This is a genomic window from Adhaeribacter radiodurans (assembly GCF_014075995.1).
Taxonomy (GTDB): Bacteria; Bacteroidota; Bacteroidia; order Cytophagales; family Hymenobacteraceae; genus Adhaeribacter; species Adhaeribacter radiodurans.
In genome coordinates this window covers 3575634-4037006 of sequence record NZ_CP055153.1, presented here as the reverse complement: position 1 = coordinate 4037006, position 461373 = coordinate 3575634, and the positions used below count along the sequence as shown (strand labels likewise).

At 40.6% G+C, this 461373-nt stretch carries 353 protein-coding genes, 1 tRNA gene, 1 other RNA gene, 3 pseudogenes and 1 riboswitch (2 of these 359 running past the window's edge); of the genes and pseudogenes, 204 read left to right on the top strand and 154 right to left on the bottom strand.

Translation table 11 applies throughout. The annotated features are described in order from the left end of the window. The 3 genes from HUW48_RS16260 to HUW48_RS16250 all read right to left on the bottom strand — a co-directional run. Nucleotides 1-810 carry the 5' portion of a DUF2382 domain-containing protein gene (locus HUW48_RS16260; protein WP_246343512.1) on the bottom strand. The gene continues 93 nt to the left of window position 1, outside the view, so the window shows 810 of its 903 coding nt (coding positions 1-810); its start codon is at nt 808-810; its stop codon lies off the left edge, out of view. A 92-nt stretch (nt 811-902) separates the two neighbouring features. Continuing rightward, the gene (locus tag HUW48_RS16255; RefSeq protein ID WP_182411954.1) at nt 903-1538 is read right to left on the bottom strand and encodes an OmpA family protein; all 636 of its coding nucleotides are present in this window, start codon (nt 1536-1538) and stop codon (nt 903-905) included. An 818-nt stretch (nt 1539-2356) separates the two neighbouring features. Beyond that, the gene (locus HUW48_RS16250; RefSeq protein WP_182411953.1) at nt 2357-3229 is read right to left on the bottom strand and encodes an AraC family transcriptional regulator; all 873 of its coding nucleotides are present in this window, start codon (nt 3227-3229) and stop codon (nt 2357-2359) included. Between the two features lie 681 nt (nt 3230-3910). Between HUW48_RS16250 and HUW48_RS16245 the strand changes: the two genes are divergently transcribed. From HUW48_RS16245 to HUW48_RS16185, 13 genes are all read left to right on the top strand, one after another. Further along, entirely contained in the window at nt 3911-7108 is a 3198-nt protein-coding gene (locus tag HUW48_RS16245; protein WP_182411952.1) for a SusC/RagA family TonB-linked outer membrane protein, read from the top strand. A gap of 11 nt (nt 7109-7119) precedes the next feature. After that, nucleotides 7120-8964 carry a RagB/SusD family nutrient uptake outer membrane protein gene (locus tag HUW48_RS16240; protein WP_182411951.1) on the top strand — a complete coding sequence of 615 codons (1845 nt, stop codon included), beginning with the start codon at nt 7120-7122 and terminating at the stop codon, nt 8962-8964. 9 nt (nt 8965-8973) lie between these two features. Next, nucleotides 8974-9654, top strand: coding sequence for a DUF3823 domain-containing protein (locus tag HUW48_RS16235; RefSeq protein ID WP_182411950.1), 681 nt, complete (start codon nt 8974-8976; stop codon nt 9652-9654). A gap of 130 nt (nt 9655-9784) precedes the next feature. Continuing rightward, nucleotides 9785-11641: a glycoside hydrolase family 2 protein gene (locus HUW48_RS16230; protein ID WP_220463939.1), complete on the top strand. Its 1857-nt coding sequence runs from the start codon at nt 9785-9787 to the stop codon at nt 11639-11641. A gap of 634 nt (nt 11642-12275) precedes the next feature. Further along, nucleotides 12276-14753: a glutaminase family protein gene (locus tag HUW48_RS16225; protein WP_182411948.1), complete on the top strand. Its 2478-nt coding sequence runs from the start codon at nt 12276-12278 to the stop codon at nt 14751-14753. A gap of 657 nt (nt 14754-15410) precedes the next feature. Further along, nucleotides 15411-16067: a bifunctional 4-hydroxy-2-oxoglutarate aldolase/2-dehydro-3-deoxy-phosphogluconate aldolase gene (locus HUW48_RS16220; RefSeq protein WP_182411947.1), complete on the top strand. Its 657-nt coding sequence runs from the start codon at nt 15411-15413 to the stop codon at nt 16065-16067. Nucleotides 16068-16079: 12 nt separating this feature from the next. Continuing rightward, complete coding sequence (locus tag HUW48_RS16215; RefSeq protein WP_182411946.1) at nt 16080-17795, top strand: IlvD/Edd family dehydratase; 1716 nt, start codon at nt 16080-16082, stop codon at nt 17793-17795. Nucleotides 17796-17975: 180 nt separating this feature from the next. Beyond that, nucleotides 17976-19295, top strand: coding sequence for a gluconate:H+ symporter (locus HUW48_RS16210; protein ID WP_182411945.1), 1320 nt, complete (start codon nt 17976-17978; stop codon nt 19293-19295). A gap of 199 nt (nt 19296-19494) precedes the next feature. Beyond that, complete coding sequence (locus HUW48_RS16205) at nt 19495-19863, top strand: VOC family protein (protein WP_182411944.1); 369 nt, start codon at nt 19495-19497, stop codon at nt 19861-19863. A 102-nt stretch (nt 19864-19965) separates the two neighbouring features. Next, a complete protein-coding gene (locus tag HUW48_RS16200) occupies nt 19966-20976 on the top strand; it encodes a glycoside hydrolase family 43 protein (protein WP_182411943.1) in 1011 nt (336 codons plus the stop codon). A gap of 196 nt (nt 20977-21172) precedes the next feature. Then, nucleotides 21173-22786, top strand: coding sequence for a family 43 glycosylhydrolase (locus tag HUW48_RS16195; protein WP_182411942.1), 1614 nt, complete (start codon nt 21173-21175; stop codon nt 22784-22786). 304 nt (nt 22787-23090) lie between these two features. Further along, the gene (locus HUW48_RS16190; protein WP_246343510.1) at nt 23091-24317 is read left to right on the top strand and encodes an aldose epimerase family protein; all 1227 of its coding nucleotides are present in this window, start codon (nt 23091-23093) and stop codon (nt 24315-24317) included. Between the two features lie 228 nt (nt 24318-24545). Beyond that, complete coding sequence (locus HUW48_RS16185; RefSeq protein WP_182411941.1) at nt 24546-25769, top strand: alpha/beta hydrolase family protein; 1224 nt, start codon at nt 24546-24548, stop codon at nt 25767-25769. A gap of 145 nt (nt 25770-25914) precedes the next feature. Here HUW48_RS16185 and HUW48_RS16180 read toward each other — a convergent pair whose 3' ends face one another. Beyond that, complete coding sequence (locus tag HUW48_RS16180; protein ID WP_182411940.1) at nt 25915-27171, bottom strand: MFS transporter; 1257 nt, start codon at nt 27169-27171, stop codon at nt 25915-25917. A gap of 145 nt (nt 27172-27316) precedes the next feature. Here HUW48_RS16180 and HUW48_RS16175 point away from each other — a divergent pair, with 145 nt between their 5' ends. From HUW48_RS16175 to HUW48_RS16165, 3 genes are all read left to right on the top strand, one after another. Beyond that, nucleotides 27317-27610 (top strand): HNH endonuclease, encoded by a 294-nt coding sequence (locus HUW48_RS16175; RefSeq protein ID WP_182411939.1) that lies wholly within the window; start codon nt 27317-27319, stop codon nt 27608-27610. Nucleotides 27611-27902: 292 nt separating this feature from the next. After that, nucleotides 27903-28955, top strand: a complete 1053-nt coding sequence (locus HUW48_RS16170; RefSeq protein WP_182411938.1) for a DUF6687 family protein — start codon at nt 27903-27905, stop codon at nt 28953-28955. Between the two features lie 453 nt (nt 28956-29408). After that, complete coding sequence (locus tag HUW48_RS16165) at nt 29409-30245, top strand: universal stress protein (protein WP_182411937.1); 837 nt, start codon at nt 29409-29411, stop codon at nt 30243-30245. A gap of 92 nt (nt 30246-30337) precedes the next feature. On the opposite strand, the gene msrA is transcribed toward HUW48_RS16165, so the two are convergent. From msrA to HUW48_RS16125, 8 genes are all read right to left on the bottom strand, one after another. After that, complete coding sequence (msrA, locus tag HUW48_RS16160) at nt 30338-30892, bottom strand: peptide-methionine (S)-S-oxide reductase MsrA (protein WP_182411936.1); 555 nt, start codon at nt 30890-30892, stop codon at nt 30338-30340. Nucleotides 30893-31268: 376 nt separating this feature from the next. Next, the gene (locus tag HUW48_RS16155) at nt 31269-32402 is read right to left on the bottom strand and encodes a glycoside hydrolase family 43 protein (RefSeq protein ID WP_182411935.1); all 1134 of its coding nucleotides are present in this window, start codon (nt 32400-32402) and stop codon (nt 31269-31271) included. A gap of 121 nt (nt 32403-32523) precedes the next feature. Beyond that, nucleotides 32524-32928, bottom strand: a complete 405-nt coding sequence (locus HUW48_RS16150; RefSeq protein WP_182411934.1) for an acyl-CoA thioesterase — start codon at nt 32926-32928, stop codon at nt 32524-32526. A gap of 235 nt (nt 32929-33163) precedes the next feature. Further along, entirely contained in the window at nt 33164-33808 is a 645-nt protein-coding gene (locus tag HUW48_RS16145) for a response regulator transcription factor (protein ID WP_182411933.1), read from the bottom strand. 529 nt (nt 33809-34337) lie between these two features. Next, nucleotides 34338-35639 (bottom strand): flavin monoamine oxidase family protein, encoded by a 1302-nt coding sequence (locus tag HUW48_RS16140; RefSeq protein WP_182411932.1) that lies wholly within the window; start codon nt 35637-35639, stop codon nt 34338-34340. Between the two features lie 125 nt (nt 35640-35764). Further along, complete coding sequence (locus HUW48_RS16135; protein WP_220463938.1) at nt 35765-36097, bottom strand: antibiotic biosynthesis monooxygenase family protein; 333 nt, start codon at nt 36095-36097, stop codon at nt 35765-35767. A gap of 23 nt (nt 36098-36120) precedes the next feature. Beyond that, nucleotides 36121-37263 (bottom strand): glycoside hydrolase family 26 protein, encoded by a 1143-nt coding sequence (locus HUW48_RS16130; RefSeq protein WP_246343509.1) that lies wholly within the window; start codon nt 37261-37263, stop codon nt 36121-36123. A 490-nt stretch (nt 37264-37753) separates the two neighbouring features. Continuing rightward, nucleotides 37754-38968, bottom strand: coding sequence for an alpha/beta hydrolase family protein (locus HUW48_RS16125; protein WP_182411931.1), 1215 nt, complete (start codon nt 38966-38968; stop codon nt 37754-37756). A 561-nt stretch (nt 38969-39529) separates the two neighbouring features. Here HUW48_RS16125 and HUW48_RS16120 point away from each other — a divergent pair. The 11 genes and pseudogenes from HUW48_RS16120 (at nt 39530) to HUW48_RS16070 (ending at nt 58963) form a co-directional block, all read left to right on the top strand. After that, a complete protein-coding gene (locus HUW48_RS16120; RefSeq protein WP_182411930.1) occupies nt 39530-42289 on the top strand; it encodes a substrate-binding domain-containing protein in 2760 nt (919 codons plus the stop codon). A 519-nt stretch (nt 42290-42808) separates the two neighbouring features. Then, on the top strand, nt 42809-44143 hold the full coding sequence (locus HUW48_RS16115) for a sugar porter family MFS transporter (RefSeq protein ID WP_182411929.1): 1335 nt from the start codon (nt 42809-42811) through the stop codon (nt 44141-44143). Between the two features lie 226 nt (nt 44144-44369). Continuing rightward, complete coding sequence (locus tag HUW48_RS16110; protein WP_182411928.1) at nt 44370-45269, top strand: carbohydrate kinase family protein; 900 nt, start codon at nt 44370-44372, stop codon at nt 45267-45269. A 38-nt stretch (nt 45270-45307) separates the two neighbouring features. Continuing rightward, nucleotides 45308-48460, top strand: coding sequence for a SusC/RagA family TonB-linked outer membrane protein (locus HUW48_RS16105; RefSeq protein WP_182411927.1), 3153 nt, complete (start codon nt 45308-45310; stop codon nt 48458-48460). 25 nt (nt 48461-48485) lie between these two features. Then, nucleotides 48486-50216 (top strand): RagB/SusD family nutrient uptake outer membrane protein, encoded by a 1731-nt coding sequence (locus tag HUW48_RS16100; protein WP_182411926.1) that lies wholly within the window; start codon nt 48486-48488, stop codon nt 50214-50216. Between the two features lie 100 nt (nt 50217-50316). Next, nucleotides 50317-52083, top strand: a complete 1767-nt coding sequence (locus HUW48_RS16095) for a glycoside hydrolase family 32 protein (protein WP_182411925.1) — start codon at nt 50317-50319, stop codon at nt 52081-52083. A gap of 237 nt (nt 52084-52320) precedes the next feature. Further along, nucleotides 52321-54024, top strand: coding sequence for a glycoside hydrolase family 32 protein (locus HUW48_RS16090; protein WP_182411924.1), 1704 nt, complete (start codon nt 52321-52323; stop codon nt 54022-54024). A 222-nt stretch (nt 54025-54246) separates the two neighbouring features. Further along, nucleotides 54247-55836: a glycoside hydrolase family 32 protein gene (locus HUW48_RS16085; RefSeq protein ID WP_220463937.1), complete on the top strand. Its 1590-nt coding sequence runs from the start codon at nt 54247-54249 to the stop codon at nt 55834-55836. Nucleotides 55837-56300: 464 nt separating this feature from the next. Beyond that, nucleotides 56301-56456: pseudogene (locus HUW48_RS16080) on the top strand (Imm7 family immunity protein); the annotation flags it as partial. 376 nt (nt 56457-56832) lie between these two features. Continuing rightward, a complete protein-coding gene (locus HUW48_RS16075; RefSeq protein ID WP_182411922.1) occupies nt 56833-57699 on the top strand; it encodes an SMP-30/gluconolactonase/LRE family protein in 867 nt (288 codons plus the stop codon). Between the two features lie 619 nt (nt 57700-58318). Continuing rightward, on the top strand, nt 58319-58963 hold the full coding sequence (locus HUW48_RS16070; RefSeq protein WP_182411921.1) for a trimeric intracellular cation channel family protein: 645 nt from the start codon (nt 58319-58321) through the stop codon (nt 58961-58963). A gap of 453 nt (nt 58964-59416) precedes the next feature. On the opposite strand, the gene HUW48_RS16065 is transcribed toward HUW48_RS16070, so the two are convergent. Continuing rightward, a complete protein-coding gene (locus HUW48_RS16065; RefSeq protein WP_246343507.1) occupies nt 59417-60760 on the bottom strand; it encodes an ammonium transporter in 1344 nt (447 codons plus the stop codon). 715 nt (nt 60761-61475) lie between these two features. Here HUW48_RS16065 and gyrB point away from each other — a divergent pair. Continuing rightward, nucleotides 61476-63431, top strand: a complete 1956-nt coding sequence (gyrB, locus tag HUW48_RS16060) for a DNA topoisomerase (ATP-hydrolyzing) subunit B (protein ID WP_182411920.1) — start codon at nt 61476-61478, stop codon at nt 63429-63431. A 259-nt stretch (nt 63432-63690) separates the two neighbouring features. Continuing rightward, entirely contained in the window at nt 63691-65985 is a 2295-nt protein-coding gene (gene ppk1, locus HUW48_RS16055; protein WP_182411919.1) for a polyphosphate kinase 1, read from the top strand. A gap of 222 nt (nt 65986-66207) precedes the next feature. Here ppk1 and HUW48_RS16050 read toward each other — a convergent pair whose 3' ends face one another. After that, nucleotides 66208-67095, bottom strand: a complete 888-nt coding sequence (locus HUW48_RS16050; RefSeq protein ID WP_182411918.1) for a Ppx/GppA phosphatase family protein — start codon at nt 67093-67095, stop codon at nt 66208-66210. Nucleotides 67096-67496: 401 nt separating this feature from the next. On the opposite strand from HUW48_RS16050, the gene HUW48_RS16045 reads away from it, so the two are divergent. Together HUW48_RS16045 and HUW48_RS16040 are read left to right on the top strand one after the other, a co-directional pair. Beyond that, nucleotides 67497-68345 (top strand): hydroxymethylglutaryl-CoA lyase, encoded by an 849-nt coding sequence (locus HUW48_RS16045; RefSeq protein ID WP_182411917.1) that lies wholly within the window; start codon nt 67497-67499, stop codon nt 68343-68345. Nucleotides 68346-68348: 3 nt separating this feature from the next. After that, nucleotides 68349-69086, top strand: a complete 738-nt coding sequence (locus HUW48_RS16040; protein WP_182411916.1) for a (Fe-S)-binding protein — start codon at nt 68349-68351, stop codon at nt 69084-69086. Between the two features lie 131 nt (nt 69087-69217). On the opposite strand, the gene dapA is transcribed toward HUW48_RS16040, so the two are convergent. Both dapA and ligA read right to left on the bottom strand, forming a co-directional pair. After that, nucleotides 69218-70081 carry a 4-hydroxy-tetrahydrodipicolinate synthase gene (dapA, locus tag HUW48_RS16035; RefSeq protein WP_182411915.1) on the bottom strand — a complete coding sequence of 288 codons (864 nt, stop codon included), beginning with the start codon at nt 70079-70081 and terminating at the stop codon, nt 69218-69220. Nucleotides 70082-70271: 190 nt separating this feature from the next. Continuing rightward, complete coding sequence (ligA, locus tag HUW48_RS16030) at nt 70272-72281, bottom strand: NAD-dependent DNA ligase LigA (RefSeq protein ID WP_182411914.1); 2010 nt, start codon at nt 72279-72281, stop codon at nt 70272-70274. Nucleotides 72282-72504: 223 nt separating this feature from the next. On the opposite strand from ligA, the gene HUW48_RS16025 reads away from it, so the two are divergent. After that, entirely contained in the window at nt 72505-72774 is a 270-nt protein-coding gene (locus HUW48_RS16025; protein ID WP_182411913.1) for a hypothetical protein, read from the top strand. A gap of 221 nt (nt 72775-72995) precedes the next feature. Continuing rightward, the gene (locus HUW48_RS16020) at nt 72996-73343 is read left to right on the top strand and encodes a translation initiation factor (RefSeq protein WP_182411912.1); all 348 of its coding nucleotides are present in this window, start codon (nt 72996-72998) and stop codon (nt 73341-73343) included. Nucleotides 73344-73417: 74 nt separating this feature from the next. Here HUW48_RS16020 and kdsB read toward each other — a convergent pair whose 3' ends face one another. Beyond that, entirely contained in the window at nt 73418-74155 is a 738-nt protein-coding gene (kdsB, locus tag HUW48_RS16015) for a 3-deoxy-manno-octulosonate cytidylyltransferase (protein ID WP_182411911.1), read from the bottom strand. A gap of 234 nt (nt 74156-74389) precedes the next feature. On the opposite strand from kdsB, the gene HUW48_RS16010 reads away from it, so the two are divergent. The 4 genes from HUW48_RS16010 (at nt 74390) to HUW48_RS15995 (ending at nt 78398) form a co-directional block, all read left to right on the top strand. After that, nucleotides 74390-75214 (top strand): DUF4905 domain-containing protein, encoded by an 825-nt coding sequence (locus HUW48_RS16010; RefSeq protein WP_182411910.1) that lies wholly within the window; start codon nt 74390-74392, stop codon nt 75212-75214. A gap of 11 nt (nt 75215-75225) precedes the next feature. Next, nucleotides 75226-76221 (top strand): septal ring lytic transglycosylase RlpA family protein, encoded by a 996-nt coding sequence (locus HUW48_RS16005; protein WP_182411909.1) that lies wholly within the window; start codon nt 75226-75228, stop codon nt 76219-76221. A 303-nt stretch (nt 76222-76524) separates the two neighbouring features. Continuing rightward, entirely contained in the window at nt 76525-77523 is a 999-nt protein-coding gene (locus HUW48_RS16000; RefSeq protein WP_182411908.1) for a septal ring lytic transglycosylase RlpA family protein, read from the top strand. Nucleotides 77524-77618: 95 nt separating this feature from the next. Then, nucleotides 77619-78398 carry a TIGR02757 family protein gene (locus tag HUW48_RS15995; protein ID WP_182411907.1) on the top strand — a complete coding sequence of 260 codons (780 nt, stop codon included), beginning with the start codon at nt 77619-77621 and terminating at the stop codon, nt 78396-78398. Nucleotides 78399-78535: 137 nt separating this feature from the next. Here HUW48_RS15995 and HUW48_RS15990 read toward each other — a convergent pair whose 3' ends face one another. Beyond that, on the bottom strand, nt 78536-79474 hold the full coding sequence (locus HUW48_RS15990; RefSeq protein WP_182411906.1) for a DUF4097 family beta strand repeat-containing protein: 939 nt from the start codon (nt 79472-79474) through the stop codon (nt 78536-78538). A gap of 511 nt (nt 79475-79985) precedes the next feature. Here HUW48_RS15990 and HUW48_RS15985 point away from each other — a divergent pair. Both HUW48_RS15985 and HUW48_RS15980 read left to right on the top strand, forming a co-directional pair. After that, a complete protein-coding gene (locus HUW48_RS15985) occupies nt 79986-80510 on the top strand; it encodes an AAA family ATPase (RefSeq protein WP_246343505.1) in 525 nt (174 codons plus the stop codon). 120 nt (nt 80511-80630) lie between these two features. Continuing rightward, the gene (locus HUW48_RS15980; RefSeq protein ID WP_182411905.1) at nt 80631-81506 is read left to right on the top strand and encodes an aldose 1-epimerase family protein; all 876 of its coding nucleotides are present in this window, start codon (nt 80631-80633) and stop codon (nt 81504-81506) included. A gap of 261 nt (nt 81507-81767) precedes the next feature. Here HUW48_RS15980 and HUW48_RS15975 read toward each other — a convergent pair whose 3' ends face one another. After that, nucleotides 81768-82022: a hypothetical protein gene (locus tag HUW48_RS15975; protein ID WP_182411904.1), complete on the bottom strand. Its 255-nt coding sequence runs from the start codon at nt 82020-82022 to the stop codon at nt 81768-81770. Between the two features lie 195 nt (nt 82023-82217). Next, nucleotides 82218-82315: riboswitch (TPP riboswitch) on the top strand. Between the two features lie 57 nt (nt 82316-82372). Between HUW48_RS15975 and HUW48_RS15970 the strand changes: the two genes are divergently transcribed. The 5 genes from HUW48_RS15970 to queG all read left to right on the top strand — a co-directional run bounded on the left by HUW48_RS15970 (nt 82373) and on the right by queG (nt 89395). Beyond that, the gene (locus tag HUW48_RS15970) at nt 82373-84784 is read left to right on the top strand and encodes a TonB-dependent receptor (protein ID WP_182411903.1); all 2412 of its coding nucleotides are present in this window, start codon (nt 82373-82375) and stop codon (nt 84782-84784) included. Nucleotides 84785-85238: 454 nt separating this feature from the next. After that, complete coding sequence (locus HUW48_RS15965) at nt 85239-86396, top strand: acyl-CoA dehydrogenase family protein (RefSeq protein ID WP_182411902.1); 1158 nt, start codon at nt 85239-85241, stop codon at nt 86394-86396. 161 nt (nt 86397-86557) lie between these two features. Beyond that, nucleotides 86558-86953: a RidA family protein gene (locus tag HUW48_RS15960; protein WP_182411901.1), complete on the top strand. Its 396-nt coding sequence runs from the start codon at nt 86558-86560 to the stop codon at nt 86951-86953. Nucleotides 86954-87172: 219 nt separating this feature from the next. After that, on the top strand, nt 87173-88213 hold the full coding sequence (gene ruvB, locus HUW48_RS15955; protein WP_182411900.1) for a Holliday junction branch migration DNA helicase RuvB: 1041 nt from the start codon (nt 87173-87175) through the stop codon (nt 88211-88213). A gap of 246 nt (nt 88214-88459) precedes the next feature. Further along, complete coding sequence (gene queG / locus HUW48_RS15950) at nt 88460-89395, top strand: tRNA epoxyqueuosine(34) reductase QueG (RefSeq protein WP_182411899.1); 936 nt, start codon at nt 88460-88462, stop codon at nt 89393-89395. Nucleotides 89396-89399: 4 nt separating this feature from the next. Here queG and HUW48_RS15945 read toward each other — a convergent pair whose 3' ends face one another. From HUW48_RS15945 to HUW48_RS15935, 3 genes are all read right to left on the bottom strand, one after another. Beyond that, on the bottom strand, nt 89400-89588 hold the full coding sequence (locus tag HUW48_RS15945; protein WP_182411898.1) for a hypothetical protein: 189 nt from the start codon (nt 89586-89588) through the stop codon (nt 89400-89402). 271 nt (nt 89589-89859) lie between these two features. After that, the gene (locus tag HUW48_RS15940; protein ID WP_182411897.1) at nt 89860-90690 is read right to left on the bottom strand and encodes a ferritin-like domain-containing protein; all 831 of its coding nucleotides are present in this window, start codon (nt 90688-90690) and stop codon (nt 89860-89862) included. Nucleotides 90691-90711: 21 nt separating this feature from the next. Then, complete coding sequence (locus tag HUW48_RS15935) at nt 90712-91461, bottom strand: ferritin-like domain-containing protein (RefSeq protein WP_182411896.1); 750 nt, start codon at nt 91459-91461, stop codon at nt 90712-90714. A 365-nt stretch (nt 91462-91826) separates the two neighbouring features. On the opposite strand from HUW48_RS15935, the gene HUW48_RS15930 reads away from it, so the two are divergent. From HUW48_RS15930 to HUW48_RS15920, 3 genes are all read left to right on the top strand, one after another. Then, a complete protein-coding gene (locus tag HUW48_RS15930; protein ID WP_182411895.1) occupies nt 91827-93197 on the top strand; it encodes a BatD family protein in 1371 nt (456 codons plus the stop codon). After that, complete coding sequence (aroC, locus tag HUW48_RS15925; RefSeq protein WP_182411894.1) at nt 93198-94277, top strand: chorismate synthase; 1080 nt, start codon at nt 93198-93200, stop codon at nt 94275-94277. A 203-nt stretch (nt 94278-94480) separates the two neighbouring features. Further along, nucleotides 94481-95623: a hypothetical protein gene (locus tag HUW48_RS15920; protein ID WP_182411893.1), complete on the top strand. Its 1143-nt coding sequence runs from the start codon at nt 94481-94483 to the stop codon at nt 95621-95623. Between the two features lie 495 nt (nt 95624-96118). Here HUW48_RS15920 and HUW48_RS15915 read toward each other — a convergent pair whose 3' ends face one another. Continuing rightward, a complete protein-coding gene (locus tag HUW48_RS15915) occupies nt 96119-97495 on the bottom strand; it encodes a sodium:proton antiporter (RefSeq protein WP_182411892.1) in 1377 nt (458 codons plus the stop codon). A 231-nt stretch (nt 97496-97726) separates the two neighbouring features. Here HUW48_RS15915 and HUW48_RS15910 point away from each other — a divergent pair, with 231 nt between their 5' ends. Next, a complete protein-coding gene (locus tag HUW48_RS15910; RefSeq protein ID WP_182411891.1) occupies nt 97727-98344 on the top strand; it encodes a NifU family protein in 618 nt (205 codons plus the stop codon). A 103-nt stretch (nt 98345-98447) separates the two neighbouring features. Here HUW48_RS15910 and secDF read toward each other — a convergent pair whose 3' ends face one another. The 4 genes from secDF to HUW48_RS15890 all read right to left on the bottom strand — a co-directional run bounded on the left by secDF (nt 98448) and on the right by HUW48_RS15890 (nt 103680). Next, entirely contained in the window at nt 98448-101495 is a 3048-nt protein-coding gene (gene secDF / locus HUW48_RS15905) for a protein translocase subunit SecDF (protein ID WP_182411890.1), read from the bottom strand. Nucleotides 101496-101692: 197 nt separating this feature from the next. Continuing rightward, nucleotides 101693-102064 carry a hypothetical protein gene (locus HUW48_RS15900; protein ID WP_182411889.1) on the bottom strand — a complete coding sequence of 124 codons (372 nt, stop codon included), beginning with the start codon at nt 102062-102064 and terminating at the stop codon, nt 101693-101695. Nucleotides 102065-102105: 41 nt separating this feature from the next. Further along, entirely contained in the window at nt 102106-102738 is a 633-nt protein-coding gene (locus HUW48_RS15895) for a uridine kinase family protein (protein ID WP_182411888.1), read from the bottom strand. Between the two features lie 171 nt (nt 102739-102909). Further along, nucleotides 102910-103680, bottom strand: a complete 771-nt coding sequence (locus HUW48_RS15890; RefSeq protein WP_182411887.1) for an SAM hydrolase/SAM-dependent halogenase family protein — start codon at nt 103678-103680, stop codon at nt 102910-102912. Nucleotides 103681-103774: 94 nt separating this feature from the next. On the opposite strand from HUW48_RS15890, the gene HUW48_RS15885 reads away from it, so the two are divergent. The 13 genes from HUW48_RS15885 (at nt 103775) to HUW48_RS15825 (ending at nt 116422) form a co-directional block, all read left to right on the top strand. Next, nucleotides 103775-104803 (top strand): PhoH family protein, encoded by a 1029-nt coding sequence (locus HUW48_RS15885; RefSeq protein ID WP_182411886.1) that lies wholly within the window; start codon nt 103775-103777, stop codon nt 104801-104803. Between the two features lie 235 nt (nt 104804-105038). Then, nucleotides 105039-105467, top strand: a complete 429-nt coding sequence (locus HUW48_RS15880; RefSeq protein ID WP_182411885.1) for a GNAT family N-acetyltransferase — start codon at nt 105039-105041, stop codon at nt 105465-105467. Beyond that, on the top strand, nt 105464-107587 hold the full coding sequence (locus HUW48_RS15875) for a ComEC/Rec2 family competence protein (protein WP_182411884.1): 2124 nt from the start codon (nt 105464-105466) through the stop codon (nt 107585-107587). The genes HUW48_RS15880 and HUW48_RS15875 overlap by 4 nt, the downstream gene beginning before the upstream one ends. Nucleotides 107588-107805: 218 nt before the next feature. Next, nucleotides 107806-108579, top strand: a complete 774-nt coding sequence (locus HUW48_RS15870; RefSeq protein ID WP_182411883.1) for an enoyl-CoA hydratase/isomerase family protein — start codon at nt 107806-107808, stop codon at nt 108577-108579. A gap of 39 nt (nt 108580-108618) precedes the next feature. Then, entirely contained in the window at nt 108619-109080 is a 462-nt protein-coding gene (locus HUW48_RS15865; protein ID WP_182411882.1) for a sterol desaturase family protein, read from the top strand. 12 nt (nt 109081-109092) lie between these two features. Beyond that, entirely contained in the window at nt 109093-110013 is a 921-nt protein-coding gene (locus HUW48_RS15860) for a MerR family transcriptional regulator (protein WP_182411881.1), read from the top strand. A gap of 670 nt (nt 110014-110683) precedes the next feature. Further along, a complete protein-coding gene (locus HUW48_RS15855) occupies nt 110684-111199 on the top strand; it encodes an RNA polymerase sigma factor (RefSeq protein ID WP_182411880.1) in 516 nt (171 codons plus the stop codon). Between the two features lie 29 nt (nt 111200-111228). Beyond that, nucleotides 111229-112713 (top strand): phytoene desaturase family protein, encoded by a 1485-nt coding sequence (locus HUW48_RS15850; RefSeq protein WP_182411879.1) that lies wholly within the window; start codon nt 111229-111231, stop codon nt 112711-112713. Nucleotides 112714-112808: 95 nt separating this feature from the next. Then, a complete protein-coding gene (locus tag HUW48_RS15845) occupies nt 112809-113642 on the top strand; it encodes a phytoene/squalene synthase family protein (RefSeq protein WP_182411878.1) in 834 nt (277 codons plus the stop codon). 5 nt (nt 113643-113647) lie between these two features. Next, entirely contained in the window at nt 113648-114169 is a 522-nt protein-coding gene (locus HUW48_RS15840; RefSeq protein WP_182411877.1) for a hypothetical protein, read from the top strand. Beyond that, nucleotides 114169-114867 carry a lycopene cyclase domain-containing protein gene (locus HUW48_RS15835; RefSeq protein ID WP_182411876.1) on the top strand — a complete coding sequence of 233 codons (699 nt, stop codon included), beginning with the start codon at nt 114169-114171 and terminating at the stop codon, nt 114865-114867. Before HUW48_RS15840 ends, HUW48_RS15835 begins: the two co-directional genes overlap by 1 nt. A gap of 5 nt (nt 114868-114872) precedes the next feature. Beyond that, nucleotides 114873-115718 (top strand): 4-hydroxy-3-methylbut-2-enyl diphosphate reductase, encoded by an 846-nt coding sequence (locus HUW48_RS15830; RefSeq protein WP_182411875.1) that lies wholly within the window; start codon nt 114873-114875, stop codon nt 115716-115718. A 23-nt stretch (nt 115719-115741) separates the two neighbouring features. Next, nucleotides 115742-116422 (top strand): fatty acid desaturase, encoded by a 681-nt coding sequence (locus tag HUW48_RS15825; RefSeq protein WP_182411874.1) that lies wholly within the window; start codon nt 115742-115744, stop codon nt 116420-116422. 229 nt (nt 116423-116651) lie between these two features. Here the strand turns inward: HUW48_RS15825 and HUW48_RS15820 are convergent, their stop codons facing one another. Further along, nucleotides 116652-117032: a hypothetical protein gene (locus tag HUW48_RS15820; RefSeq protein WP_182411873.1), complete on the bottom strand. Its 381-nt coding sequence runs from the start codon at nt 117030-117032 to the stop codon at nt 116652-116654. Nucleotides 117033-117364: 332 nt separating this feature from the next. On the opposite strand from HUW48_RS15820, the gene mraZ reads away from it, so the two are divergent. From mraZ to ftsZ, 13 genes are all read left to right on the top strand, one after another. Then, nucleotides 117365-117832 carry a division/cell wall cluster transcriptional repressor MraZ gene (gene mraZ, locus HUW48_RS15815; protein WP_182411872.1) on the top strand — a complete coding sequence of 156 codons (468 nt, stop codon included), beginning with the start codon at nt 117365-117367 and terminating at the stop codon, nt 117830-117832. Continuing rightward, nucleotides 117832-118737 carry a 16S rRNA (cytosine(1402)-N(4))-methyltransferase RsmH gene (gene rsmH / locus HUW48_RS15810; RefSeq protein WP_182411871.1) on the top strand — a complete coding sequence of 302 codons (906 nt, stop codon included), beginning with the start codon at nt 117832-117834 and terminating at the stop codon, nt 118735-118737. The genes mraZ and rsmH overlap by 1 nt, the downstream gene beginning before the upstream one ends. A 105-nt stretch (nt 118738-118842) precedes the next feature. Beyond that, nucleotides 118843-119277 carry an FtsL-like putative cell division protein gene (locus HUW48_RS15805; RefSeq protein ID WP_182411870.1) on the top strand — a complete coding sequence of 145 codons (435 nt, stop codon included), beginning with the start codon at nt 118843-118845 and terminating at the stop codon, nt 119275-119277. Continuing rightward, entirely contained in the window at nt 119261-121357 is a 2097-nt protein-coding gene (locus tag HUW48_RS15800) for a penicillin-binding protein (RefSeq protein ID WP_182411869.1), read from the top strand. Before HUW48_RS15805 ends, HUW48_RS15800 begins: the two co-directional genes overlap by 17 nt. Then, nucleotides 121357-122820: a UDP-N-acetylmuramoyl-L-alanyl-D-glutamate--2,6-diaminopimelate ligase gene (locus tag HUW48_RS15795; RefSeq protein ID WP_182411868.1), complete on the top strand. Its 1464-nt coding sequence runs from the start codon at nt 121357-121359 to the stop codon at nt 122818-122820. The genes HUW48_RS15800 and HUW48_RS15795 overlap by 1 nt, the downstream gene beginning before the upstream one ends. 101 nt (nt 122821-122921) lie before the next feature. Then, nucleotides 122922-124139 carry a phospho-N-acetylmuramoyl-pentapeptide-transferase gene (mraY, locus tag HUW48_RS15790; protein ID WP_182411867.1) on the top strand — a complete coding sequence of 406 codons (1218 nt, stop codon included), beginning with the start codon at nt 122922-122924 and terminating at the stop codon, nt 124137-124139. A 91-nt stretch (nt 124140-124230) separates the two neighbouring features. Further along, nucleotides 124231-125580 carry a UDP-N-acetylmuramoyl-L-alanine--D-glutamate ligase gene (gene murD / locus HUW48_RS15785; protein ID WP_182411866.1) on the top strand — a complete coding sequence of 450 codons (1350 nt, stop codon included), beginning with the start codon at nt 124231-124233 and terminating at the stop codon, nt 125578-125580. Between the two features lie 82 nt (nt 125581-125662). Then, nucleotides 125663-126838: an FtsW/RodA/SpoVE family cell cycle protein gene (locus tag HUW48_RS15780; protein WP_182411865.1), complete on the top strand. Its 1176-nt coding sequence runs from the start codon at nt 125663-125665 to the stop codon at nt 126836-126838. Further along, nucleotides 126828-127937 (top strand): undecaprenyldiphospho-muramoylpentapeptide beta-N-acetylglucosaminyltransferase, encoded by a 1110-nt coding sequence (gene murG / locus HUW48_RS15775; protein ID WP_182411864.1) that lies wholly within the window; start codon nt 126828-126830, stop codon nt 127935-127937. Before HUW48_RS15780 ends, murG begins: the two co-directional genes overlap by 11 nt. Beyond that, a complete protein-coding gene (gene murC, locus HUW48_RS15770; protein WP_182411863.1) occupies nt 127934-129346 on the top strand; it encodes a UDP-N-acetylmuramate--L-alanine ligase in 1413 nt (470 codons plus the stop codon). The genes murG and murC overlap by 4 nt, the downstream gene beginning before the upstream one ends. 61 nt (nt 129347-129407) lie before the next feature. Continuing rightward, entirely contained in the window at nt 129408-130097 is a 690-nt protein-coding gene (locus HUW48_RS15765) for a cell division protein FtsQ/DivIB (RefSeq protein WP_246343500.1), read from the top strand. Nucleotides 130098-130106: 9 nt separating this feature from the next. After that, a complete protein-coding gene (ftsA, locus tag HUW48_RS15760; protein ID WP_182411861.1) occupies nt 130107-131432 on the top strand; it encodes a cell division protein FtsA in 1326 nt (441 codons plus the stop codon). Between the two features lie 24 nt (nt 131433-131456). Further along, nucleotides 131457-132989 (top strand): cell division protein FtsZ, encoded by a 1533-nt coding sequence (gene ftsZ, locus HUW48_RS15755; RefSeq protein ID WP_182411860.1) that lies wholly within the window; start codon nt 131457-131459, stop codon nt 132987-132989. 296 nt (nt 132990-133285) lie between these two features. Here ftsZ and HUW48_RS15750 read toward each other — a convergent pair whose 3' ends face one another. Further along, complete coding sequence (locus tag HUW48_RS15750) at nt 133286-133585, bottom strand: sll1863 family stress response protein (protein ID WP_182411859.1); 300 nt, start codon at nt 133583-133585, stop codon at nt 133286-133288. 409 nt (nt 133586-133994) lie between these two features. Here HUW48_RS15750 and HUW48_RS15745 point away from each other — a divergent pair, with 409 nt between their 5' ends. Continuing rightward, a complete protein-coding gene (locus HUW48_RS15745) occupies nt 133995-135569 on the top strand; it encodes an amino acid permease (protein ID WP_182411858.1) in 1575 nt (524 codons plus the stop codon). A gap of 138 nt (nt 135570-135707) precedes the next feature. Here the strand turns inward: HUW48_RS15745 and HUW48_RS15740 are convergent, their stop codons facing one another. Beyond that, nucleotides 135708-136067, bottom strand: coding sequence for a hypothetical protein (locus HUW48_RS15740; protein ID WP_182411857.1), 360 nt, complete (start codon nt 136065-136067; stop codon nt 135708-135710). 278 nt (nt 136068-136345) lie between these two features. Between HUW48_RS15740 and HUW48_RS15735 the strand changes: the two genes are divergently transcribed. Further along, entirely contained in the window at nt 136346-136762 is a 417-nt protein-coding gene (locus tag HUW48_RS15735; RefSeq protein WP_182411856.1) for an organic hydroperoxide resistance protein, read from the top strand. 81 nt (nt 136763-136843) lie between these two features. Here HUW48_RS15735 and sucC read toward each other — a convergent pair whose 3' ends face one another. Both sucC and HUW48_RS15725 read right to left on the bottom strand, forming a co-directional pair. Beyond that, nucleotides 136844-138034: an ADP-forming succinate--CoA ligase subunit beta gene (sucC, locus tag HUW48_RS15730; protein ID WP_182411855.1), complete on the bottom strand. Its 1191-nt coding sequence runs from the start codon at nt 138032-138034 to the stop codon at nt 136844-136846. 92 nt (nt 138035-138126) lie between these two features. Further along, on the bottom strand, nt 138127-139167 hold the full coding sequence (locus HUW48_RS15725) for a glycoside hydrolase family 113 (RefSeq protein WP_246343498.1): 1041 nt from the start codon (nt 139165-139167) through the stop codon (nt 138127-138129). A 275-nt stretch (nt 139168-139442) separates the two neighbouring features. Here HUW48_RS15725 and HUW48_RS15720 point away from each other — a divergent pair, with 275 nt between their 5' ends. The 4 genes from HUW48_RS15720 to HUW48_RS15705 all read left to right on the top strand — a co-directional run bounded on the left by HUW48_RS15720 (nt 139443) and on the right by HUW48_RS15705 (nt 144529). Further along, nucleotides 139443-140096, top strand: a complete 654-nt coding sequence (locus HUW48_RS15720) for an ABC transporter ATP-binding protein (protein ID WP_182411853.1) — start codon at nt 139443-139445, stop codon at nt 140094-140096. Between the two features lie 729 nt (nt 140097-140825). Further along, the gene (locus tag HUW48_RS15715; RefSeq protein WP_182411852.1) at nt 140826-141617 is read left to right on the top strand and encodes a hypothetical protein; all 792 of its coding nucleotides are present in this window, start codon (nt 140826-140828) and stop codon (nt 141615-141617) included. 322 nt (nt 141618-141939) lie between these two features. Then, nucleotides 141940-142521: a hypothetical protein gene (locus HUW48_RS15710; protein WP_182411851.1), complete on the top strand. Its 582-nt coding sequence runs from the start codon at nt 141940-141942 to the stop codon at nt 142519-142521. A gap of 91 nt (nt 142522-142612) precedes the next feature. Further along, on the top strand, nt 142613-144529 hold the full coding sequence (locus HUW48_RS15705) for a RecQ family ATP-dependent DNA helicase (RefSeq protein WP_182411850.1): 1917 nt from the start codon (nt 142613-142615) through the stop codon (nt 144527-144529). A 33-nt stretch (nt 144530-144562) separates the two neighbouring features. Here HUW48_RS15705 and HUW48_RS15700 read toward each other — a convergent pair whose 3' ends face one another. Further along, nucleotides 144563-145063, bottom strand: coding sequence for a hypothetical protein (locus HUW48_RS15700; RefSeq protein ID WP_182411849.1), 501 nt, complete (start codon nt 145061-145063; stop codon nt 144563-144565). A gap of 367 nt (nt 145064-145430) precedes the next feature. On the opposite strand from HUW48_RS15700, the gene HUW48_RS15695 reads away from it, so the two are divergent. Continuing rightward, nucleotides 145431-146321 (top strand): COG4315 family predicted lipoprotein, encoded by an 891-nt coding sequence (locus HUW48_RS15695; protein WP_182411848.1) that lies wholly within the window; start codon nt 145431-145433, stop codon nt 146319-146321. A 122-nt stretch (nt 146322-146443) separates the two neighbouring features. Here the strand turns inward: HUW48_RS15695 and pncA are convergent, their stop codons facing one another. The 5 genes from pncA to HUW48_RS15670 all read right to left on the bottom strand — a co-directional run bounded on the left by pncA (nt 146444) and on the right by HUW48_RS15670 (nt 153796). Continuing rightward, nucleotides 146444-147052 (bottom strand): bifunctional nicotinamidase/pyrazinamidase, encoded by a 609-nt coding sequence (pncA, locus tag HUW48_RS15690; protein WP_182411847.1) that lies wholly within the window; start codon nt 147050-147052, stop codon nt 146444-146446. Nucleotides 147053-147163: 111 nt separating this feature from the next. Next, nucleotides 147164-148435 carry a fumarylacetoacetase gene (fahA, locus tag HUW48_RS15685; protein ID WP_182411846.1) on the bottom strand — a complete coding sequence of 424 codons (1272 nt, stop codon included), beginning with the start codon at nt 148433-148435 and terminating at the stop codon, nt 147164-147166. 392 nt (nt 148436-148827) lie between these two features. Beyond that, nucleotides 148828-149097, bottom strand: coding sequence for a NifU family protein (locus HUW48_RS15680; protein ID WP_182411845.1), 270 nt, complete (start codon nt 149095-149097; stop codon nt 148828-148830). Nucleotides 149098-149100: 3 nt separating this feature from the next. Next, nucleotides 149101-150207 carry an Mrp/NBP35 family ATP-binding protein gene (locus HUW48_RS15675; protein WP_182411844.1) on the bottom strand — a complete coding sequence of 369 codons (1107 nt, stop codon included), beginning with the start codon at nt 150205-150207 and terminating at the stop codon, nt 149101-149103. Nucleotides 150208-150604: 397 nt separating this feature from the next. After that, nucleotides 150605-153796: an InlB B-repeat-containing protein gene (locus HUW48_RS15670; protein ID WP_182411843.1), complete on the bottom strand. Its 3192-nt coding sequence runs from the start codon at nt 153794-153796 to the stop codon at nt 150605-150607. 824 nt (nt 153797-154620) lie between these two features. On the opposite strand from HUW48_RS15670, the gene dnaG reads away from it, so the two are divergent. The 5 genes from dnaG to HUW48_RS15645 all read left to right on the top strand — a co-directional run bounded on the left by dnaG (nt 154621) and on the right by HUW48_RS15645 (nt 160985). Further along, complete coding sequence (gene dnaG, locus HUW48_RS15665; protein ID WP_182411842.1) at nt 154621-156564, top strand: DNA primase; 1944 nt, start codon at nt 154621-154623, stop codon at nt 156562-156564. 189 nt (nt 156565-156753) lie between these two features. Continuing rightward, on the top strand, nt 156754-157953 hold the full coding sequence (locus HUW48_RS15660) for a glycosyltransferase family 4 protein (protein ID WP_182411841.1): 1200 nt from the start codon (nt 156754-156756) through the stop codon (nt 157951-157953). 205 nt (nt 157954-158158) lie between these two features. After that, on the top strand, nt 158159-159349 hold the full coding sequence (locus HUW48_RS15655; RefSeq protein WP_182411840.1) for a glycosyltransferase: 1191 nt from the start codon (nt 158159-158161) through the stop codon (nt 159347-159349). Between the two features lie 55 nt (nt 159350-159404). Continuing rightward, complete coding sequence (locus HUW48_RS15650) at nt 159405-160607, top strand: bifunctional 3,4-dihydroxy-2-butanone-4-phosphate synthase/GTP cyclohydrolase II (RefSeq protein ID WP_182411839.1); 1203 nt, start codon at nt 159405-159407, stop codon at nt 160605-160607. Nucleotides 160608-160820: 213 nt separating this feature from the next. After that, a complete protein-coding gene (locus tag HUW48_RS15645) occupies nt 160821-160985 on the top strand; it encodes a hypothetical protein (protein ID WP_182411838.1) in 165 nt (54 codons plus the stop codon). A gap of 376 nt (nt 160986-161361) precedes the next feature. Here HUW48_RS15645 and HUW48_RS15640 read toward each other — a convergent pair whose 3' ends face one another. The 6 genes from HUW48_RS15640 to HUW48_RS15615 all read right to left on the bottom strand — a co-directional run bounded on the left by HUW48_RS15640 (nt 161362) and on the right by HUW48_RS15615 (nt 167425). Continuing rightward, on the bottom strand, nt 161362-161979 hold the full coding sequence (locus HUW48_RS15640) for an FMN-binding negative transcriptional regulator (protein ID WP_182411837.1): 618 nt from the start codon (nt 161977-161979) through the stop codon (nt 161362-161364). Nucleotides 161980-162075: 96 nt separating this feature from the next. Then, nucleotides 162076-162714 (bottom strand): GrpB family protein, encoded by a 639-nt coding sequence (locus HUW48_RS15635; RefSeq protein WP_182411836.1) that lies wholly within the window; start codon nt 162712-162714, stop codon nt 162076-162078. Nucleotides 162715-162859: 145 nt separating this feature from the next. Then, the gene (locus tag HUW48_RS15630) at nt 162860-163870 is read right to left on the bottom strand and encodes a quinone oxidoreductase family protein (protein WP_182411835.1); all 1011 of its coding nucleotides are present in this window, start codon (nt 163868-163870) and stop codon (nt 162860-162862) included. A gap of 58 nt (nt 163871-163928) precedes the next feature. Then, nucleotides 163929-164651 (bottom strand): sialate O-acetylesterase, encoded by a 723-nt coding sequence (locus tag HUW48_RS15625; RefSeq protein ID WP_246343496.1) that lies wholly within the window; start codon nt 164649-164651, stop codon nt 163929-163931. 338 nt (nt 164652-164989) lie between these two features. Next, nucleotides 164990-165451: a hypothetical protein gene (locus HUW48_RS15620; RefSeq protein ID WP_182411833.1), complete on the bottom strand. Its 462-nt coding sequence runs from the start codon at nt 165449-165451 to the stop codon at nt 164990-164992. A gap of 780 nt (nt 165452-166231) precedes the next feature. Then, nucleotides 166232-167425 (bottom strand): phosphoglycerate kinase, encoded by a 1194-nt coding sequence (locus HUW48_RS15615; protein WP_182411832.1) that lies wholly within the window; start codon nt 167423-167425, stop codon nt 166232-166234. A gap of 623 nt (nt 167426-168048) precedes the next feature. On the opposite strand from HUW48_RS15615, the gene HUW48_RS15610 reads away from it, so the two are divergent. The 5 genes from HUW48_RS15610 to HUW48_RS15590 all read left to right on the top strand — a co-directional run bounded on the left by HUW48_RS15610 (nt 168049) and on the right by HUW48_RS15590 (nt 174703). Beyond that, nucleotides 168049-170754 (top strand): D-alanine--D-alanine ligase family protein, encoded by a 2706-nt coding sequence (locus tag HUW48_RS15610; RefSeq protein ID WP_182411831.1) that lies wholly within the window; start codon nt 168049-168051, stop codon nt 170752-170754. A gap of 111 nt (nt 170755-170865) precedes the next feature. Then, entirely contained in the window at nt 170866-171654 is a 789-nt protein-coding gene (locus HUW48_RS15605) for a PASTA domain-containing protein (protein WP_182411830.1), read from the top strand. 146 nt (nt 171655-171800) lie between these two features. Next, nucleotides 171801-173639 (top strand): T9SS type A sorting domain-containing protein, encoded by a 1839-nt coding sequence (locus HUW48_RS15600; protein WP_182411829.1) that lies wholly within the window; start codon nt 171801-171803, stop codon nt 173637-173639. 5 nt (nt 173640-173644) lie between these two features. After that, nucleotides 173645-173941, top strand: a complete 297-nt coding sequence (locus HUW48_RS15595) for a rhodanese-like domain-containing protein (protein ID WP_182411828.1) — start codon at nt 173645-173647, stop codon at nt 173939-173941. 336 nt (nt 173942-174277) lie between these two features. Continuing rightward, nucleotides 174278-174703, top strand: a complete 426-nt coding sequence (locus tag HUW48_RS15590; protein WP_182411827.1) for a hypothetical protein — start codon at nt 174278-174280, stop codon at nt 174701-174703. A gap of 160 nt (nt 174704-174863) precedes the next feature. Here HUW48_RS15590 and HUW48_RS27315 read toward each other — a convergent pair whose 3' ends face one another. Together HUW48_RS27315 and HUW48_RS15585 are read right to left on the bottom strand one after the other, a co-directional pair. Beyond that, complete coding sequence (locus tag HUW48_RS27315) at nt 174864-174989, bottom strand: hypothetical protein (protein ID WP_262891445.1); 126 nt, start codon at nt 174987-174989, stop codon at nt 174864-174866. A 145-nt stretch (nt 174990-175134) separates the two neighbouring features. Then, nucleotides 175135-178542, bottom strand: a complete 3408-nt coding sequence (locus tag HUW48_RS15585; protein ID WP_182411826.1) for a methylmalonyl-CoA mutase family protein — start codon at nt 178540-178542, stop codon at nt 175135-175137. Nucleotides 178543-178744: 202 nt separating this feature from the next. On the opposite strand from HUW48_RS15585, the gene treF reads away from it, so the two are divergent. From treF to HUW48_RS15560, 5 genes are all read left to right on the top strand, one after another. Next, entirely contained in the window at nt 178745-180352 is a 1608-nt protein-coding gene (treF, locus tag HUW48_RS15580; protein ID WP_182411825.1) for an alpha,alpha-trehalase TreF, read from the top strand. Between the two features lie 220 nt (nt 180353-180572). Then, nucleotides 180573-182360, top strand: coding sequence for a translation elongation factor 4 (gene lepA, locus HUW48_RS15575; protein ID WP_182411824.1), 1788 nt, complete (start codon nt 180573-180575; stop codon nt 182358-182360). Between the two features lie 197 nt (nt 182361-182557). Continuing rightward, nucleotides 182558-183445, top strand: coding sequence for a bifunctional 5,10-methylenetetrahydrofolate dehydrogenase/5,10-methenyltetrahydrofolate cyclohydrolase (locus HUW48_RS15570; protein ID WP_182411823.1), 888 nt, complete (start codon nt 182558-182560; stop codon nt 183443-183445). Nucleotides 183446-183725: 280 nt separating this feature from the next. Beyond that, nucleotides 183726-184307, top strand: coding sequence for a 7-carboxy-7-deazaguanine synthase QueE (locus tag HUW48_RS15565; protein WP_182416404.1), 582 nt, complete (start codon nt 183726-183728; stop codon nt 184305-184307). An 8-nt stretch (nt 184308-184315) separates the two neighbouring features. Continuing rightward, the gene (locus tag HUW48_RS15560; protein ID WP_182411822.1) at nt 184316-186241 is read left to right on the top strand and encodes an OmpA family protein; all 1926 of its coding nucleotides are present in this window, start codon (nt 184316-184318) and stop codon (nt 186239-186241) included. 227 nt (nt 186242-186468) lie between these two features. Here HUW48_RS15560 and HUW48_RS15555 read toward each other — a convergent pair whose 3' ends face one another. Next, nucleotides 186469-187755 (bottom strand): citrate synthase, encoded by a 1287-nt coding sequence (locus HUW48_RS15555; protein ID WP_182411821.1) that lies wholly within the window; start codon nt 187753-187755, stop codon nt 186469-186471. 535 nt (nt 187756-188290) lie between these two features. On the opposite strand from HUW48_RS15555, the gene HUW48_RS15550 reads away from it, so the two are divergent. The 3 genes from HUW48_RS15550 to HUW48_RS15540 all read left to right on the top strand — a co-directional run bounded on the left by HUW48_RS15550 (nt 188291) and on the right by HUW48_RS15540 (nt 192061). Further along, the gene (locus HUW48_RS15550) at nt 188291-189481 is read left to right on the top strand and encodes a porin (RefSeq protein WP_182411820.1); all 1191 of its coding nucleotides are present in this window, start codon (nt 188291-188293) and stop codon (nt 189479-189481) included. A 620-nt stretch (nt 189482-190101) separates the two neighbouring features. Next, the gene (locus tag HUW48_RS15545; RefSeq protein ID WP_182411819.1) at nt 190102-191436 is read left to right on the top strand and encodes a glycoside hydrolase family 140 protein; all 1335 of its coding nucleotides are present in this window, start codon (nt 190102-190104) and stop codon (nt 191434-191436) included. A 142-nt stretch (nt 191437-191578) separates the two neighbouring features. Next, entirely contained in the window at nt 191579-192061 is a 483-nt protein-coding gene (locus tag HUW48_RS15540) for a gamma-glutamylcyclotransferase family protein (RefSeq protein WP_246343495.1), read from the top strand. 43 nt (nt 192062-192104) lie between these two features. Here the strand turns inward: HUW48_RS15540 and HUW48_RS15535 are convergent, their stop codons facing one another. Continuing rightward, nucleotides 192105-192617 carry a hypothetical protein gene (locus HUW48_RS15535; protein ID WP_182411818.1) on the bottom strand — a complete coding sequence of 171 codons (513 nt, stop codon included), beginning with the start codon at nt 192615-192617 and terminating at the stop codon, nt 192105-192107. Nucleotides 192618-192832: 215 nt separating this feature from the next. On the opposite strand from HUW48_RS15535, the gene HUW48_RS15530 reads away from it, so the two are divergent. Continuing rightward, nucleotides 192833-193285, top strand: coding sequence for a GNAT family N-acetyltransferase (locus tag HUW48_RS15530; protein ID WP_182411817.1), 453 nt, complete (start codon nt 192833-192835; stop codon nt 193283-193285). 139 nt (nt 193286-193424) lie between these two features. On the opposite strand, the gene HUW48_RS15525 is transcribed toward HUW48_RS15530, so the two are convergent. After that, nucleotides 193425-194408, bottom strand: coding sequence for a helix-turn-helix transcriptional regulator (locus HUW48_RS15525; RefSeq protein WP_182411816.1), 984 nt, complete (start codon nt 194406-194408; stop codon nt 193425-193427). A 69-nt stretch (nt 194409-194477) separates the two neighbouring features. Between HUW48_RS15525 and HUW48_RS15520 the strand changes: the two genes are divergently transcribed. The 3 genes from HUW48_RS15520 to HUW48_RS15510 all read left to right on the top strand — a co-directional run bounded on the left by HUW48_RS15520 (nt 194478) and on the right by HUW48_RS15510 (nt 196134). After that, complete coding sequence (locus HUW48_RS15520; RefSeq protein WP_182411815.1) at nt 194478-194873, top strand: hypothetical protein; 396 nt, start codon at nt 194478-194480, stop codon at nt 194871-194873. Nucleotides 194874-195149: 276 nt separating this feature from the next. Then, nucleotides 195150-195359 (top strand): hypothetical protein, encoded by a 210-nt coding sequence (locus tag HUW48_RS15515; protein WP_182411814.1) that lies wholly within the window; start codon nt 195150-195152, stop codon nt 195357-195359. An 85-nt stretch (nt 195360-195444) separates the two neighbouring features. Next, a complete protein-coding gene (locus tag HUW48_RS15510) occupies nt 195445-196134 on the top strand; it encodes a helix-turn-helix transcriptional regulator (protein ID WP_182411813.1) in 690 nt (229 codons plus the stop codon). Between the two features lie 259 nt (nt 196135-196393). Here the strand turns inward: HUW48_RS15510 and HUW48_RS15505 are convergent, their stop codons facing one another. Beyond that, complete coding sequence (locus HUW48_RS15505) at nt 196394-197914, bottom strand: malate:quinone oxidoreductase (RefSeq protein ID WP_182411812.1); 1521 nt, start codon at nt 197912-197914, stop codon at nt 196394-196396. 389 nt (nt 197915-198303) lie between these two features. On the opposite strand from HUW48_RS15505, the gene HUW48_RS15500 reads away from it, so the two are divergent. The 6 genes from HUW48_RS15500 (at nt 198304) to HUW48_RS15475 (ending at nt 203646) form a co-directional block, all read left to right on the top strand. Beyond that, a complete protein-coding gene (locus HUW48_RS15500) occupies nt 198304-198555 on the top strand; it encodes a hypothetical protein (RefSeq protein ID WP_182411811.1) in 252 nt (83 codons plus the stop codon). Nucleotides 198556-198830: 275 nt separating this feature from the next. Next, on the top strand, nt 198831-199778 hold the full coding sequence (locus tag HUW48_RS15495; RefSeq protein ID WP_182411810.1) for a D-2-hydroxyacid dehydrogenase: 948 nt from the start codon (nt 198831-198833) through the stop codon (nt 199776-199778). Nucleotides 199779-199926: 148 nt separating this feature from the next. Continuing rightward, entirely contained in the window at nt 199927-201087 is a 1161-nt protein-coding gene (locus HUW48_RS15490; protein WP_182411809.1) for a glycerate kinase family protein, read from the top strand. Nucleotides 201088-201102: 15 nt separating this feature from the next. Beyond that, nucleotides 201103-202032: a nucleotidyltransferase family protein gene (locus HUW48_RS15485; protein WP_182411808.1), complete on the top strand. Its 930-nt coding sequence runs from the start codon at nt 201103-201105 to the stop codon at nt 202030-202032. Next, a complete protein-coding gene (locus tag HUW48_RS15480; RefSeq protein WP_182411807.1) occupies nt 202032-202721 on the top strand; it encodes a carbohydrate-binding family 9-like protein in 690 nt (229 codons plus the stop codon). Before HUW48_RS15485 ends, HUW48_RS15480 begins: the two co-directional genes overlap by 1 nt. 145 nt (nt 202722-202866) lie before the next feature. Beyond that, the gene (locus tag HUW48_RS15475; protein ID WP_182411806.1) at nt 202867-203646 is read left to right on the top strand and encodes an L-fucose dehydrogenase; all 780 of its coding nucleotides are present in this window, start codon (nt 202867-202869) and stop codon (nt 203644-203646) included. Nucleotides 203647-204151: 505 nt separating this feature from the next. Here HUW48_RS15475 and HUW48_RS15470 read toward each other — a convergent pair. After that, the gene (locus HUW48_RS15470; RefSeq protein WP_182411805.1) at nt 204152-207493 is read right to left on the bottom strand and encodes a PKD domain-containing protein; all 3342 of its coding nucleotides are present in this window, start codon (nt 207491-207493) and stop codon (nt 204152-204154) included. A 748-nt stretch (nt 207494-208241) separates the two neighbouring features. Here HUW48_RS15470 and HUW48_RS15465 point away from each other — a divergent pair. Next, nucleotides 208242-208844 (top strand): DapH/DapD/GlmU-related protein, encoded by a 603-nt coding sequence (locus HUW48_RS15465; protein WP_182411804.1) that lies wholly within the window; start codon nt 208242-208244, stop codon nt 208842-208844. Between the two features lie 9 nt (nt 208845-208853). Here HUW48_RS15465 and HUW48_RS15460 read toward each other — a convergent pair whose 3' ends face one another. Next, nucleotides 208854-209621 carry an SdiA-regulated domain-containing protein gene (locus HUW48_RS15460; protein ID WP_182411803.1) on the bottom strand — a complete coding sequence of 256 codons (768 nt, stop codon included), beginning with the start codon at nt 209619-209621 and terminating at the stop codon, nt 208854-208856. 632 nt (nt 209622-210253) lie between these two features. Here HUW48_RS15460 and HUW48_RS15455 point away from each other — a divergent pair. Beyond that, complete coding sequence (locus HUW48_RS15455; RefSeq protein WP_182411802.1) at nt 210254-211744, top strand: M48 family metalloprotease; 1491 nt, start codon at nt 210254-210256, stop codon at nt 211742-211744. A 150-nt stretch (nt 211745-211894) separates the two neighbouring features. Here HUW48_RS15455 and HUW48_RS15450 read toward each other — a convergent pair whose 3' ends face one another. Beyond that, complete coding sequence (locus HUW48_RS15450) at nt 211895-212191, bottom strand: hypothetical protein (protein ID WP_182411801.1); 297 nt, start codon at nt 212189-212191, stop codon at nt 211895-211897. A gap of 603 nt (nt 212192-212794) precedes the next feature. Between HUW48_RS15450 and HUW48_RS15445 the strand changes: the two genes are divergently transcribed. The 10 genes from HUW48_RS15445 (at nt 212795) to HUW48_RS15400 (ending at nt 221624) form a co-directional block, all read left to right on the top strand. Beyond that, complete coding sequence (locus tag HUW48_RS15445; RefSeq protein ID WP_182411800.1) at nt 212795-213319, top strand: hypothetical protein; 525 nt, start codon at nt 212795-212797, stop codon at nt 213317-213319. Beyond that, nucleotides 213298-214407, top strand: a complete 1110-nt coding sequence (locus tag HUW48_RS15440; RefSeq protein WP_182411799.1) for a hypothetical protein — start codon at nt 213298-213300, stop codon at nt 214405-214407. The genes HUW48_RS15445 and HUW48_RS15440 overlap by 22 nt, the downstream gene beginning before the upstream one ends. 7 nt (nt 214408-214414) lie before the next feature. Continuing rightward, nucleotides 214415-214906, top strand: coding sequence for a contractile injection system tape measure protein (locus HUW48_RS15435; protein ID WP_182411798.1), 492 nt, complete (start codon nt 214415-214417; stop codon nt 214904-214906). A gap of 60 nt (nt 214907-214966) precedes the next feature. Beyond that, entirely contained in the window at nt 214967-215851 is an 885-nt protein-coding gene (locus HUW48_RS15430; protein ID WP_182411797.1) for a hypothetical protein, read from the top strand. A 3-nt stretch (nt 215852-215854) separates the two neighbouring features. Then, the gene (locus HUW48_RS15425) at nt 215855-217261 is read left to right on the top strand and encodes a contractile injection system tape measure protein (protein ID WP_220464059.1); all 1407 of its coding nucleotides are present in this window, start codon (nt 215855-215857) and stop codon (nt 217259-217261) included. Nucleotides 217262-217744: 483 nt separating this feature from the next. After that, the gene (locus HUW48_RS15420; RefSeq protein ID WP_182411795.1) at nt 217745-218701 is read left to right on the top strand and encodes a vWA domain-containing protein; all 957 of its coding nucleotides are present in this window, start codon (nt 217745-217747) and stop codon (nt 218699-218701) included. Further along, nucleotides 218701-219819, top strand: a complete 1119-nt coding sequence (locus tag HUW48_RS15415) for a hypothetical protein (protein WP_182411794.1) — start codon at nt 218701-218703, stop codon at nt 219817-219819. Before HUW48_RS15420 ends, HUW48_RS15415 begins: the two co-directional genes overlap by 1 nt. 8 nt (nt 219820-219827) lie before the next feature. Continuing rightward, complete coding sequence (locus tag HUW48_RS15410) at nt 219828-220421, top strand: protein phosphatase 2C domain-containing protein (protein ID WP_182416402.1); 594 nt, start codon at nt 219828-219830, stop codon at nt 220419-220421. A 127-nt stretch (nt 220422-220548) separates the two neighbouring features. Further along, nucleotides 220549-221100 carry a hypothetical protein gene (locus tag HUW48_RS15405; protein ID WP_182411793.1) on the top strand — a complete coding sequence of 184 codons (552 nt, stop codon included), beginning with the start codon at nt 220549-220551 and terminating at the stop codon, nt 221098-221100. Further along, nucleotides 221043-221624 carry a hypothetical protein gene (locus HUW48_RS15400; RefSeq protein ID WP_182411792.1) on the top strand — a complete coding sequence of 194 codons (582 nt, stop codon included), beginning with the start codon at nt 221043-221045 and terminating at the stop codon, nt 221622-221624. Before HUW48_RS15405 ends, HUW48_RS15400 begins: the two co-directional genes overlap by 58 nt. Here the strand turns inward: HUW48_RS15400 and HUW48_RS15395 are convergent. Beyond that, nucleotides 221607-221786 (bottom strand): hypothetical protein, encoded by a 180-nt coding sequence (locus HUW48_RS15395; protein ID WP_182411791.1) that lies wholly within the window; start codon nt 221784-221786, stop codon nt 221607-221609. The two genes, HUW48_RS15400 and HUW48_RS15395, sit on opposite strands and share 18 nt — an antisense overlap. 109 nt (nt 221787-221895) lie before the next feature. On the opposite strand from HUW48_RS15395, the gene HUW48_RS15390 reads away from it, so the two are divergent. From HUW48_RS15390 to HUW48_RS15365, 6 genes are all read left to right on the top strand, one after another. Continuing rightward, nucleotides 221896-222810 (top strand): hypothetical protein, encoded by a 915-nt coding sequence (locus HUW48_RS15390; RefSeq protein WP_182411790.1) that lies wholly within the window; start codon nt 221896-221898, stop codon nt 222808-222810. 1295 nt (nt 222811-224105) lie between these two features. Then, nucleotides 224106-225353 carry a polysaccharide lyase gene (locus tag HUW48_RS15385; RefSeq protein WP_182411789.1) on the top strand — a complete coding sequence of 416 codons (1248 nt, stop codon included), beginning with the start codon at nt 224106-224108 and terminating at the stop codon, nt 225351-225353. Nucleotides 225354-226627: 1274 nt separating this feature from the next. Then, a complete protein-coding gene (locus tag HUW48_RS15380; protein WP_182411788.1) occupies nt 226628-228355 on the top strand; it encodes a polysaccharide lyase in 1728 nt (575 codons plus the stop codon). Between the two features lie 789 nt (nt 228356-229144). Continuing rightward, nucleotides 229145-229696 (top strand): Crp/Fnr family transcriptional regulator, encoded by a 552-nt coding sequence (locus HUW48_RS15375; RefSeq protein ID WP_246343494.1) that lies wholly within the window; start codon nt 229145-229147, stop codon nt 229694-229696. A 72-nt stretch (nt 229697-229768) separates the two neighbouring features. Continuing rightward, nucleotides 229769-230188 (top strand): DUF4345 domain-containing protein, encoded by a 420-nt coding sequence (locus HUW48_RS15370; protein ID WP_182411786.1) that lies wholly within the window; start codon nt 229769-229771, stop codon nt 230186-230188. Between the two features lies 1 nt (nt 230189). Further along, on the top strand, nt 230190-230765 hold the full coding sequence (locus HUW48_RS15365) for a DinB family protein (RefSeq protein ID WP_182411785.1): 576 nt from the start codon (nt 230190-230192) through the stop codon (nt 230763-230765). Nucleotides 230766-231033: 268 nt separating this feature from the next. Here HUW48_RS15365 and HUW48_RS15360 read toward each other — a convergent pair whose 3' ends face one another. Further along, entirely contained in the window at nt 231034-231564 is a 531-nt protein-coding gene (locus HUW48_RS15360; RefSeq protein WP_182411784.1) for a DUF5872 domain-containing protein, read from the bottom strand. Nucleotides 231565-231799: 235 nt separating this feature from the next. Here HUW48_RS15360 and HUW48_RS15355 point away from each other — a divergent pair, with 235 nt between their 5' ends. Together HUW48_RS15355 and HUW48_RS15350 are read left to right on the top strand one after the other, a co-directional pair. Beyond that, complete coding sequence (locus tag HUW48_RS15355; protein ID WP_182411783.1) at nt 231800-232969, top strand: Gfo/Idh/MocA family protein; 1170 nt, start codon at nt 231800-231802, stop codon at nt 232967-232969. Between the two features lie 169 nt (nt 232970-233138). Continuing rightward, nucleotides 233139-234527, top strand: a complete 1389-nt coding sequence (locus HUW48_RS15350; protein WP_182411782.1) for a mercuric reductase — start codon at nt 233139-233141, stop codon at nt 234525-234527. A 294-nt stretch (nt 234528-234821) separates the two neighbouring features. Here the strand turns inward: HUW48_RS15350 and HUW48_RS15345 are convergent, their stop codons facing one another. Further along, nucleotides 234822-235688 (bottom strand): sterol desaturase family protein, encoded by an 867-nt coding sequence (locus tag HUW48_RS15345; RefSeq protein WP_182411781.1) that lies wholly within the window; start codon nt 235686-235688, stop codon nt 234822-234824. A 208-nt stretch (nt 235689-235896) separates the two neighbouring features. Continuing rightward, complete coding sequence (locus tag HUW48_RS15340; protein WP_182411780.1) at nt 235897-237198, bottom strand: erythromycin esterase family protein; 1302 nt, start codon at nt 237196-237198, stop codon at nt 235897-235899. A 333-nt stretch (nt 237199-237531) separates the two neighbouring features. On the opposite strand from HUW48_RS15340, the gene HUW48_RS15335 reads away from it, so the two are divergent. Further along, a complete protein-coding gene (locus HUW48_RS15335; RefSeq protein WP_246343493.1) occupies nt 237532-238305 on the top strand; it encodes a DUF2490 domain-containing protein in 774 nt (257 codons plus the stop codon). Between the two features lie 35 nt (nt 238306-238340). Here the strand turns inward: HUW48_RS15335 and HUW48_RS15330 are convergent, their stop codons facing one another. Together HUW48_RS15330 and HUW48_RS15325 are read right to left on the bottom strand one after the other, a co-directional pair. Further along, nucleotides 238341-239411 (bottom strand): NAD(P)H-dependent oxidoreductase, encoded by a 1071-nt coding sequence (locus HUW48_RS15330; RefSeq protein WP_182411779.1) that lies wholly within the window; start codon nt 239409-239411, stop codon nt 238341-238343. Between the two features lie 20 nt (nt 239412-239431). Continuing rightward, nucleotides 239432-240133, bottom strand: coding sequence for a TIGR04283 family arsenosugar biosynthesis glycosyltransferase (locus HUW48_RS15325; RefSeq protein WP_246343492.1), 702 nt, complete (start codon nt 240131-240133; stop codon nt 239432-239434). 689 nt (nt 240134-240822) lie between these two features. Here HUW48_RS15325 and HUW48_RS15320 point away from each other — a divergent pair. Then, nucleotides 240823-241908: an AI-2E family transporter gene (locus HUW48_RS15320; protein WP_182411778.1), complete on the top strand. Its 1086-nt coding sequence runs from the start codon at nt 240823-240825 to the stop codon at nt 241906-241908. Nucleotides 241909-242613: 705 nt separating this feature from the next. On the opposite strand, the gene HUW48_RS15315 is transcribed toward HUW48_RS15320, so the two are convergent. After that, nucleotides 242614-243471 (bottom strand): polysaccharide deacetylase family protein, encoded by an 858-nt coding sequence (locus HUW48_RS15315; RefSeq protein WP_182411777.1) that lies wholly within the window; start codon nt 243469-243471, stop codon nt 242614-242616. A gap of 220 nt (nt 243472-243691) precedes the next feature. Here HUW48_RS15315 and HUW48_RS15310 point away from each other — a divergent pair, with 220 nt between their 5' ends. From HUW48_RS15310 to HUW48_RS15290, 5 genes are all read left to right on the top strand, one after another. After that, nucleotides 243692-244153 carry a GbsR/MarR family transcriptional regulator gene (locus HUW48_RS15310; protein WP_182411776.1) on the top strand — a complete coding sequence of 154 codons (462 nt, stop codon included), beginning with the start codon at nt 243692-243694 and terminating at the stop codon, nt 244151-244153. Between the two features lie 65 nt (nt 244154-244218). After that, entirely contained in the window at nt 244219-245574 is a 1356-nt protein-coding gene (locus HUW48_RS15305; protein ID WP_182411775.1) for a TolC family protein, read from the top strand. A gap of 16 nt (nt 245575-245590) precedes the next feature. Next, nucleotides 245591-246643 carry an efflux RND transporter periplasmic adaptor subunit gene (locus tag HUW48_RS15300; protein WP_182411774.1) on the top strand — a complete coding sequence of 351 codons (1053 nt, stop codon included), beginning with the start codon at nt 245591-245593 and terminating at the stop codon, nt 246641-246643. 37 nt (nt 246644-246680) lie between these two features. Beyond that, nucleotides 246681-249848, top strand: a complete 3168-nt coding sequence (locus HUW48_RS15295; RefSeq protein ID WP_182411773.1) for an efflux RND transporter permease subunit — start codon at nt 246681-246683, stop codon at nt 249846-249848. A 112-nt stretch (nt 249849-249960) separates the two neighbouring features. Beyond that, on the top strand, nt 249961-250572 hold the full coding sequence (locus HUW48_RS15290) for a TetR/AcrR family transcriptional regulator (protein WP_317173695.1): 612 nt from the start codon (nt 249961-249963) through the stop codon (nt 250570-250572). Between the two features lie 26 nt (nt 250573-250598). Here the strand turns inward: HUW48_RS15290 and HUW48_RS15285 are convergent, their stop codons facing one another. Continuing rightward, nucleotides 250599-251423 carry a DUF481 domain-containing protein gene (locus tag HUW48_RS15285; protein WP_182411771.1) on the bottom strand — a complete coding sequence of 275 codons (825 nt, stop codon included), beginning with the start codon at nt 251421-251423 and terminating at the stop codon, nt 250599-250601. Between the two features lie 604 nt (nt 251424-252027). Here HUW48_RS15285 and HUW48_RS15280 point away from each other — a divergent pair. Next, nucleotides 252028-252408, top strand: a complete 381-nt coding sequence (locus HUW48_RS15280; protein ID WP_182411770.1) for an ester cyclase — start codon at nt 252028-252030, stop codon at nt 252406-252408. 224 nt (nt 252409-252632) lie between these two features. Here HUW48_RS15280 and HUW48_RS15275 read toward each other — a convergent pair whose 3' ends face one another. Both HUW48_RS15275 and HUW48_RS15270 read right to left on the bottom strand, forming a co-directional pair. Next, nucleotides 252633-255635 carry a glycoside hydrolase family 3 N-terminal domain-containing protein gene (locus HUW48_RS15275; RefSeq protein WP_182411769.1) on the bottom strand — a complete coding sequence of 1001 codons (3003 nt, stop codon included), beginning with the start codon at nt 255633-255635 and terminating at the stop codon, nt 252633-252635. Between the two features lie 195 nt (nt 255636-255830). Continuing rightward, nucleotides 255831-256082: a hypothetical protein gene (locus HUW48_RS15270; protein ID WP_182411768.1), complete on the bottom strand. Its 252-nt coding sequence runs from the start codon at nt 256080-256082 to the stop codon at nt 255831-255833. A gap of 477 nt (nt 256083-256559) precedes the next feature. On the opposite strand from HUW48_RS15270, the gene HUW48_RS15265 reads away from it, so the two are divergent. Then, the gene (locus tag HUW48_RS15265) at nt 256560-258134 is read left to right on the top strand and encodes a hypothetical protein (protein ID WP_182411767.1); all 1575 of its coding nucleotides are present in this window, start codon (nt 256560-256562) and stop codon (nt 258132-258134) included. A gap of 291 nt (nt 258135-258425) precedes the next feature. On the opposite strand, the gene HUW48_RS15260 is transcribed toward HUW48_RS15265, so the two are convergent. Beyond that, nucleotides 258426-259970, bottom strand: coding sequence for a phosphatase PAP2 family protein (locus HUW48_RS15260; RefSeq protein WP_182411766.1), 1545 nt, complete (start codon nt 259968-259970; stop codon nt 258426-258428). Nucleotides 259971-259980: 10 nt separating this feature from the next. Then, entirely contained in the window at nt 259981-260919 is a 939-nt protein-coding gene (locus tag HUW48_RS15255; protein WP_182411765.1) for a hypothetical protein, read from the bottom strand. A 705-nt stretch (nt 260920-261624) separates the two neighbouring features. Here HUW48_RS15255 and HUW48_RS15250 point away from each other — a divergent pair. From HUW48_RS15250 to HUW48_RS15165, 18 genes are all read left to right on the top strand, one after another. Next, nucleotides 261625-263010: a Gfo/Idh/MocA family oxidoreductase gene (locus tag HUW48_RS15250; protein WP_182411764.1), complete on the top strand. Its 1386-nt coding sequence runs from the start codon at nt 261625-261627 to the stop codon at nt 263008-263010. Between the two features lie 305 nt (nt 263011-263315). Further along, nucleotides 263316-265883 carry a DUF7133 domain-containing protein gene (locus tag HUW48_RS15245; protein WP_182411763.1) on the top strand — a complete coding sequence of 856 codons (2568 nt, stop codon included), beginning with the start codon at nt 263316-263318 and terminating at the stop codon, nt 265881-265883. A gap of 135 nt (nt 265884-266018) precedes the next feature. Then, entirely contained in the window at nt 266019-267077 is a 1059-nt protein-coding gene (locus HUW48_RS15240) for a sugar phosphate isomerase/epimerase family protein (RefSeq protein ID WP_182411762.1), read from the top strand. 223 nt (nt 267078-267300) lie between these two features. After that, entirely contained in the window at nt 267301-267759 is a 459-nt protein-coding gene (locus HUW48_RS15235; protein WP_182411761.1) for a CoxG family protein, read from the top strand. Nucleotides 267760-268061: 302 nt separating this feature from the next. Then, entirely contained in the window at nt 268062-268544 is a 483-nt protein-coding gene (locus HUW48_RS15230) for a (2Fe-2S)-binding protein (protein WP_182411760.1), read from the top strand. Then, on the top strand, nt 268541-270928 hold the full coding sequence (locus HUW48_RS15225) for a xanthine dehydrogenase family protein molybdopterin-binding subunit (protein WP_182411759.1): 2388 nt from the start codon (nt 268541-268543) through the stop codon (nt 270926-270928). Before HUW48_RS15230 ends, HUW48_RS15225 begins: the two co-directional genes overlap by 4 nt. A gap of 54 nt (nt 270929-270982) precedes the next feature. Continuing rightward, nucleotides 270983-271816 carry an FAD binding domain-containing protein gene (locus HUW48_RS15220; protein WP_182411758.1) on the top strand — a complete coding sequence of 278 codons (834 nt, stop codon included), beginning with the start codon at nt 270983-270985 and terminating at the stop codon, nt 271814-271816. 169 nt (nt 271817-271985) lie between these two features. After that, on the top strand, nt 271986-272903 hold the full coding sequence (locus HUW48_RS15215; protein ID WP_246343489.1) for an AAA family ATPase: 918 nt from the start codon (nt 271986-271988) through the stop codon (nt 272901-272903). Next, nucleotides 272900-274021, top strand: coding sequence for a vWA domain-containing protein (locus tag HUW48_RS15210; RefSeq protein WP_182411757.1), 1122 nt, complete (start codon nt 272900-272902; stop codon nt 274019-274021). The genes HUW48_RS15215 and HUW48_RS15210 overlap by 4 nt, the downstream gene beginning before the upstream one ends. 284 nt (nt 274022-274305) lie before the next feature. Next, entirely contained in the window at nt 274306-275091 is a 786-nt protein-coding gene (locus HUW48_RS15205) for an SDR family NAD(P)-dependent oxidoreductase (RefSeq protein WP_182411756.1), read from the top strand. A gap of 148 nt (nt 275092-275239) precedes the next feature. Beyond that, complete coding sequence (locus HUW48_RS15200; protein ID WP_246343488.1) at nt 275240-276577, top strand: MFS transporter; 1338 nt, start codon at nt 275240-275242, stop codon at nt 276575-276577. A 533-nt stretch (nt 276578-277110) separates the two neighbouring features. Continuing rightward, nucleotides 277111-277548, top strand: coding sequence for a hypothetical protein (locus tag HUW48_RS15195; protein WP_182411755.1), 438 nt, complete (start codon nt 277111-277113; stop codon nt 277546-277548). A gap of 10 nt (nt 277549-277558) precedes the next feature. After that, nucleotides 277559-278644, top strand: coding sequence for a toxic anion resistance protein (locus HUW48_RS15190; RefSeq protein WP_182411754.1), 1086 nt, complete (start codon nt 277559-277561; stop codon nt 278642-278644). Next, the gene (locus HUW48_RS15185; RefSeq protein WP_182411753.1) at nt 278644-278823 is read left to right on the top strand and encodes a hypothetical protein; all 180 of its coding nucleotides are present in this window, start codon (nt 278644-278646) and stop codon (nt 278821-278823) included. The genes HUW48_RS15190 and HUW48_RS15185 overlap by 1 nt, the downstream gene beginning before the upstream one ends. 12 nt (nt 278824-278835) lie before the next feature. Further along, nucleotides 278836-279642: a hypothetical protein gene (locus HUW48_RS15180; RefSeq protein ID WP_182411752.1), complete on the top strand. Its 807-nt coding sequence runs from the start codon at nt 278836-278838 to the stop codon at nt 279640-279642. A 1429-nt stretch (nt 279643-281071) separates the two neighbouring features. Continuing rightward, nucleotides 281072-281515: a hypothetical protein gene (locus tag HUW48_RS15175; protein WP_182411751.1), complete on the top strand. Its 444-nt coding sequence runs from the start codon at nt 281072-281074 to the stop codon at nt 281513-281515. A 3-nt stretch (nt 281516-281518) separates the two neighbouring features. Next, nucleotides 281519-286489, top strand: a complete 4971-nt coding sequence (locus HUW48_RS15170; RefSeq protein ID WP_182411750.1) for an Ig-like domain-containing protein — start codon at nt 281519-281521, stop codon at nt 286487-286489. Nucleotides 286490-286500: 11 nt separating this feature from the next. After that, complete coding sequence (locus tag HUW48_RS15165; RefSeq protein WP_182411749.1) at nt 286501-287487, top strand: PorP/SprF family type IX secretion system membrane protein; 987 nt, start codon at nt 286501-286503, stop codon at nt 287485-287487. Nucleotides 287488-287882: 395 nt separating this feature from the next. Here HUW48_RS15165 and HUW48_RS15160 read toward each other — a convergent pair whose 3' ends face one another. The 6 genes from HUW48_RS15160 to HUW48_RS15135 all read right to left on the bottom strand — a co-directional run bounded on the left by HUW48_RS15160 (nt 287883) and on the right by HUW48_RS15135 (nt 295150). Next, on the bottom strand, nt 287883-289673 hold the full coding sequence (locus HUW48_RS15160; RefSeq protein ID WP_182411748.1) for a T9SS type A sorting domain-containing protein: 1791 nt from the start codon (nt 289671-289673) through the stop codon (nt 287883-287885). Between the two features lie 452 nt (nt 289674-290125). Further along, entirely contained in the window at nt 290126-290356 is a 231-nt protein-coding gene (locus tag HUW48_RS15155) for a hypothetical protein (RefSeq protein ID WP_182411747.1), read from the bottom strand. A gap of 325 nt (nt 290357-290681) precedes the next feature. Continuing rightward, the gene (locus HUW48_RS15150) at nt 290682-290966 is read right to left on the bottom strand and encodes a hypothetical protein (RefSeq protein WP_182411746.1); all 285 of its coding nucleotides are present in this window, start codon (nt 290964-290966) and stop codon (nt 290682-290684) included. A gap of 375 nt (nt 290967-291341) precedes the next feature. Then, complete coding sequence (locus tag HUW48_RS15145; protein ID WP_182411745.1) at nt 291342-292091, bottom strand: LytR/AlgR family response regulator transcription factor; 750 nt, start codon at nt 292089-292091, stop codon at nt 291342-291344. Nucleotides 292092-292094: 3 nt separating this feature from the next. Further along, nucleotides 292095-294152, bottom strand: coding sequence for a tetratricopeptide repeat protein (locus HUW48_RS15140; protein ID WP_182411744.1), 2058 nt, complete (start codon nt 294150-294152; stop codon nt 292095-292097). A 329-nt stretch (nt 294153-294481) separates the two neighbouring features. Beyond that, on the bottom strand, nt 294482-295150 hold the full coding sequence (locus tag HUW48_RS15135) for a hypothetical protein (RefSeq protein WP_182411743.1): 669 nt from the start codon (nt 295148-295150) through the stop codon (nt 294482-294484). Nucleotides 295151-296014: 864 nt separating this feature from the next. On the opposite strand from HUW48_RS15135, the gene HUW48_RS15130 reads away from it, so the two are divergent. Next, on the top strand, nt 296015-296260 hold the full coding sequence (locus HUW48_RS15130) for a hypothetical protein (protein WP_182411742.1): 246 nt from the start codon (nt 296015-296017) through the stop codon (nt 296258-296260). Nucleotides 296261-296775: 515 nt separating this feature from the next. Here HUW48_RS15130 and HUW48_RS15125 read toward each other — a convergent pair. The 8 genes from HUW48_RS15125 to HUW48_RS15090 form a co-directional block, all read right to left on the bottom strand. Next, on the bottom strand, nt 296776-297549 hold the full coding sequence (locus HUW48_RS15125; RefSeq protein WP_182411741.1) for an ABC transporter permease: 774 nt from the start codon (nt 297547-297549) through the stop codon (nt 296776-296778). After that, on the bottom strand, nt 297546-298445 hold the full coding sequence (locus HUW48_RS15120) for an ABC transporter ATP-binding protein (protein ID WP_182411740.1): 900 nt from the start codon (nt 298443-298445) through the stop codon (nt 297546-297548). Before HUW48_RS15120 ends, HUW48_RS15125 begins: the two co-directional genes overlap by 4 nt. 37 nt (nt 298446-298482) lie before the next feature. Next, nucleotides 298483-298794, bottom strand: coding sequence for a DUF1330 domain-containing protein (locus HUW48_RS15115; RefSeq protein ID WP_182411739.1), 312 nt, complete (start codon nt 298792-298794; stop codon nt 298483-298485). Nucleotides 298795-298873: 79 nt separating this feature from the next. Beyond that, the gene (locus HUW48_RS15110) at nt 298874-300607 is read right to left on the bottom strand and encodes a M14 family zinc carboxypeptidase (protein ID WP_182411738.1); all 1734 of its coding nucleotides are present in this window, start codon (nt 300605-300607) and stop codon (nt 298874-298876) included. A gap of 484 nt (nt 300608-301091) precedes the next feature. After that, a complete protein-coding gene (locus tag HUW48_RS15105) occupies nt 301092-302126 on the bottom strand; it encodes a hypothetical protein (protein WP_182411737.1) in 1035 nt (344 codons plus the stop codon). Nucleotides 302127-302467: 341 nt separating this feature from the next. After that, a complete protein-coding gene (locus HUW48_RS15100) occupies nt 302468-304585 on the bottom strand; it encodes a carboxy terminal-processing peptidase (RefSeq protein ID WP_182411736.1) in 2118 nt (705 codons plus the stop codon). A 296-nt stretch (nt 304586-304881) separates the two neighbouring features. After that, nucleotides 304882-305553, bottom strand: a complete 672-nt coding sequence (locus HUW48_RS15095; RefSeq protein WP_182411735.1) for an energy transducer TonB — start codon at nt 305551-305553, stop codon at nt 304882-304884. Continuing rightward, nucleotides 305546-306127 carry an RNA polymerase sigma factor gene (locus HUW48_RS15090; protein ID WP_182411734.1) on the bottom strand — a complete coding sequence of 194 codons (582 nt, stop codon included), beginning with the start codon at nt 306125-306127 and terminating at the stop codon, nt 305546-305548. The genes HUW48_RS15095 and HUW48_RS15090 overlap by 8 nt, the downstream gene beginning before the upstream one ends. A 213-nt stretch (nt 306128-306340) precedes the next feature. Here HUW48_RS15090 and HUW48_RS15085 point away from each other — a divergent pair, with 213 nt between their 5' ends. Both HUW48_RS15085 and HUW48_RS15080 read left to right on the top strand, forming a co-directional pair. Then, nucleotides 306341-307168 (top strand): energy transducer TonB, encoded by an 828-nt coding sequence (locus HUW48_RS15085; protein WP_182411733.1) that lies wholly within the window; start codon nt 306341-306343, stop codon nt 307166-307168. Nucleotides 307169-308047: 879 nt separating this feature from the next. Then, complete coding sequence (locus tag HUW48_RS15080) at nt 308048-308317, top strand: hypothetical protein (protein ID WP_182411732.1); 270 nt, start codon at nt 308048-308050, stop codon at nt 308315-308317. Nucleotides 308318-308812: 495 nt separating this feature from the next. Here the strand turns inward: HUW48_RS15080 and HUW48_RS15075 are convergent, their stop codons facing one another. Then, on the bottom strand, nt 308813-309067 hold the full coding sequence (locus tag HUW48_RS15075; protein WP_182411731.1) for a hypothetical protein: 255 nt from the start codon (nt 309065-309067) through the stop codon (nt 308813-308815). A 307-nt stretch (nt 309068-309374) separates the two neighbouring features. Then, nucleotides 309375-310085 (bottom strand): hypothetical protein, encoded by a 711-nt coding sequence (locus HUW48_RS15070; protein ID WP_317173694.1) that lies wholly within the window; start codon nt 310083-310085, stop codon nt 309375-309377. A gap of 466 nt (nt 310086-310551) precedes the next feature. Here HUW48_RS15070 and HUW48_RS15065 point away from each other — a divergent pair. Continuing rightward, a pseudogene (locus HUW48_RS15065) lies at nt 310552-310857 on the top strand (efflux RND transporter permease subunit); the annotation flags it as partial. Nucleotides 310858-311861: 1004 nt separating this feature from the next. On the opposite strand, the gene HUW48_RS15060 reads toward HUW48_RS15065, so the two are convergent. Continuing rightward, a complete protein-coding gene (locus HUW48_RS15060; RefSeq protein WP_182411729.1) occupies nt 311862-313046 on the bottom strand; it encodes a proline dehydrogenase family protein in 1185 nt (394 codons plus the stop codon). Between the two features lie 261 nt (nt 313047-313307). Between HUW48_RS15060 and aroB the strand changes: the two genes are divergently transcribed. Together aroB and aroA are read left to right on the top strand one after the other, a co-directional pair. After that, nucleotides 313308-314345 (top strand): 3-dehydroquinate synthase, encoded by a 1038-nt coding sequence (gene aroB, locus HUW48_RS15055; RefSeq protein ID WP_182411728.1) that lies wholly within the window; start codon nt 313308-313310, stop codon nt 314343-314345. Then, nucleotides 314342-315595, top strand: a complete 1254-nt coding sequence (aroA, locus tag HUW48_RS15050; RefSeq protein WP_182411727.1) for a 3-phosphoshikimate 1-carboxyvinyltransferase — start codon at nt 314342-314344, stop codon at nt 315593-315595. Before aroB ends, aroA begins: the two co-directional genes overlap by 4 nt. 100 nt (nt 315596-315695) lie before the next feature. Here aroA and HUW48_RS15045 read toward each other — a convergent pair whose 3' ends face one another. The 6 genes from HUW48_RS15045 to HUW48_RS15020 all read right to left on the bottom strand — a co-directional run bounded on the left by HUW48_RS15045 (nt 315696) and on the right by HUW48_RS15020 (nt 323939). Further along, a complete protein-coding gene (locus HUW48_RS15045; protein ID WP_182411726.1) occupies nt 315696-316460 on the bottom strand; it encodes a MerR family transcriptional regulator in 765 nt (254 codons plus the stop codon). A 408-nt stretch (nt 316461-316868) separates the two neighbouring features. Continuing rightward, entirely contained in the window at nt 316869-317669 is an 801-nt protein-coding gene (locus HUW48_RS15040; RefSeq protein ID WP_246343487.1) for a helical backbone metal receptor, read from the bottom strand. Nucleotides 317670-317753: 84 nt separating this feature from the next. Further along, entirely contained in the window at nt 317754-318824 is a 1071-nt protein-coding gene (locus HUW48_RS15035) for a M42 family metallopeptidase (protein WP_182411725.1), read from the bottom strand. A 104-nt stretch (nt 318825-318928) separates the two neighbouring features. Beyond that, a complete protein-coding gene (locus HUW48_RS15030; protein ID WP_182411724.1) occupies nt 318929-320488 on the bottom strand; it encodes an acyl-CoA carboxylase subunit beta in 1560 nt (519 codons plus the stop codon). 154 nt (nt 320489-320642) lie between these two features. Further along, nucleotides 320643-323225 (bottom strand): ATP-dependent Clp protease ATP-binding subunit, encoded by a 2583-nt coding sequence (locus tag HUW48_RS15025; RefSeq protein ID WP_182411723.1) that lies wholly within the window; start codon nt 323223-323225, stop codon nt 320643-320645. 117 nt (nt 323226-323342) lie between these two features. Next, nucleotides 323343-323939 (bottom strand): WbqC family protein, encoded by a 597-nt coding sequence (locus tag HUW48_RS15020; RefSeq protein ID WP_182411722.1) that lies wholly within the window; start codon nt 323937-323939, stop codon nt 323343-323345. Nucleotides 323940-324031: 92 nt separating this feature from the next. Between HUW48_RS15020 and HUW48_RS15015 the strand changes: the two genes are divergently transcribed. Next, nucleotides 324032-324925 (top strand): lysophospholipid acyltransferase family protein, encoded by an 894-nt coding sequence (locus tag HUW48_RS15015; RefSeq protein ID WP_182411721.1) that lies wholly within the window; start codon nt 324032-324034, stop codon nt 324923-324925. A gap of 133 nt (nt 324926-325058) precedes the next feature. Here the strand turns inward: HUW48_RS15015 and HUW48_RS15010 are convergent, their stop codons facing one another. Then, nucleotides 325059-325691, bottom strand: coding sequence for an L-threonylcarbamoyladenylate synthase (locus HUW48_RS15010; RefSeq protein WP_182411720.1), 633 nt, complete (start codon nt 325689-325691; stop codon nt 325059-325061). 284 nt (nt 325692-325975) lie between these two features. Between HUW48_RS15010 and HUW48_RS15005 the strand changes: the two genes are divergently transcribed. The 8 genes from HUW48_RS15005 (at nt 325976) to HUW48_RS14970 (ending at nt 338262) form a co-directional block, all read left to right on the top strand. Further along, nucleotides 325976-329593 carry a PAS domain S-box protein gene (locus tag HUW48_RS15005; protein WP_182411719.1) on the top strand — a complete coding sequence of 1206 codons (3618 nt, stop codon included), beginning with the start codon at nt 325976-325978 and terminating at the stop codon, nt 329591-329593. A gap of 259 nt (nt 329594-329852) precedes the next feature. After that, the gene (gene mltG, locus HUW48_RS15000) at nt 329853-330911 is read left to right on the top strand and encodes an endolytic transglycosylase MltG (RefSeq protein WP_182411718.1); all 1059 of its coding nucleotides are present in this window, start codon (nt 329853-329855) and stop codon (nt 330909-330911) included. 164 nt (nt 330912-331075) lie between these two features. Further along, nucleotides 331076-331483 carry an acyl-CoA thioesterase gene (locus HUW48_RS14995; RefSeq protein WP_182411717.1) on the top strand — a complete coding sequence of 136 codons (408 nt, stop codon included), beginning with the start codon at nt 331076-331078 and terminating at the stop codon, nt 331481-331483. Nucleotides 331484-331486: 3 nt separating this feature from the next. Then, nucleotides 331487-332419, top strand: coding sequence for a YihY/virulence factor BrkB family protein (locus tag HUW48_RS14990; RefSeq protein WP_182411716.1), 933 nt, complete (start codon nt 331487-331489; stop codon nt 332417-332419). A 264-nt stretch (nt 332420-332683) separates the two neighbouring features. Further along, a complete protein-coding gene (locus HUW48_RS14985; protein ID WP_182411715.1) occupies nt 332684-333736 on the top strand; it encodes an FUSC family protein in 1053 nt (350 codons plus the stop codon). Nucleotides 333737-333916: 180 nt separating this feature from the next. Then, the gene (locus HUW48_RS14980) at nt 333917-334825 is read left to right on the top strand and encodes an alpha/beta fold hydrolase (protein WP_182411714.1); all 909 of its coding nucleotides are present in this window, start codon (nt 333917-333919) and stop codon (nt 334823-334825) included. Between the two features lie 583 nt (nt 334826-335408). Beyond that, nucleotides 335409-336263, top strand: a complete 855-nt coding sequence (locus HUW48_RS14975) for a sugar phosphate isomerase/epimerase family protein (RefSeq protein WP_182411713.1) — start codon at nt 335409-335411, stop codon at nt 336261-336263. Nucleotides 336264-336291: 28 nt separating this feature from the next. Continuing rightward, nucleotides 336292-338262 carry a glycoside hydrolase family 127 protein gene (locus HUW48_RS14970; protein ID WP_182411712.1) on the top strand — a complete coding sequence of 657 codons (1971 nt, stop codon included), beginning with the start codon at nt 336292-336294 and terminating at the stop codon, nt 338260-338262. Nucleotides 338263-338483: 221 nt separating this feature from the next. Here the strand turns inward: HUW48_RS14970 and rnpB are convergent. The 5 genes from rnpB to HUW48_RS14945 form a co-directional block, all read right to left on the bottom strand. Beyond that, nucleotides 338484-338980: RNase P RNA component class A (gene rnpB / locus HUW48_RS14965), an RNA gene on the bottom strand. Nucleotides 338981-339030: 50 nt separating this feature from the next. Further along, the gene (locus HUW48_RS14960; protein ID WP_182411711.1) at nt 339031-340002 is read right to left on the bottom strand and encodes a Smr/MutS family protein; all 972 of its coding nucleotides are present in this window, start codon (nt 340000-340002) and stop codon (nt 339031-339033) included. 240 nt (nt 340003-340242) lie between these two features. After that, entirely contained in the window at nt 340243-341190 is a 948-nt protein-coding gene (locus tag HUW48_RS14955; protein WP_246343486.1) for a DUF2279 domain-containing protein, read from the bottom strand. A gap of 259 nt (nt 341191-341449) precedes the next feature. After that, nucleotides 341450-342310 carry an N-acetylglucosamine kinase gene (locus HUW48_RS14950; protein ID WP_182411710.1) on the bottom strand — a complete coding sequence of 287 codons (861 nt, stop codon included), beginning with the start codon at nt 342308-342310 and terminating at the stop codon, nt 341450-341452. A 457-nt stretch (nt 342311-342767) separates the two neighbouring features. Next, entirely contained in the window at nt 342768-344627 is a 1860-nt protein-coding gene (locus HUW48_RS14945) for a glycoside hydrolase family 13 protein (RefSeq protein ID WP_182411709.1), read from the bottom strand. A gap of 466 nt (nt 344628-345093) precedes the next feature. Between HUW48_RS14945 and HUW48_RS14940 the strand changes: the two genes are divergently transcribed. From HUW48_RS14940 to aroF, 10 genes are all read left to right on the top strand, one after another. Further along, complete coding sequence (locus tag HUW48_RS14940; RefSeq protein ID WP_182411708.1) at nt 345094-346167, top strand: alpha/beta hydrolase-fold protein; 1074 nt, start codon at nt 345094-345096, stop codon at nt 346165-346167. Between the two features lie 340 nt (nt 346168-346507). Continuing rightward, entirely contained in the window at nt 346508-347920 is a 1413-nt protein-coding gene (locus tag HUW48_RS14935; protein WP_182411707.1) for an anthranilate synthase component I family protein, read from the top strand. 60 nt (nt 347921-347980) lie between these two features. After that, complete coding sequence (locus tag HUW48_RS14930; RefSeq protein ID WP_182411706.1) at nt 347981-348283, top strand: four helix bundle protein; 303 nt, start codon at nt 347981-347983, stop codon at nt 348281-348283. A 103-nt stretch (nt 348284-348386) separates the two neighbouring features. Further along, nucleotides 348387-348986: an anthranilate synthase component II gene (locus HUW48_RS14925; RefSeq protein ID WP_182411705.1), complete on the top strand. Its 600-nt coding sequence runs from the start codon at nt 348387-348389 to the stop codon at nt 348984-348986. After that, nucleotides 348983-349969, top strand: coding sequence for an anthranilate phosphoribosyltransferase (trpD, locus tag HUW48_RS14920; protein WP_182411704.1), 987 nt, complete (start codon nt 348983-348985; stop codon nt 349967-349969). The genes HUW48_RS14925 and trpD overlap by 4 nt, the downstream gene beginning before the upstream one ends. Nucleotides 349970-350221: 252 nt before the next feature. Further along, nucleotides 350222-351028: an indole-3-glycerol phosphate synthase TrpC gene (gene trpC / locus HUW48_RS14915; RefSeq protein WP_182416394.1), complete on the top strand. Its 807-nt coding sequence runs from the start codon at nt 350222-350224 to the stop codon at nt 351026-351028. A 10-nt stretch (nt 351029-351038) separates the two neighbouring features. After that, on the top strand, nt 351039-351713 hold the full coding sequence (locus HUW48_RS14910) for a phosphoribosylanthranilate isomerase (protein WP_182411703.1): 675 nt from the start codon (nt 351039-351041) through the stop codon (nt 351711-351713). A 256-nt stretch (nt 351714-351969) separates the two neighbouring features. After that, nucleotides 351970-353163 carry a tryptophan synthase subunit beta gene (trpB, locus tag HUW48_RS14905; protein ID WP_182411702.1) on the top strand — a complete coding sequence of 398 codons (1194 nt, stop codon included), beginning with the start codon at nt 351970-351972 and terminating at the stop codon, nt 353161-353163. After that, nucleotides 353153-353947, top strand: coding sequence for a tryptophan synthase subunit alpha (gene trpA / locus HUW48_RS14900; protein ID WP_182411701.1), 795 nt, complete (start codon nt 353153-353155; stop codon nt 353945-353947). Before trpB ends, trpA begins: the two co-directional genes overlap by 11 nt. Before the next feature lie 312 nt (nt 353948-354259). Continuing rightward, the gene (aroF, locus tag HUW48_RS14895) at nt 354260-355273 is read left to right on the top strand and encodes a 3-deoxy-7-phosphoheptulonate synthase (RefSeq protein WP_182416393.1); all 1014 of its coding nucleotides are present in this window, start codon (nt 354260-354262) and stop codon (nt 355271-355273) included. Between the two features lie 74 nt (nt 355274-355347). Here the strand turns inward: aroF and HUW48_RS14890 are convergent, their stop codons facing one another. After that, a complete protein-coding gene (locus HUW48_RS14890) occupies nt 355348-355875 on the bottom strand; it encodes a DUF4136 domain-containing protein (RefSeq protein ID WP_182411700.1) in 528 nt (175 codons plus the stop codon). Between the two features lie 314 nt (nt 355876-356189). Then, nucleotides 356190-359114 carry an aminomethyl-transferring glycine dehydrogenase gene (gene gcvP, locus HUW48_RS14885; protein ID WP_182411699.1) on the bottom strand — a complete coding sequence of 975 codons (2925 nt, stop codon included), beginning with the start codon at nt 359112-359114 and terminating at the stop codon, nt 356190-356192. 210 nt (nt 359115-359324) lie between these two features. On the opposite strand from gcvP, the gene HUW48_RS14880 reads away from it, so the two are divergent. Continuing rightward, the gene (locus HUW48_RS14880; RefSeq protein WP_182411698.1) at nt 359325-360548 is read left to right on the top strand and encodes an NAD(P)-dependent oxidoreductase; all 1224 of its coding nucleotides are present in this window, start codon (nt 359325-359327) and stop codon (nt 360546-360548) included. A gap of 240 nt (nt 360549-360788) precedes the next feature. Here HUW48_RS14880 and HUW48_RS14875 read toward each other — a convergent pair whose 3' ends face one another. The 4 genes from HUW48_RS14875 to HUW48_RS14860 form a co-directional block, all read right to left on the bottom strand. Further along, nucleotides 360789-361136 carry a chaperone modulator CbpM gene (locus HUW48_RS14875; protein WP_182411697.1) on the bottom strand — a complete coding sequence of 116 codons (348 nt, stop codon included), beginning with the start codon at nt 361134-361136 and terminating at the stop codon, nt 360789-360791. An 83-nt stretch (nt 361137-361219) separates the two neighbouring features. Further along, on the bottom strand, nt 361220-362140 hold the full coding sequence (locus HUW48_RS14870; protein ID WP_182411696.1) for a DnaJ C-terminal domain-containing protein: 921 nt from the start codon (nt 362138-362140) through the stop codon (nt 361220-361222). 369 nt (nt 362141-362509) lie between these two features. Then, a complete protein-coding gene (locus HUW48_RS14865; RefSeq protein ID WP_182411695.1) occupies nt 362510-363622 on the bottom strand; it encodes an AI-2E family transporter in 1113 nt (370 codons plus the stop codon). Between the two features lie 310 nt (nt 363623-363932). Continuing rightward, nucleotides 363933-364997, bottom strand: a complete 1065-nt coding sequence (locus tag HUW48_RS14860; RefSeq protein ID WP_182411694.1) for a DUF3500 domain-containing protein — start codon at nt 364995-364997, stop codon at nt 363933-363935. A gap of 360 nt (nt 364998-365357) precedes the next feature. Between HUW48_RS14860 and HUW48_RS14855 the strand changes: the two genes are divergently transcribed. Then, nucleotides 365358-370784, top strand: coding sequence for an alpha-2-macroglobulin family protein (locus HUW48_RS14855; protein WP_182411693.1), 5427 nt, complete (start codon nt 365358-365360; stop codon nt 370782-370784). A 1167-nt stretch (nt 370785-371951) separates the two neighbouring features. On the opposite strand, the pseudogene HUW48_RS14850 reads toward HUW48_RS14855, so the two are convergent. From HUW48_RS14850 to HUW48_RS14825, 6 genes and pseudogenes are all read right to left on the bottom strand, one after another. Further along, nucleotides 371952-372504, bottom strand: a pseudogene (locus HUW48_RS14850) (REP-associated tyrosine transposase). A 160-nt stretch (nt 372505-372664) separates the two neighbouring features. After that, a complete protein-coding gene (locus HUW48_RS14845) occupies nt 372665-372904 on the bottom strand; it encodes a DUF3820 family protein (RefSeq protein ID WP_182411692.1) in 240 nt (79 codons plus the stop codon). A gap of 110 nt (nt 372905-373014) precedes the next feature. Continuing rightward, nucleotides 373015-373461: a GNAT family N-acetyltransferase gene (locus HUW48_RS14840; RefSeq protein WP_182411691.1), complete on the bottom strand. Its 447-nt coding sequence runs from the start codon at nt 373459-373461 to the stop codon at nt 373015-373017. Between the two features lie 513 nt (nt 373462-373974). Continuing rightward, nucleotides 373975-374973, bottom strand: coding sequence for a PorP/SprF family type IX secretion system membrane protein (locus tag HUW48_RS14835; protein ID WP_182411690.1), 999 nt, complete (start codon nt 374971-374973; stop codon nt 373975-373977). 7 nt (nt 374974-374980) lie between these two features. Then, nucleotides 374981-381403: a gliding motility-associated C-terminal domain-containing protein gene (locus HUW48_RS14830; RefSeq protein WP_182411689.1), complete on the bottom strand. Its 6423-nt coding sequence runs from the start codon at nt 381401-381403 to the stop codon at nt 374981-374983. Nucleotides 381404-382022: 619 nt separating this feature from the next. Continuing rightward, nucleotides 382023-383312, bottom strand: a complete 1290-nt coding sequence (locus HUW48_RS14825) for an aspartyl protease family protein (protein WP_182411688.1) — start codon at nt 383310-383312, stop codon at nt 382023-382025. Between the two features lie 324 nt (nt 383313-383636). Here HUW48_RS14825 and HUW48_RS14820 point away from each other — a divergent pair, with 324 nt between their 5' ends. Then, nucleotides 383637-384848, top strand: a complete 1212-nt coding sequence (locus tag HUW48_RS14820) for an RtcB family protein (protein WP_182411687.1) — start codon at nt 383637-383639, stop codon at nt 384846-384848. A gap of 210 nt (nt 384849-385058) precedes the next feature. On the opposite strand, the gene HUW48_RS14815 is transcribed toward HUW48_RS14820, so the two are convergent. The 4 genes from HUW48_RS14815 to HUW48_RS14800 form a co-directional block, all read right to left on the bottom strand. After that, nucleotides 385059-385604: a DUF4136 domain-containing protein gene (locus HUW48_RS14815; RefSeq protein WP_182411686.1), complete on the bottom strand. Its 546-nt coding sequence runs from the start codon at nt 385602-385604 to the stop codon at nt 385059-385061. 944 nt (nt 385605-386548) lie between these two features. Further along, nucleotides 386549-387253: a M15 family metallopeptidase gene (locus HUW48_RS14810; RefSeq protein WP_182411685.1), complete on the bottom strand. Its 705-nt coding sequence runs from the start codon at nt 387251-387253 to the stop codon at nt 386549-386551. 111 nt (nt 387254-387364) lie between these two features. Then, nucleotides 387365-387538 (bottom strand): hypothetical protein, encoded by a 174-nt coding sequence (locus HUW48_RS14805; protein WP_182411684.1) that lies wholly within the window; start codon nt 387536-387538, stop codon nt 387365-387367. Nucleotides 387539-387556: 18 nt separating this feature from the next. Then, on the bottom strand, nt 387557-388816 hold the full coding sequence (locus tag HUW48_RS14800) for a serine hydrolase (RefSeq protein ID WP_182411683.1): 1260 nt from the start codon (nt 388814-388816) through the stop codon (nt 387557-387559). 774 nt (nt 388817-389590) lie between these two features. Here HUW48_RS14800 and HUW48_RS14795 point away from each other — a divergent pair. Next, nucleotides 389591-390901 carry an MFS transporter gene (locus HUW48_RS14795; protein WP_182411682.1) on the top strand — a complete coding sequence of 437 codons (1311 nt, stop codon included), beginning with the start codon at nt 389591-389593 and terminating at the stop codon, nt 390899-390901. Nucleotides 390902-390934: 33 nt separating this feature from the next. On the opposite strand, the gene HUW48_RS14790 is transcribed toward HUW48_RS14795, so the two are convergent. The 3 genes from HUW48_RS14790 to HUW48_RS14780 form a co-directional block, all read right to left on the bottom strand. Then, the gene (locus HUW48_RS14790; RefSeq protein ID WP_182411681.1) at nt 390935-391762 is read right to left on the bottom strand and encodes an ion transporter; all 828 of its coding nucleotides are present in this window, start codon (nt 391760-391762) and stop codon (nt 390935-390937) included. A 191-nt stretch (nt 391763-391953) separates the two neighbouring features. Further along, nucleotides 391954-393612: an amidohydrolase gene (locus tag HUW48_RS14785; protein WP_182411680.1), complete on the bottom strand. Its 1659-nt coding sequence runs from the start codon at nt 393610-393612 to the stop codon at nt 391954-391956. Beyond that, complete coding sequence (locus tag HUW48_RS14780) at nt 393605-394378, bottom strand: AMP nucleosidase (protein WP_182411679.1); 774 nt, start codon at nt 394376-394378, stop codon at nt 393605-393607. Before HUW48_RS14780 ends, HUW48_RS14785 begins: the two co-directional genes overlap by 8 nt. 193 nt (nt 394379-394571) lie before the next feature. Between HUW48_RS14780 and HUW48_RS14775 the strand changes: the two genes are divergently transcribed. Continuing rightward, a complete protein-coding gene (locus HUW48_RS14775; RefSeq protein WP_182411678.1) occupies nt 394572-395021 on the top strand; it encodes a type I restriction enzyme HsdR N-terminal domain-containing protein in 450 nt (149 codons plus the stop codon). Between the two features lie 68 nt (nt 395022-395089). Here HUW48_RS14775 and HUW48_RS14770 read toward each other — a convergent pair whose 3' ends face one another. The 3 genes from HUW48_RS14770 to HUW48_RS14760 form a co-directional block, all read right to left on the bottom strand. Continuing rightward, the gene (locus HUW48_RS14770) at nt 395090-397000 is read right to left on the bottom strand and encodes an LTA synthase family protein (protein WP_182411677.1); all 1911 of its coding nucleotides are present in this window, start codon (nt 396998-397000) and stop codon (nt 395090-395092) included. Nucleotides 397001-397078: 78 nt separating this feature from the next. Beyond that, the gene (ald, locus tag HUW48_RS14765; protein WP_182411676.1) at nt 397079-398206 is read right to left on the bottom strand and encodes an alanine dehydrogenase; all 1128 of its coding nucleotides are present in this window, start codon (nt 398204-398206) and stop codon (nt 397079-397081) included. Nucleotides 398207-398452: 246 nt separating this feature from the next. Then, nucleotides 398453-399238: a DUF1573 domain-containing protein gene (locus tag HUW48_RS14760; RefSeq protein ID WP_182411675.1), complete on the bottom strand. Its 786-nt coding sequence runs from the start codon at nt 399236-399238 to the stop codon at nt 398453-398455. A gap of 199 nt (nt 399239-399437) precedes the next feature. Here HUW48_RS14760 and HUW48_RS14755 point away from each other — a divergent pair, with 199 nt between their 5' ends. Beyond that, complete coding sequence (locus HUW48_RS14755) at nt 399438-401852, top strand: alpha-ketoacid dehydrogenase subunit alpha/beta (RefSeq protein ID WP_182416392.1); 2415 nt, start codon at nt 399438-399440, stop codon at nt 401850-401852. Nucleotides 401853-401896: 44 nt separating this feature from the next. Here HUW48_RS14755 and HUW48_RS14750 read toward each other — a convergent pair whose 3' ends face one another. From HUW48_RS14750 to HUW48_RS14700, 11 genes are all read right to left on the bottom strand, one after another. After that, on the bottom strand, nt 401897-403369 hold the full coding sequence (locus HUW48_RS14750; protein ID WP_246343485.1) for a glycoside hydrolase 5 family protein: 1473 nt from the start codon (nt 403367-403369) through the stop codon (nt 401897-401899). 138 nt (nt 403370-403507) lie between these two features. Continuing rightward, nucleotides 403508-404326 carry a TIGR04290 family methyltransferase gene (locus HUW48_RS14745; protein WP_182411674.1) on the bottom strand — a complete coding sequence of 273 codons (819 nt, stop codon included), beginning with the start codon at nt 404324-404326 and terminating at the stop codon, nt 403508-403510. A gap of 189 nt (nt 404327-404515) precedes the next feature. Further along, a complete protein-coding gene (locus tag HUW48_RS14740; RefSeq protein ID WP_246343484.1) occupies nt 404516-405631 on the bottom strand; it encodes a CgeB family protein in 1116 nt (371 codons plus the stop codon). Continuing rightward, on the bottom strand, nt 405628-406737 hold the full coding sequence (locus tag HUW48_RS14735; RefSeq protein WP_182411673.1) for a CgeB family protein: 1110 nt from the start codon (nt 406735-406737) through the stop codon (nt 405628-405630). Before HUW48_RS14735 ends, HUW48_RS14740 begins: the two co-directional genes overlap by 4 nt. Continuing rightward, nucleotides 406727-407866, bottom strand: coding sequence for a CgeB family protein (locus HUW48_RS14730; RefSeq protein WP_182411672.1), 1140 nt, complete (start codon nt 407864-407866; stop codon nt 406727-406729). Before HUW48_RS14730 ends, HUW48_RS14735 begins: the two co-directional genes overlap by 11 nt. 28 nt (nt 407867-407894) lie before the next feature. After that, complete coding sequence (locus tag HUW48_RS14725; RefSeq protein WP_182411671.1) at nt 407895-408965, bottom strand: glycosyltransferase family 4 protein; 1071 nt, start codon at nt 408963-408965, stop codon at nt 407895-407897. A 36-nt stretch (nt 408966-409001) separates the two neighbouring features. Beyond that, entirely contained in the window at nt 409002-410042 is a 1041-nt protein-coding gene (locus HUW48_RS14720) for a Gfo/Idh/MocA family protein (protein WP_182411670.1), read from the bottom strand. Between the two features lie 323 nt (nt 410043-410365). Beyond that, the gene (locus HUW48_RS14715; RefSeq protein WP_220463936.1) at nt 410366-411370 is read right to left on the bottom strand and encodes an MDR/zinc-dependent alcohol dehydrogenase-like family protein; all 1005 of its coding nucleotides are present in this window, start codon (nt 411368-411370) and stop codon (nt 410366-410368) included. After that, nucleotides 411370-413424 carry a GDP-mannose 4,6-dehydratase gene (locus tag HUW48_RS14710; RefSeq protein ID WP_182411669.1) on the bottom strand — a complete coding sequence of 685 codons (2055 nt, stop codon included), beginning with the start codon at nt 413422-413424 and terminating at the stop codon, nt 411370-411372. The genes HUW48_RS14715 and HUW48_RS14710 overlap by 1 nt, the downstream gene beginning before the upstream one ends. A 48-nt stretch (nt 413425-413472) precedes the next feature. After that, a complete protein-coding gene (locus tag HUW48_RS14705; protein WP_182411668.1) occupies nt 413473-414591 on the bottom strand; it encodes an NAD-dependent epimerase/dehydratase family protein in 1119 nt (372 codons plus the stop codon). 673 nt (nt 414592-415264) lie between these two features. After that, nucleotides 415265-416590, bottom strand: coding sequence for an inositol-3-phosphate synthase (locus tag HUW48_RS14700; RefSeq protein ID WP_182411667.1), 1326 nt, complete (start codon nt 416588-416590; stop codon nt 415265-415267). A gap of 621 nt (nt 416591-417211) precedes the next feature. Here HUW48_RS14700 and HUW48_RS27620 point away from each other — a divergent pair. After that, nucleotides 417212-417343, top strand: coding sequence for a hypothetical protein (locus HUW48_RS27620; RefSeq protein ID WP_182416388.1), 132 nt, complete (start codon nt 417212-417214; stop codon nt 417341-417343). 107 nt (nt 417344-417450) lie between these two features. On the opposite strand, the gene HUW48_RS14690 is transcribed toward HUW48_RS27620, so the two are convergent. Beyond that, complete coding sequence (locus HUW48_RS14690) at nt 417451-418053, bottom strand: histidine phosphatase family protein (RefSeq protein WP_182411666.1); 603 nt, start codon at nt 418051-418053, stop codon at nt 417451-417453. 445 nt (nt 418054-418498) lie between these two features. Here HUW48_RS14690 and HUW48_RS14685 point away from each other — a divergent pair, with 445 nt between their 5' ends. Together HUW48_RS14685 and HUW48_RS14680 are read left to right on the top strand one after the other, a co-directional pair. Then, nucleotides 418499-419608, top strand: a complete 1110-nt coding sequence (locus tag HUW48_RS14685; protein WP_182411665.1) for a polysaccharide pyruvyl transferase family protein — start codon at nt 418499-418501, stop codon at nt 419606-419608. After that, complete coding sequence (locus HUW48_RS14680; RefSeq protein ID WP_182411664.1) at nt 419605-420990, top strand: Coenzyme F420 hydrogenase/dehydrogenase, beta subunit C-terminal domain; 1386 nt, start codon at nt 419605-419607, stop codon at nt 420988-420990. Before HUW48_RS14685 ends, HUW48_RS14680 begins: the two co-directional genes overlap by 4 nt. A 174-nt stretch (nt 420991-421164) precedes the next feature. Here the strand turns inward: HUW48_RS14680 and HUW48_RS14675 are convergent, their stop codons facing one another. The 3 genes from HUW48_RS14675 to HUW48_RS14665 form a co-directional block, all read right to left on the bottom strand. Continuing rightward, entirely contained in the window at nt 421165-422082 is a 918-nt protein-coding gene (locus tag HUW48_RS14675; RefSeq protein ID WP_182411663.1) for a glycosyltransferase family 9 protein, read from the bottom strand. 58 nt (nt 422083-422140) lie between these two features. Then, the gene (locus HUW48_RS14670) at nt 422141-423025 is read right to left on the bottom strand and encodes a glycoside hydrolase 5 family protein (protein WP_182411662.1); all 885 of its coding nucleotides are present in this window, start codon (nt 423023-423025) and stop codon (nt 422141-422143) included. Between the two features lie 240 nt (nt 423026-423265). Further along, the gene (locus HUW48_RS14665; RefSeq protein WP_182411661.1) at nt 423266-423826 is read right to left on the bottom strand and encodes a hypothetical protein; all 561 of its coding nucleotides are present in this window, start codon (nt 423824-423826) and stop codon (nt 423266-423268) included. A 174-nt stretch (nt 423827-424000) separates the two neighbouring features. Here HUW48_RS14665 and HUW48_RS14660 point away from each other — a divergent pair, with 174 nt between their 5' ends. Further along, nucleotides 424001-425014 (top strand): acyl transferase, encoded by a 1014-nt coding sequence (locus HUW48_RS14660; RefSeq protein ID WP_182411660.1) that lies wholly within the window; start codon nt 424001-424003, stop codon nt 425012-425014. A gap of 160 nt (nt 425015-425174) precedes the next feature. Here the strand turns inward: HUW48_RS14660 and HUW48_RS14655 are convergent, their stop codons facing one another. Together HUW48_RS14655 and HUW48_RS14650 are read right to left on the bottom strand one after the other, a co-directional pair. Further along, nucleotides 425175-426341, bottom strand: coding sequence for a sigma-54-dependent transcriptional regulator (locus tag HUW48_RS14655; RefSeq protein WP_182411659.1), 1167 nt, complete (start codon nt 426339-426341; stop codon nt 425175-425177). 368 nt (nt 426342-426709) lie between these two features. Continuing rightward, a complete protein-coding gene (locus HUW48_RS14650) occupies nt 426710-427162 on the bottom strand; it encodes a YhcH/YjgK/YiaL family protein (protein WP_182411658.1) in 453 nt (150 codons plus the stop codon). 156 nt (nt 427163-427318) lie between these two features. Between HUW48_RS14650 and HUW48_RS14645 the strand changes: the two genes are divergently transcribed. The 3 genes from HUW48_RS14645 (at nt 427319) to HUW48_RS14635 (ending at nt 431842) form a co-directional block, all read left to right on the top strand. Beyond that, nucleotides 427319-429715, top strand: a complete 2397-nt coding sequence (locus HUW48_RS14645; protein WP_182411657.1) for an endonuclease MutS2 — start codon at nt 427319-427321, stop codon at nt 429713-429715. 228 nt (nt 429716-429943) lie between these two features. Further along, nucleotides 429944-430309, top strand: coding sequence for a hypothetical protein (locus HUW48_RS14640; RefSeq protein ID WP_182411656.1), 366 nt, complete (start codon nt 429944-429946; stop codon nt 430307-430309). Between the two features lie 147 nt (nt 430310-430456). After that, nucleotides 430457-431842, top strand: coding sequence for a hypothetical protein (locus HUW48_RS14635; protein ID WP_182411655.1), 1386 nt, complete (start codon nt 430457-430459; stop codon nt 431840-431842). Nucleotides 431843-431914: 72 nt separating this feature from the next. Here the strand turns inward: HUW48_RS14635 and murB are convergent, their stop codons facing one another. Further along, entirely contained in the window at nt 431915-432931 is a 1017-nt protein-coding gene (gene murB / locus HUW48_RS14630; protein ID WP_182411654.1) for a UDP-N-acetylmuramate dehydrogenase, read from the bottom strand. A gap of 437 nt (nt 432932-433368) precedes the next feature. Here murB and HUW48_RS14625 point away from each other — a divergent pair, with 437 nt between their 5' ends. Then, nucleotides 433369-434559, top strand: a complete 1191-nt coding sequence (locus tag HUW48_RS14625; RefSeq protein WP_182411653.1) for a THUMP domain-containing class I SAM-dependent RNA methyltransferase — start codon at nt 433369-433371, stop codon at nt 434557-434559. Between the two features lie 88 nt (nt 434560-434647). Here HUW48_RS14625 and HUW48_RS14620 read toward each other — a convergent pair whose 3' ends face one another. Both HUW48_RS14620 and fmt read right to left on the bottom strand, forming a co-directional pair. Continuing rightward, nucleotides 434648-435136, bottom strand: coding sequence for a dihydrofolate reductase (locus HUW48_RS14620; protein WP_182411652.1), 489 nt, complete (start codon nt 435134-435136; stop codon nt 434648-434650). A 167-nt stretch (nt 435137-435303) separates the two neighbouring features. After that, on the bottom strand, nt 435304-436236 hold the full coding sequence (fmt, locus tag HUW48_RS14615; RefSeq protein ID WP_182411651.1) for a methionyl-tRNA formyltransferase: 933 nt from the start codon (nt 436234-436236) through the stop codon (nt 435304-435306). Between the two features lie 494 nt (nt 436237-436730). Here fmt and HUW48_RS14610 point away from each other — a divergent pair, with 494 nt between their 5' ends. Further along, nucleotides 436731-437945: an ABC transporter permease gene (locus HUW48_RS14610; RefSeq protein WP_182411650.1), complete on the top strand. Its 1215-nt coding sequence runs from the start codon at nt 436731-436733 to the stop codon at nt 437943-437945. 559 nt (nt 437946-438504) lie between these two features. Here HUW48_RS14610 and HUW48_RS14605 read toward each other — a convergent pair. Next, the gene (locus tag HUW48_RS14605) at nt 438505-439320 is read right to left on the bottom strand and encodes a mechanosensitive ion channel family protein (RefSeq protein WP_182411649.1); all 816 of its coding nucleotides are present in this window, start codon (nt 439318-439320) and stop codon (nt 438505-438507) included. Between the two features lie 57 nt (nt 439321-439377). Then, nucleotides 439378-440085 (bottom strand): peptidoglycan DD-metalloendopeptidase family protein, encoded by a 708-nt coding sequence (locus HUW48_RS14600; RefSeq protein WP_182411648.1) that lies wholly within the window; start codon nt 440083-440085, stop codon nt 439378-439380. 118 nt (nt 440086-440203) lie between these two features. Between HUW48_RS14600 and HUW48_RS14595 the strand changes: the two genes are divergently transcribed. Together HUW48_RS14595 and HUW48_RS14590 are read left to right on the top strand one after the other, a co-directional pair. Next, nucleotides 440204-441376, top strand: coding sequence for a ferredoxin--NADP reductase (locus tag HUW48_RS14595; RefSeq protein ID WP_182411647.1), 1173 nt, complete (start codon nt 440204-440206; stop codon nt 441374-441376). Nucleotides 441377-441426: 50 nt separating this feature from the next. Further along, nucleotides 441427-443157, top strand: coding sequence for a M3 family oligoendopeptidase (locus HUW48_RS14590; RefSeq protein WP_182411646.1), 1731 nt, complete (start codon nt 441427-441429; stop codon nt 443155-443157). 139 nt (nt 443158-443296) lie between these two features. Here HUW48_RS14590 and paaD read toward each other — a convergent pair whose 3' ends face one another. From paaD to HUW48_RS14565, 5 genes are all read right to left on the bottom strand, one after another. Beyond that, nucleotides 443297-443779 carry a 1,2-phenylacetyl-CoA epoxidase subunit PaaD gene (gene paaD / locus HUW48_RS14585; protein ID WP_182411645.1) on the bottom strand — a complete coding sequence of 161 codons (483 nt, stop codon included), beginning with the start codon at nt 443777-443779 and terminating at the stop codon, nt 443297-443299. A 148-nt stretch (nt 443780-443927) separates the two neighbouring features. Further along, the gene (gene paaC, locus HUW48_RS14580; protein ID WP_182411644.1) at nt 443928-444686 is read right to left on the bottom strand and encodes a 1,2-phenylacetyl-CoA epoxidase subunit PaaC; all 759 of its coding nucleotides are present in this window, start codon (nt 444684-444686) and stop codon (nt 443928-443930) included. A 5-nt stretch (nt 444687-444691) separates the two neighbouring features. Beyond that, a complete protein-coding gene (locus tag HUW48_RS14575) occupies nt 444692-445315 on the bottom strand; it encodes a phenylacetic acid degradation b (RefSeq protein ID WP_182411643.1) in 624 nt (207 codons plus the stop codon). A gap of 105 nt (nt 445316-445420) precedes the next feature. Further along, the gene (gene paaA, locus HUW48_RS14570) at nt 445421-446404 is read right to left on the bottom strand and encodes a 1,2-phenylacetyl-CoA epoxidase subunit PaaA (RefSeq protein ID WP_182411642.1); all 984 of its coding nucleotides are present in this window, start codon (nt 446402-446404) and stop codon (nt 445421-445423) included. 7 nt (nt 446405-446411) lie between these two features. Then, nucleotides 446412-446999, bottom strand: coding sequence for a TetR/AcrR family transcriptional regulator (locus tag HUW48_RS14565; RefSeq protein WP_182411641.1), 588 nt, complete (start codon nt 446997-446999; stop codon nt 446412-446414). A gap of 258 nt (nt 447000-447257) precedes the next feature. On the opposite strand from HUW48_RS14565, the gene thiL reads away from it, so the two are divergent. Together thiL and HUW48_RS14555 are read left to right on the top strand one after the other, a co-directional pair. Beyond that, entirely contained in the window at nt 447258-448283 is a 1026-nt protein-coding gene (thiL, locus tag HUW48_RS14560) for a thiamine-phosphate kinase (protein ID WP_182411640.1), read from the top strand. Nucleotides 448284-448523: 240 nt separating this feature from the next. Beyond that, entirely contained in the window at nt 448524-449066 is a 543-nt protein-coding gene (locus HUW48_RS14555) for a hypothetical protein (protein ID WP_182411639.1), read from the top strand. Nucleotides 449067-449234: 168 nt separating this feature from the next. Here the strand turns inward: HUW48_RS14555 and HUW48_RS14550 are convergent, their stop codons facing one another. From HUW48_RS14550 to rlmD, 5 genes are all read right to left on the bottom strand, one after another. Then, on the bottom strand, nt 449235-449648 hold the full coding sequence (locus HUW48_RS14550; RefSeq protein WP_182411638.1) for a VOC family protein: 414 nt from the start codon (nt 449646-449648) through the stop codon (nt 449235-449237). Nucleotides 449649-449704: 56 nt separating this feature from the next. Continuing rightward, a complete protein-coding gene (locus HUW48_RS14545) occupies nt 449705-450436 on the bottom strand; it encodes a helix-turn-helix transcriptional regulator (RefSeq protein WP_182411637.1) in 732 nt (243 codons plus the stop codon). A 172-nt stretch (nt 450437-450608) separates the two neighbouring features. Then, nucleotides 450609-451457 carry a DUF1206 domain-containing protein gene (locus tag HUW48_RS14540; protein WP_182411636.1) on the bottom strand — a complete coding sequence of 283 codons (849 nt, stop codon included), beginning with the start codon at nt 451455-451457 and terminating at the stop codon, nt 450609-450611. A 234-nt stretch (nt 451458-451691) separates the two neighbouring features. Beyond that, a complete protein-coding gene (locus tag HUW48_RS14535) occupies nt 451692-452060 on the bottom strand; it encodes a hypothetical protein (RefSeq protein ID WP_182411635.1) in 369 nt (122 codons plus the stop codon). A 310-nt stretch (nt 452061-452370) separates the two neighbouring features. Beyond that, nucleotides 452371-453723 (bottom strand): 23S rRNA (uracil(1939)-C(5))-methyltransferase RlmD, encoded by a 1353-nt coding sequence (gene rlmD / locus HUW48_RS14530; RefSeq protein WP_182416387.1) that lies wholly within the window; start codon nt 453721-453723, stop codon nt 452371-452373. Nucleotides 453724-453899: 176 nt separating this feature from the next. Between rlmD and HUW48_RS14525 the strand changes: the two genes are divergently transcribed. Beyond that, nucleotides 453900-454706, top strand: a complete 807-nt coding sequence (locus HUW48_RS14525; RefSeq protein WP_182411634.1) for an SDR family oxidoreductase — start codon at nt 453900-453902, stop codon at nt 454704-454706. Between the two features lie 21 nt (nt 454707-454727). Here the strand turns inward: HUW48_RS14525 and HUW48_RS14520 are convergent, their stop codons facing one another. Beyond that, the gene (locus HUW48_RS14520; protein WP_182411633.1) at nt 454728-455462 is read right to left on the bottom strand and encodes a tetratricopeptide repeat protein; all 735 of its coding nucleotides are present in this window, start codon (nt 455460-455462) and stop codon (nt 454728-454730) included. A 70-nt stretch (nt 455463-455532) separates the two neighbouring features. Between HUW48_RS14520 and HUW48_RS14515 the strand changes: the two genes are divergently transcribed. The 3 genes from HUW48_RS14515 to HUW48_RS14505 all read left to right on the top strand — a co-directional run bounded on the left by HUW48_RS14515 (nt 455533) and on the right by HUW48_RS14505 (nt 457109). Beyond that, nucleotides 455533-455608: transfer RNA gene (locus tag HUW48_RS14515), tRNA-Lys, on the top strand. A 208-nt stretch (nt 455609-455816) separates the two neighbouring features. After that, nucleotides 455817-455993, top strand: coding sequence for an ATP-binding domain-containing protein (locus tag HUW48_RS27050; protein ID WP_246343481.1), 177 nt, complete (start codon nt 455817-455819; stop codon nt 455991-455993). Nucleotides 455994-456365: 372 nt separating this feature from the next. Beyond that, complete coding sequence (locus tag HUW48_RS14505) at nt 456366-457109, top strand: hypothetical protein (RefSeq protein ID WP_182411632.1); 744 nt, start codon at nt 456366-456368, stop codon at nt 457107-457109. A 217-nt stretch (nt 457110-457326) separates the two neighbouring features. On the opposite strand, the gene HUW48_RS14500 is transcribed toward HUW48_RS14505, so the two are convergent. The 5 genes from HUW48_RS14500 to HUW48_RS14485 all read right to left on the bottom strand — a co-directional run. Continuing rightward, nucleotides 457327-458457, bottom strand: a complete 1131-nt coding sequence (locus HUW48_RS14500; protein WP_182411631.1) for an adenylate/guanylate cyclase domain-containing protein — start codon at nt 458455-458457, stop codon at nt 457327-457329. 96 nt (nt 458458-458553) lie between these two features. Continuing rightward, nucleotides 458554-459387: a helix-turn-helix domain-containing protein gene (locus tag HUW48_RS14495; RefSeq protein ID WP_182411630.1), complete on the bottom strand. Its 834-nt coding sequence runs from the start codon at nt 459385-459387 to the stop codon at nt 458554-458556. 47 nt (nt 459388-459434) lie between these two features. After that, the gene (locus HUW48_RS27495) at nt 459435-459929 is read right to left on the bottom strand and encodes a metallophosphoesterase (RefSeq protein ID WP_317173690.1); all 495 of its coding nucleotides are present in this window, start codon (nt 459927-459929) and stop codon (nt 459435-459437) included. A 6-nt stretch (nt 459930-459935) separates the two neighbouring features. Continuing rightward, entirely contained in the window at nt 459936-460682 is a 747-nt protein-coding gene (locus HUW48_RS27490) for a metallophosphoesterase (RefSeq protein ID WP_317173689.1), read from the bottom strand. Nucleotides 460683-460733: 51 nt separating this feature from the next. Beyond that, nucleotides 460734-461373 carry the 3' portion of an SDR family NAD(P)-dependent oxidoreductase gene (locus HUW48_RS14485; RefSeq protein ID WP_182411629.1) on the bottom strand. 89 nt of this gene lie beyond the right edge of the window, so only the last 640 of its 729 coding nucleotides appear in the window; its start codon lies off the right edge, out of view; the stop codon is at nt 460734-460736.

The following is a 461373-nucleotide window of genomic DNA, read 5'->3' as shown; positions in this document are numbered from 1 at the left end:
TTCTTCCCGTTCTTCCACTTCTTTCTCCAGCGAAATTTCTTCTACTACCCGTGCTTCTTTCGTTATTATTGGAACTTCGGCATGTTCGGTAATTTCGATTTCACCTTCCTGGAAATTAGTTAAATCTGCTTCGGTGGCCGGCCGATTTACGGGAGTACGTTCAATATGCACGTGCTCTTCCCGCAAATGAATATTTTCTTCAACTGGTTTTTCAATTATCCGGCTGCGTAAACGGGCTCCACCGGTTTCAACCACCTGTTTACCTACTTGCAGCTCTTCTTCAATTATCGGAATAGCGGTGGTGCCTTCGGGAGCTGTAGTTGGGGGAGTGGCCTGACGGTTCCGGTACAGGTTATCTTCGTTGTAGAAATCATGATTATAATAATCATCGCCGTATGAACCGGCAACAGCGGCTCCTGTTCCCAAACCGGCAAATGCATTGCGCACCGTGTTTTCGTAATCGCGGTTGAGTAAGCTTTTGTCGTATCTAGGTAACGATCTTAACTGCGAAGCATCCAGATTAGGCAAAATTACATCATCATCTGAATTATGTAATTCCGCCACGCCAATCGGGATAAGTACGTCATCTTCTTCCGTATCCAGCAAACTATCTTCTATATCGAGTACAATGTAGCGCACTTTAAGCGATTGTGGATCAAAAATTAATTCTTCTACTTCGCCAATGGTATTTCCTTGCCGGTCTTTTACGGTCCACCCGCGGATATCCGGTTGTCCTTCGGCAATTTCATAATCGCTGCCGCCTAGCTCCTGCAAGCGGTAATCTTTATCTGAATTTTCGTTTAATGCCATGATTGTAAAATGTTTAAGTAAATCAGTAACTTAATTAATACTGGAAAAACATAAATCGGGTTTACCCTAATTTAAATTTTGTCTTTGTGCCCTTAAGCACCACGGCGGACTACAATTTCTACCCGGCGGTTTTGCTGGCGACCCTCGGCTGTAGCGTTAGAAGCTACCGGTTGCGCCTCACCCACCGGATGCAAGGATATGCGGTCTCCGGTAAGATTACCATTTTGCGTCAGCCAATTTTTAACTGCTTCTGCTCTTTGTTCCGCTAATTGCATATTGTAACCGGCCCCACCTTTGGCGTCGGTATGTCCATAAATCCGTACTTCACCATTAGCAAAGCGTTTGCCCATTGAGGCAGAAACTTGTTTTAGTTTCTCAGCAGCCGATGGCTTAATAGTGTTTTTATCAGTGTCAAACAAAATGGTTTCGTCAAGGGAGTAAATTGCATAATCATCATTGCCCCGTACGGTAATATCGGCATCCGTAATTTCGTCGTAAGTAGCGGCCGGAGCGCCAAAATCAACGGTATTCCAATCAAATACACTGGTGGTGTCCCCGGTCATAGCTGTAGAATCAGCGGCAGCGGCATCGGTGTCGGCAGGTGTTGTGTTCTGGTCGCGGTTGCAGCTCCGAAATAAGAAAAATAATAAAGCCAGGGCCAGCAGGATTAATAATAGCCAAAGCCACCCAGGACGTTTACTTTTTGGTTGTACATTCAACTCAGCCATAATTGAAGTTTTTTAATAGTTTTTTGGTGTTTAAGGTGCTTAATTATAATTTATTATAGATCAATGTACGGTTAACCTTTTAATAAGTTAAATTTTTATTCTAGGTCGGGTAGTAGAACATTCGAAAAGTACTACTAGCTAGCGTACAGCGGTTTTCTGCTTTCCTTTAATAAGTAGGAAATTATTAGGATAGGAATTATGAAAAATTTGGATTAAAGTAAAATAACGACTTTAACCTCGTAAGAATTAGAGTGTGCTTGAATATTGGAGAGCAGATGTATTATAAAGCACAATTCTCCTGAATCCAGAATAACTAAATGCTAAACTGGCAACTATCTTCGCCTTCTGGGACGGGAACTTCCGTTATTACGTATGTTTTTCATAACATAATAGTAAATGCCCGCAGCAATAGCGATATAGGCAAGCCATTCGTACCATTCCATAGTTTTACTTATTTTATAAACTTAAACGAATAAATAAATCTAAAAAACTGTGAATTTTAAATTATCTTATTTGAAACCTGAATTTAGTAAATTTTTCTATCCTCCTACATTACGCCTAATTCAATAAAACCGTTTGATATTTGTTCATAGAAAATTTACTTTTTACTTGAGCATGTATAAGTAAAATTTTTATCCTTAAATTCTTTTGGAATTTTATGATAACGCACCCATAATACTCATTCAGTCAAGTAGCATAGTAACTTAATAAATTAATTTACTGTGTAGGCTGCTAAGGTTATAATAGGCTATTAGTATTCCATTTCTTAAACAGACAAAAGTCTAACATCTAATAGCTTTATACTTTTGTCTGTTTTCTCATATAGCTTTCAGATATTCTTTCTTGTACTCGTAAGGCGTTTTGTGAGTAATTTCTTTAAATTGTTTATTGAAGTTAGATAGGGTGTTATAGCCGCTTTCGTAACAAATTTGAGCAATGGTGTTATTGTCTTCCAGCAATAATTTACAGGCGTACCCAATTCTTAATTCTATTATAAAAGAAGAAAAGGATTTATTTGCTTTAACCTTAAAAAAACGACTGAAAGAAGTGGGAGACATATTGGCAATTTCAGCTACTTCCTCCAGCGAAATATTCTTTCGGTAGTTTTGCATTATAAAGGTGTATACTTCGTTCATGCGATCTTTATCGCCTTCTTTAGCCGTATTGGTATAACCCAAACTGGAAATATATCGAAACTCCGTAGAGTCAGATAAAACTTTTAAAATAGTTAACAACTGAATAATGCCTTCTACTCCAGGTAAGTACAGTAAATCTTTCATCATGGCAACTATTTTTTTCTCCGTTTGCCCGTAAAATTCTACTCCTCGCTTTGACCTATCAAATAATTGCTTAATTCCCAACATTTCTTCTTTATTGAGTAGGCAGTCGCCAAACAAGTTGTTAGGAAAATAAATAACAATTCCTTGCACCCTTAATTGGCTGTTTTTATTAAAGAAAACATCATCATTTCGCCAGAGGTGGGGCATATCAGGACCAATAAATACCACATCGCCTTCCTGAAAATGAGAAATGTTATCTCCGATAAAACGGGTGCCTCTTCCTTCCAAAACAACAAACAATTGATACTCTGAATGAAAATGCCAATTGGTATCGAAAAAAGGATCGTTTAAGTAATTTATTACGAAAGCTTTAGACTCCAGAATTTCAGATTTACGAACAGCGGTTTTCATGATAATACTTATATATCTAATTTGAGTTTTAATGAATTGCTTTCTGCTAAAATACAGTCATTAAATGGTAAAAAACAGAAAGATTATTAAAAAATAATTAAGGAACATTGTAAAACCGTCTAAAACTTACTTAAACGGATTATTAAGGCCTTATAATTTTATAAAACGGGATTGTAAGATTATATTAAAGTTTACCTGGAACGAGGATACTGGAGAATCTTGGTGGTTTATTTGATTCGTTTATGGAGGGAAGAGGGCAAATAACGCAGAATTTTTAATCTTCATTAAAAAAAATAAGTTTTAGTATTGCTAAAAAAATATTGATGATGGGCAATCTCCATCGCTTTTACAAAGCGGTGGAGTTGCATTTACAAAGGCTAAGATTGGGTATACTTTAGGTTGTTCGTGAATTCTGCTTTTCAAGTGAGCAGAATTCCTTGTATTCCATTCTACTGCATTGCTTAATTAAGTTAGACTTAATTAAAAGCACCTGACCAATTAATAAAATAAGAAATAAAAACCTCCGGTAAAAGGGGTACACAAAGTATGTTTACTGTTGTAAATGTATTAAATACACTTATTTAGATTCAATAAATGTTTGCCTAACACTTAATAGACTGAAACTCGCAATTAAACACTAAAACACTTTTTATAAATCTTTCACCTTTAACTTTTTTAATTATGAAACACCTAATACAGAGAGTTCTACCTCCTCCCGGAATCTGGCTCCGCTTGAGGTTTCTTCAGAAAAACTTACTTTATGTAAGTTTATTATTGGCAATACTAGGGTTAACCAGTAAACCAGGTTTGGCGCAGCAATTAACAGTTACAGGTAAAGTTACCGGTGAAAACAATGAAAGCTTACCCGGTGTTACCGTGTTAGTAAAAGGTACTTCCAATGGTACTGCTACCGATCCAGAAGGTAATTTTTCGTTGAATGTGCCGAATGGTAGTGGAACCTTAGTGGTCTCCTTTGTGGGTTATCTTACCCAGGAAGTACCCATTAATAACCGGAATTCAATTAATGTGGCTCTGGCTCCAGATACTAAAGCGCTGGAAGAAGTTGTAGTAGTAGGTTATGGTACGCAGTCGCGGGGAACAGTAACGGGGGCAGTCAGTCAAATACAAGCGAATGATATTACCCGTACACCAGCCGTTACTACTTCCGGTGCTTTGGTTGGTAAAGTACAAGGTATTACTTCGCGACAAACCGATGCCCGTCCAGGTGGTACCACCAATATTCAAATCCGGAATTTAGGCGATCCCTTGTACGTAATCGATGGAGTGCCGGCAGATGCGGGTCAGTTTAATAACCTGGGTATTAACGATATCGAGAATATTTCTATTCTAAAAGATGCGTCGGCGGCTATTTACGGTTTGCGCGCTGCTAATGGCGTAATTTTAGTAACTACTAAAAAAGGCAAGGCCGGCGAAAAAACTAAAATCAACTTATCCGGCTATTACGGCTTACAGAATTTTACCCGTTTTCCTAAACCAGCTAATGCCTACCAGCACCAACGGGCATTAATCGAATCGGCGCAGAACCGGGGCGAAACGTCTAACATTACTCCGGACGAACTGGAAAAATGGCGCATAGGAACGGAAAAAGGCTATCAAAGCACTGATTACTACGATTTTATTATGCGCCCCAACGTGCCGCAGTATTTTTTGAATGGCAGTGCTTCCGGTGGCTCCGAATCCATGAATTATTATTTATCGGTTACGCACCTGAACCAGGAAGCTTTGATCAAAGATTTCCGGTTCGAACGGACAAACATCCAGGCTAACTTAGATGCGGGTATTGCCAAAGGCTTACGGGTAGGTACCCAGTTAAGCGGACGTATTGAGAAACGCCACCAGGCCGGAGTGCCAGGCCTAGACGATTATTTTAATCCTTTCCTGAGTATTTTTACTATGTGGCCCACCGAAAGGCCTTATGCCAACGACAACCCCAAGTACATTAATCAAACGCACAACGTAAACGTAAATCCGGCTACTTACGACGAAGACATTACCGGCCCAATTGATGAAATTTGGCGCGGTATCAAGGGGAACGTGTATGCCCAGTACGATTTCAATTTTGGCTTAACTGCCAAAGCAACGTATTCTTACAATTTTACCAATTTTGATTTTGATGGGTTTGAATACACCTACGATGCCTACACCTACGATGAAGCTACCGATACTTATAATAAGGTGCCAGGCGGGGGTAATCAAAATCCGTGGCGCGAACGGCGTAAACGCAATGTAATCGATCGGTTTGCCCAGCTTCAGTTAAACTGGAACAAGCAATTTGGGAACCATGGCGTGTCGGCGGTTGCTGCTTATGAGCGCTCGGATGTAGATAATAAATACATGATCGTACATACGGTGCCACCCAATAATTACATCCCCATTCAGTATTTTGCCAACCAGGATTTCTTATTGGATGAGTGGAATGTAGAAGCCCGGGCCGGATATATTGCCCGTTTAAACTATAATTTTAAAGAAAAATATCTACTGGAAGTACTGGGCCGCTACGATGGGTCTTTTGTTTTTAGAAAAGATAGCCGTTGGGGCTTATTTCCCGGGGTATCCGTTGGCTGGAAGCTTTCAGAAGAAAATTTCTTAAAAGACAAAGTTTCTTTCCTAAACGATTTGAAATTACGGGCTTCTTACGGTAAAACCGGTAGCGACCGCTATCAAAATCCGAGTAATCCATCTGAAAATTTGTGGGTAGTACAGCCATTTAGTTATTTGCCGGGTTATAATTGGGCCAGCGGCAACGCAGTTTTTAACGGCAATCTGGTTACAGGCCTGCAACCAAGAGGTTTACCTATAACTACGCTATCATGGGTAGAAAATACCTCGGCCAACGTGGGGTTGGACTTTTCAGTTTTAGATAATAAAGTTTCGGGTCAGTTTGACATATTTGAGCGGAAGCGCAGTGGTTTACCAGCCTCGCAGTACGATGTATTGCTACCCAGCGAAGTAGGATACACCCTACCTTTAGCCAACCTAAACTCCGATGCCCATCGTGGACTGGAAGGAGCCGTTACGTACAGAGGTAAAGCCGGGGAGCTGAGTTATACCTTAGGCGTAAATGGTACCGTTTCCAGAAGAAGAGACCTGGAACAGTATAAACCACGTTTTGGTAATTCCTGGAACGAATACCGGAATACTTTTACCGATCGCTGGGCGAATATTAACTGGGGTTATCAGGTAGCCGGACAATTCCAATCGCAGGAAGAAATTGATAATTACACCGTTGATAATGATGGCCAGGGTAACCGCACGCAACTTCCCGGCGATTTAATTTTTAAAGATGTAAACGGCGATAAAGTAATAAACGACTTAGACCAAAGACCCATTGGTTTTGCCGAAGGCGCGAATCCTTATTTTAGCTACGGTATTAACACCAGTTTTGCCTACAAAGGATTTAGTTTGTTCGTGGATTTTTCGGGAGCCAGCATGCAATCTTTCCTGCGCGACTGGGAGTTGCGGTATCCTTTCCAGAACAACGGTACTTCGCCGGCTTATATGTTCGAGGATCGCTGGCACCGGGCCGATCCATTTAATAACGATAGCCCGTGGATACCTGGTACTTATCCGGCCATTCGCAAAGATAACGCTGGCCATGCCAACTTCCGCCGCAGCGATTATTGGGTAACCAACGTTCGTTATATCCGCTTGCGTAATTTGGAGTTAGGGTACACCGTTCCGCAGAAACTTATTAATAAAGTGGGTATCACTAACCTGCGGGTATATGCCAATGCTTCCAACCTTTTCTCGATTGATAATACCAAAGATTTTGGCATTGATCCGGAAATTTCTTCGGCCAACGGGCTGGTTTATCCGCAGCAACGCTTATTTAATTTTGGTTTTGTTTTAGGTCTTTAATTAAGCTATACATGAAAAGTATTTATAAATTTTTAATTTTTGGCGCTTCGTTATTGCCGTTATCAGCTTGCCAGGACGATTGGCTGGAACGGGAAGCTCCTAATGTAATCCTGGAAGAGCAGGTCTGGAACGATCCTAAAATGATAACCAGCTTGCTGGCCAACTTTTATAACCGTTTACCGGCCCACTCTCAAATAAACTCCGGTTGGGAAAATTTCGCGGCTTACGACGAAGCCATTTGGTCGGGTAACGGCGAGGGTTCAAATAACATATTTTCTTACGGCTTCGACCGCTGGCGTTTGTGGGATTATGCTTTAATCCGGGATATCAACTTATCGCTGGAGAGCATGGAAAAATTTGGTACGACACTTACTCCCACTGAAAAAACGCAATTTGCCGCCGAGCTTCGGTTTCTAAGGGCCTACCAATATTTTGAATTAGTAAAAAGAATGGGTGGCGTACCGCTGGTAACCAACCAATTAATCTACGATTTTAGCGGCGATGCTACTGCCTTGCAACAACCACGGGCCAAAGAAGCCGAAGTGTATGATTTTATAGCCAGCGAACTCGATGCTATTAAAGAACAACTGGGAAATGCGGGTAGCAACACGCGGGCAAATAAATATACGGCGCTCGCTTTAAAAAGCCGGGCCATGCTGTACGCGGGTTCTATTGCCAAGTACAACGGGCGATTGGCAGCTCCTATAACTACCCAAGGTGGCGAAGTGGGCATTCCGACTGACCGGGCAAATGAGTATTACACCAAAGCATTAGAAGCCTCCCGCGAAATTATTGCCAGCAACGCGTACCAACTGCACACCGGCAATCCTAACCTAGGCGAAAATTTCTACGAAGCAGTATCCCGGAAGGCTAATAACAGCGAAGTAATTATGGCGCAGGATTTTTTGGTGTCAAAAGATAAACGCCACGGCTTTACCTACGATAACATTGCCCGGAATATCCGCGAAGATAACCTTTCATCCTCCATTATTACACCGGTTTTAAATTTGGTAGAAGCGTACGAATACCTGGATGGCACGTCGGGAGAGTTAAAAATCCGCACTGCCGATAACAGCGATTATATCTATTACGATAATCTGTCGGATGTTTTCGCGAATAAAGATGCCCGTTTATACGGAACCATTATTTACCCCGGCACTACTTTTAGAGGCTTAGAAGTGCAGATACAGGCCGGCGTAAAAGTTTGGAATAATGGCGACTACCAGACCGTAGAATCCGATGTGCTCGGTTCCAGATATACAGATGGGGGGTTATTAACGGGTGCTTCGGGTCCGCAACGCTCGCAAACAGAAGTATCGAACACCGGATTTTACCTGCGGAAGTACATTGATCCGGCACCCGGCGCCAGTACCCGCGGTATTCGGAGCGATATGTGGTGGGTGCGTTTCCGGTACGCCGAAGTGCTGCTTAATGCCGGCGAAGCGGCTTTTGAACTTAACCTTTTACCTGAAGCCTTGGGCTACGTGAACCAGGTAAGAGAAAGAGCCGGCTTTGAACCGAATAGCCTGACCGAATTAACCATTGGAAGAATTCAGAACGAGCGCCGGGTAGAGTTTGCCTTTGAAGACCACCGGGTATGGGATTTAAAACGCTGGCGTATTGCCCACGAAATATGGAATGGCAGCGAAGGTAACCCCAATGCCGTGATGTATGCTTTATACCCTTACCGGGTAGTTCGGCCGGGCCACTCCACTCACAACAAATACGTGTTCGATAAAATCCGCGCTCCCCGGTTCCGGGCGCCACGTAACTTCCAGATGGGTAACTATTATTCTTCCATCGACCAGGCGGTGCTAAACAACAATCCGAAAATCGTCAGAAATCCATTTCATTAATTGATAGACATGAAAAGTAATTTTATAGCATATATCGCATTAGTTCTGGTTACTATTTTAACCGGATGTGAAAAAGATAATTACGATCCGCCTACTTCTATTTTATCGGGGCGGGTAGTTTACGACGGACAACCCGTTGGCGTACGATCCAATGGCGTACAACTGGAGTTATGGCAACCTGGCTACGATTTATTTACTAAAATACCCGTGCATGTGGCCTGGGATGGTACTTTCTCAGCTGCTTTATTCGATGGCAATTATAAGCTGGTTCGTTTAAGAGGCAATGGTCCCTGGCTCGATAACGGCGATACCATTAGTGTGCAGGTAAAAGGTTCTACAATGATTGATGTGCCGGTAGTGCCACATTTTGTGGTAAAGAATGATACCTATCAGAAAAACGCTTCGGCCGTAACAGCTACTTTTAACTTGCAGCAAATTAACGCGGGTAGCAAATTGGAGCGAGTAAACCTCTATGTAGGCACTACCAATATTGTGGACCAAAACAATAATGCGGGCAGCGCCGAAATCGTAGCATCGGCTATAACCGATTTTTCGCAGCCCATTACTTTAACGGTAAATGCGCCGGCCAGCTTAGTTAGTAAAGGATATACTTTCGCCAGAATTGGTGTAAAAACAGAAGGTGTAGCCGAAAGATTATACTCGGTGCCGCAACAAGTTTCTTTAAAGTAGTTCGATTAAAAAAAAGTAATCCGGGGTAGGCTTTTTAAAGCTTATTCCGGATTACTTTTTTTAATTTTTATAATTTGAACAAGTTTGTTTTTCTTTACCGCTGATATGTAATCCGCCAAAATTTATGAAAATGAAAAATTGCTATCTTTTCTTATTGCTTGTTTTTGTTTTTCAGGTAAATAATTCAAACGCCCAGCAAAGTAACTGGCAGCCAGCAGGTACTAAAATCCGGACGCCCTGGGCCGAAAAAGTAAATCCAACTAATCCGTTGCCCGAATACCCGCGCCCCCAAATGGTGCGCGAGAACTGGCAAAGCTTAAATGGTTTATGGGATTACGCCCTCCAGCCAAAAGCGCAGGAAGCTAGCCGGCCAACAGCTTTTAATGGTAAAATTCTGGTGCCTTTTGCCGTAGAATCTTCTTTGTCGGGGGTTGGTAAAACCGTGGGGAAAGATAGCGTTTTATGGTACCGCAAAACTATTACTGTTCCAGCTAAAATCAGAAAACAGAATGTGTTGCTGCATTTTGGCGCGGTAGATTGGTTAACCGAAGTTTTTGTAAATGGCAAATCCGTGGGAACGCATCAGGGGGGTTACGATCCGTTTTCTTTTGATATTACGGCTGCAATAAAATCCGGCAATCAGCAGGAAATTGTGGTTCGCGTTTGGGACCCGACCAATGATGGCCCCCAACCCAGAGGCAAACAAGTTAAAAAACCAGAAAGCATTTGGTATACGCCGGTAACGGGTATCTGGCAAACCGTATGGCTTGAAGTTGTTCCTAAAACGTACATCCACACTACCCGCCAAACCCCCGATATCGATAAGCAATCACTTACGGTAAGTGCGCAGGTACAAAACGGGCAAGGCAATGATAAAATCCGGGTAAGTGCCTGGGACGGTAAAAAGAAAATTGCCGAACAAGAAGTAGCGGGCGGGAGCGAGGCTATTTTGCCAATTGCCAATCCTAAACTTTGGTCGCCGGAAAATCCGTTTTTATATGATTTACGGATTGCTGTAGTTCGTAACGGAAAAGCAGTAGACGAGGTGAAAAGTTACTTTGCCATGCGTAAAATTAGCATGGCCCCCGATGCCCAAGGTACCCAACGCATGTTGCTTAACAATAAATTTGTTTTTCAATACGGACCACTTGACCAGGGTTGGTGGCCCGATGGATTATATACCGCTCCCACGGAAGAAGCTTTGCTGTTTGATATTGAAAAAACCAAGGAAATGGGCTTTAACATGATCCGGAAACACGTGAAAGTTGAGCCAGCCCGTTGGTATTATCATTGCGATAAATTAGGCATGTTGGTTTGGCAGGATATGCCGAGTGGCGACTTGGGGGCTCGTTGGGTAACGCAACCGGGCATTGAAATGCGCGATGCCGATATGACCCGCACTCCGGAATCCGAAAAAATTTACCGCCAGGAGTGGACCGAAATTATGCAAGACTTACACAACTTCCCGAGCATTGTGGTGTGGGTACCTTTTAACGAAGCCTGGGGCCAGTTTAAAACCGTAGAAATTACTAACTGGACCATGCAAAAAGATCCATCGCGGTTGGTGAACAGTGCCAGCGGCGGTAACTTTCACGATGTAGGGCACATTCTGGATTTGCACAATTATCCGGCACCCGCTATGCCCCGGGCCGATTTATTTGGAGCCAAACAAGTTATTGTACTAGGTGAATTTGGGGGATTAGGTTTACCGTTAACCGGCCATACCTGGCAGCAAAAAGATAACTGGGGCTATCAAAGTTTTAAAAATGCCGACGATTTATTTAACCGCTACGCACCTTTTATGGACGTTATGACGGATTTGATTAAACGTGGTTTATCAGCGGCAGTATATACCCAAACCACCGACGTAGAAATAGAAACCAACGGCCTGATGACCTACGACCGTAAAGTAATTAAAATACCCGAAAATCGGTTAAAGGAAGTACACGGCAAACTGTATAATCAAGGTTTAGTAAATTTTAAATAGAATTTCGTTTTCAGCCTCTTCTTCTACGTGAGAAGAGGCTGAATTTTTTAAATAGAATGTATGGCGTGCGCGAGCCAACCTCGCTCGTGTTTACTAAATTTTGCCAGTCAGCAATACAACAGATAGCTTTAGCCAGGTGCAGAAAACGACGCTAAATTGTTCGAGCGTTCAGCGAGTTTTTAGCGTCTTGCGTTTTTTTGGTTCTTTTTGTGTCAAGACAAAAAGAACAAAGACTTGAACAATGAAACAGCTTCACTCAGAAATTAAGCTACTCAGCTAGCTATGCGAACAAACAGCTTTTTATAATTTGCAAGGCGCGGAAGTTACTTCCACGCCATAGTAGTACATTTTTAATTGCAATACCCGGAAGTAAATCCGCGCACAATGATGAGAAGTAAATTTGCGCCTTAGGGTGGCTATGCAAACCAGAACGGAGTTTAGCAAAACCTGCTATATAAACCATTAACTTATTTTGTTCCCAGTTTACTTAATAGTGCCTTTCGCTTTGTGTAAACTTTCTTCTTTAAAATCAATAATGTCAGCTCCCCACGGTTTAAGTGAAAGTAATTTTAACCAGCGAAACCAAGTACAATTTTCTCAAATAAAAACTTATTACCAGCATAATCTATTTACAATGAAAAAACTAGTTGCCTTTGTTTTTATTTCTTTCCGCCTGATGGGGCTGCAAGCGCAGGAACTGCGGCCCCCGGCCGTACCTTTAGTTACCATCGATCCTTATACCAGCGTTTGGTCGTTTGCGAATAAATTAAACGAAGAACCCACTAAACATTGGACCGGTCGCAATCAAGGTTTAAATGGTTTAATTCGGGTAGATGGCAAAACCTTCCAGTTCTTAGGCGCCGAAGCTCCGGTTTATCAAACCATAGTACCTACTGCCGTAAGCGAAGCGTATCCGGTACAATACACTTTTGAAAAACCATCCGGTGATTGGACGAAACCTGCTTTTAGTGCCTCTGCCTGGAAAGCTGGGAAAGGTTCTTTGGGTTCCGATAATATGAACCCGAAACCAACAACCTCCTGGAATACCGAGGAAGTTTGGCTCCGCCGCGAAATAAATCTGCCCGAAGTAAATCCGGAACAGTTAATCTTAACGATGTTTCACGATGATAACGTGGAACTTTACATCAACGGCTTGCCCGCCTACGAATGTGCTTGTTTTACCAATAAATACCAGCAATACTCTTTATCCAAAGAAGTAAAAGCTTCTTTAAAAAAAGGAAAAAATTTAATTGCTGCCCACGTGAAAAATACGGCCGGCCCTTCGCTGATTGATTTTGGTTTGGTAAAAGAATTACCAGCGGCCGTATCCGTAAATAAAGCGCAGCAAAAAACAGTACAGGTTAACGCCACGCAAAGCATTTACAATTTTACCGCTGGCCCCGTAGATTTAAAAGTAACGTTTACCTCGCCTTTGCTCTTAAACAAACTTGATGTTTTATCGCGGCCCGCTTCTTACATTACCTGGCAAGCCAAAGCCAATGATGGTAAAACCCACGAGGTTAAAGTTTATTTCGACGCTGCCGCTGATTTAGCTGTAGACCAACCCGACCAAAATGTAACCTGGCAAAAAACAAACGCCAACGGCTTAAATTTACTGCGCGTAGGTACTGTAGATCAGAAAATATTAGGCAAAAAAGGCGACGATGTGCGTATTGATTGGGGTTATTTATACGTAGCCGCACCTCAATCAGCCCAAACCGGTACTACCATTACCATTGGCTCAGCGGCTCGGGCGGCTTTTACTAAATCAGGTTCTTTAACTACTTCTCTGGATACCAACATGCCCCGGGCGGTTAATGATAAACCAGTTGCCTTAGCGGTAGTTCAAAACTTGGGAAATGTAAGTGCCACTCCGGTTAGCAACCACGTAATTATTGGTTACGATGATATCTATTCAGTAGAGTTTTTCGGTACTAAACTACCAGCCTGGTGGCGGCGCGATGGCAAAGCTACGGCCGAAACCATGCTGGCCGCTGCCGAAAAAGACTATAGTGCCTTGCTAGCGCAATGCGCTGCATTTGATAAACGCCTGTACGCCGATGCTTTAAGAGCCGGGGGAGAAGCTTATGCTAAGCTCTGTGCTTTGAGTTACCGCCAGGCTATTGCCGCGCATAAATTAGTGGCAAACACCGATGGTATGCCTTTCTTTTTCTCCAAAGAAAATTTTAGTAACGGATCTATCGGTACCGTAGACATTACTTATCCTTCGGCTCCATTGTTTTTGTTGTACAACCCGGTATTGCTGCAAGGCATGATGGAACCCATATTTTATTATTCTGAAAGCGGTAAATGGACCAAGCCTTTTGCGGCGCACGATGTAGGAACGTACCCCTTGGCCAACGGCCAAACCTACGGCGAAGACATGCCCGTGGAAGAAACCGGTAATATGCTGATTTTGACCGCTGCCATTGCTAAAGCCGAAAAGAACGCCAACTACGCTAAAAAACATTGGAAGGTATTAACCACCTGGGCTGAATATTTAAAAAAAGAAGGCTTTGACCCCGCTAACCAACTGTGCACCGACGATTTTGCCGGTCACATTGCCCGGAACGCCAATTTATCTATTAAAGCCATTATGGGTTTAGCCAGCTACGGACAATTAGCCGGGCAATTAGGTGATGCCAAAACCGCCGAAGCTTACCAAGCTACTGCCAAAGAAATGGCGCAAAAATGGATGCAACTCGCCAATGCCGGCGACCACTACAGCCTGGTATTTGAAAAACCCGATACCTGGAGCCAGAAGTATAATTTAGTTTGGGATGAACTATTAGGCTTCAATATTTTTCCGGACGAAGTAGAAGAAAGAGAAATTAAATATTACCTCACCAAACAACAAACCTACGGCTTACCCCTGGACAGCCGCAAAACCTACACCAAAAGCGACTGGATTATCTGGACCGCCACCATGGCCAATGATCCGGCAGATTTCCAGAAATTAGTGCAACCTGTATTTAAATACGTAAACGAAACCACCACTCGTATGCCCGTCAGCGATTGGCACGAAACTACAGATGGCAAGTCAGTTGGCTTCCGGGCCCGTTCCGTGGTAGGCGGTTATTTCATTAAAATGCTCGAGCAAAGATTTAAATAATGCCTCTACTATCCGGATGGTTGGTAAAATCATCCGGAGAATATTTTTCTATTTTACTTTTCTTTCACCCAAGCTGCTGGCTCTTGCAAAAACTGTAAAGATTAAGTTTAACTTACCTCAACTCTGCTTTAAAGTACTACAGTTTTTGCTATTTATTATTTCCAAGCAAAATTGCTCTCCAAATTTACTTTTTTATATTCTTTACTGAAAAGCGGGCTAGTTGCTTATATCGGTAGCTAAGAAAAATAGACTTCAGTTTGGCTGGTGAGAGCCTTTTAGCGTTGCGGTGCTGCGCAACTGCATGGCGCAGTGCAACGAGCCAAGGTTCGCTAAACTACCCGAAAGAGCTAAGCGATGCCCGCCGGCCAGGAGGCAAACTTAGACCGTTGAATTGCATCAGCACCGCTGAATGGAGACCTGGAAAGGCTCCACACAAAAGTCTTTAATTTAGTAAAACAATAGGTTCCTACTATTAGGTAAAATGGTTAATACCAAATTTTAAAACCTGTTTAGAGCCGTTAATCTAAAAACTATGCGCGAAACTGATAGCAAGATTTTGGGCTTCTCCAAAAGAGTTCATACATTTCCGGGCCAATGGCTAGCTAATGTCATAATCCGGAGGCACCTTAAGATTTTAACGCCATTTATCCATCAAACATGAGTCAAGCCTTTTCCTGGGAGCTTTTCCACCAAGCGCCGTTAATTGGTATAATGCGCAATTTGCCGCCGGCTGCTTCTTACCAAATTGCCCGCTTATACGCCGAAGCCGGCTTAACCACCCTTGAAATAACCCTTAATTCAGAAAATGCGCCCGAAACCATTTCCAGGTTGGCCAATGAGTTTAGTGGAAAATTAAATATTGGTGCCGGAACGGTTTGCTCCTTAAATGATTTAAAACAAGCTTTAGCTGCCGGAGCCCAGTTTATTGTTACGCCCATCCTAAATCCCAAAGTAATAAAGGCCAGTGTAGCCGCTAATATCCCCATTTTTCCGGGTGCATTTTCGCCTACCGAAATTTACCAGGCCGCGCAATTAGGGGCGAGTATGATAAAGGTTTTTCCGGCTACCAAGCTTGGGCCGGAGTTTATTAAAGATGTACTTGCTCCGCTTAGTGGATTAAAACTAATACCTACCGGTGGAATTTCTTTAAATAATATTAACCAGTTTTTTCAGGCCGGAGCGCAAGGAGTGGGTATTGGCAGCGATATTTTTCCGAAGCAACTTATTCAGAATGAGCAATGGCCGGAATTGAAAAATCTTTTTCTGGATTTTCTAAAAAAATATCATCAATTTAAAGGTTTACCTGCTAAATAATATAATAAATATATGTCTAAATTCAGAAGTAGCGATTGGTTTGGCAAAACCGATAAAATGGGTTTTATATACCGGAGCTGGATGAAAAACCAGGGCTATCCGGAAGATATGTTTGATGGTAGACCGGTAATCGGGATTTGCAATACCTGGTCGGAATTAACACCTTGTAACGCTCACCTGCGCGATATTGCGGAGGTAGTTAAACGGGGCGTTTACGAAGCAGGCGGCTTTCCGCTGGAATTTCCGATTATGTCGTTGGGCGAAACATTGCTCAAGCCGACTGCTATGCTATTCCGCAACCTGGCCAGTATGGATGCCGAAGAATCGATCCGGGGGAACCCTATTGATGGGGTAGTGCTCTTGACCGGTTGCGATAAAACTACTCCTTCAACCGTAATGGGAGCAGCCAGCGTAGATTTACCCACTATTGTAGTACCCGGCGGACCAATGCTGAACGGTAAATTCCAGGGCCAGGATATTGGTTCGGGCACTTCCGTTTGGAGGTTTGCCGCCGACGTGAAAACCGGTAAAATGCTGCAGGAAGATTATATGTTCGCCGAAAGCTGTATGTCAAGGAGTGCCGGCCACTGCATGACTATGGGAACCGCCTCCACTATGGCCTGTATGGTAGAATCTTTAGGTTTAACTTTACCGGGTGCGGCCGCTATTCCGGCCGTTGATTCGCGTAAAAAAGTACTCGCACATTTGTCTGGCCGCCGGATTGTAGAAATGGTAAAAGAAGACTTACGTATTTCTAAAGTTTTAACCCGCGAAGCTTTTGAAAATGCCATTAAAGTAAATGCGGCGGTAGGTGGTTCTACCAATTTAATTATTCACTTAACGGCCATTGCCGGCCGTATTGGGGTAGACCTGAACCTGGAAGATTACGATGATTTAGGTAGTAAAATTCCATTGCTGTTAAATTTGATGCCTTCCGGAAAATACCTGATGGAAGACTTTTTCTATGCGGGTGGTTTACCGGTTATAATAAATGAACTGCGGGAACACCTGCACATGAACACCACCACGGTAACGGGTAAAGGCCACGCCGAAAATATTAAAGGCAAGATAAACTGCTATAATACCGAAGTAATTGCGCCCATTACCAACCCGCTGATTAAAGAAGGTGGTATTGCCGTATTAAAAGGTAATCTGGCCGAAAATGGGGCCGTTATTAAACCTTCGGCTGCTACCCCGGAGTTGATGGTACACCGGGGCCGGGCAGTAGTTTTTGAAACCATTGAAGAATACCATGCCCTTGTAGATGACCCAGATTTAGACATTGACGAAACCTGCATTATGGTTTTGAAAAATGTAGGACCAGTGGGCTATCCTGGAATGCCCGAAGTAGGAAATATGACCTTGCCTAAAAAAATCTTGGAAAAAGGAGTGGTAGATATGGTTCGTATTTCTGATGGCCGTATGAGCGGCACAGCTTACGGTACGGTAGTTCTGCACGTTTCGCCGGAAGCTGCTATTGGAGGTACCTTAGCGGTAGTGCAAAACGGAGATTATATTGAGTTAGATGTACCGAACCGTCGTTTGCACCTGGATATTTCGGAAGAAGAACTGGTGCGCCGGAAACTAAAATGGAAAAGACCAGAGCCGGTGGCAGACCGTGGTTACGTGAACATGTACATCAAACACGTGCAGCAAGCCGATAAAGGCGCTGATCTGGATTTTCTGGTAGGTGGCTCCGGCGATAAAGTAAGCCGCGATTCACACTAGAAAATAGTTGCAAGGTTAGAAGGTTGGAAAGTTGGAAAGTTGCAACAGTAAACAATTTTAAATAAGAAAGAAAAAATAAAATGGCACCCGTGCGCTAATCGGTGCATGGGTGCCTAAAACTTTATTATTGGTTTTAATCAGCAACTTTCAAACTTTCTAACCTAAACCTATCCCCTATACATGACCCTACTCGTTGTTATTCTCTGCATTGTATCACTTATATTATTAATAACCTGGGGTAAAGTAAATGCATTTCTGGCTTTTCTGTTGGTTTCTATTTTTACCGGGCTTGGTTTAGGCATTCCTTTATCCGCCATCAATACGTCGGTACAAAAAGGAATTGGCGATACCTTAGGGTCGTTGGTAATTGTGGTAGTGCTGGGAGCCATGCTAGGGAAACTGGTGGCCGAAAGCGGAGCAGCTCAACGCATTGCCAACTCCATGATGTCAGCTTTCGGGGAAAAATACATTCACTGGGCACTCATGATTACGGGTCTAGTGGTAGGTATTCCGCTTTTCTACAATGTGGGTTTCGTATTGATGATTCCATTAATCTTTTCGGTAGCTTATACCTACAAACTTCCTTCGGTATATATTGGCGTTCCCATGTTATCGGCCTTATCCGTGACGCACGGGTTTTTACCACCTCACCCGTCCCCGGCGGCCTTGGTTACTCAATTTAATGCCGATATGGGCTGGACCCTTGTGTATGGTTTGATGGTTTCCATTCCCGCCATTATTGTAGCCGGGCCACTTTTCGCAAAAACCTTAAAAAATATGGTATCTAAGCCATTAGAAGGTTTTGTGGTGCAGAATATTCCCTCCGAAAAGCTGCCTGGCTTAACTAATAGCTTATTATCCTCACTTTTTCCGGTATTCATGCTGATGTTTACCACCTTATTGCTGGTTTTTGTACCCAAGGAAGGTACCTTAAGTGCCCTGCTCAAATTTGTGGCCGAACCGAATATGGTGATGTTGCTGGCTGTAATGCTGGCAACTGTAACTTTAGGTTTAAACCAGAAGAGGAGTATGGCTTCTATTATGGGCGTGTACGGCGATGCTGTAAAAGATGTCGCTATGATTTTGTTGATTGTGAGCGGAGCGGGTATTTTAAAACAAGTGCTGCTGGATAGCGGAGTAAGCGCCGAAATTGCTTCGGTTTTACAAGGTTGGACGTTACACCCTTTACTGTTAGGTTGGCTGATTGCGGCTATTATCAGGGTATGTTTAGGTTCGGCAACAGTAGCCGGTTTAACTACCGCCGGTATTATCTCGCCGTTAATGAAACAAATTCCCGTTGATCCTAATTTAATGGTATTAGCTATTGGAGCCGGCAGCCTCATGTTTTCGCACGTTAACGATGCTGGTTTCTGGCTTTTTAAAGAATATTTTAATTTATCTATCAAGCAAACCATTCGCTCCTGGTCAATGATGGAAACCCTGGTTTCTATAGTAGGAATTATTGGGGTAATGATAATTGATATGATTATTCGAGTGTAATGCTCTAAAACAAAGGCGTTTGATTTTAGATTCACTCAAAAGTTTACGCTAGGATGCTTTTGGCTGGAATTCTTAGATAAGATAAATATCTATTTTTCTGATTGTGCCTGTATGAACATAAAGCTGCTAGCTCATTATTTAAGTCATTCGCTTCTCTAAAATTAACTTTACCCATATTTAATAAAAATCAGCAATTGAAATGAATTACATATCTAAATCAATTCGCACATTTATTGGAACAAAAAATTATAAGGAATCCAGAGAGTTTTACAAAGATTTAGGTTTTAAGGAAGTGGAAATAGGCGACAAGATGTGTCTATTTAAAGTAAATGAAAACGTAGGTTTTTATTTGCAAGACTATTACGTGGAAGACTGGGTAAATAATTCTATGATATTTTTGGAGGTAAATGATATTGATAAATGCGCAGAAGATTTGCTGGGTAAAAAGTTAAATAACAAATACAAAGAAGTAAAATTTACCGGAATTAAGGATTTTGATTGGGGAAGAGAGTTGTACATGAATGATCCATCGGGTGTATTGTGGCATTTTGGTGAATTTAATAAATAAAGTAGAAAGCCTACCAATTTCAAAGCACCTAAGTCAAGCTTCGTCTATTCCTTACCCCTGTATGTGATAACAAGAGTCTGATAACAATAAAAAATAGAGTACATGTTTAAAAAAACTTTTCTATTCTGCTGCCTTATTCTTTTTATTTACCTTCCGGTATTTTCGCAACAAACGGTAAAAGCGCCTTTAGTTAAGAAAACTACTTCGGGTAATCCAATTTTTCCGGGTTGGTACGCCGACCCCGAAGGCATTATTTTAAAAAATAAATATTGGGTTTATCCTACTTACTCGGCACCGTACGAACGGCAGGTGCATTTAGATGCTTTCTCGTCGCCGGATTTAATTACCTGGACCAAGCACAGCCGCATTATCGATTCTTCGGCCGTAAAATGGGTGAAAAAAGCCATGTGGGCTCCGGCCATCGTAGAAAAAGGAAATAAATATTACTTATTTTTTGGCGGCAACGATATTCACGACGATAACAAAGAAGTAGGCGGCATTGGCGTAGCGGTAGCCGATAGCCCGGCCGGTCCTTTTAAAGATTTACTAGGGAAACCCTTAATCGGCAAAATTCATAATAAAGCGCAACCCATCGACCAGTTTGTATTTAAAGATAAAGACGGTCAATATTATATGATTTACGGTGGTTGGGGCCGCTGCAATATGGCCAAGTTAAAAGACGATTTTACTGGTTTTACGCCATTTCCCGATGGCGTTACTTTTAAAGAAATTACTCCGAAAGGGTATGTAGAAGGCCCTTTTATGTTTATCCGTAATGGTAAATATTACTTTATGTGGTCGGAAGGTGGCTGGACGGGACCCGATTACCGGGTAGCGTATGCCATAAGCGATTCGCCTTTTGGCCCTTTTAAACGCATTGGTACGGTTTTGCAGCAAGATCCTAAAGTAGCTACCGGAGCTGGTCACCATTCAGTAATTCAGGTGCCAGGTAAAGACGAATGGTACATTGTTTATCACCGCCGCCCTCTCGACGAAACCGATGGCAACCACCGGGTAACCTGCATCGACCGCATGTATTTTGATGCCCAGGGAATGATAAAACCGGTAAAAATTACCTTCGAAGGAGTACCTAGCCGGCCTTTAAAAAAGTAAATAGGATAGCTATAGTTTTAACCTAGACCTTCAAAGCCAAACAAAGCTTGCCGGCCACAAGGCAAATTGGGGCTATCCAAAATGCATCAGCTCCGCTTTAAGGAGACTGAAACAGGTTTACACGAATTGGGATTTGTTTAGCCCATTCAGGATGGTTTTTCGTAATTCAATTCAGAAAAAGAACTAATTAAGAATAATGAAAAATTTCTGGCTTTTACTTTTCAGTTTTGTTGCGTTATCCTGTAGTACCAATAAGTCAGCTGATACAGCATCTAGCCAAAATTCTACTCCCGACTCATTGGCTAACTCAGGAGCAATTACATATAGCAACCCGGTTTTGCCCGGCGATTACGCCGATCCGTCGGTAGTACGCGTGGGCAATGATTATTGGGCTACGGCTACCTCGTCGGAGTGGGCGCCTTTGTACCCGATTTTGCATTCAACTAATCTGGTGGACTGGGAAACCGTAGGCCATGTTTTTCCCGAAAAAGGCCCGGATTGGGCCGATACGCATTTCTGGGCACCCGAAATTACCTACGATAAAGGCAAATACTACATTTATTATACCGCTAAAAAGAAAGGTGGTAATTTATGCGTGGGAGTAGCCAGTGCTTCCCAACCTACCGGACCGTACACCGATCATGGTCCTTTGGTTTGCCAGGAAGTAGGTTCCATTGATGCTTTCCCGATCCGCGACGAAAAAGGCGATTTGTACATGGTCTGGAAAGAAGACGGCAACAGCCAACGCCAACCTACACCCATCTGGGGCCAGCGCCTGAACGAAGAACGCACTGCTTTGGTGGGAGAAAGATTTGAGTTGTTCCGGAACGATCCTAAAACCTGGGAAGGTGGCCTGGTAGAAGGACCTTTTATTTTAAAGCGGGGCGATTATTATTATACTTTTTACTCCGGCGATGCTTGCTGTGGTCGGGGATGTACCTACGGAGTAGGCGTAGCCCGTTCTAAAACCTTGCGTGGCCCCTGGGAAAAATATGCCAGCAATCCCATCTTAAAACAAAATGCCACCTGGAAATGCGCCGGCCATGGTTCGGTGGTTACCGATGCGCAAGGGCGTGATTTTTACTTGTACCATGCCTATAAAACGGATGATTTTGTGTATCCCGGCCGGCAAGGTTTACTCGACGAAATTACCTGGAGCAAAGATGGCTGGCCGCGTTTTGCGCAAAATGCCCCCAGTGCTACCGCTGCCGCACCACTAAACCAAAATGCTCCCGACGTGTGGGATATTGCCGATGAGTTTAACCAAAATGCTTTAAGCTCTGGTTGGCAGTGGCCGGTAAACCAAAAACCAAACTATCAACTTAAAACAGAACAAAACGGGAAATTAACCATAAAAGCTTCGCCGGAAACCATTGGAACGGTACTGGCCCAAAGAACCCTTACCGGCGATTATACCACTACTGCTTTACTTGATAAAACCAGTTTATCCGGTGGCACAACCGCCGGTTTAGCTGCTATCGGCGATAACAACAATGCCGTAGGATTAAGCCTGAATAACCGCGAACTTATTTTGTGGTCCGTTAAAGAAAATAAATTTATCACCCTGGATAAAGCTCCGGTTCCTCAAGAAAATAACGTGCAATTAAGATTAATGGCTAGACAAGGCGATAAATTGCAGTTTGCCTGGAGTACCAACGGCACTACCTGGAACGAAATGAACAAAGGCAAGGCCATTGATGCCTCCTACCTGCCGCCCTGGGATCGGGGAGTACGAACCGGCTTAACCGCAAAAGGCCCCACCACAACTTCGGCCACTTTTGATTGGTTTAAAGTAGAAAACGCGGATTAGATATTTGATATTAAGTTGTAATGTTTTGATAAATTCGTATTTAATTTAAGGAGCAATATCACGTAAAAAGTTTAAGCGAATTGCTATCAATATTCGTTTAGCTATTGAGACTTAGATGGATTTCTAATGTATTAGCATTCCAAAGACAAGTGGATAAATAGCGATTGCGAAAATGTTAAATATAGACCGCCAACCACGAGTCTTGAAAAGATTCTAAGAAATACCGCATAAAAGAATAGCAGCCTCGAACAATCTACTTAGAAGTATAGTAAATTAAATAAGGCTATCTGAACAACAAATAAGCATGAGACTTATAAAACCTCGGATTACAACTTTACTGGCAATTGCTTTATGCATGAGCGGAATTTTTAATCTAATAAGTTGTAATTCTAACCAAAATAAAACCGAAAACACTTCCAACTCTTCTACCTCAACCGATTCAGCCTCTACTACTAACACTGCAGCAAGCTCTGATTCATTTACTTCGGCAAAATCGTTCGGAAAATTAAAGGATGGTACCGAAATGCAGCAGTATACTTTAACCAACAAAAAAGGTACAAAAGCCATATTTACTAATTACGGGGCTCGTTGGGTAAGTTTTTTAATTCGGGATAAAGATGATAAAATAATTGATGTGGTAGCAGGTTTCAAAGATGCAGCCGCTTACGAAGCTTCCACGGAACCTTATTTCGGCGCCACTATCGGGCGGGTAGGGAATCGTATTGCCAAAGGCCGGTTTACTCTGGATGGTAAAGAATATAAACTATTTACGAATAACGGATCCAATACTTTACACGGGGGCAAAAAAGGATTTCAGGCAGTGGTGTGGCAGGCCAACCAAAAAGACGACCATACTTTAGAATTTACTTATTTGTCAAAAGATGGAGAAGAAAACTTTCCGGGTAATCTAAACGTGAAAGTTACGTACGCTTTAACCGACGACAACGAACTTACCATTGATTATGAAGCTACTACCAATAAAAAAACACCGGTAAATTTAACCAACCACGCTTTTTTTAATTTAAACGGCGAAGGCAGTGGCACTATTTTAAACCACGTTTTGCAAATAAACGCCGATCGATACACTCCCGTTGATGCTAATCTTATTCCGACTGGTAAGATTGAGCCTGTAGCCGGAACCCCTTTTGATTTCAGGGAGCGGAAACCCATAGGAACCAATATAAACGAGAAAAATGAACAGTTAAAAAATGGGGGCGGATTTGACCATAATTATGTGCTGAACGAAAATAAAGCTCCCGGATTAAACATGGCCGCCCGGGTGAAAGGCGATAAAAGTGGTATTATCATGGATGTATTAACCTTGGAGCCTGGTTTGCAGTTTTACAGCGGTAACTTTATGCAGGGTAAAAATACCTTTAAGAGTGGAGCCAAAGACGATTACCGGACGGCTTTTTGCCTGGAAACCCAGCATTTCCCGGATGCTCCTAACCAGCCAAATTTTCCTTCTATTTTATTAGAACCTGGTGAAAAGTACCAAACCCGTACGGTTTATAAGTTTTTTTGCCGGTAATTTTTACTTATTTAACTATAGAACAAGCTTCATTGTAAAATGTCTTATATTAAAATTATTATATAGCTAGACATTACATGTTGATCGATAAAAGTTAAAAGTTTCAGTCATAAAAATGCTTTTGGGCTAAATTAAATAGGCCTAGAGATTGGCTAAAAAAAGGAACTTAAAAGGTATAAAATACCTTTAAAATACAAACAGTAATCCTTTTATCTAAGCCAATAGCAAGTGAAAAAGAAGATTGGAATAGTGGGCTGGCTTTTGCTCGTTTACTTATTTGTAAGTGCCGGATGCCAGAAGGAAACCACTGAAGTACCTGCTCCTAAAATTGCTGAACCAGATCATCTTGTTTCGGCCACTCAAGTAGCAATTATTCCTCAAAACGTACTGCAAACTCTGGCTACCAGGCAAGGGTTTGCTAAATTTATTCCCCAGATTAAACACGATGTAGCCGTATATAACTTGGTGTATACTACTACTTACAAAGGAAAGGAACAACAAGCCTCGGGTTTACTAGCTGTGCCGCAAAACATGACTACCCCAGCCCCGTTGTTAAGCACTCAACATGGCACTATGTTCCTGGATGCGGATGCTCCTACCAATTTCCCGAATACCTTTTCCGGCTTTGAATTATTTGCTGCTACGGGATACATCACGCTCATTCCGGATTACTTAGGTTATGGCATTTCAAAAGATGTTTTCCATCCGTATTACGATCAGAAACATTCGGGGCTGGTAGTGGTGGATATGATAAAAGCCGTTAAATCGTACGCAAATAACCAAAAAATTAAACTCAACAATAACTTGTTTTTGGTTGGTTATTCTGAAGGCGGTTATGTAACCATGGCGGCTCAAAAAGAAATTGAAACCCATCCGGAGCATGGATTAAAAGTTACGGCTGCCGCCGAAGGAGCGGGTGGGTACGATTTAACGGGTATGTTGGCGGCCGTTACCTCCGGGCAAAATTATGGCAATCCTTCGTATTTGGCATTTGTCCTGCAGTCGTATAATACTACTTATAATTGGAACCGGCCTTTAACTGATTTTTTTCAGGAACCGTATGCCACCCGTATACCGGAGTTATTTAATGGTGCTTCCGGAGCTAGTAAAATTAATAATAGCCTGTCTAAAAATCCGGCAGAGTTATTTAATCCAACTTTTTACGCGGAGTTACAAAAGCCTGATGGAGAAAAAGCATTAAAGCAGGCCTTAGTAGCTAATAGTTTTTTAAATTGGGTACCCCAAAGTCCAACGCGGTTGTACCATGGTACCGCTGATCAGTCGGTATTTTTTCAAACGTCGCAAACTGTTTACGACCGGTTTAAAGCCGCCGGTGCCCCAAGTGTTGAATTTATATCTATTCCGGGTGGTACGCACAGCAGTAGTTTAGAGCCTATGATTTTATTGGTAATTCCCTGGATTCAAAGTTTGAATGGGGGCGTAAGTCAGTAATTAATCATTGGCCGGCAAGTCATAGGAATAACATATAGAACCATCAGTAAAAGCCCCGATGTTTTGAGTACATCGGGGCTTTTGTTTACTGGACTGTTTTTAAATTATACTCCTAGGCTAATGATTCGTAAACTTTCCAACTCACTCAACTCACCACTTTTAAGCGGGTAATAATAAACATGCAGATTATGGTGGCTACGCAGGCAATAATCCCTACAATATTAAAGTTTAAGATTTCACCAGCTGCTGTTTTTTGAATAATCAGGCCGGAGATAAACGCCGATAATCCGGAGGCTAATTGCTGCACCGACGATTGAAAACTCATGAAACTGCCGCGTAATCTTTTTTCTACGCTGGAAGTTAACAAAGAAACGGCGGGTACAAACCGGGCACCAAATCCAATAAAAAAAGAGGTAGTAATAATTAAAGCCAGATAATGCGGTACCCGGGGCATATTCGTAACCAGAATAATGGGAATAATCGAGAAAATAGCCGTGTAAATAAAGACGCGTTGTTTCCCGAATTTATCTGCTAGTTTACCAGCTAGCTGCGAGGTTATAACGGAGGCCAGGCCACCGCAAAGGTAAATAAAGGCGAGCTCTGTTTCTTCAAAGCCAACATTGCCTACCATATACGGACTTATAAAAGGCACCACGGTAAAACCCGCAATAGTAAGCATAATCATTAAAAATAAAGCCCACATCAAATTGGAGTTGGTAAGAATGTCCAGCACTAATTTCACCGGATTTCTTTGAACGGCATTGGTTAAATGGCCGCGCATAGTTGGTAAAAATTTTAAAGCGAAAAATAGCACCAGCACACTTAAACCAGCCAACGCGTAAAAAGGAGCGTGCCAACTACTCAGGCTAGCCAGATAAAGACCTATCGGAATGCCAATAATAGAAGCTGCTGAAAAAGCGGCCATTACTTTACCCGTGGCACTTCCCCGGCGATGCTCCGGTACCACGTCGCCGATAATAGAGAAAACCAGCGCACCAATTACTCCGCCAAAAGCCCCCGCTAATACCCGGGCCATCATCAAAATTTGATAATTAGGAGCAATGGCGCAGCAAAAGGTTCCGATTATGAAGCCTATATATAAGGTTAATAGAGCGTTTTTACGGTCAAACTTATCAATGAAAAACGTACTGATAAAACCGGAAATAGCGGCGGCAAATGTATAAGCCGAAACCAGTAAACCAAATTGCTTCGGACTGATAGAAAATACCCGCATGAGTTGCGGCCCCAACGGCATCATAATTACAAAATCAATAATATGGGTAAACTGAATGGCCGCCAAAATAAACAATAGCCAACCTTCCCGGATAATTGTTTTAGGAACCAGGCTGTCCGGGGTATCGGGAGTTAAAGTATAAGCTTCGGAAGTATTAGTGTCGGACATAGAACAAAATAGTAAAAAAGTAAAAATGAAAGTGCTTGAAAACTACGTAAAGAATAAAAAGAAGTATCTGGAATTTAGAAAAAAGCTGCCCAAACAGCAACGTTAAAGAAAACACGAAGGTATAGGTTTTGTTTAGGATATGAATATGGCTACCCCAAAAGAAAACTTAATTTGTGAGCTTTGTAACCGGGAAGTAGATGCGGTAACCCGTCATCATTTATTACCTAAGCAGGAGGGAGGCCGCTATTCTGACACCGTAGACTTATGCCAGCCCTGCCATAGCACCATTCACCGGACTTTTTCAAATCGGGAGTTAGCGCGTGGATTTACAAGCGTACAAGCCTTACAGCAAGCCGAACCTTTACAAAAATACCTGGACTGGATTAAAAATAAGAATAACATTACCCGTATCTCTAATCGGCGTGGCAAGCGCCGGTAAATAGTTATCCGTTGTTAGGGTTATGGGATTGAAATGGCGGTTAATTCCTATTTATTAATTTCTAAACTCATTTTACCTGTCTTTCGGTAGAGTGGAAGATGGCAAGAGATGACTAAATTAAAAAACTTATTAGCCTCAATAGAGTTGCCCATCTTTACTAAATTTTTAAAATCACCTTTAAAGTAAATTTTTAAGTATATCCACGAGAGGATGCTTAATTAGAATATCTTTAATTTTAAAAACATTATCCGAACAACGAACAACTAAAAACGAAAGACTTTTCGTCTAATTCATGGCAAAGCAATTTATTCCTTTTACCGAAGCCAAACACCGCTCCGCCGTTATTGTGGATAGTTTACACCCCAACGGCTTGGTGCTCGCGCATTGGCGAGGTGCCGAAAACCCCCATAACACCGCCGACGATACCAGTGCTGGTATTGTTTTAAATGCGCTGCGGCAAAATATAAAAGGTTTAGACGTTCCGTACGTAACTGCCAATCATTTTGATGTAGATGGTTTTGTGGGAGTCTGGAGTATTCTGAACCCCGCAAAGGCTCTGCAAAACGAAGCCGTACTTCGGCAGATGGCTCTTATTGGTGATTTCCGGGAATTAGATTTAACCAACGCAGCGGCTGATCAGGCGCTAAAATTAGTTTGCTGGCTTAATAAAGTAGAAAAGGAAAAGTTTTACCCGCCATTTGGGGCCGACGAATGGGAAGAAAACGAAGTAGAAGCTTCGGTACCCAAATTTACATACTTTTTAGAGGTTTTTGGAGAAGTATTGGTGCACCCGGAAGATTTTGAACCAGATTGGAAAACGGAATACGAACAAGTATTAGTTGATTACCAAATAATAAACACTCCGGTTACCCAGGTTACTACTTTCCCGGAAATTGGGTTGGTACAAATTCAAACGCCGCAGCCCGTGCATTATTACGCCTTGTTTAGCCGAACCATTGGCTACGATATGGTATTAGCCAAGTATTCCGAAAACCGCTATGAACTGGAGTATAAGTATACAACGTGGGTAGATATTAGTTCCCGGCCAACTTTGCCCCGCGTTCCTCTAAAACCATTAGCCCAAATACTGCAAAACCTGGAAGCTTCTGGTCACCAATGGACAGCCGAAAGCGTTACGGATACCGGACCAATTTTACGTTTAAATGGAAAGCAATTAGTTAAAAAAGAACGTTACGCCAACCCAACCGAACGCCCTATTTATTCTTCCAGCATTGCGCCGGAAATAATTATAAAGCAAGTAGTACCGTATTTTCAGGAACGATTTAAGGGCATTTCACCAAAACAGCGCTGGACCTGGCCGGAAATAAAAGAATTTAGTAAATAAATTAAAAAACAGTAACTAATTAAAGAGACCAATTAAATAATAGATGATAAGTTGGGGGAAAAGCTCCCCTCCTAAGTTTAGAAGGGGCAGGGTGGTTGTTTACCTATTAAAACTGCTAATGAAAATGAATATTTATTTTTATCCAGGTACTTAAGGATTCAGAAAAAATAAATGCTTCTGTCTTAGAGCAGGAAACTATTTGGCTACGTTACTAAATAGATTCTTCCGGAAGGACAACTTTAGAAAATGTGTATTTACTTTAAACCAGTTTTATTAATTTACTTAAAAATGGGTTGCGGTAGTCGTTTGGGGAACAGAAAATTTTATTAAAAATTTTTAATTAAAGTAAAAGAATAGCCGGTTTAATGGTAACATAAAATTAATGTAGCTTGAGCTGTTTAAGCTGCGAAAAGTGTATATATTGAAAGAGATATTCTTAAGCTGTTTTTCCGTATGAAGAAAATTCTTTGCCCCACAGATTTTTCTAAAACTGCCACCAATGCCGTGGAAGTAGCCGCTATGGTAGCCCATTATCTGCAAGCATCTTTAACGCTGCTGCACGTTATTCATTTGCCTCTGATTGATACTACTGAAATGGCCCTGGAAGCAAATGAGGTTTTAGAAAACCAAAAGCAACACTCCCTCGAAAAGTTAACCAATATGTGCCAGCACCTCACTCAAAAGCATGGTCAGGGATTTTGCGAATACGATCTTATTGTGAAAGAAGCTTTACTGGCTGATGCCGTTAAAAATTTGTGCCGCACCGAAACTTTTGAAATGGTGGTAGTGGGTACAACGGGTGGGGGCAATTCTTTAGAAGAAATTTTAATTGGCAGTAATACGCAGGCTGTAATAGAAGGAGTAAAATGTCCGGTGCTGGCAGTACCGGCCAAAACACCGGTGCAGCCCTTTCGCCACCTGGTTTTTGCCTCCAACTACCAACCCGAAGACGCAGAAGCCATTCAGCGATTGTTAAAATTAGCGGCAATTTTTAACGCGGAGGTAAATATGGTGCATGTTAGTCAAAAAGAAGGCACCGACAGTCAGTCGAATGCGAATAAGTACCGGGAAAACCTGCAAGCGCAATTACCCGGCATTCCTCTCCAGTTTCAGGAAATTATTCACCCCGACGAAGTAGAAGGCTTAAAAGGATTTTTAACCACTACGCAGGCCGATTTATTAGTGGTTCTTAAAAAGCATAAAGGCTTTTTGAGTAATTTGTTCAGCCAAAGTTTATCGGAACAAATGACTTACCAAACCAAACTTCCTTTACTGGTTTACCACGCATGATAAAAAGAAAAGTGCTACCCAACCTTAAAGTAAGTTTGGGTAGCACTATAAATAGTAAATTTTTAAGTGAATAAAGTAGGATGAGTTTCCCTTTAGGCTTTCTTCCAGTGTCTTTCTAAAAATCCTGCCCGGCCGGAACCTACGCTGTACCGCTGGTAATGCATCGGATTCTTTTTGTAATAATCCTGGTGGTAATTTTCGGCGGGGTAAAAAGGTTTAGCGGGCAAAATAGGCGTAACAATAGGTAAGCCCTGAAAAGGGCCATTCGCCTGCAATTCGGATTTCGACTTTTCGGCGGCAGCTTTTTGTTCTTCCGTGTGATAAAAAATAGCGGTTTTATATGAGCTGCCCCGGTCTCCAAACTGACCACCTGAATCCGTAGGATCAATAGATTGCCAGAAAGTAGTTAAAATTTCATCGTAGGAAATCAGGCTAGGATCAAAAGTAATTTGCACCGCTTCGTAATGCCCGGTGCGGTCGGAACAAACCTGCTCGTACGTTGGATTAGGAGTAGTACCGCCCGTATAGCCCGACACTACTTTTATTACTCCCGGCCATTGATCAAAAGGCTTTACCATGCACCAGAAGCACCCTCCCGCAAAAGTAGCTAATTCGTAATTTTTATTTTCTTGCGCTTCGTTTTCCATGCTTTTAATAAATTATTCCTTTTTAACCAGTAGCTGTTGTTTTTGTTTCGGTATTAAGCTGTGTAAAAAGTAGAGGTTTCTTCTAAAAATAACTAGTAAGGGTATTTCTCATTCTAGTCCCCCTTCTATGGCGCGGATTTACTTCCGTGCCTTTCCTTTTAATCGTAAACAGCAACACCGCTAAATTATTCAAGTTGAAAAAGGTTGATTAGCAATAGGCACGGAAGTAAATCCGCGCCATAATGAGGTTCCTGATTTACTGTATAATTTATTACTCTTTTACTATTTCCTCTTTTTACTATTACCTCTTTCTAAGTCGCAAGACTTTTTCAAACCCTGATTCTTATATCGTGGAATAAATCAAAATTTTAAATTCTTATTCTTTATAGGCCGTAATGGTCTCGATGGTGCCATCTGGGTTATGTTTAAGTTCGGTAACTTTAACATTCCGTAGGTGCGTTTGGCCGTTGGATAACTCAGTATCGTGGTAAAATAAATACCATTTTTTGTTTACCTCCACAATAGATTGATGGTTCGTCCAGCCGAGTACCGGATTTAAAATCACGCCCTGGTAAGTAAACGGTCCGTAAGGATTGTCGCCGGTGGCGTAGGCAATATAATGCGTGTCGCCGGTGGAGTAAGAAAAATAATACTTGCCGTTGTATTTATGCATCCAGGCCGCTTCAAAAAAGCGACGATCGTGGTCTTTGGTTAACAAGGGCTTGCCTTCTTTATCCAAAATAACCACATCTTTAACCGGTTCCGCAAAATGCAGCATATCTTTACTTAAGCGTACTACTTTAGCGGTAAGAGCAGACTCATTTTCTTTTCCTAAATCGGTTTTAGAGCCGTTCGGATCGTATTTGCCGTTTTGCCACCGTTGTAACTGACCACCCCAGATTCCGCCAAAATACATATAATAATTGCCGTTATCATCTTTAAAAACGGCCGGGTCAATGCTAAAGCTGCCTTCAATGGGTTTTGGTTCGGCTTTAAACGGACCAGTAGGCGAAGTAGAGGTAGCTACCCCAATCCGGAATACATCGCTTTTATCTTTAGCCGGAAAGTATAAATAATATTTTCCGTTGGCAAAAGCCGCATCGGGTGCCCAAAGCTGCCGTCCCGCCCACGGAACATCTTTCATATCTAAAGCTACGCCATGATTGGTAACTTTGCCGCCAATGCTATCCATGGATAAAATATGATAATCGCGCATGGCAAAATGATCACCGTTATCGTTTTGGGCAATATTCGACTCAATATCGTGTGATGGATAAATGTAAATCCGGTTATTAAATACGTGGGCCGAGGGGTCGGCGGTATAAATCTCGGAAATCAGGGGTTTGTTTAAATAAGTACGATTTGTTTTCGGTGCCTGTTCTTCGGTTGCGGCCGTATTGCTAGAATCTTGATTTTGATCTTCGGTCTTTTTGTTTTGGCAATTTGTAAAAAAAACAAAGGCAGCGAACACAATTGGCCGCGAGTACCATTTTAGTAAATTTTTAAGCATGTTGGTTAGAGAAAGAATGGTTAAGTAAAAATTTTAGAACTTTAAATGTAGAGGAAAGCCAGTAAATCACAAAATTTATTATTTTACTAAATAGATATCCCCAGAACTTTAGAAGATACTACTATAAAATGGATAATACGTCCTGCTCAATGCGTTTGGGGCGCATAGTAACGGCATCCAGCAAACACCAGGTAGTTTTAGCGGAGGCAAGCAGTTGATCGGAGCCGGCCCGGTACAAACTAACGAAACGTTCGAATTTAGCTCCCTGGTGCGTTCCTACCCAGGTAAGGCCTTGAATGTCGTCGTTTAAAAAGGCCGGACGATGATAATCTATTTCGTGGCGGAGCACTACCCACAGGTAAAGCGATTTTATATTTTCGGGAGCAGCGTATTCCCAATGAGCAGTGGCAACTTCCTGTACCCAACGCAGGTAAACCACATTGTTTACGTGCCCCATTACATCAATATCTTCTTGACGTACTTTTATTAAATGGCTAAACTTATTTTGTGGGTGCTTGTCTTCCATAATTCCCGATTACGCGTAGGGTAGCGGTCGGGTTTATAAAAAGCATTTTCTTTAAAGGATAAGAATAAAGTAGCGGAAATGGGAGGGTTAAGATTCGCCCTTAAATTTGAAAGATAGATTACAAAAAAAAGCAGCGATCCTGGCCGGGTAAAGGTGCCGGTGAGGACCGCTGCCTTCTATGGTATTATTAAACCCTAAAGTAAATTTAGCTCAAAATACCTGGCGTAAGCAGTATTTAATCTATTAAATGATGCACCAAAGCGTATTTTATTAGAGCGGCGGTGTTTTTACATTGCGTTTTTAATAGTAAATTTTGCCGGTGCGATTCAATGGTACGTTTGCTGTTAAACAATTTATCGGCAATTTCCGCATTGGTATAACCTTCGGCAATCAGGCGTAAAACATTTAACTCGCATTTACTTAAAGCTTCTTTTTCGGTAGCGGCTTGTTCGTTTGCGGCCGTTGTTTGCTCGGTTTCCAAAAATTTGTAGGCTAATTCCGAACAAATAAATTTGTTACCTGCGGCTACACTTTTAATGGCAAAAATTAATTCTTCGCGGCTGCAATTTTTTACCACACACCCCAAGGCTCCGGCCGTTAATATTTGCCGTACGTAGCTTTCCTGATCCAACATTGACAAGGCCAATACTCTGGTTTGCGGATACTTTTCTCTCACGTAGGCAGTAGCTTTTAACCCATCCATTACGGGCATATTCATATCAATTACCACTACATCAGCTGGTTGAGTTTCTAATAAATCTACCAAATCCTGACCATTAGCTGCTTCCGCTACTACTTCAAAATCACTGTCTTTTTGTAATAACGATTTAATGCCATCCCGCACTATCTTGTGATCGTCTGTTATTATAATTTTTATCATGATAAGTTTATTAGTTTCTGCTCGAAAGATAGAAGGGTACTTCTAACCAACTGAGAAATGTATAGAAATTTAAGCGCAATATTTAATAAAGAAATCATCGTTATTAAATAACCTCAGACCGTGTTTACACGCCTCTAACCAGGCATTAAAATCACCAATAATTTTTTCGTCTTTAATGAGTAAATAACGTCCCGCATAATGATGTTTTATTTTTTCTTTATTACAATGATAAAAGGAGATGTTAAGAGCCATTGGCCTTTCTAACAACATAAAAAAACTGTTTTAGATTATATATGGCCATACACGAGGAATACTTTTATAGTTCATAAAACTAAGTACTTACCGTATTTTCTATGGTCTTTTTCCGTACTTCACGCAGAATTAGTAGTATTATTTACCTAAATAATTTTATTTTTAACAATTCTCGGAAAAAGAGAATAGCTCCCTCATTTGCTCCTTATAAATTTTAGTAAGCTAATGAAAATATTCGGATTGTAACATGTTTACATGATTTAAATTCCTGCGGGAATTAGGAATTTAAAATTTGCTGCGCAGTTTTCTTTCCGCTTGCTAAAGCGGCTTCAACGGTTCCCATAGCGGGGCCTTCGTATAAGGCTTCGCCGGCAAAAAATAAGGTGTCTGCTTCGGGGGAGGTGAGTATTTGTCGGGCAGCTTTACCATTTACAGTGGCATACGCGTAAGCGCCCCGGGCAAAAGGGTCGGAGAGCCAATTGTAAACCTGTCCGGCTTTTAACTGGCTTTTTAGAAAATCAACGTTCGTTTGAAATAAATAAGCCAGCGTTTGTAAAGCTTCGGTGAGTAATTCCTGGTTGCTCCAAGTGCTACGTTTTTCAGCTTCCGTACCTGCTATCCAACCGGTGAGCAATGGTGTTTTATCCGGTAATTGGGTCCACCAGGCCGAAATAGCCGAAGCATCGGTAAACAGAAAGGCTAATTCCGGCATTTTATGTTCTATAGCTGGTTCATCGGCTGCTTCCCAGAAATTTGTTTTAAACTCTAATACTATTTTAATTACGGCACCAAATCCTAGTTGGTTTATGGCGGCTCTTCGGGCAGGTAACTCCGGCGAAAAAGCAATATACCCATCAGAACCTGCTTCGGCTTGCAGTACGCCCAAAGGTACAGTAAGCAAAATTTTACGGGCGGTGTAGGTAGTGCCAGAAGTGCAAATTACCTGAACTTGATTATGTTGCCATTTGATTTCTGTTACCGGCGAAGCAATTAAGATGGTGCCCCCATTATTTTTTATTTCAGTTGCCAACAATTCTATGATTTGGTTGTAACCGCCTACGGGGTGGTAAGAATTAGCCGCAGCATCGGTTTGCCATTCTTCGCGCAAAGCAAACGTACTGGCCTGGCGAATATCAGCGGCATCGTAGCCTTCGGCAAAACGAGTTACTGCTTTCCGTAAGTTTTCAAATTGGTCTTCCGGTAAGTAGCGTTCCAAAAAATCGGCAAAAGGTATATCTTGTTCTAGTTGGTTTAAGCGGTCGAGAAGTATTTCAAAATCTTCGATAAAATTTTCTGATTCTTGTAAAACCCCGTTTAATACCTGGTAATTTCTACCTTCTAGTAAGTGTAAGGGCACACCGGCTTGCTGCAACAAGGCTTGCGTAAGCGGTAAATCGCCGTGAATAAACTCTGCGCCCGCCTCTATGGGTAATGAAAATTCCGGATCGTTTTGCGTGAAAATCCGGCCGCCCAGCCGGTCGCGCGCTTCCAGCACAGTTACTTTTTTACTTGCTTTGCTTAATTCATGGGCGGCCATTAAACCGGCTGCACCCGCACCAATTACTAAAATATCAATCATGAAGGCTGTTTCTACTTTTAAAATCTGTGTACTCCTAACTGCTAGAGAAGTTTTCAGAATAAAAGATTTACCGTTCCGCCTTTGTGCTGAATATACTTAGTAAAGCAGTTTCCCGCTAAAACTAGCTAAAGTTCTTTCTGCCAGGTTAGGTTTGTTTGTTCGTAGTGCTTCATTTCCTGAATGTTGGTGTAAAATGGACGAATTAAATTAAAAAATGCCCCAAAATCGCTGCTCTTCCGGAAACCATTTAAATGTTCCTCTACGGATGTCCAGTAAATGGTAAGAATATAATGATCGGGTTCATCTGTGCCTTTTATTAAATTATATCCTAAACAGTAAGGCGAATTTTGCAACAGTTTACCGGCCTCCGTATAGGCATTTTCAAAAGCAGTGTGTTGGGTTTCCGGAATGGCGTACCGGATAATTTCGACGGAGCAATTTTTATTAATTACCATCATGTTAGGAGAGGTTTTAAACTATTTTAGAAAATTCCTAAAAACTTTCGTCGGTAGATTTTCTTCAGATCTTTTTCGAATAAGGTATAGGGGTCGCGGTAAAACTTCAGGAAGTTAGGTGCGCTTACCTGGCCAGGAAACGGTGCGTAGAAGTGAGTAGGGCTGCGCATATCGTTGCGCCAAACCAGCACGTAAGTAAGTTGCACCGGGTAAGTTTTCATGGTTTTCAGAAGCATGTTGGTCCACCAGGTAGTATCTGGAATGGACTCTAGACCGGTTTCGGTAAAAGCGGCTAATTTGCCAGCTTTCTGCGCGTAATCTGATACAATTTTAAGTTTTAAAGCTGCTGTATCGGGAGCAAAACGGTTCCGGCCCATATCGCCGTAATTATCAACCCCTACCATATCTACCCACTCGTCGCCGGGGTACCGCTCTAAATATTGCGCTTCGGTTCTGAATTTATTATCCGGCGAAAAAGCGTAAATAAAATTGTGCACCTGTAAGCTGTCGCGTAAATACGAAACGGTAAACTGCCATAATGTAATAAAATCTTCGCGCGAAGCGTGGGGTTTGCCCCACCAAAACCAACCGCCGTCGAACTCGTGGTACGGCCTGAAAATAATAGGTACTAACTTACCATCATTGCCTTTTACCGTATGGGCCCACTCGCCAACTCCCCGCAGAATTTCTTTATACTGCGCGTGCGCCTCGCCACCCGGAATAATAGAACCTACTGCCGGTTTAGATACCGAATCGACCCAATTGAAACCACCCGGAGATATGGGATTAGAAAAATGCCAGGCTGCCGTAATTACGCCTCCCCGGTTGTAGGTATCTATTACCGTCTTTCTTACCCGTTCTTTAGCCGTCTGGATTGCCTCTGCTGGCCTACCCGAAAAGCCGCTAAAATCTATTCCAATTATGGCGGGGTGCGAGCCGGTTACCGATTTTACGTCGGAGCGATCAAAGTCGCCCATCCAGCCATGGCCGTATTCGGTGGCGTGCTGATGACCGAAAAGCGTCTGTTTTTTGGCTAGCTTCCGTAGATTATGGTATAAGGCTTTGGTTTGCCGGGTAGCTTTCCGATCGATGGGTTTATTCTTTTGCGCCTGAACTACCTGAAATGCCAACAACACAAAAATTACAGACAACATTAACTTTTTCGGCATTCTACTTTTCTTACAAATAATTTTAGATTTAGTAAATTATTTAAAATAATTGGCTATTCTAAATTTTAGATCTTATTAATACCCATAGTAAGATTCTTCCTGAAAAAATTAATAAACCTAAAAAGCTCCATAATATTACTTTAACGCTACCCGCTTCGTAGTCGAAGAGAGAGAACTCTCTTAAAATTTTAAAAAGAAAATCAGAACCCATAGCAGCAGACTTATTGGAATAGATCTCACCTATTTTTTAAGAGTTACATTCTTTAGATTAGGATTATACTGAACCAGGAATAACATGAGAGCTAATCCGGATATAAGTAAAAAATCCTATCCCTGTAGTGGGATATTATAGCCACTACCCCCTTGTAAAAGCATTAAAAATAAAAGAAGAAACAGTAAACCTATTCTGAAAAAAACCGAACTGAATCTGATTTGTTTTAGCAAATAGTAAATAATTAATTACTGTTATAATTAATAAGCGCTGTAGAATTTACTTATTAAGGGACTCTAACCAAGGCAAAGCGTTGATCATCATGGTTTCTATGCTGGTACGGTGCATTCCGCCTTCAATCGGGAAAAATTCCACGTTGGTGGCTCCGGCCGCTTTAAAACGATTAAAAGTAGTTTCGGAGGTAGAGTAAAAAACGGCTTCATCGGCGGTACCGTGGTACAACCGCGTTGGGCTTTTCGGTACCCAGGTCAGAAAACTATTATCCGTTAAAGCCTTTTTTAAAGTTTGTTCGCCGGTTGGGTTTTGTAAACCAGCGTAAAAAGCTGGGTTAAATAACGCGGCCGGGCTGTTAGTTAAACCTTGGTTAATGGCATCAATGTCTTTGGTGCCATCAAATAAAGCAGGAATGGTAGTCGCGTAAGGTTCCTGGAAAAAATCGGTTAAAGGTCGTTTCCAGTCGTAAGTAGTATTATAAGCTTGAATAATAAAGGCCAGAAAAGAGGGATTAGGATACGTAGTTGTAGTAGCAATGCCGGTGAGCATGCCGGTTAAATCGTAACCGCCCGCTCCGGCCGCTGCTGCCGTAAGCGTTAATTTATGATCCGGATTGGTTTCAATTTCTTTTTGAGCGGCCATGGTTACGTAGCCGCCTTCGGAATAACCTACTAAAAACAAATTATTATTGGCTGTAATGTTGGCACTTTTTAAGTACCACTTCGCTGCTTTTATCATATCTACCACGGTGGATGCAGAAGATTTCTGGTCGTAGTAAGGGTGAAAAGTATTTTGAGAAACACCAAACCCAATGAAGTCCGGAATTAATGTAATATAGCCCGCGGCCGCAAATAATTCGAACCCTGTAAAACTAGCCGGAAAATTAGAAGGAGCATCGGCGTTAGCGAACATAGTGCCGTGTTGAGCGCTTAGTATAGCAGGGGGGGTAGGCGTATTTTGCGGTATAGCCAGCAAACCCGATACTTCTATTGGGTTATCGCGGTAAGTAGTTTTATAAGTAAATTTATAAAAAGCAACATTGTACTTTATAGCAGATAAGAAACGGCCGTACCCGGCAGTAAGAGCATAACCTTGTAAAATAGTTTTTGAGATAGTAGTTTTTGCATCTGCCGACACAAAGAGTTCACTACCATCGGGTTCTGGGGTAACGTTATCGCCTGAATCATCGGGCTGGCAACCGGCCAAAAGCAACACCCAAACGAACAGCCAATAACTTACTAAATTTGTATATTTTTTCATGTTTTAAAGTAGAGTAATCCGTTAAAATATAAGTTATTTATTTGCCAGAACATCAGCTAACATACTATTTTTAATAACAAAACCGATAGGGTTTGCCTTATCTATAATTATTTACTTTTTACTTCCTGAATAAAGAAAGTTCTTGTATTCTGTCAATATCAAGTAAAAGAGACACAAGTATCAAGATATTAGATGTTAGACTTTAAACTTTAAACTATTAAAAAATTTAATAGCCATACCTTATTAATGCTATTCCAATGTCTAGTAAATTTATCTATTTACTTAAAATATAATTCCTGACCGTTTTTTGCCCTTTTAGTAGTGCTGCGTTATTTGTTAACTATTCATTGAAATAAGGCATACGTAGTTTAAGTAAATTAATTACGAAATGTAAAATTTTAATTTTATCCGTTAATCTGTAAAATACATCCAAAGGTTTATGCCGAATTTATTAACAGATATTTACTAAATAGCATCTTTTCTTGAGGGTATAGAATTATTCGAAAATCAGCCTGTCGTTCTATTTTCGTATATTTCTTTTGTACTTACTGTATCACTGGCATGCTCCTTCGCATTAGCATTTTTATTTTGCTATTTCCGTTCTTCCTTATTCCGGCGTGTAAAGAAAAAGAAGCGCCTAAATATGTTATTGGTTTCTCGCAATGTACCGGCGATGATGCCTGGCGGCGTGATATGCTGAGAGGTATGCAACGGGAACTGGCTTTTCATCCGGAAGTAGACTTCTTGTACCGCGATGCGAAAGGGAACAGTGGAAAGCAGGTAGAACAAATAAAAGAATTACTTACAAGCAATATTAACCTCCTGATTGTTTCGCCGAACGAGGCCGAACCCATTACGCCGGTAGTAGAACAAGCTTACCAAAACGGCATTCCAGTAGTAGTGGTAGATCGAAAAACAGCATCTTCTTTTTATACGGCTTATGTGGGCGGCAATAATTATGAGGTTGGTAAAACGGCTGGGCAATACATTGGCGCTTACTTACACGGCAAAGGAAAAGTAGTAGAAATAACCGGTTTGCCTACTTCTTCCCCGTCCATTGAGCGCCACAAAGGTTTTTTAGATGCCATCCGGAATTATCCGAATATTCAGGTAATCCGGGTTATTGCCGGCGATTGGGAAAAGAAAATCGCGAAACAAAAGTTAACAGCCTTATTTGATTCTATAAAACAGGCCGATTTGGTATTTGCGCAAAACGAGGTAATGGCCTTAGGAACCTACGAAGTGTGGCGGGAACGCGGAATTAGTCCCCGGACCAAAATTGTGGGAATTGATGGTTTAGCGGGTCCTTTGGGCGATATTCAAATGGTGCACGATGGTTTAATTGACGCGACAGTGTTGTACCCGACCGGGGGAGAAGAAGCTATCCGGACTGCTGTGCAAATTTTAGAGAAAAAGCCTTTTACCAAAGAAAATATTTTAAACACCGCCGTTATTGACCCCACCAATGTGCGAATGATTAAAATGCAAACCGATAAAATTCTGAATCAGCAGGAAGACATTGAACGGCAGCAAAAACACAATGAAGAACAATTACGCGTTTACAATAACCAGCGCATTTTATTATATACTATTTCCGGGTTGCTGGTTGTGGCCATTGTATTAGGTTGTCTGGCGCTTTACTCGTTAGTAGAAAACAAAAAAATAAATAAAATACTAAAACTAAAAAACCGGAAAATTATTCAGCAGCGAAATAAAATTCAGGAAATGGCCGACGAAGCGCAAGCTGCCACTGAATCTAAATTTAAATTTTTTACTAATATTTCGCATGAATTCCGGACCCCGTTAACCCTTATTTTAGGCCCCATTGATAGTTTGCTGCACGGCAAAAGCGACCATTTAATGGTGAAGCAAAGCTTGCGGCTCATTCAAAAAAATGCCAGCCGCTTGCTGTGGTTGGTAAATCAGTTAATGGACTTCCGGAAACTGGAAAGCGGCATGATTCAGGTAAAAGCCACCGAAAACGACCTGATCGCTTTCATGCGCGAAGTAATGCAGCCATTTGAACCAATGGCAAAAAAAAGCAACATCGAATTTAAACTGATTACGAACCTTAGCGTTTTGCCCGTTTGGTTTGATGTGAATATGATGGATAAAGTTTTTTTTAACCTTTTATCTAACGCCTTTAAATTTACTAAAACCCACGGCCGGATTCATATTTTAATAGAACAGGATGCTGCCCTAAACCAGGTACACGTAAAAGTGCGGGATACGGGAATAGGCATGACGGAAATGGAAGTAAACCGGGCCTTCGAACTGTTTTACCAGGCCAACCAAGATTCTAATAAAGGTACTGGCTTGGGTTTGCCTTTATCCAAAGAATTTATTCAGCTTCACCACGGCGAAATTACCGTAAAAAGCGAGCCTCACCAGGGCACTACCTTTACTATTCAATTACTGCTAGGTAGCCAACACTTTAAAGAAGAAGAAAAAATTAGTGCGGTAGTCGGCGAAGAAGGACAATTAAGTAAATTAATTGTAGCAGAAACAGGTCCTATTTGGCAGGATTCCAGCAATAACGAGAGTAAAAGTGAAAGTATTTTGGTGATTGAAGATCATCCGGATTTACGGAGTTTTCTGCAATACACGTTGCAAGCCAACTACCAGGTATTTACGGCCGGCGAAGGAGAACTAGGCTTAACCAAAGCAATTGAAAAGGTGCCTGATTTAATAATCTGTGATTTAATGTTACCGGATATGAAAGGAATAAAGGTGGTTGCCAGTTTAAAAGCCGACCTGCGTACCTCGCATATTCCAATTATTATCTTAACGGCTCTAAATGGTTTAGAACAACAAATTGAAGGAATGCAGGTAGGGGCCGAACTTTATTTAACCAAACCTTTTAGTCCGCAAGTGTTGAAAGAAAGCGTGAAGAGTTTATTGGCCAACCGGCGATTAGTAAAAGATTATTTTGCTAACGGCGAGGTTTTGTCTCCTGCTAATTCGCCTTCTATTTCTAAGCTTGATCAAAAATTTTTAAATGATTTTAAAAGAATTATTGATGAAAAATTAGCCGACCCTAATTTAAGCGTTGATTTTCTGAGTAGGGAAATAGGTTTGTCCCGGGTGCAATTATATCGTAAAGTTAAAGCCTTACTAAATGGCAACGTAAATGATTATATTCAAACGGCCCGCCTAACGAAATCCTGCCATTTACTCCAACAAACTTCTGCTTCTATTGCAGATGTAGCGTACCAGGTAGGTTTTTCTTCGTCTACTTACTTTGCTACGGCCTTTAAAGCCAAATACGGCATTTCACCCACCGATTATAAAATGCAGAAAAGCTACCTCAAGACGGTTTAATTTAAATGTAGTTTTAGATAGGGGAAGAAAAGAGTTAATTCTAATTCTATTTCTGTTTCTATCGCGAGCATCCACGCTCGTGATGCGTATCGTCCGGCCTTTAGCCGGTAGAAAAGTAAATTAAAGCTTTAAAAAATCTTTTCCACTAGCTCGGCTTTAGACCTACCCAATCAGAACCACGAAGCCAGAGCCTCGCTCCACGTTCTTTTCTTATCAGAAAGTACCAGTTGTGCTCTTCTATAACGAGTTTATCAATATTGCTAATAGTGCAAGAACTCCCTTCTTTTTACCACTAAATTTTAAAATTTACTAATAATTCTGATTTAATAGAAAGTAACATTATTTAACATCTTGTTACATTATTTAATATTTAGAAATAAATTTATTGTTTCAAGTTGCTGATATTAAATAATTTACGAATTAAAAATGAGGTGTATCAAAGTTTAATTGATTTTGATACGCTATCAAACGCCCTCCTCTGAAAGCCTGCCTACTTTTGATGGAAACAAAATCAAAAAAATGGCTAATACAAAGGTTTTTTTCTGGTCGATAGTGGTAGCACTAGGCGGCTTTCTGTTCGGGTTCGACACTGCTGTTATATCGGGAGCCGAAAAATCTATTCAGCAATTATGGCATTTAACTACTTTCGAACACGGGTTTACGGTGGCCATTGCTTTAATAGGTACCGTTTTAGGAGCTATGTTTGGCGGTATTCCTTCGGATAAGTTTGGACGCAAGGCTACTTTATTCGGGATTGCCATTTTATACTTGCTTTCTTCACTGGGAACTGCCTTAGCCCCGGATTGGAGTATATTTTTAGTTTTTCGTTTTTTAGGCGGTATTGGAGTAGGCGTTTCTTCGGTAACGGCACCCTTGTATATTTCCGAAATTGCGCCCGCTAAATCGCGCGGGAAGTTAGTGGCCATGTTTCAATTTAATGTGGTATTCGGAATTCTGATTTCTTATTTATCGAACTACTTATTTGCGGGTACCGGCGACCAGGATTGGCGCTGGATGTTGGGCATTCAAGCGGTACCTTCGTTTATATTTCTGGTGACAGTTTTGTTAGTGCCCGAAAGCCCCCGTTGGTTAATTATTAAAAAAGGAAGGCTGGAAGAAGCGGAAAGAACTTTAAAAATTGCCAACCCGGAAGCCAATACCCGGCAAATGGTGGCCGATATTCTTTCCTCGTCGCAGGATGAACAAGGCAGACAAGTAAAAACATCACTCTTCTCCCGCAAATATTCCATGCCTATAACGCTGGCGGTGCTGTTTGCTTTTTTCAACCAGGTATCGGGTATTAACGCCATTATTTATTACGCTCCCCGCATTTTCGAAATGGTGGGTTTAGGTAAAAGTTCAGCTTTGCTTTCTTCGGCAGGTATTGGCCTCATCAATTTCTTGTTTACGCTGTTGGCCCTCAACTTCATCGACCGGTTTGGCCGTCGTACCCTCATGCTTATCGGCTCGTTTGGTTTAATTGCTACCCTGGGGCTTGTATCTAAAGCCTTTTATTTCCAGGAGTTTAATGGTATAGCTGTACCTATTTACCTGTTTGTGTACATAGCATTTTTTGCTTTTTCGCAAGGGGCAGTTATTTGGGTATTTATTTCTGAAATATTTCCCAACCAGGTGCGGGCTTCGGGGCAAGCATTAGGCAGCTTTACGCACTGGATAATGGCGGCCATTATTGCCTTTTCTTTCCCTTACATCGCTGAAACCCTGGGCGGGGGAACCACTTTCCTGATTTTTACGGGCATGATGGTGCTGCAACTGCTATTTGTATGGCGGCTAATGCCCGAAACGAAAGGTACTTCGCTGGAGCAAATCGAGCATAATATGGTCTTGCACTAGACCCTGGATAGTAACCACATGACACTAGATTTTATATAGTAAATAGTAGATATAGTCTAAGTTAAATAGCTTCCTATAAGAATTTAGCATCCTTGTAACCCTATAAATACAATGGTAAGATTCTCTAAAACAATTGCAGAGTTCTGTTTTATAGCGAGTTGTGGCTGAATAATGATAGGGCAAGGACCAGCACTTTATTCTTAATAATAATTAAGCTTTCACAATCATGACGCAAAAAATAATTTGTTTCGGCGAAACTTTATGGGATATGCTGCCCAGCGGTCACATGCCCGGCGGAGCTCCCATGAATGTAGCCATCCATTTAAAATACAATAATTATAACCCCCTAGTTATAAGCCGGGTTGGCTCCGACGATTTAGGCGAAGCGTTATTAGATTTTTTGGAAAAGAAAAAAATTTCAACCCAATGCATTCAGATTAGCAAATCGCATTTAACCGGCGTGGTAAAAGTAAATTTGGATGATAAAAATGAAATAACCTATAAGATAGTAGAACCAGTTGCCTGGGATTACATCCAATACGAGGAAGAAGTAGCGCAGATAGTAGCCCAAAGTACTGTTTTTGTGTACGGCAGCCTGGCAGCCCGAAGCGCTACTACCCGCGACACCCTTTTGCATTATTTATCTAAAGCCAGGTTGAAAGTTTTTGATGTAAATCTGCGGCCCCCGCACTATAACCCGGAACGCATTCAAGATTTATTGCATTTCGCGGATATTGTAAAAATGAACCACCAGGAATTAGAATTAATTATGAGCTGGCTTGGATTCACTGGCACCGAACAACAGCAAATGGCTCATATCCGGCAAAAGTTCAACCTGCAAATAGTAATTCTTACCCGGGGCGAAAACGGCGCGGCTGTTTTAACCGACGAAGGGTATGAGCAACATCCGGGATATAAAGTAGAAGTAGAAGATACTATTGGCAGCGGCGATTCCTTTCTGGCCACTTACCTGAGTAACTACCTGCAGCAGCAACCCGTGGCCGAATGTTTAAAAAAAGCCTGCCTGGTAGGAGCTTATGTAGCTTCCTGTAAGGGCGCTACCCCCACTTATGATCCCCAGCTCCTGGACGCGGAATTCGCCGGAAACCAGGTCTTTCCTTCCTGAATACCTACTTTTTAATTCTAACAATAAACCTAAAACGAATGAAAAGAATCTTGTACTTAATTCTTTTGCTGTTGTGGGCAGCGCCTAACCTATACGCCCAAAACAACATAAACGTGTCCGGTAAAGTCTCTTCCGAAACGGGAGAGCCTATGCCGGGTGTAAGCATTGCGGTAAAAGGAACAAATAATGGTACTACAACCAATACCGATGGTTCCTTTTCGGTATCGGTACCTAATTCGGATGCCGTGCTGGTGGTATCTTTTGTGGGTTACCTGGCTCAGGAAATAGCAGTTCGCAACCAGACCAACCTAAATGTTACCTTACAACCAGACGTAAAAGCACTGGAGGAAGTGGTAGTTACCGGTTACCAAACTCAGAAAAAAGCCGATTTAACCGGGGCGGTAGCCGTAGTAAACCTGAAAGAAGTAAAGGATATTCCGGTTGGTAACCCCATGCGGGCTTTACAAGGGCGGGTACCCGGGCTTTACGTAGAGGCAACCGGACAACCGAATGGCGGCAACAACCGGGTTTTAATCCGGGGGCTAAATACCCTGGGTGATCCCAATCCGCTTTATATTATTGATGGTGTACCCACCAAAGATGCGCAGGTATTTGCCAGTATTAACCCAAGTTCAATTGCCTCGGTGCAGGTTTTAAAAGATGCGTCGGCGGCTTCTATTTACGGGGCGCGGGCTTCCAACGGGGTAATTATTGTAACCACCAAAGAAGGAAGAGTAAAATCGGGTCAGGAAAAAGTAAGTGTACAATTCAATTCCAATGTATCTGTTCAAACTGAAAAGCCCTGGCGGGAAGATGTTTTAACCGCCGAAGAACGGGGTCGGGCTTTGTGGCAGGGTGCTGTAAACGATCGCACCGACCCTGCCGTGCATAAAGCCCTTTATACTTACGACTGGAATGGCGATTACAACAATCCAATACTAAATAAAGTAAACGTGGCTCCCTTTGTGGGCGGCGACCCGCTGCAACCGGTAGGCAATACTAATTGGCAGGCTGAAACCTACGAAAAAGCCATTGTTACCCAACAAGATTTAACCATTACCGCCGGAACAAACAGAAGCAGTTTACTAATTAACCTGGGTTATTTTAAAAATACCGGCATGTTAAAGTACACCAACTTCGACCGGTATAGCACCCGGATTAATGCCTACACTACTTTCCTGAACGATAAGGTTAAAATCGGGGAAAACCTGCAATTGGCCCGTTCTTCCCAAACTTTACAAGCCAACGATCTGGGCGGCGCTCCCACTACCGACTTATCTATAACGCTGGCCCCCACCTTACCTGTTTTCCGGACCGATGGCACCTACGCAGGCCCGATTGGCGCCGGTTACTCAGATAGGAACAATCCGGTGCACATGCAATACCTGAACCGCTGGGATAAAAATAACCGCTTAAATGCCTTAGGTAATATTTACGCCGAAGTAACCCCGCTGAAAGGACTCGTGTTGCGCACCAGCCTGGGAGCAGATTACTCCAACGTGCTTTCTAAAAATATTGAGCCCGCTTTTCAGGAAGGCTTTTTGGGCAGAAGCATTAACAGTCTGGCCTTGCAGCAAGGTAATGAGCTTACCTTAACCTGGACCAATACCGCTAATTACCAGTTTGAAATAGGCCAGCATCGCATCAGTGCATTGGCTGGTTCCGAAGCAATCCGCAACGATTTTCAAGGTTTTGGGGCTTTCCGCGAAGGCTTTTCCACGGAAGAAGAAAATTATTATGTATTAAATGCCGGTACGGGCCGCAGCACCAATAATGGTTTAGTTACCGGTTATCGCTTATTCTCTTTATTCGGCAAAATTAACTACGCCTTCGGGGATAAATATTTAGCTTCTGCCACGCTCCGGCGGGATGGTTCTTCCCGGTTTGGTTCGCAAAATCAATATGGCTTATTCCCGGCTTTTACCCTGGGATGGAGAATTAACGAGGAGAATTTTCTGAAGAATGTTAGTGCAATTTCTGAATTAAAATTAAGAGCTGGCGTGGGTCGGGTAGGTAACCAGGAAATTGGTAATATTGCCCGTTTTGGCTTGTTCCAGCCTAATTACGGAACTTTGTTTAATAACGGCGTAGGATTTCCCGGCGAATGGCTGAATGTAGGAACCGCTTACGATTTAAGTGGCGTTAACCAGGGTACTTTGCCATCGGGTTACGTGCAGATTCAAGGCGAAAACCAAAATTTAAAGTGGGAATCTACGGATGAATTAAACGTAGGATTGGACTTTGGTTTTCTGAACGATAAAATTGTGGGTTCATTCGATTACTTTACCCGGAAAACCAAGGATATCCTGATACAGCCTCCCATAGCCAGTGCCATTGGCGAAGGTAGAGTAAAGTGGCTGAACGGAGCTACCAAAAGTAATAAAGGCTGGGAAGTATTATTAACCTATCAGAACTCAACTCCTAGCGGTTTTAACTACAGTATTAGTGGCAATGCCGCTCATTTTAGAGATAAAATAACCGAGTTACCCGCTGAAGTACGCACCGCTTACCCCGGCAACGTCGAAAAAACTATTATTGGTCAGTCGCAGTTAGCGGTGTTTGGTTATAAAACCGATGGCATTTTCCAGAACCAGGCCGAAGTAGATGCCCATGCTGCTCAAACCGGTAAAGGCGTAGGCCGCATTCGCTACGTAGATTTAAACGACGACGGAACCATTAATGCTTTAGATCAGGATTGGTTAGGTACTTTCTTACCTAGTCTGGAATATGGTTTACGGATTGATGCAAGTTATAAAAACTTTGATATATCTATTTTCGGCTCGGGAGTAGCTGGCAAAACCGGTCTGGACCCTGCTCGGCAGTTTAATTCCTTCCTTTTTGTTAACCAAAACAACGGACCAGGAGTGTTAAATGCCTGGACACCTCAAAATCCTGGTTCTAACACGCCAATGCTCTCCTTAGTAAATCGGAATGATGAATTCCGGAATTCCGATTTCTTTTTAGTGAATGGTTCTTACGCCCGCATGCGGAATGTACAGTTAGGTTATTCGTTGCCTACTGAATTGGTATCAAAAGCTAAAATGGCAAGCCTGCGTTTTTACCTGATTGGGCAAAATTTATTTGCCATAAAAAGTAAGGAATACTTAAGTAAAGACCCCGAAAGAATTGGCGGTTTTGGTAACTGGCCGCAGCCTACCACTTACACTCTTGGCGTAAACGTAAACTTTTAACCAGAAGCAAAAAAAGTAAATAATCATGAAACGACCTATATTTAAAGTGTTTATCGCAGCTGCCTTAATTTTAGCGAGTGGTTGCAAAGATTACTTAGATTATGAGCCTCGGGGTACCCTTACCGCCGACCAGCTTACTAACCCGGATAAAGTAGATCAATTAGTAACTGCCGCTTACGCTTCAATTGGTAACGACTTTTGGGATGGTTCCATTACCAGTATGTGGGCCTACGGCAGTGTACGCTCCGATGATGCTTATAAAGGAGGCGGCAGCGTGGGAGATGTGGGCGAATACAATAACTACGAACAATACAATCTGGTAACGCCTACTACCATCGGAAATGCTAATAATACCTGGGCTCGGGCGTACGGAGCTATTTCGAGGGCTAATTTCGCCTTAAAAGCGCTTAATAACTTAACGGACGCGCAATTTGCGCAGAAAAAAGTGCGGCAGGGTGAATTACTCTTTTTAAGAGGGCACATGCATTTTCTGCTGAAAATTTTATTTAAGTACGTGCCTTACATTGATGAAACCCTTTCGGAAGCCGATATTTTAACGGTATCTAACCGGCAGTATACCAACGATGAGTTGTGGAACAAAATAGCCCAAGATTTTCAGGTAGCCAGCGAGAACCTACCGGAATCTCAGCCGGAAGTAGGCCGGGCCAATAAAATGGCTGCTAAAGCTTATTTAGCCAAGGTTCGGCTTTACCAGGCTTATGAGCAAAATGATAACCATGCTGTTACTAACATCAACGCCCAAAGGTTAAACGAAGTAGTAGCTTTAACCACCGAGGTGATTAATTCCGGCAAATATTCTTTGCAGCCTGATTTCGCCGAAAACTTCCTATATGGTTATGATAACGTGCCGGAATCGGTGTTTGCGGTTCAGTTTTCCATTAACGACGGTACTTCTTTTGGCCGTTTGAGTATGGCTACCAGTTTAAATTACAGTTTGGCGCCGCAATACGGTTGCTGCTGGTTTCATCTTCCGTCGCAAAATATGGTAAATGCCTTTACCACTACTGCCACTGGTCTTCCTCAGTTTGACACTTTTAATAATAAAGTTATAACCGATGCCGATCTTACTCCTTCGGGTGTTCCCGTGGACCCTCGCATTGATCATACAATAGGTATTCTGGGTCACCCTTTTAAATACAATCCGAGCATTTTGTATGACCACAGTTGGGAACGGGTGTCGGCTTTGTATGGAAGTTTTGGGAACATGAAAGAGCAGCAAGAAGCTACTAGTCCGAGCTTTAAAAAAGTAGGCCCTTTTTACGGCAGCGCTAAAAATATTGATATTATCCGATACGCGGATGTATTGCTCTGGCAAGCCGAAGCCCTTATTGAATTAGGCCGCCAAAACGAAGCATTACCGCTCATTAATCAAATCCGGGCCCGGGCAAAAAACAGTACGGGCCGTACCAAGTTAGACAATGGCAATGCCCCTTCTAATTACAACATCAACGAATACGAAAACGGGAAAAATATCACCTGGAGCCAGGAAAATGCTCGTAAGGCTTTGCAGTGGGAGCGAAGACTGGAGTTTGCCATGGAGAGCCCGAGGTTTTTTGACCTGGTGCGCTGGGGTACTGCCGCCGAAACCTTAAATGCCTATTTGGATGTAGAAAAAACCCGAAGAACGTTTTTATCAGCGGCCAAATTTACTAAAGGTCGCGACGAATATTTTCCGATTCCGCAGAGAGAAATTGATTTTACCAAAGGTCTGTACGTCCAAAATCCCGGTTATTAAACTTCAAAGAGTAGCCTGACTTTAATTTTTCCCGGTAATCTGGTTAACTTAAATAGGAATCCAGATTACCGGATTACTTCTCCCTTAAAACCAGATAGAAATGAAAAGCTATAAAATTTTTACGTTAAGTATTTGCTTATTGTATAGTGTTTTTAGTAATATTTCTTACGGCCAAACCAGTAAGGCAAAAAAACAAACTACTCCTGACCTAGGAATTCAATTAAGTAAAAGGCAGATAAAAATTCAAAAAAATCAGCTCTATTTAAACTTCCCGGTTTCGGAAGCAAGTGCTCTGAAAAAAACGCGAATACTGGCAAACGGAAAAGTACTGGATGAATTTACTTTAGGACTGTCGGCGGGTGAACCGGATCATTGGGTTTTCTTTGATGTGAAAAACTACCAGGGCAAAACCCTATCTATTGAAGCGGAAAATGTAGAACAGCCCCAGGTATTAGAAAAAATATTTGCGGATAAGCAGTTTCCGGGTCAGGAAGAGGTTTATAAAGAAAAGTTACGACCTCAGGTTCATTTTTCTGCCCGCCGTGGATGGTTAAATGATCCCAACGGGCTAATACATTATAACGGCGAATACCATTTGTTTTTTCAGCACAATCCTTATGGTTGGCAATGGGGAAATATGCATTGGGGACATGCCGTAAGCAAAGATCTGCTGCATTGGCAGGAATTATCCGACGCCTTGTACACCCCTAAACACGAGGACATGGCTTTTTCCGGATCGGCCATTACAGACCCTACCAATACTTCGGGATTTAGAAAAAACGGAATTGATCCTTTGATAGCCGTTTATACGAGTACTGGCCGCGGCGAATGCCTGGCTCTGAGTTACGATAATGGCCGGACTTTTAAAGATTATGAGGGCAATCCGGTGGTAAAGCATAAAGGCAGAGATCCAAAAGTTTTCTGGTACCAGCCGGGCAATCATTGGGTAATGGTTGTGTACGATGAATCCCATTCAAAAAATATAAGCGCAGGTTTAAAATCAATGAATAGGGAATTTTCCTTTTATAACTCCCCTGATCTAAAAAATTGGACCTACCAATCCAGTATTCCTGGTTTCTTTGAATGTCCGGAATTATTTCAACTGGAAGTACAAGGAGCACCCAACCAAAAGAAATGGGTAATGTACGCGGCCGATGGTAAGTATAAAGTGGGTGATTTTGATGGCAAGAAATTTACTCCCGAACAAGATTTCAGGACCTATGACCACGGTGGCGCATTTTACGCCTCTCAAACCTACAACAATATCCCGGAGAAAGATGGCCGGCGCATACAAATTGGGTGGAGCCGCATTCCATTAGAAAACATGGCGTTTAATCAATTCATGGCTTTCCCGACCGAACTCAAACTTAGCAAATCCTTCGACGGCTACCGGCTTTGTCCGCAACCTGTTCAGGAAATAAAATCCTTGTACAAAAGTAATAACGTGTACCAAAATATGGTACTCAACAAAGAAAATCCCGATTTTACCGCCCCCATTAAGGCAGATGTAGTACACCTGGTAGCCGAGTTTGAAAGAGGAGATTGCAATGATTTTGGCCTGAACATTAATGGCTATGAACTCAATTATAGTAATTTGTTCACCGACTTGAATAAAATTAATTATTCGGTTACGGAGGAATCTATTTTTAAAATAGAGGCCATAGTGGATAAAGCCGTTATTGAAATTTATGTGAATGACGGGGAGATGTATTTTGTAAAACCCTGGAACTCGGTAACCGCCGAGAAACAGATTAAAGCTTTTGCCAAAGGATTAGAAGAAGGTCATAAGGCTGTTCTTAAAAAGTTAGAAGTGCATGAGCTCCATTCCGTTTGGCCCGAAAAAACCGTGACAACCGTATTAAAATAAACAATACACCCAAAGAGAACAGAGGAACTTTCACTGGGAAAAAGTAAAGGGTAATTAGTATTTAATTTTTTACTTTTTCTATCCTGCTGTTTTCTTTTTTGTACTTCTTAAGTTTATTCTTAAGCTAAAAGCTCTTTTTTACCGGAAGCTAATACCGGTGCCAAGTCTTTTTGTTCGTCAGCTAATTTCTAAAGTTGTTTTGTTTATAAGCCATAAAGAGAATTCTATCTATATAATATGAAAAAGATCTTAACCTTTCTCTTGTCTTTAGTAATTCTGTTCGGTTATCATCCACTATTTGCCCAACCCGATAAGCCGCCTTATGTGTCGGCGGTTCCTAAATTTACTTTTGGTAAAACGCTGAAAGAACAGGAGGCGCAACTCAAAACAAATCCGCTGATGCTACGGTTAGAGGAGTCGCGAAAGAAATTGGCCGGTGACCAATTCCGTCCTATTTACCATTACGTTAATCCGGAAGGTAAACTTAACGACCCAAATGGCTTATGTTTTTGGCAAGGCAATTGGCATCTTTTTTACCAGGGCTATCCGCCCGAGGACCCGCGGCAGCATTGGGGCCATGCCATTAGCAAAGATTTAGTGCATTGGCGCGATCTACCTTACGCCATTTATCCCAGTCCGGAGCGCGCCGTATTTTCCGGCTCTACGCTCGTGGAAGATAACCGGGTTATTGCCATGTACCACGGCACAGCGGTTGGTAATATGGTGGCCGTATCCAGCGATCCGTTATTATTAAACTGGGAAAAAGTTACCGGGAATGCAGTAATTCCGGCAAAAAGTACCACCGGCTCCAGCTTGCCTTACAGTGTATTCGATCCTTCTATCTGGAAAAAAGGCAATATGTACTATGCCCTTTCCGCCGGAAGAACACCTACCGGACCGGGCGGAAGGCCGGTGCGGGCCGATTATCTTTTCCGGTCTAAAGACCTTAAAAAGTGGGAGTATATGCACGAATTTGTGCAGGACGACCGGTTTACCTTAATTGGTGATGATGGCGCTTGCCCTTATTTCTGGCCAATTGGCGATCGGTATATCATGAATTTCTTTAGTCACATGAGCGGAGGTCAATACCTGTTAGGCGACTACGATAAAAAGAACGATAAATTTATTGCTACTTCGGGCGGTAAATATAATCATGGGGCCGTTGGGCCCTCCGGAGTGCATGCTCCCTCGGCCGCTCCCGACGGTAAGGGTGGGGTGGTCGTTATCTTTAACATGAACCCGGGCAAGCCCAGCGAAAGTTGGAACCAGATTATGAGCTTGCCCCGCCGCTTAACCTTGCTGTCGAAAGATGAATTAGGCCAGGAGCCGGCCGCTGATCTGGGTTCTTTGCGCTATGGTGCCAAACACATCGAAAAAATGAAACTTCCGGCTAATCAGGAAATAGTTTTGAACGACGTAAAAGGCAACGCCATGGAGATTTCAGCGGAGATTGATCCTCAGAAAGCGCAGTTTATTGAGCTAAATCTGTTGCGGTCGCCTAACAAAGAAGAATATACCCGAATCGTTTTCTTTAGAGAAAAAGGATTTGGTAAAGGTTTAGAATACCGATCAGGCCCCCAGACCGCTTCTATGCCGGCCGATTTAGTAAATTTATTTACCGGCGAAAAACCCGCACCCCGCACTCCTAATGTACCTGCCAGTTTAATAAGTATTGAATCGTCTTATTCTTCTACGTTGCCGGATGTAGGAATACGCGCGCCGGAAACGGCTACTGTTAATTTAGGTCCCGGCGAAACGGTTAAGCTGCGCGTTTTTATTGACAAAAGTGTGATAGAAGTATTTGTAAACGGTAAACAATGCGTGGCCATGCGCGTGTATCCGGGTCGTGATGACAGTACCGGCGTTTCCATACGCGCCCAAGGGCAGGAGGCAGAACTTTTATCGCTTGATGCCTGGCAAATGAAAAGTATTTATGAGTAAGTAGTTGCTTGTTGTTAGTTGCTGGTTATTGAAGTGGTTGAAAATTAATCTAAGTAAAACCAATTGCCCTCCTTTGGAGGAGTGGAGGATAAGAAGCTTTATTTAACTTTCCTTCACAATTAATAATTTACCTGCTGAATTTAGCTTATAACCAGAAGACGAGCTATTTAGATATTTAATAGAATTACCCGTTTCTTAAATTTACTTTACCAAACTCTTTATATGAAAAAACTACTTTTAAGTATGGCCGTGGGTATTCTCCTGTATGGCTGCAATTCTAAGTCAACTAATACCGAAAACAACAATCAATCTACTGAGGCTGAATCAGGAACTCCGGAAAGTGGAAAGGCAAGCAACGGCACCTACACCGAACAACACCGGCCACAGTTTCATTTTTCGCCTCCCCAAATGTGGATGAACGACCCGAACGGGATGGTTTATTACGCTGGCGAGTACCATTTATTTTACCAGCACTATCCCGATAGTACCGTTTGGGGACCTATGCACTGGGGGCACGCCGTTAGTAAAGACTTAGTGCATTGGCAAAACTTACCTATTGCTTTGTTTCCGGATAGCTTAGGTTATATTTTTTCGGGCAGCGCCGTGGTAGATGAAAACAATACTGCCGGTTTCCAGAAAGGAAATGAGAAAGCGCTGGTAGCTATTTTTACGCACCATCATCCTAAAACGGGTAAACAAGTACAAAGCCTGGCCTACAGCACCGATAAAGGCCGCACCTGGATCAAATACGCGAATAATCCTGTTTTACCTAATCCGGGAATCAGCGATTTTCGCGATCCAAAAGTTTCGTGGTACGCTTCGGCCAAAAAATGGATTATGACCTTAGCCGTAAAAGACCGCGTGCATTTCTACGGTTCAACGGATTTAAAAAGCTGGCAACTTTTAAGTGAATTTGGCAAAGGAAATATAGGCGCCCATGGAGGTGTATGGGAATGCCCCGATTTGTTTCCGCTTACTGTAGATGGGCAGCAAAAGTGGGTTTTATTTGTAAGCATTAACCCTGGCGGACCTAATGGCGGATCGGCTACCCAATACTTTATCGGCGATTTTAACGGCAAAGAATTTAAAAACAGCAATCCTCCTTCCACTACGCTTTGGATAGACCAGGGCGCAGATAATTATGCCGGAGTTACCTGGGCCAACATCCCTGCTTCGGATGGCCGTAGGTTGTTTATGGGCTGGATGAGTAACTGGGATTATGCGAATAAAGTGCCTACCGGAAACTGGCGCAGTGCCACTACCGTAGCCCGGGAATTAACACTGCAAAATACACCCGCTGGTATTCGGTTAATTAGTGTTCCGGTAAAAGAATTGCAGCAGCTCCGGCAAGATGCAAAAACTATAAAAGCCCAGGAAATAACGTCTGCTTTTAACTTAAGTAAGCAATACAACTTAAATACTCCTTTAACCGAATTAGATTTAAACTTTGACCTAACTAAAAGCACCGAGCTGATTGTAAAATTATCGAATGCCAAAGGCGAGTACGTAAACCTGGGTTATTCAGTACCGGCTAAACAATTATTCATTGACCGGACGCACACTGGTAATACTAGCTTTGAGCCGCGGTTTGCCAAAAAGCACGTAGCCCCGCTTTCTCTTTTAAATGGTAAATTAAATTTGCGCGTGTTAGTAGATGTAGCATCCATGGAAGTTTTCGCTAATCAAGGCCAGCTCGTTATGACGGATATTTTCTTTCCGACGGAAGATTTTACCAACATAGAAATAAGCTCGAAAGGCCCCGCGCAACTACTGGAGAGTAACGCATATACACTAAAATCAATTTGGAAGTAATAGCCCGGAAGAAGTCAATATTCTTAAAGGTTAACCGGAAATTTGTGTTGCTTTAAGCAAATCTGAAAAACAAAGATATACAATTAGTAATTTAGCTATTTTAGTAAAAAAGATAAAAGCTGAATCTTAGCGAGGGCTTCAGATTGGAACTACTCCGTTTATTCGTCTATTTATAGCTGGATAAACGGAGTAGTTCCAGTTATATACGAGTTGTGTGTAATTTATAATTATGGTAGAAATCAATGGGTGGGTAATCATCAGGGAAGCTTTCAACGAGCAAGAAGAAGACTAAAAATTATTAGAAGAATTAATAAAGAAAATCAAGACCACATTAATGTTGATGGACAACGTTAATGAGTTATATATTTTTAAAGCTCTAAATGGAAGTTACCATTTAGCTATGATGGCTAATCGTAATTACAGACCAGCTCATGCTATTAATTTTTTAATGGTTAGGAACCGTTGGTAAAGGTTTATATTGTCTTCTATGTGTATTGGATGATGAAGATATTGAAAGAGGTAATGATAATAAATTTAAGGTTTGGAGATTTAAAAAAGGAATCCTTAATGAATTAGACGATCCATTTTTGCCGCCTTTCAAACCTGAAGTAGAAGAATAAAAACAGCACCCAACAAGGTATATTCAAAATCCTTGCTCCGCTACGGCCTTTGCATATACTAACCATTAGGCCCAATGACAATCATTGATTTTAGATTATTATCGCCTAATTCTCAGCTAATAGTAATATTACTTTAAAACTAAATACCTAAACATATAATTGCTGATGATTTTATATCAGTTTTATAGTGTAGATTTAAAATTGATTTTTGCTGATTTAGTCTATAATAGCATGCTTTTAAATTCAGGAAGATATAGTTTTCTTGATTTAATTGTTTTACAAAATTCTAAACAAGTTCATTGTAAGCAATGCGTAACCAAGCTTTGTTGAATTTTTAATTAAAAATATTACTCTTTAAAATTTACAAATACACCCCATGAAACATGTGATGAAAGGTTTAGTAGCCGGAATATTATTTAGTTTTTCCCAGATCAGTAATCCGGTTACGGGTCAAACCTTACGCCTTGAGAAAAAGTGGGAAACCGACGCAGGCTTAAAAATTACAGAATCGGTGGTGTATGATAAAGAAAATAAAATTCTCTATGCTTCTTGCGTAAATGGCCAACCCGACGATAAAGATGGTAATGGCTATATCAGTCGGATTGGCCTGGATGGCAAAGTAGAAAAAGCCGAATGGATAACCGGTTTAGATGCTCCTAAAGGTATGAGTTTGTACAAAGGCCTTTTGTATGTAGTAGATATAACCAAAATAGTAGCTTTGGATGTGAAAACCGGCAAACGCGTGCACGATATTGAAATACCCGGTGCGGCTTTTCTAAACGATTTAACCATAGATGAGCAAGGGAGTATTTATGCCTCCGATTCTAATTTAGGTCTTGTATTTAAAGTTGTAAAGAATCAACCCGAGCTTTGGCTGAAAAGTGAGCAACTGAAACGGGTGAATGGGATATTAGCTCACAACGATAGATTTTATTTGTTAGAATTGAGCGGGGGTGGTATCTTTTACGAAGTAGATAAAAACACCAAGCATTTACGAAAAATTGCGCAGAACTTAGGCGGCAGCGATGGCATTGCACCGGTAGGAAACGGCGATTTCTTTGTCACAAACTTTAGCGGCGAAATAAATTACATTACCGCGACTGGCCAGGTTACGAAGCTAATAGATAGTAAAGCAGCTAAAATTAATTGCGCGGATTTAGCCTATATTCCTCAAAAAAAGTTATTACTGGTGCCTACATTTTATACCAATAAAGTAATAGCGTACGAATTTAAAAATAAGTAAGCGAAGCATCTGCTTAAATATAAAGGCCGGAGAAAGTTAATCTTCCAGCCTTTTTAGAACTTGTTTTGCGTTTTAATACAGAACCCACTTCTTATTTAAATGTTAGTTTTCAATATATTAGCCTAAGAAAAACCTGGTGCTTCTTTTGGTATATTAATTCGGAAGCTTTTAGTAAAAAATTAGTAAATCCCCAGCAGCATTATTCTAAAATCTACTTTGGTTTTCCATTCATCTATACTTTTAATTCTATATGATATATGCTTTATTGCTGCTAGTGTTTTAGCAATTAATTAGATCTTTAAAACATACAAAATTGATAGAGTATTGACTTAACTGGTTTAAGAATAATCCTTAATATTGTAGCCAATTTTATCAATTATTTAGATTCCGACTCTTTACTTGGATTTAGCAATTAACTGGAAATGGATGGCTGGTGGTGTTAAATCTGATTCAATGATACTTTTAGGCTTACTTTCCAGCTTTTTACTTTTTTATTAGGTCATTTGTTATATAAATCAATGGATATGTAATTTTATTGATAATGAAAAAATAACGGTAGGGTACAGCAACTCACATTATTGGGGTTGAGTAGCTTAGTTAATAAACAAAATCATTTTAATTGGAAGAGACTTTTTTAACGATACTTGATTTAATAGGAACCTTTGCTTTTGCTATTAGCGGTATACGATTAGCTTCTGGTAAACAAATCGACTGGTTTGGGGCTTATGTGATTGGTTTAGTAACGGCAATTGGTGGTGGGACCACAAGAGATCTACTATTAGATGTAACGCCATTTTGGATGCTGGATGGTAAATATTTCCTAACAACAGGTGTCGCGCTCCTGGTATCTTTACTGTTTACAAATAAAATCTTTAAATGGGGGAGTACCTTGTTTCTGATGGATGCTATTGGACTGGGATTATTTACCGTAGTGGGTTTAAGCAAGAGTTTCGAAGCGCACTTGCCTTTTTGGGTTTGTATTGTTATGGGCACTATTACCGGATCAGCGGGTGGTCTTATCCGGGATGTGTTGATAAATGAAGTACCATTATTATTGCGAAGAGATATTTATGCTCTTGCTTGTGTAATGGGCGGAGTGGTATATTTTACGTGCGTTGAGTTTAACCTTTCGAGGAGTGTAACAGAGCTTATTGCGGCACTAACAGTTATAGTAATTAGAGTAATTGCTGTAAAGTTTCATATCCATTTGCCCGTATTAAATTCCGTTAAAGTTGATGACAACGACAAAGTTGATAAAACATGACATCAGCAAATTTTGCTAAAAGCAAGTAAGCGGTAATTATTAAATGGAGAGTGGCTAGTTTTAACAAACTTTAATTTTACCTGAGCCCAAACAATGAATAGAGTGTTGTTTGCCTCAAACGTTAAAACTGGTAAAAAGTCAATTGAATAAAGTGTTTTATACGAGGTAGTATTTACTAATTATTATATGCGACTGGGTAAAAGTAAGAGGCCCGGATATTTAAACTTATTACTTTTTACCTATTGCGAGCAGGCGCCCGCATTTCTATAGATTACCTATTGAACCGGGCTAAAATTATTGGGCATTGGCTTTTAATATTAGATAGAAATACTGTTTGCATTTGCCTGAAATTACAACGGCCAGTAAGTTTAGTTACCAGCCGTTTATAGATTTTAAATATAAGGTAATAGCAGACGGTAACAAGCAATTGCTTGACTGGTACCCTCTACAAGCTTAAACCGGGGCCAGTACTTCCAGTACTTGTTCGCCGTGTTGCGTTAAATCCAATCCTACTAATTCTTCTTCGCGGGTTACACCCAGCGGCGAGATAAGATCTGTTATTTTTAAGAGAATTAAAGACCCAAAGAAAGAAAAGCCAATTACAATGCCCAAAGCAGCCAGATGCATTAAAAACAACTTTGTTTCGCCGTAAAGTAAACCATTGCCGGTGGTGTTAGCCGGATTAATGGCTTGATGCGCGAAAACTCCGGTTAAAAGTGTACCCACAATAGCGCCCACTCCGTGGCAAGGAAACACATCTAAAGTATCGTCGATGGAAGATTTGGCCCGCCAGGCGACTACCATATTACTGATTAAACTAGCCGCAGTACCAATAAAAATACTGTTTGGAATCGTAACATAGCCGGCGGCTGGCGTAATGGCTACCAAACCCACTACCGAACCAATACAAAACCCTAAAGCCGAAGGTTTTTTGCCTTTTACCGCATCAAACAAAATCCAGGCAAATCCTGCCGAAGCAGCCGCCGTGTTAGTAGTAGCCAAAGCAATAGCAGCTAATATATTCGCCCCAACCGCTGAACCCGCGTTGAAACCAAACCAGCCAAACCAAAGCAGCCCGGTACCAATTAACACAAAAGGAATATTGGCCGGAGTAGTATGCAGTTCGCCGGTTTTCCGTTGACCCAGGTATAAGGCCGCTGCCAAAGCCGCACAACCCGCCGAAATATGAACCACAGTGCCACCCGCAAAATCGAGTACGCCCATTTTAAACAATATACCATCGGGGTGCCAGGTCCAGTGCGCAATAGGAGCGTAAATAAACATACTGAACAAACACACAAACAAAATATAAGAAGTAAAACGAATGCGTTCGGAGAAAGAACCGGTTATCAGGGCCGGAGCAATAACCGCAAATTTTAGTTGAAAAAAAGCAAATAACACCAGCGGAATGGTACTCGCCAAAGTCCAGGGTTTACTTTCTAAAATGCCGCGGAACATAAAATAAGTTCTGGGATCACCAATTAAGCCTCCAATAGAATCGCCGAAAGCTAAACTAAAACCTACAACTACCCACAGTACGCTTATAATGCCCATACAAATAAAGCTCTGGAGCATGGTAGAGATCATGTTTTTAGCACTAACCATACCGCCGTAAAACAAAGCTAGACCTGGAGTCATGAGTAAAACCAAACCAGCTGCCCCCAACATCCACGCTACATCTCCGGCAATAATTCCGTCAGTAGACATTGGTTTAGAAGGGATATTGGAGAAAATAAGGCCTAAAATGCTTAGAGCAACTAAAATAAGGAAGGGAATGGCAGATAAACGTTCTTTCACGGAAATTACATTTAAATAGGTTCAGTATTTTATTTATTGATTAAAGTAATTACGCAAATATTTTAGAAATATCCGTAAAAAGAAAGCTATTTCTATTAAAATTATAAAAAAAAATTAATGAGTGCCTTAAATAAAGGGGTAATAATCCTTGAAAAGTAAAAATTTTACTATTAACAGATGTTTTTCAGGTGCAAAAGCAGTAAAGTAAAGGGAAAGATTAATTCACGTAAGCTCATAATTCATAACATTAGCATCTAAATTATATAATGGATTAAGATGCTTTGCATTTTTAGGTGGCTAGCTCAAAAAAAGATAAAACATGAATTCTGACTTTAGATAATAGTAAAATTATCTTTAAAGTAGATTTTAACCACAGAAGAAGGTTCGGTTGCTAAAAGGTTTAATGGTTCTTATTATTTTCTTGAATGATGAAAATAATAAGAACCTATAAATTCATTTTAAATCAATCCTGAATAATTTAATTGGAACAAAAAACAGGTTTGAATAAACCAGTATTTCTATCACAAAACGGCCGCTACAGAAATTCTAAAAAAATGAAGGGTTTATAAAGTAATACCTCTATTTATATAAATTTTTTTAAAGAATTATTTGTTATATTATCAAAGTTATAGAAATCCGTTACGCTTTAATTCTGGTAAAACCAAATAAAAAAGGTAACTTTACAGATTAAAGTCAGACGGCATAAAACATCCATATGAGTGAAGTTCAAGAAAGAAAAGTTTCCGATTATTCGGCAGATAGTATACAAGTTCTAGAAGGATTAGAAGCTGTCCGGAAGCGGCCAGCCATGTATATTGGTGATATTGGTATTAAAGGTCTTCATCATTTAGTTTGGGAGGTAGTGGATAACAGTATCGATGAGGCATTAGCTGGATACTGCGATACCATTGATGTAGCCATCAATCCTGATAATTCAATTACAGTGTCCGATAATGGCCGGGGTATTCCAACGGGTATTAATACGAAAGAAGGCCGCTCCGCCCTGGAAATAGTTATGACGGTGTTGCACGCCGGTGGTAAGTTCGATAAAGATACTTATAAAGTTTCGGGTGGCTTGCACGGGGTAGGGGTATCCTGCGTGAATGCCCTTTCTACCGACCTGGAAGTAACTGTTTACCGGGATGGCAAAGTTTTTCAGCAAGAATATAAAATTGGTATTCCGCAGTACGACGTAAAAGAAATTGGCGAAACCGATAAGCACGGTACTACCGTTCATTTCAAACCCGATGATAGTATTTTTACGACCACCGAATATAAATACGATACCATTGCCAGTCGCTTACGCGAATTAGCATTTCTAAACAAAGGCATTCGCATTAACTTAAAAGACCTACGCGAAATAGATGCTGAAGGTAAACCTTTAACCGAATCTTTTTATTCGGAAGGCGGGTTACGGGAATTTGTAAGTTATTTAGAAGAAACCCGGGAAAATTTAATTCCAGAGCCCGTTTACATAGAAAGCGAGAAGAATAATATTCCGATCGAGATTGCTTTACAGTATAACTCTTCTTATACCGAAAACATATTCTCCTACGTAAATAACATTAATACCATTGAAGGCGGTACTCACGTGGCTGGTTTCCGGCGGGCGCTTACCCGTACTTTAAAAGCCTACGCCGACCGGTCAGGGATGTTGGAAAAAGCCAAAGTAGATATTCAAGGTGACGATTTCCGGGAAGGCTTAACGGCGGTAATTTCGGTAAAGGTACAAGAGCCGCAATTCGAGGGCCAGACCAAAACCAAATTAGGTAACTCCGAAGTAATGGGAGCTGTAGATACGGCCGTAGGCGAAATGCTGAACCAATTTCTGGAAGAAAATCCGCGCGAAGCTAAAATTATTATTCAGAAAGTAGTATTAGCGGCCCAGGCCCGCCAAGCGGCGCGTAAAGCCCGCGAAATGGTGCAGCGTAAAAGTGTTTTATCTGGCACGGGTTTACCGGGTAAACTAGCCGACTGCGCCGATTCGGAACCAGCTAACTGCGAACTATACCTTGTGGAGGGTGACTCGGCGGGTGGTTCGGCTAAACAAGGCCGCGATCGTAAATTTCAAGCTATTTTGCCTTTACGCGGTAAAATTCTGAACGTAGAAAAAGCGCAGGAACATCGCATTTACGAGAACGAAGAAATTAAAAATATGATTACGGCTTTAGGGGTAACCTTTGGTACACCCGAGGATCATAAGGCCTTGAACATGGAAAAACTTCGTTATCACCGGGTTATTATCATGACGGATGCGGATATTGACGGTTCGCACATCCGGACCTTGATATTAACCTTCTTTTTCCGGTACATGCGCGAGCTGATTGATAATGGCTACATTTATATTGCCTTACCGCCACTTTATTTAGTAAAAAAAGGAAAAGAAGAACGTTATTGCTGGACCGAACAAGACCGCATAGAAGCTGTTCAGGAATTAGGCAAAGGCAAAGAAGACAGCGTGGGGGTACAACGGTACAAAGGTTTAGGAGAAATGAACCCGGAACAACTCTGGACTACCACCATGCGCCCGGAGACCCGCAGTTTAAAGCGAGTTACGATTGAGTCGGCGGCTGAGGCAGATCATTTATTTTCGATGTTGATGGGCGACGAAGTAGCACCCCGCCGCGATTTTATTGAACGCAATGCGAAGTACGCCAATATTGATGCTTAATGCATTTTGTTTTTAAATGTTAACTGTTTATTAACACAATAAAAGTAATTTAAACTGGTTTTTAACGTTAATTTGTTATTAATACTTGTTCTGCAAAAAAGCTTGCTCCGGCAAGCTTTTTTGTTTTTTATTTGCTTGTATTTTTAAATAAATTCGTAATTAGCACGATTGCCATAGCATTAAACCGCCGGCTTTTAAAAGCGTACTACAATAGGAAGAGAACGCGGCAAAAGCAGACATATACTTGTTGAAACGTACGATGAATCCAAATAAAATTTCTGACCAAATCCGTAAGAGTAAATACATCAGCCGCGACTTAAGTTGGCTGCGGTTTAATTACCGGGTGCTCGACCAGGTAAAAGATTCTTCTAAAAGCATCTTCGACCGCCTTAAGTTTTTGGCTATAACTTCTTCTAACCTCGATGAGTTTTTTATGATTCGGGTGGGAAGTTTATATAATTACATTGATTACGGCAAAGAACGGGTAGATTACTCGGGTTTGCGGGAGTTACCTTTCCGGAAAAAATTACTGGAATTAGCGCACCGGTTTGTAAACGATGCCTATTTAACTTTTAACGAAGAGCTTAAACCGCATTTCGAGAAAAACGGATTTGATATTTGTAAAATTGAAAGCTTAACCGAGGTAGAGCAAAAGAAAGTGGATAAGTATTTTAAAAATACAATTTATCCGCTTTTAACCCCCATGATGTATGATAATTACCATGGGTTTCCGTTGCTCATGAACCAAATATTGATCTTTGGGGTAATTACCAAAACCAACGACGAAATTAAAGCCCAGCATCGGCTTACCTTTGTGCAGATTCCCCCGAACTTATCGCGGTTCTACGAATTTCAGCGCAAAGAAAAAATTATCTTCGTACCCATCGAGGATATTATCCGTTGGCGCATCAAGAAGCTTTTCCGTAACGTCGAAATAGTATCCGTAGATTTATTCCGGATTACCCGTAATGGCGATTTTACCCTCGAAGAAAGCGATGATATTGATGCCGATTTTCTTCAGGAAATAAAAATAAAGTTAAAAACCCGGAAGAAAGGCCGAGTGGTACGGTTAGAAGTAGAAAGAAATACTTCGCCTTATTTAATGAAAGCTTTAAAGGAGCGATGGGCCATTGATAATGCTAATATCTTTACGGCTACTAACCTCATTGACCTGAAAGGGCTTTGGCAAATTATTAAGCACAACCAGTTTCGCGATAAATTATTTCGTCAACCTTCGCCGGTGCAGCCTTTTTCGTTGCCTTCGGATGAGAACGAAGATTTATTTGCGTATTTAAAAGAACGGGATGTTCTGTTGCACCATCCTTACAACAGCATTGAGCCAATGGTGCAGTTACTCGAAAAAGCGGCGGAAGATCCATACGTGCTGGGTATTAAGCAAACTATTTATCGTTTAGCCGATCAATCGCGGGTTACGGCGGCTTTGTTAAAAGCGGCCGAGAACGGGAAAAGCGTGTCGGTGTTATTTGAGGTAAAAGCCCGCTTTGACGAAGAACGCAACATTAAAGAAGGCGAACGACTGGAAAAGGCCGGTTGCTTTGTTATTTATGGGGTGAGTAAGTATAAAACCCACACCAAAATGATGATGATTATCCGGAAGGAGGATGAAAAAGTAACCCGGTACGTACACATTGGCAGCGGTAATTATAACGAACAAACGAGTAAATTATACACCGATATCAGCTTACTTACTACTAATGAGGTATACGCGCACGATGTTTCGGAATTTTTTAATGTAATTACCGGCCACTCCCTGCCCAACGATTACCAATATTTAATTACGGCGCCGAAAGACATGCGGCACCAGATTGCCGAGCTTATTCGCACCGAAGCCCGTAATGCCCGCCGGGGATTACCCAGCGGCATTGTAATGAAAATGAATTCGCTGGAAGATAAAGAAATAATTGACGAATTATACAAGGCGTCTAAAGCGGGTGTTCCTATCCGGTTAATTGTACGGGGCATTTGTTGTTTGCGGCCCGGCCGTAAATCGTTGAGCGAAAATATTTCGGTTTCGTCTATTGTGGGAGAATACCTGGAACATACCCGTTTATTCTATTTCCATAACAACAACGATCCAAAAGTATTGGGAGGAAGTGCCGATATTATGGTGCGGAGTTTTGATCGCCGCATTGAGGCTTTATTCCTGATTGTGGACGAACAACTCAAAAAAGAAGCGATAACTATCCTGAAGTATAATTTAAAAGATAACCAAAATACCTATGTAATGCGCGAGGACGGAGCGTACATTAAAAAACAGGAAACCGACGAAGTATTTAACCTGCACCAAGAGTTTTATAAATTAACGCCTGAGAAATTAGTAGATAGTTTTTCTTTACAGCAGTATTTACAGCAAGCGGTAACGGTTCCTGCACCAAAAGTTACAGATGCTAAAAATGTTCGCCAAGCCCAGTTAGTATCGGATGATGAATTAGGTTCCGACGAAGATTCTTTATTATCAATGGATGAAACTTCGCTTTCGATTGAAGAAATAGAAGCTGCTGCCAATCCTGAACCTCAGGCAGATTTGGATTAGTAAACGTATAAATTCTAAAAGAAGAATTACACAAAAAAGGCACGAGTGAAAAATCGTGCCTTTTTTGTGTTTCAACAAAGTTTGAATAAAGTTATACCCAATGTAAGCAGTAGTTGTATAACAGACTTTGATGTTGTTCTTTGGAGTCTTTCCAAGTCTCCAAAGAAAACGCTTACTAGCAAGCAAAATCTAGGATAGTTCTTTAATACGATTTATTAAATATTAAACGGTTGTTAATTCCGCTTTATGCTTCTCGTAAAGAGCTTGCAACATACCATCTTTTAAGCCAACTGTAGGAACCAACATACTTTCTACCCGGGCCCAATTCATCGCCGAAAGGTAAATACGCGCGGCAGGTACAATTACATCGGCCCGGTCGGGGTTGAGTAGTAAAACACTTTGCCGTTCTTCCATTGTCATATTCTCCAACTGATCCACAATTTCTTCTATTTGCTTTTTGAAAATAGGTTTACCGCTGGTTTTGCCAGCTAGCTCATAAATTTTATTAATATTACCACCCGTACCAATGGCGCGGGTAACCTGGTTTTTATGCGTATTATTTTTTACCCATTCTTTCATTACTTCCCACATTTCGCTCCGGCCATTATGCTGTAGTTGCCGGATGGAGCCCAGTTCAAAAGACTGAGAAGATATTTTTTGGTGATCGACGTACACGTTAAACTCAGTACTGCCGCCGCCAACATCAATATGCAGGTAATTTTTGTCATCAAGTAAATTATGAATTACTTTATTTATGTATTCGGCTTCACTAAAACCATCAATCACCTCAATTTGCACGTCTAGCAAATCGTACACCCGCTTAATTATTTCCGGGGCATTTTGGGCCATGCGCATGGCTGAGGTAGCACAAACTAAGTAATGTTCTACTTCGTGCACCTCCATGAGTAATTTAAGGGCGTGCAGAAATTTAATAAATTTAATTTCGCGGGCTTCGGAAATAATACCGGTAGCAAATACATCCTGTCCCAGCTTCATGGGGTAACGTATGTATTCCAGTCGCTTAAAAATGGGCTTTCCTTCGTAAATAAATACGTTGGAAATCTGACACCGAATGGCATTCGAACCAATATCTATCGCAGCAATTTTCAATTTGATTGAGTAATTTGATGATAAAAGATGTTTCAAAGATAGTAAATGCCGTCTTATTTGATTAAACTAAGTCTGTTTACCTATTTTGTTTTACTCCTGAAATTGAAGAAATCGAGCTTACTACCTTAACTTTTGTAGAATTGTACGAACTGTAGTCATATAAATTCGGAAGATTTATTATTTACTTAAAGCAAATTTATTCGTGGCAGAAAGGAATTTTGTAAACATGGAATTGAATAAGTAAGTGGACATAAATAGCTTTATATATTAAATGCCAGATTATTGTAGAAAGGTTTAGAACTTCAATTATTTAATCACACAATAGTCTAGCATCTATTATCTTGATATTAATGTCTCTTTGCATATATTTTAGTAAATTGATACTGGAATGCAGCCCACTTATGAAAATAGTTGAATGCCCCCGCGATGCCACGCAGGGAATAAAAAGTAAAATTGCTACGGAGCTAAAAATTACTTATTTGCAGCATTTGCTGGCGGTAGGTTTTCATACTTTAGATTTTGGAAGTTATGTGTCGGCGAAAGCAATTCCGCAGATGGCAGATACACCGCAAGTGCTGGATGCTCTGGATTTAAGCTATACTTCTACTAAATTGCTGGCGATTGTGGCAAATTTACGGGGTGCAGAACAAGCCGCTGTGCAGGAAAAAATTTCTTATTTGGGTTTTCCTTTATCCTTGTCCGAAACGTTTCAGCAGCGTAATACCCGCAAATCCATTACCGAAGCTTTCACCGAATTAGCCCGCATTCAGGATCTATGTCTGCAACGAAATAAAACTTTAGTTACGTATTTATCCATGGGTTTCGGCAATCCTTATCAAGACCCCTGGAGTGCCGAAACAGTACTTAATTTTGCACAAAAACTATCTAATTTAGGCATACAAATTATATCTCTTTCCGATACCGTAGGCCTAGCCCAACCAGCTACTATTCAATACCTATTTCAAAATCTAATTCCGGCCTTTCCGCAGATTGAATTTGGGGCTCATTTGCACGTACAACCATTAAACTGGCTGGATAAAGTAAAAGCTGCTTATAATGCCGGATGTACCCGATTCGATGGAGCTTTAAAAGGATTTGGTGGTTGCCCTATGGCCTCCGATAAGCTTACTGGCAACATGGCCACAGAAAATTTGGTCACCTATTTTGAAAATATTGGCGTACCTTTGAATTTTAATAAAAAAGCATTTGAAACGGCGCTGACCCTAGCCGGAACTGTCTTTACTTCCTGAGAAATGGCGAAACCTGTAGTTGATATATTTATTCCTTGTTTTGTTGACCAATTGTACCCCGAAACCGGTATAAATATGGTAAAAGTGCTCGAAAGAGTAGGGTGTGAGGTACGGTATAATCCGAATCAAACGTGTTGCGGGCAACCCGCCTATAATGCCGGTTTTTTAGACGAAAGCTGTCAGGTGGCACATAAATTTCTAGATGACTTTTCCGCCGAAAATACCGATTATATTGTAAGTCCCTCGGCATCTTGCGTGGGTATGATACGCAATGCTTACACCGACATGTTCGTGACTACGTCTAAGTTTATTAACTACCGGAACATGGAACGCAAGGTATTTGAATTGACTGAGTTTTTGGTAGATGTTTTACTAATTGATACCATTCCGGGCGCTCGCCTGGATGGATCGATTACGTATCATGATTCGTGCAGTGCTTTGCGGGAATGCGGCATTAAAGAAGCGCCCCGGCGTTTGTTACAGAATGTTACCGGGTTAAACTTAATAGAAATGCCCGAAACGGATACTTGTTGTGGGTTCGGTGGTACTTTCGCAGTTAAATTTGAATCTATTTCAACGGCTATGGCCGAGCAAAAAGTAGAAAACGCTTTAAGTACGGGAGCCAAATACATTGTTTCTACGGATACGAGTTGCCTCATGCACCTGGACGGATATATAAAACGCAATAACAAACCCATTAAAACCATGCACATCGCCGATGTGTTGGCGAGTGGCTGGTAAAGAAATTACTTTTTCTGTTATTTAAACTAAAAAGGCCTGGTTATTTAAATAACCAGGCCTTTTTAGTGTGATACTGAAAGGTAAATAGTTTAAGCTTCAGCTAAAATGTGATTACTTCTTCATAAACCCGGTTAAAGCAACTTCTGTAGTTTGGATTTTAAAGCCATAGTAGCATCTACCAGCGGTAAACGCACATGAGGCTGAGCGATTCCGAGCATTTCTAATATTGCTTTTACTCCTACCGGATTGCTTTCTTCGTACATTAACGGATTAATATCAACAAAATCGAAAAGAAGTTTAGTAGCTTCCGGAAAGTTATTGTCTAAGGCTAACTTTACCATTTTGCTAAACTTTTCCGGGAATGCATTTGCCAAAACCGATATTACTCCTTCGGCACCAAACGAAATCATAGGCACGGTTAGCAAATCGTCGCCGCTAATTAACATAAAATCAGCGGATTTGTGTTTTGCCAGTTGCAAACATTGTTCTAAGTTACCGGAAGCTTCTTTTATGCCAATAATGTTAGGGTGCTTGGCTAATTTAAGGGTAGTTTCGGCAGTTACGTTACTGGCCGTTCGGCCGGGAACGTTATACAATATTACGGGTACCGGGCAAGCATCGGCAAGCTGAATATAATGCTGGTAAAGACCTTGCTGCGAAGGTTTATTGTAATAAGGGCTAACAGATAGAATTGCCTGAATTCCGGAAAAATCAGTCTTTTTAATAGTTTCTACAAGACTTCTGGTGTCATTACTGCCGACGCCGTAAACCAAGGGGAGTTTACCTTGTGTAAAATCTTTAACAAAAGCCAGAATTTGTTCTTTTTCCGCATCCGTAGTTGTCGGCGATTCTGCGGTAGTGCCGTTTACCACCAGGTAATCAACTCCACCTTGTACGGTAAAATGAAGCAGCTTTTTTAAGCTATCGAAATCAATAGCTAAGTCCTGGGTGAAAGGGGTAATAAGGGCTACTCCGGTGCCGCGTAAACTTTTCATGCGTTAAAATTTGAAAAAAAAGCTACTCTATTCAAGCTTCTTCTTTCAAAAGTACGGAGTGCCTGAAATATTTCAAAGTATAAAATCCTTGCTGGTAACATTTATGCGAATAAAGAATAAGCTTTGTAATAAAAAAATACCGCTATAAGCTGTTTATAACAGGTTCATAAGCAATACAGAACAGTTAAACTTAGGCAATCATTTCCAGGAATTCAGCTTCAGAAATTATTTTAATACCTAACTCATTGGCTTTTTCCAGTTTAGCGGGTCCCATTTTGTCGCCGGCTACCAGGTACGATAATTTCTTTGATATCGAACTAACCACTTTACCGCCGTTTTGGGTGATTAAATCTTGTATTTCGTCGCGGCTGTGGGTTTCAAATACTCCCGAAATAACAAAGGTAAGGCCGGTTAACTTGGTAGAGGCTTCTGTTTTATTTACTTTTTCTTCCCGGCTAAATTGTAAACCAGCTGCTTTTAAGCGTTCGAGCAGCTGTAAGTTATCTTCCGTTTTAAAATAACTCAAAATAGAAAGTGCAATGCGGTCGCCAATTTCGGGCACGCTAATCAAATCTTCGTAACTAGCCGCCTGCAGAGTCTCAATGCTGGCAAACCGATCGGCAATTTTACGGGCTATCGTACTGCCCACAAACCGGATACCTATGGCAAACAATACCCGATCGTAAGGAACCTCTTTTGATTTTTCGATACCGGTTAAAAGGTTGTTAACAGATTTTTCGCCTAAGCGCTCCAGATGCACCAATTGCTCAAACCGAAGATCGTACAGGTCGGCTACGTTGCGCACTAAACCTTCTTCGTAGAGTTGCTCAATAGTTTCAGGACCCAGGTTCTCGATGTTCATGGCCCGGCGGGTAATAAAATGTTCAATTTTAGCCTTAATCTGCGGAGGGCAGCCAGTATCGTTAGGGCAATAAAAATGGGCTTCGCCTTCGGTACGCACCAATGGGGTACCGCAGGCGGGGCAAGTATCGCGGTATTTTACCGGTTGGCTATCGGGTAAGCGCTGGCTTTTATCTACGCCCGTTATTTTAGGAATAATTTCTCCGCCTTTTTCTACGAACAACACATCCCCTTCGTGAATATCTAAGCGCAAAATTTCGTTGGCATTGTGCAGGGAGGCCCGTTTAACGGTAGTACCGGCCAGTTGCACGGGTTCTAACAAAGCTACGGGCGTAACGGCTCCGGTGCGGCCTACCTGGTACCGGATACTTTGCAGGCGCGAAGAAGCGCTCATGGCCTTGTATTTATACGCAATGGCCCAACGAGGGCTCTTTGCTGTATAGCCTAATTCTTCTTGCTGATGAAAATTATTTACTTTTATTACAATGCCATCGGTGGCAATGGGCAAAGTAAAGCGTTTGGTTTCCCATTCGTTTATATAAGCCAGAACTTCCTCCAGGGTGGCACACTTGCGATACGTATCTGATACCGGAAAACCCCAGCGTTGCAAAGCTTCCAGCGACTCGGAATGCGTATCAAAAGGCAAAGGTTGCGCCAGCAAACTATACATAAAACAACTGAGTTTACGCTTGGCTACCACCGAGGAATCTTGCAGTTTTAAAGTACCCGAAGTAGCATTACGAGGGTTGGCCAGTAATATTTCTCCTGATTCTTCCCGCTCCACGTTTAGTTTCTGGAAAACCGAGAAAGGCATAAAAGCTTCGCCGCGTACTTCAAATTCAGTTGGATAATCACCTGCTTGCAAATGCAGGGGTAGCGCCCGAATGGTGCGGATATTTTGAGTAATATCATCGCCGCGGGTACCATCGCCCCGGGTAACCCCCATAGCTAATTCACCATTCTGATAGGTTAAACTAATGGCAACCCCATCAAATTTTTGTTCGCAAATGTATTCAAAGTCGCCTTCCAATACTTTTCGTACCCGTTTGTCAAATTCCCGCAAGTCTTCTTCGGAGTACGTATTGCTCAACGAGAGCATGGGATATTTGTGAAAAACAGCATTAAAGGTTTTCGTAACGGTGCCACCCACCCGTTGGGTAGGGGAGTTCGGTAAACGATATTGCGGGTATTCTTTCTCTAAGCGAATAAGCTCGTCGAGCAGCATGTCGAAATCGTAATCGCTTATTTCGGAAATGCTGTTTTGGTAATATTGATAATTTAAATAGTGAATGCGTTGCGTAAGTTCCTGAATACGGGCCTGTGCCTGAAGTTCGTCCATAATGCCAGTGCGGTTTAGCTGGTAAAACTACGAATCCTGCGCTTATTTTGGTAGCCGCTCACCCCTAAAATTAAAAAAGCTGCTTGTAGGCAGCTTTAATCATAAGTTTACACAGAAGCTGATTCATCTTACGAATAATAGTAAAAATATGGCCCATGTTGGTGTCTTCACCCTATCCGACCGGCTAAGGAATTAAAAGGCGGATCCTGGTTGTTTTTGGGGCATGGAACAAGCAGCGCACAGGAGCAGCAGTGTGTCCGAAGAGGAAGTTTTAGCTCGATTAAGCCTTCTCTTTGACCAACCAGCCTTGAAGCAACTAGCCCGGCAGAGTCGTTTTATTGAGCCGAGCAGCTCGCGGCTGAGTGACTGGATGTTTTTGCCGTTGCTCCTGTTAATGGAATCCACCGGCAAGGAGTTTAGCTTAAGCCAGATGTGGGAACAACTGTTTGACAGGCATGGCGTAGTGAAGAGTAAACAATCGCTGAACCAATGACTCGATTTTAAGGCCTTCCTTAACTTCGATTCTTTATCTTTTTATCTGCACCAAGTACTCGATAATATCAATACTAAATATTTGATTATTTTTGACTGACTACTTAGGTAAATTTTGAAGATGCTAAACAGCTTCGAAGCTAAAATAAAAAGGCCCTTACCTGATAGTAAAAAAATAATAATAAAAACGTACAACCCAGCACATAAAACTTAAAACCTAAAATGGCGGATAAAAACAAAAAAGGACGGCAAGGAGTAGTTTTCTCCACCGATCCCGAATTCAAATACGAATATGAGCAAGAGGAGCAGGTAACTACCTTGCCGCCACAGCAACAAAATTTAAAAGTACAACTCGATAAAAAAGCCCGGGCTGGTAAACAGGTAACCTTAGTAACAGGTTTTGTTGGCTCCGAAGAAGATTTAAAAGAATTAGGTAAATTATTAAAAAATAAGTGCGGCGTAGGCGGTACCATTAAAGACCAGGAAATTGTTATTCAAGGCGATTTCCGCGATAAAGTTTTGCAAATTCTTACCCAGGCAAATTACAAAGCGAAAAAGGTTGGCAATTAACCAGCTGGCAAAATTTATATCCTTGGCTTTAAGAACGACTTATACTTTATTTTAGAAAATTAAAATTTACCCATTTATCCTTTTTGTTGCAAAACTTTTTCTAAATCGTCGGGAGTATCAATACCAAAGGTTTCCTGGTAGGTTACAGCAACTGAAATTTTAAAACCATTCTCCAGCCAGCGCAATTGCTCCAGTGATTCTGCTTTTTCCAAAGGTGAGGGAGGAAGCTGCGTAATTTGCTCTAGAATGTCGGAGCGGTAGCCGTAAATGCCAAGGTGTTTATAATATAAATGTTTTACGGCCCAGGTGCTTTCTTCCGCGCCGCGCAAATACGGAATGGGGTGGCGACTAAAGTAAATCGCTTCCTGATGTTGGTTAATAACCACCTTGGGCGAGTTCGGGTTAAATAATTCAATAGTGGTTTCAATTGGTTTAACCAGCGTAGCCAATTGGGTACCTGGGTTTTCGAAACAGGAAATAAGTAAATTAATTTGTTCCGGCTGAATAAAAGGTTCGTCGCCCTGGATATTAACTACAAAATCGTGGGGTACATTGTAGCGGGTATAGGCCTCAAAACAACGGTCGGTGCCACTTTGGTGATGGCTTGCTGTTAAAATAGCTTCCCCGCCAAATCGCTGTACTTCCGCCAAAATCCGTTCATCGTCGGTAGCTACCAAAACTTTAGATAACCTTGCCTGGCTGGCTTGTTCGTACACCCTTTGAATCATGGTTTTGCCCTGGATAGACACTAAAGGTTTTCCCGGAAACCGGGTAGAAGCATAACGGGCCGGAATAATACCGATTATTTCCATTTATGAATTATCGTAAAATTTTAACGAAGTAAATCTAAAAAATACCTCCGCAATTTAAGTTAAGTTTGGGCAAAAGAAGCGGTTCTTCTGTCCAAAAAGTAAATTTAGTAATTCTTTCTTCAGTTATCCGTTAGGTGTCTTAACCAGATTATCTCAAAATTTAAAGCCTCGCTTTCCAATAGATTTTTTACCTTTGCAACACCAGGTAGTTGGTTGTTCTGGTCCGTTATTCTTTTGAAAGTTACTATTCCGCAAAAACAGTTTTCGCTTACGTTTGAAGCGCCAATCTGGCAAATAAAGCCAGATTATGAACAAAATTTGCTGGTATTAGAGCTACGAAACAGTGATCGGTTGCAAGTGGAATTTGCAGTTCTGGATTTAAGTACGGGTCAGATAGTAGGCCCTTTCCGGTTGCCCGAAAACTGGTGGATTGGTTTGGAAGAAGCTTCGGGAGGAGTATTGTACCTGCATGGTTTTGGAAATCGGGCAATTGGTACTCACCAGGGAATCACGGCCATAACGGCTGATTCGTTTCAGGTTAAGTGGCAACACGAGCAAGTGGTTTTTTACGGATTTGCTAATAATTCCCGGATTTTGGCCCGGCCGGTTAAAACAGAACAGGATCGTTTACTGGCTGTAGATGCTCAAACCGGTGCCATTCTGGAAAAAGATATTACACCAAAAGAAGCACAGGCCGCAATAGCTAGGTTTAATCGCTTACGGACCGTTGGTAGTAACTTTCCGGTTCATCATCCGGCTACTAGCGAGCATTTTGCTTTGCTGAGTCAGTTTATTCTTTCCCGTTCTGGGCGGCAGGCTCATGGCGCTATTGATTATTTGGAAACCGAAAAATTTCTAATTTTAGGTTATTACGAGTTAATAGCTGAGAGTAAGTGGCAAAATATTTTAGGCGTTTACTCCGCCGTCGATGGCTTGATGCTGTTGGAAGAAGTATTAGTATCTATTGGTTCCGGTTTGAGTCAGGATGCATTTTTTATAGTTAATAATACGCTGCTGTTTATTAAAGAAAAAAATACACTGGTAGGGTATTCCGTTTAATGATTATGGTTATGATGAAGGTTTTAGTAGCGGCTTTATTTTCGCTGGGAGCAGTTTCTGTTTGTAATGCCGGTCAGGCAACCCCGTTGGATACAGTAAAAGTGGAGGCTCCTAACGGCAATCAGGTAATCCGGCATCAGGTACAAGCGAAAGAAACAATTTTTTCTGTTTCACGGAAATACGGCGTTGCTGTTTCCAAAATTAAGCAAGCTAATCCGGGTTTAACCACGCTGCTGGTGGGACAGGTAATATTTGTTCCAATGCCTGTGGTAAAAGGTAATCCGGCTAAAACAGTAAATCAAATTAAAACACCGGTTAAAACAGAGCCAAAAGGTAAATCGGTTAGTACTAAGCCTGCCGGACCAGCTCTGTTTGACGGACAAGGAAATCAGGTACATAAGGTAGATAGCAAACAAACCTTATTCTCTATTGCCCGCCAATATGGGATAAGCGTTGCCGACTTAAAAAAATGGAATAATCTGCCGGACGATAACGTACACGATAATCAAACTTTAATTGTAAAACCCCAGGCAGTTGCCACAAAAGCAGTAGCTAATTCTGCGGTAATGCCAGTAAGTCCGGTTAAACCCGAAGAAGCTACTTTAACGCAAGCGCCGGTAGTTGTTTCTCGTCCGGAAACAGTACCAACCGATAACCCCGCTGTTCGCCACGACGACAACATTGACGCAGATGCTCCCAAGGTAACTATATCGCGGATAACGGAAAGTGGCCTGGCCGAATTAATCAGCGAAGGTAGACCGGGTAATAAGTACCTGGCTTTGCATAAAACTGCGCCTGTAGGCTCTTTTATTACAGTTCGTAACCTGATGAATAACCAGGCGGTTTCGGTGCGGGTAATAGGTAAACTACCCGATATTGGTTCGAATGATAAAGTAATCGTTAAAGTTTCGAAACGAGCTTACCAACGCCTCGGAGCTTTAGACAACCGCTTTATGGTAGAAGTGCAGTACGAAGTAGCCGATAAAATCCTGTCTTCTAATCAGTAAGCTTTTTGTTATTTCCGGATTTTAGGAATAAGATTTATTTTTCTTGTTCATAGAATATTTTTTTTATATAATTTAAATTTTCTGTTAATATTTTCTAATCATCAGCAGAAATCTTTTTCTTCTATCTGAAATCTTCTCTATTACCTAGCTGACTTAAATAGTAATAATTAGCAGAATCCTTAACCCAAATGTGGATAAATCTTTCTGGAAAATATAGGCTGGCAATAAAAGTAAATTTTTTTATCCGGGGCGAAAGGTTAAATTTGAAATAAGAAAGAAACTTCAGCCCGTTAGAATATTAGTATGATTAAAGGTTTTTTGGCCGCAGTTTTTACTTGCGGTTTCATTCAGGTTGCCCAAGCCGCTACTCCGGCATTAGTAGATTCGGTAGGTACAGTTGTTAAAAATGGTAAAAGCTTCACCGTTCATAAAGTAGCCCCTAAAGAAACAATTTATGCTTTAGCGCGTCGCTACGGTGTTTCGGTTACCCAAGTACAACAAGCTAATCCGGGAGTAACCTCTTTAGTAGTAGGGCAAACGGTTTTTGTTCCCAGTCGCGGTATAGCTTCTTCTGCCCAAAGTACTTCGCCGGTAATTAGTCAACAAAAAGAAGCTTCTGCTTCGGTGCCTACTAGTCCTGGAATAACCAGCCCAACAACAGGAAACGAAAGTAGTAATGGAAATAAAGTGCACCAGGTAGGAGCCCGCCAGACTTTGTATTCCATTGCCCGGCAATATAATGTAAGCACCTCTGATATTAAAAAATGGAATAATTTAGCTTCCGACGATCTGCAGGAAGGCCAAAGTTTAGTGGTGGCGCCTCCGGTTACTAGCTCCGGAACAAGTACTTCCAGTCCGGTGACCATTGCAGATGAGGAAAAAGCAGAAGAAAAGGTTGTAAGTACTACGCCAACAGCCAGCACAAAGCCTGTTACCCGCCGGGAAGAAATTAAATCGGCTACTGCTTCGGTGGCAACCCGGGATAATTCGGATGTAAAAGAAGAACGTACCGAAACCCGCTACACCGAAAACTTAAGCCGGATTTCGGAAAGCGGGATGGCAGAAATAATGGACAAAGCAGAAGGCAATAAATATTTAGCCTTGCATAAAACCGCTCCGGTGGGTACTATTTTGCAAGTGAAAAATACCTTAAATAACCAAAGTGTGTACGTACGGGTAAGTGGTAAATTACCTGAAAACAGTACCAACGATAGAGTTATTATTCGAGTATCAAAGCGAGCCTACCAGAAACTTGCCGCCTCCGACAGCCGCTTTCAGGTAGAAGTTAATTACATGCCTTAATAGTATTTACTTTTTAATTTTAGTTAACTCTGCCTAAGCTTCCATTCCGGAGATTTAGGCAGAGTTATTTTTTAGTTTTTTATTAAAAATAAACCATGTTGCCTTTCCAGGAGCTCTATTCGTTGCTCGAACATAATTATGAGAAATTTAACCGGTCAAATTTTATTGCCGATGACCCAATTTCTATTCCACGTAAGTTTACCTGCAAGCAGGATATTGAAATAAGTGGTTTGTTTGCGGCCATGCTGGCCTGGGGGCAGCGGAAAACTATTATAGCGAAATGTAACGAGCTCATGCAACGCTTCGACCAAGTGCCTTATGATTTTATTTTAAATCACCAGGACTCGGACCTGAAAGCTTTACTGGGCTTTAAACACCGGACTTTTAACGATACCGATTTACTTTATTTGGTTTACTTTTTAAACCAGTTTTATCAGCAGCACGATTCTTTAGAGTTAGCTTTTGTAGGTTCAGATTCCATTAAAATTTATAATCAGAAGGATAGGCTGGAATACTTTCATAATCTGATGTTTTCTATACCCGAAGCACCTAACCGCACCAAAAAGCATATTTCTACTCCTGCCCGTAAATCAGCTTGTAAACGAATTAATATGTATTTGCGCTGGATGGTACGCCAGGATAACAATGGAGTAGATTTTGGGATTTGGAAACACATGCGACCCGCCGATTTAATTTGCCCCTGCGATGTACACGTGGATCGGGTAGCCCGCCGTTTAGGTTTAATTACCCGTCCTCAAACCGATTGGCAAACTGCCGTTGAACTTACCGCCAAACTTCAGGAATTGGACCCGCTTGATCCGGTAAAGTATGATTTTGCTTTGTTTGGCTTGGGTGTAGAAGAACGATATAGTTAAATATTCTTAATTTGATACTTTAGGTAAAGGTTCTTCAAGCCTTAATATGATTTATTGTTTTAAATCTAGAAATAAAAAGAAAATGCCGTCTATGCGTATACCAGCATTTTCTTTTAAGAAATGATTTCAGATTATTACTACATGCGGTAAGACAGTTCAGTAGTACCGCCTGAGGTGCTCATTTTTACCGGAATACCACCGCCATTTACGGTTCCTTTTACCCTTCGCGTATCAGAAGTGCCATTAAAATTAGTTAAAGCAGTTTTTACCCGGTTGCCTTCTAAATCTAAATCTAAACCTTTACCGCCGGGTACAGTAGCGTGAACGGAACCACCACTGGTTTCCAAAGTTAAATATTTGCCTAAGCGTTGTACTTCCGCGTGAATGCTACCGCCGCTGGTGTGGGCATCAATATCGCCGGCTACTTTATCCAGGTGAATGCTACCACCGCTGGTATGTACTTTCAGTCTACCACTGGCATCGTCTACGTTAATAGAGCCACCGCTGGTTTTAGCATCCAGGTCGCCTTGGTAATTAGCCAGGTTAATACTACCGCCAGATGTATTAGCATCCATGTTGCCTTTTATGTTCTTAAAGGCCAGACTTCCGCCGCTGGTTTCTACTTGTTGTTCTCCGGTTACCGATTCTAAACTAATGCTGCCGCCGCTGGTGCGCAGGTTACAAGCCATTTGCTGGGGTATCTCTATTTCAAAACCAATGTTCAGACCATTTTCATTATTCCAGCCTCTTTCTTTGCGCTCGGCAATGGCGTAAATAGTATTACCTTCCTGCCGAACGTCGATGGTGTATTTGGCTAAAGCTTCGGGCGAGGGCGCTTCCATACGTCGCTTCCAATTAGATGGGGTTACAAATACCATTACTTTTACCTGGTTGCCCGAACCGCCCGTAACTTTAATGCTTCCACCTGAAGTTTTAGCCTGTAATTTACCGGCTCCGTTTAAAGTAAATTCTTTTACCTGGAACGGTTTTTTATCGTCGGCCATGCTTTTAAAGGCCGTAAATAAACCAACAATCGCGAAAGTCAGAATCAAGAAAATTCCTGTAATTTTTTTCATAGCAGTTAAGTTTAATAGATTGATTAAATAGTAGATGTTGCTTAGATGCAGAAGGTTGCCTGATTACACAAGCTTCCTGGTTTATTAGTTGGGTATTAATAAAAGTTAATCAAATCAGTATGGTATCCAATACTAATCAGGAATAAAGAATAGGTAAAATAAATCATATAAACTTAAAACCAGCCGAAGCTACATTGTTCAGTAACAGAAATTTACTAAAAAAATGGATGTAATTATGGATAGTAGGGATCTTAAATTCAAAAACTTTATTCGGATTTATCAAGAGAAGAGCGGCCAACTTAGTAATGATTTTAATTAACAGAATTTAAGATTCCAGTTTGTAAAACTAAGTCCATAACGTAATAATAGATTTTTGTGAATAATGAAGATTAATTTTTCGGTTATCTCTGGGCTTTTAACATTTCAGCTTTGTAAGGCGTAATACTTTCATCTTTTGCTTTGTAAATAAAAATTAGCATGTTTAAGCTAGTAACTTATAAATCTCGAATCATTGCCTCAAAAAACAATTACGATTGGCATTACCGGACCAGAATCAACGGGGAAATCTACCTTAGCCGAGCAACTTGCAAATTATTACGGAGCCATTTGGGTGCCAGAATACGCCCGCGAATACTTAGCTAATTTGCACCGACCTTACACGCAGGCGGATGTAGAAAATATTGCAAAGGAGCAGCTAGCCCGGATGAATAAAGCTCTGGAACAAGCACCCAAGCTTATTTTTTTTGATACTGAACTGATAGTGCTAAAAATTTGGCTGGAAAATGTGTATAGTACCAGTCCGGTTTGGCTACAAGAAGCTATTAAGCAACAAAATATAGATTTGTACTTGCTGATGGACATAGATTTGCCTTGGGAACCAGATCCACAACGCGAACACCCGCATTTGCGGCAGTTTTTTTTTGATTGGTACCAACGCGAATTACTAAATCATAAATTTAACTTTGTAACAATTTCCGGTTCTTACCACGATCGGTTTGAAGTTGCTCGCCAGCAGATAGATAAACTTGTATTGTAAAGCTAAGTTGCTTGTTGTTTTTAAAGCAACTTAATTTAGTAATTAAATAAGCTACCCAGGCGGGAATTTAAATTTATGGCTTAGAACGTAAAGCTTATAATCTGAAACTTACCTACTCTCATGCATACTCTTCAAAACAATACTTACCAAATTAGCGTGCAGGAGCACGGCGCAGAACTGTGTAGTTTTAAAAATACCCAAACAAACCTAGAGTACATCTGGCAGGCAGATCCGGCGATTTGGGCGCGGCATGCTCCGGTTTTGTTTCCTATGGTGGGTAAGCTCAAAAATAACCAGTACACTTACCAGGGTAAGTCTTATACTTTACCACAACATGGTTTTGCCCGCGACCAATCTTTTACATTAGAAAGTAAAACCGAAAATTCATTAACATTTCGACTGAACCAGTCCGAAGTTACCTTGGCGAACTATCCCTTCGATTTTGGGCTTTTTATAAGCTATCGTTTAGCAGAAAATGCCTTAACCATAAGTTACCGGGTGGAAAACCCCAGAAAAGATAGTTTGTATTTTTCTCTGGGAGCGCATCCAGGTTTTAATTGTCCCTTATTACCTGATGAAAAATTTTCGGATTACTATCTGAAATTCGAGCAACCGGAAACTTTAGAAAGGTATTTATTGAATAATGGTTTGCAGAACGGCCAAACGGAACCAGTGCCTCTCGAAAATGACAATCAATTGCCGCTTACTTATAAATTATTTACGGAGAAAGATGCGATAGTTTTAAAGAACCTGCGTTCCGAAAAAATTAGTCTGCGAAGCAAAAATCATGATCACGGTTTGGATTTTACTTTTAAAGGTTACCCGTATTTAGGCATTTGGACGAAAGGCCAGGATGCCCCGTTTATTTGCCTCGAACCCTGGCACGGCATTGCCGATAGCATAAACAGTTCCGGCGAGCTTACCGAGAAAGAAGGTATAATAACCTTACCGCCAAATGAAGTGTTTACCTGTGAGTATATTATAGCTGTGAAGTAATAAGCTTCAGGAAAATGAACCTGGAATAATTTCGAATATAAGCGCAATGCTTAAACAATGGTATTGAGAGCCGGATGAGAAGTTTAAAAATGCTTTCGAATAAGTATTTTTACAATTTTAATTTTGTTAAACTTCTATAAAATGGAAATCTAAATAATCAAGAATTTCAAAATTGATTAATTTAAAAAATAAAAAAGGCTTTTGCTCTGATTAGTAAGTATCAGGGCAAAAGCCTTTTTTGCAGACCGGTTAAACTACTTCTTAGGAATATATTAGTACACCATCTTCGCGCACAAAAATGCGGGGAGCAGGTTTATTATAATCCGGTTCAAAATCATTTACAGGAAGAGAAATTCCCGGGGGTAAGTCTAGATCCGGTAAATCTAGTCCAATTGGCTCGCCACCATCATCATCGCTGCCTTCAGAAGAAGGTCTATTGTATTTCCGGCGGGGCATTACAATAAAATACGCCAGTATAGTAAGCACCGCAAAGGTATAAAGTAGTGAAATTAACATAGCATTTAGTCACTATTAAAGGTTAAGCTGCATTTAATAAGGCCATTATGATTGTAACGTAATACCTAATAAGAGGTTTTTTTATTCAGGCCTGATTCTGCAACATTTTTTGTGCTCAAAATCAGGATAACAATATAATAAATAAAAAGTAAATAAGATATAATATTTGTAATAAAAAAAATTGCGGTTAATTTTGACGCAGTTTAGGGGTGCCTTAATAAATCGGGCTGAGATCATACCCATTGAACCTGATCCGGGTAATGCCGGCGAAGGGAAACACGGTTATTCTTTTGTTGCTTATTTTTTATCGGGCATTCCTGCTTGGTTTTTAATTAATCTATTTCAGCAGGATGAAACACGTACTTTTACTTTGGGTCTTTTTGGTAGGGCCTTTTTATTCTTTTGCTCAATATACAGTGAGTGGTCGGGTAGTGGATGCGCTTTCTCAGAAGCCTTTAATAGGGGCCACCGTTCAAATAAACCGAACCGGCACTACTACCAATGAACAAGGTTTTTACCAGTTATCTGCTATTCCAGCGGGTAAACAAACTTTAGCCGTATCCTATTTGGGTTATGAAACGGGTACTATTACGTTAAAAGTACAGCAAGATATTACGCAAAATGTAACGTTAAACCCCACCAGTTTACGAGCGAACGAAGTGGTAATTACCGCTACTCGGGCTAACGACAAAACAGGTACAACTTTTACCAACGTAGATAAAAAACAAATCTCTGAACGTAACTTCGGTCAGGATTTAACTTATTTGTTAGAACAAACCCCATCAGTAGTAGTTAATTCCGACGCGGGAGCAGGGGTAGGTTATACAGGTATTCGTATTCGTGGTTCGGATATTACCCGCATTAACGTAACCGTAAATGGTATTCCGGTCAACGACGCCGAATCGCACGGAGCCTTTTTCGTGAACATGCCCGATTTAGCTTCTTCGGTGCAGGACATACAAGTACAGCGGGGAGTAGGAACTTCTACTAACGGGGCGGGGGCTTTTGGGGCAAGTTTAAACATGCGCACCATTGGCTTAACCCCCGAACCCTACGCCGAAGTTACTAATACATTTGGTTCGTTTAACACCTGGCGACATTCGGTTTCCTTTGGGACCGGGTTAATGCATAATAAATTTACTATTGATGGACGTCTATCTAAAATTTCTTCGGATGGCTACATCGATCGGGCTTTCTCTAAACTGAAATCGTATTATTTTGCGGCGGGTTACACGGGTAAAACCGGTATGCTGAAGTTTGTTACTTTTTCGGGGCAGGAGCAAACCTACCAGGCCTGGAACGGGGTGCCCGAAGATTCACTTAAAACAAATCGTACTTATAATTCTTTAACCTACAACAACGAGACGGATAATTATCAGCAAGATCATTACCAATTGCATTATTCTAAAACTTTTGGGTCTTTATTTGATTTTGGAGGCGCCTTCCATTTAACCCGGGGCAAAGGCTATTACGAACAATATAAAAATGATCAAAGTTTGGCCAATTATAACTTGCCACCCGTTATACTCGGCGATACTACCATTTCCCGGACTGATTTAATCCGCCGCAAATGGCTCGATAATTATTTTTACGGAGCTACTTACGCGCTTAACTACCATGCTGCCCAAGGATTATTTAAGGCAACTTTAGGTGGCTCCTGGAACCGCTACGATGGCGATCATTACGGCGAAGTAATTTGGGCACGTTTTGCTTCTAACAGTGAAATCCGGCAGCGTTATTACCAGGGCGAAGCTCTAAAAACCGATTTTACGGTTTACGGCAAAGTAAATTACCAGGCAACCGATCAATTAAGTTTGTTCGGGGATGTCCAATCCCGAATTATTCATTACGAATTAGCCGGTACCGACGACAACCAGCGGGATGTAACTCAGCAAGCAAATTTCACTTTTTTAAATCCTAAAGCCGGTATAACTTACGCTTTTACGCCCAATCAAACAGTGTATGCTTCTTACGCCGTAGGTAATCGCGAGCCAGTCCGGAGCGATTTTGTGGACCGCAAAGGGAGTGAGCAACCTAAAGCCGAAACCATGTATAACCTGGAAGCAGGTTACCGCTTACGGGAAAACCAAACCTACGCCAATGGCAGGCAAGTGCGCTACAGTTTAGATGCGAATTATTATTACATGGATTATTATAACCAATTAGTATTAACCGGTCAGTTAAACGACGTGGGATCGCCGTTGCGTACCAATATTAAACGGAGTTACCGTACAGGTGTAGAGTTAGCCGGTTTAGTTAACTGGAACGATAAGGTTGAGTTTAGCAGTACGGTTACGCTTAGCCGGAATAAAATTAAAAATTACCTCGAAACAGTTTATGTATACGATGCCGATTATAACGTAGAAAATACTGTAGAAAATACTTATGCTGAGACCGATATTTCTTTCTCGCCTAATTTTATTTCGGCGCATAAATTAGAAATTCAGCCTGTTAAAGGTTTACGAGCAGCCCTACTGTACAAAACTGTAAGCAAACAGTATTTAGATAATACATCCAATGATTTACGCCAAATAAAAGGTTACCAGGTAGCCGATGTGCGCTTGCGTTATACCATTCAACCTAAGTTTATGAAAGAACTGGTATTAGGTTTACTCATTAACAATATTTTAAATAAAAAGTATGAGGCAAATGGGTATACGTTCAGTGAGCAATACTCCGGCGACCCTACCCGCTACGATTACAACTATTATTATCCGCAGGCTACCCGTAATTTTTTATTGTCGGTAGGGGTTAAATTTTAGATCGCGGATTTACGCGGATTCTTTTTATGAATTAAAGTTATTAAGATTCTCTGCCAGGAACAGAATGGACTACATTGTATATAAGTAGGCAATTTTTGAGAAATTCAATAAAAAAGCTTCTTCGGAGGCTTTTTTATTTTTAGCAAGGTTAAGATAGCAACTTAGTGGGAAGACCGGTAATTATTTATAATAGAATGGATGGAGATTCTGCCAAGAAGTGGTAACTTATCAGGCACACAACAATTCTGAGAAAGCTAGGTTATAATACCATAGGTTAAAGAAGTATCTTCCTAAAAAGTATATAATTGCTTACTAATTGAGTATAACTTTATTAAAATAGAACATTAGCTATCTTTCAAGAATATCCACATAGGTCGAATTTTTAATCTATTTAATTTTACATTTTAAAATCTGCGTAATCCTATTAATCCGCTTAAATCCGCGATCCTTAATTATGACCGATTATTTTCAAATTTCTGACCTGCTAACCGAAGAGCATAAGCTGATTCAGCAAACCATGCGTGATTTTGTGCGGCGGGAGATTTCACCATACATAGAAAAGTGGGCACAGGATGCGTATTTCCCAATAAAAATTGTCCGAAAATTTGGCGAAGTAGGTGCTTTTGGTCCTACCATTCCAACGGAATACGGTGGCGGTGGGCTAGATTATATTTCATATGGCCTTATAATGCAAGAAATTGAACGTGGCGATTCAGGAATGCGGTCTACTGCCTCGGTGCAAGGGTCATTGGTTATGTTTCCTATTTATCAATATGGTTCGGAAGAGCAGCGGCGTAAGTATTTACCAAAATTGGCGAGTGGCGAATGGTTGGGTTGTTTCGGTTTAACGGAACCCGATTATGGTTCCAATCCGGGGGGTATGCTCACTTCTCTCAAAGAAAAGGACGACTATTTTGTTTTGAACGGCTCTAAACTGTGGATTTCTAACTCTCCCGCTTGCCAGGTAGCCGTAGTCTGGGCCAAAAACGAAGAAGGCCGGATTAAAGGGGTTATTGTAGAACGGGGAATGCAAGGCTTTTCTACGCCCGAAATTCATAATAAATGGAGCTTACGCGCGAGTACAACCGGCGAACTGGTTTTTGAAAACGTAAAAATTCCAAAGGAAAATATTCTGCCTAACATTGAAGGTTTAAAAGGACCTTTAAGCTGTCTTGATTCCGCCCGATACGGCATTTCCTGGGGAGCTATTGGAGCCGCTATTGACTGTTATGAATCGGCCTTAAATTATGCCAAGCAGCGGATTCAGTTCGATAAACCCATTGCTTCGTTCCAGCTAGTGCAGAAGAAACTGGCCGAAATGCTCACCGAAATTACTAAAGCCCAACTAATGGCCTGGCGACTAGGCACTTTAAAAAACGAAGGTAAAGCAACTACCCAGCAAATATCCATGGCCAAGCGCAACAGCGTAGAGATGGCTTTACAGGTGGCCCGTGAAGCCCGACAAATTCACGGTGGAATGGGGATTACCGGCGAATACCCGATTATGCGCCACATGATGAACCTGGAATCGGTAATTACTTACGAAGGCACCCACGACATTCATTTGCTTATTACGGGTGCCGATATTACGGGTATTCCGGCGTTTAAGTAAACAAGACCCAAGTAGCAGGATCTAAGTAGCAAGACTAAAAATAAATAAAACAAGCCTAGCATTAGCGAAAGTCTTAGCCAAGGAAGACTTGTGCTTCATAGACATTTGGAAGTTTAGTCTCCTGACTTCAGGAATAAAAGCAACTATTATCTAAGTTAATCATGCAAACTAAAAATCGTCAAAATATTTCTTCGGGTGCTATTTGGGAAGATGTAATAGGGTATTCGCGAGCCGTGCGCATTGGCAATGTAGTAGAGGTAGCTGGTACCACAGCCGTTGACGGTGATGTGGTAATTGGCCCAGGTGATGCCTACGAGCAAACCAAATTCATTTTGTCTAAAATTGAAAAAGCCTTGCAGGAAGCTGGAGCAAGTATGGCCGATGTCGTCCGGACCCGGATGTTTGTAACAAATATTGCTAATTGGGAAGACATTGGCCGCGCCCACGGAGAGTATTTTAGTACTGTTAAACCAGTTACCTCTATGCTGGAAGTAAAAGCGCTCATTCAGCCGGAATTATTAATAGAAATTGAAGCAACCGCAATTCTGTCAACCTAAAATAAGAATCAATATAACTAGCTTGCAAATTTAGTAATTTAGAAGTTTTAAAGAAAAATGCAAGTAAAACAATTGGAATTTGCTAAATATTTTGGGAATCTTAAGGATTAATATAAAAAAGTTAGTTTTTTGGTTTAATTTTCCAGCCATAAAGGAGCGATTTACGGGTTTAAAGTGTTAACTTTAAGATATAAAACCGGAACTTTCGACTACTCATATATGCGTGAAGAATATTTAACCGGCGGTGACGATCATATGTCGCAGGCCGAAAAAGAAATAGACAAAGCCCTCCGGCCGTTAAGTTTTCGGGACTTTACTGGTCAGGATAAGATTGTCGAAAATTTAAAAATATTTGTGCTGGCTGCCCGTCGGCGGGGCGAAGCATTAGATCACGTGCTCCTGCACGGACCTCCAGGTTTAGGTAAAACTACGTTGTCGCATATTATTGCTTCCGAGCTGGATGCCAATATAAAAATGACCTCCGGCCCGGTACTGGATAAACCCAGCGATTTAGCCGGATTGTTAACGAACCTCGAGCGCAACGATGTTTTATTTATTGACGAAATTCATCGCCTCAATCCCATCGTGGAAGAGTATTTATACTCGGCCATGGAAGATTATAAAATTGATATTATGTTGGATTCGGGTCCAAATGCCCGAACCGTGCAAATCAGTTTAAATCCATTTACTTTAATTGGCGCTACTACTCGTTCGGGTTTACTTACTTCCCCATTACGGGCGCGGTTTGGCATTAATTCCCGCTTAGAGTACTACGACTCTGCTTTACTAACCAGCATTGTAAAACGGTCGGCAGATATTTTGGGATCGCCTATTCACGAAGATGCGGCTTTCGAGATTGCCCGCCGGAGCCGGGGTACCCCCCGGATTGCCAATAATTTATTACGCCGTACCCGCGATTTTGCCCAGATTAAAGGTGATGGTACCATTACCGTAGAAATTGCCCGATTTGCGCTAAATGCTTTGGATGTAGATCATAACGGTTTGGACGAAATGGACAACCGGATTTTAAACACCATTATTGATAAGTTTAAGGGTGGTCCGGTAGGTTTATCCACTATTGCTACAGCCTGCGGCGAAGAATCCGAAACCATTGAAGAAGTATACGAACCGTTTTTAATTCAGGAAGGATATATTAAGCGTACTGCTCGTGGTCGCGAAGCTACGGAGTTGGCTTATATTCACTTAGGTAAAATTCCACCGCGGCAAGTGGGTACTTTATTTGATTCGCCTTTATCTTGAGTTTAGAATTTGTTTAGTTTTTTGGGAAAAAGCAGGCTTAATGCCTGCTTTTTAATTCATGAAGATTTACTAAATTTCTATACTCAGCAATATGGGTACTTTAAGCATTTCCAAGTGCTTTAAGTAAAAAAATCTTCTTTAGTGTTAGATTAAGCCATTTACCTATTAGGTTCAGCGATTAAAATTAGTTGTTGATTAGGACTTAATTCTATATATTTTTGTTACAGTGCCAAATCAAACTCTATTTTGTTATTAACTCAACATTATACGCAATTAGTAAAGCAAAAAGCCTTAGAGCTAGGCTTTATGTATTGCGGCATATCAAAGGCCGAATTCCTCGAAGAAGAAGCACCTCGTTTGGAAAATTGGCTAAACCGTCAGATGCACGGCCAAATGCATTATATGGAGAACCATTTCGATAAACGCCTGGACCCACGTTTATTAGTAGACGGCGCTAAATCAGTAGTTTCTTTGCTGCTGAACTATTACCCGGAAGAACAGCAACCTGCAGATACCTTCCAAATTTCGAAATATGCCTACGGGCAAGATTACCATTTTGTCATTAAAGATAAACTTAAAACGTTGCTGACCTACCTGCAGGAAAATATTGGAGAGGTAGGCGGTCGGGCCTTCGTAGACTCGGCTCCGGTTTTGGATAAAGCCTGGGCCAAAAAAAGCGGTTTAGGTTGGGTAGGGAAAAACAGCAACTTAATTACTCCCCAAGTAGGTAGCTTTTACTTTATTGCCGAATTAATTTTAGATGTAGAATTAGACTACGATGGTCCAATAAAAGATTATTGCGGCACCTGCACCAAATGCCTGGATGCTTGCCCTACCAATGCTATTATAGAGCCTTACGTGGTGGATGGGAGTAAATGCATTTCGTATTTTACCATTGAATTAAAAGACCAGATACCCGATACTGTAAATGGAAAGTTTGGTAACTGGATATTTGGCTGTGACATTTGCCAGGATGTTTGCCCCTGGAACCGTTTTGCGCGGCCAAACCAAGAGTCTGCCTTTCAACCGCATCCGGACTTAAAAAACTTATCAAAAAAAGAGTGGCAGGAAATTACCGAAGAAGTATTTAGAGAAGTGTTTCGTAAGTCGGCCGTTAAACGAACGGGTTATAACGGCCTCATACGTAATATTAAATTTGTTACACAAAATAAAGAAGACTAAGTTACTAAGAAGCTTTCGTGAAAACCCGGTTAATTATGCTGTGGTAAATTCCGGAGAATCGCGCATAGCACCATTGCCGTAGTTGTTCTAATTCTTCCTGAGCGAGCATTTTCAGAGCTTTACGAAGCTCTTTTTCAAATAATCGGACATCAAAACTTACTTTAACAAGAATAGTTTTAACATACTCTAACATTTTTTTGGTGTTTAAAATCTGAATTTTTTATTTAACAATCCTTCAAAATAAAGGCTTACTTTGATGTATTTAATATACGCAATTGACTTAGGTATGTTGAAGATATTTTAAAGAATTATTATATTTATACTAAACATCATTATACTTAAGTAGTTAGGGACTGTTTTATTAAATAATATTCAAAAACCAGATTTTAAATTTATTAAGTACCTTAAATAAAAAAGGATGGGTAACCCATCCTTTTTTATTTACTTATATAGAGAAATTTGAATTATTTTAAAAATGGAGTAACAATGGTAGTTACCTGTTCGGTGGTTAAAGGCTCGTCAAAGGCTTCGGAAGCGGCAGCATCGCTAATGGTTATGCCACCAAAAGTTCCGGTTATTTTCACTGTTGCTTGGGTAGTTACATCTTCCCCGTCGTAAACAGGCTGGATTAAGGCGGGTAAACCACCGCGATCTTTTCCGGTAATCCAAGGTTTCTGATCGGCCGGCATGGTGGCCATGTCACGGCGCATTCGCCGAATGTGGGCCGCATGGCGGGCTTCAACCGAATGGATTTGAAGCGCAGCTTGCAATACGTCGTTGTTACTCATTAAGAAAGCCGCCTGTCCTTTATAGGCCCGTACTCCGGTATCTTCAAAAGCTTGAGCTACGGCTAGCATAGTACCATAATCAGTAAAGGTTTTGCCACCCAAAGCGCCACCGGCATCAAAATCAAAGGTATCAGCAGAATAATTAGGAGCATCGGCTCCTAGGGCAGTTTTTAAGAAGGCTACGTGGGCTATTTCGTGGTCCCGGATTGTTTCAAATGCTTTTTTACCGGCTGGAGTGGCAAAAATATCTTTAGCCGCGGCTTGTTTGTAAAACTCAGCTTCTAAATTTTCTAATAAAAACGCAAATTTAAGTACATCGGTAACCGACCGATTGGTTTGCCCATAAGCTTTATTCAGCATGGAACTAAAAGCCAATGGTACCGCGGCAACAGCTAACTTTTTGCCAAATCCGGCAAAGTGTTTAAAAATTGCCCGACGAGAATCCAAGCGGTCGTAAACTTCCGGATCTACTTTTTCAATTTGGGTAAGCAGGTTAGGTATATTCATGGTTTGTGGTCTCCTTTAAAATTAAGATGTAGGTAACTTACTAAAGTCAATCGTTTCTTTTACAAAGCTTTTGGCTGCGCCCAATACTGTTGCCGGATCGGCCACTAGGTCAAATCCTTTATCATTATTAGCGGTATCGGAGAAAGTGCCATTTTCGATTAAATCCCGAATTTCAGCGGCATGACGAGCTTCTACCGACACTATTTTACCGGCTAATACCAGAAAATCGGGAGTTGTAAGAAGTTTACCCGCTCCATTGTAAGCAGATACACCTAAATCTTCGAATGTTTTTGCCGCATTCAAAACCGAAGTACGGTCGTTGAAATTAATAGAAGAAAAATTTGGGGTTAAGCCTGGAATTATAGCAGCCGGAGCCGCGGCCGTTAAAGCTGCTTTAAAAAATTCGCGGTGCGCAATCTCGTGGTCACGAATATCGGTTAAAATTTGCGTTTCCAGAGCCGTCATACCAGCGTACTTAGTAGTAATTACTTGAGTATAGAAAGCGGCTTCTAGTTGTTCCAAGGCATACGCATAATTTAAAATGCCTACATCTCCGGAGCCAAGACTAACAGCATCCGTTCCGGTTGTGGGAGGCGTATACACCACTCCATTAAACTTACCATCATCGTCGTCGTTACAACCAGATAGTAACAGGGTGGTAAACGCAGCCCCAGCACCGGCGAATTTAAAAAAGCTTTTCCGGTTTATGGGTTTGTTAACCGATTCCAGTAACCCATAACCGCTTTCATTCGGTTTCAATAGTTTCGTCATAATAGGTAATTAAATTAATTGTGAAACATAAAATCTGTGATGGGTAAAGATGAGTTAGAAAGGATTATCGGCACCTTACCAAATTGCACAGTTAACCGACCTACGAAATGTCTGCTGATTTTGGATTTCAACTTTTCTAAAATAGAGTATATATTTTATTACAAACCGGGGGAATTCTTATTTACCTCAAAAGAAAAGTTACTTTATGCGCTATAAACCTTATTTATTTTGGCGTGGGAGACATACTTTTATTTTGGCAGAATAAAATCTAACTTTCCTTCGTTTTCCGGCGAGTTAGGGTTTGTTAGAATTAAATCTTGTTTGTGCTTAAAAAAATTGCCTTATTTCTTGGCTTTATAATGTGTATGCTGCCTGGCTATAGCCAGCAGATCAGCATTGAGTTTGGCTCGACCAGAATACCAATTGAAACGTATTTTACTATTTCCATTCGCCTGAAAGGAGCTACCCTAAAAGAAGCTTCCATTTTCCCGGAAATTGAAGGTTTTCAGAAAAGCAGCCGGTTTTCCAAAAAAACAACTTTAAAATCGGGTAATAACCTGCTGGAGGAAATACATACACAAAATTACGCGGCCTTAAACGAAGGTACTTTTGTTATAAAACCGTTTACAATGGTGGTTAATGGTATTCCGGTAAAAAGTCCTGGTACCAGGGTTCAAGTAGGACCTATTACAGAAGACGAAAATGCTTTAGAAACTACAGCGGAAGTGCCACCCGAAGTAAAAAATTCAACGATTAAAACGCCACAATCTTTTCTGAACTTAGAAACAAGTAAAAAACAAGTTTATATGGGCGAAGGCTTACATGTAGCCTTATACTTTTATTTACTTCCCTCAGAAAATGGGCAATTAGAATTTTATAATTTTTTGCAGCAATTACCTCCTTTATTTAAGCAAATGAAGCAACCAAATGTTTGGGAAGAAGCTTTTGAGCAAACAGAAATTTTACCTGATTCGGTGCAAGTAAGCAAAGTGCCTTACCTAAGGTATAAATTATATGAAGCGGTTTACTATCCTTTAAATACCCAAAATTTAATTTTTCCGGCTTTATCTTTAAAAATGGTAAAGTACACCACAGCGGAAGATGCTACTTTTGCAAACGAAAAGCGTCAATCGGAAATAAAAGAATTTACCACCGAACCGGAAAGTATTCAGGTGAAACCATTGCCGGCTCATCCATTACGCGAGTCCGTTCCCGTAGGCCTTTACCGCCTCGACGAAACCATAGATCGCTCGCTTATTTCTTTAAACCAGGCGGTAAATTATTCTTTTGCCGTAATCGGAGAAGGTAATATTGCCGGTTTACCCAATCCTACGTTGCAGAATCAAGCTGCCTTGGAAATATATCCGCCTCAGATAAAAGAGAACCTGCTCCGGCAAAGAGAGCGTATTTCCGGCTCTAAACGGTTTTTGTACTCCATTGTTCCCAAAGCTCCCGGTACTTTTCCGCTTAGCCGTTTATTGCAATTTGTGTATTTCGACCCGGTACGAGAACAGTACGATACGCTTACCTCTAAATTAACCCTTAAAGTGAGTGGTAAGATTAATAAAGATGCCGCCATAGAAACCGGCATTACCGGCGACTTCTACAAACTCATCGAAACGGAAGACAATGCGCTCGTGAGCATGCATAAATTCGAAAAACTTAAATTGTATACCAACCTGATTGTATTACTTTTGCTGATAATATCAGTTTACATTTTTTTGAGAAATAGATAAATGAGTAACTCGTACGGCAAAATTTTCCGGATAACTACTTTTGGCGAATCACACGGGCAATCTGTAGGAGTAGTGGTAGATGGCTGTCCGGCCGGTCTGGAAATTACACGGGAAGAAATTCAATTAGAGCTAGACCGGCGGCGTCCGGGGCAATCTAATATTACTACCCAACGTAAAGAAGAAGATGAAATTATTATCCTTTCTGGATTATACGAAAATACAACAACCGGCACCCCTATTGCCTTAATGGTGAATAATAAAAATCAGGCTGGTAAAGATTATTCTCACTTAGAACACGCTTTTCGGCCTTCGCACGCCGACTATACCTATACCGCAAAGTACGGTTTGCGCGATCACCGGGGAGGCGGGCGATCTTCGGCCCGTGAAACTTTGGCCCGGGTAGCGGCGGGTGCCATTGCGAATAAATATCTAAAACAGCAAGGTATTCAAATTGCCTCTTATGTTTCTTCGGTGGGGCCTATTGCTTTAACGGAGTCGTACGAACAGTTAGATTTAACCCAAATCGACAGTAATAAAATTCGGTGTCCGCAACCCCTGGTAGCCGAAGAAATGATTCGCCTGGTAGAAGAAACCCGTAAAAACCGCGATACGATAGGAGGGGTGATTACTTGTGTGATTAAGGGAGTACCGGTAGGTTTAGGAGAGCCCGCTTTTGATAAATTGCACGCTGAGCTAGGTAAAGCCATGCTGAGTATAAATGCAGTAAAAGGATTTGAATACGGCAGTGGGTTTGCCGGAACTGTTCTTTACGGTTCGGAGCATAACGACGAGTTTTACACCGATTCGAATGGTCGGGTACAAACGCGTACCAATCACTCCGGTGGTATACAGGGCGGTATTTCTAACGGACAAGATATTTACTTCCGGGTAGCTTTTAAACCAGTGGCTACTATTCTGCAACCCCAAACCAGTATTAACGATCAGGGCGAAAGCATTACCTTGGAGGGCAAAGGGCGCCACGATCCTTGCGTATTACCACGGGCTGTACCAATTGTAGATGCCATGACTGCTTTGGTGCTGATAGATTTCCTGTTACGCCAGCGAACCGTTCGGGTGTAAATAGATTTTTAAATTTCCTATTTAGAGAATATTTGTTTAAAACACGAAAGCCGCTTTTAAGATAGAGCGGCTTTCGTGTTTTCTGGTGTGTTGCATTTAAGTTGGCATGCTTTTTTATTCTGTTATCTTACATTCTACTTCGTCGGAGCGCCACAGAGCAGGTATTTGTATACGAGGTTAATCATAATAATGCAATTCTAAAGATGGACAAATTTGTACTTACTAAATTCAAAAAATTATTATTGTATGGCATACTGCTGATTAGCTGTGCTTGCTCCAGCGGAAAGCAATCTTTCGAAAAAGGCGATTATGACCGGGCCGTTTATCAGGCAGTAAACCGGTTGCAAAAAGATCCTAAAAACAAAAAGGCTTTAACCACTTTGCAGCAAGCGTATCGCTACGCCCGCGAAGATCATCAGAATCGAATTAAAGACGCCATTCATTCAAGCGAGGTATTTCACTGGGAAAAAGTTATCCAGGAATACGAAAGTATGAACAGTTTGATTGAATCCATTCGGGGATGCCCCTCTTGCCGGCAGGTTATTGGAGCTGAAGACAAATACCAGGAGCAATTAGAAACAGCTAAGCAAAAAGCCACCGAAGTACGTTATGCCCTTGGAATTAAATTGTTAAACGAAAATAATCGGGTAAGTGCCAAAGAAGCCTATCAACATTTTGAGCGCGCCGACCTGTTTATTCCGGATTATAAAGATGTCCGGCAAAAATTAAACAGCACTTACTTAGCCGCCCTGTTAAAAGTAGTAGTAGAGCCAGTTGAAATAGAAAAGGGAATCTACAAGCTGAGTAACGAATATTTTCAAAATAAAATTTTTGAATACCTGCAACATTACGAGGAGAAAAGCTTCATAAAGTTCTACACGCCGCAGGAAGCCCGGGCAAAGTCTTTTGTTCCGGATCAGGTGCTAACTCTCTCTTTCGATGATTTTGTAGTTGGGCAAACTTATTTAAAAGAAAAAGAACAAGAGGTAACCCGGGATAGCGTTAAAACCGGAACTGTTGAAGGTAAAGATGTGTACGGCACCGTAAAAGCCAAATACATTACTTTCGAGAAAACAATTTCTTCAAGCGGTTTGCTTGATTTTAGAGTAATGGATTGGAAAACAAAAAATGTTATTACACAAGAAAAGATGCCCGGTACTTTTGTTTGGCGCGACGAATGGGCTTCTTATAAAGGTGATGAAAGAGCCTTAAGCAAAGATCAAAAAAAGAAAGCTAATCGCCGGGAAAGTCCAAAGCCAGCTCCGCATTTTCTTTTTGTGGAATTTACTAAACCCATTTACAACCAACTTACCAGTAAAATTGAAAGCTTTTATCGTAAATATTAATTGCTAGTACAGTAGTAGAAAGCTAACAGTAAATTAACTAAAGGTTGTATTGATAAAAGTTACTGTTACAACTTTGAATGTAAATATTTGCCTTTATTAACGTGAGTTCGAGATAAGAAACACACGCATAAAAAGTAAGTTAATCTTCTTTGATTCTTCCAGAATGACAGGAATAGACGGGAAACTCTACAGTTTTATCCTTTTGGCTATTACAGATATGTTTTTTTGTTATGAAATGCTTATATCGAGCCCACGTTTTATTAGATTTTATTAGTAGAAATAATTACAAGTAAGAAAAGGGATGGAGTGGATATAGCTGTTCTTCTAAAGGTAACCATTGTACATCGTAGCTAAACCGATTCCTCCGTTAGAGTAGTATAATTTAACTTATTTTGTCTATATGTTTATGTTTAAATAAATATAATAATCGGATGTAATCCAATTGTATATACAGCAAGCTTTTAACCTGAAGCCGAACTACTTACTCCTTTAGGTTTAATAAATTACTATTAGCCAAATTAAAAATAAAACAGGTAAGAGGAAGGGGATGGAGAAAGAAGTAATATATTTAAAAAAAGAAGGCATTTTTACGCCGGCTTCTTCGGCAATGGCTTTTACCATAAAATTAGGTCCATTACCAATATAAGAAAAGGCCCCGAACAATACTGAAGCCACCGCAATAGCTTCCAACAAATGATACGTTTCCGGAGCATGAGCCAAGCCATAAGCAAAATCGTGCACCTGGGTTACGCTGCTATAGCTCAAGCTGTATTTGGCCATAGATAAAGATAAAAAATTAGCGTAGGTTGGAGCATTATCCAGAAAACCAGAAAGTATACCGGCGCTCCAGTAAACCGTATTCGGATTTAGTAATTTTGCAAACTGCGGCAATGCTGCTACGTAGGCTGCTAATTGCAAAGCAGGCATCATGGTAAAGAAAATGCCAAAAAAAAGGAAAACTACTTCTAATATTGGAGCAAAGGTAAAATGATTACCATTTAAAGCAGTTTTACTGGCATAACGGTAGCAAAAAAATGCGGCCGTTAACTGAATAATTTCCCGGATAAATGAAAACTTAAACTCATGAAAGGGAATATGCGGCAAACCGGAAATAACGTTCGGATCGAGAAAAATAGCGCCAATAATAATAGCTAACCATATTAAGTTTCGTTTGCCGGTAAAGAAAAACTCTGTTTTCTCATCAATCTTTTTTAATACTTCTTCTTTAGGTTTATAATTCAGCCGTTGGTCGCGGCTGTCCAAATAAAAGAAAATAGCGGATAGTCCTAAAATGCCAAGAAGCCAGGGTAAGAACAAATGCTGAAGCGTCCAGAAAAATGGTACACCTTTCAAAAAACCAATAAATAGCGGTGGATCACCCAACGGAGTTAATAAACCTCCCGCGTTACTAACAATAAAAATAAAAAATATAATGTGAAAGGTTCGGATTTGGTTAATGTTTAACCGGATGTAAGGACGAATTAGCAATAAAGAAGCGCCGGTGGTACCAATAACGTTGGCTAGTATAGCCCCAATAATTAAGATAAGTACATTTATAAATGGCGTTGCCCGGGCATTTACGTTAATGTAAATACCACCAGCTGCAATGTATAAGGAGCTGAGTAAGATAGCAAAAGAAGCATAATCCGCTAAAGTTTCGGCTGGTAAGTGGGTATCGTGCAAAAAAAGTAAATAATACAACAGAACTAACAAACCCAGACTTACGGCAATAAAGCGGTAGTATTTATGCCAAAAATGTTCAAAGAAGACTGGCCCGCAGGCAATTAGAATTAACAAAGTTAAAAACGGGATTGCCGAGAAAGGTGGTACGGGTGGGAAGACGTTGGTTAATAAAAGCAGGTAATCGGGCATAAATTCTATTTAAATGTCAGTAGGTAACCGGTACATAATTCATAATTATTCCGGCTAAGGTAAAAGCTTTTAAACATTAGGCCAATAATCCTGGTTTTTATTTACCAGCCGTACTAATTACTTTGTTTCGGAATATACCTTTGCCAATTTGCGGATCATACATAAAACTCATTACTTTTGAAACTTTAATATTTATTACTAAGTTTTTACCTTATTAAGGAAGCAACAACCATGATAGAAAATAAAGAAAAATCCGTTTCGGTATACGCAGAAGCCAACCCGAATCCGGAATCAATGAAATTCGTGCTGAGCACTATCTTACTACCCGAAGGAGTAAGTGTAGATTACCCCAACGTAGAAGCAGCATCTAATTCGCCTTTTGCCCAGGAGCTATTTAATTTTGAGTACGTATCGCGGGTGTTTATTGCCAGTAACTTTGTTACTGTTACCAAAAATTCCAACGACCAATGGGTACAATTAATCCCCGAATTACGCATGTTTATTAAATCGTACGTAGAAGCGGGTGGACCTATATTCTTGGAAGATCCGGTGGCCGAGCAATCCCAGGCTGTTACCGATATTACCGGTGAACTAAGCGGCGATGATGCTGTTATCTCGCACAAAGTTATTGACTTATTGGAGAACTATGTACGCCCAGCCGTTGAGCAGGATGGTGGTAATATTACTTTTAAATCGTACAAAGACGGAGTAGTAACCGTAAATTTACAAGGTTCTTGCAGTGGCTGTCCTTCTGCTACCATTACCTTAAAGGCGGGCATCGAGAATTTACTAAAGCGCATGGTGCCTGAGGTAACCGAAGTTGTAGCCGAAGGCGTTACGGATTATTGATAGTACTTTCTCTGAAATAAATTTTTTAAATTTTACTTTTCAGCAAAACAAAAAGCCCGGTCAATTTGACCGGGCTTTTTGTTTTGCTGAAAAACTATATCGTTTACGAACGAACTTTGCCAGTAGTAGCTAATTTAGGTGTAACAGTGGCAGAAGCAGTTGATTTATCATCATCAATGGTGTCCATCAGAATTGGGGTTGCAATGTACAAGGTAGAATATGTACCAGAAATTACCCCAACTAACATAGCGTAAGAGAAGCCACGAAGGGTTTCGCCACCGAATATGAACAAAATTAATACAACGAATAATACCGTTAAAGACGTAATAATGGTACGACTAAGGGTATCGTTTAGAGCCGGGTTGATTACATCTCTAATTTTACTCTTCGGATGATTGGTTAAATGTTCCCGGATACGGTCGTAAATTACCACGGTATCGTTAATGGAGAAACCGATAATGGTTAAAATGGAAGCAATAAATACCTGATCCATTTCGTAGTTCAGTCCAAAAATACGACCGATCGCAAAGAAAGCGGTTACCATTAAAGCATCGTGAATCAAGGCTACTACCCCGCCTAAGCTATATTGCCATTTCCGGAAACGTATCATTACGTAAAGGAAGATACCGGCAAAAGAGAGTAATACCGAAACAACAGCCGTTTTCTGTATGTCATCGGCCATAGTTGCGCCCACTTTAGAAGAACTTAAAATTTTAGGGCTTTCGGCACTATATTGCTTTAAACCAGCCTGTAAAGCTGCTTGAACCGTTTCGTCGGCCTGGGTAGATTCATCTTCGGCCAAATAACTGGTCGTTATTTTTAAACGGTTAGATGCGCCATACGTTTTTACATCAGTACCAGAACTTTTAAATTCATCTAAAACTGCAGTTCTAACTTCCGAAGCAGGCACCGCTTTATTAAAATTAACGATGTAAGAACGACCACCTTTAAAATCAACCCCTAAATTTGGTCCGCCTTGTACGTACATCATAATAAAACCGAACAAGATTAAAGCAGTTGAGCCAATGTAAGCTGCTTTGCGGTACTTAATGAAATTGAAGTTAAAGTTCTTGAACAGATTCTTTGAGAACACTGTGGAGAAGCTCATATTGTTTACGTTCTTGCCACGAGTCATATATTCTAAGATTAAACGCGACACGTAAACAGCGGTAAAGAACGAAGTAGCAATACCTAACATTAAGGTAATAGCAAAACCTTTTACCGGACCTGAACCGAAGAAGTACAAAATAATACCGGCTAATAAAGTAGTAACGTTAGAGTCAAAGATAGAACTGAAAGCCCGATCGTATCCTTTATGGATGGCATCTTTAATATTTACGCCCAGTGCGAGTTCTTCCCGGATACGTTCAAAAATAAGTACGTTCGCATCCACAGACATACCCATGGTTAAAACCATACCGGCAATACCGGGCAAGGTAAGCGCCGCATTAAACTGCGCTAAGATTCCAATAATAAAGAAAATGTTAAAGAATAAAGCTAAGTCCGCAATAACACCACCTTTGCTGTAATAGAAAATCATAAAGATTACCACAACGCCCATGGCAGCCAGAGAAGAAAGTAAACCTTGGTTGATTGCTTCCTGACCCAATGACGGACCTACAATGGCTTCTTCCACGATTCGGGTAGGGGCCGGCATTTTACCAGCCTTTAAAATATTTGCTAAATCCTGGGCTTCTTCTACGGTAAAGTTACCGGAAATAGAAGAGTTACCATTTGGAATTTCACCTTGTACTACCGGAGCAGAATACACGTAATTATCGAGCACAATGGCTACCTGGCGACCAATGGTAGAAGCAGTTAAACGCTGCCATTTTTTAGCGCCGGCCACATTCATCGCCATATTTACCTCTGGGCGACCTTGCTGATCAAAATCCTGACGGGCATCGCTGATAGCATCTCCGCTTACCGGAGCTTTACCATCCCGGCCTTTTTTAATGGCATAGAACTCCAGGAATTCTTGTTTATCCTGTCCGACAATAGGTTTAACTGCCCATAAGAACTTCATGTTAGATGGGAAAATGGCTTGTACTTCCGGCCGGCGGAATAGGGCATTTACTTTAGCAGTATCCCGTACGTTAGTACCTAAACCACCTGGCAAGGCAGTAAATAATTTTGCCAACTGGCTACTTTGGTTCGCAGATAAAGAATCTGTTGCAGTTGAATCAGTTTTGGCCGAAGCTACTGTGCTGGCTTTTGTAGAGTCGGTGGCAGAATCAGTTACGGGTTTGCCGGTTAAAGGATCAATAGTTGGTTGAGCTGCGGCTTTAGATAAAACATCGTCGTTGCTGGTTTTAGCAGGAGTAGTTTTCGGAGATTTGCCGGCTGCTAATTTAGCACTAGCTTCTTGCTTGGCTAATACCGCATTAAGCTGCGCAAAGTAAGGGCTAAACTCTTCTGCTTTCCATACTTCCCAGAATTCCAGATTGGCCGTACCTTGTAATAATTTACGTACCCGGGTAGCATCCGTAACACCAGGTAATTCAATCTGAATTTGATCTGTACTTTTTAAGCGTTGAATGTTCGGTTGGTTTACCCCAAATTTATCAATCCGGGTTTGTAAAATGTTAAAAGACCGATCAATGGCACCGTTTACTTCCGTATCAATAGCAGCAATTACTTGCTCGTTGGTAGAGTTGTAATTAATACGGCCTTTATTAGCTGTATTAGAGAAGATAGAAGCTAAACGCCCGGTAGGGTTTATTTCGCGATAAGCCTGGGCAAATAAAGTAGTAAATTTTGACTGGCTGTTAGCTTGGCGCTGATGAGCTACCTGTAAAGCTTTCAAAAAGTTTGGGTCTTTGCTGTTGCCCGCCATAGACTTAATAATTTCTACCGGCGAAACTTCCATAGTAACGTGCATTCCGCCTTTTAAATCAAGCCCTAAGCTTAATTCGCTGTTTTGAATCTCTTCGTAGGTGTAATTAATACCTAAAAAGCTAAATACTGGTTCTTTCCGAACCGAATCCAGATAAGCAAATTTCTTGTTAGTGTTTACGTTGCCTCTGGCATCTGTGGCATACGCTTCTGCTTGGCGCTGCACCCGTTTAGATACAAAGGTAAACGATAGGTAATACGCGCAAAGGGCGGTAACCACTATCGTTAATAACAATATTCCGGTTTTGTTACGCATTGGTAATTAGTAAAATTTATGATTAATATTTTAAATGGATGAATAAAAAATAACTACTTCGTTCTGACTTAATTATTTTATATTTTAAACCTGTAAGTAGATTTTGGGAATTGGCTTTACTTTCAGCGGTTCAACAAACCGTATATGCCCGGACAACAAAACTGTTACCGGAAAAATTTCTGAAAGTAAAAGAAAAACTAAGGAGCGTTTGGAATAATTATATAAGAAAATAAAACGCTAAAGAAGTACCTAACCCGGTAAATTTTAGATATCGGTTCCGGGATAGTAAGAAAAGGCTTTTGAAAAACTGGTGTTACCCAATTAGTAAAATGAGCCAGTTGCAGAATAAAATAAGAGGTAGTAGCTTCAAAAGTTACCTTTTGTTTTACAACCGTTTGCTCTTTGTGCGAAGTGTTTTTTTGTAATTGGCTATTACTTGCCGCATTTGCCTCTTTTACAACCGGGCGATAAGTAATAATTACCTGGTTATTGAGCAGTAAAACACAACACCAGGTTACTGCAGTAAGCAGAAACCGGATTTGTTGCGTTATGGTACGAGAAGCTGCCATTTAAACCGCGAATATACAGTATTTTACCTTATTTAGATAGATTAAATGGAATAACTTTCAATTTTTGTCCTTAAAAAAGAAACTAATACCTCTAACCCGTTTTCAAAATGGCGATTGTTCGGAATAATCAAATCAGCATCGTATTTATAAGGGCGGATATACTTTTCGTAAGTTGGTACCACGTGGTTGGCGTAGCGGTATAATACATCATCTAAACCACCATAACCCCGTTCTTTTACATCGCGCAAAATACGGCGGTGTAATTTAACGTGTTCTTCGGCGTCAATGTAAACTCTTAAATTAAGATGTCGGGCAACTTCTTCAAAGTAAAACACGAAAATTCCTTCTACTACAATAATGGGCGCCGGATTAAAAATTAAATCGCGCGGAATTATGTCCGGATTATTGAAGGTATATTCTTTACGGGTAACTACTTCGCCATTTCGCAACTTTAACAAATCCCGAGCATAAGCAGCCGAATCAAAAGACGAGGGCAAATCGAAATTAATAACCCCATTTGCATCTAATTCCTGATCATCGTGAGGCAGGTAGTAATTATCCTGCGCCATAAGACAAATATCTTTTGGATCGAACGAGTCAATTAATTTCTTTAAAAAAGTAGTTTTGCCCGAAGCGCTACCACCGGTAATCCCGATAAAAAAGGGTTGTTGCATGTTAAAGGTAAAAAGGGCGTAACAATAGCTTTCTACTGCTATTTGCACGATGTCTCTGAAACAGAGGAAAATTTTAAAAAGTTTATAATAAAATTAAGATTATAAAGGAAGCACTGATTAATCAGAAGTTTTAAATGTTATTGCCAGGCTAAAGCTTTAAATAGGTGCTACTTACATTTTTTTAAATTGTACATTTACCTGCGAATCGTAGTGAAGACCCAATAATTCGGAAGCATGCCCTTTATTTACCCCAATGGATAGCCAGCCTTGTTGGTTGTAAAAGCAAATAACATCGCCTTCATCAACGTGGGTAAAGTCGCCGGAAATCTTCTGGACTGTTTCGCGGGCAAAATGCACGGTGAAAGGGCGATCGTGCCCAATGGCATCCATACTATCGCGGGATATATTCGTAATTAGATTGCCATAATGATCTACATGTACCACATGGCCGGTTATAGCATGGTCGCTAAGCCGCAACTGACGATTAATAAGTTCCCGGTACTGCGTTATTGATTTGCCCAAACTTTTCAGATCAGCGCCATTGGCTAAAGCTAAAGCTGCGGGAGCTAAAATGTCTTTTGCGGCAAACGTGGTAGGTATTGCTACCGGTAGTTCTACCATTGTAACTGGTTGCGTTTCAATAATAAGAGATAATAATCCGTTGTCAGCGGCCAGGAAAAAATGATCCTGAAATTGGACTGCCAGATACCGGCCTTGTCGGCTGCCCTGCGAATCTACGGCTACTAAATGTACTGTGTTTAGCGGAAAATCCCGGAATAATGAGTTTAGAACAAAAGCGCCGTGAGCTATGTTATAAGCTTCAATGGCGTGCGAAATGTCTATTATTTGGGTCTGTGGCGAACTGCTTAAAATTTTGGCTTTCACGGCCGCTACGTAATGATCTGTGTAACCAAAATCAGACAAAAAAGTAATCAAACCCATACAAGCGAACTATAAATTTTGTATTATTGTAATATACAAAAGTAACAACAATTTTATTTTTAAATTAACAGAATACGCAAAATAAGCTAAGCATTTGGTAGAAAAAGTAATTACCCTAGAAAATGTATCGTTAATAGATTTTTTAGGAACTGAAAATCAAAATATTAAACAATTAGCGGCAGCTTTCCCGAGTAGTAAAATAATTTCAAGGGGTAACGAAATTAAAATTCAGGGTAAAACCCCCGAAATAACCAAGATAAACGAAATTTTAAGCTCTCTGATTGAGCATTACCATAAATTCGGGAAAATAACTCATACCAGCGTGAATCATTATATAGCCGCCGATGGTGACTCGGAAGAAGAAGTAATTGCTACTTCGCCGGATGTAATTGTGTACGGAAGCAAAGGAGGGATAATTAAAGCGAAAACGCCTAACCAGCAAAAGTTGGTAGATGCTGTAGAAAAGCACGATCTGGTTTTTGCTTTAGGTCCGGCTGGTACGGGTAAAACGTATATTTCGGTAGCGTTAGCGGTGCGAGCACTTAAAAACAAGACGGTCAAGAAAATTATTATTTCCCGGCCCGTTGTGGAAGCTGGCGAAAACCTGGGTTTTTTACCCGGCGATATGAAGGAAAAAGTAGATCCGTATATTCGCCCGATCTACGATGCTTTAGAAGATATGATTCCGATAGAAAAATTAAAATACTATCAGGAAAACAAAATTATTGAAATTGCACCTTTGGCTTATATGCGCGGCCGTACATTAAATAATGCTTTTGTATTACTAGACGAAGCTCAGAATACCACCCCGATGCAGATGAAAATGTTTTTAACGCGTATGGGGCCTAGTTCTAAGGTAATGATTAATGGTGACCGCTCACAGATTGACTTGCCGACTAAAGTTAAATCGGGCCTGGTGGATGCTTTGCAAACGCTAAAAAACATTAAAGACATTGCATTTGTAGAAATGAAAGCAGAGGATGTGGTGCGGCATAAGTTAGTTAAATCGATTGTGGAAGCATATACCAAAGCGGAAGAAGCAAAACTGGCGGCAGAACCCGAAAACAAATCGGTTGACCAGAATAACCGGCCCATTAAAATGGCAGAACCGCGGGAAGTATAAGTAGATTCTTATAGTTTTTAATAGAAAATGGATGCAGACGGAACTTTATAGTTAGCCGGCTACATCCATTTTTGTTTGTACACAGTTTTGCCAATACCTCTATCTAATACTATTTAGTAAAAGTTTTAGAGGCTAGATAGATTTTTTAACTTTTGATTAAAAATTAAATCAAGACGAAGTATACTTTCTAAACACTACTTTAAATAAACGTACAATTAAAGCGCATTCAATACTTATGATTGTTGTGAGAAGGGTAACAGACATTCGCGACTTAGACGCCGCTTTTACTATCCGGGAAAAAGTTTTTGTAGAAGAGCAAAAGGTGCCTCAAGATGCAGAATACGATCAACATGATAAAACGGCCAACCATTACCTGGCCACTTATAACGAAATACCAGTGGGCGCAGCCCGCTGGCGCCCAACTACCAATGGTATTAAACTCGAACGTTTTGCTGTTTTGCCAGCTTACCGTAATAAACAAGTGGGTAGCGCTCTATTGCATGAGGTATTGAAAGATGTATTGGCCAACTTTCCGGATGAGAAAATTTACCTGCACGCCCAGGTTCCAGCTCTTTCCTTTTATGCCCGGCATGGTTTTACGAAACTAGGTGAATTATTTACCGAGTGTGATATTGACCATTTCAAAATGGTTTATTCGGCATGATTAAATGGTCGCCTTACGTTTTTGTGCGCCTGACCATTTGTTTTGTGGCGGGTATTCTATTGCAGATTTATAGTAATAAGCTAATTGATTGGGCATCTGTTTTACTACTCTTTTTTAGCTTATTATTTTTTAGTTTACACTTTTTAGGTGCACGCCGAGGATCTGATTTACTTACCTCCTTAGCGGGCATTGTTGGTTTAGCCAGTATTTTTCTATTTGGTATTCTGATTACCCAACAACGTACCGAAATAAATCAGCCTCGTCATTTAACTCACCAACAGTTACCTGCTCTTTATTATACGGGGGTAGTAAATGATTTCGTGGTAGAAAAGCCCCATCACTACAATGTAATTCTACGGGTAAATCAGGTAAGAAATTTTAAAGGTTGGCAGCCGGTTACCGGCAAGATTATGCTAATGGTACGCAAAGAAAAGGGCCTGCTTCAACCCCGTTACGGAGATGTGTTGCTCATTAAAGGTAAGCCCGAAGTTCCTTTGCCGCCATTAAATCTTAATGCATTTAATTATAAGCAATACCTGGCTTACCAACAAATTTACCACCAGCAGTATGTCAGACCCCAGCAATTTAAAGTTCTCGGGTATCAGCCTCCTTCTCCAATACTAGCTTTCAGTATTCATCTGCGGCATAACCTGGATGCGATACTAAAGAAATATGTGCCGGAGCAACGGAACTATGCCATTGCCACCGCCCTCGTGTTAGGGATGAAGGAATACCTGGATACCGATATAAAAGCTGCCTATACCCGTACCGGAACAACGCACGTGCTGGCTGTTTCTGGTTTGCATGTGGCTTTGTTATTTTTAGCTTTAAATTATATTTTAGGAAAATTAGCCAGAACTCCCCGGCAAAAATTAGCTGTATTTCTGTTCTTACTAGCTGCAATGTGGTTATATGCTTTTGTAACGGCTTTATCAGCATCTGTACTGCGGGCGGTTGTTATGTTTACTTTATTGTCGATAGGTAAGTTCTTCCGGCGGCGTAGTAATATGTATAATATTTTAGCCGCTACGGCTTTTGGGCTGTTGGTGTACAATCCGTTCTTTTTACTCGATGTTGGTTTTCAGTTGTCGTTTGCGGCGGTTTTAGGGATTGTATTATGGCAACCACGGTTAAACAAATTAATAAAGGTTGATAATTGGTTAGGTGGTAAAATTTGGGAAGGTGTTTCGGCGTCGGTAGCGGCTCAGTTAGCTACTATGCCGCTGGCATTTTATTATTTTCACCAGTTTCCAATATATTTCTTAATGGCGAACCTATTTGCCATTACTATTTCAGAGTTCATACTGTACGTAGGATTTCTCTTATTAACTTTTGGTATAATACCCGGAGTTGGCTATATCTTAGGTTGGATCATGAATTTTTTATTAAATATTATGAACGGGGTAGTACTGGTTATAGAAAAGCTGCCAATGGCCATTATAGAAGGAATTTCACTTACCACTGTGCAAGTATGGTTACTAGCCGGATTTTTAATTTTATCTAGTTGGTTTCTGATTTATCATAAAAAAATATTTTTACTGGGGATTTCCTTAACTATAATTGCTTTCTCCGGTTTGCAATGGGCTAAAATAGTAAATCAACAAAAACAGCACCTTTGGGTGGTATATACTTTAAAAAATAATGCAGCGCTTGGTTTTATTCAAGGTAAACAGGCCACTTTACTCGCCGATTCAGCTGTGCTGGCAGATAAAATTGATTTTACTTATAACATTCAACCACATTGGTGGCATTTAGGCATCAACGAAATTCAATTTGTTTCCTTACAAACAGAAACTAACCCAACAGTACCCACATTTAAAACCCCGGCGGGCAATAAGGTAATGGTTTGGCAAGGATTACGGATTCTAATTTTAATTTATCCGGAACAATTTCATTCCACTTCGGGAAATCCCCTTTTATTTGATTACGTGCTGTTGCGTAATAATGTAAAGTTAAGTTTAGAGATATTGCAGGCTGCCGTACGCTTTAAATCTCTACTTGTTGATTCTTCCAGTAAAAATTGGTATCGACAACAACTCCAACAACAATGCGCCAAGCAACAGATTCCACTTTATGACGTTTCTAAACAAGGAGCCTTTATCTGTAGTAATGTAAATTAAATTTATAAGCGTACTACTGATAAATTTTACAACTAATTAAACGTACTATTTAGTATAATTTTTGATACTAATAGAGTAGTATTTAGAATAAGTACTCTAATATCAGTGAGCTTTATAAATAAAATTTTTTAGTTTTCTGAAACTGGTTATTTTAATTACTACTGCTAATTTTTTGTAATTTAAGCTGTATCCTTATTTAGACTTTAACGCGTAAAAGCATGCAATTTATAGATTATTACACTGAAAACCGGATTGGATATATTACTTTAAATCGTCCGGAGAAGCGTAATTCCCTTAATTTTGAGGTAATTAACGAATTAAAAGAAGCATTTGATCTGGCTGAAAGCGATGATGAATGTAAAGTCATTATATTAAAAGCGAACGGAGACGTATTTTGTGCGGGTGCCGACTTGGGTTACATGCAATCCATGCAGGATAATTCTTTTGAAGATAACTTAAATGATTCGACGAATCTGGCTCATTTGTTTTACCAAATATATACGCTTCGTAAAATGGTAATTGCGCAGGTACAAGGGCCAGCCATTGCCGGTGGGTGCGGTTTAGCTACTGTTTGCGACATAATTTTTGCCTCACCAGCCGCTACCTTTGGCTATACCGAAGTAAAAATTGGTTTTATTCCGGCTATTGTAAGTGTGTTTTTATTGCGTAAAATAGGCGAAACGCATACCAAACAATTATTACTTTCCGGTGATTTATTAACGGCCGAGGAGGCCAAAGATATAGGGTTGTTAACTTACGTAGTGCCCGCGGAAGAACTAGATGAACAGGTATTTGCGTATGCGCGTAAAATCTGCCAGCAGAATTCTATGCAATCTATCGAATTAACCAAGGACTTAATCGCACATATTCAGGATATGGACTTGCAGCGAGGTTTAGGCTACGCGGCCGAACGCAATGCTTACGCTCGCGAAACGCTTGATTGCCGTCGGGGAATTGCTTCTTTCTTAAATAAGCAAAAGATTACTTGGTAGGCAAATTAAACAATTTAGGCCCGAACAAGTTGTTGTAATATGTGGGGGAACATAGCAATTGTAATAATAACTTTTTGCGGCATGGAAGTGGTAGCTTGGTTTACGCATAAGTACATTATGCATGGTTTTTTGTGGTTTTTGCACCGTTCTCATCATACCCGGCACCCATATCCATTCGAGCGTAACGATTTATTCTTTGTTTATTACGGTATACTTTCTACAATTTTTGTTATTTACGGTAGTCCTAATTACGATTATCGTTTTTGGATAGGCATCGGAATTGGCCTCTACGGGTTAGTTTATTTCCTGATTCACGATGTATTTATTCACCGGCGGCTACGCTTATTTGGTAAAGCGCAAAATACTTATTTAAAGGCCCTCGACATTGCGCACAAAGTACACCACAAAACAACCGATAAAGAGGGGGGCGAATCATTTGGCATGTTGTGGGTAAATTCCAGATTTTACAAGCTGGCTAAAAAAAGGGTAAAGCAAAATTAGAGCAGAAAGACAGTGGGGCAATATTCAATTAAGGAACTAGAGCAATTAACGGGAATAAAGGCCCATACCATTCGAATTTGGGAAATGCGTTATGGTATTTTAAAGCCAAAACGTTCCGAAACCAACATTCGCACGTACGATGACGATGATTTAAAACACATTTTAAATGTATCGTTGTTAAACCAAAACGGCTTTAAGATTTCTAAAATAGCTTGCATGACAAGTTGCCAAATTGGCGATGCTATCTTAGGCTTAAGCGAAAATAAAGAAGAATGTCCGCACCAGATTAGTGGTTTGGTATCGGCTATGGTGGAAATGAATGAAGAGCGTTTCGATAAAATATTATCTACTGTTATTTTACAGAAGGGCTTTGAGGCTACAGTAAATTTACTAGTACTGCCATTTTTAAAGAAAATAGGTGTTCTGTGGCAAACGGGTAACATTAATCCAGCCCACGAACATTTTGTTTCTAATATTATCCGGCAAAAATTTATTGTAGCCATCGACGGCCAAATAATTCCGAGTGGCTCTAATGTTCCCCGGTTTATTTTATTTCTTCCGGAGGGAGAGTTGCATGAATTAGGTATTTTATTTATGCAGTATTTACTGCGATCGCGGCAAATACGGGTTTTATATCTGGGGCAAAACTTACCATTAGCTGATTTAATAAAGGCGTACGAAGGTTTTCAGCCAAATTATTTAGGTACGATTATTACTTCCGTTCCGGCCCGTGACCAATTGCAAGTGTATTTAAATGACTTAGCGGAACATTTTCCCGGATGCGGATTTTTTGTTTCGGGTTACCAGTTTGTTTGCAATGAAATAATGTTGCCAACTAATTTTAAATACATTGGGGATATGCAAGCTTTTTCAAAAGAAATTGATAAGCTAAAAGTAGAGCCAATTTTTTCTAAAGAAATAATCTTATCCTGATTGTAGATTAAATTAATTTATCCTACCATTTAAGTAAACAGGCAGGAGTATAAAGAATTTGGGTATTAAGGTATTGTTTAATTAAGTTATTTAATAACAATCCTATATTTCAACCATATAAATATCAATTTTAGTAAATTAATATTCTTTAGTTACTTATAATTTCTTTCTCTTTCGTTTTCAGGCGAAAGTATAGAGTTGTTTATTGATATTTAATTGAATATTAGTAAATTAGGTGAAGCAAACTATTAACCTGATGTTTAGTAATATCTTCTCAGAAGCAATAGTATCGAAAGCGTAACTCCAGGTACACAAGATTCTTTGGATTTTAAAATTTAGCTTTTAATAATCTAATTTATTTTTATTCCCTTCAATTACTTTTAAAGTAAATGGCTCCTGACTTAGTTAGGCGATAAAATTTTCCCATCCGAGCCGATTATTTACCAAATTCAAAAATTAAATTTTTTCAGGCAATCCGGAAAGAGCTGCACTTCGTTTATCCGTAAATAATATAAAAATGCCTGTTTATATAAGCCAACCTACTCCTGCCCGTTAAAAACAATTTAGAAAATTTTGTTTAATTTAATTTCAATATTATTAAACAAAATATTTTATTTTAAGTAATACCTTTTATATTTGTATAAGTTTAATCTTAAAAAAGTTGAGCAGAATGACAGCAACAGAATTTAGCTCCATGGTGCAAAAAATATCAAAATCTTTAAAGCCGGTGGCTCTTAATCTTACCCGGGATGCCGACGATGCGAAAGATTTAGTACAGGAAACTCTATTGAAAGCCTTATTAAACAAAGATAAATTTAAGGCGGGCAGTAACTTAAAAGCCTGGTTATACACCATTATGCGTAATACTTTTATTAATAACTATAATAAAATTACCAAGCGCAGCAGTAACATTGATTCTACGGAATACTTTCAGTATTTTAATACCGATGAAAACTACATTGCTAAAAATGGAGCGGTGTATACTTTCGTAGTATCGGATATTAACGAAGCCATTGCCCATTTGAATGAAGAGTACCGTACTCCTTTTATGATGTATTACGTTGGCTTTAAGTATTTAGAAATTGCCGAAAAACTAAATATTCCGATCGGTACGGTTAAAAACCGGATTCATATTGCCCGTAAGGAATTAAAGAAAGTGCTTAAGATTTATGAGCAGAATGGATAAATAATTACAGTTATTAGATCAGCAGCACTTTGAGCGAGAAAAAAGTTGTAGTTATTGGTTCTGGTTTTGCTGGCCTTTCGGCGGCTACTAACCTGGCAGCCAAAGGTTTTACAGTAGAGGTGCTGGAGAAAAACGCTACTCCTGGCGGGCGAGCACGTAGCTTCTCCGAAAACGGTTTTACTTTCGATATGGGGCCAAGCTGGTATTGGATGCCCGATGTTTTTGAGCAATACTTTCGCCGTTTTAGTAAAGCTCCCGCTGACTACTACGATTTAGTGCGCCTGGATCCTTCTTATACAGTTATTTTTGGTCCGGAAGATTTTATGCAAGTGCCCGCTCAAATGCATCGGATCAATGCCTTGTTTGAATCTTTAGAAAAGGGTAGTAGTGAGGCCCTTCACCGGTTTTTGGCTCAGGCTGCTTATAAATACCAAGTGGGCATTAAGCAACTCGTTCATAAACCTAGCCGCTCTGTTACGGAATTTCTTAGTTTAAAATTGCTGGTAGATGTTCTGCGTTTAGATGTGTTTCAGTCTATTCATGGGCATCTACGCAAATATTTCCGCCACGAGAAACTATTAAAACTGCTGGAATTTCCCATTCTTTTTTTAGGAGCTCTCCCACAAAATACTCCGGCCTTGTATTCTTTAATGAATTATGCCGATATAAGTTTAGGTACCTGGTACCCTATGGGCGGCATGTATAAAATTGTAGAAGGCATGGTGGCTCTTGCAAAAGAGCAAGGAGTACAATTCAGGTTTAATCAAAACGTAAAACAAATAAATGTCATAAACGGGCGTGCTTCGCAGGTTATTACGGATAAAGATGTGTGGGAAGCCGATATAGTAGTAGCCGGTGCCGATTATCATCACGTTGAACAGCAACTGCTCGCTCCCGAATACCGTAGCTATACCGAAAGTTACTGGGATAAACGGGTTTTAGCGCCTTCATCTCTAATATTTTACCTGGGGGTAAGTAAACGCTTACAGCGCTTAACCCACCACAATTTATTTTTTGATGAAGATTTTGAGCCACATGCTCAGGAAATTTACGAAAATCCGAAGTGGCCGGAAAAGCCTTTATTCTATGTGTCGGCTCCCAGTCAAACGGATGCTTCCGTTGCTCCGGAAGGATGCGAAAACTTATTTATTTTAATACCGGTAGCTCCGGATTTAACGGATACCGAAGACCTCCGGGAATATTATTATCAATTGGTAATGGACCGGTTGGAAAAACTTACCGGGCAATCTATCCGGGATTTTGTAGTAGTGAAGCGCAGTTACGCTCATTCGGACTTTATTAAAGATTACAATGCATTTAAAGGAAATGCTTACGGTTTAGCTAATACTTTAATGCAAACGGCTATTTTAAAACCTAGCCTGAAAAGTAGAAAAGTAAAAAATTTATATTATACCGGGCAGTTAACTGTACCAGGTCCGGGAGTTCCACCTTCGCTTATTTCGGGGCAGGTGGTAGCCGAAGAAATCCGGAAAGAATTCAGTTCATTTAATTAGAAATTAGAAGTTAAAAATTAGAAATAACATCTGCTTATACCAGAATTGATTTCTCAATTTCTAATTTCTAATTCATAATTTTTAATTAAAGATTTATGGAATTATTCGATCTGACGAGTTACAAATGCAGTAAACTGATTACTCAGCATTACAGTACCTCGTTTACTTTGGGTATTAAAACCTTGGATAAGAAATTTCATTTTCCGATTTACGCGGTTTATGGATTTGTGCGCATTGCCGATGAAATAGTAGATACTTTTCATGACCACGATAAGGCAGCCCTGCTGCAAGAATTTAAAGCAAACACGTACAAAGCTATTCACGAAAAAATTAGCTTAAATCCTATTTTACATTCATTTCAGTTAGTGGTGCATCAATACCAGATTAAGCACGAGTTTATCCAGGCTTTTCTGCGTAGTATGGAAATGGATTTAGAAGGTAAACGCTACGATAAAGATCTGTATGATGAATATATCTACGGTTCTGCAGAAGTGGTAGGACTAATGTGTTTACAGATTTTTTGCGAAGGAGACCAGGAAATGTTCGATCGCTTAAAAGAACCTGCCCGCAGTTTGGGAGCCGCCTTTCAGAAGGTAAACTTTCTGCGCGACATGAAAAGCGATTATAAAGAACGCGGCCGCGTTTATTTCCCGAAAGTTGATTTTCAATGCTTTGATAATGGCTGTAAAAAAGAAATTGAAGAAGATATTGTAAAAGATTTTGACCTGGCTTACCAGGGAATTTTAAACTTACCGCGTTCTGCCCGAATGGGAGTTTACCTAGCTTATATTTACTACCGCAAATTATTTAAGAAAATACAACACCTGCCGGCCGCCCGAATATTGTCTGAGCGCGTAAGAGTACCAGATAACACCAAATTAGCGTTATTATTAGGTTCTTACGTTAAATACAGACTAAACACCATTTGATCACCGTGAATGTACTGCTGACTGGATTACTTTTTTTTCAATTTTTTTTTCAAACTGATTTTACTTACAAAGCTGCCGACCTGCGTAAACTATACTACCAAGCAGCCAAAGATAAAAAAACGTACGAGCAACTAGCCCAGCATTTAACCCAATACAAAGGCAACGATGTTTTAATCCAGGGTTTTCAGGCGGGTATAGAAGGAGTGGGGGCAAAATACGCCTCCGGTTTATACTCCAAATTAAAACACGTTCGAAACTCTGCCCGGGAATTTGAAGAAGTCGTAAAAAAAGATCCACATAATCCGGAAATTCGTTTTTTGCGATATACTATTGAGTACCACATACCCCGTTATTTATTAATGAGCGGGCATTTGCAGGAAGATAAAAAAGTAATATTTAACAGTTTGCTGTCCCACCCACGCTCTGGTGTGGATGCGGATGCTTTTAAAATTATGCGCGAGTATTTTTTAAAAGGTGATCATAGTACCGCCGAAGAGAAAAGGCAACTACTTAAGCTTGGAGTCTGATGTATATTTACTTGTATTTAAATATTTTTACCATTCTGTTCCCGTTTTTGCTTTCGTTTGATAAGCGGGTACAGTTTTATAAAAACTGGAAATATCTGTTTCCGGCCATTGCTATTAACGCTCTTATTTTTATTGTTTGGGATTCAATTTTCACGCAGCACGGCGTTTGGGGCTTTAATAATGATTATTTACTCGGAATTTACTTTTTTAACCTGCCTTTAGAAGAAGTGCTGTTTTTTATTACGGTGCCTTACGCGTGTGTTTTTATTTATGAATGTTTGAATGTTTACGTAAAGCGCGACCTTTTGCAGCAAAGGGCTTTAGTAGTAACTATTTTATTAGCAATTTTTATATCTTTAGTGGGCTTGCTGCATTTAGGTAAATTATATACTTCGGTAACTTTTCTGCTATTACCGGTTATCTTTTTCATTCATTATTTATTCTTTAAAGATAGGTTACTTGGTCGTTTTTACCTGGCGTATTTAGTGCATTTAGTGCCTTTTTTACTGGTAAACGGAGTACTTACCTCGTTACCGGTGGTTTGGTATAATAATGGGCATAACCTGGGCATTCGGCTTACTACTATTCCCATAGAAGACACTATGTACTCTATGGTAATGTTGCTGATAACGATTACTGCTTTCGAATTTTTCCGGCGAAGACAAAAACAAAACCTTCCGTTGCCGAAATTTGTTTAGTATACATGTTACAACTGCGCGTTCATATCGATCCTAATTCCGGTTTTTGTTTCGGGGTAATATACGCCATTCAAATGGCCGAAGATATTCTCGACGAGCAAGGTTATTTATACTGTTTAGGTGATATTGTGCATAATGATGAAGAAATCCAGCGTTTGGAGAAGCGTGGTTTACGCATTATTGATCACGCGCAATTAAAGCAACTCCAAAACGAACACGTACTCATCCGGGCGCACGGTGAACCGCCCTCTACTTACCAAATCGCTTTAGAAAATAACCTGAATTTAATAGATGCTTCGTGTCCAGTAGTTCTTAAGTTGCAAAACCGCATTAAGACTTCTTATGATAAAAAAGAAAAGATTTTTATCTATGGTAAACACGGCCATGCCGAAGTATTAGGATTACTCGGTCAAACAAACAACGATGCTGTAGTTTTCGAAAATGTAGAGGAACTGTTGCAACACGAACTGCCCGCTAACATAACATTGTACAGCCAAACTACTAAAAGCACCGATAATTTCTATAAAATTAAGAACCTACTTCAAACCAAAGGCTATCAGGTAAACGCTAATGATACCATTTGCCGGCAGGTAAGTAACCGTGACCAGGACTTGCGTAAATTTGCCGCAAAGTTTGATAAAATTGTTTTTGTTTCGGGTACCAAATCTTCTAACGGGAAAGTGCTGTACCAAGTCTGCAAAGACACGAACCCTAATACCTATTTTATATCTAAGGTAGAGGACTTACAACCGGAGTGGTTTCAGTCGCAGGAGTCGGTGGGAATTTGTGGGGCTACCTCTACCCCAATGTGGCTAATGGAAGAAGTGCAACAAGCATTGCTTGCATATTAATTATTTGAAGTAAGTCAGTAACTATGCCTTTAATTCAAAAGCACCGCGGCGTTTTCATTGCATTCGCTATTATTACCCTTTGGTTTACTTGCTTATCCTTTTTACTACAGCAAACGGTAAACTGGGCTTCTCCTTTAACTTATTTTTTTATTCTGGTGCAAATGCATTTATACACGGGCTTGTTTATTACCGCTCATGATGCGATGCACGGGGTAGTTTCCCGGAATAAAAAAGTAAACCAATTAGTGGGAGTGAGTACGGCTGGATTATTTGCGTATAATAACTATTTCCGGCTTTTGCCCCGTCATCATGCCCACCATCGCCACGTAGCCACCGATCAGGACCCGGATTATCATGGCGGTAATTTTTTTGCCTGGTATTATTCTTTCCTGAAACAATATATTACTTGGCCGCAACTTTTGCTCATGGCTGTAACCTTTAACTTTTTAAAGTTGATTTTTCCGGTCGAAAATGTAGTTTTGTATTGGATGCTTCCCGCTATTTTGGCAACATTTCAATTGTTTTACTTTGGCACCTATTTACCGCACCGGGGCGAGCACGAACCTGATAATAAACATAAATCCGGCACTCAGGCAAAAAATCACGTATGGGCTTTTTTAAGTTGTTATTTTTTTGGTTACCACTACGAGCACCACGACAAGCCGTATTTACCCTGGTGGCAATTATATAAAGTTAAATCCTGAATTGCGGATTTGCGCGGATTAACAGGATTGTGCGGATTTTTATTGGCGCATTTAGTAAAATTTTAATACCTGAAGATACCACAATTTTAAAATTTTAAGTTTAATCAAAACAGAAGAGCCATTACGCATATAACGTAATGGCTCTTCTGTTTTGATTTTAGTAAATAACTTCAATTAACTCTTGCAGAAATAAAGAAATCCGCGCAATCCTGTTAATCCGCGATTCGAACTAGTAACTCAGTGGCGAAAATTGGGAAGAACTGGAATGAACCACAGCATATAAAGAGCCTTCCGGTAAAGCTATATTTCCTTCAAAAGCTACTTCTCTGGAAATCGGAAACAAGACCGGTAATTTAATAAAGGATGGCTTTTCAGTTACCGGAGATTGCTTATAACATTGCTTCGGTGCTGTAATACATTGTTCTTTCTTTATTTTTGCTTTTGTTTTTACTGCTTTTTTGTCCTGTAATTTAGGGCCACAGGTAGCATCGTGTGCTTTTACTGACGGAGAATCGGATTGAACTTGTGCTGAATTAGCAAAGCTCAGCGAGTTAAACAAAATTTCAAAAACAAGGCTTAGCCAAAAGCCATGTAACACCAGCTTTTTCATAGACTAAATTTAGGAAATTTCTTCTACTTTCTCCCACCTCTACTTAGCCTACGCAATACCTTCTTGTGGCTGCTTGAACTCTTGTTTTGCAAATGGTTTCTAATGAAGCAATTAAGATTTTTAAAGGCATGATTTAGTAAAAATATGCTTGTTTAAGCTAAAAAACGCGATTTTAAAAGTGGAAGGAGAACTATGTGGATAATGTGTATAAGTGGTGGGGAAAACCATAATTTATCCACAAAGTGGTAAAAAGTGGTAGAACGTGGTTGACAAATTTTTTGGATTGCGTACATTTGTTTACCTGAGAATTACATAAAACTTAGGTATACTCTATGAACTTTCTCTCCGGTGAATACGAGTGCAAGCTAGATCCTAAGGGGAGGTTGGTTTTACCCGCCAAGATAAAAGCCAACCTACCAGAGGAATCAGGCAATCACGTGGTATTAACCCGGGGGTTTGAGCCTTGCCTGGTTTTGTATCCAAAGCAGGAATGGAAAAAGATTTACGACCGGGTAGCAGGGTTGAATGAGTTTAACGAGGAATACCGGCATTTTCAAAGGAATTTTTTTCGGGGAAATACCGAGATAGAACTCGATAATACCGGAAGGTTTATTCTGCCGCGCACTATGGTACGGTACGCAGAGATTGATAAAGATTCAATAATAGTAGGTCTGGGTAACCGGGTAGAAATCTGGAATCCAGATAAATACGAGGATTTCCTGATTAAAGATCAGGAGAATTTCTCGCAGTTGGCACAAAAATTTTTAGGCGATCAGCCCTTAAATCCAGTAGTTGAATAATGGCATACCATGTTCCTGTTTTATTGCCGGAATCAGTAGAAGCCCTGGATTTAAAGCCTGGTGGTACTTATATGGATGTTACCTTCGGAGGCGGTGGCCATTCCGAATACATTATAAATAAATTAACCGGAGGCGCCCGGTTATATAGCTTTGATCAGGATACGGACGCGGAGAAGCAAGCGCAGCGGATAACAGATCCGGCTTTTACATTCGTGAAAGCTAATTTTCGTTATCTGAAAAAATACTTACGGTTGTATGGAGTAAAAGAGGTAGATGGCATTCTGGCCGATCTGGGGGTTTCATCGCACCAGTTTAACGTGCCAGAGCGCGGTTTTTCTACTCGGTTTGATGGTCCCTTGGATATGCGCATGGACCCTGAGGCTGCTTTGTCGGCGCAGGAAGTTTTAACAACTTATTCCGAAGAAGACCTGCACCGGATTTTTGGGATGTATGGGGAGGTAAAAAACGCCCGAACCTTAGCCCGGCAAATTGTGCAGGCTCGGGGTGTTCAGGCCATTGAAACAATTGCTGATTTTAAAAAGGTAATTGGTAGTTTAATTCCGCGAGGAAAAGAAAATAAATACCTGGCACAGGTATTTCAGGCTTTACGCATTGAAGTAAACGATGAATTAAAAGCGCTGGAAGAAATGCTGGAACAAACCGTAGAGGTGTTAAAACCCGGTGGTCGATTAGTAGTAATTTCTTATCACTCGCTGGAAGACAGATTAGTAAAAAATTTTATCGCGAAAGGTAAGTTCTTTGGCGAAGTAGAAAAAGATTTATTTGGCAACGAATTAAAGCCACTCGAATCAGTAATCCGCAAACCCATTATACCCAGCGAAAAAGAGTTGCAGGAAAACAATCGTTCGCGGAGTGCCCGATTGCGGGTAGCCAGGAAATTATGAGTTAAAAGTTAAAAGTTATGAGTTAAAAGTTGGGAGGTGTGCTGGCAAGGACACGAAAAATAGAAGACGTAAAACCTAAAACATATAACTTAAAACGTAGAAAGCATGGCCTATAACACAGTTAAGGAAAGACCACCGGTAAAACCTAAAGCCAATACCCTAAAGGCGGTGCCGATGCCTGCCCCAGTAGAAGTACCCCGGCAAAAGGGTACCAGCTTATTTCATCTTCTGGATCGCTATACCAAAGTGGATAGTATTTTTCGGGATGGATTACCGGTAAAATACTTGCCTTACGTGTTGTATATTATGGCTATTACGCTGTTTTACATAGGCAATACCCATTACGCCGAGAAAACCATCCGGAAAATTGATCGCACCAAAAGCGAAACCGAAGATTTCCGGGCCGATTATACCACACTTAAGTCCGACTACATGGAAGCCAGCAAGCAGAGCGAAGTGGCTCGTAAAGTAGCTCCGGCCGGCATTGTAGAAAGTTCATCACCACCTTATCAGATTGAAGTAGATGGGGAAGAATATTAAAAAATCAATTGTTACCCGCGTGCGGGTAGCTTTCTTGTTTGTATGTTTTTTTGCGGGCGCTATTATCTACAAAGTAGTTCGCATCCAGTATTTTGAAGGAACCAAGTGGCGCCAGATTGCCAAAGAGAGCCGCATTATTTATCAGCCGGTTTATGCTACCCGGGGCAATATTTATTCAGATAACGAAAGTATTTTAGCTACTTCCTTACCTTTTTACCGCGTCGCTTTTGATGCAACTATTTGCGACGACAAGGTTTTTAATAAAGGCATTGATTCGCTGGCCTTACTATTATCCCGGTTTTACCAGGATAAATCACCCGAAGGATACCGCCGGAAAATAAAAAACGCCCGTGCCGAGCAACGGCGCTATCTGCGTTTGCATCCGCGCCAGATTAACTATCAGGAAAAGAAAATGATGGCTTCCTGGCCTATATTCCGGGCCGGTAAGAACAAAGGCGGGGTAATTTTTGAAAAAGTAGATAAGCGTTTCCGGCCCTTTGGCTCCTTGGCCCAGCGGACCATTGGCCGTATGACCGAAGACGGCAACGGCTCGGGCTTAGAGTTTACCTATAACCGCCAACTAGCTGGGAAAGACGGAGAAGCTTTGTTCGAACGGATGGCGGGCGGAAATAAGCCGATTTACGATGGTACCGAAATTAAGCCTTTACCCGGTTACGATATTAAAACTACCATTGATATTAACCTGCAGGACGTAGCCGAAAACGCGCTTTATAAGGCATTAGTCTTAAATAATGCCCAATATGGCTGTGTAATTTTAATGGAAGTGAAAACCGGCGCTATTAAAGCCATTGCTAATTTAGGAAAAGCCAGCGAAGGGGTTTACGTTGAAAATTACAACTATGCCGTGGGTGACCATGGTCGAACCGAGCCGGGTTCAACCTTTAAACTCGCTTCCATGATGGCCCTCTTCGAAGATACTAATCTTACTCCTGAGGATACAGTGGATACCGGTCATGGCCGTCAGGTATTTGGTGGGGTAAGTATGGGAGAGGCCCACGGTGGTGGTTACGGTAAAATCTCTATTTCCCAAGTCTTTGAAAAATCTTCTAACGTAGGCACGGCCAAACTCGTTGAAACACACTTTGGCAAAAAGCCCGAGAAATACATTGAGTACTTGCAGCAATTCGGCATCGATAAACCACTTGGTTTCCAGATGCACGGAGAAGCTAAACCGTTTATTCGTACAACTACCGACCGGGGCTGGAGCCGTTCAACCTTATCCCGGATGGCTATTGGTTACGGATTAAAAATTTCACCTTTACAAACTTTGGCTTTTTACAATGCTGTGGCGAACAACGGCATTAAAGTAAAACCCATGATTGTAAAAGAAATCCGGAAAGCTGATGCAGTAGTAGATTCTTTTCAAGCGGAAACTTTAGGTCGCATTTGCTCTGAAGAAACAGCTAAAAAATTGCAATCTATTATGGAAGCCGTAGTGGAAAAAGGTACCGGTAAACAAGTAAAAAATTTAAATTACAAAGTGGCGGGTAAAACAGGTACCTCCTGGAAAACAAAAAACGGGCAGTATATTAAAGATTATTCCACTTCTTTTGCGGGTTATTTCCCGGCGGATAATCCGAAATATTCCTGCATTATTATTATTGATACCCCTAAAAAAGGCCGCATTTACGGAGGCGATGTTGCCGCTCCGGTATTCCGGGAATTAGCCGATAAAGCTTACGTTCGCGATTTAGCCATTCACAAACCTTTTGCGGCGCTCATTATGCCGGATAAACGCACCTTGCCGCCGGTAAAAGCCGGTCAGCAAGAAGAATTAACCTTAATTTGTAACCGAATTGGTATCAGCAGCCATCCTTTAGCTGACCAGGAGTGGATTAAAGCCGATTCGCAGGCGCATTCTTACGTTTGGAAACCGGTGCCGTTACAAGTAGGCCGGGTGCCCGATGTGAGTGGCATGACCTTACGCGATGCTTTGTTTTTACTCGGCAATCAAGGGTTAAAAGTAAAAAAAGTAGGAATGGGGAGAGTACAGAAACAATCATTAGATCCAGGTTCTCCTATTCAGAAAGGAAGTATCATCACACTAACGTTGAGTTAATGCCATTTTTAGAAAATATACTAGCACCTGTTTCCGTCGTTCGGCTTATTGGCCCGAGCGACGTTGCTATTCAGGGGCTTACCTTTGATTCGCGGCAGGCAACTTCCGGCAAAGCATTCTTTGCTATCCGGGGAGTGCAGGCCGACGGACACGCTTTTATTTTTAAAGCCATTGAAGCGGGTTGTTCCGTAATTATTTGTGAAATCCTACCAGAGGGATTAAGCTCGCAGGTTACGTACGTGCAGGTAAATGATTCTGCGGAAGCGTTGGCTTTAATGGCGGCTGGTTTTTACGATCATCCATCTAAAAAGTTAAAGTTAGTAGGAGTAACTGGCACCAACGGTAAAACTACTTGTGTTACTTTATTGCATAAGTTGTTCCGGGAATTAGGCTATAATGCCGGAATGCTATCCACGGTACAAAATCAGATTAACGAAACTGTTTTACCTGCTTCTCATACTACACCCGATGCCATTACTTTAAACGCTTTGTTGCAGCAAATGGTAGAAGCTGGCTGTACCCATTGCTTTATGGAAGTAAGTTCACACGCTCTGGTGCAGCATCGGGTAACCGGATTAACCTTTGCGGGTGGCATTTTTACTAATATTACCCACGATCACCTCGATTATCATAAAACCTTCGACGAATACATTCGGGCAAAAAAGCTATTTTTTGACATGCTGCCCGCTAAAGCGTTTGCGCTAGTAAATGCCGATGATAAACGGGGGGCCGTTATGTTGCAAAATACCAAAGCCAGTACGCACGAGTATGCGTTACGCAAAGCTACGGAGTTTAAAGCCCGAATTGTAGATAACTCTATCCAAGGGTTGCATTTAGAAATTGACGGTAATGAAATTTGGTTTAAGTTAATCGGTACTTTTAACGCTTATAACATTCTGGCCGTTTATGGCGCGGCAGTTTTACTCGGCGAAGATACACACGAAGTTTTAACTGTTTTATCTAGTCTTACTTCGGCTGCCGGACGGTTTGATTACGTGGTTTCTGATTCTAATATTACCGGTATTGTGGATTACGCCCATACACCCGATGCATTGGAAAACGTTCTGCAAACCATTCAGCAAATCCGTACTCCGTCGCAGCAAATTATTACCGTAGTAGGTTGCGGCGGTAATCGCGATGCCACCAAGCGACCTATTATGGCCGACATTGCCTGCAAATTGAGCGACCGGGTTGTTTTAACCTCCGATAATCCACGCTTTGAAGATCCGCAAGAAATTTTAAACCAGATGCAGCAAGGCGTGAAACCAGTTGATTTTAAAAAAACCTTATCCATCGTGGACCGCAAGGAAGCTATTAAAACGGCTTGCGCCTTGGCTGAGCGGGGGGATATTATTTTAGTAGCCGGTAAAGGACACGAGACTTACCAGGAAGTTAAAGGAGTGAAGTACGATTTTGACGACAAAAAAATAGTAAAAACCATGTTTGCCCTAATGGGAAAGTAAAAAATAGATTGTTAAATGGCTGGACAGTTGAATGGTTAGGATAGAAGTTTGATTTTATTCACCGCAATTAAACAATTTAACAATCCAATAAAGAAGAATTAATGCTCTACTATCTTTTTAATTTTTTAGACAAAAAGTTCGATTTTATCGGCGCCGGGGTGTTTCAATACATATCCTTTCGGGCGGGTATGGCGGCGCTGGTATCTTTATTAATCGCCATGATTTTTGGCGGTAAATTGATTAAAGTTTTGCAGCGGCGTCAGGTAGGCGAAAGTATTCGTGATTTAGGTTTATCCGGCCAAATGGAAAAGAAAGGAACGCCTACGATGGGCGGCCTTATTATTTTGCTGGCCATTTTGGTTCCAACTTTACTTTTTGCCCGTTTGGCCAACGTGTATGTTATTTTAATGATTATTACTACGGTTTGGCTAGGTATCATTGGCTTTCTGGATGATTACATTAAAGTATTTCGGAAGAATAAAGAAGGTTTAGCCGGTAGATTTAAAGTGATCGGTCAAATTGGTATTGGGTTAATTGTAGGTTGTGTACTCTTTTTTAACGACGATGTAGTGGTTCGGCAATACATCACCGATACTGGTAGCACGGCAGTCGATGCTTCGTCGCGTTTTAAAGATGTACGGCAAATGATTACTACCATCCCGTTTGCTAAAAATAATGAACTCGACTATTATCAGCTTTTTTCGTTTGCTAGTCCGGTTTTTGGCTCCTATGCCCGTTTTTTATACATATTGTTGGTAATAGTAATTATTACGGCTGTTTCTAACGGGGCCAATATTACCGACGGGATTGATGGTTTAGCGGCTGGTACATCGGCTATCATTGGTATTACGTTGGCTGTTTTTGCCTGGGTTTCCGGTAACTCTTTCTTTGCCGATTACCTGGATATTATGTTCTTACCTAACTCCGGAGAATTAGTAATTTTTTGTACTGCCTTTGTGGGTGCATGCGTGGGGTTTTTGTGGTATAATTCGTACCCGGCACAAGTATTTATGGGCGATACGGGTAGTTTATCTATCGGTGGAATTATTGCCGTTTTAGCGTTAATCCTGCGCAAAGAACTTTTAATTCCCATTCTATGCGGAATTTTCTTGGTCGAAAATTTATCGGTGATGGTGCAGGTAAGTTATTTTAAATACACCAAGCGAAAATACGGAGAAGGTCGGCGAATTTTTAAAATGTCGCCTTTACATCACCATTACCAGAAATTAGGTTACCAAGAAGCAAAAATTGTTTCCCGATTTTGGATTGTCGGGATTATGCTGGCCATACTAACGTTGGTAACGCTGAAGCTGCGCTAGAGTAAGAAATCTAAGTGCTTATGAAATGTAGGTGATTGGCTGATGAGTGATCAACAAAAAGGTAGATACACTAAAATTTAATTTTAACAAAATGATAGCAATACTTGGAGCGGGGGAAAGTGGAGTAGGAGCGGCCTTATTGGCGAAAGCCAAAGGTTTAGATGTATTTGTGTCGGATTCCGGGGAGATAAAACCAGTTTACCAGCAAAAATTGCAAGCGGCTGATATTCCATTTGAGTCAGGCACGCACGATTCTCTACGTATTTTAGCAGCGAGCGAAATTATTAAAAGCCCGGGTATTCCGGATAAAGCGGCTTTAATTCAGCAAGCCAAAGCGAATAACATTCCTGTTATTTCAGAAATTGAATTTGCCAGTAGGTATTCGAATGCCAAATTTATTTGCATTACGGGCACAAACGGTAAAACTACCACTACGCTACTAACCTATCATTTGCTCAAAAGTGCGGGTTTAAATGTTGGTTTAGCCGGCAATATAGGGGAGAGTTTAGCCGAAAAAGTAATTATTGATGAGTACGACTACTACGTGGTGGAGCTAAGCAGTTTTCAATTAGACGGCATGTTCCAGTTTAAAGCGCACATTGGCATTTTATTAAACATTACCCCCGACCATCTGGACAGGTACGAATACAGCATGGCCAAGTACGCGCAATCGAAGCTTCGCATTAACCAGAACATGACGCCGGCCGATTATTTTATTTACAATACCGATGATAAATTAATTAACGAGTATTTTGATTCAGCAGCATTTAAAGGGCAGTTAATTCCTTTTTCGATTGAAAACCAATGGCAAGCAAAAGCTTATTATTCGAATTCTAAGCTGATAACTAACTATAACAGTACGGAAGAACATATAGATACCAGTTCCTCTGTTCTGATTGGTAAACATAATCAATACAACACCGCCGCGGCCGTACTTGCTGCCAAGTTAACCGGTGTTTCTTCTGAGAATATCTCTCAGGCTTTAGTTACTTTTAAAAATGCCGACCACCGGTTACAAACCGTGGGCGAAGCAAACGGAGTATGTTACATCAACGATTCGAAAGCCACCAATGTAGAAGCGGTCTGGTATGCTTTGGATGGTATTACCCAACCTATTGTTTGGATTGCGGGAGGAGTAGATAAAGGCAATGATTATACCACCCTACACGCCTTAGCTAAAGAAAAAATCAAAGCTCTTATTTGTCTGGGAGTAGATAATAAGAAATTATTTGAATCTTTTACCGGAGTTATTCCGGTTATTGACGAAACCCAATCCATGGAAGAAGCGATTCAAAAGTCTAATACTTTAGCCCAATCCGGGGAGGTTGTTTTGCTTTCCCCGGCCTGCGCCAGTTTTGATTTATTTAATAATTACGAACACCGCGGCCGCCGTTTTGCCGAAGCTGTAGAGCAAATAGTTTTGGCACCATTGAAGCAGTAAAGTTAAAAAGCAGGAGTAATTTCAGAAGTAAATTTTAAAAATAATACCATAGGCAGTGGTCTATGGATAATTAACGAATAGTATGATGCAGGTAAAACTCTGGTTACGCGAAAATTTAAAGGGTGATCCAATTTTGTGGGGTATCGTAATAGCTTTTTCCCTGATTAGTATTGCGGTGGTTTACTCCGCTACGGGTACTTTGGCATATAAAAAAATGTCGGGTAACACGGAGTATTTTTTGTTTAAGCATACCAGCTTAATACTGGTTGGTTTGGCTTTTATGTGGTTTGCGCATAAAATTAACTACCGCTACTACTCCAGGCTATCGTTGCTGGCCCTGTGTTTATCGGCTCCTTTGCTCATGTTTACTTTCCTCTACGGTTCCAATATTAACGAAGCGTCGCGTTGGTTGACTATCCCCATAATAAACCAAACTTTTCAGCCTTCGGATTTAGCTAAATTGGCTTTAATCTCACACTTGGCCAGTATGCTGTCTAAGCGGCAACACGTAACCACCGATGTGAAAAGTACCCTTATTCCAATAATGTTCTGGTGCGGCAGCATCTGCGGATTAATTGCTTTAACCAATGCTTCTACGGCTACCCTTTTATTTATTACTTGTTTGCTGCTCATGTTTATTGGTCGGGTTCCAATGAAACACATTGCCATGGTACTGGTAATTGGTGGAGTTTTGGGAGTAACTGCTTTAGCTTTAGGCCAAAGAATGAAAACGGTAATTAGCCGGGTAGAAAATTTTACCAATACCGAATCTCCGGTTTTTCAATTAGAGCAATCTTATATTGCCATTGCAACTGGTGGGCCATTCGGTAAAGGACCCGGTAACTCCGATCAGCGTAACTTTTTGCCGCACCCGTATTCCGATTTTATTTACGCGATTATAATTGAAGAGTACGGTTTGCTGGGTGGCGTAATAATTTTGTTTTTATATCTGGCTTTTCTGTACCGAGGGCTAGTTACGGTAAACAAAAGTTTTGGTGCTTTCGGGGGCTTGCTCTCGGCGGGGTTGTGTTTTAGCTTGGTACTGCAAGCAATGGTAAACATGGGAGTAGCCGTGGGATTAGGTCCGGTTACAGGTTTGCCTTTGCCTTTACTAAGTATGGGTGGTACCTCTTTAATTTTCACGGGTATATCCATCGGTATTATTTTAAGCGTTAGCCGCACCGAAGCCGAGCAGGCGCCCAGTGGCAATATATTATCGGGTAATATTTCGAAAAGAGCAGTTGTACATGCAGAATAAACAACCTTACCGGATAATTATTAGCGGCGGTGGCACGGGCGGACATATTTATCCAGCAGTAGCCATTGCTAATCAGTTAAAGGTACGGCAACCCGAAGCAGAAATCTTGTTTGTGGGGGCTAAGGGCCGAATGGAAATGACCCGGGTGCCCGAAGCTGGCTATAAGATTATTGGTTTAACTATAGCCGGTTTGCAGCGTCGCCTGACTCTTAAAAACCTGACTTTTCCCTTTAAAGTAATTTCCAGCGTCCGGACGGCCAGGAAAATAGTAAAAGACTTTAAGCCCGATGCCGTAGTAGGAGTGGGCGGTTACGCCAGCGCTCCGGTATTGTTTGCCGCTACTTCCTTAGGTGTTCCTAGTTTAATCCAGGAACAAAATTCCTACGCCGGTATCACGAATAAACTACTCGGCAAGCGCGTAGATAAAATTTGCGTGGCCTACGAGGGAATGTCAGCCTTTTTTCCGGCAGAAAAATTAGTGCTTACGGGTAACCCAGTGCGCCAGGATATTGTAGGTAGCCAGAATAAACGAGAAGAAGCATTAACTTTTTTCAATTTAAAACCCGGAAAGCCTACTATATTAGTAATTGGCGGCAGCTTAGGAGCGCGTACTATTAACGAAAGTACGGCTGCCCACCTGGCGCAAATAAAAGAAAAAGGTTACCAGTTACTTTGGCAAACAGGCAAACCTTATTACCCTACAGCCAGCGAACAAACCGCCTTGTTGATAGATACTGGAATAAAAAGTTTTGATTTTATTCAACGGATGGACTTAGCGTATGCTGCTGCCGATATTGTTATTTCCAGAGCGGGAGCTTTATCTATTTCAGAACTGTGTTTGGTTAGTAAACCGGCTATTTTAGTGCCTTCGCCTAACGTAGCAGAAGATCATCAAACGCAAAATGCCCTTTCTTTAGTAAATCGGCAAGCGGCTTTATTGGTAAAGGATGTGGATGCGGCTACTAATTTGTACCCAGCTGCCTTTAGCTTGTTAGCGGATAAAGCAAAGCAAGCTCAATTAAGCGCAAATATTCAGAAATTAGGAAAACCAGATGCTGCAGAAAATATTGTAGATCAATTAATTAGTTTGCTAAAGTGAGGACGGATAAGTATAAATATATTTACTTTTTAGGTATTGGTGGCATTGGTATGAGCGCCATTGCCCGTTATTTTAACGCCAAAGGTTTACCTGTTTGGGGCTACGATAAAACCCCCACTCCATTAACGCAAGCCTTAACAGAAGAAGGTATTCAGATCCATTTTGAAGATAATATAAATTTGATACCGGAAGAAGTAAAACAAAACCAGGAACAAACCTTAGTAGTTCTTACACCTGCCATTCCTGCCGACCATCGCGAGTGGCAATACCTACGGGAGAATGGATTTGAAATTAAAAAGCGATCTGAAGTTTTAGGCATTATTACCGCCAATGCTTTTACCATTGCAGTGGCCGGAACCCACGGCAAAACCACTACATCTTCCATGATTGCGCATTTGCTACACCACGCAGGCGTTAATTGTTCGGCTTTTTTAGGAGGGATTTCGGTTAATCTAAATTCTAACTTGCTTTTAGGAAAAGACGAAGATGGTCGCGAAATAATAGTGGTGGAAGCTGATGAATATGATCGTTCGTTCCTGCGCTTATTTCCGGATATTGCCATTGTTACGTCCACGGATGCCGATCATTTAGATATTTACGGCGACAAAGAAGAGCTTATTCACTCCTTTCAGGAATTTATTGGTCAGATAAAACCAAAAGGTTCCCTGCTGTTAAACACGAAGTCCGACAGTAGAGTTACAGCTAAAATAGAGTCTTCCGTTAAGGTCTTGAATTACGGATTGGAGCGGGCAGAAATTAATGCCGGAACCATTTCTATCGAGGAACACCGTTTTAAATTTAATGTTGTTACACCTACCGGAGTTTTGCCGGGATTGGAGCTAGCGGTTCCTGGTTTCCATAATGTTGAAAATGCTTTAGCGGCTTGCGTTACGGCTCAATTAATGCGTGTGCCATCGCACCAGATTCGAGCTGGGGTAGCGGCTTACCGGGGAGTAAAGCGGCGTTTTGAATTTGTGGCCGAAACGCAGGATCATATTTACATTGATGATTACGCGCACCACCCAAGCGAAATCAATGCCTTTGTTTCTTCTTTGAAGGCATTGTTCCCGGATAAAAAAATCAAGCTTATTTTTCAGCCGCATTTATTTACCCGAACCCGCGATTTTGCCGATGAATTTGCCCAAAGTTTAAGCCAGGTAAATGAAGTGGAATTACTTGAAATTTACCCGGCCCGGGAGAAACCAATACCCGGAGTAACAGCCGAAATGCTGTTGAACCGTATTTCCGGGCCTAAAAAAAGTCTCTTGTCCAAGCAGGAAGTATTGGACAAAATAGAGAACCATCCTGACTTTGACGTAGTGGCTACCGTGGGAGCCGGCGATATAGATACTCTGGTTCAGCCAATTAAGAACATCTTAGAAAAGAAAAAAAATGTTTCAGAAGCGTAAGATTATATCTATAATTTTTGCATCTTGTTGCATCCTACTACTCGCTTTTTTGGGGGTATTTGTGGCGCAGAGACAAGCTCAAAAAGCTGTTCGAAAAGTTTCAGTGTCCATTGATAATGAGTATAATAACTATTTTATTAGTGAGCGGGAAGTAAAAAATATTCTTACGAATGATGGTGAGAAGGTTTTAGAAGGTTCAAAAATCACAGATATCGGTTTAAAAAACCTTGAATTGCGGATTAAATCGCATAAATTTGTGCGGGAAGCACAGGTATATCGTGATTTAGCCGGTAACTTAAACATTAAAATTAAACAAAACAGGCCTATAGCCAGATTAGTACACGACAATTCAGAAGAGGACGTCTATATTGATGATGAAGGTAATGTTTTACCTTTATCAGAAAGATTTACCGCACGGGTGATCCCTATTACCAGATCCTTGTTTCGGCCGGCGCAAACTCGGTCCTTTTACCAGGATTCATTAGGCCGGGCATATTTGGACTTGCTGAAGTTTATCGAAAAAGATGCTTTCTGGAAAGCGCAGTTAGCGGAAATGCAGATTGATGCCAAAGGTAAAGTAATTTTCATGCCTCAGGTAGGTACTCAGGTTATTGAATTTGGCAAGCCAGATGAAGTGGAACAGAAATTTAAAAAGTTGTTGGTTGTTTACAAAAAAGTACTTCCCGCTATGGGTTGGGACAGGTACAAACGGGTAAACCTGGAGTTTCATGATCAGATCATTTGTGAATAAAATATAGATATGCAAAACGACAAAATTGTAGTAGGCTTGGATATCGGGACAACCAAAATTTGTGCCTTGGTTGGCCGGAAAAACGAGTTCGGTAAGTTAGAAATTTTAGGAATGGGAAAAGCGGTTTCGGAAGGAGTTGTTCGCGGCATTGTGAGCAATATCGATAAAACCGTGGATGCTATCCGCAAAGCTATCCGGCAGGCAGAAGAACAATCCGGAATAAACATTGGCGTAGTAAATGTAGGTATTGCCGGGCAGCACATTAAGAGCTTGCAGCACAACGGCAGCATTACCCGGGCTACTTCGGATAATGAAATTACCGTAGAAGATGTAAACCGCCTGACCAACGACATGTACCGGTTGGTAACACCGCCAGGAAGCGAAATTATTCACGTAATGCCGCAAGATTACAAAGTGGATTACGAAGAAGGCATTGTGGATCCGGTAGGAATGTCGGGAGTTCGCTTAGAGGGAAATTTCCACATCATAACCGCGCAGTCTAACGCCATTAACAACATTAACAAATGCGTTACCCGGGCTGGCTTGGAAATCGACAATTTGATTTTGGAACCGCTGGCATCGTGTATGTCCGTGTTAAGCGAAGAAGAAAAAGATGCGGGCGTAGCTTTGGTTGATATTGGAGGTGGAACCACTGACCTGGCCATTTTCAAAGACAATATTATCCGGCATGCCGCAGTTTTACCTTTCGGTGGCAATATAGTAACCACCGATATTAAGCAAGGCTGCATGGTTATGCAAAACCAAGCCGAGCAATTAAAAGTACGGTTTGGTAAAGCCATTGCCGACGAAGCATCCGATAACGAGATTGTTTCTATACCGGGCTTACGCGACCGTACCCCGAAAGAGATCTCCATTAAAAACCTTGCTTATATAATTGAGGCAAGAATGGAAGAGATTATTGAACTTGTTTATTCAGAAATTGTTAGAAGCGGATATGCGAATAGTCTGGCTGCTGGCATTGTAATAACCGGTGGAGGTTCGCAGTTACAGAACTTAGTACAGTTAGTAGAATACTTAACCGGCCTGGATGCCCGTATTGGCTACCCAAATGAGCATCTAGGTAAAAGTAAAATCGATGCTGTAAAAAGTCCGATGTACGCTACCACTGTTGGGTTAGTATTAGCTGGTTATCAAGCTTTGGATGAACGCTTAAATCGTTATACTGAAATTGCCGCCCGTACTTCCGAAAACCGGGTAAACGAACGAGTAGCAAAACCTGCTACTGCTTCGGGTGGTAGTGACTTTTTTAGAAAAATAATAGACCGTACAAAAGGTTTATTAATCGACGATTTTGACGATAAGCAAAATTATTAAGAATTTAGTAAAGGAGAGTTATATATGAGTTTTTCATCCTATAAGTTTGATATACCTACGCAAAGCAAATCTATCATTAAAGTTATTGGTGTTGGTGGAGGAGGTAGTAATGCAGTAAACCACATGTGTGGTCAGGGCATTAAAGATGTAGAATTTGTGGTATGTAATACCGACGCACAGGCTCTGAAAAGCAGCAATGTACCCAATAAATTGCAAATTGGCGTTGATTTAACCGAAGGTTTAGGCGCTGGAGCTAATCCGGAGCGCGGTAAGCAAGCGGCTATCGAAAGCCGTGAACAAATCCGGGAACTATTGGGTAATGATACTAAAATGGTATTTATTACGGCTGGTATGGGCGGTGGTACCGGTACGGGCGCAGCCCCTGTAATTGCGAAAATTGCAAAAGAACTCGATATACTAACGGTTGGTATTGTTACTGCTCCTTTTATATTTGAAGGTAAGAAGAAACGGGACGCTGCCGAAAGAGGAATTAAAGACCTGAGCGAAAATTGTGATACGGTTTTAGTAATTCTGAATGACAAACTACGGGAAATTTTTGGCAATTTGCCTATCCGGCAGGCTTTTGCAAAGGCGGATAATGTTTTAACTACTGCTGCCAAAAGTATTGCCGAAATTATTACTGTTACCTCCGAAGTAAACGTAGACTTTGAAGATGTAAAAACAGTAATGAAAGATTCAGGCGCGGCCGTAATGGGATCTGCTACTACCGAAGGAGAAAACCGGGCTTTGCGGGCTGCCGAAGAAGCTTTATCGTCGCCATTATTGAATAACACCGACATTCACGGAGCGCAAAAGATATTGCTTTCTATCATGTCAGGCGATCAGGCTGAACTGGAAATGGACGAATTGACCGAAATAACGGAATATATCCAGGAAAAAGCCGGAGAAGAAGCGGAAGTAATTTTCGGACACGGGATTGATCCGGAATTAGGTCAAAGCATTCGGGTAACGGTAATTGCTACTGGTTTTGCCCGTGAAGCAGTAACTATTAATACCGGTCAGGTAAAAAAAAACACTTACCCGGAAACTGACCCCCAAATCAACATTTTCGATACCGATCGGAGTGTAGTTGTTAAAGAAGAGGCGGAACCTGCTCGTCCGGCTGCTCCTGTAAGAGTACCTGTACAGGACGCTTCGCCAACTCCAATTCCGGTTCCTGTTTCTACGCCCGCTCCAGCACCGGTGCCAACGCGGGTACCAGCAGAGCCGGCTAAAATTGTTTTTGATTTAGAATCGCAACACGAAGTTTTTACTCCCGAAGAAACAGGTGATGTGGTTACAAATACACCAGCCGAAGAGGAGTTAAATAATTTGCAGCAAAAATCACTGGAACGCCGCGAACGTTTGCGTCGGTTAAGCAGTGAAATTACGAATGAAGCTATTAAAGAAAAGTTAGAAGTTCCTGCTTACTTGCGTCGGAATGTTGCCCTGGAGAATGTACCCCATTCTTCTAACCGTAATATTTCCCGCTTTAATTTAAGTGATGATAACGATATTCTGGGTGATAACAAGTTTCTGCATGATAATGTAGATTAAACTTTCGCCTAAAAAACAGAAAAGCCGAATATATACTACATATTCGGCTTTTCTGTTTTGTGGGCTTTATCCTAATTCAAAAATTAAATGGACATAGGTCTACTGAGCTTAAACCCAGTAGTTTTGAAACCTACCGGGTTTGCTTCTTTAAAACTTATGTGGTATTTACTAAATCCTAGTTGGTATTATCGATGAGGTTTATTTACTCTATACTTTAGCTTATGAGTGCATATAAAGTTACCATAAGCCAATCTTTCAAACTGGTTTAGTTAATTGTTTAAAAAAATAAATTTTAGCTAATCAAGCATATTCCGGATTTCATCTTTCAGGTTTTGTAAACCGTTTTTAATGTCCGTCCAAGTGTTAGAAGTTTCGTCTTGGGTAGCCTCTAATTTTTGCGCCAGTAAAGCGCGTTTTTTCTCTAACCCAGCTATATGCTCATGATAAGTATGATTTGAATCAGCGGTGGTAGCGTGGGCCCGGCCTTGTAAAATTTTAATTTTATTATCTAATTCCTCTAAACTTTGTTGAATTTCTGCCCGGCTCAAGTTCGCTGGCGCTCGCATGTTTTCTGGTTTTAACGGGTAATGATCCATAGTAAGTATTTGTTGATGTAAGGTGAATTTACAATGTTGTGTATATACTAGTGTTACCGGTTTTTACTTAAATAAAATAAAAAAGATATACCTTAGTAAAAATTGTTAAATCTTATTTTTAACAGTTCACCTGAATTAAGAGCCACTTGGGGCAATTTTAGAAGTTCAGCCAGTTAATACAATTTATCTTATTTAGTTTGTATAGTTTACGTGATTAAAGGTGGTAAGATTAAAATGTTTTAGGCTGCCTGTTCAACAAATTGCAAAATTTACTTAATTTAAGGGCGTATTATTGTTAAATTTTAATGCTTAAGATATTATTCAGTTAACGGACTAGTTTTTAATTATATCTGGCAAGGGCACTACATTTTTACTAAAACTTTAAGGTTTCAAAATTTAAGACAAACGAATGGCATCTAATTTATTTGCAAAAAAATCAATCACTAAATTAATTCAGGAGTCGGAAGGTGGTGGCGGCGATGGTCATTCGCATACCCTTAAACGTACTTTATCGGCTACTAATTTAATTTTATTGGGCATTGGAGCCATTATTGGAACAGGTATTTTTGTTCTTACCGGGAGTGCGGCCGCACAATTTGCCGGGCCGGGCTTAGTTGTTTCCTTTATTGTGGCGGGTATTGCCTGCGCCTTTGCAGGTTTGTGTTACGCCGAATTTGCGTCTATGATTCCGATTGCCGGGTCTGCATATACGTATGGTTATGCCACTTTAGGAGAATTAATTGCCTGGATTATAGGGTGGGATTTAATTCTGGAATATATGTTTGGCGCAGCTACTGTGGCCGTTGGTTGGAGTGGTTACGTAGTGAGTTTTCTCCGGGATTTAAATATTAATATTGCGCCCGAATGGTGGAATGCTCCCGGAATTTCTTTAATTCAAGACCCTAAAACCAGTGCCTGGTTACAGGTTACAGATCAGCTCACACATCAATATGCATCTCAAGGCATTGACATTGCTTCATTACCCCATGCTACGGGTGTATTTAACTTTGTAGCCGCCAGTGCTATTATTTTAATAACCATTATTCTGATTATTGGGATTCAGGAATCAGCTCGCTTTAATAATTTAATAGTATTTATGAAGTTGTTTGTGGTACTGGCTTTTATTTTGGCTGGTGGATATTATTTGCTTCGTAATCCGGAAGTAGCTGCTCAAAACTGGACACCTTTTATACCTGACAACACCGGCGAGTTTGGCCATTATGGCTGGAGTGGTATTATGCGGGCAGCGGGGGTTATTTTCTTTGCCTATATTGGTTTTGATGCCGTTAGCACGGCTGCTCAGGAAGCTAAAAACCCGCAACGCGACATGCCTATTGGTATTTTAGGGTCATTAGTAATTTGTACCATTCTGTATATTTTAGTGTCGGGTATTTTAACAGGATTAGTAGATTACCGTCAATTAAACGTAGCAGAACCTATCGCTATTGGTATCGAAGTTACCGGTTATACTGTGTTGCGGGATTTAATTAAAATTGGAGCAATAGCTGGCTTAAGTTCGGTAATGCTGGTAATGTTGTTGGGGCAGCCGCGTATTTTCTATTCTATGTCGCGCGATGGTCTTATTCCACCTTTGTTCGGGAAGGTGCATCCAAAATATCAAACACCTTACGTTAGCTCTATTTTGATTGGGATAGTTTGTGCAATTACTGCCGGTGCTTTACCAATTGCTCAGTTAGGAGAGATGACTTCAATTGGTACTTTACTGGCCTTTGTTATTGTTTGCGGTGGAGTTTGGTACATGCGGGTACATGAACCAGAGCGTGCCCGACCATTCCGGACGCCATGGGTGCCTTTAGTGCCAATATTAGGTATGTTGGTTTGCTTTGCCATGATGGCCAGTTTAAATATTCATACCTGGTACCGGCTAATAGGTTGGCTAGTTATTGGGTTAGTTGTTTATTTCTTTTACAGCCGTAAGCACAGTAAATTAAATAAAACACCAGTAGTGCACAGCGGTAAATAAATTAACTTAAATGTTTAGTAAAAAGAGAAGGCTTAACTAAGGCTTCTCTTTTTTATTTGTATTCATAAAGAAAATTTAGCTTAATTTTAATCAATATAGGGTTTAATGCTTGTTAAAATGGCTTTTATACTCTTGTTATTAATAAGCTAATTCGCCTTCAACTCCTTTGTAAGAACCGGCAATTGCTTTTACTAATTCAACTCCTTTGTCGGTTAAGGTGCCGTTCTCGTCGCTTAAATTCGCTTCAGCTAATTGACTTAATCCGGTAGTTCCAATCATATTACGGTTTTTAAATACAATATCGCGGAATAGAGTTGTTATTTCATGATTGCCCGCCCCATTTACGCGCACCGGATTAATTAATTTTAATATTGTTTTTATTGTTTCTAATATAGCCGGACGATCCTGAAGTTGGTGGCGATTGGTAATTTCCTGCTCGAAGGAAGTTTCATTAAACGATTCTTCTTGCGGAATTAATTTTAAGGCTTCTATACTCATCGTTTTAAGTTTAGATAAATAAGATAAGGTTGTTTGTTCGTTTTGCTTTATACCAGATAAAAGTAAAATAGTTCTTATAGCTACTGGTTTTTCCTGTATTTGCTTACGTTACCTCCGCTAAAAAATTGCTTTAAAAAGCTAAATACTCTTGGTTTACAAAATAAAATTTAAAAATAAGAACACCGTTTCTTAACAAAACTTTTAAAAATCTGTTAAATAAACTCTTTAAACTTATTAAGTAAACCATTAAGAATTATTTTTCAATTAAAACTAGAACTATGAAAACCTTGTATACTGCCGAAGTAACGGCTACCGGAGGTCGCAGCGGCCACGTAAAATCATCGGATGGAATTATTGATCTGGAAGTAAATGTGCCGGAAGGATTAGGAGGCAAAAAGGGAAGTAGTAATCCAGAGCAATTGTTTGCAGCGGGCTATGCTTCTTGTTTTCAGAGCGCCGTTTTGTTGGTGGCAGGCAAGCAAAATATTCGCTTAGACCGAGAATCTACCGTTACTGCTCACGTAAGCTTATTACAAGTAGACAACGAGAAGTATGGGTTAGGCGTTAAATTAGTAGTAGATTTAAAAGGCATAGATCACGAGCAGGCAGTTGAGATAGTAAATAAAGCCCATGAGGTGTGTCCGTATTCGGTAGGTACCCGGGGTAACATTGACGTACAACTGGAAGTAGTGTAGAATAGCTTAATACCTATAAAACAAAAGGCCACCTCGAAAGAAGTGGCCTTATTATACAAAGGTTTTAGAAGTGAATGAAAATTAAGCCAATACTTCTTTTACGCGCTGAGCGGCATCTTTTAACAAAACGGCAGAGTAAACTTTTAAACCAGATTCATCTATAATGCGGGCGCCTTCTTCGGCATTAGTGCCTTGTAAGCGCACAATAATCGGAACCTGAATATCGCCAATGTTTTTGTAGGCTTCTACTACTCCGTTCGCTACGCGGTCGCAACGAACAATACCTCCAAAAATATTAATTAAAATAGCTTTTACGTTGGGATCTTTTAAAATAATCCGGAAACCAGCTTCTACGGTTTGGGCGTTTGCTCCACCTCCAACGTCCAGGAAGTTAGCCGGCTCACCACCCGATAGCTTAATAATATCCATAGTTGCCATAGCCAAACCCGCTCCGTTTACCATACAACCTACGTTACCATCTAACTTAACGTAATTTAAGTTACTGGCACTAGCTTCTACTTCTAGAGGATCTTCTTCGTTAAAGTCGCGCAGGTCTTCAAAAGCCCGATGGCGGTAAAGGGCATTATCGTCTAGGTTTACTTTGGCATCTACCGCCAATATTTTATTATCCGACGTTTTTAAAACCGGGTTAATTTCAAACTGCGAAGCATCGGTATCTAAATATGCCTTATAAAGCGCGGTAATAAACTTTACCATTTCTTTAAAGGCTTCTCCTTCCAGACCAAAAGCAAAAGCAACTTTACGTGCCTGGAAAGCTTGTAAACCTACGGCCGGATCAATCCATTCTTTAATAATTTTTTCCGGATGGGTTTCAGCTACTTCTTCAATATCCATCCCGCCTTCGGTGCTGGCCATAATTACATTCTGACCTTTTGCCCGATCGAGTAAGATACTCATGTAAAATTCCTTTGGCTCAGTAGGCCCCGGATAGTAAACATCCTGAGCAATTAATATTTTATGTACTACTTTACCTTCCGGGCCCGTTTGGGGGGTTACCAGAGTCATACCTAATATTTGCGAAGCAAGCTCGCGTACCTGATCCAGGTTTTTGGCCACTTTAACTCCGCCGCCTTTACCGCGTCCACCCGCATGAATTTGGGCTTTAACAACATGCCAACCGGTACCGGTTTCGGCCGTCAGGCGTTTAGCGGCTTCTACGGCTTGGTCGGGGTTGCGGGCAATAATGCCTTCCTGTACCCGTACACCATAACTTTTTAAAATTTCTTTTCCCTGATATTCGTGTATGTTCATGTTAGGAGCATTTCGTATGGCACGAAAGTAAACGATAATCTTATTATTTCAAATTTTTATTAGTTGATAGTCCATTGTCTATAGTCCATAGTCTATCGTCTATGGACTGATCCGTACCAGTCTGCTAAAATCTTTTCGGCGGGTTTGTGCTGGGGCGTAAAGTCGCGGTGGTCGCGGCCATTATCGCGGACTTGTGGGTACCATTTCCAGATAAAAGTACCGCCAAACCAAGGCTTTTGCCAAAGAGTCTGAAATAGAGCATCATAACATATGGCTTGGGTTTTAAGTGACTCATCTTGTTCGGATGTAATTCCTCTTTCCGGCCATTTCCAGGGTTCCACGGCAGCATCGGGGGTGCTTTTGTAGCCTACTTCCGTAAAAACTACCGGCTTTTGAAATTTACTAGCTATTTTTTCTAAATCACTTAAATATGGCTTCCAACCGGCCTGAAGCTCAGATAAAGTGGGATTATTTTTTTTGGTGAGCGGAAAGTAACCTTGTACCCCGATAAAGTCGAGCGCGTCCCAGAATTTTATTTTTTCGTATTCCAGGTACCAATTTGCCGCATAAGTAAGCTGACCATGGTAAACTTGCCGAATATCGTAAATCAACTGGCGCCATTCTTTTTCGCGGGTAATGGCTGGTTTCATTAACTCGGTACCAATACAAAGAGCTTCTATCTGGTTTTGTTCGGCTAAGCGGGCATAATGTAAAATAAATGCCGAATAATTTGTAAACCAGGCTTTCCAGTCAGCTTCGCTGGTCATTTCTATGTCTCCGATCCACTTATTTTGATCCCGATCTCTTAACCAAATATGGGGTTTTAGCAAAGTTTTTATGCCTGCTTCTTTCGCTAACCGCGTGGTGTGCATTAAACCCTGATCGCTTTCTCCCCAAAAGCTTTTACTTACGTGCGTATTAATGTTTAATTCCGGGGTGTTATACTTCTGCTGCCAGCCAAACGGCGTTTGCGCCATCCATTCTATATTTTGCTGTTTTAGGGCTACTATCTGATTTAAAGTTACCGAATCGCCGGCTACCCAATTTACTCCCCGGAAAGTAATTTTACTTTTAAATGCGGGAGTAGAGGTAACGTTTGGCTGTATCCGGAAACAGACAATAAGGACCATCATGCATAAAAAAATAAGCAGCAGCACGGGGAAAGATCTTCCAATAGCCATTTAATTTCAGGTATAATTAGTTGGGTAAGGTAAATTATTAAAAGTTAAGTTCATCCGCTAATTTTTCAAGGAAGAAACAGAAAGCGTATTTAATTAATTAAGTGAGTAAAATTTTTGAATAATTAAATCTTAATTTAAAACCTAGGCTTACTAATTTGTAAATAATGGTAACTTTTATCTAGATTTACCGATAACTACTCTTCGGAGACATTAAAATTTTAACCTTCTTGCTGCACGCTACAAATATTCATAAATCATACGGAGCTCTGCCCGTTCTGAAAGGTATTACGCTCCAGATTGCCAAAGGGGAGATTGTTTCGATTGTTGGTTCATCGGGAGCGGGTAAAAGCACTCTACTTCATATTTTAGGAACTTTAGATAATGCTGATCAAGGAGAAGTGTTTTTTAACGGAAATGCGGTAAATAAATACAAAAGTGTAGAATTGGCCCGGTTTCGTAATCAGCACATTGGGTTTATTTTCCAGTTTCATAATTTATTGCCGGAGTTTACTGCGGTGGAGAATGTGTGTTTACCTGGTTTTTTAGCTGGTCGCCCCGAGGAAGAAGTAACTACCCGCGCTAAAGAATTATTAAAAATGTTGAACTTGGGTCACCGGTTCGAGCATAAACCTTCGGAAATGTCGGGAGGGGAGCAGCAGCGCACTGCCGTTGCCCGCGCTTTAATAAATGCTCCGGAAATTATTTTTGCCGATGAACCCAGCGGTAATTTAGATTCGGAAAATGCCAGAGAACTCCACGAAATTTTCTTCCGCTTGCGCCGCGATTTGCACCAAACATTTGTTATCGTAACCCACAACGAGCATCTAGCCGAAATGGCCGACCGGAAATTAGTAATGAAAGATGGTTATCTTTTAAATTAAGAAATTGTTTCGTATTTCGATAAAAGCAAAGAATAAAATCTAGGGCATCTTCACTACCTATTATAATTCTTCACGGATTACTTTCCGGTGCAAACACCCAACTGGTACTTTTAATTGGCTCAATTTAAAACAGACTCTTATTTTAAATTGAGCCAATTAATCAATAATAATTAATTGGATAATAGTTCTTACCAGATTTTTAATGCTAAATAATTTAGTAAAATATTAATCTGGCATTTCTTATTTATCTTCAATAAAGCTCAACTAATATACTGCTACTTTCCCAGTTTCAATTACTTTGAGTTTCATTCAGGCACAAAGCACTTCTTTTGTTACTCAACTACTAAAATCTTCTGTTTGCCCTAAAACTGCATACCAAATAAACTTGGAGCTTTAATTTAAAACAATTGGCTAAACCTAGGTATGCTATAAGAAAGGAAAACTATATTTTAAGTAATTAAAACGCATATTATCAAGCAAATATAAAATTGAAACCTTATTACTTTAAAATAGTAGAAAAGCTTCCCTGCTTGGGAGAAACAATATTTTTAGAGTATAAATGTAATGCTTTTTCACCTTCATTTTTTTAGGTAAAAATGAGTTGAAAAATTGCTAAAAACTTTATTGTAAGATGTTGATAATCAGGTAGAATAATTTGCTTTTTTTATTAGCATAATGGCACCAAATACTAAAGAGATATGTTTTTAATTTGAACATAAAAACAAAGAAATGAATCAGGAAATTAAAGAAGACAAGTTAGTTAAGAAGGCGCGAATCGAGAGTTACGATATCGCGAAATCTGACGAAACCATGCACCTGGCCATCGACCTTGCGAAGTTTATCAAAGAGAATAAATTGTATCAAAATATTCAAGGCAAGGAATACGTGAACGTAGAAGGATGGCAATACGCTGGTTCCCGATTGGGTATTCTGCCCGTAGTGGAACATGTAATTAACGTAAGTACCGATACCGAACTAAAGTATCAGGCAAAGGTTAATTTGCTTAATTTACGTACAGAACAAATTGTGGGAGCTGGTTTTGCTATTTGTTCTAATAAAGAGCAAGGTAAAAAGTATTACCAGGAATTTGCGATTGCTTCCATGGCACAGACCCGGGCAATTGGTAAAGCTTACCGAAATATTTTGGCCTGGATTATTCGGGCGGCCGGTTACGAGCCTACACCAGCCGAAGAAATGGATTACAGTGGTAATACTCCGGAAACTCCCCGGGTGGAGCAGCCGCAAGCAGTAGCGGAAACAAAAGCTATGAAAGCGGTTCCAGTAGAACCAGAAAAGCAAGAAACTGCTCCGGCCGCCGCTGCGTCATCGGTTAAATATGCTTCGGCTAAGCAAAAAGAAGAAATTATTCGTTTGCTGAACAATCCGGTGATTACGCGCCAGGAGAAAACTAAGATGTTATTAAACATTAATAAATTGGATGAAGAACGTGCGACGCAAGCTATCGCGAAACTGAAAAAAGTAATTGAAGATCGCGAAGAAGAACAAAACGCAGCTGCTTAATTATTCTTCCAAAACTTACTTTTAATCGTTAAAGCCCGGTTCTGAAAGAGCCGGGCTCTTTTTTTATATAGGCTTCATTTTTAAGTTATTAAATTTATTCGTATTTTAGATAGAACCACTCTAATCTTAGGCTTTATTTAAAAACACAGGAAAAACTTCAAGCCGTAGATGGATAACATACGATGCATTCTGGTAAAATTTAATTTTTAAGTTTATTTTATCATTATATAAGATGCTTAAGTTCTATTTTTCCTTTTTGTTTTTTCTTTTGATTATAGTTTCAAATATAGCAAAAGGACAAAGCCAATTGTACACAATTCGTGTGTACGATAAATTAACCAAAGAGCCAGTTAGAAGCGCCTCCATCGTTCACTATGATTCGGTAGTAACTAAAACCAATTATGCTGGCTTTTTTCAGGTAAAATCAAATCCTGGCGATACAATTTTAATTACGCACAATAATTATGGGGCGCAATCCTTAGTAACGCCATCTAAAACCGATTTTCAAATAGGGCTTGAAATTCTTAAGGAGAAATTAGAGTTTGAAGAAGGGTTGGGAAATTTTTATAAACATTTTGGCAAAAGTATCCGTTATCCTGCGCAACCACTGCGCGCTAATATTACCACTAAAATTTTCGTTGAATTCAAAATAGATTCATTAGGCAGAAGTAATTTAGTAAGGGTTTATAATGATCCTGATAAAAGTTTTTCTCAGGATTTACCTAAAATTTTTAAGAGCTTAAAAGGTTCTTGGAGTAAGAAGTATGTTGATAAAACCTTTATATTACCTATTATCTATAGAATTCAGGGGAGAAGCCAGAATGAAAATGCACTTCCCGAAACTGTTCAGGCAGATATAATTTTAGAGGATATTGTGGTAACCGCGCTAGGTTCAAACAAATAATCGAATTATTCCGAAAGAAGGGTTGCAAATTGCGTAGGAGCACCATCCATATCATTTAATTTAGTAATTTTGAGCTCCAAAACTACTTTCCTTGGAGCTTACTATTCACCAAATCTTACAACAGTTCTGGCATTATAATGCCTTCCGGCCATTACAGGAAGATATTATTCAATCCGTTTTGGCAGGTCAAGACACCTTAGCATTGTTACCTACAGGCGGCGGCAAATCGATCTGTTTTCAGGTGCCAGCACTAGCTAAACCTGGTATTTGCCTGGTTATTTCGCCTCTAATTGCCCTCATGAAAGACCAGGTAGAGCAGCTGCAAAAAAGAAACATTGCGGCGGTAGCTATTCATTCTGGACTGAGTAAGCACGAAATAGATATTATTTTAGATAATTGTGTTTTTGGCCAGGTAAAGTTCCTGTATGTATCGCCGGAACGCTTGCAAACCGACATTTTCCGGGAGCGGGTAAAACGAATGTCGGTTTCTTTACTGGCCGTAGACGAAGCGCATTGTATTTCGCAGTGGGGTTATGATTTTCGGCCGGCCTACCTCCAAATTGCTGAACTGCGTACATTATTACCCGATATTCCGGTGTTAGCGCTCACCGCCACTGCCACAGAAGTAGTAAAGCAAGATATTCAGGATAAATTATTATTTCAGAAAGCGAAAGTATTTCAACAGAGTTTTGCGCGGGCCAATTTGTCTTATTCTTGTTTGGTTACCGAAGACAAGCATGCCCGGTTATTAGGTATTCTGCAGAAAGTACCGGGTAGTGCTGTGGTGTACGTTCGCAGCCGACGGCAAACCGTAGAAACAGCCAAATGGCTGCAAGCTCGGGGAATATCCGCCGGAATTTACCATGCCGGCTTATCTTTTGCCGACCGCGCTAAATTTCAGCAGCAATGGATAGAAAACAGAACCCGGGTAATAATTGCTACTAATGCTTTTGGAATGGGCATTGATAAGCCGGATGTGCGGCTGGTAATACACCTGGATTTGCCCGAAACGTTAGAAGCCTACTACCAGGAAGCCGGAAGGGCTGGCAGGGGTGGCAAATACTCGTACGCCACCGTGTTGCTTGGCCCCGCTGATACCGAAGATTTACGAGCTAAAGTGACCGAAGCACATCCACCCATTGACACGCTGAAACGGGTATACCAGGCTTTGGCTAATTATTACCAGATTGCCGTAGGCAGCGGCGAGTTTACTTCTTTTGATTTTCAAATAGATGATTTTACCCGCACCTATAAATTGAAAGCTTTGGAAGTGCACCACGCTATCCGAAAACTAGAATCTGAAGGATTGCTGCAACTAAACGAAGCCTTTTACGCTCCTTCTAAACTCTATTTTTCTGTAGACCACGAAGAATTATATAAATTTCAAATAGCACACCACGAATTTGATGCTCTTTTAAAAACCTTACTGCGAATTTACGGGGGTAATTTATATTCCAGCTTTGTTAAAATTAACGAACGCCAAATTGCCAGCTACCTGCAAAGTACCGAAGCAGCCGTTCGGAAAACCCTAGAATATCTGAGCCAAAGAAATATTGTAGAATACGAACCCCAACGGGAAGCGCCTCAGTTGTTGTTTACCACTCCCCGCTACGATGCCGCTAACTTACCGTTGGATAAAGCGAAACTAACCCAGTTCCGGAAAACGGCTGTGCAAAAAGCGGAAGCAGTAATAAATTACCTGGAAACTACTAACCGGTGCCGCACTCAATTGTTGCTCCAGTATTTTGGCGAAATAACGGATGAATATTGCCGGATTTGCGATTATTGTCTGGCCCGCAAAAAAGAACAACGAAAAGAAGATAATTATAAAATTCTTCACGATCAAATAATTGCCCACCTTAGCCAGCAGCCTTTGCACCCTAAAGCATTAGTAGCGCGCTTCGAACCTAAATTCGCTCTTGATTTGACTAATATAATTCGCAACATGCTGGAAAAAGGACAATTAAAATACGATAACCAAAGCAAACTAGAATTAATTAAAAGTTAATGTATAAGTCATAAATGACTATCTTTTTAGTAATTACGGGACAATAGAAACAGAGTCCGCATCCGTAAAATCTACTATTTCAATTTTTAAATCCCTGGCTAAAAAGTGTAATTTATTTAAAACCGATTCTTTTTCTAACGCTTGAATTAAATGGATTTTATTTTCTTCGGAGAATTTTAAGTAACCGTTATATACTCTGGAAGTGAACGTAGTAGAAGTAGCGGTGGAGTATAAAGTACGGCTTACCTTACTGGATTGGATAAAAGCATATTCTATTAAATCATACGATTGAATGCGACTATGTTTATAGCCTAAAATCCACAGGTATTGCTTAAATGTTTTATCCCGCACATTTATTTCTAAGCCATAGTGGGTTGTAAAAACTATTAAAAGCAGGAAAAGTGTACTAACCCCGAAGAGAAAATAGTAAGTAGGTATAAGGCAAATCCCAAAAATAAGCAGTACTACTGTCATAAAGCCTGTAGTACCAGAAAAATAATTAACCGTTTTGTAATTGTAAATGGTAGGCTTCATTATTCTGGTTAAGAAACAGGTGAAAGTTCTTGTTTAATTCTTATAACAAGCTGATTTTTAGCAATATTGTTATCTTCCTAAAATATAGCTATTAGCAGGTTCTCCAGCAAATAAGGTTCTAATTTTTTTAAAAAAATTCTGGTGCCAATCAGGTATTAAGACGGGATAACTCTAAATGCATCCGAAAATAGAAACGTAAAGGATACCAGATTCTGAAACCTGATAAAATAAATAAAAATAAATAAAAAAATTAAAAAGACGAGGCAACCATTAGGCGTTTTGTTACGACCTGTAAGTAATCCGGGCTGGTTCGAACAACTGAGATTTAAATCAATACTTACAACTAATTCACAAAATGGTTACTGCTATGAAACACCTATTCCGAAACAGCTTACGTTTTCTGCTCCCCGCCTTGCTTCTGTTTACTTTTAGTTGCGATGATGACAAAGAGGACAACAATACTCCCACTCCGCCCACCGTTACCGAGCAGGTAAAACTCCAGAATAGTTCTTCGCTGGGTAGTTACCTGGTTGATAAAGATGGTCGTGCCTTATATTATTTTTCGAATGATGCTGATGGCCAAAACAATTGTCCTGGCGGTTGCGAAGCCTTATGGCCTTACTTTTTTGTGGAGAACCTAACGGCCGATATGTTGGGTGATGGCTTAGATTTAGCAGATTTTGCTACAATTACAGCGGCAAACGGCAAAAAGCAATTGACTTATAAAACCTGGCCTTTGTATTATTACGCTCCGGCCGCAAATGGTACCAATACCTTAGAGGCTCCTAACCAAACTACCGGCGAAGGAGTAGGAGGGGTTTGGTTTGTAGCCAAACCTGATTATACCATTATGCTGGTAAATACTCAATTGGTAGGTGATGATGGAAAAAATTATAAATCGGATTATACCGAAGGCGAAGGCAAAACCATTTACTTTACGGATGGTAAAGGCTTAACCCTGTACGGATTTAAGCCAGATAAAGCCAATAAAAATACCTGGACTAAATCCGATTTTTCTAATAATTCCATCTGGCCCATTTATGAAACCGATAAAGTAGTCGTTCCTTCTACCCTGGATAAAGCCTTGTTTAGCACTACAGATGTATTTGGTAAAAAACAACTAACCTATAAAGGCTGGCCTTTGTATTATTTTGGGCCGGATGATGAGGTGCGAGGATCTAACAAAGGCGTAAGCGTACCGTCACCTGGTGTATGGCCGGTTATTCAAAAAGATATTGCTGCTGCTCCCCCACAATAATTTTTAATAAATAGAAAATTACTAAGTTTTTACCTCCTACCAACTAATTAGTGTTATCGGGTACAAGCCTTACTTGTACCCGATTTATTTTAGTAAATAATTTTAAAGAATTACATAAAAATTTACAACAAAGCCCCGCTTTGGATAATTTTGCCGCCTCTGTTATGAATATCTGCTTTCGCCTTCTCAAATCCTTCCGGACTTATCGGGCGAGTGGCATCTTCAATTAAATACGTTTTAAAACCTTCCTGTAAAGCATCCTTAATCGAAAAATAAACGCAATAATCGGCAGCTAAACCAGCTACAAATACCTGTCGCACTTGCTTCCCGCGTAAATAATCGGCCAAACCGGTACTTTTCCGGTGACCATTATCGTAGAAACCACTGTACGAATCAATTTCCGGATTGGTACCCTTCCGGAAAATGGCCTCTATGCGGTTGGTTTCCAGTACTTGGGAAAACTCAGCTCCTGGCGTTCCTCGCACGCAGTGATCGGGCCAGAGTACTTGTTCCAGTCCATTTAAATTTATAGTCTCAAATACTTGCTTATCAGAATGTTGGGAAGCGAAACTTTTATGCAAGATAGGATGCCAATCTTGCGTAGCTATTACCAAATCAAAGTGTGGTTGCAATTGGTTAACTACCTGAATTATCTGGTCACCTTCGGGTACGGCCAAAGCCCCTCCGGGTAAAAAATCATTCTGAATATCAATTAAGAGTAACGCTTTCATAGCCATTTGTTTGATTTAAGAAGTTTAAATAAAGTAAAATACTTCCGAAATTGAATTCTATTCAGTTGTTTTAAAAACTAAATAGTTTTGAAATGAACTTGTAGGTAAATCTTAGATAGATGGTAAAATTTTGGTTCGCACTTCACCAAAGCCAATCCGGATACCATTGTGTTCGGCGCAGCCTTTAAATATTATCGTGTCGCCATCTTCAAGGAAAGTTCGGGAGAAAGTATCCGCTATTAAAATAGGTTTACTGCCGTTCCAGGTTAGTTCTAACAACGAACCGTAAGAGTTAGGCTCAGTGCCGCTTATGGTGCCGGAAGCGTATAAATCGCCTACCTGAATGTTGCAACCATTGCTGGTTTGGTGGGCGAGTTGTTGATTGATGTTCCAATACAAATGGCGCGTGTTCGTTTCACTAATAAGGGTTGAATTATGATGGAGCGTTTGAAGATAAACCTTTAATTGAATATCAAAATGTTTATTTCCGGTGTATTCTAAGTAAGGCAAAACGGCCGGGTTTTGATGAGGACCCGGTACCCGAAAAGGCTCTAATGCATCTAAGGTTAATACCCAGGGCGATACCGAAGAAGCAAAATTTTTTCCTAAAAATGGCCCCAAAGGCACATATTCCCAACGCTGAATATCCCTGGCCGACCAGTCGTTAAATAAAACTACTCCGAAAATATGATCTTCGGCTTTGGCGGTAGAAATGGATGTTCCCAGAGCCGTATTGGTACCTGTAATAAAGGCAAATTCTAATTCAAAATCGAGTTGCTGCGTAGGCATAAAAGCGGGGAGCGGCGAATCGTTGAATTTAATCTGGCCTTTCGGACGATGAATATTGGTGCCTGAAACAACAATAGAAGAAGCCCGGCCATGGTAACCTACGGGTAAATGTTTCCAGTTGGAAGAAAGCGGATTTTCGGGATCCCTGAAGAGAAGTCCGACGTTGGTAGCATGTTCCAGACTGGTATAAAAATCGGTGTAATTACTAATTTTTACCGGCAAATGTAAAGTCGCATTTATTTGCTTTATCAAGCACCGATGCATGATTTGGTCGTTGTCGCGTATTTCGTCGTTGTCGGTTCGTAATAACTCCGAAACGCGTTCCCGTACTGCCCGCCAGGTGGGTTTACCTAAAGCGATAAAGTCGTTTAAATAAGGTCGGTTAAAAACCGTAGGGTCAATATCCAACAGGTCAAACAATCCTTCCTGAGCTACTGAGCATAAATCCAGAATATAATCGCCAATGGCTACTCCTACCCGTGGGTCGTGGTGACCGGTACTAAAAATACCAAACGGAAGGTTTTGGATAGGAAATTCGCTGGTCGTAGAAATTTGAATCCAGGAATGGAGTTGTGGATCGTTGGCTTTTATCATCTAATTGGGTAATGATTAAATGGATGAACACCGGATGAATATTCTAAAATACAAAAAATATAAAGTCAAAGCTATTTACCCTTCCATTGAAAAGATGGCTTTTACTAGAATAGCTACTTTTTTGTACTACTCAGGTTAAATAAATAAGTTTTGATGAACCAACTGTATCAAAGTGATAAGTGCTTTTATATATTTTAGAAAATAAAGCAATCAGGCTTTACCTAAACTTCAATTGCTTGAGCAACCTTCTGCAAGATTGTTTTAAATTAATCTTTCAGCCTTAAATACAAAAACAAACTGCTGCCTCCTCGGGTAAAATACCGAAGAAACAGCAGTTTGCTTGCTTCAATTATAAATAGGTGAGTCTAAAATTGAGAGAGTTAATTTCTTTCTTAAGCTACCGGCAAAGTAAGGTTTACTGCTTCTACCGCTCTAATTTCCGGAACTTCGCGCTTTATAGCCTGTTCTACCCCGGCTTTTAACGTCATAGTAGACATAGTACAAGCACTGCAAGCACCCATAAATTCGAGTTTTAATACCATCTCGTCGGTAAGTTCCAACACTTTCACGTTGCCACCGTCCGCCTCCAGGTACGGCCGAATTTGATCCAGTGCGTACTCTATCCGGTCGAGGAAAATATTACCTGTTTGATTTGCTACCATAATTTATTGCGTAATAATGGGTACTATTTTGGTTTTTTCTAAGCCGGCATTGCGTACTGACACTTGCTGCGCTACTGCCTGCGCTACTTCTGCGAACACGGCGGCAGCCGACGATTCCGTTTTCATGATTTCGGGTTGTCCGGCATCGCCACTTTCCCGAATACTTTGCACCAACGGAATGTGCCCTAAAACGGGTACTTGCCAACGCTCAGCCAACTTTTGAGCCCCACCTTCTCCAAAAATATAATACTTATTTTGTGGGAGTTCGGCAGGAGTAAAGTAAGCCATATTTTCGATAATGCCCAAAACCGGCACGTTAATTTGCGGCTGACGAAACATTTGTAAACCTTTTTGAGCATCGGCTAAGGCTACTTTTTGCGGCGTAGTTACAATTACAGCACCCGTAACCGGTACTGTTTGTACCAACGTTAAATGAATATCACTGGTTCCCGGAGGTAAATCAATCAACAAATAATCCAATTCGCCCCAGTCCGTTTCGGTAATAAATTGTTTTAAAGCAGAACTGGCCATTGGTCCGCGCCATACTACAGCACTTTCGGCTGGAGCCAGAAAACCAATAGACATGAGCTTAATACCAAATTTCTCTATGGGTTGAATTAAATTTTTGCCGTCCGGAGTTCTAAATACGTGGGGACGTTCCTCTTCTACTCCAAACATAACCGGAATAGATGGACCCGAAATATCGGCATCAATTAAACCAACTTTAGCTCCGGAATTAGCCAGCGCAATGGCTAAGTTTGAAGTTACCGTAGATTTACCTACTCCACCTTTACCCGAAGCAACCGCAATAATATTTTTTATGCCACCGAGTATGCCTTCGTTGTTGGCGCGGGCCGAAGTAACGCGCGAGGTCATGTTTACGGTAACCTCCGCCTCTTTATCTACCATTAACTTAATGGCGTTAATACAGGCATTCCGGATTAGATCTTTTAAAGGGCAAGCCGGAGTGGTAAGAATAACGGTAAAGGAAACGTGTTTACCATTAATCTGAATATTTTCAATCATGTTTAAAGTAACCAAGTCTTTTCCTAAGTCTGGTTCCTCCACATAACTTAATGCTTTTAATACATCTTGTTGGGTAATTGCCATAATTTTTTACCTGTTTAAAAGGCGGCGCAAAGGTACAAACAAATGAACAAAATACTACCATTGGCCTATTTATAATCTAACAAGCAGCAGGCAGAAAAGATTTAAATACCGCTGGTTTTTAATTATTTAAGTAAACTTTTCTGTGAATTTCTTTTATGATTAATTTACTATTTTGATTCTTTAAAATCAATTTTAAAGTGATTTGTTTCTGTTTAAATGGCTAAATAGATATGCTACAATGGTTTATATCGTAATTTAATTAGGATGATTAATTAAAAGTAAATTTTGTTGCGTATTAACAACAGGATGCTTTAACAATATTCGAATTACAGGTTATAAAAAATAAAAAGGAGCTGTTATTTACGTGAATAGCTCCTTTTATAGATTATTTGTTAAATTACTTTACCAGCAACTTGGCTTGTTTTTTACCAGAGACAGCCGTAGCCCCGATAATATAAAGTCCGCTTTTTAGGGGTTGTTTATGGTATATTTCGGTGAGGATGGCTCCTTTTTGATCGGTAAAACTAGTTTTTGTTTGAATTAACCGGCCTGTTACATCATACAGAGTGAGCGTTACCAGTTCCTGAGGAGCGAAGTTTTGCACATCAGCGTAAATTTTATCTCCCGCATTGGGGTTAGGATAAACTTTCAACATAGCTTTAGCAGCCGCACTTTCAGGAGCTATATTTTCTCCAAGATTCTTTCGGGCAGCAGTAGCAGGAGCAGGCTGATCGGCTCGTAATAAAGTAATGCGGGGTTTGCCATCGCCGTTGCCATCGTAATATTCTGAAAGGTACAAGTTGCCGTTTTGCAAATCTTCCACTATGTTTAAAGGATTAGAGAACGGGCGGCGTAAACCCGGAATTTTAATGCCTTCGGTTGCTTTTATAATATCTTTGTTAAATGTGCCCGGCTCCAGTACTATTACATCGTCGCCGCCACTAAAGCGGCAAACCAGTAATTTACCTTTTAGCTTGCCCTCAAAGGCATTGCTCTTGTACTCAATAACTCCGTCCGGCGATTTATTGGTGCCAAAATCGTATGACCAGCCCCGGTAATTGGGTTCAGTTGGGGTACCTACCGGATAACCGTATTGTACCCCGTTCATTGTCCAGACTACTTCACCAGGGTCTTGTGCTTCGGTAGGGTTACCCCCGTTTAGAATATATTCGTTCCGTAAATAATTAGGATGGCCGTAGTAACCCCCTTGCGCTATCCGGAATAAGTAGTCGCTTTGGGTATCGCGCACATCCATAATGGCAGGAATATCGGGTCCGGGGTAAGGCTGGCCATTCGACCAAATAGTACCGGCTTTAAGTTCCGGCAAGTTGCCTCCCGCCGCTGAGCCGTTGGTGGGTACGTACAATTCGCCATTAGAATGCCATATCAAATCGTAAGCGTTCCGTAAGCCAGTGGCGTAAATAGTTAAAGGCGCATTGGGAATATAAGGATTGTAAGTGCCTCCTTCTTCGGTTTTTGCGTCGAGCGGTAAGGATTGCTGCTGAAGTAAATTTACATCTAATCGTAATACAGTGGCAGTAAGCAAATGTTCTGCCCGCAAACCCCATGCGTCGTCCGGCGCACCCATTGCTGAATTACTGCCTTGAGTAAAATACAAAGCACCATCCGGGCCAAAATCAATAGAATTAGTAGAATGATCTTTATACGAACGAGGTAAATTAATTACATAATCCGTGACAATTGGCTGGGCAGGATCGTTTAAGTTTATCTGCGATATTTTACCGGCCCAATCCGGAACATTGGTAAAAGCCCCCGAAGAATGACTTATCCAGGCAATTAAATTAGTAGCCGAGGCATTCGGATCAAAACGAAATCCAATTAAAAGCCTGCGGGTCGTATCAAAAGGGGCAATAGTTATATTATTCGCCAGCGAACCATCCGGATTAATATCCCACCGTTCTATTTTACCACCCGAAGTAGTCGCGTAAAACCGACGGTCCGGGCCAATGGTCAGGCTCGTAAATCCATCGAAGCCAAAGGTATTATCTACTAAAGTTTGTTCGGTAAAAGATACCCCCGATAAATCGGTGGGCACATCCCCAACGGTATTGGTAGTGCTAAACCGGGAAGTAAAAGGAAGAATAGAATAGCCCAAACCATCTTGTACCTGTTCGGTAATAACAAATTCGTAAGTAGTATTGGGAGCTAAAGTAGCTGAAAGCGTGATTGCATCTCCGGCCGCCGAAGCATTTACCGCCGTTCCTTCCACCGGAGTTTTAAGATCGTTGGATACAACGGTAAATAACTTAACCGTATTGGGGTTAACGGTATTACCATTAATGGATTGCCCACTGGGATATTTTAAATCCACGGAGATAGACTGATCCAGAGGAACATCTGCTGCTCCATCTGCGGGCCGCACCGCCGTTACATAGGGCCGTAAGTTATCAGATGCTTTTACTGCCACAATATACGTGTTTTTAGAACCTAAAGCCGGACGCGCCAGATTGCCTCCAATCGTTACGGTACCAGCCGGAAAGGTTTTACTGTATAAATCCAGGTGGTCGATGCGTGGATCATTAATACCAATGCTTTCCGTTGTTTTTTGCCAGTAGCTGAGCCATGCCGGTAAAACCAGAGCGAGCGGATCGTAGGCCACGTAAACGGTTGCTTCCTGGCTCAGTTCAAACGAAAGTACCTCCGGTAGTCTATTCGCTTTATCATCGTTGGGTGTTTTAATAAAAGGCGCCCCGTTTAGAAAAGCGGGTACCGAAGTGGCCTGGTACGTGCGGTCGGTGTAGAGAAGGGTGCCAAGAGTTAATTCGGATACCGTATAAAGCCGCGGACTCTGGGAAATAAGGTACGATATTAAAGCGCCGGGTGGCTGTAAAGGTCCAAAATTCGCCTTTAGGTTTTTATTGCCATCCATTACTAGCGTGAGCGGATTAGCGCGGCCTTTTGCTGCGCCGCTCCAGCCATTAAACTGGTATCCTTCGGCGGCAGTAGCGGTTAACGTAACACTTTCCCCTTTATTAAATCGGGTTTGATCCGGGCTTTTTGTTACACTACCACCTTCGTTACTGGCAACAGTTAAGGTATACTGGGCCTGGTTAATAACACTAAAACGAATAACGGACGAAGTACCGGCTGTTCCGCGGCCATTGATTTGGGAGTAAGGAGTAGCAATTAAAGTGTAATCCCCTAAAGGTGGTGTCCAGGCACTAAAATCACCATTAACATCTCGGTATAAACCATACGGAGCTGTATTTTCGGTATGATTACGCACTACAGGTCCAGCTAAGTAAAATAACACACTGCCCACCTTAGCAGGATCTGTAACTGCCTGAATATTTAATTTTCTAGTGGGAAGAGCCGCTAAGTTCAGGACGGCACCATCGGTAATTAGTTGGATAGCCTTATCGTTATTGGCATTAATCAGGTTAAAGCCTGCTATCTTTAAGTCGCTATTGGCAGTTTGAATCTGTTTTGTATTGCTTGTTTTTTTACTTAAAGCTGACTGCGCTAAATAGCCCTGAAAGCTAATCAGAAAACCGAAAATTGCTACTACAACCCATTTTCTAGAAATAATGCCGAGAAATTGTTGATAATAAGTATAGTTTTTTTTCATACCTAATGGATTAGTAAATTTAAAAATCAGAATGCATGAGTTTGGTGTACAGTAAGTAGAAGGTTGAAAAACAGGCTTGAAAAACTGACTGGGTAATCGCTTACCTACTTTACTGGAAATACTTTATTCTGGTTATAGGCACCGCTAAAGATTGAATCAAGTTTCTTAACTATTTAACTTACCAGGTTTTAGAAGAGAAAAAGTTCTACTATTCTTTAGCAGCACTTTTAGTGGGTTTAAAAGAAGTGGAAATAAGTCGAAGAAAATTGCTTTTAAATTTTTCGTCAAGGCTAATAAAGGTAGAAACAAGAACAAGCAGAGCCTTTTTAGTAAATGAAAGCATGCCTGAACAACGAAGAGTTAATAAGAGTAGGCTTCGCAAAAGTTTAGTAAATATATAAGCTGCGAAGAGGTTTTACTTTAAAGGTTCCCTAACAGTTAACGGATAGGCAAGCACCACAGATTTAGTTTTATGAAGGGGTGTAAGAGTTAGATTTATTATTGCGAAGGATTATACCTACTCCCATGAGTAAACGAGGCTAATCCCTGAATGCAGTATAATATTAACCACTGAATAAGGCTTTCCGCTTTTACAATAATCAGGTAATTATACTCTATTACGGCCTATTTTCAAAGCTTTTATCTCATATTCTTTCTAAGATTATTTCCAAATTATTGATTATTCTTTATTTCAATCAACTGCTGAAAATAGTAGGTGTATGCTTATTTAGAAATCAAAATCATTTTCTTGCGGGTAGATATTTTACTTATTTAGAACCCGAAAATTTTATCTTTGTAAGGAAAGTAAAAAGAGGCAAGAGTAAATGGCCCTGATAAAAAAAGAAACGGTAGACCAGATTTTAGCGCAAGCCGATATTGTGGAGGTAGTGGGTGATTTTGTTTCCCTGAAAAAGAAGGGGCAGAATATGTGGGCACCATGCCCTTTTCACAACGAGAAGTCTCCTTCGTTTTCGGTATCGCCGGCAAAGGGAATTTACAAGTGCTTTGGCTGCGGTAAAGCGGGAAATTCGGTGCAGTTTATTATGGATGTAGAAGGCACCAGCTACGTGGAAGCTTTAAAATACCTGGCTAGAAAATACGGAATTGAAATAGCCGAAGAAGCAACCCCCGAAGCCACCAAAGCCCAAAACGACCGCGATAGCCAGTACATTCTTTCTAATTTTGCCAAAGATTATTACCAGAATATTCTTTTTAATCACGAACAAGGCAAAACCATTGGTTTGCCTTACTTACACGAGCGAGGTTTAGGTTTACCTACCATTAAAAAGTTTGAACTGGGTTATAGCCTGGAAGCCTGGGATGGTTTTACTAACCAAGCCCTGGCGCAAGGGTATCAGCAGCGTTTCTTAGAAAGCACCGGGCTAACCATTTTTAAAGACGATAAAAAATACGACCGCTTTCGGGCGCGCGTTATGTTTCCGATTCATAATGTATCAGGGCGGGTAATAGGGTTTGGGGCGCGAACGCTTAAATCAAACGATAAAACACCGAAATACCTGAATTCTCCGGAGTCGGAAATTTACCACAAGAGCGATGTGCTGTATGGCTTGTTTCAGGCCAAAAATGCCATTCGGGCACAGGATGTTTGTTATTTAGTAGAAGGATATTTAGACGTTTTATCGCTGAGCCAGGGTGGGATCGAAAACGTAGTAGCCTCTTCGGGTACTTCGCTTACCGAAGGACAAATTAAGCTGATTGGACGGTATACCAAAAACATAACTGTACTTTATGACGGCGATGCCGCGGGTATAAAAGCTTCTTTGCGCGGTATTGATTTAATTCTGGAAGGTGGCCTAAACGTGAATGTGGTAACTTTTCCGCAAGGCGACGACCCGGACTCATACATCCGGAAAGTAGGAGATTTAGTTTTTAAAGAGTACATCGATGCTCAGGCCCAGGATTTTATTACTTTTAAGACTAACCTTTACCTGCACGAGGCCAAAGACAACCCGGTAAAAAAAGCAGATGCCATCCGGGAAATAGTAACCAGTATTGCTAAAATTCCGGATTCTATAAAAAGGCAGATATTTTTAAAACAATGCAGCGCCTTGTTCGGGATCGACGAAGATGTACTGATTGCCGAATTTAATAAAATCTATCATCAGAATCGCCAGCAACAACAAAAACAAACCAGTACGGCTGCGCCGTCGCGGCCATTAACCGACGAAGAACTGGCCGAAGCGGAAGCATACGCTCAAGAAACTGAACAGGAACCCGATCCGGAACTGGATTTAATTTACCACCACGAGAAAGAAGTTATTCGGTTGGCACTTATGTATCCGGCCAATTCACTTTCCGACCAGGGTGTTTACCTGTTACCTTACCTGCTCGAACAACTAGATGATACTACTTTTCACACGCCGGTTTTTCAGGAGATAATGGATTTTGCCCGCCAAAAACTAGAACAAGGCCACTTTCCGCGTTCCGAAGATTTCACGAACCATCCGCAGTCCGAAGTACGTACGGTAGCCATTAATTTAATGAGCCAAAAATACGAGCTGAGCGAAAACTGGCAAACGCACCAGATATTTGTGCCCCGGGAAGTAGACCAATTGCAGTACGCCACCGATACCGCCTTATTACGCCTGAAACGTTGCAACGTACAGCAAATGATAAAGGAAAATATGGAACAACTTAAAAGTTTGACGGACTTCAACGCCATTAAAGATCAAATGGAAATTCTTAAAACGTTGAAAACGTACGAAGATCAATTTTCGGAACAATTGGGTACGGTAGTGGCCCGGTAATGAACAGGTTTGCCAATAAAAAAGTAAATTTTTACCTTGGTTCTGTTCTGCTAATTACTTCAAACATTTTTGAAGAAGTATCAACAAAATTTTTCTTTAATCACGAAAAATTAGAAAGAGAAAACTGCTAATAATTTAACTTTTGCAAGGTTATAATTTAAGTATTTATTAAATTTCAAGTTACGCTTTTTGAAAACCCTTCATCTTTGTAACCGGGTGCCGTTTCCGCCGCACGACGGTGGTGCCATTGGAATCTACGACATTATCAGCAACTTAACGGCGGTTGGTTGTAATGTAACCGTGCTAGCGATAAACACTCCCAAACATTTTCAACCCGACGAAGTGTTGCAGGATAGGGCCCGTTTAATTACGGTTTTTGTAAATACCAACATTTCCGTAACTAAAGCCTTTTTTAATTTATTTACTTCTATCCCGTATATTTTCGACCGGTTTATTTCCCCGGCTTATACCGCTAAGCTCATAGAACTACTCCGTTCCGAAACATTTGATATTATTCAGGTAGAAGGCAGCCAAATGGCCTGGTATGTACCTACTATTCGACAATATTCCCAGGCACCCATAGTTTTGCGGGCACATAATGTAGAGTATACCATCTGGCAACGATTAGCCCAGCACGAAAAAAATTTACTAAAAAAGATATACCTGCGTTATACCGCCAAACAGGTCCGAAAGTTTGAGCAGGCTTATTTTCAGCAGTTCGATGCTATTGCCGCTATTACTCCCCACGACGAAGAACGCATCCGGGATTTAGGTTGTCAAACCCGGGTAGCCATTATACCAGCCGGAGTAGAAATGAGCCGTTTTGTCCGCAACGAAGCTATTCGCCCAAAGCCTAAAAGCTTGTTTATGCTGGGGTCTCTTAACTGGATGCCCAATCAGGAAGGAATTAATTGGTTTCTGGAAAAAATTTGGCCGATTATTAGCCAGGAAGTTCCCGATTTAGAACTGCACATTGCCGGTTCGTCGCCGCCCGAAGAATTAATCAATTTACGCGTACCCAACGTTACCGTTCATGGCTTTGTGCCAGATGCCGCTGCTTTTATGCAGCAGTACGAATTAATGGTAGTGCCTTTATTGTCGGGTGGTGGCATGCGCATTAAAATTGTAGAAGGTATGGGGGTAGGTAAATGTATTTTAACTACTCCCATAGGTGCCGAAGGTATTTCCATTACGCCTAACGAAAACATTTTAATTGGTGATACGTCAGATGCCTGGATAGAAATACTGCGGGCTTACTGCCAAGGCAAATTGCCAATTAACCAAATAGCCCAAAATGCGGCTACTTTTATTCAGCAGGAGTACGATAATCGGCTGGTAATAAAAAAATATTTAGCACTATATAGTACTATTATATCTTTTAAATATTAAAAAAAATTATCTATATTAGCGAAGATTGTATAAGTAGCGCCCTACGTTTAGGAATTATCTCTTTTGTTATTTAGTTACGAGAATCATATTATTAATTAGGCCATTTATTTGTTATATAAACGTAACACATTAATAAAGTGATAGTTACGTTTAAATTGGTTGTAATTAAAATTAGTGCTATCATAAAAAAGAAGAAACCTATTTGATGAAAATACTGATATTGTTATCGCGCGTACCTTATCTCCTCGACAAAGGAGATAAATTGCGGGCCTTTTATCAATTGCAGAAACTATCGGAGAAACACGAAATTATATTATTTGCCTTAGCAGATAAAACCGATCCTTTAGCAGAAGCTACCCAGGAATTACTAAATTACTGCCGGTACGTACATTTATTTCCCTTGCCTAAAGCCAGCATTATGCGCAATGTGGCTAGCGCTTTCTGGAATAAAAAACCTATTCAGGTAAATTACTTTTACGATGTAAAAGCGCAGGCTCAAATAGATGAGCTGATTGCACAACACCAACCCGACCATATTTACTGCCAGTTAATCCGGATGGCGGAGTACGTGCGGCACGTAAAACAAATTCCGAAAACCCTCGATTACATGGATGCTTTTTCGAAAGGCATGCTGCGCCGGGCCGAGATTGCGCCATTTCATTTAAAACCCATATTTCGCCTGGAAGCGGCTCGCTTGAAAAAGTACGAGGCTGCCGTATTTGCCGATTTTCGGTATAAAACCATTATTTCGCGTCAGGATAGGGACTTTATTGCTCACCCGCGCCATAAGGATATTGCCATTGTACCGAATGGCATCCAGACAAGTTACTTTCACCCGCTTGATGTACCCAAACAATACGACCTGGTGTTTACCGGCAATATGAATTATGCCCCCAACATTGAAGCGGCCATTTTTCTGGTAAAAAAAGTATTGCCTTTAATAAAAAAACAATTTCCGGAAATAAGAATATTACTGGCCGGCGCTAACCCGAGTTACCAGGTGCTATCGTTGGAATCGCCTAATGTTACGGTAAGTGGTTGGTTGCCCGATATTCGGGAGGCGTACGCGAGTGCCCGCGTGTTTGTGGCTCCTCTTTTTATTGGTACCGGCGTGCAGAATAAGGTTTTAGAAGCAATGGCCATGAAAGTTCCCTGCGTTACTACCCAATTAGTAAATAACGGCGTGGGAGCGGCTAACAATTGCCACCTTCTTGTGGCTAATACTCCCGGAGAATTTGCCCAACATATCTATACTCTGCTTACCAACCGCGACTTAAATGAGAAATTAACCCAGCGTGCCCTGGATTTTGTGCACGAAAACTACAGTTGGAGCAAGGCCGTGGGGCAATTAGAACAAGTATTTGACCCTGAATACGAAAACGTAGAACATTCTTGAGTAACTTTGTTTTAGTATTGGGAGCTTTTCCGAATTATAAACAAGGACTTACATTATGTTCAATACCATTGAAGAAGCCATTGAAGATATAAAAGCGGGTAAAATCGTGATTGTGGTGGACGATGAAGACCGCGAAAACGAAGGTGATTTTATCTGTGCGGCTCGTACGGTTACGCCGGAAATAGTAAATTTCATGGCAACCCACGGTCGTGGGCTTATTTGCGTTCCGCTTACCGAAGAACGCTGCGAACAATTAGGCCTGGAACTCATGGTGGGCCGTAATACCGCCCTGCATGCTACTCCTTTTACCGTTTCCGTAGATTTAATCGGGCACGGGTGCACTACTGGTATTTCGGCCAGCGACCGGGCAAAAACCATTCTGGCCCTCGTCGATCCTAAAACTGATCCGGAATCTTTAGGCAAACCCGGCCATATATTTCCGTTGCGCGCCAAAAAAGAAGGCGTTATCCGGCGGGCGGGGCACACCGAAGCGGCCGTAGATTTGGCTCGTTTAGCTGGCTTCGAACCGGCGGGCGTGTTGGTCGAGATTATGAACGAAGACGGATCGATGGCGCGCTTGCCCGATTTAGAAAAAGTAGCAGATCGGTTTAATTTGAAATTAATTTCGATAAAAGATTTAATTAAATACCGCTTAAAACAAGAAAGCCTGATTACCCGGGAAATTGCCGTGGAATTGCCTACGGATTACGGTAAATTCGATTTGTATGCTTTTACCCAGCGCAGTAATGGGGCCAAGCACTTAGCTTTGGTAAAAGGAACCTGGACCGAAGATGAACCTATTTTAGTGCGGGTACATTCGTCGTGCGTAACCGGCGATATTTTTGGATCGTGCCGTTGCGATTGTGGTCCGCAGTTGCATAAAGCCATGCAAATGATTGAGGAAGCTGGCCAGGGAGTAATTGTGTACATGAACCAGGAAGGCCGGGGCATAGGGTTGTTAAATAAACTGCGAGCCTACAAACTGCAGGAACAAGGGCGCGACACCGTAGAGGCGAACTTAGAACTAGGTTTTGAAATGGACGAGCGGGATTACGGTGTAGGGGCGCAAATCTTACGTGATTTAGGAGTTACTAAAATGCGCCTGATTTCGAATAACCCGAAAAAACGTACTGGCTTAATTGGCTACGGATTAGAGGTAGTAGAAAACGTTCCGATTGAAATTGCCCCCAACCAATACAATCAACGTTACTTAACTACCAAACGCGATAAACTGGGCCATACTATTCTGAAAAAATAAATTAAGTAAAAACAACAAAGCCAGCAATCTTGCTGGCTTTGTTGTTTTGTTAAAAGTAACTATATGAAACATGCAATTGCTTATTTTGCGTTCTAATATCAAATTGTATCAAAAGCTACCATAGATTTTGCATGCTAGTAAGCATGTTCGTTGGAGCCTTTTCAAGTCTCCAGATGGCGGTGCTATCTAGTTTGACAGGGCTGAGTTTGCCTCGTGGCCGGAGGGCCTCGTTTGGCTCTTTCGGGCGGTTTAGCGAACCTTGGATCACTGCGTTGCGCCATGCTGCTCTGCAGCACCGGAACGCTAAAAGGCCCTCCACAGCCAAACTGGTGTCTATTGTGTTTAGTTACTGCTTTTCTTCCACATTTTGTATTGTGAAGGAGAAGGGAAATGATTATAATAGGCGGCTAGTAATGCCAAGAATTAATGGAATCAGACTTCCTAGTTCTGCTTTCCGTCTCAACATATTCTAATAAATTCGGCTTAATACAATCTAATAATACAAAAAAAAGTAAAAGCTGGGGCTAAGAACAAAGACACCAGTTTGGCTGTGGAGCACCTGCTAGGGTTCCGGTGCCGGAGGCATTCCGCAGCGGAGCGAGGAAAGGAAGGCTAGCGAGTGCGGAAGAGTCAAACGAGGCCCGCCGGCCAGGAGGCAAACTGGTTACCGTTCTAATAAGTTAGCACCGGAGCATGGAGGCTTGAACAGGCTCCAAAGAACAACCTCAAAGTCTGTTATAGCAACTACTGCTTACTATTGGGTATAACTTTCTAATTTCATAAAACTGCTAAGCTCCTTTTCGGTCGAATATTTACTTTTTTCCAGGGCGGCTATAATTCGTCGTTTCTCTAATTCGGTTTTATTCTGACTTAACTTTTTCTTTGCCTGTATCTCCGTTATTTCAACTTCAAAAGCCACAATTCCCTGGAGCATTTTATATTTAAATTCGTCCGGAAAGTTTTGCCATTGTTGTAAATAATCTGCCTCGAAAGTGTTAATCATGCTTTCCAGCACTTCCATTGCTTTTTCGTTTTCTGAAATAATTCTGCCGGAACCGTAGGCATGAACGGCCAGATAATTCCAGGTTGGCACGTTTAACTCTTTCTCGTAATGCTTCGGAGAAATATACGCGTGCGGCTCGTTAAAAATTACTAAAACCTTATTGTTGGTTATTTCCTGCCATTGCGGATTCGCTTTCGCAAAGTGGGAAGTCAGAATTAGCTTATCGGCTCTTTTATGAATATTAAAGGGAAGATGCGTAGCCGTTTGAAAGTTGTTTTTTACGGTTACAATAGTAGCAAAGCTATACGTCTTCATGAAGTTAAGCATCTCCTCTTCATTGGTCATCGCATTTAACTTTGGTACGTACATCGAATTTTATTTTACAGGTAAAACAGAATAATTAATGAAAGTAAAAATAGCAGTTTAGTTTTAGAAGATTGATAATTTAATGGGGTAATAATACATTTACGAATGAGTGGATAGCCCCTTAGCTGCGAGGAAAGAAAAATGATTGTTTTTCGTTTTATTTTGCCAATACCATTCCAGAGCAATTTGTTCAGTTTGCTTCACAAAACTGTTTTTGGCTTCGTTGTATTCGGTCATATCGGTAAATTCCAGCGCCGACAATTGTTTTTTCAACTTTCCATAATTTTCGCTAACGGAAGAATGCGCGCGTAAAAAATCTCTAAAAACCAGGTGCCGATGCCAGTCTTCGGTGTTTTTTACGATAATGTGCACATGAACTGAGGAAATAAAATCTTTCCCAATTATATATGAATCCTGGCTATCTATAATGGACGGAATAGTTAATGTAGATGGATTCAACCTTATGAAGAATCTGCGAGTAGGCCATTGGGGTTCGTATTTCTTTACGTAGGTGTAGCCTTCGTTTTGTAAGGGTAGAATAGTTTTATTTAGATCTTCAGAATAATTTAACCCTACTAAAATATCGATAATGGGCTTAGCTTCTAAACCTGGAACAGCAGTACTGCCAATGTGTTCTATGGTGGGGTTAAGAGATTGAAGAGTTTTCGCAATTGTACCTTTTTCATTCAAAAATATATTCGGCCAATCGGATTGGTACTCTTCGATTACCACTTTCATAGTAGTTTTTTCTGGTTTAGGATAGTTAGGTGCCGGACAAACTTAAGGAGTTATCTTTTATTTTGCCTCACTGAAAGTATTAAATGAATAATCAACCGATTTATAAGAAGCTTTTTTAGCCAAATAGGACGATTATTTAGTAAATTTATTCTATCAGCATAACCAATTTTTTGCCTTTAGTTTGGTTAGTTTCTAGTTTTTGGTGAGCTAACTGCACTGTTTCCACGTTTAAATTTCCGATGATTTCTACTTCAGCGGGTAAAATAATACGGGATTCAACTTTCTGAAAAAGTGTGGTTAGGTTTTTACCGTAAAGGCTTGTGTCGGCGATATTACCGCTTAGGGTGTAAGCATAATTGGCTACATTTAATATAGTAGTAGCTTTATTAAATAAAACTTCCCGGGCTTTAATAGTGGTTAAAAAAGTAACATCTACATAAACTCCGTGTATTTTTATCAACTCCGCGCAAACTTCTGCCATGTAACCTCCTACTAAATCAATGCAGCCATCATAAGTACCTCTAGGAACCTGGTCTTTGATTTTAGCTAAATAATCATTTTCATGGTAATCAATAATGTGCTTCGAGGGCAAACCTAGCGAAAGAAGATGGTTTTGACTTTCGGTATTGCCGGCAGTTGTTATTAATTTCTGGTATCCTCGGGTTAAAAGTAATTGAATAAGAATAGTGCCTACGCCGCCTGCTCCGCCACTCATAAATATTGTTGCCTCCAGAGGTAAAGTTAAGCGTTCAAAGCATTGCAAGGCAGTAAGACCAACCAAGGGTAAAGCCGCCGCTTGGGCGTGGGAAAGAACAGAAGGTTTTTTAGCTATTAATTGCTGAGGAATACTAATTAACTCCGCGTAAGTACCATTAGATGCTAAACTGCCTACGTAAGCCGTTATTTCATCGCCAGTGGCAAAGCCGGTAACGTTATGCCCCACTTCTAAAATAACCCCCGAAAGCTCCCGGCCTAGTATAAAAGATTTTAACAGCTTGCTTTCCGAGGAGCCTTGCCGCATTTGATAATCTATGGGGTTAAATGCCGTAGCCTTAATTTTTACCAGAACTTCATTTGCTGCTACATTGGGATTCTCTACTTCCGTTAAAGCAAAATTGTCGATGGAACCAAAGCTTTTTAAAACTACTGCTTTCATGGACACACTAAGATTTCGGGCTTTGTACGTTTGTTTTCTAAAGTTTAAGTAAACCGGATTAATGCGCTACTTGTTTTTGAAGCAGCATATAGCCCTGCGCGTACCTTTGCCCCATTAATCGAAGCCCTTCCGAATCAAAATGGATGTTATCTCCTTTATGGTTTAGATCGGAAGTGCTTACTACGGTGGTATTGGGGTCGGTAGAAGAATACTGCTTAATTTGCTCGTTTATCTGCATCCATTCATCTTTATCTTTCGAGAAAGTACCCAACTCACCGAGGATAATAGGTAAATTTTTATCCTCCATAATCTCCCTAAAATGAGTAAACAGATTCGTTAAACGGACTTTGTAGAGTGGAATGTCGGTAGGATTGGCATCGCTTTCGCCTTGGTGCCACAAAATAGCTTTTACCTGGCCTAAACTTTTCCCGATAGCGGCTTTTTCTTTAAAATTGGTAAGGAGTTTTACGTTGCGGTGCGTAGAATCGCCCAGCCATTGGCTAATAAAACTGCCCCCAACCGCCGTAGGAATAAGTAAAATAGAAACGCCATTGGGTACTTGTTTAATCAAGGTTTTCGCGAAGGAAAGCCCACTGCCTAATCCGGTATTATTAGGTTCGTAAAAGTGTAAAGGCTCTTTAGCTGTAATTACTTCGCCTTTTTGATTGATGGTAAATATTCTATCATTCGGAATAGTGTCAGCAGGTTCCACTTGTCCCCGGCCAGCCATGTTAGATTGCCCCGCCAGAAAGAACACCCAGGTATTTTCTTTCTTCGGCAAGTCCTTAACTTTTAATTCTGCTTTCGGGAAAAACTCGGTTCTTTTATTAACTAGCTGATGTTTACAAGCGGTAAATCCACAAAAAACTAAAATCAATAAAATTCTCTCTATTCTCATTCTAAGTATTCAAATACTTTATTGACCAATTGTATATGAGTATACTGTAGGGTTTGGCTCATACCGTAAAACAGCTTTACGGAGGTAAGAAATTCTCCGTTCAACTGTATGCCATTTTGTGGCTGATTAAAGATAATCAGCCATTTAAATTTTCTAAAATTCTGCTTTCGAAAATTTAATTTTATTTACGTGACTATCTGGTTTACCTAAGAGAAAACCGCTTATGCATTTTCGGCATTCGTTTGAGTATTTATTATTAGTTGCGTTATTGCAGCTGCCGCTAGTCCGCCCGTTAAGTATAATCCAATGGTCATTAGTTGAGTAGCTACCGTTTTATTGCTTGGTTCTTCCGGAAGGCCGAGTGGCTTGGGTAAAACAACCGCCGATACTCCAGCTATTAATCCTAATAATACTCCCCGGAGCCATATACCTTTTGTATTTCCCATTCCTGCCAGACCGTAATAGGCGGTATCACAGAAAAGCTCCCCGCCTACTGCCCATCGCTGTAGCTGGTCCTCAGAGGGTACTTCTTTATTAATGCTTTTTAATCCTCTTCGTATCAACTCCATATCGAGTATGTCCATGCTGGGTGCATCGGGGGTGACTCTTCTTAAGGCTTGATGGAGGGAAGCCACCGTCAGGGTTCCAGCTAACCCTCCGGCTAATGCAGCAGATACTTTCATAACAAATAATTTTGGCGTTTTTAAATAATTTTTGGCGGAAGGGTTACTTCCATAATTAACAAAATACAATGCCAGACCAATGGAAAGTTGCTAAGTACTTTATTTCCAGTGTTCTTCTATTTGTTACCTAAAAGGTAATCCAGATGTTTCATTTTTTTTTGGATGCTGCCAGTGGTAAACAACCTGTGGCGACTATGGCATGTGTAATTTTACTTTATGTTTAATTACGGATATATTTTATCTTTTCAATTAAAGCAAGAGCAAATAAATTAGTTAACCAATAAGCTATAAACATTGCTAGCATTAAAAAAGAAGCCTTAAAAGATTCCTTCTGTGGTCTATCATCGACACTGCTTATTAACAGAGGAACAAATACCAAAAATAGGAGAATAACCAAAATATATTTTCAAAGCCCAGGCCTAAAAAATAGGTTTTGGCTAGTAATTTTATTCCAGAAAGAAATCACAGCGGTAGCTTGAAATAAATAGTTGTGATATAAATCTTCTAATTTTATTAGCCAACCTAAAACAAAAAAGCTTAAAAGCGTTGGGAAAATAATTTTTGAAAATTTAAATATCATTTAATAAAAGAGGTAACTATTGTGTATACGCCACCATTACGTACATATCCCTTAATATAACTTTATAAACGTAATTAAATAGTAGTTAATAGTAAGATTGATTAACTGCCTTTTAGGTAGGTAATTTCTTACTTGCGTATAAACAAAAACACCCCGGCTGTTATCAACCAGGGTGTTTTAAAGTAAATAATTTTAAAATTTTAAGCTTCTAATGCAGCTACGCCGGGTAGGGTTTTACCTTCCATGTACTCGAGCAGGGCGCCACCACCGGTAGAAACGTAAGATACATCGTTGCCGTAACCGGCCTGGTTGATAGCGGCCGCCGAATCACCACCGCCAATAAGCGAGAAGGCACCGTTGCGGGTAGCGGCTACTACGGCTTCGGCAATAGTAGTGGTACCCACGGCAAAGTTCGGCATCTCAAAAACGCCCATTGGACCATTCCAGAGAATGGTGCGGGAATTACGAACTACTTCACCAAATTTAGCCCGGGTTTCTGGTCCAATGTCTAAACCCATCCAGTTGTCTGGAATGGTGCCGCTGCTTACCACTTCTGAGGTAGCGTCGTTAGCAAATTTATCGGCAATAACCGTGTCTGCGGGTAAGTACAGTTTTACTCCTTTTTCTTTGGCTTTGTCCATCAGGCTCAGCACTAAGTCCAGCTTGTCGGCTTCTAATAAAGAATCGCCTACGGTACCACCCTGGGCTTTGGCAAAAGTATAACTCATACCGCCGCCAATAATCAGGTTATCTACTTTATCCAGCAACTGCTCAATTATCAAAATTTTGTCGGAGATTTTGGCTCCTCCCATAATAGCGGTAAACGGACGTTCCGGATTTTCCAGTACCTTTTTCGCATTTTCAAGCTCGGCCTGCATAACGTAGCCGGTCATTTTTGCATCAGCCGGGAAGTATTGGGCAATAACCGCAGTAGAAGCATGGGCACGGTGGGCGGTACCAAAGGCATCGTTTACGTACACATCGCCGAGTTTACTTAATTTTTCGGAAAAGGCTTTATCTCCTTTTTCTTCTTCGGGGTAAAAACGCAGGTTTTCGAGTAATAAAATTTCACCGGGCTGTAGGTTTTGCGCCAGATCAGTGGCTTCTTGACCAATGCAATCCGAAGCAAATTTTACATCGGTACCAAAGGCCTGAGACAAAGCCCCAACAATGTGACGCAAGGAATATTTATCGGAAAGACCGCCTTTAGGCCGCCCCAAATGCGACATTAAAATAGCCGACCCGCCATCTTTTAGAATTTTCTGAATAGTAGGAACAGCTGCGCGAATACGTGTGTCGTCGGTTATCTGAAATTCCTCGTTAAGGGGTACGTTAAAATCTACCCGGACCAAGGCCCGTTTGCCACCGAAATTATAATCGTCTACTGTTTTCATAGTTGTTTTAGTTTAGTCCATAGTCCAGAGACCATGTTTATATTACTGAATTGTTTTATAGTTGAACAATTGGATTGTTATACTGCCAGATGGTTGAATGGTTGAAAAGATAGAGAGTTATTATTCAGAAATGCGCAATCTTTCAACTTCACAACCTTTTTCTTTATCAACTTGCAACCAGCAACCGGAAACTTGTAACAAATTAGCCGGGCAAAGTTATATTATTTTAGGGATTACAAAAGAATCTGGAACGAAACTGTCTGAATCGCGGATTAAACAATTTACACGGATTTCCCATATTATATCTTTATAGCGACAATAGAATGGATTATTATTGAAAAATTAACCATTTCTACTCCTCCTCTTCGGCATTGGGGGAAAATTTGCTTTAAAGCCGATAAATAATATGTTTGTTCAATCTTTTATTCTTTACTATACCTACTATTCATAAAAAAGGAGTAATCATAGTTATCGGTTGGCATCCGGCATTTTTACAAACCATAATCTGCTAAAACTGTATAATCCTTTTAACCTACGATTCAAACAATCTAATTCGCGGAATCCGTGAAATCTGCGAAAATCCGCAATACCATTTTCCACAATTTTAGAATATCTTTGCACGGATGAAAATAGGGATAATTTTTGGCGGACCTTCGCGCGAACGGGAAATTTCCTTTGCGGGTGGTCGTACCGTTTACGATAATTTAGATAAGTCCTTTTTTGAGGCAGTACCTGTTTTTGTAGATAGCCTGGGGAATTTTATTTTGCTCGATTGGCATTATATTTACAAAGGTACCATTCGCGATTTTTACCCGCCCATAGAAGTTTTACCGCAATCTTTGCATCAACTCCAGATTTACATTGAATCGCTAGGCGAATTAAGTACCGAAGAGCAGGATAGCATAATCAGCAAAGTAGGTAAGCGCATTTTGCCCCACCAGTTTAAAGATTATTTTGGTTTTGCTTTTCTGGCTTTACACGGGCCTTACGGCGAAGACGGCAGCATACAAGGCTTGTTGGAATGGTACCGCATACCTTATTCTGGTTCCGGCATTTTACCCTCGGCTATTGGAATTGATAAAATTCTGCAAAAAGATTACATGCATAGCCACGGCTTTCCGGTGCCCCGTTACCGCATTGTGCAAGCCGAAGAATGGGCAAATACCAGTCAAAGACCCCTTATTTTTGAACAACTTACCCGCGATTTAGATTTGCCACTGGTAATTAAAGCGCCGCACCAGGGTTCTTCGATTGGGGTTTCCATTATTAAAACTACCGATTTCAAGGCGTTTGAGGAGGCCCTAGCTCGCAGCTTTTTTGCGAAAACCATTTATAAAACTACCTGGCAAGGATATTCGGCGGAAGCCAAACTAAACTTTGTAAAGCAACTAACCGACATCCGGGAAGGAATTGGCTTACCGGTACGCACCGAAAACGGTGTGATTATTCATCATCCGGAGCAACTATTGGAAGTTTTGGAAGGAATTTTTGCCGATAATACCCGGGAAGAAATTACCTTGACTAACGTAGAAAGTGAACCATATGTGCTGCTAGAATCCTTTATTCAGGGAAAAGAGTTTTCTTGTATAGTTATTCAGGACCCGCACGGGAACCCGCTGGCTTTGCCGCCCACCGAAATTATTAAGGGAGGCGAAGTGTTTGATTACCGCAGTAAATACTTGCCAGGTTTAAGCCGTAAAATTACCCCGATAAACTTGCCCGATGAGCAAATCCAACACATCCGGCAGGAGTGTAGCCGTTTATTTAAGTCCATTGGATTTAACGTGTATGCGCGTTTAGATGGTTTTATTACTGATGATGGTCAGGTGTTCTTAAACGACCCTAATACTACTTCGGGCATGTTGCCTTCGTCGTTCTTCTTCCACCAGGCCGCCGAAATTGGCTTAAATCCATCACAGTTTTTAACCTATATTATCCGGACTTCACTGGTAGAGCGTTTAAAATCCGGGAAAGATACTGCACATTTACTAAAACAATTGCACGAGTTAGATGCGGCTATTCAAAACGAGAAAACAGCTAACCAGGAAAAAATAAAAGTTGGTGTTATTATGGGCGGTTATTCCTCGGAGCGGCATATCTCCGTGGAAAGTGGCCGGAACATTTTCGAAAAACTTGCCTCTTCGGTAAAATACCAGCCTGTACCCATTTTCCTGACCGGCTCGGCCGAGAAACATCGTTTGTATGTAATACCTATAAATATTATGTTGAAGGACAACGCCGACGACATAAAAGAAAAAATTACCCACGCGGAAGAAGGTCATTTGCACCACCCGGTTCTGGAACAAATCCGGCAAGACGCCAGCCCGATTACCGAAAAATACGCCGGAAAAATGGTACATGAACCGCAGCAGATTGACTATGAACAACTGAAAAGTCTGGTTGATGCGGTATTTATTGCCTTGCACGGCCGTCCCGGCGAAGATGGCGCTTTACAAACTGAACTGGAGAAATACGGTATTCCGTACAATGGCTCCGGAATTGATTCGTCGCGGATAACTATTAATAAATACGAAACCAATGAAATTCTGCGACAGCACGGTATTAAAGTAGCCGACCATTTAATGGCGTATAAACAAGACTGGCAGGCAAATAAAGAAAGGTTTTTTCAGAAAGTTGAAGATGCTTTTAGTTATCCGTTTATTGCCAAACCGGCGGATGATGGCTGTTCTTCGGCGGTGAAGAAAATTAAAAACCGGAACGAACTGGAAGCTTTTTCAGAGCTTATTTTCCGGGAAACCGAGGATTTAACAGAAAAACCAGCCACCGTTCTAGCACTAGGTTTTAAAGAAGAATTTCCGCAGAAAGAAGCTTTTCTGGTAGAAAATCTGATTTCGAAAGAAGATAGCTCACACTTTTTAGAAGTTACGGGTGGTTTGCTTACCCGTTATTCTCTGGATGGCAAAGTAGAATACGAAGTGTTCGAAGCATCAGAGGCGCTGGCCGAAGGGGAAGTTTTATCTTTAGAAGAAAAGTTTTTAGCCGGCGAAGGCCAAAATATAACCCCGGCCCGTTATGCTCCGGAACCAAAACTGCGGCAAAAAATTTCGGATAAAGTAAAAGCCGATTTAAAGAAAGTAGCTGAAGTTTTAAGTATTGAAGGCTACGCCCGGATTGATGCATTTGTGCGCATAAAAGAAAAAGAAGAGGTAGAAACCATAATAATTGAGGTGAACTCCTTACCTGGAATGACACCAGCCACCTGTATTTTCCATCAAACGGCAATCAATGGTTACAAGCCTTACGATTTTATCGACCGGATTTTAACTTTCGGGATGGAGCGCAACCAGAAAAAAGTAACGGCCGATTAAGGTAAATCTTCTGGTAATCATTTTTACTAAAAAATTTAAATAACACTATCCCATAGATTTATTTCGTTTAAATGTTTAACCAAAGCCAATAAACGAAAAACAGATTTTTGCATGAGTAATTTTTTTAAAGCGAATTCGCCTATTGGTCTTATCAAGCACTTAATCATTATTGCAATGATTGTTGCTTTAATGTTATTTGTCTTCTTTTTCGTGTATCTGCCTTCTACTACCAATCACGGGCAAACCATTACGGTACCTAAAATTACCGGTATGCGCCTGGATGAAGTAGAAAGTTTTCTGGATGATAATAACCTGCGTTTTTTCGTGAGCGATTCCAGCTACAGTACCAGTAAAAAGCCGTTTGAGGTTTTAACCCAAGATCCAACGCCTGGTTCTAAAGTGAAAGAAGACCGTAAGATTTACATTTCCTATAACATGAAAACACCGCCCAAAATTAAAATGCCCAAATTATTGGACGGCTCGGTAAAAAATGCCCAGTTAATTTTAAAGAGCTACGATTTGCAAGTAGGAGAAGTACGTTTTGTGCCGGATTTACAAGAAAACGCTGTTTTAAAACAATTGTACCAAGGTAAAGAAATTGCTCCAGGGGCACCCATTGCAAAAGGATCGGTAATTGACCTGGTGGTTGGAAATGGAATTGGTAACGATGAATTTGAAGTTCCTAAAGTAATAGGTATGCCTATTGATGAAGCCACCGTTTTATTGGTTGGTCAGAATCTGCAGGTAGGCAGCATTACGTACCAGGCAGCACCTAACGGCGAAGCCGATGGCACTGTTTTGCGCCAAAGGCCTAATGCTAGCTCTGGTGCCATGATTCGGGTAGGAGAGTTGGTAGACTTATGGGTAGCTGGTCCGGAACCGGTTAAAGCAGTGGAGTAGCACTGAGTATTCCTGAAGTAAGTAGCAGCATTCTCTTAAACGTTAGTGGCTTTAAGTCGTAAATTATTTAAAACTATTGCCGATGTCTTAGCTGTTTTTGTACGGCGGTTAAACGGCTAAAATTTATAGTAGCACCAGTTAACGATATGATGAAACGTTTTCTTGCCGGGTTATTTTTTTATTTTAGCTTACTTACCGGGCACGCGCAATTTGTTACGCCTCTTGAATCGTATCCAATGCCGGCCGCTACTAACCGGTATCAGGCGGCTCGTTTAAATGCGGTAGGCGATACATTACAGTTACCTTTTTTTGATGATTTTGCGAACCAGGTTTCTGGTCCAGGCAATCCGCTTTATTGGCAGTCAGGCGGCGGCGCTTTCGTTAATAATCAGTTTGGTGTTAGACCTCCTTCTGCAGGAGTAGTAACATTAGAAGGAATCCGGGCCAATGGCTTGCCTTATAACGCGCTTACCTCGTACGGCTATTCCGATACGCTTACTTCCAAACCGCTGAATTTGCAAAATTATAACCCAGTGGCAGATTCGGTTTACCTAAGTTTTTACTGGCAAGCGGGTGGCTTGGCTGGTTCGCCGGATACCTATTCTGCTACCCGCCCGGTATTTTTGGCAGTGGAATTTAAAGATGTGAACGGTATTTGGCGGGAAGTTTGGCGGCAAGAAGGACAAAACCAGGCTACCGAATTCAAGCGCGAAGATATCCAAATTCTAAATGCTGCCGATGCGCTTTATTTTTACAATGGGTTTCAATTTCGTTTTCGCAATTCGGGCGTTTTAAAAGGTACCGGCGATGCCTGGAACCTGGATTATGTTTATCTAAATAAAAAAGTCAATCCCGAAAAACGCCTCCTGGAAGATGTAGCCGTAAGTCAGCGTTTAAATTCTTTATTGAACCGGTATATGGCCATGCCAGCCTGGCAATTTTTAGCAAATCCACTAACTGAGTTAAACGATTCAACTTTTACTACTATTAATAACTTAAATAATCGGTTTGCTCCCATTACCTGGCGGGGATATACCCAAGTAATAAGTACCGCTCAACCGGCAGATACTTTTTTACGAGGAAATGCTGCCATTGAACCGCTGGCTCAGCAATACCTGGTTAATGGACAGCCTGTATTGGGATCTACTTCTGCTCTGGGCAACGATTTTACGGTGAAGAGTGCCTTGTTTTTAAATTCCCGCGAAACTTTTGACCGCACCCGGCAGAACGATACCATTTCCCGGATCACTGAATTCAAAGATTATTACGCCTACGACGATGGTACCGCCGAAAGCAATTTTAGCTTAGATAAAACCGGTCAAAGACAAGGGGCTTACGCTTTTGAAACCAACGTGCCCGATCAGGTGAAAGGCATACGGGTGTATTTGACTAAAACCAACGTAGCCAAGCATTTAATTAATTTCCGGGTGTGGGATGCCGAGGATGGTAACCCGGCTACCACCGCCAAAGTTCAGCAAGGCTTTACCATACCGGCCGTAGAAACACTAAATCAGTTTTATGATATTATTTTTCCCGCCTCGGTACCGGTAAATGGTACTTTTTTCATTGGCTGGAGCTTAAGTCCATCGGTAGCAGATTTTGTTAATTTCGGGTTTGATTTAAACGAAAGTGCTGCTGGTAAAATTAAATACAACAATGGTACTCAGTGGGAAGATTTTAACGGTGAACGCGGTGCGCTTCTGATTCGCCCAATAATGGATCGGGTAACGGGGAGTAAAGATATTTTGCCGGATCAAAATCTGGTACAAGCTTTTCCGAACCCCAGCACGGGGCAGGTTACTTTAAAAGGCCCCATTTCGAATTGGCGAGTTACAGATGCAACCGGAAAACTAATTTTAAAAGGGGAGGCAAAGAATCGTGATGTAACCCGAGTAAATTTGTTGGCTTTAGCGAATGGCTTATATTTTATACATTGCCAAACCAAAAAAGGAATCGTAATTAAAAAAATCAGCTTAAACCATTAAAAATTATGGAAGATATTACCACCAATGAACTAAAACAGCGCTTAGCTGCCGGCGAAAAGCCTTTTATCGTGGATGTAAGAGAACCGCACGAATACGATGAATTTAATATTGGTGCTTTAAATATTCCGTTGGGCAGCCTGCCCCAGCGTTTAGATGAACTGGAAGCCCACAAAAACGAAGAAATAATTTTACATTGCCGCTCTGGTGCCCGTTCCGGCAACGCAAAGGCTTATTTATTACAACAAGGTTACCCAAACGTAAGAAACTTACTGGGTGGAATGCTGGCCTGGCAAGCGCAATAATAAAGTAAATATTTACTTAAAACCGGCAGTCAGATTTATCTGACTGCCGGTTTTGCTTTTAGTAAAATTGCTCACCTAAATTGGACTACTTTTTAGGTATTCTACACTTCATCCAGGCGCATAAATTTACTAAATCTTATTTATTACATCTTGGCAGAATAAAGGTGATTGATACAGAAACTTTTAATAAAAAAAGGTTGGTAGCTTTATTTAAAATGTACTAAGCCTTTCAGTATGGATTTTGTACCAAGTTCTGAGGCCGGTTCATTTAAAATATTATTCCTGAAGATAGCCTAATCTTTTTAAAATTCGTTAGAAGAAAAAAAACCAAAATCCATGAAATCTAGAATTATTATAACATTAGTTGTAAGCGCCTGTTTATTCTTAAATCAAGTATCTCACGCACAAACAACTACCAACACAAATGTAGATTCCTTGCGGAATGCGCAACAGCAAAATATGGACCGTTTACGGGATACCAAAGAATATAGCAATGCAACCAAAAGCAAAGCAAAAGATGCTGACAGATACGAAGACGATGCTTCGGCGGTAGCCAAAGAAGCCAAGATGAACGCGAAGGCTGCCCGTAAACAAGAAAAGGCTGCCCGTAAAGAGCAAAAATTAGCCCGCCAGCAAGAAAAAGCAACAAAACGGGAAGCAAGAGCTGCTAGAAAAGCAGAAAATGCGGAGAAAAAAGCTGCTAAGGCCCGTAAGAAAGCTGATAAACAAGCTCGCAAAGCGGAAAAAGCATTAAGTAAATAAAGGCAGAAATACCTACCCTATTAATAGAAAAGCCTCTTTTAAGAGGCTTTTTTTATGATCAAGTAAGAAGTTTACGTAATTTTTAGGGGATACAATAACAGCTTGGTTACTCTGCAAAAAAATAACCAGGGTAAACATAAGTAAAAAGTATTAATCTCTCTTAAAGATAAAGATGATAGTCCTCATCCGTTAGATTAATATGAATATCCTCGGCATCAATTAAAGATTTAATAACCAAACCCAAGGTGCCTATAATCAATAAGGATGTAATGGTAATTGTTTTCATATTACAGCAAAAATTAAATTTCTATAATATTAACGAAAAATCAAGGAATTTAGTTTTGGCTCAACATTATTAAATTATTAACAACCTTTGGCGGATTTCGGGGTGCAAATTTTTAAAAATTTTAAAATATAAAAGTAGCTTAATATTACATGTTTCGGCGGTATTGCCCTCCCACGCTGAACAAAGCATGGGTAATTTGGCCTAAGGAACAATACTTAACGGTTTCCATTAGTTCTGCAAAAATATTTTGCTGTTGCACGGCTATTTCTTGTACGCGTTTTAACTTTTCTTCGGCTATTCCAGCGTTGCGTTGGTGTAGCAATTCCAGCATTTTTATCTGGTATTGCTTTTCTTCTTCCGTGGCCCGGATTACTTGCGAAGGAATTATGGTGGGGGAGCCTTTGCTGCTTAAAAAAGTATTTACTCCCACAATGGGATATTCGCCGGTGTGTTTCAGGGTTTCGTAGTACAAACTTTCTTCCTGAATTTTACCGCGCTGGTACATGGTTTCCATAGCGCCTAACACACCGCCGCGCTCGGTAATGCGGTCAAATTCGAGCAGTACGGCTTCTTCTACTAAATCAGTCAGCTCTTCTATGATAAAGGAGCCTTGCAACGGGTTTTCGTTTTTAGCCAAACCTAACTCCCGGTTTATGATTAATTGTATGGCCATGGCTCGACGTACACTTTCTTCGGTAGGAGTAGTTATGGCCTCGTCGTAGGCATTAGTGTGCAACGAGTTACAGTTATCGTAAATGGCGTATAGTGCTTGTAAGGTGGTGCGGATGTCGTTAAAATCTATTTCCTGCGCGTGTAAGGAGCGGCCGGAGGTTTGAATGTGGTACTTGAGCATTTGGGAACGGGCATTAGCGCCGTATTTCAACTTCATGGCTTTGGCCCAAATACGACGAGCCACCCGGCCAATTACGGCATATTCCGGGTCGATGCCGTTGGAGAAGAAAAAGCTGAGGTTAGGAGCAAAAGCGTTGATGTCCATGCCGCGGCTCACGTAATATTCTACGTAAGTAAAGCCGTTGGCTAAGGTAAAAGCCAACTGCGAAATAGGATTAGCGCCTGCTTCGGCAATATGGTAACCCGAAATAGATACCGAGTAAAAGTTGCGGACGTTGTTTTGAATAAAGTATTCCTGCACATCTCCCATTAAACGTAGAGAAAACTCCGTACTAAAAATACAAGTATTTTGCGCCTGGTCTTCTTTTAAAATATCGGCTTGCACGGTACCGCGCACCGCCGCCAAAGTTCGCTCTTTAATTTTTTGGTAAATTTCCGGAGGTAATACCTGGTCGCCGGTTACTCCCAGCAGCATTAAGCCTAAACCATCGTTGCCGGTTGGTAAATCGCCTTGGTAGTGTGGTCGGGTTTGGTCTTTATTTTTAAAAATTTGGTCAATTTTCTGGTTAACCTCTTCTTCCAGATTATTTTGTTTGATATAAAGTTCGCATTGCTGGTCGATGGCGGCATTCAGGAAAAAAGCCGTAAGTATTGCCGCCGGACCGTTAATGGTCATGGAAACTGACGTTTTCGGATCGGCCAGGTTAAAACCGGAGTACAGTTTTTTAGCATCGTCAAGGCAGCAAGTGCTCACGCCGGAGTTTCCTATTTTGCCGTAAATATCAGGCCGAATAGCTGGGTCTTCGCCGTAGAGGGTAACCGAGTCAAACGCCGTTGATAAACGCTTGGCCGGTAAACCCAAACTTACGTAGTGGAAGCGTCGGTTGGTTCGCTCGGGGCCGCCTTCGCCGGCAAACATGCGAGTCGGGTCTTCGCCTTCGCGTTTAAACGGAAATACGCCAGCCGTGTACGGAAACTCACCCGGTACATTTTCCTGCAAATTCCAACGCAGTAAATCACCCCAGGCTTCGTAGCGGGGCAAGGAAATTTTAGGAATTTCGAGTTGTGATAAACTGGTGTTATGGGTTTTTATTTTAACTTCCTTATCTCGGACTTTAAAAATAAAGTATTCCTCCTGATATGCTTGCCTCCGGTTTTCCCAATTTTCCAGCAGCTTCCGGTTATTGACATCAAGTTGGTGTTCCAGTTCGGTATAGGCCTGATTTAATTGATTTTTTAAATTTTCTTTATCGTTTAACGATAAATCCTGAACCGCCGCTACTGATTTTTTTAAACCGAATAACTTTTGCGCGATTTCGGCTTGGGTATTTACCCATTTATCGTATTGCCGGTTCGTTTCCGAAATTTCAGATAAGTAGCGCGTGCGGCTCGGCGGAATAATGTAAATTTTTTCGGACTGTTCGGCAGTTATAAGTGCATTCGTCTGAAAGTTTAATCCGGATTTTTGCGCAATTTTTCTCATAACGGCCCAGTAGAGTTGGTTCATACCCGGATCGTTAAACTGAGAGGCGATGGTGCCAAATACCGGTAATCCTTCATCATGTGTTTCCCAGAGTTGATGGTTGCGTTTGTATTGTTTTTTTACATCGCGCAAAGCATCCTGGGCGCCGCGTTTATCAAATTTGTTAAGGGCAATTACATCGGCAAAATCGAGCATGTCAATTTTTTCGAGCTGGGTAGCGGCCCCGTATTCCGGCGTCATTACGTACAAACTCACATCCGAGTGCTCCACAATTTCGGTATCAGATTGCCCAATGCCGGATGTTTCCAGAATAATTAAATTAAACTGAGCAGTTTTTACGATGTCTACCGCATCTTGCACGTGTTTGCTTAAAGCTAAATTGCTTTGGCGGGTAGCTAGCGAGCGCATGTACACCCGGTCGTTGCTAATGGCATTCATTCGGATGCGGTCGCCGAGTAAAGCCCCGCCAGTTTTGCGTTTACTAGGGTCAACCGAGATAATGGCTACACTGGCTGCCGGAGAATCCTGTAAAAACCGCCGGACTAACTCGTCTACTAAACTCGATTTGCCCGCTCCGCCGGTGCCGGTAATTCCTAAAACCGGAGTTATTTGTTGTTCGTTGTTCGTTGTTTGGTTCTCAGAATGGGAGAATAAATCAGCTCTGAATTTTTCAAACTCAGCGGGGTAATTTTCTGCGGCTGAAATTAGACGGGCAATAGACTTGGCGTCTTTCTTTTTTAAATAATTTACTTCGCCGTTCAGGTTTTTACCCGTCGGGAAATCGCATTGTTGCAGTAAATCGTTGATCATGCCTTGTAAACCCATGGCACGGCCATCGTCGGGAGAGTAAATGCGGGTAATGCCGTATTGGTGCAGTTCTTCTATTTCCTGAGGCAGAATTACGCCACCCCCGCCGCCGAATATTTTAATATGTCCGCAGCCGAGCTCTTGTAATAAATCATACATATACTTAAAGTACTCCAAATGGCCGCCCTGGTACGACGTAATGGCAATGGCCTGAGCATCTTCCTGTATCGCGCAATCCACTATTTCCTGCACTGACCGGTTATGGCCTAAATGAATAACCTCGGCACCGGAAGCCTGCAAAATGCGGCGCATAATGTTAATGGCGGCATCGTGCCCGTCGAAAAGCGAAGCGGCGGTTACAATCCGGAGGGGATTAACGGGTTTATATACTTCAACAGGGGCAGTCGGCATACAGGTAAAATGTTAGGGTTACAGCGTGCGAAGATAGAGAAAAAACGCCTTTTCTTATTTTAACGAAAGGCATACAGATTGGATTGCAACTAAAACGGGTAAATAAATAATGAAAAATGTAAAACGTAATAAGCTTTTTCCGGTAAGACTTGTTAATGATTTATTCTTAGTTACAATGTCGAAATTTAAACTCCGGTAATCCATGCTGACATCCGTTTATTTATCCTTTGTAAATTTTTCAGGAAAGCGCCTCTTTGCCCAAAAGGTTCCAGTTTTTGTTCTAATCTGGTTCGTTCTGGGGAGCCAGTTGCCCATCCAAGCACAGGTAAGGCCCGAAGTAGCTTTAGGTGAGCTTTTTAAAGACGTGCAGATGCAGGCCGTGTTTCCCGATTCTAAAACCTTTCCGGATTGTATTCCGCTTTCTTCGCCGGAAACTATTTTACAAGCTTACCAAACGGAAAAGAACAAAGCTGATTTTAATTTAAAAGCTTTCGTGCTGCAGCATTTTAAACTGCCACCTGAGCCAGCCACGAATTTTAAATCCGACACGGCTCAACCGGTAAGCCAGCATATAAATACGCTTTGGCCGGTTTTAACCCGGCAACCCATTCCGGAAACTTCGTCCTTAATTCCGTTGCCACATTCGTACGTGGTGCCGGGCGGCCGTTTTCGCGAAATTTATTACTGGGATAGTTATTTTACCATGTTGGGTTTGCAAGCAGCCGGTCAAACGCAGCTAATTCAGAACATGGTCGATAATTTTACTTTTTTAATCGATACCGTAGGCTTTATACCAAATGGTAACCGCAGCTATTATACCGGCCGCTCGCAACCTCCTTTTTACGCGTTAATGGTGAAAATTTTACGCGACATAAAAGGCCAGCAAGTTTTAAAGAAATACGGGCCCGCTTTGCAAAAAGAATATGAATTCTGGATGAAAGGAACTGCCGAGCTTACCGAAACAAACCCGGTAAACCTGCGAGTGGTGCGCTTACCGGATGGTAGCATTTTAAACCGGTACTACGATAATTTTCCGGAGCCGCGGCCCGAAGCCTACAAAGAAGACGTAAAGCTAGCTCAGGAAACCGGCCGGAATAAAGAAGAGGTGTACCGGCATTTGCGGGCTGCCGCCGAATCGGGTTGGGATTTTACGAGTCGTTGGTTTGCCGATGGAAAAACTTTAAAAACCATTCATACCACCGATATTATTCCCGTTGATTTAAACGCGCTGCTGTATCATTTAGAACTTACGCTGGCCGAAGTTGCCATTCTGAACCATGATACTTCAAAAGAAAACTATTACAATCAGCAAGCCAATAAGAGGAAGAAGGCACTAATAAACTATTGCTGGAGTAAAAAAGACAAGTACTTTTTAGATTATGATTTTAAAACCAGCCAAGTAACAACGGTTCCTTCTTTAGCGGCTACCTACCTTTTATTTTTTAAAATGGCTACCAACAAGCAAGCCAAAGCCGTGGCCAAACGTCTGAAAACTGATTTCCTGAAACCGGGTGGTTTAATCTCAACTCCTAACCATACCGGCGAACAATGGGATGCTCCTAACGCCTGGGCACCTTTGCAGTGGATAAGCATTCAGGGTTTACGTAATTACCGCCAGCATAAACTAGCCAAGCAGGTGAAACACAATTGGGTAGAAATAAATACCAGAGTTTATAAAAGTACCGGCAAATTAGTGGAGAAATATAACGTAGAAGCTACGCACCTGGAAGCAGGCGGTGGCGAGTACCCCTTACAAGATGGTTTTGGCTGGACCAATGGCGTATTACTAAAATTGTTATCAGAAAAGTAGGATGTCCGAAATGATGCCTGTCTACTTTTATATCAATTTTAAATTTTTGTCAGTTTTTAAATAAAAAACTAAACTAAGGTTATTTATAGAAACGCTTATTTGGTTGGAAGATAATTCAAAGTCTGTTACTTACTTTTTGAGTAATCTTTTAACCCAGAAAATCCTATTTCTGGTAAATTCTGCCGCAATTTTGTACCTTTGTTTTTCGTGTAATTGATTTATGAAGAACATCCGGAATTTTTGTATTATAGCCCATATCGACCACGGTAAAAGCACCCTCGCCGACCGACTGCTGGAATTTACTTCTACGGTAGCGGAGCGCGAAATGCAGGACCAACTGCTCGATAACATGGATTTAGAGCGGGAGCGGGGCATTACCATTAAAAGCCACGCCATTCAGATGGTGTATCAGTATAAAGGCGAAGAATATGTTTTAAACCTGATTGATACTCCCGGTCACGTGGATTTTTCGTACGAAGTTTCCCGTTCCATTGCAGCTTGCGAAGGCGCTTTGCTTATTGTGGATGCGTCGCAGGGCATAGAAGCGCAAACTATTTCTAATTTATATTTAGCTATCGGCAACGACCTGGAAATTATTCCGGTGCTGAACAAAATAGATTTGCCACATGCTATGCCTGAAGAAGTATCTGACCAGATAATTGATCTGATTGGCTGCGACCGCGAAGATATTATTCATGCTTCGGGGAAAGAAGGTATAGGGGTTGAAAATATTTTAAATGCCATCTGCGACCGGATTCCGGCTCCAAAAGGCGACCCGCAAGCTCCGTTGCAAGCCCTTATTTTTGACTCGGTTTTTAACTCGTACCGGGGTATAGAGGTTTATTTCCGGATTATGAACGGCACCTTGCGCAAAGGCGAGCGGGTAAAATTTATTAACACTGGTAAAACTTATTTTGCCGATGAAATTGGCGTATTAAAGCTAAATCAGGAATCACGCGATGTAATGGGCGCGGGCAATGTAGGTTACTTAATTTCCGGTATTAAAAACGCGAAAGAAGTAAAAGTAGGCGATACCATCACTACCGTCGAAAATCCTACTACAGTAGGGATAGAAGGTTTTGAAGAAGTAAAACCAATGGTTTTTGCCGGTATTTATCCCGTAGAAACCAGCGAGTTTGAGGAATTAAGGTCTTCCATGGAAAAATTGCAGCTCAACGATGCCTCTCTGGTCTGGGAACCCGAAACATCGGCGGCTTTGGGCTTTGGTTTTCGGTGCGGTTTCTTAGGAATGCTGCACATGGAAATTGTGCAGGAACGCCTTGAACGTGAGTTCGACATGACGGTAATTACCACTGTACCTAGCGTGCAGTTCAGAGCTTTCACCACCAAAGACGGTGAGATTACGGTAAACGCCCCTTCCGAAATGCCGGAACCCAATTACATCGACCACATTGAAGAGCCTTTTATTAAAGCCCAGATAATTTCGAAATCGGAGTACATTGGGCCGATAATATCGTTGTGCATGGATAAGCGGGGAGTTTTAAAAAGTCAGACCTACTTAACCAGCGACCGGGTTGAATTGAATTTTGAAATGCCCCTGGCCGAAATTGTATTCGACTTTTTTGATAAACTTAAAACCATTTCGCGCGGTTACGCTTCTCTGGATTATGAGCTGATTGGTTACCGGGAATCAAACATGGTGAAGCTGGACATTATGTTGAACGGCGAGAAAGTGGATGCCTTGAGTGCTATTGTGCACCGTGATAAAGCTTACGATTGGGGCAAACGTCTTTGCGAAAAGCTTCGCGAATTGCTTCCCCGTCAGATGTTCGAAATTGCCATTCAGGCCGCCATTGGCCAGAAAATTATTTCCCGCGAAACAGTAAAAGCCTTACGTAAAAACGTATTAGCTAAGTGTTATGGCGGTGATATTTCCCGGAAACGTAAACTTTTAGAAAAACAGAAAAAAGGGAAGAAACGCATGCGACAGGTTGGTAACGTAGAGATTCCGCAGGAAGCGTTTTTAGCCGTGTTAAAGCTGGATTAGTCTTTAGTCCATAGTCGATGGACCATAGTCCATGGATTACGGAATTTAAATAATTGAGCTTTCAATCAGATAAAAACTTTAGAACTGCCTTGCTATTTAGGTTCTTTCTGAATAGCGGTAATACTACTGTTAAATGGAAGGAGCTATATGCTTAACTTTTTAACTTTTCAACCTTTAAACTTTAAAACTAGATCCGCTTGGAAGTAACATTAATAGACGGTAAAAAAACGTCAGAAGCGATAAAACAAGAAATTGCTGAGGAAGTAGCTCAAATAAAAGAACAAGGTGGTAAAATTCCGCATTTAGCGGCTATTCTGGTCGGGAACGATGGCGGTAGTTTAACCTACGTGAACAACAAGGTGCTGGCCTGCGAAAAAGTGGGTTTTAAATCTACCTTAATTCATTTAGAAGATTCGGTAACGGAAGAAGAGCTGTTAGCTAAGGTAAACGAATTAAACAACGATGCCGATGTAGATGGTTTTATTGTGCAACTGCCCTTGCCTAAGCATATTTCCGCGGAAAAAGTAAATGAAATACTCTTGCCGGAAAAAGACGTGGATGGTTTTCATCCGGTAAACGTAGGACGCATGGTATTGAATTTACCGGCGTATTTACCGGCTACGCCCAACGGAATTTTAGAATTATTAAAACGCTACGACATTGAAACCAGCGGGAAACACTGCGTGGTAATTGGCCGGAGTAATATTGTGGGTTCTCCGATGAGTATTATGATGGCGAAAAATGCTAAACCCGGTAATTGCACCGTTACTTTATGCCATAGCCGCACCGTAAACCTGCCCGAAATTACTCGTACCGCTGATATAATTATTGCTGCTATTGGTATTCCGGAGTTTGTTACCGCCGATATGGTGAAGCCGGGTGCGGTAGTAATTGATGTGGGTACCACCCGGGTAGTAAGCTTAACCAAAAAATCGGGCTTCGAGTTAAAAGGTGACGTTAAGTTTGATGAAGTGGCATCTAAATGCAGCTACATTACCCCGGTTCCGGGGGGCGTTGGCCCCATGACTATTGCTTCGTTGTTGCTCAATACTTTAAGAGCGGCTAAAAAAGAAGTTTATAAATAAAAAAGCAGGTTCTCTGGTTTCATAATAATTTTCTGATGGAGAACCTTCGCTAATAAATATTCCTCTTTTTACCCCACCGCAACCAGGTTAAAAAGGAATCAAAAAAATTGTTAGGCCGTTTCAGTATACAGTATTGCAGAAAAGGGTAAGTGCAATAATTAATTGAAGTCAGGCTTTCCCGAAAAGTAAAATTTTTAAAATATTTCCATTGTCCGTAGTTAAAGAAATAATACAACCTTCCGTTTGGTCGGTGCCGGTAAATGGTAGTGAGCTGCCTTTAATGGAGGCTTTTTATACCATACAAGGCGAAGGTTATAATACCGGTAGAGCCGCTTATTTTATAAGATTAGGAGGCTGTGATGTTGGTTGCCATTGGTGCGATGTAAAAGAATCGTGGGATGCGGCCAGCCACCCGCTTACCTCCGTAGAAGCTATTGTAACCCAGGCAAAAGAATACCCCGGCAAAGCTGTGGTAATTACCGGGGGTGAACCCTTAATCTATAATTTAGATTTACTAACCCAAACGTTTCAAAACGCCGGCATCTTAACTTTTCTGGAAACTTCCGGTGCGTACCCGCTTTCTGGTTCCTGGGATTGGATTTGCGTTTCGCCTAAAAAATTTAAAAAGCCACAGCCTGGCGTTCTGAATCAGGCCAGTGAATTGAAGGTTGTTGTTTTTAATAAAAGTGATTTTGAATGGGCCGAAGAACACGCAGCCCAGGTAGCGCTTACAACCAAACTTTACCTTCAACCGGAGTGGAGCAAAGCCGAGCAGATGATGCCGCTTATCGTGGAATATGTAAAAAATAATCCTAAATGGCAGGTTTCGCTGCAAACGCATAAGTACTTGAACATTCCGTAAGCTTTACTATGGTTAAGAATTTTCTGTTAAAGCTGGTTTGTATTTTTTTGTTTATTCCCTTTGCCGAGGCGCAGCAAAGTAATTTATCCACCCAATCCGGTAAAGCAGCCGAACTCTATCAGAAAGCGCAAAAATACATTGTAGCCCGCGACTTTGATAAAGCCTTGGATGCTTTGCAGGAAGCCACCAAAAAAGACCCTAACTTTGGCGAGGCCTACATTAAAATGGCTGGTTTACACAAGATGACTGGTAACCAATCAGCCGCTTTTGCCGCTTATAAAAAAGGGCTTGCCCTGATACCTTTTAATCCGGCTCTGGCTACCGAATATTATAATTTCGCCGATATGGCGTTATCTACCAGCGATTATGCTTTAGGTAAAAAGTATTACGAACTTTTTATTCAAACCAATTCGAAAAATACGAAAGCTTTAAAGTACGCGCAGCAACAATTAAAGAACATTGATTTTGCCTTGGAAGCCTTAAAACGCCCGGTAGCTTTCAAACCTGTGCGCATGCAAGCTCCCTTAAATCAATTCCAGTTACAATACTTTCCGGCTTTAACTGCCGCCAAAACGCACTTGGTTTTTACTGCCCGCACCAGCGACTCTCCTCATGCCGACGAAAATTTATACGTATCCGTATTTCAGAATAATTCCTGGCTGGAACCGGTTTCTATTGCTAGCAGTATTAATTCAGAATTTAACGAAGGAACGGCGAGTATTTCCGGCGATGGTAAAACCATAGTTTTTTCGTCGTGTAACCGGCCTAATTCTTTGGGAGACTGCGATTTGTATATTTCTACCCGTAACGGTAATACCTGGAGCAAACCGGTAAACTTAGGCCGGCAGGTTAATTCGGCGGCCTGGGATTCGCAGCCTTGTTTATCTGCTGATGGCAGAACCTTGTACTTTTCTTCGGACCGGGGACAAGGCAGTAAAGGGAGAGAAGATATATGGGTAAGTAAGCAGCAAGAAGACGGAACCTGGTCGGTGCCGGAGAATTTAGGTGAACCCATAAATACTGCCGGTTCTGAAACGGCTCCTTTCCTGCACGCTAGTGGAAGTACGCTTTATTTTTCGAGCAATGGCCACACAGGAATGGGTGGCGCCGATATTTTCAAAACGACTTTAGCAGATTCGGCCTGGACTCAACCGGAAAATTTGGGGTACCCGTTAAACACAGCTTCTAATGAAGCTTCTTTTTTTATCACTCCGGATAACTCCAAAGGCTATTACTCTCGGTTAGAATTAGAGCAAAGTAAAAAAACGGCCAGTTTGTTTGAGTTTGAAGTTCCCGCTGCCTGGAAAAGTAAAGAAACCAGTACTTATACCCAGGGCCGGGTGTTTGATGCGAAAACGAAAAAGCCGTTAGGTGCCCAGGTACAACTCTACGATTTAAACTCGAATGCGAAAGTACAACAGGTTTTATCGGATAAGGAAAATGGTACTTACACCGTGGTTTTAAACGAAGGCCGGCAATATGGTTTGTTCATTAGCACCAGTAATTATTTGCCGAAAAGTATCAGCTTTGACTACACCACTAAAAAGGACTTTAATCCGGTAACTTTAGATATTTACCTCGACCCCATTGCGAAAGGCGCTTCGGCGGTATTAAATAATTTATTTTTTTCTACGGGTAAATATCAGTTAGAACCTAAATCTAAAACGGAGTTAAACAAAATTATTGATTTTTTAACGGCTAACAACCAGGTAAAAATTGAGATTGCCGGCCATACCGACGATGTAGGAAATGATACCGATAACCAAGTTCTGTCAGATAAAAGAGCCCGATCCGTATATGATTACTTAGTAAAACAAGGAGTGAAAAAAGAACGGATTTCGGCGGTAGGTTACGGAGAAACAAAACCACTTCACCCAAATACTTCAGAAGAAAATCGCCAGCAAAACCGCCGGATTGAGTTACGGGTTCTATAAGCAACTGCTCTCTTACGATTTAATGTCTGGCAATTAAAAAATTTAAGTTTTAATAAAAAATATTTGCTTGAAGATTAGTGAGTTAATATAGAATTAAGAAAAAAAGTAAATTTTTTTTAGAAATACATAACTAAACGTGCAACCTCTCCGTATATATACTCGGATTGATTAATTGTTTAAATGTATAAAGAAAAAGCCCGCATCTTGCGGGCTTTTTCTTTTATGGTCTATCTGTTCTTAATATCCACATAATCCCGGGCAGTTGAGCCAGTATAAATTTGGCGCGGACGGCCAATTGGTTCTTTATTTTCCCGCATTTCTTTCCATTGTGCAATCCAACCAGGTAAGCGGCCAATAGCAAACATTACCGTAAACATTTCTTTTGGCAAGCCAATGGCTTTGTAAATAATACCAGAATAAAAGTCTACGTTCGGGTATAACTTACGCTCCACAAAGTAAGGGTCAGTTAAAGCAGCTTCTTCAAGTTGTTTCGCGATATCCAGGATCGGATCTTTAATTCCTAAGTTATATAAAATATTATCGCAAGCCGCTTTAATTATCTTAGCTCTTGGGTCAAAGTTTTTATAAACCCGGTGGCCGAATCCCATCAAACGGAATGGGTCATTTTTATCTTTTGCTTTTTCAATATATTTCTTCGAATCGCCGCCATCGGCCTTAATAGCTTCCAGCATTTCAATTACTTCCTGGTTCGCGCCACCGTGCAGAGGTCCCCACAAAGCGTTTACTCCCGCCGAAATAGAACCAAATAAATTAGCGTTAGATGATCCTACTAACCTAACCGTAGAAGTAGAGCAGTTTTGCTCGTGGTCGGCGTGCAGAATTAATAATTTATTTAAGGCATCTACCACTACCGGATTAACATGATAATTTTCGGTTGGATTCGAAAACATCATTTGTAAAAAATTAGAACAATAATCGAGGCTTTTCTTAGGGTATACCAAAGGCCGACCTACTGCATGTTTATATGACCACGCTGCAATGGTGGTGATTTTACCCATTAAACGCGCAATATTTAAATCCACTTGCTCTTCGGCTAAATTAGGGTCCAGACTATCCGGGTGGAAAGCCGTTAAAGAACAAATCATGGAAGCTAAAATACCCATAGGATGCGCATTTGCCGGGTAGGCACTTAATAAAGTGCGGAAGTTTTCGTGTACCAGCGTGCGCTGGGCGATCATATCGTTAAAATGAGTTAGCTCTGGTTGAGTAGGTAACTCGCCATATATTAATAAGTAAGCAACTTCGATAAAATTTGATTTAGCGGCTAACTGATCGATGGAATAACCACGGTAGTGCAGGATGCCCTGCTCGCCGTCTAAGTAAGTAATAGCACTTTGGGTAGCGCCGGTGTTTTTATAGCCGGAATCGATGGTGATATGCCCCGTTTGCGCACGCAAGGCATTTATATCAATTGCTTTTTCGTTTTCGGTACCAACAACTATAGGCAGAGAATAAGATTTGCCTTCTAAAATTAATTCTGCTGAATCAGACATGTTGTTTTATTAAGTATAACGATGGAATGTGAGGAACTCTTCTGAAGCGAAATTATATAAAAATGTATAAAAATGAAATCTACTAGTAATAATATACCAGTAGGTCCCATGTATTAACACCTCTCCCTTATAGTAAGGCATTCCTTCTCCAGACAAATTAATTACTTAATCTATTTTTAAAAGTTATTGACCGATTTGTAGGATTTAGTAAATTTTTAAAGGTGCAATGAGCTCTATTTATCATTAAATATCACATTTAGCTATAAAAAAGCAAGGTGTGTTAATTAAAGTAGTTAATTTATTGAAATTATTTATAAAAATTAATGTCGTTTTAAATTAACCTATATTTTAAAAACATTAAATAAAGTTGAAGCAAGTATAATATATGTGAGTGTGTTAAAATTAAAGGGTGTATTTAAAAATTTTATGCAATTTTAGGACAAATGATTTAAAATTTAAAGCTGTTTGTTATATTTACACCGAATTAATAAATAAGCACCTAAATTATTAACCAACTTTAAACTTTTAAGCAATTATGAAAAGACGAGCTTTACTCTTTTTGGCTACCTTACTTATGGGAGCTTTTGCGGCGAATGCCCAGTCAGATTCTACAGCTGCAGCTGCTGCAACTCCTGCAACTCCTTCCGAAGAAGGTTCACTGACTATCAGTGGATATGTGGATGCCTACTATCTTTATAATACCAATAAACCGGAAAGTGGATTGAACCAAGGCCGTATTTTCGATCTATTGCACAATAACTTTTCTCTTGGCTTAGTACAAACAGCTTTAACGTATACCAAAGGCAAACTAAAAGTAGTCGCCGATTTAACCTACGGGCCCAATGCTGATCTAGGCAATTTTTCGAACTACCGGACTTTAAACGCGAACAAAGATGATATTACTTCTACTTCTTTTGCCATTAAACAAGCATATGGAACGTACAACTTTACCGATAAACTAGCTTTAACGGTGGGCCAATACGGTACCCACATTGGTTATGAGTTAATTGATGCTCCGCTTAATTTTAATTACAGCTTATCTTATTTGTTCGGTAACGGACCATTTTACCATACCGGCGCTAAGTTAGATTATGCCGCCTCCGATAAATTAGGTTTAATGTTTGGGGTTGTAAATGGCTGGGATGCTTTACAAGATTTTAATAACCGCAAAACACTTACTGCCCAGGTACACCTTATGCCGGTAGAAGATTTTCATTTGTACGCCAACTGGATAGGAGGCGATGAGTACAATGGTAACTCTGCTTTTGGTACCGAAAAAGGATCTTACACCAGTTTGTTTGATTTAACTACTGCCTTTCAGGCTTCCGATGCTTTTAAAATTGGATTAAACGCGGCGTATGGTTCTTTTAGCACCGGGTCGGCTACTGAAGTACCAGGTACACGCTGGATGGAAGATGCTAACTGGTGGGGAGCCGCCTTGTATATAAACTATGCCATAACCGACAAGTTTGGCTTAGGATTACGCGCGGAGCGTTTTGATGATAAACACGGCGTTCGGTATTTCGATAAAATACAGGCTACGGAATTTACTTTAACCGGCGATATTAAATTAGCCGACGGCAAATTTAATCTTAAGCCGGAAGTGCGCTTCGATTCAACTAAAGATCCCTTCTTTGCTTCCGGAGCAAGTTCCTTAAAAAAGCATCAGGCTACTATTGGCGCAGCCGTTGTTTATTCTTTTGATGGTCGATTTGGCGGAAGATAAATACACTTAGTCCCAGACAGCTTTATTAAAATAAATAATATAAACTAAATCATTCCGGTATATACAGGTTAACTGTAACTGGTTATAATACGAAACAGCTTTGCGGTGGTGTCATAGGGCCTTCTTTGGGATGTGCCTGAGGGGCATTACCGGAGCTGTTTCTTTTTTTAATAAGTAAATGCTTTAAAGAACATAGACGAAATAACTTTAAAAGGATAACTCGCCTATAAGCAGCAAAAAATTAAACAAATTGTATTCTTCTTGTATTAATTGGGCAAAAAATCGCTTAGTTTTTTTCTATGAGTGTATTCATGTTGCAATTGTCCTTCAGAAAGGTTTTTTGCAGCTATTTACTTTCCTTATTTGTCTGGCCTTGAGTTAAATTATCGTACTCATTTTTCAACTTCTTGAAAAGAAAATTCTTATCATTAAGGTGTCAACTTGCTTTTTTTATTTCGATGCTAAGAGATAGGAACAGCAGGAAGCTTTACTTAAAATAAAATTCTGGTTATAAATCTGCCTGTATGCCTCTCCAATTTACTTTTTTCTTTTTTCGCTGGTCATTTAAATACGCCGTGGCGCTCACTCTTTTTTTGAGCTTAAATCAAATACCTGCAGCAATGGCACAATACCAATTAAAGGTAAGTGCTAACAAACGGTATCTTGTAAAAGAAAATGGGCAGCCTTTTTTTTACCTCGGCGATACGGCCTGGGAATTATTCCATCGGCTCAACCGGGAAGAGGCCGATACTTACCTACAAAACCGCGCCGATAAAGGCTTTACCGTAATTCAAGCAGTAGTATTGGCAGAGCTCAACGGTTTGCACGATCCTAATCCGTACGGGCAAGTGCCCCTGGTAAACGATGACCCTGCCAAACCCAATGAAGAGTACTTTAAACACGTAGACTACATTGTAAACAAAGCGGCTGCTTTAGGTTTATACATTGGAATGTTGCCTACCTGGGGCGATAAAATTTTTAAAGATAAATGGGGCGAAGGTCCGGAAATTTTTAATCCGCAAAATGCCGAAGCTTTTGGTCGTTATTTAGGCAATCGTTATAAAGATAAGCCTATTATATGGGTATTAGGAGGCGATCGTAATCCCCGCCACGAACAGGATGTTGTTATTTGGCGGGCCATGGCCGCCGGAATTGTGGCGGGTGCCGGCAATGGCAACCAGGATAAAGTAATGATGACGTTTCACCCGCAACCCAAAGAAAAAGGAGGTTCCTCCACCTGGTTCCACAACGATGCCTGGCTCGATTTTAACATGTTTCAGACGGGTCATTGCCGCTTCTCCGATGTATATGCCCATATTAGCCACGATTATAATCTGGCCAACACCAAACCTACCATGGATGGCGAACCGATTTACGAAGACCACCCGGTTTGCTTTAACGCTAAAGAAAACGGCTACTCTAAAGCCTACGATGTGCGGCGAGCCGCTTACTTAGATTTATTTGCCGGGGCGCACGGCCATACCTATGGTTGTCACGCCATTTGGCAGATGAACAAGCCGCAAGGTAAAAACGTGAACGGTCCGCTGGGTCCTTGGTCCGAAGCTATTCATTTACCCGGCAGTGGCCACATGAGCCACGTACGTGCTTTAATAGAATCAAGACCTTTTCTGGACCGGATACCCGATCAAAGCCTGATTACCGAAGCTTTGGAAGGTGGCGACCGGATCCAGGCTACCCGTGGCAAAGATTATGCTTTTGTTTATTCTACCTCGGGCAAACCATTTACAGTGAACATGGGCAAAATTACCGGTAAGGAACTTAAAGCCCGGTGGTTCGATCCGCGGACGGGTGTTTCTACCAACCTGGGAAAATTTAAAAATACGGGTTCCCAGAAATTTACGCCACCCAGCCAAGGCCTTGATAACGATTGGGTACTAATATTAGACGATGCTGCTAAAAACTTTACCGCTCCCAAGCTCTGGAAGAAATCCTGAAAAGTATATTGAGTGTGCGTGTAAGATAGGGGAGTAATATGTACTCCAGAATGGGGTTCTCAATAAAACTTAGACATTAAGTTCGAATTAATTTCCTAACCTTTTAAAAGAGTGCTATTGCATTATTATTTACTTTTACCAGATGGAAAATGCTGATATAGAACTAGATAATGTTATGGAAGATTTAAATAAGAAGAAGGACATTGTTGGTAATATAGTAAATAACCTGGATAATTCGGGTTTGAGTGAAGTGGAAAAAGCTTTTATTCAGATATATAAACCCGAAAATTACTTAATCGTTTACGGAACACTTGCGCCGGGTGCGTCTAACCATTCAGTAGTTAAGCATATTCAAGGAAAATGGGAGGAAGGAGTAGTTAGAGGTAAACTGGAGAAACTAGGTTGGGGAGCTGAGATGGGTTTTTATGGGTTTAAACATACAACTAGGGAAGAGCAAGAAATAATAAAGGCTTACGTGCTTTGCTCAGACGAATTGGTTAATAATTGGTATAATTTAGATGCGTTTGAAGGCAATGAATACCGGCGTATTTTAGCTAGGTATGAATTAGATAACGGAGAAACCGGGGTTGGATATATTTACGCGGTTAATGAGGAAAAACTATAATCAACAGCAGCTAACCGTAACAAACTAATAATTAAACTTAATCCTACTCCAATTTTTGATCTTCCTGCTTAGTTTTTTCCATTGCTTCAGGCTCCAGTTCTTCGGCACTCCGGTTTAATTTAATAAATACGCCCCAGGCTGCCAGCAGTACAGCGGCGGCAATCCCAATGGAAGCTGCCTGCGGCAATTGAGTGGCATCTTTGTGCGCTAATTCAAAAACTGAAACCAAACATTCAATTGCCAGGGCTACAATAATAACTACCATAAACCGCGACAAAAACCTTCTTACCCGGGTAGGGGCACTCACGTGCGCTTTCCGTTGTACTTCTTCTTCCAAAATAGTTTGTCCAAGTTCCAGCGCCACCACTGCAATGGTTAATAAGCCTACACTTTCCAGAATAAAGTTAAACCGCTCCCGGATAGGCAAATTTTCTGTGGGATTGATTCCGTGCCATAACTCTATAAAACCGAAAAATATTAAAGCAAAGGCACTGCAGAGTAGCAAAAAAATAATTCCGGAATAACCAAAAGCAAAAACTTTCTCCATTATCTTCATGAGGCATCTTTAAAATTTAACAGGAAATATCGTATTACCTGTAATCCAATAAATTTAAATTAAATTGCTTAGGTACTTTCTGTCCGGTTGGTACATGAATATAGTAGATTCTCGTCACATCAGTGTAAATTAAATTTTCAACTTATTAACCAGTTACCTATTTTACATATTCCTAATGATTTTTATTGAATAAATAAGCAGATGCTATTATTTGTATGACCTTAATATTAGAATATAAAATTGAGAAAGCTTCCCCGGCAGATTTCGAAGAAATTACTGTGGTTTGGGAGGCGTCCGTTCGGGCCACCCATCATTTTTTAACCGAAGCGGATATCCTTTTCTTTAGGCCTTTAATTTTAAATGAGTATTTAAAAGCAATTAATTTATTTTGTATTAAAAATGCTGAGGGAAAAATTGAAGGTTTTATTGGGGTGCTGGACGATAAAATAGAAATGCTTTTTCTAGAGCCCTCCGCCAGAGGAAAAGGAATAGGTAAAAAACTGGTGGATTTCGTCATTCAGAACTTTAAAATAATAAAAGTAGATGTGAACGAGCAAAACCAACAAGCAGTAGGATTTTACAAGCACATTGGTTTTAAAGTGGTAAGTCGCTGGGAAGTAGATAATTTAGGTAAACCATATCCTATTTTGAGTATGGAGTTAGAATAATTTACTTTTTAGTAGTTGTTTGTTTAAAGTTGTTCGCTGTTCGACGACTAGGTAGCCAGTAGCTTGTTAGTAAACTTAACCGTTTATAAATGGCATAATTAATAGTATCGCCTAAATTTTTACTTTTCCCAAACCTTTATTAAGTAGATGAATTCCGAAGATTTTGACGTACTCTCTCGGGCGAATCGCCGAACCATTTTTTAAAAGAATGAATAAACGCGGCCGGTTCGGCGTAGCCTAAAACATACGACATACTGGTTATGGAATACTCCTTGTGCCGAAGCAGAAAAGAACATATTTGTTTTTTTAAGTCCAGCAAAATTTCGCGGAAACTGCTGTTTTCCCGTTCTAGTTTGCGTTGTAAAGAACGAGGAGTGAGGTACAACGCATCCGATACGGCCGTAATATCGGGTAAATGAGGGTCCGACATAGCCAGCATGGTTACTTTTACCTTGTTCGAAAAACTTTGATCCAATGCTTTTAAGGTTTCAATTAATTTCAGGTATTCCGGTAATAGCAAATCTAATTGCTCGACGGGCCTTTTTCGCAAAGCAGCTTTTAAAAGAACGGGCGCAAACGAAATAGTAAAATAATCTTCTTTTTTCCAATGGCTGGGGTACGAAGTAGTGTAATAAGGCGACGTTAATGAAAAGGAAAACTCGCCGGTTACCATTAAAGTAATTTCTCTGGAAATAATAGTAAGAACATTCTCCAGAATAATCCGGTTTATCTTTTTGTCCTCATTTTCTATTTGCATCAAAACTGTAATTTGTTCCGCAGTAGTAGTTGTTTTCATTTTTACCAACGGTAAGGTGGTTTCCAGGTAGGATTGTAAATAATGAAAAGCTTCTTCTATGGTGGTAACTTGCAGCGAAATCTGGTAAATTAAACCCAGCAGTTTAAGAGTTAAAAAATTACCAGCTTTTATTCCCCATAAATCATCTTTTAATTCGTCTTGTACCCAATTCAGGGCTTTATAAATTTCAGCTTCCTCAATTAATTGGTTAATATCTTGTTTGTCTAAATTATTTAGTTGCAAAGGAGTAAGCACCCGTTGCGGTGTTACGCCGCGCATTTGCGCGTAGTCTAAGAAGTTAAACAAATGGAGGGCGGCTACTTTCATTTTGTCGTAATATATCAATTTTTCCGTCCGGTAGGTAAGTAGTTTTGATTAAACTAAAAAATACTACTTATGAAACCTGTAACCACTCTCAAAACCGTAATGCTCATTAATGCGCTCAGTTCCGGGGCAACTGCCTTGTTATTGCTCTCTATGCCCGGTATTATTTCAGATTTATTTGGTCGGGGAGAAAAGCTTCCTTTTATGGTTGTTGGTCTTTTTCTGCTGGTTTTTGCTTTTATAGTTTTTACGCAAAGCCGAAGATCCTTCATTCACAAAGGCTGGTTAAAATTTATTATTGCCCTCGATATTTTATGGGTATTAGAAAGTGTGCTAATTCTTATTCCGCACCTCTTCCGTTTCACCACTATTGGTTATATCCTGATTGCGGCTGTTGCTCTATGGGTAGCCGTAATGGCTCTGTTACAAGCCAGAGGATTAAAGCAATTAACTGCTCTGCCTTCTTAAAAACCGAATAGAATAGTACACGCGCAAAGGCCAATAAATTCTTCAGTATCAGGTTTATTGGTCTTTGTTTATTTTTCCACATTTGCCGATTACATGCAAAATTAGCCTAAATTTAGCCCACTATTAAGTCAATTATAAAGAACTCTTTTCTATGGCGCTTTACTTACACACAGGCTATGGAAGCTATTACAGAACACGATATTAGTTGTAAAAGCACTTAGCTTTTTTACTAGAATTAAGCCTTGAGATTGTTGGACTACATTTTACTTTGGTACAATGATATTCGTTTTTAAAACTTCGGTTAGTACAAAGAAAAAAGCCAGACGAGTAAAGCCTCATTTGGATAAACTGCTTTCCGGCGAAAAATGGAATTTTGATTTAGAAGATTGTGATAATATTCTTCGGATTGACAGTAAAGGCGATGTTTCGCAACGGGTTGTTCTGGAACTGAATAACTTAGGGTACGAATGCGTTGAGTTGGAATAAGTAATTATAAACTTTGTGTGTAAACAAGCTTTAAGTAATTACTTAGCCCATATATTCTAATTCATTAATTTAATAAGGTAATTCGATGAACCGTATAGATCGCTTATTTGGCATATTAACTTTATTGCAATCTAAAAAATACGTTACCGCCGAAACGATTGCCGATAAATTTGAGATTAGCGTACGCACAGTTTACCGCGACATCCGGGCCTTAGGAGAACAGGGAATTCCGGTAAGTTTTGAGCAAAATAAAGGTTATTTTATTGTGCAAGGCTACTTTATACCGCCCGTTTCGTTTTCTTGCGAAGAAGCGAATGCCTTGTTACTCATGGAGAGTTTGGTGTATGGCTTTGCCGATAAATCTATTAAAACGCATTATTCTAACGCTCTAAATAAAATAAAAGCCGTACTGCGGGGTTCTCAAAAAGAAAAGCTCGAAATTTTAAATAATAATATCCGCTTACAATTGCCCGCTTGTATTCAAAACGACTACGAATACCTGTCGGTTTTACAGAATGCCATTTCCTCTAAAGTAATTGTACAGATAGATTATAAAAATAACCGCAGCGAAGTAAGCAAACGCTTTATTGAACCAATTGGCTTAATTTTTTACGCTTTTAGCTGGCACGTAATTGGGTGGTGCCACATGCGACAAGAATACCGTGATTTTAAGGTATCCCGCATTTTAAAAATTACTCCTACCGAAAAACCTTTCGAAAAACCCGAGCATATTAGCCTGGCAGATTATCAAAAGCTTATCCCCGTTGATTATTGATCGCGGATTAAACGGATTACACAGATTACGCTGATTATATTTGAAAATATAAAAAATTACAGATATGTATTCTTGCGTATATTTTTAATAAGACATAAAAAGAGGGGCTAACCAATTGGTTAGCCCCTCTTTTTAAAGAAGCACATTTCTCAAAATTGTAACTTCAATATTGATAAATTAAGGCATTTAAAATTTCGAAAATTGAACGATGCAGACCAGCATAATCCGCGTAATCAGTGAAATCCGTTTAATCCGAGATTCAGATCTGTATGGGTTCCGATTCTTTAATGCCCAACACTTCGCTGGTCATACTCCGGATTTCGTGTAATAAATCTTCGTTTTTACTGAGCGATTCGCCAAAAGATGGTATCATTTGCTTGATTTTGGTTTGCGCTTTTTCCGTATTAAAACGTTCGGGGAAGCAACGCTGCAGTAAACTCAGCATAATGGAAACTGCCGTAGAAGCCCCCGGCGAAGCTCCCAGCAAGGCAGCAATAGAACCATCAGCGGCACTTACTACTTCGGTACCAAATTCAAGTACGCCACCTTTTTTCTCATCTTTTTTAATTACCTGCACCCTTTGGCCAGCAGTTTCGAGTTTCCAATCTTCCATACGAGCTTGGGGCACAAATTCCCGCAAAGAAGCCAGCCTATCTTCCGGCGATTGCCGCACCTGATTAATTAAATAACGGGTAAGCGGAATATTTTTAAGGCCTGCAATAAGCATAGGCCGCAAATTATTGGCTTTAATGGATAAAGGTAAATCGAAGTAAGAACCTTGTTTTAAAAACTTGGTGCTAAAACCCGCGTAAGGACCGAATAATAAAGCTTTTTCACCGTTAATTATGCGGGTATCGAGGTGTGGTACCGACATGGGTGGCGAGCCTACCGCAGCTTTGCCGTATACTTTAGCCTGGTGCTGGTTAATAATCTCTGGATTGGTACAAACGAGCCACTGCCCACTTACCGGGAAACCGCCAAATCCTTTTCCTTCCGGAATTTCCGATTTTTCGAGTAAAGGCAAGGAACCACCACCAGCGCCAATAAAGACAAACCGGGCTCTTAATTTTCTTTTTTCGTCGGTAGCTAAATCTTTTACTTTTATTTGCCAGCGGCCATCTTCCGTTTTGCGCAGTTTGAGTACCTCATGGTGAAAATGAATTTTTACGCCATCCTGTTCTTTCAAATAATCGAACATAGACCGGGTTAGTGCCCCGAAATTTACGTCCGTTCCAATTCCCATGCGAGTGGCGGCTACACTTTGCGCTGGATCACGTCCTTCCATTATCAAAGGCATCCATTCGGCTAATTGATTTGTATCTTCGGAGTAAAGCATGCCTTTAAATAAAGGACAGCGGGTAAGGGCCGCGTGGCGTTTTCTCAAATATTCCACGTTGTTTTCGCCCCAAACAAAACTCATGTGCGGAATCCGGCGAATAAAAGATTCTGGTAAGTCAATCAGATTGTTTTGAATAAGGAAGGCCCAGAATTGTTTTGAGATTTCGAAGGACTCGGCAATTGATACAGCTTTAGAGGTGTCAATAGAACCATCGGGCATTTCGGGGGTATAATTTAATTCGCAAAAAGCCGAGTGCCCCGTACCCGCATTATTCCAGGCATCAGAACTTTCGGCGGCCGCCACGTCTAACCTTTCAAAAATTTCTACGGTTACTTCAGGCTCCAGCACTTTAATCATCATGGCTAGAGTGGCACTCATTATTCCGGCCCCAATCAAAATTACATCCGGATTGGCATCGGTTAAATTATCGTTGTTAGTCATAAGGTTTAATTTATAAAAGCATCATATAGTATAACAAGATGCTCTAAAAATCGATTACGAATTTTACATACAAATGACACATAAAAAAGCTGGTAATTTCGAAAAAGTTTGAAAATTGTTGCGCAGAAAGGTTATTGAGCCTATTTGAATTACGGGCAGTTACGTAACAGAACTAAATTAATTTACTATACTAGATTTCAGCACCGTAGTAAAAAGATATTAATAATCCATCATTAATGCACCTAAAGGTATGGCATCTACTATCTGGATACTCATGTCTGTTTGCTTAAGTAGTCACTAAACAATAAAAATTGAATTAAACAAAAATGCCTCGTCGGTTTTGTGCGTATCGCGTAAACATACCAGATAAACACAAAATTATTTACTAAATGCAACAACGCGAAATTACAGATCAAGAAAATACTGCCTGGACCTGCGTGCAGGCTTACGCTGCCTTAAATAGTGCCGCTGCCGAGAAAGCCACCAATATTGTGGAAAGTAACGAAGGAAAAGTACCCGTAGTTTGTACGCCCAGCGGCGGTGCTCAAACGGTGCGTTTGGAATTAGATAAAAACTGGCTCGAAGAACTTTCCGATGAACAATTAGAACAAGAAATAACGGCCAAGCAGCAGAGTTCCTAATCCACACTTTTTAATAAAAAACCTTAGTAAAGCTAAATCTATTTGCAATACTACATTAAGCAAATCCTCTCATTTGTTAAAATTTGGTAAATTCTGATTTTGTTCTTAAAATCAGAATTTGCCATTTTATAAAGCAGTAAAGCGGGCAGCAGAAACCAACAAGGAGTAAGTTACAGAAATATTCTAGCCTACATTTTGGAATGTAAGCATATAAACCAGTAAGTTGCTGGCAAAAGGCGGCAACAAGAAGAGGGAAAACTTAAAATTCTGCATTCATGAAAATTGCTTTTCTAGATACCAAAACCATGGGCGATATCCCGAACTTGAAAAACTTGGAAAAGTTTGGGGAGGTAAATTACTATGCTACCACTACACCTTCTCAAACACTTAGCCGTTGTTTAGGCCAAAATATTGTTGTAGTTAACAAAGTTCAGGTAGATCGGCTTATAATGGAGCAATGCCCAGACCTTAAGCTTATATGTGTGGCAGCCACCGGTACTAATAACATTGATTTAACGGCTGCCCAGGAAAAAGGAATTGTAGTAAAAAACGTAGTGGATTACTCTACTAACAGCGTAGCCCAATTAACCTTCGCTCTTTTACTCCAATTAACGAATAATATTCCTTATTTTGATAATTATGTTAAATTGGGTGATTATGCCAGGAACGATATTTTTACGCATCTGGGGCCATCCTATTCAGAAATCTATGGCAAACGGTTCGGGATTATTGGCTTAGGCAACATTGGGCGACAAGTAGCTAAAATTGCCAGCGCCTTTGGCGCAGAGGTAGTATATTATTCTACTTCCGGAAAAAATAACAACCCGGAATACCAACGTTTAGATTTACCTGAATTTCTGGCCACCTGCGATATTATTTCTATTCATGCGCCTTTAAACGAGCATACCCGTAACTTAATTACGTATCCGCAACTCCAACAGATGAAATTATCTGCATTGTTAATTAATGTGGGAAGGGGCGGTATTGTGCGGGAAAGGGATTTGACGCAAGCCCTCAACGAAAATTTAATTGCCGGTGCTGCTTTGGATGTTTTTGAAACAGAACCCATGGATGAAAATAACCCACTTTTAAAAGTTAACAATCCGCATAAACTGGTTTTAACGCCGCACATAGCCTGGGCCAGCCGCGAAGCCCGTACTTTGTTAATGGATAAAGTAATCCAGAATATAGAACAGTTCTTAGAAGAAAAAACGGAGAACTAAACCGCAAATTCTATCAGAAAACTAAGGTAAAATAGCTGCTCTGGTTTCTAAATTAGTTCTTTTCTTTACGAACTAGCTTGCGCAACAGGAAGGGTAAAAAAAGTAAAATTGGCACTGCTTAAAACTGATTTTTAATTTTAATAAGTCTATGCACGTTGTTATTTCTCCTAATGCTTTTAAACACAGCTTGTCTGGAATAGAAGTAGCCAAAGCTATCCGGAAGGGTTTAGAAGAAAGTGGCTTAGCGGCAGATTTTACTATTTGCCCGGTAGCCGATGGAGGAGAAGGAATGATGGAGATTTTAGTAAATTTCTGGCAAGGCACTTACCATACAGCAACTGTTCAAGATCCTTTAGGCCGCTCCATAGAGGCTGTTTTTGGTTTAATAAACAACGGGCAAACGGCCATCATAGAACTAGCTCAGGCATCAGGTCTTAAATATCTTACTTCCCAGGAGCGAAACCCACTCCGGGCATCTACTTACGGTACCGGCCAACTCCTGAAAGCCGCTTCAGAAGCAGGTGCCCGCGATTTTATAATTGGAGTAGGTAACAGTGCTACCGTAGATGGAGGTACCGGTTTATTACAAGCCTTGGGAGTAGATTTCTGGGATACCGATAACCAGCCTTTAGCTCCGGGAGCGGCATCGTTAGCGAATTTATCTCAAATAAAGTTAACCAATTTAGATCCGCGCCTGGCCCAAAGTAAAATAACCGTAGTATGCGACGTAAATAATTATTTACTCGGCGAAAAAGGAGCTGCCCGGGTGTTTGGTCCGCAAAAAGGGGCCGATAACGCCATGGTAGAAATTTTGGAGCAGAACTTAACTCAACTGGCAACAATTATTCAAAAAGATTTAGATAAAGATATTACAAAGTTGCCGCACGGGGGAGCCGCAGGTGGTACTGCTGCCGGCTTAGCCGGGGTACTAAATGCCGAATTAGTGCCGGGTACCGCCTATATTTTAAGGCAAATTCAGTTCGAGGAGATTATTAAAAACGCCGACCTATTAATTACCGCGGAGGGTGGCTTAGATGAACAAACCTTGGCCGGAAAAGGACCTTACGCTGTAGCAGAAATAACCAAACAGTACCATGTTCCGGTAATTGCTTTAGCCGGTCAGCTACCGGCTACTTTAGATTTAAGTAAATTTAAATTTTTTGATGTTGTTTTGCCTATTAGTGCCGGTCCGGTTTCTTTACCCGAAGCTTTAACTCAAACGGCTATTAATTTGCAACGTACAGCTTGCCAGGTAGGTAAATTTTGGCAGATGCTGGTAAAACAAAATAAAAAGAATTTCTCTATTTAATAAATTTTGTGAAGTATGCGTAATGCTCCTAGTTTAGTAATTCTGGCCGCCGGTATGGGTAGCCGTTATGGTGGTCTGAAACAATTGGATACTTTTGGTCCGAACGGGGAAACAATCATTGATTATTCCGTGTACGATGCCATTCGGGCTGGATTTAGTAAAATTGTATTTGTTATCCGTAAGAGTTTAGAGCAAGAATTTATTGAAACCATATTAGCTAAACTGCCTACTAGCATTTCAGTAGAACTGGCTTTTCAGGATATAAGTAAAGTGCCCGGCAATGTCTCCATTCCTGAAACCCGTAGGAAACCCTGGGGAACTGGTCATGCCGTTTGGACGGTTGGGGGCCAAGTAAACGAGCCCTTTGCCGTTATTAATGCCGATGATTTTTATGGTTTTGCGGCTTTTCAGCAAATGGCTGATTTTTTAAAAAATACGGATACCTCCGCCAATTTACCGGCTTGGTGCTTGTCGGGTTATGCTTTGGTAAACACTCTTTCTAAAAACGGTACAGTTTCGCGGGGACTTTGTAAAGTAAACGAGGAAAATAAGCTGCTTTCGGTGCGGGAATTAAAAGAAATAGAGCGGAACGAGAACGAGATTGTCGCCAATTTACCCGAAGGTAAAAAACTAACTTTAACCGGTCAGGAAATTGTATCTATGAATTTTTGGGGATTTACCCCGGCTATTTTTCCTATTTTAAATAAATACCTCGCGCAATTTTTAGAGAAATACGCTACTTCCGAAAAAGATGAATTTTATTTATCGGAAGCGGTAAACCAAATGTTAATGGAAAAAAGAGCGAGCGTACAAGTACTAATTTCTAGTGATCAGTGGATGGGTGTTACTTACCCCGAAGACAAAATGGAAGTAAAGCAACAACTTGCTGAGCTAATTGCGAGAGGCGCTTATCCGTCAAAACTTTGGGAAAACGCAGTTAACTAATGGAAATTGATTTATTTAGTAATTATCCGTCTAATTCCAGCCAAGTTACGCTCTCTGTGTCCTATTTACCTTTAGATTTGAATGGGGCGGACATTAAGGCTATTTCACAAGCATTAGATAATTTACCCCGGCAAAAAATTGCCGCTCAACCTTGGCCGGAATTTACGTATCAACCCGAAGTAAATTTTAGTATAGCGCATAACCTTACCTGGATTTTTTTAAAATATTACGTAACCGAAGAATTTGTCCGGATAGATAACTTTAAACTAAACGACCCGGTTTACCAGGATTCCTGCGTGGAATTTTTTATTTCTTTTAACGCGGAGGCTGCCTACTATAACCTGGAATTTAATGCTTTGGGTATTTGCCGGGCAGGTTACGGACCAAATCGCGAAAACCGCCAATTATTAAAGCCGGAGCAGTTACGTTCAATTCAAACCGCTACCACTCTAACCCGCTTAGATGATAGCAGTGAGCAAAATTTTTACTGGCAATTAACTTTAGCAATTCCAATAAAGATTTTCGACCAGCACCAGATTTCTTCCCTACAAGGAATGCAAGCCAGAGCCAACTTTTATAAATGCGGCGATAATGTACCTCAGCCCCACTTTTTAAGCTGGAGCAAAATAGTAGCGCCCCAGCCCAACTTTCATTTACCCGCCTTTTTTGGAAATCTTGTTTTTGAATAGCTTAAAAACTTTAACCAGATTTTTTTTGAAGAAGATAAAATAAAAGTAAAACGATACCTTACCTTTTTTAGCATTTTTTTACGCTTTAAACAAGACAGAAGAACAATTTACTTTATAAAAATTGATTTGTAAAAATATAGAAACGATGAACCTGGAATTAGAAGGAAAAATTATATTAGTTACCGGTGGGGCGAAAGGCATTGGTGCGGGCATTTCCCGGACCTTAGCGGCGGAAGGTGCTTTACCCGTTATAATAGGGCGTAACGAAAAAGATAACCTGGCAATGGTTCAGGAAATTACTAAATCAGGAGGTTATGCCGACCAGATAGTAGCCGAGTTATCTAGTCCGGAAGCTAGTAAAATAGCCGTAGAAACAGCTCTGGCCCGCCACCGCAGGTTAGATGGTTTAGTAAATAATGCCGGTGTAAACGATGGAGTTGGTCTGGAAAAAGGCGATTACGAACGGTTTATGTTATCGCTGCACCGCAACGTGGTTCATTACTATTTAATGGCGCATTATGCTTTGCCCGCTTTAAAAGAAAGTAAAGGCGCAATCGTAAATATTGGTTCTAAAACCGCTGAAACGGGGCAAGGAGGAACGTCGGCTTACGCGGCGGCTAATGGGGCACGTAATGCTTTAACCCGGGAATGGGCCGTGGAATTACTACCCTATGGCATCCGGGTAAACGCTTTAATTGTAGCAGAGGCCTGGACACCTTTGTACCAGGATTGGATTAAAACCTTTCCTAATCCGGAAGAAAAACTGAAAAAAATTACCGCTAACATTCCTTTAGAAAACCGCATGACTACTCCGGAAGAAATAGCAAACATGGTCGTATTTTTATTATCGGCTAAGTCTAGTCATACTACGGGCCAACTTATTCACGTAGACGGCGGTTATGTGCACCTGGACCGGGCTTTGTAGTGAATTTTTACTTAACTGTTAATGGCTACATTATCAAATCGTGCTTTAGGCCAGGATAGTTATACCAAGTAGTAGGAAGTAATTACTTTTTTATTCTGTGCTAAAGGTGAAAGAGCATGTTAGTATAAAATAAAAGTTTTTACGTGGAGCCTTTTCAAGTCTCAAGGAGCAGTGCTGATGCAGTTCAACGGTCTAAGTTTGCCTCCTGGCCGTCAGGCTCGGGCTGGTCTAAGCTTCCTTTGTTCGTGCCTCACAATGCTAAAGCACCGGAACCTTTGAAGGCCCGAAAGAGCCAAACTGGTGTCAGTCTCTATAGTTAAGGGAAAATCAGTTTGGTAATTATTATTCTAAAACCAAAAACAAGCCCTAGCCGGAATGTAATTTTTTTATCCAGTTTAAGGAAGAAGGGTTATGTAATCTGGTTTTATAACACAACAATAAACTAAAAAGCAAAAAGCCTTTGTAGTTAAACAAAGACTTTTTGCTTTTTAGTTTTACGGTAAACTTATTTTGAATGCATTACTCTTAAATGCTGTACGGCACGTTTGGTAGTTAATTTTATTATATAGATGCCGTTTTTGGTTTGGCTTGCATTCCAAACTGTTTGTACAGTTTCACCAGCAACTGCCTTGGCATTTTTTAACTGGCTAACTAACTCGCCATTTAAGTTATACACTTCCAATTTGTAGTCTTCTTCCTGAGCAAAAGTAAATTGGATGGTGGTTTGATCCTGGAAAGGATTAGGGAAACTAGTTAGAACAGCAGGTTTTGTAGCGGTTGCTTCCGTTAATTTGCGATTGTTTGCAGTGGAAGTAGAATCATATAAGGCCACGCTGGAATTACTAATAATAGCACTAGCAGCTTGGTTGATTATTTTAAATTTAACGGTTAAAGCTGTACCAGCTGTACCAGTTCCGGAAGCACCAGAATAAGGAGTAGATTTTAAGGTATAATCACCGGTAGGTAGCGCAATGCCGCCGTAATTAATAGTGCCATCAGTTCTTTTCTCATCTCCAAATAAAGTATATGGAGCAGATTCAGTTTTAGATATAGTCCATCTGCCGGTTAAGGCCAATTTTACACTACCTACGCCAGTGGCGCTGGTATTAATGCGGATGTTTAAATTTTTAGTAGGTAAAGTGGCCAAGTTAAGAATAGTACCTTCGGTGATGGTTAAAATATCTTTATCGGTATCTCCATTTATTAAGGTTAAACTAACTATCTGCGACATAGTGCTGGTGCTATTATTTACAATAACCGTAATTAAGTCTGCCGCACTAACTGCGTCTTGATTGTCGGTTACTACTAAGCTAAACACATACTTACCAGCTACTAATCCGGAAACTACCGGGTTTGCTACTAGGCTATTGCTTATTTTAGATGCAGATGGGCCACTAACCTGATTCCAAATATATTGTTTGATGGAGCCTTCTTTATCAGTACCAGTTCCACTTAACGTTAAGGTATTGGTAGGTAAAGTAATTGTAATATCAGCGCCCGCATTAGCAACAGGTACTGCGTTAATACCCGGGTTAGCTACTGTTATGGTTACTAAATCTGCGGCACTAACAGCACTCTGTTCGTCGGTAACAATTAAGCTAAATACATAGGTACCAGCTACTAGTTCCGAAATTACTGGTTGGGCAATAAGAGTGTTGCTTAATTTAGCGGTATTTGGTCCGCTTACCTGGTTCCAGATATATTGCTTAATAGAACCTTCTTTGTCGGTTCCAGAACCATTTAAAGTTACGGTGTTTGTTGGTAAGGTAATCGTAGCATCAGCACCAGCGTTGGCTACTGGCAACGTGTTAATGGTGGTAGTATTGTTTACGGTTACGTTCATGAAATCGGCCGCGCTTATATTTCCCTGGAGATCGGTAACTACTAAACTAAATACATAAGTGCCTGCTACCAGACCCGAAACTACTGGGTTGACAATAAGGGAGTTGCTTATTTTAGTGGCATTAGGTCCGCTTACCTGGTTCCAGATATATTGTTTTATAGAGCCTTCGTTATCGGTACCGTTGCCATTTAAAGTTACGGTATTAGCAGGCAGAACTACTGTTAGATCTGATCCGGCATTAGCGATAGGCAATCCATCGGAGATATTTGATTCATCAGTTACGGTAAAGGCTATTACTAATGGGGTACCTACGGTATCACTGTCAGAAGTGGCAGAATAAGTAGTTCCTGTTAAGGTGTAGTTACCTTGTACCGGGGTCCAGGCATTGTAGTTTGTACCTACCGCTCCAAATAAAATATAGGGAGCATTGCGTTCGGCAATGTGCAAAGTATCCGCGCCGCTTAAATGAAATACTACGCTATCTAAAGAATTGGTACTGGTATTTGCCCGAATGTTTAAATTGCGGGTAGGAAGAGTAGCTAAATTAAGAGTAGCGCCATTTGTTATAGTTTGAATATCTTGTTCAGTATCTGCATTTACTAAAGTAAAGCTATCTACTTGCTGGTTTAAAACCGGAGGTTGGTCTTTACCACCTGCCGCGATATTTACTAACCAAAAATCAGTTTCGCCTTTAGAAGCATTAGACTTATCGGCACTGGCAGCAGAGGCAGAAGTTCCGGCTAAAATATAAGAGCCCGAGGTTGTTTGTTGTACCGAACGTAAATTTTCGTAATCAGAGCCGCCAATAGTTTTATCCCAGGTTTTAACGCCGTTTACATCGGTTTTTACAATCCAGAAATCAGAGTTGCCATTGGAGTTAGCAGTTTTATCGCCACTCAGAGGAGAATTAGAAGTACCACCTAACAAAATGCCACCATCGTTGGTAGCCGTAATAACCTGAAGGAAATCGTTATTTAAACCGCCAATAGTTTTATCCCACTTTTTAGTACCGGTAGCATCTAATTTTACTAACCAGTAATCGCCAAAACCTTTAGATGCTACTGTTTTATCGCCGGAGATTCCCGATTTAGAAATTCCTCCCAGTACATAACCGTTATCTTTGGTAAGTAAAATGCCTACTAAAGCATCATCCAGGTTGCCGCCAAAAGTTTTGTCCCATTGTTTGTTACCATTCCCATCGGTTTTAATAATCCAGTAATCGCCAAAGCCCTTAGAACCGGAAGATTTGCTGCCGTTTGCGGCCGAATAAGAATGGCCGCCCATAATATAACTCCCATCGGTAGTTACCTGCACATCCTGAAAAAAGTCGTAGCTGGTTCCGCCAAAAGTTTTATCCCACTTTTTAGTACCAGACGCATCTATTTTCACTACCCAATAATCGTTTTCACCAATTTGAGCAGCAGTTTTGTTAAATCCGGTTTTACCGCTTACTGGTGAATCAGAAGAGCCGCCTAAAATATAACCGCCATCAGTAGTTAACCGGATTGCTTTTAAATACTCATTAGAGCTACCTCCGTATATTTTATCCCATTGCCTGTTACCTTGGGCATCTACTTTTACTACCCAATAATCAAATTTACCAGAGCCAGCCGCTGTTTTATCGCCGCTCACCGGTGAATCGGAAGTACCTGCCAGAATATAGCCGCCATCGGTAGTTACCTGCAAGTCCTGCAAAAAGTCGAAGCCGCTGCCGCCAATTGTTTTATCCCATTGTTTATTACCCGCTGCATCAATTTTTACAATCCAGAAATCCTGGTTTCCTTTGCAAGCCACCGATTTAGAACCGCTAGCCGGCGAGTTAGAAGTGCCACCTAAAATATAGCCGCCATCTTTGGTAGGCTGGTGTATTTGTAATATATCAGCTTTTGTTCCACCAAAAGCAAAATCCCAAACTTTGGATAAGCTTTCTTGCGCAAAACTATTTTCGTTAGAATAGAAATAAACTAATAGAATAAGAAAAACTTGGGTAAATATTTTTTTCATGTGAGGAGCTTATTTTTTGCGGGTATTCTTTAGGGTAAGAGTAGAATTTTACAGAAGAAATTACTATTTTATTAAGTTAACCTAACTGGGCTTTTACTTTTTAATAAACCTTCAGGATTAGAATTTATTGAAGAGTGTTATTTTGCTAAAAATGCAAATTTGAACTTGTTTGCAGAATAGACGGGAGAAGAAAAGTTATAATTAAGAAAGTAAAAGGTTTTTGTCATATTATTGTATCTTATTGATAAAGCTTAACTATAATCTAATGAATTAAGCTTTGTTTTATCAGTAATAACCTGTTTTTAATTAATTATTTTGATGATGCAAATATCGGAAGTATTATAATATCTATAATTATGATTGCATGCGTATTTATGTTTTTGAATTTATGAACACGGAAAAGTTATATTTATAAATTAGATAAAGTATGTATGTTGATTTAATGTATTGGTAAGGGTTTTTGTATGAAAACGCGGAAGGGACACAGGAGAAAAGTAATATTAAGCAGACTAATGGGTGAACATTAGAATTTATTAAGTATATAATTTATGGAGGAAAGCGCTCTACTTAATTACAGGCAGTACAGTGTATGTTGTTTAGTTTTGAAATAGGATTAAATTTTAATGCCTCTCTGGTAGGGTAATAGCGGCCGATGAATAGTACATATTTTTAATGCGGGTATATTCAATTATTTCTAATATCTTATTGTCTCAGTAATAATTAATTTAACCTATTTTAATGGACCTAAATGCTATTGATCGATAACTTCATCCAGCAATTCTTCACATTTTTTCCGACCCAAAAATATATTTTGCCATGGGAGTTAACGAAAAATCTGTCGGATTTTTTGTTAGAACTTATTCCCGGGTTAAGTAGCGATTATTCGGTAATCAATAATGTAGCTATTCATGAAACGGCCGTGATTGAGAATACGGCTATTCTAAAAGCCCCCGTTATTATTGGTAAAAATTGCTTTGTCGGCGCGAATGCCTATTTAAGAGGTGGAGTGTACTTAATAGAATCTGTTGTTATTGGTACCAGTTGCGAAATAAAATCCAGCATTATTTTTCCGCACAGTGCGGTAGCGCATTTTAATTTTATTGGCGATAGTATTTTAGGTAGTAACGTGAATTTTGAAGCGGGTTCTATAACGGCCAATCACCATAACGACCGCCTAGATAAACAAATTACGGTTGTTTATAACGCTACCCACCTCCAAACAGACACTGAAAAATTCGGCGCTTTAGTGGGAGATAACTCTAAAATTGGAGCTAATGCTGTTTTATCACCCGGAACTTTATTGCCGCCAAACTCTATCGTGCGAAGATTAGAGTTAGTAGAACAGAAGTAGAATACTCCTTTACAGTTCCGAAATTTCTACTTTTAAGATATTACCCGCTTCTTTTTTGCCTTCATTAGAAATAAACAAGTCGCCGGTTGGGCTAAAAGTTAAACCCTCGGGTTGCGAAAACTCCGAAGAATTTAAAATTAGTAAATTTTTAATTTCACCTGAGTTGTCCAGAATTAACAGTTTAGGTTTAGTAGCTTCGGTTACGTAAATATCACCGGTAACTGGGTGTACGTTTATCTCGGATGGCTGCATAATAGCATTTGTCTTTTTAGACGATAACCGCGCAAATACCGGATCGCGCAAATTTATTTTATAAACTGGTTCGGAGTTTAGTTTTTTGCTTTGTAAATCAAACGCGTATATTCCTTTATTATCCGGGTCGTTCACTTCGGCTCCTTTAATAGCCAGGAGTAAGCGATTTTGCTTTTTATCGTAGCATAATCCTTCTACATTTTGCTCGGCGGTTAAAGAAGTAGCGTACGTTTTAACATTTGGCTCATCTTGTTCCAAGTCTTCGATTTCGTATAATTTGCCGTCGCTGCTCACCACGTAAGCCGATTTACCTGTTATTGTAATTCCTTCGTAGTCGCCGGAACCCCCGAAAGTGATTTGTTTTTCAATGGAAGAAGTAGCCGTATTATAAATAAAAATAATGCCTGCTTCGTCTTGTACGCAGGCAAACCGATCAGGGCCCAGGTAAGCAATTCCGGAAACTTCTTTTAAAATTGCGGGCATATCCCACTTATCAGTAACCTGAACATTAGAAGATGCGGCCATCTTCTTACTTTTTTTCTTTTCACCTTTTCCCTGTTTCGAATCGTCTGTCTTAGAAGAATTATCGCAAAATATAAGCCCGATGCAAGTAAAAAAGGTTAATAACAGAACAACTAATTTTTTCATAATACTTGGAGAACAATTTAACATGGCGGCGGTAAATTTTGCAACCTTCCGGTTATCTTAGCAAGTTACCGGTTCATTTAAACCTGTAATTAATGAAATTGTTGCTTTTATCATTTACTAAAAGCATTTAATCCTAAACCAAAATAAAAAAGAATAGCCGAGAAGTTTAATATTTAGGCTTTGAGTACTAAAATATGCTATGAAGAAAGCTGACAATAAAAGAGAAGTAGCCTGGTTAAAAATATTTCTTCGGAGCCAGGTTGGAGGAAGCTATCATTCCAAATCGAAAATAGTAAATTTTGAAATGATAGGTCGTATACTTCTCCCTCTCATATTTATTTTTGGTAACTAACTTTCTGTTACTAAGGCTGGTTGCCTAATTCATCTTTCTAACTAAGCCGAATGGGTGAGTGGACGAATCAGTAAGGGCAACTTATTACAATTAACCACGTTCAATTAAATATAAACTTTCTAAGAAGAACCACTTACTATATTTAGAAACAAACTAAATGAAAAAGTTGCTAACCAAAGTTAACGTAGGCAGTTTTATGGTGGCTACGCTACTTATTTGTCATTCTTGCGCTACCAATCCGGTAACAGGTAAAAAAGATATTTCCTTTATCTCGAAACAACAGGAAATTGCCATGGGACAACAAGCCGACCCGGAGGTAATTAACCAGTTTGGATTATATCCTAACAAACAGTTACAAAATTTTATTAATGAAAAAGGCCAGAAAATGGTAGCGGTATCGCACCGGAAAGATTTAAAATATGAATTTAAAATAATTGATTCGCCGGTAATAAATGCGTTTGCGGTTCCGGGTGGATACGTTTATTTTACGCGGGGCATTATGGCCCACTTTAACAACGAGGCGCAGTTTGCCGGGGTGTTAGGTCACGAAATCGGGCACATTGCGGCGCGTCATTCGGCACAGCAGCAAAGTAAATCTATGCTGGCACAAATAGGCTTGGTAGTAGGAATGGTAATTTCGCCGGAATTTGCCCAGTTTGGCGAGCAAGCCCAACAAAGCCTGGCTTTACTATTTCTAAAATTTGGCCGAGACGATGAACGCCAATCAGATCAATTGGGAGTAGAATATTCCACTAAAATTGGGTACGATGCTGCGCAAATGGCCGATTTCTTTTTAACCTTAAAGCGCGAACAAGAGCAAAGCGAAACCGAACCTATTCCAGATTTTCTTTCTACTCACCCAAATCCCGCCGATCGCTACGAAACGGTAAAAGAGTTAGCAACCGAATGGAAGCAAAAAGTGAAAACTACTAATTTGCAGGTTAACCGTAATAATTACCTGAAAATGATTGATGGTATAGTGTATGGCGAAGACCCGCGGCAGGGGTTTGTGGAAACGTATGTATTTTATCATCCCGAATTAAAGTTTCAATTTCCGGTTCCTACTGGTTGGGCTTACCAAAACTCTCCGCAACAATTTCAGATGGCAGATAAAGACGGTAAAGCTATGATGGCTTTAACTTTAGTCCCCGGAAAATCGTTGGAAGAAGCCGCTCAGCAATTGTTACAAAAGTACCAATTGCAAGCCTTAGAATCGAAAAAGGTAACGGTTAATGGTTTACCTGCTTTTGCCATGGTGGCCGACCAGAAACCTCAACAAGACCAGCAACAACAGCAGCAACAGCAACAACAACAGACGCCTACCATTCGCACATTAACTTATTTAATTCAGTACGATAATAATATTTATAGTTTAATGGGCATTTCGGCTGCCACCGATTTTGAAAATTATTTTTCGGCCTTTAAATCTACTATGGACCAATTCCGGAAGCTGACCGATCCGGCTATTATTAATCGCCAAGCCGAGCGGGTGCGCATTAAAACGGTGGCTAAATCCGGAACGCTGTCGCAAGTATTACGGCAGTATAATGTACCCGAAAAACGGTTAACCGAAATGGCTATTTTAAACGGAATGGAATTAAATGAATCCGTTTCAGCCGGTTCTTTAATTAAAGTAGTTCAACGGTAATTTTAGCAGCGCTTTGGATTAGGAAGATTTAAGTTAAATCCTGATTAATAAAAAAATAAGTCTGTGCTGGTGAATTACTTTAATTAGCGATTCTGGCACAGGCATATTTTTTTAACGAATTCAATTACGGAGGAATAAGTAAATACTATACTAAGAAATAGCTCGGAGATAATTTAAACCTTTCTGGCTAATAACGAACTTTTGTTTGGGCGATTGCGGATGACGAATATCCGTGTAATTTAAATAACGCTCATTAATTAACTTAAGAATAAATTTCTTGTAGTTTTCGTACGTTTCTGCAATTCCCAAAAATTGTAAAATCGCACTTCGCGATTGTGCTTCCTGGCAAAATTGCAAAATATCTTTGCGGTATTTGTCAAATAATTTCTGCTCGGCAGAAAGCAAATGGTTGGAGTACTTCTGGTAATTATTTAAATTTAAGTTCATCCGTAAAGCTTCCCTACATTAATTTAAATGTTAATAAAAACGCATCTTTTAGAATTAGGTTTTGCATTTAACCATTAAAAATGAGGTCTTTATACTTGTATTCATAAAATTATTCTCAGAAGGCAATACTTCTTTAAGCAGGTCCATTTACTTTTTTATGGTTGAAACTGGTTCCGAGAAAAATCAAATAGATAAAGATTATTAAATGCTAAGTAAAAGGACTAAACATAGTTTAAAGTAAATCAACGTCTTTTTTAGTTGTCCTTCCCAAGGAAATTATTCTGCTAGGTAGCTAAATAGATTCCATCGGAAGAACAGAACTTTTAACTTATTTTTAATCAAGTCCTTATCAGGATTTATTTAGTAAAATCCGGTTTACTCCAAGGTCAAGAAATTCCTTATGTTTTTACTTTTTTGCTAAAAAATACTGAAAAATCAGTATTGATCTGCCCTTTCGTAAATTCTACCTTTAACAACCTAAAACAGTGAGTAAGTTATTACTGATGGTTAGGAGTAGTGGTGCTAAGGCTTCAAAGCCAGTGCTAAAAGGTAATAATTAGAACAGCAGTTACAAGCAGTTATTTAAACATAGAAAGTAAGTAAATGTCGACATTACAGATGCTGGATGTATTTATAGGTATAATTTTTTTATACTTGTTGCTGAGCTTTATATGTAGTGCCATTAACGAAATTGTAGAAGGCGTTTTAAAGAAAAGAGCGTCCGATCTGCACCGGGGCATCCACGAGTTGTTGCATAATACCCCGGAAAACCGATTAGTCGAAAAACTGTATTCGCATCCTTTAGTTGCTAGTCTTTATCGGGGCAAGTATAGCAGCCGAACGAAGAAGAATTTACCTTCCTACATTCCGGCCAGCAATTTTGCCCTAGCTTTGTTAGACATTATTTTACCGGCCAGTTCTACTAATGTATCCGGGGCGGCTGGTGGCGGAACGGCCAATGCCGAAAATTCCGTTGATAAAAGCCCACTCAAATCTTTGCGCGAAGCAGTATTAAATTATTCTGGTTTTCCGGCCCACCAGGCTATTCTGGCTTTAATAGATGCAGCCGAAGGTGATATAAATAAAGTGCGGCAAAATTTAGAAGTATGGTACAACGCTTCGTGGTAGTAGTAACCGATCCGGCAGATAGAAATTCAGTATTACTCCGGAGCCTTGAATACGAGTTTGAAAACGAAGCCCACGAAATTCTAAATTATATTTTAACCCATTGTGCCGAAATATCATTGTACGAGAAAGAAGGCCGCCGGGAAAAATGGAATTACCACCTGAAAAGAATTACGCAGGAAAACGATTACGAAGTTATAGCCAGCCAATCTTTCCCGACCCAAAAAGCCGCCGAAACGGCCTTTGATCTGACTATTAAAACCTTGAGGGATTTCTTTGAAGCGGAAAATTTTCACTTGGTGGAGCATATTTTACTGCGGCCCAAAGTTTCGCCGCGGGAGCGATCCGGTAAAAGAAGCAGTGCCCTAAACTCAGATGCCGTGGATATTTTAACAGTAATCGCGGTTGCCAAAGGCGAAATTACTGTTCCGTTACAGCCCAAAAGCACTACTTATACCTTCCGGATCCTAAACACGAAAAATGAATGCAAAACGAACTGGCGCTTAACCTTAAACAAAAATGATTCAGAAGAAATAGTAATTGTAAACGAAAATTTTATTTTTTACCGTCACTTAACCCACCGCATGGAGCAAATTCAGCAATTTGGCTCCAACCGGTCCAATTACCTTGTGGAGCAGAATGCCGATGGTTATTATATTTTTCGCCTGTTGGATGTAGATCGAACCTTGGCCGAAAGTAAAAAACGCTACCGCCAACAAGAAGAAATGGAAGCTGAGTTAAATAGCTTGATAACATTTTTTTCGCACGAACAATTACCTGTTTCCTATGATCCAGAAGCAGAAAATCCCTTGGTAGCCCAGGCCGATCCTTATTCTTTTCAAATTTCGATCTTAATTCCGGATTGGCCAGCTAAGTTCAGAAACAAAACTTTTAAGCATTTGCTCGAGAAAACCATTTACATGGAAACACCGGCGCACATTTATCCGCAGGTCTACTGGTTAGATCATAAACAAATGCGTGAATTTGAAGAAGCCTACAAGTTGTGGCTGGAAGAATTACCCCAAGCTGAAATTTCGAATACCGAGGTTGTAAATAATTTGATATACCAGTTAAACGAATTGCGGAAGTAAGAGCGCGATGCAAACAATAGCTATTAATAAGGAAATTTTTGAATTTACCTGCTCCCAGGAGGAGATAGCTAAAATGGTGCGGCAGGAATTTGTAGATCACATAGACACGCAAATTCACGAACTGGTATTTAAAATTATTACAGAACAGCTACCGTCGCAAAAAAGCCTGCGGATAGATAAAATTGAAATTGATTTAGGAGATGTGTACTGGCCTGAGCTTTGCGAAACGGAAATGCTGCAGAAGTTTGAGCAAGATTTTACCCAACAAATTGCTCGTTTTCAAAATCAGCCGGTGGAAGATCTTACTTTTATTAATGCAATAGCAGCTAAAAACACAGAGCAGAGTGAATCGGGAACCAGGCAAAAACAACTGCTTCTTGATTCTGATACGCTTCATTCTTCAGATGCAACTAATCTAACCAGCAATCCTCCTGTACAAGCTAACCTAACTACACCTGGTTCTTGGGCCGAGGATTGGGACTTAGTGCAAACTTTTTAGATTAAGGGTATTTTACCCTGGTGGGCTTACCAAATAAAGCCCACTGATATAGACAAAGCGGTGCAACGATTAATTACTCACCGGCCTCAACTTATCCAAAATTTCCTGCGCCAACAACAACCAGATTCTATCGTGTGGCAGCGGTTGGCCACGCAAGTAAAACCCGCTACTCAAACTTTACTGCAAGATTTATTTGAAGCACAGGAGCAGTACATACCCGTTCAAATTTTTAAGAAAACCCTGTTCCAAAAAGCTGGTTTTTCTATTCCTGTTTTAAGTTTTACCAAAGAGCAACTCACCAAACTAAAAGCCTTTATTCAGCACATTCGGTTTAATTCTTTAGATACCCGTAAAACCCGGCTCTTGCGGAAAATCATGCAGTTGCCTGGTTTAAACTGGATTCAGCATGCTGCCCTTTTTGATTGGTTGCCCGAAGCCGAGTTTAAAACGGTTCAACTGTATTTCTCGCCGGAAAATCGAACAGATAATTTAGTAAATAATTCCAAGTTAGAAGCTGCCCTGCAATTGCTTAATCCGGTGCAAATGGAATTTTTGTTGTATCCTTCTATTTCCACGGAGCTTGCTGATACTGATGAGCCTAAAGAATCTTTTAACAAAACACCTCCTCCTATAAACACCGCCGACCCGGAAAATTATACCAACTCGACAATACTTCAAAACAAAGCTAGCTCTAATTTCTCTTCCTTTTCTGATAAGTTTAATTTGCCGCCGGAAGAAGGCAATCAGACTCTTCATTCCTCAATTCCGGTTAAATCAAATCCGGATTCCCTGCTTAACGATAATCATCCTGGTTCGCGAACAATTAATTTGAATGTATTTTCTTTAACTGATCACCCAAATAGCAGTTTAAATTCTAATAAGCCCGGATTTAGTAACCAACTGTACAATCGTACCATTAACAAAACGAATACTGCGCCTGATTAGGAAATAAGCGAAAAAAAAGCAACGGCAAGCCAAGCAAACATTCAAAATTTACTTTTATATAAACCTTTCAGCAGGCAAAACAGCGGGAATTATTCCCGAGAACGCACCAAGCAAAAAGCTACTTTCCTAAACGAGGTTTTAGGCGACGAATTAACAACCCTAGCAAAAGAAGAGAAAGCAGGATTTAATCAAATCATCCGTAAATTTAATCCAGTTAACAGCCATATTCTTTTAACAAAAAAACAATCCGCGGAGCCAGGGTCGTCAGCTATTTCTATCCTGCAAAACTTATCGCTTTCCAATCAGGTAATTTTACGATGGTTGCAACAATTACCCCTACCGGAACTACAACAATTACAAGCAAAAATTACTAAAACCATTGAGAACCGTCGGGAGCGGGGTAAGTTATTACATAACCTGATTAACCATCCTTATCTACTGCAATATAATTTAGTAAGTGTTTCAGCAAGTATTTCAGATACTACTCTGGTTGATTTAACCGAGCAGCCAACGGAAAACCTGGTAAGTTCTGAAAAAGAAGAAACCAGTAAAGCGAATGCAGCAGAGATTGTTCGGCCATTTAAAATTTCGATGGAAATAGTAAATCCGGAGAGTTATGTAAAAGCAATTCACGCGCCACTAGAACAAGTAGTTAATTCTTTATCCCGGAAAGAAGCGGCCATCATTCAGAATATTCTTTGGAAAGGAGCATGTCAGACGCAAAGTGAAAAAAGCAGTTTGCGGCGATTTATGGCCAAATTACCTACCGAAAATTTACTTTTTTTACGCGAGCTAACCCATTTGCCCGTAGCTGAACTTCAACAATTAACGGCCCAAACTTCTAAACTGCCTATACTTTCATCGGAGAGTAACGGACAGGAATACCAAACAGAATATCCGGAAGAAACAACAGAAAAAAAATTTGTGGAAAATGCGGGTTTGTATTTGCTGGCACCCTACCTGCCAAGTGTATTTGCCCGATTAAACTACCTTGAAAAACAGCATTTTAAAAATAGTTATGTAGCTGCCCGCGCACTGCAGCTGACCCAGTATTTAGTTACGGGTAAACGCCAGAATCCGGAGTATTTATTGGTCTTTAATAAACTTTTGTGCGGTATTCAATTAGATGTAGCACTAGCCGGTGGCATTCGGTTAACTAAAAAAGAAATAATGGAAGCTGATAATTTGCTAGACTCGCTTATTGAGCATTGGCAGGCACTGAAAAATACTTCGCCGCAGGGATTCCGTGAATCTTTTTTGCAACGGAAAGGAATTCTGACAGAAAACGGTGCTCGCTACACCTTGCAAGTAGAAAGAAAAGGCCACGATTTATTATTAAATACCATTCCCTGGGGCTTTACTCTACTAAAATTACCCTGGATGAAAAAAATGCTGCAAGTGGAGTGGTAAAGCTTTGGCTAATTATGAATTAGAAATCAGGCCTAAATGCTTGTTTATTTTAATTTCAAAGCAGCAGCTAGTATATGATTTTAAATGAACAAAGAATAAACTAAGCGTCAATTTAAAAATTGGCTCTGTTAAAAAATCCCTTAAGGCGGAGTAAGGTCGTTAAGTTCTGTTTTAAAAGCTGCTCTAACGCGAGCGTCTACGCTCGTGTTGTTCATCGTCCGGCCATTGGCCGCTAGAAACAGGCTATTGAATGCACTCTGAATAATAATAAGGCTCTTTGGTACGCCCGGCCGGAGGCCTAGTTAATAATCTTCACGAGCGCCTACGCTCGCGAAAGCAGGAATTTATTTGCGCTTAACGGCCCTACTCCCGAAACGACAAAAACTTTAAAATTATTCAAATTAGCTTCTTATAAAACAAATAAATAAAAACGCAAAAGTTTCAATTAGCTAGCAGGAGCTACTCATATATAAAAATTAGATCATGGCCAAAATTAAAAAATGGTTCTGCCTCACCGACGAAGCGCACGTTTTTGATGAGCCTACCGAAGATGGGTACTGCCATATAGGTATGGCGTACCACGGTATTTTAGAAGAAAGAATAATAGGAGAGGAGGTAAGGCCCACCCAGCCTCCTCCACCAGAACTCACTTCGCCACCGCCCAGCAACGAAGTTGGCTTGTGCGTTTTTTTGATGGATGCTTCTTCGTCGATGGCGGACCAGGCTTTTCCGGGAACCAAACCCACCAAAATGGATTTAATTGCCACCAGTGCAGCCAGCGGCATTTTTGACTTAGAACGCATGCAAAACAATCCGAATGCCTACGTAGCGGCTTTTAAATTTGATGATAGCGTAGAGCTGATGTTTGTAGATACGGTAGCCAATTTATTGCTGCGGTTTAATAAGGACGTTAAAAAATTTGCGAATTACCTCTACGATGAATTGTACGCAATGCAGGGCGGCACCGATATTAACCGGGCTTTGCAGCAGGCGTATTCTTTTGTAGATAAGTTTTTAAAAAAGCAAATACCCGATTTTAAAGTTCCCGATTATACGCCCATGCGCCAGATTATTCTGGATAGTAATGGTAATTCGTTATCGATTGCCAACGTTCGGGTTTTAATTTATACCGATGGCATGCAGTACGATGCTGCTAAAAATAAAGTATTACAGGATAATCTTTTTAAAGTAAAGCCGCTTGCCGGCCCGAACCACGATATTGTAATTGGGGCATTTTTCGGAAAAGAAAACGATGAAGGTTGTCAGGAACTGCAAAGTTTATTGAGTCCTTGTCCCATTCACGACGAACTTCAATTCTTTTTATTAGATAACCCAGCCAGGATTAATATTTTGAAAAATTTGTTTAGGATGGCCTCCGGTGCTTCCGGTTTTTGCCCGCGCTGCCTCGAAAAACAATTAACTCGTAAACCTAATTCATAATGCTCGCTTTTGCTTTTTCGGTTTCTCTCGCTAGCATTCTGGTAGTTGCTCCACCTGCGGCTGCCTCATTATTGGATGTTCCGGGTAAAGCGCAAGCTGAAAAAAACGTAGTTTCTACCGACCTGTCTTACTCATCAAACATTAATAAGAAAAATTCCCTGCCATTTATTTCTGATAAAGCAGCATTAAGTAGACAAAAACCAGAACAACCTACTTCGGATAAGATAGGGAAGCTGTTGTTTCGGGTGGAGCCTATTACTAAACCTTCGACGGTGAAGGCGGAAGATTCTGCTTATTTGATTGTGCCGGTTCTTTCCGTACAGCAGAACAAACCTGTAGTTTGGAAACTGCGCCTGATTTTTCCCGACAGCTCCGGTAGAAAAGCCCGCGACTACCGTTTACTTCTGGATTCGCCCGAAAATTTACTAACTGAATTACTTAACGCAGGTGATAATTCAAATACGTATGGCGCCTACTTGCAAGCAATTAATGAGCAAGAAGAAGAACCGGTTACTTTAACAAATGCGGTTAAGGTAAGTACTCCTGTTACTAATGCGCCGAGTTTGCCGTCAGTTACTGCCAATAACCATTCTGTTTGGCAAACATTATTGTTTTGGGGCAGTGGTTTGGCCGGAGTATTTTGTTTGTTGTGGGCTACGAGCCGCTTTCTGGTTTTTAACGTGAGTGTAAAGTCTGATAATGCTGTTTCTTTTTCGCCCGAAAAAAAAAGTTATTCAGATAGTACAGTTGTTTCTGGCCAAGTCGAAAACCAGCGCCTTTATGAGGAGAGCCACCAGAATGCTGCCAATAACCAATTATGCCAGGCAGAAATGCCTGACTCAGAAGAAAATTTACTTTTTTCTGTAACAGAAACCCAAGAGGCAGATGCTTACAAGGCAGAACCCAATTCCTATTTTTCTACGGAAATTTTACTAACGGCTGGTCCTCGTAAGAAATACATGAGCGACCCCGATGCAGATAAAGATTTAGGCGAAGATGCTTGTGTTATGGTGGCCAATCATCAACAATTATTGCTCTGGGTGTTGGATGGCACTTCCGACCAATATTGTTTGCACAATCCGGTAGATAGGCGGGAGTATTTTCGAGTAGATTATTAGCGCAGGGAATTTCGAATAAGCTGCGCCTGTCTTTTACTCAAATAGCCACTACTTCGCTGGATGCTTTACTTCTGCAAGCCGTTCAGGAAGTTAAAAAAGATTGGCTACGGCAAATTCAAGCCTTACCCACCGATGAGCAAGTTGTTCTCCGGGCCAACATTGAGCAAAAAAACGTTCCGGAATGCGCTACCACGCTTTTAATTAGTAAAATATCTGTTAACGGCGAACTTACCGCCTATCGCTCCGGCGATTGTAAAATGGTACTTTATACGCACACCAACCGCAAGCTTAAAGTTATGAACACCACCTTATTGAGTAAAAACGACAGCAGTAACGACCGGTTATTTTTCCGGTTAGTTCTTAACGCGCAGAAAGAATTGGATATTCAGCATAATACCCCTAAGTACGAAATTGTAAAACAGGCAAATGTGCAATCTATTATTGCCTTTACCGATGGCATTGGCCTAGAATCTGAATCCCTCCTGAATAAACCCAGAGCTGAATCTTTTACGGACTTAAGAGAAGAAATAGTATATCATTTACAAGGTACCGCTGATGATAAGGCAATTTGCTTTATACAAATTAAATCAGGGAAAGAATAAATTTGCTTATTCGATTCAAAAGCCGAAAAACAATTTTCTAATCTTCATTAAGCTTTCAGTTTTCGGTAGCAATGGGAATACAATTTTAAAATACAAAGGATAGATACTGTAATAGAGCCAGGTAATAATGAAAGTAGTTATTAAAGAAAAAGAGCATGAATATATCTCCGACTATCCCCAAGGTTGGCTCTTTGCCTCCGGAGATCCTTTTAAGTTTCCTGTTTCCATCGGAAAATATACGTGTTTTGTAAAACGATTCGAGAAGAAAGGTCCGGCAGATATTTCGGGCTGGGATTTAATGCTGCAAGTAAAAGATAAGTTTGAACCCGATTTGCCCCGAATATACGATGTAGTTGAAACAGAAGAAAATGGCCGCCCGATCTACTATGTATTTTATGAGTATTTAACCGGCGAAACCCTGGAAGCTGCTGTTAACCGCAATGCCAATTTAAACTTACCCCGCCTGACGGATGATCTTTTTAAAGGCTTAAATGCCTTACATAACAAGCATTTTTGGTTCATGGATTTTTGTGAAAAGAATATTTTTGCGAATCCGGCGGCCGTTTTTTATTTATTGATTTGGATAGTGTACAGCCCACTTCCCAAAGACCCCATAACCACATGGACGGGGATAAACAATACTGGGCTTTGGTTATTACTTTTTTTAAAGAACAGCTAGGTTATAAAGATCTGAAAACCGGTGATTTAAACGGGCCAATGTTTAATTTTTTGCAAATAATATTTTTAGTGCTACGCATTAAAATTGCCTTAACCGATAAAAGATACGACTACAAATCGACGGTTTTATACGATAACCTACCGGCACTTTTAGCTGAAACATATTCTGGCTTTAAAGATTTATTTATTCGGGCCTATAAAGAAAGTCAACAAGATCAGCAATTATTGTCGGGCTCCGAAGTAAAAGAGTTTATCCTACAGCATATTATTCAAAACGACCGGGTTCCGTACCAACCTACCCTAACCGAGCCAGTAATTTATTCTTTCGAGGCGAGTGCTACCAACATAGGACCGGGCCAAGCTCTTTCCCTTTCCTGGGAAGTAGCGCACGTTACTCGTTTAGAGCTGCACCGCAACGGCCGGCTACACCAAGAAATCCAAAAAATTACAAATAATCTGGATCTGCGGGAAGCCTACGATGGTAAACCCAAAAAAGTAGTATATCAGTCAGTTAGTAGCCATTAACAATTCGGGCGAGAAAAAAAGTGAACCCGTAACGGTAAGTATTGCGGAAGCAATCATTCCGGAAGCATCGAAAGTAGTAACAACCGAACCAGAAATAATAACAGAGCCAAACGAAGTACTAGAAGAGCCAACCAGTATCTTAAACAATAAAATTCCAAACACTCAACCAGATAGCCCTACTACTAACTTTAACCAAGATCCCAAACTTGTAATAATTACAGATGTTCCGGGAATTAAACCAGATCCCAAAAAGCTGAGTTATATACGCTTGGTGTTGATTATCTTATTCCTGGCCATTGCCGCCGTTGTAGCAGTGGCAGGTTTTGGTTTGCTCTCGGGTAATAAAAAAATAGAAACCGCTACTTTTAAATCTTCGGTAATAGAAGGCGAAACTTTTGTTATTCCGGGTAAAAACTTTCCGGTTAAACCCGAAAAATTGCAGGTACTTTTTAATGGTTTTAAAAGTACCCTTGTGGGCACTACTTCTGATACGCTGCGAGTTTTGGTTCCTAAAATAAATATTACAACCGATAGTATTCCGGCCAGATTGGCTTTACTAGTGGAGAAAGATACTGTTTTCGCCGTTAATAATATTATTGTCCGTAAAAAGAAACCCATACCACTTGTTAGTACTGGTACAACCTTTTCCTCCAAACCCGATAGTCCTGCTGTAAAATCTAAGGAGGATAGTATACCTGCCGAAGCAGGTCCTTCTACTTCTCCCTCTACTTTACCTCCGAAAACTGTTACTTCTATTGAAACTCCTGGTCCAATTGGAAAAAAAAGAAACGGTAATCCAACTAAGTCAGGTAAACTTACTGTAAGGCAACCAAATCCAGGAAATTCTAAGCCTGAAAACTCACCTGTAAATTATAATCCGCCGCCGGATCTAGACCTTACTAAATTTGTGACGGTGAAAAGCAACGTAATAGCCAACCAAAAGCGAAAAGGAACCAAAGACTTGCAAATCACCATCCAAAACAGTTCTGCTTACGACCTGGATAATGTTAACGTAGAAGTAAGCTATAAAAAGAAGAATGGAAAACTGCTGCACAAAGAAGTATTAACCTTTACCAAAGTACGGGCTCATACCAGCCAAACTTTGGCTGCTCCCGACGATGAAGAAAGCAAAAAAGTAGATTTTAAGATTGTAGATATAAATTCGAAGCAAATAAATACTTATTAAAAGCCTTGTTTCTTGCTTACAATACTAGATTAAAATTTTTGCAGTAGATTTCATGAATGGTTAAGCTATAACGACAAAGCAAACCTGTTTTCCTTTTTAGGCAAACCCTTTTTACTGATTTTTTTTTTTGAGTTTGCCAAAAGAGCTTTACGATAGAAGCAATTGAATAGTAGGACCCTACAGGCAAGTCTGCAAATTTGCTGTATTTTTAGCGGCAGAAAGGTACTGGTAAACATAAAAAGTGAGCCAGTTAGCTGATAAACAGGAGTAAAGATGCTTTTGGCGTAGTGCACTAATATTTTGGATGAACAATCTTATAAATCCTATCAGAAGTAAATTTAGCCAAAATGCTGGATTATAATAAATCTCTAACAGATGATGGATCCTGGTTTAGAATTTCAGTTATTTAAGCCTAAATAATAGCGGTCATCTATCTTCTGTCTTATTCTTTTAAACGCAATTGTATCAAAAATAATTTTTCTGACCTTCCTCTTTACTTAAAAAGTGCTACTCCTCTCAAAATTCCCTTATAATTAAATACTTACACATAAGCTTATTTAATGTAATTGTGTGGAATTGCAGTGTAGATTCCTTCTACAGAGTGTAGAAAAATTCCACAGATTCACCTTCAAGCTACTCTAGATTAATTTGTAAAAGTGTTGTGTTAACACTTGTAATAAGCTTTATAAAAATCTGGCATAATAATAGCTAAGCGCGTGCGCTTTAGGCTAATTTCAATAAGTATTGTGGTGCTCTATGTAAGATTTGGTATTGATAAAATACAATTATTTTATAATTAGACTAATTTAATAGATTTTATCATTGTTTCGGAATAATACAATTAATTTAAAATTAAAAAGTTGTAAATTTCTATATAAAATTATAAAAACATATTTATCTATCTACTTTTAAAGATTAGCTGTAATTAGATTTAATTTTAAATTAAAAGCAAAATGGCTTAAAAAACTATAATATTATTAATAAAAAATATAAAAGTTACAATTTATTATAAAAAAATTTGGTTGATAGATAAATATAATATAGTTTTGAATCAGAAATCAAATAATAAAAAAGGTTGCACGCTATTAGATTTGTTATATTGATTTACGAATAGCTTTAAAGATAAATTAATTGTTTTTAAACTATTAAAATTTAGATGATTTTTAACAAGTAATCAATAATTGTCTATTTACAAAACCATTTATACAATTTAGTGAGTTTTAAATTTTGCTAGCAAGTGTACTGCCGAATTGTAAATTTTTGATCTAAACTATTGTAAACTTTAATCGTTGTTTATGAAAACTAAACTACTCTTATCAATTTCCTTACTGGCTTTATTTACGACAGCCTGCGAAACGGAAGAATTGGTTCAGCCAGAAGTTAAATCGGACGTTGAATTAACCAGTACCAGTAATGTTACCTCTGTTGATTCTTACCGGGATAATCTTTTAGTAGAGCAGCGGTTTGAGGGCTCTATTATAAGTCCGTTTAACAAACAAGTGTATACCTCTCATGGATATGCTCTTTCTAGTGCCGTTGCTCGCACGGGTTCAAAATCGGTTCGTTTAGAATTAAGAAAAGCAGATAATAAAGTACGTTCGGAAATATTACTACCTGCTGAAACTTCTAGCAACCGTTGGTATGGGTTTAGTACCTATTTGCCTAGTGGTTACTGGCAGAACAGCATGACTTCCGATACTTGGGATATAATTGCGCAGTGGCATGCTATGGAAGACTCCGGAGAGGCTGCACGTTTTCCCCCCATTGCGTTAGTGGTTAGTAAAGGCCGCTTAACTGCAGTTCTTTATTGGGCTACCCGGTCTATCAACACCAATTCTACCATTAGCGGTAAAAAAGTATTCGACTTAGGTCCGGTAATTAAAGATAAGTGGATTGATTTTGTATTTCACATTAACTTCTCGCACCAATCAGATGGTGTTTTCGATATTTGGGTAAATGGTACGAAGGCAGTTAGCTTCCGTGGTCCAAACAGTTACAACGATAAAGCTTATCCTTACTTTAAAACCGGTATTTACAAAAGAGATTGGGGAAGCATTACCAAGAGAGCTCTTTTTGTAGATGATATTCGCACAGCAGGTGGTGGTGCCACGTATGCCGATGTTGCTCCATCTGGTTCCGGTGGTACTACTACCCCGCCTAAAGAAGAAGATGAAGTGGTTACCTCTGGCCAAAAGTTAACAAGCTTTACTTTAATTAATGCCGATACTGACCGGGATATAATGACGATTTCAAACGGAGCTACTATTGATTTGTCTAATATAGGTACCCGCAACCTGAATGTTCGGGCCAATACGTATCCAGCTACGGTAAGCAGTGTAGGATTTGCTTTGTCTGGTGCCCATAGCCTTACAACTACTCAAACAGGAAAACCTTACGCTCTATTCGGCGATTCTGGTGGAAACTATAACGTGTGGCGTGCCGTTACCGGTAGCTTTACTTTAAAAGGCACTCCTTATACCGGATCAAATAAATCTGGTACGGCTGGTACTCCATTAGCGGTTACTTTTAAAATTGTAGAATAAATCTTTTTCCTACATACTGGTGCCATAATGTTTATGCACTGGATTATTAATGAACAGGCCGTTTAGCATTATTGCTGGGCGGCCTGCTCTTTGTTTTAAGTTTCCAAAAAATATAACCTTCTCTTTAAATAAATTCTGCTCCTCATTAGTAGTACTAGCTGGTATAAGATCACAACTTTGGATAAGTTCTTTATAGGGAGTATGCAAACAACAAGCTTGTACCTATTTAATTCATACAATTTCAATTGGCAAAAATAAGTCTCTTTAACGCGCTCATCTTAAATCAATCTTAGCTTAGTTAATTTAATTTTAAAAAAGAAAGCATTATCAAATTTACAAATAAATACATTTAACGAATTAGAATTGAGGTGAATTAGTAATAATCAATAACGTTCATCTAACTTCTGTCTTATTATTTTAAAGCATATTGTTTGTCTATATAGATTGTGCTTTGCTTTTTATATCAAAAAAATACTACTCCCAAAATATATCTCCTTTTGATCTTCAATTTGTTTTAAGGTTTTTCAGAAAAATTATAATGTATATACCTGTAGAAATATTCTACGAAGTGTAGAAAAATTCCACAGCTAATTATTAGTGTGTATCAAACACACTTTGACAATTGTTGATTATACAATTATTAGAGGCTTTATGTAAAGTTGGCATAAAAATGGCTAAGCGCATGGAATTTATTAAAATTTAAAGGTTGATACAATATGCACTATAGGTTTAAGCAATCTTGCTTAGTTATAATAATTCAATTTTTATTTGGCTGATACTTTAGTTTAAAAAAGAAGCTCTTTTCTAAAAAATACAAAATAATATAATATTTTAAAATTTAAGATTCTTGTAAAAATCATAAGTTACTACGATGATTGGGTATTATTCTGTATTCTAGTTGTTTGAATTGAAATTAGCTATAAACAAACTGAATCCTGGCTAAAATTAAATAATTAGTCTTTTTATACAATTATTATGATTTAAATAGAAAAATATTTGGTGAGTAGATAAATATAGTTTATGTTTGATACCACATATAATAATTTAAAAAAGGTTGCATGTTATTAGATTTATTATATAAAATTAATTTTATTATCTTATGATAATAGATCCATTATTGGATACTTAAATTAGCAAAATTCGTGATTGCTTATAAATGAATACCAGCTCTTAAAATTAAATATACAATTTGGTTACATTGAAATTTTGCTTGCAGGCGAGTTATTAAATTGTAGAATTTTAATTTAAACTATTTCTAACTTTAATCAGACCATATGAAAATTAAACTACTCTTATCCATTTCCTTACTATCCTTATTTACAGTAGCTTGCGAGACAGAAGAAATAGTTGAGTTAGAAGCCGCAGTTAAATCGGAGGTTGAATTAACCAGTAGCAGTAATGTTACGTCGGTTGATTCTTACCGGAATAATCTGATGGTAGAGCAGCGATTCGAAACCACTTACATTAGTCCATTTAACAAGCAAGTGTATACTTCGCATGGTTTTGCTCTTTCTGGTTCTGCTGCCCGCACGGGTTCAAAATCTGCTCGTATTGAGTTAAGAAAAGCTGATAATAAGGTACGATCCGAAATATTATTACCTGCCGAAACATCCAGTAACCGTTGGTATGGTTTAAGTATGTATTTACCAAGTAGTTACTGGCAAACTAGCACCGAGGTAGATACGTGGGATATAATTGCGCAATGGCATGCTATGGAAGATGATGGAGAGGCCGCTCGTTTTCCCCCCATTGCTTTGGTAGTTAGTAAAGGTAGATTAAACGTGGTAATGTATTGGGCTACGCGCTCTAATAACACTAACTCAACTATTAGCGGTAAAAAAGTATTTGACCTGGGACCGGTAATTAAAGATAAATGGGTTGATTTTGTATTTCACATTAACTTTTCTCATGAGTCGGATGGTATTTTTGATGTTTGGTTAAACGGCACGAAAACGCTTGATTATAGTGGTCCAAATAGCTATAACGATAATGAATATCCTTATTTTAAAACCGGTATTTACAAAAGAAAATGGGGAAGCATCACAAAAAGAGCTCTTTTTATAGATGATATTCGCACAGCAGGTGGTGGTGCCACCTATGCCGATGTTGCTCCATCTGGTTCCGGTTCCAATAATCCTCCAGTAGAAGACCCAGACACCACTCCTGATACCGATCCAGAAACTGATCCGGGATCATCAACCGATCAGAAGGTTGAAAGTTTTACTTTAATTAATGCAGATACCGATCGGGAAATTAAAACAATTGCAAACGGCGAAACCTTAGATTTAGCAAATTTACCTACCAAAAACATTAATATCCGGGCCAATACCAGTTTCCCGGTTGGTAGTGTGTATTTTAATCTGAGCGGTGCTAAAACCTACACTAAAACGGAGGGAGGCGCTCCATACTCTTTATTCGGCGATACCAATTCAGATTATGCTGCCTGGCAACCAGCCACCGGCCAATATACCTTAAAAGCAACTCCTTATACCGAAGCTGGCGGTAAAGGGGAAGCGGGTACCGCTTTAACCGTTAATTTTACGGTAGTTTCTGGTTCCGGGTCCAGTAATCCGCCAGTAGAAGATGGTGGTTCTACCCCGGCTATCGATCCAGTTACCGATCCAGTATCATCAAGTGGGCAAAAAGTAATAAGCTTTACTCTGATTAATGGCGATACCGATCGGGAAATAAAGACCATTGCTAACGGCGAGACGTTAAATTTAGCAAATTTACCTACTAAAAATATCAACATCCGGGCGAATACCAATACAACCGTTGGTAGTGTAAAACTAAATTTATCCGGCAAATGGACCATGTCTAAAACTGAATCTGCTCCATATACTTTATTCGGCGACGAGAAAAAAAGCGATGGTTCGATTAATTACGGCGGCATTGTCTTACCTAGCGGGGATTATACCTTAAAAGCGACTCCTTATACCGAGTCTAGTGGGCAAGGTACTGCCGGTACTCCTTTAACCATCAATTTTACCATAACACAATAGCACCTATTTTACCTGGCTGTTAAAAGTAGGAACAGCCCTTTTATTATGTAAAAAGAACAGGCCGCTTTGCTTATAAGCAGAGCGGCCTGTTCTTTTATTTAAGTTTATCGCATAGCACGTGTTCATTTTTTTTCATGATTGGAATGAGTTGAAACTAAGTTTTGAAGGAAGTAGACAAAATAAATTTTAGAGGATAAGTGGGAAAAAGCTCCCCGGCTAAGTTTAGGAAGGGTAAGGATGGTTGATTTACCACTAAAGCAGTGCCGTGCGAATAAATATTTATTTTTGTTCCGGTACTTATTTCTATAGTAAATGCTTAGTCAGAAAAATATTTAATGTGAGTTCGACACCAGCCCTTGATTTTCTATAATTACTAAAAGCACTAGAAAGAAAAATAAAATTGTATTTCTTCCTATCCATTCCGGTCATTTTGGAAGAATTTAATTAGTAGTTAAACGATAAGAGTAGTAAAACTAATAGAAAAGAAAGCTGAATTAGATATTGTATCCTTACAACCAAATTTGTACTTACTAAAAATTGTAACTTCCGGAAAAGAAGATGTTTTCCGGTTCATAAAAATAAATTCAAACTATAATCCATCAAAACCAAACAAAAAGGGAGATACTTACCGGTATCTACCTTTTTGTTTTCTTGCTAAGTATTTTCTTTTTGTTGGTAGATAATTCTCTTAAAAGCCATAAACTTTTAAGAGAATTATTGAAATAATTGTAAATAGCAAGTACAACTGTATATTTTATGCCGGAGGCAATTTTAGAGTTAAAAAAACTAATGAATGCCATTTATCCCATACCTGAAACGGAGTGGGAAGCTTTTGCTGGTTTATGGAAGCCTTTTTCTGCCCGGCGCAAAGAAGTACTTACCCTGTCTGGTAAGCCCGAAAAATATTTGTATTTTGTATTAGAAGGCGTGCAGCGGGTATATTACTTCGATGAACAGAACCGGGAAGCCACGTTGGTATTTACGTACGCCCCTTCCTTTGGCGGCGTGCTGGATGCTTTGCTGCTGCAACAACCTTCACGTTATTTTTACGAAACGCTTACCCCCTCCACTTTTCTCCGGGCGCCGGTCAGTGATTTGTTACCGCTAATTGCTATTAAGCCTACCATTGCCTTTATAATCCGGCAAGGTTTGGCTCAGGCGCTTTCGGGGGTATTAGAGAGGTTAGTGGAGTTACAATGCTTTACTTCCGAAGAAAAATTCCGGCAATTATTAAAGCGTAGTCCGCACATTTTGCAGTTGGTGCCGCATAAATATTTAGCCAATTACCTGGGAATTGAGGCCACCAATTTTAGTAAATTGATCAATAGAATCCGGATCTGAAAATGTTGGTATTTACCAATAATTAAGTTCGAGCAGCCCGCCATATTTGCATTGTACTTAAAACTTAAAACGATGCAAACAATAAAAACCTCCAAATTGGCCGCGCAAGCTTTTATTGGTCTTTCAGCGGTAAGTCTGTTAATGGTAAGTGTTATGGCTTTTTACAATCCGCAGGATGTAATGGATTTAGTAGCGGTGAAACTAACTAATAATGACGCCTTTAGTTCAATCCGGGGTGTTTACGGCGGCGTAGGATTAACTTTATTTATTAGTTTAATTTACTTGTTGCTAACAGATGTTAAGAAAGGATTAGCTTTTTTAACTTTATTGTGGGGTTTTTACGCCTTATCGCGCTTGGTTACCATTTTTGCTGAAGGTTCTTTGGGCGCTTTCGGAAAACAATGGCTCGTAACGGAAACGGTATTTTTTATTATCGCCGTGGTTCTATTATGGAAAAATAAAGATTCAGTTTTAGCTAAACCAGTAAACTAAAATGGCAACGGTAAATAAAGAACAACTTTTACAGTTTCTGGAAAATAGGGTAGAAGGTCATATTCAGGAAGCTATAAAAACTTTTCAGAACGAACAGACAGAAGTTCTCTTACAACCTGCCCCAGATGGTGGCTGGAGCATTGCTCAATGTCTAGAACATTTAAACGGATATGGTAAATTTTACCTGCCGCAAATCAAAAATGGATTAGAAGAGGCAAGTAATCCTATTCATTCGGAGATTTTTAAAGGTTCCTGGGTGGGAAGTTATCTTACCCGCATGATGGAGCCGACTACGGGAAAGAAAAAATACAAAGCTTTTAAAAACCACATTCCCGCACCAGATCTAGATGCCCACGCTGTAGTAGCTGAATTTATTCACCAACAAGAAGAATTATTAAATTACCTGAAACAAGCCCGCCGCGTAGATTTAGATACGATTAAACTTCCGCTTTCGATCACTAAATTAGTTAAATTAAAACTAGGCGATGTCTTTCAGTTTTTAATTGCACATAACGAAAGGCATATGCAACAAGCCAAACGAAATGTAATGAAAACATTTGTTGCCGGAAATAGGTAACAGGCTAATTGCTTATAATGTCAGAAAAAGGAATTAAACTTACAGCTTGCAGGTATAGGGAGCCAGAAGATAGCTGGCTCCCTGTTTAAATTAGTAAATTTTTTCAAGCTAAAGCCCGGCAAATACTTTAAAGCTGTTCCGCCTTATAGAAGTTTACCCATTATCGGATAATTTCCGCAACAATTAGTCTCCTGCCAGCTACTATAAGGTGTTAAGGACACCACCTTGGGCGAATTTCCCCCTTTTTTATAAATGCTAATCAACTTCTTTATTTATGCGCTTGAATAGCCTGTTCCAATTCTTGTTTTTTCATTTTGGTCCGGCCTTTAATATTTAATTTCTTAGCTTCTTCCAACAGGTCTTTTCTGGTAATACCGGTATCTTTACTTTTTACTTTTTTCAGTGCTATTTTAATAGCCGGGGTATAAGATACTTGTTGTTCCCCTTTTTTCGAGCCTTTGGCTTTGGTTTGTTCGGCTTCTTTTTTCTCTTCCGGACTTAGCTTATCCCACACTTCTTTAGGTAAATACCGACTGGTTTTATCTTTTTGGCGGGCATTTGGTTCCCCTTTCTGGGTTTGCCATTCTTCCTTGGTCCATTGATCCAAGGCTTTAGCCTGCTCGTCTTTTTTGCCTTTGTACCCGCCGCCTTTTTCTTCGTATTCCTTGGCAAGTAGCTGGCTTTTACGCGCCGACCATTGTCCTTTTTTACCGCCTTTATGCGATTGTTTCAGCTCTTCTTTAATTTTCTCCCGTAATTCGGGTTGGGTATATTGTTGTTCGTTCCTGTTCTTTGCCATAGTTCAATAAAGATGAATGGTTGGGTAGTAACCGTTTTATTTTGAAAAAGTTATTTAATAGTTAGCTAAAAATTATTTGTTAAATCTTGAATTGTATTACCTTTTAAACTGACTCAGGTTTTACTTTTTTTAGAAACTTTTTAATGTATCGTTCTATATCAATTAGCTTAATTTAAAACGTTACTTAATCATCCATTCTATCTAAACAACCAACTAAATATCTCGCATCAGCCACATGAAAAAGTTTAGTTTCTCTTCTCCTTTTAACCGACGCCAATTTTTAAAGGATTTATCCTTAACTCTGGGCTCTACTGCTACCGGTCTTTCGTTGCTTTCTTTAACTTCTTGTAACACTAATAAATCCGGGAATAAAGAACAATCCGGGGAAACAAGCGGACAAAATGGCCAAGGCCGGAAATTAGGTATTGCCTTACTGGGGCTTGGTAAATACAGCGAAGGACAATTAGCTCCGGCTTTGCAGGAAACTAATAATTGCTATTTGGCGGGTATTGTAACCGGCTCACCGGACAAAGTAGATAAATGGAAACGCAAGTACGATATTCCGGACAAGAACGTGTACAGTTACGAAAGCTTCGACCAGATTAAAGATAATCCCGATATTGACATTGTATACGTAGTAACTCCTAACGCTCTGCACCGCGAATTTGTAGTGCGGGCCGCCCAGGCCAAAAAACACGTAATCTGCGAAAAGCCTATGGCTACCACCGTGGAAGATTGCCAGGCCATGATTGATGCCTGCAAACAAAATAACGTAAAACTTTCTATTGGTTACCGCCTGCACTTTGAACCACATAATCAACGGGTAATGGAACTAGGGCAGAAAGAAGTTTTTGGACCGGTAAAAAGCATTAAAGCGGCCGATAGTTTTAAAATTAACGTTAAACCTGAGGATTGGCGCTTAAGTCAGAAACTAGCGGGCGGTGGCCCTTTAATGGATGTAGGTATTTACTGTATACAGGGAGTTATGTATACTATGGGCAAAGAACCTATTGCCATTACTGCTAAATACGGCGAGAAAACCCGCCCCGATTATTTCAAAACTGTAGAGCAATCCATTAGCTGGCAAATGCAGTTTGAAGGCGGCGTGATTGCCGATTGTGTGAGCAGTTACAACGACGAAGCCGGCTTTTTGTACGGCGAAGCCCGGGATGGCTGGTGGCGGCTAGACCCGGCTTATAGCTATTCCGGAATTAAAGGAGAAACAAGTCAGGGGAAAATGGATTTTGAGGAAGTAAACCAACAAGCCCGGCAAATGGATGATTTTGCTAATTGCGTACGAAACAACAAACCTACCCAGGTACCCGGCGAAATGGGGCTGCGGGATGTGCGAATTTTATTGGCTATTTACGAAGCTGCCCGGACGAATAAAAAAGTAGGTATCTAAACAGATGTAGAAAACGTGCGGTATAATTTTACTTTTTTAAGCTTGTCCGGATTCTACGGGCATTATTTATTTTGATGCGGGAACACCGCCTTATTTAATTTTTATCTACCTATTAATAAAATTTGTAGCTTACCCTTAGTAGTTAAAGTAAATGTAACCTGTTGAATTTATGGAACATTATCAGGCTGTTATAATTGGTTCCGGTCAAGGCGGTACGCCGCTCGCTAAAAAACTGGCTCAGGCTGGTTGGAAAACGGCGTTGATTGAAAAAAACCTGGTGGGCGGTACCTGCGTGAACGTTGGTTGTACTCCCACTAAAACCATGATCGCTTCGGCTAAAGTAGCAAATACCCTTGCGCAGGCAGAGAAATGGGGCATCGAGGTAAATAGCTTTCAGGTAAATCTGCCTAAAATAATTGCCCGAAAAACCCAGGTAGTTGAAAAATTTCGCGGTGGCTCCCAGAAAGGCCTGGAAAACACCGCTAATCTATCTTTAATTTTCGGGGAAGCTTCATTTGTGAACCAGAAACAAATTCTTATTCAACTAAAAACAGGTGGTTCCCAAACCATTACTGCCGATAAAATTTTTATTGATGCGGGTACTCGCCCTGCGGTGCCGGATATCCCGGGATTACAAGAGGTGGATTACTTTACTTCTACCACCCTAATGGAAAGTGAACAATTGCCGGAACACCTGGTAATTATTGGCGGAGGTTATATTGGCTTGGAGTTTGGACAAATGTACCGTCGTTTTGGCAGTCAGGTTACTATTTTAGACCACAACGATCACTTTCTGGACCACGAAGACGAAGATATAGCCGCTGAAGTACAAACGTTTTTGCAGGACGAAGGTATTCAGATTTATACGCAGGCAAAAACCAGTAAAGTAGTTAAAAATAAAGAACAAATTTCTTTAACTGTAAACATAGCAAGTCAGGAAACCGAAATAACCTGCTCGCATATTTTATTAGCCGCCGGCCGAACTCCTAATACGGATACCTTAAACCTGCAAGCCGCTGGGGTAAAAACTACTGCCAAAGGGTATATAGAAGTAAATAATAAGCTCGAAACCACCACTCCTCATATTTATGCTTTAGGCGATATAACCGGTGAAGCAAAATTTACCCACATCTCCTATAATGATTACGTTATCTTGTACCATAATTTATTGGAGAATAAAGAAGAAACAACCACTAACCGCCTGGTTCCTTACTGCATGTTTACCGATCCGCAAGTAGGCCGGGTAGGATTATCAGAATCGGATGCTCGAAAGAAAAAATTAAATTTTAAAGTAGCAAAGCTGCCCATGAGCCAGGTTGCCCGCGCCATTGAAACAGGTGATACGCGCGGTTTAATAAAAGCTATAATAGACAGCAATAACGGTCAGATTTTAGGCGCTACGGTAGTAGGGCAGGAGGGGGGCGAAATAATGTCGTTGTTGCAAATGGCTATGGTCGGAAAAGTAAATTATACAATTCTGAAAGAAATGATTTTAGCTCATCCTTTGTACGCCGAGGCACTGAATAATCTTTTTTTAACCTTAGATAAATCCGAGTAATTAGCGCTTGTTATAACAAACAGTATCAACTGCCGACCATAGAAAAGCAGTTATGAGTAGAGTTCGCGTGAGCAGTTTATATCCTTTTTAAAAACGCTAATATCTAATGAGTGTTTACTCACATACTTTTTTTCGCCAATCAGAGATTGATTGCTCATAAAGTGCTTAGAGCGCCTACACTAACTCTAAGCACAACTTATAGCTTTTTACTATTTGGATATAATATCTACTATTTTTATACGTGTGTCCTTTTATTTACTTCTGGTTATAAAAAGAGTATTGTATTTACTTTTTTTAAGGGCATAAGTGGTGAGGTGGGTACAGTTCTTCTCGCTCAGGCACGGTGCCATCGGGTAAATGCCAGGGACGCTGTTGGGTAAAAGGCAGTAGAAAGAGCTGTTTAGGCGATTGTTCTTTTGGGTCGCGGTAAGCCGGCACACCGATAGTAATTTCATTTTGGGGCACGTTTAACCGGAGTGATTGATGCAGGCGGTCCCACCACGAAAATATTACCGAGAAATTGCTATTGGTTTCTCTGGCCACAATAGAATGATGAATGCCGTGCATCCGGGGAGTTACCAGCACCCAGTTTAGGCGGCGTTCTGCTTCGTAGGGTAGCCGTATGTTGGAATGATGAAAGGCCGTGCAACCTTCAAAAATTACTTCATAAAACAAAACCAAGGAACCGGGTACCCCTAATAGTGCCGCCGCCGCACTCCGGTAAGGTAAAGAGAAAATATTTTCCCCGATGTGAAATCGCCAGGCAGTGGAAAGATCCATATCCAGGTCCATGTGATGGATGTTATGAAAGCGCCACAATAAATTGGATTGGTGCAGCAACACATGCCAGAAATAATTGGTGTAATCGAGTAGCAAGAAGCCCGCTGCATAACGCAGCCATTTGGGTAATGGCAACCAATTAAGTAAACCAAAATTTTTCTTTTGGGCCAGCCTGGCAGCAGCATACATTCCTGGCAGCAACAATAAGCGCAAAGCCGGCAGTGCAACAGCGGCTACCGCGCCATTCTCTATTATGCGTTCTGTTTTGGGACGGGTACGTTTCCGGAGTTGTTTTTTGGTTTCAATTATAAAGAAAGTAGCCGCGGCTAAACCTAGCAAAGGCATGCCTAACTTGTCAAATTTTGGAAATATAATTTTCATTAGTTTAGTTACCCATTAAAGCATTTTAGGTTACAGCCGTAGATTAACGGATAATTAACGGGCGGATACCTGGAAGGTGTATTTAAATAAAAAGCCCATTTTACAGACAAGCAATTTAGTGGTTAAGAATTAATTTTCGGTTTTAGTAAAATTTAAAACATAGTTTAACAACTCTACCTAAAACTCATCCCAGTAAAGCAATAATTGATTACATCCCGAAAGGAAAAGTTTCCGGCGTTAAATGGCCTTGTGGCTTTAAATGCAAAGGATGCAAAGCTCGCGTTTTATCTAGGTACAAGAAAGCATCGTAGCGCTCCGTTAATTTAGTTGGAACGTAATTTCCTCTTTCCCGGTCTGGGTTATACACTACCCCAATCGCCCGATGTCCAAGCCAGCCCTTAAATAACTCTATCGATCCCGGGTTTTTATTAAATAGTAAAAGCTTGTTTTCTGGTGAAAGCGCATGTAGTTTTTCTTCAACGCTACCTTTAATGGCAGGCGGAACCAGCATTTTTTGCATTGGCGCATCCCAACCCCGGCCGGCAATTACAGTACCTTCGTACGATCCAAACCCTACCAATACTACTTCTTCGGCCCGATGCTGTTCCCGTATTAGTTGCCCCACGTTAATGTCACCATCGTCGACCATGTCGGTAGCACGTGCATCGCCAATGTGGGTGTTGTGCTCCCACACTATTACTTTAGCATCTGCCCCAAGGTAATTGAGAATGGTATTCAGGGTTTCTACCATGTGTTGGTCGCGTACATTCCAGGAATTGCCACCAAAAGAAGCCATAGTTCTATAATATTTTTCGCCGTTGGCTGCTACCAAGGCATTAATTTCGGCATTTAAACCGGCTTCGGGAGCATGGTCGTACTGGGGGGCTTTTTCTTTTACTTCTAACAATAAACGTAACACCTCTTCGCGGCAGGTTTTTTTAATAGAACCCAAGCGGGCAGCGTATGCGTCTTCTTCGCCGTAAGGCTCAAAACAGTCTATGGCTTTTCTGGCATACGAGGCCGCTTCCGGATCTTCTTTTTCCAGATAATCCACAATAATTCTCATAGACTCCCACAAACTGTAAACATCTAAACCATAAAACCCAATTTTCTTTTCCGGAGCAAGTTGGTCGTTGTAATTTCGCATCCACTGCGCCAAGGCGCTTATTTCCCAGTTGGCCCACATCCAGGTAGGCCAACGATTAAAATTATTTAAAACTTCCAGAATGGTGTTTGGAGTACCCGGATAAGCTTTTATCCAACGGTTTATTTCAAAACAATCTGGCCAATCGCCTTCTACGGCAATACATGAAAAATTTTTTTCCTGAATGAGCCTCTTCGATATTTCTGCCCGCCAGGTATAATATTCGTGGGTTCCATGAGAAGCTTCCCCGAGCAACACGAACTTAGCCTCGCCAATTCTTTCCAACAACGGGTCCAGGTCTTGGATACCTTCCAATTTATAAAAAGAATTAGTTAGGCTTTGTGGATTTACGGTAGTTGCTGCCATGGTTTAAGGTTTACTTGGGAAAATAAGGAAGCTGATTTTTTGTCTGAAACACAACAGCTTTACTTTTCTATTTTATACGGCAAAAGCTAGAATACTTCCCTATAAAATTTAATTGAGTTTTATAGCAGAGCCGTAGTTTAGTGGCTATAAAGTAGTATTCTTATTTTTCTGAAAAGGTAAGCCTGGCAGCCACCCACAAGATTTTTAATCATTCTTAACATTGCAGCGAATTAATTAGAGCATCATGTTTACTTTATTTACGGTTGTCGTATTACTAATACAAAATTTTGTTGAGAGCTAATAACTCAGGTATTCTATATAACTATTCGTGTTTTGGGCTATAAACTACTTTTCGGCAGCCTTTTAATTTTTTTAACGGTTAAGGGTTTTAGTCAGGACCGGATAAATGATAAAAATCAATTGGGCTGGTACGTTTACGAGGGAGACCATTCGTTAGGGAAGCGTTGGGCCTTGCATACCGAGTACCAATGGCGCCGGGTACATTTTATTAAATCGTGGCAGCAATCGTTGGCCCGGGTCGGTTTTTCGTATCGCCTGCTCCCCCAGGTAAAATTGGGAACGGGGTATACTTCCTTTATTACATATCCGTTTGGCGATTTTCCGGCGGCAGATACCGGTGAACCTTACCCGGAGCGCCGTTTTCATCAGGATATTCAATTGTATGATACTATTGGTTATTTGCCAATTACTCACCGGTTTCGGTTGGAACAACGCTGGATTGGGCAATTAGCGGAAAACAAGGGCAAATCGGTACAAAGTTGGGAATACCAGAACCGCATTCGTTACCAAATAGCTTTATTAATACCCTTACAAGGTCGTTCGATTGAAGGCCAGGAATGGTATCTGAATTTTTTTGATGAGTTGTTCATAGGTTTTGGTAAAAATGTTGGCCGCAATATTTTTAATCAGAACCGTTTATCAGGCGGTTTAGGTTACCAGTTTACCGATGATTTTCAGGTAGAATTAAATTACCTGTATCAAATAACCCAGCATGCCGGAGCAGAACCCATTTCAGGAAAATCTATTTTTGAATACAACCAAGGTTTCCGGTTGGGAATTTCCTATAACTTATCGCTGATAAAATAATAAGGCGTTAAAGTAGTTTAAGGCAGTAATAAGATTTACTTATTTCTTAATTTTTCGCCTTCACTTTTTTTAGGATTTAAAGTAGTGTCGTCATTTATTCCGAGTTCTTTTTGCACCTGGTTAGAAGAATTTTCCGGCTCTAAACCAAAACGTAATTTCCAGGCTCTGATACCGGTTTTTAGTTCTTTTAGTAAATTATTAGGTCTTTCGTAGCCGTAAGCGCGGTATTGGTTAGGCGGTACTTTCCCTTTTTCGGCTACAAATAAAGTAAATTCCTGTACCCATTGGTTGAAAGTAGCCATAAATTCCTGTTCCTGAATCATGTCTTCGGCTTGGTTATCGCTGTACTTCCGTCCTTTACCACTGGTGCAATGTACCCATAAATTATCCGGTACTTCCACACCGCCGTACCGGCATTGCCAGACTAAGGGGGCATAAGCATCGCGTTCGTGCGCATAAGGCTCGGCTTGCGGATCAAAATATTGTTTGTGGCGTAGTATTTTCGGGCGGCCGGTTTTGTCCATTTCATCCCCACCTTCATCGCCGTAACAGAAAAAAGCGGCCGTACGGCCTTCCAAATGGTTCTGGCTCATGGACTGCCATTTTTCCTGGTGTTCTAATTCCATGGCTTTTTCCGGATCTTTGTGGTCGATGGTGTTTTCGTCTGGGTTGCCGCCATTCATGCACACCAATCGGTCGAACATTAATTTTAGATTGCTGGTAGGGCCATACCAGTTTATCGGACCAATAATCGCCCAGGCATCTGCCATATCCAGGCGCGCGTACAGATCTACATCCCAAAGTAAATCCGGTTCCGAGGAGCTGTTTTTTTCGTAACAATTACACGGCCAAACGCATAAAGCCATAGAGGTAGATACGCAGGCATTGCAGCTTTGAATCCGGGCCCGACCATACACGTTGCCTAAATCTTCGTAATCTATTTCCCATTCGGGTGGCAGCATATCCGCCATTTGCAACATTAAGGCCCTGGATTTACTATCTACGCCGGGGCAATTATACTGGCGCCTATCCGAACCCGAAATTATTAGCACGCGAAAGGGCCGTTGATCCACGGGTAATCTGGCATTATCATCGTTGGGTTTCATACAATTATATAGGCAATTATTCAGATTTTTTCTTCCGGAATCAGTTTCTTGTACGTACTAACTAATCTGTTTTGCGAAAATCCTAAGCGGTACAAGGCATAAATCAGGTAGAATATTCCTTGGGTTTTATAAATACCATGGCTTACATACTTACGAGCTGAGGTTAAAACCGGCTTTTTGATGATTACAAATTTTCCGGTTTTTTTCAGGCGTTTAATAATTTCCTGGTCTTCTAATACGCGGTATTCTTCGTTATAACCGCCGGCTTTAGCAAAATTTTCTTTCGTTACAAATAAGCTTTGGTCGCCGAACCGAAAAAAGGTGGGAGCAAAACGGGTAAACCAGCAATTGGCTTGTAAAAACCAGTTATTAAGATCAAAACGCAACAAAAAACACCCGCTGCCATTACCTGCCTGAACAGAATGAATAATATTAGTAGTAAAATTAGGGGGCGGAAGGGTATCGGCATGTAAAAAGTAAAAAATAGAGCCAGTAGCCAAAGTTGCAGCATAATTTAACTGAACAGCTCTACCTTTCTTATTACTCATTATTACTCTGGCCCCCGCTGCGGTTGCTTTTTGCACGGTTGCATCGGTGCTGCCCCCATCTACCACTATAACTTCAGTAATATCTTTCCTGTTACCATTAGCGAAAATGACTTTAATAGTTTTTTCAATGTGCTCGCTTTCGTTGTAAGTAGGGATAATTACGCTAATCATCATTAATTTTTTAAAGCTATATCTCGCATAAGCAAGTACAAGAAAATCTTATTTGCCTTAATCCGGTAATTAAAACCCTTGATAATGAAGATACTTATAAGTAACCTTACTTTGGCCCGGATATTAGGTTCTGCTTTTTAAGTAAGAAAATTATAATTTGCTTAGGCTTACGTGCGGCTATATCCGTTGGGTTCGAGAACTAAATATTAGCAAAGAAGAATTTCAAAAATCAGGGTCATCTCATTTTATCTAACTTTATCAGAGTTATACAAATTCAGCTATCATTTCCTACTATTTGTGCTCCTAAATCAAGATTACTTAAAAACCTTAATGCACATTAATTAGTAAAAAGCGACTTATAAGCTTCCCCTACTATAGCCTAAATACAGGAAACTACCTAGGTAGAAAACAAAATAATAATGAGAGGGAAAGTTGGATTTAGTAATTTTCTTATAAAAAGAGAAACGTACCGGTTGCCCTTCTGTGAACAATTATGCCTATTAGAATTTACTTTTTACTAAACTGTAAGTTTATTTTCACTTATAATTTAAATTTTTTTACCAACCCCAATAGCTATAGCTAAAAGAAGTAATTCGGAGAAGATGGAAAATTACTTAATACTTTTTTTCTTTTGAATATTTTAGAAAAGTTAATTTTTAAATAAAAACATCATTTTGGATTAAATACATTATATGAGAGGTATATCCATTAACCAGGTGGCAGTGGTACAGTTAGTAGTAATTTTAACCTCCATCATTTTATACTATGGCCGCATTTTTTTAATACCCTTAGCGTTTGCTATTTTCTTTGCCATGATGTTGTTACCGGTAAGTCGGAAGCTGGAAAAATGGGGAATAAAAAGAATACCCGCCACCTTGCTTTGCATTGTGGTTGTTTTATTATTTATGGCCGGAATTGTTTTTGTAGTTGCAGCCCAGGCTTCCAGCATTTCTCAGGATTGGCCCCAAATCCAGAAAAAACTGCAGCAAATGGTAGATACCGGACAACAATATATTCAGCAGCAATTTGGGGTAGCTCCACATGAACAAATTGAATTTGTAAAGTCTCAGATTTCTAAGTTTTCCCAATCTTTTAACAAATTTTCCACGGGGTTAGTATCCGGTAGTCTGGGCATGCTAAGTGGATTTGCTTTAACCCTGATTTATTTCTTTTTTCTGATGTGGAAACGGGAAAAATATGAGGAGTTTTTCTTGAAGTTAACGAACAGGGAGAACCAGCCGGCAGCTAAACAAAAACTGCGCGCTATTACCAAAGTTGCTTCCGGTTATTTAGTGGCCCGTTTACTATCCATGCTTTTTTTAGCTATCTTTTATGCGGTTGGTTTTTCTATAATAGGTTTAAAAAATGCTCTTCTTATTAGCCTGGTAGCGGTATTGCCTACTATTGTGCCGTACATCGGTTCTTTTGTGGGAGGTGTTTTTCCTTTAATGATGGCCTTAGTATCGGGTTCTTCGGGAATGATTTTGCCGATTGTAATAATATTAATCATAGCTCAGGTAATTGATAACAACATTATAGAACCATTGGTAGAAGGCAATAGCCTTAACCTAAGCCCTATTATAACCATAGTAGCTATTGTATTAGGCGAACTAGTCTGGGGAATAGCCGGTATGATTTTATTTATTCCTTTATTTGCTATCCTCCGTATTGTTTGTGACCATATTCCGGCTTTACAACCGTATGGCTTTTTGCTGCGAAACGATGTAAAAGAGCCCGAATGGGTGGAAAAAGTAAAAGGTTGGTTTAATAAAAAGTAATTGATTGCCTTAACAACAGGTAATACCTAAAAGTAAGGAGTAGTTGCTATAGTAGACTTTGATGTTGTTCTTTAGAGTCTGTTCCAGCCTCCATGTACAGGTTCCATCTTATTTGACAAGCCTAAGTTTTGCCTCGTGGCCGGCGGGCCTCGTTTGGCTCTTCCGCCCTCGCTAGCCTTCCTTTCCTCGACTCCGTCTGCGGAATGCTTTCAGCACCGGAACCCTAGCAGGTGCTCCATAGCCAAACTGATGTCTTTGCACTTAGCCCTAACTTTTACTTTTTTAGTAGTAATAGATTTTATTAAACCAAATTTATCAGGATTTGCTAAGAGGGAAGCAGAACAGGAAGTTTAATTCCGTTAATCTTTAAATTATTAGCTAACCATAAAAATCTTAACCAACTATAAAAACTATTTTCCTTCTCCTTAATGATACAAGTTAATTCTACAAGAGGTGGAAGAAAAGCAGTAGCTAAGAGCCAAACGAGGCCCGCCGGCCACGAGGCAAAACTTGAAATATCAAACAAGTTAGCACCGCTGCCTGGAGCCTTGAAAAGGCTCCAAAGAAAACGCTTACTAGCAAGCAAAATCTATAATAAATTTTTGATATAATTTGGTATAGTTAAAACTATTGTAGCACCTTTCTATTTAGAAAATCTAAGTAGGTAGTATCGAATAGGAAGTAATAACTTTTCTTTTTAGTAAATTATCTTTCTGTTTTTAGTAAATCGCGGTAACTAATTAATTGAATTTTTTTCTTTTTAATAAAAGCTTTTACCTCCGAATTTGTAAAAACATCGGTTACTCCTTGCCGGTCGGTAGCTACTTGCTCGTAGCCAATATGCGAAACTGCTCGTAATTCTTCGGTGTTCAAGCCGGGATGATCCACGAACAAATAAGTTTTGCCGGGCTCCAGTTTACCGAGCATATTTAAAAAGCTTTGAATTTTTTGCGGAGAGGTTTGCTTGGGGCCGTCATAACTAACGGATACTACCTGATATTCTTCGGGGTTAATATCTATTTTATATTCTTGCGCTAATTTTTTGGTAAGCGCTTGCACTTCGGGGGCCAGGTGGGTGCAACCCATATGCGCTGATAAATGACTAATCCGGGGTATTTTCTTTAGGGCTAATTCAATTTGTGCCCGGAACTCTTTTTCAATATCAGCTAGTTGCCAGGCATTTTCGGTAAGAGATAGGTCAGGATAATTTTTATTCGGAAAAATCATCGGGTAAAAATAGCCGTCCGGGTCTTTCAAGCTGGTTGCAGTTGTCAGGGGCCGCCATTTAACGTTATCCCATTCGCTGGTTAGCGTTAAATGAATACCCACATCTATGCCTGGGTTTTGTTGCAGCATTTTAACCGCTTCCGGAAACCAGGGCGAGGGCACTAGTACTTCAATCGACGTTTGAATCCCTTCCTTCGATGCTTGCAGCAAGGCGTTGTTCCCGGAATGCGTATATCCCATGTCGTCGCCGCGCACTATCAGGCGAATCGCTTTTTTCTGAGCAAAACAGGAAATAGTAAACAAGTACAGAAATAAAGTAAAAATTAATTTGCTCATAATTTTGGAGAAGTACTGGTGTAAGGAATGGCTACTTGGTTTATCAAATTACCGAATGCTATATAAATTAACAAATCCAGAAAATATAGACGGTATAGTTGGGTAAAAATAAATGGCAGAAGGATAAATATCTATAATTTTTAGTTCATAAAATTTTGAACTAACTGAACTATGTATTACCTTTGTGTCGTTAAGTAGATGTATTTAACAAAAAGTAAAGATGATGCTAAGTGAAAAACAAAAGGTGATGGTTGAAAAAGTGGGCATTTCGCACGAAATGGCCGGTATGCAACCAGCGGCTGCCCGTATTATGGGTCTGCTTTACGTAGCCGATAAGCCGGAGCTCACTTTTGATGAAATTACCGATTGCCTGCACATTGCTAAAAGTGCTACCAGCAATGCGATAAACCTGCTTTTGCAAGGCGATCACATTGAATACATCACGTACTTAGGCGATCGTAAACGTTATTTTAGGTTAAAGGTCTCTAATTGGCGGGATGGTTTTGCCAGAAGAATTGAAGGCATGACCAAGTTTAACGAAATTTTACGGCAGATTTTAGAAGTACGTACACCAGATACTCCGGAATTCAACAACAATTTAAAGGAGTTGATTGATTTCCTGGATTTTGTAAACCAGGAATTGCCCCGTTTATTACATAAGTGGGAAAGCAGAAATAAATAATTTTTTTGTCAAACAAGTTCTTAATATTCAGAACTAACTAATTACTAATTAACCAATTAAACAACGTGAAAAAACTAGTTTACCTAACCGGCTTGTTGCTATTCTTATTTCAGCCGGGATTTTCGCAAACGCAACCAGCGCCTGGAGCGAAGCTATCGCTGCCGGAGGCTCTCAAGTTTGCAATCGCGAATAACGAAACCATTAAGAAAGCACAACTCGATGAAAAGGGTGCGGAATATAAAATTAAAGAAACCAAAGGGTCTGGCTTACCCCAAATTAGCGGTACTGGTACGGTAACCACATATCCGGCTTTAGCTACCCAATTACTTCCCGGCGAATTAGCCGGTCAGCCTGGTACGCTTATTCCGGTGCAGTTTGGTACCAAGTATAATACCAGCGGGGGTATTCAATTACAACAATTGCTGTTTCGTAAATCTTTCTTTATTGGCTTACAGGCGGCGCATACTACCCAGGATTTATTTGCATTGCGCACCCAAATGAGCGAGGAAGAAGTGATTTACAACGTGAGTTCGGCTTATATGCAATTGCTGCAAACCAAAGAACAGTTTGCTACCATCGATGCCAACTTTAAACGGCTGGAACAACTGGAAAAAATATTAACCCTCCAGTACAAAAACGACGTAGCGACCAAAGTAGAGTTAAACCGAGTAACGGTAAACAAAACCAACCTGGAAAATAGCCGGCAAACTTTAAACGCCGCTTATGACCAGCAATTGAATGCCCTGAAATTTTTTATGGCCGTGCCCATGAACCAGACAATTGAAGTGGATGATGCAGCGGTGGTGTTGGATATTCCTATTCCTGCGCAAGACGATGACCAAGCTATACTGGCCGATAAAGTAGATTTTAAATTACTGAACACGCAAAAAGACTTGTATAAGTTAAACGTGAAAAACATCAGCTCTGGTTATACGCCGTCTTTGTCAGCGATAGGTAATTACAGCTATAACGCCCAACGGAACGAGTTCAACTTTTTCGATGGTAATCAACCGTGGTTTAAGGCGGTGTCTATTGGGGTGCAATTAAACGTTCCCATTTTCGACGGCTTCCAGCGGAGAAATCAGATTCGGCAGGCCCAAATAGATGTAGATAAAACCGAGCAGGATATTAGCCAGTTAACTCGCAACACGCAGATGAACCTGGAAAATGCCCGCACCCAAATCGAAACCAGTTTATCTTCTATTCAGGCGCAGGAGCGAAATGTAAATCTGGCACAGGAAGTATACCGCAATACAAATGAATTATACAAAGAAGGTTTAGCCCCACTTACCGACGTGTTAGATACCGAAGTAAGCTTACGGGAAGCGCAAACTAACCTGAACAGCGAAAGATTAAAATATCAAATAGCGCAATTATCTTATTTACAAGCCAAAGGCGGATTAAAAACTTTATTAAAATAGAATTACACAAAGAACAATGAAAAAACTGATTTATATTCTGGTTGCGCTGGTACTCGTAGGTGCGGTAGCGTTTAAATTAATTCGGAATAAAGAAGAAATGGCCACCGAAGCCTCGGTAGCCGAAATTAAAAGCGAAGCCATTTCGGTGCAGGTAACCGCACCTAAAGTGGGTAAAATAGATAAATCTTTTAACGCCCAAGGTAATTTCAGGCCGGTGCAAACCTTAACCTTACTGTCCGAAGCTACTGGTCAAATCCAGCAAGTATCAAAGCGGAAAGGCGACCGGGTACGTCAGGGTGAATTATTGGTGCAGGTAGAAGCCAATACTGCCAAAGCAGATTTAGCTACTATTGAAGCTAATTACGAAAAAGCCAAAAGAGATTTAGGCCGCTTTGAGAACTTAGCTTCCGGCGAAGCTATTACTAAACGCCAGTTAGAAGATGCCCGCTTACAAGTGCAAACCACCCAGGCGCAGTTAATAAATGCCCGCCAACGGGTAGCTAAAACCCGCATCACGGCCCCTATTTCCGGAGAAATTAACGAAATGTACATCGAAGTAGGTTCTTATTTAAATGCCGGCACCAAGCTGTACGACATCGTGAATGTAGACCGCTTGAAATTGAACGTGAAAGTAGACGAAGCTCAAGTATTATTAATTAAAAAAGGCGCTAAAGTAGAAGTTAAAGCCGATGTAAACGCGGGTCAAACTTTCCCGGGTGTTGTTACGGCTATTGCGGCGCAAGCCGATAACTCATTAAAATACGACGTGGAGATTGAGGTGAAAAATTCAAATGCGAATAGCTTACGGGCTGGCATGTACGGTACTGCTGCTTTCGAAATTGCTGATACCCGCGACGCACTTTTAATCCCGCGCGAAGCTATTGTAGGTAGCATTCAGGATCCATCAGTTTACGTGGTTGAAAACAATGTTGCCCGCTTACGCAAAGTAAAAATTGGTACCATTACCCAGGACCAGGTGGAGATTGCCCAAGGTTTAAAAGCCGGCGAGAAGGTAGTACAAAGCGGCCAGATTAACCTACGCGATGGCTTAAAAGTGAGTGTTCTTTAATTTGGGATTTACCCGAAAACGTAAGAAATAAAACAAAATGAATATAACGAAATTATCCATACAGCGGTCGACCATTGTGGTAGTGGTTTTCACCGTGTTAACCTTGCTGGGGGTTGGGGCTTACAAATCGTTGAATTACGAGTTGTTGCCAAAATTCAGTCCGCCGGTACTTACTATTACCACCTTGTATCCGGGTGCTTCGCCTTCGGAGGTAGAAAACTCAGTAACCAAGGAAATTGAAGATGCGATTTCTTCCCTGGAAAACGTGGACAATATTAAAAGTACCTCGCAGGAAAGCTTCTCGATTATTGTTATCAATTTAAAACAAGGTACCAACGTTGATTTAAGTTTGCAGGATGCGCAGCGGAAAGTAAACGCTATTCTGGCCCAGTTGCCCGAGGATGCCGACCCACCTGCTTTAGGTAAATTCGACTTCGACGATTTGCCCATTATTAAAATGGGCGCTACCGCGAATATGCCCGCTACCGATTTTTTCGACTTGATCGATAACCAGATTAAGCCGCAATTATCCCGGGCGCAAGGGGTAGCACAAATTAAAATCTTAGGTGGTCAGGAACGCGAAATTAAAATTAACCTGAACGCCAATAAACTCGAAGCCTACGGCATTTCTTCGTTGCAGGTAATGCAAATGGTACGGAGCTCTAACTTAGACTTCCCGACGGGTGAGATTAAAGATGCGAACGGCCAAACCCAAATTCGATTGGCTGGTAAGTTTTCTTCTTTAAACCAATTGCAAAATTTAGTAATCCGCCAGGATAACCGGGGTGTCGTGCGCTTAAGCGATTTAGCAGAGGTACAAGATTCCCAGAAAGACGTAGAAATCCTTAGCCGGATAAATTCTAAACCGTCCGTAGGTATTACTATCCAGAAACAATCGGATGCTAATGCCGTGGAAGTAAGTGAACAAACCCGCGCTACTTTGGCTCAGTTAGAAAAAACGTACGCCAACGTTGGTCTTAAATTTAATATTGCAAACGATAGCTCGCAATTTACCCTGGAAGCCGCCGATTCGGTTATGCACGACTTGTTCTTAGCCGTTATCCTGGTAGCCGTGGTAATGTTATTGTTCCTGCATAGCTTACGCAACGCGGTAATTGTAATGATTTCCATTCCGGCTTCTTTGGTAGCAACCTTTATTGCCATTTACTTGTTTGGCTTCTCCTTGAACCTGATGTCTTTAATGGCGATTTCGTTAGTTGTAGGTATTCTGGTGGATGATGCGATTGTGGTGATTGAAAATATATACCGGCACATGGAGATGGGTAAGAAACCGGCGCAAGCTGCTTACGATGGTATCCGGGAAATTAGCGCTACGGTAACCTCCATTACTTTGGTAATTGTGGTGGTATTCGTGCCGCTGGCTCTATCTAGTGGTTTGGTATCGGATATTCTGCGGCAGTTTGCCGTGGTAGTGGCCGTTGCAACTTTAATTAGTTTGTTCGTAGCGTTTACCTTGATTCCGCTGTTAGCCAGCCGTTTTTCTAAATTGGAGCACGTTTCAAATAAGAACTTGTTTGGCCGCTTTATTTTGGCTTTCGAACGTTTCCTGGACCGGGTAATTGAGGTATTTGCCAGCACTCTAAAATGGGCTTTTAACCACAAAATTGTAGTATTAACTTTAACTGTGGTGGCCTTTGTGGGTTCGGTCATGTTAATCCCAGCCGGTTTTATCGGTAGCGAATTTATTGGTAACGGTGACCGGGGAGAAGTTAACTTCCAGTTAGAGTTACCTAAGAATGCAACCGTAGAACAAACCAATGCCGCTACTACTAAAATTGAAAACTATCTGCAAAAGTATCCAGAGATTACCCGGGTATTTACAACGGTAGGCGCTACATCTTCGTCGCAGCAAGGTCAGAGTTCGGCTTATGAATCCGAGGTGTTCGTGGCATTGGTGCCCGTGGAAAAACGTGATTTTAGCACCGAGAAATTCAGCCGTTTGGTTAAGGCCGAAGTAGAAAGCTTAATTCCTGGAGTAAAAGTAACGCCAGTTCCGGTTGGTTTAGTGGGTAGCTCCCAGGCTCCGATCCAGATTGTGTTGTCTGGTCCTAACCTGGATACTTTATTAAATTTCTCGCAGCGGGTAATGAACGAGGTAGTAAAAGTACCTGGTACTTCTGACGTGGAAACTTCGGTGGAAGGTGGTAATCCGGAAATTGAAGTAGCCGTAGATCGCGATAAAATGGCCAGTTTAGGTTTAACTCTGGAAACGGTAGGAGCAGGTATGCAGGTAGCATTTAGCGGCAATACCGATGCCGAATACCGCCAAGGTACCAACAACTACGACATTAACATTCGTCTGGATGAGTTCGACCGCCGCAACGTTACCGACATTGCAAATTTAGCATTCGTGAACAATGCCGGACAAACCATTCGTTTAGGTCAGTTTGCGGATATCAAACAATCCTCCGGACCTTCTAAACTGGAGCGTACCGACCGGGTAACTTCCGTTAACGTAAACTCACAGGTGGTAGGTCGTCCGTCTGGTTCGGTGGGTGCGGAGATTCAGCAAAGATTAGCGGCTCTTAAAATGCCGCAAGGAGTAGGTATTACTTACGAAGGTAACCTGAAAAACCAATCCGAAGGTTTTGGTACTTTAGGAGTAGCCTTACTCGCTTCCATTATCTTCATGTATTTGATTATGGTGGGCTTGTACGACAGTTACGTGTATCCGTTTGTAGTATTGTTCTCTATTCCATTGGCGATTATCGGTGCTTTACTGGCCCTGGCATTAGCATCTGAAACCTTGAGTATTTTCTCTATCCTGGGTATTATCATGATGATTGGTCTGGTAGCGAAGAACGCGATTATGGTGGTTGACTTTACGAACAAGCTGAAGTCGGAGGGAGTACCAGTGAAGCAAGCCTTGGTGGAAGCTGTGCGGATTCGTTTCCGTCCGATTCTGATGACTACTCTGGCGATGGTAATTGGTATGTTGCCGATTGCGTTAGCCGGTGGGGCCGTAGCTGCTTCTAAAAACGGTTTGGCTTGGGCCTTGATTGGTGGTTTGAGCAGTTCGATGTTCTTAACCCTGATTGTAGTACCGATTATCTACTACATCTTCGACCGGATTTTAGCTAAGTTTGGCTTAGACAAAACCACGAAGATTGAGCTGGAAGATAAAACCGTAGAAGAGCTGGAACGCGAAACTGCGGAGATGGAAGAAAAGCTGATGCACGCTTAATTATTATAAAATAATAGTTTACGCCTACTCAGCCGTACTCTTAAAAGTCCGGTTTGGTAGGCGTAATCTTTTTAAAATTTTAATAGTAAAAGAATATAGAATTTTAAATTTTTTGCTGGCATTGAGAGAGAGAATTTTAAACCGGGCTTTAGAATTATTTATTTATCGGGGCATAAAAAGCACATCCATGGATGATATAGCCCAGGACCTGGGTATATCTAAAAAAACAGTTTACAAATGGTTCGAAAACAAAGACCATTTAATTGAAGAAATGCTGAAAACCAGTCTTTGCTGTTCCGTTGAAACAGAAATTACGAGCCAGGAAAATGCAGTGCAGGAATTTTGTTTTACGTTAAATAACCTTCTGCAAAGATTTATAGCTATTCATGCTTCTTTCTTTAATGATCTGAGAAAATATTACCCTACGGCTCATGATTTATGGGAAAGTTTTAAAGAAGAAACCATAATTCAGAGGTTTAGAACTAACTTTAGCCGGGGAATTCAAACCGGACTTTACCGCGCCGAATTAGATCCGGAAGTTTTAGCGCAGTTGTACATTAGCCAGTTAGAAGGGATATTTTATTCTGAAACTTTTCAACCCGAAAAATTTAAACGTTTAGAAATTTACCGGTTAAATGTAAAACTATTCGCTTCTGGTATCGTTACCAGCGCCGGTCAGAAATTTTTACCTGAATTTACCCAGACTGTTGAACGAATGAATTAACGGTAAAATTAAAAAATAAATAATTGCTATTGACGGTTACCTATCGAAATACCAAACGTAAAGCGCGTATCATTTCGTTTCCGGGTAACATCCACCACACTTTCATAGGAGTTCTCAAAACTACCTCGCATACTTACCCACCGGTTTATTGGTAATTCTAAAGTTATTAAAGTATTCCAGCGTACATTCGAAAAATTATTGATGGCTGGTTGGTAAAAACTAATATGCGTGAGCCGCATTCTATCGTTTAAAAAAGAATGTTTTCCTTTTAACCGCATTGAATTTCGAACGATGGAAGTAGTAGGGCGTTCTTCAAAATTGGTAGATTCATAAATAACGGCATCGGTTAAGGACACATTATGGCGATCGTTTTGGAAGAGGCGGAAACCAACTCCAGCCCCAGCTAATTTACGCCAATCTATACCACGTAAATTGCTTCTTTCAATGGTTCCTAAGCCAAATACGTACACTTTCCGTTTCTTAAAAACATCTATAAATAAATCTACGTACGTGTCACGTTCGGCTAAAATCCGGTTCTGTTTGCCGTAAGTAAACCGCGGATTAGTAGAAATATTAATAGCTGGCCCGAGAAGATTAATTTCGGCGCGTAAAACCAATAAGCTGCGGTTTACATTACCCCGCGAAAAATTACCATCTCCAATAAATCGGTAACTTAAACTATCTAGAATAGCAGCTTTAGGTTTAGGAATACTATCTGCAGGCATGCCCAGGATAGAGTCTTGTCGGACCGGTGTACCAGTGGGTTGCTGGGCATTTGCACAAAAACCTAGAAAAATTAACGGTAACGCTAATAATAACCGGCAACAGTAAGGAGTAAAGCGTGTATTCATAGGCTCAAAGTAAAGCATTAGACTGGTTTAATAAAATTTTAGCCTAAAAGGAATGGAATAATAAAAAACGAAATTGATTAAGCTTGGCTTTTCCTCTTACGGGGTACCGGGTCTGTAATGTTTACTAAATTTTTGAAATTACTTTTAAAATAGTAAAAATTCAGGATTGCTATCTGCGTAACACACGTATTAAAAATATTAAATACCCATTTCGTTTTAAGCGATAGGTGTTTGAAGGTAGGTGAATATACAAAAGCAACTACTTTTTAAATAAAATACTTTTGAACAATGTTTTTATTTTGAATTAATCTTATATTTATATTAATATTCTTCAAGATACTTAATCCCTAAAAAGAGTAGTGAAGAGTATCTTTCCTGATCCTGCTCTTCCGGTTTATGTGCTTTTTAGTAAATCCGGAAATACGAACACTCTTTAGAATACCCTCTTATAATAATTTCTTCTATGAAACTTAGGGGGTAGGTAATTGGCTATAATGCGCCCTGTTTTGCTTTCAATAAAAATTTATTTCCATTCTTAACGGAGTTCTGAAAGACATATTTCCATTTCCTATACTATTTACCTAAACTTTAAAAAGAGAAAACTATGATGACTACCGAAGAAAGTCGCCAGTTTATTTTAGAGTATATTGGCGCCATTAGCAACAGCAAGTCCGAAGCAGTGATTGATAAATATGTAGCTGATCCGGAATTAAAAGGACATGTTTTATTCTTTGAAGCAGGTTTACCTAATTACCAGCTAATCCCAAAAGATATTATTACGGAAGGCAATAAAGTAGTTATTCGGTTTGTTCTGGAAGGCGAACACAAAGGTGACCTTTTTGGAATTCCACCAACTGGACGTAAAGTAAGTACAGAAGGCATTATTATTTATGAGGTGGATAATAACAAAATTGTTAAACATTGGATGCAAGCCGATTCGAATACCTTAATGCAGCAGCTAAGTGCCGTTAAAGTAAATAGCTGAATTTTTTGAACTGAATAAAAAAGCCATTGCCGTTTACAAACGGCAATGGCTTTTTTATATTAGCTTACCAGCTAAATATTTTTGTTTAATATCAGCTTAGAACTTATTACATAGTAAAGGAAAGTGATAAACCTATATTTATAAACTCAAAACCTAATAACCACCTTTCTATTTCTCTTATATGGAATTAAATTTACTAAATACAAAAACTTAAGCCGTACTAATTAACTTCTACTACGTGGCTTTTTAACCTTACTGGTTTTCAATTGACTATTAGCCAGTTTATTAGTGGTATTTAAAATTTTAGCGGTAGGTTTAATAATTGATTGATATACTACCTCCTGAATGGAGCCGCGCACGTTCATCTCCATTAATTTATTATTTACCCTTGGATTGACCCGGTTAGACAGAAATATAAACAATAAGTCGCTTTTAGGATCGGCCCAAACACAGGTTCCCGTAAAACCAGTATGGCCAAAGGTAGCCTCCGATGCACTTAAAGTTGGGTAAGGAGTTTTGCGAGTAGCATTATCTTTTTCCGGCTTATCAAAGCCTAATCCGCGGCGGCTTATGTTGCTGTGATAAGCGGTAAAAAAATAAATTGTTTCTTTTTTAAATAAACGGACACCGTTTAATTCGCCGCCATTTAATAATAACTGGTATAGCTTGGCTAAATCGTAAGCATTACTAAATAAACCGGCGTGTCCGGCCACCCCGCCAAAAAGAGCTGCTCCGGGATCATGCACATCGCCGCGAACTAACTGATTACGGAAAAAAGGCTCGTACTCGGTTGGAGCTATGCTGTTAAGTGGTAAATGTTCCCGCGGTTTAAAGGTGGTAGTCCTCATACCTAGCGGCAAATAAAAGGTACTCCGCACGTATTCATCTAAGGGTAATCCTGATATCTGGGCAACTACTTTACCTAAATAAATAAAATCATTATCGCTATAAACGTACGTATTGGCCGGACCTAATTTACTTTGAATAATCCGTTTAGATAAAGTATCGGCCCAATCCCGACGTAAATACATATCTTCTCCTACCCGGAATGGATACCTGGAATTGGCAACAGAGCTGTAAATTCCGGGTTTAGGTTTACCGGTTGCTTCATCCATGGTTTCTTTATAAAAGGTGATAAAAGCAATCAGGCCTGCCTGGTGGAGCAGAATATCTTTAATGGTAAGAGGCGCTTTATCTGAACCTTTCACCTCGGGTAAATAATCGCCGAGCGTTTTCTGCAAATCCAATTTCCCTTCTTCAAATAATTTCATAACTGCCATGGTAGTAGCCGAAATTTTAGTTACCGAAGCCAGGTCATAAACTGTTTCCAGGGTTATCGGTTCCTTTTTGTTATATTCAAGGTGTCCATACGCTCTATGAAAGGCAATTTTACCATTTTTAGCTACTAATATTACACAACCCGGAACAGCTCCCTTCGCAATGGCATTATTCGCCAAAGAATCAATCTGGTTTAATTTATTAGAGTCTAAACCCACCAGCTCAGGCGCAACGGTTGGTAAATTAAAATCAGTTTTAATGCCGCTGCCATATACATATTCCGGCGATACGGTCACAGGTAATTTTCCCTGAGTGGGAGTTATTCCTTTTAACACGTTTACCGCCACTTCCTGCATCACCTCATCGTCTTCGTATGCGGCAATTAAATTGCGGGCTCCTGCAAAGTTTTTTAGAGCATACGGATTGCCAAAAGCCAGGCTCAGGGTGTTGGGTATTTGCTGAATTTGCTGTAATAACTGGAGAGCTCCGGCACTTATCCCAAAATTATTCGCCGGATACCTTTGATACTGGTGTAAGCCCAGAATAATGGCGTCGTATTGTTTGCCTCGCAAAGAATTTAAAATAGCCCGCGCCTGAGTTGTATCGGATTTATAGCCTAAATAAAAGCACTCGGCCCCGTATGTTTGTTGCAATTGCTTTGCAAAATGGTTGGGTTCGGTAATGCCAATTCCCACATATGCTACTTTTTTACCTGGGGTTAAAGGTAGTACTGAAGGGTCGGTTTGCCGCACTAAAGTAATAGCCTGCTGGTAAATTTCTCTTTTAAGAATAGTTACCTGGGAGTTTAAGCCAGCCGCCAACCGGGTAGTATCAATAATTATTTTTTTATTTAAGCCTAAATTATATTTGGCCAGCAAAACTTTTTTTACTTTTTCATCTATTTCGGCCCAGGTAAGTCGGTGTTCGCGGCGGGCTTTCCGAATGGCTTTAATACTGGTTTCCACATCGCCGGGTAAGCAAAGCATGTCGTTACCAGCTATCAGAGATTGGACGGATGCTTCCCCTTGCGGGTAAAATTTAGTAACTCCTTTCATTTCCAAAGCATCGGTAAAGGTAAGCCCTTTAAAACCTAATTCACTACGAAGTAAGCCGCTCACGTTTATGCGGGAAAGTGAGGTTGCCTGGTTACGGATAGTATCGATAGTAGGGATATATAAGTGCGCTACCATAACGCTGCCCACGCCTTGCTGAATTAATTGCCGGAAAGGGTATAATTCCAGTTCCTCCAGTTGCGGCATGGTTTTATTAATAACCGGTAAGTCCAGGTGCGAATCTACAGCAACATCGCCGTGGCCCGGAAAATGCTTTAAGCAAGCCATTACGCCTTTATCCTGCATTCCTTTCATAATCTGGCCGGCGAATAAGGCAACTTTGTATTTATCCTCGCCCAAAGACCGGAAATTTATAACCGGATTGTCCGGGTTATTATTAATATCTACCACCGGAGCATAATCCACCTGAATACCCATTCGTTTGCATTGTTCGCCAATTGCACTACCAAGTTTGTACGCCAAAGATGCATCCGAAATGGCACCTAAGGTTAATTGGTTCGGAAAAGGAGTTACATCGGAAAAACGCATGCCCAAACCGGTTTCCCCATCCACGGTAACTAACAAGGGCGTTCTCGCCTGCGATTGCAGTTTGTTTAAAATGGCAGCGTGCTGCGTTGATTTTCCCTGGAAAAGGCACACGGAACCAATATTATATTTTTTTAAATCTTCCGCTACTTCTTTATCATAAAATGCCACCTCCGTGCCTTTTCGTTCGGACAGGCGGACAACCATTAATTGCGCTATTTTTTCGTTTTTAGATAAATGCTTAAACGTGCTATCCACCCAACGTTGGGCTGCCGGTGAGGTTTGTAAGAATTGCTGACCGGATGCCAGAATGGAATACAAGAAAAAAATAATGGTAAGAATATGCTTCATACAATAAACTGGTAGTGAAAATGAGTGGCGCAAATATGGGGTTTGTTTAAGATAGAACGGGTTAAGTTTACCTAAAATTTAATAAAATTTAAAAATGATTTTCATTTAAAAAGGAATAATGCGCCTGATTAGATAGAACCAGGTTATCTAAAAGAATAAAATTATTCAGAATGTACCAATGGTAAATAAAAACAATTAGTAGCCTCTTTTTGCCCGGGACTTTAATGCTTTAAATTCGTTTTTAGCTGCTTTTAACCGTTGGCGGGCGGCTTTTTCTCTCTGTTTCGCTTCTTTCAATTCAATCTTACGTAAATCAACTATTTCGGCCTGGGCGGCCACCCTCGGATCATTATAAGCCTTTCCCCGGAAAACAGAACAACCAAGTACAAGTGGCAAAATAAAAAAGAATATACAGATAGGGGCTTTTAAGGAATTTAGAATTTTCATTAGTATTAAATTATTCAAGTAAAGTGATCCATTCGTTTACAGGCTGTTAAAATCACAATTATCAGCACGCTGTAAATTTTAATGGTTTTTCTTTAGGTTTACTTATTTCAGACCAATTCCGTTGCAAAAGAATGATACCCTAATAGAAACACTATCTGTTCCTGAACTCCAAAAATCGCTAACGAAAAAGCACACTCACCTAAATTATCTGCTTTAAAAAATATTACTTACTAAAATATCGGTGTGGCAACCTTAAATGCTTTATCAGAAAAATTGGTAAGATTCCTGCATGAAAGATAAAACAAAAGGTAGAAGGCAGATAAAGTAAGGTTTGTTAATTACGTTAAATTGTATTTAACCTCTTTTAAGGTTATCTAAACTAATAAAATAAGTGCTAGCGTTCATTACTAAGTTATTTGCCTTTGTTCCCTTTAAAGTCTTTGTTACCTTTATAACCGTCCAAGCATTCATTCTTTCATGAGAAAAAGTGTTCTTCTTTTTTTTGCTGTCTTCTTTTTTCTATTTCAAGCAAGTGCCCAACAAGTAACTGTTCAAAATCCCAATTCAGGCAATCTCCAGCTTACTTTTCCTAATCAGCCAGGTTGGAACATTATAAAAGAGGGCCAAGCTTTACAATTTGATGTAAAAGCCACCGGTGGAAGTGGTACCCGTTTTCTTTATTCGCTCACCCAGGGTGGAATAGATGAGATGTCGTTTGATACTTTGGGCCATTTCTCCTGGACTCCCAGTTACGATTTTGTTGACCGCCTGGCTAAAGATAAAACGGTACAGTTAATTTTTGAGGCCAGAAACGAGAAAGACCAACGCGTAAAACAAGTAATTGACCTGAAGGTGGAGCATGTAAACCGGTCGCCTGTTATTGGCGAACTCAAGCCTTTTTATGTGCAATACGACGTAAACAATACCTATACTATTGAATCTTCGGCGATAAAAGATCCGGATAATGACCCGATTATAATTGTGCCTATTAGTAATAGCATGCCGGAAGGAGCCAAATTATCGGAACAAGGTGAGTTTACCTGGAAACCATCCAACACGCAGTTTAACCGGTTACGCAACAATCCTATAACCCTGGAGTTTTACGTAGAAGACCAACCATCCAAGGCCCGCACAAAAGGTCAGTTTCGCATAGAAGTTACCCAGCAGGACTTACCGCCCAGTATTCTGGTAATTCCTTCTCAAAAAAGATTCCGGTTTAAAGAAGATGCCACCCTTAACCTGAAGTTGCAAATAAATGACCCTAACGGCGAAAACGATATTACTACTTTTAACTTCCGTTCCGAAAGTTCGTTGGTTCCTGCCAGTGCTTTAGTAAAAAATTCTCCTTCGCAGTACGAATTTATCTGGCGGCCGGGTTACGACTTTGTAAAAGACCCACTGGATTCCATTACTTTTAGTCTTACTTTTTTTGCAATTGATAAATCGAATAAACAACAAGAGCGTACCGTAATGTTTTCTATTTTAAATGCGGTAAACGAAGTTGAAACAGATAGAAAACTTTACCAGGAATACCGCTCCTCTTTATTAAGAACCTGGGATTTAATTGAGCAGTTGAAGGTTGCCGAAAATGACTTAAAACGAAAGTATAACAAAGCCCGCAAAGGTAAAAAAGCGCGTTCGCTCACCAGTGCTACTCTGGGGGCAGGTACCGGTATTTCGCCATTAGTAATTGAAGTGCCCAATACTACTGAAAAAATTACCACCATTGGGGGCACTTTAGTGATGACCATTGGTACCCTGGAAGCCACCGAAGTAATTGGCCGCTCCACCAAAGACTTGGTAGAGCGCTTGAACTACATAATGGAAAAACGCAACGAACTGCAAACTAAAGGAGATATTTTTGCCCGTAAATATGGCCTTAAATCTTCGCGGCGCCGGCCCGAATTTGTTAACGATCGGGATGAATTGGTTGCTTTGTTAAGTTTGCGGGGGTTGGTTGCCTTAGAGTTAGACTCGGGCTGGCAAAATAAGAATAAGCCAACCAACGAAAACATAGCCAAAACCTTTAAGGACTTTAACCCGGAGAATTAATTTACTAATTGTGCTATAAACCTTTAAGTGGAGTTTAAGGATTAAAAGTAGAAACAGAAAAGACCTGGTAACTCAGGTCTTTTCTGTTTCTATTGTTTCAACAATTTTGAACCATTTTTTAACTGATTATACCAGATAGGAAGATAGCACCTGTGCCTGGAGGCTGGAACAGGCTCCAAAGAAAACGCTTACTAGCAAGCAAAATCTATAATAGCTTGCCGAAAAAAGCATAAAAAATCCCCTTCCTAAGTTTATGCCTTAGGAAGGGGATTTTGCTAAAATTGAAGAATTTTAATTAGCGCCGTCTATTTTTGCGCGTTCAATGGCGTAAGTACCAATTTTTTGGCCTGTTTCTAAACCAGCCTGGCAGTCGGAGCGGTAATGGATTCCACCGTACATTCTGGAGTCAGAGGCTTCCTGAGCCATGGCTTGGAATTCACCGGCGCGGGCCGGAATCAAATAACCTAAAACGGTAGCTGCTGCCCCGCTAAAAGTAGAATGACCCGAAGTATAGGCCGGGAAGTTAGGAACACCCGTTAAGGTTTTAATTTTTGAATCAAGCTGACAAGGACGCGCATTGAAGTAAAAATATTTGGTGTTCCAGCATAAAATAGCCGCATCCATTAACGAGGCGTTTAATAAAGCATAATTACGCGCCCAGCGTACTTCACTGTACTGGTGCTTTACAAATTCATCAGTGGCTATGGCATTCCAGTGTCCGGGAGGAGTATAAGTACCAGCACCATCGGCCCAGAAGTTTACAATCCGCATCCGTTCGCGGGTAGGATTTTGCGTATAATTTAAAACTTCATCCAGTTCTTTCCGCATTTGTTCTGAATTGGCTGAAGGGGGAGCCGCCGGCCGGATAGCAGGCACTTCGGTAACACTAAATAATAAAGGTTTTACGTTGCCAAAGGCGGGTAACATAGGTGGCCGCTTGGGAGTTTCGAGAGAAAACCAGGGCGTTTCACCTTTGGCTTTACAATCGTCTTCTAATTTAGTCCATAAGGCTTGGTTTCCACCGGCGGTGCCCATACCATCGGTTTTAGCTCTTTGAATTACTTTACGGGCTACCCAGCGGCCCAGAGAATCGCCGGCAACAATGTCGCTGCGTACATTAGCGCCGCTCCACAACCGGTAGTTTTTTTCTTCTTCGGCCATTTTAGTGATGTAAGCAATGTCCCCCGGAAATAACAATTTCATTATTTCAAAAGTAACTCCTGCCACTACCGCATCTTCGGAAGGATAAGAGGCTAAATCGCTTTTCGGAACGGCAGGGTTAAGCGAATTATCTACCTGGTAAGGAGCCACACGCTTAAACTCATTTTTAAAATGGTGCGACATTATTAAGGCATCGTACTGCGCCACGCTCACGTAGGCGTATGCCCGGGCAGCATAAGGCGGATTTGAAAAAGGAAAAGTAGGATAAGCAAACGGGTTAGCTGCGCTTGGTACGGGGTAAGTTTTATCGTCATTTTGGTAAGGAGGTAAATTATGCTTTGCCACTAAATCCCGCATAATTTCGTTCCACCGCAGTACGCTGCCTTCTTTCCAGTAATTAATAATTTTTTTCTGGTCGCTGGTTAAGTTAGCAGAGAGTTGCTTTACTTCTTGTAATTCTTGCTGGTAAGCCGGGGAAGAAGTAGGTTGTGGCGCCGGAACTGGAAAATCGGCGGCAGAAGCAACAATAAATGGAGTCCAACTACCTGCTTCTGCATCCGTTTTAACGGGTTGTAAGGCTGGGTAACTAGCATTGCTTTCAGTGATGTCTTTATCGCAGGATACTAAGTAAGTAAAGCAAATGCCAGAAAGTATATAAGTAAAAATCTTTTTCATTTAACCAGAATTAATTTTTTGCAGTTTTGGGAGAAAAATCAAATATGTAATCCACGCCGGCCATAAAGCCGGTAGCCTGGCCTACGTTGCGGCCAGCCAGGGTTCGCCAGGCATTGGCGTGAAAGCCAAAGGCAGGAAGTTTAGCTAAGTAATGTTTGCCTTCAATACCTACTTTGGTGCTATTCATTTGATTGCTCACAAAGGGCATATCGTTTTTTCGGATATCAAAACCACCGAAAGTAGTCATGTTGTCTACAAAGGCTTCGGCTATTAATAAACGGCTGCGGTAACCGGTACGTAGTTGAAAGTTACCCGCATCCGGCATTTTAACTTCGTGTGAATTAATCTGATGATCGGTATAGTAAGCCGGGCGATCAATTTCTACGTTGCTCCGGTGCAGGTAAGCGCCTGAAACAGTAAGAGTGAAGTTACTTACCCGTACATCGGCAATTAACCGGCCACTTAAAACCTGACTGCCTAAGCCAACGCACAGTGGTAAAAAGTCGATGTTATATTTGTTGGAAGGAGTAGAATAACCACCCACGGCAAACAGCGAAACTGTTTGGTGGCCAAATTGCTTTTGCCAAGGCAACCACTTCACAAAAACACCTGCATCCTGAAAGCCATCTAAACCACTTAATGTTCCTTTGGTAGCCTCGGTTTTAATGTATGGCAGAGATGCCATAAAATTTAAATTACTTCTGATTCCGTAATTTACCATCAGCATGGCCGATTTTGTAGATACCCGGCCCAAATTTTCGTTGTCGCGCTTAAATGTACCTTCCCAGTAATTGGTCCAGCTGTTATAACCAACGGAGCCAGCTACGCAAAATTTGCGTTGACCCATCATAATGGCATCTTGTTCGGTTTGTGCCTGGGCTAGAATAGGAATAAAGCTTACACAAAAAAGACTAAGTCTTGATAGGAGAGAGTAAAAATTTGTTTTCATGGATGATTAATAACAATGAGAATAAGAGTAATTAAAAGAATGGCAATTAATGTTTTATTGTGCCAGAAAGGCCAAAAAGGAGTGGATTAATGCATATAGTATAAAGCAAATGAATTAAATATTATAATTGTAAACTTTCAGCTACTGGTTTTTTGGAAAAATTGCTTGGATAGTAACTGCTTTAAAATCTTAAATTTATATTATTAGCATTACTTCCGCAAGGAGCAAAGGCAAAAGATACTCTTAAATATATAAAATTTTACATAAAGATAATTCAATTATAAAAAGGTTACACAAAGTTTAAAAAATCATAGAATTTTTTGTTAAATCTTTATTATTCAAGCTTTTTTACAACTTTAAGAAATATCGTATTATAAAATGCCATAATAAGTGATGCAGTACCAGTCTTTAATTAACAAATATTATGTTTCTGTAGGTGCTTGGTCCATTTACAATTTCCTGGCGGTGTCAATATTATTAGTAAAATAGAAAGCTTTGGCAACATCCGGTTTTTGCCTTCCTTAAACTTTATCTTATGTCCATTTTCATTTAATGGATAATCCATTTTAATTCTCTTTGTGCTATCAAGAATATTTGTATCTTGCTCGTTGGAAGTTTGGAGAAACAACTTTTAGTTTCATTTTTTGATCCATCCAACTGGCTTTATCGGATTATGCTTTCTACTAACCTTAAACCTATATTTACATGAGTGATTTTACTTTTAACCGGCGGCGTTTCTTAAAAGGAGCAACAGCGTCGATTGCCCTCACCGCACTAGGGGCACAAGGTATGAATTTCACTAATCCGCCTAAGCCGCTTCGGGTGGCTCTGATTGGTACGGGTTGGTACGGGAAAAGCGATTTGCTGCGCTTAATTCAAGTAGCTCCGGTAAACGTAGTAGCCTTATGCGACGTGGACAAAAATATGCTCGAAAAAGCCGCCGAACTGGTGAGCCAGCGGCAGCAATCGAAAAAGAAACCGAAACTTTACGGCGACTACAAGAAATTGCTGGCCGAAAACAAGCTCGATATAGTAGTGATTGGCACGCCCGACCACTGGCACGCTTTACAAACCATTGATGCCATTAAAGCGGGAGCCCACGTGTACGTGCAAAAACCCATTAGCAAAGACGTAATGGAAGGGGAAGCCATGGTGGCTGCCGCCCGTAAGTATAACAAAGTAGTGCAAGTAGGTACCCAACGTAAAAGTACCCCTCACTTAATTGATGCTAAGAAAAATATTGTAGACGCCGGTTTACTCGGAAAAATATCGCACGTAGAAATGTGCTGTTACTTTCACATGCGAGCCAACGGCAACCCGCCCGAACAACCAGTACCAGCATTTTTAGATTACGAAATGTGGACCGGGCCTGCCCCGTTGCGTCCTTACGACGGATTACCGCACGTTCGGTGGTGGCGTACCTTTATGGAATACGGCAATGGTATAATGGGGGATATGTGTATTCACATGTTTGATACCGCCCGCTGGATGTTAAACCTTGGGTGGCCGAAGAAGATTAGTTCTACCGGAGGTATTTACGTGCAAAAAGAAGGTAAATCTAATATTGCCGATACCCAGTATGCTTTGTTTGAGTACGACGGACTGAATTGCGTGTGGCAGCACCGGAGTTGGGGAGCACCGGCCAATCCTGAGTATCCCTGGTCTTTAACTTTGTACGGCGACAAAGGAACCTTATTTGCCTCTACCATGCAATGCGATTTTGTTCCGGTTGGCGAAGGTGGTGAAAGCAAGAAAGTTCACATAGATGTGGTATACGAAAAAGAAAAGTATCCCGAAGATGTAACGGAACCCACCGAACCAAAAATTGAATTAAATGCCGCTCCCGCCACGCGCCTGCACATGCGCGACTTCCTGGCAGCTATCGAAAAAGGCAGTCGTCCGGTAGCTGATATCGAGGAGGGCCATATTTCCACGGCAAGTTGCCTTTTAGCTAATATATCGATGCAATTAGGCCGGCCTTTGGTTTATGACCCGAAGAAAAGAGAAGTAGTAGGTGATCCCGAAGCGACCGCTTTATTAAAGAAACCGTACCGTCAACCTTATGTGCATCCTGATCCGAACCAGGTATAGGTTGGAAAAGAGTACTTAAACACAATCCTAGTTTATTCTTGTTTCTGGCTGTTGGCGGTTAGGGGCAAGAATAAATTTTTAGAGAATATATTCTTTAATAATAGTTGTGCCTGATTTAATTACATAGTTTTAGTAAAAGATGGGATAGGTTAAAATTTAACTTAAGTGGAAGGTAGTTGTGCGGCTTTAGTAAATAAAGAAAAACACAACAAAATTTACTAAAACGTTGGTGAGGGGCTTAAGCCTAAGAGACTAAAAACCTATTAAGCAAGGCATACAAAAAAAGTAAAGCAATTTCAGCAACTATGTGGAAGCGCATTTATCAAATTTGCTTTTTAGGATTAGGTCTTTGGGGACTTACTGGCTGCGTCAATCCGGGTACCAAAAATAAACCCGACGAAGGTCCATCGCCCCCTAAAACTCCAGCCGAAGAATTATCTACCTTTCAGTTAGAATCCGGATTAAATATTCAATTGGTGGCTTCGGAGCCGATGGTTCAGGACCCGGTAGTAATTGCTTTTGACGCCGATGGCCGCCTCTGGACCGTAGAAATGCGCGGATTTATGCCTGCCATTGATGGTGCTGGGGAAAAAGAACGGGTAGGTCGGGTATCGGTGCTGCAAGATACCAACGGCGACGGCAAAATGGATAAAAGCACCATTTACCTCGATAGCTTAATCATGCCCCGCGCTTTGGCTTTTGTACCAGGCGGCGCTTTAGTAGCAGAAAATGGTTCTTTATGGCTCACACAGGATTTAAACAATGATTTAAAAGCCGATACGAAAACGCTTATTGATTCTACTTATGCGGGAAGCGCTTTGCCGGAACATTCCGGTAACGGGCTTTGGCGCGATACAGATAATTGGTATTACAACGCCAAATCTCGGTTGCGCTACCGTTTGAACAATGGTAAGTGGGAGCGGGATAGCACTGAGTTCCGGGGACAATGGGGTATCAGCCAGGACGATGAAGGCCGTTTATATTACAATTACAATTGGTCGCAGTTACACGCCGACTTGGTTCCCGCGAATTATTTAAACCGGAATAAAAACCACAAGCCTACCACGGGTATTGATCATGGATTAACTGTTGATCGCCGCATTTATCCCATCCGGCCTAATCCGGCAGTAAACCGCGGCTACATACCGGGTACCTTAGATAAAGAAGGCCGCTTGCTTGAATTTACAGCTGCTTGTTCGCCTTGTGTTTACCGGGGTAATACATTGCCCCAGGAATACTACAGCAACGTTTTTGTGTGCGAACCATCCGGTAATTTAATAAAACGCAACGTGGTTGAAGACAATGGAATCATGCTTTCGGCGCACGATCCGCATCCGGGAAAAGAATTTCTGGCTTCTACCGACGAACGTTTCCGGCCCGTTTATATAACCAGCGGCCCAGACGGGGCTCTTTATATTGCCGATATGTACCGCGGATTAGTACAACACGGCGCTTATATCACACCGTACCTGAAAGAGCAAACGCTCATCCGGAAATTAGTGCAACCCATTAATAGAGGCCGTATCTGGCGGATTGTACCGGAAAAAGGAAAATTATCGAATGTACCCAAACTTTCTACCGCTACCACCAACGAATTAGTAAATTATTTATCGCACCCAAATGGCTGGTACCGGGATATGGCCCAGAGGCTGCTCGTGGAGCAAAACAATGCCGAGGCAGTTCCTGCCTTAACGAAGGTAGCCGCTAAAGGCGAAAATAACCTGGGCCGTTTTCATGCCTTATGGACGCTGTCCGGAATAAAAAAAGATCAACCCGATTTGCTGCTAAGTTTAGTATCGGACCAAGACCCATTGGTGCGCACCACTGCCTTGCGTTTACTGGAGCCCTTGGCAAAAGGAGATAAAACTATTCAGGAGAAACTTGGAAGCGTGCTTGTACAGGAATGGGAAAATGCGCCTATAGAACAAATTCTGCAAATAGCCTTGTCTGCTTCCAGCCTCGACGCGAAAGTAGCGCATACCTTACTTGCCGGCATTGCCGAAAAATACGGTTCTTCGGCCTTAATCCGCGATGCGGTGCTTAGTAGTTTACCCGACCAGGAATTTACTTTTTTGCAAAAAATATGGCAAATACCTGCCTGGCAAACGGCGGACCCGGCTAAAGAAATTTTCTTGGAAATGCTGGCCACCGCTATCATGAAAAAGCGCGACCAAAAGGAATTGGCTTCGCTATTAGCTTTATTAGATAAAAATAGTAAATCTCTTAGTTGGCGGAAAAATGCGGTGATTACGGGCTTGTCGATGAGTGGTTATTCAGGAAAATTGCCGCCTATTCAATTAGCTATAGCCCCGGCCATATTCACAAATACAGCTTCTGATATTGAGCCCGCCCGTTTGGAAGTTTTAACTAAACAATTTCAATGGCCCGGTCATACGATAAAACCAGCCAGTGAAACCTCCGCCAAAACAAATCTTTTAAATGAAGAACAACAGCAATTATTCGCTTTGGGACGTCAGCATTTTCTTACTACTTGTGCGGGTTGCCATGGTACGAAAGGCGAGGGTTTAAACCGGTTTGCGCCTCCTTTGGTAGGTTCTGATTGGGTGCTGGGTGATGAAAAGCGCTTAGCCTTAATTGTTTTGCACGGCATGGAAGGAGCCGTAGAGGTAGCAGGTAAAATATACGATGCCCCGGAAATTTTACCAGTAATGCCTGCCCACTCCACCATGGACGATGCGGCTATTACGGCTATTTTAACTTACATCCGGAACGAATGGGGAAATAACGCGGGTCCGGTGGGCAAACGTACTGTAGGCGCCACTCGCTTAACATCGCAGGGTCGGGTAGTTCCCTGGAAAGCCGAAGAGTTGAAAAAGTACGTTCTGGAAACGAAAGCGACAGAGGCGAAGTAGTTGGTTTTCAGGATAATATAAATAAGTTAATTTCCTGTTTTAATGAATCAGATAGCTGATTTGGTTACTAAATTTTTACTTTTTTAGAAATAAACCTTTGGTTCATACTACCACTTATAAAGCCTATACTTACTAATGAACAGACGAGACTTTTTACATAAAGCTTCTATTGGTGCTGTAGCACTAGCCATTCCGAATTCATTTTCTTTTTTTAAAGAAGTGCCCATGGGAATAGTGGTGCATTCGTACGGGAGCCGTTGGAATTCCAAAACGCCGAGTGCCAAATATCCGGGCTTTACCAATGCGGTCGAGCTTCTGGAACACTGCCATAAAATTGGTGCGGGTGGGGTACAAGTGGTAGTAAAAGAATGGACAAACGAATTTGCTAAAAAAGTGCGGGACCGGCGTGAGAAATTAGGCCTTTACGTAGAGGGGTCTATTGGCGTACCCACTAAGCCGGAAGCGGTACCTGCTTTTGAGCAGGAAGTTAAAAATGCCAAAGAAGCCGGCATGCAAATTCTCCGCACGGTATGTTCGGCCGGGCGACGCTACGAAACGTATCACTCGGCTGAAGCCTTTACGGAGCTTCAGAAAAACGCCCTGAAATCTTTACAATTAGCGGAACCTGTTTTGCGCAAGCATAAAATGAAACTAGCCGTTGAGAACCATAAAGACTGGCGGGCAAAAGAGCTGGAATCTTTGCTAAAACAAGTAAACAGCGAATGGATAGGCGTTACCCTGGATTTTGGCAATAGCATTTCTTTGCTCGAAGATCCTATGGAAGTAATTCAAACTCTGGTGCCCTACGTATTTACCACTCACGTAAAGGATATGGGCTTAGATGAATACCCCGATGGATTCTTGTTATCGGAAGTGCCCTTAGGAAAAGGTATCCTGGATTTACCAAAAATTTATGCGCTATGCCGGCAGCATAATCCTAACGTAACCTTTAACCTGGAAATGATTACCCGCGACCCATTGGAAATACCTTGCCTGAAAGAAGATTACTGGGCAACTTTTTCGGGAGTACCGGGTACTGATTTAGCCCGTACCCTGCGAATGGTGCGCCAGCAAAAATATTCTGCTGGCTTACCGCGGGTTTCGCAACTCACCTCCGAAGAACGTTTAGCCGCAGAAGAAAACAACATTCTTGCTTGTCTGGCCTACAGCAATACTAAATTAGGGCTTAAATAAGGTTGCCCTCCACAAAAATGTAAAAACATTTGTTGCTATTTCTATTTTATTTTGTAATTTTCTAAAAACCAATAAATAAAAATTATATAAGAAATAATTGGTTAAGCAATTTACACCATCTTTAATCTTGCTTAATTAACGTAGTTAAATGGGTTTCTTTAGCTAGGAGATAATCCGTTTATTAGTAAATTATGGTTAATAATTAGTTTGCTACTTCTATACTATGTTGCTCACCGGAAAAAAAGTTTTAAATGCATCTCCCGCTAAAGTTTGGGAAAAGCTAATGGACACCGACACACTGGCCAGAATAATGCCTGGAATAAGCACCATTGAGCGTATAGGCGAAAATTCTTTTATCTCCACTGTGCAAATTAAACTGGGTCCGGTAAACGGTTCTTTTTCGGGTAATATGCAATTAGAAGATATTACGGAACAAAGAGCCTTCACCATAAAAGTACAGCAAACCAGTAAAGTAGGGAATGCCAACGCGGCAGTTAAAGTAAATTTATTACCGGTAGAGGATACCCGCACCGAATTAGAATTTAATGGTGATGTAAAACTATCTGGATTGTTGGCTGGTATGGGGCAACGGGTTATTGGGGGTGTTTCCAATACTTTAACGAATCAGTTTTTTACTAATCTGGAGAAAGAACTTGCCTCTTCTTCCCCGGAAGCAGCATAAAAGCTGATTACGAAATTCCAGATTATATTACCTAGTGTATCTGAATACCATATCCTTTATATAAAACACTTTTAAAAGGTAAACCATCTATTTGTTAAAGCACAATCAGTAAAAGTTTACTTGCATAATGCGTTAAAGCCTTTTACAAATAATTAGAATTTGGTGCGCTAGATTGTTAGCAGCCAAAGTGTTGCATAATGCAGGTTTCTTAAGAATAGGTTTTAGCCATTCTTAAGCAGGGTTAAGAGTAACGAAGTTAATCTAAGATTTACTATATATTTCTTACATCTAAAACCATAACTATGCAAATCCAGGTAAAAGTTAATGGCGCTGACTACACCCACGAAGTTGAGCCGCGTTTATTGTTGGTGCATTTCCTAAGAGATGTGCTGCACCTTACGGGAACCCACATTGGTTGTGATACCAGTATTTGCGGAGCGTGTACCATTCTGGTTAATGGTAAATCTACTAAAAGCTGTACCATGTTTGCCGTTCAGGCCGATGGCTGTGAATTAACCACCGTGGAAGGACTATCCCAAAACGGAGAATTGCATCCTTTGCAGGAAGGTTTTAAAGAAATGCATGGTCTGCAGTGTGGTTTTTGTACCCCTGGCATTTTAATGAATATGGTAAACTTCCTGGAGCACCATCCCAATCCATCGGAAGAAGAAATCCGTCATGCACTAAAAGGAAATTTATGCCGGTGCACCGGTTACCAGAATATTGTTAAATCGGTACAATACGCCGCTACCAAAATGTTAAAGAATGAGGAGGTACCGGCATGAGCACTACAAACGGTATTATCGGAAAATCCGTGAAACGGGTAGAAGATAAAAGATTTATTACCGGCAAGGGCAGATATACCGATGATATAGTGCTGCCTTTACAAACGTATGCCTCTTTTGTTAGAAGCCCCTACGCCCATGCAAAAATTTTAGGGGTTGACACGGAAATTGCGCAAGCCATGCCCGGGGTAATAAAAATTTACACGGGTGCCGATGTTGCTGATATAAATGGAGTTCCGTGCGGCTGGCAGGTAAACTTTAAAAACGGCGATACCATGAAGGAGCCTAAGCATGCCTTACTGGTCGCGGATAAGGCAAGGTATGTAGGTGATGCAGTAGCTGTAGTTATTGCCGAAACCCGCGAACAAGCAAAAGATGCCGCCCAAATGGTAGTAGTAGATTACGAAGAACTACCCGTGGTGGTGGATGCCGCCGAGGCAGTAAAAGCAGGTGCTCCGCTCGTGCATGATTCGGTCCCGAATAATATGTGTTATGATTGGGAGTTGGGTAATCCAAAAGAAGAAGTTAACGAGGCACTAGCAGCAACAGCCCACATTACTACCCTGGAGTTCGTTAACCAACGGATGATTCCCAATGCCATAGAGCCACGCAGTTATAATGCCTCCTATGATGCTACCAGCGAAAAATATACCTTATATACCAGCACCCAAAATCCACATGTTATTCGGTTGCTGATGTGTGCCTTTGTTTTAGGCATTCCGGAACATAAAGTAAGAGTAGTAGGTCCGGATGTAGGGGGCGGGTTTGGTAGCAAAATTTTCCACTATACCGAAGAAGCACTTTTAACCTGGGCATCAAAGAATATAAACCGGCCAATTAAATGGACAGCCGAGCGGACAGAAAGCTTTTTAACCGATGCCCACGGCCGCGACCATGTAACCAAAGCCGAAATGGGTTTTGATACTACCGGTAAAATAGTAGGTCTGCGGATAAAAACTTTCGCCAATCTGGGTGCTTACCTTTCTACATTCGGTCCTTGTATTCCTACTTATTTGCATGGTACCTTATTGCAAGGCCTGTATACTACACCTAAAATTAATGTAGATGTTACGGCCGTATTCACCAATACCACTCCGGTGGATGCTTATCGGGGAGCCGGACGGCCCGAAGCAACTTATCTTTTGGAACGCTTACTTGATTTAGCCGCTCATGAAATGGAGATGGATCCTGCTGAACTCCGGTTACGAAATTTTATTCCGCCTTTTGATGGGGTAAACCAGCCTGGTTATCAAACCCAGGTAGCTTTGCAATACGACAGCGGGAATTACGAAGGAGTACTTTATAAAGGCTTGGAAATACTGGGGTACAAAGAATTCCGTCAGAAACAGCAGGAATCCGCTCAGAATGGCAAATTACTAGGAGTTGGCTTTTCCACTTATATCGAAGCCTGTGGACTCGCTCCTTCTGCCGTGGCAGGAGCCTTGGGTGCCCGGGCCGGGTTATACGAGATGGGGCATGTACGGGTGCAACCTACCGGTAAAGTAACGGTGTTTACGGGAACGCATGGTCATGGCCAGGGTCATGAAACAACATTCGCGCAAGTGGTGGCCAGCAGGTTAGGAATTCCCATGGAAGATATTGAAATAGTACATGGTGATACTGATGCGATGGCCTTTGGGATGGGTACCTATGGTTCTAGGAGTCTTGCTGTAGGTGGCTCGGCAATTGTTAAAAGTATTGATAAAATTATCGAAAAAGGCAAGAAAATAGCCGCTCACCGATTGGAGGCCAGTGCCGACGACATGGAATTTGAGGAAGGTAAATTTACAGTAAAAGGAACGGACAAGTCGGTAAGTTTCGGCGATGTAGCTTTAACGGCCTATGTACCGCATGTCTACCCTCCGGATTTAGAACCCGGTTTAGACTTCAGCAGCTTCTATGACCCCACTAATTTTACTTACCCCTTTGGCTGCCACATTGCTGTTGTGGAAGTAGAAAAAGAAACCGGCAAAGTAAAGCTGCAACGGTTTATTGCCGTGGATGATGTAGGAAATATAGTTAACCCCATGATTGTGGAAGGCCAGATTCATGGGGGAGTAGCTCAGGGAGTAGGGCAGGCCTTGTACGAAGGGGCAGAGTACGATAGCAATGGGCAATTGACTAATGCCTCTTACATGGATTATTGTATGCCCCGGGCCGATGACTTGCCTATGTTCGAAACGACAAACCAGATTACCCCATGCCCGCATAACCCACTAGGCGTGAAAGGTGCCGGGGAAGCAGGTACCATTGGTTCTACCCCGGCCGTAGTGAATGCCGTAATTGATGCCCTATGGAGCGGCGGGCACAAAGTGAAGGACATTCGTATGCCTTTAACCCCTGAAAGAGTGTGGCGAGCCATGCAAACCACAAAAAACGGCTAACCTCAAAATTATCAAAAAATCACATTTGGTTTATTCACCATTTAATTCAGTAAAATGATACCAGCTGCCTTTGAATATAAAAAAGTTCATACCATAGAAGATGCCATTGCGTCTCTTGGTCAGGAGGAAAGTAAGTTACTCGCTGGAGGTTACAGCCTTATTCCTTCCATGAAACTGCGCTTAAACCAACCTTCCTTGTTAATTGATATCGGCGATATTCCCGACCTGAAAGGAATACGAGAAGAAGATGGAGAAATTGTTATAAATGCCGGTACTACCCACCACGATATCCTGTTTAGTGACTTAATTGAAAATAAGCTTCCATTCTTTCACCAAGCGGCCAGCATGATTGGTGATGAACAGGTGCGCAACCGGGGAACAATTGGCGGCAGCCTGGCCCACGCCGATCCGGCCGCTGATTGGCCAGCCTTGGTATTGGCTGCGGATGCTACGATTGAAGTAGTTGGAAGCGAGGGTAAAAGAAGTCTTAAAGCAACTGAATTTTTTACCGGTCTTTTTTCAACCGCCTTACAGGAAAACGAAATAATTACAGCTATCCGGATTCCTATACCAGCCGAAGGCTTTAAATCAATTTACTTAAAGTTTGAAAATCCCGCTTCCCGGTTTGCTATTGTGGGCTGTGCCGTACTGCGTTATGCCGATAGAAAAACAAATATTGCTTTTACCGGCGTAGCCGATTTTGCCTTCCGCGATGCGGGGGCAGAGCAGGTTATTTCAGGTAAAATAATAGACGACGCTACCATTAAGGAGGCGGTTAATGCTGCTTTAACCGGGGCAAATATCTTAAGCGATAATTTTGCCTCAGAAGAATACCGTAAACATTTGGCGGGTGTATATCTAAAAAGGGCTTTGCAAGAAGTTGCTTAATTATTGAGCGAAGTAAAATTCTGTTGTTTGAATAGTATAAGTAAAAGTCATTAGGGTTCAGTTATTAAAACAATGACTTGAACCTCATTGACTTTTACTAATTCATTATTTAATTAAAATTCATAGGAGAATAATTTTTACCTGATTTTTAAAATTACAGTTTTTCAATTTGGATAATCCTCAGTCAAAACATCCTATTAAACTAAATGATATTGGCGCACTTTTGCAGAGCCAGGGATATATTACCGACCCATCGGTAGCCATGTCGGTATTTCTTTCGTTGCAACTAAATAAACCATTATTAATTGAAGGGCCGGCGGGAGTTGGGAAAACCGAAATTGCCAAAGTAATGGCTAGGGTATTGCAAACCGACCTCATTCGGTTACAATGCTATGAGGGATTAGATGCCACACATGCCTTGTACGAATGGAATTACCAACGGCAATTGTTGCACCTGAAAATGGTAGAGCAGGAAAAATTATCGGTTGATGAAAAGGAAAAAACTATTTTTAGTAATAATTTTTTAATGAAAAGGCCTTTACTTCAGGCTATTACGCATAACCGCCAGCCAGTACTGTTGATTGATGAAGTTGACCGTTCGGATGAAGAATTCGAAAGTTTTTTACTGGAAGTATTAAGCGATTGGCAAATTACTATTCCGGAAATTGGTACAATTTCCGCCACCCATATTCCGCAGGTAATTTTAACCAGTAACCGTACCCGCGAACTATCCGAAGCGTTGCGCCGCCGGTGTTTATATTTGTATATTGATTATCCTGATTTTGAAAAAGAATGGCAGATTGTCCGGGAAAAAGTACCCGGTATTGACACCAGATTAGCCGAACAAATTTGCTATTTTATGGCCCAACTCCGGCAATTAAAACTGGAAAAAACTCCCGGGATTGCCGAAACCCTGGATTGGGCGATGGCTTTATGCGCCCTACATATCGACCACCTGGAAAAAACAATAGTAGAACAAACTTTAGGCGTGGTATTAAAAGATTGGCACGATACCCGGCAAGTACAAATAAGTTTGAGTGAGTTATTAGATAAAACCGGTGTGTATTCCAAATTAGATAATCTTTGATTTACCGCCAGGCATCCCTCTCCCGGAATATCGTACAGTTCTGCCGCTTCTTACGGCAACAAGGGTTTAATGTAAGTACAGAAGAAGAAACAACTACCCTCCGGAGCTTGCAATTTATCGATTACAATAATAAAGAAATATTCAGCCGGGCGCTTAAAGCGGTTCTTTGCCGGAGCCGGAGCCAATTAGAGCAATTTGATGCATTATTTACTGAATATTGGAAAGAATTAGGTAAAGCCCTGGATTCCAAAGTAAAAACCAGAACTAATCCCACCATTAAACCAGGAACAAACGAAGCCTCCTTTAAAGCATTAAAATTCTGGTTAAACGGAAACAAAGAGTCTGAGATTGAAAGTACCGCTTCGTATAGTATTCACCAGAATTTATCGAACCGAGATTTTTCGAATGTTCCCGCCCTTGAATTACCCGAAATGATACGAACTCTCAAGGCTTTGTCTAAGCGCTTGGCTGCCCAGACGAATAAACGGTATCAACAGTCGGAAAAAATAAGCCAACCCGATTTGCGGAGAACCTTACGAAAAAACATGCGATTTGGCGGGGAATTACTTCAAATTGCTTTTAAAAAGCCTAAGCATAACCGATTGAAGCTGGTGGTTTTATGTGATTTAAGTAAATCCATGGAACTGTATGCTGCATTTTTATTACAATTTATTTATTCCTTCAGTCAGGTTTATAGCCGAATTGAAACCTTTGCCTTTAGTACTTCCCTGCATTCCATTTCAAATGTTTTAAAACAAAATGATTTTTCCAGTGCGTTGCAGGCTCTGAGTGCCCAAAATTTTAACTTTAATGGAGGTACTAAAATAGGAGAAAGCCTACATGCTTTTGTGGTGGATTTTGCTGCCCGTTTGTTAAATAAACGCACCATTGTAATAATACTAAGTGATGGTTGGGATACCGGTGATACTTCTTTAATTGGCCAAAGCTTGGAAATTATACATACCAAAGCTAAAAAAGTAATCTGGTTAAACCCGTTAGCCGGTTATGCTGGTTACCGGCCCGACGTTGCCGGCATGAAAGAAGCCTTACCTTTTATTGATGTATTAGCCCCGGTCCATAACCTGGAAAGCTTAAGAAAATTAAGTAAATGGCTGTAAAACCAAAGTATTTAATAAATCCGGATATTACCTGAAAAAAATGAGGAGAGAAGTTAAATGTTAGTTGATAAGTTGAAAATAGCCTCCCTCCTTGGTTTACGCGGGATTAGGGTGGTTGTTTTTCCACTAAAGCTACGCGTGAGAATGAATATTTATTTTTATCCAGGTACTTAGTAGAGTAGAAACTTCATTATCTGGAAGTTCTTTTAGTAAAATTCTTTCCATATCCATGAAAATAGTTGTATGTTAAAAGCTTGAAAAGTTTTAATTACAAAAATTAAGATATGAGTAAAGAAATACTTCCCGGAGTGAAGCAATTTGATTTAAGTGGTAAAGCTGCCATTATTACCGGTGGTTCTAAAGGTTTAGGTTTAGCGATGGCTGCCGGTTTAGCCTCGGCCGGGGCTAATGTAATGCTGGTTAACCGGAATGCCGAAGAAGGTGCCATAGCAGCCGAAGAATTAAGCCAGGATTTTGGAGTTAAAGCAATATCTTTTAGTGCCGATATTGCCAATCAGGAACAAACCGAGGCAATGGCCGCCGCTGCTATGGAAGCTTTTGGTCGCATTGATATCTTAATTAATAGTGCTGGCATTAACATTCGGGGAGCTATTGACGAAGTCACTCCGGCGGATTTTAACAAAGTAATGGAGGTAAATGTAAACGGTACCTGGTTGTGTTGCCGGGCTGTAACGCCCTACATGAAAAAAAATGGTCGGGGTAGTATTATTAACTTAGCCAGCACCCTGGGTTTAGTAGGTTTATCCAATCGCACGCCTTATGCCTCCAGCAAGGGGGCAGTAGTGCAGATGACCCGGGCCTTAGCCTTAGAACTAGCGCCTTTTAACATTAACGTAAACGCCATTTGTCCTGGACCTTTTCTCACCGAAATGAATATACCCATTGCCGATACCGAAGAAGGTAAAAAGTTTGTGGTAGGGGCAACCGCCTTAGGGCGTTGGGCCGAGATGCGGGAAATACAAGGAGCTGCTATTTTCTTGGCAAGTGAGGCCGGTAGTTATATGGTAGGTTCTATGCTCACCGTAGATGGTGGCTGGACAGCCCGTTAAATTGCCTTTAAGATAATTGTAAAAGGTTGATGGTTGGTTTTCGTCCGCAACCTGATTACTTTATTTATTTAATAGTTTTTAAATAATACGACTTATTCTTCCAGCTACTGAAAAAAAGATATATTCCACCTACCTCAAGTTCTTACCTATGGAAAACCCAAGTGGCACTACCCGAAAAACCCGAGTTCGTTACGCCATGCTGGCGCTCGTGTTTGTAAACGTAATGATTAATTATTTAGATAGAAGTAATCTCTCGGTTGCTGCTGGTGAACTTAGTAAAGATTTAAATTTATCAACGGTGGAAATGGGTTTGATTTTCTCAGCTTTTGGCTGGACTTACGCCATTCTGCAAATTCCGGGTGGGTTATTGGCCGATAAAATAAATCCGCGGTTGTTGTATGGTTTATGTTTGATTACCTGGTCGCTGGCTACTATAAGTCAGGGTTTTGCAAGGGGCTTTGTAAGCTTATTTGGTTTACGGTTAGCTACCGGTGCCTTTGAGGCGCCTTCTTACCCGATTAATAACCGTATTGTTACCAGTTGGTTTCCTAACCACGAGCGAGCTTCGGCCATAGCACTTTATGTTTCCGGACAATTTATTGGTTTGGCGTTTTTCACCCCGGTTTTAGTAACCATTCAGTATTATTTTGGCTGGAAAGGTTTATTCGTGACTACTGGTTTGGTTGGTTTAGTTTGGGGCGTAATCTGGTACTTTTTCTACCGCGACCCTCTGGAGCATCCGCGCGTAAATCAGGAAGAGTTAGATTATATTCAAAAGGGTGGCGGATTGATCGAAGGAAAAAAAGTTGCTACGGACCAGCCTTCTATCTGGAAGTGGGAAAACTTAAAACAAGTAATTGCCAGCCGTAATTTATGGGGGGTTTACATCGGGCAGTTCTCCATGAATGCCATGTTATGGTTTTTTCTGACTTGGTTTCCTACCTACCTGGTGCAATACCGGGGATTAAATTTTATAAAAACGGGTTATCTGGCTTCTATTCCGTTCTTGGCCGCTTGTGCGGGTTTGCTTTTATCGGGCTTTGTTTCCGATTACTTAGTACAGAAAGGTAAATCGGTGGGTATGGCACGTAAGGTTCCAATTATAATTGGTTTAATTGTATCGGCTAGCATTGTTGGTGCCAACTACAGTACTGATACGGCTGCTATTATTTTCTTTATGGCGCTGGCTTTTTTTGGGGCAGGTATGGCTTTAATTTCCTGGGTTTTCGTTTCAATTTTGTCGCCCAAGCATTTGATTGGCTTAACGGGTGGCGTATTCAATTTTATGGGTAACCTAGCCTCCATTGTAGTTCCAATCGTTATAGGTTTTCTGGTAAAAGGGGGTGATTTTAAACCCGCTTTGGTTTTTATCGGTGCTTTAGGATTAATTGGAGCTTGCTCTTATATATTCCTGGTGGGTAAAATAGATTCGGTAACTGTTCCGGTGGGACCTAAAGAACAGGAGCTACTTTCGGCATCAAAGTAAAAAATTTAACAGGGCCTTTCTATGTTTTAGGTTTTTCGATTGGTTACGTAAAAATCTAAAGCTTTAGAATTTAAAAAGGTAAAAAGTAGCAAAATGCAAATCTTTATGATTTGCATTTTTTGTTTATTTACTTCTATAAAAGCAAATGCATTGCCCGGATTATTTATTTAAAATATTCACCGATATAATCCTCTTTTTACCGGTAATTCATCCCCGGTAAACGCCACCTAACTTGTTCCTCTTTTACTCCGCAAATATCTTTATACTAAAAGTTTATAATTAGATAAAATTTTAGTAAAATATATGGTTGTTTAATAGTTACATAAGGATTAACCCAGTGAAATAGGTTTAGCTGTTTTCTGTTATTTGGGCCCTCCGTTTTTCGGAAACCAAATACTAGTTAGGTTTAAACAAAAGCTGTTTCAATAAATATAAGTTCTTACCAGATATATTAGTTATTGGGGCAATGCTAAGCCGGGTAGCAACGTTCCGCGTATATAAGATTATCTGTTACTCTATTAATTTAAAATATTATGGCAATTTTTTGGACGTTTATAATTGGAGCCTTATTAGGCTATATATATGGTTACCACATCCGACCCAAGCAAAGGTTGAAATATGCCGTTCGGGAAGTTCGCGATAAATGCGTGGCCGCTTTAGAAGAAGGCAATAAAGGAGTATACAAAACTGTAGTAACCAACAGTGCCAATAAATCTTCGGAACTGGTGGTGGAAGTGAAAGAGTTGGCCATTACTCAAAGCGGACAGGTTAAAGTACAATACTTAAGCGCTTATTACCGCAATCCGGAGTTTAGAACCCGCAAAGGGGAAGCTTTGCTGAAAGAAGTACAAGGTTTATTAGGCGATTATTTACCCTTAAGTGAGATAGAATGGTACGAAACCAACGAACGGCACGAAAACATTAAAAAATACCTGAACTCGGTTACTTTAAACCACTACAACTTATTATGAATTGAAAACTATGGAAGAAACTGATATTACTATCGCCGAAAATAAAGAACTGATTCAGCAAAAAGCGCTGGCCATTTCAAAAGCCATTGATCCTACCAAACCCGAAAGTCTGAATAATTTTGGAGTGGATACGCAACGTAAGCTCGGAAATTATTCTAACGAACTACTTACTAAAGTTAAGGTAAAAGATTCGGGCGATGCCGGAGAGGCCATTAACGAGCTTTTGGCACAAATTAATATGATTAAGGTAGACGAGACCGAAAAACCCGGAATATTTTCGCGGCTGCCTTTTGTTAAAAAAATTGCCGATAAGTCTAAAAGAATTGCCAGCCAATATAATACCATCTCCGAAAATGTAGACGATGTAGTGTTAAAACTGGAAAAAACGCGGCAAAGTGTGTTAAAAGATTCTACCAGCCTGGAAGTAATGTTTAAACAAGCAGTAGAATATATTTATGAGGTGCGGGCAGTAATTGCGGCGGGCACCATAAAAATTGAGGAAATTGAAAACGAGATTATCCCGAAGCTGCAAGCCGAAGTAGAAAACAGCAACCAGGATGAAATTGCCGTGCAGCGCCTCAGCGATATGATTGGCTTTAAAGAACGGCTGGAAAAGAAAGTACACGATTTCCGGCTTTCCCATACCATTGCTACCCAGTCTATGCCGCAAATCCGGATGATTCAGACCACCAACGATGTGTTGGCGCAGAAAATCCAAAATTCTATTGTAACCGTTATTCCGGTATGGCGGCAGCAGGTAGCCATCGCGTTGGGCTTAGAAAAACAACGGAAAGCCCTGGAGATTCAGAAAAAAGTAACCGATACTACCAACGAAATGCTGTTAAAAAATGCGCAGCTTTTAAAAACCAACGTAGTAACAGCCGCTCAGGAAAATGAACGCGGCATTGTGGACGTGGAAACTCTGAAAAAAGTAAATCGCGACATGGTAGAAACCCTCGATGCCGTTATTAAAATATCCGAAGAAGGTGCCCGTAAACGTACCGAAGCCGTGAAAGAATTAGCGGCGGTACAGGAAGAATTGAACCGTAAAATTGTGGGTACTTTTGGTAAATCAAAACAAATTGAAGTAGAATAATGGCTTACGGCGAAAATAACCGGGAGCACCAACCAGAAAGCGTCCTGACTTTAGAGCAGGACGCCATTTTAAACTTGTACCTGCAAAAACTGGATGCCTATTTTGAGCATTTAAAAGAATCAGAAAAAATACAAGTTGAAATAGAAACGCTGCACCTGAAACGATTACTTACTAACTAAATGATACAATTTATGCGTTCCCTTTTTATTAGAACCGAGGCCTCGGAAGAGCGTATGGTAGTGGGAACCCAACCGGATGTGGATCTAAAAGAAGTAACCTATATCCGCGACTCCAAAGCCCGGTTAAAAGAACTGCATCATTTGTGTAAACGTTATAAAGGCACGCCGGACGAAATTAAAATTAAAGCCGTTTACGAGAAAACCCAAACTATCCACGATTACCTGGAAGGTAAGAAGCGAGGTTACGAATTAGAAATTTTTCATTTACAGAATACCGATCATTTTATCAATACGTTCACGGTTATTCTGGATGTTTTTCAGCAACAGGAAAATATAGCTGCTACAACGTATCGCCAGGGAAAAAGCCTGTCTCTTCCTGAAAAATCAAGAATATTCAAAAACAAACACAACCAGGAAGAGTACCGGAAAATAGAAATGGTGAAAACAGTTCACCAACCAGGCCCTCCTTCAACGCCGGGAGTTCCGGAACCCCGGGTTCCCCAATTAACCGTACCTGATATTTCTATTGATACCAGCGCTAAATTGCTGTATTATAAAGAAGATCCTACGGGTAACCTTATTTCGAAAGAACTTGGGTATACTTCTTCTGATTTAGAGAAAGAAGGGTTTTTGCAATACGTTTCTACCTGCCTGGGCATCCGGAATATTGCTTACATGGGCAATGCATTGCTTTCTATACCCAACAGCAACGGCTCGCAACCTACCGGGCTAGTACCCATTATACACTGGGAAGGTTTCTTATACGCACTTAACCTAAATAATTTCCGTCTATTCCCGGTAAAAATTAGTAGAAAGTAAGGGTGGTAGAAAGGTTGCTAGGCTACAATAACTATTTAATAAACTAAGGTGAAGTACGACAAAGGTATTGCTGAGGCTTTATTAAACTTTGTTTAACCTAACAGTGGTTATGAGCTGATGCTTATAATTGGCAGTAAAGGTTTTATTTTTCCCTGCAACCAACTTAATTTGTGTAAAATTAATCTTACCAAACAGCATACCCTTCCAGATAACATGCACCAGGGTGTTATGAGTAATAGCCGCTACCCCTGCAGTTAAACCTACCATAATGCTGAATGCAAGCAATAATTGCGAACGGGTAAGTCGCCGTTGAAACCTGATCAAGCTATAACGCCAAACGTTTTGTCAAAGAGAATAAACTGGACTTTTTGCCATTATTTTCCATGGAGTGTTGTATTGCTATGCTCCTTTATATAAAGTGGTCTTTTTACTTTGGATTTAACAGCAATAAGTTTTTAAACTTCTCCCATCCCGCCAATAGATTTAATAGGTCGATTGTATTCGGTGATATTCAGCTCGAATATAGGAGACAAATTTTTGCTTTTAAAAGAGGACCGGTTTTCTTAGATTATAGCAGAATAGCAATTATAACAATACTTATCAGACATTTATAGATAAATCTTCAGCGAAGGATCTTTAAGTACTTAAAGTAGATAAAAGCTTTTGTAAATACTCTTTCTAATGTCTTTATACTTGTACATTTAATCAAATTCTAATATTCTTCGAAAGATATAATACTTGTTTTAAAGTAAAGCCTAACAGGATATAATATATGAATAATATTATATATAAAAAGTTTATTTATTCTCTTTTTTCTTAATTTCTAGTATCTATAAATCATTATAAAATTACTCCTATCAAAATAGAAGAATAGTTTAATTAATGAATCTTAATTTTTGCGTTAATACTTTCCATTAGTTATTCATTAAAGTACTTTTGCAGAGTAGTAAATGTAATTATTCTTTAAAATAGTGGCTTTGCATAACAAGGAACTTTATTTATTTTGAACTAAATTTTAAAGCACTGCTTCTTTTATTTCATTTAATGATGTTAGGTGAGCAGGTTTAAGTAACCCATATATATAGTGAAATTTATAAAGTACAACTTAGCTTAAAAGTTAAGATGATACTGTTTTGTGTGTTAAATCCAAAATCTGTAACATGGATAAAGAACTACTATCAAAATTCTTTTAATAATCATAGCCGTTAACTAGCCTTTATTTTACTTCCTACAAGTTTATTTAGAGCGATTTTATACTTCTCATAATAATTATATTGAAAGTATAATTCACCTCTAAAACTTAATCAAAAACCAGTAGGACAGGAAAAACGGTATCGAAACTTAGGGCTTTACCTTAAAAGCTAAGAAGCCTTAATTCCTAGAATATCAGCACTGAACTAAATATATCTTTAACTATTCTTCTTTATCAATGAAAAGTAAAATTTTACTAACCCTGTTTATCTTTTTCGGGTGCGTTACTCATCTTATGGCTCAATCTTTAGATGATCAGTCTAAGATACTTCAGAAATGCATTGAATTGCCCGCCCTACAAACCCATTACCCCCGCACCGATAATGGAACTTTGAAACCGTTGTATGTGATGCAGCATGCTGTTTCTTTTCCTGGTAACCTCAATGTTACAAAAAATGGTAAACCTGTGGCTTTTAAATCAAAAGAAGAAGTAAAAACCAATGGTATTAGTGCCTTTTTCCTGTTTCGCGAATTCAAAGTAACACAGAATTCCGCTCAAGTCGATTTTGCCTACTATTATAATTTCCAAGGTACCTACGAAGAATTTGTACCGGTGACTTTAGAGTTGCAAAAAACGGGTAACACCTGGTCTATCACTCAATCTAAAATCCAGGAGAAATAAATCATGAAGAATTCTACTTTATTAAAGAAAATTTTTTTTGTAAGCTTTTTATTTCTGCCGCTTGTCATACTGTCGCTTCTACCAAAAGGGGCACAAGCCCAGACAGTTTTAAATAATAGTAAGCTCCGCATGGGCAATGGGGGAGAGAACTCCGTTAATACTTTCGGAAACTTACAGCAACCCTTTTATTACAATAGTAATCGGGCTCAATGGTTTGCTTTAACATATTCTAATAATCCTCTGGACAATGCCTTCGCTATTGGGGGCGTAAAAACAGATGAATGGAATGTGAATGGTACCATAGTCGTTAATCCCAGCTTAGAAAATCAGGTAATTAATGCTTCTCAGTATGTAATTAGCGCTGCTCCTAATGGATACGGTACCATCGTTTCGACAGGTAATGTGACGATTGGTTCCCAAATGTTAGAGGTAAGAAACACCTACCTTCTGCCGCAAAATAGTGCTTATATAAAAGTAACTACCCGGCTCCGAAATGTGAGTTCAAGTCCCATGGAAAATGTGCGTACCTGGATCGGGACCAGAGATGACTGGATCGGGCAAACCGATGGCCCTAACAAACAAAAAGGAAACCTGGTGAACGGGGCATTCGTGCGAAACACCGCGACTACCGCCCGGGCAAAAGCGCTTAGAATATCGACTTCGGAAGAAGGGGTAATGTTCTATACCGATTCAGATAAGGGAAATATCATTGTAAATCCAAGATATGGCGACTTCCGTACTCAGATTGTTAGTATGAACCCTACCACCAGTTCGCTGGAAATTACCAGTGATGGTTCATATGGATTTTATGTGCGGATGAATGACCTTCCGGTGGGCGCCAGTGACGAGTTTACCTGGTATTATGCCGCCGGAGAACTGGAAGATTTAAATGAGATTATAAATGAAGTAGCGCAGGTAAGCGGAAGTGTTTCTAACATTACAACCAACAGTGCAGATTTAGCAGCATCTTCTAGTATCGCCGCTACTGGTTACTGGATGGTAGTTCCTCACGGTGCGGCCCGTCCTACTGCCGCACAAATAAAAGCGGGTGCTAATTATGGACAAGTAGTAGTGACTAGCAAAGGTTCTGGTGCTATGCTGGCTAATGCAGAAACCATCTTTAAAATGACTAGTCTGAGTGCGGCAACTGCTTATGATTATTATTTCGTGACGGAGGATGCTACTGCGCATTTCTCGGATATTTCTTCCGGCACCTTTACTACCCATGCTTTGCCTTCTATTTCGCAGGTGTCTGATTTGGCTACTTGTCAGGATGTTACTACTCCGGCTATCACTTATACAGTAGGAGATGCCGATACTGCACCCGCTGCTTTAACTATTACTGCCACCTCTTCTAATACAGACCTTATTACTAATGAAAACATTACGTTTGGTGGGACGGGTGCTAGCAGAACCGTTTCCCTTATTCAAACAGCCGGTCAGGTTGGTACTGCTACGATAACCTTAACAGTCACTGACGCGGATGGGGATCAGGCAACGACTACCTTTACCGTTACCGTGAACCTGAATGATACCGAGCCTCCTGTAGTTACCAATGTTACCTATTACCAAGATGAGGAAGCGAGCAGCTTAAGCGAACAAGTAAGAGGTTCAAATTTATTATGGTATGAGGCCGCTACCGGCGGAACCGGATCTTCAACAGTACCTACACCTACTACAAGTTCTCTTGGTTCACAGGAATACTGGGTTAGTCAAACGGTAGGAGGGTGCCCTTCAGAACGGGTTAAAATAACAGTCACTATTCAGCCTAATAATGTAATCACCGGGACAGAATCCAGTAAACGGGCTTATTTTAAGCAAGCTTCTATCGTGGATGAACAACTAACCATTAGCGGAAAGGATGTTACTGAGGCCCGGGTATATATTTCATCCGGTTTCCAGGCGAATGCCGATGTTTTATCAATAGGTACATTGCCGGAGGGCATTACTTCCAGTTTTAATGCTAATACAGGAGTATTAACTTTCACTGGAACAGCTTCGGCCGCTCAGATGCAAGAAATATTACGGAGCGTTACCTTCCGCAGTACTTCCTCTAATCCTTCAGATAGAGTAATAAAATTTGCCGTAGTCAATGGGGAACGGACCGCAGAATCAACTAGAACTTTAACGTACTATAAACCGGCTACACCTTCGATACCGGTATTAACGGGCGGCACCAATGGGTTTATTAATGATGCTACACCTACAGTTACGGGAACAGCAGAGCCAAATGTACAGGTTACCATTTACAATGGCACAGACTCTATTGCGAGTGTTACTGCGGGTGAGGACGGAAGATGGACTTATACCTTTACTTCGGATCAGTCCGAAGGTGAACATAATCTTTCTGCTAGTGCCACTGATTTGCTTGGTTTTACGGGTGATAAGAGTGCCGCTCTTCCTATTGTAGTAGATACGCAAAAACCAGTTACCCCAGAAGTGCCGGTTTTAACCGGAGGTAACCAAGGTAATACCAAGGACAACACTCCGACTATTACCGGTACGGTGGAGGCAAATGCCACGGTCACTATTTACACCAATGGAACAATAACGGCTACAGTTACGGCCAATGAAGAGGGAAATTGGACTTATACCTATTCAGACGCCTTATCTGATGCGGATTATGATATTACCGTTACCGCTACCGATGCGGCCGGCAACATAAGTGAAACTAGCCCGGCATTAGAAATCATGATTGATACTTCGGCGCCTACTACTCCGGGTACTCCTGTATTAACGGGAGGAAACAATGGCAACACGAATGATAACACTCCTACCATTAGTGGTAGAGCGGAGGCAGGTTCCCAGGTGACAATTTACCGGAATGGAGAAGCGGTGGCTACCGTAACGGCCGATGAAACCGGGGCGTGGACTTACACCTTTACTACCGCCTTAGAAGATGGTGCTCAGGAGATTACAGTTGTAGCAACGGATGCGGCGGGCAATAGTAGCGCCGAAAGTGAGATCTTAACTATTCGGGTAGATACTACTGAACCGACTACCCCAACTATTCCGGTGTTAGCAGGAGGAAACAATGGCAATACAAATGATAATACTCCTACCATTAATGGTAAAGCGGAGGCAGGTTCCCAGGTGACAATTTACCGGAATGGAGAAGCGGTGGCTACCGTAACGGCCGATGAAACCGGGGCGTGGACTTACACCTTTACTACCGCCTTAGAAGATGGTGCTCAGGAGATTACAGTTGTAGCAACGGATGCGGCGGGCAATAGTAGCGCCAAAAGTGAGACCTTGACTATTCGGGTAGATACTCAAAAGCCTCAAACACCCGTTCCTCCGGTATTAGCTGGTGGAAACAACGGCAATACGAATGATAATACCCCTACTATCAGTGGAACTGTTGAACCAAACTCTATCGTAACTATTTTTACAAATGGAACCGGAGGAGAAACAATAACAGCTGATGCCGATGGAAACTGGAGTTATACTTTTGAATCAGGCCTTACCGACGGAGAATATAGCTTTACCGTAACCGCCACTGATTCGGCTGCCAACACAAGTAATGCCAGTGCTGCTCTAAAAATTACTGTAGATACGCAAGCACCAGCCGTTCCAGGTGTTCCAGTACTGGCAGGTGGCAATAATGGTAATACGAATGACAATACGCCAGCAATTTCCGGCAATACAGAGGCGGGAGCCGAAGTAACCATTTACTTAAATGGAGAGTCTGTAGCTACCGTAACAGCCGGAGCAGATGGAGCCTGGGGTTATACTTTCCCGAATGCCCTCCCGGATGGGGCTTATACCATTGCCGTGGACGCTAAAGATATTGCTGGAAACGTGAGCGAACAGAGTGAGATATTAGCAATCCAGGTAGATACTGTTCTGCCAACCGGATATGCCGTGACCTTCAATGCCGAAAGAGTAGATGTTACCAATGTGGATGCTATAACCTTACCGGTAAGTGGTGCCGAAGTAGGAACTACTCTTTACTACACGATTACCTGTAATAATGGTGGTACCCCTGTAACGGGATCAGTTAAGGTAGAAAATGCGGAATTTGATCTTTCTTCCCTGGATCTAAAAGGTTTAAATGATGGTACCCTGACCGTAGTCGCTTACCTGCAGGATGCAGCGGGTAATAAAGGGGCAGAAGTAACTGCTCAGACGGTAAAAATCATGCGTAACATTGTAGATGTACGAACCCCTTCCCTTATCAGTGTGCCTATTCGAACGGAATATACCCGCATTCCATTACCGGCGAAAGTGGAAGTTACTTATTCTACCGGGGCCAAAGAGGAAATTTCAGTAAACTGGAATCAGGGGAATTACAATGGAGCCGTAGCTGGTCAATATACCCTCACCGGAGAACTGGTACTCTCTCCTTTATCGACTAACCTGGATAATAAGTCCGTGCAGATCGTAGTAGAAGTACTAACGAACAAGGCACCAACTGTATTAGCCTTTGATGCTCCTACCTTCCGGCCGGAAGCTTCTGCGAATGAGGTAATCGGAACCTTCTCCACCACTGACCCGGATGATACCGAATTTGTTTACTCGTTAGTTAGTGGCCAGGGAGATGTGCATAATAACTTGTTCCAAATTATAGGAAACCAGCTATTCCTTAAATCTAACAATGGCTTATCGGGCCTGACCCAATTCACTATTCGAGTAAGAAGCACGGATCCTTATAACAATACCATCGAGCGGGCCTTCACTTTAACAAAAACGCAATATGCTACGGCCGTTGAAGAATTAAAAATTGTGAATACTTTCTCGCCTGATGGAGATGGAATAAACGATAACTGGATCGTACCAGAGCTTAAATTCTATAATAAAATATCAATCGATGTTTTTGACCGGTCGGGAGTACACTTATTCCATACTACTGATCCGGAAAAGGGTTGGGATGGTAAAGACTTGCGGGGCCAGGTATTAAAAGGTGCTTTCTTCTACGTGATAAAAGTCGAAGATATTCAATTGACGAAAAAAGGAGTAGTAACGATTCTTTAATATTAACGGAAATGAAAAAGATCTTATTAATTATAATAATAGTTGCTTCTGTTTGGGAAGTACAAGCCCAAAGCAGAAAACAAATTTCCAGCTTTTCTTTAATACCACAGTATTTTAATCCTGCCTTAACGGGGCAGGAAGGATCGGTGCTCAAAAGTATTTACCGCAACCAGTGGACCGGGTTTGAAGATGCGCCTAAAACCCTTTTTATTTCTGCTGAATTAGATTTAGCGGATTTAGCTACCTGGAAAAATGGTAACGCATCCAACCAGGACCGTTCGAACCAATTCTTAGGTGTTAAAAACGCTATTGGATTGTCTTTATTAAGGGATACTTTTGGACCTTATCGGCAAACGCAACTTTTTCTCAACTATAGTTCCCGGGTTCAACTTTCTGAAAAGCTAAGTTTACGGGCCGGAGCCGCTGTTACTTATGATGCCACTTCTTTAGATCAGACTAAATTAGTTATTGATATTACCAATGATCCAAAATATCAGAATTTGTTTGCCAATGATAATACGAGAGTAACTAAAGTAGATATAAATGTGGGAGTAATGTTGATGGCGGAAGATTACTATATTGGATATGCCTTACAGGATGCGGCGAAAGGAAAATTAGGTTCCGGGGGAACCTATTTGGAGAATGCTTTCCCAACCAATCACGTGGTGCAAGCCGGATACCGCAAAGTAATATCCGATCAGTTTGGTTTAATAGTAAATGGCCTTTACCGGTATGATTCTAAATTACGGGAAACATTTGAAGGCCAGTTAAAAGGAGTGATTAATAACTCCTTTTGGGCGGGCGTGGGCTACCGACAAGATTTAGCTTATTCCTTTACCGGAGGCATGCGTTTTAACCAGATAAAAGTTGGGTATACCTACGAAACAACCACGGGTAAGGCCAGCCGCATTAATGGAGGTAGCAATGAAATCGTGCTTATTTATAATCTTATGCCGGTAAATTATAAAGGATTGGGTAAAAAGATTACCCTTTGGTAATTAATAAAAACATGTAACAGCAAAAAGGCTTATCATTATTGGTAAGCCTTTTATTTTTTATTTATATAAGTACATTCAATAATCAAAGGCAATTTTAAGTCTGAGAGATGGATTTGGGAGACTACCGGAAGCGAAATTATTGCTTTGCTTCATTAATTAACACCTTTGATCTGGCCTTAAAAGTAAGTTTAGGAGCCGGAATTTGAATTCTGAATAATTCTGGAATGTTCTTGCGCTTAGTAATAATTTACAACCAGACTTAATTACCTATTTCCGTCAGCCGGTTCATTTCATTTTAGAGAAGTATCACTCCATAAAAAACTCCTCAGCAATTGTATAACGTATTTAATTCGTTATTAATCACTAAGGAGAACTTTATCAAGTAATTCTTATTATTATTGCTTCATTACTCTTTCTTGCAAAACTAAATTCCCTGACTTTATGGTAAGCAGATAGACACCGGGTGCAACATTAGATAAGTCCAGGTCAGTAGCGAGAGTTCCTTTACTTTGTTTAATGGTTTTTCTTAAAGTTATACTTCCGTGCAGCATGTCTTTCAGTTCCAATTGGTACTCGCCGGCAGGTAAGAAAGTTGCTTCTATGTGCAATGTTTGAGATACCGGGTTAGGAGCTAGTTTTAACTTTTTAATAGATGCAGACGGTTCGATTAATTCCGAAGCATTTGGAGAAATAATGCTGGCGGATGCCGGACTAACACAATCTACTTTACAAATTTGCTTGTCTGTGTATGTAATTGTGGTGGAGGTTAGTCCGGCTACTGAACCGCTGGGCTGCATTCTTCTTAAGCGGGCATATCTTACTAAGTTAGATGCCAAATTAGAAGGGTCTTTCGGAAATAGAAAATTACAAGTCCGGGTGGTTAAATCTGTTTTCATAATATGTCCGTCGCTGAAAGCAGGGTTATTTGTATTTTTGAGCGAGGAGAAGTAAGCTATGCCGGGGCAATTATCATCTGGTACGTAATGGATACCGAAACCTACATTAAAAAACATTGCGTTGTAGCTATTCCAGTTAATTCCTATTCCTCCGGCTCCGGCCCGGTACATCATTTCGCGGTTAACCCCAGCTTGATTTACTAAACCGGCGAGATAATAATTGGGGCCGAGTGCTTCCAAAATATCGTAGCATTTACTGGGGTAAAGATTATTGCCATTGCGTGCTCGCAAAATATTCTGAAATTGAATAGCACCGGCGGCTGCGGTTAATTTAGTAATTTGCATGTGGTACATGCCGGTAAAGTTGGTAAAGCCACCTACAATTAAATTATTGTCTACGGTTAAGCGCACCGCCTGAAATTCGTCGTCGGAAGCTAAATGATAATTGTTGGCCCAAATTAAGTTGCCGCCCGCGCCTAGTTTAAAGGCCAGACCATCGATGCCGTTATTACCGGAATTATCTTGCAAGGTTCCTACCAAGTAAATATTGCCGTTGGCATCTTCTACCAATTGTTTAGCAATACAATGTGCGGAAGTAAACATACCTCCACCCGGGTCAAAATTAAAACGATTGCACCAGATAATAGCCCCGGCCGATGTTACCCGGGCTACAAAACAATCCGTATGAGTGGTGCCACGTTTCGATTCTCCGCAAATAATCCAGGTAGGTTGTCCGCCCACCAATATATTCGATCTTTTAACACTCCAGGCAATATCGTTGCCCCCTGCAATATCAATTCGCGAGGAGTTTACCACAAAACCGTTAAAATTTAAATTAGTAAATAATACATCGCTTCCGCCAGCGGCAACAGCCCCGGTAACCGGATTGCTGGCAACTTCCCCCACTGCTATGTAACCGCCATTTCCACCAGCTACCCGTATTTCTGCTATGCTATTGGCATGAGTATTTAAGGCTTTACCATCTCTGGAATACTGATGACTTCGGTTACTTAAAACCGCACTGGAAGTACTTAAACGGGTAAACCGCAGCCGATCGGCCGTATTATTGGGAGCAGCTAACGCCGAATTTTTATAGGAAGTGCCAATACCCACGTAATAAAAAGCATTGTTGGCATCAAAGTTATGTTGCGTTCTGATGCCACTGTTAAAACGTTCGTTCCGGAATACCGGTGTTACGTAGTTTAAATTAAACTCGCGCTGAAAGTACTTCACCTGGCCTTGAGCCAGTTGTAGAATCAGAAAAAAAACAAGTGTTAATATAGTTTTCATTTGAATATAATTTTTAGGTGAATAGTGAATTAAAATGGTTAAGCGGAGGGGCAATAATTAGTTATTGCATTGGGGACTACAAAGTGAGTTGTAAGGTGTAGAGCGGTTAAACAGAAAATATTAAGTTGACCGACGAACGAGTAATTTTGGAGTAGTTTCCTCAAGAACTAGCGGAAACTTAACTTATTAGAGCAGGGTAGGTCTTGTTGGTACCATTATGAGTAGTCGGATTAAACCCATAGTAGTTAAAACTTCTGGTTACCTTAAATTCTTTCTGCTGCTAATAATCAAATGGCATTTTTTAGTAAATCCATGTGAGGTATGATTTCAAAAACAAGCTTTACTTCAGATATTCTTGCGCGGAGAATGTTCCTGGTTTCAAAGCCATCATAAATTTGTTAAGTAGCCGAAGTATTTTGGGGAAATTTTAAATTATCAAATCTACTCATACTTTATTGGCGGCAATGCTTTGTTTGTATGTCAACGGGCAAACCAATGCCGGCGAAAAAGTAATTTCCGGTTTGAGTTTTTACAAATTCTACATGTTGGGCGTAGGTGTAGAGTGGGTGAGCAGCTTCTTCTTGGCGGCAATCGCAGCACAATAGGTGAATATTAAACCAGGAAGCGCGGAGCGAATTGGTTTCTGCACCGCAACGATGACAGGTTTGTTTATTATAGCGCATGATCTTTAAAATTAGGGTTAGTGATTCAGTCAGAAAGATTAATAGGTTCCAATAAATAGCCTGAAGTAAGCGCGCATATTCTATAGCTATTTTGTTTTTGTTTAAGAAAGATAGGATAGTAAGGAGGAGAAAAATACCAGAAATTCACTAGTGGCGGTTATTACTTGGTACTCGGTAGGATTTTGAACACCATTAATATAATCAGCTGAATAAAAGGTAAATACCCTTATAAAAATAAAGCTCCAGCAGGTTTACCTACCGGAGCTTTGTGCCATAATAATGATTCCTTAGTTGCGGGTTTTGACTTACCGTCTCAAAAATTAACTCACTGCCGTTCAATTTTGTAAGTAACCGTTACGTCCAGGTTGCCGTCGCGGATAATGCGCTTGTGGGTGCCCAATCCCCAGCCCGCCGAACCAACATACGTGTCCAGAAATTCGGCAAAATCGTCCTTATCCAAATTGTCCTTTTCACTCACTGAACCCTGAATGGTTAAGGGCTGCCCCGGCATTTTACTAACGGTTGCACTCTTTGTTAGCTGAATGGTTTCGCCATCGGCTACTTTCAGCGGGTTGGTAAGCGATCGGTGATCCACGGGTTGATCATCCACGGTTAATTCCTAGTAAACTTCTCCTTTTCCGGTCCATTCGCCGTTGTTGGTTACGTTAATGGTAGTAAATGTTACTTTTAATTTGTCTGCCATAATAGCCTCCTTTTTAAATTGTTATTATTAATTTTTTATTAAATCATCAAACATTGGAGTTTACCTGATTTATAGAGGAAAGATAAAGGAGCAATCCTGCGAAAAACAGTGCTGTTTTACGGGTGGCATTAGGCATTTCACAAGTGGTTACCTGCAAAACATAAGTGTAGCTAAAACTTACTAAATCCAATAATTAGCCAGGTAAGTATATTAGTTGTAAATAATCTGGGGCAACAAAGGGTAGGGAAAGTTTAAAAGAATGTAATAGAGAATAAAAGGTTTTTAAAGACGATCGAGTAATTGCAGAAATTCTTCTTTTTTCCGGCGGGAAATATCTACGTGGTGGTTATCGGTTAGAATAACGTAGCCCCCTTCCCCTTTTATGTACTTTAAAATATGCTTCATATTAATCAGGAAAGAATGATGGACCCGACAAAAACCGGATTCGGTAAGTAAATTTTCAAAGTCGATGAGTTTCTTGCAGACGATTTGTTTGGATTTGTTCTTTAAAATTAAAGTGGTATAACTTCCGTCGGCCTCACAGTAAATAATATCGTCGGTCAGAAAAAAATCAATTCCATCGTGGGTAGGTACCGCTATTTTCTGGATTTTACCGCCGGCGTGCTGGCTATTATTCAAAGCCGATTGGTAATGATACGCTGGGCGGGATGTAGCTGCTTGTTCTTTTACTTTTTGTATTGCCTGAATAAGATCATCCACGTCTACTGGTTTGAGCAAATAATCTAAAGCGCTAAATTTTATGGCTTTAATGGCATAACGGTCGAAGGCCGTAACAAAAATAACGACAAAATTTACTTTTTTTATCCGCTGTAATAGATCAAAACCCGACATTCCAGGCATTTGTACATCTAAAAAAACTAAATCCGGCTCCAGCGTTTCAATTGCCTTTAAGCCCAGTTGGGGAGTTTCGCAGCAGCGCAGCACTGTTACGTCCGGGCAGTATTTATTTAAAGCCAGCTTCAAGGCTTCCCGGGCATCAATTTCATCGTCGATAATAATAGCACGGACCATACTTTATCCTAATGGAACGTGAATATCTACCCGGGTACCTAAAGCCTGGTTAAGCGAATCTTTTAAATCCGTTATGTAAATTAACTTATCCATTTTATCTTTATTCAGTATTTTTAATCGTTCTTCGGTTATTTGCAAACCCATAGATTTTCGGCCGATAATTGATTTTTTCTCAAGAATTGTGGCCATTTCTCTGCCTACCCCGTTATCTTCAATCACGCAGGTTAAGCTATCTGCCTCCTCCGTAATGCTAATGCTAATAAAACCAGGTTCATTTTTTTCTTTGTGCATTAAACCGTGCCAAATAGCATTCTCCACGAACGGTTGTAGCACCATGGGAGGCAAAAAAGTATTTTCCTGATCAATGGCATCGTCTACCCGAAACTCATACGAGATGCGGCCTTTAAAGCGCAGGCTTTCTAATTGTAAATAAGCATCGAGCATGGTCAATTCATTTTCCAGGGAAACGGAACTTCTTTCGGAATTTTCTAAAATCAGCCGGATCAATTTTGAAAGTTTTACCAGGTACCGCGAGGCCCTATTCGTATCCTCATCTAAAATAAGGCGGTTAATGGAGTTCATGCAATTAAAAATAAAGTGCGGATTCATTTGCGCCCGTAAAGCTTTCATTTCCAACTCACTCATCTGGCGTTTTAAATTAGATTCTTTAATTTCCTGATTTTTGGCCATTACTAATTTTTGATTTTTCAGGCGCTGGCGCAACAAAAAAATTATTAATAAAGCAATAATGGTTATCAGGAATAAGCCACCTAATAAGGCTTTTTGTTGTAAGGCCTGGCGCTGCGCTTCCTTTTGTCGCACTTGTTTCTCTTTGGCCAGAATAGCTATTTGCTTGTCTTTTTCTTCGGTTTGGTACTTGGTTTGTAGTTCACTGAGCCGCTGAGCCGTTTCTTCGTTCAGCACGCTATCTTTAAGGGTGGCGTATAACTGTTGGTACTCCAGGGCTTTTTCAAAATAATGCTGGGTAGAATAAAGCAAGGCTAACTTTTGATAAACATCCCGCAAAATAGGCTTGGTACGGAATTCATACGCCAATGCGTGGGCTCTTAAAAGATAGTGCTTGGCTTGCGGGTAATTTTTTAAAAAAAGGTATGTTTCACCTACCCAAATTAAATTAGCCGCCAATTTATCTTTTTGCGCTGCTTGCTCCCGAATAGTTAAAGCCCGCAGATGATACACCAAAGCACTATCGTATTGTTGAAGTGCATTAAATACTTCGCCGATATTGCTCAGGGTGGTGGCTGCGGTACGTTTCGAGCCAACGGAATAACAGATGGGTAAGGCTTGCTTATAGAAATTACGGGCTTTTTCGTATTGTTTGGTTTCGGCGTAAGCATTTCCTAAATTCACCAGAACCCGCAACTTGCCCATTCTGGCGTTTAAATCTGATTTTAACTGGGTAAAATAAGTTAGCGACTGCTTGTACATGACTATTGCATCTTCCCACTTTTTCATGGAAGTAAATAAGTTGCCTATATTCATGAATACGCGGGCTATTCCGTAAGAATTTCTTAGTTGGGCGTATAAGTCCTTAGCCTGGTAACTAATTTCCAGGCTTTTATCGTAATTCCCCAGTTCATGCTGCACTACCGCTAATTGAAATAACCCATTCGCTAATCCGGTAGAGTCCTTGTTTGATCGGCAAAAATTTAAGTATTGATTTAAATATTGGATAGCCTCGGAAAATTTTCCATCGAAGCGGGCCAGCATGCCGTAATAGTAAGTAGCCGAAGCTTTTCCCGTTTTATTATTTACTTTATTGGCCAGAAAATGAATACTATCGGCATATTGATAGGCCACGTCTAAATTGCCGATGGTACTGGCATAGGTAAAGCATAATTGCCCATAAATATCTATTTTATCTGTTTCTCTGGTAACAAAAGGAAATAGTGCCTTTAAACTGTCTACTTCATCTTGAGCCAGCGGTGATACTGATTGTCCGGACTGAACTGGCCTTAATTTGGTTGCTTCGGTTTTAAAGCAAAAAACTAAGCTAAAGAGAAAAAGTAACAGCGAGAGTAAACGACAGCGAGGTTCCATAACTGTACCATAAAAATATGAAAATCAGGTAGGTTAGGTGGCAGAATCTTCTCTCAAGGTAAGAATTAAAGGTAATAAAAGCTATAAAATTAGTGGTTATTCAGGTTAAAGCTTTATTTAAGTTATTTATATGTAGAAGTTATAATCCTGTTTAGCTTGGAGGCAATGGTTTAAAACAAAATGCCAGCACGTTACATGCATAAAGTGTATTGTTCTACGATAAGACCGTCTCTACCAGTAGCTAGGTTAATGATAGAGACGATTAATGACTTTAAGGGTTGATAGGCTTATAAGGAATAAGTATTTCATGGTTGCTTGAACAACACAACTCAAGGTTGAAACTGCGCTATGGCATCTTTTAATGACTGAAAACCAATTGTAGTGCCGGGAGGAGCGGCGTCAAAAGTACAAGGATTATTACTATCGCACTGATTAGACGGGCATACTGAACCCTCACGAGCGACGGCAATCCAGTTTATACATTGTAGATAAGGCGAGCATTTTTTTACAAAGCATAACTTAACGGGAAGGCCTTCTAAAATATAGGGTTGGTTTATTACGGTAATAACAGATGCATAATGACCGGAAAGTGCATTAGGTACGCCAATTAAAGCAACCGTGGCTAGTTTACCAGTGGCACGTAATTTAACATTTTTGAGTAAAATGTATTTTGTAGCCGAGTGGCTGAGTAGCGGTAACAAACGCTTTTTGGCAGGTGCGAGCCGGGTACCTTGTAACCACTGCGTAAATTGTTCCCGACTTATGCCTTTTACCTGGTCGAGGTTAATCGTATAAAATACATCTCCGTAGTTGAAGTTGATTATCTGAAGGGCACTTTCCTGGGCAAGCGTAGAAGTAGAAGATTGGCTATTGATAGAAGTTGCTTCGATAGGGGATTGAGCGGAAGATGAGCGGGGAGTAAAATCGTCTTCTGCTTTTTCGCAGCTTCCAATTACTGCGAGCAGGAATAAAAGCGAAAGAAATATTAATTGTTTCATAGTCATTTAATTAAGAGATTGAAAATATGGTGGAAAGGTGCAGAAATCTACCAATACAAGCAACGACTGTTTCATAACTGGTCGTTTCTATTCTATAACTGGCTAGAGTTATAAGATTGATTAGTTTATTTTACAGGTAGCCCCACTTAAAGAGAAAAAATGCCTGTTGCATATAGAGAGAAGATGAGGTGTTTGCAATTTAGCATTTGGTATTAGGATGCAGGTAAAATGACGATCACCTACTAATTTAATACACTTGTGTCTGGTTCTACGCTTTTTTAATTATTAAGTATTTTGTTTGTAGGTCAGTTAATCATTATTCCTACCTTTTATTTACTTATTAAGTATTTAAATAAGACTAGCAGCTATCCCTTCATTGCCTTCATTTCTAAGTTTATTCGACTTGTTTTTAGTTCTATTTAAAGTATTCTATTGATTGAGTAGGTTATTTTTAATCAAAATAGATAGTATCAATAGAAGCTAAGTATTTCTCAAAAGCAGAAAGAACACTATTTTAATTTAATTAAAAGGCAAAATTTCACTGTTATGATATAGGCTTTATGTTAAAAGTTAATAGCTATCTATTATCAAAATTTATTTCCCTTGTTTTACTTTACAGGGTAATATGGTAAAAGTAATTATTTGGTTATAAGAGCTTTGTGATTTTTAAGATTTAGTAATTTACATTGATGTTTTTTCTGTTTTTAGGAAAAAGTAATTTCATTCCTATAAATTGATTTGGTTAATTGTGCTGCATTAGTGAAATGAATGTTATCAACTTAATAAAATGATACATCATTATTTAACTAAATTAAATAACTTAGCCCTTTCATATTTTACATTAACCCATATTTCAAACCCCTAATGGCAAAAGAAGCAAATATTACCGAAATTGTGCAGACTCTACAAGATGCACAACAAAACAAAGAACTCTTAGGCGCTTTAACTACTAGCTTGGAACGTTACGTAGAGCAACAAAAGAAAGGTTTAGAGGAATTAGAATCTTTAATTACCAAAGCCAAAGAAGGAAAACTAACCGTGAAAAAACGGGGTGGATACCGCGGTAGAAAAAGTAAAGCCAACAGCGGATCAGAAACCGAAGGTCAATAGTATTTATTTATAAGTTTGTTGTGGAAGTACACCTAATAGAGTGTACTTTTTTTTTTGAATAAAATTTATCCATTCGTATTTTCTACTTTATAACGACGAAAAGGATTGGTGCATCTGTTTCCGCGTTTTCACTAGTTTTTATCTTAATACCTACCTTTTAGATTTCAGAAATTATCTAAAACATTCTTTTATTTCGGATACATCTATTTTATTTATAGTAATCGTATTAGTTGATCGAAGATTAGGCGCATTCGTGCTTGTAGAAGTAGTATTCCTGGTATTTAAGGGTATTTATGGGTTTTCTTTTCATTATCGTTGTAAACAAGAGCATATGTAGGTACTTATTTACCGATAATGAATGGGTATACTAGCCTTGACTGTTTTACTGTCTATTTTAATAAAGGGAAGCAATTTTAAAAGTGAATTTTCCTTATCTGTTTTCATCTAAACAGATTTAGATATTTAAGCTCAGCTTTTGATTAGAATAAGGCCAGGTATTCTAAATGTTTTAGGTTTTATAAATCCCGGTATTTTATAATAAAATAAGATAAAACAGAAAATAATCCAATGTAGCCAATGGCGGGGAGCAAGGCAGCAGTAGGAGTAAGCGCCAAAGTAGGACCCGTAATCGACTCCAACACATCGCGGCCCGGGGTAGGGGTTAAACTAGACAGAACTTTCATGGGGAAATACTGATCTACTTCGTCGGGGAAACGCGAATGAATAATGGGCTCAATAATTTTAGCGTAAATTAAAAAAGTGATAATAGCTAATCCATTCTTTCGAATCAGGAAAGCGAACAACATAGCCAAGGTCATATACCCAACCGCTTGTACAAAATAAAAAGCAAGGTGCCTAATATCCTGAATAACTTTAGCGCTTGCAGTAGAAGGAGAATAAGAGTAGCCAAAAAACAAACCGGTACCGAGCAACACCACTGTACCAAAAGCAGCAATTAATATAATTACGAGCAGTTTTGCCAGAATAACATCATGTTTAAACCAGCCATCAATTACTTGTTGCCGAAAGGTTCTAAAACTATATTCATCGGTAATGATAATTATAATCAGAATGCCCAATAATAGATTGAAATAGCTGGCAATGTAGGTCAGCTTTAACCAGATATCCGGGAAACTATACAGCGTTGGTCCGGCCGCCTGGCCATTAAGTTCTACTTTACTGCCCAGGTACACAAATAATAATAAAAGACCGGTAAATAAAAGTAAAATAGTCCAGAAAGTACGATACGGAAATAATTTACGTAGCTCGGTTATTAGTAATTGACTCATGTGTTACGAGTATTAGTAAGTTGCAAAAATTGAGCTTCCAGGCTTTTCTTTTTAACTGTAAGTTGACTCAGAACCAATCCATTTTCGAAAAATGCCCGGTTTAAATCGGCGCTCGTAAAACCTGGGGATAAAGATAAGGTAAACTGATCGCGCTCTGCTTTTATAAGAGTAATTGGTAAATTTAGTAACAAAGATTGCGCTCTTGATTCATCGCCGTTAACCTGGATAAATACCTGATCTTCTTTCGCCAAAATACTGCTTACCGGCCCGGCGGCTCGTAGTTCACCGGTTTGCAGCACGGCTACGTGGGTACATACTTTTTCCACTTCGTCGAGCAAGTGACTGGCAATGATAATGGTTTTACCTTGGCCGGCAATATTTAAAATCAATTCTCTTACTTCGGCAATTCCCTGCGGATCCAAGCCGTTCGTAGGTTCGTCGAGTACTAATACTTCCGGATTATTTATTAAGGCTGCTGCTAAGGCTAAACGTTGTTTCATGCCCAGCGAAAAACCTTTAAAAGCTGAATTCTTCCGGTTTAGCAATCCCACTAATTCTAATACGGGTGCGATGGCCTGATGCGAAACGCCTTTTACATCGGCTACTACCTGTAAATTCTGGTAGGCCGACAAGTAAGGGTAAAAGTTAGGCGTTTCGAGTATTGCCCCAATGCGCCGTTTGGTTTTTGGGCTAAGTCCTTCGCCAAACCATTGGAAACTGCCGGAACTAGCATGCAACACATCCAGCACAATACCCAGGGTGGTGGTTTTACCGCTGCCATTTGGTCCTAATAAACCGTATACACTACCTGGTTCCACGCTTAAACTCAATTGCTTTAAGGCTTGCACTGAACCGTATCGTTTTGATAAATTATCTATTTGCAGAATGGGTATCAATGGAATAAGGCTTTACAGTTTATAAAGTAATTTTTTATTAAGAAGATTGGCTTTGCAGCAATAACACTTTCCGGATAGATTTCTGAAATAAGGGTGCATGGCTAAGTCGTTCTTTGTCCTGGCGGTAATTTTCAAAATCCTGGGCGGAAGAAAAAGAAAGTAATTGTAATTCGTAAGGATATTCAGTGGGTGTTTGCACAAAATTTATTTTTTCCGGACGGATGCGGTATAGTAGTTCCCCGTTGTACTTAGGCAGTAAAGGCAATACCTGATCTTCGTACTTCAGAAAACTTTCTTCCTCGCCCTCGTGCAGGTAAACCAGCAAAGTAATAAAAAGCTTAGGTGACATATTCATTCTTATCAACTTTCCTGTTCTTCACTCTAAAAACAAGGTTTTACCTGAAATTTAGTAAATTTAACTCAAAGGTTTACGGCACAATTCGGGTTATGGGGTAACGCAGGTGTGACTTTTCGTAATAAGGCGAATGGCGGTATACAAAATCGAGTTGCGCCTGAGCATTTTTAGCTGCTTCCGGATTTTTTGTGATAAATTCCTGAAGTTGCTTTTTAAGGTTTGGATATTGTTGCAACAGTTTGGCGGCAACATCTTCAAAAACGTAGCTCGAAAAGTATTCTTTTTGCTGCAGAATTCCATCAAAAAAACCCCAGTTAAAGTAAGAATCTGTGGCTTGTGGTTCCAGGGTTTCTATCAAAAAACGGGCTGCCGGTTGGTTTACCGGAATAATATAGTCGCCGGCAAAATAATTTAGGCGTTGCTTCTCCGAGCGCACTTGTACCCCTGAGTGCAAATAATGTCCTTCGTACGAGCGGTTGCCCGTTTTATAATCAGTGAGGTAATAAACTTCGGCAGTCAGGCTGGTATCCCGCCGAAGCGTACGCATCTTAACCCAGTTTAAACGTAAACGGTCAATTACTTCTTCCCAGGCTTGGGGTACAACGTAGGCAGTGGGTCGAGTCACGGTTAAACTTGCCCGGTAGGTATTATAGTAGTTTATTTTCTTAGTGTAAGGGGCCTGACGATCGTAGTATAAACGACTTAGTCCACTTACTTCGCTGGGTTTGTGTTTGGCTTCGTAACCTAAAAAGGTAATGGTATCTACGGTGGTAGTATCTAGTTGCCAGTTAATAGTAAATTGTTTCTGGGCCAGCATTTCCTTAATGGCTTGCTGACGAGCAGCGGCAATTTTAGCAGCATCTTTTTGTACCGTCCGGATAAGGACATCCAGAAAGTTGTATTGAGCTTTTACCCGGTCCGCAAAAGGTTTGAGCATGTGGGTTTCGGTTACAAAACCAATGGTATGAAACAAAGTTGTATAACCGGTGGAGTAGCGGGGAGTTTCTAAAAAACCAACTAAACCAGAATCCGGACTTTCGCCTTTAGAATCTACGTAGGGGCACATCGGGAATTTTAGCTTTTGCATACCTACGTAGAGCTGAGGTAAAAGCTGAGAGGTTAAATATTCTCGCAATGGCCCTTGCAACTTGTCTTTTTGGGTAGCAATTAAGGTCATGGTGTGCTGGTAATCGGCTCCATTGGAAGTATGCGTATCCACGAAAATATCGGGTTGCCATTCCTGAAACAGTACTGTAAAGGTTTGAGCGTTCCGGGAATCGGTTTTAATGTAATCCCGGTTTAAATCTAAATTACGGGCGTTTCCCCGAAAACCGTAGCTTTCGGGTCCATCTTGATTAGCCCGGCTGTAGCTGTTGCGATTTAACGAACCATCTACGTTATAAATGGGAATAAATAAAACCACCACATCTTTTAGGTAGGCTTGTAATTCTTTCTTTAGCAGGTAGTCGCGGGCCAGCATCATACTGGCGTCAATCCCTTCCGGCTCACCCGGATGAATGCCGTTTTGAATTAATAAAATCCGCTTATTTTTCCGACGTAGAGAAACTGGGTTAAAATCTTTATCTAAGGATAATATGGCTATATGTAATGGTTTTCCCGAATCCGTTGAACCGTATTCTTCTAATTTGAAAGTGTCAAAGGCATTATCTAAATGTTGATAATAGGCAATACATTCTTTATAAGTAGCGGTTTTCTTGCCGTAACTCTTTTCGAAAGGCGTGAGCCAGTTACCCGGGGTAATTACAGGATTTATTTGGAGAAGTATTGAAAGGAAAGTTAAAAGCATGCGCCCAAAATTGATCTAACCAATAATAGTGTAATGTTACGGATAATTGACTGGTAAAGAAAAAGGGAAAGTACGCAGATTTAGATGATGAAGGTGATTCTTTACTTTTATTTAAAAATGAGTAATTAGCTGTAATTTGTTAACAGTAATAAAACCCTTTTGTCTTTGTCCATCAGGAGAAAGCTATTGGGTTAGTAGTTTAATATGTTCCTCCTAAAGGATCAAAGGTTTTAAATTAAATCTGGCCTTTTGCTCGATTAAGCGCCTTAACAAGAATAAATATTCATTCTCACGCCCAGCCTTAGTGGCAAAACAACTACTTATATTCCTCCTAAACTTAGGAGAGGAGCTTTTCCCCAACTTATCATCTATAATTTAATTTTCCTCTTTACTTAACTAGTTACCGGTAAAGGTAAAAAGTAAAAATGCACCAGCTCATTGAGCCGGTGCATTTAGTATATGGAGTAGTAGATAAATTTTAAACTTAGGCAGCAGCTCCCCATGGTAGACGCCCGGAATCGGGGAACAAAGGAGCCACTTTTTCGCGTAAACGAGCACTCACAAAGCTATTCTGCAAATGAGTGGGTAAAGTGACTACTATTTCCTGGTATTTTTCGATGCCGATAGCCTGAGCCACGTAACTCTCATGAACAGCGTTTAAATAGCTAACAATGTTGAGCAAGGATTCGTGAAACAACTTGAAATCAATATCAGCTTCCACGAAGCGGTCTATTTCTTTATTACTCGATGAAATACGTAAGCGGCTAAGCAAATCAAAAATAGTGGTGTAACCTAAACGCCAGGTAATCTGATCCCAATGATGCGCACTCCATTTATCGAGCACCACCCCAGTTTTACTGCTCCGTATTGCCGTAGTAGGATTACTTTGTACCTGCTGGCGGGTAGTTACTGCCTGCAGCTTACGTGTAGTCCGTAAAAACTGACCAATCTGAGCCTGAGCTTCAATGCCCTTCTCCGGAATATGCAAACCTGGTTTATAGCCGGCCAAAGGCAAGCGATGCACACTAAAATCATAATAAGGGCCAGCAGCGTAGTAGCCAATAGCACGCGGATAAGCATTTTTAACCACCAGGCGGCCGGCTTCGCGGCGCATTACCGTAGCATTATTGGTTTTTACATCCAGCGTATACAAAAAGGCTTGTAACCCGGCAAAAATGGTATAGAATGCCTGTGGAAATGTCCAATGTAAGGCATTTCGTAAATAGTCGTCGTTACCTAATTCAGCGGTAGCCCGTAAGGCGTATTCGGTACTCCAGCAGCTGTGCAACAATTTAGTAATAGCCGCTAAATCTTTTTCATCGAACTTAGCCCGATGCTCCCGGAAGAAACTTAAGTGCTGTAATCCAAAAGCATCATCCGTATGCTGAATATGGTAGTTGATAGCAAAAAAATAATTCAGAAAAACCTGCGCCGGAATGGATTTACGCCATACTTCGTCCGGCTTTTTTGGCTCTTCCGAAAATAAAGGAATTACGTTTTCGTCCGTTAGCTTTTTCATAATTTGATAACAAATTTAGTAGATCTTTTAGTTGCAAAATAAACTAAAATTTATAGCTAAGTTGTAAATTTATACTGCTGATAAACAGATAGTTGTAAGTATGATGTTTTATACTTAACTACACTATAAATTTACGAAAAACCTGGTTTAAACTAAAATATTTAGTTGAATAATTTTTTTGTAATACTATTTAAATTAGTAAATAATAACGCTTATTTGAGTAGTGTTTAGTGAGGAGATAACTGAATGGAAGAGGGATCAGAAATTAGAGAGTAAATTCTTTATAAAACAAAAAGGCCGGTAAATTTACCGGCCTTTTTGTTTTATAAAGAATTTACTAATTATTCGTTAAACTGATCCTTTACCACGTTCAGAGCTTCTTCCAGGTAAATATCCTTCTTTAAATTTTTAGCAAACCGATTTAAGCGATTTACTTTTACACTATCGGATTGGGCCTGAGCTAAATCAGATTTTAAAGCAGTAACCGTAATTTCGGGAGCACTTTTTTGCAGCGCTTCGTATTTCTTCGATTCATCTTTTGCTTTTTTCTGCATGGCCCGGTAATTAGCCAATTTTAACGAATAATACGTCATATCGGCCCTTGCTTTAAAGTTCTTGGCTTGCTGGGTAATCGCGTTGAATAATTCGTTGCTGGCTATCCGTTGTTTGCTGTTGGCTTTAATGCGCTCCACGTTTAAAGCTGGCTTAGACCAGGCTTGGTAATTGGCAGGTTTAATTTCGTCCCAAGGCAAGGCATATTCCTGTTCTTTTTCTCCTTGCTCCACAAAGGTGTATAAATCCGGTAGTATAACGTCTGGGGTTACACCTTTTAACTGAGTAGCACCGCCATTAATCCGGTAAAATTTCTGAGTTGTTAATTTTAACGATCCAAACGGTTTTAAAGCATCGTATTCAGATGGCAACACCTGGTCGAAGTCAAAAACCTGTTGTACCGTGCCTTTGCCGTAGGTAGAAGAAGAACCCACAATAATGGCCCGCTTGTAATCTTGCAAGGCCGCAGCTAAAATTTCGGAAGCAGAAGCACTAAAAGAGTTTACCATTACTACTACCGGGCCATCGAACTGCGTAGCAGAATCGCGGTCGCGTAGTACATTAGGAGCCGCTCCGCTGGATTCTACCTGCACTACTGGCCCTTCGGGAATAAATAAGCCGGTCATTTCTACTGCATCCGGCAAAGAACCACCGCCATTATTGCGTAAATCCAGAATTATACCAGTGGCGCCTTCCCGCTTTAATTTGGCAATCTCATTTTTAACATCTTCGCCGCTATTACGGCCCCCTTTACGGGCAAAATCGGCGTAAAAACCAGGCAAATTAATGTAACCAACCTTACGTTTATCCTGGATTAAAGCAGATTGCGCGTAAGTATCTTCTTTAATAATTACGTCCCGGATAAGAGAAATAACTTTAATGGTAGCATCCGCCTTTTTAACCGTTAAGCGCACTTCAGTACCTTTTTTACCCCGGATTAACTGCACCGCTTTGTCCACGCGCATGCCTTCCACATTCACCGGTTCTTGTTTTCCCTGAGCAACTTTTAAAATAATATCACCGGCTTTTAAATCGCCCTGGCGGTAAGAAGGAGTACCGGGCATTACTTCCATCACTCTTATCTGGCCGTCTTTGTCTTGCAATTGGGCACCAATCCCTTCCAGGCGGCCACTAATTTCCAGGTCAAAATCTTCCTTAGCTTTTGGTGGGAAATACTGCGTATGCGGATCGTACAGGTTGGTAATGGAATTTACGTAGCGGGCCAGCCATTCGTCTTTTTCGTACTGGTTTAATTGCCGGTAGAAATTATCATAAGTTTTAACTACTTTTTTACGCGCTTCCTCTTCTAGCTGGGGCATGGTTTTTTGCACCACCTTAGAGTCTTTATTTTCTTTTGCTTTTTCCTGAATGTCTACCAGCTCCGATAATTGCAACATGGTCTGGAACTTTAAATATTTGCGCCAAGCTTCTTTTAAAGCAGCTTTATCAGCCGGATATTTCAATTTTTCGGTATCCGTTTCTACTGTTTCATCCGTGTTAAAGTCAAAAGGTTTAGTTAAAATTTCTTTGTAATAGCTTTCTGATTCTTTTAACCGGTTTTGATACAAGTTGGTAGCAAAATCAAAAAACTCGTAAGTGCCTTTTTTTACTTCATCGTCAATATTGGTTTCATATTTACTCATTTGAGAAATATCGGCCTGAGTAAATAATAATTTATTAAATGGTAATTGCTCCAAGTAGGTTTTGTACACTTCTTTGGAAAAAGTATCGTCTATTTTTTTTGGGTGAAAATGAGCGGAATTAAGACCTTGCATTAACACTTTCATTAATACCGTGTTTTTATCGGCAATGGTATCAGGGCGATGAATTAGTTTATAAGAAGCTAATACTACTACCAGCAACAGCACGGCAGCATAAGCCAAAAATTTAGTTTTCAATCTGAACATGTTAGGTAAGTTTAAACAAAATGCTAATCAAAAGTGGTGCCCGATGCAAAAGTGGCAGTATTGATTTTAAGTACGTTAAAATTTAAATTTTGGGTAAGCTTTTCTGCCAGATATTGTGAGGTCAATAAACAGATTTATACTCATTTACGAAATGGACTAAGAACAGTATCAACTATTTCCGACAAAAATAAAACCTTTCTCTTAAACGAAACAAGATGCGCAAAATATTGTTTTAAACCTATTTTAACTTTTAGATTTATTTCCCTTCCGGATTACTTCTACTACCATAAAAGTAATCATTTAAACAATATGGTTACGCTAACCGTTTGCGCCTTATTTTGTCCTTGTCTGTTGGCTGGTTGCCAGGTGGGTCCTTGTTTTACTAATTCAATAGCTGCCAGATTGGTAGCTTTTTCCAGGCCTGCTACCACGGTAAAATTACTTAAACTACTATCCGGGTTTACGGTGAATCGAAGTCTTACTTTACCTTTGCGGGAAGCTCCTGCTGGTAGGTTAGCCCGTAGATTTAAATACTTTCTTAAATGGGAATAGCCTTTAACAGGTCTGGCGTACAGATTCTGAGCAGAAGCTTTGGGTTTGGTAACGGACGAGGTATTGGCAGAATGAACGGCATTCCAAACAATAGCGGCCGAAATCAATATGAGAAAAACAATGGCAGTAGCTACGCCCCAGGCTTTAATATCAGTAAGTAAAGTACGTGTTTTGCGGCGGGTAGTCCGTTTTTTAATAAGGTGATTTAACTCCAGTAAGGTAGCTTGCGTCGCAGCAGAGTCTGCTCGGGCAAATCCTTCCAGCGCATCGGTACAGAGCGCGCATTGTTGCAGGTGGGCTTCTAACTGCTGTTTTTCATCGGGCGTAACCTGGCCCGTGAGCAGCTGGAAAAGTTTTTCCTCAGATAAATGAACCCCCAATGGTTCGGTTCTTTGCGATGGTTGGGTATTAATCATGGTGACGATCGATGTAAATTTTTAAATTTCTTTTACCATTCTGAATGTAGCTTTTAATTTTACTTAAATCGTAACCCGTTAGCTCCGCAATTTCTTTGTACGATTTTTTGTGAAGGTAAAACAGTTCCACACATTGGCGTTGTTCCGGAGGAATTTGCGATAATCCTTTTTCCAGGGTTTCTATTTTAGCATCCAGTATTAATGCCGGAATTTCATCATCCGAACCTGCTTCTGCTAAAAAACCGTTACGAGACAAAGCTTTTACTTTTTCTTCTTTAGTTTTATCAGCCCGTAGCTTCATCAGGCAATGATTGCGCGTGAGAACGTGCAGCCAGTTGTAAAAATGAGTAACTTCCTGTTTTTTTAAAACGCCGAGTAGTTGCTCAAAAATATGCATAACCGCATCTTTGCTCTCCTCCGGATCTTTTAAATATTTCAGGCACACCCCATATACTAAGTGCGTATAGCGGCGGTAAAGTTCTCCCACGTAATTACTGTCTTTGGTTTGCTGGTACAAACGAATAAGTTCTTCGTCTTTTAGCAGCGACCCGGAAGATGGTTTTCGAAACAGCATAATAATTTAATTTGCGGCACTCTCACGGCTTTAAATACGAGCAAAATCAGGAAAAGAAAAAATTTATTTTCTTATGGAAACGGAGGTGCAAAAACATCTTACTTATACACCATTAACCAGAAAGGAGGTAAGTCGCCGTTAAAAAAAGCTCAGCCAAACACCCAGATTATGGATAGCCCTTTACCATTTACCTTAATTTTTTATGCTCTTATTATGAAACTCCTGCCTGCTCCTGATTATTCATTGGATGATATTGTTTTTGAAGGCCGCCACCAGGCTTACGGCGCTTTTGCTATTCGTAAAGCTTACCCGCAACATGTTTTAAAGGCTACCACTTATATGTTTGCGGCCGTTGGTTTACTTATAGCGGCTGCGCACGGAGGCTTGTTGTTGAACTCTGATCCGCTACCAATTACTAAGTCTAAGAAAGATATTATCCAGATTGAAACAGTAATTCTGCCCAAAGTAAAAGACAGAATTATGCAACAACCCATTACAAAACAGTTAAAACAGGTAATACCTGCCAGTGCTACAAAACGTTCGGTAACCACCCAAATAGTACCCAACGAAACTCCTGTAAAAGAATCTGTTCCGGACCAAACGTTATTTGCCGAGTCCGAGCCTGGTTTACAAGATGCACTGGGAGAACCAGGTACTGATGTTATTCCGGCAGTTGTTAATTCAGGAAGTATAGCAGGCAGTGAGATTGCTGACTCAGGAACTGAAATAAGAGACTTTGTAGAACGTATGCCCGAATTTCCGGGTGGTATGAAAAAAATGTACGAGTTTATCCGGCAAAATTTGCGCTATCTCAACGAAGCCCGCCGTTTAGGGTTGGAAGGTACGGTAGTGGTAACGTTTGTAATAGATAAAGCCGGGTACATTTCGGATATTAAGGTAATAAAAGACGTCGGCGGTGGCACCGCCGAAGAAGCTATTCGGGTGATTCGTAGTATGAAACCCTGGCAACCTGGACGGCAAAATGGCCAACCTGTTTCGGTGCGGTTTACTTTGCCTCTACGATTTTCGCTGGCTTTATAAAAGCATTTGTTTTTACGTCATCTTTTTTCCAAAGCAAAAAGCCTTGTCCTATTTGGCAAGGCTTTTTTTATTAAATTTTATTCAGCGTTCAGTCCTTATGCATTAGCCTGTTTATAATAGTTACTTTTAATTTATGGTATTGCGCCATCAAAATATTATTCGACGCTTCTACTATTGGGGCATCTACGTAAAGAACAACGGATTGTGCCTGTTTACTACTAAATTCTTCAAGATGATCACCCCTAAAACTTTTAATTTTAATATAACCCATGTAGTGCTATCGTATTTTTAGCCAAATAACAGGGTTTCATTTTTGTCTATTTAACAGGTAAATACTTGTTTTTGCCTGAAAGTATTACTGTTTTTTATTTAAGATGGAGAAGTGAATCCGTATAAATACGGGATAGGTAAAGAATATTATCTAGTTTATCAGCTAATAAACCAGAAAGCTTTTTAGAATATAAGAACCTTTGGTTAAATTGATAAAAGTAATTGATAGAAGAAACAAACGAATGGCTATTGTAATAGTTATAAAGCTTCAGCTACATCAAGTGATATAATAGCTTAAAGTTAAATTTACTCCTAACATTTATAAGTCAATATTATCTAAAAGCTTAAAATTATAAATGGTTGATATAATGCAATCTGAGTTCGTGCATTATAAAATGGATTAACGCGCATTTGCTACGGAATAAAGTAGCACGCCATCTAATTTATCTGTATTTTATTGATTTATAGATATTTGTATTTATTAAAGATTTATGGAACAATTCCGGTATTCGGGGGCGTTTAAGTTTTTTCTTAAGCGCCATCAATAAGGATGACCTTACTTTATAAATACGAAAACAATTTAAAATCCAGCGTTAGCTAACTAAAATTATGACGATTACAACCCTTCATCGGATTAATGAATTGGCGGTATCTGCTAATCAAAATCCGGTTTATGTGAATGGTAATTACTTGCAAGAACTGTTTCCGCCTGATCCTTCTAAAGACGAAAGCCAGCTTTTATCTCTAGGTTTAATTGGGCATCAACCTTTAAAGCGCAGCACAGAAGATAAGTTAAAACATTTTTGCCAACAAAAAGGAATTTCTTTTCGCGCCTATCATAACAATAAGCATTATGTTGTTTATAGAAATGCGGCTTAAAATTTACTAAATACCCTCATTTTACAAAAGAGCGCTGGAAGGCGCTCTTTTTGTTTTACTAAAGAAATGTTTTGGGTATTTAAATTTTATTTAGGCAATAGTATTAATCTGTAAAGAATTAAAGCTGTAAAAGTGCATTTAGGTAGGTTTGATGCCTGACGAAGCTTAAATAGCACTTTTTAAGACTTTGGCTCTGCTTTTACGTATAAAGAAAGGCCATAATTATGCTCAAATTTACTTATTGGTTAAAATGAAGCCTATAAACAACAAAGAAGAAAAATATATCCTGAGGACAACTCAGCATACCGTCAATCCGTGCAAACCAGTGGTAAAATCTAAAGTAATTTTTTTAGGCTTTGTATTGGCCTTAGCTACGTTTATTGCATTTCTGCTTTTATGGTGGTATTTATAAAGCTTCCTGTTTAATAGAATAATTATTTGATTATCGATTTCTCATTCAATTTCTCCGAAATAAATTAAGCTAACCTTATTGCATTACTGACCTACATAGGCATTCACTTTCTCATAAGCTTCCTGATAAGTGGGGCACTCGCCTTTATTTACAGCATTAGAATCCTTATTAGGAATAAGAACGTGCCAATGCCAATGCCCATAGTTTTGAGTAATAGTTGCTATAAGTTCATCTGCTTTATACAAGTGTCCGGCATCATCATACACGTTTCCCCGGAATTCAATTCTATCGCTTAAAATAGAAGGTGGTTCGGGGTAATTATGAATAAAAGCTTTCATGCTATTTCTTTTATGTTCCTGAATTTCTGTGTTAAATATTTTTTAATAATACGTTTTTAAAATAAAAAAAGAAAAAATACTTAGCCAACCTTGTTCGTCTTTTTTATAATGCTTTGTTTAAAGTTAACTTAATCTTTTGCTTCTAAGCCTATTAAGAAATTTCTTAAAAAGGTAGTACTATTTTGATGTTAGAATATTTGTACTATTATTTAGAATTTAATTAAAATAATCTGGCAAGCCTTTGTTAATTAAAAAAGCCTTACCAATTGGTAAGGCTTTTTTGTGGAAGTATGTAATTACTTGAAAATTAGCGGTAAATGCTTTCGCCGTGGTTGTTACGCCATTCATTTTCCAGGTGAAGGGCATCTTCTTCTGAACGGGGACGAACACCCATTACAATTCCACCGTCTTTCACGCCCGACTCATATTCTTTGGCCCGATCTTCCGGAATCCCAGAACCAACCAAAGCTCCCAATAAACCACCAGTTAACCCGCCTGCTCCGGCGCCTGCTAAGCCCGCAGCTAACGGTCCTGCTATTACCAAGCCTAGGCCAGGCAAAGCAACCGAGGTACCAATGGCGGCTACCGCCCCTACAATTGCTCCTAATGTACCGCCAATGGCAGATCCGGCTCCCGCTCCTTCTAAAGCTTTATCGCCTAAGTCAGAATCGGGGGTATGATCACCAAAATGTCTTTTACGTGTTTCGTCCGACATTACTAAATTTACATCATCTTTGCTATATCCCCGGCTCTGCAACGTAGAATAAGCGCGTTCCGCACTGTCCCGGTCCCGGAACATACCCGTCATGATGCGGGATGAACCAGTAGAAGAAGAATTATCTGAATTCGATCCACTTAAGGAAGAATTGCCTACAGTTGAACCGCTTAAGGAAGAACCTGAACTGCTGGAGCTTCCGGTGGTATTATAATCGTTAGAAGTGCTAAAAGGATTATTAGAATTATTCGGATTATCGTAGCTTCCACCAGTTTGGTTTATATTACCTGTTGTGTTTTCCATAGTTTTGTCAATTTTAGGGTTTAGAACTATTTTTAGATAAATAGTTGCGTATTGCACTATTTATCTGGTTTTGTTTATGGCTAAACGGTTTACAAGTTAATTAGTTACAAACTTTACTTAAACTTTACATAGAGCTTGACGGAAAAAAAGCAGATATAATAATATATATAATCAGGAATACATTCAGGTTGTTGAAATTAACATAAATTTTGCTTTACCTTTTTACAATCTCCCGAAGGTTTGCACTCAATATCTTAAAAATCTCCAGCTATTAAGTAACAAGCATAATTTCAGTTAACCATCTTTAAATAGCTGTTCCGGGAGAGCTCCCATTTGGTTAAGCCTTTTAATCTACTACGTTTAATTAGGTATTTACTTAGAAGCTGTTTTAAAAAGTACTTAATTGGAAATAGGGGAAATAAAAATGTACTCAAAAGGGTAAAGAATAACTTTAGACCCGGAAAACTTAAGTATATTCTCTATTATCGGGATGATTATGCCGATGGGATTAGTAGCGAAAAATGCCATTTTGTTGGTTAATTTAATGAATCAATTGAAAGCTCAGGGAATGGCCGTGCGCGAAGCCTTGATTGAAGCCGGACGGGAACGCTTACGCCCCATTTTAATGACTACTCTCGCTATGGTATTCGGGTTGTTACCTATTGCCTTAGCCAAAGGTGCGGGGGCCGAAACAAAAAATAGTTTGGCTTGGGTAATTATTGGCGGCTTAACCAGTTCCTTAATCCTTACTCTTGTTTTGGTACCTTCTATTTAATTAACGGTAGAAAATACCTTAAATAAACTGCGAAAACGTTTTGGTAGAAAAACTCCGCCTGAAACAGTTCCTGCTTAAATAATATTTTAGACACAAGTATCAAGATGTTATATATTAGACTTTAGTGTATATAAAGTATTGGAATACTAATGACTTTTACTGTAATCTCGAGGACCTGTATAATAATTTAGCCAGGTACTTACACCATTATTTTTTTCGATTTATATCAAATCGTATAAAAAGGCTATCCTAGATTTTGCTTGCTAGTAAGTGTTTTCTTTGGAGCCTGATCCAGCCTCCTGGCACAGGTGTTATCTAGTTTGCTGGGTTCAAGTTTGCCTCGTGGCCGACGGGCCCCGTTTGGCTCTTACGTACTCGCTAGCTTTCCTCGACTTCGTCTGCGGAATACTGCTGTGCAGTACCGGAACCATAGCAGGTGCTCCACAGCCAAACTGATGTCAGGTGCTAGAAGCTACCGTTTTTACTTTTTAAGTAGTATTAGATGGTATTAAGCCGAATTTATTAGAATCTGCGGCGAGGGGAAGCAGATACAGGAACCTTAATTCCTTTAATTCTTGTCATTAGTAGTAGCATCCTACAAAATCATTTTCCTTATTTTTAATGATATAAGATGTGGAAGAAAAGCAGTAGCTAAGAGCAAAGACATCAGTTTGGCTGTGGAGGGCCTTTTAGCGTTCCGGTGCTGAGGCACGAGGCATGGCGCAACGGAGTGAGCCAAGGTTCGCTAAACCGCCCGAGAGAGCCAAACGAGGCCTGCCGGCCACGAGGCACGCGTGAAATATCAAACTAGTTAGCACCTTTACCTGGAGGCTGGAACAGGCTCCAAAGAACAACATTAAATTCCGCCGTAGCTACTACTGCTTACTTTCGGATAGTAGTAGATTAATAACTGTTGAAATTTACTAAATGAAAAAAGCTGCCTCTAGTTACAGATGTACCAAGGGCAGCTTTTTATTTTTAAATGATTTAGCTTCAAAGGTCTATTTAGCGGCTTTGCGCCGCTGCATTTCTTTTTTTATAAGATTAAACTCCCGGCTACTTTGGCCGGCAATTGCAGTATTTTCTTCGGCTCTCCTTAGTAAATAAGGAATTACGGCTTCTACCGGACCATAAGGGACGTATTTAGCAACATTGTAGCCAGCGTGGGCCAGGTTATAAGATAAATTATCACTCATTCCGTACAATTGCGCAAAGTAAATTCGCTTATCCTTGGGGGCAATGCCGTGTTTAGCCATTAAATCTACGAGTAAATAAGAACTAGCCTCATTATGCGTTCCGGCGCACAAAGCAATCCGATCAATATGTTCCACGCAAAAAGTTAAAGCTTCATTAAAGAGAGCATCCGATGCTTCTTTAGTGGGGTTTATAGGGTTTACATAACCTTGTTCTGTTGCCCGGCGGGCTTCTTTCTCCATGTAAGCTCCCCGTACTAATTTTGCCCCTAAATTATAATTATTCTCTACTGCATTCTGGTAATCGCGTTGTAAAACTTCAAAACGGTCGTGGCGATATAATTGGTACGTGTTGTATACAATGGCTTTTTCTTTATTGTATTTCGCCATCATCTCGTAAGTTAAAGTATCCACCACGTCTTGAAACCAACTTTCCTCGGCATCCACAAAAATGGATATACCATATTGATGTGCCCTTTGGCAGAGAGTTTCCATTCGGGCCTTGGCTCGGGTAAATGCCTTTTCTTCGGCTGAATGAAGCGTTTCTTTTGCTTGAATTTTTACTAAAATGCGGCTATCCGCAATACCACTTACTTTAAAAACCGAAAAAGGAATATGTTTAGAAGTATGGGCTTTCTCTATCGTAGCTAATACCTCTTTTGTAGTTCGATCAAAGCTGTTTTCATTGTTTTCCCCTTCCACCGAATAATCGAGGATGGTACCAATATTGGCCTTACCTAAACTCTGAATAGCTTGGTTGCACTCCAATAAATTTTCGCCGCCGCAGAAATGGCGGAAAATAGTAGGCTTTATTAAAAACTTTACCGGTAAGCCCCATTTAAAGGCTCGTTGTACCATATTACCACCTGTTTTTACTAAAAAGTTGTTGTTCATGGTGGCAAACAAAGTGTACATTTTCATTAATTCAGCGTCGGATTTAGAGGCAAACGCTATGGCTGTATCATCAAAAGAAAGCTGGCTTTCGGTTATCATGCACAAGTAATTAGAGTAAAAATAAATTCAGACTAGAACAGAACGCTTCCTTATAAATAGCTGTTGTCTGGCTTTTTTTAATAACTGGAAAACTGTAAAAAAGTTAAGCGCTAAGTAATAGATAAAAGTAAAATCAAATAGTACTCCAAACTTTTTCAAGTGCTTTAGATCTTTTAGATAGTTTAAACTTTTACTTAATTAATTAATAAACGTGAAATTTAATAGCTATTTTTAAGCGGGCATTTTTAGATATACAGCATTTTGTTAGAAAATATTTATATCGGTACAGAAGCAGGTGAACAACTGCAAGCTTTTCTGAGTAACCGGGCATTTGATAAGGTAGCCGTATTAGTAGATGAGAATACACACGCGCATTGTTACCCTTTGCTGCGTAAATACTTACCCGAACATACGCTTATTCAAATTAAAAGTGGCGAAGAGCATAAAACTTTAGCAACCTGCGAACACGTATGGCAGCAACTAACGGATATAAAGGCTAGCCGTTGGTCGGTACTGGTAAATGTAGGAGGGGGCGTAATTGGCGATTTAGGCGGTTTTTGTGCTGGTATTTTTAAGCGTGGTATTTACTTTGTGCAGGTTCCTACTACTTTACTCGCCCAGGTAGATGCCAGTGTGGGGGGTAAAACCGGAATTGATTTTAATGGTTTAAAAAACCATTTGGGTGTTTTTCAGGAACCGTTAAAAGTTTTTATTAATCCTGAGTTCTTAAAAACACTTTCCGAGCGCGAAGTAAAATCGGGCTACGCCGAAATTATTAAACATTGGTTAATTGCCGATGCTGCTTCTTTTGAAGAGCAACGATACGTGGGCCTAATGACCGAAGACTGGACCAAGTTAATTGAGGACTCAGTAGCAGTAAAGGCCCGGGTGGTTTCGGCCGATCCCCGGGAGCAGGGCTTACGTAAAATTTTAAACTTTGGCCATACCATTGGGCATGCTTTAGAAACCTATTTACTTACTAAATCCGGAAGACGGTTATTGCACGGCGAAGCCATAGCAGTAGGCATGCTCTGTGAGAGTTATTTATCCGTCCGGAAAGGATTAATAACCCAGGCCGAACTGGAAAAAATTGAAACTTTCCTTTTTTCGATTTACCCTAAAGTAGCAATACAAACAAATGAATTTGCCGCTATTGCCGCTTTAGCTCTACAAGATAAAAAAAATACCGGCTCCACTATTAACTGCACTTTGTTATCGGGCATCGGACAAGCTGTTTACGATCAGCCGATTAGTTTATCGGAAATAGAAGCCGCCTTTAAATATTACAATACATTATGATTCATTCTCCAATAACGCTTACCCATCCTACTGGCATCCTGCGCGGATCGGTAAATTTGCCGGCTTCTAAAAGTGAGAGCAACCGGGCACAAATCATTAATGCCCTTTCTGGTGGGGCATCTACTCTCAATAATTTATCTGAAGCCAACGATACCAAAGTTATTACCCGATTGCTGGAATCTACTGCCGAAGAGTTAAATGCCGAAGATGCTGGCACCGTAATGCGGTTTATGACGGCTTATTTGGCTGTAACAAATCAACATAAAATTATAACTGGTACTGCCCGCATGCAGCAGCGCCCAATCAAAGTGTTGGTAGATGCTTTGCGCCAATTAGGTGCTAAAATTGAGTACTTAGGTCAGGAAGGCTATCCGCCTTTACAATTTAACGGTATTGATCGTCAGCAAGATTACCCGGCAACCTTGCAAGTACGAGGTGATATCAGTAGCCAATATATTTCCGCTTTAATAATGGTAGCACCACTTTTTCCGCAAGGATTAACGCTGGAGCTGCAAGGTAAAATTGGTTCACGACCCTACATTCTCATGACTTTATCCCTGATGAAGCATTTTGGGGTGAAGGGTACTTTTGATGGCACCACCATCACCATTCCGCCGCAAAATTACCATGTAAATCAATATACTATTGAGTCGGATTGGTCAGGGGCCAGCTATTGGTACAGCATGGTGGCGTTGGCTCCGGAAGCTACCGTTGAGTTAAAAGGCCTCCGTTCCGAATCATTCCAGGGCGATAGTGTAATTGCTACTATTATGGAGCATTTGGGGGTGCGTACAACCTACGTAGGCGGAGAAGTAATTTTAACCAAAAGCGACAGATTAGAACCTTTCCGATTTGATTTTACCGATTGCCCGGATTTAGCGCAAACTATTGCGGTAGTTGCGGCTGCCAAAGGCATTGCTGTAGAATTGACCGGTTTAGAAAGTTTGCGCATTAAAGAAACCGACCGCATTGCTGCCTTACAACAAGAACTAGCTAAAATTGGCGGCGATCTGGAAGATAAAGGAGAAGGTTTGTTTCGGGTAAAGCCAGCTACTAGTATCGGGGGTAATCCGGTTTTTAAAACGTATGAAGATCACCGCATGGCAATGGCTCTAGCTCCATTAGCTTTACTCACCCCTGTAACCATCGAAGAACCGGAAGTAGTAAAAAAATCTTACCCGGGTTTTTGGCGGGACTTAGAGCAATTAAGCTTTATTGTAGAGAAAGTAGAAGAGGGAAAAGAAGAGTAATTCTTGGTTTTAAATAGCAGGTTATAATTTTTATAACTAAAGTTTTACAAGAAAAATAGAAAAGTCCTCTCCTAAAAAATGAGGACTTTTTAGATAAATATTATTTCAATTGCCTGGCAAAATGCTTTATGGCTTTGTTCATGAACTGAGCGAACTCTGGGTTAGGCTTACCTTCCTGGCTGGTATAACGCTCATCATTTACGTATAAATCACCTAAGCCAGCATAAGCTTTTGCCTGTTTATCCGGTATTCCGGCTGTTCCCCAAAATTCCCGGATAATTTCATAATTCGTAGCAATTTCCTTTTGTACTTTTTCGCTTGCAGGGTCTTCATTTACTAAATTCAAAAGTTTTTTCACATTAACACTCGCTTGCTCTTTTAAGAACTCAAAGTCCTGCTTGGTTTTATTGCGTAAATGATATTCAGAGCGTTCAACAGAGGAGTCCCATTTTTCATTAGCTTCCTTTCGCCAGGCTTCAGCTGTTTCCTTGGGTAAACCTTCGTATAATTCTTCGGTAGATAACATAGCTTTGTTTTTTAAGTGGTCAATTGTTTTATCAATTGTTTGCAATAAGGTATCTAGTCGAGCTTTTCGTTGCTGCAATTCTTTTTTATGAAGTTCTAAGGCCGACAAGGTATTAAATTGCGGGTCATCTAGAATTTCTGCAATATCTTTAAGCGGCATTTCCAACTCTCTATAAAAAAGAATCTGCTGTAACCGGAAAGCTTCTGCCTTTCCATACATGCGGTATTTTTTCTCCGTACGGATCGCAGGTTTGAGCAAACCCAATTGGTCGTAAAGGTGAAGTGTCCGGACACTTACCCCGGCTAAACCAGCCAGCTTTTTCACAAAATAACGTTCCACGGCTTATTGCATTAAATTTAAAACAAACATAAACTATGACGTAAGGGGAGAGTCAAGCTTTTATTGATAAATTTTTCAAAAATTTTATAGATTAAGAACTAAGCAGAGAATTCAGAAGATATCAATTAAAAATTAATACCAAGGTTAAATTTTCACATAGCATAATCCTTACATATTAGCTAATTTGTATGGTGTACTCCGTAAAATAAACGGTCAATCAGAATGAAGTAACTGAACAATATTTATTCAAAATACCTGATGTCGAGATGGACGAAATAGTAGAATGAAAATCGACAACTTACGAATTCAAAAGTTTAACATCTACTATCTTGATACATGTGTCTCTTGACTTAAATCCCTGTAAGGATTCTAATTTTTATAAATTGCTTTTTTGATTTGAAAGAAACCTTAATTTCGGTGATTTAACTCATTCTTCACTTCTTCCACTAGCTTTTTAAAATAAGCTGCCGAATACAGCAAGCGGCTACCGTACCACGAAAACACTTCTCCATCCACTAATTTTACCAGAGCATTAGGACAAAGTTCCTGAAACTCCCGAATGTGTTTCTCCTGAAATGGATAAGGCTCCGAAGAAAGTAAAATTAACTCAGGTTGAGCTTTTAGTAATTGATCTGCTGTAATTTCTGGATAACGGTACTGAGAAGCAAAGACATTACGAAAACCACATTTTACCAGCATGTCCTGAATAAACGTGTTTTGCCCTACACTCATAAATGGTTCTCGCCAGATAAAATAAGCAGTAGGTACGTTTAAATTCGAATTTAACTTTTGAAAGGAATCACTTATTTTTTGAGTTATATTTTGAGATTTGTTTTGGGTACTAGTAAGAACACCAATCTGCTGGATCATGCTCAAGGCAGTTGTTAAATTAGAAATATCGCTCATCCAAACCGGATATTTTTCTTTTAGTTGTAGAACACCCGCCTGGTAATTTTCTTCTTTGTTCCCAATAATCAGATCCGGTTTTAAACTATCAATTACATCGAAATGGAAGTTTTTAGTGCCGCCAATAATAGATTTAGATTTTATTTTTTGAGCTGGATGAACACAAAATTTTGTAATTCCAACAATCTTGTCTTTTAAACCTAAATCAAACAATAACTCTGTTTGAGAGGGTACCAGTGATATTATCCGCTGAGGTAAACCTGGAATTTTTACCTCAAAGCCCATTTGATCATTAACTATCATAAGTTCTTTTTACCATGGAGATCAAATAAAAACACCTCACAAATAATAAAATTGTGAGGTGTTTTATACTTTAAAAAATTAATATTAATGAAAATAGCGGAAGTCGTGATCGGATGGAAGCTGAATTAAAAACTCGTACATTAGTTTAGATACATTTTCAACGTCGTCGAAGTGAACCATTTCTACGGTAGTATGCATGTATTTTAAAGGTAAAGAAATTAAAGCAGAAGCAACTCCCTCGTTTGAATAAGCAAAAGCATCGGTATCCGTGCCGGTACTGCGGGTAGCCGCTGCGCGTTGAACCGGTATTTCCGATTTCTGAGCTACATCAAAGAGCATATCCCGAACATTATTTTGCACCGCTGGTCCGTAAGTAATAACCGGACCTTTACCGCAGTATATATCGCCGCTTACTTTTTTCTCGTACATCGGTGCCTGGGTGTCGTGGGTTACATCCGTGATAAGCGCCACATTGGGTTTAATCCGGTGAGCTATCATTTCGGCGCCGCGCAAACCAATTTCTTCCTGTACGGCATTTACAATATACAAACCAAAAGGTAATTTCTTTTTATTTTCCTGGAGCATGCGCGCTACTTCAGCAATCATAAAACCACCAATGCGGTTGTCCAAAGCCCGGCCCACCAGATATTTTTCGTTCAACACCATTACCTCATCATCGAAAGTAATAACCGAACCCACGTGAATGCCCATATTTTCTACTTCTTCACGCGTATTTGCCCCACAATCCAAAAATATGGTTTCCATAGCAGGCGCTTTGTCTTGTTCTACTTTACGAACGTGAATGGCGGGCCAACCAAATACTGCTTTAACTATTCCTTTTCGGGTATGGATGTTTACACGTTTAGAAGGAGCAATTAAAGCATCCGAGCCGCCGTTGCGCCGCACGTAAATATATCCTTGATCGGTAATATAATTCACGAACCAGCTAATTTCGTCGGCGTGCGCTTCAATAACTACTTTGTATTCGGCTTCTGGGTTAATAACTCCCACTACTGTGCCGTAAGTATCTACAAAATATTCGTCAATGTAAGGCTTAATATAGTCGAGCCATACTTTTTGTCCTTCGGCCTCAAAACCAGTAGGGGCGGCTGTATTTAAGTATTTTTGTAAAAATTCGAAACTTTCCTGTCGCATGTTTAAAATTAGAATTTAAAGATTATGCATTAGAAATTATATATGTAAAAACAAGAAACGGTAAATCACCCAATCCTAGGTTATATTCATAACTTCTAACTTATTTAAAGCGGAATATTTCCGTGCTTTTTACGCGGAAGCTGGTCCACTTTGTTCTCTAGCATTTTAAAAGCTTTTATTAATTTTGCCCGTGTTTGTTCAGGCATAATTACTTCGTCGATAAACCCGCGGTGAGCGGCCCGGTAAGGTGTAGCAAATTTTCTTTGGTATTCGTCTATCTTTTCAGCCAATTTGGCTTCGGGGTCCTCAGCTGCGACAATTTCGCGTTTAAAAATTATTTCGGCGGCTCCGTTTGCACCCATTACTGCAATTTCGGCAGTAGGCCAGGCAAAGTTTAAATCGGCTCCAATGTGTTTAGAATTCATTACATCGTAGGCGCCCCCGTACGCCTTCCGCGTGATAACAGTAATCCGGGGCACGGTAGCCTCGCAGAAAGCATATAATAATTTGGCTCCATTGGTTATAATTCCCCGCCACTCCTGGTCAGTGCCCGGTAAAAAGCCTGGTACGTCTTCGAGCACTAAAAGCGGAATATTAAAGCAATCACAAAAACGTACAAAACGTGCTGCTTTGGTGCTGGCATTAATATCTAAAACTCCGGCTAATACGGCAGGCTGATTTCCCACAATGCCAATACTCCGACCGGCTAAACGGGCAAATCCTACCACAATATTTTCACCGAAATTCTGGTGTATTTCCAGGAATGAACCTTCGTCGATTATACCATCTATTACTTCCCGAATATCATAAGGTTGGTTAGGGTTTTCTGGTACAATAGTATTTAACACAGTACGGTTTTCATCTTCTACAGGTTCGTAGGGTAGGAGTGGGGTAGTATCTTCGCAATTTTGAGGAATGTAACTAATTAATTGTTTTATGGTATTCAGGCATTCTACTTCGTTGGCACACGAGAAATGGGTAACACCACTTTTGGTGCTGTGGGTACTGGCCCCACCTAATTCTTCGGAGGTTACATTTTCGTGGGTAACGGTTTTTACCACATTAGGGCCGGTCACAAACATATAAGAGGTATTTTCTACCATCAAAATAAAATCGGTAATTGCCGGCGAATAAACTGCTCCTCCTGCACAAGGTCCCATTACCGCCGAAATTTGCGGTACCACGCCCGAAGCTAAGGTGTTTTTATAAAAAATATCGGCGTATCCTCCCAATGAAACCACTCCTTCCTGAATACGGGCACCACCTGAATCGTTTAAGCCAATAACAGGTGCACCATTCTTCATGGCTAAATCCATGATTTTAACGATTTTTTCGGCGTGGGTTTCTGAAAGGGAACCACCAAAAACCGTAAAATCCTGGGAAAATAAGTAAACCAATCTGCCGTTTACCGTACCATAGCCCGTTACAACTCCATCGCCTAAATAATATTCTTTATCTAAGCCAAAGTCTTTGGAGCGGTGCATGACAAATTTTCCGATTTCTTCGAAAGAACCCGGATCCAGAAACAAATCAATACGTTCACGAGCGGTAAGTTTTCCTTTGCTATGCTGGACATCAATGCGGGCTTGGCCGCCGCCAAGTAGGGCTTCGGCATTTTTTTGTTCCAGTACTTCTATTTTAGTTAATCCGGTTGTATCTGCCATTTAACGCGCTAATCGGGTGGATTAAGATTGAGTGTGTGTAAATTTATAAAAAGTTGAACTAGCAGAAGAATAAATTTAAATAATATTAAGGCATTATTTATTAAACAAAAAAGGCTGGCAACACTGCCAGCCTTTTAAAATTAAATAGGTTTAATTACTCGGTTGCTTTCGGGTCCGATGTTTTCGGCTCCGATTCCGGTAATTCATCTTTCGTATCGGTAGTACCTTTGCCACTATTCCTCGATTGGAAGTTTAAGGTTTCTTTCCCTTCTTCGTGATCAATGATAATGGTATCTCCGTGTACTAATTCTGCCTTCAGGATTTCCTCCGCTATTGGATCTTCCAGGTATTTCTGGATGGCCCGGTTCAGCGGACGAGCACCGTATTTTGGATCGTAACCTTTTTCGGCAACAAAATCCTTCGCTTTGTTAGTCAATTCAATCTTGTAACCTAAGGCATCTACCCGGTGCAATAGTTTGCTGAGTGAAATATCAATAATTTTGTGGATATCTTCTCGGTTGAGCGAGTTAAACACAATCACATCGTCCAAACGGTTCATGAATTCAGGCGAGAAAGTTTTCTTTAACGCGCTGGCTATGGTACCTTTCATGATTTCATCCATGTTCTCTTGTTTTGCTTTGGAAGCAAAACCGATACCGGCTCCAAAATCCTGTAAATCCCGGGCTCCGATGTTAGAAGTCATGATAATGATAGTGTTCCGGAAATCTACTTTACGACCTAAACCATCTGTTAAAATACCATCATCCAATACCTGCAACAACAAGTTGTAAATATCCGGGTGGGCTTTTTCAATTTCATCCAACAATACTACGGAGTAAGGTTTCCGACGAATTTTCTCAGTTAACTGACCACCTTCTTCGTAACCTACGTAGCCTGGAGGCGCTCCCACTAACCGTGATACGCTGAATTTCTCCATGTATTCGCTCATGTCTATCCGCACTAGCGCATCTTCTTTATCAAATAAGTAAGTAGCCAGTACTTTCGCTAACTCGGTTTTACCAACCCCAGTTGGGCCTAAGAATACGAAGGAACCAATTGGCTTTTTCGGATCTTTTAAACCAACGCGGGTACGCTGAATAGCTTTTACTAACTGCGCAATAGCTTTGTCCTGACCGATAACTTTACCGCGAAGTTCTTCGCCCATGTTCAAAAGCTTAACGCCTTCTTTCTGCGCAATACGTTTTACCGGAATACCTGTCATCATGGCAATAACTTCCGCCACGTTTTCTTCCTTCACGGTGTAACGTTTCTTCTTGGTTTCTTCTTCCCAGCTTTTCTTGGCAGCATCTAACTGATCGATCAATTTTTTCTCTTTATCGCGCAGTTGAGCCGCTTCTTCGTATTTCTGAGATTTAACCACCCGGTTTTTCTCGGTTTTAATATTTTCTATTTGCTCTTCGAGCTTCAGAATATCTTCCGGAACAATAATGTTATTGATGTGTACGCGGGCACCGGCTTCGTCCAGAATATCAATCGCTTTATCTGGTAAGAAACGATCGCTCATGTACCGGTCTGATAACTTTACGCAAGCTTCAATAGCTTTGTCGGTGTACAGTACATGGTGGTGATCCTGGTACTTATCTTTAATGTTGTTCAGAATCTCAATAGTTTCTTCTGGAGAAGTTGGATCTACCATTACAATCTGGAAACGACGGGCCAAGGCACCATCTTTCTCTATATACTGGCGGTATTCATCCAAGGTAGTAGCCCCGATGCATTGAATTTCGCCGCGAGCTAGTGCTGGTTTAAACATGTTACTGGCATCTAACGAGCCAGATGCACCCCCCGCACCTACAATAGTATGTAACTCATCAATGAACAAAATTACATCTGGTGATTTTTCCAGTTCGTTCATTACGGCTTTCATCCGCTCTTCAAACTGGCCACGGTATTTGGTACCCGCTACCAAAGAGGCTAAGTCTAAAGTTACTACGCGTTTGTTAAATAACACGCGCGATACTTTTTTCTGCACAATGCGCAGGGCTAAACCTTCGGCAATAGCTGTTTTACCCACACCAGGCTCCCCAATCAAAATTGGGTTATTTTTCTTACGGCGGCTCAGTACCTGGGCTACCCGCTCGATTTCTTTTTCGCGGCCTACAATCGGGTCGAGTTTATCTTCCTCGGCCAGTTTAGTTAAGTCGCGACCAAAGTTATCGAGAACTGGAGTCCGGGATTTTTCGCCGGGCTTTTTGGCAGTACTTCCTTTGCTGGAGCTGCTGCCAAACAATTTATCGTTATCGTCGTTATCGTCGGTATCCGAAGACGCCATAGGATTGTTGTTCTGATAATCCAAGGAATCTCTTATGGTTTCGTAGTTCACGTTGAATTTGGCTAAAGTTTGCGAAGATATGTTATCTTCATCCCGAAGGATGGAGAGCAATAAATGTTCGGTGCCAATAATATCGCTTTTAAATATTTTGGCTTCCAGGTAAGTAATCTTCAGTACCTTTTCGGTTTGTTTCGTGAGCGGAATGCTGCCGGTAATGCTGGTGCCGGGGCTCGCCGTATTACGGGTAGCCTGCTCTAAAGCATATTTCAACTCATCGATCGAAATACCCAGTTTTTTCAGCAAGGTAATGGCAGTACCTTCGCCTTCGCGAATCATACCTAAAAGCAAGTGTTCTGTACCTATATAATCATGACCAAGTCGAATAGCCTCTTCACGGCTAAGCGAGATGACCTCTTTTACTCGGTTTGAGAATTTAGCTTCCATGTATATGTATTAAAAATAAAAAATGCATTAATTATGATTGCCGCCGTAACAAGTTAAGCGATTATAAAATAAAAACAAGCTTTTGTACGTAATTGTTCAGTGTAATGATAACTGAAATTACAGGTAGTTTTTTGCTGCTGGACCTTGTGAAAACAACAAATCAATTATACTCAAGTTAGGGGCAAATTGTTTGCCAAACACCTGTTGGTAAGGTTTAACGTCCAAAATGGCAGACTTCCTCTTCGGGTGTATCTGATTTCGTAAGTCTTGTACCCCGTTTGGGTACAAAGTGGTATACTCTTTTGTGTACTGAATGGGTTTGCGGATTTGCAAACTTTTTAAATAAAATTGTAAAAGAGTTTCATTTAACCCGAATAATGTTGGAACGCGTTGTTCTAATATTTGTTGTAAATAGTCGCTGTAATAAGTAAAATAGGGTGCGCTACCATATCCTGATTTAATAGTTCGCCAGTGGGTATTTAGCCATTTCTGATCGTAATCTATTTCAATTTCGGTTATTACAGTTTTACGATTTCCTTTCTTTACGGGTATAGTTAAATCTTTTACGCCCTGTGCTGTTAATACATAACAACGATTGCGGTAACTTTGTTTCACGTAATGCTCCTGCTGCTCGAGCCAGATTTCATCCGTTTTATTTACTTGCTGGAAATAAGCAATACATGGGTTATAATGAATTTCAGATAATAAAGGCATATACAAGTCGGCTTCAATACCGCTATATTAGTACCTTTTATGAGAAATCGCTTGGAAGGTACTAAATCTTCTATATCAAATCAATTGCCTGCATGAAGGAATTACCCGTCCGGAAACAATATTATCTGCTTTGGTGGCTTTTTTTGGCAATTGCCTGGCTACCATTTCCGGTACTATACCTTATTTCCGATGTATTATACGGGCTTTTATTTTATATAACCGGTTACCGCAAGAAAGTAGTATTTCAAAATTTACAACGATCTTTTCCGGAAAAGAACAAGGAGGAGCATTTAAAGATTGCAAAACAGTTTTACCGTAACCTAACCGATATCCTTGTAGAAACAATTAAGTTAGCTGTTATTTCGCCGGAGCAATTAAAAAAACGGGTACAAATTCTTAATCCGGAGGTAATAGAGGCCGAAACTAGTAAAGGAAAATTAGTTTTAGCTATGGGTGGTCACCAAGGTAACTGGGAGTGGGCCCCATCCGGCGGTATTCCGTTTCTGAACTGTCCCATTGATGTAGTATATAAACCCTTAAGCAATACCTTTTTCGAAGCTTTTGTTTATGGAATCCGCACTCGGCTGGGTCCAAATCTGGTTCGCATGAAAGATAGTTTAAGGTTTTTAATTCAGCATAAGAAACAACCCCGCCTTTTCTGTATGCTGTCAGATCAAACCCCACCCAAGAGCGAAATTCAATATTGGACTACCTTTATGAACCAGTATGCCGGCTTTTTCGTCGGGGGTGAAAAATTGGCAGCATCCTTTCATATGCCCGTATTTTTCATTCATGCGCAACGAGTGGGCCGGGGCTATTATAATTTTAAATTTATTCCCATTGAACCTGCCGGCGCAGCTTTGCAATCGGACTACCCAATTACAGAACAATTTGCCCGGATGCTGGAAACCTGGATTCACGAAAACCCTTCCGATTATCTTTGGTCGCACCGCCGCTGGAAACACGAGCGTCCGGTGGGCAGTTAAGTGTTAAAAGTTAAAAGTTATGAGTTGTAAATTAAGAAACTAAATTCTTATATTTTGATGTCAATTTGCTAATAAATAAAAATTTATTATTAAGCTGATTTTGATAACTCATAACTCTACACTCATAACTTATTTAAACATATTCCTCAATAATACCCGCACCCTGGCGAAGTACTTCAAACTGCTCATCTTCGCAGTTAATTACCGTAGAAGGTACGTTCTTGCCGTAGCCTCCGTCTATTACCGCATCTACCGAATGTCTGAATTTTTCGAATATAAGCTCCGGGTCAGTAGCATATTCGATTATCGCATCGTCGTCGTGGATAGAAGTAGAAATAATAGGATTTCCTAATTCCCGAACAATGCACAATGGTATTTGATGATTCGGTACCCGTATGCCAACTGTCTTTTTCCGTATGCCTCCTAGTCTGGGTACTTTACTGCTTGCTTCCAGTACAAAAGTGAACGGACCCGGCAAGGCTTTTTTCATGACTTTATAAACAGAAGTAGAAATATTCCGGGCATAGTCAGAAATATGGGTAAGATCAGAGCAAATAAAAGATAAGTTTGCTTTATCTGGTTTAAGGCCTTTTAAATGACAAAGACGTTCTAATGCCCGGGCATTATGCAAATCGCAACCCATTCCATAAATGGTATCGGTAGGGTAAATTACTATTCCTCCCTTGCGCAAAATTTCTACTACCTGCAGAATTTTATTCATAGGTGGGTTATCCGGATGAATTTTTATTAAAGTAGCATTTGCCATATAGTTTATTATTTAAGTATAAACGAATGCTTATTTTACCTATTAATTAAAAATTGGTTTATTTTTTTGTAGAACTATTTAGGTCTTGTTTATTGTTGGCAAGGCCAAAGGGCCTTTCTGTTTTACTAAATGCCTCTTTAGCTAGCTAAAAGGAATTATATTGTAACAAGAATTGCTTATTACTTTTGTTGCTTTTCAGTATAATTAATAAATATCTCAAGAATAAAATTTGTATTATTACAGTTTGTTCGGAAAAAGAGAAGGTTGGTGCGAGTAATAGAAATATGCAAACAAATCTATTAGAAACAATACAAGAATTAAAGATAAAGCTAGCAAAAGCAGAACAGCGTAACCAACTGTTAAGCCAACAACTAACTGAAAAAGAATTTTTTGTTGAAGAGGATAACGTTCCATTAGAAAATTACCGGGTACCTGAACCTCTATATACGTATGATACTATTTTCCGGCAGCTCTTCCAGGAAAGTCCGGAAGCCATGGTTATTCTGTCTTTAGAAGACACTATCCTTGATGTAAATAGCACCTTTTGTTCTTTGTTGCAGTATTCTAAATCTGAACTGCTACAACTTAACTATTACGATGTTGTTGATATAACAGATCCTAAACAGATTATATTCCGGCAGGAAAAATTACGGATGGGTAAATTCCGGGGCGAAATGGTTCTGATACGAAAGGATGGTAGCCGTTTCTTAGCTGATATAAGCTCTAATAAATACTTGGATCAGGATGGATATTTTAAATTCTGGGGAATTATTCGGGATATATCTAAAGAACGGGAAGCTTTAATACGTAGTGAACGAGATTACCGCGATTTATTTAATAAAGCGAACGATGCCATTCTCATATTTGATCCGGAAACGGAGCAAGTATTTGATGCCAACCATAAAGCTTGTAAACTTTATGGCTTTACTCATGCTGAATTTATAGGTATGACTTTGCAGCGTATTTCTAAAGATGTGATTCGGGGCAAAGCCTACTTGCAGCAACTTAATCGTACGGGTACTTTAGATAATATAGAAAGCACACAATACCGTAAAGATGGTACTGAAATCCATTTATCTATAAGTGCTTCCTTTATTACTTACAAAGGAAAAAAAGCTGTTTTAACAATTAACCACGATATAACCGAAAAGAAAATATTTGAAAAAACTTTACTGGAAAGTGAAGAACGCTTTGCTGCTTTTATGGATAACAGCCCGGTGCTTGCCTGGATGAAAAATACCGGTGACTGGTGTTATAGCTATGTAAATCAAACGCATAAACATGCTCTGGGACTTTCGCGGGAGTTGGTAACAGGTAAAACTGATTTTGAATTATATCCAGAATCTATTGCTGCCAAGTTGCACCAAAATGATGTTTTAGTGGCGAAAAATCAACGGGCTATGGAGTACCGGGAGGAAGTAATTTTATCAGATGGTACTAAGGGGCAATTTCTAGTACATAAATTTCCTATTCATACTATAAACGGCGATTCTTTTGTTGCTGGTACCGCTATTAATATCACCGATTTACTGCAAACGCAGCGGGCTTTAGAAAATAGTGAAATGCGAAACCGAGCTGTATTAAATTCGGCTATGGATTGCATTATCAGTATGGATAAAGAGGGTTGTATTCTGGAATTTAATCCGGCCGCTGAAAAAACTTTTGGATATCAACGGGACGAAGTAATTGGTAAAAAAATATACGAGGTAATTATTCTGTCTAGTTTACGTTCAGATTATGTGCCCAGTCTGGTCCGTTATCTCCGGACAGGAAAAAGTAAAATAATGGGCAAAAGAGTGGAGCTAACTGCGAAACGCGCGAACGGCGAAGAATTTCCGGTTGAAGTTTCCATTACCGCCACCGGCAACACAACTGATCCAGTATTTACCGGAATAATTCAGGATATTAGTGAACGTAAAGCAGCTGAATTCACTCTCCGGAAAAGTGAGAAACAGTTTCGGTTAATTACCGAGAACATGACCGATTTGGTATGTTTGCATGAACCCGATGGAAAAATTATTTATGCTTCTCCTTCTGCTCGGGATATATTAGGTTATACTCCTGAAGATATGATAGATGTTTCTCCGTACGAGTTTATTCACTCTAAAGATAAGAAACGGATTATAGAGAAAGTAATTGAAATATTAACTACTGGTAAATCAGCAAAGAACATCGAGTATCGGATTCGGCGTAAAGATGGGCAATATATTTGGGTAGATACTGGCTTGCGTCCCATATTTAATGCAGGTGGGAAGGTAATTGAAGTACAAACCGTATCAAGGGATATTACTATTCGGAAAAAGACAGAACGTAAACTTAAAAAAGCCAAAGAAGCTGCTGAAATATCGGCCTTAGCGAAGAAAAATTTTTTGGCCAATATGAGCCATGAAATCCGGACGCCACTAAATGGCGTGCTAGGAATGGCGGGTTTATTAAATAAAACAGCCCTGCACGAAACCCAGCAAAAGTACCTGGATATTATTGATTATTCAGCCCGGAACCTGTTAGTTATTATTAATGATATATTAGATCTGGCTAAAATAGAGTCCGGTAAGTTGGTATTAGAATATATTCCCTTTAATATCCACGAAATTTTGCAGGGAGTTCAACAAGCTCTTGAATATAAAGCCGAGGAAAAAGATATTTTATTAATAGTAAAAAGCATTAATTTAAATCATCCGTTTCTGGTTGGTGACCCGCACCGGCTTACCCAGGTGTTGCTTAATTTAGTAAGTAATGCTATTAAATTTACCAACCAGGGGGTAGTAGTTATTCGCACAGAAATTGTAGCAGAAACAGATACTACTAGTACCTTTCAATTTCTGGTAAAAGACTCAGGAATTGGTATTCCGGTAGAAAAGCAAGCTACCATCTTCGAAGGCTTTATGCAGGCCCACGCGCACACATCGCGCAACTATGGCGGAACCGGACTGGGACTTACCATTTGTAAAAACTTAGTAGAAAAGCAAGGGGGTAAGATTTGGGTGGAAAGCGAGCTAGGTAAAGGCAGCGAGTTTAAATTTGAACTTACTTTTCAAAAAGCAGCAGCAGCTCAAATTAAAGAAGTTAAATCAGATGGAAGTCCGGTTGATTTTACCAGTTTAGGAAGTTTAAAAATCTTATTGGCCGAGGATAATGCGGTAAATCAATTTTTGGCGCAGTCTATTATGCAGAATTGGGGTTTTACCGTAGATACAGCCCAAAATGGAAGAGAGGCCATTACTTTAGCATCTCAAAACTATTACGATTTAATTTTAATGGATATTCAGATGCCTGAAGTAAGCGGTATAGAAGCCACCCAGCGCATCCGGCAATTAGTTGATACCCAAAAGGCGAATATTCCTATTATTGCTTTAACGGCAAACGCTTTAAAAGGAGATGCGGAGCATTTTATCGCGGCTGGTATGAACGATTACCTGGCAAAACCTTTTGAAGAGTGTAAGCTTTTTCAGAAAATTGCAGCAACTATTAAACAACCCTCAGCGGTTGATGCATCATTCACCTTGAATAAAACAACATCTTTAGCCATGTCCGACTTTTCCGCCCCCGAAAAATTATGCAATTTAACATTATTGCAAAGCATGGCCAATGGCAATACCGATTTTTTAATTAAGTTCCTGCAAATGTTTATCGATCAGGTACCACCGCAAGTTCAGGCCATGGGGCAAGCAGTAGCACTGTTGGATTGGGCGAAAGCGGCTAACCTGGCCCATCAGCTAAAAGCAAATTACGACACTGTAGGAATTTCAGCTTTGTACCAGCCCATCCGGGATTTGGAAGCTTACACGAAGCAGCAAATTAATTTAACTGATGTGCCTGACTTAGTAGCTAATATTGAGAATATAAGCAATCAAGCCATTACGGAACTACAAGCCGAAATAGATCGGCTGCAAAAACAATAGACCAATTCTTTATAACGTTTTATATTTTACAACAGCAAAATTGGTTAGTAGCTGATATATTTTTAGGATAGCTCATTCGTAAATTAATCACGAAGAACTATTCTAAAGCAGCTATTAACCGCCATCATTCTGCCCCTTATTCAATTCCATCTGCTTATCTGTTTCTGGGCAGGTTTTTAAATCCTGTAAGATGTATTACTTTTGTTAGAATACCGGCAAAAAGAGGATGGTAGTGCTGGTAGGTGGAATTTTGTAAAATATGGATGTTCAGAAAAAAGCTCGTAAAAAATCTAATACGCTCCGCAATTTACTGGTGGTAGGCGGTTTATTATTCATAAGTTTTTCGTATTACGCCTACCAGATTGTATATACGCCTAATGTAGATACGCACGGTAAGCACGTCTACATCCGGATTCCGAGAGGTGCTACGTTTGAGCAGGTAATGGATTCCATTGAAAATGAAAAGGTGATAATAGACGAGTTGTCTTTCCGTTTTCTGGCTAAGTTAATGGACTATCCTAAATTAATTAAACCAGGGCATTATGAATTAATTAATAGGGCGACTAATTACTACCAGATTAGCCAGTTAAGGGCCGGGATTCAATCGCCTGTGCGGCTTACCTTTAACAATATCCGCATAAAAAGAGATCTTACCGCCAAATTAAGCAGTGATATTTCAGCAACTCAAACCGCACTTGATTCCTTGCTGCGCGACGAAAAATACGTGAAAAACCTGGGCTTTGATACTACCACTATTATGACCATGTTTATTCCGAATACTTACGAATTATACTGGAATACGTCGGCTGAGGAGTTATTAAAGCGCATGAAGAAAGAATACGATGCTTTCTGGACTCCTGTCCGGGTAGCCAAGGCAAAGTCTTTGGGGTTGAGTAAAAGTGAGGTATCTACCTTAGCTTCTATTGTGGAAGCCGAACAATCAGTTCATCCGGATGAGCGCCGCCGGATAGCAGGTGTTTACTTAAACCGGTTAAAAATTGGCTTACCTTTACAGGCCGATCCAACGGTAGTTTTTGCAGTGGGCGACTTTAGCATTCGGCGGGTTTTAAATGAACATTTGCGCTTTGATTCGCCTTACAATACTTATAAATACAAAGGTTTGCCACCCGGGCCAATAAACTTACCTTCTATTTCTTCTATTGATGCTGTATTGAACCCGGAGCAACATAACTACATTTATTTCTGCGCGAAAGAAGATTTCTCAGGCTATCATAATTTTGCTGTTACCGAAGCCGAGCACATCCGGAATGCCCGCCGCTACCAGCAAGCCCTAAACGACCGGAATATTTTAAAGTAATTGACATTAATGAATTAATAATTAGAAATAAAGAATTAGAAAAATTTAAGAACGGGTAATTCTAATGCTTAAAATTATAAATACATATAATTTATTTCATATTATAAATCATTGACGGTCTAATCATTTCTAATTTTTAATTTCTAATTCATAATTTACTTAGCATGTTTCAATCGGAAATACAAGTGCGCGTACGTTATTCAGAAACGGACCAAATGGGTTATGTGTATTACGGTAATTTTGCAGCATATTATGAGGTAGCGCGTACCGAAACGTTTCGGAGCCTGGGTGTGAATTATAATGAAATGGAAAAAGCGGGCGTTATGATGCCCGTATTAGAATTGCGTTGCAAGTACATCCGGCCGGCTCGCTACGACGATTTGCTTACCATTAAAGTAATAATTGCTAACAAACCGCACGGAACACGTATAAAGTTTGAGTACGAAGTGTATAACGAAGCCAAAGAGCTTTTGAATATTGGCGAAACTACCCTGGTATTTGTAGACATGCGAACAGGAAGGCCAACTCATATTCCGGAAAGCCTGATTTCGTTAATGGAAAGTTATTACTAAAGCATGGGACTTCAGCAGAAATACGTAGAAGAGCGACGACCCTACCGAAAATTTATTATTTTTCTAAAGCGTCTTCGCTTTAGCCAAGGACGGCTTTCGGTTTACGATATTCTGGAAGTGCTGATACGTGAACTCCGGCTAGACTCGCTTACCAAGCGGGCCTCGTACATGGCGTTTAATTTTACTTTATCTATATTCCCCACCATTATATTTCTGTTTACCCTTATCCCGTACATTCCCATTCCGGATTTAAATACCAGCATCCTTAACTTTTTGCAGGATTTTATGCCCAAAGAAATGTACGCTGCGGCGAGTAGTACTATTGAAGATATTGTAAATATTCCGCGAGGGGGCTTGTTGTCGGTTAACTTTTTATTTGCGCTGGTGCTTTCTACCAACGGTATTATGTCGTTGATGGATGCTTTTGATAAAAAATACAAAACCTTCAGGCAACGAACGTATTTGCGTAAGCGGTTAATTGCTACCGGGTTAACCCTAATGCTTTCGTTAATCCTTATTACTTCCATCGGTATTATTTTATTTGGTACGTATTTGCTCGATGTGCTGGTCTTCTACGAAATTGTTACCGAGGCTTTTACTTATACTTTAATTGTAGCGCTTAAGTACCTGGCTATTATCTTTCTGTTTTTATTGGCTACTTGCTCTATTTATTATTACGTTCCGGCTATTCACGATAAATGGCCATTCTTTTCGGCGGGGGCTGTAGTGGCTACTTTGCTTATATTTCTAGTGTCGTGGCTTTTTTCACTTTACATTAGAATATTCGATACTTACAACCATTTTTATGGTTCTATTGGCGCTTTAGTCGGGCTAATGATTTGGCTCGACTTTATTTCCATGACGTTAGTACTCGGTTTTGAAATTAACATTAGCATTGACTCTATTACCAAACGGGTTTCGCGGGTAAATTCTTAAAGGAAATAGTAAATGTTTAAATAAATAAGAACTTGGACTTTTGATTTTTCAGGTAAATTTCTTTCTGATAGAAGTCCTTAAAATTTTCATTTTTTAATTCTTTTATCAAGAGTTCAGCGCTTTAATAATCTTTATTCTTTACAACCATTCGGCACTTTGTTTTCGTTTTTTATATTTAGTAAATCTTAGCCGATATATCCCTTAAATAATAGTCCTTTCTGATTGTTAAAGTTTTATTGGTATTTAACCAGGAGAATAGCCAAAATGCTAAAGCAGCTTTTCGAATTCAGGGAAACAGATAGAAAATGGCATATTCCTGTTTTAGCTGGTTTAAGCGTAGGCATTCCCATTTTAGCTGGCTATTTCACCGGCAATATGGCAGGTGGTAAACTTGCCTCTATGGCTGGTTTGGTCATTTTATATATCCATTCTCTCAGTATAACTAAAAGTATGGTCACGCTTATGGCCTGTTCTTTTGGTATTATGGTTTCTTTTTCGGTAGGTAGTCTTTTTGGCTTTAATGCATATATAGCTCCGCTGGCACTTGGCTTGTATGCTTTTGTGGTGCATTTAGGTTTGTACTATTTAAAAATGACTCGTCCGCCGGGCAATTTTTTCTTTATCATGATTGCTTCGGTTGCTTTTTGTATGCCTTTTAGCTTAAAAAGTATTCCACAGAATATTGGCTATATTGGCATAGGAACCATGATCTCCTGTACCTTAGGATTAATTTATGGGCTGCTTACTTTTAAAAACTCCAATTCAGAAAACCAAACAATTGGAATAACTAAGAATAAGTATGTGAATTTAGTTGAGTCGGTAACCTTTGGTTTTATGGTTGGCTTTGCTTTACTGCTGGCCAATTTGTTAAAGCTCGAAAATCCGTATTGGGTACCTACCTCTTGTGCGGCTGTAATGCAAGGAGCCAGTAGCAAACATGTATGGCAAAGGAGTATTCAGCGTATTTTAGGCACCTTTATAGGGCTAGGTCTTACGTGGGGTGTCTTATTGTTGCATCCTACTTCTCTTACTTTTTGTATTGGTATAATCGTGCTACAATTAATTGTTGAATTTTTAGTGGTTCGTAATTATGGAATGGCTGTTATATTTATAACCGTACTTACAATTTTTCTGGCGGAATCTGGTAATACATTGGCGGCTAATTCTACAACGCTGATTACCGCCCGCTTTTTTGATATATTACTGGGCAGTATATTAGGAGCAGTCGGTGGCTGGTTATTATACAACGAAAGACTTCATTTCATAGCAACCAGACAAATCCGGAAAACAAGAATGCTTATATCCAGACGTAAATGAATGAAATATGGGTATACCTATGTAGTTTTAACTAAAGTAAATTTTGGAAGGTGTGTTAGTTGCTGATTATTAGTTTTTTATCAAATTATCATTAATTGTCCTGAAATATTAGGCTAGGGCTTTCATCCTCGGCCATGCTTGTTTTCCAGAGAAACAGATGAAACACCATTTAGAAAAGGTATGAAAATTTGTAAGAGATCCTTTTTCAAGAATCCTGCGCTAGATGAACAATGGTTTAAAGATTGGGTGCAACAACTAGAAGCAAACAATAGCAGGCAATACGAACGAATCTCTTTTAAAACATCATTAGGCAAAACGCACATCTGGGGTTTACACACCAACCAAATAACTTGGGATGCCTTGGTTATTTTTCCCGGCGCCCGCACCAGTTCCTTATTTTGGGATTTCGATAAAGGCCTAGATAATATAAGGCATAACGTAAGAATTTACCTGGTGGAGACTAACGGTTTACCTAATTTAAGCGATGGCAATACCCCGGATATTAAATCAATGGATTATGGTTTTTGGGCCGCCGAAATTCTTGAAAACCTTAAAATTGAAAATGCCTATGTGGCAGGAGCATCATTCGGCGGACTTATTTGCTTAAAATTAGCCATTGTGGATCCGGAGAAAATAAAGACCGTTTTTTTGTTAAATCCAGGTTGTTTGCAACGTTTTTCTTTAACTTTTAATAATCTGTATTATAATTTATTGCCTCTCTTTGCTCCCAATAAAAAAAATATAAGTAAGTTTTTAGATAAAGCAGTTTTCAGTAAACCCACTCATCAACTTTCTCCGGAGTCCGAAAAGCTAATAGTAGATTACGAACTATTTGCCATTACCCGCTATAAAGATAACACCCAAAAACCTTACTACATGGGCGATGAGCTAACAAGAGTTAAAGTGGATACTTACTTACTGGAAGGTACCAAAGACTTGTTGTTTCCGTATCAGAAGTCCATCCAGAATGCCAAAGAAAAAATTAGCAGTTTAAAAGAGATAGTTGTATTCGAAAACGTGGGCCACGGCATAGAAACCTATACCCAAGCCATGAACTTTATTGGGCAGGCTATAAAAAATTACCCTTAAGTGCTAATAATTATTAAATAGCTTCCATCTTCAGCTTAAATCATAGACTTAAAATCTCTTTTACTTTCCGAAAGAAATAGATGATTGTCCTTGCTAGTAATGAATTTTGAGTTTCTTGTTGCTAACAAATTCTAGTACCAACTACTCCATCAAACTTTCTGCTTTTCATATACTTTAAAATAAATTGCTCTATTTATGGAATTAGGCAATTCTATAGGTGTGGATATTGGTATTGTTAATTTGCCTAAACAGTTTTAGATGTACAAAATTTCTTTGCTAATCTATTGTACCAGCTTATATTTTGAATATTTAGTAAATCTTAGCTGGTTTATAACCCAATATTCTGGTTCCTTTTTCAGGACAGTTCAGGATAGTTTGTCAGGATTAATTATCTATATTTAATTTTTCCTAAATTCGATTAGGTGGAAAAGAAACCGGACCGTGGGGCTTTTATGCTGAAAGTATATCTTTTCTATAAGCTTTTAGCATTAAAGAGGTATTAACGTGAAGGAAATTAGGCTTGTATTTATGATCAATACTAAAATCTAAAATAAAATTTATAAAGAAATCCTAAAATAGAATTATGAATAAAATCGGATTTAATGTGCTGGCCTGGTCAGCTGGAATGTCGGATGAAATATTGCCTATTGTAGACCGTTTAAAGAAGATTGGCTATGATGGAGTGGAGTTTTTTGTAGGAACCCCCGATAAGGCTGCTTACCAGCGCATTGGCAACCATTGTCGCGAATTAGGCTTAGAAGTAACCACGGTTGCGACGGTGAGCAAAGAAGAAAATCCTATTAGTCCGGATGCTTCCGTCCGGGCCAAAGCTTTAGATCGTCTTAAATGGGTAGTGGACCGGACACATGACCTGCAAGCAAAAATTCTTTGTGGGCCCTTACACTCAGCGCATTCGTTATTTGCTTTGCATGCCCCCGAAGACCAGGAATATGGTTGGGGTGCCGAGGTACTGCATGCCGTTGGAGAACACGCCGCCCCAGCAAATGTTACTTTAGGATTAGAAGCCTTAAACCGGTTCGAAAGTTACCTCTGCAACACCATGGAGCAACTAAGCCGTTTAATTCGCGAAGCGCAACATCCAAATGTTCGGGCCATGTTTGATACCCATCACGCCAACATCGAAGAAAAGAAATTTGCCCAGGCTATTCAAACCATAGCGCCTTATTTAGTACACGTCCATATCAGTGAAAACGACCGGGGAACTCCCGGCGATGGGCACATTGCGTTCGACGATGCCTTTTCAGCTTTAGCTCGAATAAATTATACTGGTTCGTTTACAATAGAAGCTTTTTCCCGGAACGATCCGGATTTTGCGAATGCCATTGGGGTATGGCGCGAATTTTCTAAGCCCTGGGATATTGCCGAAAAAGGTTTAACCTTTATCCAGCAAATGTGCGAAAAACACGGACTTAAATAATTCAAATACAAAGGGGTTTGTTCTTTCCATGAAGCAATATCAATTAGCCGTTTTTTTGTTTTCTGTAGTAAGTTCTTGCCTTCAGGCTCAAACTCCCACTAAAAAGTTGGAGCCGGTAAGCTTTTCGCAGGTAACCATTACCGATAATTTCTGGAAACCTAAATTAGATAAAGTAGCCACCACTACTTTGCAAGCCTGTATTTATCAGACCGAAGACAAAACGGCTCGTATCCGGAATTTTGAGAAAGTTGCCCGTAAGCAAAATGAAAAGCACGAAGGTATTTATTACGATGACAGCGACGTTTACAAAGCTCTCGAAGCTATTGCTTATTCCTTGAAAAATCATCCGGATGCTACATTAGAAAAAAAGGCCGATGAATGGATAGATAAAATTGCCGCCGCCCAGCAACCCGATGGTTATTTAAATACTTATTATACTTTAACCGACCTGAGTAAGCGCTGGACCGATATGGAAAAGCACGAAGATTATAATGCCGGTCATTTAATGGAAGCAGCAGTGGCTTACTACAATACCACCGGTAAAAGAAAATTGCTGGATGTTGCTATAAAGTTTGCTGACCATATTGATACTACTTTTCGGTTGCAAAACCGGCATTGGGTTAGTGGCCACCAGGAAATTGAACTCGCCTTAATGAAATTATACCACACCACTAAAAACGACCGCTACCTGCAATTAGCCGATTGGTTTTTAAACCAACGCGGTCATGGTTATGGTAAAGGCGTAATTTGGGACGAATGGAAAGATCCAAAATATTGCCAGGACGATGTTCCGGTGAAAGAACAAAAAGAAATTACCGGCCACGCCGTGCGCGCCATGTACTTGTATACCGGAGCCGCAGATGTAGCCGCTGCTACGAAAGATCCCGGTTATTTAAAAGCCATGAATAATGTGTGGGAAGATGTTATTTTCCGGAACATGTACATTACAGGCGGCATTGGCTCTTCCGGCAAAAACGAAGGCTTTTCTAAAGATTACGACTTACCCAATGAACAGGCATATTGCGAAACCTGTGCCTCGGTGGGTATGGTTTTCTGGAACCAGCGCATGAATTTACTAACCGGCGATGCCAAGTTTGTGGATGTTCTGGAACGGAGCCTGTACAATGGAGCGCTGGATGGATTAAGTTTAAGTGGCGACCGCTTCTTTTATGGTAATCCTTTAGCCTCCAGTGGCCAGCACTCGCGGAGTGAGTGGTTTGGTACCGCCTGCTGCCCTTCTAATATTTCGCGTTTAATTGCTTCTTTAGGCGATTATATATACGGACAATCAGACAACGGATTGTGGGTGAATTTATTTGTGGGAAGTAATACTACCCTGAAAGTCGGTAAAAATTCCATTCCGGTAATCATGGAAACCAATTATCCTTGGGACGGAAAAGTAAAGTTAACTCTCAATCCGGCCAAGTCAGTTAAGTCTGCCGTTCATTTACGTATTCCGGGTTGGGTAAAAGGAGTACCTGCTCCCGGCGATTTGTACTCATTTACTTCTAACGCACCCGCTAAATATGAAATTTTACTAAATGGCAAGCCAATTAATTATAAAGAAGAAAACGGGTATGCCGTACTGGAACGTAGCTGGCGAAAGAGTGATGTAGTAGAGTTGAATTTACCAATGGAAGTAAAAAGAATTGCCGCTAAACAAGATTTAACCTATACCATCGACCGCATCGCTTTACAACGTGGTCCTTTGGTTTATTGCGTAGAAGGTGCCGATAACAACGGGAATGCCTGGAATATTATTTTACCCGAAAATGCCACCCTAACAACCATTAAGCATAACGTTTTAAACGAACCTGTTATAGCCATTCAGTCTAAAGCTCCGGTAATTACCACTACTCTTAATGGGGCAGGTGTGCAAACACAGCAAAAGGAGGTTATTGCCATTCCATATTATACCTGGGCCAACCGGGGCAAAAATCAAATGCAGGTTTGGTTACCTACAAAAGTAAAAGAGGTAAAAATTAACAGCGGAAATTAGCCAATCAAAAACTTAAACGTAAAAGCAGAGAACTACAAAAGGTTATCTGCTTTTCTGTTTAACATTTCTGGAAGAATCAATAAGAACTTTTTAGATATTAGAATTTTTTATCAAAAAAGTAAGCTACCTTATGACTGTGGGTACATTAATTTAAATGAGAGAACTTTAAAGAAAAGTAAAAAATTTATAGCGGGAATAGAATAGGATAGAGGTAAAAGAAAAAATATAGCAAGCCTGTAAGCCGGGTTCTGTCGCTAACCCAAAAGGATAGCGTCTTATCATTTATCTAGGCCCAACCTCACGGCGGGGCTCCATCAACCTACCCACTAGCATTGGACGAGCCGCCCTTATCATTTACCAGGTACCATTTACCAATTACCTAAATAACTGAATAAACAGTAACCAATAATAAATGAGCTGCCAGCCTATTTGGTCTTTCAACGCCTAAGGTTTACCCAGCTACAACGGTCGCCCGCGTACTGGTGCGCTCTTACCGCACCTTTTCACCCTTACCTTTTCATTTACCAGTTTACACTTAACAATAGTTAAAATTTAACAAATGGTAAATGGTACCTGGTACATGTACCGGCGGTTCTTTTCTGTGGCACTGGCTGTATTCCGGATTACGCCGGAACCCTTCCCGTTAGGAAGTAGACTGCTCTTTGTTGCCCGGACTTTCCTCTCCGCCCATAAGCGCAGCGATAAGACGGCTTACTATATTTTTACAAATTTAACTATTATTTACTGGTTTTGGTTCTTTGCCGCAGCTTACTTTAAACGCACTAAAGTAGCTCCAAATCCAAATTTTTCTTTGCGCGCATCTTCGTAATATTTAATTTGCGTTCGCCGCTGACTCAATATCTTTTGAATTTCTTTACGTAAAACGCCATTACCAGTTCCGTGAATAAAAACAATTTCGTGCATGTTAGTAGCCAAAGCCCGATCGAGGTTATCCTGAAAAACAGCTAGTTGCGTTCGCAGGATTTCGCTGTTGCTCATTAAGGCGGGGTCGATGTCCGTAAGTTTTTCAATGTGCAAATCTACCTCGTGCAAAGGCATTTTTAACTGGTATGCTTCCGGGTTCTTGGTTTCGGCCTCCGTTAAATTTTCTAAAATTTTATCTGGATTAACTTCCACTGGCTTCTGATCTAACGAAAATAAATAAGCTTCTTTTTTTACAACCGGAGCCATTTTTTTACTCTTGTAAAACGACGAAGCTTTAAACTTTATTCGTTTTACTACTGGTTCCAATAACGTTAATCCGCTTACCCGGTGCTGCAGGTACTGAATAACCAAATCGGGCCATTTATCAAAATCTTTCAGGTGCAGGTGCGAAACTACTTTACTGTTTTTGGGAGTAAGTTTATCGCTTACAATGCCTTTGTACCGGTTGTTGGTTTCTTCGCCGTAGGTAAAAAGTAAATCGAAATCGGAAAAATTAATAATAGTTACGGCCTGTAATTCTTCTGTTTGAGGTACTAGGGCCACGTACACACCGGCTGTTGCAGTTACCGGTAGGGGAGCAGGTTCGTTTTTCCGAGTTTCCCGGGCGGGCTGTTCTACGCCCACGTTTTTCAAATATTTATCTTCTTCTTCGGCAATTACTACTACCTCGCGTCGTAAAACCAGTATAGTAAAATCGTTGTCAATGGCAATTTCTACCTGATCGTTACCGATAAATTGAGTAATAATTCCTTGTTCTTTGCCGTGCAACAAGCGCACGCGGTCGCCTATATTCATATTCTTAATTTCTAATTTAATCTTTTACTAAATTGGTTTTAGCTTCTACGGGCAATTCTTGTTTAAGAACTTTCACGCAATGCCGTTTGTGCAGGCACAAATGGCGGCACCAGTTATTTTCAATTTTTAACTGGCAAATTTAAAATGTACTTGGGTTGTAGAACACTTAACTAAACACTATATTAATTTTTTTGTACTATTATTCTTTGAAAACAAATTTTTAAACCAATATGTCCTTTTTTAAAAATATAAGGGATGAAACTTAAATTTTTGCCGCTTATTAAATTCCAGCGTAGGAAAAGGTAAATGGACCATATTCAAAATAAACAGGGTTGTTTTTAAAAATTTACTCCGGGTTTTAATTGCCGCTAAGTTAATATCCGGAGCCAGGTAAAATTGCCGGTAAGCCCGAAACCCAGCTTGTCGATTCGTATCCGGATCGTTAAAAACTATTTCTTCGGTGCCGTAGCCAATTGCTATATTTAACCATTTGGGGTAACGACTGGCAGGTGAGATAAATTTTGCTACATCTACGGCTAACCAATACGTTTGGCCGTTATAATCTTTTAAAAGTTGTTCGGGTAAGTTACTGCCTAAAACCCTGGGCCGTGCCTGGGCAAACCTGGTCTGGTGAAACGAGAATTTAGGTTGCACCCGCACTTCTGACCAAGCCAGGTATTGACCTAACACAGCGGCCGAACCGGCTGCGTTCGCAATTAAATCGCCCACCGATGCTCCATAGTCTACGGCATAGCCATCTAAAATTTCAATGGGTGTTTGCAATAAAATGCCGGTTAAACTACCCCAGATTATGGCTTTTTTTTCGGGTACATTGGCCCATTTTAAGGCGCTAATAGCAAATTGGCTTTCGTGAAAAGCACTCCAAAAGTGCCCGATTTTATCTACTTGTTGCCATTCTTTATTGTCGTTAAAAAAATGAAAATGAGTGCGGGGCATATCCTGGTACCAGACTTGCGAAGCGGCAGCTAAAAAGCCGCCGTAAACTATACCAGTACCAATACCCAATTCTTTCAATTTCGTTTTGGCGGGTTGCTTTTCCGGCACAGCAAACGTTATTATGGAATCAGTCTGTGCCCAGACTTGCCCGGAAAACAAGCAAAGCAGGCATAACGCTCCTGCTTTTACAAATCTTCCACGAAGTTTTAAAATTTGCTGACGCGTATTCACGACGCAAATATACCGGAATTATTCCGGCCAACCGGAAAAACAAAAAGCTTCTGCTGTTAACAGAAGCTTTTTAAATCATTAATTATGTTGAGGATAATCGTCTTAAAGAATGCTTAAATTTACTTTAAACCGATATTATCAGCGCCGTATTTTTAGAATCTATATAGGTCGTAAAGGTTTCTAAAGATGGTTGTGCAGGCACCACCAGTGGCGTATGTTATATCCTATGTCTGAAATCTATTATCTAACACCCAACTACTTATATCAGGGTTTGAGGCGCTAAAACAGAATGATAATACACCAAGTCATCTATTGGTGAACGGATTATTTTACCAAAGGCCATATTGTGCTCATTGCTTACTTCTTCTAACACATCGCGGAAGTTATAAGCTACCGAACCCACGCAGTTAAGTGAGTACTGTTCGTAATTAGGATAATGGCAAACCAGGTTTTTAAAGAAAGCATCGAAAGATTCTTTTACCACCTCGCGGGAATACGAAAAATTGTTGTTCTCGTATAAAAATTTACTAAAACTTGCTAAAAAGCGGTTCGGTAAAGGTTTATTGTAAAGGTTATCAAAAATGTCTTCGTTGGTAAGCTCGTACGTGTCTTTAAATATTTTCTGCATGCCTTCGGGCAAGTAGCCCCGCATGTAATCGCGAACCAAGCGTTTGCCAATGTGCGAACCACTTCCTTCATCGCCCAGGAAATAACCTAATGAGTCGATGTTTAATGTAACATTTTTGCCATCGTAAAGACAAGTGTTGGCGCCGGTACCTAAAATAGCGGCAAAACCTGGTTCTACTCCCAGCAAAGCCCGGGCGGCGGCTAATAAATCGTGGCCTACGTACACGTTGGCGTTGGTAAAAACTGCCCGCATGGCAGCAGCTACTATTTCAATTTTTTCGGGAGCAGAGCAACCTGCTCCGTAATAATTTACTTCAGTTACTGCATCTTTACGAAGATTTTCCGGTAGGTTCTTTTGGAGCGAAGCAATAATAGTAGGCGTATCTGAAAAATACGGATTGTAACCTTCCGTGTTGAAATAGACCTTAGTATTGGAGTCCGTAATTAAACACCAACTTGTTTTGGTTGAACCACCATCTGCAATAATTACCATGTCAAGTAAAAAAGTTAAAAGGGTTTAAGCTGTGATTATTGTTGTACGTAATGCTCGGGTTTTTGAAAATATTTAATTGCTGCTCTACGAAGCAAAAGGTTTGTAAACTTAAGATAAATAATTAATAATTTAATAATAGTATAAGGATAAATATTTCATATTATGCAAAAACAAGAGTAATCCAACGTGATTTGTTCAGGTAATTGGTAATCTTCTTAGATAACCGGTAAGTAAAAGGCCAAAAACTTATAAAAGTTCCTTAATTGTTCACTTACCATTAACTGGCATAATTGGTAGTACTGACACCTTATATTATTTAATTTGCTGATTCTATAAAGTACTTATTCAGAGTAAAATAGTTTAGGCAAATTTAGATTAATCTGTATAAAATTTCACAATGGGGTTTAGGTTTATCCGGTTATTAAGCCAGTGTAGCTTACCCGATTTCTTTAGTAATTTATTTTAGTAATTCTAAAACTAAGGCCGATTTGGCGGGTAATTTTAGGGTAGCAAGGCTATTTTGTACTTCTTCTGTCAGCACGTTGCGGGCCCGGTTAAATCCAGACATGCGTTCAGCAAAACGGCTGGTTTCTAATGTAATTTCCTGATCAGTAGGGTTGGTAGCTACCATAATTGTTTTAGCAGCATCGAACCGAAAGTACACGTAAGTATTATTTTGTGGTAAATACTGCATTAATTTACCGCTGTGCAAAGCTGGCGTGGCTTTCCGGTACTGCGCCAGTTTCTTAACAAAATTAAAAGCTTCGTTTTCTGCGGCAGTACGTCCGGTTGCGGTAAACTTATTTTCTTTATCGCCTTTAAAGCCCCCCGGAAAATCTTTTCGTACCTCTGCGTCAGACGGATTTTTGAAATTCTTCATTAAAATTTCGGTACCGTAATAGAGGCTCGGAATACCGCGGGTGGTTAAAAGCCAGGTAATACCTATTTTATATTTATTAAAATCTTCGCCGATGACCGAGTAATAGCGGTCCATGTCGTGATTGTCCAGAAAGGTTACCAACTTAAGTGGGTTCTCATAAACGGCATCCTGGGCCAGTACCTGGTATACTAAATTTTCGTTCCAATCGGATTTTTGGTTTAAAGCCTGGTTAAAAGCGCCCCATAACACAAAATCTAAAGTACCCGGCTGGTTGCATTTAAACGGAAAGTTGATTTTATTTTTTACAAAGTATGCCTGACTAATAACATTATTAACCCACGATTCACCAAAAATATGAATGTTAGGATACTCCTCCAGTAAAGCTTGATTACACCGGTTCATAAAAGCTTGGTTATTATACAGGTAGGTGTCAATCCGCCAGGCATCTACGCCAAAATATTCTACTGTCCAGAGCGCATGCTGAATAAGGTAATTTGCGACGTATGCATTTTCTTGATTTAAATCCGGTAAAAAAGGCACAAACCAACCATCTAAAGTTATTTTTTTGTCGCTCAGGGCAGAGTAAGGGTCTAGTACTGGCTGAAATTTGTAAGACGTATTGGTATAGGTGGGCCATTGGTGAACCCAATCTTTGCTGGGTGGGTCTTTTAGGATCCAGTGGTTAATGCCTAGGTGGTTATAAACGGCATCCTGCACTACCCGTAAATTTTTGGCGTGAGCCGCTTGCACAAATTTTAGGTAAGCTTCGTTGCCGCCCAAGCGCTTATCTACCTGGTAGTGGTCGGTAAAGCCGTACCCGTGATAAGCACTTCGCATGGAGCCGCCTTCATTTGTTTGCGGTTGATTGTTTTCAATTACCGGGTTGAGCCAAAGCGCGGTAACTCCTAATTCCTGAAAATAATCTAAATGATTGGTAATACCAGTAATATCGCCGCCGTGACGCAAAAACGGGTTCTGGCGATCTGCCTCAGGATCGGCCATATCAGCAAAATTATCGTTACTTTCGTCGGCGTTGGCAAAACGGTCCGGCAGAACTAAATAAATAAAATCTTTGCTGCTCACACCCTGGCCTTTAGGATTAGTGTTTCGGGCTTTCAATTCGTAGGTATAGGTTGTTTTCTTCGCGCCGGAAAAAGTAAAATTTAGCTTACCTGCTTTAGCCGTAGGATTAATATTTAAGTCCAAAAATAAATAATTGGGATTTTCTACCTTTTTTACTTTTTCCAATTTTACGCCGGGGTAGTTCAGGCTCACCTGCGATTGGGCGATACTAGGGCCGTAAACCAATAACTGCACTTTAGGGTTTTTCATTCCCACCCACCAGAAAGTTGGATCTATTCGGGTTATTTGTTGGGTTCGAGCTTCGGTAATGGTTAAAAGTATAAGAATAAAACCGACGTAAATTCTTCGTGCCATTTAGTTCTGGGTTTGCTTTGAAGGAGGAATAAGAACTGGAATTATATACTGCTAAGTATATTGTTTTATGAGTGTATAGTAAAATGAATTAGAATGCATTAAAAATAAGTTGATTAACTCGCTTAAGCAACAAACTAAAAAGGTTAAATTCTAAAATTTAAGAAAAGTAAAGTGGAGTAGCTTATTGTAAAAATAGGTTCAGGTACGTTATAGGGAGCTTTTAGTAAAGTTTTAACCTTTAAAAAAGTAAAATTATAAACTTTTATCGCTAAGAAAATTTAGATTCTACCAAGAGGTTAATTCAATATCAAGTATTTAATTAACATTTAAAAGTAGAAGCGAAATTGCATGTGCAGATATCTACCAAATTAAAGATTCTAAAAATAAAAACTGTTGGAAAACAAACTACGTTTTGGGGATTAATTTTATAATATTTTAATCTCTAATACTTGCCGGACCCGCGCAGATGAAAATAATTGTAGATAAAATTCCAGATGATACTCCCGCCGATGCGCATTTGTACCTTGTTGGTAATTTTAACCGGTGGCAGCCGGGGGTACCGGTTTACAAGCTACAACCCCAGCCAAACGGTACCTACGTAATAACAGTGCCTTTTATGAACAGGCCCGTTGAATTTAAAGTAACGCGTGGCACCTGGGAAACAGTGGAAGCAGCAGAAGACGGCAGCGATATGCCTAACCGAAGAATTAAGCCGCCCTTTCCTGCTAAAGTTTCGGTGCAAGTGGCTAATTGGACGGATTTAGTAGAGCGGCCTCCCAGAAAGCATACAGCGAGCCCCCAGGTGCAAGTATTAGATTCTGCTTTTGAGATGCCCGAATTGGGTCGTACCCGGCGGATTTGGCTTTATTTACCTATCGATTATGCTACCAGTAAAAAGCGCTACCCAGTTCTTTACTTGCATGATGGGCAAAATCTATTCGATGCTTTTTACAGTTTTACAGAAGAGTGGGGCATAGACGAAACCTTAGATCAAATGGCGCAAACGGGCGGACCTCAAGTGATTGTAGTGGGAATTGAACATGGCGGAGAGGAACGGATTAACGAATTAACTCCCTACAAGAATCCCGAATACGGAGGCGGTGATGGCGAAAAATACCTTCAGTTTATCATTCAGGACTTAAAACCTTACATTGATACTCATTTTAGAACGCAACCTGAGGCGGAGCATACCGGAATAGGCGGTTCTTCTTTGGGTGGTTTAATATCCTTATATGCCGCTGCGCATTACCCGCACGTTTTTGGCAAAGCTATGGTACTATCTCCTTCCCTGTGGTTTTCTGATAAAATATTTACTATCGCCAGGAAAGATTTTAAAAATACCCGCCTGGTTTTATTAGCCGGGGAGCAGGAAGGGGAAGAAATGGTATCTCAAATGCAGCAGTTGTATAACCAATTAGTAGCCCATAATTTTCCCAACGAAAACATCTGGTACCAAACCCGTCCGGATGGCAATCATAGCGAATGGTTCTGGCGGCGTGAGTTTCCGGAAGCTTTTAAATGGCTTTACACAAAAAAATAAAAAAAAAGTTGCACCAAAAATTATGGATGTTATATTTGCAGCATCATGAAGATGAAACAACTTTATACTGCTGGCTGGTGGCACCTTTTAGAATCCTAAAAGAGTGAACCGGCACGTTTGTATACAGCTATAAATAGCATAAAAAGCCCAAGTTCACTTGGGCTTTTTTATTTTTAAGACTTTATTCTAAACAATTAATAAATCAATGAGACTTTATTTCTTCTTCCGGACAAATTATTACTGGCAAGGCTAAGTAAACTTTACAACAGGTTACACTTACTAAGTTTTTAGCCCTTACCAAAATCCATAATAATTGTCAGAGAAAAACGAAAATAGTAAAATGAATAAATATAAGCTGTATAGTACGCATAAACAACTCCTTGCCGATACGGTTACTCCCGTTGGAATTTATTTACAACTACGCGATAAGTACCCGAACTGCATCATGCTCGAAAGTTCGGACTACCACGGTAACGAGAACAGCTATTCTTACATTTGTTGCGATCCCATTGGTGGTTTTGAATTAAAAGACCAGGTAATCAGCCAATACTTTCCGGATGGTACCGAACAACAATTTCCTCTGGAAGATCGGCGCGATGCCGTTAAGCATTTGCAGGAATTTATTAATTCTTTTTTCATCCGGAGCAACCCGTTTAATTTTATTACTAATGGTTTGTTCGGGTACATGACCTACGATGCCGTAACCTATTACGAAGACATTGAGTTTAGACCCAAAGAAACCGCTTACCCGGAATTACCTGAAATTCTGTACCGGTTATACCGGTTTATTGTGGTAGTTGATCCGTTTAAAAACGAGCTGTATATTTTCGAGCATAGCATCGACGAAAATACTACCGGGCCAGGTCTGGAACAGTTAGAAGCTTTAATTAAAAATAAAAATATTCCGGCTTTTACTTTTACCCCCGATCCCGACGAAACGTCTAACTTTACCGACGACCATTTCCTGAAAGTTTTAGTAGAAGGGCAACGACATTGCAAACTAGGCAACGTTTTTCAAATTGTATTATCCCGGAAATTTTCGAAAGGTTTTAAGGGCGATGAATTTAATGTATACCGGGCCTTACGTTCTATTAATCCGTCGCCGTATTTATTTTATTTCGATTACGGCAATTTTAAAATTTTCGGTTCTTCGCCGGAAGCTCAAATTACTTTAAAGGGCAACAAAGCTTCTATTTACCCCATTGCCGGCACTTTCCGCCGAACAGGAAACGATAACTCTGATGCCGAACTAGCGCGTAAACTCTACGACGACCCGAAAGAAAATTCGGAGCACGTAATGCTGGTAGATTTGGCCCGCAACGATTTAGGCCGGCACGGCGACCAGGTAGCGGTAGAAGTTTTTAAAGAAGTACAGTATTATTCCCACGTTATCCATCTGGTATCTAAAGTAACCAGCCAACGCTCCAAAGAAGTAGCTCCTATGTTAATGGTAGCCGATACTTTCCCAGCGGGTACTTTATCTGGTGCGCCCAAGTACCGCGCCATGACCATTATTGACGAATTGGAACCCACCCGCCGCGGATATTATGGTGGTTGCATTGGGTACATTGGTTTTAACGGCGATTTCAATCACGCCATTATGATCCGGTCTTTTTTGAGCACCCGCAACCGTCTCCATTACCAGGCCGGCGCCGGCGTAGTAGCCAAATCCAACCCGGAATCCGAACTTAACGAAGTACACCACAAACTGGCCGCACTCCGCTCCGCCATGGAAAAAGCGGCGGGGATTTAGTTGCAGTTTACAAGTTGCAGGTTTCAGGTTAAAAGTTAATTCTAAATTTAGGATTCTGAGATGGCGCGAGTAGAAAGGTTTGAGGATTTAGAAATTTACCAAAAAGTTACTGTCATTGCTATTGATGTTTATAAGCTGTATGCTACAGGAAATATAAAACCGGATTATGGTACCCGGGACCAAATGCAACGAGCGGCCATGTCTATTTCTAACAACAATGCAGAATTTATTAGATTTCTAAAATACGCGAAAGGGTCAGCTGGGGAACTAAGAAATCAGCTGTATGTTCTAAAAGAATTGAAAACGTTAGATGATGCTTATTACCTAAACAAATACGATGAACTTATTCAATTATCGCAGTAATTGGCAGCTTTTATCAAATATTTAAAAAATCTAGAAACTAAGAATATTTAATTATTAAAATTTTTAACCTGCAACTTGTAACCTGCAACGCGCAACCCACATCATGAAAATACTAGTTTTAGATAATTACGATTCATTCACTTACAACCTGGTACAGCTAGTGAAAAAGCTAGGCTATGGCATGAACCTGGACGTGTACCGGAACGACAAAATAAGCGTGGCAGATGTTGAAGAGTACGATAGTATTCTGTTGTCGCCGGGGCCAGGGGTCCCTTCCGAAGCCGGTATTATGATGGATGTGATTAAACAATACGCTTCTACTAAAAAGATTATGGGGGTTTGTTTAGGGCACCAAGCCATTGGCGAAGTATTTGGAGCCAGTTTATATAACTTACCTGAGCCCATGCACGGCGTAGCTACCTCCGTTAAAATTACTTCTAAAAACGAAACCATGTTCCGGGGGTTGCCCACCGAATTTAAAGTGTGCCGGTATCATTCCTGGGTAGTAGTACCAACCACAATGCCGAAAGAGTTGGAAGTTACGGCTGTAGATGTGGATGGGCAGATTATGGCATTACGGCACCGGGTTCATAACGTAAAAGGGGTTCAGTTTCACCCGGAATCTATTTTAACGGAGCACGGCGAAAGTATGATGCGTAGCTGGTTAAAAGGATCCATCACGCCAAAGAAAAGCTGGATATGAAAGAGATATTATTACAACTTTTTGAGCAGAAAGCTCTCACAAAAGAAGCTGCTTACAAAGTTTTAGTAGATTTAGGCCAGGGAAAATTTAACCAGTCAGAAATGGCGGCGTTTTTAACCGTTTTCCTGATGCGAAATATTACCGTAAACGAGCTGGAAGGTTTTCGGGATGCCCTACTGGAGCTTTGTATTAAGCCTAATTTAGGTACGCACGAGGTAATTGATATGTGCGGCACCGGCGGCGATGGCAAAGATACCTTTAATATTTCTACGCTGGCTTCGTTTGTGGTAGCGGGGGCGGGGTATAAAGTTGCTAAACACGGCAATTTTGGGGTATCATCCGTTTGTGGGTCGTCTAACATAATGGCTCATTTTGGTTACCAGTTTACCAGCGACAGCGATTACCTGCGCCGGAAACTCGACGAAGCAAATATTTGCTTTTTGCACGCTCCCGCTTTTCACCCGGCCATGAGCCACGTTGGGCCTATCCGGAAGCAATTGGGTTTAAAAACGTTCTTTAACATGTTAGGGCCTATGGTAAACCCGGCTATACCACATTACCAGATGGTAGGAGTTTTTAACCTGGAGTTACTACGCTTGTACGCTTATTTGTACCAGCAGACGGATAAGCATTTTATGGTGGTGCACGCCTTAGACGGCTATGACGAAATTTCGCTCACAGGTCCGTTTAAAGTAGTTACCGAAAATGGCGAACAAATTCTCTCCCCCCAGAAAATCGGCTTCACCGAAGTTAAACAAGAAGAATTAGCAGGCGGCACAACGGTAGAAGAATCGGCAAAAATTTTTGTAGATGTTTTGGAAGGTCGAGGTACAGCAGCGCAAACCAATGCCGTAGTGGCGAATGCTGCTATGGGTTTGTACTTAATGAACAAAAACTTTTCCATAGACGAAGCCGTAGCCGTTGCCCGTGAATCATTGGATTCTGGTAAAGCCCTGGCATCATTTAAATTGCTGATAGATTAGTTAGATATTAGACGGTAGATACTACTAGATATTAGACAAAGAATATTAGATGTTAACTTTAAATTTAAATTAAAAATCATAATAATATCTTAGCAAAGCTGTAGAAAAGCCCATGTGAGAGGGTAGGGGAGCATTAGGAACTACGTTAATTCAAAAAATTAGAAATTCCTGCTCCTGCTTAGCTTAGGAGGGAAGCTAAATAGCCTAAAAAAATAAACCGTGGACTATGGACCATGGACTATCGACTACAACATGAACATACTCGAACAAATTACTGCTTTCAAGCGGCAGGAAGTAGCCGAACGGAAGGCATTATATCCGGTAAAATTACTGGAGCAAACTATTTACTTCGAAACGCAACCAGTGTCGTTTAGGAAGTATTTATTGCGCCAGGATTTACATGGAATTATTGCCGAGTTCAAGCGAAAATCTCCTTCCTTGGGCATTATAAATGCGCATGCTTCAGTAGAGCGTACTACTATTGGTTACATGCAGGCGGGCGCTTCGGCCTTATCTGTGCTTACCGATGCCCAGTTTTTTGGCGGTAAAAACGATGATTTAAAAATTGCCCGGAAATTTAATTTTTGTCCCATTCTGCGGAAAGATTTTATTATTGACGAATACCAGATCATTGAAGCGAAATCCATTGGAGCCGACGTAATTTTATTAATTGCCGGTATTTTACAAGCCGACGAAGTAAATAAACTAGCGGCTTTTGCTAAATCTCTGGGCTTAGAAATTTTGTTAGAAGTACACGACCGCGAAGAATTAGAAAGAACTCTAACGGACCAGGTAGATGCCATTGGTGTAAATAATCGTAACTTAAAAGACTTTTCGGTTAGCATTAACACTTCTAAAGAACTGGCCGCCCTTATTCCGGATAAATTCGTAAAAGTTTCGGAAAGTGGTATTAGTAAAGCCGAAACTATTTTGGATTTGCGTACTTACGGCTACCGTGGTTTCTTAATGGGCGAAGCATTTATGAAAACCAGCCGGCCAGAAAAAGCTCTGGCCTCGTTTATTGAAACATTAAAAACCGATAAACCAATTTTTGCTTAATAGCTTATTAATGATGACTGTTCCGCATTTTTCCACTTCCCTAACAAGTCCGTCCAACGCTTTACAGGTAAAAGTATGTGGAATGCGGGAACCGGAAAATATAAATGAATTAGTAACGCTTCAACCAGATTTAATCGGCTTTATATTCTACTCCAAATCCTCCCGTTTTGCCGGAGAGAAACTGCAAGCAAAAGCCCTGAAACAATTACCTGCAACGGTGCAGAAAGTGGGTGTATTTGTAAACGAATTGTTGACTACTATTTTAGCTACTGCCGAAAAATTTGAATTGCAGGCAGTACAGTTACACGGCAATGAAACTCCTACCTTATGCGCAAAAGTGCGTCAATCCGGGCTTCTGGTTTTAAAAGCTTTTGCTTTAAGCGATGATTTTGATTTTACAGTTTTAGAAGCTTACGAAGGCACCTGCAATTATTATTTATTCGATACCAAAGGCCCCCAGTACGGTGGCAACGGCCAGACGTTTAACTGGGAAGTGTTGAACAATTACTGTTTCCAAACTCCTTTTTTTCTGAGTGGCGGCCTTGATTTAGATCATGCGCCAGCAATTAAAGCAGGTCGATGGCCCCTGCTACGGGGCATAGATATAAACAGCCGGTTTGAACTAGAACCCGGCTTAAAAGATATCTCGAAAGTAAAGCAAATGCTTACCGCATTTCGAGAATAAATAGAATTTGCTTTAAAGAATATTGTTGGTTTGTAATAAAGGAATGATGGAAGGAATAAAGTAAGTTAAGCAATTTGTAAGGATGAAGTATTGCGCTTCGTAGCCAAATAGGTTCTTTCTGAATGACCAGAAAACAGGTTTTATTTTAAAACTATTATCAAAGAACCAAGATCAACTTTCCAATTTTAAAACCTTTTAACCTTTAACTTGATTTCAAACCTGCAACTTGTAACCTGTAATTTGTAACTAAAAATATATGAACTATTCTGTTGATGAACGTGGGTATTATGGTAAGTTCGGTGGGGCTTACATTCCGGAAATGTTGTATCCCAACGTAGAAGAACTTCGCCAGAAATACCTGGATATTATCTACGAACCCAGTTTTCAGGAAGAACTAGATGAGCTGTTGCGTGATTACGTTGGGCGGCCCACCCCTTTATACTTTGCTAAGCGGCTTTCCGAAAAATTTAATACTAAAATTTACCTGAAGCGCGAAGATTTAGCCCACACTGGCGCGCATAAAATTAACAATACGGTCGGTCAAATTTTGTTGGCTAAACGCTTGGGCAAAAAGCGTATAATTGCCGAAACCGGTGCAGGTCAGCACGGGGTAGCCACGGCTACGGTTTGTGCCTTGGCCGGTCTGGAGTGTATTGTGTACATGGGCCAGATAGATACCGAACGCCAGAAGCCAAATGTAGCCCGCATGAAATTACTAGGCGCCAAGGTGGTACCGGTAACTTCGGGCAGCCAAACATTAAAAGATGCTACCAATGAAGCCATTCGCGACTGGATTAGTAACCCTGAGGACACGCATTATATTATTGGTTCGGTAGTAGGTCCGCACCCGTACCCCGATATGGTAGCGCGTTTTCAGGCGGTAATCAGCGCCGAAGTACGCCAACAATTACTTTTTAAAGAAGGTACCGAGTTTCCTACTTATGTGGTGGCTTGCGTGGGCGGCGGTAGTAATGCGGCGGGTGCTTTTTACCATTATTTAAATGAACCAGCCGTAAATTTAGTGGCGGTTGAGGCGGCAGGTCACGGCGTAAATTCCGGATTATCAGCAGCTACATCGGTTTTGGGTTCTTTGGGTATTATTCATGGCAGTAAAACCTTGTTAATGCAAACCGAAGACGGTCAGATTGTGGAACCACATTCTATATCGGCGGGGTTAGATTATCCAGGTATTGGGCCGATGCACGCCCATTTGTATGATAGTGGCCGTGCCAAATTCTACGCAATCACCGACGAAGAAGCCATGCAAGGTGTGGTACTTTGCAGCCGTCTGGAAGGTATTATTCCAGCCATTGAATCGGCGCACGCCATTGCTGCCTTGCATTACATGCAGCCAAAACCCGATGATATTGTAGTGTTAAACCTCTCGGGTCGTGGCGACAAAGATTTGCAAACCATAATTAATTACCTCGACGAGCAAGATGGAAAATAAAATAGCCCAACTTTTTAAAGGACACAGTACCCCTAATTTAAACGTTTACTTTACGGCTGGCTTCCCAGAGTTAGGATCTACTACTACTATTTTGAAAACCTTGCAAGATGCCGGCGCTGATTTAGTTGAAATTGGTATGCCGTATTCAGATCCGCTGGCTGATGGTCCTACCATTCAGCAAAGTAATACTGTGGCTTTGCGTAACGGCATGTCCATTAAGAAGCTGTTTGAGCAGTTAAACGATGTACGCGATACTGTTACTTTGCCAATTATATTAATGGGTTACTTAAACCCAGTGCTACAATACGGATTCGAGAATTTTTGCCGAGAAGCTGCCAGAGTAGGGGTAGATGGTTTGATAATTCCGGATATGCCTTTAGTAGAATACGAAGAAGAATACCAGGCTATTTTCGGGAAGTATAATTTAAGTGCTATTTTCCTGATTACCCCACAAACGTCTGAAGCCCGTATCCGCAAAATAGATGAGCTCACCAATTCTTTTATTTACATGGTTTCAACGGCCAGCACTACCGGGAATACCGTTGCCGGAACCCAAAATCAATTAGCTTATTTTGAGCGCATCAAGCAAATGAATTTAAAAAATCCTAAGCTAATTGGCTTTGGAATTTCTGATAAAAAATCTTTTGACCTGGCCTGCCGATACGCCGAAGGAGCCATTATAGGAAGTGCCTTTATTAAAGTTATTCAGCAACCTACCGGCTTACAGGAAAACATCCGCGACTTTATTCACTTAATAAAATCCGGTGAAGAGATATTTAGTTAGGTTTTAGTCGATGGTCCATAGTCGACAGTCCACAGTAGAGTAATGAAAGCTTCACCTTGGAGCAATGAACGTATAAATACCGTGCTTCAGAAGGGACCTGTTTAACTAAGTAGCTAAATAGGTTCCTTCTGAAAGACGGTTATAAATCTTTCGAATAGATTTTACTTATTACGTCACCAATTTTAGTTCTTCAGCTTTCTCTAATATGAGAAAAATTTAAAATACTAAGAATACATCTTTCATCTAAAAAACCCGCATAGTCTATAGTTTATAATCTGTCGACCGTGGACTATGGACTATCGACTAAATAACATGATCATCCAACTACAAAACGAAATTGCTGATACAGAAAGAAAGGCGATAATCGAAAAGATAAAAAGCTTTAAATACAAAGTCACTCCGGTAAAAACGCAACGCGGCGATTACCTGATTGGGATTGGCAAAGCTGAATTCGATATCCGGAGCCTGGGCCACATGCAGGGTATCAAAGACTTGCACATTGTTTCGGACGATTATAAACTGGTTTCCCGGAAATGGAAGGTAAACCCATCGGTAGTTGATTTAGGGGATGGGGTAGAGATAAAGCAAGGTAATTTTACTTTAATGGCTGGCCCTTGTTCCATTGAAACCGAACAACAAGTAGAAAAAACGATTGCGCATTTAGTAGCCAATAACGTACGGGTAATGCGTGGCGGTGTTTTCAAGCCTCGCAGTTCGCCATATTCTTTTCGGGGATTAGGGATTGAAGGCTTGAAAATGTTTTATGCTAAATGCCGGGAACACGGTATAAAAATAATAACCGAAGTAATGCAGGTGTCGCAGATTGCCCCTATGTACGATTTTACCGATATTTTTCAGGTAGGTGCCCGCAATACGCAAAATTTCAATTTACTGGATGAGCTGGGGAAAGTAGATAAACCCGTATTAATTAAGCGGGGTATTTCGGGTACGATTGATGAATTACTCTATTCGGCGGAGTATGTGTTCTCGGGCGGTAACGAAAAACTAATTTTGTGCGAACGGGGTATTCGCACCTACGAAACCGCTAGCCGTAATACTTTGGATTTAAACGCCGTTCCAATTTTAAAAGATAAAACCCACCTACCCGTAATCGTAGATCCTTCTCACGGAATTGGTATCCGGGATTATATTGAACCAATGGCCTTAGCGGCCGTAATGGCCGGGGCAGATGGCATTATTTATGAAATTCACGAAAAGCCAGAAGAAGCTGCTTCCGACGGTGCCCAAACTTTAAATTTTGGTGAATCAGAACGATTAGTGAAAAAACTTCTAACTACCTATGAGCTACGTCAGAAATTAGGATAAATTTTATCGTTAAAAAATGAAACAAAAAAGCCCGGATAAAACCGGGCTTTTACATTAGATAAACAGCTTAACCTTTATCTTTTTGGTGGAAATTTGCTTAAAATGCTGTTAACAATCTCAATTACTTTGTCTTCCGGAATGTTCCGGCTCCGTACTTCAGATTCGCCTACACCCCGCCATAATAATTGGTTGTTACGCGCATCAATTAAATCCACGATAATGGTACCTTCTTTATACTGGCTGGAGTTATTAAACCGGCTGTAGCCACCATAGTAGCCGTAAGGATAGAAAGGACCAGCATTGGCGGTGGTTTGGTTAGCAAAACTAACATTATAGTTCACGTAAAACTCCGGTCTGTCAGAGTATTCCATGCCGCGTTGCGATAAATTAGCTTTAATGGCGTTTTGCATGCGCTTATCAAAGAATGTGTCGTATTGCAAAGAATCCCGTTTTATACCTGCTTTATTAGTGTACCAATTAAATGATTTGTACTCTTGAAAATTAATGGAGTGGTCGTAGTCGGTGCTTACGTTCACGTAAGGAGCACAAGCCGAAACCAAACTAAGTAACATGATAAAGCTTATATACTTAACTAATTTCATCTTTAATTATATAATTTTTAATTGTTGGTGATATAAACATGGCAATTTTAATACCAATTTATGTAATTTTTTTAAGTATTAACCTTGCTTAAACTTAAACGGTATTTACCTCTTTATCTTGTGTGTTTTACAAGAAATTATTCGGTTTAAGCTGTTTTATAATAAAATTTAGTTGAAAACGTTTTGCCTTTCTTACTCAGATTAAATATACTAAAATGAAGATTTGTCAGTATGGCAGAAACCTGACAGGAATTGCCTGTTATAAATATAAATCCCGCGGTTTACCTCGCGGGATTTTTTTAATTTTTTAAAATTTAGTCAATGCCAGTAGCCGTTTGAGCAACTTCCGGTTGCGCATAGGCCTCCAGCGGAGTGCAGGAGCAAATTAAATTCCGGTCGCCGTACGCTGAATCGATGCGGCTTACGGTTGGCCAAACTTTGTGGGTGCGGGCAAACGCATAAGGAAATACTGCTTTTTCGCGGCTGTATGGGTAAGTCCAATTGTCGGATAAACCTATTGCCATGGAATGCGGTGCGTTTTTCAAAACATTGTTTTTCTGATCGGCGGTACCTTCTTCTACTTCCCGGATCTCAGCCCGGATCGAAATCATGGCGTCGCAGAAACGGTCAATTTCTTCTTTCGATTCGCTTTCGGTAGGCTCTACCATTAAAGTACCCGCTACCGGAAACGATACTGTAGGCGCATGAAAACAGTAATCCATTAATCGCTTGGCAATATCTTCCACTTCAATACCCACTTTTTTAAACGACCGGCAATCCAGAATCATTTCGTGGGCGCAACGGCCATTAGTGCCGGTGTATAAAACCGGGTAATGTTCCTGCAGCCGGGCTTTAATGTAATTGGCATTTAAAATAGCCATTTTGGTAGCTTCGGTTAATCCTTCGCCGCCCATCATGGCAATGTAAGCGTAAGAAATAGGTAAAATACTAGCCGAACCCCAGGGAGCGGCCGATATTGCCGAGATGGCTTGCTCGCCACCGGTTTTTACCACCGCGTGCCCCGGTAAATAAGGCACTAAATCGGCTACCACGCCAATTGGGCCAACACCCGGACCGCCGCCCCCGTGCGGAATACAGAAAGTTTTATGCAGGTTTAAATGGCACACATCGGCGCCGATAGTAGCCGGACTGGTTAACCCTACCTGGGCATTCATGTTGGCGCCATCCATGTACACGCGGCCCCCGTTTTCATGAATAATATTACAGATCTCAATAATACTTTCTTCGTACACGCCGTGGGTAGAAGGGTAGGTAACCATTAAACAAGAAAGATCATCCCGGTGCTGTTCGGCTTTGACGCGCAGATCAGCTACGTCAATATTACCCCGGTCGTCGCATTTTACGATTACTACTTTCATACCGGCCATTACCGCGGAAGCCGGATTAGTGCCGTGCGCCGAAGACGGAATGAGAGATACATTACGATGATGGTGGCCTTGTGCCTCATGGTAGGCCCGGATTACCATTAAACCCGCGTATTCGCCCTGAGCGCCCGAGTTAGGTTGTAATGATATGCCCGCAAAACCGGTAATTTCACAAAGCCAGCTTTCCAGGTCGGTAAATATTTGTTTGTAACCTTCTGCCTGTTCTGCGGGAACAAACGGGTGCAAGCCGCCAATCTCCGGCCAGGTTACCGGCAACATTTCGGCGGTAGAATTTAATTTCATGGTACAAGAACCCAGCGGAATCATGCTGTGCACTAAAGAAATATCTTTGTTTTCCAAGTATTTCATGTAGCGCAAAATTTCCAGTTCCGAGTGGTGCTGGTTAAATATATCGTGCTGCAGGAAAGGGCTGGTACGTACCAAGTTTTCCGGCCAGGTTATATCTGTTTCGTGGGGCAACTCAGTCAGGTTATTTACCGAAGTTTGTTGATTCATTACCTTGGTAAATACTGCCAGAATATCTTTTAAATCGTTTAAATCAGTGTTTTCGTTTAAGGAAATACCAATAAAATTGTCGGCAAAATACCGGAAGTTTATTTCGGCCGCTTCGGCTTCCCGACGAATGGCAGTTTTTAATTCGGCGCTTTCAACTTTAATTTTTAAAGTATCAAAGTAGTTTTCATTTACTTGCTCTAAGCCAAGTTCCGTTAAGCCTTGTTCCAGCAGTTGGGTTAGTAAATGAATGTTCAGGGCAATGTATTTTAAGCGGCGTGGCCCGTGGTACACGGCATACATCCCCGCTATTACCGCTAATAAAACCTGAGCTGTACAAATATTAGAAGTAGCTTTCTCGCGGCGAATATGTTGCTCGCGGGTTTGCAAAGCCATCCGGTACGCTTTATTGCCGTGTACATCTACCGATTGGCCGATAATGCGGCCCGGTAAAGAGCGTTTGTAAGCATCGCGGGTAGCCAGGAAACCGGCATGAGGTCCACCATAACCCATGGGTACGCCAAAACGCTGGCTGTTGCCTACTACGGCATCGGCTCCCATTTCGCCGGGAGGTGTTAATAAGGTTAAACTTAATAAATCGGCGGCTACAGCTACTAAAATATCCTGCTGGTGCGCGTTAGAGATAAATTCAGAATAGTCAAACAGTTCGCCATCAGCAGCTGGGTATTGCACTAAAGCGCCAAATAAGGTGTTGTCGTTTAAGTCTAGGGTGCGGTGGTCGCCAATAACTAATTCCCAACCCAAAGGAGTAGCGCGGGTTTTTAACACATCAAGAGTTTGCGGCAATACCTGATCCGACACAAAGAACCGGGTTGCATTTTTGCGGGTGCCCTTCCGTAAACCATAAAACATGTTCATGGCTTCGGCAGCGGCCGTGGCTTCGTCGAGCAACGAAGCATTGGCAATTTCCATAGCCGTTAAGTCCATCACCATGGTCTGGTAATTGATCAGGGCTTCTAAGCGACCCTGGGCAATTTCGGCCTGGTAGGGAGTATAGGCGGTGTACCAACCCGGATTTTCAAAAATATTGCGCTGAATAACCGGCGGCAGTACCGTATCGTGGTAACCTAAACCAATGTACGAACGAAATACTTTGTTTCTTTTAGCGATGGTTCCGAATTTTTTTAAAAAATCACGTTCGGTTAATGCACTAGGTATATTTAAAGGTTTTTTCAAGCGGATTGCCGCCGGAACGGTTTCATCAATCAGCTGATCCAAGGAATTTACCTCAATGGTTTGTAACATATCCTGTATGGATTGCTTTACCGGACCATTGTGACGTTCCTTAAAAATATCGGCGGGCTTGGTTTTTATCAACATAGCTGTTTTTTAGAAGTAATCAGATGCTACTTTTTAAACGACTTCTTTTGCTTAAAAAGTTCGGTTATTATGGTGCCGCAAAAATACTCTTATTCCGGCAACTAAGCTACATTCCATTAGCTTATTTCCGCGAGCTGCCAACCTGAGAGACCAAAGAAATAGAATGCAGAATATTTCGTATTTTAGAAAACACAAGCCTATTCGCCCAAAATGAAAAAACTAGTTGTAGGAATTATCCGCGAAGGAAAAATTCCGCCCGATAAACGCGTACCCTTAACGCCCTTAAAATGCCAGGAAGCCGTTTCTGTATTTCCGGAACTGGAGATTATAGTACAGCCCAGCGCCATCCGGAGCTACTCCGACCAGGAATACCGCGATTTAAATATTCGGGTGCAGGAAGATTTATCGGAATGCGACGTTTTAATGGGGGTGAAAGAAGTACCTATTCCGGATTTATTATTTAATAAAACGTACTTTTTCTTTTCGCATACTATTAAAAAACAACCCCATAATCAGCCCTTGTTGCAAGCCATTCTGGAAAAGAACATAACCCTGATTGATTACGAAACGCTTACCAATATTAAAGGCGAGCGCACTGTTGCTTTTGGACGTTACGCTGGTATTGTGGGCGCTTACAACGGCATCATGACCTACGGCAAAAAATCTAAATTATTTGACTTGCATCCGGCGCACCAGTGTTTGGATATTGAGGATATGGAAGAAGAATACTTTAAGGTAAAAGCCTTGCCGCCGATTAAAATTGCGGTTACGGGGGGCGGAAGGGTAGCGCAGGGCATTATGGAAGTGCTCGATAAAATGGGCATCCGGAAGGTGAGCGTGTACGATTACTTGTATCATTCTTTTACCGAACCAGTTTATGCGCAATTACATTCCTCGGATTATAACCGCCGCCGCGATGGCCGCGTGTGGGATAACGCAGATTTTTACCGGAACCCGCACGAATACGAATCTACTTTTGAAAAATTTATTCCGGTTACCGATGTGTTAATGGCGGGCGCTTACTGGAATCCCGCTGCTCCTAAGTTATTTACCTCAGAAGACATGCAACGGCCAGATTTTAAAATTACTACCATTGCCGATGTTACTTGCGATGTAGATGGTTCTTTACCCTGTACCAAACGGGCGAGCAGTATTCCGGATCCGGTGTACGATTACAATCCATTTACCCAACAACTGGACCCGGCATTTAGTCGCCCGGAAAATATTACCGTAATGGCCGTGGATAATTTGCCTTGCGAGTTACCCCGTAGCGCTTCCCGCGATTTTGGCCGCCAACTTATCGACGAAGTTTTTCCGCATTTAGTAAACAATGATCCGGAAGGTATTCTGGCCCGGGCTACCATAGCGCAAAACGGAAAACTGACGGAGCGGTATGCTTATTTGCAGGAATACGCCCTGGGTGTAGAAATGTAAATAACATCCGGGTTGTATCTGAATCTGGCGTTGGTAAATAATATAGCTGATCCGTGAAGGCAAGCCGGAGTAAGAACTGTAGTCGGGTTGCTTTACTCCAGATAAAGATTGTGTTTTAAGAAAAAAAACAGCAACTTTTCTATCTTGCAGTAGATAAAACCGCTCTAATTATTAGCTAAGAAACCAGGTTTGCTGGCAGGTAAATAAAAGCAAATGCCCCGGTAAAGCTGTTAAGTAGCTTTATTCCCCTAAATCAACAATGTGCCCCCGGCTTTGCGGACCTTGGATTAAATTCCAGTAACGTTCTTGTTCCAGTTGGCGCAGGCGATTTTCCAGTTTTTGAGTTTTACGACGCAGGCGTTGCATTTCCTGGCGCATGTTTAAAATTACATCAATACCTTCCGGGTTCAAATCCAGATCCAGGGCCAGCCGTAACATACGCTCCAGTTGCTTTACTTCTGATGCCGCTACGGTGGGGCCTGCTTCGCTGGTTTGTAACCGCACCAAACCAAAGTCGGCAAATTCCTGAATCAGGCGTAATTCTACGCCGTAATGCCGGCAAAATTCTTCAATGGCGATGTAGTTCATAATTTTAATTATTTACTAATAACCAGGTACTACTTTTAAATCTGAAGGTTAATAAAAAATTAAAAATCAGTAAATACGCAGTGTTATTTGTCGTTACGCAACTGGGCGAGCTGTTGAAACAATTCTTTTTCTTTGTCCGTGAGCGCTTCGGGTAATTGCAGTACCACTTTTACGTACAAATCACCGGATTGGTCCGGCTGGTTATAAACCGGAAACCCTTTGCCTTTTAAGCGCAGCAAGGTGCCATTTTTGGTTTCGGGTTTAATTTTAAGTTTTAACTGCCCATCCAGCGTGTCCACAAAAAAATCACCTCCCAGCGCTGCCCGGTAAACGGGCACCTGAGCGTCCAGGTAAATATCGTTGCCTTGCCGGGTAAAACGAGGATCCGGAGGAACGCGTAAAGTAATGTATAAATCACCGGGTTCGCTGCCGTTGCGACCGGGCCCGCCGTTGCCTTTTAACCGGATTACCTGACCATCTTCTACGCCGGGTTTTATGTTAATCCGCAAGCTTTTATCATGCAGCGTAAAGGTTTTTTTTACCCCGTGAAACGCTTCTTCCATAAACACGGTTAGTTCCGCAGAATAATCTTGCCCCTTGGAGCGCATGCTGCCCCGACGCCCACTACCTCTTCTTTCACCAAAAATAGAACTGAAAAAATCGGAGAAATCGCTGCCTTCGTCTTCGGTTTGGTAAGTATAACGGCCTCCGCCCGCGTTTGCGCCTTGTGCGTATTGCGCCCAATCAAAACCACCGGTGCGGCCACCCGTTTGCTGATAGCGTTGCCAATCGGCTCCGAGGGTATCGTATTTTTGCCGTTTATCCTCATCCGACAATACCTCGTGGGCTTCGTTGATGGCTTTAAATTTTTCTTCGGCCTCTTTGTTCCCGGGGTTCACATCGGGGTGGTACTTGCGCGCCAGTTTTTTGTACTGCTTTTTTATTTCTTCTTTCGAGGCTTTTTTATCTACCTCCAGAATTTTGTAATAATCTTTATATTCCACGGTTACTTAGCATTTTTTATTAACCCTTTCTGGAAAGTTTATACGTAAGTTTTGCCCGGAGTAAACTAAACCCAGGCTCTTGTATTTCCTTAAAACTAAGGAGTAAAGTAAATCTAAACAAGTAGCAAAATGCCAATCAACGGATTTACTTTTATTGCTCACTTATTAAAACGCCAAAAAGGTAGTTCTAATCTTGTAAACAGATTAAAACTACCTTTTTGTTTCTTTAACCAGTCAGAACAAGTTAATCTTGCAACGGCTGGTATATGCCTGAATATTTAGATTTTAGGTTTGTCTTGTTCTAAATTACCCAAAAATTTAAAAAATTAATACAGCCACAATTTGGTAAAACAAAGCATCTACATTTTATCAGGATTTTTGCTCTTCTACTTTTTGCGGCGTTTTTAAATTTTTTTGCGTTTTCGCCTGCATGGTGCCGTAATAATCCGGAATTTGGTCGCCAAGTAACTTGCCCCAAGGTTTCAGGGAATCAATGCGGTCGAAAACAATCTTTAAAACCGCCACGAACGGAATTGATAAAAACATCCCCGAAAAGCCCCATAGAGCGCCGCCAAATAAAACAGCCAGAATAGAAGCCAATGCGTTAATTTTAACTTTAGAGGATACAATGCGCGGCACTAATATGTTGTTGTCGATGAATTGGATTAAGGCGTAAGCGCCAACAATTAACAATTGCGTTGTATACCCGTCTTTGGTTAAGGTGGCCATAAGCACCGGTAAAATAATGGCAATAATACCCCCGACGTATGGAATTAAATTAAGAATAGCACCGATTACCCCTAGTAAAATACCATACTTTACGCCCAGCGCGGTTAAGGCAATGGAGTTAAGCACAGCCACAATAGAAGCTTCAATTAATAACCCCACAATGTAACTCTGAATAGCCGTTTTAGTTTCCTGCAAAATGTCGGCAATTGGCCCGGTATTTTCGCGGGAGAAGGCTTCGAATATAAAATTTAAAATTAAAGGCTTGTAAAACAAGAACAAGAAAACATACACCGGAATCAAAAATAATATCCCGAAAATGCCCATTACGCTGGATACTGTTTGTCCGGCTAAAGCTTTGCCGCTGCTGGCAGTTTCGCGTAGTAGTTGAAGTTGTTTTTCGAGGGTAATGCCAAATGTGCGTTGTACCCAGGTTTGTAAGTTGGTGAGAATCTCGCTGAACTTTTCTTTTAGAACTGGGGCCATATCGCTGAACTGCGCAATTTGCGAAGATAAAAAGTACAATAAACCAGCCAGTGCAATAATGGCAATTAATAAAGTTAGGGTAATAGCCAGTACTTTAGGAACCCGGAGGCGGATTAACCGGGAATACAAAGGATTTAGCAGAATAGCCAGCAACACCGAAAAAGCAATGGGTACCAGCACATCGGCCAGAATGTACAGCACGTACACAAAAAGTATAATACCGAGCAGAATAAGCGTGCTTTTCTTATAAAAGGGTTCCGATTGAGTCATTTGATTTTTAAAGTAGAAAATAATTATTACTATTTCGGTTACCTGTAAACCGAATCGTACTCAAATACGTGGAACTAGCCTTTTAGATATGATTTAATCAGGAAAAGAAAAGAACACCTACAAACCGGTTTTGGTATGGCTTTTTCGGAATAAAACTTAAGGGAGAATGAAGAATAAAGGATAAAATTTAAAAATGCCTGTCTTTTTTATGATTGGTGCATTGTCGAAAGGATTGCTTAATCCGGTAAAACGACCAATCTAGAAAAGCCTGTTGGGCTATACTAGATGAAAATTTAACTTTTTTAAAAATTTATTCATGTGGATGCTTCTGGTAATGAGCCTGTAAAGCATCTTCGCCGAAATCGTTCGTCAAGTCGCGCACTACGGTATGCACGTGGTTGGCATTGTTCTGTGAGTTGTCGTATTCAATCAGCAGTACCGGGTTATGGATGCGGTAGTAATGGGCTTTGCCAATTTCCTGGGTTTGGCTGCCGGCCCAGGCAAAATACGTTTTGGCTAATCCCGCTTTTTCTACTTTCGCTCGTAAATCACCGGCTAGTTCAGGGTTGTACTTATTTAAATAAACATTTAGTAAATCTTTAAATTGTTGTTGCTGTTTGGCCGTCATTTCTGAATATAAAATTCCTTCGGGTTTCTCCAGGAGGGCTTTTCGTTTATTACTGGTAACAATGTCGTTAGGAGCTACTTCGTTAATTAAGGATTTTTTAAGCTGTTCCGGAGTAAAGGATTGCACTAATGTAAAACCCAGGTTAGCTTCTTCTTTTAAAATTTGTTTGCCTTTCTCCGGACCCTCTGGAACAATGGCTGGGTTAGAACCCATAAAAGCCGGAGTTTCTGCGACAAGGGCACCGGTGGTGGACGTAAAATTCAAAGACAAATGATGGCCTTCGATGCGGCAACCCCAAGGTTCCTGCGCCGATGGTTGACCAAAAACTGAAAAATAGTATTTACCCGGATCGCGGTAGGTGCTTTCGGCGGGTTGTTTTTCCAGGGCTTTTAAAATCACTTCCAGTTCCATAATGGCTTTTGCTTTCTGGTAACCTTGGTTGCTGAGGGCAGTTTGCACGATGGCCATGGCCATTTTCTGTTGATCAGCCGTCATTTCTTTCAAGGGTACTCCTTTGCGATCGCGGGGTACGAAATGCCAGTTAAACCGTTCTTCGTCGCCGAAAGGGAATGTAGCTTTTTGGCGTTGCTCTGGGGCTAAGGAATTTAAAAAAGCATTTACCACGCGCAGCATGTCTTTATTCTTCGGCGCGGAGAGCGTAGTTTTTTTGGTAGTGGCCGTAGTTTGAGCGAAACTTAAAACAGTAGCGAAAAATAGCAGACAGGCAACCAGGTAAGTTCTTATCATAAAAAACCGAATTTTTAAAATAAACCCTAAAAACAATAACGATCAGCTCCCAGGCCGAACCCCCAAAGTAAACAGCATTAAATATAAAGAATTATCCAATAGGAAGTTGCCCGAATGGCTCAACTTAAAATAAAAAGTAACTGCCAGGTAAATTTTTAAAATTTTAAAGGGTGTTTCCTTTAATTTCCCATGTTTCATAAATGAAAAAATTTAAAAATTCGGCTTTACTGATGAGAGGAAATTAATTTTAATGGAGAATAGAATATTACCTAAATAAAATATGTGGTATTCACGTTAGAGTAATTAACAATTTTGTAAGTTTCCGCTGCCGTTTACCAAACTCTTTTTCTCCGCCTATCTATGAAATTTCCGTTCTATTTTCGTGGTACCCACGCCTTTCCGGTTTGGTTTCTGGTTGTGTTGTGCTTACTCGTTAGTTGCCGGGGCAACCGCAACGAACTCCGGTTGGAAAGTAAAAACTTTGAAGAGCAAATTGAGCAGGAGCAGAACCTTGTATTTACTTTTGATAAAGAATTGGCTCCTCCTGCCATTCTGCAAAAATGGGATACGGTAAACTACCTGAACTTTACTCCAAAAATAAAGGGGCGTTTTAAATGGACGGCTCCGAACGAGCTGGTATTTTCGCCGCTGCAATCTTTTGCTCCCAGCACCGACTTTCAGGCGGAATTAACCGACGAATTACTAAAGCATAGTCCCAAAAAATACAGCATAACCAGCGGCCAGACTATCCGATTCCATACGCCTTACCTGGACTTACCCGAAGCGCAAGCTTTCTGGGGACGTTCCGCAAGTTCTCCGGACCAGTTAGAAGCCCGAGTGCGAGTAGCCTTTAATTACCCGGTTACCTATGCCGCCTTGCGCAACTATTTACAAGTGTCTCAAGGGCCCAGCACCGCGCCCGTGCCGGTAGAATTGGTAAACAGCAGCCCGGATTATATCTCCTTGCGGGTAAAGCAATTAAAGAATAGTACCCAGCCTTTGCGCATTCAGGTAAAGCCCGGTTTAATTACTCCCGGTAGCCAGTACCGCACGAACAAACTAATCGAAAAAGAAGTGGTTTTACCTAACCGGCAACTCTTACAAGTATCGGAGGTAACTACTGGTGTAGAAAACGGAGAAGAACAAATTTACGTGGCTACCACCCAACCCGTGCAAACCGAGAACCTGCGCGAACTAGTAAAGTTGCGGCCAGAATATGCGTTTACCGTAGAAGAAATGGAAGGCGGCTTTGTGCTGCAAGGCAACTTACCCCAGCAAACTACCTACGATTTAGTAATTTCTAAAAATTTAACCGGCTTGGAAGGAGCGAAGCTGGGTCAGGAATACGTTCACCCAATTTCATTTGCTTCGGTGCGGCCCGGTATTGCCTTTGCCAATACCCGCAGCGTGTACCTCAGCAGCCAGGGTGCGCGCAACATTGCCCTTAACATAAATAAAATTCCCCGTTTTAAGGTCAGCATTGGCAAAATATACGAAAACAATATCTTACGGGCTCTACAGGAAGGAAAAATGTACGAAGGCGAGTACGACGAAGCCGCCGATGAATATTATTCCAGCAGCTCCTACCCGGTAAACGAAACCAACGGCACTACAATTTTTGAACGCGAGTACGAAACCAACAACCTGCGCAAACAAGGCAATTCCTACTTGCTCAACCTAAACCTCGACGATCTGGATTTTGACAGTGAATTTAAAGGCTTGTACGTGCTCACGGTAACTAGTACCGAACAAAAATGGCTGCGCGATTCTAAATTGATTTCAGTTTCGGATATTGGTTTAATTGCGAAACAAGGTAAGAATGATGTGATTGTATTTGCCAATTCCATCCGGGAAGCTAAAGTGCAGTCGGGGGTGGAAGTCCGGTTTATCAGCACCAGTAACCAGGTGATTTATAAAGGAACCACCGATAAAGATGGCGTGGTACGGTTCGCGAACATTGATAAACAAGCCCCGGATTTTAAATTAGGATTAGTTACCGCCCGGTTAGGTCAGGATTTTACGTATTTACCATACAGCCAAACCCAGGTAAACACTTCCCGGTTCGAGGTAGGCGGCAAGCGCCTGAACGATATTCCCTACGATGCTTTTATTTACGGCGACCGGGACTTGTACCGCCCCGGCGACGTAATCCACCTGAACACCGTAGTACGTACGCCCACCTGGAAAACTGTGGCGGGCTTGCCCATAAAATTAAAATTATTGTTGCCCAATGGCAAAGAATACCGCAGTGCCAAAGCCAAACTTAACCAGAGTGGGGCCGCTGAATCCAGCTTTATTTTGCCTGCTGCCGCCGTAACCGGTACCTATACCGTAGAAGTTTATTCGGGCAACGAGGTGCTCCTTAATTCCAAAAAAATTGGCGTAGAAGAATTTATTCCGGACCGTTTAAAAGTAACGGCCGCTTTAAACAAACCCAGTTATAATGCGGGCGAGAGTGTAGTTACGAAGTTTACCGCGTTAAACTTATTTGGTCCGCCGGCGGCGGGGCGTAATTACGAAATGCAGCTCAGCCTGAAAAAGAAAGTTTTCGAAGCCAAAAAGTACCCCGAGTACATTTTTGATTTAGTTACGTCCGGCTCCGTAGAAATTCAGAACAGCGTGCGGCAGGGACAGACTAATGCGCAGGGCGAAGGGCAGGAAAGCTTTACTTTAGCCGATTATCGAGATATTGGATTACTGGATGGATCGGTATACACCACAGTTTTTGACGAAACGGATCGCCCGGTTAACCGCCTATCTAAATTTGAAGTAAGTACCCAACCTGTATTTTACGGCATGCGTAATTTTGAGGAATACGTGAGTACCCGGCAACCCTTGCGCATTCCGCTGATCGCGGTAGATAAAACGGGTCAAGCCATAGCCGCTCAGGCTACCGTGCAACTGGTGCGGTTTACGTACGAATCGGTGATTGAGCGTTCGCCGGATGCGGCTTATAATTATAAATCGCAGCGCAAAGAAAGCATCGTGAACAGCCGCACCATTTCTATTCCGGCTGGGGGCGCCCCGTTTGAGTTTACGCCCGTAGCCTCTGGCGATTACGAAATCCGGATAATGCGGCCGGGTGCTAGCAATTTCGTAGCCCAGGAATTTTACGCCTATGGTTTCGGTGATACCGAGAGTACTTCCTTTGAAGTAAACAACGAAGGGGAAATAGATATTACCTTGGATAAACCTACGTACGAAGTAGGCGACGAAGCCAAGGTTTTGTTTAAGGCCCCGTTTGCCGGTAAAATTCTGGTAACCGTGGAGCGCGACAAAGTACTAAGCTACTATTATTTACAAACCGATAAAAAAGCCGCTTCGCTCACGTTGCCCATCAAAGAAAATTATTTACCTACCCTGTACATTACCGCCACGGCCCTGCGGCCGGTAAAAGATAATAGCTTGCCGCTTACCGTGGCCCGCGGGTTTATGCCGGTAACTGTTACCAAAAAAAGCACCAAGCTCGACGTAGCCATTACTGCCGCCGAAACTTCCCGTTCGCAGCGCACACAAGAAATAAAAGTACGTACTGCTCCTAATGCCGAAGTAACGCTGGCCGTGGTAGACGAAGGTATTTTGCAGTTAAAAGATTACCAAACCCCCGATCCTTACGGGTTCTTCTACCAGAAGCGGGCCCTCGAAGTAAATGCCTATGATTTGTACCCATTTTTGTTTCCGGAGCTAACAGGTAAACGTTCCAGTTTTGGGGGAGATGGCTATGATCTGGAAAAACGCATTAATCCGCTTACTTCCAAAAGGGTAAAACTGGTAGCCCAGTGGAGTGGTCATTTAAAAACTGGTTCTAACGGCGAAGCCACCATTAAAGTAAATATACCGCAGTTCTCGGGTTCGTTGCGGGTGATGGCGGTGGCCTATAAAGAAAATGCTTTTGGCTCGGCAGATAAAATAATGCGCGTGGCGGACCCGGTAGTTATCAGTACGGCTTTGCCGCGGTTTGTGAGTCCGAAAGATACGATTTTGGTGCCGGTTACTTTAAGCAATACGACCGCTAAAGCTACGGCTGCGAGCACTGCCTTAGCCGTAACCGGATCTCTTCGGGTGGTTGGAACCACCACTTCAACGGCTACCCTGGGAGCAAATAAAGAGTCAATGGTCGTGTATAAAGTAGTAGCGGCACCTGCTATTGGTCAGGCTTCCGTTACGGTAAACGTAAAGGCCTTGGGTGAGTCGTTTAGCAACCGCACCGATATTACCATCCGGCCACCGGCCTCTTTAACTAAAATTACTAGTTCCGGTTCTTTAAAAGGGAGCGCTACCGCCGATATTAAACCTACCCACGATTTTTTACTGGCCTCTTTGGCTTCGCGGCTGGTTATCAGTAAATCACCGGTAGCCGAGTTTACCGACGATATTACGTATTTGCTGCAATACCCGTATGGTTGCCTGGAGCAAACCGTTTCTACGGCTTTCCCCCTGTTGTATTATTCTGATTTGGCCCGGGTTTTAAACCAGGATCGGAAAACCCGGACATTCAACCCCAACTACCTGGTGCAGGAAGCCATTACCAAAATGGAAGGCATGCAGCAATACGACGGTGGCTTTACCTACTGGCCCGGCGAAGCCGAAACCCATTGGTGGACGAGTGCTTACGCTACCCACTTCCTGCTCGAAGCCCGCAAAGCCGGTTACCCGGTAAATGCCGCCGTACTGGATAAAGTGTTAATTTATTTACAACGCAAAGTAAAAGGCCGGGCCATGGAAGAATACCGGTTCTACGATACCAAACGCCAATTGCAAAGCAAATTTATCGCGGCGCACGAAATTACCTATTCGCTTTACGTACTCAGCGTGGCGGGTAAAACCGATTGGGCCACCATGAACTATTACAAATCCAAGCCGGATTTACTTGCTCTCGACGAAAAATACGTGCTGGCCAGCACTTTTGCCCTAAGCGGCAACCGTGAAAGTTTTACGCAACTTTTACCGGCCAATTTTAGCGGTCAAACATCGGAACGCGCTTTAAATGGTAGTTTTTACTCGGCATTGCGTGATCGTGCACTGGCTTTAAACGGTTTAATTGAAGCGGATCCGGATAATCCGCAGGTAGGCATACTGGCCCGGCACTTGTCTGGTGAATTACGTTCTAACCGCTGGTTTAATACCCAGGAACGCGCCTTTGCCTTATTGGCATTAGGTAAAATAGCACGACGGGGCGAGGGAAATGTAACAGCTAAAATTTACCAGAATGGAAAAGTTATCGGCACTTTTACTGGCAAAGATGTTACGCTTACCAATAAACTAAATCGCGATAATACCTCTATTCGCACTACGGGGCAAGGTACGTTGTATTATTTCTGGGAGGTGGAGGGCATTCCTCAAAGCGGTACTACCAAAGAAGAAGATAGTTTCCTGCAAGTACGCAAAACGTTCTTCGACCGCAACGGCAACCAAATTACCCGAAATATTTTCCGCCAGAACGATTTAATAGTGGTGCGCATTGCTTTGCAAACTCAGGATAGCCGCAATATCCCCAACGTAGCTATTACCGATTTACTACCCGCCGGTTTCGAAATCGAAAACCCGCGCCTGACTTCAGAACGGGAGCTGGCCTGGGCCAAAGACGTATCGGTACCCGACCACACCGATATTCGCGATGACCGCATTAATATTTACACCACGGCTACCGCCAAACCGAAATACTTTTACTACCAAGTGCGGGCCGTCTCACCGGGCACTTTTCAAATGGGGCCTGTTGGTGCTGATGCTATGTATAACGCCGAATATCATTCGTATAGTGGCGGGGGAGTTGTACGGGTGAGGTGAATGTAAGGATTTGGTAAGGTTAAAATTACACAGATAATGAGGAGAGAGATTTTTAATTTTATAAATAAATATGAAAAGTTTAAAGAAACATCATCTTATGATTTTTATATGCTTATTAAAGAAAATCGGCTTAGGATTTCTCTTTTAAAAGAAAATTTTAATGAGGTGTATAATATTGTTCAATTTCATAACTCACTTGAAAATAACAAGACAATATGTTTAAATAGTAATTCAAAGATTAGAAGAAAGACTCAAATTAAAATTGTTAAATCTTTAATCAATTATTTATCTTCAGTTTTTTCAGTAGTTGATTATAGTAGGAGAACATTGGAAACTTATATCAAAAAAGATACTCTGCTCTATGAATCATTTCAACATAAAGTTAATCTAAACTTTACTTTAAACCCTTTGCATCGTTTTATACAAGGTCTTAGGAATTATACAATACATTAATCATATTTAAAAATTGTATCTTCAATAACTTTCAATAAAGACGATGGGAATGCTTTACAAAATATTTATATACCAAAATCTACATTAAAAGATTGGAATAATTGGGATAAGCCGGCCTTATTACTATTGGAAAAGCTCGATGAGAGAATCTACTTAATTGATTTAATTAATGAACATTATAAGATGTTTGTTGATTTTCAAGATTGGATTTTTTTAAATCTATTTTTGGTAGATTATGATTTTAGCAAAAGTTGTTATGATGAAATGAAATCTTTATTAAATGAAGCTATCTCGTTAGGACTACAAGTTAATTTGTCGTTTGATAATCATTATTTAAGATATTATAAATATTTATTAAATAAAGCTTTTATCTTAAATAGCAGCATAATTAATTAAACATGATTTCGATAATTTAGTATTATTAAAATTCTTCTATCCTTCTATCCCGTCAGTTTAGCGCAGCGTAACTGGTCGGTCTTAATTAAAAAGCAAGCTTTCAGCTTGCGTAGGGAAATTAATAAGCTTCATCAATATCAAAGCTTTACGCTGCTGATTTCCGGGTTAGCTGGCATTTTTAGAACACATATCTAGACAAGCTGAAAGCTTGTTTCTATAAAAAGCCACCAGTTACGCTGCGCTAAACTGGCGGCAGTTGTAAGGCAGTTGTAAAAGCGGAAGTGAGAACAAGTTACGATAGAAACATGTGGTTTTTAGCTATTCAATCAACTTAACCGGTAGTAAACCCGGTTGTCCGGCATAGTTGCGGGCGCTGGAATATAAATATGTTTCGGGTTCGTCTACAAACCGGCTTTTACCGGATTCTGGTGAATGTAAGTTAACTTCTGCTCCAACCCAACAAGGCGTTACTGTTTAGTTCGATAGGATGGTTGTTTTGCTGCCAGAACTGATAAATGTCGTTGTTAGGGTTTTCCTTTCCGGTTTGTTTAAAAATCCAGAGCATCCAATTACGCCGGCTTTCTTGCAAGTTAGCTTCTATAGCTTTTAAAATTTCTTTGGAAGTATGCCTTTTAAAATCGCGGATAATATCTGAAATAGGTTCTTGCGTACTGCCGATAATCGCATGAACGTGGTTGGTCATAATTATGTAGGCGTAAACTTCCAGTCCTTTGTGCTGCATGCAGTAGCGAAGGCTCTGTAACATAATGTCTCTATACAACGGTCGGGTAAATACATCTATCCATTGCACTACACTGAAAGTAATAAAATACAAGGCGTTATGGTTGTTGAATTTGTAGTTCCGGCTCATGCACGATAATACTAAATAAAGGCAAGTTGGAAGCTTGCTTGTATGTGTTTCCAGTAGTAAGAGAAAGTTAAAAATAACTTTTTACTTACTTTACTAATCTTGGTTGGTGACTACACCTGTTTATTTAAAATATAGCTTTCCGAAGAATGACAGAATGTAATTACCGGCGATCTAATAGCTTTTTAATTGGCTCCAGTAAATACATTAAGCCATTCATTTTTATCTCGTAAATGGTACTTAATTGCATACCTAATTTGCCCGGTGGAAAGCCTTCTTTGTGAAACCACTCCAGGTACGAGATGGGTAAGTCGCAGAGCAGCGTACCTTTGTATTTACCGAAAGGCATTTTCAGGCGGACCAAGTCCAATAATATTTCGGAGTTGGGTTGTGTTTCAGGCATAATCAATATCTATAGTAAAAATTAAAATTTTTTAGCGGCAGTACCATTCCGGATGAAAATAAAGCTTTGGCAATAAACTTCTACTTTTATTCCTGCAAAAGCAGAAAACTTCAAGGTTTAATCATGTGAATATGGTCAATGCCATCTTCGTCGTAAATCTCGCCGGTCTGGGTAAAACCAAATTTTTCGTAAAAAGCTTTGGCATAAAGTTGAGCCCCAATTTTAATCGGGCCGGTGCCAAATAACCGGTAACATTCTTTAATAGCCGTACTTACTAATTTTTTGCCTAATCCGGTGCCTCTCGCTTGCAAGCTGGTTACAATCCGGCCAATCGAAATTTGCTCGTAATATAAACCCGGTGGCAGCAAACGGGCACAGGCTGCTAATTGGTTATTTTGGTAGAGCAGTAAGTGATGGCATGTTTGGTCTTTGTTATCCATTTCCAGGAAAATACAATTTTGCTCTACCACAAAAACTTCGCTCCGGAGGCGCAGTAAATTGTACAATTCAAGAGGAGTGAGTTCAGGGAAAGATTTACAAACTTTTACTACTAACATGTATTTTTAAAATTTGATGAAATTATGAGTTTCATTAAGCCAGCACAAAGGTATGAACCCTTTCAAGGGTTATCGGCAACACTTACTTTTTATTTTTAATAAAGAAAAGTTTGATATTTATTAATGGGTAAGATAAAAAAGTAGGTAGGGATATGTTCCAAAATGGAGTAGGTAATGAATGTAAAAAGACAGACCAGTAAACTTTTCATTGACAAAGGAATTTTGACTTTGAAAATAGAATAAGTACCAGCCTGACTTATAATCCTTGAATCCTGTTAAGAACTAAAATTTACTAATTTGTATTGAAAGTGCCTCTTTGTTCACCACGTTGGATGATAATTGATGGCTAATTAACGGATAGGTTAAAAACCCCTATGGAGTTTTGTAAACTTATAAATTTCACTTTACTTTCTAGACCAAGCTGAAAATTAAAGCTAACTATAGATAAAGTTTGTGCGGTTTACTATATTTTAATTATAATATTCCTATTCAAATAATACTCTGAATTATTGTTTACCACATCCAAATGGGGCAGATGACTTTACCCCGGTTTTGCAGTTTAAAACCTATTACAATTTCGTGGCTGCCGGCGTTGCTACTGCTTAGCTCCGAAGTAGTTACATCGTACGAATAACCTAAATCTAAAATCGGACTTATATTTACCCCGGCTAAACCCGCAAAGGCATCGCCGTGGCGGTAAGAACTGCCTACCCAGAAACGGTCGCTGTAAATGGCCTTTAAATTAAAATCGTAAGAAGCCGGGCTAGGAAACGCTACATTTACCTGCACCGATGGTACTATAGCAATTGTCGGCGCAACATCAAATCGGACCCCACCGGTAAGAACATAATGCTTTTGCAGGGAGCCGGGGCCACTATATTGACCGTTGGTTTCAAAGTCCCGGTTGTTGCGCAACAACTGATTACCCGCTAAACCCAGGTAAAAACGCTGAGAATACAACCAAAGACCTACGCTTAAATTAAATTTAAGCCGGCTAATATCATTATCGTACAAAGTTGGGTCGTTTTGGTTTGCCAGAAACACTTCGTTCGTATTTAACCGGTATTTAATTGTGCCACCAGAAATACCCGCCGAAAGTTTAATTTTGTTGGTAAATGGTATGTGGTAGGCGTAACTGGCATTAAACGAGGTACTTTTTAATGGTCCGGTTTTATCAACCTGCGCTATAACCCCAATACCATGGTGCGGTCGGGCTTTTTGGTGTAAGCCAATTCTTTTAATCCGACGGTCTTTATTGCGTAAAGCAGAAACCGTTATATCCGTTTTATTTAACGGCATGTGGGCACTCGTATAATAAGTAAGTGGTGCGCCTTCCAAACCCATCCATTGCCTGCGAAACCCCGATTTTACATCGGTATAATCTTCAATGCCGGAGATGGCCGGATTTAGAATATAATTATTAATCATGTACTGGCTAAAGTGCGGCTGTTGCTGTGCTTTTAAACTGCCTGCCAATAAAGCCATCAATGCGAAAGTATAGACTATTTTCATGAACGACTTATTTGATAATGGTTAGGCTACCCGATACCGGTTTTTCTCCCGGTTTCAGGATAATAGTGTAATAGTAAGTAGCTACAGGTAAATGTTGCTGGTTGTAGGTGCCATCCCAAGGTTGTTTGTAACCCGTTGAAGAATATAATTGGGTACCCCAACGGTTAAATATTGTAACCTGGCAATCCGGATACTTTTCGATGTTGGCAATTTCCCAGGTATCGTTCATTCCGTCGTTATTGGGGGTAAAGCCATTCGGAACAGAAATACCGGGCAACAGAGCAACTACTACTTCGTCGTTAGCTGTACAACCCTCAGCAGTGGTAATAGTTAAAGTATAGCGGGTTGTTTGTTTCGGAGAAGCAATAGGGTTGGCAATATTGGGATTACTTAATCCTTCGGCTGGAGACCACTGGTACGTTACTCCACCTTTTCCGGCTAGTTCAATAGATTTACCGGCTGCAATAGTTATATCAGAACCCGCATCTGCCGCAGGTGTTTGTAATAAAACTTTTACCGGAACCCGTTCGCCCGCGCAACCTTGGTTTACGGCCTGGACATAATAAGTGTGTTCGGCATTTAGAGCAGGTGTGATAAAAGTAGCACCAGTATAAATTGGGCTAGGGCTGGTTACCGTTTCAAACCATTCAATTTTGTAATTATTGCTCGGTATTGTTAAAGTTGCACTGCTACCCGGACAGATAGTTACCGGATTAATGGAAGCTAAATTTAATAATGGAATTACTTTTACCTGTACAGTATTACTAGCCAGGTTAGCGCAACCACCTGAACTTACTAATCTCCGGAACCAGGTATCACGGGTTAAAGCACCAGGTGAGTAAATAGGTTGGTTATTAGTACCCGGAGCGGTTAAAAAGTTGGTTCCATCGGTGCTGATTTCCCAGAGGTAAACGGGTTGAGTACTACCACCCGAAACAGCCGAGCCTGTTAGAAGAGCAGGTGTATTGCCGTAGCAAATTGTTTGTGCCCCGGAAATAGAATTTGCTGATAAGGGTTCCGCTACCGTAATTTTAATAACATTAGATATATGCGTGTTACCGGCCGAACTTACCTTACGCCGGAACCAGGTAGTTTCTTTTAAATTATTAGCTTGATAGTCCTTCGTTTGGGCCTGGTTGGGCGCTGTTACAAAATCAGAAGCTAAACCGGTAGTACTATACTCCCAGAGGTAAGTAAAGTCTTCGTCCCCACCACTCGGAATCGAGCCCGTTAAGGTAGCCGGCACGGCATTGTAGCAAATGGTTTGATTGGCCGAAATAAGATTATTAGTAATTGCCTGAGTAACCGTTATCTCAACCACGTTACTTATTAATTCGCAGCTACCCGACAGAGCTACCCGCCGGAACCAGGTAGTTTTAGTTAAAGCAGCCGGGGCATAGGTTTGTTGCAAAGCACTACCTGGGGCAGTAGAAAAAGTTTGATTATCTAAACTGCTTTCCCAGCGATAAGTAAAAGTCCCATTGCCACCTTTGGGTTTAGTACCGGTCAGCGCAGCCGGTTTGTCGCCAGTACGAATGGTTTGATTTGCGGTAACAAAATTTCCGGCTATTACCTCATTTACCGTTATTTTAATTGTTTGGCTTACAACTGCCGCGCATGGGCCAGCAGTAACCCAGCGCCGGAAGTACCAAACTCCTTTTGCTAAAGAACCTGGAGCATAATCTTTTTCAGTAGGGTTGGTGGTGGTGTTATTAGCCGTAGTAAAGTTTATATTATCCCTGCTGCTTTCCCAACTATAAATGTATTGTCCATCACCTTTTTCCGGAACAGAGGCAAGGAGCGTGGCTGCCTCACTGCCCAGGCAAATTTCCTGGTTCGGAGTAGTAATAATGTTATTAGTTACCGGTTGATAAACATCTACCTTTACTACGTTGCTTGTATCTGGTAAACAGGCCAAATTAAACACAATCCGCCGGAACCAGGTTGTTTGAGTTAAAGTAGTGGGTGAGTAATCTTTAAGCGTGTTAGATTGAGGAGCATTAATAAAGGTAATTCCATTAGTACTGCCTTGCCAAATATACGTTGGAGTACCCGTACCGCCACCCGGAACAGAACCCTGAATTGGGCTGGGTTTAGTATTTAAACAATTGGCCGCATTTCCGGTTAAATTTATGGTATTATTGGAAATAGCTGCATTTACTCTTATAAGGATGGGGGCACTAAAGCTGGTACATGCTCCCGAGGTTACTTTGCGCCGGAACCAGGTATTCCCTTGCGGCAGCATAGTTGGTTCAAAGTCTAACTGGGCGTTTGAGCCGCCCGGGATTGTTGTTGCTGCCGAATAAAGGTTATTATCTCGGCTGCTTTCCCATAAATAAGTATAGGTAACTCCGTCACCACCAGAGGCCGGCAAACCAGTGATTTTACCCGGACGAACCTCTTCGCAAATCTCCTGGTTAGAGGCATTTAAATTGTTAACAATGGTTTCATTAACTTTAACTTCTACTACGTTGCTGTATTCAGAACAGGTACCAGAAGTGATTTTGCGACGGAAGTAAGTAGTTTTAGTTAAGTTGGGCGGTTGATAGTTGGGATTACTACCAGAAGTAGTTACGGTCTTAAATTCCTGCTCATCTATGGCTTTACTTTCCCAAATGAAGGCGAAAGAATTATTTCCACCTGTTGGATTATCGGTGCTAGTTATTTCAACTGGGCGTTCGCCGGTACACACCGGATTAGGTTGCGAAATATTAAAATTTGCTAATGGGGCTAAAACCTGAATGCTTACCGGAGTGCGGGTGCTTTTACAATTACTACTATTGGTGGCCAAAACGTAATATGTATAGGTTTTAGCTACAGTTAAAGCAGGAGTTGTAAAACGATTGCCCCCAGCAGTATTGGTAGGAATGCTGTTGCCGGCTTCATCGAAAACCGTAAACGTAACGCCATTTACTAAATTTACGGTAAAAGTAGCAGAGCTACCCTGGCATATAGGAGCAATTGGGGCAACTACCGGAGCAGCCGGCAGGGGATTTACTTTTATTTCAATAACATTACTGATATTTACTAAACAAGGACCGGAAGTTATCTTCCGGCGGTACCAAGTATTCTGGGTTAAATTTTGAGGTGTATACTCCGCTAAGGCCGGACTTTGACCTTGCGCCACGATGGTTGAGTTTGTCCGAAACGCATCGGTACTGCTCTCCCAGATATACGTATATTGGTTATTTCCGCCGCTAATTATTCCGGTTCCAATTAAATTTGTGTTTATTTCTCCCTTACAAAATTCAATTCCGCTTGTAGAAGCTATTGTATTGCCTGTAATAACAGGCAGCACTTCTACTTTTATTTCTGCTGAAACATTTTCGCAAGGGCCGGAGCGTACAATTCTCCGGAACCAGGTATTTTCATTTAAATTCCCGGGAGAATAATCCTTTTTATCTTTCGAGAAAGTTAAATCTCCGCTAATAGGGGTGAAGGAAGTAAATTCGGTCCGGCTTTCCCAACGATAGGTGTAGGTGCCAATACCGGCGCCGCCCGTTGGTTCGGTACCTATAAGCGGATTAGAAGTGCCATCAGCACAAGTAGCAGGAACAGGAGTAATGATATTTTGAGATATAATCGGGTTTACGGTAACAAGTACTGGAGTGCGGGGACTTACACAACTGGTAGTTCGGTTATGTACGTAATAAGTTGTAGCAGCCGATAAAGCCGGTGTAAAGAAAGTCGTTCCGGTAAAAATTACTTCGTTGCTGGTTTCTGAGGCAAACCACTCGTAAATGCCCCCTCTGGAAGTAACTTGTAATTGCGCCGTTTCTCCGGCACAAATAGGTTCTACAAGAGCAACGTCGGGAGCTAACGACGACGGAATAACCTCAATAACTATTTCGTTGCTGTAGTTGGGCGCGGCGCAGGAACCAGAAATAATTAACCGCCGGAAAGTAGTAGTACGGGTAATTGCCGTAGGTTGGTAGCTTTCCTGGTTATTAGCATATCTTGGATCTGTGCCGTTAGCGGCAGTTTTCCAATCCGAATCCCGGTCGGTTTTACTTTGCCATAAATACGTGAAATTGCCATAACCATCGCCTCCATCTGGTTGTATAGCGCTATTTATCAAGCCAGGTGTTTCGCCGGCGCAAATGGCTGGTTGTTCAATTGTAATGCGGTTATTGGTAACTGGTGGCAGTACTTGTACAGTAACTTTAGTTCGGGTACTATTAACACAGTTGGCACTGCTGGTACTGGTTACATAATAAGTAAAAGTGCCTTCGCGGGTAAACGAAGCGGTAGTATATGAGTTACTATTCGCAGAGTTATTTAATAAAATTGTTCCATTTTCATCGTACCAGGTAAATGTAACGCCACTTACAGGATTAGCCAATAAGGTAGCCGAACTTCCTAAGCAAACCCGTGGATTAACAGGCACTACAGGAGCCGCTGGCAGCGGGTTAACGTTGGTGAATATAGTATTACTGGTAGCCGTTGCACAAGGCGAAGCAATTGCTTTCCGGCGAAACCAGGTAGGTACCATTAAAATGCCGGGCTGAAAATTTTGCTGGTTGTTGGGGCTATTGTCTTTGCCAATGGCTGGAGTAAAACCGGTAGTTGCACTGGTCGTGCTGCTTTCCCATAAATAGGTGATAATATTTCCACCACCGGTAGCCGCCACACCCGTTACTAAATCCGGAGAGCTACCCTCGCATACTGCCGGGTTACCCGCAATTGTTTTGGGATCAATGGCTGGATTAACTGTTATTAGTACCGGCTCACGGGGGCTGGGGCAACCATTAACAATTGTTACTACATACACGGTGTACGTGCCGGCTGTACTATAGACCGGCGTAGTATAAGAATTTCCTGTTTTAAGTTTAGTACCGTTAGTAGCCGCAGACCACCATTCCACTGAACCTGTAGCAGTAGTTGTAAGGGTAGCTGCCGAATTAATACAAATAGAAGCATCTGATACTTCCGGTGCGGTGGGAATGGCATTAATAGTTATTTTTTGGGTGGCCTGAGAAGAAATACCGCACTCATTTGTTACTTTAATAACCACCGTATATACTCCCGGTTGATCAAACTGAATAGTAGGGTTAGCTAAAGTGGAACCATTGCTAGTAGTAAATTCGGCTCCACCAGCCGGGCCGGCTACTGTCCATTCGTAAGATATTGGAGTCGTGTTATTAAAATTATAGATTGGTTTGTGAGCTGTATTAGTAGAGCTAAAAGCAATTGTTGGTGAACCACAGTAGGATTGGGCACCAGGTAAGGTAACTGTAGGAATGTTTTTTATAGCTACTGTTTGAGGCGGAGCCGTAGAGGTGCCGCAAATGTTGGTAGCACTTAGATGAATAGTATAATTTCCCGCATTGGCAAATTTAAAAACCGGATCTTTAGAAGTAAGCGAAGTACCATTGAGGGTTGTTACGCCCGCCGCAGGAGTAACAGTCCATTGATAAGTAGCGGCATCTGCTTGTGATGTATTGCTAATACTAACTGTAGCCGCACAGCCCGTTAAAGGAGTTAGAGTAGTATTGAAAGAAGCAATGGGGCTCGATATAATTTCTATATTTTTAGAAACAGTACCACCTTTACATTTTGGATCAGTACCTTCTAAAGGAGCTAAATTGATAGATATGGTATAATTACCTTTTTGCGTAAAATTAATAATGGGCTTTTCTGATTTATCGTTGTAGCCTGGCGCGTAGGCCCAACCGGTGGCCGGTTCAATGGTCCATTGCCGTTCAAACTGCTTTAAATCGGGATCCGTAGCATTATAACCATAATCAGAAATATCCGTCAGGGTAACAGGGCTGTTAACACAAGCTAACGGACCTGGTTCTAATTTAAAATCCGGTGTAGGTCCATTCGAAACATAAATTCCACTACCGGTGCGGTTAGTGGTTTTACAGGCATTAGAGGCCGTAACGGTTACGGTATAACCAAGGGTTTTTCCCTTAGATGGAGTGTTATACGTATGGTAAAATCTTTTAGGATCATCCTGGTCGAAGGTGATAACGGTGCCATCGCCAAAGTCTAAGGTATACCGGGTAGAAGGCTCATTTAATTCTGTTTGCGTAATATCAAACATAAAATTAGCCGGGGCACATTCATCTGTATCTTTAAAACTCAACCCAACGTTAGGTACACTGCCATGAAAAACCGTATAAACTTTCTCTTCGGTACAATCATTTATACGTGCGGTAAATCTTAAACTATAGGTACCCCTTAGAACATACGTATGCGCTTTTCTGGCGCTAAAATCTGTAAAGTTCTCTACGGGGGTACCGTCGCCCCAATTAATAGTATAAGAGGTATTAGCTTCTTTGGTTAAAGAAGCATTTTCTACTTGTAAGGTGTAGCCCGCAGTAGAAGAGTTCGTACAGTTTACAAATGGCTTTACTAATGGCTGACTAATGGTTCTAACATCTGTTAAAGTAGCATCGGGCTTAACGGCACAATTCTGAGCCATTAAGCTTTTATTTAATACGAACGTGAATAAAATTAAAAAAAGAGTAAGAAATAATTGCTTATTCCAACAATACATATTATAAAAATGCAAAGCTTGCTTCAGTACTTAGTTTAAACAAATAGCTACTTTAAATGGGACTTTTCTTCTGGTTAATACTACAGAAGTAGACAAGGATAAAGATATTATACAAAAATATGGAGTAAGGCTGCCTTTCATAATTTTAAGTTATTTTGAGAATTATACAACTAAATATAGGAGGTAATTTATAGTATAAATTCTGTTTATAATTTCTTTTAGTTAGTTAAGTAGATATGCAAATGTTGCTTATTATTTAGTTTCTAACCAAGTTTTTATTAAGTTAGTTTACTATTAATAGATGAGTTGTAATAGTACTTATCTAATTTATTTAATTGTTTAAACAAAAAGGTAAGCAGTTTAAGGAGTGGTGTGTTGAAGAAGTAATATTATAAATTTGTTCTGTTAAATTATTAGGAGTTGTTTAGTCTTATTTTAAGCAGATTTATAATTAATTATGAAGGTGTTATTTTAATTTAAATTGAATAAAGTACAAGAGTAATATTGGAATAATATAATTATTATCGGAGAATTATTGTTTAGACTAAATTTTACGACGCAAGGTAATAACGGTGTAAATACGTTGCTCTCCTCGTTGAATACCCATTAAAATGTTGTAACCTGGCTTTAGATGAAATAAACGGTCGATACTACTGATTGTCATGGACGAAGCAGCAGTCATATTTATACTAACTACTTCATCGCCGGGTAAGATGCCGGCTTCGGCCGCCGGCGAATCGGGTTCTACGAAGTTTACAATATAACGCTGGTAATCCTTGCCGCTGGCTATCACATCTAACCCGCACATATCATGTTCAAACGGGTCCCGAAAATAGCGGTTGGGCCGGATATACATGAGTTGCTTTCGGTAATCAAATACTACATCGAAGCGCTTTAATAATTCATTCCCAATGTTGCCATTACGCGGTACCAGGTAAACTTTGGCTCCTACATCCTGGTAATTCGGGAAAGAAGTAAGCACATTACTCAGGTTAAAATGGTTTAAGGTAAAAGATTTAATCCGACCTAACTGGCCGTTAATGGTACCGCTAAGCCCTTTGCCTAACTGGGCGGTAATAGAGGGATTAGGAACCTTTATAGCGGCATTAGATTCTTGCTCTAAGGAGAGCGCATGGCCCGCACCCGTATCTATAATAAGTTTAACCGGAATCTTCTGGGAACCATCAAGCTGGGCTACAGTAGTTAAATAAGGCTTCTGGCCTTCTACCGTAATTGGAATAGGAGTACCATAACTTTTTCGGTATTTAAAATCATTAAAGTTTTGAGCTACTATCCGCAATTCCGAATATTTTATTTGTACAGCAAAACTGTTGAAAAACTGATAACCTAAAATGCCATAAATAGGAATTCCAACGTAGCTAGATAAATTAAAAACATCTTCCGATAAAACGGCAACCTGTAAAAAGCCAGCACTAGCCTGACCTAGTTTCATTTTAATGCCGGACGCCACAAAAGCTTTTAAATCGGCATCTGAGCCCATACCGGCAATAGATATGTTCACGCCGTTTTTTAATTGTAAGCTATCTTTTAAAGAAGGCTCCGTAATAAGGGTAATTCCTACTCCAGTATCTAAAATAAAGTTAAAGGGGCCCTTATCATTTACATAAATCGGAACCACAATTAAATTACGGTGCATCTGAAAAGGAACAATGCATTTTTTGTACGGAGGCTGAATAGTAAAAGCTCCCTGGCCAAAGGCTTTTGATAATGAAATGCTATAAAAGGCGGTAAAAAAAATAAAAAAAGTAATAATAGTGCGGCTGAAGATCAGTTGCCGGAAGGTAAAACCTACATGCCCAAAGCCTAGCTGCATAAGTATTCGTCCCTGTTATAAAAGACTACTCGAAATGATTTTTAATTTACTAAATAATTCTGATTATTAAAAACTTACGTTTTCTGGCAGGATTTGATTGACTTTAAACTAATATAACATTAGTAAAACGCCCGAAAATTACTTTTTTTAATCTAAAAAGGTAATTGTAGTACACCTTACTTGTCTGACCTTTATTTTTGCTTGTTTACGGATAGCTACTAAATACTTTTCCTGTCTTAAATATCCTTTTACCTAAATAAGTGCTTTACGTAAAAAGGTAGCATTGCTCATTTTAGCCTTTAAGGTAAACTGAAAACAAGGATTATGGATAATTTAACCATTTTTGGCGAGGAAATTATTGATGAAGGTGCTATCCGGCAAATTAAGAATTGTATTTCTCCGGAGGATATTGGGGTTTTAACTGCCGATGCTCACTATGGCTACGGTCATCCGATTGGGGGAGCGGTAGCTTACAAAGATAAAATTTCCTTATCCGGAGTAGGATTTGATATTGCTTGCGGTAACAAAGCCGTTAAAACAAACATTCGGGCCAATCAGATACCGGTGGCCCGCATTATGGATGAAATTGTTAAAAGCATAGGTTTTGGGGTGGGCCGGCCTAATCCGAAACCCATTCAACACCCGGTTTTTGATAAAATTGCCAAGGCTGAGTTTAAACCCCAACGTAAATTTCTTTCTTTAGCCAAAGAGCAATTGGGAACCGTAGGCGGCGGAAATCATTACATCGATTTATTTTCGGACGAAGAAGGCTGGCTTTGGATTGGCGTTCATTTTGGTTCGCGGGGTTTTGGTCATAAAACGGCTACCGGGTTTATTGCTCTATCGCAAGGACTTACTTTTGAAGACAGGGCCAAAGAAGGGCCTATGGATGCACCGCCTATTTTATTTGATATTAGCTCTGAAATAGGCCAGTATTATATAGCAGCCATGAGTTTAGCTGGTGAATACGCGTACGCTGGCCGTGATACCGTAGTGAATAAAGTGCTGGAAATACTGGGCGCTTCGGTAAATTTTGAAGTACACAACCATCATAATTTTGCCTGGTTCGAGGAACACCAGGGTTCTAAATATTGGGTTGTCCGGAAAGGCTGTACACCCGCATTTCCGGGCCAGTTAGGATTTATTGGTTCCAATATGGGCGATACTTCAGTAATAATAGAAGGAGTTCAAACGGAAAAATCGCAGCAAGGACTTTATTCAACGGTACACGGAGCAGGTCGGGTTATGTCAAGGCGGCAGGCGGCCGGTAAGCGCCGTTGGGTGAAAGGCAAAGATGGCCAGCGTTACCAGGAAACTGTTTCACCGGGATTAGTAGATTTTGAGAAAGTAAGGAAAAAGTTAAAACAACAAGGCGTTGAACTACGCGGCGGCGAAGCCGACGAAGCACCAGAAGTTTACAAGAAGCTGGACGAAGTATTGGCGTATCATGAAGGAACTATCCGGGTTTTGCACCGTTTAAAACCCATTGGAGTAGCTATGGCCGGAGGCAATGAATACGATCCTTATAAAGATTAAAAACTTAAATCTTAATTAAATTAAACTCACTTTACAATAGATGTAAAAAGGTCACGGACAGTAAAATTACCCGTGACCTATTATATTGTACAAATCTGAAAAGTAAAGAGATAATGTTAATTTATTTTTAAAATAAGTAATTGTTAATCATATAATTATGTAAGAACAAATAGTACGTCTATTAACTGGATACGTGTGATTTACTAATTATTAATTCTGCTGTTGGCTAGCTTGCAAATAACCTTCGGTAAATACTTTATACCGGTCGAAAATAGAACGAACGGCACTTTTTAAATACGCTTCGTTTTTAACGGTATTTTCCAACACTCCGGAAGCATACCCTTGCCACACGGCGCGGTTTTTCTTTTTATCAATTAATACAATAAAGAGCGTGCCTTTTTTGAGGTTGTATTTAACCGGGTCGTACTCTCTTTTTTCTATGTTTGGATCATACTCTTCATCTTCGTCGAAAATACGTCCAGTTTCAATAAACTCAGTAATGTCGGCCTGGTTATAGCCTTTGAGCAGCAGATCTTCGTAAAATAATTTATAAGAAACGAGCAAGTCTGGTCTATTTTGGTTAAAGCGGTAACCCTGTACTTCCATACGTGATTTAATCGCGTTTTCTACGAAAGGATTAAATTTGCTGGAATCATTTTCCGAATTTTTTACGCCAATAAAGTTGAAGGTCCGGTATTTCTTAAAATTACCGGAATAGCTGTAATCCGATTCAACCTTATGATCATAATAATTCATGCAAGAGGATAGATGGAGTAAAAGAAACCCTAAAAAAATCCCGTAAATCTTTCTGTTCATACTTTTATTACTTATAAATTATTTGAATTAATTTTAATAGGTAATATACGAAAAGAAATGAAACTTGTATTTAGAGTTGCTTCATTTTCAGAACAATAAGTATTTATATTTTTAATAAATAGTAACACTTACCAAGAGCTTCGGCTTAATATTGCGCCAGAACTGTATTTTGGCTGTTTTCCGTTTTAAATATTAGGAGCAGCAATTCTTTTAGCTCATAAAATTTTTCTAAAGCCTTTATATTAGGTGCTGAAAACTTAGATTAATCTGGTGCTTGTAAAGATTATAACTCATTTCCGAAACACTGTAATCTTAATATTTTATTATTGCTGCTATCAGGTTCTATTAAAGAATTATCTCAAGGGTTAAAGCAACAGGCAATGGTTAGCCGTTAGGTACTTTGGTGAAGTTATCTTGAAAAAGAATTTAGTAGAATTATTTAGCCTGGGGAATCTTATACCAAATTGTAAAAAGCATCTTCCTTCGTTCAAACCCGGTAGGTTTTAAAACCAGGAATGTCCTAAATAGAAGTTTAAAACAAATTTTTATTCTTACTTCTGGCATCCAGGAAGGATCTAATTAATTTAAGTGACTGCCGAAGGGTAGTGTGGCAAGTTATAGCAGGTAATCTCTCTGACTACTTATGTTTCGTTCTTATTTTCTGCTAGTTAGTTCCTTCCAGTATGACTAAAGTGGAAGAAGTAGTTATCATCAGACTACAATTCCCAAAGGTTTCCAACATTCCTGTTTTTAAAACCTGTCGTGTTTATACCGCTATGGTTTAACCTTCATTTTAATATGGAACCGCTAAATACAATGGGGTATTTTTAGTTGCACCACGAACAGCTACTTAAAATTAAATAGCTTAAGGCAAATTAAATAGCTTAAGGCAAATCCTCGAACCGGATATTCATTAAGTCAAACTTCTTAAAATCGCGGTAATCAAAATGCCACCATTCTTCAGAATATACCTGAAACCCATGTTTCGTCATGACTTGCTTTAGCTTTTCGCGGTTTTTGATGGCTGTAGCTGGTAAATTTGTATAATTAACGTGGGCTTTTTTAGTAAAAGCATCGTAAGCGGTAGGCATTTGTAATTCCTGCCCAGTTTTTAAATTTATTAAAGTTAAATCAACTGTGCATCCCCGGTTATGCCTTGAGCCTTCCCAAGGTTTAGCCAGATAAATTGTATCACGAACTTTCTCATAAAAATAAACGGTAGCCCGGTAAGGTCGGTAAGCATCAAAAATCTTTAATCCTAAACCTTGTTTGTTTAATTCTGTTTGTACATTTTTCAATGCTTGGGCCACTGGCCGTCGCAAAAACGCCTGGGCCGAAGTATAAACCGGTTCTCCCATAAAGTTATTAGCAGTGGCATAACGGATATCTAATTTAATATCCGGAATAACAGAGGTAATATCCACTAACTGCAGACTGCTATCGCGAGTAACTTGTTTTAAATAATCGGCTGGGTTACTGATAACTTTTAAGCCGTATTTATTGGCTTTTGCATCCTGAGCTACTCCTGATTTACTAAATATAACCAGAAAGTTTACTAACAATAAACAACGGGAAAGCGAGAATGCCATACGGGTAGGTAGTAAGTAAACCTATTTTTAAACAATAAGAACCGCTTTTAGGAAAAGAATATCAAGTTTAGTAACTGTAGAAAATTTAGGTGAAGAATAAAAGCAATAAACTTATTTGTTAGCGTAATATCGTTGAAAAAAAATGAGTAAACCAAGCAAAGTAATAAAGCTTACCAACGTAGCAGTGGTTACATACCCCATGCTGGTATATTGATTTATAACTAAACCCAGATGAATAGCCAGAACAACCAAAGCGAATAAAAAGATTAATTGATGAATTTTCATGTATCTGCCGTTAAAAGCTTAATAGGTAAATATAAAACGCGATAGATCGGGTAGATGTTTTTTGGTTCGCTTTAATTCGTTCTGATAAATTACCTGGCCTAGGTTTATTAGGAACGGATAACAGATGGTTTCGTACTCGTATTTGTCGTCGTTAAAAATGTTATCTTCGTTACCCAATACAACGGCGCTAAGTAAAAACTCCACTTTATTTTCAAAATCTACGATGTAGGCATTATCAATCATAAATCCGTACGCGTTTCCAATTTTATTAAAAATCCGGATGTTGGGCGGCATTGTTTTATGGCGATTACCGAACATAAAAAACTTAGCGTAAGTATCGTAATAAGTTGTTGTATCATAATGAGGAAAACTACTTTCGCTGGGCTTCATAGACATATACTTTAATACAAAGTCATAATCATCGGGAGTTAAGTGAAAACGCTGCTGCGCCGGGACCGCTTCCGGGAAAATTACTGACTTTAAAATTTGGTGCAGCGTTTCTAAATTAATGTAATTGCGATCCGAAAAATCCATGGGTTGGTTAATCAGTTGATTACGGGCATTATAGTAACCTTTACCCAGGTGAATATTTTTTAAAGCATTAGAGTAGGTGCGGGTATTTTGCACCAATGGCTGCTGGTAAATAATCTTATCGTTTTGGTAAAAAGTAATTGGATTGGTGTACCGGGTAGTTTCGCCGACATCGCCCACCGATAAACGGTGCAATAAACGTACATCAGAATAGCCTTTTTGGCGTAAAACTTCGCTTAATTGTTCCTGACCTAAAAATTCGTACAAACGATTATAAGCATCGTTATCGCTCACCAAAAATATTTTCTTTATGTAATGGGCAATGCTTGGTAAATTATTCGGAGCCGTGGAGTCGGTAACTACAACAGTTTGTTTAGCATATGCGCTATCAATCCGGAGGGGAGTATCTTTATTAAGGCCAGGAATATGTAGATTATTTAATTTTTCTAGAGCCAGCAAAGCCCCTGGTAGTTTTACGGTGCTGGCCGGGTAAAAGTATTCGTGGGGATTAAGCCGGTAAGTAAAGGTTTTAAAATGCGGTTGGTTCTGCTTATCGCGGTTTATTTGGGTATATATAATTTGAATGCGGTATTTTGCCGGATCAGCCAGGATGTTTTTAAAATACTCCGGATGTTTTTTAAGCAGGTTAGGCAACAACTTTCTTTTAAATAATTGCGCCTGCACGGAAGTTATACTAACTACAGATAAAAAGCCGCTGATAATTATTATAAGTAACAGATGGAGCATATTTTTTCTGTATGACAATTGTTGTGGTTCTATTATTAAGCCAATTTAGAATAACCAAGCTTGGTAAACCTGCTTTATTTTACTATTTTGAAGATGGTTTAAAGCCTTAATTATTTAATTTAATTTAATGTTGAAATACCTAATAGATTATAGGGATTTTTGCTACGTAAGGTTAACTAAACAGGAAGGGGAACAATCGGCCAAGGGGTGGTATAAAATTCAGCTCATGGGTTTTTTCGTCCTTTATTATATCGTGTTTATGATGTTGGTTGCTGTTATTTTAAACAGGACAGCCACTCCATTGCCAGCTATTTACTTTTCCCAAAATATCTTTATGGTATTGTTCACTAGTCTTCTAACATTTGCGCCTTATATCTTACTTTTTCTTTATCTCTTCCGTCGGATGGCCGCTTATCCTATTAATATGCAGATTCCGGAGCAGAAATATCGGAGCCTAAGTAAAAAACTCTATTTACATTTACTAATTGGTACGGCCTTATGTTTTCTCGTCCCTTGGGGTACCAATATACTTATACCGCCTATCCAAATCTTTTAAGGTTCTCTATTATAATAAATAAAGTTAGTTGTAAACAACTAAACTACTGGCGAACACACCTACAGGACTTGGAATACAAATTTGATTTCTAATAGTTAAGTTAAAAATATTACCGGTAACCCGTAAGTTGTAGCGTAATAATTATGATGGCAATAAACTACCTTGCTGGTTTTTGTTTTATATTTCTGCCTGAAAACTGCTCTTAAGTCAAACCCTTTATGGAAAAAAATAATCCCACCATTACCCGTGCCTGGTGTATTTACGATTGGGCCAATTCGGTTTATTCATTGGTTATTATTTCCACAATTTTTCCTATCTACTACGGAGCGGTATCGAAAAATCCGGATGGTAGCAGCATGGTTAACTTTTTAGGGTGGCACTTAGATTCGTCGGTGCTTTTTTCGTACTGTATTTCTTTTTCTTATTTGCTGGTAGCTTGTACCAGTCCATTACTTACCGCCATTGCCGATTACAGTGGGCATAAAAAGTTATTCATGCGGTTGTTTTGCTACCTGGGTTCTATTTCCTGCGTTTTGTTGTTCTTTTTTACCAAAGAAACTTTTACTATTTCGGTAATTTTGTTTGTGCTGGCGGCAATGGGTTACAACGGCAGCATTGTATTTTATAATTCGTACCTGCCCGATATTGCCACCGAAGACCAGTTCGATAAGTTAAGTGCCCGTGGTTTTTCATTGGGATATATAGGTAGTGTACTTTTATTAGTATTTAATTTAGCCCTGGTGCTGAAGCCAGAAGTATTTGGTATTAATCCGCAGAATACCAGCCTGCCCCCCCGGATTTCATTTTTGCTTACCGGTGTTTGGTGGTTTGGTTTTGCCCAGTATACCTTCTGGAAATTGCCCAATCGCCAGCTGCCCGCCAGGCGAGAAGGTTCGTGGTTGTTTAATGGCTTTCGGGAATTAAAAAAAGTGTGGCAGCAAGTGAAAAAGCTGTATTTATTAAAGCGATTTTTGTTGGCTTTCTTTTTCTATAATATGGGCGTGCAAACCGTTATGTACGTGGCTGCTGTTTTCGGAGATAAGGAGTTAAAATTAAATTCCGATGCCTTAATCCAGACTATTCTGGTGCTACAATTAATTGCCATACCCGGAGCCTATGGGTTTGCCCGGTTATCGAAAGCTTACGGGAATTTTATGGCCTTAGCCGTGGCCGTGCTTATTTGGGTGGGTATTTGCGTGGGGGCTTATTTAACCTACACCGAAAATCAATTTTATATTTTAGCGGCGTGTGTAGGCGTGGTAATGGGCGGCATTCAGTCCCTTTCCCGTTCCACTTATAGTAAATTAATTCCGGCTAATACCCACGATACTACTTCCTTTTTTAGTTTTTATGATGTAACCGATAAAATGGCTATTGTATTAGGTACATTAGCTTACGGCGGTATTGCGCAGGTTACCGGTTCTATGCGCAACAGTGTACTAGCTCTAATGGGATTTTTCTTTTTAGGATTGATTTTCTTAGTAACAATAAAAGGGAAACGGGCTATTACTACTAAAGTGGCTGCTTAATAATAAAAATATAAGAATTCAATAAGCACAACCCTAGGTTAAATTAGTTAATTGGTTCCCGCAATTACTGCAATATTTGGCTTCCCGAGCATGGCCTTCTTTGTGGCACTGCGGACAAACACGGGAGTTAAAAGTATTTTTGTCGATATTGGCTAGTTCAACAGAAACAATTCCGGTAGGAACTGCAATAATGCCGTATCCCATTATCATTAACAAGCTAGCTAATATTTGCCCAAAAGTTGTTCCGGGAGCAATGTCTCCATAACCAACAGTTGTTAAGGTTACAATAGCCCAGTAAATACTTTTCGGAATACTGGTAAAGCCATGTTCTACACCCTCCACAATATACATTATAGAGCCAACAATTACTACTACCATTAAAACCACGCCTACAAACACCGATATTTTAGCCATACTTGCCCGCAGAGCTCTGGTTAACACCTGGCCTTCATTTACAAATTGAGTAAGTTTAAAAATACGGGCTGCCCTTAATAACCTTAAAATCCGGATTACCAATAAATATTGTGAGCCTACGAGAAAAAGACTCAGGTAGGTAGGTAAAATTGCCAGGAAATCAACTATTCCGAAAAAAGAAAATATATAACGGAACGGCCTTGGGGAAGAGTAGATTCGAAGGATATACTCTAGAGTGAATAAAAAAGTAAAAACCCATTCAATTGTTTTAAAGTATTGTCGATAATTTAAAACAATTTCAGGTACAGTTTCTATTGAAATAATTAATACACTTAATAAAATTAAAAAAAGCAGGATAATATCGAACGTTCTTCCTGCTTTAGTTTCGGCCTCAAAAACGATTGTATAAATTTTGTGTTTTAATGAATCATTTTTTGTTTGTACCATTCCGAGGTCTTCTTAAAAGAAAATTATTTTAAATAAAATAAACACCTAACATCAGAGATAAACCCGTAAGTTAATTGTTTAAAAAGAAAAAGTTGAATCAAAATTTAAGGTAGTATTCTCAAATTTTGCTTTCTAAATTACTGCGCGTAACATAGAATTAAAATTTAGGAGTAAATAATAAGGCAGGTTTTTTATTTTCTTTTATATACTCCTTCTCCGTTTACAAAGGTACTAAGTACTTGTGTTTCCCGAATTTCAGAAGCGGGAATAATCATAATATCTTTATTCAGGATAACAAAATCGGCTAATTTGCCAGGTTCAATGCTGCCCCGGTTTTTTTCTTCAAAATTAGCGTAAGCGGCCCAAATGGTAGTACCGCGTAAAGCCTGTTCCCGGCTTAAAGCATTTTCTATCTGGAATCCTTTGGCGGGGTAATTTTTAGCATCTTGCCGGGCAACCGCCGAGTGAAAGCCAAACAAAGGGTTAATATGCTCCACCGGAAAATCACTGCCTAAAGCAATGGTGCCATTTTGAGCCAGCAAATCTTTATAAGCGTAAGCATGCGTTAAACGATCTACCCCCAGTCGGTCGCCGGCCCAATACATATCCGAAGTTGCGTGAGTAGGTTGTACCGAGGGAATAATGTTGTATTTACTAAATTTAGAAATATCCGTTGGGTTTACAACCTGCGCGTGCTCAATCCGCCACCGCCGATTATTTTTACTTTTTAATACTTCGCCGTAAATATCCGTTAACAAGCGGTTGGCCGAGTCGCCGATGGCATGCGTATTCATCTGAAAATTATGCTGGTAAATATCAGCGGCTAGTTTCCGGTAATCGGCGGGGCTTTGCAGCAAAAAGCCGGTTTCGCGAGGCCGATTGTGGTAAGGATGTAACAAACAAGCGCCGCGCGAGCCTAATGCCCCATCAGCATATACTTTGAAACTACTTACATCTAACCGGGCGGTATGGTAGGGGCCGTTTTTAAAATAATACTGTTGGTTAGTGGCCGAAGGACTCAGCATGGCATACAACCTTATTTTAAGTTGGTCAGCCTGCTGCAAGCTGTCGTACAAATTAATTACTGGTTTTTCTAATCCGGCATCTACAACGGTAGTAAGGCCCACCGCAAAGCAGTTTTGCTGCGCTTGTAATAAAGCCGCAATTTTTTCGGAAAGGGAAGGTTCCGGAATTTTTGAGCTAACCAACTCTACCGCATTATCTATTAAAATACCGGTTAAACTCTCGTTTTTTCTTTCGATTATTCCACCTTTTATTTGGGTATGTTTGTTAATTCCGGCTATTTCTAAAGCTTTTTTATTTACCAGTGCGGCATGGCCATCAATCCGTTCAATAAAAACGGGTACATCCGGAAACAAGCTATTTAAGGTATCCTGGGTCGGAAAGTTTTTAGTAGGCCAATCGTTTTGATCCCAACCTCTTCCTAAAAGCCAGGCTGTATTCGGGTATTTTTGCCGGTGCTGCGTTAATTTCTGTACTACCCCGGCGAAAGAAGTAGTTCCTACTAAATCTGCTTGCTGCAAGTTTAAGGCGTAACCGTAAAAATGCGCGTGGGCATCAATAAAGCCAGGGTAAATGGGCTGGCCATGCGCATCTGTTTCCTGTGTTGCCGAATACTTGCCGCGAATGTCAGAAGTGGAGCCTACGGCAACAAACTTTCCATCCTTAACGGCAAAAGCCTGGGCTTCGCCAAAATTTTGATTTACCGTATAAACCCGGGCATTATAAATTAGTAAATCAACTTTTGTTTTAGATTGGCAAAAGGAAAGTGAAAGAATAAGTGTAATTAAGGCAAAATACCTTAAAGCGAAAAAAGCAGGTTTACTCATAACGTAAATGTTTCACCGACTCGCCCGAATCGCGCAGTTCAATCATGGCGTCAATGCCGATGCTTAAATGTTTTTCTACAAAGTTGGTAGTAACTTTTAAATCACTTTCGGCCGTTTTTACTCCTTCCGGGGTCATGGGGTTATCCGATACGAGTAAAAGGGCTCCGTGTGGTATGTCATTCATAAATCCGACCACAAAAATTGTGGCGGTTTCCATATCAATGCCCATTACCCGTACGGAGCGCAGGTATTCTTTAAAATCTTCGTCGTGTTCCCATACGCGGCGGTTGGTGGTGTAAACAGTGCCGGTCCAGTAATCCATTTCGTGCTTTTTAATCATCGACGATACCGAACGCTGGAGCCGGAAGGAGGGAAGGGCGGGAATTTCGGGCGGCAGGTAATCGTCGGAAGTACCTTCTCCGCGGATGGCGGCAATGGGTAAGATTAAATCGCCCAATTTTACTTTTTCTTTAATGCCGCCGCATTTGCCTAAAAATAATGCCGCCTTAGGCCGTACCGCCGATAATAAATCCATTACTGTTGCCGCCATGGGGCTACCCATGCCAAAGTTTATGATTGTTATGTTATGCGCAGTAGCCGTTTGCATGGGTTTATTCGTACCCCGGATTTCGCAGTTAAACCGCTCGGCAAACATCACCACGTAATTAACAAAATTGGTTAAAAGTATGTACTCGCCAAATTCGTGAAGAGCCATACCGGTATAACGCGGCAGCCAATTTCGTACAATATCTTCTTTTGATTTCATAGTTCTTCGTTGCAAATTGTTGGTTGCAAGTTACAGGTTATTCTGGTTGAGTGATTAAAAGGTTTTATCGTTGAAAGGCTGGAAGATTAAAATGTTAAAAAGTTTAAATTCTATACAGTTGAAGTATAATGAGTGAATAGATGGTTATTCAAGATTTGGTAAATGGTAAATGAATAATGGTTAATTTTACCGGATGGAGGCCTTGAACTTACCGGCTTTTGCCTTTAAAGTAAAACAAGAAAAAGATAAATTCTGGATATTCGACGGTATCCGCAGAAAATACTTAGTTCTTACCCCGGAAGAATGGGTGCGCCAACATTTTATTCATTACCTGATCCAGTATTTAAATTACCCAAAAGGTTTAATTTCTCCGGAACGAGGAATTATTTATAATTCTTTGGCGAAACGAACAGATATTTGCGTGTTTGATACGACGGGACAAGTGAGTATGTTAATTGAATGCAAAGCCTCGTCGGTTAAAATAACCGAAGCCACCATCCACCAGGCTACTACTTACAATAAAAATATTCGGGCTAAATACGTAGTACTCACCAATGGTTTAGAACATTATTGCTGGCAAGTAGATTTTGAAAAGTCCATTACAATTCCGTTGGTAGGTATTCCGGATTACCAAAATTTATAAGCCTAAAAAAGGAAATGTCCCCCAAAATTTACTATTTCTTCCACTTAATCTATTAAAAGTCAACCTACCTACGGAGCCGGAGCTGATTTTCCTGGGTGTAGCCAGTAATAAAGGTTATTATCGAGCATGGCATTCCGGAAATATTGCACATAAGCTTGTAATTCCCGCGCATAGAGTTTCTTAATAGCGGGTGGTTCTTTTTTAAACTTAGTAAAACCATGCGTTTTATAACCGAATAACTGTACTTCACCATTCGGGTGAAGCTCGGTTATGTAATCGTTCCGGATTAAAGAATAAATGCCGTTTATAAAAATCAAAGCTTTCCCCGGCGATTCGGCATCCAAAACAGATGAACCAAAGGGGAGTAATTTATCGGTGGGTATATTTAAATAATCTACTAACGTAGGCAGTATATCAGCGTGTTGCGTTACTTTATGGGGGTTTACCTTCGAAAACTTTTTACCTGGCCGGAAAAAGAGCAAAGGTACTTTATGGTACCCCAAACTGTTTTTATACTTTTTTTGGTATACCTGCTGGGTATGATCGGCGGTGAGTATGAACAAGGTGTTTTGGTACCAGGGTTGTTGGGCAGCCGTCTTAAAAAAATGCCTTAAAGCAAAATCAGTGTACCCGATAGTAGAATGAATCTTTAATTTGCCTTTCGGAAATGTATTTTTGTACGCCGCAGGTAAAGTATAAGGATGGTGCGCACTTAAGGTAAACACGCCCGTTAAAAAAGGTTGGGGTTGTTTATTCAATTGTTGCGCAACGTACTGCAAGTAAGGTTCATCGAATATTCCCCAATTACCATCAAAATCTGTTTCTAAGCGATCTTTAGGGTATTCATCTAATCCGTAATAATGATTAAAACCAGCTAATTTGGCAAAAGCATTAAAACTCATGGTGCCGTTGGCTCCGCCATGAAAAAAGGAGGTATAATACCCGTGTGGTTGCAGCACGTTGCCAATGCCGTAAATTTCATTTCCCTGGTAAGCCGAAGCCATAAACGGATTATCCATAAGCGAAGGCAAACCCGATAAAATAGATGGTAAAGCTTCAATAGAGCGCCGGCCATTAGCGTAATTTTCCCGGAAAAACAATCCCTGAGTTGCCAAAGAATCGAAGAAGGGGGTATAACCTTTTCCGTTATTTTCAATTCCGGTATATTCCGAGCCAAAACTTTCTAAAATTATAATAACAACGTTATCCCGAATGGGTTCTTCCGCGGGTGTTAATGCTTTATGGGGGTCAAAGCGTAGCGTTTGCATTAAATCTTTACCGCTGTTAAAATAATGCGCCCGCTCTATCGTCCGTTTGTTCAGGCTCCGTACAAAAGTAAAAGTGCTGTTTAAAATCAAATTGCCGAGTACGGGCGGTTCATAGCTAAAAGCCGTACTTACCCGGATTGGTTTATACTGAATACCGCCTCTGATAAGAATAACCGTTAATAAAGTTAAGAAAGCAACCTGCCAGATTTTACGCCCTTGTTGTTGCGGTTGGTAAGAGTAATTTTTAGGATAAAGAAAAATTTGAATAATAAATATAATTCCTAGAATTAATAAAATATACCAATAATTCTGAACAAGCTGAGTTGCCTGAGCCAGAATGTCTTGCGTAATAGTAGCAACTTCGTTCGTGGAACGCCGGCCGATAAACTTAAAATATTCGGTATCTACTAAATTTAGTAAGATGAACGGAGTATTTACAATAAAATACAAACCTTTCAAAAACTGCTGATACCCTTGTCGGTGCAAAAATTTAGGCGGAGCTAAAGAGAAAAATAAAAATGGAATATTAATGACCAGGATAGCCGAAAAATCAAAACGTAAACCGTAGAGAAATGCAGCTAGCAGCTGGTTTGCCGGAATATCGCCGAAGGTAGTAACATTTGCTAAATAAAAAGCCACTCGCAATAACTGATAAACTACCAGCAGCAATAGCAAACGTTTTATAATAATTTTAAAAAAAGGATCGAACATTTAGTACAGTATAGGTTGCAAAATAAAGCCTTTCCAACGGAGCTGGAAAGGCTTTAGAAAGAAATATAATTTATTAAATTAACCTACTATTGATTCCAATAAATCATCAGTAGTGTTTAAAGGTAAATTCCAGGCATCGGCTACTCCTTTGTACACTACTTGGCCGTTTACAACATTTAATCCTAAACGAAGCTCTTCGTTTTCGGAGCAGGCTTTTTGCCAGCCTTTGTTTGCTAATTGCACCGCATACGGCAAGGTAGCATTCGTTAACGCCAGGGTAGAGGTATAAGGTACCGCCCCCGGCATGTTAGCTACACAATAATGCACCACCTCATCAATAATATACGTTGGATTTTCGTGGGTGGTAGGCTGGCAGGTTTCAATGCAACCGCCTTGGTCTACGGCTACGTCCACCAGTACAGTGCCCGGTTTCATATCTTTTAACATATCGCGGGTAATTAAATGCGGCGCTTTGGCTCCCGGAATCAAAACAGCTCCTATAATTAAATCGGCCGTTTTAATTGCTTCCCGAATATTGTATTCGTTAGAGTACTCGGTAATAACGTTAGCGGGCATAAAGTCAGATAACTCCCGTAACCGGGTCAGGTTAATATCCATGATAGTTACCTGAGCGCCTAAACCAGCGGCAATCTTGGCCGATTGGGTACCTACTACACCTCCGCCCAAGATTAATACATGAGCAGGTTTTACGCCGGGAACACCTCCTAATAAAATGCCACGGCCTTTTAATGGCTTTTCTAAGTATTTGGCGCCTTCCTGCGGGGCCATTCGGCCAGCTACCTCACTCATCGGAATTAATAAAGGCAACGATCGGTCTTTGCGTTCTACGGTTTCGTAAGCCAGGCAGATAGCTTTGCGGGCAATCATGGCATGGGTTAATTCTTCGGAAGAAGCAAAGTGAAAATAAGTGAAAACTAATTGGCCTTCCTTAATTAAATTATATTCCGGGGCAATTGGCTCTTTTACCTTAATAATCATATCTGCAATAGCGTACACTTCTACTATAGAAGGTAATATTTGCGCACCGGCTTTCTGGTATTCGGCATCCGTAAAGCCGCTGCCCGTGCCGGCTTCACTTTGTACATATATAGTATGTTGGTTTTTTCGTAGCTCGGCTACACCGGCTGGAGTTAAAGCCACCCGGTTTTCATTATTTTTTATTTCTTTCGGAACGCCTATTATCATGAGTTTAAGTAGGTAGGTTATTACTGAAAATCTACTTGTCAAATACAGTTCCAAAATTAATAAAAACTTATCTGATAGCAGGTAATCCAGGAGTAGTTTGCTTAAATAAATGTGCAGAAAGCTTTATTTATGAATGTAATAAGTAAAATAAAAGGCTGGTAAAGGAAGGCGAATAAGGAATTACCTGAAATAAAAAAAGGCAGCGATAATATCACTGCCATTAGTCAAAATAAAACTATGAAAAAACTATTTAAACGGAACAGCAGCGCTGCTCTCCTTTATGATGCTGGTTGTATTTAAACTCTCCACTACTTTGGCCCTTAAAGTTAAAGCTGTTTCGGGAGATACAATATCGTTAGAAATGAAACTTACTTTCTCTGTTTGTTCTCCTAACAGCCGCTGGGTATAAGTTAGTTCCAAATTTTCTTCTTTTCCTGGAGCAATTTCTGAAGCCGAAATTCTATAATTAATACAGTTACAAGGCGATTTTACCCCTTGAAGGATAAGTGGCTGTTTACCAGTGTTTTTAATGGTAAATGTAGCTTTAGCTTTTTGTCCGGCTTCTAACTTGCCAAAGTCATGGGTATTTTTAGTAAAAGTAAGTCGGGGTGAGCTGGCTTTCTGGGCAGGGGTGTAAGCAGTTTTAGCGGCGCTTGCCTCCTCTACGGTTCCTTTTATAAACAAAGCCTGGGTAGGAGTAGAAGCATTGCTGGTTACGGTAATACTTTTATGAAAAGCACCCGGCCGATCGGCACTGTTGTATACAGCTTTTACCATGCCGCTTTTACCTGGTAAAATAGGTTCTTTGGTCCAATCGGGGGTAGTACACCCGCAGGAAGGCTGCACATTAGAAATTACCACCGGCTGGTTACCTGTATTTTTAAACTTAAATTCGTAGGTAGCCTGTACTCCTTCAGTGATGGTGCCAAATTCGTGCGTTTCTTTTTCAAATTTTAAAATGCCCTGGGCCCACAAAAAATTTGGTATAAATAAAAGGCAATAACCAATTAAAAGTAACTTCGTCAATTTCATATATATACCTTCTTAATTCACAAATAATATAAAAGAATAATTACAAATATAGCAGTTTTCCGAAAAAAACATAAGTACTGATTTTAGCGTTAAACCAGAACCTTGTGATGGGTGGTGAGGTTTACGGATTTGAAATGCGGCTAAATTTTCCGTAATTTTGATTTGGATTTAGAATTTGCCCCTATAATTTGGAACTATGATGCAAACTGTTGCCCTGGTACAAAAGCAAGCTCTCAGCCGAGAGGAAATTCTTCGCGATTACCGTTTGGCTTACGAAAGCCGGCAGGCAAGTCTCACCGGTCGGAAAGAAGTTTTTATGGGAAAAGCGAAATTCGGCATTTTTGGTGATGGCAAAGAAGTAGCGCAGTTGGCAATGGCGAAGTATTTTCGCAAGGGCGATTTCCGGTCGGGCTATTACCGGGATCAAACGTTTATGTTTGCTATTGGGGAGCTTACCTTACAACAATATTTTGCTCAATTATATGCCCACGCCGATGTAGAGGCAGAACCGGCCACGGCTGGCCGTTGCATGAACAGCCATTTCAGCACCCGTTCCCTGGACGAAGATGGTAACTGGAAAAACCTGATGGAAATAAAAAATTCCAGCGCTGACATGTCTCCAACTGCTGCTCAAATGCCCCGGTTATTAGGTTTAGCATATGCTTCAAAATTATACCGGCAAAACTCCGATTTACACGAGTTTACTAATTTTTCGGTACATGGCAACGAAGTAGCTTTTGGTACAATTGGTAATGCTTCCACTGCAGAAGGTTTGTTTTTCGAAACTTTTAATGCCGCGGGCGTATTGCAGGTTCCGATGTTGGTCTCTGTGTGGGATGATGGTTACGGAATATCGGTACCAAACGAATATCAGATTACTAAAGGGAATATATCTAAGGTTTTGTCCGGTTTTCAGCGGGAAAGCCCGAATGAGCCTGGATACGAAATATTTACCGCAAAGGGCTGGGATTACCAAGGCCTTTGTAACTTGTATGCGCACGCAGTGGAGCTTTGCCGGGAACAACATGTGCCCGTTCTAATTCACGTTGAGGAAATGACCCAACCCCAAGGCCACTCTACTTCTGGTTCGCACGAACGGTATAAGTCTAAAGACCGCCTGGCCTGGGAGGAAGAACACGATTGCCTAAAGTACATGCGCGAGTGGATCTTAGCCAACGAATATGCCACAACCGATATGCTGGACCATCTGGAGGCAGAAAGCCGGGAATCTGTTCGAAAAGCGCGTTTAGCTGCCTGGAATGAATATATTGGTGGCGTAAAAGCAGATCACAACGAGGCATTAACTTTATTAGAGCGGGTGGCTTTAGAAACAGATAATTCTAACGCCAATCATATTTCCAGTATTGCCGAAGAACTTCGGAAAAATAACCTACCCAACCGGTACGATGCCATTCGGGCCGTTAAAAAAGCTCTCCGTTATTTACGCTCGGAAAAATCCCAATACAAAAAAAATATTATAAGTTGGCTGGAACGCGTAATCGGAGAAAATGCCGATCGCTATAATTCTTACTTAATCAGCCAGTCAGAAGATTCGCCTTTGCTGGTGGGCGAAGTAAAACCGGTTTATGACGAGAACAGCCCCATGGTAGATGCCCGGGAAGTATTACGGGCTTGCTTTGCGGCGGCTCTGGCCCGTGAACCTCGTTTATTTGCCATTGGCGAAGACGTAGGCAAAATTGGGGATGTGAACCAGGGTATGGCCGGTTTACAGGAAAAATTTGGGGAGTTGCGGGTAACCGATACCGGTATTCGCGAAAGTACTATTATTGGCCAAGGTACGGGCGCTGCTTTACGCGGATTACGCCCTATTGCCGAGATTCAGTATTTAGATTATTTAATCTACGCCCTTCAAACTTTATCCGACGACTTAGCCTCTCTGCATTACCGGACTAAAGGTGGCCAAAAAGCACCGGTAATTATCCGTACCCGGGGCCATCGGTTAGAAGGGGTTTGGCATTCAGGATCGCCAATGGCTATGATTTTGGGTTCTTTGCGGGGTATTCACCTATTGGTGCCTCGTAATATGACCCAAGCTGCCGGCTTTTATAATACTTTGTTAAAATCAGATGATCCGGCTATTGTAGTAGAATGTTTAAACGGGTATCGTTTAAAAGAACGACTGCCGAGTAATATAGGGGAGATCACGGTACCATTGGGTATACCGGAAATTTTACGCGAGGGTGAACATGTTACTATTGTTACTTATGGTTCTATGTGCCGGGTAGTAATGGAAGCGGCGCAGCAGCTAGCCGAATTTAATATTTCGGTGGAGGTAATAGATGTACAAACATTATTGCCTTTTGATCTTCCGCGTATGATACTGGAATCGGTGAAGAAAACGAACCGGCTTATATTTGCCGATGAAGATGTGCCGGGAGGAGCCACCGGATTTATGTTGCAGCAGGTAATTGACGGACAAGGAGCCTACCAATGGTTAGATTCACCGCCGCGGTGTATTTCTGCTCAGGACCATCGACCATCTTATTCCTCAGATGGTGATTATTTTTCTAAACCTAATGTAGAAGATATTTTTGATGCCGTGTACGAAATGATGCACGACGTTGATCCGGACGCTTATCCAACAATATACTAGCTACTCAATTTTGTAAAATACCAGATTAAAATCCTTGAAAGAATTTAATCTGGTATTTTAATAATAGCCAATGCTATATCAGCTACAATGGGTGGTATGGAAACGGTTAATTCTTCTTGTTTTTTCTCTAACACCATTTCAGTTATCTGCTTTCCTTTTTCTGTATCCCAGAAATATATCCGGAACTTTCCGGTTGCTAACCCTGGAATAATTATCGTTACCGGTAAAGGTTTCGCAGATCTGTCTAAGATTTTTAATTTATTCAGTTTACTAAATTTGTCTTTTCTAAGTAACCAAACAATTGCTTGCTGATCATCGCCACAAGCAAAACCTTTAAAAGCAGGAGAAGAAATTTGTATTTCTCCGTTCAGGTTTTTTCTATTAAGCTCGCTCCAATTTATGTAGGTAAGGAAACCCGTTACATTTTGCTGAGCTATTCGCATACCTGGAGTAAGCGTGTGGGGATGACGATTAGGCCAGCGCATCCCTCCACCTGCCGCTCCTGAAGCTAAGTGCGCCCATTGAATGTGCCGGAAATACTCGTCGTCAAACTGGGCTGGTAAAGTACGGTGTAAATCTTTGAAAGCGTGAATGGGTCCGTGTTCGCTATCGAAAAATGGCTTTGGCTGCTGTAAATGCTCCAATGCTTCCCGTACCAGAGCCCCGGTACAAATGGCCGATTCAACAGTATCTTTAGGATGGTTAATAGTTTTAGCGTCGTAAAAATGGGTAGTAGCAAAGTCGAGTTGTGGATGCCGGAAAATAACATCCGCCACGGCGGGGTGCTCGTATAAAACCGGTCCAAACAACGAAACTGTTTGCAAGTGGGTACGTCCGTACAGGCGCATTTCCATTTCCCGTAAATGGGTACTTATTTCGCTTACAAAATGAGAAAATCCTTCGGTGTTGTTTTCAGCGTGGGCCGGATGAATTTCGTTCCATAAATCCCAGGCAAACAAAGCACCACTGCTGCCCCAACGTTCGGTAGCAAAAGTTAGCCGGTTTTTAATAGCCTGTAAAGTATTGGGGCACAACAACCATTGCGACCTACGGGCACAAGGGCCGCCGTTCGCTTTGTTATACGGATGATGTTTCCAGCGAATCCACATCCAGAAAGTATCGTAAGGAGTCAGTAATATGCGAAGCCCGTATTTCCCGCAAAGGGCAAATAAATCGTCCCAAAGTTTTATCATGTTGGGTTGAAACTTACCGGCTGGTCTTTCTAAATACCGGTTTTCAGTTTGCGCATATTCCAGCATAAATCGTAAGCAAGTAACCTCGCTTTCGGCCAGGTAAGCTAAATGATTTTCAACGGCGGCTATGTTTTTCCGGCGAAATAAACCAGCAAATTCCGGCCAGGTAATAGCATCGTTTTGACCTATAGGCGTCCAATTAGCTCCATATTCTGTTATAAAGTAAGGAGCATTAGGCGCAACCTGAATCCAAGGTAAGGTCTGTGGTTTTTCTGCTAGGCTTGTTTTTTCTTTTGGAAGAATCAGATTGTCTAGTTTCTCCATTGTTTTACTCACACCTAAACCCCAGATTAATTTGCACTGAAATTGTAAAACTTAAACATTTAAAAAGAAGGTTATTTTAGTAAAACTGAATGCTTTACAACCATTTTGTTATTAGAGGATTATGATATTTTTCTAAAATTAAGAAGTTAGAGTACGATTCTTATTGGTTACTTTCATTTGAACCGCCTCTTCCCAATTCTGACCAGTTGCGGACAAGTATTCGGATTTGTTCCAGGAATGAACACTTTTATTATTGGAAGTATCTAGCTCGCATAAGTATATTTCGTGGGCAGGTCTATGCATTACATTTAAACCGCAAGAACGCAGCATAGCTTCTATGGCGGCATGGTTGGGAGCCCACCAATTAGTGACATCGCCTGCTAAACGCTGTTCAATAAAGGCCATTTTGGGCCAGCCATCTTGCTGCATTTTTTCCCGGTCATTAAAATCTAAGTCCTGAGGTACTTCTGCTACTTCTTCGCCGGGCATAGTTAAGGTTTGAAAAACCATTAAACGATTCAGTTTTTGAGAAAGAATATCCAGAGATAGTAGCGGATAACGCAAATGGTACATTACTCCCATATACCAGATTAAATCAAATTTTTGCTCTAAGTGCGCTACATCGTATACCTGTAATTGCCGGAATTCAATTTGTTTTTCCAGACCAAATTGTTGCGCTATCCAAGCTGCTTGCTTTAGATAATGCGGATCTATATCAATAGCCAATACCTGGGCTCCCCGTTTAGCTAACTCAATCGTATAAAAACCCGCATTGCAACCAACGTCCAGCACCTTCCAATTGGTTAAATCCTCCGGAATATAAGGGGCAATGTCTTGCCATTTAAACGCCGGAAAATCTCCTAAGGTATGATTAGGCGCGGTTTGGGTACCATCGGGTAAATGTATGTTATGAAACCAAGGTTTAAGTTGATCTATCTCCTGTTGTAATGTGGTCATGAGAAAATTTTGATAAATTTTTTACCTACCTGTATTTTGCTGTAGCCTGGTGTGTAACTAATTATATTGAATCAATTATTCTTTTTAAAGAATAGTATTTACTTATAAAATAGGAGCCATTGAAGAGGAAAATAAGGCTAGATTATTAAAGTTTTACGTTCCTTACTTCTTAGCAGTAATTTAAATAGGCTATACCATACTACTTGCTTTGGTTGTTGGAAGATTTAGCTTTCCGGAAATTTCCTGCACATATTGCTCTACCTCCAAAGCTCGGTGGGCAGCAGTATGTTGGTTCAATACCTTTTGGCGGGCTTTTTCCCCAATGGCATTTCGTTCAGATTCGGAAATATCCCGCAGAAAACGTAAAGTATCCTGAGCGGAATAGGACACTAAAATTTCGGTTTCAAAATCAAAAACAGAATCTAAACCATCCCAATAATCGCTGATAATGGGAGTACCACAAGCCGCTGCCTCAAATAACCGTACGCTTGGCGAATATCCCGCTTTAATCATGTCAGCGCGGGTGATATTTTGAGTGAACCGTTGACTATTGTAAAAAGCCCGGTGCTCGGCTGGTGGTAAATGATGGATGTATTGGGTATTAGTTGGCCATTGAATGGTAGCGGGGTACTGGGGACCGGCCACCACAAATTTACCTTTCGGCCATTGACGAGCCGCCTCCAGCATTAATTTTTCTAAAGGCGGTTGGCGGTCATCGCTGTAAGTACCTAAGTAGCCCAAATCCCATTTAAGTTCTTGTGGATCAGGAAAGTAAAGCTCTGGGTCAAAAGAACAATAAAGTGGTTTAGCTTTTGGTGAACCATATTTTTGCTCGAGTAAATCTAATGTAGGACCGCCTGTAAACGACAAATACAAATCATACTGCGAAATTAAATCTGGATGTAAATATTCATAATCCTTCCGCTCCAGTTTGGCTAACGTAACCGGAGTATCAATATCGTAAAAGGCTTTTATACCTTGCGCGGTTTTTATTACCCATTGCCCAACGGGCACTCCTTCGGGAACATACGAGCCTACAATTACCAGATCAGCTTCCCTTACCTGTTCGGTAAACCGAGATTTTAAATCATCTAAAGAGGCGTAGAGTTGCGTATCGCAATAACCCGGATTGGGTAAGTCGCGGCTAGAGGCATACCAGGGAACATCCCGCTCCAGGAACAAAACCTGGTGCCCGCGGGCAGCAAGCTCCCGCACGAATCCCCTGAAAGTTGTAGCATGTCCGTTACCCCAGGAAGATGTAATAGATAAACCTAGAATAACGATATTCATGGATGCTGGCTTCATACTAACTCTCCGGCTTTTTTGGTTATTTTACTATAAAGTAATTGTTCTAACTGGTCGGCTCGGTGATTATACGTATGCGCCGCCAATACTTTTTCGTAAGCAGCTTTCCCAATTGCTTTTGCTTTTTCTTCGGTAAGAGCAGCCATAATGCCAGCCACTTCGTTTCCATCTTTAGCTACTAATATTTCACTATCCGGCTCAAAAAAGAAATTGATGCCTTCCCAATAATCGGTAATAATACAGGCGGCGGCTCCAGCGGCTTCAAATACACGGGTAGCCGGCGAAAAACCATAACGGGCCATACTTTCGCGGCTGATGTTTAATACGGCTTTAGGGGTACAGTTAAAAGCATTATGGTCTTGGGTAAACACGTGGCCAATATAATTTATATTCGGACTCATGGGTTTATCACCCCAACCACTACCCCCAATTATAAAAGTACTTTCGGGTAGTTTAGCGGCAACTTCTAAAAAGAAATGCTCTACGCGGGCTTCCCGGTCGGGTAAGCGGTTACCCAGAAAAGCTAAATCGCAGGCAAACTTAGGGTTGGGCTCTACCGGAAAATGCGTAGCAGTATCCAGGGCATTATAAATAGGTACACATTGTTTAGCACCCAACGCTTCGTACGCCTGAATAACCGGATTGCCTCCGCCGTAAGTGAGAATTAAGTCGTACTGAGGAATATGGTCCCTAAAAGCATCCTCCGGATTGTTTTGCACGCGGTCTAAAGTAGCGGGAGCATCTACATCCCAGAAAATAACCATACGTTCCGGGGTTTGCAGGTTTAGTACTTCGGCTTCGAGTAGTTCATCAAAAACACCTACTCCGCTTGCTTTTACCACAATATCGGCGTGGGTAGCGTCTTCCAGCATTTTAAAAACAGCCTCTTCGGTAGCGGGGTACACCACTACTTTAGCCCAATCCGGGTCGGGTATATCGCGGTTTTCCTGCCGCTGGTAAGCATCGGGTTCGTAAAAAGTAACTTGATGACCCCGTTCATGTAAAGCCCGCACAATGCCCCGGTAATAAGTAGCAGCTCCGTTCCAGTAAGCGGAAACTAAACTGGAGCCAAAAAAAGCTATTTTTAATTGTTTTTTATTTTTCATAAACTGTTTCTTCGTTCTTGTTCCCGTAAATTTTGGCAGAATCTATTTCCAATTTTTCGCACACTTTTTCCAGTTCGTTTACCCGGTGCGCACAGGTATGTCGTTGCTGAATGGTTTTTAAGCCGGTGGTTGCTAATTCCTGAGCTTTGTTATTATCCGAAAGAATTGTTTGCAGGTGCTTTTTCATTTCTTCGCCATTTTGCGCTACCAAAAAGTCCTGACCAGCCGTAAACAAATGCTCGGCATCTTCCCAGGGAGCAGTTATTAACGGTATGCCACAACTAAGCGCTTCAAACGGACGAATGGTGGGAATGCCCGGCAAAGCTTGCACGTAAGGCCGACGTGGTACGTGTACGGTTACTTTATATTTAGCAAATTCTTCAGGTGCTTTGTAGTTGGGTAACCACCCGCCGTATTCTATTCCGGCATCCGCTAGTGATTTTAAAGCATGTTCAGGGTAACGCACGCCATAAATTTTTGCTTTCAGGCCGAGATCTTTTACCGGATTAATTAAGAATTCGTGCAATTCGGCGGTTCTTTCTTCATCGCCCCAGTTACCAATCCAAACTAAATCTCCTTCTACTTCCGTTTTGGAATGCGGATAAAACACGGTTGTGTCGGCGGCTTCGTGCCAGGTATAGGCTTTTTTAGTCCATTTTTCCTGCAGGTAAATATTTTTAATTACCTCTCCAAATGCCAGAACACCGTCGTAATGGGTTAAATCGTAAGCGGCCATGCTTTGCTTTTCGGTCACAGCCCGATGATGCGTATCGTGGAATAAGAGTTTGTAGTTACTGCGGGTGCGATGTTCTCCTACTCGCTTTACCAGTTCGTGCTCGCTCCATTCGTGCACCAACACTAAATCGGCATCTTGTAAAATAACGTCTAAATCGAGCGTTTTTAGATTGTAGAAATTAGTTTCTAAACCGGGGTAGTATTGTTGAAGCTCCTTTAATTTTTCCTGCCCGTATTCATTTACTAAATTTTGTAAACTCCAGCCATTCTCTGGCTCAAAAACTTGTACCTGGTGGTGCCGGGCTTTTAATTCCTGCACAATGCCTCTTAAAAAATGGGCATTACCATGGTTCCAGTCCGAAAGCAGGGAATGATAAAAAAGGACTATTTTCATTATTATGTTAAATTAAGGCGTCTTTATTTTAATTAATATCTACTTCTTCCAAAAGTTGTTGGTATACTTGCTCGTAATCGAAAGCCATTTGCTTCGCGCTGAACTGCAAGCCTACTTTTATCGCCCGGAAGCTGAAAATATTGCGGATAAATTCATCGGAAATTAGCTTATTTAAGGTAGCCAATAGTTGATCCGCATCTTCGGGATTAACGTAAGTAGCCGCGTGCTGCCAGATTTCTTTTTGACTGGGAATATCTCCTAAAATTAATGCGCATCCGGATAATCCTGCTTCTAAAGCCGATAAACCAAAAGGCTCGTACTTGGCAGGTAGGGCAAAAATAGATGCCCGGCTTAAATAATCAGCTATTTCTGATTGGCCTAGATAACCTACGAACTTAACATTTGGTAAATCTAAAATTTCACCCGTGCTTGGATGTTTAGCGTCGCCAGCCACTATTACGGGCCAGCTCAGTTGGGGAGCTATTTCCGTTAAAAGTTTAATATTCTTGGCTTCATCCCAAACCCGGCCCATGCTGAAAATAAAAGGCTCTTTGGGTTGGTACCGGAATAAATTTAAATCCCGACCATTATGAACCACTAAATGATTCTGGAAAGGGCCATAAAATGTTTCGGCTTCTTCGAGCATGGCTAGAGTAGGGGCTACTACCAAATGGGCGGCTTGTAAACTTAGGGTTACCCGCTTCTGGTATTCTTGCCAGTAATCCGGCGCTTTTTCTTTTTTTACATTTTGCCACCAGGATTGTACGCAGGAATGCACCACCAATATTACAGGTTTTCTCCAATTTAAATGGCCATGAACAAGGTTGTTGAGGTGAATTAAATCCGGTTTAAATTCTTCTTTTATTTGCATCAACCAGTTGGCGGCGGCATCCACTTCCTTCCACGGATTGTCCATCCATTCCAGTTTAAAGGAACTTTCAAAAAGTGTCGCGTTGGCAAGGGATTTAAATTCTTCGCGCTGCGTAACTGAAATGGGAGCCCCCATTGTTGCCAAAGCCACTTCGGCTCTTTCTGGTCCTAATGCCCGGACTAATTCAATCGTGTAGGTCCAGACACCGCCGATGGTATCGGCAGTCATCAATATTCGCAGGGGTTTGGCAGCCTGGTTCATGAATTATCTGCCGTAGATATTATCCAACACCTCGGCCACTTTTACAAATTCTTCGGCTTCCGGATTAAATTTTTCACCAGCGGCCAAGCGGTTCGCCCAAATTACCCCCGCTCTCCCAGACCAATTATCGGAGGAGGAGTAAAGTATTTCGGTTCTGGTGCCATAATAACGTTCCGCCACGAAATCGTAAAAAGAACCGTTTTGATTTTTAAAAGCTACGCCGCCGTTTGTACCATAAAATACAGCACTAATAATAGCTTCCTGACCAGCCGGTAAATTCCAGGAACAAGTTAATTGTACGTGGGTGCCGGTTTGTAAATGAATACTAGCGGTAGCATAATCTTCTACTTGTTGGTCGGGGTTAGTGATTCGTTTGCCTTTGCTGAACAAGCTGCTAGTTACGCTTTCTACCACCGGGAAATTTAAACCCCACAAAGCTAAATCTACTAAATGCACGCCCAAATCTATTATGCAGCCCCCGCCAGATAATTTAGGATCGTAAAACCAAGGCTTATCCGGACCATAGGCATTATGAAAGGTTAATTCCACGCCGTAAATTTCACCTATTTCGCCTGATTGGATAACCTGATAAACTTGCTGCATGGCTTGGGTATACCGATAAGACAAATCTACTCCTAAAAGTTTATCGGCTTGGCGAGCTGCTTCTACTACTTTTTGGGTTTCAATTCGGTTTCGACCTAAAGGTTTTTGGCAAAAAACTGCTTTACCGGCGTTAAGGGCAGTTATAGATTGTTCGGCGTGTAAAGCGCTGGGAGTAGCAATCACAACTCCATCAACCTCTTCGGTTAACATCTGTTCCAGAGAGGTTACCAGTTTGGCTTGAGGAGTTGATTTTAAAACTTCTTCGGTGTTGGCTAATACAGGATCCGAAACATAGACAATTTCGCCGGCTTTGTGCTTGGCAATGGACTCCAGCCGGTTACGGCCAATCCATCCCACGCCTAAGAAACCTAACTTGGGGAGTTTGGAAACTGTATCAATCGTGGTAGATGTAACGTTATTTATTTTTGAATCTTGTTGCATGTTAAGTGTACAAAATAAGTTTGTAGTAAACTTCTTTGTTTTAGTATAGGAAACCCCAATGGTTTTACAATTCCAACAACTTATAAGGCTAGTTACTCCATTGCCATGTAGCTTCCCATTTGAGAGACTAACTTTATTTCCTTCGTCTTAGCAAACACTTAGTATTGCTAGTCCTAAGCTCCTTTTCAAGACTGGATGTTAGCTATAAGTTCATCTATTCTGGCTGGAGGCCAGGCAATAAAACCACAAGCTCAGATGCTCGCGCTAGCTTTTAGTACCTAGAATTAAATCTTTACCAAAAGCTACTATCTAACATTCCATGTCTAAAATTTAATGAGTGCTTTCATGAATCCGTCGGGTCGGTTTTGGAGCACTTGGAAAGCTTCGGCTATATTTTCGAAGGGAAAGGTATGGGTATAAAGCGGTTGCGGATTCATCCGTCCGGATAAAACGGCATCTACCGCCTCGTGCATGCCTTGCAGGTAAATTTTGGGGTCGCGTTCGTGGGCATTAATTACGTCGAGGCCCCGCCAGTTCCAAAGTTGCACGTTTACCGCACGCATTCCATCCTGGTGATAACCGGCTATTATTAATTTACCGCGTTCAGCGGTTAATTCACCGGCTAAGTTTAATGGCCACTCTTTCCCGGTACATTCAATTACGCGCGGGCAAAATGTTCCTCCGGTTAAATTTTTTACTTTTTCAATTATTTGCCAATGGTCATCGAGCTTAACAATTTCATCGGCCCCACAATCTTGCGCAATTTTTAAAGAAAAATCGCGCTGCGACAGAGCAATAACTTTAGCACCCGCGTTTTTAGCTAATTGAATTAACAAAGCGCCTAAAAAACCAATGCCAATAATAGCTACTGTTTGTCCAACTTGAATACCAGACCGTTTAAAAATGTTGATTGCACAGCCTAACGGCTCACCCGGAAAAGGAATTCCATTAAATGAAGCAGGTAATTTTACTATAGATTCAGCTTCCGCCAAATCGTATTCGGCGTACGCGTTATACGTAATAGCGGCTATGCGTTCCCCAACTTGTACATGTGTTACGTCTTTCCCGATAGCATCTACTGTTCCCCAACCTTCATGGCCCGGATTACCGGCCTCAATGGGGTAAGTAAACCATTCGCGGCCTTGCCAAACAGGAATATTGGAAGCGCAAAGGCCACAGCCCTCCATTTTAAGGCGTATCTGGGTTGGTCCGGGTTCAGGTAATTGTACTTCGGTAATTTCTATGATTTGCGGAGCTACTACAACGGCAGCCCGCATGGTTGATATTTTATCAGCTATTTCAGGTAAGGCAACTACTTCTGGATTCATTAAGCAACAACTACTTTAGACACTTCATTTTTTTCCTGCAGAGAGAAATCAACGGGTACTTCTATACCCCGGGTTTCGCATAACCACTTATACAGTTTAGACACCCCAACTTGTACTGAATTTTTGGGATACCAACCGGTTGCTTTTTTAAATTTACTAATATCCGAAACGTAATAATGTTGATCACCGGGCCGCCAATCACTGAAATTTAACGGTACTTTCTGGCCTTGGAATTCGCCGATAAGCTCTAACAATTCGAGTAAGCTGGTGGTATTTTCCGGACCGCCGCCAATGTTAAAGGCCTGACCAGAAATTTTAGGCATGTGCTGCTGCGCCAACAAGAAAGCATCTACTAAATCTTCTACAAACAATACATCCCGCACTTGTTTGCCGTCGCCGTAAATGCTGATGGGTTTGTTTTCGATGGCGCGAATGGCAAAGTGGGCTACCCAACCCTGGTCTTCGTTACCGTATTGGTGCGGACCGTAAATGCAGCTCATCCGGAAAACTACTGCCGGAATATTATAGGTACGGGCATAATCAATTACATATTGGTCGGCGGCACCTTTAGAGCAGCCGTAAGGGCTATGAAAATCTAAAGGTCGCGCCTCGCTGATACCGTGTTTCAGAATAGTTTTATCCGAAGGATTATAGCGGGAGCCATCGACAATAAATAGTAAATCTTCGAGGCCACCGTATACTTTATTGGTTGAGGTAAATACCAGTGGCGGCGGATTATCTTGGGCCCGGATAGCTTCCAGAACGTTGATAATGCCGCGGGCATTTATTTCAAAATCATTAATAGGTAAATCTAAGGAAGTAGTTACGGCAACCTGAGCGGCAAAATGAAATACCTGATCGGCATTTTTCATGAGCTTTTTAACCGTAGGTAAATCACGAATATCACCCACGTAAATTTCTAACCGTTCTTCGTAGTTGTCGTGTAGCCATTGTAAATTTCTTTCAACGCCGGTACGGGAAAGGTTATCTAAAATTAAAACCCGTTTTCCTTCCTGCAATAAGCGTTTAGCTAAATTAGTCCCTACAAATCCGGCACCGCCAGTAATTAAGCTATATTTTCCGGCGGAGTTAAAACTGGTTTTTTGTTTAATGCAGGTTAGTTTGTTTAAGCCTTTTATGCCGTTTTCTGCCCAAAGCCGGTACAATAATTTAGGACTGCCATCGGCGCGTTGTAAACCGAAGAAATATTCGCGTTCATCCACATGAAAACCACTTAGGGAAGATGAATCCGGGTCAAGATCATGAACACTATACCAAAAGACTTTATTAGCGGTAGTTTTTAAAACATTCCGAAATTCCTCTAATTGTTGGTACTCATCGTGCTGCCAGGTCGAAAAACCGGCCGCAGTAATCCAGATTTCAGCAGAAGAATTATTTTGATTTAATACTGCTTTTACTTTAACAATAGTTTCTTCCCAACCTTCCCAATTTAAATCAAACACATTGGGGAACCCGTGCACTCCAACGGCATCTATATGCTGCATTGCACCTCTGTCGAATAGGAGCTGCAACCAGTTAGGATCTACCGGACGCATGCCTCCCAATACCGTTTTCTTACCACGTTGTTGCGCTAATTGAGCGGCAGTACTTACCATTTCGGTAAACCGTTGCCAATTATTATCGAGCGTATAATCGTATTCCAGTTTGTTATTCGGCTCGTCCCAGAGTTCTACCCATTCAAAATGCCCGCCTAAATCTGTTATAAAAACATCTAAAAAATCAGCAAATTCAGTTGGGTTAGTTAAAGGAGAAGAAGTTAGGGAGGCAACACCTAAAGCTGGTGGAGTAGCATGGAAACAAGGCAATACTTTTACTTGCTGGGCTAAACGGGAGAGCAGCCATTGGTACCAATCTTTACCTGCCGGAGTAGTATAACTGTTCCAGGAAATACCAGTCCGCAATTCTGTTACTCCTAGTTCTTTTAATTCGGCGAGTACTTTTTCGACCCGGGCTTGCTCTCCTGGCTGGAACCACTCTACCAAACCAACTAGCGGCTGGTTCTTATTTTCAATATTATTAGAAAGTATATCCATTAACATTTAGTGCTTCAGATTTAATTAGAAAAATGGCGGTGGTAAAACTTACACGGTTAATCCCCGGGCGGCTAATTCGGCACTTGCCTCATTTACCCGGTCGTGCGCTATTTGTCCTTCGAGCCACTCGGCCAATTCTGATAAACCACTATTAAAATCTACCTGCGGATAAAAACCTAAAACTTCTTTAGCTAAAGAAATATCAGAGTAGCAATGCCGAATATCACCTACCCGGTACTTGCCCGTAATTTGCGCTTTCAGGTGTTCTTTGCCTAAAACCTGGGCCAAACGTTCCGAAATTTCAGAAATGGTGTAATTGTTACCACTACCTACGTTAAATACTTTACCATCGGCTTCGGGGGTTTCCAGAGCTAAACGACAAGCTAATGCAACATCGCGCACGTGCACAAAATCACGTTGCTGTTGCCCATCTTCAAAAATCATAGGCGGATTATCGTTCAGGAACCGGGAAGCAAAAATGGCTAATACGCCGGTATACGGGTTTGATAAAGCCTGACGGGTGCCGTAAACATTAAAGAAACGCATGGCCACGGTAGGAATACTATACGCCCGGCCCACAATTAAACTCATGCGCTCCTGGTCGTATTTAGATAAAGCATAAACCGATGACAGGCACGGCATTTTAGATTCTGAAGTAGGAATAGGATTTAGTTCTTCGCCATTTTCGTCAAGCACTTCCCACCGGCCGCTTTTTAATTGTTCCAGCGGTCGCTCCATGGCTGTTACTAATTCGCCGGCGGCATTTCTGTATAAACCTTCGCCGTAAATACTCATGCTAGAGGCAACTACTAATTTCTCAACGGGTTTTTGCGATAAGCATTCGAGTAAAACGGCTGTTCCGGTATTATTTACATCGGTGTATTCCCGGATTTCGTACATGCTCTGGCCAACCCCTACCATAGCGGCAAAATGAAACACCGCACTTACGCCTTCCAAGGCTTCCAGAACAACTTTCTTGTCCCGCACATCGCCAACGATCAATTCTACTTCCGGATTCAAATATTCAGGGCGCTGGCAATTTTTTCCGTGTACTTGTTCCGAAAGGTTATCTAACGCTCTCACTTCATACCCAAAATTTAGTAATTCGTCAGCCAGGTGCGACCCGATAAACCCGGCACCTCCCGTAATCAATACTTTCTTCGTCATAGTTTTTCGTTGGTGTTATATAATTTTTAATTTTTAGAGCAATAATGATAAAGCTATCTAACATAAAAGAGTTATTCCAGTCTTAAAAAAGACTTTCTATTTCTTACATGTATAAGTGCTTTGGTAACAAAGGAAGCCAGAATGCTAATCAATAAAACAACTGAGAAATTTTTTAAATCTGCCTTTAACTTAGGTTTGCAGCGATTTAAAGCAAAGATAAACCTGCTGCTCTTAGGAGCGCCGGCTTTTACTGTTGTACTGCTAATTAAAGTAAGTGAGATAAAATTTTTCAATAAGCAAAGCGTATAGAACTATCCCTTTGTTTGATTTATTGTCCTAAAACGAAATTAAAAATAAATGGTTTGTAGAAGAAGAAGCTACTATTAGGGTTTATTAGGTATTGAATAGTAAAATTAAATTAAGAAATATTTTTAATAAACAGCTAAAAGCCTTTAGTAACAGATTACTAAAGGCTTTATTTTCAAAGTATAAAAGAAAGGGGTAGGTACTAAAATCCGTATTTATTACTTTGGTAAATCCGTATTTATATTGTAACATTTAAATGTAAAAGGAACAAAAATTTTAGTTTTTTATTCCTGATTTTTACTTTTTAAACTTAAAATTGAATGATGTCCTTAAACAAAGCCTGCGTTTAATTTTACTTTAATAATTTTTACATAGCTTCCATTAGATCTTGATAATAGTCTAAACCTAAGTGAGTAATTAAGTCTTCGCCCATCATGTGGCGTAAGGTGTTTTGCAGCTTTATTAATTGCTTAAAAATATCGTGTTCAGGGCGAAGATCCGGAGCCGTTTGCGGTGATTTAAAGTAAAAAGATAACCACTCCTGTATACCAGACATACCAGCTCTTTTAGCCAAATCACTAAATAAAGCTAAATCCAACACGATTGGGGCCGCTAAAATAGAGTCGCGGCATAAAAAGTTAATTTTGATTTGCATGGAGTAACCCAACCAACCAAAAATATCAATATTGTCCCAGCTTTCTTTATTATCGCCGTGAGGAGGGTAATAGTTAATCCGTACTTTGTGGTAAATTTCGCCGTATAATTCAGGATTCATTTCCGGTTGCAAAATATCTTCCAGCACGCTCAACTTCGAAACTTCTTTAGTTTTAAAGTTATCCGGATGATCTAAAACATAGCCATCGCGGTTACCCAGAATATTAGAAGAGAACCAGCCTTTAATACCTAAAGCCCGGGCCTGCAAGCCAGGGGCCAAAATGGTTTTCATTAAAGTTTGACCGGTTTTAAAATCTTTACCGCCAATAGGTGTTTCGGTTTGCTTAGCTAACTGAATTAAAGCCGGAATGTCGCAAGTTAAATTAGGTGCTCCGTTCATAAAAGGCACTCCCAGCTTAATGGCGGCATACGCATAAATCATAGAAGGAGCAATGGCCGGGTGATTATTCCTTAAGCCTTCTTCAAAATTTTCTATAGTTTCGTGCACTGCCGATGGCTCCAGGTAAATTTCGGTAGAACCGCACCATACGATTACCAGGCGCGCACAATCATTGGCTTCCTTAAAATTTTCGATATCATCCATTACCATTTTAGCCAGATCGGCTTTGGTAGCAGCTTGTTTTACATGATCGCCATCCAGGTTAGAAATGTAAGACCGGTCGAACACCGCTTTCATGGGCTTAATTGCCTCCAGTTCGGCTTTTACCGCGTGCAAAAGCATGGGCTCCAAAACTTTGGCTTTCATGGCCGCCTCAAACACATTATCGCTATATACGTCCCAGCCACCAAAAACAATATCGTTTAAGTCGGCCAGAGGTACAAAATCCTTAATTTTGGGAAAACGATTTTCGGTTCTTTTTCCTAACCGAATGTTCCCCATTTGGGTTAAGGAACCAACGGGTTGGGCCAAATTCTTTTTTACTGCTTCTACTCCCGCAATAAGGGTGGTGGCTACCGCTCCTAACCCTGGGGTTAATATACCAAGCTTTCCTGCTGCTTTCTCTATGGTATTGTGCATGTGTTATGAGTTTAATAAAAATTAAGAATTCTATATGATTGTTCGCATATTACCTGACAAAATAGATAAATTATTCATTTCCTGACCTACTTTACCAGAATAATTTTAAGTAATCTGTACCGGGTACAAACTATATTATGTGCTTTAAACTTTTCGCTTACAACTAAATTTTTCTTGAAAAGTTTTATTTGTAAATACCTGAAATCTTTGGTTTGTACCTGCTGGTAATCTAACCCAAAAGCTATTTGCAACTTTACTGACCCGAAAAATACCTTTAAAAGGCCTGGCAGGAAAGTAAAGGATGAAAAAGAAATAAAAATGAAAAGTGCATTTTATAGTACTATAACCGTAGTACGCATTTAAAGTGTTAAAGGTCAGTACTGTTTACTCGCCAAAATAAGGTTATTCATCGTGTTTAAAATAGCTTCTTTCAATTTTTTACTTTTTTCGTTGTTCTACCGGCTCATGGCCAAACTACCGATAATATTCGGACCCAATCCTTAACAGAAGTAACTATTACTGCCTACAAAGAAAAACCCGTTAAACAAACTGCATTGCTGATCAGTCCATTAACGATAGATAGTTTAAGCCGTTACTAGTAATTACAACCTCACCGATTTACTGGCTCGTACCCCGGGCGTTACTATATTAAGTACGGAACCCGCCAATGCCAAACCAGTTATTCGGGGGTTGTACGGTAATCGCATCGTGGTGTTGCTTTCCGGGTTAAAGTTCGACAATCAGCAATCGTAACAATAACCATTCAGGAAAAGCTTTAAAAAAGTAAACTAGTTATAGTGATTGCCACTAGGTTTTAGCAAAAAATTATTGCTGCTTAAAGTTTTATTCGGCTTTACTTTTTAAGTTGGAATTTCGCTGGTGCTATTTACTAATAAAATTCGGGCGGTTTCTTCAAAAATCTGAATAACACTCACCGAAGCCGGGCTAATTTCAAGCCGTTGAAACAAGTCAAGGGGAATGCCGGCATAATACGCAATTGTAGCTTTAATTAAATCGGAGTGGCTTACTACGGCTACTGTGTGGTTTGGATGTTGCGAACATAATTTCTGAAGTCCATTTACCATGCGGATTTGGGCTTCCAACATTAACTCGCCGCCGGGAATTCGCGTAACGCTCCGAAAAGAATTAAACCGTTTAAAATGCACATCGTTTTGAAGATCGGTAAAGGCAGCATTCGTCCAATCGCCAAAATTTAGCTCGATAAAGTCCTCATTAATCTGGGTGGTAAGCTGAAATAATTGAGCTAATGGTTCGGCCGTTTGAAAGGCTCGTTCCAGCGGACTGCTGTAAATAGCCTTGATGGGCAAACCAGAAAGCCGTTGCGCTAAATTTTGCGCCTGGTTTTGGCCTTCTTTATTTAATAGTACTCCCGGTGCCCGGCCCGAAAGATGTTTTCCTACAGCATCGGTGGTGGCATGCCGGATTAGAAGAAGTGTAATCATTAAATTTGTTTTAGGTCTTGGATAGCCTGGTTTTTACTAAAAAGTAATTTCTAAATTTACCCTAACTTACCCAGACAGAGTAGAGCAGGAAACCTTGCCTTTAACGGAACAAGCCTGTCAACCGTTTACTACAATTGCTTTAAAGTAGAGGAATTCAGGAATAAAGAATTTATAAACGAATCAACAAAATTTCTCTTTCTTGCTGATAAAAATAAGATGTATTATGCTTTAAAAATGAATAAGTTAGAATAAAATACCTGATAAATCTTGACGCTTCGGATTATTCTTCTAAAAAATTTTGGTTAATTTAAGATAACCTAAACCGCAGTAAGAACGTTGGCAAGTTCCTACTTTGTGCGTAATTTAAAATTGCTATTCCTGGTTTAAGCAACCTATTTTGCCTCGTTCAACAGAGCGCTAAAAAAAACATATTTTTATAGATACCTTGGAGAATACTACAAATACATCTGTTTTAAAAGTTGGAGTTTTAACCTTTCATCGCTGTATTAATTACGGTAGTTATTGGCAGGCGCGTTGTTTAGCAGAGGGTATACAGGCACTTGGCCACAATGTTGTTATTTTAGATCATGATTCACACCGGGTAAATTTGCTGGAGTGGACATGTGCTTTTCAACCGGTTTTGCCTACTTCGGTGCCAAAATCTGATTACCCGCTTTACCGCGAGAAAATTCTTAAATTCTTTCGCATTTTTGATTCGCTGCCGCTTTCTAAAAGATTTGACTTAGAAAACCCGGATCACATGGAAAACTACGATGTAGTAGTAGTGGGGAGCGACGAAGTATGGAATTTATCGCATCCATGGTTTGGCGGTTGTTCATTGTTTTACGGCGATGGCCTAAAGGCAAAACGATTAGTTTCTTACGCGGCTAGTTTTGGCAATTACGATGCTACCTGGGGAATGGAACCAGCCTGGGCTGAAAAACTGCGCAATTTTAATAATATATCTGTGCGCGATGCCAACTCACAAGCCATTATTAAAAATGCACTTGGCTTTGAGCCTGAAATGGTTTTAGATCCTTGTCTGCAATTTCCGGTTCACCCGGATGCCCGGCCTTTAAACCACTTGCAGAAACCTTATATCGCCGTTTACGGTCATAATTTTACGGAATCGTTTGCCAGTGAAATTCGCCATTACGCAAATAAAAAAGGGTTGCCGCTCATAAGTATTGGGTACCGGAATGACTGGGCCGATGAACAATGGCTCACCGCCGATCCGCACGATTTTGCCAACTTTATGGCGCAGGCGGAAGCGGTAGTTACTAACTTTTTTCACGGTTGTGTTTTTGCCTTGCGCAATGCCAAACCTTTTGTTTGCGAAACTACTCCTTACCGGCGGTATAAATTACAAGGCTTAATGGCTAAAATTGGGGGCGAACATCATTTGATTCCGGAAGGAACACCCGCCCAGGTGTATGAGGCACGATTAAGTGAACCTTTAAACCCGGAAATTCTACAAAAAATTAATCAACTTCGTCAAACTTCCAACGCGTACCTTGATAGTGCTTTGGGAACAAAACAATTACAATTTGCATGAGTAAGCTGCTAAGCCCGAAAGATATTGTGCGCTCTGGTTTGTGTATTGGTTGCGGAAGCTGTGTAGCTCAAGCAAATAAGCCCGATGCACAAATGAGTTTTGATGATTACGGCCAATTAAAACCAAAAGGCTCTCCGGCCTGGTTTAATCAATCTTCTTTAAGTTTTACCCAGACTTGTCCGTTCTCGCCGGGAGCGCGTAACGAAGATTATCTGGCCAATAACCTTTACCCAACTGCTTCCCAGCAAGATGGGGCAATTGGTCGGTTTCAATCTGCTTACGTGGGCCACGTTGGGGAAGAAGATTTTCGATTACAGGGTAGTTCGGGTGGTATGGTAACCTGGGTAGCCACCGAATTAATGCGAAAAGGATTAATTGACGGAGTAGCCCACGTAATAGCCACTGAAGACCCGCAAGCTGATGGACGTTATTTTAAATACCGCATTGCCCGCACCGAAGCTGAAGTACGCGCGGGCGCTAAATCAAGGTATTACCCCATTGAGTTATCTGAAATATTAAAAACCATTCGCGAAGTCCCTGGTCATTACGCGGTGGTAGGTATTCCATGTTTTATTAAAGCCGTGCAACTTTTGCGCCGCGAAGATCCTATTTTCCGGGAACGTATCCGGTTTACGCTTGGGTTGTTTTGCGGCCACATGAAGAGCGCCCGTTTTGTGGAAAGTTTTGCCTGGCAAATGCAGGTGCCCGCTAACCAAATAGAAAAAGTAGAATATCGCCATAAAGACCCAAACCGGCCGGCCAATTGGTACAATGCCCGCCTTACTTTACGCGATGGGCAAGTAGTTAACCGCGATTGGTGGCATTTAGCTGACGGCGATTGGGGAGCAGGCTTTTATATGAACTCGGCTTGTAACTATTGCGACGATGTAGTAGCTGAAACGGCCGATGTAGCCTTTGGCGATGCTTGGGTAGAACCTTATTCTTCGGATGGGAAAGGAACGAACGTAGTAGTGGTACGATCTCCGTTGGTGCAGAATTTAATGGAAAATGCTATTGAGGAGGGGCGATTAGATTTAAAATCCGTAGATGCTGCTTTTGTGCAACAAACGCAAGCGGCCGGTTTCCGCCAGCGCCGCGAAGGGTTAGCTTACCGGCTCACCTGGAATAAGCGAGGTGTGCGGCCGCGTAAGCGGGTAGCGCCCGATGCTACTTCGCCTTCCCGGCACCGGAAGTTTATCTACCGGATGCGCTTTTACATTTCGGCTTGGAGTAATCGGGTATTTAAAATTGCCCGTCAGATTCAAAAACCACAGCTTTACTACAGTTGGGCCCGTTTAGCAGCGGCGGTTTACCACGGGTTAGCCTACCACCAAGGAAAATTCGCCGAAATGCGAAAACGCTACAGTGAGCTAAAAGCATAAAAAGCGGAGGGTAAAATCCTCCGCTTTTTATTTTATTAAAATCTAACTTTACCAGTTCCCGAAACTTTTGTGATAAAGGTTTATCCTGCGTCTTCGGTGTATGAACGGAAGAAACTTCCCCGCCTTCGCCTCATTTTAATAGTATAAGATTTTATAGGGAGTATTATATGGACATCACTTACTAAATTTTCTTAGCTCCTCTTTTATCCTTTGTATAACTCCTGCACAATCTCCCGGTTGTGTTTGCCGGAATAATTGCATCGTTGGATACCAGGGACTATCTTCCCGGTTTTCCATCCATCGCCAGTCGGCTTCAGCGTGCAGTAAGGTCCATACGGGGACTCCTAAGGTTCCTGCTAAATGCGCCGGCATAGAATCAACGGTTATTACAAGATCTAAACCCCGGATAACCCGCGCATAATCCTCTAAACTAAAATTGCCGAGGTACACGCCTAAGGTTCCATCCCAACCATTAGCGGGAGCATCGGCCTGAAGAATATAAAACTGAATATTTTTTAACCCGGCTAAAGGTTTTAGAAAAGAAAATGGTAATGACCGGCGTTCGTCCCAATCGCCTGCTTTCCAAACAAGACCAACTTTGGGTAATCCGTTTTCTGATGGTAGAGGTAGCGGCTCCGTGTGCAAGTAAGGTATTCGGGAAGGAATTGTGGCTAGGGTTGTACGGAAGATATGGGGTAATTCCATAATTTCCACATCTACATCGTAGTCGGCTTCGGGAGTACCATCGTGTAACGGTAGCAGTTGATCAATGCCGGTTACGGTTTTCAAAAGCGGAATTAAGGGTGCTTGCGCCCAAACGATCACCTCCTTAGCTATTTCTTTTACTAGTGGCATGTACCGGATAAACTGAATAGTATCCCCTAAGCCATGGTAGCATCGCACCAATACGCGCTTGCCCGCAAGAGGGGTACCATCCCAGATATATTGAAAGTGCCGGGGCCAATGCCAACAAGGCTGCCCCGCGCGGGATTTCAAATCTTGATCACTTTTTTTCCAGGCTTCGTCAAAGTTTCCCCGTTTCATGTGATACATCCACAAATCGGGGGTTGCTTCCTGAACTTTCTGACTCATTTAAATTAACTTACCGTAGGAATTTATAACCGTTTGCTTAAAAAGTAAAAAGTAAATTCTAAGCGTAACGGCGCATCATGGTAACGCAGAAATCGGCAAACTCTTCTATGTTTTGAGGCGGACTGGTATGGTGCGGCTGAATTCCTTTAGATTCGGGAGTAAAGCAAAAGGTAACCGTTAAATCAAACTCTTCCAGTTTTTTCATTACATGGTCAAACCAAACTTCCGCGTTAGGGCGTAACCAGTCGGCCCAGCTTAACCCCGTCCGTAAACGTTTTACGCCTAACTTACGCAGCCAGTTAATAGCATCATCTAATCGGGGATCTTCAAAATGAAACCATTGACAAATACCAAATTCGGGAGTATAATCCGAGAAATGTTTTAAGGAGAGCTTCGGCGATCCATCTTCGCGTAAAAGGCCCATGTGAAAATGACGGTAATAGGACGAACCTTCGGCTTCACGGTGACGGGTGGTGGCTTCCCAGGTTCGTGGTAAATCGTATAAGCTGTACCAATGCGCACGCGCTACGCGCCCCATTAATAATTCAGCCGTCCGCTGAAGTCCAAACTCCTGTACTTCTTCTGCTCCAAAACTCGAAATACCTACTTCGGTAACCCAAACGGGCAAAGGAGTAACAGCTTCAATTTCGGCAATTTTGGCGGGCCATTCGTGAATCTGCCAAAGGTTCCAGTCGAGTGGAAAACCGTGTACAGCTACGGCATCCAGATTTTCGAGGGCACCGTAATTCGTTAATCTTTGAATAAAAAAAGGGTCAATGGGAGAAATCCCCCCTAATACGCGTAAAATGCCCGGGTTTTCGGCTTTAACTGCTTCCGCAGCCATTTTTACCATTTCTGCGTAAATGCGCCATTCAGGATCCAAAATAGGGTCCCAGTGTGATTTGTTGTTTGGTTCGTTCCAGAATTTAACGGCTTCAATCATATAATGCGAGTAGTTCTATTTTATTACCGGATACACTGTACGGGGTTAAGGTCGGGCAGTTCGGCGAGGCGACAAATATAATTTACTTTTTTGGGATGTAAGGTGTTTTTAGAAGGTAAGCCAGTTATTCTGTAGCAGGCTAAAGTGGTAAAAAAACTTAATTTTATAATATGTGATTAAACAAAAATGCCACCCTTTAGCAGAGTGGCATTTTATATTTCAGTATAACAAAAAAGTAAATTATTGAAAAAGGGCTACTTCGTCGGTGGTGATTTTATTACTTAAATGCAGTTGTTTATCTACAATATACACTTCAAACTTAACTATGTCACCTGGTACAAAATTCCGACCGGGCCGAATTACAATGCCATAATTTAAATCACCTTCCAAAGGACCCGTACGGCCATCCGGCGCCAAGGGGAAAAAACGCCCATTTAAACCACCCGCACTCGGAAACTGAAATTCTTCAAACTGGCCATTTCGTTTGACAAACATTTTGATGAAGTAGTTATAAAAAAACTCTCCCTGCGGTACAACCGGTCCATTCGGAACCAATGGCCCGGTTGGATTAAAGGGCGGTTGATTATCTGCATCCGTAAGACCTAAATCCCCATCTCCGTCTTCGAACCGTATAATAACTACTATCGAATCTTTAGGTTGACCATTTTCCGTGAAATGATACGGTACTACTTTCTTAAAACTAATATTGGGTTCAATCGGAAATTTAGGTGGAGTATGGCAAGACCATAACGCGCCGGTAAGCAGAAGCAGTAGAGAAAAAATAGATAAAGTGTTTTTCATTCTATTTAAGAAGTACGATTTACGTTGTAAGTTATAAGTTTAAACTATATTATATTTTAGTTAAGAAAGACTTTTCTGGTACTTAATTAATTGTATGGTTTATTAATGCAGAAACCCAACTAAATTTACTAAGATTTTAACGATTGGAATAGGTAATTGTTTTATAGCCCCTGAATGGATTTTAAACAAAATTTTAAGTATCAGCTTCATTCTCAAATCCCTACCCGCAAAACAGATTTTGAAGAACGGGCATTCGCTTTATTTCAGTATCAGGTACGCCATAATGCGGTTTACCAAGCTTATGTTACCGGATTAAAAATTAAACCTGAATCGGTAAAATCACTAACCCAAATTCCTTTTCTGCCGATTGAGTTTTTTAAAACGCAAACGGTACAAACGGATACTTTCAAACCCGAAACTATTTTCCTCAGCAGCGGTACAACGCAGGCCGAACGGAGCCGACATTTACTGTTAAATTTAGCTTTTTACCTAGATAACACTAAATTACTGTTCGAGAGCCAATACGGTAAACTTACCGATTACGTATTTTTAGCTTTATTACCCTCTTATATAGAGCAAGGAAATTCGTCTTTGGTTGCAATGGTCGATTATTTTATGCAAAAATCTGGTCAAACAGAACCCGGTTTTTTTCTGCACGACCAAAATGCTTTGTTAAAGTCGCTTCGGCAAGCAAAACAGAGTGGCAAAAAAGTAATTTTGTTTGGCGTAACTTACGCTCTCCTCGACCTGGCTGATTTTGTTCAAGAGAATAATCAAACCAGTTTGTTTCAAGATGTTATTTTAATGGAAACCGGCGGAATGAAAGGCCGCCGCCGGGAAATGATTAGAAGTGAATTGCACGCATTGTTGCAGCAAGCTTACGGGCTAAATTCCATTCACTCAGAATACGGCATGACCGAGTTGTTGTCGCAGGCTTATTCCAAAGGGCAGGGAGTGTTTCAATGTCCGCCAACCATGCAAATTGTACTGCGCGATCCAAATGATCCTTTAGACCGGAATCCAACTTTACAAACCGGGGGAATCAACATTATCGACTTAGCCAACGTAGATTCCTGTGCTTTTATCGAAACCAAGGACTTAGGTAAGCTATATCCGGATGGCTCTTTTGAAGTACTGGGTCGATTCGATAATTCAGATATTCGGGGTTGTAATTTAATGGTGAGTTAAGGTTTGTTTAATTTAAGACTTCCTGATAAGTTATAAAAAGAAAAGTCCTTCAAGAGGAAAATTCTTAACTGGCTGGTAAAATAGATTTCTCCTGAAGGACAATTATGATGGAAAATTTACTTTTTTCTAAACCTAATAATAAGTAATGATCAATCAGCAACTAAGAAACTGCTGGTCGGGCGAACGAGCGGGCATCTTCTTCCGAAATTTCGTCGTCGCTCATAATTACCAAGCGTTCCACCACGTTGCGTAATTCCCGGATATTTCCGCGCCAATCTAGTTGCTGCAGAAAGGCAAGAGCGGCAGGGGAAATACGTTTAGGTTTTGAACCATAATCGCGGGCTATGTCGGCCAGAAACTTCTGTATTAAATCCGGAATGTCTTCGCGGCGTTCATTTAGAGGAGGAACGTGAATAAGAATAACGCCTAACCGATGGTAAAGGTCTTCGCGGAAATTTCGTTCTTCAATTTCCTTTAAAAGGTCTTTGTTCGTAGCTGCTACTACCCGCACATCCACCGAAATTTCTTTTTCGCCGCCTACCCGGGTAATTTTGTTTTCCTGCAGTGCCCGCAATACTTTGGCCTGAGCAGATAAACTCATATCGCCAATTTCGTCGAGGAAAAGAGTGCCGCCATTGGCTTGCTCAAACTTACCAATCCGTTGTTTAACCGCCGAAGTAAATGAGCCTTTCTCGTGGCCAAACAATTCACTTTCGATTAGCTCGCTGGGTATGGCGGCGCAGTTTACTTCTATCATGGGCCCGCTAGAGCGGTTACTTTTTTCGTGCAATTGGCGGGCAACCATTTCTTTACCTGCCCCATTAGGACCAGTAATGAGCACCCGGGCATCGGTTTGGGCTACTTTATCAATGGCGCGGCGCACTTTTTCCAAAGCCGGAGAGTTGCCAACCATCTCAAAGTTTTTAGAAATTTTTTTCTTTAAAACTTTGGTTTCGGTAACCAGGTTTGCTTTATCCAAAGCGTTGCGTACAGTTACCAGTAGCCGGTTTAAATCCGGTGGTTTCTGCAGAAAATCATAGGCTCCTTTTTTAGTAGCATCTACCGCTGTATCAATGGTGCCGTGGGCCGAAATCATAATAAAAGGCACATCCGGCGCAACCTCCCGGGCACGTTGCAGTACTTCCAGCCCATCCATTTTGGGCATTTTTATGTCGCAAAGTACTACATCGTATTTGTTTTTGCCCAGTTGATCTAACCCTACTTCACCGTCTGCGGCTTCGTCAACGGTGTAACTTTCGTACTCCAGAATTTCTTTAAGGGTACTACGAATGCTGCGTTCGTCATCTATAATCAGAATTTTAGGCATGCTAAGTTTCTATGAAATTGTCTTTAATAACGTATTTTAATTGTAAAACAGGTACAGGTAATAGGGCATTAATAATCAGCTAATTTAAAGGTTTAATTTTTCAAAAATAGCCTTCGACTTGCCAGCAATTGAAATAAGATTAATTTTTAATCCTATTGTAAAACTTTAGGTACACCTTAGATTCATTTTGGCAATGTTTATTTAATCATTTGCGGCTGCCTAAGCCTTTAAAATAGAAATGGCTTATATCTTAAGTAAAAGGATAAAATTCCAGCCTTATGGCGGAAGTATATTTACCGTACTAAGCAGAAATAAAGCTTATAACAAACAAAGGAGTCTGGTATCTACTCTCTTGATCCTTCTATTTTTTACTTTAACGCTATCTTAAAAACTATTTTTCTTACTTTTTCGGCGGTAGCTAATGGAGCGTGCGTGTCTTCGGGGTAAAAAATTACAAAATGCTGCTCCGGTACTTCCAGCCATATCTTCGGCTGATCGCCATAAAATATAACCTCCCGCTCAGTAGTATACGGTTCGGTTATGTTTTGGCAAGCGGCAATATCCTGCCAGCCCATCCAATCGGTACCTCCTAATACAACTTGTATATCAATGTACTTTCGGTGCGATTCCAGACGAGCTTGCTCGCGCCCGCCAAAACCATAGTCATCTGACACAATAGCAAATACTTCGTCGCCCCGCAGCTCGTGCTTGCCGGTAGGTAACAACATCATATCCTGTTGCTGAAGAAACTGAAAAGCTACAGCAAAATCAGGGTGCAGGGCATTGTAGCGGGAGGCATTATTTAAATGATCAAAAATCATAGCTTTGTAAATTAATGAAATATAAAACAGAAATTTTAATGCAATAAATCAGGTTACCGGAAAATGGTTGAATTTATAGCGAAAACCAAATAAATCCGGAACATAATACCTGCCTATAAACGTTACATAAGGTTACAAAACATAATTATATAAGCTTTGATTTATCCTCAGAATTTTGAGCAAAAAATAGGTTTTACCCAAATCCGGGAAATTCTGGCCGAAGCCTGTTTAAGCGCTTTAGGTCGGCAGTTTGTGGCCCGGATGCAATTCTTAACCCGGCACGATCTTATCCATAAGCTCCTGGAGCAAACTCATGAATTTAAAAGTCTATTAGCCGCCGATGCCGACTTCCCGACGCAATATTATTTTGATGTTACGGAAGCATTAAACCGGGCCGCTATCGAAGGCAGTTTTCTGGATGTTGCTTCTTTCTTTCAGATTAAAATGTCACTCCGGACTATTCGCCAGGCTTTAGGCTTCTTTTACGAGTCAGAAGATGGTTTGTATCCGTATTTAAAAAGTTTAGGCGCAAACATTGAAATTGATAAAAAGTTAACGATTAACCTGGATAAAGTAGTAGATGATAATGGTGCGGTTAAAGATTCGGCTTCACCGGCCCTTGGTCGTTTAAAAGGGGAGTTAATCCAGCAACAAGGCATATTGCGGAAGCAAATTCAAAGCATTTTGCGCCACGCCAAAAACGAAGGCTGGACTCCCGGCGATGCCGAACCGACTATCCGGAGTGGCCGCATAGTTATACCGGTAGTAGCCGAATTTAAACGTAAGATAAAAGGCTTGATTCACGATGAGTCAACAACCGGTCAAACCGTTTATATTGAGCCAGATGTGGTGTTTGGATTAAACAATGACATTAAGGAATTAGAGAATGCTTATAATCGGGAATTAATCCGGATTTTAACTGAATTAACTACTCTTTTACGAGGCTTTATACCAGATTTGCGCAAAGCCTACCAGTATTTAGGTTTAATGGATTTTATCCGGGCTAAGGCTATTTTTGCTAATCGTACCGAATCTACTTTACCTGTATTGCATAAACAACCCCGCGTGGCTTTTAAAGAAGCGCGGCATCCGTTGTTGTATTTAACCTTACAAGCCCAGCAGCGCACTATTGTACCGCTCACTATTAATTTAGACAGAGAAAAGCGTATTTTGGTTATTTCGGGTCCTAATGCCGGTGGAAAATCGGTGGCTCTTAAAACTGTTGGTACGCTGCAGTATATGGTGCAATGCGGTCTTCTGATTCCGGCAGCAGAAGGTTCGGAAGCAGGAATTTTCGAGAACTTGTTCATCGATATTGGCGACGAACAATCCATTGAAAATGATTTAAGTACCTACAGCTCGCACCTGCAAAACATGAAGCAGTTCGTGTTGTTTGCCGATAAAAAAAGTTTGGTCTTAATTGATGAATTTGGTACCGGAACCGAACCGCAACTAGGTGGCGCCATTGCCGAAGCGGTGTTAGAAAAATTAAATGAAAACCAGGCTTACGGCGTTATAACTACCCACTATACGAACTTAAAAAACTTTGCGGAGCGTACTCCCGGCATTGTGAACGGGGCGATGCGTTACGACCCGAAAGAGTTACAACCGCTTTACCAATTAGATATTGGCAAACCAGGTTCTTCTTTCGCAATTGAAATTGCCCGTAAAATTGGATTACCTAAAGAGATTGTGCATAAAGCCAGTAAGTTGGTAGGTAAAGACAAAATTAAGTACGATCGCTTGCTGGAAGAACTGGAAAACGAGAAGAATATTTTCGAAAAAAGAAACCTGGAATTAGAAACCCAGGAACGCAAGTTACGGGCTTCGGCCAAAGAATATACCGAGTTAAAGAAACACATTGAAGAGAATAAAGATGACATTCTACGGGAAGCTAAGCTGAAAGCAAAGGTTTTACTAAAGGATACTAACAAGCAGATAGAGGCCACTATAAAGCAAATAAGGGATGCCAATGCCGAGAAAGAAACTACCAAGCAAGCCCGTCAGGATTTAGAGCAATTTGTAGAGAAGGAGTTAAAGCTGGAACAAAGGGCTGTATTACGGACAGGCATTGGCAGCAAAGCTCTGCAACCTGGTGATAGAGTTGGTTTAATCGGTCAGGAATCTGTAGGCGAAATTGTAGCGGTTAAAGGAAATACGGCCGAGGTTCTTTTCGGAGATTTAAAATCAATCGTAAAAATAGCTAACCTGGAAAGGGTAGAGGGTTCGGTTAAAAAAGCCAAAAAAGAAAAAGAAGCCGTTACTTCTGGTTATGCCCGCGGTTTGGACCTTACCCAGCGGATGTCGGATTTTAGTACCAATTTAGATGTACGCGGCGAACGGGCCGAAGATGCTTTAACCCGTGTAATGAGTTACCTGGATGATGCTGTGATGTTGGGGATACCGGAAATAAAAATAATTCATGGTCGTGGTAACGGTATTTTAAAGCAAACCATTCGGGATTACCTGCGCTCGCAACGCGAAGTAGCCAGTATCAGCGATGAACATGTTGAGCGGGGCGGCGATGGTGTTAGTTTGGTAGTGCTCAAGTAATTTCAGCATATAGTTTTATTAAAAAAGCTTCTTTCAGGTATTGAAAGAAGCTTTTTTTATGAGTTGAGATTAAGTTATACAAACCAACAGTTTTGCGGTTCTTAACTTTAAGGCTTTCAATCATCTTAAACAACTAAATTTAAATTATAAAGGTAGAAGTTGATTTTATCTTCCTTAAGTTTGCGAAAACTTAAAAGAGCTAGACCTAAACTTCTTAAAAGAAAATTCGTGAAAAATTGCTTTCTGTTTTTCATGGCCTGGTTTTTTGGCTTGCTCCTGGTGCAGGTAGGCGAGTTTTATCAGCCGGATTTTGAATTTGCAGTAGTAGAAGCTTCCAGTGGATTAGTACCGGAGGTAAACGTTGCTCATTGGCAATTAAACTTGCCGTGTATGCAGGGTATAACAGTATGTTATTTACCGAAAGCCGCTAATCCCACCCATGAATTAAGTAAGTTATGGAAAGAACCGGTTGCTGTTCAGTTCTTTACTTGCCAATTTGCTGCTTTTCTAATTAAGTTCAGGGAAAATACCTTTACCCTCAAATGTTTACCAAGTCTCCCGCTTTATTTATTTAATCGCATTTTACGATTATAGATTCTTACCTGCTTTTTCTCTTTTCTTATTTTCCAGTTCAGCATTTTCTACTTACCCGGATTATTCTAAAAAATTAGGGAAAATCCTGTGCTTCCTAAACAATTCCATTCCGGGGCATTTACTTTTATCCATAAGATTAATTACATAATGAAAAAATTACTATTCTCCCTGTTTGGTGCCACTTTTATTGCCGGTACGTTACAAGCGCAAACCGATTCGACGCAGCAAGCTACGGTAACTAAATCAGTCACTTCAATTAGAAATTCAACCTCTGAAGATAAACCTTTAAAGTTTAACCTTAACGAAAGTGGTACGCACTACTTTCAGGCTACTTTTTTAAACCAGGTCTGGTTTCGATACAACGAGAGCAATCCGGGTACTACAGTTCAAGGTGAGCCGGCCGCCCGTACTTTCGATATTGGCTTAAGGCGTACCCGCATGCAACTGTTCGGACAAATTTCGGATCGGGCTTTTTTGTATTTTCAGTTTGGGCAAAACAACTTCAATTTTAATTCTCAAATAGCCGGTAACCGTAAAATAGCCGCTTTCTTCCACGATGCCATGGGGGAGTACCACCTTACCAATGGTAATCAATTAAAAGTAGGAGGTGGTTTAACCATTGCAAATGGCTTGTCGCGTTTTTCGCAGCCCAGCATTAGTACTTTGTTGGCTTTAGATGCCCCGGTTTTTGCGCAGGCTACTGTAGACCAAACCGATGAGTTTGCGCGCAAGCTAAGCCTTTTTGTGCGTGGTCAAATTGGTAAATTCGATTACCGGGCGGTTATTAGTGATCCATTTCCTATTTATACCAATGGCAGCACCCCAGTAGCAGGCCCTAACGCTACCTTTTCCGGACGTAGCCATCATAAGCAATACCAGGGTTATCTGGCTTATAACTTCTGGGAAACGGAAGGCCATAACACGCCTTATATGACCGGCACGTATTTAGGCAAAAAGAAGGTATTAAATTTAGCTGCGGGTATAATGAGCCAAAAAAATGCCCTCTGGACCAAAGAAGTGAATGGCTCTACCAAATTGCATAATATGTTGCTCTGGTCTGCCGAAGCATTTATGGATACACCATTGAATACGGACGCCGGTACTGCTTTAACGGCTTACCTAGGTTATTATAATTACGATTTTGGCCCTAATTACATCCGGACCGTAGCTCAAATGAACCCAGCCGATGCAATTTCCATTAATCCGAATGTTAGCCTGGTAAGCGGGGGCGGTAACGGATTCCCGATGATGGGAACCGGTAATATTATGTACGGTCAATTAGGCTATTTACTAAACAAAAATCTATTGGGTGAAGGCCGTGGTCAGTTACAGCCGTATGCTACCTTTTACCGCGCTAATTTCGACTTATTAAATGATCCGGTAAATGTGTATGATCTGGGAATTAATTACCTGATTACCGGCCATAAAGTAAAACTCTCTTTCGATTACCAGAACCGGCCTTATTTTAATACCAATAACCAGGTGAATGGCCGCCGGGGAAGCTACATTACCCAATTGCAGTTATCTATTTAGAAATTCCGTTGTTGTACTGTTTAGTTAAAAAGTCCGTTGTGCTGCAGCGGACTTTTTTTATTTTCAATCAACTTAAATAATGTTTACCTCCGGATGCAGTTGAATCCCGAACTTCTCTTGCACGGAATGAATGATTTGATGAGCTAGTTCTTTTACCTGATTACCCTGAGCCCCGCCGTAGTTTACAAGTACTAAAGCCTGATCTTTATGTACACCATACGTATCATAACGACGTCCTTTCCATCCCGCTTGTTCTATTAACCATCCCGCGGGTACTTTTACTTTACCAGGGGTAGTAGGATAACTCGGAATACCAGGATATTGCTTTTGCAACTCCGTAAACTGAGTTATTAGTATTTCCGGATTTTTAAAAAAGCTGCCCGCATTTCCTATTTGAGCGGGATCGGGCAGTTTACTACGGCGGATTTGGCAAACAGCTTCGCTAATCACTTTGGGGTTTAGATTTTCTACTTGCATACTTGCCAGAGTTTGGGTGATAGCGCCGTACGAAGTATTAAAAATTGGTTTCTGGTGCAGACGTAAGGTTACACTTACTACAATGTACTGCCCCTTTAATTCATTTTTAAAAATACTTTCGCGGTAACCAAACTTACACTCTTCGGCATTAAACAATTTTAACTCGCCGGTGGCAATATGAACCGCCTCCAGGTTTTCGAATACATCTTTTAATTCAACACCGTAAGCACCAATATTCTGTAATGGCGCCGCTCCAACAGTTCCCGGAATCAACGATAAATTCTCCAGCCCTCCTAATCCTTGCTCGATGGTATAAAGTACGAATTCGTGCCAATTCACCCCACTACCCGCTTTCACTAAAGAATAATCATCGTCTAAACGGGTAACCTCAATGCCTTGAATATTGTTTTTCAGAATTACTCCGTCAAAATCCCGGGTAAATAAAACATTGCTGCCGCCGCCTAAAATTAGCTTGGACAATTGCTGTACCTCGGGAAGTTGCAACAATTCCTGCAGTTCGGTAACATTCGAAAATGAAGCAAAGTAACGTGCTTTCACTTCCATCCCGAAAGTATTATAAGGTTGAAGCGATATGTATTTCTGTAATTCCATAATAAAGGTTCCCTTGCAAAAGTACGGATTATACGTACTCTATACTAAGCTTATTGACTTGGATTAATATCCTTAGATTTAGTAAAAACAGCCAGATTGATTTTGCTAAAGAGACTAGTATTTACTTTTTAACCAGATGTAAAATTTTTACTATAATAACATATAGTATTGTAAATCAATTAGGTTAGTGGATAAAATTTAAATGATTACTTTTAATTAAAATTGATGTGTATTAAACCTTTTTTAGATCTGGATATTGGTTTATAATGTTTCTTTTAGTTAAATATGAATGTAGCAACTAGTCTAAAACTTAGGAAAGTAAGTACTTATCCGTTTACATCCGCTTTAACAGCAGTAGCAAAATGGGTGAATAACTGGGTTAAGGTTTCTTCCGGATGAAATTAATTTTGCACCTTTACAGCTTAATTATTTTATTAATGACTACTCACTCTGCTTCTTTACCTACTCCCACTCCTTACCTGGCAACTACCTTATTCGGTTTAGAAACAATTTTGGCGCAAGAGCTGGAAGCACTCGGCGCTCAAAATATCCGGATTGGTAACCGGGCAGTGGAGTTTGCCGGTGATAAACGGCTGCTATACCAAGCCAATATCTGGTGCCGTACGGCCATTCGTATTTTAAAGCCTTTTCGCACGTTTACCGCCCGCGACGAGCGGGATTTATACCGGCAGGTGAGTAAAATTAATTGGTTCGATTATATCCGTTCGGATCAGACATTTGCTATTCAGAGTGTGGTAAGCCAATCTACCTTCGATCATTCGTTGTTTGTATCGCAGTTAACAAAAGATGCGATTGTCGATCAGTTTCGTCAGCGTACCGGGCAACGGCCTTCAGTGAATGTAGAACAACCGGATATTCGTTTAAATTTACACATGCACGAAAACAGGGTAACTATGTCGTTGGATGCTTCTGGCGATTCGTTACACCGCAGGGGGTATCGGTTGCAGACCAACGTTGCTCCCTTAAGTGAAGTATTAGCCGCCGGAATTTTGTCGTTAACGGGTTGGGATAAAAAAGTACCTCTCATAGACCCGATGTGCGGCTCCGGAACATTTTTAACCGAGGCAGCCCTTATGGCGCATAATATTGCTCCCGGACTTTACCGGCCAAATTATTTTGGTTTTATGAATTGGCCCGACTTCGATGAGAATTTATACCAACAAGTATTAACCGAAGCAAAAGCGGCTCAACTTCCCGATGCAGAAGTGGAAATTGTAGGGTCGGATATAGATAAAGATTACATAGAAGCAGCCCGGAATAACATTACGCATGCCGGTCTGGAAGATTACATCCGGGTGCGGGTGCGGGATTTAAAAGATGCGCAGGGCATTGGTGAGAAGGGTATAGTATTAGTAAATCCACCTTACGGTGAGAGAATTAACCCGGATAACCTAAATCAATTGTATAAGTTAATTGGCGATACGTTTAAAACTAATTTTGCGGGTTACGATGCTTTTGTTTTTACCGGAAACCTGGAAGCCGCCAAGCATATTGGCCTGAAAACTTCCCGCCGTATTCCGCTGTACAATGGCCCAATTGAATGCCGCTTGCTGAAGTACGAATTATATCGGGGTACCCGTAAGCAAGTAGCTCTTGAGCAAAATTAATTAATCAGGTAAGATTCTTATCAGCTTGCCTAATCAAACCTCTTAAAATTGGGAGCTTGTTTTCGATTAGTGTTTACTTATAAAAGTTTCAACCCACTCGTTGCAACTTTAGAAAGCTATAAGAATACTTGTTTTTTTCGTCGGGTTCAAAATCCTGCCGATTTACTTCCTGCCATTCCTCCGGATTTATTTCCGGATAATACGTGTCGCCCGTAAATTTTTCGTGAATCAAGGTTAAAAACATGGTATCAATGTAAGGTAGGGCTTGTTGCAGGATTTCGGCTCCTCCAATAATAAATATATCCTTATTTATCTTCTGGGCGGCTTCAATGGCGGCTACTACATTGTTTACTACTATACAGTCTGGTTGCGTGTAATCTGATTGCCTAGTTATTATAATGGAGGTACGTTGGGGTAAAGGTTTACCGATAGATTCAAACGTTTTCCGGCCCATAATAATAGGATGCCCAATCGTAACTGATTTGAAATATTTTAAATCGGCGGGTAAATGCCAGGGCAATTGGTTCTGGTAGCCAATTACGCGGTTCTCCGACATAGCAAAAATAGAGGCAATCATCTTTTAATGGGTGAGCTTTAGAAAATTTGATGAATGAATAATAACGAAAAAAGAATAAGCGATTTAGTAAATCAATAACTGAATGAATAGATTATAAAGGAGACTGCCGTATGGAAACTAGTAAAAGTAAAAATGGAATCTTCTCCTTTTTAATTTCTACCATTCCTTTATTGGATTTTATATCCGCGGAGCAGTTCGTCGATGCGCATTCGTTTTTTGCCTTCTAGTTGCAGGTCCGTGATACTTAAAACTCCCTGACCGGTAAAAAAATGTAAATAAGTTTTATTATCGGTTCGGTACGAACCAGGTTCTTGCTCGTTCTCACCCGTTGATTCGGGTAGAACCTGAGCGCGGTAAATTTTAAAAATTTTATCATTTAAGGTAGTCCAGGCACCGGGAAAAGGAGATAAGCCCCGAATAAAATTGCGAATTTGACCCGCAGATTGCTGCCAGTTTATCTCGCAGGTTTCTTTAAATAATTTGGGTGCTTCTTTTAGTTCTATGGCTTGTGGCTGCGGTTGCGGCTGCACATTTCCTGATTCTATAGCTTTAACAGTTTGTAGGGCCAGATCGGCACCTACATGTTTTAATTTGCCGTAAAGCAAACCAAAATCATCTTCTTCCTGAATACTAATTTTCTCCTGTAGTAAAATATCGCCGGTATCTATTTGATGACACAGGAAAAAAGAAGTTACGCCGGTTTCTTTTTCGCCATTTATTAAAGCCCAATTGATAGGAGCAGCCCCGCGATAATCGGGCAATAAAGAAGCATGAATATTAAAAGTGCCGAGCGCCGGCATACTCCAAACTACTTCGGGTAACATCCGGAAAGCCACAATAATCTGTAGGTTTGCCTGGTAGCTACGTAACTCCTCCAGAAAAGCTTCGGATTTTAAGTTGGTTGGTTGCAGTACCGGAATACCTTGCGAAACAGCATATTCTTTTACCGGTGAATGTGTTAGCTTCAAGCCACGGCCAGCCGGTTTATCGGGAGCCGTAAGCACGGCCACTACCTGGTAATGATTTTCTACCAGTTTTTGGAGCGTAGGTACGGCAAAATCGGGCGTACCCATAAAAATAATTCTTAAGTTCTGTGGCATAGTACTTATTTCAAAATACGGGTAAATAAAAAATGATAGCGGTCTTTCAATAAATGACCAAAGAACTGGTATTAAATTACCTCAAATTTATGCTTCGGATTTGACCGTTAAAATTTTTTCTGCAAGGTAGGTGTACCAGTCAGGTTATTAAAGAATTTAGGAAATAATATATCGGCTAGCGGTAAGTCTCGATAAGATATAGTATAAAATTTACTAAATAATGGAGCTGTACAATAGGTACTGGTTATTTACCATTAAGTATTTAATGGTTAAAAACGTTTAATAACTGCTTTCTATTTAAAGAATAATTTAATAAACAAAAATTTTAGATGCTATACCCGAAACTTTCGGAATTGTTTGCGTAGGAAGAGGCGGATTAGTTGCTCAACCTGAAACCCAAAGTGTGGAGAACTTAGAATTACCTTTTTACTTAAATTTTAACGTTTCTTTATAAGTAAATATTCGTACCTATATTTGTCGCATAAAACATACGCGTGAACATTTCTAAATATATATCCCGCAAAATTGGTGGTACCGGTGGCGATTCTTTTACCTCCTCGGTTACTAAAATTGCCATAATTAGCATAGCGGTAGGATTAGCCATTATGATCGTTTCATTTGCTATTTTGCAAGGCTTCCGAAACGAAATTCAACGGAAAATTTTCTCCTTTGGGGCCCATCTGCAAATTAGTAAGTACGACACCAACAATTCTTTCGAAGGCAAACCTATTAACACCAACGCGGTAGTTAAAAATTTAAAAGGCATACCCGAAATTCAGCATTATCAGCCTTACGCTTTTAAAACTGCCATTATTAAAACCGACGAGGAAGTTTACGGCGTGGTATTAAAAGGTGTGGATAAAAACTACGACTTTAAACCCATGCAGCAAAACCTGGTGGCGGGTAAAGTAATTACCTTTTCGGATTCGGCGGCTACCAATGATATCATGATCAGCAACCAGGTAGCTAGTAAGTTGCGCATTAAACTAGGAGATAAAGTAAGCTTCTTTTTTATTCAAAATCCCCCGCGGGCGCGGCGTTTTACCGTTACCGGGATTTTTAAAACGGGTCTGGAGGAATTCGACCAGGTATATGTTTTAGCCGATATGCAGCACATCCGGGATTTAAATAAATGGAGCGATACCGTAGTAACCGGCTACGAAATTATGCTGAAAGATTTTAACAAAATAGATACGGTGGCTGCTACGGTTTTTAACCGCATGAACTATGATTTACAACTCGAAAAAGTTACCGATCAATACGCCCAGCTATTTGACTGGATGAAGCTCCTGAACCAAAACGTAATCATCTTTCTTATCCTGATTATTTTTGTGGCCACTTTTAACATGGTTTCTTCCATATTTATCATGATTCTGGAACGAACCAACATGATTGGTTTACTAAAAGCTTTAGGAGCTACTGATCCTCAAATAAGGCAGGTTTTCTTTTTTAAGGGCTTGCAATTAACTTTAAAAGGGCTGATTTACGGTAATTTAATCGGGTTAGGCTTTTGTGCCATTCAATATTTTACTAAAATCATTCCCCTCGATCCGGAAAATTACTATATGGATACCGTGCCAATTGCCTGGAGTCCGGGAATTATAATCATTTTAAATGTTATAACTCTGGTACTTACCATGATGGCTATTATGATTCCTACTTACATGATTTCCAGAATAAAACCAGTAACAGCCATTCGGTTTGATTAATTAGTCCATAGTCGATGGTCCACAGTCCATAGACCATAGTTCATTGTCCACGGAGCTTAATTTCAATTAAATTGGGTTCGTTGGTCAGCAGGTACACGGAAACAATTAAAATGTAGCAGCAATAAATATGGCTCGGAAGTTACTTCTGTGCCTTTCCTCCTTAAACTGGTAAATTGATGGGCAAACAAGGGCGCTTTACAAAGTAACGAAGGTATTCTGAGAACAAGGCACAGAAGTAACTTCCGCGCCATAGTGTTTCTTTAGATTTAGAATTTAATTAAATCTTATTCGGCTTTTCTTTCCTTCTTTTCTTACCTCCTTCAAACAACGTTCTGATACTTCAAAATGGGGAAAGTGAATGATTAGAAACTAAAAGAAATATTATTCCAACTAATATTATCAACCAACCTCCAACTATATTTAAGCTTTTGTCGCGGTGTATCCTTATGATAGCTTTATCTTCTATTAGATCCTCAGTTTTTATTTAGAGAGTTCCCTTTCCATTTTATTAATTATAGCCAACTATCAGCTAAACTATTGCCCATGGACTATCGACCAATTACTTACCTGGCAAAGCAGGTTCGCGGTAGGCAATACTGATTCCGTTTTTCTCGAAAGCTGTCCGAATCCAATCGTGTAAATCATTGGTTATTCCCCCAACATTTCCGCGTGCGGCCCAAACCCGGGTAAAAATATTAACGCCTAAATCTGTATTCTCAGTAACAACTTGCGGGGCAGGCTGCGTCAAAATTCTGGAATCGGCCGAAATAATCTGAGTAATTAATTCTTTCGCTAAGATAATGTTGTTACCATAATGCACCAATATGCGAACATCAGCCCGCCGGTTACTTTCCACATCAAAGTTAACGATGGTACTCGAAGCCAAAGGACCGTTGGGAATATAAATGGTCTTATTATCGGAAGTTTTAATAACTGTATTTAGAATATTGATCAGGTTTACATTACCGGCTACACCCTGCGCTTCGATGTAGTCGCCTACTCGGAAAGGTTTTAAAGCCAGTATTAATACTCCACCCGCAAAATTGGCCAAACTTCCCTGTAAAGCCAAACCAATTGCCAAACCCGCCGACCCTAACACCGCGAAAATGGAAGTCATTTCCATACCCAATTGCCCTACAACAGCAATAAGCAGCAGAATTTTTAAGGATACATTTAAGACATTGCGGAGGAATGGCCGGAGCGATGGGTCTACGTGGTGCACTATCATTTCGCGGTCCAGGAACTTTACGATCCGGTTTAGAACCCATAAGCCAATAAACAGCAACAGCATGGCTACAAAAAAACGGGCACCGTACGTAATAAAAAAAGTAGTTAACGTTTCGCGGTATTTATTAAAATCGAATAGGCCATTCATAAATTATTAATTAAAAATGCTTTTTTAGAGTAATGAAGCCTTTTACGCAGCTAAAGCTTAAAAAGCTGCTAAATATTGGCTTTGCAAAATAAGATTCGGATCTAAGCAAATCTGCGCAAAAGCTGCTTTCTCGTCCCTGCTGCAAACACCCGGAAAATCCCCGTACCGTCCCTGCATATCAGTAATAATCTGAAAATGAAGGTGCGGTGGCCAATCGCCGTTTTCGGGATAGGTGCCAATGCTAGAAAATTGCTGGTTTTTATCAATGGCTTGCCCTACTTGTAAGTTAGTTAAAGAAGAGCGGCTCAGATGACCATAAAGCGTATAAAAACTATAATTTTCTAGAGAGTGTTGTAAGATTATCGTCGGCCCGTAATCCCCGAAATGAGCATTATCAGCAAACGAATGAACTACTCCTGCCAAAGGAGTCAGAACCGGAGTGCCGGCAGGAGCCCAAACATCTACCCCTAAATGAATTCTCCGGTCCTTTTGATTTTCTGTAAACAAGGCGCTTCGCCGGTAAATAATTCTATCTTCCAGGTAGCCACCTACGCCTATACTTGCCCCTTTTTCTTGCAGCATTTGGGTTATGATAAAGTTAAACTGCCCCGTATTTGTTAAAATCTGGTTAGCCAATAAGGAATTATGAGCTGTAAAATCTAAACGGCAAACAGTAGAAGCATTCAAATCAATAGGTAAAACAGGCACAAAGGAATTTTGATATTTTAGGAGCAGGGCCGAAGGAATAATGGAATTAGCAGACATAAGCGATAAATTACCGCCTGAATTTAAAAAAAATTAAACCTTTAAATCAAAAAGCAGTTTACCATTCGTTTATTGGTAATTGCAGCAGGTAAAATTACCTTTGCGGAAAGAATTAATTATGAGTCAACCTAACCTCTTTTTGAAGGTGGTGGCTATTACTTCGGAAACGTCGGATGCCATAACCATTCATTTAGAACATCCCGATAAAACTGCCATTCCTTACCAAGCAGGTCAGTTTTTAACTTTAATTGTACCTATTAACGGTAAAAAAGAACGCCGGGCATATTCGTTGTGTAGTTCCCCGTCTGAACAGCCCCGACTCTCTGTTACGGTAAAACGGGTAGCCGGCGGCTTACTTTCTAATTACTTATTAAATAAATTAAAAGTAGGCGACACCCTGGAAGTATTGGCACCCATGGGTAATTTTAACTTCGTGCCCGATGCTACTTTTAGCCGAACCATTGTATTAATTGGCGCGGGTAGCGGCATTACGCCCCTGATGTCGATTGCTAAATCGGTTTTGCAGCAAGAACTTAACAGTCGAGTGTTACTTATTTACGGCAATCGAGACGAAAGCTCGGTAATCTTTAAAGAGCAATTAAAAGATTTAGAAAGCCAAAATCCCGATCGGTTTAGAGTTACGCATATTTACAGCCAATCATCCGATAGCACTTCAGCTAAAAGTTCCGGATCTTTTTTGAGTAAATTATTTGGTAAAAGCAAAAATAAAGAAGTGTCCACTGTTATACCAGAGGAGGCACTCGCTTATTATACCGGTCGGTTAAATCAAACCATGCTGATTAAGATTTTGGAAAATCTGCAAGTATTAGATTTACCGGAGACGTACTATTATATGTGTGGCCCCGAAGGTTTTATGCAAGAGGCTAAAGCGGCTTTACAGATTTTACACGTACCTGCTACCCAGGTTTTCAAAGAAAGTTTTGTCAGTTCTGGCCACAATGCGGCGGATGCAGGGGCCGGAATAACGCTGGTAGTAGGGGAACCGAATGAAATTCAAGACCAAATTGTAACGATAATTTACGAAGGCAGTGAATACAAGGTGGAAGTGCCCCAAAGCGAAACCATTTTAGAAGCGGCCCTTAACCAGGATATTGATTTACCTTTTTCCTGCCAGGCAGGCTTATGTACGGCTTGCCGGGGTAAATGCCTATCGGGTAAGGTGCATTTAGATGAAAGAGAAGGTTTGTCGGATGCGGAAATGGCCGAAGGTTACGTTTTAACTTGTGTAGGTCACCCGCTTACGAATGATGTGATAATTGAAATTAGTTAAATGGAAATTTACCAGCGCCATTAACTTTGATTTTATAACAATTGAAAGCCATGAATGAAACTACCTCAACCATAGAAATACCAAAGCGCCCCCAGCGCCTTTTTATACCCGAACAATTTGAATTGAAAGAATGGAAAACGTTAGAACCTTACCTGCAGGAATTGCAGAACCGACCTATCCATTCCGCTGCCGAACTGGAGAAATGGATGTTAGACCGGAGTGAACTGGAAAGTATTTTCGGCGAAGAAATTGGTTGGCGTTATATTCGGATGACCATTGATACCCAGAATGAAGCTGCTACGGAAGCATTTCAGTATTTTGTTACCGAAATTGAACCCAATGTAGCGCCCTACGACCATGCGCTTAATCAGAAATTAATGGAGTCGCCTTACCTGGCCGAACTTGACCAGGAAAAGTACCGCATTTATTTACGCTCGGTGCGCCGGCAACTTGAAATTTTCCGGGAAGAAAATATTCCTTTAAAAACCGAAATAACCACCAAGCAACAACAATACGCGGCAATTACCGGTGCCATGACCGTCACCTTAGACGGCCAGGAAATGACTTTACAACGGGCAGCCGATCGTTTAAAAAGTTTAGACGAAAACGTACGGCGGGAGACCTACCTGGCCATTCAGGACCGGCGCCTGCAGGACAAAGAGCAACTGGATGATTTATTCTCGGAGCTCACCCAATTACGCCACCAGGTAGCCATAAATGCTGGTTACTTTAATTTTCGCGATTACATGTTTGCCGCTTTAGGCCGGTTTGATTACACGGCTCAGGATTGCTTTGATTTTCACGCCGCCATCCGGCAATACGTTGTACCGTTGAATGATGAATTAGACAAACAACGCAAATCAGCCTTACAACTAAATGTACTTAAACCTTGGGATTTAGACGTAGATGAATCGGGCAAGCCACCCTTAGAACCTTTTAAAACCGGCGATGAATTACTAGCCAAAACTATTCAGTGTTTTTATGCCTTAGATCCTTTTTTAGGTGATTGTTTGGTTACGATGCAGCAAATGGGGCACTTAGATTTAGAGTCTCGTAAAGGCAAAGCACCAGGTGGCTACAATTATCCTTTAGAGGAAATTGGAGTACCGTTTATTTTTATGAATGCTACTTCCTCGTTGCGTGACGTAGTAACCTTGTTGCACGAAGGCGGTCACGCGGTGCATTCTTTTTTAACGCGCATGTTACCTTTAAATGCATTTAAGCAAACGCCTTCTGAAGTGGCCGAATTAGCTTCCATGTCGATGGAGTTAATTTCGATGGATCATTGGGGTTTGTTTTTTTCGGATGCAGATGAATTACGGCGAGCTAAGAAAATGCATCTGGAAAGCGTTTTAGAAACTTTCCCGTGGGTAGCCACTATTGATAAGTTTCAGCATTGGGTATATGAAAATCCGAATCATACTTTAGATGAGCGCCACGCCAAATGGGTAGAAATATTCGATGACTTTAATCAGCACGAAGTAAATTGGGCAGGACTGGAGCATATAAAGCCTTATATCTGGCAGAAACAATTGCACCTCTACGAAGTACCTTTTTATTACATCGAATATGCCATGGCGCAATTAGGAGCCATTGCCGTCTGGAAAAACTTTAAAGAAAATCCGAAAGAGGCTTTGGATGGCTATAAGAATGCTTTGAAACTGGGTTATACCGCTTCCATTGGGGAAGTATACGCCGCCGCCAACATTAAATTTGATTTTTCTGACGAATACATCCAAAGCCTGACCGACTTTGTACGGCAGGAAATGGCGAAGCTTTAGTTAGTAGTTGTAGGTTGTTAGTTGTTAGTTTGATAATAAGTTTAACTAATTTAGCTGATACTTACCATGTATAGCGGTGGATTTAAACCCACCGCTATTTAAATTTTAAGGCCACCAGTCAGCAACTAACAACCAACAACTAAACCGGTTTAAACTGCTCGAAAAGTTGATGACAGTTACGGCAATAATGCATGGAGCGGCAAAGTGTTGGACCAAATGGAGTGCGCAAAGTAGTATCGGTGCTTTGGCAATACGGACAAATGGCTTGTTCTAAAATGTCTAAATCCAGGATGAGGTTGTAAGTAGGAGGGGGAGCTAACCCAAATTGCTGTAAAGCTTTTCTACCTTTTTCCGAAATTTTATTTGAGTTCCAGGGTTCATCAAAGTTTAAAGTAACGGTATATTCAGAAACGCCGTGTTCTTGCAAAGTGTCTTCTACTGCTTTTTTCATGTAAGCCATTGCCGGGCACCCAGCAAAAGTGGGAGTGAGGACAATATTTACTAATTCTTCATTCGTAATTTCTACTTTGGTTATAACACCTAAATCTACCAGCGATAAAACCGGAATCTCCGGATCTTTTACCTCCTCTAACCAGGTCCATATTTGTTCGGGAGTGGTCATCTGTTAAGCTGTCGGGTTTAAGTTCTAAGTTCTAAGTAGTAAGTACTGGAAGTGTTAAGTTTAATCTTACCTAAAACCTACGAATCAATTTAATCAGGTGAACAACTAACAACATGCAACTAACAACTAACAACGAGCAACTAAATTATCACCATTCCGCATTTGGGTCAATGTTATAAACTTCGGTCATTTCGTTGAGTAAAGCTTGTAAATACGGAGTGTGCTGCCCCATTCTACCTCCTAGTGCGGGAGTTAAAGTATTTGGAATTGGTACTTTTAAATTTGTTTGACCTAGTATGGTTTCAATTTTAGCCAGCCAGTCTTGCTTTAATTTTACTTCGCCAATAAATAATTTACTTGAGATTATTTGTTCTTCGTAAATACTTTCTTCAAAAATTCCTAGAGCATACGGCCAGGCTTCTTCTAAAGCTTTTTGTAAACGCTCTGTACTTTCCGGGGTAGCAGTACCCAACTGACGAATTAGGGTATTGGCGTGCAATACGTGGTATTTTAATTCACTTTTAAGTTTAACGGCTACTTTCGCCAAAGGCTCGTAGGTAGATTGAGTTAAGGCTTCGAAGCGTAACAATTCTGCGTTATCAAACAAAAAATGCCGCATTAAACTAAATGCGTAATCTCCGATGGGTAATTCTACTAAATGACAGCAATGAAACTGGTTGGCATTCCGCATAAAAGCCAACGTGTCCGGATCGGCTTCGCCTAGTTCGTGGAGTAATTGGTACAAAGCCAGGCTATGGCCTAGTTTATCCTGCGCCATCGACGAAAAAGCAATGTCTTCTTCCAGCAACGGTCCAATGCCGGTCCATTCCGAATTGCGGTGACCTAGTATTAATTGATCGTCGGCCATTTTGTACAGTAAATCCACCAAAGCAAATTCAGAATCCATTTGTGTTATCGGTTGGAAGCGTGTAATTGTTTAAACTGGTTAATTTTTTCCATTACTTTATAGGCGGCAGCTTCGCGGTATTTTTTCTCAGAAGTGTTCAACCAAATGTCTTCGTTTGCCGGATCGGTGCGGTATAAATCAGCGGTACGTACTACCCAAATGTTTACGCACGGCTCCTGCGCAAAATTTTCTTTAGCCGCCTGCAAAGCTTCTTCCGGCGAATAAGCTTGCACCGTGCCGACGTGGTTATGGGCTTTCCCGCGTTTTTTCAGGTGAAATATTTCATATGCTTCTAACGGGGTGTTCCCAGTTTCTCCGGCAGCTGGTCGTAGTAAATCGTAAACAGATTGATTATCGTCGGTATAAAAACTAACGTGGATGGTGTTGGTTGCCGCTAGCCATAACCCCTTACAAGTAGCCCGCCGACTGTATTGTTCTTTCGCGAATACAAAAGCCATTTCCAGGTTAGGTGCATGAACCGGCCCCACGTACCCGTAAGGCATATTGGGTTTCTTTTGCTGAAAAACCTCGTACGTCTCAAACTGATCTAATGGCTTTTTAATTTCCTCAACTGGTTCTGCGGAAATTGCTAATCGGTTTATCCGGGGGTCGCAAGATGCTGATAACATAGTAGAGACTTAAAAGTGATGCGTGAAAAGTTGATGTAAAAACCTTTTACAAGTTGTAAATAGTAAATTTGGCAGCTTCTCAATTGAACAAGAGTTCAATTTTATTTAAGCTAAAGGTTGCACATAGCGGGCTTCTGGTCGGAGCAAGGCTTGGCGCACCCAGGCGCCTTTTTCTTCGGCGGTTCGTCTAACAGCTAAACGCTCCGCGTTACAAGGACCATTACCATTTATAACCTGCTTAAATTCTTCCCAGTCCGGTTCGGTGTATTCCCAGGTGCCTGTTTCGTTTTTGCTTAGTTTAGGATCGGGTAAGGTTAAGCCTATTTCCCATAGTTTTGGTACGTACATATCCAGGAATTGCTGGCGACATTCGTCGTTGGTAGCCATTTTTAATTTCCATTTCATCAGAATTTCGGTGTGTACCGAAATTTTATCCGGCGGACCAAAAAACATCATAATCGGCTTCCACCAGCGGTTTAAGGCTTCCTGTATCATTTGGCGTTGTTTGGGTGTGCCGGTTGCCAGGTGTACCACCGCATCGTGCCCGTATTTCAAATGGAAAGATTCTTCCACGCAAATCCGTTCCAAGGCCCGACAATAAGGGCCGTAGCTGCCTTTGGCATTGGCTAATTGGTTTACAATAGCGCCCGCATCAATTAACCACGAAATTACCGTAGAATCGGCCCAGGTAGGAGTAGGGTAATTAAATACATTGGAATATTTCGATTTTCCGGAAAGTAAATCATTCATCATTTCTTCCCGGGTTTTACCCAGAGTTTCGGCGGCACTGTATAACAATTGTGCGTGGCCCACTTCGTCCTGTACTTTGGCTAGTTGGGCCATTTTACGTTTATAACCGGGTGCCCGCGTAATCCAGGCTCCTTCGGGCAAGGCACCTATAATTTCGGAATGCGCGTGCTGTTCAATCATCCGGATTAATTGTTTGCGGTAAAGAGCCGGCATCCAATCCATGGGTTCAATTTTCTCCCCACGGGCAATGCGCGCTTCAAACGCAGCTAATATTATTGGATCCTCATTCAGGATTGTATCGCCTGGTTTAACTTCGAAAATGCTTCCTCCTCCGTACATATTCTGATTAATTAGAAATTTTTCCTTTTACAATGCCATGCAAAAATATACTATTAAAATTTGTGGCTATTTCTGTTGGGGTTAATATACCGTCGGGGTTATACCATTGGGCAATTCCGTTTAAACTGGCCAACAGAACCCGGGTAGTTAGGTGCACATCGTTAAATTTAAACTCACCTTTCGCTTTGCCTGTTTTTAGTAAATCCCGGAATTTAGCTTCGTATTCTGTTTGTAATTTTATTATTTGCCCCAAATAAGGTTCGCTTAAATGCCGCCATTCTGTCTGAAAAACGGTTGCTGCCTCTAAATTGGTGGTAATTACCCGCACGTGTTCCACAATGGCGGCTTGCAACTGATCCGTTGAGGTACCCGGCTGGCTTACGGCATTTTGAAAACCCGTAAAAAAATCATTAGCTAACCGGAAACAAACCTTCTGCAAAATTTCTTCTTTCGATCGAATATGCGCGTAAATACTGGCCGCCTCCATGCCCAGCGACTGGGCTAACGTTCGCATGGAAGTAGCGGCAAAGCCCTGGGTTTTAAATAAACGGGTAGCAGTTTGCTCAATTTGTTCTTTTCGGTTTACCAAACTCATTCATTTACATTTACTTAAATATACGCAAACTAACGTTCGTTAGGTAAATAATTTTCTTTATTTCTGATAAATTTTTAATTTAAATCATTCTTTAGAAGTAATTAAAGAAAAAGCAGAAGTAATTTATTCCATTAGTTATTCTAAGGCTACGGTTTTATATGCGCTCTTTAGGCGTCCTGAGAAATAGATTAATTTGGTCAGGTTGCGTACCTTTGAAGTGCCTGCACCGGAATAAAACCGGTAATTAAACAAAAAAAAATGAGCGAATATACTTCTTTAAACGAACTGGGTGAATTTGGCTTGATCAACGTTATTAAGCAATCCGTTCAATTACATAATTCTTCTACCATAACAGGTATTGGCGACGATGCCGCCGTACTGGAACCAACCCAGAAGCAAATAGTGGTGTCAACGGATATGCTGGTAGAAGGCATTCACTTCGATTTAACTTTTTGCCCTTTAAAGCATTTGGGTTATAAAGCCGTAGCCGTAAATGTTTCGGATATAGCCGCCATGAATGCCATACCCACGCAAATTACGGTTAGTTTAGCTATTAGCGCCCGCTATACTTTAGAAGCTATTCAGGAATTATACGCCGGTATCCGGGCGGCCTGCGCTAACTACAAAGTTGATTTAGTAGGTGGCGATACTACTTCTTCCAATTCCGGGTTAATTATTAGCATTACGGCCATTGGGGAAGTAGCTGCCGGCGATGCCGTTTTACGCAGTACGGCCAAAGTAAATGATTTGGTATGTGTAACCGGCGATTTAGGCGCTGCTTATTTAGGTTTGCAAGTATTAAACCGGGAAAAACAAGCATTTATGGCGAACCCCGATATGCAACCAGAATTGGAAAAGAAAGAATATTTAGTAGAGCGCCAATTAAAGCCAGAAGCCCGCATGGATGTTATTCATGAATTAAAAGAACTCGGCGTAAAACCTACCGCCATGATTGATATTTCAGATGGATTAGCTTCTGAACTCATGCACATTTGTACTCAATCGGGAGTTGGAGCTACTATTTTTCAGGATAAACTGCCCGCCGACGAACAGGTTTTGGATACCGCCGAAGAATTTAAAATTGATCCGGTTACTTGTATATTAAACGGTGGCGAAGATTACGAACTTTTATTTACGGTAGCTCTCTCCGACTACGAAAAGATTCGGAACCATCCGGATATTACCATTATCGGCAAAATTGCCGAAAAGCAGGAAGGCGTTCGCATTGTTATGCCAAGCGGCAATGCCTACCCGTTACAAGCCCAGGGATGGCGCCATTTTTAAGTATATTTAGAAGCAGTTTTATTTTATAATACTAAGCTTTACCCTTCAGCGTTAGATTAAAAATGATTAATTATTAAAAGGTAATTATCTAAAATTAATAACCTAATCTTATTTGGATAGAAAAAGAACATTGAGAATTAGCATTATATAATAATAGCTTACAATAACTTAAATTTAGCCATTTGCCCATATAATAGAGCTTAATGAGCAGGTAAGAAATTATAATTAAGTAGGAGGATTATGAAAAACATACTTATCCTGATTCTTCTGATTTTTATAAATAATAGCTATTCTTATGGCCAAATAGAAGGGCGGACGTATCCACGGGTAGATACGTATCCGGTTGGGGGTTCTCTTAAAATTGAAAGGGACCATCCTTTAATTTTGATAGGTACTTTAGAAACCAATGCGCCTTCTTTAATTTTGAATCCTGAAAATTTACTAATTGTAAAAACCTACCAGGAACCCAACGATTTAAAGTTTTTTGGCGATAAAGGAGTAAATGGCGTTTTAATTGGCGAGCTCAAGGAAAAAACACCTTTACTCCGCTTGGACGAAGTGCTGGATTATTTTGAAGTTCCTGTAACCGATCGTTACCTGAAAGTTTTGGTAGATAAAAACTTAGTGGACCCGGCACTTTTCTTGGCCGATGTAAAAAGAATAAAGAAAATAGAAGTACTGGAGGTAACTGAACAAGAGGTTTTATTAAATTTAGTGTATAACCACTGGGCTAAAGTTAAAGGAGAAAAATACTTAAATATTATCACCCAAGAAGAAGAGTAGTTCCGACCATCGTTGAAGCATTGGCGAAGGTTGGGTAATTCAAAATTTCAGTTCCTTGTTTGTAGTAAAGGTAAATGAATTAACTAATGGGCAGCACCAATTCGTCTGCCCATTTTTTTTAATGCATTGTTACCAGAAGCGCTTTTATTAGTTTACCATCTCATTATTTTAGCCGGCTTTCCCATCAAATTTCAAGACTGCTTCGGGTGTAACAGGAGTAAATAAATTCACAAGGTTTCCGTCTGGGTCACGAAACAAAAGGGACTTATTGCCCCAAGGCATTGTTGTTGGCTTTTGCACAAGGCAAGTTTGAAGAACGTCAGACAATCTTTGGTAGTCGTCGCCTACATCTTTTACTAAGAATTCTATTATTGCTGTACTATTTTGGGCAGCTTTGGCGACCTCTTCTCCGCCAAAAAATTGTAAAGTCCTGATGCTGCCGATGGCTAAAGTACCCGATTGGGTTGGCAGTTCAGCAAAATCGTCTGTGTATTGTGTGGCTGGTATTCCAGTTACCTGCTCATAAAATTTTACCAACTTCTTCACGTCAGTCGTAATGATTCTAATGGAAACGAGATTCATAATCCTATTTTTAGTTTTGTTAAGAAATACTTTGTTGATGCAAAGATGAAATAGGGTTATGACAGGAGTGTGTCAGGGGTGATAAACTTTTTTTTCTTTTCGTCTAAATATTCGGCAAGGGTCAGCGCGTGGGGCTTGAAACTTAATTCAAGTAATTTGATTTTTAAAATTCTATCCAGCCGGAACATTCTGAAATCTTTTCTTAATCTGCAATAAGCAATGAGCAACCAGCTTTCCTGCAAGCTGTAATACAAGGCAAATGGTTCTATCTTCCGCTCGGTTATTTCGTCTTTGTGTTCTGAATGATAGGTGATATCCAAGACCTTAAAAGAAGTAAGTGCATTTTGAATTAATGTGAGTGAACCACTTGGATTAGCATGGGATAAGGCTGGACTAATAGCAATTCGGTTGGATAATAATTCGACTTTCTCTTTTGTTGAATATTGCAATACAGCTTTTACCTTGCTGATTGCTGTTGTGTATTCTTTGCTCAGCGAAGTATCTCCACTTTTTGAAATTAACTGTTCTGCCGTTACTAAAGCGTTTGCTTCATTTTCTGTGAACATGACTGGGGGTACTTTGTAACCTTCCATTAAGGTGTAACCCTTGCCAATCTCTGTTAAAATGGGAACGCCTGCTTGTTCCAATGCTTTTATGTCACGGTAAATGGTTCTGATACTTACATTAAATTGCTCCGAAAGTTGAGTAGCAGTTAAAAGCCGTTTTGTTTGTAGTTGTGTAACAATTGCCGTGAGTCTTGAAATTCGTTTTACATCGTTATCATTCATTAGTAAGGCAGTATAATTAATCGCATAGCATTACTGCTAACTGGTTTTTAAAGGTAGTACACCTTTCCGGTAAAATTTACCTGTAAGGTGTACTACCTTTAATAATACATTCTTGTTTTGTTAAAATTATCTGTTAAGCCAGGTAATCAAATACTATTATAATTATATAGGTTTATCCATGCGTGTTAATTATTTCACATTTCGCCCGGACAAACATAAATATACCATAACCTATTAAGCCTAAAGCCACGGCACCCAAAAGAAAAGAACCAAAACTGGCATTTTCTAAAAAAGAGAAAGCATTTTGAGTTCCTCCTGCTTCGGAGGCGTTGGCATGAAGAGCAGCTTTCAGGAAGAGAAAACCTATAATTCCCCAAACAATACCCCTAGCCGTGTAGCCGATTTTCCCGGCACGTAATAACAGTTTTTGTACTTCGGGCCGCAATTGGTTGGCTTGTATTTTTTTCAAGTATTCGCCAGAGTAGGCCCGATATATTTGGTAAATACCCAGAAAAATAATACCCAAGGCCAGAGCGCCCACTAACCACTGACCAAAAGGTTTATCTAGTAACTGATGCACCAAGGATTGCTGTGTATTATCATTACCTGATTGCCCCGAACTTTTGCCTAAAGCCTCCTTACCGGCATAGAAGGCAAATCCCAGATAAACAATGCCACTAAAGGCATACCCAATCCGACGACCTATCCCTTTTGGTTTCGTTCCTTTGTGTTCCGTATCCATAAAAGCCTCGATAAAACGCCAAACGGCAAAGCATAATAATCCAAGGGCAACTAGGCCAATAAGTATTTTACCAAAAGGTTGTTCCTGAATAAAGTGAAAAATACCTGCTTTACTGGTGTCTTGAACAGTTTTACCATTTAAATCAAAAGCCGCCATAAAGGCCATTAACCCAACTAAACAGTAAACAATTCCTTTAGCGGTAAGACCAACGCGGGCAAAGAGCGTTATCCAATGGGGTTGCGGATGAGTAAGAGAGGAAGATACACTTGTTATATTCATAGTTTTAAGAGTAAGATTTAATTGTGATTTCTTACTCTTAAAAACTTAAATTTGTTTTGCCGCATTAATTTAGTAAATCTCAAGCCAAGCCATATAATGCAAAGGTTGTTTAAAGGATTTAACTACTAAAATTTTAGTTAAATTCTTTAATGCTGGAAGGCTTCAGGTAAGAGCTTATGACTTCAAAGCTAATACGATCTAGTAATTACCAGCATAGAAAAACTAATCAGAATATTAATCCTCCGGAAAAGGAATAAATACGAAATTGGTAAACTCCTCATCAATTACGAATAAACAGCAGAACTCGTCAGGGTTTTTATAAGCTTCTTTAAAGTCATCTACTTTATCCAAGGCAATAATTTTACGGCCTACAAAATCATCCAGGTACGAAGCGTAGATGTGCCATTGCAGGGCTAACTCGTCGGCGTTAATAAGTAAAGAGCCAATGGGAGTAGCTTGTTTGGTAAAAACAAAAATAGGGAATTCTGAAATTTTTCGTTTCCGGATCTGGTACGATGCCTCTTTTAAGGTATCGGCTATTACCGCAAAATCCTGGGTGATGGTGCCTAAGTATTTACCGTTTAATTCGGGATCGTTTTGCATGGTTTAAGTTGTACGTTTTATGTTATAGGTAGTACGTTTACTAAATTTAGTATAACAATAATTGTATTAAAAAGTAATATTGACCCCAGGAAGTCGCCGTCTAGTAATTCATTATTTGTCTTATAATTGCTCCTGTTATTTTAATAAATTTTCCATAGGACAATTACTACTTTGCAAGGTGTTATTACTCGTTTCCCTCACCACTTAACCACAATACCTAAAGAAGGAAGAATTGTATGTCCGAATCATAAAATAATCTAATATAGGCTTCTTACTTGCCATTTTAAATCTATTACCTACAACCTGTTACCTAATTAGCTTGCAACGAAACAATGTTTTCAACGTGATGAGTTTGTGGGAACATATCTACGGGCTGCACGCGGGTAACCGTGTATTTTTCGGAAAGTAATTCCAGGTCCCGCGCTTGAGTAGCAGGGTTACAGCTTACGTAAACAATCTTTTTTGGATTAATTTCTAAAAGCCGGGCTACTACATCCGGGTGCATACCTGCCCGCGGCGGATCCGTAATAATCACATCCGGAGTGCCGTGTTGCGCTACAAATTCGGGAGTAAGTACGTCTTTTAAATCACCCGCAAAAAATTTTGTGTTAGTAATCTCGTTTATTTGCGAATTTAAAATAGCATCATCTATGGCGCTTGGTACGTATTCTACCCCCACTACTTCCCGGCAATGGCGCGCAACAAAGTTGGCAATGGTACCGGCCCCGGTGTACAAGTCGTACACTAACTCCGTACCGGTTAAATCTGCCATTTCGCGCGTTAACCGGTACAATTCATAAGCCTGTTCCGAGTTGGTCTGGTAAAACGATTTTGGCCCTACCCGAAAGCGCAAACCTTCCATTTCTTCGTGGATGTAAGGCTCTCCTTTGTAACAAATTACGTCCAGATCGTGAAATGTTTCGTTTCCTTTATTATTTACCACGTATTGCAGCGACGTAATTTGCGGAAATGACTGGTGCAGAAAATCAAGCAGCGCTGTTATTTTTTCCTGATCGTTGTGGTATACCTGCAAAATGACCATTAAATCGCCGGTATTAGCCGTACGAATAATAAGGTTCCGCAGGAAACCATCTATTTTATACAGATTATTAAATTCCAGTTGATGATCCTTGGCGTACTTACGCACCGATAACCGGATGCCGTTAGATGGATCTGTTTGCAGGTAACAATGTTTGATATCCAGAATTTTATCGAACCGGCCCGGAATGTGAAAGCCTAAAGCCTCCCGCTCGAATTCGTTCCCCGATTTAATTTGTTCAGTGGTTAACCAACCATTATCAGAAAAGGTATATTCCAGTTTGTTGCGGTAATAAGTTGTTTTAGCCGAACCTTTTATAGGGTCTATGGGCGGTAAGGCAATTTTACCGATACGTTCCAGGTTATCTTTCACTTGCTTTTGCTTGTAGTAGAGCTGGGTTTCGTAACTGATATGCTGCCATTTACACCCCCCGCAAACACCAAAGTGTTCGCAAAATGGCTCCACGCGCAAATCAGAATAAGAAACAAAACGGATGGGTGTGCCTTCCCAAAAACTTTTCTTTTGTTTGGTTATGCGCATATCCACTACATCGCCGGGTGCTACGCCTTTTACAAATACTACGCGATTTTCGTAACGGGCCAGGCAATTGCCCTCCGCTACCATTTCTTCAATGCGCAGATTGGTGATAATGGGTAAATTCTTATATTTTTTCACGATTCGGCAAAATTACGCAGTTTTACCGGAGGCAAAAAATCTTAGGAGTTTAAACCCGCTTGTTTTTAAATTGGAGCAGATTAAAACCATAAATCTTACCTTTGTGGGCGGTATAAAAAAGTAAAATGAAAGATAAAGTAGTAGTAATAACTGGTAGCACATCGGGTATTGGGAAAGCCTGCGCGTTTGCCTTCGGGGAAGCAGGAGCAAAAGTAGTTATTTCGGGGCGAGATGCCGTTAAACTAAAATCTACCGCTGATGAACTTACGCAAAAAGGAATAATTTGCCGGGCAGTGCAGAGCGATGTTAGCCAGGAAGCAGATGCGCAAAACTTAATTTCCGAAACTATTCAGCAGTTTGGCAAGTTGGATATTCTTATTAATAATGCGGGCATTTCCATGCGGGCTTTATTTCAGAACCTGGATTTAGCGGTGATTAAGCAGGTAATGGATATAAATTTTTACGGTACTGTTTACGCTACCAAATACGCTTTGCCTTATATTTTAGAAAGTAAAGGTTCTGTTATTGGAATTTCTTCTATTGCCGGTTACCGCGGTTTACCCGGCCGTACAGGTTACTCGGCTTCAAAGTTTGCCATGCAGGGTTTCCTGGAGGCTTTACGTACCGAAGTAATGCACCAGGGAGTCCACGTTATGGTGGCCTGTCCGGGGTTTACCGCCTCTAATATCCGGAACACGGCCCTAAATGCGCAAGGCAACGTGCAGGGAGAATCGCCGCGGGCCGAAGAGAAAATGATGACGGCCGAAGAAGTGGCTACCCGAATATTAAAAGCTACTCAAAAACGCCAGCGTGAGGTTATAATGACTACCCAAGGAAAGTTAACCGTTTTCCTGAATAAATGGCTACCTGGTTTAACAGATAAATTAGTTTATAACGTAATGGCCAAAGAAAAAGACTCTCCCTTTAAGTAAATACGCAGCAATTTTATAAATTTAAGGAAGTACCAGTATGTTTTGCTTTCTAATATAAGCCCTTTGGTTTTTCCATTGTACTTCGTACCAAATATCTTTTTCTCCAGTTAATTTTAATTTATTACCCTGATTAGCCGTAGCCAGCCAGGTAGCACCCGCCGAAGGAGCCGACATTACCGGAATACGGTTGTGCCGGATAATGCCTTCCTGTCCAAAATCGAGGTAGTTAATGTAATACAATATAAAGCCCAGGTAAAAAACTAAACCTAATTTAAAATTACTGCTAACCGGTTTGTTTTGGCGCCGGAAAAAAGTAAAAGTAATAATGATAACTGCCAACACCAGCATCCCTTCCAGCAGGTGCAGGTAATATTTATTAAATTGGGTTTTAAAAAATTGTAAATCGCTGTATTCGTAACCGGTAAGTTGGTGCGCTTGGGCTAAATCTTCCATTTTACGCAGAACCGCCCGGTTGGGCGTTTTAGAGTAATATAAGTGCAAATAATACATAGCCCCGGTAAAATCATGCTGGCCCTCTTTAATGAAAGCCATTTTTAACAACATTCTGGGCGAGTACTGCTGATTATTAGCCAGTATTTTCTCGTAATGTGCCAAAGCTTCGGTGTAATGCTTTTGCTGAAACAACGAATCGGCAATAATAATGGAAAATTTATTTTCCTGACAATAAGTAGGTTGAGCAGATATAAAGAAAAAAAAGAAAATTATCCTTAAATATTTGAGACAACTATTTTGCATTCTAAAAATTCTCCCTTAGTTTTGCATCGCAATTGAGAGAAACACCTCCTGGTTGTAAAGGTAATAAAAAGATTCCGTAGCTCAGCTGGTAGAGCAATACACTTTTAATGTATGGGCCCTGGGTTCGAATCCCAGCGGGATCACCAAGTTAACCCTCTTAGTCCTAAACTGAGAGGGTTTTTTATTTTATTCGGAAATATATCGGACATCAATTTTGCGGAAGTAAATTCTTATAGACTTAGGTTTGGGCTTGGACCAGATATAATTGAAACTGCCTAAAAGACGGTCCACTTCCAGGCAGAGTGTATTTTTCAGCCTTTAGAGTAGATAAGAAAAGAATTATTACCTTTAAACATGACGTACACTCACTCCCCCAAAGAGCATATGCTGGAGCTAGATTTAGCCTGTGCTATTACCATTTATAAATCACAAGGAAGTGAGTTTGAAACCATCATTCCCTTAGTTATGCAGCACTTTGGCATGTTATTCCGGAATCTGGTTTATACGGGATTACCTGGGCCAAAAAGTTAGCGGTCTTTGTGGGTACCCGCAAAGCCTTGGCAATGGCCGTTCAAAAACAAAATACCGCCACCCGGCAAACGGTCTTGATCTACTTATTACAAGCGAACGGTTGAAGTAAATCTATATATGCTTTGTAGAACGGTTTAATTTATCATAAAACTGGTTATATGCCTCATTGCTTTCCACTATTCGCCTAGGAAATATTTGTTCTTCGGCACCCCTACATCTCTATTCATCGCCTAGTAAGTAGCAGTTGGAGGAAAAGGCTGCCGCTCCGAAGCTCCTTTTTGGCCTTCGCGGCAACGACTTGCTCCTTAGCTAGTATATAACCGTTAGAACCGGAGGAAGAACGGCTCAACTCACTTGCTGCAACCCACTAGAATGATGAAAAAAATAGGGAGTTTCCTTTTCGCCCTGAGTCTATCGCTAGGCTTACGGGCTCAAGACCAATCACCGGTGGCCAGCGCGGAACCGCTTGGATATTCCGCTCATTCCTTCTTGGTCGGCACCCAAATTCCACTGCAATTCACAGCGGGTTATGGTTATCGTTTTTCTAAGTACTTTTCTGCCCGAGTTCAGGGAGGTGTGCTTACCAAGCCTTATGAGGGCTATATCCGCCGCTCCCTGGAAGCGTTTGGTTTAGATAAGCAATTAGGCCGAGTCATTGCCAAATCTTTCCGGGGAGGCACTCTCCTGGCAACGGGAGCCAACTACCACTTTGGAAAAAGCTACACGGGACTTTACGGGCAATATATTCACCTACGGAGTGGGGGGGTTACCCCGGCCGATGCCTTAGGCATTTACTTTAAACAAGACTTTTCCAATTTCGATCCCCAAGGATTGCCGTCTTTTGTGTTTTCCATGCAGTCGAACCTGTGGCAAGTCGGGGCCTTATACGGCCGCCAGTTTCATTTTAGTAATCCCCGGTGGCGCCTCGATGCGGAGTTCAGTCTAGGCAAAGTGATAGCTTCCACCAGTAGTTTTTCCTCCAACCGGCTAGCCGTGGATCGTACGGGATTGGCGCAAACCTTGTACCAATACTTAGACCGGGAAGTGGGGACGGCCTACCAGCAACACGGCTGGTTGCCCACCATCAACCTGTACCTGGTTTACCAACTACAATAAGAGCAGGGAAAGGCGGAAAGATACAGTTCTATTCAGCCAGATACTGCTGATAAATCAGCAACAAACAAAAGTTAAGAGTTAGGTTTACATAATTCTACTTATAAGACTTACATAGCTGAGTAGGGGAGGCGAAAGAGGGGAATGTTTAATATGCAAGAATATATTTTTCTGACATTTTGGTTTAAAATAACATACTCCAACAAAGGGGGCGTCTTGCTCATTTTTCCTCAATCCAACCTACACTTAGTATCCCCACCTTCTCTGTTTTTCCTCGGAGCAGAATCATACCCAGAGCTTCAGTCTTTATTCCCTGATCTAATCCCAACTTGTTTAATAAAGATTCAGAAACAAGAAAGCTTTTCTGGTATTCGTTGCAAAGGCTCTGGATTCTGGCCGCAGTATTTAAAGTATCCCCATGATAAGCAATATCTTTTTTGATTTCACCTATTTCTACGGCCGTTACTTTCCCTGAATGAACACCGGCTTTAAATTCGGGTAGTAAGCCATAGTTTGTTAGATAAAAGCCGGCTCTATCCTGAAATTGTTTTTTACAGGCAAAGTAAAACCGGATACAATATTGATTGCTTAGACCTTCCGTTTCTGGCCAGGTGACCACAATTTCATCACCCACGTATTGATAAACTTGGGCCCGGAAGGGGAATAGTACTTCATTTATATCCGCAAAACAATCTCTGATGAAGGAACTGTACTTTAAATGTCCTAAGTTCTCGGCGATGGTAGTGGATGATTTTAAATCCATGAACATAAAAATTCTTTTTTCTTCCCGGGGGTACCGGTACCTACCTAATAGCAAAGGCACCAGAACACCGGGACCATACTTTTTATTTACCTGGTTAATGAAACTGATCACCAGCGTCATAAAAGAATAGTAAATCAGCAGAAGATAGAAAAGGTAATTCCACGACGCTGAATTTAAAATAATGCTTGTCAGATATGGAGATGGCAAAACAAAGAAGTTGAAAAAGACAAAACGTAAGAGCCATAAAAGCAGCGTAAGAAGCGCCAGGGAGCCAAGTGCTTTGAATAGAATAATTTTTCCAAGAGACATTTTTTTTAAAAATCTCCTATCCAAGTAATACCCTATTAACCCAAGGCTTACGCCATACAAAACTCCGGATGCAACGGCTAATAATAGCATAGGGCTTAATTTTCCTGTTGCAGGTAAATTATAAGCCTGATGCATTATCCTGGTCTGCAGGTGCATAATGGCTACCAACAGCAGGTTAACGATTATCCAAAAGTTTGCTTGCGTACCTACATACGTAAGCACGGGAAACCGGGCTGTATAGCGGTTCGCCCAGGTGGTGTACTCAAATTCCTTTGCCATTCTTTTTATGGTAGTTTATAAAATCAAGATGCTTGGTACTAAATGGCCAGTTGCTATTTATGCTTTTATTCTATTCATTATCTATTAGCCATTTTCCTAGGTAAGATATTGACTGTTGGCTTTTTGTTCCAGCAAGTCGGTGGGCGGGTAACCAAACTGTTTTTTAAAGGCAAAAGAAAAGTGCGACAAGTTTTCAAAACCTGTTTCATAACAAACGTCAACGGGTTTCTTATTTCTCTCGGCAAGTTGGTAATGCGCTAACTCCAACCGATTTTGAGTAAGCCATTTTTGCGGCGTGGTATTAAATGCTTTTTTAAAGTCCCTTTTAAAAGTGGTGAGGCTTCGGCCAGTCAAATAGCCAAATTTTTCGGTGGGCATGTTAAACATGTAGTTCTTTTCCATAAAGCTGATTAGATCCACTTTATGCGGATCATCAAAGTTGGCTAGCATGCTGTCAATTTTAGGGTCAATGGATCGTAAAATGCTAATTGCTTCCGTAATTTTTAAAAAAGCTAAGTTATCCGGGAACGGATCTTTCAAATCGAAGTAGGGGATTAAGGAAGCCAGGCAACTTTCCAGTAAGGGATGATGGTGGAAGCTGCGAATTCTTGGAACCGGTATTATTTCTGTTTTTACCTCCAAACGGTTATAAAAACTTCTTAGGATTTTTGTGGTTAAAAGCATTACCACAGTTTTATGCGGCAAACCATCTTTAGGATAATTAATGATGGTGGCCGGCTTATTTCTAGGAATCAAAAATATATCGCCGGTTTTAAAATGATGGGTAGCTTCGGCCTGCACAATCTTGGTTTCCCCGGAGATGAACCAGATGAGCATGTGTTGATCGAAGACAATCTCTGATTTAAAAAATTTATCTTCGTAACAGGAAAGTTTTATTTCGGGTGTCAGGTATTTGGATATATGCTCCATGGCTTAATAGCTATGAGTTAAATTACTAAATAGGTATAAGAACTAAGTTATGTTCTTGCTAATTTAAAAATGGTTATTTCGGGCGGCATCCCTACCCGTCCTGGATAACCAAGGTACCCGAAACCACGATTTACATACAATTGCTGTTCTCTTTTTTGATACAGACCAGCCCATTGTTTATAGGACCATTGTGCCGGAGAATAGGTTTTATCGCTAATTTCGATACCCAACTGCAAACCGTGGGTGTGACCACTGAACATAACATCAATATCCGGAAATTTACTGTTTACTTCCATATCCCAATGCGTGGGATCGTGACTAAGGAGTAATTTTACCGTTGCTTCATCGGTGCCTTTGATGGCTTTAGTTAAGTTGTTGTTATTTGGAAAAATGGATTCAGTAGCTGAAATATTTTGAACACCGATAATGGCCAGTTTTTCATCTCCCAGTATTACTATCCGATTATCGTCTACCAATAAGTCGTAGCCCAGAATTTTATGTGCTCGTTTTACATCCTTTACATTTTGGTTTTTAGCCTGCAAGCTTGGCTACCCCTTATAAGCTCCATAATCATGATTGCCTAAGGTACTGAATACACCAAGTGGGGCTTTTATTTTATTAAAGATGTGTATATAATCGTTTACCTCTTGTGCCCGATCATTCACTAAGTCACCAGTAAAAAATACCATATCCACTTTTTCTCTGATTAACATTTCTACGCCACCTTTTACCGCGACCTTATTAAAAAAAGAACCAGCATGTATGTCAGAGATTTGGGCTATAGTCATCCCCTCAAAAGCTTTCGGAAGATTCTTGATTACCAACCGGACATGCTGCTTGCGATAATCGTGCGCCCCCGAAATAATACCCCAGGTTAGGGTTACTGCCGGAATAGAGGTCGCCAGCAAAGCCGTTTTTATTAAGAATTCAGAACGGGTAATATTGCCATCATTCATTGCTGCTTCTGTACCACAAAATGCCTGCTTCCTTAACTTTTTGCCTAAAAATACTTTTTCTTTTGCCCATTTTAAAAACCGGAACATATCATCAATAAGTATAAATACCATCGAGAACAATTTCGAACAATAGATGATAAACAAGCCTGACAGGATCATGGTCCGGACACCCCGACCCAGCACCTCTGGATCAACAAAATTGTATACCCATAACCCAATCAATAACATTGCTGAAATAACCCAATAAATATAAAAAACAATAGCTCGGGTGGGTTTGCTATTTGTAAAGAAGGCGGATTTCGCCGCCTGCCATATATACCAATCCAGGAGCAGTAACATGCAGGTAAGGATTGGGATTACGATAAATTTACTGGCAGTCATCTGTTAAGTTTATACAGATTGACCACCGTCTACTAGATATTCTGCTCCCGTGATAAAGGAGGCGTCTTCGCTTAGCAGGAAGGTTATTAGTTTAGCTACTTCCTCCGGTTTGCCCATTCGGGATAAGGGAATAGTGCTCAATAGCTGCTCCTCCAGGTCTTGCTTCAGGCCAATCTTTTCCATTATCTCCGTTGCTACTGGCCCGGGACTAACCGCGTTTACTCTTACTTTTTGGGAAGCCAGTTCCACCGCCGCTATTTTCATAACAGCATTTAAAGCTGCTTTACTAGCGGCATATTCGGAGGCATTAGGCGGAGAAATAGAGGCAGATGTGGAGGATAGCAATACCACGGAGGCATTTTCATTTAATAAAGGAATAAACTTGCTCAAGGTAAAATAGGCGCCCTTGAAATTTACATTCATTACCTCGTCAAACATAGTTTCTTCGGCAAATTCAATGGGCGAGAATTTTGTTATACCCGCATTTATCAGCAACAAGTCAATTTTTCTATACTGTTTGGCGATTTCGGATGCTAGTTGGACAATATCTTTCACATTCGATTGATCGGCTATAAACCCAATGGCATTTAATTCAAGAGCAGCTTTTTGAATAGCATCTTTTCTTCGGCCGGTAATAATTACTTGAGCC

What these genes read in the sequence shown, in the direction of transcription:
- HUW48_RS16255 (WP_182411954.1), bottom strand. Translation starts at nt 1,538, where the DNA reads ATGGCTGAGTTGAATGTACAACCAAAAAGTAAACGTCCTGGGTGGCTT.
- HUW48_RS16125 (WP_182411931.1), bottom strand. Translation starts at nt 38,968, where the DNA reads ATGAAAAAATATACAAATTTAGTAAGTTATTGGCTGTTCGTTTGGGTG.
- HUW48_RS15080 (WP_182411732.1), top strand. Translation starts at nt 308,048, where the DNA reads ATGACGATTACAACCCTTCATCGGATTAATGAATTGGCGGTATCTGCT.
- HUW48_RS14840 (WP_182411691.1), bottom strand. Translation starts at nt 373,461, where the DNA reads ATGTTAGTAGTAAAAGTTTGTAAATCTTTCCCTGAACTCACTCCTCTT.
- HUW48_RS15525 (WP_182411816.1), bottom strand. Translation starts at nt 194,408, where the DNA reads ATGAAAGTAGCCGCCCTCCATTTGTTTAACTTCTTAGACTACGCGCAA.
- HUW48_RS15205 (WP_182411756.1), top strand. Translation starts at nt 274,306, where the DNA reads ATGAGTAAAGAAATACTTCCCGGAGTGAAGCAATTTGATTTAAGTGGT.
- HUW48_RS15830 (WP_182411875.1), top strand. Translation starts at nt 114,873, where the DNA reads ATGTTACAACTGCGCGTTCATATCGATCCTAATTCCGGTTTTTGTTTC.
- HUW48_RS15275 (WP_182411769.1), bottom strand. Translation starts at nt 255,635, where the DNA reads ATGAAGCATATTCTTACCATTATTTTTTTCTTGTATTCCATTCTGGCA.
- HUW48_RS16190 (WP_246343510.1), top strand. Translation starts at nt 23,091, where the DNA reads ATGAGACTTATAAAACCTCGGATTACAACTTTACTGGCAATTGCTTTA.
- HUW48_RS14690 (WP_182411666.1), bottom strand. Translation starts at nt 418,053, where the DNA reads ATGATTACACTTCTTCTAATCCGGCATGCCACCACCGATGCTGTAGGA.
- HUW48_RS15125 (WP_182411741.1), bottom strand. Translation starts at nt 297,549, where the DNA reads ATGAGTCAATTACTAATAACCGAGCTACGTAAATTATTTCCGTATCGT.
- HUW48_RS15405 (WP_182411793.1), top strand. Translation starts at nt 220,549, where the DNA reads ATGAAAGTAGTTATTAAAGAAAAAGAGCATGAATATATCTCCGACTAT.
- HUW48_RS16135 (WP_220463938.1), bottom strand. Translation starts at nt 36,097, where the DNA reads ATGATGGTAATTAATAAAAATTGCTCCGTCGAAATTATCCGGTACGCC.
- HUW48_RS15350 (WP_182411782.1), top strand. Translation starts at nt 233,139, where the DNA reads ATGGAACATTATCAGGCTGTTATAATTGGTTCCGGTCAAGGCGGTACG.
- HUW48_RS14795 (WP_182411682.1), top strand. Translation starts at nt 389,591, where the DNA reads ATGGAAAAAAATAATCCCACCATTACCCGTGCCTGGTGTATTTACGAT.
- HUW48_RS15400 (WP_182411792.1), top strand. Translation starts at nt 221,043, where the DNA reads ATGGACGGGGATAAACAATACTGGGCTTTGGTTATTACTTTTTTTAAA.
- HUW48_RS15550 (WP_182411820.1), top strand. Translation starts at nt 188,291, where the DNA reads ATGAAAAGACGAGCTTTACTCTTTTTGGCTACCTTACTTATGGGAGCT.
- HUW48_RS16140 (WP_182411932.1), bottom strand. Translation starts at nt 35,639, where the DNA reads ATGATTGATATTTTAGTAATTGGTGCGGGTGCAGCCGGTTTAATGGCC.
- HUW48_RS15505 (WP_182411812.1), bottom strand. Translation starts at nt 197,914, where the DNA reads ATGACTAACAACGATAATTTAACCGATGCCAATCCGGATGTAATTTTG.
- HUW48_RS14720 (WP_182411670.1), bottom strand. Translation starts at nt 410,042, where the DNA reads ATGCAACAAGATTCAAAAATAAATAACGTTACATCTACCACGATTGAT.
- HUW48_RS15385 (WP_182411789.1), top strand. Translation starts at nt 224,106, where the DNA reads ATGAAAACTAAACTACTCTTATCAATTTCCTTACTGGCTTTATTTACG.
- aroA (WP_182411727.1), top strand. Translation starts at nt 314,342, where the DNA reads ATGATTCATTCTCCAATAACGCTTACCCATCCTACTGGCATCCTGCGC.
- ligA (WP_182411914.1), bottom strand. Translation starts at nt 72,281, where the DNA reads ATGGACGAACTTCAGGCACAGGCCCGTATTCAGGAACTTACGCAACGC.
- HUW48_RS14820 (WP_182411687.1), top strand. Translation starts at nt 383,637, where the DNA reads ATGGATAATTTAACCATTTTTGGCGAGGAAATTATTGATGAAGGTGCT.
- murG (WP_182411864.1), top strand. Translation starts at nt 126,828, where the DNA reads ATGCAGAATAAACAACCTTACCGGATAATTATTAGCGGCGGTGGCACG.
- HUW48_RS15805 (WP_182411870.1), top strand. Translation starts at nt 118,843, where the DNA reads ATGGCCTATAACACAGTTAAGGAAAGACCACCGGTAAAACCTAAAGCC.
- HUW48_RS14565 (WP_182411641.1), bottom strand. Translation starts at nt 446,999, where the DNA reads ATGAGTTTGGTAAACCGAAAAGAACAAATTGAGCAAACTGCTACCCGT.
- HUW48_RS16020 (WP_182411912.1), top strand. Translation starts at nt 72,996, where the DNA reads ATGGCGGATAAAAACAAAAAAGGACGGCAAGGAGTAGTTTTCTCCACC.
- HUW48_RS16230 (WP_220463939.1), top strand. Translation starts at nt 9,785, where the DNA reads ATGAAAAATTGCTATCTTTTCTTATTGCTTGTTTTTGTTTTTCAGGTA.
- HUW48_RS16200 (WP_182411943.1), top strand. Translation starts at nt 19,966, where the DNA reads ATGTTTAAAAAAACTTTTCTATTCTGCTGCCTTATTCTTTTTATTTAC.
- HUW48_RS14550 (WP_182411638.1), bottom strand. Translation starts at nt 449,648, where the DNA reads ATGAATCTCGTTTCCATTAGAATCATTACGACTGACGTGAAGAAGTTG.
- HUW48_RS15520 (WP_182411815.1), top strand. Translation starts at nt 194,478, where the DNA reads ATGAAACCTGTAACCACTCTCAAAACCGTAATGCTCATTAATGCGCTC.
- HUW48_RS14760 (WP_182411675.1), bottom strand. Translation starts at nt 399,238, where the DNA reads ATGAAATTGACGAAGTTACTTTTAATTGGTTATTGCCTTTTATTTATA.
- HUW48_RS16235 (WP_182411950.1), top strand. Translation starts at nt 8,974, where the DNA reads ATGAAAAGTAATTTTATAGCATATATCGCATTAGTTCTGGTTACTATT.
- HUW48_RS15880 (WP_182411885.1), top strand. Translation starts at nt 105,039, where the DNA reads ATGATTGTTGTGAGAAGGGTAACAGACATTCGCGACTTAGACGCCGCT.
- HUW48_RS15825 (WP_182411874.1), top strand. Translation starts at nt 115,742, where the DNA reads ATGCCTTTAATTCAAAAGCACCGCGGCGTTTTCATTGCATTCGCTATT.
- HUW48_RS15565 (WP_182416404.1), top strand. Translation starts at nt 183,726, where the DNA reads ATGGAGGCTTTTTATACCATACAAGGCGAAGGTTATAATACCGGTAGA.
- HUW48_RS16045 (WP_182411917.1), top strand. Translation starts at nt 67,497, where the DNA reads ATGAAAATAGTTGAATGCCCCCGCGATGCCACGCAGGGAATAAAAAGT.
- HUW48_RS16105 (WP_182411927.1), top strand. Translation starts at nt 45,308, where the DNA reads ATGAAAAGAATCTTGTACTTAATTCTTTTGCTGTTGTGGGCAGCGCCT.
- HUW48_RS15530 (WP_182411817.1), top strand. Translation starts at nt 192,833, where the DNA reads ATGACCTTAATATTAGAATATAAAATTGAGAAAGCTTCCCCGGCAGAT.
- trpC (WP_182416394.1), top strand. Translation starts at nt 350,222, where the DNA reads ATGAACATACTCGAACAAATTACTGCTTTCAAGCGGCAGGAAGTAGCC.
- HUW48_RS15345 (WP_182411781.1), bottom strand. Translation starts at nt 235,688, where the DNA reads ATGAAAATTATATTTCCAAAATTTGACAAGTTAGGCATGCCTTTGCTA.
- HUW48_RS14730 (WP_182411672.1), bottom strand. Translation starts at nt 407,866, where the DNA reads ATGAAAATAGTCCTTTTTTATCATTCCCTGCTTTCGGACTGGAACCAT.
- HUW48_RS15230 (WP_182411760.1), top strand. Translation starts at nt 268,062, where the DNA reads ATGCAAATCCAGGTAAAAGTTAATGGCGCTGACTACACCCACGAAGTT.
- ftsA (WP_182411861.1), top strand. Translation starts at nt 130,107, where the DNA reads ATGCAAAACGACAAAATTGTAGTAGGCTTGGATATCGGGACAACCAAA.
- murD (WP_182411866.1), top strand. Translation starts at nt 124,231, where the DNA reads ATGATAGCAATACTTGGAGCGGGGGAAAGTGGAGTAGGAGCGGCCTTA.
- HUW48_RS14735 (WP_182411673.1), bottom strand. Translation starts at nt 406,737, where the DNA reads ATGAAAAATAAAAAACAATTAAAAATAGCTTTTTTTGGCTCCAGTTTA.
- HUW48_RS14525 (WP_182411634.1), top strand. Translation starts at nt 453,900, where the DNA reads ATGAAAGATAAAGTAGTAGTAATAACTGGTAGCACATCGGGTATTGGG.
- HUW48_RS15015 (WP_182411721.1), top strand. Translation starts at nt 324,032, where the DNA reads ATGAAGGAATTACCCGTCCGGAAACAATATTATCTGCTTTGGTGGCTT.
- murB (WP_182411654.1), bottom strand. Translation starts at nt 432,931, where the DNA reads ATGGAATTACAGAAATACATATCGCTTCAACCTTATAATACTTTCGGG.
- HUW48_RS16120 (WP_182411930.1), top strand. Translation starts at nt 39,530, where the DNA reads ATGCTCCTTCGCATTAGCATTTTTATTTTGCTATTTCCGTTCTTCCTT.
- HUW48_RS15615 (WP_182411832.1), bottom strand. Translation starts at nt 167,425, where the DNA reads ATGAAAACAGTAGACGATTATAATTTCGGTGGCAAACGGGCCTTGGTC.
- HUW48_RS16100 (WP_182411926.1), top strand. Translation starts at nt 48,486, where the DNA reads ATGAAACGACCTATATTTAAAGTGTTTATCGCAGCTGCCTTAATTTTA.
- HUW48_RS15745 (WP_182411858.1), top strand. Translation starts at nt 133,995, where the DNA reads ATGGCATCTAATTTATTTGCAAAAAAATCAATCACTAAATTAATTCAG.
- HUW48_RS14705 (WP_182411668.1), bottom strand. Translation starts at nt 414,591, where the DNA reads ATGACGAAGAAAGTATTGATTACGGGAGGTGCCGGGTTTATCGGGTCG.
- HUW48_RS14495 (WP_182411630.1), bottom strand. Translation starts at nt 459,387, where the DNA reads ATGGAGCATATATCCAAATACCTGACACCCGAAATAAAACTTTCCTGT.
- HUW48_RS15200 (WP_246343488.1), top strand. Translation starts at nt 275,240, where the DNA reads ATGGAAAACCCAAGTGGCACTACCCGAAAAACCCGAGTTCGTTACGCC.
- HUW48_RS15930 (WP_182411895.1), top strand. Translation starts at nt 91,827, where the DNA reads ATGCTGCCTGGCTATAGCCAGCAGATCAGCATTGAGTTTGGCTCGACC.
- HUW48_RS14540 (WP_182411636.1), bottom strand. Translation starts at nt 451,457, where the DNA reads ATGAATATAACAAGTGTATCTTCCTCTCTTACTCATCCGCAACCCCAT.
- HUW48_RS16110 (WP_182411928.1), top strand. Translation starts at nt 44,370, where the DNA reads ATGACGCAAAAAATAATTTGTTTCGGCGAAACTTTATGGGATATGCTG.
- HUW48_RS15130 (WP_182411742.1), top strand. Translation starts at nt 296,015, where the DNA reads ATGGCAAAAGAAGCAAATATTACCGAAATTGTGCAGACTCTACAAGAT.
- HUW48_RS15040 (WP_246343487.1), bottom strand. Translation starts at nt 317,669, where the DNA reads ATGATAGTTAATGATCAAATGGGCTTTGAGGTAAAAATTCCAGGTTTA.
- HUW48_RS14750 (WP_246343485.1), bottom strand. Translation starts at nt 403,369, where the DNA reads ATGGAGAAACTAGACAATCTGATTCTTCCAAAAGAAAAAACAAGCCTA.
- HUW48_RS15600 (WP_182411829.1), top strand. Translation starts at nt 171,801, where the DNA reads ATGATGAAACGTTTTCTTGCCGGGTTATTTTTTTATTTTAGCTTACTT.
- HUW48_RS15490 (WP_182411809.1), top strand. Translation starts at nt 199,927, where the DNA reads ATGCACGTTGTTATTTCTCCTAATGCTTTTAAACACAGCTTGTCTGGA.
- trpA (WP_182411701.1), top strand. Translation starts at nt 353,153, where the DNA reads ATGGAAAATAAAATAGCCCAACTTTTTAAAGGACACAGTACCCCTAAT.
- HUW48_RS15380 (WP_182411788.1), top strand. Translation starts at nt 226,628, where the DNA reads ATGAAAATTAAACTACTCTTATCCATTTCCTTACTATCCTTATTTACA.
- HUW48_RS14925 (WP_182411705.1), top strand. Translation starts at nt 348,387, where the DNA reads ATGAAAATACTAGTTTTAGATAATTACGATTCATTCACTTACAACCTG.
- HUW48_RS15035 (WP_182411725.1), bottom strand. Translation starts at nt 318,824, where the DNA reads ATGCGACAGGAAAGTTTCGAATTTTTACAAAAATACTTAAATACAGCC.
- HUW48_RS15555 (WP_182411821.1), bottom strand. Translation starts at nt 187,755, where the DNA reads ATGTCTGATTCAGCAGAATTAATTTTAGAAGGCAAATCTTATTCTCTG.
- HUW48_RS15670 (WP_182411843.1), bottom strand. Translation starts at nt 153,796, where the DNA reads ATGAAAAAAAACTATACTTATTATCAACAATTTCTCGGCATTATTTCT.
- HUW48_RS16245 (WP_182411952.1), top strand. Translation starts at nt 3,911, where the DNA reads ATGAAACACCTAATACAGAGAGTTCTACCTCCTCCCGGAATCTGGCTC.
- HUW48_RS15945 (WP_182411898.1), bottom strand. Translation starts at nt 89,588, where the DNA reads ATGTTAGAGTATGTTAAAACTATTCTTGTTAAAGTAAGTTTTGATGTC.
- HUW48_RS14970 (WP_182411712.1), top strand. Translation starts at nt 336,292, where the DNA reads ATGAAGCAATATCAATTAGCCGTTTTTTTGTTTTCTGTAGTAAGTTCT.
- HUW48_RS15975 (WP_182411904.1), bottom strand. Translation starts at nt 82,022, where the DNA reads ATGTTAATTTCACTACTTTATACCTTTGCGGTGCTTACTATACTGGCG.
- HUW48_RS14595 (WP_182411647.1), top strand. Translation starts at nt 440,204, where the DNA reads ATGAGTCAACCTAACCTCTTTTTGAAGGTGGTGGCTATTACTTCGGAA.
- aroC (WP_182411894.1), top strand. Translation starts at nt 93,198, where the DNA reads ATGAGTAACTCGTACGGCAAAATTTTCCGGATAACTACTTTTGGCGAA.
- HUW48_RS15075 (WP_182411731.1), bottom strand. Translation starts at nt 309,067, where the DNA reads ATGAAAGCTTTTATTCATAATTACCCCGAACCACCTTCTATTTTAAGC.
- HUW48_RS16240 (WP_182411951.1), top strand. Translation starts at nt 7,120, where the DNA reads ATGAAAAGTATTTATAAATTTTTAATTTTTGGCGCTTCGTTATTGCCG.
- HUW48_RS15980 (WP_182411905.1), top strand. Translation starts at nt 80,631, where the DNA reads ATGCATACTCTTCAAAACAATACTTACCAAATTAGCGTGCAGGAGCAC.
- HUW48_RS14930 (WP_182411706.1), top strand. Translation starts at nt 347,981, where the DNA reads ATGGCGCGAGTAGAAAGGTTTGAGGATTTAGAAATTTACCAAAAAGTT.
- HUW48_RS14835 (WP_182411690.1), bottom strand. Translation starts at nt 374,973, where the DNA reads ATGAAAATAGTCTATACTTTCGCATTGATGGCTTTATTGGCAGGCAGT.
- HUW48_RS15835 (WP_182411876.1), top strand. Translation starts at nt 114,169, where the DNA reads ATGTATATTTACTTGTATTTAAATATTTTTACCATTCTGTTCCCGTTT.
- HUW48_RS14865 (WP_182411695.1), bottom strand. Translation starts at nt 363,622, where the DNA reads ATGACTCAATCGGAACCCTTTTATAAGAAAAGCACGCTTATTCTGCTC.
- gcvP (WP_182411699.1), bottom strand. Translation starts at nt 359,114, where the DNA reads ATGTTGATAAAAACCAAGCCCGCCGATATTTTTAAGGAACGTCACAAT.
- HUW48_RS14535 (WP_182411635.1), bottom strand. Translation starts at nt 452,060, where the DNA reads ATGCAAAACGATCCCGAATTAAACGGTAAATACTTAGGCACCATCACC.
- HUW48_RS14725 (WP_182411671.1), bottom strand. Translation starts at nt 408,965, where the DNA reads ATGACTGCCGATACCATCGGCGGTGTCTGGACCTACACGATTGAATTA.
- HUW48_RS14805 (WP_182411684.1), bottom strand. Translation starts at nt 387,538, where the DNA reads ATGAAAATTCATCAATTAATCTTTTTATTCGCTTTGGTTGTTCTGGCT.
- HUW48_RS15445 (WP_182411800.1), top strand. Translation starts at nt 212,795, where the DNA reads ATGTCGACATTACAGATGCTGGATGTATTTATAGGTATAATTTTTTTA.
- HUW48_RS15250 (WP_182411764.1), top strand. Translation starts at nt 261,625, where the DNA reads ATGAGTGATTTTACTTTTAACCGGCGGCGTTTCTTAAAAGGAGCAACA.
- HUW48_RS15780 (WP_182411865.1), top strand. Translation starts at nt 125,663, where the DNA reads ATGATGCAGGTAAAACTCTGGTTACGCGAAAATTTAAAGGGTGATCCA.
- msrA (WP_182411936.1), bottom strand. Translation starts at nt 30,892, where the DNA reads ATGGAAAACGAAGCGCAAGAAAATAAAAATTACGAATTAGCTACTTTT.
- HUW48_RS15140 (WP_182411744.1), bottom strand. Translation starts at nt 294,152, where the DNA reads ATGGAACCTCGCTGTCGTTTACTCTCGCTGTTACTTTTTCTCTTTAGC.
- HUW48_RS15915 (WP_182411892.1), bottom strand. Translation starts at nt 97,495, where the DNA reads ATGCCCGATTACCTGCTTTTATTAACCAACGTCTTCCCACCCGTACCA.
- ald (WP_182411676.1), bottom strand. Translation starts at nt 398,206, where the DNA reads ATGATAATAGGCGTTCCGAAAGAAATAAAAAATAATGAAAACCGGGTG.
- HUW48_RS15180 (WP_182411752.1), top strand. Translation starts at nt 278,836, where the DNA reads ATGCGTTCCCTTTTTATTAGAACCGAGGCCTCGGAAGAGCGTATGGTA.
- HUW48_RS16195 (WP_182411942.1), top strand. Translation starts at nt 21,173, where the DNA reads ATGAAAAATTTCTGGCTTTTACTTTTCAGTTTTGTTGCGTTATCCTGT.
- HUW48_RS14505 (WP_182411632.1), top strand. Translation starts at nt 456,366, where the DNA reads ATGATGAAAAAAATAGGGAGTTTCCTTTTCGCCCTGAGTCTATCGCTA.
- paaC (WP_182411644.1), bottom strand. Translation starts at nt 444,686, where the DNA reads ATGGATTCTGAATTTGCTTTGGTGGATTTACTGTACAAAATGGCCGAC.
- fmt (WP_182411651.1), bottom strand. Translation starts at nt 436,236, where the DNA reads ATGCCACAGAACTTAAGAATTATTTTTATGGGTACGCCCGATTTTGCC.
- ruvB (WP_182411900.1), top strand. Translation starts at nt 87,173, where the DNA reads ATGCGTGAAGAATATTTAACCGGCGGTGACGATCATATGTCGCAGGCC.
- HUW48_RS15375 (WP_246343494.1), top strand. Translation starts at nt 229,145, where the DNA reads ATGAATGCCATTTATCCCATACCTGAAACGGAGTGGGAAGCTTTTGCT.
- dapA (WP_182411915.1), bottom strand. Translation starts at nt 70,081, where the DNA reads ATGAAAAGTTTACGCGGCACCGGAGTAGCCCTTATTACCCCTTTCACC.
- HUW48_RS16005 (WP_182411909.1), top strand. Translation starts at nt 75,226, where the DNA reads ATGATGAAGGTTTTAGTAGCGGCTTTATTTTCGCTGGGAGCAGTTTCT.
- HUW48_RS15225 (WP_182411759.1), top strand. Translation starts at nt 268,541, where the DNA reads ATGAGCACTACAAACGGTATTATCGGAAAATCCGTGAAACGGGTAGAA.
- HUW48_RS16130 (WP_246343509.1), bottom strand. Translation starts at nt 37,263, where the DNA reads ATGCCGAAAAAGTTAATGTTGTCTGTAATTTTTGTGTTGTTGGCATTT.
- HUW48_RS15155 (WP_182411747.1), bottom strand. Translation starts at nt 290,356, where the DNA reads ATGCGCTATAATAAACAAACCTGTCATCGTTGCGGTGCAGAAACCAAT.
- ppk1 (WP_182411919.1), top strand. Translation starts at nt 63,691, where the DNA reads ATGAATCCAAATAAAATTTCTGACCAAATCCGTAAGAGTAAATACATC.
- HUW48_RS14680 (WP_182411664.1), top strand. Translation starts at nt 419,605, where the DNA reads ATGAGTAAGCTGCTAAGCCCGAAAGATATTGTGCGCTCTGGTTTGTGT.
- HUW48_RS15165 (WP_182411749.1), top strand. Translation starts at nt 286,501, where the DNA reads ATGAAAAAGATCTTATTAATTATAATAATAGTTGCTTCTGTTTGGGAA.
- HUW48_RS14985 (WP_182411715.1), top strand. Translation starts at nt 332,684, where the DNA reads ATGCTAAAGCAGCTTTTCGAATTCAGGGAAACAGATAGAAAATGGCAT.
- HUW48_RS15435 (WP_182411798.1), top strand. Translation starts at nt 214,415, where the DNA reads ATGCAAACAATAGCTATTAATAAGGAAATTTTTGAATTTACCTGCTCC.
- HUW48_RS15175 (WP_182411751.1), top strand. Translation starts at nt 281,072, where the DNA reads ATGAAAAGTAAAATTTTACTAACCCTGTTTATCTTTTTCGGGTGCGTT.
- HUW48_RS15800 (WP_182411869.1), top strand. Translation starts at nt 119,261, where the DNA reads ATGGGGAAGAATATTAAAAAATCAATTGTTACCCGCGTGCGGGTAGCT.
- HUW48_RS14555 (WP_182411639.1), top strand. Translation starts at nt 448,524, where the DNA reads ATGAAAAACATACTTATCCTGATTCTTCTGATTTTTATAAATAATAGC.
- trpB (WP_182411702.1), top strand. Translation starts at nt 351,970, where the DNA reads ATGAACTATTCTGTTGATGAACGTGGGTATTATGGTAAGTTCGGTGGG.
- HUW48_RS14935 (WP_182411707.1), top strand. Translation starts at nt 346,508, where the DNA reads ATGAATAAATATAAGCTGTATAGTACGCATAAACAACTCCTTGCCGAT.
- HUW48_RS15995 (WP_182411907.1), top strand. Translation starts at nt 77,619, where the DNA reads ATGTTGCCTTTCCAGGAGCTCTATTCGTTGCTCGAACATAATTATGAG.
- HUW48_RS16115 (WP_182411929.1), top strand. Translation starts at nt 42,809, where the DNA reads ATGGCTAATACAAAGGTTTTTTTCTGGTCGATAGTGGTAGCACTAGGC.
- HUW48_RS16040 (WP_182411916.1), top strand. Translation starts at nt 68,349, where the DNA reads ATGGCGAAACCTGTAGTTGATATATTTATTCCTTGTTTTGTTGACCAA.
- HUW48_RS15010 (WP_182411720.1), bottom strand. Translation starts at nt 325,691, where the DNA reads ATGGCAAATGCTACTTTAATAAAAATTCATCCGGATAACCCACCTATG.
- HUW48_RS14855 (WP_182411693.1), top strand. Translation starts at nt 365,358, where the DNA reads ATGAAATTTCCGTTCTATTTTCGTGGTACCCACGCCTTTCCGGTTTGG.
- HUW48_RS16095 (WP_182411925.1), top strand. Translation starts at nt 50,317, where the DNA reads ATGAAAAGCTATAAAATTTTTACGTTAAGTATTTGCTTATTGTATAGT.
- HUW48_RS15110 (WP_182411738.1), bottom strand. Translation starts at nt 300,607, where the DNA reads ATGCTTTTAACTTTCCTTTCAATACTTCTCCAAATAAATCCTGTAATT.
- HUW48_RS15595 (WP_182411828.1), top strand. Translation starts at nt 173,645, where the DNA reads ATGGAAGATATTACCACCAATGAACTAAAACAGCGCTTAGCTGCCGGC.
- HUW48_RS15540 (WP_246343495.1), top strand. Translation starts at nt 191,579, where the DNA reads ATGGAAAATGCTGATATAGAACTAGATAATGTTATGGAAGATTTAAAT.
- HUW48_RS14780 (WP_182411679.1), bottom strand. Translation starts at nt 394,378, where the DNA reads ATGAAATCAAAAGAAGATATTGTACGAAATTGGCTGCCGCGTTATACC.
- HUW48_RS15820 (WP_182411873.1), bottom strand. Translation starts at nt 117,032, where the DNA reads ATGAAAAAGCTGGTGTTACATGGCTTTTGGCTAAGCCTTGTTTTTGAA.
- lepA (WP_182411824.1), top strand. Translation starts at nt 180,573, where the DNA reads ATGAAGAACATCCGGAATTTTTGTATTATAGCCCATATCGACCACGGT.
- HUW48_RS15515 (WP_182411814.1), top strand. Translation starts at nt 195,150, where the DNA reads ATGATATTCGTTTTTAAAACTTCGGTTAGTACAAAGAAAAAAGCCAGA.
- HUW48_RS15145 (WP_182411745.1), bottom strand. Translation starts at nt 292,091, where the DNA reads ATGGTCCGTGCTATTATTATCGACGATGAAATTGATGCCCGGGAAGCC.
- mltG (WP_182411718.1), top strand. Translation starts at nt 329,853, where the DNA reads ATGGATGTTCAGAAAAAAGCTCGTAAAAAATCTAATACGCTCCGCAAT.
- HUW48_RS15355 (WP_182411783.1), top strand. Translation starts at nt 231,800, where the DNA reads ATGAAAAAGTTTAGTTTCTCTTCTCCTTTTAACCGACGCCAATTTTTA.
- HUW48_RS15965 (WP_182411902.1), top strand. Translation starts at nt 85,239, where the DNA reads ATGACCGATTATTTTCAAATTTCTGACCTGCTAACCGAAGAGCATAAG.
- HUW48_RS14665 (WP_182411661.1), bottom strand. Translation starts at nt 423,826, where the DNA reads ATGAAAAACACTTTATCTATTTTTTCTCTACTGCTTCTGCTTACCGGC.
- HUW48_RS15170 (WP_182411750.1), top strand. Translation starts at nt 281,519, where the DNA reads ATGAAGAATTCTACTTTATTAAAGAAAATTTTTTTTGTAAGCTTTTTA.
- paaD (WP_182411645.1), bottom strand. Translation starts at nt 443,779, where the DNA reads ATGACCACTCCCGAACAAATATGGACCTGGTTAGAGGAGGTAAAAGAT.
- HUW48_RS14740 (WP_246343484.1), bottom strand. Translation starts at nt 405,631, where the DNA reads ATGAAGCCAGCATCCATGAATATCGTTATTCTAGGTTTATCTATTACA.
- dnaG (WP_182411842.1), top strand. Translation starts at nt 154,621, where the DNA reads ATGGCCCTGATAAAAAAAGAAACGGTAGACCAGATTTTAGCGCAAGCC.
- HUW48_RS15470 (WP_182411805.1), bottom strand. Translation starts at nt 207,493, where the DNA reads ATGAAAAAAATATTTACCCAAGTTTTTCTTATTCTATTAGTTTATTTC.
- HUW48_RS14625 (WP_182411653.1), top strand. Translation starts at nt 433,369, where the DNA reads ATGACTACTCACTCTGCTTCTTTACCTACTCCCACTCCTTACCTGGCA.
- treF (WP_182411825.1), top strand. Translation starts at nt 178,745, where the DNA reads ATGCTGACATCCGTTTATTTATCCTTTGTAAATTTTTCAGGAAAGCGC.
- HUW48_RS15855 (WP_182411880.1), top strand. Translation starts at nt 110,684, where the DNA reads ATGACAGCAACAGAATTTAGCTCCATGGTGCAAAAAATATCAAAATCT.
- HUW48_RS16085 (WP_220463937.1), top strand. Translation starts at nt 54,247, where the DNA reads ATGAAAAAACTACTTTTAAGTATGGCCGTGGGTATTCTCCTGTATGGC.
- HUW48_RS15480 (WP_182411807.1), top strand. Translation starts at nt 202,032, where the DNA reads ATGGAAATTGATTTATTTAGTAATTATCCGTCTAATTCCAGCCAAGTT.
- HUW48_RS14675 (WP_182411663.1), bottom strand. Translation starts at nt 422,082, where the DNA reads ATGAGTCAGAAAGTTCAGGAAGCAACCCCCGATTTGTGGATGTATCAC.
- HUW48_RS15465 (WP_182411804.1), top strand. Translation starts at nt 208,242, where the DNA reads ATGCTATTGATCGATAACTTCATCCAGCAATTCTTCACATTTTTTCCG.
- HUW48_RS15415 (WP_182411794.1), top strand. Translation starts at nt 218,701, where the DNA reads ATGCTCGCTTTTGCTTTTTCGGTTTCTCTCGCTAGCATTCTGGTAGTT.
- HUW48_RS16215 (WP_182411946.1), top strand. Translation starts at nt 16,080, where the DNA reads ATGTCTAAATTCAGAAGTAGCGATTGGTTTGGCAAAACCGATAAAATG.
- mraZ (WP_182411872.1), top strand. Translation starts at nt 117,365, where the DNA reads ATGAACTTTCTCTCCGGTGAATACGAGTGCAAGCTAGATCCTAAGGGG.
- HUW48_RS15105 (WP_182411737.1), bottom strand. Translation starts at nt 302,126, where the DNA reads ATGAAAAAGCTAACGGACGAAAACGTAATTCCTTTATTTTCGGAAGAG.
- gyrB (WP_182411920.1), top strand. Translation starts at nt 61,476, where the DNA reads ATGAGTGAAGTTCAAGAAAGAAAAGTTTCCGATTATTCGGCAGATAGT.
- HUW48_RS15870 (WP_182411883.1), top strand. Translation starts at nt 107,806, where the DNA reads ATGCAATTTATAGATTATTACACTGAAAACCGGATTGGATATATTACT.
- HUW48_RS15940 (WP_182411897.1), bottom strand. Translation starts at nt 90,690, where the DNA reads ATGAATATACCTAACCTGCTTACCCAAATTGAAAAAGTAGATCCGGAA.
- HUW48_RS14620 (WP_182411652.1), bottom strand. Translation starts at nt 435,136, where the DNA reads ATGATTGCCTCTATTTTTGCTATGTCGGAGAACCGCGTAATTGGCTAC.
- HUW48_RS15620 (WP_182411833.1), bottom strand. Translation starts at nt 165,451, where the DNA reads ATGAAAGTATCTGCTGCATTAGCCGGAGGGTTAGCTGGAACCCTGACG.
- HUW48_RS15655 (WP_182411840.1), top strand. Translation starts at nt 158,159, where the DNA reads ATGAAAATACTGATATTGTTATCGCGCGTACCTTATCTCCTCGACAAA.
- HUW48_RS14880 (WP_182411698.1), top strand. Translation starts at nt 359,325, where the DNA reads ATGAAAAAACTAGTTGTAGGAATTATCCGCGAAGGAAAAATTCCGCCC.
- HUW48_RS14605 (WP_182411649.1), bottom strand. Translation starts at nt 439,320, where the DNA reads ATGAATGGCCTATTCGATTTTAATAAATACCGCGAAACGTTAACTACT.
- HUW48_RS15735 (WP_182411856.1), top strand. Translation starts at nt 136,346, where the DNA reads ATGAAAACCTTGTATACTGCCGAAGTAACGGCTACCGGAGGTCGCAGC.
- HUW48_RS15190 (WP_182411754.1), top strand. Translation starts at nt 277,559, where the DNA reads ATGGAAGAAACTGATATTACTATCGCCGAAAATAAAGAACTGATTCAG.
- HUW48_RS14845 (WP_182411692.1), bottom strand. Translation starts at nt 372,904, where the DNA reads ATGCCTGAAACACAACCCAACTCCGAAATATTATTGGACTTGGTCCGC.
- HUW48_RS15740 (WP_182411857.1), bottom strand. Translation starts at nt 136,067, where the DNA reads ATGAGTATAGAAGCCTTAAAATTAATTCCGCAAGAAGAATCGTTTAAT.
- thiL (WP_182411640.1), top strand. Translation starts at nt 447,258, where the DNA reads ATGAGCGAATATACTTCTTTAAACGAACTGGGTGAATTTGGCTTGATC.
- HUW48_RS15160 (WP_182411748.1), bottom strand. Translation starts at nt 289,673, where the DNA reads ATGAAAACTATATTAACACTTGTTTTTTTTCTGATTCTACAACTGGCT.
- HUW48_RS15675 (WP_182411844.1), bottom strand. Translation starts at nt 150,207, where the DNA reads ATGGCAATTACCCAACAAGATGTATTAAAAGCATTAAGTTATGTGGAG.
- HUW48_RS15365 (WP_182411785.1), top strand. Translation starts at nt 230,190, where the DNA reads ATGGCAACGGTAAATAAAGAACAACTTTTACAGTTTCTGGAAAATAGG.
- HUW48_RS14815 (WP_182411686.1), bottom strand. Translation starts at nt 385,604, where the DNA reads ATGAATTATTATGATCATAAGGTTGAATCGGATTACAGCTATTCCGGT.
- HUW48_RS14940 (WP_182411708.1), top strand. Translation starts at nt 345,094, where the DNA reads ATGAAAATAATTGTAGATAAAATTCCAGATGATACTCCCGCCGATGCG.
- HUW48_RS15265 (WP_182411767.1), top strand. Translation starts at nt 256,560, where the DNA reads ATGAGAAAAAGTGTTCTTCTTTTTTTTGCTGTCTTCTTTTTTCTATTT.
- trpD (WP_182411704.1), top strand. Translation starts at nt 348,983, where the DNA reads ATGAAAGAGATATTATTACAACTTTTTGAGCAGAAAGCTCTCACAAAA.
- HUW48_RS15185 (WP_182411753.1), top strand. Translation starts at nt 278,644, where the DNA reads ATGGCTTACGGCGAAAATAACCGGGAGCACCAACCAGAAAGCGTCCTG.
- HUW48_RS15370 (WP_182411786.1), top strand. Translation starts at nt 229,769, where the DNA reads ATGCAAACAATAAAAACCTCCAAATTGGCCGCGCAAGCTTTTATTGGT.
- HUW48_RS15325 (WP_246343492.1), bottom strand. Translation starts at nt 240,133, where the DNA reads ATGATGATTAGCGTAATTATCCCTACTTACAACGAAAGCGAGCACATT.
- HUW48_RS14960 (WP_182411711.1), bottom strand. Translation starts at nt 340,002, where the DNA reads ATGAATATAGGCGACCGCGTGCGCTTGTTGCACGGCAAAGAACAAGGA.
- HUW48_RS15060 (WP_182411729.1), bottom strand. Translation starts at nt 313,046, where the DNA reads ATGATAACCGAAAGCCAGCTTTCTTTTGATGATACAGCCATAGCGTTT.
- HUW48_RS15715 (WP_182411852.1), top strand. Translation starts at nt 140,826, where the DNA reads ATGAATCAGGAAATTAAAGAAGACAAGTTAGTTAAGAAGGCGCGAATC.
- HUW48_RS15285 (WP_182411771.1), bottom strand. Translation starts at nt 251,423, where the DNA reads ATGAATACACGCTTTACTCCTTACTGTTGCCGGTTATTATTAGCGTTA.
- HUW48_RS27315 (WP_262891445.1), bottom strand. Translation starts at nt 174,989, where the DNA reads ATGAAAACAATTACCATTACATCCTTATTGATTATAGGCACCTTGGGT.
- HUW48_RS15455 (WP_182411802.1), top strand. Translation starts at nt 210,254, where the DNA reads ATGAAAAAGTTGCTAACCAAAGTTAACGTAGGCAGTTTTATGGTGGCT.
- HUW48_RS14995 (WP_182411717.1), top strand. Translation starts at nt 331,076, where the DNA reads ATGTTTCAATCGGAAATACAAGTGCGCGTACGTTATTCAGAAACGGAC.
- HUW48_RS14980 (WP_182411714.1), top strand. Translation starts at nt 333,917, where the DNA reads ATGAAAATTTGTAAGAGATCCTTTTTCAAGAATCCTGCGCTAGATGAA.
- HUW48_RS14775 (WP_182411678.1), top strand. Translation starts at nt 394,572, where the DNA reads ATGGAGGCCTTGAACTTACCGGCTTTTGCCTTTAAAGTAAAACAAGAA.
- HUW48_RS14800 (WP_182411683.1), bottom strand. Translation starts at nt 388,816, where the DNA reads ATGCTCCATCTGTTACTTATAATAATTATCAGCGGCTTTTTATCTGTA.
- HUW48_RS15340 (WP_182411780.1), bottom strand. Translation starts at nt 237,198, where the DNA reads ATGGCAGCAACTACCGTAAATCCACAAAGCCTAACTAATTCTTTTTAT.
- HUW48_RS14660 (WP_182411660.1), top strand. Translation starts at nt 424,001, where the DNA reads ATGGATTTTAAACAAAATTTTAAGTATCAGCTTCATTCTCAAATCCCT.
- HUW48_RS15725 (WP_246343498.1), bottom strand. Translation starts at nt 139,167, where the DNA reads ATGATGGTCCTTATTGTCTGTTTCCGGATACAGCCAAACGTTACCTCT.
- HUW48_RS15085 (WP_182411733.1), top strand. Translation starts at nt 306,341, where the DNA reads ATGAAACTCCTGCCTGCTCCTGATTATTCATTGGATGATATTGTTTTT.
- HUW48_RS14670 (WP_182411662.1), bottom strand. Translation starts at nt 423,025, where the DNA reads ATGATTGAAGCCGTTAAATTCTGGAACGAACCAAACAACAAATCACAC.
- HUW48_RS14745 (WP_182411674.1), bottom strand. Translation starts at nt 404,326, where the DNA reads ATGACCACATTACAACAGGAGATAGATCAACTTAAACCTTGGTTTCAT.
- HUW48_RS15450 (WP_182411801.1), bottom strand. Translation starts at nt 212,191, where the DNA reads ATGAACTTAAATTTAAATAATTACCAGAAGTACTCCAACCATTTGCTT.
- HUW48_RS16155 (WP_182411935.1), bottom strand. Translation starts at nt 32,402, where the DNA reads ATGCTTAAAAATTTACTAAAATGGTACTCGCGGCCAATTGTGTTCGCT.
- HUW48_RS14950 (WP_182411710.1), bottom strand. Translation starts at nt 342,310, where the DNA reads ATGGTAATTATTGCAGATGGTGGTTCAACCAAAACAAGTTGGTGTTTA.
- aroF (WP_182416393.1), top strand. Translation starts at nt 354,260, where the DNA reads ATGATCATCCAACTACAAAACGAAATTGCTGATACAGAAAGAAAGGCG.
- HUW48_RS15360 (WP_182411784.1), bottom strand. Translation starts at nt 231,564, where the DNA reads ATGGCAAAGAACAGGAACGAACAACAATATACCCAACCCGAATTACGG.
- HUW48_RS16075 (WP_182411922.1), top strand. Translation starts at nt 56,833, where the DNA reads ATGAAACATGTGATGAAAGGTTTAGTAGCCGGAATATTATTTAGTTTT.
- HUW48_RS15585 (WP_182411826.1), bottom strand. Translation starts at nt 178,542, where the DNA reads ATGCCGACTGCCCCTGTTGAAGTATATAAACCCGTTAATCCCCTCCGG.
- HUW48_RS15845 (WP_182411878.1), top strand. Translation starts at nt 112,809, where the DNA reads ATGGAATTATTCGATCTGACGAGTTACAAATGCAGTAAACTGATTACT.
- HUW48_RS16210 (WP_182411945.1), top strand. Translation starts at nt 17,976, where the DNA reads ATGACCCTACTCGTTGTTATTCTCTGCATTGTATCACTTATATTATTA.
- HUW48_RS27050 (WP_246343481.1), top strand. Translation starts at nt 455,817, where the DNA reads ATGACGTACACTCACTCCCCCAAAGAGCATATGCTGGAGCTAGATTTA.
- HUW48_RS15095 (WP_182411735.1), bottom strand. Translation starts at nt 305,553, where the DNA reads ATGATTAATACCCAACCATCGCAAAGAACCGAACCATTGGGGGTTCAT.
- HUW48_RS15700 (WP_182411849.1), bottom strand. Translation starts at nt 145,063, where the DNA reads ATGAAGCCTACCATTTACAATTACAAAACGGTTAATTATTTTTCTGGT.
- HUW48_RS16025 (WP_182411913.1), top strand. Translation starts at nt 72,505, where the DNA reads ATGGAACAAGCAGCGCACAGGAGCAGCAGTGTGTCCGAAGAGGAAGTT.
- HUW48_RS15280 (WP_182411770.1), top strand. Translation starts at nt 252,028, where the DNA reads ATGATGACTACCGAAGAAAGTCGCCAGTTTATTTTAGAGTATATTGGC.
- HUW48_RS15030 (WP_182411724.1), bottom strand. Translation starts at nt 320,488, where the DNA reads ATGGCAGATACAACCGGATTAACTAAAATAGAAGTACTGGAACAAAAA.
- HUW48_RS15195 (WP_182411755.1), top strand. Translation starts at nt 277,111, where the DNA reads ATGGCAATTTTTTGGACGTTTATAATTGGAGCCTTATTAGGCTATATA.
- HUW48_RS15295 (WP_182411773.1), top strand. Translation starts at nt 246,681, where the DNA reads ATGAATATAACGAAATTATCCATACAGCGGTCGACCATTGTGGTAGTG.
- HUW48_RS14575 (WP_182411643.1), bottom strand. Translation starts at nt 445,315, where the DNA reads ATGTTATCAGCATCTTGCGACCCCCGGATAAACCGATTAGCAATTTCC.
- HUW48_RS15090 (WP_182411734.1), bottom strand. Translation starts at nt 306,127, where the DNA reads ATGCTGTTTCGAAAACCATCTTCCGGGTCGCTGCTAAAAGACGAAGAA.
- HUW48_RS16180 (WP_182411940.1), bottom strand. Translation starts at nt 27,171, where the DNA reads ATGTCCGACACTAATACTTCCGAAGCTTATACTTTAACTCCCGATACC.
- rsmH (WP_182411871.1), top strand. Translation starts at nt 117,832, where the DNA reads ATGGCATACCATGTTCCTGTTTTATTGCCGGAATCAGTAGAAGCCCTG.
- HUW48_RS15590 (WP_182411827.1), top strand. Translation starts at nt 174,278, where the DNA reads ATGAAATCTAGAATTATTATAACATTAGTTGTAAGCGCCTGTTTATTC.
- HUW48_RS15440 (WP_182411799.1), top strand. Translation starts at nt 213,298, where the DNA reads ATGGTACAACGCTTCGTGGTAGTAGTAACCGATCCGGCAGATAGAAAT.
- HUW48_RS15635 (WP_182411836.1), bottom strand. Translation starts at nt 162,714, where the DNA reads ATGAAAGTGGTAATCGAAGAGTACCAATCCGATTGGCCGAATATATTT.
- HUW48_RS15070 (WP_317173694.1), bottom strand. Translation starts at nt 310,085, where the DNA reads ATGGAAAACACAACAGGTAATATAAACCAAACTGGTGGAAGCTACGAT.
- HUW48_RS15005 (WP_182411719.1), top strand. Translation starts at nt 325,976, where the DNA reads ATGCAAACAAATCTATTAGAAACAATACAAGAATTAAAGATAAAGCTA.
- HUW48_RS15605 (WP_182411830.1), top strand. Translation starts at nt 170,866, where the DNA reads ATGAGTAATTTTTTTAAAGCGAATTCGCCTATTGGTCTTATCAAGCAC.
- HUW48_RS15895 (WP_182411888.1), bottom strand. Translation starts at nt 102,738, where the DNA reads ATGCAACAACCCTTTTTTATCGGGATTACCGGTGGTAGCGCTTCGGGC.
- HUW48_RS15910 (WP_182411891.1), top strand. Translation starts at nt 97,727, where the DNA reads ATGATAGAAAATAAAGAAAAATCCGTTTCGGTATACGCAGAAGCCAAC.
- pncA (WP_182411847.1), bottom strand. Translation starts at nt 147,052, where the DNA reads ATGAAAGCGTTACTCTTAATTGATATTCAGAATGATTTTTTACCCGGA.
- HUW48_RS15420 (WP_182411795.1), top strand. Translation starts at nt 217,745, where the DNA reads ATGGCCAAAATTAAAAAATGGTTCTGCCTCACCGACGAAGCGCACGTT.
- HUW48_RS14825 (WP_182411688.1), bottom strand. Translation starts at nt 383,312, where the DNA reads ATGCAGCTAGGCTTTGGGCATGTAGGTTTTACCTTCCGGCAACTGATC.
- HUW48_RS15545 (WP_182411819.1), top strand. Translation starts at nt 190,102, where the DNA reads ATGGCACAATACCAATTAAAGGTAAGTGCTAACAAACGGTATCTTGTA.
- HUW48_RS15100 (WP_182411736.1), bottom strand. Translation starts at nt 304,585, where the DNA reads ATGTTCAGATTGAAAACTAAATTTTTGGCTTATGCTGCCGTGCTGTTG.
- HUW48_RS15960 (WP_182411901.1), top strand. Translation starts at nt 86,558, where the DNA reads ATGCAAACTAAAAATCGTCAAAATATTTCTTCGGGTGCTATTTGGGAA.
- HUW48_RS15025 (WP_182411723.1), bottom strand. Translation starts at nt 323,225, where the DNA reads ATGGAAGCTAAATTCTCAAACCGAGTAAAAGAGGTCATCTCGCTTAGC.
- HUW48_RS14770 (WP_182411677.1), bottom strand. Translation starts at nt 397,000, where the DNA reads ATGTTCGATCCTTTTTTTAAAATTATTATAAAACGTTTGCTATTGCTG.
- HUW48_RS15610 (WP_182411831.1), top strand. Translation starts at nt 168,049, where the DNA reads ATGAAAATAGGGATAATTTTTGGCGGACCTTCGCGCGAACGGGAAATT.
- HUW48_RS14755 (WP_182416392.1), top strand. Translation starts at nt 399,438, where the DNA reads ATGCAAACTGTTGCCCTGGTACAAAAGCAAGCTCTCAGCCGAGAGGAA.
- HUW48_RS16205 (WP_182411944.1), top strand. Translation starts at nt 19,495, where the DNA reads ATGAATTACATATCTAAATCAATTCGCACATTTATTGGAACAAAAAAT.
- HUW48_RS15270 (WP_182411768.1), bottom strand. Translation starts at nt 256,082, where the DNA reads ATGAAAATTCTAAATTCCTTAAAAGCCCCTATCTGTATATTCTTTTTT.
- HUW48_RS15485 (WP_182411808.1), top strand. Translation starts at nt 201,103, where the DNA reads ATGCGTAATGCTCCTAGTTTAGTAATTCTGGCCGCCGGTATGGGTAGC.
- HUW48_RS15475 (WP_182411806.1), top strand. Translation starts at nt 202,867, where the DNA reads ATGAACCTGGAATTAGAAGGAAAAATTATATTAGTTACCGGTGGGGCG.
- HUW48_RS15875 (WP_182411884.1), top strand. Translation starts at nt 105,464, where the DNA reads ATGATTAAATGGTCGCCTTACGTTTTTGTGCGCCTGACCATTTGTTTT.
- HUW48_RS14975 (WP_182411713.1), top strand. Translation starts at nt 335,409, where the DNA reads ATGAATAAAATCGGATTTAATGTGCTGGCCTGGTCAGCTGGAATGTCG.
- HUW48_RS15255 (WP_182411765.1), bottom strand. Translation starts at nt 260,919, where the DNA reads ATGAAAACAAATTTTTACTCTCTCCTATCAAGACTTAGTCTTTTTTGT.
- HUW48_RS15220 (WP_182411758.1), top strand. Translation starts at nt 270,983, where the DNA reads ATGATACCAGCTGCCTTTGAATATAAAAAAGTTCATACCATAGAAGAT.
- HUW48_RS15115 (WP_182411739.1), bottom strand. Translation starts at nt 298,794, where the DNA reads ATGTCACCTAAGCTTTTTATTACTTTGCTGGTTTACCTGCACGAGGGC.
- HUW48_RS15970 (WP_182411903.1), top strand. Translation starts at nt 82,373, where the DNA reads ATGAAACACGTACTTTTACTTTGGGTCTTTTTGGTAGGGCCTTTTTAT.
- fahA (WP_182411846.1), bottom strand. Translation starts at nt 148,435, where the DNA reads ATGATAAAAGCCAACGATCCACAACTCCATTCCTGGATTCAAATTTCT.
- HUW48_RS14500 (WP_182411631.1), bottom strand. Translation starts at nt 458,457, where the DNA reads ATGGCAAAGGAATTTGAGTACACCACCTGGGCGAACCGCTATACAGCC.
- HUW48_RS14810 (WP_182411685.1), bottom strand. Translation starts at nt 387,253, where the DNA reads ATGGCATTCTCGCTTTCCCGTTGTTTATTGTTAGTAAACTTTCTGGTT.
- HUW48_RS14590 (WP_182411646.1), top strand. Translation starts at nt 441,427, where the DNA reads ATGAATGAAACTACCTCAACCATAGAAATACCAAAGCGCCCCCAGCGC.
- HUW48_RS14785 (WP_182411680.1), bottom strand. Translation starts at nt 393,612, where the DNA reads ATGAGTAAACCTGCTTTTTTCGCTTTAAGGTATTTTGCCTTAATTACA.
- secDF (WP_182411890.1), bottom strand. Translation starts at nt 101,495, where the DNA reads ATGCGTAACAAAACCGGAATATTGTTATTAACGATAGTGGTTACCGCC.
- HUW48_RS15535 (WP_182411818.1), bottom strand. Translation starts at nt 192,617, where the DNA reads ATGAAGATAATGGAGAAAGTTTTTGCTTTTGGTTATTCCGGAATTATT.
- HUW48_RS14600 (WP_182411648.1), bottom strand. Translation starts at nt 440,085, where the DNA reads ATGTCTGCTAATTCCATTATTCCTTCGGCCCTGCTCCTAAAATATCAA.
- HUW48_RS15300 (WP_182411774.1), top strand. Translation starts at nt 245,591, where the DNA reads ATGAAAAAACTGATTTATATTCTGGTTGCGCTGGTACTCGTAGGTGCG.
- HUW48_RS16145 (WP_182411933.1), bottom strand. Translation starts at nt 33,808, where the DNA reads ATGATAAAAATTATAATAACAGACGATCACAAGATAGTGCGGGATGGC.
- HUW48_RS14860 (WP_182411694.1), bottom strand. Translation starts at nt 364,997, where the DNA reads ATGATAAGAACTTACCTGGTTGCCTGTCTGCTATTTTTCGCTACTGTT.
- HUW48_RS16165 (WP_182411937.1), top strand. Translation starts at nt 29,409, where the DNA reads ATGAAGAAAATTCTTTGCCCCACAGATTTTTCTAAAACTGCCACCAAT.
- ftsZ (WP_182411860.1), top strand. Translation starts at nt 131,457, where the DNA reads ATGAGTTTTTCATCCTATAAGTTTGATATACCTACGCAAAGCAAATCT.
- mraY (WP_182411867.1), top strand. Translation starts at nt 122,922, where the DNA reads ATGCTCTACTATCTTTTTAATTTTTTAGACAAAAAGTTCGATTTTATC.
- HUW48_RS14910 (WP_182411703.1), top strand. Translation starts at nt 351,039, where the DNA reads ATGATGACTGTTCCGCATTTTTCCACTTCCCTAACAAGTCCGTCCAAC.
- HUW48_RS14715 (WP_220463936.1), bottom strand. Translation starts at nt 411,370, where the DNA reads ATGAATCCAGAAGTAGTTGCCTTACCTGAAATAGCTGATAAAATATCA.
- HUW48_RS15235 (WP_182411761.1), top strand. Translation starts at nt 267,301, where the DNA reads ATGTTGCTCACCGGAAAAAAAGTTTTAAATGCATCTCCCGCTAAAGTT.
- HUW48_RS15500 (WP_182411811.1), top strand. Translation starts at nt 198,304, where the DNA reads ATGCAACAACGCGAAATTACAGATCAAGAAAATACTGCCTGGACCTGC.
- HUW48_RS14875 (WP_182411697.1), bottom strand. Translation starts at nt 361,136, where the DNA reads ATGAACTACATCGCCATTGAAGAATTTTGCCGGCATTACGGCGTAGAA.
- HUW48_RS15935 (WP_182411896.1), bottom strand. Translation starts at nt 91,461, where the DNA reads ATGACGAAACTATTGAAACCGAATGAAAGCGGTTATGGGTTACTGGAA.
- HUW48_RS14545 (WP_182411637.1), bottom strand. Translation starts at nt 450,436, where the DNA reads ATGAATGATAACGATGTAAAACGAATTTCAAGACTCACGGCAATTGTT.
- HUW48_RS15680 (WP_182411845.1), bottom strand. Translation starts at nt 149,097, where the DNA reads ATGGTAGCAAATCAAACAGGTAATATTTTCCTCGACCGGATAGAGTAC.
- HUW48_RS15920 (WP_182411893.1), top strand. Translation starts at nt 94,481, where the DNA reads ATGGACAAATTTGTACTTACTAAATTCAAAAAATTATTATTGTATGGC.
- HUW48_RS15650 (WP_182411839.1), top strand. Translation starts at nt 159,405, where the DNA reads ATGTTCAATACCATTGAAGAAGCCATTGAAGATATAAAAGCGGGTAAA.
- paaA (WP_182411642.1), bottom strand. Translation starts at nt 446,404, where the DNA reads ATGTACGGAGGAGGAAGCATTTTCGAAGTTAAACCAGGCGATACAATC.
- HUW48_RS15630 (WP_182411835.1), bottom strand. Translation starts at nt 163,870, where the DNA reads ATGAAAGCAGTAGTTTTAAAAAGCTTTGGTTCCATCGACAATTTTGCT.
- sucC (WP_182411855.1), bottom strand. Translation starts at nt 138,034, where the DNA reads ATGAACATACACGAATATCAGGGAAAAGAAATTTTAAAAAGTTATGGT.
- HUW48_RS14890 (WP_182411700.1), bottom strand. Translation starts at nt 355,875, where the DNA reads ATGAAATTAGTTAAGTATATAAGCTTTATCATGTTACTTAGTTTGGTT.
- HUW48_RS15135 (WP_182411743.1), bottom strand. Translation starts at nt 295,150, where the DNA reads ATGAAACAATTAATATTTCTTTCGCTTTTATTCCTGCTCGCAGTAATT.
- HUW48_RS15330 (WP_182411779.1), bottom strand. Translation starts at nt 239,411, where the DNA reads ATGAAACCCAACGATGATAATGCCAGATTACCCGTGGATCAACGGCCC.
- HUW48_RS15890 (WP_182411887.1), bottom strand. Translation starts at nt 103,680, where the DNA reads ATGGGTTTGATTACTTTTTTGTCTGATTTTGGTTACACAGATCATTAC.
- HUW48_RS16090 (WP_182411924.1), top strand. Translation starts at nt 52,321, where the DNA reads ATGAAAAAGATCTTAACCTTTCTCTTGTCTTTAGTAATTCTGTTCGGT.
- HUW48_RS14635 (WP_182411655.1), top strand. Translation starts at nt 430,457, where the DNA reads ATGAAAAAATTACTATTCTCCCTGTTTGGTGCCACTTTTATTGCCGGT.
- HUW48_RS15315 (WP_182411777.1), bottom strand. Translation starts at nt 243,471, where the DNA reads ATGAGCAAATTAATTTTTACTTTATTTCTGTACTTGTTTACTATTTCC.
- HUW48_RS14650 (WP_182411658.1), bottom strand. Translation starts at nt 427,162, where the DNA reads ATGATTTTTGATCATTTAAATAATGCCTCCCGCTACAATGCCCTGCAC.
- HUW48_RS16170 (WP_182411938.1), top strand. Translation starts at nt 27,903, where the DNA reads ATGGCAAAGCAATTTATTCCTTTTACCGAAGCCAAACACCGCTCCGCC.
- HUW48_RS14945 (WP_182411709.1), bottom strand. Translation starts at nt 344,627, where the DNA reads ATGGCACGAAGAATTTACGTCGGTTTTATTCTTATACTTTTAACCATT.
- HUW48_RS15495 (WP_182411810.1), top strand. Translation starts at nt 198,831, where the DNA reads ATGAAAATTGCTTTTCTAGATACCAAAACCATGGGCGATATCCCGAAC.
- HUW48_RS15990 (WP_182411906.1), bottom strand. Translation starts at nt 79,474, where the DNA reads ATGAAAAAAATTACAGGAATTTTCTTGATTCTGACTTTCGCGATTGTT.
- HUW48_RS16225 (WP_182411948.1), top strand. Translation starts at nt 12,276, where the DNA reads ATGAAAAAACTAGTTGCCTTTGTTTTTATTTCTTTCCGCCTGATGGGG.
- HUW48_RS15260 (WP_182411766.1), bottom strand. Translation starts at nt 259,970, where the DNA reads ATGAAAAAGATTTTTACTTATATACTTTCTGGCATTTGCTTTACTTAC.
- HUW48_RS14990 (WP_182411716.1), top strand. Translation starts at nt 331,487, where the DNA reads ATGGGACTTCAGCAGAAATACGTAGAAGAGCGACGACCCTACCGAAAA.
- HUW48_RS15020 (WP_182411722.1), bottom strand. Translation starts at nt 323,939, where the DNA reads ATGCCTTTATTATCTGAAATTCATTATAACCCATGTATTGCTTATTTC.
- HUW48_RS15510 (WP_182411813.1), top strand. Translation starts at nt 195,445, where the DNA reads ATGAACCGTATAGATCGCTTATTTGGCATATTAACTTTATTGCAATCT.
- HUW48_RS15795 (WP_182411868.1), top strand. Translation starts at nt 121,357, where the DNA reads ATGCCATTTTTAGAAAATATACTAGCACCTGTTTCCGTCGTTCGGCTT.
- HUW48_RS15750 (WP_182411859.1), bottom strand. Translation starts at nt 133,585, where the DNA reads ATGGATCATTACCCGTTAAAACCAGAAAACATGCGAGCGCCAGCGAAC.
- HUW48_RS14830 (WP_182411689.1), bottom strand. Translation starts at nt 381,403, where the DNA reads ATGGCTCAGAATTGTGCCGTTAAGCCCGATGCTACTTTAACAGATGTT.
- HUW48_RS15865 (WP_182411882.1), top strand. Translation starts at nt 108,619, where the DNA reads ATGTGGGGGAACATAGCAATTGTAATAATAACTTTTTGCGGCATGGAA.
- HUW48_RS14655 (WP_182411659.1), bottom strand. Translation starts at nt 426,341, where the DNA reads ATGCCTAAAATTCTGATTATAGATGACGAACGCAGCATTCGTAGTACC.
- HUW48_RS27490 (WP_317173689.1), bottom strand. Translation starts at nt 460,682, where the DNA reads ATGTTACTGCTCCTGGATTGGTATATATGGCAGGCGGCGAAATCCGCC.
- HUW48_RS16250 (WP_182411953.1), bottom strand. Translation starts at nt 3,229, where the DNA reads ATGAAAACCGCTGTTCGTAAATCTGAAATTCTGGAGTCTAAAGCTTTC.
- HUW48_RS15320 (WP_182411778.1), top strand. Translation starts at nt 240,823, where the DNA reads ATGAGAGGTATATCCATTAACCAGGTGGCAGTGGTACAGTTAGTAGTA.
- HUW48_RS16220 (WP_182411947.1), top strand. Translation starts at nt 15,411, where the DNA reads ATGAGTCAAGCCTTTTCCTGGGAGCTTTTCCACCAAGCGCCGTTAATT.
- HUW48_RS14710 (WP_182411669.1), bottom strand. Translation starts at nt 413,424, where the DNA reads ATGGATATACTTTCTAATAATATTGAAAATAAGAACCAGCCGCTAGTT.
- HUW48_RS14790 (WP_182411681.1), bottom strand. Translation starts at nt 391,762, where the DNA reads ATGGTACAAACAAAAAATGATTCATTAAAACACAAAATTTATACAATC.
- HUW48_RS14520 (WP_182411633.1), bottom strand. Translation starts at nt 455,462, where the DNA reads ATGCAAAATAGTTGTCTCAAATATTTAAGGATAATTTTCTTTTTTTTC.
- HUW48_RS15900 (WP_182411889.1), bottom strand. Translation starts at nt 102,064, where the DNA reads ATGGCAGCTTCTCGTACCATAACGCAACAAATCCGGTTTCTGCTTACT.
- HUW48_RS15245 (WP_182411763.1), top strand. Translation starts at nt 263,316, where the DNA reads ATGTGGAAGCGCATTTATCAAATTTGCTTTTTAGGATTAGGTCTTTGG.
- HUW48_RS15240 (WP_182411762.1), top strand. Translation starts at nt 266,019, where the DNA reads ATGAACAGACGAGACTTTTTACATAAAGCTTCTATTGGTGCTGTAGCA.
- kdsB (WP_182411911.1), bottom strand. Translation starts at nt 74,155, where the DNA reads ATGGAAATAATCGGTATTATTCCGGCCCGTTATGCTTCTACCCGGTTT.
- HUW48_RS14700 (WP_182411667.1), bottom strand. Translation starts at nt 416,590, where the DNA reads ATGCACAATACCATAGAGAAAGCAGCAGGAAAGCTTGGTATATTAACC.
- HUW48_RS15640 (WP_182411837.1), bottom strand. Translation starts at nt 161,979, where the DNA reads ATGTACGTACCAAAGTTAAATGCGATGACCAATGAAGAGGAGATGCTT.
- HUW48_RS15695 (WP_182411848.1), top strand. Translation starts at nt 145,431, where the DNA reads ATGAAACACCTATTCCGAAACAGCTTACGTTTTCTGCTCCCCGCCTTG.
- HUW48_RS15560 (WP_182411822.1), top strand. Translation starts at nt 184,316, where the DNA reads ATGGTTAAGAATTTTCTGTTAAAGCTGGTTTGTATTTTTTTGTTTATT.
- HUW48_RS16000 (WP_182411908.1), top strand. Translation starts at nt 76,525, where the DNA reads ATGATTAAAGGTTTTTTGGCCGCAGTTTTTACTTGCGGTTTCATTCAG.
- HUW48_RS16150 (WP_182411934.1), bottom strand. Translation starts at nt 32,928, where the DNA reads ATGGAAGACAAGCACCCACAAAATAAGTTTAGCCATTTAATAAAAGTA.
- HUW48_RS16175 (WP_182411939.1), top strand. Translation starts at nt 27,317, where the DNA reads ATGGCTACCCCAAAAGAAAACTTAATTTGTGAGCTTTGTAACCGGGAA.
- HUW48_RS15460 (WP_182411803.1), bottom strand. Translation starts at nt 209,621, where the DNA reads ATGGCCGCATCTTCTAATGTTCAGGTTACTGATAAGTGGGATATGCCC.
- HUW48_RS15310 (WP_182411776.1), top strand. Translation starts at nt 243,692, where the DNA reads ATGATGCTAAGTGAAAAACAAAAGGTGATGGTTGAAAAAGTGGGCATT.
- rlmD (WP_182416387.1), bottom strand. Translation starts at nt 453,723, where the DNA reads ATGGTAGCGGAGGGCAATTGCCTGGCCCGTTACGAAAATCGCGTAGTA.